Origin of the sequence: Algibacter sp. Ld11 (assembly GCF_045066735.1) — a bacterium.
In the GTDB taxonomy this organism is placed as follows: Bacteria; Bacteroidota; Bacteroidia; order Flavobacteriales; family Flavobacteriaceae; genus Algibacter.
The window spans coordinates 57,672-519,044 of sequence record NZ_JBISHH010000024.1 but is presented as its reverse complement, the minus strand read 5'-3'; the positions used below and the strand labels follow the sequence as shown (position 1 = coordinate 519,044).

At 33.4% G+C, this 461,373-nt stretch carries 355 protein-coding genes, 5 tRNA genes and 2 pseudogenes (2 of these 362 running past the window's edge); 200 read left to right on the top strand and 162 right to left on the bottom strand.

The window, feature by feature from the left end; all coding sequences use genetic code 11:
* Positions 1–804, bottom strand: the 5' portion of a protein-coding gene (gene fbp, locus ACJJV4_RS12560) for a class 1 fructose-bisphosphatase (protein ID WP_405294928.1). The gene continues 204 nt to the left of window position 1, outside the view; only the first 804 of its 1,008 coding nucleotides appear in the window; it begins with the start codon at positions 802–804; its stop codon lies off the left edge, out of view.
* 124 nt (positions 805–928) lie between these two features.
* Here fbp and ACJJV4_RS12555 point away from each other — a divergent pair, with 124 nt between their 5' ends.
* From ACJJV4_RS12555 to ACJJV4_RS12545, 3 genes are read left to right on the top strand one after another with little or no spacing between them, the layout of a single operon-like run.
* Positions 929–1,414 carry a GNAT family N-acetyltransferase gene (locus ACJJV4_RS12555; protein ID WP_405294926.1) on the top strand — a complete coding sequence of 162 codons (486 nt, stop codon included), beginning with the start codon at positions 929–931 and terminating at the stop codon, positions 1,412–1,414.
* Between the two features lie 10 nt (positions 1,415–1,424).
* Positions 1,425–2,675 (top strand): aspartate kinase, encoded by a 1,251-nt coding sequence (locus ACJJV4_RS12550; RefSeq protein WP_405294924.1) that lies wholly within the window; start codon positions 1,425–1,427, stop codon positions 2,673–2,675.
* 31 nt (positions 2,676–2,706) lie between these two features.
* The gene (locus tag ACJJV4_RS12545; protein ID WP_405294922.1) at positions 2,707–4,542 is read left to right on the top strand and encodes a GNAT family N-acyltransferase; all 1,836 of its coding nucleotides are present in this window, start codon (positions 2,707–2,709) and stop codon (positions 4,540–4,542) included.
* A gap of 87 nt (positions 4,543–4,629) precedes the next feature.
* Here the strand turns inward: ACJJV4_RS12545 and ACJJV4_RS12540 are convergent, their stop codons facing one another.
* The 6 genes from ACJJV4_RS12540 to dgt form a co-directional block, all read right to left on the bottom strand.
* Positions 4,630–4,995 carry a TM2 domain-containing protein gene (locus ACJJV4_RS12540; protein WP_405294920.1) on the bottom strand — a complete coding sequence of 122 codons (366 nt, stop codon included), beginning with the start codon at positions 4,993–4,995 and terminating at the stop codon, positions 4,630–4,632.
* A gap of 68 nt (positions 4,996–5,063) precedes the next feature.
* Entirely contained in the window at positions 5,064–5,828 is a 765-nt protein-coding gene (locus ACJJV4_RS12535; protein ID WP_405294918.1) for a sulfite exporter TauE/SafE family protein, read from the bottom strand.
* 33 nt (positions 5,829–5,861) lie between these two features.
* Complete coding sequence (locus tag ACJJV4_RS12530) at positions 5,862–6,248, bottom strand: VOC family protein (protein WP_405295415.1); 387 nt, start codon at positions 6,246–6,248, stop codon at positions 5,862–5,864.
* On the bottom strand, positions 6,248–6,703 hold the full coding sequence (locus ACJJV4_RS12525) for a DUF1801 domain-containing protein (RefSeq protein ID WP_405294916.1): 456 nt from the start codon (positions 6,701–6,703) through the stop codon (positions 6,248–6,250). The genes ACJJV4_RS12530 and ACJJV4_RS12525 overlap by 1 nt, the downstream gene beginning before the upstream one ends.
* Positions 6,704–6,728: 25 nt before the next feature.
* Complete coding sequence (locus ACJJV4_RS12520) at positions 6,729–7,664, bottom strand: 2-hydroxyacid dehydrogenase (RefSeq protein ID WP_405294914.1); 936 nt, start codon at positions 7,662–7,664, stop codon at positions 6,729–6,731.
* A gap of 148 nt (positions 7,665–7,812) precedes the next feature.
* Positions 7,813–9,153 carry a dGTP triphosphohydrolase gene (dgt, locus tag ACJJV4_RS12515; protein WP_405294912.1) on the bottom strand — a complete coding sequence of 447 codons (1,341 nt, stop codon included), beginning with the start codon at positions 9,151–9,153 and terminating at the stop codon, positions 7,813–7,815.
* Between the two features lie 168 nt (positions 9,154–9,321).
* Here dgt and ACJJV4_RS12510 point away from each other — a divergent pair, with 168 nt between their 5' ends.
* The 3 genes from ACJJV4_RS12510 to ACJJV4_RS12500 all read left to right on the top strand — a co-directional run bounded on the left by ACJJV4_RS12510 (position 9,322) and on the right by ACJJV4_RS12500 (position 14,236).
* Positions 9,322–9,714, top strand: coding sequence for a carboxypeptidase-like regulatory domain-containing protein (locus ACJJV4_RS12510; RefSeq protein ID WP_405294910.1), 393 nt, complete (start codon positions 9,322–9,324; stop codon positions 9,712–9,714).
* A gap of 297 nt (positions 9,715–10,011) precedes the next feature.
* Positions 10,012–11,331 (top strand): hypothetical protein, encoded by a 1,320-nt coding sequence (locus ACJJV4_RS12505; protein WP_405294908.1) that lies wholly within the window; start codon positions 10,012–10,014, stop codon positions 11,329–11,331.
* 79 nt (positions 11,332–11,410) lie between these two features.
* A complete protein-coding gene (locus ACJJV4_RS12500) occupies positions 11,411–14,236 on the top strand; it encodes a TonB-dependent receptor domain-containing protein (protein ID WP_405294906.1) in 2,826 nt (941 codons plus the stop codon).
* Positions 14,237–14,316: 80 nt separating this feature from the next.
* Here the strand turns inward: ACJJV4_RS12500 and ACJJV4_RS12495 are convergent, their stop codons facing one another.
* Positions 14,317–14,631 (bottom strand): nicotinic acid mononucleotide adenyltransferase, encoded by a 315-nt coding sequence (locus ACJJV4_RS12495; protein ID WP_405294904.1) that lies wholly within the window; start codon positions 14,629–14,631, stop codon positions 14,317–14,319.
* Positions 14,632–15,016: 385 nt separating this feature from the next.
* Here ACJJV4_RS12495 and ACJJV4_RS12490 point away from each other — a divergent pair, with 385 nt between their 5' ends.
* From ACJJV4_RS12490 to ACJJV4_RS12480, 3 genes are all read left to right on the top strand, one after another.
* Entirely contained in the window at positions 15,017–16,207 is a 1,191-nt protein-coding gene (locus ACJJV4_RS12490; RefSeq protein WP_405294902.1) for a porin, read from the top strand.
* A gap of 72 nt (positions 16,208–16,279) precedes the next feature.
* Positions 16,280–18,586 carry an anion permease gene (locus tag ACJJV4_RS12485; protein WP_405295413.1) on the top strand — a complete coding sequence of 769 codons (2,307 nt, stop codon included), beginning with the start codon at positions 16,280–16,282 and terminating at the stop codon, positions 18,584–18,586.
* Between the two features lie 87 nt (positions 18,587–18,673).
* Positions 18,674–18,955, top strand: a complete 282-nt coding sequence (locus ACJJV4_RS12480; protein ID WP_405294900.1) for a pyrimidine/purine nucleoside phosphorylase — start codon at positions 18,674–18,676, stop codon at positions 18,953–18,955.
* 84 nt (positions 18,956–19,039) lie between these two features.
* Here ACJJV4_RS12480 and ACJJV4_RS12475 read toward each other — a convergent pair whose 3' ends face one another.
* From ACJJV4_RS12475 to ACJJV4_RS12460, 4 genes are all read right to left on the bottom strand, one after another.
* Positions 19,040–19,780 carry a succinate dehydrogenase/fumarate reductase iron-sulfur subunit gene (locus tag ACJJV4_RS12475; protein WP_405294898.1) on the bottom strand — a complete coding sequence of 247 codons (741 nt, stop codon included), beginning with the start codon at positions 19,778–19,780 and terminating at the stop codon, positions 19,040–19,042.
* A 13-nt stretch (positions 19,781–19,793) separates the two neighbouring features.
* Complete coding sequence (locus ACJJV4_RS12470) at positions 19,794–21,806, bottom strand: fumarate reductase/succinate dehydrogenase flavoprotein subunit (protein WP_405294896.1); 2,013 nt, start codon at positions 21,804–21,806, stop codon at positions 19,794–19,796.
* Between the two features lie 12 nt (positions 21,807–21,818).
* Entirely contained in the window at positions 21,819–22,490 is a 672-nt protein-coding gene (locus ACJJV4_RS12465; protein ID WP_405294894.1) for a succinate dehydrogenase cytochrome b subunit, read from the bottom strand.
* Between the two features lie 181 nt (positions 22,491–22,671).
* Positions 22,672–24,411 (bottom strand): T9SS type A sorting domain-containing protein, encoded by a 1,740-nt coding sequence (locus ACJJV4_RS12460; protein ID WP_405294892.1) that lies wholly within the window; start codon positions 24,409–24,411, stop codon positions 22,672–22,674.
* Positions 24,412–24,564: 153 nt separating this feature from the next.
* On the opposite strand from ACJJV4_RS12460, the gene ACJJV4_RS12455 reads away from it, so the two are divergent.
* Entirely contained in the window at positions 24,565–25,857 is a 1,293-nt protein-coding gene (locus tag ACJJV4_RS12455; RefSeq protein ID WP_405294890.1) for an aminopeptidase P N-terminal domain-containing protein, read from the top strand.
* A gap of 75 nt (positions 25,858–25,932) precedes the next feature.
* Here ACJJV4_RS12455 and ACJJV4_RS12450 read toward each other — a convergent pair whose 3' ends face one another.
* The 4 genes from ACJJV4_RS12450 to ACJJV4_RS12435 all read right to left on the bottom strand — a co-directional run bounded on the left by ACJJV4_RS12450 (position 25,933) and on the right by ACJJV4_RS12435 (position 32,582).
* On the bottom strand, positions 25,933–30,366 hold the full coding sequence (locus tag ACJJV4_RS12450; RefSeq protein WP_405294888.1) for a chemotaxis protein CheB: 4,434 nt from the start codon (positions 30,364–30,366) through the stop codon (positions 25,933–25,935).
* A gap of 128 nt (positions 30,367–30,494) precedes the next feature.
* Positions 30,495–31,073, bottom strand: coding sequence for a nicotinate (nicotinamide) nucleotide adenylyltransferase (nadD, locus tag ACJJV4_RS12445; RefSeq protein ID WP_405294886.1), 579 nt, complete (start codon positions 31,071–31,073; stop codon positions 30,495–30,497).
* 12 nt (positions 31,074–31,085) lie between these two features.
* A complete protein-coding gene (gmk, locus tag ACJJV4_RS12440) occupies positions 31,086–31,673 on the bottom strand; it encodes a guanylate kinase (RefSeq protein WP_405294884.1) in 588 nt (195 codons plus the stop codon).
* 51 nt (positions 31,674–31,724) lie between these two features.
* Positions 31,725–32,582: a YicC/YloC family endoribonuclease gene (locus tag ACJJV4_RS12435; RefSeq protein WP_405294882.1), complete on the bottom strand. Its 858-nt coding sequence runs from the start codon at positions 32,580–32,582 to the stop codon at positions 31,725–31,727.
* A gap of 155 nt (positions 32,583–32,737) precedes the next feature.
* Between ACJJV4_RS12435 and ACJJV4_RS12430 the strand changes: the two genes are divergently transcribed.
* Positions 32,738–33,853, top strand: a complete 1,116-nt coding sequence (locus tag ACJJV4_RS12430) for a formylglycine-generating enzyme family protein (protein ID WP_405294880.1) — start codon at positions 32,738–32,740, stop codon at positions 33,851–33,853.
* Positions 33,854–33,920: 67 nt separating this feature from the next.
* On the opposite strand, the gene dinB is transcribed toward ACJJV4_RS12430, so the two are convergent.
* A complete protein-coding gene (gene dinB, locus ACJJV4_RS12425) occupies positions 33,921–35,138 on the bottom strand; it encodes a DNA polymerase IV (RefSeq protein WP_405294878.1) in 1,218 nt (405 codons plus the stop codon).
* Between the two features lie 302 nt (positions 35,139–35,440).
* Positions 35,441–37,798 (bottom strand): prolyl oligopeptidase family serine peptidase, encoded by a 2,358-nt coding sequence (locus tag ACJJV4_RS12420; RefSeq protein WP_405294877.1) that lies wholly within the window; start codon positions 37,796–37,798, stop codon positions 35,441–35,443.
* Between the two features lie 308 nt (positions 37,799–38,106).
* Between ACJJV4_RS12420 and nhaA the strand changes: the two genes are divergently transcribed.
* The 7 genes from nhaA to ACJJV4_RS12385 all read left to right on the top strand — a co-directional run bounded on the left by nhaA (position 38,107) and on the right by ACJJV4_RS12385 (position 46,818).
* A complete protein-coding gene (gene nhaA, locus ACJJV4_RS12415; RefSeq protein ID WP_405294875.1) occupies positions 38,107–39,414 on the top strand; it encodes a Na+/H+ antiporter NhaA in 1,308 nt (435 codons plus the stop codon).
* 162 nt (positions 39,415–39,576) lie between these two features.
* Entirely contained in the window at positions 39,577–40,080 is a 504-nt protein-coding gene (locus ACJJV4_RS12410) for a GbsR/MarR family transcriptional regulator (protein WP_405294873.1), read from the top strand.
* 11 nt (positions 40,081–40,091) lie between these two features.
* The gene (locus ACJJV4_RS12405) at positions 40,092–41,225 is read left to right on the top strand and encodes an efflux RND transporter periplasmic adaptor subunit (RefSeq protein WP_405294871.1); all 1,134 of its coding nucleotides are present in this window, start codon (positions 40,092–40,094) and stop codon (positions 41,223–41,225) included.
* A gap of 22 nt (positions 41,226–41,247) precedes the next feature.
* Complete coding sequence (locus tag ACJJV4_RS12400) at positions 41,248–44,385, top strand: efflux RND transporter permease subunit (protein ID WP_405294869.1); 3,138 nt, start codon at positions 41,248–41,250, stop codon at positions 44,383–44,385.
* Between the two features lie 4 nt (positions 44,386–44,389).
* The gene (locus ACJJV4_RS12395) at positions 44,390–45,805 is read left to right on the top strand and encodes an efflux transporter outer membrane subunit (RefSeq protein ID WP_405294867.1); all 1,416 of its coding nucleotides are present in this window, start codon (positions 44,390–44,392) and stop codon (positions 45,803–45,805) included.
* Between the two features lie 6 nt (positions 45,806–45,811).
* Positions 45,812–46,405 carry a TetR/AcrR family transcriptional regulator gene (locus ACJJV4_RS12390; protein ID WP_405294865.1) on the top strand — a complete coding sequence of 198 codons (594 nt, stop codon included), beginning with the start codon at positions 45,812–45,814 and terminating at the stop codon, positions 46,403–46,405.
* Positions 46,406–46,422: 17 nt separating this feature from the next.
* Positions 46,423–46,818, top strand: a complete 396-nt coding sequence (locus tag ACJJV4_RS12385) for a hypothetical protein (protein ID WP_405294863.1) — start codon at positions 46,423–46,425, stop codon at positions 46,816–46,818.
* Between the two features lie 32 nt (positions 46,819–46,850).
* On the opposite strand, the gene ACJJV4_RS12380 is transcribed toward ACJJV4_RS12385, so the two are convergent.
* From ACJJV4_RS12380 to ACJJV4_RS12370, 3 genes are all read right to left on the bottom strand, one after another.
* Positions 46,851–48,977, bottom strand: a complete 2,127-nt coding sequence (locus tag ACJJV4_RS12380) for a Tex family protein (RefSeq protein WP_405294861.1) — start codon at positions 48,975–48,977, stop codon at positions 46,851–46,853.
* A 180-nt stretch (positions 48,978–49,157) separates the two neighbouring features.
* Positions 49,158–49,655, bottom strand: coding sequence for a peptidoglycan-binding protein LysM (gene lysM, locus ACJJV4_RS12375; protein WP_405294859.1), 498 nt, complete (start codon positions 49,653–49,655; stop codon positions 49,158–49,160).
* Positions 49,656–49,856: 201 nt separating this feature from the next.
* A complete protein-coding gene (locus ACJJV4_RS12370; RefSeq protein WP_405294857.1) occupies positions 49,857–50,801 on the bottom strand; it encodes a nicotinic acid mononucleotide adenyltransferase in 945 nt (314 codons plus the stop codon).
* Between the two features lie 176 nt (positions 50,802–50,977).
* On the opposite strand from ACJJV4_RS12370, the gene ACJJV4_RS12365 reads away from it, so the two are divergent.
* Positions 50,978–51,979, top strand: coding sequence for an NAD(P)H-dependent glycerol-3-phosphate dehydrogenase (locus ACJJV4_RS12365; protein ID WP_405294855.1), 1,002 nt, complete (start codon positions 50,978–50,980; stop codon positions 51,977–51,979).
* 139 nt (positions 51,980–52,118) lie between these two features.
* Here ACJJV4_RS12365 and ACJJV4_RS12360 read toward each other — a convergent pair whose 3' ends face one another.
* The 6 genes from ACJJV4_RS12360 to ACJJV4_RS12335 all read right to left on the bottom strand — a co-directional run bounded on the left by ACJJV4_RS12360 (position 52,119) and on the right by ACJJV4_RS12335 (position 59,688).
* Positions 52,119–53,489 (bottom strand): hypothetical protein, encoded by a 1,371-nt coding sequence (locus ACJJV4_RS12360; RefSeq protein WP_405294853.1) that lies wholly within the window; start codon positions 53,487–53,489, stop codon positions 52,119–52,121.
* 100 nt (positions 53,490–53,589) lie between these two features.
* Positions 53,590–54,780 (bottom strand): DUF1501 domain-containing protein, encoded by a 1,191-nt coding sequence (locus tag ACJJV4_RS12355; RefSeq protein WP_405294851.1) that lies wholly within the window; start codon positions 54,778–54,780, stop codon positions 53,590–53,592.
* Positions 54,781–54,782: 2 nt separating this feature from the next.
* On the bottom strand, positions 54,783–56,162 hold the full coding sequence (locus tag ACJJV4_RS12350; protein WP_405294849.1) for a DUF1800 family protein: 1,380 nt from the start codon (positions 56,160–56,162) through the stop codon (positions 54,783–54,785).
* A 274-nt stretch (positions 56,163–56,436) separates the two neighbouring features.
* Complete coding sequence (locus ACJJV4_RS12345) at positions 56,437–57,030, bottom strand: hypothetical protein (RefSeq protein ID WP_405294847.1); 594 nt, start codon at positions 57,028–57,030, stop codon at positions 56,437–56,439.
* A 20-nt stretch (positions 57,031–57,050) separates the two neighbouring features.
* A complete protein-coding gene (locus ACJJV4_RS12340; RefSeq protein ID WP_405294845.1) occupies positions 57,051–57,986 on the bottom strand; it encodes an OmpA family protein in 936 nt (311 codons plus the stop codon).
* A 139-nt stretch (positions 57,987–58,125) separates the two neighbouring features.
* A complete protein-coding gene (locus tag ACJJV4_RS12335; RefSeq protein ID WP_405294843.1) occupies positions 58,126–59,688 on the bottom strand; it encodes an aldehyde dehydrogenase family protein in 1,563 nt (520 codons plus the stop codon).
* Between the two features lie 268 nt (positions 59,689–59,956).
* On the opposite strand from ACJJV4_RS12335, the gene ACJJV4_RS12330 reads away from it, so the two are divergent.
* Complete coding sequence (locus ACJJV4_RS12330) at positions 59,957–65,530, top strand: alpha-2-macroglobulin family protein (protein ID WP_405294841.1); 5,574 nt, start codon at positions 59,957–59,959, stop codon at positions 65,528–65,530.
* 86 nt (positions 65,531–65,616) lie between these two features.
* Here ACJJV4_RS12330 and ACJJV4_RS12325 read toward each other — a convergent pair whose 3' ends face one another.
* From ACJJV4_RS12325 to ACJJV4_RS12255, 15 genes are all read right to left on the bottom strand, one after another.
* Positions 65,617–66,243 (bottom strand): carbonic anhydrase, encoded by a 627-nt coding sequence (locus ACJJV4_RS12325; protein WP_405294840.1) that lies wholly within the window; start codon positions 66,241–66,243, stop codon positions 65,617–65,619.
* Positions 66,244–66,278: 35 nt separating this feature from the next.
* Positions 66,279–68,141 carry a SulP family inorganic anion transporter gene (locus tag ACJJV4_RS12320; protein ID WP_405294838.1) on the bottom strand — a complete coding sequence of 621 codons (1,863 nt, stop codon included), beginning with the start codon at positions 68,139–68,141 and terminating at the stop codon, positions 66,279–66,281.
* Positions 68,142–68,211: 70 nt separating this feature from the next.
* The gene (locus ACJJV4_RS12315) at positions 68,212–68,877 is read right to left on the bottom strand and encodes a DUF2490 domain-containing protein (RefSeq protein WP_405294836.1); all 666 of its coding nucleotides are present in this window, start codon (positions 68,875–68,877) and stop codon (positions 68,212–68,214) included.
* A 22-nt stretch (positions 68,878–68,899) separates the two neighbouring features.
* Positions 68,900–69,526, bottom strand: a complete 627-nt coding sequence (locus ACJJV4_RS12310; RefSeq protein ID WP_405294834.1) for a carbonic anhydrase family protein — start codon at positions 69,524–69,526, stop codon at positions 68,900–68,902.
* A 21-nt stretch (positions 69,527–69,547) separates the two neighbouring features.
* Positions 69,548–70,363, bottom strand: coding sequence for a universal stress protein (locus ACJJV4_RS12305; protein WP_405294832.1), 816 nt, complete (start codon positions 70,361–70,363; stop codon positions 69,548–69,550).
* An 11-nt stretch (positions 70,364–70,374) separates the two neighbouring features.
* Entirely contained in the window at positions 70,375–71,967 is a 1,593-nt protein-coding gene (locus ACJJV4_RS12300; RefSeq protein ID WP_405294830.1) for a SulP family inorganic anion transporter, read from the bottom strand.
* A 100-nt stretch (positions 71,968–72,067) separates the two neighbouring features.
* Entirely contained in the window at positions 72,068–72,364 is a 297-nt protein-coding gene (locus ACJJV4_RS12295; protein ID WP_405294828.1) for a hypothetical protein, read from the bottom strand.
* Positions 72,365–72,428: 64 nt separating this feature from the next.
* Positions 72,429–73,187 carry a tetratricopeptide repeat protein gene (locus ACJJV4_RS12290; protein WP_405294826.1) on the bottom strand — a complete coding sequence of 253 codons (759 nt, stop codon included), beginning with the start codon at positions 73,185–73,187 and terminating at the stop codon, positions 72,429–72,431.
* A 1-nt stretch (position 73,188) separates the two neighbouring features.
* Positions 73,189–74,961 carry a BatD family protein gene (locus tag ACJJV4_RS12285; RefSeq protein ID WP_405294824.1) on the bottom strand — a complete coding sequence of 591 codons (1,773 nt, stop codon included), beginning with the start codon at positions 74,959–74,961 and terminating at the stop codon, positions 73,189–73,191.
* Positions 74,962–75,026: 65 nt separating this feature from the next.
* Positions 75,027–75,887: a tetratricopeptide repeat protein gene (locus tag ACJJV4_RS12280; RefSeq protein WP_405294822.1), complete on the bottom strand. Its 861-nt coding sequence runs from the start codon at positions 75,885–75,887 to the stop codon at positions 75,027–75,029.
* Positions 75,888–75,942: 55 nt separating this feature from the next.
* Positions 75,943–76,980 (bottom strand): vWA domain-containing protein, encoded by a 1,038-nt coding sequence (locus ACJJV4_RS12275; RefSeq protein ID WP_405294820.1) that lies wholly within the window; start codon positions 76,978–76,980, stop codon positions 75,943–75,945.
* 88 nt (positions 76,981–77,068) lie between these two features.
* The gene (locus tag ACJJV4_RS12270) at positions 77,069–78,076 is read right to left on the bottom strand and encodes a vWA domain-containing protein (RefSeq protein ID WP_405294818.1); all 1,008 of its coding nucleotides are present in this window, start codon (positions 78,074–78,076) and stop codon (positions 77,069–77,071) included.
* On the bottom strand, positions 78,076–79,719 hold the full coding sequence (locus ACJJV4_RS12265; RefSeq protein ID WP_405295411.1) for a hypothetical protein: 1,644 nt from the start codon (positions 79,717–79,719) through the stop codon (positions 78,076–78,078). The genes ACJJV4_RS12270 and ACJJV4_RS12265 overlap by 1 nt, the downstream gene beginning before the upstream one ends.
* A 73-nt stretch (positions 79,720–79,792) precedes the next feature.
* Positions 79,793–80,659, bottom strand: coding sequence for a DUF58 domain-containing protein (locus ACJJV4_RS12260; protein WP_074936765.1), 867 nt, complete (start codon positions 80,657–80,659; stop codon positions 79,793–79,795).
* 114 nt (positions 80,660–80,773) lie between these two features.
* The gene (locus ACJJV4_RS12255) at positions 80,774–81,775 is read right to left on the bottom strand and encodes an AAA family ATPase (RefSeq protein WP_405294816.1); all 1,002 of its coding nucleotides are present in this window, start codon (positions 81,773–81,775) and stop codon (positions 80,774–80,776) included.
* A 266-nt stretch (positions 81,776–82,041) separates the two neighbouring features.
* Here ACJJV4_RS12255 and ACJJV4_RS12250 point away from each other — a divergent pair, with 266 nt between their 5' ends.
* From ACJJV4_RS12250 to ACJJV4_RS12240, 3 genes are read left to right on the top strand one after another with little or no spacing between them, the layout of a single operon-like run.
* Positions 82,042–82,794, top strand: a complete 753-nt coding sequence (locus ACJJV4_RS12250) for an SDR family NAD(P)-dependent oxidoreductase (RefSeq protein ID WP_405294814.1) — start codon at positions 82,042–82,044, stop codon at positions 82,792–82,794.
* Entirely contained in the window at positions 82,791–83,420 is a 630-nt protein-coding gene (locus tag ACJJV4_RS12245; RefSeq protein ID WP_405294812.1) for a hypothetical protein, read from the top strand. The genes ACJJV4_RS12250 and ACJJV4_RS12245 overlap by 4 nt, the downstream gene beginning before the upstream one ends.
* A gap of 1 nt (position 83,421) precedes the next feature.
* Complete coding sequence (locus ACJJV4_RS12240; protein WP_405294810.1) at positions 83,422–84,555, top strand: ATP-binding protein; 1,134 nt, start codon at positions 83,422–83,424, stop codon at positions 84,553–84,555.
* A gap of 329 nt (positions 84,556–84,884) precedes the next feature.
* Here the strand turns inward: ACJJV4_RS12240 and ACJJV4_RS12235 are convergent, their stop codons facing one another.
* Positions 84,885–85,052 carry a hypothetical protein gene (locus tag ACJJV4_RS12235; RefSeq protein WP_405295428.1) on the bottom strand — a complete coding sequence of 56 codons (168 nt, stop codon included), beginning with the start codon at positions 85,050–85,052 and terminating at the stop codon, positions 84,885–84,887.
* Between ACJJV4_RS12235 and ACJJV4_RS12230 the strand changes: the two genes are divergently transcribed.
* Positions 85,030–85,089 carry a hypothetical protein gene (locus ACJJV4_RS12230; protein WP_405295409.1) on the top strand — a complete coding sequence of 20 codons (60 nt, stop codon included), beginning with the start codon at positions 85,030–85,032 and terminating at the stop codon, positions 85,087–85,089. The two genes, ACJJV4_RS12235 and ACJJV4_RS12230, sit on opposite strands and share 23 nt — an antisense overlap.
* Here ACJJV4_RS12230 and ACJJV4_RS12225 read toward each other — a convergent pair.
* On the bottom strand, positions 85,075–85,662 hold the full coding sequence (locus ACJJV4_RS12225; RefSeq protein ID WP_405294808.1) for a riboflavin synthase: 588 nt from the start codon (positions 85,660–85,662) through the stop codon (positions 85,075–85,077). The two genes, ACJJV4_RS12230 and ACJJV4_RS12225, sit on opposite strands and share 15 nt — an antisense overlap.
* A gap of 76 nt (positions 85,663–85,738) precedes the next feature.
* Here ACJJV4_RS12225 and pdxA point away from each other — a divergent pair, with 76 nt between their 5' ends.
* The 7 genes from pdxA (at position 85,739) to ACJJV4_RS12190 (ending at position 91,671) form a co-directional block, all read left to right on the top strand.
* Positions 85,739–86,809: a 4-hydroxythreonine-4-phosphate dehydrogenase PdxA gene (gene pdxA / locus ACJJV4_RS12220; RefSeq protein WP_405294806.1), complete on the top strand. Its 1,071-nt coding sequence runs from the start codon at positions 85,739–85,741 to the stop codon at positions 86,807–86,809.
* 130 nt (positions 86,810–86,939) lie between these two features.
* The gene (locus ACJJV4_RS12215; RefSeq protein ID WP_405294804.1) at positions 86,940–87,482 is read left to right on the top strand and encodes a YceD family protein; all 543 of its coding nucleotides are present in this window, start codon (positions 86,940–86,942) and stop codon (positions 87,480–87,482) included.
* Between the two features lie 9 nt (positions 87,483–87,491).
* Positions 87,492–87,692 carry a 50S ribosomal protein L32 gene (gene rpmF, locus ACJJV4_RS12210; RefSeq protein ID WP_042496062.1) on the top strand — a complete coding sequence of 67 codons (201 nt, stop codon included), beginning with the start codon at positions 87,492–87,494 and terminating at the stop codon, positions 87,690–87,692.
* A 180-nt stretch (positions 87,693–87,872) separates the two neighbouring features.
* Positions 87,873–88,871: a beta-ketoacyl-ACP synthase III gene (locus ACJJV4_RS12205; protein WP_405294802.1), complete on the top strand. Its 999-nt coding sequence runs from the start codon at positions 87,873–87,875 to the stop codon at positions 88,869–88,871.
* Between the two features lie 25 nt (positions 88,872–88,896).
* Positions 88,897–89,379 carry an acetyl-CoA carboxylase biotin carboxyl carrier protein gene (gene accB / locus ACJJV4_RS12200; RefSeq protein WP_405294800.1) on the top strand — a complete coding sequence of 161 codons (483 nt, stop codon included), beginning with the start codon at positions 88,897–88,899 and terminating at the stop codon, positions 89,377–89,379.
* Positions 89,380–89,468: 89 nt separating this feature from the next.
* A complete protein-coding gene (gene accC, locus ACJJV4_RS12195) occupies positions 89,469–90,821 on the top strand; it encodes an acetyl-CoA carboxylase biotin carboxylase subunit (protein ID WP_405294798.1) in 1,353 nt (450 codons plus the stop codon).
* 388 nt (positions 90,822–91,209) lie between these two features.
* Positions 91,210–91,671 (top strand): 3-oxoacyl-ACP synthase, encoded by a 462-nt coding sequence (locus ACJJV4_RS12190; RefSeq protein ID WP_405294796.1) that lies wholly within the window; start codon positions 91,210–91,212, stop codon positions 91,669–91,671.
* Here the strand turns inward: ACJJV4_RS12190 and ACJJV4_RS12185 are convergent.
* Positions 91,666–92,286 (bottom strand): HAD family hydrolase, encoded by a 621-nt coding sequence (locus tag ACJJV4_RS12185; RefSeq protein ID WP_405294794.1) that lies wholly within the window; start codon positions 92,284–92,286, stop codon positions 91,666–91,668. The genes ACJJV4_RS12190 and ACJJV4_RS12185 overlap by 6 nt on opposite strands.
* 220 nt (positions 92,287–92,506) lie before the next feature.
* Here ACJJV4_RS12185 and ACJJV4_RS12180 point away from each other — a divergent pair, with 220 nt between their 5' ends.
* On the top strand, positions 92,507–92,761 hold the full coding sequence (locus ACJJV4_RS12180) for a hypothetical protein (protein WP_405294792.1): 255 nt from the start codon (positions 92,507–92,509) through the stop codon (positions 92,759–92,761).
* 98 nt (positions 92,762–92,859) lie between these two features.
* On the opposite strand, the gene ACJJV4_RS12175 is transcribed toward ACJJV4_RS12180, so the two are convergent.
* Positions 92,860–93,777, bottom strand: coding sequence for an ABC transporter ATP-binding protein (locus ACJJV4_RS12175; protein WP_405294790.1), 918 nt, complete (start codon positions 93,775–93,777; stop codon positions 92,860–92,862).
* Positions 93,778–93,856: 79 nt separating this feature from the next.
* Positions 93,857–94,960: a DNA-processing protein DprA gene (dprA, locus tag ACJJV4_RS12170; protein WP_405294788.1), complete on the bottom strand. Its 1,104-nt coding sequence runs from the start codon at positions 94,958–94,960 to the stop codon at positions 93,857–93,859.
* Between the two features lie 104 nt (positions 94,961–95,064).
* Between dprA and ACJJV4_RS12165 the strand changes: the two genes are divergently transcribed.
* The 3 genes from ACJJV4_RS12165 (at position 95,065) to ACJJV4_RS12155 (ending at position 97,492) form a co-directional block, all read left to right on the top strand.
* A complete protein-coding gene (locus ACJJV4_RS12165; RefSeq protein WP_405294786.1) occupies positions 95,065–96,000 on the top strand; it encodes an SPOR domain-containing protein in 936 nt (311 codons plus the stop codon).
* A gap of 75 nt (positions 96,001–96,075) precedes the next feature.
* Positions 96,076–96,585 carry an acyl-CoA thioesterase gene (locus ACJJV4_RS12160; RefSeq protein WP_405295407.1) on the top strand — a complete coding sequence of 170 codons (510 nt, stop codon included), beginning with the start codon at positions 96,076–96,078 and terminating at the stop codon, positions 96,583–96,585.
* A gap of 145 nt (positions 96,586–96,730) precedes the next feature.
* The gene (locus ACJJV4_RS12155; RefSeq protein ID WP_405294784.1) at positions 96,731–97,492 is read left to right on the top strand and encodes a UDP-2,3-diacylglucosamine diphosphatase; all 762 of its coding nucleotides are present in this window, start codon (positions 96,731–96,733) and stop codon (positions 97,490–97,492) included.
* A 13-nt stretch (positions 97,493–97,505) separates the two neighbouring features.
* Here ACJJV4_RS12155 and ACJJV4_RS12150 read toward each other — a convergent pair whose 3' ends face one another.
* Positions 97,506–99,338: a T9SS type B sorting domain-containing protein gene (locus tag ACJJV4_RS12150; RefSeq protein WP_405294782.1), complete on the bottom strand. Its 1,833-nt coding sequence runs from the start codon at positions 99,336–99,338 to the stop codon at positions 97,506–97,508.
* A 117-nt stretch (positions 99,339–99,455) separates the two neighbouring features.
* On the opposite strand from ACJJV4_RS12150, the gene ACJJV4_RS12145 reads away from it, so the two are divergent.
* From ACJJV4_RS12145 to ACJJV4_RS12130, 4 genes are all read left to right on the top strand, one after another.
* Positions 99,456–99,758, top strand: coding sequence for an antibiotic biosynthesis monooxygenase family protein (locus ACJJV4_RS12145; protein WP_405294780.1), 303 nt, complete (start codon positions 99,456–99,458; stop codon positions 99,756–99,758).
* Positions 99,759–99,833: 75 nt separating this feature from the next.
* On the top strand, positions 99,834–102,176 hold the full coding sequence (gene pbpC / locus ACJJV4_RS12140) for a penicillin-binding protein 1C (RefSeq protein WP_405294778.1): 2,343 nt from the start codon (positions 99,834–99,836) through the stop codon (positions 102,174–102,176).
* 242 nt (positions 102,177–102,418) lie between these two features.
* On the top strand, positions 102,419–108,193 hold the full coding sequence (locus tag ACJJV4_RS12135) for a LamG-like jellyroll fold domain-containing protein (RefSeq protein WP_405294776.1): 5,775 nt from the start codon (positions 102,419–102,421) through the stop codon (positions 108,191–108,193).
* Between the two features lie 32 nt (positions 108,194–108,225).
* Positions 108,226–111,129: a PQQ-dependent sugar dehydrogenase gene (locus tag ACJJV4_RS12130; RefSeq protein ID WP_405294774.1), complete on the top strand. Its 2,904-nt coding sequence runs from the start codon at positions 108,226–108,228 to the stop codon at positions 111,127–111,129.
* A gap of 59 nt (positions 111,130–111,188) precedes the next feature.
* Here ACJJV4_RS12130 and ACJJV4_RS12125 read toward each other — a convergent pair whose 3' ends face one another.
* The 5 genes from ACJJV4_RS12125 to ACJJV4_RS12105 all read right to left on the bottom strand — a co-directional run bounded on the left by ACJJV4_RS12125 (position 111,189) and on the right by ACJJV4_RS12105 (position 117,895).
* On the bottom strand, positions 111,189–113,045 hold the full coding sequence (locus tag ACJJV4_RS12125) for a T9SS type B sorting domain-containing protein (RefSeq protein ID WP_405294772.1): 1,857 nt from the start codon (positions 113,043–113,045) through the stop codon (positions 111,189–111,191).
* Between the two features lie 920 nt (positions 113,046–113,965).
* The gene (locus ACJJV4_RS12120; protein WP_405294770.1) at positions 113,966–114,088 is read right to left on the bottom strand and encodes a hypothetical protein; all 123 of its coding nucleotides are present in this window, start codon (positions 114,086–114,088) and stop codon (positions 113,966–113,968) included.
* Between the two features lie 165 nt (positions 114,089–114,253).
* Positions 114,254–115,525, bottom strand: coding sequence for a serine--tRNA ligase (gene serS / locus ACJJV4_RS12115; RefSeq protein ID WP_405294768.1), 1,272 nt, complete (start codon positions 115,523–115,525; stop codon positions 114,254–114,256).
* Between the two features lie 122 nt (positions 115,526–115,647).
* Positions 115,648–116,970 (bottom strand): HTTM domain-containing protein, encoded by a 1,323-nt coding sequence (locus ACJJV4_RS12110; RefSeq protein WP_405294766.1) that lies wholly within the window; start codon positions 116,968–116,970, stop codon positions 115,648–115,650.
* Complete coding sequence (locus ACJJV4_RS12105) at positions 116,963–117,895, bottom strand: bifunctional riboflavin kinase/FAD synthetase (RefSeq protein WP_405294764.1); 933 nt, start codon at positions 117,893–117,895, stop codon at positions 116,963–116,965. Before ACJJV4_RS12105 ends, ACJJV4_RS12110 begins: the two co-directional genes overlap by 8 nt.
* 220 nt (positions 117,896–118,115) lie before the next feature.
* Between ACJJV4_RS12105 and ACJJV4_RS12100 the strand changes: the two genes are divergently transcribed.
* Complete coding sequence (locus ACJJV4_RS12100) at positions 118,116–120,827, top strand: reprolysin-like metallopeptidase (RefSeq protein ID WP_405294762.1); 2,712 nt, start codon at positions 118,116–118,118, stop codon at positions 120,825–120,827.
* A gap of 14 nt (positions 120,828–120,841) precedes the next feature.
* Here ACJJV4_RS12100 and pth read toward each other — a convergent pair whose 3' ends face one another.
* The 3 genes from pth to ACJJV4_RS12085 form a co-directional block, all read right to left on the bottom strand.
* On the bottom strand, positions 120,842–121,468 hold the full coding sequence (gene pth / locus ACJJV4_RS12095; protein ID WP_405294760.1) for an aminoacyl-tRNA hydrolase: 627 nt from the start codon (positions 121,466–121,468) through the stop codon (positions 120,842–120,844).
* A gap of 255 nt (positions 121,469–121,723) precedes the next feature.
* Positions 121,724–122,341 carry a 50S ribosomal protein L25/general stress protein Ctc gene (locus tag ACJJV4_RS12090; protein WP_405294758.1) on the bottom strand — a complete coding sequence of 206 codons (618 nt, stop codon included), beginning with the start codon at positions 122,339–122,341 and terminating at the stop codon, positions 121,724–121,726.
* A gap of 56 nt (positions 122,342–122,397) precedes the next feature.
* A complete protein-coding gene (locus ACJJV4_RS12085) occupies positions 122,398–123,339 on the bottom strand; it encodes a ribose-phosphate pyrophosphokinase (RefSeq protein ID WP_405294756.1) in 942 nt (313 codons plus the stop codon).
* Positions 123,340–123,485: 146 nt separating this feature from the next.
* Here ACJJV4_RS12085 and ACJJV4_RS12080 point away from each other — a divergent pair.
* Positions 123,486–123,565: transfer RNA gene (locus ACJJV4_RS12080), tRNA-Leu, on the top strand.
* A gap of 92 nt (positions 123,566–123,657) precedes the next feature.
* Here the strand turns inward: ACJJV4_RS12080 and ACJJV4_RS12075 are convergent.
* The 14 genes from ACJJV4_RS12075 to ACJJV4_RS12010 form a co-directional block, all read right to left on the bottom strand.
* Positions 123,658–125,181 (bottom strand): N-6 DNA methylase, encoded by a 1,524-nt coding sequence (locus ACJJV4_RS12075; protein ID WP_405294754.1) that lies wholly within the window; start codon positions 125,179–125,181, stop codon positions 123,658–123,660.
* 1 nt (position 125,182) lies between these two features.
* Positions 125,183–125,866, bottom strand: a complete 684-nt coding sequence (locus ACJJV4_RS12070; protein ID WP_405294752.1) for an HNH endonuclease — start codon at positions 125,864–125,866, stop codon at positions 125,183–125,185.
* Positions 125,859–127,418: an AAA family ATPase gene (locus ACJJV4_RS12065; protein ID WP_405294751.1), complete on the bottom strand. Its 1,560-nt coding sequence runs from the start codon at positions 127,416–127,418 to the stop codon at positions 125,859–125,861. Before ACJJV4_RS12065 ends, ACJJV4_RS12070 begins: the two co-directional genes overlap by 8 nt.
* Complete coding sequence (locus tag ACJJV4_RS12060; protein ID WP_405294749.1) at positions 127,415–128,935, bottom strand: restriction endonuclease subunit S; 1,521 nt, start codon at positions 128,933–128,935, stop codon at positions 127,415–127,417. Before ACJJV4_RS12060 ends, ACJJV4_RS12065 begins: the two co-directional genes overlap by 4 nt.
* 2 nt (positions 128,936–128,937) lie before the next feature.
* Entirely contained in the window at positions 128,938–130,224 is a 1,287-nt protein-coding gene (locus ACJJV4_RS12055; protein WP_405294747.1) for a hypothetical protein, read from the bottom strand.
* Positions 130,217–131,218, bottom strand: a complete 1,002-nt coding sequence (locus ACJJV4_RS12050; RefSeq protein ID WP_405294745.1) for a nucleoid-associated protein — start codon at positions 131,216–131,218, stop codon at positions 130,217–130,219. Before ACJJV4_RS12050 ends, ACJJV4_RS12055 begins: the two co-directional genes overlap by 8 nt.
* Positions 131,219–131,229: 11 nt before the next feature.
* On the bottom strand, positions 131,230–134,088 hold the full coding sequence (locus tag ACJJV4_RS12045) for a DEAD/DEAH box helicase family protein (protein WP_405294743.1): 2,859 nt from the start codon (positions 134,086–134,088) through the stop codon (positions 131,230–131,232).
* A gap of 197 nt (positions 134,089–134,285) precedes the next feature.
* Positions 134,286–135,419 (bottom strand): hypothetical protein, encoded by a 1,134-nt coding sequence (locus ACJJV4_RS12040; protein WP_405294741.1) that lies wholly within the window; start codon positions 135,417–135,419, stop codon positions 134,286–134,288.
* A gap of 11 nt (positions 135,420–135,430) precedes the next feature.
* Entirely contained in the window at positions 135,431–135,685 is a 255-nt protein-coding gene (locus ACJJV4_RS12035; protein WP_405294739.1) for a hypothetical protein, read from the bottom strand.
* A gap of 471 nt (positions 135,686–136,156) precedes the next feature.
* Positions 136,157–136,495 (bottom strand): hypothetical protein, encoded by a 339-nt coding sequence (locus tag ACJJV4_RS12030; protein ID WP_405294737.1) that lies wholly within the window; start codon positions 136,493–136,495, stop codon positions 136,157–136,159.
* Positions 136,496–136,684: 189 nt separating this feature from the next.
* Positions 136,685–137,905, bottom strand: a complete 1,221-nt coding sequence (locus ACJJV4_RS12025; RefSeq protein ID WP_405294735.1) for a VapE domain-containing protein — start codon at positions 137,903–137,905, stop codon at positions 136,685–136,687.
* A 68-nt stretch (positions 137,906–137,973) separates the two neighbouring features.
* Positions 137,974–138,108 carry a hypothetical protein gene (locus tag ACJJV4_RS12020; RefSeq protein ID WP_405295405.1) on the bottom strand — a complete coding sequence of 45 codons (135 nt, stop codon included), beginning with the start codon at positions 138,106–138,108 and terminating at the stop codon, positions 137,974–137,976.
* A gap of 255 nt (positions 138,109–138,363) precedes the next feature.
* Positions 138,364–139,443 carry a hypothetical protein gene (locus ACJJV4_RS12015; RefSeq protein WP_405294733.1) on the bottom strand — a complete coding sequence of 360 codons (1,080 nt, stop codon included), beginning with the start codon at positions 139,441–139,443 and terminating at the stop codon, positions 138,364–138,366.
* Complete coding sequence (locus tag ACJJV4_RS12010) at positions 139,443–140,717, bottom strand: tyrosine-type recombinase/integrase (RefSeq protein WP_405294731.1); 1,275 nt, start codon at positions 140,715–140,717, stop codon at positions 139,443–139,445. The genes ACJJV4_RS12015 and ACJJV4_RS12010 overlap by 1 nt, the downstream gene beginning before the upstream one ends.
* A gap of 553 nt (positions 140,718–141,270) precedes the next feature.
* Here ACJJV4_RS12010 and ACJJV4_RS12005 point away from each other — a divergent pair.
* The 6 genes from ACJJV4_RS12005 (at position 141,271) to ACJJV4_RS11980 (ending at position 145,264) form a co-directional block, all read left to right on the top strand.
* On the top strand, positions 141,271–141,960 hold the full coding sequence (locus ACJJV4_RS12005; RefSeq protein ID WP_405294729.1) for a hypothetical protein: 690 nt from the start codon (positions 141,271–141,273) through the stop codon (positions 141,958–141,960).
* Positions 141,961–142,046: 86 nt separating this feature from the next.
* Positions 142,047–142,841 carry a hypothetical protein gene (locus ACJJV4_RS12000; RefSeq protein ID WP_405294727.1) on the top strand — a complete coding sequence of 265 codons (795 nt, stop codon included), beginning with the start codon at positions 142,047–142,049 and terminating at the stop codon, positions 142,839–142,841.
* A gap of 146 nt (positions 142,842–142,987) precedes the next feature.
* Entirely contained in the window at positions 142,988–143,338 is a 351-nt protein-coding gene (locus ACJJV4_RS11995; protein WP_405294725.1) for a hypothetical protein, read from the top strand.
* A gap of 73 nt (positions 143,339–143,411) precedes the next feature.
* Entirely contained in the window at positions 143,412–143,822 is a 411-nt protein-coding gene (locus ACJJV4_RS11990) for a DoxX family protein (RefSeq protein WP_405294723.1), read from the top strand.
* The gene (locus ACJJV4_RS11985) at positions 143,819–144,241 is read left to right on the top strand and encodes a sulfur reduction protein DsrE (protein ID WP_405294721.1); all 423 of its coding nucleotides are present in this window, start codon (positions 143,819–143,821) and stop codon (positions 144,239–144,241) included. Before ACJJV4_RS11990 ends, ACJJV4_RS11985 begins: the two co-directional genes overlap by 4 nt.
* A gap of 6 nt (positions 144,242–144,247) precedes the next feature.
* Positions 144,248–145,264 (top strand): TQO small subunit DoxD, encoded by a 1,017-nt coding sequence (locus ACJJV4_RS11980; RefSeq protein WP_405294719.1) that lies wholly within the window; start codon positions 144,248–144,250, stop codon positions 145,262–145,264.
* A gap of 478 nt (positions 145,265–145,742) precedes the next feature.
* Here the strand turns inward: ACJJV4_RS11980 and ACJJV4_RS11975 are convergent, their stop codons facing one another.
* The 3 genes from ACJJV4_RS11975 to ACJJV4_RS11965 form a co-directional block, all read right to left on the bottom strand.
* Complete coding sequence (locus ACJJV4_RS11975) at positions 145,743–146,192, bottom strand: DUF3157 family protein (RefSeq protein ID WP_405294717.1); 450 nt, start codon at positions 146,190–146,192, stop codon at positions 145,743–145,745.
* A 268-nt stretch (positions 146,193–146,460) separates the two neighbouring features.
* Positions 146,461–147,555: a biotin synthase BioB gene (gene bioB / locus ACJJV4_RS11970; protein WP_405294715.1), complete on the bottom strand. Its 1,095-nt coding sequence runs from the start codon at positions 147,553–147,555 to the stop codon at positions 146,461–146,463.
* A 38-nt stretch (positions 147,556–147,593) separates the two neighbouring features.
* Positions 147,594–149,414: a TonB-dependent receptor plug domain-containing protein gene (locus ACJJV4_RS11965; RefSeq protein WP_405294713.1), complete on the bottom strand. Its 1,821-nt coding sequence runs from the start codon at positions 149,412–149,414 to the stop codon at positions 147,594–147,596.
* Positions 149,415–149,485: 71 nt separating this feature from the next.
* Between ACJJV4_RS11965 and ACJJV4_RS11960 the strand changes: the two genes are divergently transcribed.
* A complete protein-coding gene (locus ACJJV4_RS11960) occupies positions 149,486–150,994 on the top strand; it encodes a PLP-dependent aminotransferase family protein (protein ID WP_405294711.1) in 1,509 nt (502 codons plus the stop codon).
* Here ACJJV4_RS11960 and ACJJV4_RS11955 read toward each other — a convergent pair.
* From ACJJV4_RS11955 to ACJJV4_RS11940, 4 genes are all read right to left on the bottom strand, one after another.
* Positions 150,958–151,419: a putative signal transducing protein gene (locus tag ACJJV4_RS11955; RefSeq protein ID WP_405294709.1), complete on the bottom strand. Its 462-nt coding sequence runs from the start codon at positions 151,417–151,419 to the stop codon at positions 150,958–150,960. The genes ACJJV4_RS11960 and ACJJV4_RS11955 overlap by 37 nt on opposite strands.
* Positions 151,420–151,421: 2 nt before the next feature.
* Positions 151,422–152,663 carry a S41 family peptidase gene (locus ACJJV4_RS11950; protein ID WP_405294707.1) on the bottom strand — a complete coding sequence of 414 codons (1,242 nt, stop codon included), beginning with the start codon at positions 152,661–152,663 and terminating at the stop codon, positions 151,422–151,424.
* Positions 152,664–152,775: 112 nt separating this feature from the next.
* Positions 152,776–154,185, bottom strand: a complete 1,410-nt coding sequence (locus ACJJV4_RS11945) for a flotillin family protein (RefSeq protein WP_405294705.1) — start codon at positions 154,183–154,185, stop codon at positions 152,776–152,778.
* Positions 154,186–154,188: 3 nt separating this feature from the next.
* Positions 154,189–154,758 carry a hypothetical protein gene (locus ACJJV4_RS11940; protein ID WP_405294703.1) on the bottom strand — a complete coding sequence of 190 codons (570 nt, stop codon included), beginning with the start codon at positions 154,756–154,758 and terminating at the stop codon, positions 154,189–154,191.
* A 594-nt stretch (positions 154,759–155,352) separates the two neighbouring features.
* On the opposite strand from ACJJV4_RS11940, the gene ACJJV4_RS11935 reads away from it, so the two are divergent.
* Both ACJJV4_RS11935 and pheS read left to right on the top strand, forming a co-directional pair.
* Positions 155,353–157,530 carry a T9SS type A sorting domain-containing protein gene (locus ACJJV4_RS11935; RefSeq protein ID WP_405294701.1) on the top strand — a complete coding sequence of 726 codons (2,178 nt, stop codon included), beginning with the start codon at positions 155,353–155,355 and terminating at the stop codon, positions 157,528–157,530.
* Between the two features lie 157 nt (positions 157,531–157,687).
* Complete coding sequence (gene pheS / locus ACJJV4_RS11930) at positions 157,688–158,707, top strand: phenylalanine--tRNA ligase subunit alpha (protein WP_405294699.1); 1,020 nt, start codon at positions 157,688–157,690, stop codon at positions 158,705–158,707.
* 60 nt (positions 158,708–158,767) lie between these two features.
* On the opposite strand, the gene ACJJV4_RS11925 is transcribed toward pheS, so the two are convergent.
* From ACJJV4_RS11925 to ACJJV4_RS11900, 6 genes are all read right to left on the bottom strand, one after another.
* Positions 158,768–159,091: a DUF4286 family protein gene (locus tag ACJJV4_RS11925; RefSeq protein WP_405294697.1), complete on the bottom strand. Its 324-nt coding sequence runs from the start codon at positions 159,089–159,091 to the stop codon at positions 158,768–158,770.
* 90 nt (positions 159,092–159,181) lie between these two features.
* Complete coding sequence (locus ACJJV4_RS11920) at positions 159,182–160,957, bottom strand: tetratricopeptide repeat protein (protein ID WP_405294695.1); 1,776 nt, start codon at positions 160,955–160,957, stop codon at positions 159,182–159,184.
* 154 nt (positions 160,958–161,111) lie between these two features.
* Positions 161,112–161,543 carry a TerB family tellurite resistance protein gene (locus ACJJV4_RS11915; RefSeq protein WP_405294693.1) on the bottom strand — a complete coding sequence of 144 codons (432 nt, stop codon included), beginning with the start codon at positions 161,541–161,543 and terminating at the stop codon, positions 161,112–161,114.
* A 220-nt stretch (positions 161,544–161,763) separates the two neighbouring features.
* Positions 161,764–163,560, bottom strand: a complete 1,797-nt coding sequence (locus ACJJV4_RS11910) for a YfiR/HmsC family protein (RefSeq protein WP_405294691.1) — start codon at positions 163,558–163,560, stop codon at positions 161,764–161,766.
* Between the two features lie 4 nt (positions 163,561–163,564).
* Entirely contained in the window at positions 163,565–166,261 is a 2,697-nt protein-coding gene (locus ACJJV4_RS11905; RefSeq protein WP_405294689.1) for a TonB-dependent receptor domain-containing protein, read from the bottom strand.
* A 5-nt stretch (positions 166,262–166,266) separates the two neighbouring features.
* The gene (locus ACJJV4_RS11900) at positions 166,267–166,668 is read right to left on the bottom strand and encodes a response regulator (RefSeq protein ID WP_405294687.1); all 402 of its coding nucleotides are present in this window, start codon (positions 166,666–166,668) and stop codon (positions 166,267–166,269) included.
* A 169-nt stretch (positions 166,669–166,837) separates the two neighbouring features.
* On the opposite strand from ACJJV4_RS11900, the gene mfd reads away from it, so the two are divergent.
* A complete protein-coding gene (gene mfd / locus ACJJV4_RS11895; RefSeq protein WP_405294685.1) occupies positions 166,838–170,188 on the top strand; it encodes a transcription-repair coupling factor in 3,351 nt (1,116 codons plus the stop codon).
* 30 nt (positions 170,189–170,218) lie between these two features.
* Positions 170,219–171,604 carry a TlpA family protein disulfide reductase gene (locus tag ACJJV4_RS11890; protein ID WP_405294683.1) on the top strand — a complete coding sequence of 462 codons (1,386 nt, stop codon included), beginning with the start codon at positions 170,219–170,221 and terminating at the stop codon, positions 171,602–171,604.
* Positions 171,605–171,612: 8 nt separating this feature from the next.
* Here the strand turns inward: ACJJV4_RS11890 and ACJJV4_RS11885 are convergent, their stop codons facing one another.
* The 7 genes from ACJJV4_RS11885 to ACJJV4_RS11855 all read right to left on the bottom strand — a co-directional run bounded on the left by ACJJV4_RS11885 (position 171,613) and on the right by ACJJV4_RS11855 (position 179,450).
* Entirely contained in the window at positions 171,613–171,972 is a 360-nt protein-coding gene (locus tag ACJJV4_RS11885) for a YraN family protein (RefSeq protein WP_405294681.1), read from the bottom strand.
* Between the two features lie 15 nt (positions 171,973–171,987).
* Entirely contained in the window at positions 171,988–173,148 is a 1,161-nt protein-coding gene (locus ACJJV4_RS11880) for a metal ABC transporter permease (protein WP_405294679.1), read from the bottom strand.
* The gene (locus tag ACJJV4_RS11875; RefSeq protein WP_405294677.1) at positions 173,141–174,268 is read right to left on the bottom strand and encodes a metal ABC transporter permease; all 1,128 of its coding nucleotides are present in this window, start codon (positions 174,266–174,268) and stop codon (positions 173,141–173,143) included. The genes ACJJV4_RS11880 and ACJJV4_RS11875 overlap by 8 nt, the downstream gene beginning before the upstream one ends.
* Positions 174,269–174,316: 48 nt before the next feature.
* Complete coding sequence (locus ACJJV4_RS11870) at positions 174,317–175,054, bottom strand: metal ABC transporter ATP-binding protein (protein WP_405294675.1); 738 nt, start codon at positions 175,052–175,054, stop codon at positions 174,317–174,319.
* Entirely contained in the window at positions 175,051–176,025 is a 975-nt protein-coding gene (locus ACJJV4_RS11865; protein ID WP_405294673.1) for a phosphotransferase, read from the bottom strand. The genes ACJJV4_RS11870 and ACJJV4_RS11865 overlap by 4 nt, the downstream gene beginning before the upstream one ends.
* Before the next feature lie 228 nt (positions 176,026–176,253).
* Positions 176,254–177,159, bottom strand: a complete 906-nt coding sequence (locus ACJJV4_RS11860; RefSeq protein WP_405294671.1) for a metal ABC transporter solute-binding protein, Zn/Mn family — start codon at positions 177,157–177,159, stop codon at positions 176,254–176,256.
* A gap of 41 nt (positions 177,160–177,200) precedes the next feature.
* Positions 177,201–179,450: a TonB-dependent receptor gene (locus ACJJV4_RS11855; RefSeq protein ID WP_405294669.1), complete on the bottom strand. Its 2,250-nt coding sequence runs from the start codon at positions 179,448–179,450 to the stop codon at positions 177,201–177,203.
* A gap of 101 nt (positions 179,451–179,551) precedes the next feature.
* Between ACJJV4_RS11855 and ACJJV4_RS11850 the strand changes: the two genes are divergently transcribed.
* Complete coding sequence (locus ACJJV4_RS11850; protein WP_405294667.1) at positions 179,552–180,208, top strand: metal-dependent transcriptional regulator; 657 nt, start codon at positions 179,552–179,554, stop codon at positions 180,206–180,208.
* A gap of 81 nt (positions 180,209–180,289) precedes the next feature.
* Positions 180,290–180,832: a hypothetical protein gene (locus tag ACJJV4_RS11845; RefSeq protein ID WP_405294665.1), complete on the top strand. Its 543-nt coding sequence runs from the start codon at positions 180,290–180,292 to the stop codon at positions 180,830–180,832.
* Position 180,833: 1 nt separating this feature from the next.
* On the opposite strand, the gene ACJJV4_RS11840 is transcribed toward ACJJV4_RS11845, so the two are convergent.
* The 5 genes from ACJJV4_RS11840 to ACJJV4_RS11820 all read right to left on the bottom strand — a co-directional run bounded on the left by ACJJV4_RS11840 (position 180,834) and on the right by ACJJV4_RS11820 (position 185,079).
* A complete protein-coding gene (locus ACJJV4_RS11840) occupies positions 180,834–181,712 on the bottom strand; it encodes a DUF1080 domain-containing protein (RefSeq protein WP_405294663.1) in 879 nt (292 codons plus the stop codon).
* A gap of 74 nt (positions 181,713–181,786) precedes the next feature.
* Positions 181,787–181,924, bottom strand: a complete 138-nt coding sequence (locus ACJJV4_RS11835) for a FeoB-associated Cys-rich membrane protein (protein WP_159018689.1) — start codon at positions 181,922–181,924, stop codon at positions 181,787–181,789.
* A 13-nt stretch (positions 181,925–181,937) separates the two neighbouring features.
* Positions 181,938–184,037 (bottom strand): ferrous iron transport protein B, encoded by a 2,100-nt coding sequence (gene feoB / locus ACJJV4_RS11830; protein WP_405294661.1) that lies wholly within the window; start codon positions 184,035–184,037, stop codon positions 181,938–181,940.
* Positions 184,030–184,266 carry a ferrous iron transport protein A gene (locus tag ACJJV4_RS11825; protein WP_405294659.1) on the bottom strand — a complete coding sequence of 79 codons (237 nt, stop codon included), beginning with the start codon at positions 184,264–184,266 and terminating at the stop codon, positions 184,030–184,032. The genes feoB and ACJJV4_RS11825 overlap by 8 nt, the downstream gene beginning before the upstream one ends.
* A gap of 144 nt (positions 184,267–184,410) precedes the next feature.
* Positions 184,411–185,079, bottom strand: coding sequence for an SCO family protein (locus ACJJV4_RS11820; protein ID WP_405294657.1), 669 nt, complete (start codon positions 185,077–185,079; stop codon positions 184,411–184,413).
* 161 nt (positions 185,080–185,240) lie between these two features.
* On the opposite strand from ACJJV4_RS11820, the gene rseP reads away from it, so the two are divergent.
* The 4 genes from rseP (at position 185,241) to ACJJV4_RS11800 (ending at position 202,129) form a co-directional block, all read left to right on the top strand.
* On the top strand, positions 185,241–186,602 hold the full coding sequence (gene rseP / locus ACJJV4_RS11815) for an RIP metalloprotease RseP (RefSeq protein ID WP_405294655.1): 1,362 nt from the start codon (positions 185,241–185,243) through the stop codon (positions 186,600–186,602).
* Positions 186,603–186,679: 77 nt separating this feature from the next.
* Positions 186,680–186,753, top strand: a tRNA-Asn gene (locus tag ACJJV4_RS11810).
* Between the two features lie 965 nt (positions 186,754–187,718).
* Positions 187,719–193,772 (top strand): leucine-rich repeat domain-containing protein, encoded by a 6,054-nt coding sequence (locus ACJJV4_RS11805; protein WP_405294653.1) that lies wholly within the window; start codon positions 187,719–187,721, stop codon positions 193,770–193,772.
* 26 nt (positions 193,773–193,798) lie between these two features.
* Positions 193,799–202,129 carry a T9SS type A sorting domain-containing protein gene (locus tag ACJJV4_RS11800; protein WP_405294651.1) on the top strand — a complete coding sequence of 2,777 codons (8,331 nt, stop codon included), beginning with the start codon at positions 193,799–193,801 and terminating at the stop codon, positions 202,127–202,129.
* Between the two features lie 80 nt (positions 202,130–202,209).
* Here ACJJV4_RS11800 and ACJJV4_RS11795 read toward each other — a convergent pair.
* Both ACJJV4_RS11795 and mce read right to left on the bottom strand, forming a co-directional pair.
* Positions 202,210–202,283 (bottom strand) — tRNA-Ile (locus ACJJV4_RS11795).
* 48 nt (positions 202,284–202,331) lie between these two features.
* On the bottom strand, positions 202,332–202,736 hold the full coding sequence (gene mce / locus ACJJV4_RS11790; protein ID WP_405294649.1) for a methylmalonyl-CoA epimerase: 405 nt from the start codon (positions 202,734–202,736) through the stop codon (positions 202,332–202,334).
* A 274-nt stretch (positions 202,737–203,010) separates the two neighbouring features.
* Here mce and rbfA point away from each other — a divergent pair, with 274 nt between their 5' ends.
* The 5 genes from rbfA to ACJJV4_RS11765 all read left to right on the top strand — a co-directional run bounded on the left by rbfA (position 203,011) and on the right by ACJJV4_RS11765 (position 207,118).
* Positions 203,011–203,412: a 30S ribosome-binding factor RbfA gene (gene rbfA / locus ACJJV4_RS11785; RefSeq protein WP_158846310.1), complete on the top strand. Its 402-nt coding sequence runs from the start codon at positions 203,011–203,013 to the stop codon at positions 203,410–203,412.
* A 1-nt stretch (position 203,413) separates the two neighbouring features.
* Positions 203,414–204,619 carry an ABC transporter permease gene (locus ACJJV4_RS11780; protein WP_405294647.1) on the top strand — a complete coding sequence of 402 codons (1,206 nt, stop codon included), beginning with the start codon at positions 203,414–203,416 and terminating at the stop codon, positions 204,617–204,619.
* A gap of 290 nt (positions 204,620–204,909) precedes the next feature.
* Complete coding sequence (locus ACJJV4_RS11775; RefSeq protein ID WP_405294645.1) at positions 204,910–205,512, top strand: TetR/AcrR family transcriptional regulator; 603 nt, start codon at positions 204,910–204,912, stop codon at positions 205,510–205,512.
* Positions 205,513–205,570: 58 nt separating this feature from the next.
* Complete coding sequence (locus ACJJV4_RS11770; protein ID WP_405294643.1) at positions 205,571–206,371, top strand: haloacid dehalogenase type II; 801 nt, start codon at positions 205,571–205,573, stop codon at positions 206,369–206,371.
* A 12-nt stretch (positions 206,372–206,383) separates the two neighbouring features.
* Positions 206,384–207,118, top strand: coding sequence for an SDR family oxidoreductase (locus ACJJV4_RS11765; protein WP_405294641.1), 735 nt, complete (start codon positions 206,384–206,386; stop codon positions 207,116–207,118).
* Positions 207,119–207,388: 270 nt separating this feature from the next.
* Here the strand turns inward: ACJJV4_RS11765 and dusB are convergent, their stop codons facing one another.
* From dusB to ACJJV4_RS11750, 3 genes are all read right to left on the bottom strand, one after another.
* On the bottom strand, positions 207,389–208,384 hold the full coding sequence (gene dusB, locus ACJJV4_RS11760; protein ID WP_405294639.1) for a tRNA dihydrouridine synthase DusB: 996 nt from the start codon (positions 208,382–208,384) through the stop codon (positions 207,389–207,391).
* A 56-nt stretch (positions 208,385–208,440) separates the two neighbouring features.
* Positions 208,441–209,094 carry a hypothetical protein gene (locus tag ACJJV4_RS11755; RefSeq protein WP_405294637.1) on the bottom strand — a complete coding sequence of 218 codons (654 nt, stop codon included), beginning with the start codon at positions 209,092–209,094 and terminating at the stop codon, positions 208,441–208,443.
* Between the two features lie 75 nt (positions 209,095–209,169).
* Positions 209,170–211,635 carry a hypothetical protein gene (locus tag ACJJV4_RS11750; protein ID WP_405294635.1) on the bottom strand — a complete coding sequence of 822 codons (2,466 nt, stop codon included), beginning with the start codon at positions 211,633–211,635 and terminating at the stop codon, positions 209,170–209,172.
* 195 nt (positions 211,636–211,830) lie between these two features.
* Between ACJJV4_RS11750 and ACJJV4_RS11745 the strand changes: the two genes are divergently transcribed.
* From ACJJV4_RS11745 to ACJJV4_RS11735, 3 genes are all read left to right on the top strand, one after another.
* Positions 211,831–212,580: a prolipoprotein diacylglyceryl transferase gene (locus tag ACJJV4_RS11745; RefSeq protein ID WP_405294633.1), complete on the top strand. Its 750-nt coding sequence runs from the start codon at positions 211,831–211,833 to the stop codon at positions 212,578–212,580.
* 104 nt (positions 212,581–212,684) lie between these two features.
* Entirely contained in the window at positions 212,685–214,079 is a 1,395-nt protein-coding gene (locus ACJJV4_RS11740; RefSeq protein ID WP_405294631.1) for a radical SAM protein, read from the top strand.
* Positions 214,076–214,273: a hypothetical protein gene (locus ACJJV4_RS11735; RefSeq protein ID WP_233267609.1), complete on the top strand. Its 198-nt coding sequence runs from the start codon at positions 214,076–214,078 to the stop codon at positions 214,271–214,273. Before ACJJV4_RS11740 ends, ACJJV4_RS11735 begins: the two co-directional genes overlap by 4 nt.
* A gap of 86 nt (positions 214,274–214,359) precedes the next feature.
* Here ACJJV4_RS11735 and ACJJV4_RS11730 read toward each other — a convergent pair whose 3' ends face one another.
* A complete protein-coding gene (locus ACJJV4_RS11730) occupies positions 214,360–215,442 on the bottom strand; it encodes an HmuY family protein (protein ID WP_405294629.1) in 1,083 nt (360 codons plus the stop codon).
* 18 nt (positions 215,443–215,460) lie between these two features.
* Positions 215,461–217,500, bottom strand: a complete 2,040-nt coding sequence (locus ACJJV4_RS11725) for a TonB-dependent receptor plug domain-containing protein (RefSeq protein WP_405294627.1) — start codon at positions 217,498–217,500, stop codon at positions 215,461–215,463.
* Between the two features lie 186 nt (positions 217,501–217,686).
* Here ACJJV4_RS11725 and ACJJV4_RS11720 point away from each other — a divergent pair, with 186 nt between their 5' ends.
* Genes ACJJV4_RS11720 through ACJJV4_RS11700 form a run of 5 tightly spaced genes read left to right on the top strand, consistent with a single transcriptional unit; the run spans position 217,687 to position 223,206 of the window.
* Positions 217,687–218,589: a DUF6607 family protein gene (locus tag ACJJV4_RS11720; protein ID WP_405294625.1), complete on the top strand. Its 903-nt coding sequence runs from the start codon at positions 217,687–217,689 to the stop codon at positions 218,587–218,589.
* 6 nt (positions 218,590–218,595) lie between these two features.
* A complete protein-coding gene (locus ACJJV4_RS11715; protein WP_405294623.1) occupies positions 218,596–220,089 on the top strand; it encodes an ankyrin repeat domain-containing protein in 1,494 nt (497 codons plus the stop codon).
* Between the two features lie 5 nt (positions 220,090–220,094).
* Complete coding sequence (locus tag ACJJV4_RS11710; RefSeq protein ID WP_405294621.1) at positions 220,095–220,586, top strand: DUF2271 domain-containing protein; 492 nt, start codon at positions 220,095–220,097, stop codon at positions 220,584–220,586.
* A gap of 48 nt (positions 220,587–220,634) precedes the next feature.
* A complete protein-coding gene (locus ACJJV4_RS11705) occupies positions 220,635–222,836 on the top strand; it encodes a PepSY domain-containing protein (protein ID WP_405294619.1) in 2,202 nt (733 codons plus the stop codon).
* A 13-nt stretch (positions 222,837–222,849) separates the two neighbouring features.
* Entirely contained in the window at positions 222,850–223,206 is a 357-nt protein-coding gene (locus tag ACJJV4_RS11700; RefSeq protein WP_405294617.1) for a DUF6686 family protein, read from the top strand.
* 54 nt (positions 223,207–223,260) lie between these two features.
* On the opposite strand, the gene ACJJV4_RS11695 is transcribed toward ACJJV4_RS11700, so the two are convergent.
* From ACJJV4_RS11695 to ACJJV4_RS11685, 3 genes are read right to left on the bottom strand one after another with little or no spacing between them, the layout of a single operon-like run.
* Positions 223,261–223,491: a ferredoxin gene (locus tag ACJJV4_RS11695; RefSeq protein WP_405294615.1), complete on the bottom strand. Its 231-nt coding sequence runs from the start codon at positions 223,489–223,491 to the stop codon at positions 223,261–223,263.
* Entirely contained in the window at positions 223,491–224,735 is a 1,245-nt protein-coding gene (locus tag ACJJV4_RS11690; protein WP_405294613.1) for a peptidase U32 family protein, read from the bottom strand. Before ACJJV4_RS11690 ends, ACJJV4_RS11695 begins: the two co-directional genes overlap by 1 nt.
* Positions 224,736–224,745: 10 nt before the next feature.
* Positions 224,746–225,819, bottom strand: a complete 1,074-nt coding sequence (locus ACJJV4_RS11685) for a rhodanese-related sulfurtransferase (RefSeq protein ID WP_405294611.1) — start codon at positions 225,817–225,819, stop codon at positions 224,746–224,748.
* A gap of 569 nt (positions 225,820–226,388) precedes the next feature.
* Here ACJJV4_RS11685 and recA point away from each other — a divergent pair.
* The 4 genes from recA (at position 226,389) to ACJJV4_RS11665 (ending at position 230,094) form a co-directional block, all read left to right on the top strand.
* Positions 226,389–227,396, top strand: a complete 1,008-nt coding sequence (gene recA, locus ACJJV4_RS11680) for a recombinase RecA (protein WP_341560226.1) — start codon at positions 226,389–226,391, stop codon at positions 227,394–227,396.
* Positions 227,397–227,554: 158 nt separating this feature from the next.
* On the top strand, positions 227,555–227,962 hold the full coding sequence (locus tag ACJJV4_RS11675; protein ID WP_405294609.1) for a hypothetical protein: 408 nt from the start codon (positions 227,555–227,557) through the stop codon (positions 227,960–227,962).
* Positions 227,963–227,989: 27 nt separating this feature from the next.
* Entirely contained in the window at positions 227,990–228,532 is a 543-nt protein-coding gene (locus tag ACJJV4_RS11670) for an RNA polymerase sigma factor (RefSeq protein ID WP_405294607.1), read from the top strand.
* Entirely contained in the window at positions 228,532–230,094 is a 1,563-nt protein-coding gene (locus ACJJV4_RS11665) for a hypothetical protein (RefSeq protein WP_405294605.1), read from the top strand. The genes ACJJV4_RS11670 and ACJJV4_RS11665 overlap by 1 nt, the downstream gene beginning before the upstream one ends.
* Positions 230,095–230,178: 84 nt before the next feature.
* Here ACJJV4_RS11665 and ACJJV4_RS11660 read toward each other — a convergent pair whose 3' ends face one another.
* Positions 230,179–230,916, bottom strand: coding sequence for a lysophospholipid acyltransferase family protein (locus ACJJV4_RS11660; RefSeq protein ID WP_405294603.1), 738 nt, complete (start codon positions 230,914–230,916; stop codon positions 230,179–230,181).
* A 115-nt stretch (positions 230,917–231,031) separates the two neighbouring features.
* On the opposite strand from ACJJV4_RS11660, the gene trpS reads away from it, so the two are divergent.
* Both trpS and ACJJV4_RS11650 read left to right on the top strand, forming a co-directional pair.
* Positions 231,032–232,000 (top strand): tryptophan--tRNA ligase, encoded by a 969-nt coding sequence (trpS, locus tag ACJJV4_RS11655; protein WP_159018726.1) that lies wholly within the window; start codon positions 231,032–231,034, stop codon positions 231,998–232,000.
* A gap of 68 nt (positions 232,001–232,068) precedes the next feature.
* Entirely contained in the window at positions 232,069–232,878 is an 810-nt protein-coding gene (locus tag ACJJV4_RS11650; protein WP_405294600.1) for a DUF1853 family protein, read from the top strand.
* Between the two features lie 61 nt (positions 232,879–232,939).
* On the opposite strand, the gene ACJJV4_RS11645 is transcribed toward ACJJV4_RS11650, so the two are convergent.
* Positions 232,940–235,093 carry a prolyl oligopeptidase family protein gene (locus ACJJV4_RS11645; RefSeq protein ID WP_405294598.1) on the bottom strand — a complete coding sequence of 718 codons (2,154 nt, stop codon included), beginning with the start codon at positions 235,091–235,093 and terminating at the stop codon, positions 232,940–232,942.
* A 127-nt stretch (positions 235,094–235,220) separates the two neighbouring features.
* On the opposite strand from ACJJV4_RS11645, the gene ACJJV4_RS11640 reads away from it, so the two are divergent.
* Positions 235,221–236,177, top strand: a complete 957-nt coding sequence (locus ACJJV4_RS11640; protein ID WP_405294596.1) for a M28 family metallopeptidase — start codon at positions 235,221–235,223, stop codon at positions 236,175–236,177.
* Between the two features lie 60 nt (positions 236,178–236,237).
* Here the strand turns inward: ACJJV4_RS11640 and ACJJV4_RS11635 are convergent, their stop codons facing one another.
* From ACJJV4_RS11635 to ACJJV4_RS11620, 4 genes are all read right to left on the bottom strand, one after another.
* Entirely contained in the window at positions 236,238–237,227 is a 990-nt protein-coding gene (locus tag ACJJV4_RS11635) for an aspartate-semialdehyde dehydrogenase (protein ID WP_405294594.1), read from the bottom strand.
* Between the two features lie 135 nt (positions 237,228–237,362).
* Positions 237,363–237,770: a large conductance mechanosensitive channel protein MscL gene (mscL, locus tag ACJJV4_RS11630; RefSeq protein WP_159018731.1), complete on the bottom strand. Its 408-nt coding sequence runs from the start codon at positions 237,768–237,770 to the stop codon at positions 237,363–237,365.
* An 82-nt stretch (positions 237,771–237,852) separates the two neighbouring features.
* Complete coding sequence (gene alr / locus ACJJV4_RS11625; protein ID WP_405294592.1) at positions 237,853–238,968, bottom strand: alanine racemase; 1,116 nt, start codon at positions 238,966–238,968, stop codon at positions 237,853–237,855.
* Positions 238,961–239,608, bottom strand: a complete 648-nt coding sequence (locus ACJJV4_RS11620; protein ID WP_405294590.1) for a thymidine kinase — start codon at positions 239,606–239,608, stop codon at positions 238,961–238,963. Before ACJJV4_RS11620 ends, alr begins: the two co-directional genes overlap by 8 nt.
* 97 nt (positions 239,609–239,705) lie before the next feature.
* Between ACJJV4_RS11620 and ACJJV4_RS11615 the strand changes: the two genes are divergently transcribed.
* The 11 genes from ACJJV4_RS11615 (at position 239,706) to ACJJV4_RS11565 (ending at position 250,959) form a co-directional block, all read left to right on the top strand.
* The gene (locus ACJJV4_RS11615) at positions 239,706–240,449 is read left to right on the top strand and encodes a hypothetical protein (RefSeq protein WP_405294588.1); all 744 of its coding nucleotides are present in this window, start codon (positions 239,706–239,708) and stop codon (positions 240,447–240,449) included.
* Positions 240,449–241,123 (top strand): 16S rRNA (cytidine(1402)-2'-O)-methyltransferase, encoded by a 675-nt coding sequence (rsmI, locus tag ACJJV4_RS11610; RefSeq protein WP_405294586.1) that lies wholly within the window; start codon positions 240,449–240,451, stop codon positions 241,121–241,123. Before ACJJV4_RS11615 ends, rsmI begins: the two co-directional genes overlap by 1 nt.
* 4 nt (positions 241,124–241,127) lie before the next feature.
* Positions 241,128–241,472, top strand: coding sequence for a HopJ type III effector protein (locus ACJJV4_RS11605; RefSeq protein ID WP_159018736.1), 345 nt, complete (start codon positions 241,128–241,130; stop codon positions 241,470–241,472).
* Between the two features lie 30 nt (positions 241,473–241,502).
* Entirely contained in the window at positions 241,503–242,513 is a 1,011-nt protein-coding gene (locus ACJJV4_RS11600; protein WP_405294584.1) for a dipeptide epimerase, read from the top strand.
* Positions 242,513–243,562 (top strand): aminotransferase class I/II-fold pyridoxal phosphate-dependent enzyme, encoded by a 1,050-nt coding sequence (locus tag ACJJV4_RS11595; RefSeq protein ID WP_405294582.1) that lies wholly within the window; start codon positions 242,513–242,515, stop codon positions 243,560–243,562. The genes ACJJV4_RS11600 and ACJJV4_RS11595 overlap by 1 nt, the downstream gene beginning before the upstream one ends.
* 76 nt (positions 243,563–243,638) lie before the next feature.
* Positions 243,639–244,061 carry an OsmC family protein gene (locus tag ACJJV4_RS11590; RefSeq protein WP_405294580.1) on the top strand — a complete coding sequence of 141 codons (423 nt, stop codon included), beginning with the start codon at positions 243,639–243,641 and terminating at the stop codon, positions 244,059–244,061.
* A gap of 149 nt (positions 244,062–244,210) precedes the next feature.
* On the top strand, positions 244,211–245,905 hold the full coding sequence (gene recJ, locus ACJJV4_RS11585; protein WP_405294578.1) for a single-stranded-DNA-specific exonuclease RecJ: 1,695 nt from the start codon (positions 244,211–244,213) through the stop codon (positions 245,903–245,905).
* Positions 245,906–245,943: 38 nt separating this feature from the next.
* Positions 245,944–247,212, top strand: a complete 1,269-nt coding sequence (locus ACJJV4_RS11580; RefSeq protein WP_405294576.1) for an MFS transporter — start codon at positions 245,944–245,946, stop codon at positions 247,210–247,212.
* Positions 247,213–247,330: 118 nt separating this feature from the next.
* Entirely contained in the window at positions 247,331–249,127 is a 1,797-nt protein-coding gene (lepA, locus tag ACJJV4_RS11575; protein WP_405294574.1) for a translation elongation factor 4, read from the top strand.
* A gap of 21 nt (positions 249,128–249,148) precedes the next feature.
* Entirely contained in the window at positions 249,149–249,706 is a 558-nt protein-coding gene (locus tag ACJJV4_RS11570) for a hypothetical protein (protein ID WP_405294572.1), read from the top strand.
* Positions 249,707–249,711: 5 nt separating this feature from the next.
* On the top strand, positions 249,712–250,959 hold the full coding sequence (locus ACJJV4_RS11565) for a CotH kinase family protein (RefSeq protein ID WP_405294570.1): 1,248 nt from the start codon (positions 249,712–249,714) through the stop codon (positions 250,957–250,959).
* Positions 250,960–250,968: 9 nt separating this feature from the next.
* Here ACJJV4_RS11565 and ACJJV4_RS11560 read toward each other — a convergent pair whose 3' ends face one another.
* Genes ACJJV4_RS11560 through ACJJV4_RS11550 form a run of 3 tightly spaced genes read right to left on the bottom strand, consistent with a single transcriptional unit; the run spans position 250,969 to position 255,123 of the window.
* Entirely contained in the window at positions 250,969–251,733 is a 765-nt protein-coding gene (locus ACJJV4_RS11560; RefSeq protein ID WP_405294568.1) for a LytR/AlgR family response regulator transcription factor, read from the bottom strand.
* Between the two features lie 9 nt (positions 251,734–251,742).
* Positions 251,743–252,753 carry a sensor histidine kinase gene (locus ACJJV4_RS11555; RefSeq protein ID WP_405294566.1) on the bottom strand — a complete coding sequence of 337 codons (1,011 nt, stop codon included), beginning with the start codon at positions 252,751–252,753 and terminating at the stop codon, positions 251,743–251,745.
* A 15-nt stretch (positions 252,754–252,768) separates the two neighbouring features.
* Positions 252,769–255,123, bottom strand: a complete 2,355-nt coding sequence (locus ACJJV4_RS11550) for an outer membrane beta-barrel protein (RefSeq protein WP_405294564.1) — start codon at positions 255,121–255,123, stop codon at positions 252,769–252,771.
* A gap of 676 nt (positions 255,124–255,799) precedes the next feature.
* On the opposite strand from ACJJV4_RS11550, the gene glgA reads away from it, so the two are divergent.
* From glgA to ACJJV4_RS11520, 6 genes are all read left to right on the top strand, one after another.
* On the top strand, positions 255,800–257,002 hold the full coding sequence (gene glgA / locus ACJJV4_RS11545; RefSeq protein WP_405294562.1) for a glycogen synthase: 1,203 nt from the start codon (positions 255,800–255,802) through the stop codon (positions 257,000–257,002).
* A 35-nt stretch (positions 257,003–257,037) separates the two neighbouring features.
* The gene (locus ACJJV4_RS11540) at positions 257,038–258,303 is read left to right on the top strand and encodes a glucose-1-phosphate adenylyltransferase (RefSeq protein WP_405294560.1); all 1,266 of its coding nucleotides are present in this window, start codon (positions 257,038–257,040) and stop codon (positions 258,301–258,303) included.
* Between the two features lie 103 nt (positions 258,304–258,406).
* Positions 258,407–260,344 (top strand): alpha-1,4-glucan--maltose-1-phosphate maltosyltransferase, encoded by a 1,938-nt coding sequence (locus tag ACJJV4_RS11535; RefSeq protein WP_405294558.1) that lies wholly within the window; start codon positions 258,407–258,409, stop codon positions 260,342–260,344.
* 73 nt (positions 260,345–260,417) lie between these two features.
* Positions 260,418–262,325: a 1,4-alpha-glucan branching protein GlgB gene (glgB, locus tag ACJJV4_RS11530; RefSeq protein WP_405294556.1), complete on the top strand. Its 1,908-nt coding sequence runs from the start codon at positions 260,418–260,420 to the stop codon at positions 262,323–262,325.
* A 325-nt stretch (positions 262,326–262,650) separates the two neighbouring features.
* The gene (locus ACJJV4_RS11525; protein WP_405294554.1) at positions 262,651–265,047 is read left to right on the top strand and encodes a glycoside hydrolase family 31 protein; all 2,397 of its coding nucleotides are present in this window, start codon (positions 262,651–262,653) and stop codon (positions 265,045–265,047) included.
* Between the two features lie 296 nt (positions 265,048–265,343).
* A complete protein-coding gene (locus ACJJV4_RS11520) occupies positions 265,344–265,718 on the top strand; it encodes an MFS transporter (RefSeq protein WP_405294552.1) in 375 nt (124 codons plus the stop codon).
* Between the two features lie 2 nt (positions 265,719–265,720).
* On the opposite strand, the gene ACJJV4_RS11515 is transcribed toward ACJJV4_RS11520, so the two are convergent.
* Positions 265,721–267,556, bottom strand: a complete 1,836-nt coding sequence (locus ACJJV4_RS11515; protein WP_405294550.1) for a cation:proton antiporter — start codon at positions 267,554–267,556, stop codon at positions 265,721–265,723.
* Between the two features lie 63 nt (positions 267,557–267,619).
* Here ACJJV4_RS11515 and ACJJV4_RS11510 point away from each other — a divergent pair, with 63 nt between their 5' ends.
* From ACJJV4_RS11510 to ACJJV4_RS11460, 11 genes are all read left to right on the top strand, one after another.
* Entirely contained in the window at positions 267,620–268,507 is an 888-nt protein-coding gene (locus ACJJV4_RS11510; RefSeq protein WP_405294548.1) for a universal stress protein, read from the top strand.
* A complete protein-coding gene (locus ACJJV4_RS11505; RefSeq protein WP_405294546.1) occupies positions 268,504–270,699 on the top strand; it encodes a SulP family inorganic anion transporter in 2,196 nt (731 codons plus the stop codon). The genes ACJJV4_RS11510 and ACJJV4_RS11505 overlap by 4 nt, the downstream gene beginning before the upstream one ends.
* A gap of 54 nt (positions 270,700–270,753) precedes the next feature.
* Positions 270,754–271,614 carry an MBL fold metallo-hydrolase gene (locus ACJJV4_RS11500; protein ID WP_405294544.1) on the top strand — a complete coding sequence of 287 codons (861 nt, stop codon included), beginning with the start codon at positions 270,754–270,756 and terminating at the stop codon, positions 271,612–271,614.
* 27 nt (positions 271,615–271,641) lie between these two features.
* A complete protein-coding gene (locus ACJJV4_RS11495) occupies positions 271,642–273,249 on the top strand; it encodes a S8 family peptidase (RefSeq protein ID WP_405294542.1) in 1,608 nt (535 codons plus the stop codon).
* A gap of 53 nt (positions 273,250–273,302) precedes the next feature.
* On the top strand, positions 273,303–275,150 hold the full coding sequence (locus ACJJV4_RS11490) for a M1 family metallopeptidase (RefSeq protein WP_405294540.1): 1,848 nt from the start codon (positions 273,303–273,305) through the stop codon (positions 275,148–275,150).
* A 245-nt stretch (positions 275,151–275,395) separates the two neighbouring features.
* Positions 275,396–276,241, top strand: a complete 846-nt coding sequence (locus tag ACJJV4_RS11485) for a hypothetical protein (protein WP_405294538.1) — start codon at positions 275,396–275,398, stop codon at positions 276,239–276,241.
* Positions 276,242–276,247: 6 nt separating this feature from the next.
* Positions 276,248–276,640: a hypothetical protein gene (locus tag ACJJV4_RS11480; RefSeq protein WP_405294536.1), complete on the top strand. Its 393-nt coding sequence runs from the start codon at positions 276,248–276,250 to the stop codon at positions 276,638–276,640.
* 488 nt (positions 276,641–277,128) lie between these two features.
* A complete protein-coding gene (rnpA, locus tag ACJJV4_RS11475) occupies positions 277,129–277,503 on the top strand; it encodes a ribonuclease P protein component (protein ID WP_405294534.1) in 375 nt (124 codons plus the stop codon).
* Positions 277,504–277,514: 11 nt separating this feature from the next.
* Positions 277,515–279,149 carry a S41 family peptidase gene (locus tag ACJJV4_RS11470; RefSeq protein ID WP_405294532.1) on the top strand — a complete coding sequence of 545 codons (1,635 nt, stop codon included), beginning with the start codon at positions 277,515–277,517 and terminating at the stop codon, positions 279,147–279,149.
* 102 nt (positions 279,150–279,251) lie between these two features.
* Entirely contained in the window at positions 279,252–280,130 is an 879-nt protein-coding gene (locus tag ACJJV4_RS11465; RefSeq protein ID WP_405294530.1) for an OmpA family protein, read from the top strand.
* Between the two features lie 6 nt (positions 280,131–280,136).
* Complete coding sequence (locus ACJJV4_RS11460) at positions 280,137–281,543, top strand: T9SS type B sorting domain-containing protein (RefSeq protein WP_405294528.1); 1,407 nt, start codon at positions 280,137–280,139, stop codon at positions 281,541–281,543.
* A 5-nt stretch (positions 281,544–281,548) separates the two neighbouring features.
* Here the strand turns inward: ACJJV4_RS11460 and ACJJV4_RS11455 are convergent, their stop codons facing one another.
* From ACJJV4_RS11455 to ACJJV4_RS11445, 3 genes are read right to left on the bottom strand one after another with little or no spacing between them, the layout of a single operon-like run.
* Positions 281,549–281,992, bottom strand: coding sequence for a GNAT family N-acetyltransferase (locus tag ACJJV4_RS11455; protein ID WP_405294526.1), 444 nt, complete (start codon positions 281,990–281,992; stop codon positions 281,549–281,551).
* Between the two features lie 36 nt (positions 281,993–282,028).
* Positions 282,029–282,949 (bottom strand): cation diffusion facilitator family transporter, encoded by a 921-nt coding sequence (locus tag ACJJV4_RS11450; protein WP_405294524.1) that lies wholly within the window; start codon positions 282,947–282,949, stop codon positions 282,029–282,031.
* 43 nt (positions 282,950–282,992) lie between these two features.
* Entirely contained in the window at positions 282,993–283,427 is a 435-nt protein-coding gene (locus ACJJV4_RS11445) for an RpiB/LacA/LacB family sugar-phosphate isomerase (RefSeq protein WP_405294522.1), read from the bottom strand.
* A gap of 894 nt (positions 283,428–284,321) precedes the next feature.
* Here ACJJV4_RS11445 and ACJJV4_RS11440 point away from each other — a divergent pair.
* From ACJJV4_RS11440 to rnr, 4 genes and pseudogenes are all read left to right on the top strand, one after another.
* The gene (locus ACJJV4_RS11440) at positions 284,322–284,924 is read left to right on the top strand and encodes a hypothetical protein (RefSeq protein WP_405294520.1); all 603 of its coding nucleotides are present in this window, start codon (positions 284,322–284,324) and stop codon (positions 284,922–284,924) included.
* Positions 284,925–284,936: 12 nt separating this feature from the next.
* Positions 284,937–285,068 (top strand): annotated as a pseudogene (locus ACJJV4_RS11435) (T9SS type A sorting domain-containing protein); the annotation flags it as partial.
* A gap of 97 nt (positions 285,069–285,165) precedes the next feature.
* Positions 285,166–286,674, top strand: coding sequence for a T9SS type A sorting domain-containing protein (locus ACJJV4_RS11430; protein ID WP_405294518.1), 1,509 nt, complete (start codon positions 285,166–285,168; stop codon positions 286,672–286,674).
* A 193-nt stretch (positions 286,675–286,867) separates the two neighbouring features.
* Positions 286,868–289,072 carry a ribonuclease R gene (gene rnr / locus ACJJV4_RS11425; protein WP_405294516.1) on the top strand — a complete coding sequence of 735 codons (2,205 nt, stop codon included), beginning with the start codon at positions 286,868–286,870 and terminating at the stop codon, positions 289,070–289,072.
* Positions 289,073–289,253: 181 nt separating this feature from the next.
* On the opposite strand, the gene ACJJV4_RS11420 is transcribed toward rnr, so the two are convergent.
* The gene (locus ACJJV4_RS11420; RefSeq protein WP_405294514.1) at positions 289,254–289,784 is read right to left on the bottom strand and encodes a sigma-70 family RNA polymerase sigma factor; all 531 of its coding nucleotides are present in this window, start codon (positions 289,782–289,784) and stop codon (positions 289,254–289,256) included.
* 364 nt (positions 289,785–290,148) lie between these two features.
* On the opposite strand from ACJJV4_RS11420, the gene ACJJV4_RS11415 reads away from it, so the two are divergent.
* The 5 genes from ACJJV4_RS11415 (at position 290,149) to ACJJV4_RS11395 (ending at position 295,205) form a co-directional block, all read left to right on the top strand.
* Positions 290,149–290,448 (top strand): heavy metal-binding domain-containing protein, encoded by a 300-nt coding sequence (locus tag ACJJV4_RS11415; protein ID WP_405294512.1) that lies wholly within the window; start codon positions 290,149–290,151, stop codon positions 290,446–290,448.
* A 113-nt stretch (positions 290,449–290,561) separates the two neighbouring features.
* Positions 290,562–291,236 carry a head GIN domain-containing protein gene (locus tag ACJJV4_RS11410; protein WP_405294510.1) on the top strand — a complete coding sequence of 225 codons (675 nt, stop codon included), beginning with the start codon at positions 290,562–290,564 and terminating at the stop codon, positions 291,234–291,236.
* 126 nt (positions 291,237–291,362) lie between these two features.
* Entirely contained in the window at positions 291,363–291,950 is a 588-nt protein-coding gene (locus tag ACJJV4_RS11405; RefSeq protein ID WP_405294508.1) for a DUF3575 domain-containing protein, read from the top strand.
* An 84-nt stretch (positions 291,951–292,034) separates the two neighbouring features.
* On the top strand, positions 292,035–292,715 hold the full coding sequence (locus ACJJV4_RS11400) for a LysE family translocator (protein WP_405294506.1): 681 nt from the start codon (positions 292,035–292,037) through the stop codon (positions 292,713–292,715).
* Between the two features lie 66 nt (positions 292,716–292,781).
* On the top strand, positions 292,782–295,205 hold the full coding sequence (locus ACJJV4_RS11395) for an ATP-binding protein (RefSeq protein WP_405294504.1): 2,424 nt from the start codon (positions 292,782–292,784) through the stop codon (positions 295,203–295,205).
* Here the strand turns inward: ACJJV4_RS11395 and ACJJV4_RS11390 are convergent.
* The 6 genes from ACJJV4_RS11390 to ACJJV4_RS11365 all read right to left on the bottom strand — a co-directional run bounded on the left by ACJJV4_RS11390 (position 295,198) and on the right by ACJJV4_RS11365 (position 298,428).
* Entirely contained in the window at positions 295,198–296,532 is a 1,335-nt protein-coding gene (locus ACJJV4_RS11390; RefSeq protein ID WP_405294502.1) for a sigma-54-dependent transcriptional regulator, read from the bottom strand. The two genes, ACJJV4_RS11395 and ACJJV4_RS11390, sit on opposite strands and share 8 nt — an antisense overlap.
* Before the next feature lie 114 nt (positions 296,533–296,646).
* Positions 296,647–296,988 (bottom strand): hypothetical protein, encoded by a 342-nt coding sequence (locus ACJJV4_RS11385; protein WP_405294500.1) that lies wholly within the window; start codon positions 296,986–296,988, stop codon positions 296,647–296,649.
* 41 nt (positions 296,989–297,029) lie between these two features.
* Positions 297,030–297,374, bottom strand: a complete 345-nt coding sequence (locus ACJJV4_RS11380; RefSeq protein ID WP_405294498.1) for a hypothetical protein — start codon at positions 297,372–297,374, stop codon at positions 297,030–297,032.
* Positions 297,375–297,735: 361 nt separating this feature from the next.
* A tRNA-Cys gene (locus ACJJV4_RS11375) sits at positions 297,736–297,806 on the bottom strand.
* Between the two features lie 50 nt (positions 297,807–297,856).
* Positions 297,857–298,219 (bottom strand): dihydroneopterin aldolase, encoded by a 363-nt coding sequence (folB, locus tag ACJJV4_RS11370; RefSeq protein WP_405294496.1) that lies wholly within the window; start codon positions 298,217–298,219, stop codon positions 297,857–297,859.
* Positions 298,219–298,428, bottom strand: a complete 210-nt coding sequence (locus tag ACJJV4_RS11365) for a zinc ribbon domain-containing protein (protein WP_074936562.1) — start codon at positions 298,426–298,428, stop codon at positions 298,219–298,221. The genes folB and ACJJV4_RS11365 overlap by 1 nt, the downstream gene beginning before the upstream one ends.
* 114 nt (positions 298,429–298,542) lie before the next feature.
* On the opposite strand from ACJJV4_RS11365, the gene ACJJV4_RS11360 reads away from it, so the two are divergent.
* From ACJJV4_RS11360 to ACJJV4_RS11345, 4 genes are all read left to right on the top strand, one after another.
* Positions 298,543–300,552 (top strand): glutamine--tRNA ligase/YqeY domain fusion protein, encoded by a 2,010-nt coding sequence (locus ACJJV4_RS11360; protein WP_405294494.1) that lies wholly within the window; start codon positions 298,543–298,545, stop codon positions 300,550–300,552.
* A 21-nt stretch (positions 300,553–300,573) separates the two neighbouring features.
* Complete coding sequence (locus tag ACJJV4_RS11355) at positions 300,574–301,677, top strand: TPM domain-containing protein (RefSeq protein ID WP_405294492.1); 1,104 nt, start codon at positions 300,574–300,576, stop codon at positions 301,675–301,677.
* 75 nt (positions 301,678–301,752) lie between these two features.
* Positions 301,753–302,238, top strand: a complete 486-nt coding sequence (locus ACJJV4_RS11350) for a DUF1761 domain-containing protein (protein ID WP_405294490.1) — start codon at positions 301,753–301,755, stop codon at positions 302,236–302,238.
* A 67-nt stretch (positions 302,239–302,305) separates the two neighbouring features.
* The gene (locus ACJJV4_RS11345) at positions 302,306–303,466 is read left to right on the top strand and encodes a GNAT family N-acetyltransferase (protein ID WP_405294488.1); all 1,161 of its coding nucleotides are present in this window, start codon (positions 302,306–302,308) and stop codon (positions 303,464–303,466) included.
* 78 nt (positions 303,467–303,544) lie between these two features.
* Here ACJJV4_RS11345 and ACJJV4_RS11340 read toward each other — a convergent pair whose 3' ends face one another.
* Positions 303,545–304,471: an SPFH domain-containing protein gene (locus tag ACJJV4_RS11340; protein WP_405294486.1), complete on the bottom strand. Its 927-nt coding sequence runs from the start codon at positions 304,469–304,471 to the stop codon at positions 303,545–303,547.
* 78 nt (positions 304,472–304,549) lie between these two features.
* On the opposite strand from ACJJV4_RS11340, the gene ACJJV4_RS11335 reads away from it, so the two are divergent.
* Positions 304,550–305,233, top strand: a complete 684-nt coding sequence (locus ACJJV4_RS11335) for a hypothetical protein (protein ID WP_405294484.1) — start codon at positions 304,550–304,552, stop codon at positions 305,231–305,233.
* Positions 305,234–305,249: 16 nt separating this feature from the next.
* Positions 305,250–306,365 (top strand): glycoside hydrolase family protein, encoded by a 1,116-nt coding sequence (locus tag ACJJV4_RS11330; protein WP_405294482.1) that lies wholly within the window; start codon positions 305,250–305,252, stop codon positions 306,363–306,365.
* A gap of 81 nt (positions 306,366–306,446) precedes the next feature.
* Here the strand turns inward: ACJJV4_RS11330 and gltX are convergent, their stop codons facing one another.
* Complete coding sequence (gene gltX / locus ACJJV4_RS11325; RefSeq protein ID WP_405294480.1) at positions 306,447–307,958, bottom strand: glutamate--tRNA ligase; 1,512 nt, start codon at positions 307,956–307,958, stop codon at positions 306,447–306,449.
* A gap of 191 nt (positions 307,959–308,149) precedes the next feature.
* Between gltX and ACJJV4_RS11320 the strand changes: the two genes are divergently transcribed.
* From ACJJV4_RS11320 to ACJJV4_RS11300, 5 genes and pseudogenes are all read left to right on the top strand, one after another.
* Complete coding sequence (locus tag ACJJV4_RS11320) at positions 308,150–311,557, top strand: hypothetical protein (protein WP_405294478.1); 3,408 nt, start codon at positions 308,150–308,152, stop codon at positions 311,555–311,557.
* Positions 311,550–311,960: an rRNA maturation RNase YbeY gene (gene ybeY, locus ACJJV4_RS11315; protein ID WP_405294476.1), complete on the top strand. Its 411-nt coding sequence runs from the start codon at positions 311,550–311,552 to the stop codon at positions 311,958–311,960. The genes ACJJV4_RS11320 and ybeY overlap by 8 nt, the downstream gene beginning before the upstream one ends.
* 83 nt (positions 311,961–312,043) lie before the next feature.
* Positions 312,044–313,914, top strand: a pseudogene (mnmG, locus tag ACJJV4_RS11310) (tRNA uridine-5-carboxymethylaminomethyl(34) synthesis enzyme MnmG).
* A 610-nt stretch (positions 313,915–314,524) separates the two neighbouring features.
* Entirely contained in the window at positions 314,525–315,385 is an 861-nt protein-coding gene (locus ACJJV4_RS11305) for a class I SAM-dependent methyltransferase (RefSeq protein WP_405294474.1), read from the top strand.
* A 251-nt stretch (positions 315,386–315,636) separates the two neighbouring features.
* The gene (locus ACJJV4_RS11300) at positions 315,637–316,167 is read left to right on the top strand and encodes an OmpH family outer membrane protein (RefSeq protein ID WP_405294472.1); all 531 of its coding nucleotides are present in this window, start codon (positions 315,637–315,639) and stop codon (positions 316,165–316,167) included.
* 86 nt (positions 316,168–316,253) lie between these two features.
* Here the strand turns inward: ACJJV4_RS11300 and ACJJV4_RS11295 are convergent, their stop codons facing one another.
* A complete protein-coding gene (locus tag ACJJV4_RS11295; RefSeq protein WP_405294470.1) occupies positions 316,254–317,408 on the bottom strand; it encodes an ATP-binding protein in 1,155 nt (384 codons plus the stop codon).
* A 206-nt stretch (positions 317,409–317,614) separates the two neighbouring features.
* Between ACJJV4_RS11295 and ACJJV4_RS11290 the strand changes: the two genes are divergently transcribed.
* The 3 genes from ACJJV4_RS11290 (at position 317,615) to ACJJV4_RS11280 (ending at position 321,677) form a co-directional block, all read left to right on the top strand.
* Positions 317,615–318,802 carry a phosphoglycerate kinase gene (locus ACJJV4_RS11290; RefSeq protein WP_405294468.1) on the top strand — a complete coding sequence of 396 codons (1,188 nt, stop codon included), beginning with the start codon at positions 317,615–317,617 and terminating at the stop codon, positions 318,800–318,802.
* Positions 318,803–319,066: 264 nt separating this feature from the next.
* Positions 319,067–320,653 carry a transglycosylase SLT domain-containing protein gene (locus tag ACJJV4_RS11285; protein WP_405294466.1) on the top strand — a complete coding sequence of 529 codons (1,587 nt, stop codon included), beginning with the start codon at positions 319,067–319,069 and terminating at the stop codon, positions 320,651–320,653.
* 16 nt (positions 320,654–320,669) lie between these two features.
* Positions 320,670–321,677 carry a DUF4837 family protein gene (locus ACJJV4_RS11280; RefSeq protein WP_405294464.1) on the top strand — a complete coding sequence of 336 codons (1,008 nt, stop codon included), beginning with the start codon at positions 320,670–320,672 and terminating at the stop codon, positions 321,675–321,677.
* A 74-nt stretch (positions 321,678–321,751) separates the two neighbouring features.
* Here ACJJV4_RS11280 and tatA read toward each other — a convergent pair whose 3' ends face one another.
* Positions 321,752–321,937 carry a twin-arginine translocase TatA/TatE family subunit gene (tatA, locus tag ACJJV4_RS11275; protein ID WP_405294462.1) on the bottom strand — a complete coding sequence of 62 codons (186 nt, stop codon included), beginning with the start codon at positions 321,935–321,937 and terminating at the stop codon, positions 321,752–321,754.
* A 141-nt stretch (positions 321,938–322,078) separates the two neighbouring features.
* Here tatA and ACJJV4_RS11270 point away from each other — a divergent pair, with 141 nt between their 5' ends.
* The 28 genes from ACJJV4_RS11270 (at position 322,079) to ACJJV4_RS11135 (ending at position 353,213) form a co-directional block, all read left to right on the top strand.
* Positions 322,079–322,948: a M23 family metallopeptidase gene (locus ACJJV4_RS11270; protein WP_405294460.1), complete on the top strand. Its 870-nt coding sequence runs from the start codon at positions 322,079–322,081 to the stop codon at positions 322,946–322,948.
* Between the two features lie 292 nt (positions 322,949–323,240).
* The gene (locus tag ACJJV4_RS11265; protein WP_405294458.1) at positions 323,241–324,725 is read left to right on the top strand and encodes a GH3 auxin-responsive promoter family protein; all 1,485 of its coding nucleotides are present in this window, start codon (positions 323,241–323,243) and stop codon (positions 324,723–324,725) included.
* Between the two features lie 46 nt (positions 324,726–324,771).
* Positions 324,772–326,463, top strand: a complete 1,692-nt coding sequence (locus tag ACJJV4_RS11260; protein ID WP_405294456.1) for a DUF6909 family protein — start codon at positions 324,772–324,774, stop codon at positions 326,461–326,463.
* A gap of 4 nt (positions 326,464–326,467) precedes the next feature.
* Positions 326,468–327,529 carry a hypothetical protein gene (locus ACJJV4_RS11255; protein WP_405294454.1) on the top strand — a complete coding sequence of 354 codons (1,062 nt, stop codon included), beginning with the start codon at positions 326,468–326,470 and terminating at the stop codon, positions 327,527–327,529.
* Positions 327,519–328,571 carry a dTDP-glucose 4,6-dehydratase gene (gene rfbB / locus ACJJV4_RS11250; RefSeq protein ID WP_405294452.1) on the top strand — a complete coding sequence of 351 codons (1,053 nt, stop codon included), beginning with the start codon at positions 327,519–327,521 and terminating at the stop codon, positions 328,569–328,571. Before ACJJV4_RS11255 ends, rfbB begins: the two co-directional genes overlap by 11 nt.
* Positions 328,572–329,438 carry a glucose-1-phosphate thymidylyltransferase RfbA gene (gene rfbA, locus ACJJV4_RS11245; RefSeq protein WP_405294450.1) on the top strand — a complete coding sequence of 289 codons (867 nt, stop codon included), beginning with the start codon at positions 328,572–328,574 and terminating at the stop codon, positions 329,436–329,438. It abuts the gene before it with no gap.
* Positions 329,438–329,983, top strand: coding sequence for a dTDP-4-dehydrorhamnose 3,5-epimerase (rfbC, locus tag ACJJV4_RS11240; RefSeq protein ID WP_405294449.1), 546 nt, complete (start codon positions 329,438–329,440; stop codon positions 329,981–329,983). The genes rfbA and rfbC overlap by 1 nt, the downstream gene beginning before the upstream one ends.
* Positions 329,980–330,837, top strand: a complete 858-nt coding sequence (gene rfbD, locus ACJJV4_RS11235) for a dTDP-4-dehydrorhamnose reductase (RefSeq protein WP_405294447.1) — start codon at positions 329,980–329,982, stop codon at positions 330,835–330,837. The genes rfbC and rfbD overlap by 4 nt, the downstream gene beginning before the upstream one ends.
* 4 nt (positions 330,838–330,841) lie before the next feature.
* Positions 330,842–332,311, top strand: a complete 1,470-nt coding sequence (locus ACJJV4_RS11230; protein ID WP_405294445.1) for an MBOAT family O-acyltransferase — start codon at positions 330,842–330,844, stop codon at positions 332,309–332,311.
* Positions 332,312–332,322: 11 nt separating this feature from the next.
* Positions 332,323–333,774: a hypothetical protein gene (locus ACJJV4_RS11225; protein ID WP_405294443.1), complete on the top strand. Its 1,452-nt coding sequence runs from the start codon at positions 332,323–332,325 to the stop codon at positions 333,772–333,774.
* Positions 333,775–333,787: 13 nt separating this feature from the next.
* Positions 333,788–334,336 (top strand): hypothetical protein, encoded by a 549-nt coding sequence (locus tag ACJJV4_RS11220; RefSeq protein WP_405294441.1) that lies wholly within the window; start codon positions 333,788–333,790, stop codon positions 334,334–334,336.
* 10 nt (positions 334,337–334,346) lie between these two features.
* Complete coding sequence (gmd, locus tag ACJJV4_RS11215; RefSeq protein ID WP_405294439.1) at positions 334,347–335,465, top strand: GDP-mannose 4,6-dehydratase; 1,119 nt, start codon at positions 334,347–334,349, stop codon at positions 335,463–335,465.
* Between the two features lie 6 nt (positions 335,466–335,471).
* The gene (locus ACJJV4_RS11210; protein WP_405294437.1) at positions 335,472–336,521 is read left to right on the top strand and encodes a GDP-L-fucose synthase family protein; all 1,050 of its coding nucleotides are present in this window, start codon (positions 335,472–335,474) and stop codon (positions 336,519–336,521) included.
* 69 nt (positions 336,522–336,590) lie between these two features.
* Positions 336,591–338,018 (top strand): lipopolysaccharide biosynthesis protein, encoded by a 1,428-nt coding sequence (locus ACJJV4_RS11205; protein WP_405294435.1) that lies wholly within the window; start codon positions 336,591–336,593, stop codon positions 338,016–338,018.
* A gap of 11 nt (positions 338,019–338,029) precedes the next feature.
* On the top strand, positions 338,030–339,061 hold the full coding sequence (locus tag ACJJV4_RS11200; RefSeq protein ID WP_405294433.1) for a nitroreductase family protein: 1,032 nt from the start codon (positions 338,030–338,032) through the stop codon (positions 339,059–339,061).
* 8 nt (positions 339,062–339,069) lie between these two features.
* A complete protein-coding gene (locus tag ACJJV4_RS11195) occupies positions 339,070–340,209 on the top strand; it encodes a polysaccharide pyruvyl transferase family protein (protein WP_405294431.1) in 1,140 nt (379 codons plus the stop codon).
* A gap of 22 nt (positions 340,210–340,231) precedes the next feature.
* Positions 340,232–341,386, top strand: a complete 1,155-nt coding sequence (locus ACJJV4_RS11190) for a hypothetical protein (protein WP_405294429.1) — start codon at positions 340,232–340,234, stop codon at positions 341,384–341,386.
* Positions 341,387–341,448: 62 nt separating this feature from the next.
* Positions 341,449–342,060 (top strand): CatB-related O-acetyltransferase, encoded by a 612-nt coding sequence (locus tag ACJJV4_RS11185; protein ID WP_405294427.1) that lies wholly within the window; start codon positions 341,449–341,451, stop codon positions 342,058–342,060.
* Positions 342,061–342,066: 6 nt separating this feature from the next.
* Positions 342,067–342,687 (top strand): acyltransferase, encoded by a 621-nt coding sequence (locus tag ACJJV4_RS11180; RefSeq protein WP_405294425.1) that lies wholly within the window; start codon positions 342,067–342,069, stop codon positions 342,685–342,687.
* A complete protein-coding gene (locus tag ACJJV4_RS11175; RefSeq protein WP_405294423.1) occupies positions 342,684–343,802 on the top strand; it encodes a hypothetical protein in 1,119 nt (372 codons plus the stop codon). The genes ACJJV4_RS11180 and ACJJV4_RS11175 overlap by 4 nt, the downstream gene beginning before the upstream one ends.
* Positions 343,789–344,982 (top strand): hypothetical protein, encoded by a 1,194-nt coding sequence (locus ACJJV4_RS11170; protein WP_405294421.1) that lies wholly within the window; start codon positions 343,789–343,791, stop codon positions 344,980–344,982. The genes ACJJV4_RS11175 and ACJJV4_RS11170 overlap by 14 nt, the downstream gene beginning before the upstream one ends.
* A gap of 139 nt (positions 344,983–345,121) precedes the next feature.
* Positions 345,122–346,306, top strand: a complete 1,185-nt coding sequence (locus ACJJV4_RS11165) for a hypothetical protein (RefSeq protein ID WP_405294419.1) — start codon at positions 345,122–345,124, stop codon at positions 346,304–346,306.
* Positions 346,290–347,594, top strand: coding sequence for an O-antigen ligase family protein (locus ACJJV4_RS11160; RefSeq protein WP_405294417.1), 1,305 nt, complete (start codon positions 346,290–346,292; stop codon positions 347,592–347,594). The genes ACJJV4_RS11165 and ACJJV4_RS11160 overlap by 17 nt, the downstream gene beginning before the upstream one ends.
* On the top strand, positions 347,557–348,669 hold the full coding sequence (locus ACJJV4_RS11155; RefSeq protein WP_405294415.1) for a DUF1972 domain-containing protein: 1,113 nt from the start codon (positions 347,557–347,559) through the stop codon (positions 348,667–348,669). Before ACJJV4_RS11160 ends, ACJJV4_RS11155 begins: the two co-directional genes overlap by 38 nt.
* 2 nt (positions 348,670–348,671) lie before the next feature.
* Entirely contained in the window at positions 348,672–350,072 is a 1,401-nt protein-coding gene (locus ACJJV4_RS11150; RefSeq protein WP_405294413.1) for a nucleotide sugar dehydrogenase, read from the top strand.
* 3 nt (positions 350,073–350,075) lie between these two features.
* A complete protein-coding gene (locus ACJJV4_RS11145; protein ID WP_405294411.1) occupies positions 350,076–351,062 on the top strand; it encodes a UDP-glucuronic acid decarboxylase family protein in 987 nt (328 codons plus the stop codon).
* 11 nt (positions 351,063–351,073) lie between these two features.
* Entirely contained in the window at positions 351,074–352,423 is a 1,350-nt protein-coding gene (locus ACJJV4_RS11140; protein WP_405294409.1) for an exopolysaccharide biosynthesis polyprenyl glycosylphosphotransferase, read from the top strand.
* Positions 352,424–352,433: 10 nt separating this feature from the next.
* Entirely contained in the window at positions 352,434–353,213 is a 780-nt protein-coding gene (locus ACJJV4_RS11135; RefSeq protein ID WP_405294407.1) for a glycosyltransferase family 2 protein, read from the top strand.
* On the opposite strand, the gene ACJJV4_RS11130 is transcribed toward ACJJV4_RS11135, so the two are convergent.
* Complete coding sequence (locus ACJJV4_RS11130; protein WP_405294405.1) at positions 353,194–354,504, bottom strand: phenylacetate--CoA ligase family protein; 1,311 nt, start codon at positions 354,502–354,504, stop codon at positions 353,194–353,196. The two genes, ACJJV4_RS11135 and ACJJV4_RS11130, sit on opposite strands and share 20 nt — an antisense overlap.
* Before the next feature lie 154 nt (positions 354,505–354,658).
* Here ACJJV4_RS11130 and purD point away from each other — a divergent pair, with 154 nt between their 5' ends.
* Entirely contained in the window at positions 354,659–355,930 is a 1,272-nt protein-coding gene (gene purD, locus ACJJV4_RS11125; protein WP_405294403.1) for a phosphoribosylamine--glycine ligase, read from the top strand.
* On the opposite strand, the gene ACJJV4_RS11120 is transcribed toward purD, so the two are convergent.
* The gene (locus ACJJV4_RS11120; RefSeq protein ID WP_405294401.1) at positions 355,925–356,152 is read right to left on the bottom strand and encodes a DUF6341 family protein; all 228 of its coding nucleotides are present in this window, start codon (positions 356,150–356,152) and stop codon (positions 355,925–355,927) included. The two genes, purD and ACJJV4_RS11120, sit on opposite strands and share 6 nt — an antisense overlap.
* Before the next feature lie 71 nt (positions 356,153–356,223).
* On the opposite strand from ACJJV4_RS11120, the gene ACJJV4_RS11115 reads away from it, so the two are divergent.
* Complete coding sequence (locus ACJJV4_RS11115; protein ID WP_405294399.1) at positions 356,224–357,147, top strand: DUF6427 family protein; 924 nt, start codon at positions 356,224–356,226, stop codon at positions 357,145–357,147.
* On the opposite strand, the gene upp is transcribed toward ACJJV4_RS11115, so the two are convergent.
* A complete protein-coding gene (upp, locus tag ACJJV4_RS11110) occupies positions 357,136–357,795 on the bottom strand; it encodes a uracil phosphoribosyltransferase (RefSeq protein ID WP_405294397.1) in 660 nt (219 codons plus the stop codon). The two genes, ACJJV4_RS11115 and upp, sit on opposite strands and share 12 nt — an antisense overlap.
* 72 nt (positions 357,796–357,867) lie before the next feature.
* Here upp and ACJJV4_RS11105 point away from each other — a divergent pair, with 72 nt between their 5' ends.
* Positions 357,868–358,473 (top strand): DUF4254 domain-containing protein, encoded by a 606-nt coding sequence (locus tag ACJJV4_RS11105; protein WP_405294395.1) that lies wholly within the window; start codon positions 357,868–357,870, stop codon positions 358,471–358,473.
* Positions 358,474–358,543: 70 nt separating this feature from the next.
* Positions 358,544–359,563 carry a glycosyltransferase family 9 protein gene (locus tag ACJJV4_RS11100; RefSeq protein WP_405294393.1) on the top strand — a complete coding sequence of 340 codons (1,020 nt, stop codon included), beginning with the start codon at positions 358,544–358,546 and terminating at the stop codon, positions 359,561–359,563.
* Positions 359,564–359,575: 12 nt separating this feature from the next.
* On the opposite strand, the gene ACJJV4_RS11095 is transcribed toward ACJJV4_RS11100, so the two are convergent.
* Together ACJJV4_RS11095 and ACJJV4_RS11090 are read right to left on the bottom strand one after the other, a co-directional pair.
* Positions 359,576–360,064 (bottom strand): AAA family ATPase, encoded by a 489-nt coding sequence (locus ACJJV4_RS11095; RefSeq protein ID WP_405294391.1) that lies wholly within the window; start codon positions 360,062–360,064, stop codon positions 359,576–359,578.
* A 15-nt stretch (positions 360,065–360,079) separates the two neighbouring features.
* Positions 360,080–361,138 carry a 2Fe-2S iron-sulfur cluster-binding protein gene (locus ACJJV4_RS11090; RefSeq protein ID WP_405294389.1) on the bottom strand — a complete coding sequence of 353 codons (1,059 nt, stop codon included), beginning with the start codon at positions 361,136–361,138 and terminating at the stop codon, positions 360,080–360,082.
* Positions 361,139–361,249: 111 nt separating this feature from the next.
* Between ACJJV4_RS11090 and ACJJV4_RS11085 the strand changes: the two genes are divergently transcribed.
* The 5 genes from ACJJV4_RS11085 to ACJJV4_RS11065 all read left to right on the top strand — a co-directional run bounded on the left by ACJJV4_RS11085 (position 361,250) and on the right by ACJJV4_RS11065 (position 365,011).
* Positions 361,250–361,588, top strand: coding sequence for a PadR family transcriptional regulator (locus ACJJV4_RS11085; protein ID WP_405294387.1), 339 nt, complete (start codon positions 361,250–361,252; stop codon positions 361,586–361,588).
* Between the two features lie 19 nt (positions 361,589–361,607).
* Positions 361,608–362,306 carry a hypothetical protein gene (locus ACJJV4_RS11080; RefSeq protein ID WP_405294385.1) on the top strand — a complete coding sequence of 233 codons (699 nt, stop codon included), beginning with the start codon at positions 361,608–361,610 and terminating at the stop codon, positions 362,304–362,306.
* A gap of 96 nt (positions 362,307–362,402) precedes the next feature.
* On the top strand, positions 362,403–362,807 hold the full coding sequence (locus ACJJV4_RS11075) for a DUF2059 domain-containing protein (protein ID WP_405294383.1): 405 nt from the start codon (positions 362,403–362,405) through the stop codon (positions 362,805–362,807).
* A gap of 8 nt (positions 362,808–362,815) precedes the next feature.
* Entirely contained in the window at positions 362,816–364,294 is a 1,479-nt protein-coding gene (locus ACJJV4_RS11070; RefSeq protein ID WP_405294381.1) for a DUF5687 family protein, read from the top strand.
* 9 nt (positions 364,295–364,303) lie between these two features.
* Complete coding sequence (locus tag ACJJV4_RS11065) at positions 364,304–365,011, top strand: ABC transporter ATP-binding protein (RefSeq protein WP_042504088.1); 708 nt, start codon at positions 364,304–364,306, stop codon at positions 365,009–365,011.
* Position 365,012: 1 nt separating this feature from the next.
* Here the strand turns inward: ACJJV4_RS11065 and ACJJV4_RS11060 are convergent, their stop codons facing one another.
* From ACJJV4_RS11060 to ACJJV4_RS10970, 19 genes are all read right to left on the bottom strand, one after another.
* Positions 365,013–366,242, bottom strand: coding sequence for a murein hydrolase activator EnvC family protein (locus ACJJV4_RS11060; protein WP_405294378.1), 1,230 nt, complete (start codon positions 366,240–366,242; stop codon positions 365,013–365,015).
* Positions 366,239–367,009 carry a DUF4292 domain-containing protein gene (locus ACJJV4_RS11055; protein WP_405294377.1) on the bottom strand — a complete coding sequence of 257 codons (771 nt, stop codon included), beginning with the start codon at positions 367,007–367,009 and terminating at the stop codon, positions 366,239–366,241. The genes ACJJV4_RS11060 and ACJJV4_RS11055 overlap by 4 nt, the downstream gene beginning before the upstream one ends.
* A complete protein-coding gene (locus ACJJV4_RS11050) occupies positions 367,009–368,364 on the bottom strand; it encodes a tetratricopeptide repeat protein (protein WP_405294375.1) in 1,356 nt (451 codons plus the stop codon). The genes ACJJV4_RS11055 and ACJJV4_RS11050 overlap by 1 nt, the downstream gene beginning before the upstream one ends.
* An 89-nt stretch (positions 368,365–368,453) precedes the next feature.
* The gene (locus tag ACJJV4_RS11045) at positions 368,454–369,473 is read right to left on the bottom strand and encodes a sugar phosphate nucleotidyltransferase (protein ID WP_405294373.1); all 1,020 of its coding nucleotides are present in this window, start codon (positions 369,471–369,473) and stop codon (positions 368,454–368,456) included.
* A 52-nt stretch (positions 369,474–369,525) separates the two neighbouring features.
* The gene (dut, locus tag ACJJV4_RS11040; RefSeq protein WP_405294371.1) at positions 369,526–369,960 is read right to left on the bottom strand and encodes a dUTP diphosphatase; all 435 of its coding nucleotides are present in this window, start codon (positions 369,958–369,960) and stop codon (positions 369,526–369,528) included.
* Between the two features lie 5 nt (positions 369,961–369,965).
* On the bottom strand, positions 369,966–371,429 hold the full coding sequence (locus ACJJV4_RS11035; protein ID WP_405294369.1) for an oligosaccharide flippase family protein: 1,464 nt from the start codon (positions 371,427–371,429) through the stop codon (positions 369,966–369,968).
* A 163-nt stretch (positions 371,430–371,592) separates the two neighbouring features.
* Entirely contained in the window at positions 371,593–372,453 is an 861-nt protein-coding gene (gene atpG / locus ACJJV4_RS11030; protein WP_405294367.1) for an ATP synthase F1 subunit gamma, read from the bottom strand.
* Between the two features lie 103 nt (positions 372,454–372,556).
* Positions 372,557–374,137 carry a F0F1 ATP synthase subunit alpha gene (atpA, locus tag ACJJV4_RS11025; protein ID WP_405294365.1) on the bottom strand — a complete coding sequence of 527 codons (1,581 nt, stop codon included), beginning with the start codon at positions 374,135–374,137 and terminating at the stop codon, positions 372,557–372,559.
* Between the two features lie 27 nt (positions 374,138–374,164).
* Complete coding sequence (atpH, locus tag ACJJV4_RS11020; RefSeq protein ID WP_405294363.1) at positions 374,165–374,701, bottom strand: ATP synthase F1 subunit delta; 537 nt, start codon at positions 374,699–374,701, stop codon at positions 374,165–374,167.
* A 6-nt stretch (positions 374,702–374,707) separates the two neighbouring features.
* Positions 374,708–375,208 carry a F0F1 ATP synthase subunit B gene (locus ACJJV4_RS11015; RefSeq protein ID WP_405294361.1) on the bottom strand — a complete coding sequence of 167 codons (501 nt, stop codon included), beginning with the start codon at positions 375,206–375,208 and terminating at the stop codon, positions 374,708–374,710.
* 104 nt (positions 375,209–375,312) lie between these two features.
* Positions 375,313–375,501, bottom strand: a complete 189-nt coding sequence (gene atpE / locus ACJJV4_RS11010) for an ATP synthase F0 subunit C (protein ID WP_004569351.1) — start codon at positions 375,499–375,501, stop codon at positions 375,313–375,315.
* Between the two features lie 82 nt (positions 375,502–375,583).
* Positions 375,584–376,699, bottom strand: coding sequence for a F0F1 ATP synthase subunit A (gene atpB, locus ACJJV4_RS11005; protein ID WP_405294359.1), 1,116 nt, complete (start codon positions 376,697–376,699; stop codon positions 375,584–375,586).
* A 135-nt stretch (positions 376,700–376,834) separates the two neighbouring features.
* The gene (locus ACJJV4_RS11000; protein ID WP_405294357.1) at positions 376,835–377,206 is read right to left on the bottom strand and encodes a DUF6168 family protein; all 372 of its coding nucleotides are present in this window, start codon (positions 377,204–377,206) and stop codon (positions 376,835–376,837) included.
* Entirely contained in the window at positions 377,206–377,457 is a 252-nt protein-coding gene (locus ACJJV4_RS10995; protein ID WP_405294355.1) for an AtpZ/AtpI family protein, read from the bottom strand. Before ACJJV4_RS10995 ends, ACJJV4_RS11000 begins: the two co-directional genes overlap by 1 nt.
* Positions 377,432–377,833 carry a polymer-forming cytoskeletal protein gene (locus ACJJV4_RS10990; RefSeq protein ID WP_405294353.1) on the bottom strand — a complete coding sequence of 134 codons (402 nt, stop codon included), beginning with the start codon at positions 377,831–377,833 and terminating at the stop codon, positions 377,432–377,434. Before ACJJV4_RS10990 ends, ACJJV4_RS10995 begins: the two co-directional genes overlap by 26 nt.
* Positions 377,834–377,846: 13 nt before the next feature.
* Positions 377,847–380,426 carry a tetratricopeptide repeat protein gene (locus ACJJV4_RS10985; RefSeq protein ID WP_405294351.1) on the bottom strand — a complete coding sequence of 860 codons (2,580 nt, stop codon included), beginning with the start codon at positions 380,424–380,426 and terminating at the stop codon, positions 377,847–377,849.
* A gap of 172 nt (positions 380,427–380,598) precedes the next feature.
* Positions 380,599–381,054, bottom strand: coding sequence for a 6-pyruvoyl trahydropterin synthase family protein (locus tag ACJJV4_RS10980; RefSeq protein WP_405294349.1), 456 nt, complete (start codon positions 381,052–381,054; stop codon positions 380,599–380,601).
* A 108-nt stretch (positions 381,055–381,162) separates the two neighbouring features.
* Positions 381,163–381,333, bottom strand: coding sequence for a hypothetical protein (locus ACJJV4_RS10975; protein WP_405294347.1), 171 nt, complete (start codon positions 381,331–381,333; stop codon positions 381,163–381,165).
* A gap of 44 nt (positions 381,334–381,377) precedes the next feature.
* Positions 381,378–382,712: an MATE family efflux transporter gene (locus ACJJV4_RS10970; protein WP_405294345.1), complete on the bottom strand. Its 1,335-nt coding sequence runs from the start codon at positions 382,710–382,712 to the stop codon at positions 381,378–381,380.
* Positions 382,713–382,834: 122 nt separating this feature from the next.
* Here ACJJV4_RS10970 and ACJJV4_RS10965 point away from each other — a divergent pair, with 122 nt between their 5' ends.
* Both ACJJV4_RS10965 and ACJJV4_RS10960 read left to right on the top strand, forming a co-directional pair.
* On the top strand, positions 382,835–383,629 hold the full coding sequence (locus ACJJV4_RS10965) for a universal stress protein (protein ID WP_405294343.1): 795 nt from the start codon (positions 382,835–382,837) through the stop codon (positions 383,627–383,629).
* Between the two features lie 9 nt (positions 383,630–383,638).
* Positions 383,639–383,712 (top strand) — tRNA-Ala (locus ACJJV4_RS10960).
* 57 nt (positions 383,713–383,769) lie between these two features.
* Here the strand turns inward: ACJJV4_RS10960 and ACJJV4_RS10955 are convergent.
* The 3 genes from ACJJV4_RS10955 to ACJJV4_RS10945 are packed head-to-tail and all read right to left on the bottom strand — an operon-like array spanning position 383,770 to position 387,074.
* Complete coding sequence (locus ACJJV4_RS10955) at positions 383,770–384,645, bottom strand: class II fructose-bisphosphate aldolase (RefSeq protein WP_405294341.1); 876 nt, start codon at positions 384,643–384,645, stop codon at positions 383,770–383,772.
* The gene (locus tag ACJJV4_RS10950; protein ID WP_405294339.1) at positions 384,629–386,137 is read right to left on the bottom strand and encodes an L-fucose/L-arabinose isomerase family protein; all 1,509 of its coding nucleotides are present in this window, start codon (positions 386,135–386,137) and stop codon (positions 384,629–384,631) included. The genes ACJJV4_RS10955 and ACJJV4_RS10950 overlap by 17 nt, the downstream gene beginning before the upstream one ends.
* Positions 386,138–386,147: 10 nt before the next feature.
* Positions 386,148–387,074: a carbohydrate kinase family protein gene (locus ACJJV4_RS10945; RefSeq protein ID WP_405294337.1), complete on the bottom strand. Its 927-nt coding sequence runs from the start codon at positions 387,072–387,074 to the stop codon at positions 386,148–386,150.
* Between the two features lie 107 nt (positions 387,075–387,181).
* On the opposite strand from ACJJV4_RS10945, the gene ACJJV4_RS10940 reads away from it, so the two are divergent.
* From ACJJV4_RS10940 to bglX, 8 genes are all read left to right on the top strand, one after another.
* On the top strand, positions 387,182–388,030 hold the full coding sequence (locus tag ACJJV4_RS10940; protein WP_405294335.1) for an AraC family transcriptional regulator: 849 nt from the start codon (positions 387,182–387,184) through the stop codon (positions 388,028–388,030).
* Positions 388,031–388,198: 168 nt separating this feature from the next.
* Positions 388,199–389,818, top strand: coding sequence for a sodium/sugar symporter (locus ACJJV4_RS10935; RefSeq protein ID WP_405294333.1), 1,620 nt, complete (start codon positions 388,199–388,201; stop codon positions 389,816–389,818).
* A 219-nt stretch (positions 389,819–390,037) separates the two neighbouring features.
* Positions 390,038–392,806, top strand: a complete 2,769-nt coding sequence (locus ACJJV4_RS10930) for a triple tyrosine motif-containing protein (protein ID WP_405294331.1) — start codon at positions 390,038–390,040, stop codon at positions 392,804–392,806.
* 297 nt (positions 392,807–393,103) lie between these two features.
* Positions 393,104–396,289, top strand: coding sequence for a SusC/RagA family TonB-linked outer membrane protein (locus ACJJV4_RS10925; RefSeq protein WP_405294329.1), 3,186 nt, complete (start codon positions 393,104–393,106; stop codon positions 396,287–396,289).
* Positions 396,290–396,380: 91 nt separating this feature from the next.
* Positions 396,381–397,907 (top strand): SusD/RagB family nutrient-binding outer membrane lipoprotein, encoded by a 1,527-nt coding sequence (locus tag ACJJV4_RS10920; RefSeq protein WP_405294327.1) that lies wholly within the window; start codon positions 396,381–396,383, stop codon positions 397,905–397,907.
* A 93-nt stretch (positions 397,908–398,000) separates the two neighbouring features.
* Positions 398,001–399,587 (top strand): family 16 glycosylhydrolase, encoded by a 1,587-nt coding sequence (locus tag ACJJV4_RS10915; RefSeq protein WP_405294325.1) that lies wholly within the window; start codon positions 398,001–398,003, stop codon positions 399,585–399,587.
* Between the two features lie 12 nt (positions 399,588–399,599).
* The gene (locus ACJJV4_RS10910; protein ID WP_405294323.1) at positions 399,600–400,451 is read left to right on the top strand and encodes an endonuclease/exonuclease/phosphatase family protein; all 852 of its coding nucleotides are present in this window, start codon (positions 399,600–399,602) and stop codon (positions 400,449–400,451) included.
* Positions 400,452–400,460: 9 nt separating this feature from the next.
* Positions 400,461–402,779, top strand: coding sequence for a beta-glucosidase BglX (gene bglX / locus ACJJV4_RS10905; RefSeq protein WP_405294321.1), 2,319 nt, complete (start codon positions 400,461–400,463; stop codon positions 402,777–402,779).
* A 67-nt stretch (positions 402,780–402,846) separates the two neighbouring features.
* Here the strand turns inward: bglX and ACJJV4_RS10900 are convergent, their stop codons facing one another.
* The 6 genes from ACJJV4_RS10900 to ACJJV4_RS10875 all read right to left on the bottom strand — a co-directional run bounded on the left by ACJJV4_RS10900 (position 402,847) and on the right by ACJJV4_RS10875 (position 414,237).
* A complete protein-coding gene (locus ACJJV4_RS10900; RefSeq protein ID WP_405294319.1) occupies positions 402,847–403,569 on the bottom strand; it encodes a hypothetical protein in 723 nt (240 codons plus the stop codon).
* Positions 403,569–406,928 (bottom strand): alpha-amylase family glycosyl hydrolase, encoded by a 3,360-nt coding sequence (locus ACJJV4_RS10895; RefSeq protein ID WP_405294317.1) that lies wholly within the window; start codon positions 406,926–406,928, stop codon positions 403,569–403,571. The genes ACJJV4_RS10900 and ACJJV4_RS10895 overlap by 1 nt, the downstream gene beginning before the upstream one ends.
* Positions 406,929–407,061: 133 nt before the next feature.
* Positions 407,062–408,528 carry a SusE domain-containing protein gene (locus ACJJV4_RS10890; RefSeq protein WP_405294315.1) on the bottom strand — a complete coding sequence of 489 codons (1,467 nt, stop codon included), beginning with the start codon at positions 408,526–408,528 and terminating at the stop codon, positions 407,062–407,064.
* Between the two features lie 25 nt (positions 408,529–408,553).
* Positions 408,554–409,681, bottom strand: a complete 1,128-nt coding sequence (locus tag ACJJV4_RS10885) for a SusE domain-containing protein (protein ID WP_405294313.1) — start codon at positions 409,679–409,681, stop codon at positions 408,554–408,556.
* A gap of 21 nt (positions 409,682–409,702) precedes the next feature.
* Positions 409,703–411,304 (bottom strand): RagB/SusD family nutrient uptake outer membrane protein, encoded by a 1,602-nt coding sequence (locus ACJJV4_RS10880; RefSeq protein WP_405294311.1) that lies wholly within the window; start codon positions 411,302–411,304, stop codon positions 409,703–409,705.
* 11 nt (positions 411,305–411,315) lie between these two features.
* Positions 411,316–414,237 (bottom strand): SusC/RagA family TonB-linked outer membrane protein, encoded by a 2,922-nt coding sequence (locus ACJJV4_RS10875; RefSeq protein ID WP_405294309.1) that lies wholly within the window; start codon positions 414,235–414,237, stop codon positions 411,316–411,318.
* A 237-nt stretch (positions 414,238–414,474) separates the two neighbouring features.
* Between ACJJV4_RS10875 and ACJJV4_RS10870 the strand changes: the two genes are divergently transcribed.
* The 24 genes from ACJJV4_RS10870 to ACJJV4_RS10755 form a co-directional block, all read left to right on the top strand.
* The gene (locus ACJJV4_RS10870) at positions 414,475–415,548 is read left to right on the top strand and encodes a LacI family DNA-binding transcriptional regulator (protein WP_405294307.1); all 1,074 of its coding nucleotides are present in this window, start codon (positions 414,475–414,477) and stop codon (positions 415,546–415,548) included.
* Between the two features lie 165 nt (positions 415,549–415,713).
* Positions 415,714–417,081, top strand: coding sequence for an MFS transporter (locus ACJJV4_RS10865; RefSeq protein WP_405294305.1), 1,368 nt, complete (start codon positions 415,714–415,716; stop codon positions 417,079–417,081).
* 8 nt (positions 417,082–417,089) lie between these two features.
* Entirely contained in the window at positions 417,090–417,746 is a 657-nt protein-coding gene (pgmB, locus tag ACJJV4_RS10860; RefSeq protein ID WP_405294303.1) for a beta-phosphoglucomutase, read from the top strand.
* Positions 417,747–417,825: 79 nt separating this feature from the next.
* Positions 417,826–420,132, top strand: coding sequence for a glycoside hydrolase family 65 protein (locus ACJJV4_RS10855; RefSeq protein ID WP_405294301.1), 2,307 nt, complete (start codon positions 417,826–417,828; stop codon positions 420,130–420,132).
* Between the two features lie 15 nt (positions 420,133–420,147).
* Positions 420,148–422,259, top strand: coding sequence for a glycoside hydrolase family 97 protein (locus ACJJV4_RS10850; RefSeq protein WP_405294299.1), 2,112 nt, complete (start codon positions 420,148–420,150; stop codon positions 422,257–422,259).
* Between the two features lie 19 nt (positions 422,260–422,278).
* Positions 422,279–424,225 (top strand): glycoside hydrolase family 13 protein, encoded by a 1,947-nt coding sequence (locus tag ACJJV4_RS10845; protein WP_405294297.1) that lies wholly within the window; start codon positions 422,279–422,281, stop codon positions 424,223–424,225.
* 17 nt (positions 424,226–424,242) lie between these two features.
* Positions 424,243–425,214 carry an alpha/beta hydrolase gene (locus tag ACJJV4_RS10840; protein ID WP_405294295.1) on the top strand — a complete coding sequence of 324 codons (972 nt, stop codon included), beginning with the start codon at positions 424,243–424,245 and terminating at the stop codon, positions 425,212–425,214.
* 50 nt (positions 425,215–425,264) lie between these two features.
* Positions 425,265–427,145, top strand: coding sequence for an alpha-amylase family glycosyl hydrolase (locus ACJJV4_RS10835; RefSeq protein ID WP_405294293.1), 1,881 nt, complete (start codon positions 425,265–425,267; stop codon positions 427,143–427,145).
* A gap of 66 nt (positions 427,146–427,211) precedes the next feature.
* The gene (locus tag ACJJV4_RS10830) at positions 427,212–428,873 is read left to right on the top strand and encodes an alpha-amylase family glycosyl hydrolase (protein ID WP_405294291.1); all 1,662 of its coding nucleotides are present in this window, start codon (positions 427,212–427,214) and stop codon (positions 428,871–428,873) included.
* Positions 428,874–429,115: 242 nt separating this feature from the next.
* The gene (locus ACJJV4_RS10825; RefSeq protein WP_405294289.1) at positions 429,116–431,884 is read left to right on the top strand and encodes a triple tyrosine motif-containing protein; all 2,769 of its coding nucleotides are present in this window, start codon (positions 429,116–429,118) and stop codon (positions 431,882–431,884) included.
* Between the two features lie 279 nt (positions 431,885–432,163).
* Positions 432,164–435,298, top strand: a complete 3,135-nt coding sequence (locus ACJJV4_RS10820) for a glycosidase (RefSeq protein ID WP_405294287.1) — start codon at positions 432,164–432,166, stop codon at positions 435,296–435,298.
* A gap of 13 nt (positions 435,299–435,311) precedes the next feature.
* On the top strand, positions 435,312–436,724 hold the full coding sequence (locus ACJJV4_RS10815; RefSeq protein WP_405294285.1) for an Ig-like domain-containing protein: 1,413 nt from the start codon (positions 435,312–435,314) through the stop codon (positions 436,722–436,724).
* A gap of 31 nt (positions 436,725–436,755) precedes the next feature.
* Positions 436,756–437,607 (top strand): family 16 glycosylhydrolase, encoded by an 852-nt coding sequence (locus ACJJV4_RS10810; protein ID WP_405294283.1) that lies wholly within the window; start codon positions 436,756–436,758, stop codon positions 437,605–437,607.
* A gap of 19 nt (positions 437,608–437,626) precedes the next feature.
* Entirely contained in the window at positions 437,627–440,740 is a 3,114-nt protein-coding gene (locus ACJJV4_RS10805; RefSeq protein ID WP_405294281.1) for a PKD domain-containing protein, read from the top strand.
* Between the two features lie 640 nt (positions 440,741–441,380).
* Positions 441,381–444,395, top strand: coding sequence for a SusC/RagA family TonB-linked outer membrane protein (locus ACJJV4_RS10800; RefSeq protein WP_405294279.1), 3,015 nt, complete (start codon positions 441,381–441,383; stop codon positions 444,393–444,395).
* A 12-nt stretch (positions 444,396–444,407) separates the two neighbouring features.
* The gene (locus tag ACJJV4_RS10795; protein WP_405294277.1) at positions 444,408–445,877 is read left to right on the top strand and encodes a RagB/SusD family nutrient uptake outer membrane protein; all 1,470 of its coding nucleotides are present in this window, start codon (positions 444,408–444,410) and stop codon (positions 445,875–445,877) included.
* Between the two features lie 15 nt (positions 445,878–445,892).
* Complete coding sequence (locus ACJJV4_RS10790) at positions 445,893–447,932, top strand: hypothetical protein (protein WP_405294275.1); 2,040 nt, start codon at positions 445,893–445,895, stop codon at positions 447,930–447,932.
* A 21-nt stretch (positions 447,933–447,953) separates the two neighbouring features.
* On the top strand, positions 447,954–449,627 hold the full coding sequence (locus tag ACJJV4_RS10785; RefSeq protein ID WP_405294273.1) for a family 16 glycosylhydrolase: 1,674 nt from the start codon (positions 447,954–447,956) through the stop codon (positions 449,625–449,627).
* 107 nt (positions 449,628–449,734) lie between these two features.
* Positions 449,735–453,184 carry a hypothetical protein gene (locus ACJJV4_RS10780; protein ID WP_405294271.1) on the top strand — a complete coding sequence of 1,150 codons (3,450 nt, stop codon included), beginning with the start codon at positions 449,735–449,737 and terminating at the stop codon, positions 453,182–453,184.
* Between the two features lie 10 nt (positions 453,185–453,194).
* Positions 453,195–454,439 (top strand): glycosyl hydrolase family 17 protein, encoded by a 1,245-nt coding sequence (locus ACJJV4_RS10775; protein ID WP_405294269.1) that lies wholly within the window; start codon positions 453,195–453,197, stop codon positions 454,437–454,439.
* Positions 454,440–454,507: 68 nt separating this feature from the next.
* Positions 454,508–455,962 (top strand): glycoside hydrolase family 30 protein, encoded by a 1,455-nt coding sequence (locus ACJJV4_RS10770; protein ID WP_405295401.1) that lies wholly within the window; start codon positions 454,508–454,510, stop codon positions 455,960–455,962.
* A gap of 46 nt (positions 455,963–456,008) precedes the next feature.
* On the top strand, positions 456,009–458,348 hold the full coding sequence (locus ACJJV4_RS10765) for an MFS transporter (RefSeq protein WP_405294267.1): 2,340 nt from the start codon (positions 456,009–456,011) through the stop codon (positions 458,346–458,348).
* A gap of 4 nt (positions 458,349–458,352) precedes the next feature.
* Positions 458,353–459,285 (top strand): glycosyl hydrolase family 17 protein, encoded by a 933-nt coding sequence (locus ACJJV4_RS10760; RefSeq protein ID WP_405294265.1) that lies wholly within the window; start codon positions 458,353–458,355, stop codon positions 459,283–459,285.
* A 456-nt stretch (positions 459,286–459,741) separates the two neighbouring features.
* Positions 459,742–461,373: the 5' portion of a discoidin domain-containing protein gene (locus ACJJV4_RS10755; RefSeq protein ID WP_405294263.1), read on the top strand. 408 nt of this gene lie beyond the right edge of the window; the window shows 1,632 of its 2,040 coding nt (coding positions 1–1,632); it begins with the start codon at positions 459,742–459,744; its stop codon lies beyond the right edge, outside the window.

The following is a 461,373-nucleotide window of genomic DNA, read 5'->3' as shown; positions in this document are numbered from 1 at the left end:
AGAACTCTGTGGGTATAGGTATATACCACCTTTTATCATATTTCTATGAAAATCTGATACTAAAGACCCAATATATCGTGATGTATAAGGTCGGTCTCCTTCTTCTTGCTGGCAGTATTTTATATAGTTTTTTACACCTTGAGGAAAGTGAATATAGTTCCCTTCATTTACAGAATAAATAGTACCATCTTCAGGAAATTGCATATCAGGATGCGATAGGTAAAATGATCCAATTGCAGGGTTTAATGTAAAACCATTAACACCATCTCCTGTTGTATAAACCAACATAGTCGATGTACCATAAACCACATAACCCGCAGCAACTTGCTTACTTCCTTTTTGTAAAAAATCTTCTAGAGTTACAGGTGTTCCTACTGGCGTTACACGTCTGTAAATAGAAAAAATAGTACCTACCGAAACATTTACATCAATATTAGACGACCCATCTAAAGGATCAATAAGTACAATATATTTATTTTGATGATTTTCATCTTGACTATTTATACAAATAAAATCATCTTCTTCCTCACTCGCAATTCCACAAACAATATTTCTTTTAGTAAGCGTTTGTATAAACTTATCGTTTGCATAAACATCTAGTTTTTGTTGATCTTCGCCTTGGATGTTAGTATCACCAGCAGCACCAATAATATCAACCAATCCGGCCTTGTTTACTTCATGGTTTACAACTTTTGCCGCCAACCGAATAGAGTTCAAAAGGCTAGATAATTCACCTGAAGAATATTTAAACGATGACTGATTTTCAATAATAAACTCTCCTAAAGTTTGTTTTTTGTGAGACATAAAAGTGTTTTGTTTTGTTTGTGCAAATATCTATAAAAAATAAGAAACTACAACGTTTTCGTTAAAGTTATGTACCCAAATATATTTAACTTTAAGGTATATTTGAAAAAATTTAATTTTCATTATGGATTTTACAATAAGAAACGCAAAAAAAGAGGATATGCCACAAGTTCTCCACCTAATCAACGAGTTAGCCGTGTTCGAAAAAGAGCCAGACGCAGTTGAAGTAACTTTAGAAGATTTGGAAAACGATGGTTTTGGAACTCAACCAGCTTTTCATTGTTTTGTTGCAGAAGCTGATAAAAAAGTAGAAGGTATAGCCCTTGTTTACAACCGTTATTCTACATGGAAAGGTAAAATAATTCATTTAGAAGATTTAATTGTAAGTCAAAACATGAGAGGTTCTGGTATGGGAACAGCACTTTTAGACGAAGTTGTTAAATACGGCCACAAAAAAGGTGTTAAACGCATAAATTGGGAAGTGATTGACTGGAACGAACCAGCTATTGCTTTCTATGAGAAAAAAGGAGCTAACGTGATGAGAGATTGGGATGTGGTACAATTAGATGAAACAGCGATAAAAAATTACATATCTAATTTGAATAATTAATTCACTTTAAATGCAAATCTATAAATTTGGTGGAGCCTCGGTAAAAGATGCAAATGGTGTAAAGAACCTAGCATATGTTTTACAAAAGGTAGGCTACAAAAATACACTAATAGTGGTTTCGGCTATGGGTAAAACTACCAATGCCTTAGAACTTGTAATTAAAAATTATTTTGAAAACAAGCCTAAATTACAAAGTGCTTTACAAGATGTGAAAAAGTTTCATAACGAAATTTTACTCGATTTATTCCAAAATGAAGACCATGCAGCGTTTACAAAAGTAAATACCTTTTTTAATGAATTAAATCAGTTTTTAATTAGTAATAAATCACCAGATTATAGTTTTGTTTACGACCAAATAATAGGCTTTGGGGAACTCATTTCAACAACCATAATTAGTGAATACTTAAACGATATCGGTCTTAAAAATAAATGGATTGATGTACGTACGCATATTAAAACCGATAATTATTATCGCAGAGCCAATGTAAATTGGGACAACACACAACAGCTCATTTCGAACACCTTTAACAAGTCTATTCTAAATATCACACAAGGTTTTTTAGGTAGTGATGCTAATAACTTTACAACAACCCTTGGGAGAGAAGGCAGCGACTACACAGCCGCTATATATGCCTATTGCTTAAACGCAGAAAGTGTAACCATTTGGAAAGATGTCCCTGGTGTTTTAAATGCCGACCCACGCTATTTTGAAAACTCACAATTACTCAACAACCTATCTTATAGAGAAGCTATAGAGTTGGCCTTTTATGGTGCATCGGTTATTCACCCAAAAACATTGCAACCCTTGCAAGGAAAAGAAATTCCGCTTTATGTAAAATCATTCTTAAACCCAGATTCTCAAGGCACTAAAATTGGTAAAAACACCACGTTAGACCCATTGACTCCATGCTTTATTGTTAAGAAGAATCAGGTTTTAATATCTCTTTCATCCTTAGATTTTTCTTATATTGTTGAAGAAAATATTAGTTATATTTTCAGCCTTTTGCATCAGTACAAAATGAAGGTAGACGTTATTCAAAATTCGGCTATCAGTTTTTCTGTTTGTATTGAAAATAATTATAACAATCTCGATAAATTATTACATCATTTAAAATCAAAATTCAAGGTGGTTTGTCATCAAAACGCCTCACTTTACACCATTCGCCACTATAACGACATGGCAATAAATAAAATTGAAATCGATAAAACCGTGTTACTAAAACAATTAACGCCAGAAACCGTTCAAATAGTTACTATTTAATTAAAACGTATATTTTAGTACATTTACAGCCATGACCAACTCAACGAACATAGGCTTAGTTACCCCCAAAGAAGTAGCTAAAGCAATAAAACTAGATAAGTATGGTTTTATTGGCACTTTTATTGGCTGGCTCCTTATGAAAGTGCTTAAAATATCGACTATAGATAAGTTTTACAAGCGTAATAATCACCTCGAAGGCATCGAGTTTTTAGATAAAATTTTAGAAGAATTTCAAATTAAATTCGAAATACCAGAGGAAGACTTAAAACGCTTACCAAAAGACGGCGCATACATAACCGTCTCAAACCATCCGCTTGGAGGAATTGACGGTGTTTTACTTTTAAAACTGATGCTAGAACAGCGCGACGATTTTAAAATTATAGCCAACTTTTTGCTACATCGCATACAACCTATGCAACCTTATATTATGCCGGTAAATCCATTTGAAGGTCGAAAAGACGCAAAATCGAGCATAGCAGGTTTTAAAAACTCCATTCTACATTTACGCGCTGGCCACCCGTTAGGTTTATTTCCTGCAGGAGAGGTTTCAACCTACAGAGACGGAAAATTAGTAATCGATAAACCTTGGGAAGAATCTGCACTAAAACTAATAAAACGTGCGGAAGTACCGGTGGTTCCTATCTATTTTCATGCTAAAAACAGTAAATTATTTTACAGACTTTCTAAAATTAGCGACACTTTTAGAACGGCTAAACTACCTTCTGAGGTTTTAAGCCAAAAACGACGTGTAATAAAAGTAAGAATAGGTAAACCTATTTCGGTTGCCGATCAAAAAGAACATGTATCATTAGATGATTTTTCTAATTTTTTAAGAAAAAAAACATACATGTTAGCTAATGCTTTTGAAAAGAAATCGAAAATATTAGACAGCATTTCATCTACATTAAAAACACCAAAAGCGCCTAAAAACATTGTCACTCCCGTTGATGCTGCTATTATGACAAAAGAGGTTGAAGCTCTTAGAGCTAGTGATTCTAGACTTCTGGAAAGTAAAAATTACGAGGTGTTTTTAGCTCAATCTAAAGATGCACCAAACATATTACGTGAAATAGGCCGCTTACGCGAAATCACTTTTCGTGAAGTTGGAGAAGGCACTAATGAAGCCATAGATTTAGACGCCTTTGATCAATATTACCACCACATGTTTTTATGGGATCGCGAGCGCAACATACTTGCTGGCGCTTACCGTATGGGCTTAGGCTCTCAAATATTTGAAAAATATGGTATAGACGGGTTTTATCTTCAAGATCTATTTAGGTTCGAGCCAGAATTACATAAAATGATGAGCCAATCTATAGAAATGGGGCGCGCTTTTATTATTAAAGAGTATCAACAAAAACCAATGCCTTTATTTTTACTTTGGAAAGGTATTGTGCACATTACATTACGTTTCCCAGAACACAAGTTTTTAATTGGAGGCGTAAGTATTAGTAATCAATTTTCGAATTTCTCAAAATCGTTGATGATTGAGTTTATGAAATCCCATTACTACGATCCATATATAGCGCAATATGTACACCCAAAAAAGGAATTTAAAGTTAAACTGAAAGATGCCGATAAAGATTTTGTTTTTGATGAAACGGAAGCAGATTTAAACAAGTTTGATAAACTTATTGATGAGATAGAGCCAGGTGCATTACGCATGCCGGTATTGCTTAAAAAGTATATTAAACAAAATGCCAGATTGGTGGCCTTTAATGTCGATCCCCTATTTAACAATGCTGTAGATGGACTAATGTATATTAAAATTGCTGATTTACCAGAAAGTACAGTACGTCCGGTAATGGAGGAGTTTCAGGCTGAATTAGAACGAAAATTTACAGGAAATACAACAACCGAATCTTAATCGGTTTTTATTATACTTATATTTATATAAAACAAAAAAAGCTGAAACCTAACGGTTTCAGCTTTTTATATTTTGAAATAATTTAGGTTAGAACCAACCTTTTTTTCCAACTTGATACGTATTATAAAATTCTTCATCAGATTTTGTTAAATAGATGATACCTTCTATAAATGGAATAATACCTGCTATACCGCAAGTAACAAAAGTAGCTACAATTTGGATAATACCTTCTTTAGTATATCCTAAAATAAACTTATGAATACCTAAGCTACCTATTAAAATAGCTACAATACCTGCAACTATTTTTTTGTTTTCAGCACCTAATACTTCAGTTGCACCTTTTGTAAATTCTGAAGCTGCTTCTTTTGCTTCACCTGCTGCTTTTTGAGCACCATCCTTAGCATCGCCTAACATATCGTTAAGATCGTCGCCTAAATTTTTTTCGTTTGACATTGTTATAAGTTAAAATTTATTAGTTGTTAAAGGTAATAAAAAAAACATTTCGTGTAAACACCTAAAAACTAACTAAATAGCATAATTATACCGCCAAGAGCGGTAACTATTAATATAAACCGCCTGTAATTAACATTAGAAATTAATTTTACAATATAGGTACCGCAGAAAAAACCAACTATTACCGCCGGAATTAAAACAGAGTTTAAAACCAATGTATCTTTAGTAACAGTGCCCCAGACAAAAATATGAAACGGAAGCTTAAACACATTAATAATAAAAAACAACCAAGCTGCCGTACCAATAAATTCGTTTTTAGGAAAACGCATGGCCAGAAAATAAATATTTGAAACAGGGCCTGCCAAATTACCAATCATGGTAGTAAAACCTGCTAAAAAACCCGTACTCTTTGAAAACCATACATTGGTAGGGACTGTATCCGATTTTTTACGTTCGGTATAAATCATAATTAAAACCGAAGCAATAATTATAACAGCCATGAGCCTTTTAAAAACCAGTTCCGAAATATCGTTACCCACCCATACACCAACAAGGACACCAACAATCATCCATGGAATTAACTTCTTAATAATATGCCACTGTGCATGGCGATTATAATAAATTACTGCGAAAATATCGGCACAAATAAGCATTGGTAATAAAACACCTGTAGATGCTTTTTCTCCGAAAACAAAAGCTAAAATAACGACAATAATTATCCCGATGCCTTTTATTCCAGATTTAGACATGCCGAGCAAGAATACTGCAAAACCAATGGCCGACCATTGTAATGTTGATAAATTATAACCTTGTAGGGTTTCTAAGTAAGTCAATTAAAAAATGAAGTTATATTGTTGGGCTGTAATTTACAAAAAAGCACTATCGCTAGGTTCCCAAAGCTCAATTTTATTACCGTCGTTATCGAGAATCCAGCCAAACTTTCCATACTCGTACTCTTCAACTTCACCTACAATAGTAACGCCTTCTTCTTTTAAAACTCTAAGTAATTCGTGTAAATTTTCTACACGGTAATTAAACATAAAATCTTTTTTAGAAGGCTCGTAATATTTAGTATCCTCGGGAAACGGACTCCATTGTGTAGAACAATCTTTTCCTTCTTTATCTTTCCACCAAAAGGTACTTCCATAATCGTCGGTATTGAAACCTAAATGTTTTTTGTACCAATCTTTAGATGCTTTTGGGTCTTTTGTTTTAAAAAATAGACCACCAATTCCTGTTACGCGTTTCATAATTATTTTTTTATTGAGTTTTCATAAATTGAAATCCACTCTTTGGCAGTTACTTTTGCTGTTAACTCGCCAATAAGATCAAAGGGAATATCTTCCATTTTTTTAAAACGCACGCAACTTTTTCCCATATCGAGTTTATACTTACAGCGTTTTGAATACTCTAAAACAAACCAATCCATAAGAGTTGGCTTTGCATAAAGCACCATACTATATACGGCTATAAAGTTTTTTTGATTTGCCAAATTTATAAATGGCAGAGGTAATTTGGGGTCGCAATGGTAACCGCTTGGGTAAACAGTGTGCGGAATTACATAACCTAACATACCGTAATTAATAGTTTCTTCTACACCGTTAGGAAGGTTCTTTAAGATTTGATCACGGATTTTATTTACTGATGTTTTTCGATCTTCGGGTAATGCGCTTAAATATTGCTCGACTGTGGTGGCTTTAGATGGCATATATTTTTATTTTGAAAACCTAAAGTTAACGAAATTTATCCAAAACTTTATCTACTATAGTTTGCGCCAATTTTTCTTTACTTTCAATGGTCCAACCTGCAACATGTGGAGTTAACAGCACGTTTTCTGCATCTATTAAATATTGAAAGGCTTCGGGCATGGTGCCAGAAAATAAATTTTCGAAAGATGCTTTTTCGTATTCTAAAACATCGAGTCCTGCACCTAAAATTTTTCCTGATTGAAGCGCATGCATTAAATCTATAGTTACCACACTTTTACCACGAGCTGTATTTATTAACCAAAACGACTTTTTTACGGCATTAATAAACTCGGCGTTTATCATGTTTACCGTAAGTGGTGTTTGCGGTGTATGTAAGCTTATTACATCTGCTTTTTCTTGAAACTCTTGTAATATTACTTGTTTCGCGTTTGCATCGCCTACACCAGCTTTTATATCGTAACACAGCACTTCTACATCGAAACCACGTAGTTTTTTAGCGAAGGCCTTGCCCATATTGCCATAACCTATTAAACCTACTGTTTTTCCGTCGAGTTCGATACCTCTATTGGCTTCGCGAAGCCATTTGCCTTCGCGTACTTCGGCATTGGCTTTATTTAGTTTGTTAAATAAAGATAGTAACATACCTAAACTATGTTCACCAACGGCATTACGATTACCCTCGGGCGCAGAAATTAAATACACACCTTTTTGTTCGGCATAATCGCAATCTATATTTTCTAACCCAGCACCAACTCTACCTATAAATTTAAGATTTGTTGCGGCATCTAGAAATTGTTTATCGATAGTAAAACGACTTCTTAAAACAACACCATCATAATCTGCTATTTTAGCTTCTACTTGTGTTTTTGTAGATGTATAATCTTCGTGGTTTGTAAACCCGGCTTGTGCTAATTGCTCAATTAACAATTCGTGGTTTGTATCGAGGTGTAAAACTTTCATGAGATGAATTTATAATATTTTAATGGCTAAACTTTAAAGGCTAGCCGAATTTGCGTTAGGGATTGAACGGCCTGTTTGAGCTCCCGACCCAAGGAGGAGCGAGTAGTGAAAGCCCGACCCTTTTCGGGTAACGCCCAAAAACTATGTTTTAAAACCCAATTCCTTTTATTTTTTTATATTCTAAAATAGCTTTACTATCGGACAGCAACGATACGTAATAACATACACTCGACAGCCTAGTGTATAAGCTTGTACTGGTGGCATTGATATTTTTTGGCAGGCTTTTTAGTATAAGTTTATCGTAATTAGATGCGGTATTATTAAAGCCATTGTTTACAGCTGTGGCATAGGTGTTTAATAGTGTATTTATAACGCCATAACCAGCTATTTCTTTATCGACTACTTCGGTAGACTGATATACGTTATCGATACTTATTTTAATAATATCTTTTATTTGGGCATCGTATTGGCTTTTATCTAGCAAACCGGTATTGAAGGTGCCATTTAAAATCGCTTCCTCGTTTTCCATAAATAAATTTACGGCTTCGTTGATTAGCGAACCAATGGCAAGCGCTCGAAGGTAACCTATGCGGTCTTCTTTAGTAGAAAGCGCATAGTAATTTTCGGTTTTTATGGTATGACGGATAATTTTTGAAAGATATTCGAGTGCAAATTCTTCTTGAATGAGACCGAGGTTTATACCGTCTTCAAAATCGATAATGGTGTAACAAATATCATCTGCTGCTTCGACTAAAAAGGCCAAAGGATGACGTGAATAACTAACATCGGTTTCACTACGCTTTAATAAACCTAGCTCGCTAGCAATATCTTGAAAACTTGCTTTTTCACTTTGAAAAAAACCATATTTTTTGTCGGCTATATGCTTTGTTGGTTTTTTGGGTAACGACTCTTTTGGATACTTTATAAAAGCACCAAGTGTGGCGTAACTTAACCGAAGTCCACCTAGACGCCCTGCACGATCTTCGGTTAATATTTTAAATCCGTTAGCATTACCTTCAAAATCGCAAAGGTCTTGATATTCTTTATCGGTTAGTTGGCTTTTGAAGTTTTTACCAGCTCCTGTTATAAAAAATTCGCCAATTGCCTTTTCTCCTGAATGTCCGAATGGTGGATTGCCAATATCGTGCGCTAAAGCTGCTGCGGCCACAATCGCTCCAAAATCGTTAGCTTGATAGCCTAATGTGCTTTGTAAATGCGGATGCTTTTCTAACAACTTTTTACCAACCAAACGACCTAACGAACGGCCTACAACACTTACTTCTAAACTGTGAGTAAGTCTGGTGTGTACAAAATCGGTTTCAGATAAAGGGATAACCTGTGTTTTATCTTGTAAACTTCTAAATTCTGATGAGAAAATTACACGATCGTAATCGACCTCGAAGCCTAAACGGGTTTCGTCTTGTTCTTTTCTAATGCGTTTATTGGTATCGCCAAAGCGTTTTAAGGATAGTAATTGCTCCCAGTTCATGGTAAATTTTTATATGCAGGCAAGATAACATTTCCTAATAAAAAATAAATAAAAATTCTCTTAACATTAGGGTAACCTTATAATTACGGTTGTTTAATAATTACATAACATTTAAAATATGTTTATGCCTTTATTTTGCAGAGCAAAATATATTTATCAAAATAATTAATGAAACATCTTTTTTTAATACTCGTTTTTTTATCATCTGCAGTTATGTTTGCACAAGATGGTGCATCTATAAAAGGTAACGTACTAGACTTAGAGGCAAATAACATGCCTTTAGAAATGGCTCGTGTATTTATTAAAGAAACGGGAGGTAAAACAACATCTGATCAAGAAGGTAACTTTACACTTAAAGGCTTAAATCCTGGTACGTATACTTTATCACTAAGTTTTGTGGGTTACGAAACTAAAACTATAGAGGTTAATGTAGTTGCCAACCGCACCACACAAGTTAAAGAATCTTTAGGAGCTAACACTTTATCTTTAGATGATTTAATGCTAACTTTTGCAAGCTCAGATAAAAATGAAACGCCTAGCACTATTGCTACCAACAATTAAAACGTTTTACAAACTATATAAAAAAACAGCATCTATTTTACGGATGCTGTTTTTTTTATGCTTAAAATTTAGAGTTTAATCTTTTTAGCATGAATATTACAAAAGCTTTCAACCGAGTAGCCTAACTTTTTAATGTTAACTAAATGTAACCTAATAGTTGTATCTAGAAACACTGAGGTAACGTTTATATAACACTTTTGTTACGGTTGTTTAATCTTGAATTAACACCATTTTAAGAATGTGGTGGTTTCTTTGCCGAAAGAAATAAACTAAAAAAAACATCAAAATTTAAATCTCATGAAAAAAATAATTTTACCTATTTTAATGGTATCAACTCTCGTTTTTACTGGTTGTCTTAAAGATGATGATACACCAATTATAATAGAAGAAGTTACAATTATCCAAAACGGTGACGGTTCTACTAGCACAACTGAAACTGTTGCTGTTACTGGTGCGATTACTGAAGACACAACTTGGACAAACGATAAAATTTACGAATTAAACCAAAAAGTTGTTGTAGATAACGGAGCAACATTAACTATCGAAGCTGGAACTATTATTAAAGGTAAGCCAGGAACTGGTTCTTTAGCGTCTGCTTTAATTATTGCAAGAGGTGCTAAAATAAATGCTGAAGGAACTTCTACAAGCCCAATTATTTTTACTTCTACAAGTGATAATATTGACCTTGGTGAAACTGCTGGTACAAACTTAGACGAAACTAATAGAGGTCTTTGGGGTGGATTAATTATGTTAGGTAACGCTCCTGGTTCTTTTAAAGGAGATTTAGTTGAAGTACAAATTGAAGGAATTCCTGCAGATGATACTTTTGGATTATACGGTGGAACAGATGCTGCTGATAACTCTGGTGTTCTTAAATATGTTTCTATCCGTCACGGTGGTGCATTAATCGGAGAAGGAAACGAAATTAACGGTTTAACACTTGGTGGTGTTGGTAACGGAACTGTAATTGAAAACATTGAAGTTATGGCTAACGTTGATGATGGTATCGAATTTTTCGGTGGAACGGTTAACGCTAAAAATTTATTAGTATGGGCTCAAGGTGATGATGGTTTAGATATTGACCAAGCTTACTCTGGAACTATTGATAATGCTGTTGTAGCATTAGGAGCTGCATCTGATCATGCTTTAGAAATTGATGGACCAGAAGGAACATCTACAGGTTCTTTTACAATCCAAAACTTAACTTTAGTTGGTGATTTAGATACTAACAACGGTGAGTATGCTGATTTTAGAAGTAAAGCAATGGGTACTGTAAAAAATGTATATGCTAAAGGTTTCAAAACTAGCGCTGATGTTGAATTAGATAATAACGCTGTAGCTCAAAACTTTTTAGATGGTTTAATTACTCTAGAAGCATGGGAAATAGTAGGATTTGACAACTCTGTTTTTGTTGAAAAAGGTGGTTGTATCGATTTTTGTGACGATGATATCGATGGTAACGAAGTTTACGAAGCTAACATTATCTTAACACCTTCTTTTACTGATAGAGCAGCAACTTGGACAACTCAAGTTACTGAAGGTGCTCAAACAGTAGGAGCAACTGCTTCAGAATTTAGCTGGACTTACGCTGTAATCGAAGGAGGTTTAGCACTATAAGCTTAATTCAATTCTATTTTAAAAACATAATTTACTACTGCTTGCTTTTATGGCGAGCAGTAGTTTATAAATTATATATATGAAAAATATTTTTATAGTTCTTTCGCTTTTTTTAACTTCTTTTTTAAGTTTGAATGCTCAGGGAACTGTTGCTGGAAACGTGCTAGATGGTGAGTATAACAACGAACCAATGGCCTTTGCCAACATTTTAGTAAAAGGTACTACAACTGGTACAACATCAGACTTTGATGGTAAATACCAATTATCGTTAGATGCTGGAACTTACACGCTAATCTTTTCTTTTGTTGGATACGAATCCAAAGAAATTAGTGATATAGTTATTAAAAATGGACAAGTATTTGATTTAGATGTTATTTTAAAATCCAATTCTTTAGACGAAATTGTAATTACAACAAGTGCAAAAAGAAATACTGAAAATGCTGTACTAAATATTCAGAAAAAATCGGTAACCCTTTTAGATGGTTTATCTGCACAAAGCATTAAATCTAGTGGAGCAAGTAACATTGCAAGTGCTGTAAAAAGTGTTCCTGGTGTTTCTGTGGAAGGCGGTAAATATGTTTACGTGCGTGGTCTTGGAGATCGTTACACTAAAACAACTTTAAATGGTGTTGATATTCCGGGTTTAGATCCTGATAGAAACACAATACAGATGGACGTTTTTCCAACAAGTATTATTGACAATATTATTGTTATAAAATCTGCAGCAGCAGAATTTCCTGCCGATTTTACAGGTGGTGTTGTAGATATCATTACTAAAGATTTTCCGACAAAATTTGAAGCATCTTTATCTCTTGGTGCCGGGTTTAACCCAAGTATGCATGGTAAAAGTAATTTCTTATTAGGAAACTCGAGTAGTACTGATTTTTTTGGATACGATGATAATTCTAGAAGCAGACCAATTCACAGATACCAAAATATTCCTGGAACGTTTGATAATAGAGGCTTATTAACAACACTTACAGGCCGTTTCGATAACCAATTAAGAGCTCAAGAAGAAACAAGCAAACCTAACTTCGATTTCGGTTTTACCATTGGTGATCAATTTGAAGTTGGTGAATATAATAAGTTTGGATACTTAGCATCGTTTTCATACAAAAACAGTACAACATTTTACGAGAACAGACGTGATGGCGCATACTCTATCGATGCTAATGATACATCGAATAATGAGTTAGTTGCCGATAGAATTTCTAATGGTCGTGAGGGTATTAACAACGTACTTGTAAACGGACTTGTTGGACTTACCTTCAAAACACAAAACTCTAAATACCGCTTTAATGTTCTTCATATTCAAAATGGAGAATCTGCTGGTGGTTTCTTTAATCAAACTGTAGCGCAAGGTGGTTCTGGTTCTGGTTCTGGATATGAGCCATTAACAAAAGATGCTATTACATACACAGAGCGTTCTGTAACCAACGTATTATTAAATGGTACACACTCTTTTGGTGCTGAAAACGATTGGAACTTCGAATGGAAATTATCTCCAACAATATCTAAGGTTCACGATTTAGACCATAGAGTAACACCGCTACAACAATCGCAATCTGGAGAGTACTTTATTAGTGCTTCTGCTGCAACTTTTCCAATTAGAATCTGGCGTTTTTTACAAGAAGAAAACTGGGCTGGAAAAGTAGATTTAAGTAAAAAGTACGAATTATTCGGAAAGCCTGCCAAAGTAAAATTTGGTGGTGGACATACTTATAAATTTAGAGATTTTAGTGTAGACGATTGGACGTTTGATAATAACGGTACATCTGTGCTAAACGGAAATCCTGATAATATTTTAGCAACAGAAAATCTTTGGAGTAGAGATAATACAAACGGAACATATTTAATTTCTGGTGATATCTTTAACCCTAATGATGCTTACGAAGGTGAACAACATATTTCTTCAACCTATATTTCTAATGAGTTCAATATTTCTGAGAAATTAAAAACAATTTTAGGTTTAAGAGCTGAAGCTTTTTCATCTTACTACACAGGGCAAGATGGAACTGATCTTTATGATAGGTTTAAAGTTATTGATGTTTACGATTTATTTCCTTCGGCTAACTTAATTTATGCCGCTACCGAGAAATCTAACATTCGTACTTCTTATTATAAAACTACAGCAAGACCTTCATTTAAAGAAGCATCTTTGTCTCAAATTTTCGATCCTATTACAGACCGCTTATTTATTGGTAATATCGATTTAAAACCAACTTACGTAAACAACTTCGATTTAAGATTTGAAAACTTTGGTGATGGTGGACAAATGTTTGCCGTAAGTGCTTTCTTTAAAGATTTCACAGATCCTTTAGAAAAATCTTTCTTCGCCTCTGCTCCAACACAATTAACTATTGGCAACTTAGGTAGCGCAAAGGTTTATGGTGCTGAAGTTGAATTTAGAAAAAGTTTAGGATTTATTGCCGAAGACTTAGAAAACTTAAAATTTGCGTTAAATGCATCGGTTACCGAATCGGAATTATCCATGTCTGAGCAAGAATACAACTCTAGAGTAGCAAATGCTCGTGATGGTCAAACTATAGATCGCAAACGTAAGTTACAAGGGCAAGCACCTTTTTTAATTAACTCTAGTTTAAATTATTCTAATACAGATTTAGGCTTACAGACAGGTTTATTCTTCAATGTCCAAGGTAAAACCTTAGAAGTTGTTGGTTTAGGTGGTGTTCCTGATGTTTACACTAAACCTTTTCAAAGTTTAAACTTTACTTTTAATAAAACTTTTGGAGAAAACAAAAAATCTTCAATAGATATTAAAGTATCTAACATTTTAGGAAGTGATAGAGAGAGTTCTTACCAATCGTACAAAGCACAAGACCAAATATTCTCTTTAAGAGAGCCTGGCACAGAGTTTTCTATTGGTTACGCATACAAGTTTTAAAAAACTTCTGTTATACAAGCAAAACGCCTAAAACAATAAGTTTTAGGCGTTTTTTTATACACTAATAGTTAGTATGCTATTTATAGCGAAGCAACGTTATTTTCATAACTTACTACTTTTTTCTCTCCGTCGATAAAGTGAATCCATTTACCAACTTTTTTACCTTCTTTGTAATACGCTACAGTCGTTTTTTCTCCTGCCTCATCAAAGCTAATCCATTTACCGTCTAACTTTCCATCGGCAGTAAAAGTACCTGTTTGGCTTACTTCACCATTATTATGGTAATAAACAGCATCGATTTGGTTTGTTTCTTTATTTAAAGTTAACGATTTTTCTTTCTGAGCAAAAGTCATTGATGTAAACAATGCTATTGCGATAATTAATATATTTTTCATGTTGTATGGGGTTATTGTTAATACTTCCTCTACAAATATATAAAATATTTTACATTCACACAACATTTACATAACATTAATTTAACATTGAGTACATAAAACACTTATATACAGTAGTTTAAAAAATACAAACAACATAACATTATTAATAATTCCTTAATATTAGCGTTACATTAAAATTAACTTAATAAAAGATATTTGCCATGTCTTCGGACAATTTATTAGCAATTCATTTAATTTATTAGTTTTTGTCGACTACATTATAATGATTTCTAATTAGGCCGTCTTTAGTAAAGACGGCCTTTTATGTAAAAATTAATAATAAGGAAACATTAAGTTAACATTAGTGTTGGTTATTTGCTGCGACAAAAACTAGTACTGAATAATGAAATTTAAACTTACCCTGCTAAGTTTAATCCTTTTTGCCGCAAACTACACTCAGGCTCAAGAGATTAAATCGGGGAAATTTGGCAACGGCCTTTTCAACATCGTTGGTAAAGATAGCTCGTGGACCATGAAGGTTGGCTTACGTGTACAATTCTTAGCAGCTTCAACATGGGAAGCCGACAGCAAAAATGAAGCTAATTTCTTAATAAGAAGATCACGGCTAAAATTCAATGGTTATGCTTACAGCCCAAAACTAAAGTATAAAATTGAACTAGGACTTGCTAACAGGGATTTATCTGGAGCTTCAGAATATACAAGCAACGCACCTCGATATATCTTAGATGCGGTTTTAATGTGGAATTTTCACGAAAATTTAGAGCTTTGGGTCGGACAGACTAAACTTCCAGGAAACAGAGAACGCGTTATTTCTTCAGCAAATATGCAACAAGTAAACCGATCGTTATTAAACAGTCGATTTAATATTGATCGCGATTTTGGGTTTCAATTAAGACATCATTTTAACCTTAATGAAAACTTTGTAGTGAGAGAAATATTCTCGATGGCTCAAGGTGAAGGCAGAAACGTAACCACAGGTAACTTAGGTGGGCACCAATATACTGGTCGTTTAGAGTTGTTACCTCTCGGAAACTTTGCCGGTGATGGCGATTACAAAGGCTCTGACTTAAAAAGAGAGGCAACTCCAAAACTAGCGCTAGGTGCAAGTTACGATTACAACAACAATGCTGTAAAAACAAGAAGCAACCAAGGCGCTTACATGGAAACCGATACTGGCTTTTTTGAAACAAACATTACAACATTGTTTATGGATGCCATGTTTAAATATAAAGGATTCTCTTTTATGGCCGAATATGCCGACAGAACTGCTGATAATCCATTTGCTACAAACTCAGATGGTACTTTAACAGGTGATATTGTACAAGTAGGCGATGCCTTAAACTTTCAAACCGGATATTTACTAAAGAGTAACTGGGAAGTTTCTGGACGTTACACCAACGTAACCTTAGACAAAAACATTACCAATGTAAACGCCGAAAACCAATACACACTTGGGCTTTCTAAATATATTGTAGGACATAAATTAAAAATTCAAACCGATTTGAGTTATTTAGATGTCACAAACGAGAATAACAAAATAATGTATCGCTTACAATGCGATATACACTTTTAAAAAAATAACATTTACATAACACACCAAAATTATATTGTCATGATATTTGCAACCTTATTTCAACCAGACACTATGGATAATATTTATTTGTACATGATTATCGCCTTAGCCATTCTTGCAATTGCAGATTTGGTAGTTGGCGTTAGTAATGATGCAGTAAACTTTTTAAATTCAGCTATTGGCTCAAAGGCCATTTCTTTTAAAACAATCATGATCGTTGCCAGTGTTGGTGTTGCGGTTGGGGCTGTTTTCTCTAGCGGAATGATGGAAGTTGCTCGTAAAGGAATTTTTAACCCGAGCGAATTTATGTTTAACGAAATTATGATCATCTTTATGGCGGTTATGATTACGGATATTTTGCTTCTAGATTTCTTTAACTCCGTTGGTATGCCAACATCCACAACAGTGTCTATTGTATTCGAATTGCTAGGTGCCGCGGTTGCGATTGCCTTAATAAAAATTGGAAACGACGGCGGAGATTTTGGTGACGTTATTAATTACATAAACACGTCTAAAGCCTCTCAAATTATATTTGGAATCCTGCTCTCGGTAGTCGTCGCATTCTCGGTTGGTGCTTTTGTACAGTGGGTGTCGCGTTTATTATTATCATATAACTTTGAGAATAAAGCACCATGGGTTGGAGCTTTATTTGGTGGATTTGCTTTAACTTCTATTACTTATTTCATTTTCATGAAAGGGTTAAAAGGCACATCATACGCTAAAGAATCTTTCGATATTTTAGGAGGTGGCACGATGTCTCACTTTTTAGAAACTAAAGTATTTACTATTGTAGTAGTAAGTTTTATTATATGGTCTTTATTATCACTTGCACTAATTGTATTTGCTAAAACAAACATTTACAAACTTATTATTCTAGTAGGTACCTTTGCATTAGCATTGGCTTTTGCGGGTAACGATTTAGTAAACTTTATTGGTGTACCAGTTGCAGCTTACAATGCGTTTTTAGCCTGGTCGGCATCTGGAGTTCCTGCTTACGAGTTTCCTATGACGGTTTTAGCCGAAAAAGTACCAACCAATAACTGGTTACTTTTTGGAGCTGGAATGATTATGATTTTAACCTTATGGTTTTCTTCAAAAGCAAAAGGTGTTGTAAAAACATCATTAGATTTAGCTAGCCAAAGTGAAACAAAAGAACGGTTTGAACCTAATTTTTTATCTCGTGGATTTGTAAGATTTGCTATTTTAATCTCCGAATTCACAGCATACATTGTACCAGGCAGTTTACAAACTAAAATTGATAAACAATTTGAGGTTCCTGTAATTCCTGTTTCAAAAAACAAAACTATAGAACTACCTGCTTTCGATTTAGTTAGAGCTGCTGTAAACTTAATGATTGCAGCTGTTTTAATTTCAATAGCAACATCTTATAAATTACCACTTTCTACAACTTACGTTACTTTTATGGTAGCTATGGGTTCTTCACTTGCCGATAGAGCTTGGGGTGCAGAAAGTGCTGTTTATCGCGTAGCAGGAGTAATAAACGTTATTGGAGGATGGTTCTTTACAGCTTTCAGTGCATTTTCTGCGGCAGCTTTAGTGGCTTATTTATTAAACTTGAACATTACAGTAATGTTCCCAATTTTATTAGTAACTGCCTTTGCTTTGCTTATTAGAAGCTCTATTGTGCACAACAAAAAAACTAAAGAAGTAAAAGCTGAAGATAGCTTGATAAAAGCCGAAAGCAGCTCCGTACAAGGTGTTATTCACGAAAGTGCTGGCAATATAGCTAACGTAGTTAAACGCGGGAATAAGATATACTCAAACGCTATTAACGGCTTAGCTAAACAAGATTTACTATCTCTAAAAAAGAATCAAAAACAAGTTTCTAAATTATCTGTAGAAGTTGAAGATTTACGTAACAACATTTTCTACTTTATTAAAAACTTAGATGAATCTAGTATTGGTGCTAGCAACTTCTATATTAACATTTTAGGCTACCTACAAGATATGGCACAGTCTTTAGAGTACATTTCTAAAGTAAGTTATAAGCATATTAACAACAACCACAAAAAACTTAAATTCAACCAAATTAAAGAGTTGAAAGAAGTTGATGCATCTGTAGAGGCTTTATTTCATGATATGAAGTTAGCTTTCGAATCTCGTTCTTTTGAAGAAATAGGAAAGATTTTAAGCAGAAAAGAAGACGTATTCAATGTACTTACTGAAAAAATACATAAACAAGTTGAGCGAACACGTACTGAAGAATCTAGTCCAAAAAACACAACACTCTATTTTGGTGTATTACTAGAAACTAAAGATTTACTTAAAGCAACCATGAGCTTATTAGAAGAGTACCACAATGCCCATGATGCTTCGGTAAAACCAGCAACAATTTCTAATCCGGAAGAAGAAGAATAATTTTCGAACTTAAATTATATATAAAAAGCACCTATATTCTATAGGTGCTTTTTTATTTTTGTAACTAATTGAAAAAATTAAAAAGACATGATATCTACAAATGAATATTTTGATGGTACCGTAAAATCTATAGGCTACACATCGGCAACAGGTAAATCTACCATTGGCGCTATGGAAGCAGGAACTTACGAGTTCAGCACCTCAGAGCATGAAACCATGACGGTAATAGAAGGTGAAATGACGGTAAAATTACCAAACACAACAGAATGGGTAACTTACAAAGCTGGTGAAGCATACACTATTGATGCTAACCAAAAATTTCAGGTAAAAGTAAGTGAGCAAACATCGTATCTATGTCAATACGCTTAATACCTTAAACGCAAAATTAAGGCATAAAAAAAAGCTTATATCTACTTGATATAAGCTTTTTTTATAAGTATTATTATCTTGAAATTACACAGAAGCTTTCATAAGTTCTCTGTTCATTCTGGCAATATTCTCTAATGAAATTCCTTTAGGACATTCAACCTCGCAAGCACCAGTATTAGTACAGTTACCAAAACCTTCTAAATCCATTTGCGCAACCATGTTTTTAACACGATCTGCAGCTTCTACTTGCCCTTGTGGTAATAATGCATATTGAGATACTTTTGCTCCAACAAATAGCATTGCGCTAGAGTTTTTACAAGTCGCTACACACGCACCACAACCAATACAAGTAGCAGCATCCATAGCCTCATCTGCCGCATGTTTAGAAATTGGTAAAGAATTCGCATCTTGTGTATTTCCCGATGTATTTACAGAAATATAACCACCTGCTTGCTGGATACGCTCGAAAGCCATTCTATCAACCACTAAATCTTTTATTACAGGAAATGCTGCAGCTCTAAATGGTTCGATAGTAATAGTATCGCCATCGTTAAACATACGCATATGTAACTGGCATGTTGTAATACCTCTATCCGGTCCGTGAGCTTCTCCATTAATGTACATAGAGCACATACCGCAGATTCCTTCACGACAGTCATGATCAAAGGCTATTGGTTCTTCACCAGAATTTACCAATTGCTCATTCAAAACATCCATCATTTCTAAAAAAGACATGTGTTCTGAAATATCAGTCACTTTATAATCTACCATTTGACCCTTAGAAGAAGCGTCTTTTTGTCTCCAAATTTTAAGTGTTAAATTCATAATGTCTTTTTTATTATTTGTATGAACGTTGTTTTAGTTCAATATCTTTAAATTCTAATTCTTCTTTATGTAAAACGGCATCGCCAGGCTCTCCTTTATATTCCCATGCAGAAACAAAAGCAAAGTCTTCATCATTACGTTTAGCCTCACCTTTTTGAGGGCCATCTAATTCAGCCGATTCTTCTCTAAAATGACCACCACAAGATTCTTCTCTAACTAAAGCATCTTTAGCGAATAACTCACCTAACTCTAAGAAATCTGCAACACGTCCAGCTTTTTCTAGCTCAGGATTCATTTCATTTGATCCTCCTGGGACAGAAACTTCTTTCCAAAACTCTTCACGAATGGCTTTAATTTCAACCATTGCTTCTTTTAGTCCTTCAGCATTTCTAGACATACCACATTTATCCCACATCACTTTTCCAAGTTTCTTGTGGAAATAATCTACAGATTTTGTTCCTTTATTATTTACAAAGAAATCTATTTTATCTTTTACTTCTTTTTCAGCTTCTTCAAACTCTTTAGTATCGGTAGAAATTTTACCAGTTCTAATATCATCAGCTAAATAATCACCAATAGTATAAGGCAATACAAAATAACCATCGGCTAAACCTTGCATTAAAGCAGAAGCTCCAAGTCTGTTTGCTCCGTGATCAGAGAAATTAGCTTCACCAATACAATATAATCCAGGAACCGTAGTCATTAAGTTATAATCTACCCAAACACCTCCCATTGTGTAATGTACCGCAGGATAAATCATCATAGGAGTTTCGTAAGGGTTTTGATCTATGATTTTCTCATACATCTGGAATAAGTTCCCGTATTTAGCCTTTACAATCTCTTGCCCTAATGCTTTAATTTTTTCCTTTGAAGGATTTGATATGTTATGAATTTTAGCTTGCTCAGAACCATAACGTTCAAATGCAGCAGCAAAATCTAAATAAACAGCTTCTCCAGTTGCGTTAACACCGTAACCAGCATCACAACGCTCTTTTGCAGCTCTAGAAGCTACATCACGAGGTACTAAGTTACCAAAAGCTGGGTAACGACGCTCTAAGTAATAATCTCTTTCATCTTCAGACAAATCAGTTGGTTTTTTACGACCTTCACGAATTGCCATAACATCTTCCATGTTTTTAGGTACCCAAATACGACCATCATTACGCAAAGACTCAGACATCAAAGTTAACTTAGACTGATAGTCTCCCGAACGAGGAATACATGTTGGGTGAATTTGAGTGTAACAAGGGTTTGCGAAGTAAGCTCCTTTTTTATGTATTTTCCATGATGCAGTAACATTACTACCCATAGCATTTGTAGATAAAAAATAAACGTTTCCGTAACCACCAGTTGCAACAACAACAGCATGAGCAGAATGGCGTTCTATTTCTCCCGTAATTAAGTTTCTAGCAATAATACCTCTTGCTTTCCCATCTACTTTTACAACATCAAGCATTTCGTGACGATTGAACATTTCAATCTTACCACGAGCTATTTGACGGTTCATTGCAGAATAAGCTCCCAATAATAATTGTTGCCCTGTTTGTCCTTTAGCGTAAAATGTTCTAGATACTAAAACACCACCAAACGAACGGTTATCTAATAACCCACCATAATCACGAGCGAAAGGTACACCTTGAGCTACGCATTGATCAATAATATTAGATGACACCTCGGCTAAACGATAAACGTTTGCTTCACGTGAACGATAATCGCCACCTTTTACGGTATCATAAAACAATCTATATGTTGAATCACCATCACCTTGGTAATTTTTTGCAGCATTAATACCACCTTGTGCAGCAATAGAGTGCGCACGACGTGGTGAATCTTGATAAGCAAATGCTTTTACGTTATAACCTAACTCGGCCAAGGTTGCAGCGGCAGAACCTCCTGCTAAACCCGTACCTACAACAATAACATCGATATGACGTTTGTTTGCTGGATTAACTAGGTTAATTTTATTTTTATAATCTGTCCACTTATCTTTAATTGGACCTTCTGGTACTCTTGAATCTAAAGCCATACTATTTTAAGATTAATGGTTAAAAAAATGAAAAACGGCTACTATTATAAACCCTAAAGGAATTATAATAGAATAAGCCTTCCCTACGTTTTGAAGTGTTTTTTTACGTCCTGCAGTTACTCCCATTGATTGGAATGCAGAGGTAAACCCATGTGCTAAATGCAGTCCTAAAAGAACAAAAGCAACAACATAAGCAAGAACACGCGCAGGATTTTGGAATTTTTCAACCAATTCGTGGTAATATCTAAAACCACCATCATGCATACCAGACATATCGCCTACTACATATTTAGTATTTAATTCTGGAATCCAGAAGTCAATAAAATGCAACACGATAAATGCCAAAATAGCAAGACCGCTGTAAATCATGTTTCTGCTCATCCAAGTAGAGTTAGCAGCACCATTATTTTTGGCATACTTTACGCCATTTGCTTTTTTGTTTTTTAATTCTAATACAAAACCCATTACAAAGTGAAAAACAACACCAAAAATTAAAACAGGTTGCAATGCAAATTGAACTAACGGATTAGTACCCATAAAATGGGACATATCGTTAAAAAGGGTTTCACCAAATAAAGAAGTGATGTTTACTGCTAAATGTATTATTAAGAAAAACATGAGGAAGAATGCAGAAAGTGCCATAGCAACTTTTCTTCCAACTGAAGATTTTAAAAATCCGCTCATTATTTTAAAATTAGTTTATAGTCTTACAAAGGTAGTGAGCAAGCCTATTTTTAACAAGTTTTAAATAGTATTTTATTTTGCATTTAGAATGATTATAATTAAAAAACTCATCTTACATTTTCTTTAAATCAGAAAATGTAAGATGAGTTAGATATATTGATAAACTCTTATAAAATATTTCTTATTTCACAATAAGTTTTTTGGTAATTGTAGCTAAATCAGAATTAATGTTCACAAAATAAAGCCCTTTAGACATCCCTAATAAACTTATAGTTTGAACTCCTGACGTATTTGAAGCATCGTGCTTAGAAATTAAACGCCCATTTACATCGTAAATAATTACAGACTCCAAATTAATTGATGATGCTTTTTTAACAAAAAATGCATCATTAGCAGGATTTGGATATAAATCCACACCACTTTCTAATTGATCTTCTTCAATGCTCAATTCACATGAATACTCAGTCATTAATGGAAAATCACAAATAGCATTTGTTGTACTATTAGTAATAATAATACTTGCTGCTTCTCTATTTGTATCATTTAACTCTCTAATATCTTGAGCCAAACCAAAATTAAAATCCATTGGATCATCATTATCAATAACATGATCCAACAAATGCGCATGGCCTAATTCGTGCAGCGCAACACTCTCAAAATCATATTGAAAAAATGTTGGTCCCGGTCCATAATTCCAATCTGTATTTACATCGAATATAATATCAACCTCTGCCACAACCCAATCGTTATTATTACAGCTGTTATAATACGTACTTGTTTCCCCTAAATAACCTTCAGATAAATTAGTACTAAAAGCAACAACATTTTCTCCATCAATACCCGCAGAATCGGAAATTGTTTGATCATCACTTACGCTCCAATTAATTCCTGTTTCACAACTCCAAGTATCAAGCGCTCTTGTAAAAGATGCTAGATTAGCTCCATTTCCTGTGTAAAACATCGAGTTAAGAGTCCAAGTAAGACCACCTTGCCCGTTTGATGCATAATGCTGAGCAAGATATGCCTGACCCGCATTAATATTATTTAATAGTGCAAAAGGTATTGTTAACTCCTCTTCCGAAGAATACAAATCAAAAACCGCATCATTAGCAACAACAGTTACAACTCCTGTTCCTGCCATAGACGGTACCTCAACAGTAATCTGTGTATCAGTCCAAGTTAAAACCTCAGAGCTTAAAGCATAAGTAACAGATGCTCCAGCATCAGTAGAGTTGGCGAATCCAACAAAACCCTTTACCGGACCAAATCCAGTTCCACTTATAGTTAAAACACTTTTAGTACCTGCAGAAATTACACTAGGTGAAAACGTAATATTTTCTGGTGCTAAAAGTTTTTCATTTTTTGCAGCCTTATTTCCACGCTTTGCTAAATCAAACTCTAAAACTTCAGAAAAATTAGTTTTAGTTTTAGATTCAATTTCAGCATAAACAGCTTCTATACTTTCTACTTTATGAAAAGGGTTTGAAGCAATATTTCTATTTAAATCGTATTTGTAAAATCCTTGAATGCCCGCATATGGTCTAAAAGCATCGGGGCTAACGTTTGTATCGTTAGCTAAAGTAAAAACTCCAACATCATTTGTGTTTAAACCTAAACTAGGCGACACTTTTTGCGCCATAGTACCAACAGTACCACCTTTGGTTACAACCTGTACGGTTTCTAAAAGTTGTCCTTTAAACACCTTGTATACCTCTACAGTATTTACAGTGTAAATATTGGTGTGATCTGTATTCCAAAAAGATTCTTGTGAAATAACTTTTCCTTCAACAACTAAACTTGAAGATTCAACTTGCTGTTCTAGAGGGATTTCCCTTAGCATCCCTTGAGCATTTAGGCTAGCAAAACCTAAAAAGCCAATTAGCGCTGAAAGAAGCATTTTTTTTGAGTAGTTTTTAATCATAATAGCAATTTTTTATAATTGTATGAGGATGAATTAATTAGAACCCGCAATTTAATACATTTCATTTTTATTACCATACTTTTTTTTTAAAAACTTATCTTTAAATAAAACCTTTATTTTTGCAATACAATTCACTTTTAAAAGACTCGAGTTATGAAATACAGTCCAATTGACAACAATCTCTTTATAAAAAACAGAAAAAACTTCACTAACAAAATGAAAAATAACAGCTTAGCTGTTTTTAACTCTAACGACATTTACCCAATAAGCGCAGATAGCACAATGCCTTTTGAGCAGCATAGAGACATTTTTTACCTTAGTGGTGTTGACCAAGAAGAAAGTATTTTGGTTTTATTTCCCGATTGTCCCAAAGAAAAACACCGAGAAATTCTTTTTTTAAAAGAAACCAATGAGCATATTGCCATTTGGGAAGGCGAAAAACTCACTAAAGAAAAAGCGTTTGAAACCAGCGGAATAAAAACGGTTTATTGGCTCCAAGACATGGAGAAAATCATGTTCGAGATTATGACGCAATGCGAAACGGTTTACATTAACACCAACGAGCATTATCGCGCTAATGTAGAAACCGAAACCCGCGAAGACCGCTTTACAAAATGGTTAAAAGAAAAATACCCAGCACATCGTGTAGCAAAAAGCAACCCTATTTTACAACGCTTACGATCTGTAAAAGATCCTATTGAATTAGATTTAATTCAACAAGCTTGTGATATTACTGAAAAAGGATTTCGTAGAATTTTAAATTTCGTTAAACCTGGAGTTTGGGAATACGAAATTGAAGCAGAGTTTATGCATGAATTTTTAAGAAATAGATCGAAAAAATTTGCCTATACGCCTATTGTAGCCTCCGGAAACAATGCTAATGTGCTTCATTATGTAGAAAACAACCAACAATGTAAGGCAGGCGATTTAATTCTATTAGACGTTGGAGCCGAATATGCTAACTACTCTAGCGACATGACAAGAACTATTCCTGTTTCTGGCCGTTTTACAGATAGACAAAAAGCAGTTTACAATGCCGTATTAAACGTGAAAAATGAAGCAACAAATATGCTTGTACCCGGAACCGACTGGGCTGCTTACCATGCTGAAGTTGGTAAAATAATGACTAATGAATTATTAAACTTAGGCTTACTTGATAAAGCTGATGTACAAAATGAAGATCCAGAATGGCCAGCTTACAAAAAATATTTCATGCATGGCACTAGCCATCATATGGGTCTGGACACTCACGATTACGGTATTTTAACCGAACCTATGCAAGAAAACATGGTGTTTACTGTAGAACCTGCTATTTACATACCAAAAGAAGGCTTTGGTATTAGACTAGAAGACGATGTTGTTATCCAAAAAACTGGAGCACCGTTTAACTTAATGAGAAATATCCCCTTAGAGGCTGACGATATTGAAAGCCTTATGAATTCTTAAAAACTTTATAACAAAAAAAAGCTGCCAGAAAAAGGCAGCTTTTTTTTGTATCAATAGAAACTGTTTTCTTTTAAATTAATTTAACCACCTATTTAAAGTTTCGAATAATTGCTCTTTAATCACGGGCTTAGAAAGAAAATCTACACAACCTTTTTTGAAACATTTTTCTCTTTCATCTGGCATAGCATAAGCGGTTTGCATAACAATTTTTGTTTCGGGGTTTATTTCCAATATTTTTTCCATGGCATCAATACCATTCATTTCCGGCATCCTAATATCAAGTAAAACAATATCAATATTTGGGTTATTTTTAAACTTAGCTACGGCAGATTTACCATTATTTGCAAAAAGAATATCGGCACCTGTCTTTTTTAATACAATTTTGAACAGCAACTGTATTAAAGCATCATCTTCGGCTATTAAAATAGTTTTACCCTCCAAAAAAGCTTCTGTAGTTGGTGCTGTGTTATTTTTAGCTTCTTTTCTAAGCTTCGTTAACTTTAATGGTATTGTAAACTCAAAACGAGTTCCTTTTCCAAGTTCTGAAAACAACTTTATGTTTCCTCCCAAAAGCGAAACAATACCTCTACAAATAGAAAGTCCTAAACCGGTACCTCCATATTTTACGCTATTATCGTAATTCACCTGTTTAAAACGTTCAAAAACTTCAGCGTGCTTACTTTCGTGAATACCTATACCTTCATCTTTTACAAAGAATTTCAAATTTTCACCTTCAACATTAAACCCAAAAGAAATTTCTCCTTCTTCTGAAAATTTTAGGGCATTATTTAGTAAATTCGAAATAACTTGTTGCAATCGGTGCTCGTCGGTACTTATCACCAATCTTTTCAACTCATCTGGCATATAAGATTTAATAATAATATTATCCTTCTCTTTTACCGCCTTTAATTGATTGTAGGTAATTTCAAGATTACTTATAAGCTTAGCGACATGGCAATCTTTATAAATAATTTTAATTTCGTTAGATTCTATTTTAGCAATATCTATAATATCATCTATCAAATTTAATAATTGTTTTGAACTTCCATCAATAATCTCTAGGTACTTTAAGCGCTGCTTTCTTGTTATATCATCGTTTCTTAATAATTCAGCAAAACCAATAACACCATTCATGGGTGTTCTAATTTCATGACTCATATTAGCCAAGAAATAATTTTTATGAATACTTGCTATTTCGGCTTCCTTTTTCGCTCTAATAAGCTCAGCCTCGTATATTTTGTGCTGAGTAATATCTTGCACGGCACCTTTAAGCGCAACAATTTTATTATCTTCATCTCTTACAGCTTCGCCCATAACGCTAAGCCAGCCTCTACTTCCTCCGCTTTTTATCATTTCTAGCTCCAAATCATAAGGAACACCATTAGTCTGGCATGCCTCAATAGCCTTTGTAATAATTTCCCAACTAGATTTAGTAAATAACTTACCACTAGATTTAAGATCGGGTGGAGGTAAATTTGGATTAAACCCATATATCTTATACAGCTCTTTGGTCCACCTTACCTGACCTGTTGCTACATCTAAATACCAACTCCCAACATGCGTAATTTCTTGCGCACGATGTAACTCTTCCTCACTCTTTACTAACTCTGCCTTTTTATTTTTCAACTCGGTAATATCGGCAAAAGTTGCCGCAAACTCACCTTTGGCAGGGCTAAACAAATGCACTTGATAATGCTCTCCTTCTTTAGTTGAGTATTCTTTAATATATTGTTCTTTGTCTGAAATTGCAGTTTCTCCAAAAGTGGCAATCCAATCTCCTGGATCATCCTTAATGTAAGGTATAATATCCATTAACCTATTCCCTACAAAATCTTTTCTTTCTAAGCCTATTACTTTTTCAAACGCCGGATTTGCATCTATATATATCCAATCTATAGGTTTGCCGGCTTCATCGGTAATAATTTTTCCGTGTAAAAACCCTTCATTTAAATTATCAAAAAGACTCTTATATCTAAGTTCAGAGGTTCTTAAATCTTTTTCGGTTTCTTTAAGTTTATTGATATTATTTAAAGTAATTACAATCCCGTTTATTTTTTTATCCGAAGTAATAAATGGGCTTGCTCTAAATAAATAATAGTTTTGATTTCTATCACTTAATTGTTTTTCTATCGTGATAAATTTCTCTAAAACTAATTTTGAATCTTGTATAATTTCCGCTCTAACATCTTCCAAAAAGTTAGATGTAAAACTAGAAAGCGGCCTACCATTGTCTGATTCATGTAAATTAAAAATCTCTTTGAGCGCAGGAGTAAATTTCCTTATACGCAGTTCGGTATCTAAAAACAGAGTTGCAATTTCAGTATTATCCAGTAGGTTTGTTACATCATTACTTAAATTTGTAAGTTCTTTATTTTTTTCCTGCATTTCAGAATTTACGGTGTACAATTCCTCGTTTACAGACTGCAACTCCTCATTCGTACTTTGTAGTTCTTCATTAGATGCCATGAGCTCTTCATTAGAAGATTGTAATTCTTCATTACTCGTTTCTAGCTGTTCAACAGCATTTTGTAATTCGGTTTTTACAACTTTAAGCTCGTTTTCTAAATCTTCTAAACGCTGATTAGACGCCTCGTCAATATCTATATTTTTAACAACTAAAGGCGCTTCGTACTCTAGAACTTTATCATTAGTAAATTCTATTAAATAACACCCATTTAAATCATCATCAACATCGGGTTTATGAAATTTTAAATCGAAAGAGAAGCTTTGTGTTTTCGTTTTATTAATAACACCCTTGATAACAACATCTTTATTTTCACTTTCAAGTCTTCTAATTCCACTTCTAATAAGGCCTGCAATATCTGCATTTACTATTTTTAGTAAGTTATTTTGAAAAACACCTTCGTTATGAGATAAACGCTTGCCTGCGTCGCCCTTAATAAAAAGGATGTTGAAATTTTTATCTATAAAAATAGATGCTGGACTAAACTTTTTACTTAAAAATTTATGAAATATAAGCTCAGGGTTTTCTTTTGCTCGAAAGCCAGAAGCTTGTTTTATGACAACAGGACTCTTATATGCAATTGTAGACACGCGTTCTAAACTAGAACTTTGAGGTGGATAATTTTTAGTTTGTGAAATATTTTGAAATATTTTCCACTTTACATCAATAGTTTTGAAATAGTTTGAAACCGAACCTAAAGACTCACTATTGCCCAAAAACAAATAAGAATATTTATTTAAAGCAAACTGAAAGTTATGCATCACCTTCTTTTGAATTTTACTATCAAAATAAATAAGTAAGTTTCTGCAAGAAATTAAATCCATTCTAATAAATGGAGGATCCTTAATTAAGTTATGGTTAGAGAATACTATTTTCTCTCTTACCCGTTTTATAATTTGTATTTTATCTCCAATTTTTAAAAAATACTTATCTAAATATTTCTTTTCTATCTCATTCGCAATATTAATATTATACATACCAAGCCCGGCTACAGCTAAGGCTCTTGGATCGATATCTGTTCCAAATATTTTAAAATCAATGTTGAGCTTATGGGTTTTAATATAGTCATCGATTAAAATAGCAATAGAATATACTTCTTCTCCCGTTGAACATCCTGCAACCCATACCCTAACCGCTTCATCTACATTTTTAGATTTACAAATCTCCGGAATCACTTTAGTTTTAAATAAACCAAAAGCCTCCGTGTCTCTAAAAAATCGAGTAACACCTATTAAAAAATCTTCTTTAAGCGCTTGCTTCTCTTCTACATTACTGGACAAAAACGTGCAGTAATCGAACAAATGTTCAATATTATTAATATTCATTCGTTTTTCTACTCTACGAATGAGTGTGTTTTTTTTATATTCCCTAAAGTCGATTCCAGAAAACTTAAAAATAATGGTTAAAATATTAGTTATTAAAGCCTCGTCTGATTTGCTGTTACTTAATTTTTCTTCTAACAATGGTGTATTCATTAAGTTTTTAGCGATTATTTCAGCCATTTTCTCTGGACTCGAAATATAGTCCGCTAAATTCGTTAGTATTGCAGAGTTTGGCATGCCATCAAATTGTGCAGACAAAGGATCTTGCACTAATATAGTGCCGCCTTGTTCTTTTATAGTATGTATACCTCTAGACCCATCTGCACCTGTACCCGATAAAATAACACCCATTGATTTTTGCTTATACTCCTCGCCTAAGGTGTGAAAAAATATATCTATAGGTAAATTTAAGTTGTTTTTTGGACCCTTATCAAGGAGATACAATTTATCTCGCTTAATGTGTAAGTTTTTATTTCTTTGATTTAAATAAATACAATTAGGTTTTATAACCTGTTTATCTTCAGCTGTATATATAGGCATAGACGTATGCTTACTGAGTAACTCGGGCATTAAACTTTTAAAATCAGGAGAGAGATGCTGGACAATAATAAATACCATTCCTGTATTGCTGGGTAAATGGTCAAAGAGCGTCTGTATAGCATCTAAACCACCTGCAGAAGCCCCTATACCAATAACATACAAGTCGGAATTATTACTTTTCATCTAAAGAAATTAGACACCTAAAATATAAAAAAAACACATTAATAATTGGTTTTTTTAACAAAAAAAAAAGAAAATTCTTTCAGCAAGAGCGATACGTCGGCATTAACACTGAAGCAGCTTTAGTTAATTTATCTATAAAAATTCATTTCATCTAAATACTCCCAAACATTTTCTGGCAACATAGGCTTTACGTTTTTACCTGTTTTAATCGCATTTCGAATAAATGTTGAAGACAATTCCATAACAGGCGCATTAACAACATGGATTTTGGAGTGACCGTTAAATTGAGTATCTACTTTACTTTCTGAGATACGTGGATACACATAAATATCATGGTTTTCTAGAATAACATCATAATTTTTCCATTTATGAAAACTCTTCAAGTTATCTTCTCCCATAATTAAAGAAAACTCATGGTTTGGGTACTTTTCTTGTAGATGTACTAGGGTATTTATAGTGTAATTTGGTTGCGGCAAGTTAAACTCTATATCGCTCGGTTTAAGCTTATCATAATCTTTAGTTGCGCGATATACTAACTCGAGTCGCTGGTAATTATCAAGCAAACTACTTTTCTTTTTAAATGGATTATGTGGAGTTACTACAAACCAAACCTGATCTAAATCGCTATGTTCTGCTATATGGTTTGCAATAACCAAATGCCCAATATGTATTGGGTTAAAAGACCCAAAGTACAATCCAATTTTCATTAATAACTTATTTTAAGAATTTACAAAATTACCTACTAATGTTTTGGCTTCTTTTAAGGCATGCTCTAAAGTATCATTAACAACAATAACATCAAAAAGTGGGGCTGTTGCTAACTCGGCCGATGCTTTGGCTACACGCATATTAATTTTATCGGCACTCTCTGTTTTTCGTTTTTTAAGTCTAATTTTAAGCTCATCGATACTTGGTGGCTTTACAAATATAGCCAGAGTTTCTTCTGGAAACTTTCGTTTAATACGCAATCCTCCCGACACATCAATATCAAAAATTACATTTTTACCTTTTGCCCAAATACGTTCTACTTCTGTTTTTAATGTGCCATAAAAGTTATCGCGATAAACCTCTTCCCACTCTAAAAACTCATCATTTTTAATTTTAGATTTAAATTCGCTGGCCGAAAGAAAATAATAGTCGGTGCCATCGATTTCTGTACCTCTACTTTCTCTAGAAGTAGCAGAAATAGAGAATTCTAAATTCAATTCATCTAGTCCCAATAAATGCCTAACTATGGTAGTTTTGCCTGAGCCAGATGGTGCCGAAAACACTATTAGTTTACCTTGTTTTTTATTTGTTGCTGCCATAATACTATGTTACTTAGACCGATAATTGTCCCTATTTAAGTTTTCGGGTTTTTAAAGAACATTCAATAACTGTTCCTTAATTTTCTCTAATTCGTCTTTCATTTGCACTACTAATTGTTGCATTGGTGCATAATTACTTTTTGAACCAATAGTATTTATTTCACGTCCCATTTCTTGACTAATAAACCCTAACTTTTTACCATTAGATTCTTCAGTATTTATCGATTCTATAAAATAATTTAAATGGTTTTTTAAACGTACTTTTTCTTCAGTGATATCAAACTTTTCAATATAATACACCAATTCTTGCTCAAAACGGTTTTCATCATACTTCTCTTTAAGCTCAGCAACACCTTTATGTAATCGCTCGCGAACACCATCAACTCGTTCTGGATCCATTGCTATAACCTCTTCCAAAATGTTACTAATAGTACTTACACGATTAATAAAATCTTGTTCAAGTACTTTCCCTTCATTTAATCGGTAGCTATTTAAATCGGCCACAGCCGTATTAATTTCAGAAGAAATTGTTTCCCATTCGTTTTCGTCAATTTCTTCACGAACCGTGTTTAGCGCATCGGGAAACTTAACAGCCATTTTTAATAACTCCAACTCATCGCCCTGAACAACTTGTTTTAATTGCTCCATATATTGCTTAACAACAGGGGTGTTTATTTGTGTAGATGTATCTTCTGCGGTTGCTTCTACATAAATAGAAAAATCTACTTTCCCACGCACCAATTTATCGGCTAGAAGTTTTCGAATAGAAAGCTCTTTTTCTCTATAAATAGAAGGCATTCTTGCATTTAAATCTAAACTTTTACTGTTTAAAGATTTTAGCTCGATTGTTATTTTTTTTGTAGGTAATTGTAATACAGATTTTCCGTAACCCGTCATTGAATAAATCATACACCAAATTATATAAGTTGCGCAAAGGTAATTAAAACCAAATGGATAGAAAACCGTTTATCAAATGTTAAAATAGATTCTTTACTAAAAACTTAGATGCCTATTGAATATATTATTGATATTTTTGTTTTTCTCTAAAATTTAAAACCAACTAAATGAAACAATACACGCATTCCATTTTAGTAATTTTTATAATTACTGCCGTTTTTGGATGTAAAAATAAAAACACCGAAGCTATTGAAGTTTCTGAGAAAACCGAAGCTATAATTGCTAAAAAAGCAATAGCCGATAGCCTAACAAACAATCCTCCAAAAGGCATGGTTTGGATCCCCGGAGGTGAATTTTTACAAGGTGCGGTTCCTCAAGACAACGTAGCTATGGATCATGAAAAACCTCAACACCCAGTAAAGGTAGATGGTTTTTTTATGGATATTACCGAAGTTACCAATGTCGAATTCGCTAAATTTATTGAAGCCACAGGCTATGTAACTATGGCTGAGCGCGAAATTGATTGGAACGAAATGAAAAAACAACTTCCTGAAGGCACTCCAAAACCACACGATTCTGTTTTACAACCAGGGTCTTTAATGTTTAAAAAAACAAAATCTTCAGTTCCTAATTTATACGATTTTTCTCAATGGTGGAGATGGTCTATTGGAACAGATTGGAAACACCCAAGCGGACCTGACAGCAATATAGAAGGTAAAGATAATCACCCAGTAGTGCATGTGTGCTATGAAGACGCTGAAGCTTATTGCGCTTGGGCAGGCAGACGTTTACCTACAGAAGCCGAATGGGAATTTGCTGCGAGAGCAAACCAAGAAAACACAACCTATTTTTGGGGGGATGATCGCTCGGTTTTATCAAACCAAGCCAACAGCTGGGAAGGCGAATTCCCTGTAAACAATACTTTAGAAGATGGTTTTGAACGCACAGCTCCAGTAAAAACATATCCTGCAAATAACTTTGGACTTTACGATATGGCTGGTAATGTTTGGGAAATGACTACCGATTGGTACAACCTAAATTATTATAATGAAGTTGCAGCTACAAACACAACACTAGTAAATCCAAAAGGCGCCGATAAAGCATACAACCCTAACAACCCTTATATCAAGGAGAAAATTATTAAAGGCGGCTCTTTTTTATGTAGTGACTCTTACTGCGCAAGCTATAGAATATCATCGCGTATGGGCACCAGTTTAGACTCATCTGCCGAGCATGTTGGTTTTAGAACCGTTGCCACACCAGATATGGTAACAAAAAAATAAACCACCTTTTCTACATAAAAAAACTCGCTTAACACTTTAAAAGGTTAAGCGAGTTTTTTTATACAAATTATTGCCGCCTACGAGGTAAAAGTGGTGGTGGCTCTCCATTAAAAGGGTTTGAGCGATTAATTGTTTTAGCCTCCATACCTGCCGCACTAATTACAGCACGATCACCATAACGCTCGCGCATTTTGTCTATAGCCTCAGTTAAATGTATTTGCTTTTCATTATTTTCAAATAAATTTATTTGATGCCCTCCCTCAACAAGATGACTAAACTTTACACCTATTAAGCGCACCAACAAACGGCGGTTGTAAAGTTTTTTATATAAATCCAAAACTACAGGAATAATACTATCATCCATAGCGCTGTATGGAATGCGCTGCTGCTGCGTATAGGTTTGAAAATCGGAATACCGTATTTTAAACGTAACACAAGCCGTTAATTTATTACCTCGTCGTAATTGATAAGCCAAATTCTCGGCCATAGCAATAATAATACCTTTTAGCTTAGAAATATCGGTGGTATCTTTATTAAATGTACGTTCGGTAGAAATCGATTTTCGTTCTTGATATTGTACTACAGGGCTTAAATCTATTCCGTTTGCTTTTTTCCAAATACTTAAACCATTTTTACCAAGTACCTTATGCATTAAATCCATTGGCATTTCTTGTACCGTTTGGATACGTTTTACACCTAAATCGCAAAGTGCTTTATAAGTAACATCGCCAACCATAGGTATTTTACGAACCGATAATGGTGCTAAAAATGGCTTTTCGGTACCCGATAAAATTTTTATTTCATTATTAGGCTTTGCTTCACCTGTGGCTATTTTAGACACCGTTTTATTAATAGATAAACCAAAAGAAATTGGCAGCCCTGTTTCCTTGATAATGCGTTGCCGTAATTCCGAAGCCAATTTATGGCAACCAAAAAACTTATCCATCCCCGTTAAATCGATATAAAACTCGTCTATCGAAGCTTTTTCGTAAAGCGGCACACTGTCTTTTATAACATCGGTAACATCTCTAGAAAAATTGCTATACACTCCCGCATTACCACGTAAAATAACAGCTTCTGGACATAGTGATTTTGCTAAGCGCATAGGCATAGCAGAGTGAATACCAAATTTTCGAGCTTCATAACTACAAGACGCCACAACACCACGGTCTGATGTACCACCAATAAGTACAGGCTTACCTATTAAACGACTATCAAGTAGGCGCTCGCAAGACACAAAAAATGTATCTAAATCCATATGAACAATAGATCGGTTTTTACTCATGTTTGGGTGATTTATGGACGCAAAGCCATGGTGATAATTCTGCATTAAAATTACCATAAAATAAAATACAAACGTCAATTATTTTACTCCAAAACGAGATCTCGATTCAAATAAAGAGGCAAAATACACTACCTAATTAACTGCTAATAATTTGAATTTTTCAATAATTACTGTAGCTATCAGAAGATTAATTACAGCATAATAATCAAAAATTCATTGTTAATAAATAATTATTGCATGCGTTATATATTTCAAACTTCATCTAAAATAATTTGATTTTATAAATGAATAAAAACGAATCATTAATTAAGCGTCTCCTGAAAGAGTTTAAATATACGTCGGTATTCATCGGACCAGCTAGAAGCTTCAACAAATCCATGACTCTCCAATGGAAAAACAGCTAATTCCCAATTTTCTTTTTTCAGTTCAATTAACCGCTGAGATAAGCGAACCACGTCTTGAAAATGGACATTGGTATCAATCATACCATGAAGTATTAATAAGTTCCCTTTTAAACCTTCAGCAAAATACAAAGGCGAACTTTGTTGATAAGCTTTAGGATCTTCAAAAGGCGTATTTAAAATAGGTGCTGTATAGCCGTGGTTGTAATGTGCCCAATCTGTGACAGAGCGAAGTGCTGCACCACTTTTAAAAGTATCAGACGCATTAAACATAGCCATTAAGGTAATAAACCCACCGTAAGATCCGCCGTAAATACCGAGTCTATCTTTATCGATACCTTGATTTTCAATAAGGTATTTAGCCCCATCTACTTGGTCGTCTAAATCCTGCCCACCCATATGGCGGTAAATTGCGGTTCGCCAATCGCGACCATAACCTTTACTAGCTCTATAATCTATAGCTAAAACCGTGTAACCATTATCTACCAAAATATTATGAAACATATATTCTCTAAAATAGCCCGGCCACCAGCGGTGTACATTTTGTAAATACCCCGCACCATGAACAAATATTACAGCCGCACCATTTTTTTTAGCTTCGGAAGGTTTGTAAAGTGTTGCAGGAACTTTTTCGCCATCGCGAGCAGTGAAGTTTATAATTTCGGAATCTATCCATTTATAAGATTTAAAAGCATCGGTGGTCGATTCGGTTAACTGCGTCATTTTCGCTCCAGCTTTGTTAGGCATCACATATAATTCCCAAGGCTTATTAGTGTAAGAGTAACGAATAGCCAGCTTAGTTTCATCTGGAGAAATGGTTACTTCATGTCCACCTTGGCGCGATGTAATTTGCAACATTTTGCCCCCTTTTGCAGGTAAGTGATAAAAGTGCTGTTCGTGCGGACTCACTTTATTGCTTGTTATAAAAAAGGTTTTATGATCTTTTGATAAGCTAACCTCCTGAATTTCGAATTCTCCTTGAGTTAACGCTTTTATTTTACCAGAATTTATGTTGGCTGTATATAAGTGCGAATGGCCTGTTTTTTCGGACTGAAACCAAATATTGTTTTCATCTATCCAGCCCATTTCGGCACGAGAAAACCAACCGACTCCAGGGCCACCAATCCATGCATCGTCATGTTGTTTATCAATCTCTTTTAAACTTCCATCTTCTAGATTCACCAGCATAATCCAGCGGTCTTTATTATCTTGAGACGTGATATTTACTAAAGTTTTTTCATTTCCAGAAAACACTGGACTACCTATTTCTACACCTCTCGGAGCATCAAAAGTATCTTTATATTCTGATGGATTTTCAGCATATTCTTTTAAATATTTTGGTTTGTCTTTAATACCGCTTAGCTCATCGGTTTTAATTTGATAGGTCTCTCCGGTTTTAATATTTAAAATCCAAGATTCGTAGCTATTTGGGGTAATACCAACTTTAGGCCTGGCATTTAAATTTTCGGTATAGCCACTTTCGGTAACATAACTAGGCACGTTAGTATTTTTATGTTTTTGAGGAATACTTAAGCTATAAATTACAAAGTTTAAATCTGAAGAAATATCAAAATCAACCAAATTTTTATCTTCTAAAAATATAGGTTTAGGATGATTAGAAACCAATTGTTCGTTTCTATAATTTCTAGCGTCAGTTTCGTTTTTACGCTTTTCAAGGATATTAAAATATTGTAATTGATCGTCTTCTAGCCATTGGTCTTTCGCGCTAAGCTTGGGCTCCTCCTTTTCACTCCCCGCTTTAAAATTAGTGAGTTGCGTGATGCTGCCATCGATAATATCCCATTGAAATAAATTATTATCTCGCTTATAAACAATCGATTTTTCATCACCAGAAAACATAGGATTAGACTCTCGATCAATAGTATTTGTGATTTGTTTTTTAGAATAGTTATTGGTATTCATTAAAAATAAATCGCCATCTTTTTGGTAAACCATCCATTGTCCGTTTTTGGAATATTCACCTAAATTTGATTTTTGTTTAAGGTCTTCAAGCGATGATTTACTTATTTTTTTTGATTTAATATCCACTTGATAAGTAGACGGAATAGTATCGTTATCCGGATTCCAATTAAAATAAATAGCTTTACTATTATCTGCCCAACTAACACTTGTTGGTAAATAACCTACAAAATCGTCTCCTTGCATAATTTCGTCGATACTAAGAGCCGAATCGTTATTAACCTGCCCGAAAGTAAATGTTGTAAAAGCAAGACATAAAAGTGCTATAAGTTGTTTCATATTGAAATTTTAAGATTTTGAAGTAGACCAATTGTTATGTTACGAATTTAGCGGTTTTAGATTGAAGAATGAAATACCTTTTTAAAGTAGTTTTAATATTGTTTAATCAATTTGCTTCACAATTACATATCATAGTTTGTTTTTCTGAAAAAACCGTCGTAAAAACTAAATAAAAGGCATTAGCTAAAGGGCTGTTTTTCAGTGTGTTTTTAATGTTAAATATTCTTTAAAGTCAACAATAACGTGAGGTTTTTATGATTTCGGAATCTTATATTTGGAGTTAACATTATTATAAAACCCTTGTTTATATGATTAAAAGAGTTCTCCTTACACCTTTTCAAAAATTTGTAAAAATTGAAAGTTTTAGTGGCATTCTACTCATGTTTGCTACGCTTCTTGCTTTGGTTTGGGCAAATTCTCCTTATGGAGATAGTTATAGAGAACTTTGGCAATATGATTTAGGAATTATAACAGAAACTTTTGAGTTTAAGAAGCCTTTAATTTTATGGATTAACGATGGATTAATGGCTATATTCTTTCTTCTTATTGGGTTAGAAATAAAACGAGAGCTATTAATTGGTGAACTCAATTCTCCAAAAAAAATAGCATTTCCACTGGTGGGGGCTTTAGGCGGGATGTTGGTACCGGTAATTTTCTTTTTAGTTTTAAATCAAAACCCTGAAACAGCTAAAGGCTGGGGTATTCCCATGGCAACAGATATTGCATTTTCATTAGCCATTTTAAACGTGCTTGGTAAACGTGTACCTTTAAGTCTTAAAATATTTTTAACAGCATTTGCTATTGTAGATGATATAGGTGCTGTTTTGGTTATCGCTATTTTTTATAGTGCAAATATTAATATTACATTACTATTGATTGCATTAGCTATGCTTGCTGTTTTATACTTCTTGTCTTACAAAGGTATTTACTCTAAGTTTATAATGTTCTTCTTCGGAATTGTTATTTGGTTTTTATTCCTAAAATCTGGTATTCACCCAACTATCGCTGGTATTTTATTAGCTTTTTCTGTACCAATTAGACAAAAGATTGACACCTCTAAATTTCTTGTAGAACTAGAAAATGTATATAATAATATTAGAACCGCTAGTGTGTTAAAAAAACCCATTCTCTCGCATGAGCAAATTGGGCATATAGATAATTTAAACGATTGGTCTTCTAAATTTCAATCGCCATTACAGCATTTAGAGCATAATTTACACGGCTGGGTAGCCTATTTTATCATTCCTATTTTTGCTTTCGCCAATGCAGGCGTATTAATTTCAGGCTCAGAAAATCTAGATACCGCTTTAGTGATTAACATTATTGTGTGTTTAATTTTAGGGAAAGGCATAGGGATTACCTCTATTGTATTTATTGCTCAAAAATTAAAATGGATAGAAGTCCCTAGTGATATTAGTTTTAAACAAATTATAGGCGTTTCTTTTTTAGCGGGTATCGGTTTTACAATGGCTATATTTATAGCTAGTTTAGCCTTTAATTCTACACCAGAATTTATTGACTCTGCCAAAATAGGCATCCTTATTGCATCTTTTATTTCCGCAATTATTGGGTATCTCATACTTCGTGTAGGATCTAGTAAAGCATCCAAAACTTAGCCTATTCTTCTTTAAAATTTTAAAAAGTCTATTCACTTTTTTTATTTAACAATAAATTAACTTCGTTTAGTTCGGTTTGTTCCGAACTAAAAAATATATTTGCAGAGAATTTTGTGAAAATATATAATTCGTTTTCAGAAAATAGAAACAAAATAATTAAAAATGAAAAATAATATCTGTCAAAAAAAAATGGGCTTAGTTGAGAAACTAGGAGTGCATTTAGAAGCCAGAGAGCAATTAGCCCCAGTTGCTGCACGTATATTGGCGTACATAATTCTTACGGGAAAAAGAGGTGCCACTTTCGAAGATATGGTATCCATTCTTTGTGCTAGTAAAAGCACGATTTCAACCCATCTTAATCATTTACAAGATTTAAATAAAATTGAATATTTCACAAAAACGGGCGATCGTAAAAAGTATTTCATAATCAATAAAAACACCATTATTCAACATGTGGATAGAATGATAAGCCACTGGGACCAAGAGCGCGCTATTCATTTAGAAATTAAAGATTATAAAGAAACTCAAAATGAGATGAAAATTGAAAACAACGACGAGAAGTTCGATTTAACATTTCACAACGATTACGTCAAATTTGTAGATGAAGCTACAGCTTCAGTTAAAGAATTAAGAGATAAATTAATAAACAACCAATTCCATATTTAAAGTTAACAACAATGAAAAAGAATAACTTATACTCCATATTAACGCTAAGTCTTATTTTAGTCGTTTTTAGCTGCGGCAATAAAACCGAACAAGCCGCCGCAACGCAACAAGCTCCCCCTCCCGCTTTTCCTGTAACTGCGATACAGCAAAAAACAGTTACTGGCTACCAAGAATACCCAACAAACATTGAAGGTATTGTAAATAGTGATGTTAGAGCTAAGGTTTCTGGATATATACAAAACGTATTAGTAGATGAAGGTCAAAAAGTACGCAAAGGGCAAGCTTTATTTAGATTAGAAACGCAATCTTTAAGTCAAGATGCGGGTGCAGCAAAAGCACGTGTTAATGTGGCACAAGTTGAAGTTGATAAATTAATTCCTCTTGTAGAGAAAAATATAATTAGTGCGGTACAACTAGAAACTGCAAAAGCTAATTTAGCACAAGCCAAAGCCACTTTAAGTGGAGTTTCGGCTAATATTGGTTATGCCACTATTAAAAGCCCTGTAGACGGTTATGTTGGTGCCATTAACTTTAGAGAAGGTGCATTAATTAGCCCTAGCGACAGCAGCCCATTAACAACGGTTAGTGATATTAGCCAAGTTTATGCCTTTTTTAGTTTTAATGAAGCACAATACATAGACCACTTACAAAGGTTTGAAGGACAAAACAAAGCCGAGCGTATTAAAAACTCTCCAGATGTTAGTTTAGTTTTGGCTAATGGAAAAGTTTATTCTGAAACTGGACGTATTCAAACCAGTACTGGTCAAATTAACGAAAGTACAGGAACCATAAAAATTAGAGCGGCTTTCGATAATCCAAACGAAATTTTAACCAATGGAAACAGTGGTAAAATTAGACTTCCTATAGAATATAAAAATGCTATTATAGTACCACAATCTGCAACGTTTGAACAACAAAAAGACGTTATGGTTTTTACCGTTGATCAAGATAATAAAGTAAAATCTAATATTATAAAAGTACAAGGTAACGTGGGCAACTTATATGTTGTAGAATCTGGACTTAACATAGGCGATAAGCTTATTGTGTCTGGAGTGGGAAAACTTAGAGCAGGAATGCCTATTACTCCTCAAGACACACCTTTCGAGGAGGCTATTGAGCCAGTAGCTGTATTATTTAAAAATTAGAAAACCATAAACTTATTTAGTTATGTTAAAAACATTTATTGAAAGACCCGTTCTTTCAACGGTAATTTCTATTATCATAGTAGTACTTGGTGTTATTAGTATATCGAGTCTACCCATAGAGGAGTATCCAGATATTGCACCACCAACCATTAAAGTAACGGCATCTTATGCTGGAGCAAATGCAGAAACGGTTTTAGAGAGTGTAATTATCCCGATAGAAGAACAAATTAATGGTGTTGAAGGAATGAGTTATATCACTTCTACAGCATCTAACACTGGTACAGCAGAAATTACAGTTTATTTTAATCAGGAAGTCGATGCAGATATTGCAGCGGTTAACGTTCAAAACCGTGTATCGAGAGCAAATGCTTTATTACCTCAAGAGGTATTGCAAACAGGGGTAATAACTCAAAAGCAAGAAACAAGTGCTTTAATGTTTATTTCTATGTATTCTGAAAATGAGAATTATGATGCAACATTTATTCAAAATTATTTAAAAATAAACGTAGTACCCGCCATGCAGCGTATTAGTGGTGTTGGAGATGTTAGTTTATTCTCTCAACAAGATTATGCTATGCGTATTTGGTTGAAACCTGAAAAACTGGCAACCTACGGTTTAATTCCTTCAGATATTACAGCGGCTTTAGCCGAACAAAACTTAGAAGCAGCTGCTGGTTCTTTAGGACAAAATAACGGTGAAGCCTTTTCATATACATTAACTTATAGCGGTCGTTTTAAAAATGAACAACAATATGCAGATATTGTTATTAAAGCTTTAGGAGATGGAGAGTTTCTTCGTCTAAATGATGTAGCAACAATAGAATTAGATGCACAATCGTATGCTGCTAATGCTATGAGCATGGGAAATCCTGCAGTTTTTATGGGTATTTTCCAAACCAAAGGATCGAATGCACGAGAAATTATTGAAAATATTAAAATAACTCTAGAATCGGTTAAAAAAGACCTTCCAGAAGGCTTAGATGTTTTTGTACCTTATGATACGAGTTTATTTCTAAATGCATCTATCGAAAAAGTAATTAGTACGTTATTAGAAGCCTTCTTATTAGTATTCTTAGTAGTGTTTATCTTCTTACAAGATTTTAGATCTACATTAATTCCTGCCATTGCCGTTCCGGTTTCTATTATTGGTACATTCTTTTTCTTGAATGTCTTTGGATACTCAATTAACTTGTTAACGCTATTCGCATTAGTACTCGCCATTGGTATTGTGGTAGATGATGCTATTGTAGTTGTAGAAGCCGTACATGCTAAGTTGGATGAGGGTGAAAAAGACCCTAAAAAAGCGACATTAGTAGCGATGAACGAAATTTCTGGAGCTATTATATCTATTACCTTAGTAATGGCAGCGGTATTTATTCCGGTAACTTTTGTAACAGGGCCTACAGGTGTATTTTACGAGCAATTTGGTGTCACTTTAATTATTGCTATTTTAATTTCTGCAGTAAATGCATTAACGTTAAGTCCAGCATTATGTGCGTTATTATTAAAAGGGCATAAAGATGATGAAGAACTAAAAAGTAAAGGGCCGTTAAAACGTTTTTATACACTTTTTAATCGTGGATTTAATGCTACCATACAAAAATACGGGAATTCACTTCAGTTTTTATACAAGAGAAAATGGATATCTCCTTTATTATTAATTTTAGCTGTTGCCGGTATTTACTGGGCATCTAATACAACACCTACAGGATTTGTACCTAATGAAGATAGAGGTATTATTTTCGCGAATATAGCATTACCAGAGGGATCATCTTTAGATAGAACAGATGCCGTTTCTAGAGATTTATACAGTAAAATAAATGGTATTGATGGTATTGTTGCTGTAAACTTTATTAAAGGTAGAAGTTTAATTAATGGTACTGGTAGTAATTATGGTTTTGGTATTATAAAATTAGCCGATTGGGCCGATCGTGAAGATGTTTCTACTTCCGTACAGGCCATTACAGGTAAGTTATTTGGAGTTGCTGCAGGCATAAAAGATGCAAACATTATTTTCTTCTCACCTCCAAGTATTCGTGGTTTTGGTAACTCAGCCGGTTTCGAGGTCAATTTATTAGATAAATTTGGTGGTGAATTTAAAGACTTAGATAAAGCGAATAAAGATTTCGCCATGGCTTTAATGGCGCATCCAGAAATTAAATACGCACAATCATCTTTTAGTACAAACTATCCACAATACGAAATGGAAGTTAATGTACCGTTAGCAAAAGAAAAAGGCGTACCCGTAAATAGTATCTTTTCAACATTACAAGGTTATATTGGTGGTATTTACGCTTCAGATTTCTCTCGATTCGGAAAACAATTTAGAGTATATATCCAAGCTTTACCAGACGACAGGGCAGATGTAGATGATTTAAACAGTATGTATGTACGTACAGATTCTGGTGAAATGACGCCAATTACACAATTCGTAAAATTAGAGCGTGTGTATGGACCACAATCTGTTACGCGTTTTAACTTATTTAATTCAACATCTATAACTGGTGCAACAAACGATGGTTTTAGTACTGGTGATGCTATTAGAGTTATTGAAGAAGAAGTAGCAAAATTACCAAATAATTATACGGTAGCTTATTCTGGCTTAACTAGAGAAGAAGTAAGTGCGGGTAACCAAACTTTATTCATCTTCGCCTTGAGTATTCTATTTGTGTATTTCTTATTAAGTGCGCAGTATGAAAGCTACTTATTACCATTCGCTGTAATTTTATCTTTACCGTTTGGTGTATTTGGAGCTTATATTAGTACGAAGTTCTTAGGTTTGGAAAACAACATTTACTTCCAAATTTCTTTAATTATGCTTATTGGTCTACTCGCCAAAAATGCCATACTTATTGTGGAAATTGCATTGCAGAAACGACGAAAAGGCGAAAGCATTGTAGAAGCTGCTATCGATGGAGCAAAATCACGTTTACGCCCAATTTTAATGACCTCATTTGCCTTTATACTTGGTTTAATGCCTTTAGTATTAGCAAAAGGTGTAGGGTCTGAAGGAAATAAATCTATAGGAACAGGTGCCGTTGGAGGATTACTTATAGGAACCATTTTAGGAGTCTTCGTTATTCCTATCTTATTTATATTATTCCAGTGGTTACAAGAAAAGTTTTCTAGTAAACCAGAAGTACAAACTATTGAAGAATAAAATTATGAAATCTATTATAAACCATAAAACTGTTACTAAAACCATGCTCTTAGGGGTGGTTTTAGTAACCCTGCAAAGTTGTTTTGTAGCAAAAGAATACGATCGACCAGAATTAATTGCTAACGCAGCGCTATATCGAACCGATAATTTGCCTACCGATAGCATTTCTATGGCCGATGTATCTTGGAAAAACCTTTTTACAGATTCATTTTTAAATGAATATATAACTGAAGGTCTTGAAAACAATATGGATGTCCGTATTGCAATTCAGCAAATGGCAGCAGCCAATGCTTATGCCAAACAAGGAAAAGCAGGCTATTTTCCAACATTAAGCGTTGGACCCAATTATACCCGCCAAGAGTTTTCAGAAAACAGTCAGTTCGGATCAATATTCAGCGGCGGATTAGATACTTATGATGTGACTGCCAATTTATCTTGGGAAGCCGATATTTGGGGAAAAATTAGAAGTAATAAACGTGCTACTCAAGCTGCATATTTACAAAGTGTTTCTGGTCATCAAGCAGTAAAAACACAATTAATTTCGAGTATTGCAAACACGTATTATAACCTGTTAGCTTTAGATGCACAATTAGAAGTAACTAAAGAAACTATTGAAACTAGAAAAAGTGGTGTAGAAACTATAAAAGCACTTAAAGATGCAGGGCAAGTAACTCAAGTTGCTGTAGACCAAAATATAGCGCAGTACAACAGCGCTAGGGCCTTACAAGTAGATTTAGAGATTGCTATTTTTAAGGCTGAAAACACATTAAGTATTTTATTAGGCAGAACAGCTCAGCATTTTGAACGTAGTAGTTTAGATGTCCAAAACACACAGCAAGATATTGCCCTTGGTGTACCAGCAACCTTGCTAAATAATCGTCCAGATGTTATGGCGGCAGAGTATGGTTTAATTAATGCTTTCGAGCTAACCAATGTGGCAAATAGTAACTTTTACCCATCGTTAACCTTAACAGCATCGGGAGGTTTGCAAAGTTTAGAGCTAGATAACTTATTTAATACGAGCTCATTGTTTGCAACCGTAGTTGGCGGATTAACACAGCCGTTATTTAATCAAAGAAAACTTAACACTCAAAAAGAAGTAGCTCTTGCAAATCAAGAAAGTGCTCTATTAAACTTTAAGAAAACACTATTGATTGCTGGAAACGAAGTTTCCAATGCTCTATATACTTATAAAGCTGAAACCGAAAAATTTCAATTTAGAACTAATGAAGTTGAGGCATTACGCACTGCCGAAGCAAACTCGGAAGAATTGCTTAAAAACGGTTATGCCAATTACTTAGATTTGTTAACAGCCCGACAAAGTGCGTTAAACGCGGAACTCAATGTGATAGATAGCAAGCTACAACAATTAGTTTCTATTGTAGATCTATATGAAGCACTTGGTGGTGGATGGAAATAAAATAAAATGATTACTAAAAAAGAATTACTAAGTTGTGCCATTGCTAAGTTTACAAAACAAGGCAGCAAACATGTTTCACTCGATGAAATAGCACAAACTTTAGGTATTTCTAAAAAAACAATTTATACCTTCTTTAAAAACAAAGAAGACTTAGTAACCTCGAGTTTAGAGGGATTACTAAATGAGTATAAAGAAGAAATAAATGGGATTATTGCTTGCAACGGCAACGACCCTGTTTTTTGTGTTGTTTTAATTTACGAAAGAGGGTTTGAGTATTTAAAATACTTTAAGCCCTCTTTTATTTTTGGTTTAGAGAAATACTACCCTAAAGCCTACAAAATATTTCAGGATTTCAGTGAGGAATTAGCCTTTGACACTGTTTTTAACTTACTTAAAAAAGCACAAGATAACAGACAGATTAAACCAGAAGTAAATTTAAGATTAGCAGTAAAAATTTACTTTTTGCGTATTGATAACGTAGCCTTCAAAAAAAACAACCTCTTCGATTTATACGGAAAAGACACGTTATTTAAACATATGGTTATTTATAATTTAAAAGGCATTATTTCCAGCACATATTCTAATCCTTATTTTGAATAGATTTGTATTTTTGCAAAATGAAAGAAGATATTAAAATACCAAAAGTTGAAGACGTTTACGTAGCTATTGTTAACGAATACAACGATATTTATAAAACTCAGGACTGGAATGCATACATTATAAACGATAAAGATGTCGATTTAGAAATGGTATTGATTGTTACTGGTGGTTATTCTGAGAAAAAAACAACATCGGTTTTTAGAAAAAAACTAGACAAACTTCCTAAAAAAAGTTATGCCAAAATAGAATTAATGCACGAAGATTTATTTGCTATTAATAACACCTTTAAAGTCTCTTTTTTCGAAGGCAATAAAATGTTCGACAAAACATATTTATTTCGAGAAAACACCATTAATCTAAAAGCACTTCAACCCCTACCGCTTATGCAAGTAAAAGGAGTTTTAGTAAAATAATTCACTCTTTTTTTTATAGAAATATATTAGCTTTATTTATGCAACTTAAGCTGTATACGCTTTCGCGGAACATCCACTTCTAAAACCTTTACAATAATTTGTTGGTGTAAACTTACGTGTGCATTAACATCTTTCACAAAACTATCTGAAAGGTTAGAAACATGAATTAAGCCACTTTCCTTGATACCAACATCTACAAAACACCCAAAATTGGTAATGTTATTTACAATACCAGGAAGTAATTGGCCTTCGCGTAAATCGTTAATCGTTTTTATATTCTGATTGAAGGTGAACACCTTCGCCTGCTCACGAATATCTAAACCTGGTTTTTCGAGTTCTTTTACAATATCTTCAAGAGTTAGTAAACCCACCGTTTCGGTACAATACGTTTTTAAATTTATAGTTTGAAGAAGTGCTTTATTGCCAATTAATTCGGCTACCGATGTTTTTAAATCTTTTGCCATTTTAGCAACAACTGCATAACTTTCAGGATGCACAGCAGAATCATCCAATGGGTTTTCAGCATCTTTAATTCTTAAAAAGGCAGCGCCTTGTTCAAAGGCTTTTCCGCCTAAGCGTGGCACTTTTTTAATAGTTGCTCTAGATTTAAAAACACCATTTTCATTTCGGTAATTAAAAATATTTTCGGCTAATTTTGGTCCAATTCCCGACACATAACTCAATAAACTTTTACTAGCCGAATTAATATTTACACCTACAGCATTTACACAGTTTTCCACAACAACATCCAGCTCTTTTTGGAGTTTACTCTGGTCTACATCGTGCTGATATTGCCCAACACCAATAGATTTAGCATCGATTTTAACCAACTCTGCCAACGGATCTTGCAGACGGCGCCCAATAGATACAGAACCACGTACTGTAACATCGAAATCCGGAAACTCCTCACGTGCTATTTTGGAAGCCGAATAGATACTTGCCCCTGCTTCACTTACCACAAAAACCTGCACATCATTTTTAAAATGTACTTTACGCACTAACGCCTCGGTTTCTCTCGATGCCGTACCGTTACCAATAGCGATAGCTTCAATTTTATAAGCATCGCAAAGCGAACTTATTTTTTTAATAGCCCCAATGCTATCACTTTTAGGAGGGTGCGGATAAATGGTTTCATTATATTTTAACTGGCCTTGTGCATCTAAACACACCAATTTACATCCCGATCTAAAACCAGGATCTATAGCCAAAACACGTTTTTCACCTAGTGGCGAACCCAATAAAAGCTGCTTTAAGTTTTTTGCAAAAACGGTAATAGCAGCCTCGTCCGCTTTGTCTTTTGCTACTTGCATAGCTTCGTTGCTTAAAGACGGTAATAATAAACGCTTGTAAGCATCTTTAATGGCAAGCTGTATGTTTTCCGCGCAAGCGTTATTACTTTTTATAACGCGGCGTTCTATATTATCGATGGCGCGATCGTTATCTATTTCAATTTTTACACGAATAAAACCTTCTTTTTCGGCACGTAAAATGGCCAATAATCTATGTGAAGGTATTCTACTCAGGTTTTCTTCCCAATCAAAATAATCGCGAAATTTTTGAGCATCCTCATCTTTAGCTTTTGTTTTTACCACTTTCGTGGAAATCATAGCGAAACGTTCTAGCTGGCGACGAATGTTGTTTCTAATGTCAGCACGTTCATTTATCCATTCGGCAATAACATGTCGCGCACCTTCCAAAGCATCTTCAACAGAAGCTACTTCACCTTTTACATATTTGAAGGCTATAGATTCCAGATCGGTAGCATTCTGACTCATTATTATTTTCGCCAAAGGCTCCAAACCATTAAGTCTTGCTTTTTCTGCCTTAGTTTTTCTACTCTTTTTAAAAGGTAAATATATATCTTCAAGCGTTGTTAAATCTTGAGTGTTTTCTATTTTTTGTTTTAACTCGTTGGTTAAAACCTCTTGTTCTTCTAAAGCTTTTAAAATCGCTTTTTTTCGTTTTTCTAAAGCTTCAAATTGTTCCTTAAATTTTACAATATCACCTATTTGTACCTCATCTAAATTTCCGGTACGTTCTTTTCTGTATCTCGAAATAAAAGGAATAGTACAATCTTCATTTAACAATTCTACCGTATTTTTAACAGATTGTTCGGGTAAATTGGTATTCGAAATAATATAGGAAACAAGTAAATTCATAAGCTTAAAAAAATATAAAGGCGAATGTAATAAAGTTCTTTTAAAATGGAGTGACAAGGCCGGCGCTTTTCTTCTAAACTAAAAAGCGAACTCTTGAAAATCGAGAAAAGTATAAAACAAAAAAACCAACCTTTATTAGGTTGGTCTCTTTACTTATAACATAAATTTTGTAGGTAATTTTTAGTCTAAGGCAGGTATACGTAACACTTGTCCCGGATATATTTTATCTGGATCCTTAAGCATAGGCTCATTGGCTTCAAAAATAACTGGGTACTTCATAGCGTTTCCGTAATAATTTTTTGATATTTTTCCTAATGTGTCACCACTAACTACAGTATGGAATTGCGCTGCTGGCTCTACGTTTTCAACCGTCATTTGGTCGTCTACGGTAGCAATACCATTCGAGTTTCCTACTACTAAAATTACTTTTTCTTTAGTAGCCTGATCGTAAGCTGCACCTGTAATGGTAGCGGCATCATCATCAATAAATATATTTAAATTTTCAACTTCCAATTGTAAGTTCGCAACTGTTTCTTCTAAGTTTTTTGCGGCTGCTTCTTCTAATTTAAGCTCCGTTGCTGCCGATTCTTTAGCTGCTTCTGCAGCTTCTTCAGCATCTGTTTTTCCTATTCCAAATACTTTGGCTCCGGCATTTTTAATAAATGAAAATAATCCCATGTTTGGTTCTTTTTTAGCGTTAATTTAGGTTTAAAAGCAATTTAATCAATTATTAAATACCTTCTATAATTAAGACACTAAATCTTGCGTTAGGTCACATTTTTATTATTAAAATATAGATGAAAAGCAATTTAACACTAAAAAGCCACTTAAAACACTGGTTTTAAGCGGCTTTTTAATTAAATAGAGTATTTAATTATTTTATATTCTATTACTTTCTCTTGGGTTATCAACACGTTCTTTTTTAAACTTACGCATTTTATCAGTGGTTGTTTCTATCGTTTTAAGTTTAGAATTTTCAGATCTTAAATATTGTATATAACCTCTACCTTCAAACTCGTATTTAGTTCCAGATGCAGCGTGGTACAACTCTATTTTACCATCGTTAATAACACTTAACTCAAACTGTTCGTTATCAAAATAATCGTAATCTAAGGTTAAGCTTTTTAAATACATATCATTAGTAAAATCTCCTACGGCATAAAGTCCTGTATAATCCCATTGTAAATTATTTATATTTTTACCATTATTATCCTGTGAGCTTTTAAACTCCGAGTCGTTTCCTCCAGCTAAAAACTGTAAGTAGTTTTCATTATCAAAATCATTTAACGCTCCATAATTACTAGTATAAACTTTTTCCCAAGCATCATACTCTTGTAAAAAATAATGGATATTATCATAAAATACAAAATCATAATCAAAAGTATTACGTTGGTAGCCATCTAAAAAGTAAGAGGTATCGTTATTTGGGTTATACAATTCAATGGTATTATTATCTACTCTATACACATCAAAAGTTTCAAAACCATCAACATCATGATTTACATCTAAAATTAAATCGTAAGCATTATAAGTAGCCACATCTATACCATATCCGTTTCCGGTATCGCCTAAACCAACAATATTGTTATTAGCGTACATTACGCCATTTTTAAACGATATTGTAAATGCTTTTTGTAAAAAAGCTGTTTCGCCAAAACCTTTAGTAGCGTTAATATCTACATACCATAACTCATAAGAATTCAGTATTTGATTTACCGATATGGTTGGCTCGTCAATATAATCGTCTACTATAACCTCGGTATAGCAAGACGTAAAAAGTGTCGCGATTAGAGCAAAGCTCGAAAGTAATTTTATAGTTTTCATATTATAGTATTTTAATAAAAAGGCTTGTTGGTTATCCTACCAAAAAACAAGCATTTTTAATGTTTCTATAGAGTAGGTTTCAAAACGCGTGCCAAAAAATAATTTCATTATGCCATATCCTTCTATCTATGACTAAAATTTTCCGTATTTTTGATGTACTAAATTGATTAGACCTCATGGATAAACCTTTAAAATATGCGGTTTTCGGCGCAGGAAGTTGGGCTACAGCCATTGTAAAAATGCTTAGCGAAAATCTTGACGAAATAGGCTGGTATATGCGCAGTGTTTACACAAAAGAACACCTAATACGCGAGCAACACAATCCAAATTATTTAAGCTCTGTAGAATTTCATCTAGACCAATTAAAACTAAGTAACGATATAAACGAAATTGCAGAATATGCCGATGTGCTTATTTTTGTAATCCCTTCTGCATTTATACACAGTGAGCTAGAAAAACTCAAAATTAATATAGAAAACAAAACCATAGTATCGGCCGTAAAAGGTATTATGCCAGAAACAGGACTATTAGTCGGACAACATTTTCACGACACCTACAATGTACCTTACGATAATATAGCCGTAATAGCGGGCCCATGTCACGCAGAAGAAGTTGCTTTAGAGCGCCTTTCTTACTTAACTATTTCGTGTTCCGATCAAGTTAAAGCCAAACAAATTGCCGATAATTTATCTTCAGATTATATAAAAACAAAGATTACCGACGATATTATTGGGGTAGAATATGCTGTAATGCTTAAAAACATTTACGCCATAGCAGCCGGTATTGCTCACGGATTGGGTTATGGTGATAATTTCCAGAGTGTACTTATGAGTAATTCTATTCGTGAAATGAAACGTTTTATTAAAAAAATGCATAAAATGAAACGTAACATTAATAACTCCGCTTATTTAGGCGACTTATTGGTAACCGGTTACTCCGTGTTTTCTAGAAACCGCATGTTTGGTAACATGATTGGTAAGGGTTACACTGTAAAATCGGCACAGATGGAAATGAGCATGGTAGCCGAAGGATATTACGCCACAAAATCGGCACATTTACTAAACTCCAAAAATGCAAAAAAAACGCAATTACCTATTATAAATGCGGTTTACGAGATATTATACGAAAATAAAAACCCTAAAAAAGTATTTAAAAAATTAACCGATAAGTTAGACTAAACAGCATTTGAGCGTTACCCGAAAAGGGTCGGGCTATCACTACTCGCTTTTTTGTGTTGCATAGGTGCAACCACACAAAAAGAGCTCAAACAAGCCGTTCTATCCCTAACGCAAAACCACATGCTAAATTAGTGCTGGGCTAGTTTCTTTTTTTTAATCTGGGATCTCCTCTATTAATATTGAGCTGCGCTTCTACAAGTTTCTTTTTCAATAAAGTATTCCGCGTGATTTTAACAATGGTAAGCAAAGCCATAAATAAAACTATAAAACTAAAGAGTAATGGGGTAACATCTCGTTTAAGTTTCTCCTTACGGTCTTCTTGCTCCTCAGAACTGATAATCCGTTCGCTTTGAGGATTGTAAAATCCACGAACTGTAATTGGTGTTTCTAAACCTTTTTTAATGGTATACACTTTCTCTTCAGGAACATAAATACAATTGTCACTCAATTTTAAAAGAACCTCTTTTGGTTTTAATTCTTCTAGAATAGCTTCCAAACGCTGTGCCTTTGTAAAACGATTTTGATATTCGTTTAAAGCTCTATCAAAAGCCTTATCTACACCTTTTTCCCAAAGCTCGTCATTCATATTTTTAAAAATCCCTTTATCATACAAAGGGCTCGCTTTTAAGTTTTTTTCAAAAGCTTCCCTATTTGGCTTTTCTATCATTCTAGGCGAAAAATAATAGCGATAACTAGCATTAGCATTTGGATGGTAATAAATTCGATCTCTTTCAGCTTTAGAAATCACAGCATAAGTACCAGAATAATCAAAAGGACGTTTAAATTGATATACCCAAACATCTTTAAGTTCCACATAATCTGCAGTATTTAAAGCACTTAAACTATCTACAGAATTAATAACCACAGCATTATCTTCAGTTTTAAACAACTCATTAATTCTTAAGGCATCACTTAAACCATTTCCAACACATAAAATTAAAACAACAGGTAAAACTAAAAGAAGACTAACAATATTTATAAACGAAATGGGCTTGGCTTTGCTAATCCCATGTTCTATTTCATAATCTAGCGAAAGCTCATCATTAACCGAAACCACATACATAAAAGCCCCTTCACTTATGCCAACCCCATCATCTCTTAAGATATATTCAAAATCTACGGGTTCTTTAAGAGATTTTAAATATTTACGCCAATGCCAAGGTATTTTAACAAAGTGCTCATTAAAAGCATCTTGATATCTCCCACTTTTACCATGTTGAATATAAATACGGTTATAAGCGCCACGCATTCTATAAACTTCAGGCTTTACTTCATGCTTACCATACTCTTTAATGTACCAGCTAAGAAAATATAACAGAATAATTAAAATGCCAAACATTAAATTGATTCCGAAATTGAATTCATCGAACTCAGCATAAAACACTACAGCAAGCCCTGCAACCACAATAGCAAGCACAACAAAAGCACTCAGTATCAAATTTTTAGAACTAGAAACTTGTTTCGCAATAAATTTCACCTCGTTATCATTGAGATGCCTTCTGTTAAACATAAAGGGGATTTTGAATTTAAGCTACCAAAAATCGCAATTTTAAAGTGAAAACCCCAATAAAAATTGAAACACTTTCAGTTTTAAAACAAGTAACGATAAGCTAAATAAACTCTAATTGATTAAACGATTTATTAAGTACTTTCTCATCATTAACATCTAGCCATTTATTTAAAACAGCAGCATAAATAGTACGGAAATCGATTTCAAATTTAAGATCTCCATTATCGTCCAAATCGCTTAAACTCGCCATATTGTTATACAAACCTTGCGTTTTTAATTGCCCACCCATAACAAATACATTATTCGATGTACCATGATCGGTACCCACATTTGCATTTTGGTTTACACGACGGCCAAATTCCGAAAAGGTTAAAATTAAAGTATCTTTAAAGGTGTTGTTTGCTTTTAAATCTTTTACAAATGCATCAATACTTTCTGCATATATATTTAATAATCTATTTTGCGCACCTAATTGGTTTACGTGCGTATCAAAACCACTTAAAGCACCGTAAAATACTTTGGTGTCTAGACCAGAATTAATAAATTGAGCGGTTGTTTTTAATTGTTTTGCAAAATAGTTTTGTGGGTATTCTACTTTAGAAGAAAAGGTTTTACTAGTTTCATAAATATACTTGGCAGAGGACTCTGCCGAAATCATAGATTTATACAAATATCCCAAGTTATGCTCGCTTAAATGTGCATCATCTTGATGCTTTATAACGTTTTTAAAATAAGGGTCTTTAGATAAATTATACAGCGCTTTAGCATCTTGAGTAGCAATAGCATTGATGCGCTCCCCTTTCATGGCAAGCGATAAACTATCACTTATTTCAATGGCACTGTAAGGGTGTTTACCATAAATATCTAAATATCGCCCAAGCCAACCACTTTGTGAGTATTTATCAGAATCGGTAGCCGTTTGCCAAATATCCATAGATCTAAAATGCGAACGAATTGGATTAGGGTATCCCACATTATTTATAACACACAAATTGCCATTATCGTATAGATTTTTTAGAGGTTTAAGACTTTTATGTAAACCAACCTCATCGGTTAATTTTAAGACATCGCCTTTTTTTATACCTAAACTTGGTCGCGCTTTATAATACACATCATTTTGATACGGAATTACAGTATTTAACCCGTCATTACCTCCCGAAAGTTGAATAATAACTAAGCGCTTATACCCTAACTGACTTTGAGCCACTTGCTCGAATGCCTTTACAAAACTTGGCACAAAAAACAGACTGCTAGCCAGCGACGATTGTTTTAAAAATTTTCTTCTATCCATGATTAACACATTTGATATTCGGGTAACGACATAAGTTGAATACAGTACTCCTGCTTTGAGACTTTACTTAACGAGTTTAGATACACGCTTGCTTGATTGCTAATAGTACAAGCTAGTAAATACTTATCTAAATCGGTTATGGCCACAGTGTTAAATTGTTCATTAAAAACGTCCCAATTAGCCTCTGTTTTAAAACGTTTCCCATATTTCTTTTCAAAAAATTCTTTTTTCTTATCTATAGCATCATCACTTACACCCACTTTAGCTTTGGATATATAAGCATGGTTTAAAATAAGCGAAGGTAATTTTAAACGAAGTGTAATAGTATTAGAGTCTATCCAAGATCTACCTCCTTTCCAACCTGCAACATTAGGTGGATTTAATAGTATTTGACCAAGCAATTTCTGAAGTACAAAAAGCTGTTTAGGCGATTTAAAATAGACAGGAACTACCGTTTTTAATCCAACTAAAAGTTCTATGGGCGATTTAATTTTTGTTCCCATATTTTCATCATCATAAAACCAATCGGCAAGCATCATATAGCGCATTAGATTTTCGATGTTGTAATCTTTATAAAACACATCAGTCAACTCTTCTACATGCAGTTCATTAACAGTATCGTTAACAAAATAGCTGTAAATCTTGGTACAAATAAACTTAGCGCATTCCTTTTTTTCGAGGATTAAATCCACAATATCATCACCTTTAAAGTTTCCTGTTTTACCAAAAAATATTTTTTCAGTTTCATCATGCAAACGTCTTTTAAAAACAAATTCACCTTTTAAATTATGTCCATAACCTGTAAAGGCTTTTGCGCTTTCTTTAATATCATTTTCAGTGTAATTACCAACACCTAAAGTAAACAACTCCATAAGCTCACGAGCAAAATTCTCGTTCGGCTTTTGTTTTTTGTTTTGCTTAGTATTTAAGTATTTAGTCATGGCAGCTTCTTTTGAAATGGCCTTTATAAAATCTTTAAAATTACCAAGCGCATGCTCACGAAGTCGGTTATGGAAGTTTTGCGTGTAGACGTAATTATTATCTTCACACACAAAATGATTCGCCCAAAATAATGTCATTTTTTCACGAAGTATTTGATTAGAATTTGCTAATCGATCTATCCATGCAATGTTTAACTCCTTTGTTTTTTCTCGGCTTAGCTTCTGAAATTTTTTAATATTTTCCTTCGTCTTCTCATAAGTACCACTCAATAACTCATCGAGTTCGGCTGTATCAACTTTTAAGGGCGTTACTTTTTGCGATGTTTCAATAATGCCATCAACAATCTTTTTTTTACTTTTTTTAGAAAAATTTTCGAGTTCATTTGGCAGAATACCAAAACCAACACGCCAATACAAATGCTGAATATGATTATTTTTCATATAACTCAATTTTATTTATTATTCCAAAACATGACGTAACTAACTTATATTCATTTGACTTGAAGACTTTAGAAAGGTTTAATCATAACACTCTCAAAGCGTGATAACCATCTTAACAAGATAAACTAATTATCTTTTATTTACACACTATATAATAACGTTGAAATTCTAGCATTTTATATATTCAAATGAAATTATCTACAAAATACTTAAAAACAAAAAAACTGCTTCATACAATGAAGCAGTTTTTTATTCTAGTTATAAATTTCAGATTTTATTTTCCTCCATCTAATTCATCTTGCCATTTTAAAAGCTCTTTCCATTTGCCTTCATAAGCTAACTGCGCTTGTTTTGGCCAGGTGCCTGGTTTATGGATTTTATAACGTTCTCCTCCAGAATCTAAAACAGCTTGACATTTATCTAAAGAACATTCAGATAGTGCTTTCCATGTTTTAACATCATGATCATGAAACAAACCTTGAATTTTAGGACCAATACCTTCAACAACCGTTAAATCATTTTCTTTTATTTTTTTACCAAAAACAGCTTTTGCTGCTTCGCCATCAAATACACTCAAAGCAACAGGTGTCGCTGAAAGCGATGCCGCCAATGACGCTTTGGTTAATGCTAACGAAGACTTAGCAGAAGCCTCCGCCTCAACAGACGATGTTAATGCCGCCTTAGTTGCCTTTAAATCACTATCTAAAGACACCTTGCTTAATCTACAAGCATCTAACTCTGTTTGTAGTGTTCCTATTCTATCTTCACAATCGTTGTGATTTCCACCACCTAAAAGTTTACCTAATAAGTAACCTAATATTGCACAGATAATACCGACTAATAATGGGATTAATATACACCAATTCATAATTTTATATTTTTAAGTTTTTAGTTAATTGTAATTTCTGTTCTTCTGTTTTCTGCTCTACCTTCCTCGGTAGAATTATCTGCAACAGGAGCTTTTGGTCCTTGAGATGACGTTTCAATATTACTCTCCAAAATACCATTTCTTATTAAGTATTCTTTTGCGAAATCGGCTCGCTGTTGACCAAGAACAATGTTTTTATCAGCATTACCTGTATTATCAGTATGCCCAATAACTTGCATTTTTACGCCTAATTTATCTACACAATGAGAAATATCGGCTATTTTTTGACGTTGTTTAGCCGTTAAATTAATCGATGCTTGGCCAGTTTTAAAGTGTAATACTAAAGGGTTCGCCTTAATAGCCTCGCATGCTGTTTTTAAAGCATCCATTGATAAAGTGTCCGATGTATCTGTAGTTAACATACTAAACTCTAGCGGACCGAATAAATTATTGTTTTCATCAGGATTGATATCAGTATTTAGTTTCCCGTTGGTATCAATTTGCTTAGAAGAAACTCCGTGTAGTACAAAGTAATTTTTAACTGAATTTGCTCTTGCCAATCCAAGGTTTGGATATGCGGAATTGTTATTTTCATCGCTATCGTACCACCCAGTTATATTAATGTTTTTTAATGGATTTTCTAAAAGATAGTCTTTAAGTTTCAAAACACCTTTCTCTAAGTTTTCAGAAACGGGTTGCTCTATCGAAAAATTTGATGTTTTGAAGTTAAAATTATCATTCAGCTTCAAATTAAAATCACCGTTAACATCGTTAATCACAAATGCATTTTTGGTAACTTCATTAATTTTTGGTTTCACAACACCGTTAGTCTCGCTTTTCTCATTTGTACAACTTTCTGCGTTGCAGCATACACTACAGCATAAAAAATAGTACAAAATAGTACCGAGAATAATAGTGAGTAAAATTCCAAAAAGATAGGATGTTTTTTTACTCATTAGTTTTTGTTTTTGGTTAATTAAAAAAAAAGAAGCGCATATGTCATAACACGCTCTAGCTCATGTATTAAGAAACAATAAAACAAAAAAAGTCACATTTTATAAATGTGACTTTTTCAAACAGCTAATATTTTTAATATTACAACTCAAACTTAATCCCCTGTGAAAGAGGCAGCTCTGTTGTGTAATTTATAGTATTGGTCTGCCTTCTCATATATACTTTCCAAGCATCGGAACCAGATTCACGGCCACCGCCTGTATCTTTTTCACCTCCAAAAGCACCACCAATTTCAGCACCCGATGTTCCAATATTTACATTAGCAATTCCACAATCTGATCCTTGAACGGATAAGAACCGTTCGGCTTCTCTTAAATTATTTGTCATAATAGCTGACGATAATCCTTGAGCAACTTCATTTTGAATATCAATAGCATTTTCAACATCTCCCGAGTATTTCAATAAATATAAAACTGGAGCAAATGTTTCGTGTTGTACAATTTTAAAATTAGGTTTAGCTTCTGCAATAGCTGGTTTTACATAACAACCACTTTCATAACCTACACCAGAAAGCACGCCACCTTCAACTATAATCTCACCACCTTCTTCCACTACTTTCTCTAATGCATTGTTATACATATTTACGGCATCGGTATCAATTAATGGCCCAACGTGATTTTTTTCATCTAACGGATTACCGATACGTAATTGCTTATAAGCATCTACAATAGCTGTTTTTACTTTATCATAAATATCCTCATGAATTATTAATCTTCTCGTTGATGTACAACGTTGTCCACAAGTACCAACTGCGCCAAAAACAGCACCAATGACCGTCATTTTTATATCGGCATCTGGCGTTACAATTATAGCGTTATTACCCCCAAGTTCTAATAAACTTTTACCTAAACGGCCAGCAACTTCTTTAGCTACAATTTTTCCCATGCGCGTTGAACCCGTTGCTGAAATTAATGGAATTCGTGTGTCTTTAGTCATGAATTCACCAACTTTATAATCGCCATTTATTAAACAAGAAATACCTTCAGGTAAATTATTTCCAGCAAAAACTTCGGCCGCAATATTTTGGCAGGCGACACCACAAAGCGGTGTTTTTTCACTTGGTTTCCAAATACAAACATCACCACAAATCCATGCTAAAGCCGTATTCCAAGCCCAAACAGCTACCGGAAAATTAAAAGCTGAAATAATACCAACCACACCTAAAGCATGATATTGCTCGTACATGCGGTGGCCAGGACGCTCGGAATGCATGGTTAAACCATGAAGCTGTCTCGATAAACCTACTGCAAAATCGCAGATATCTATCATTTCTTGAACCTCCCCAAGACCTTCTTGATAACTCTTTCCCATTTCATAAGAAACAAGCTTACCTAAAGCTTCTTTTTTCTCTCTTAATTTATCACCAAATTGGCGCACTATTTCACCTCGCTGTGGCGCTGGCATATTACGCCACGTTTTAAAAGCAGTAGTTGCAGTTTGCATTACCACATCGAAATCTGCTTTAGAAGTTGTTTTAACTTTTCCTATTAATTGCCCATCTACAGGAGAAAAACTTTCAATAACAACACCATCATCATCGTGCGAAAATTGGTTTGAACCTGTTGATGTTCCTTCATTTATAGTTTGAACGCCTAAAGTTTTTAGCGCGTCGTGTATTCCAAATGTACTTGCTATAGATTCCATGAATTACGGATTTGTAGTTTTTATTTAATTTCTTTTACGAATATACTAATAAAAAGATGCAATTACTGATATTTACTACGGAATTCAACTAAGAATAATCTCTCTTTTTTCACCCCAAAAACAAGCAAAATCATCAAAAACGTTTAACTTTATGAACAATTTAACAACACCAAAAAACCCAAATATTATAAAGCGAACGTAATTTTATTAATAGGTATTTCTGTTACCCTCCAAAAAGCGCGTTCATTTTCATTTAATTCACCCGTTTATGTCTTTTAAAAAGCTTTTAACCTTTGCTCTTCTTGTTTCCATTGTTACTTCATGTAAAAAGAAAGTGGTAGAAACCGATAATATTTTCAAATTTCGAGATTATATCAGTTTCACCACATCGGGCAGAACTTCGGTAGCCAGTCCTGTTCAAATTAATTTAACCAAACCTGTGGAGGGATGGGAAATGAATCAGGAAATTACAGACAATATTGTAACCATAAAACCGCATATTGAAGGCAAACTTACCGTTGGAAACAACCATACTTTACTATTTACTCCCGACGAACATTTAGATCCAGACACAGAATATACAGTTACCGTAAAACTTGGCGATATTTATAAAAATATGCCGTCAGGCTATAAAGATTACACGTTTCAGTTTAAAACTATAACACCAAATTTTAATATTGAAACTAATAATTTACAATCCTACAGTAAAAAATGGCAATATCTCGAAGGCGTAATAAAATCGGCTGATATTATTTCAATTAAAGATGCTAAAACTTTAGTTGAAGCGTCGCAAAGCGGTAAAAAACTAAATATTGTTTTTAATGAAGCGAGCCAAGCTGCAAAATATTTCGAATTTAAAATTGATAGCATAAACCGTAAAATTGAAGATGATAACATTCTTGTAAAATGGAATGGAAATGCAATAAAAGCTAGTAATGAAGGTGAAAACACCATCGCTATTCCAGGGGTAAATAATTTTACTATTGTAGAAGTTGATGTTATTCAATCACCAGAACAACACCTATCTATCAATTTTTCCGATCCTTTACAAAAACAACAAAACTTTGATGGTTTAGTAACCATCCAAAAAAGCAAAAATCCTAAATATATTGTAGATGGTAATGTTTTAAAAGTATATCCTTCTAGCAAATTAGTGGGCAACATTCAGGTTGATGTTTTTCAAGGCATTAAAAATACAGATGGTTATAAATTGAAAAAAACCTTTTCTGAAACCATCGCTTTCGAAGATCTAAAACCTCAAGTTCGCTTAATTAGTAGCGGTACTATTTTACCAAATTCCGAAGAATTAAAATTTAATTTTGAAGCTGTAAACTTAAGCGCCGTAGATGTGCGTGTTATCAAGATTTTTGAAGATAATGTGCTTCAACTTCTTCAAGACAATAACTTAAACACCAACAATAAATACGATATAAAAAAGGTTGGTAGACGTATTGCTAAAAAAACTATACAACTGCAATCTGCAGCCGAAAACACAGGTAAATGGAAAGCTTATAGTATAGATTTATCTCACTATTTTAAAGCAGATCCTGGCGCTATTTACCGTATTGAATTAAGTTATGAAAAAAGCTACTCGCTTTACGATTGCGAAGCTAACCCTAGTACTTCAAACTCTGAAGATGATGGCTATGATGATTATTACGAAGACGAAGAATATTATGAAGGTAATTATGCTGAAATAGATTCTGAAGACGAAGAATTACGCGAGGAAGCCTACTGGGATAACCTCACATACCGCTACAAGGATTACAGTTATAACTGGCGCGAAGAAAACAACCCTTGCCATGATGCTTACTACAACGAAAACAAAATTATATCACAAAATTTATTAGCCTCAAACCTTGGTGTTATAGCAAAACAAGGCGCTAACAATTCTTACTATTTTGCAGTAACTAATATTTTAAATACAGAGCCAGAAGCGAATGCTAAGGTTACTATTTACAATTTCCAGCAACAAGAATTAGCAAATAGAAATACCGATGAAACCGGATTAACTTTAATAGATTCTGATAAAAACGCAGCTTTTGCTATTGTTTCAAAAGGAAAAAACAAAACCTACATAAAGCTTCATGACGGAAACTCATTATCCTTAAGTAAATTTGATGTTTCAGGAAATCGCTTACAACGCGGACTTAAAGGTTACATTTACGGAGAGCGTGGTGTATGGCGACCTGGCGATACTTTGCATTTAACTTTTATGCTTAATGATAACGCTAATAAATTACCAAGCGGACATCCTGTAAAGTTAGAAATTACCGACCCAAATGGTAAATTGGTTTACAAAAATGTAACTACAGATAACTTAAATAATGTTTTTAAATTTACTGTGCCAACGGCACAAGAAGACAAAACAGGTCAATACAATGCGAAAGTTTCGGTTGGTGGCGCAACATTCTATAAAGGATTAAAAATTGAAACCGTTAAACCAAACCGATTAAAAATTAAAGTTGAATTTGAAGATGATATTCTAACAAGCAACACGCCTTTAAAAGGAACTTTAGATGTAAAATGGTTGCATGGTGCCGTTGGAAAAAACTTAAAAACAGAAATTAAAGCTAAGTTTAGCACAGCTTACACCGCTTTCGAAAACTACAAACAATACACGTTTAACGATCCTACGCGTAATTTTCAAACAGAAGAAACTATTATTTTTGATGGTAAAGTTGACGAAAATGGTTTAGCGACTATTAATAATAAACTCGCTATTGGTAAAAATGCACCAGGCATGCTTAATGCTCAATTTTTGGTTCGTGCCTTCGAAAATGGCGGCGATTTCTCAATGGATGCTTTTACAAAACCATATGCACCTTACGAGTCTTTTGTTGGTTTACGCTCACCTAAAGGCAATGCTTATGGGTCATTCTTCACAGACGAAAATCAAGCTTTTGATATTGTTGTAGTCGATGCGAAAGGCAAACCAATAAAACGAAACAACCTTGAGGTTAAAGTCTATAAAATAGAATGGCGTTGGTGGTGGAATTCATCTTATGATGATTTATCTAGTTACGTTTCTAGTAGTTACCATAAACCATATTCTACCTCAAAAATAAATACGGATGCGCAAGGAAAAGGAACCTTCAACTTAAAAATCCCAAATAACGAGCGCGGACGCTATTTAATTAGAATTTCCGATCCAGTGAGTGGCCATGCCACAGGGCGAACCGCTTATTTCTATAAAAACTGGTGGCAAAACTCGGGATCGACAAATAAAGAAGCTGCAAAAATGCTTATTTTCTCTGCCGATAAAGAAAAATATAATGTTGGCGAAACTGCGAAATTAACATTCGCTTCTGGTAGCGAAGGTCGTGCTTTAGTAAGTATTGAAAATGGTACCGAAGTTCTTGACACCAAATGGGTAAAAACTCAAAAAGGAGAAACTACTGTAGATGTTGGCATTACTCCAGACATGGCACCAAACGTGTTTGTAAACATATCGCTTTTACAACCGCATGCTATTTCGGCTAACGATTTACCAATTCGTTTATACGGTATCATTCCAATTATGGTAGAAGATCCAGAAACCAAACTGGAACCTCAACTTAATATGCCAGATACACTTCAACCAGAACAGAAATTCGACGTTCAAATTTCAGAAAAAAACAATAAAGCCATGACTTACACTATTGCTATGGTAGAAGAAGGTTTGCTAGATTTAACCCGTTTTAAAACACCAAACGCATGGAATGAATTTTACAAACGTGAGGCTTTGGGTGTAAAAACATGGGATGTGTTTGATGATGTTATCGGTGCTTATTCTGGTAGTATCGATCAGGTTTTTGCCATAGGTGGTGATGGTAGTGCTGCCGGTGGAAAAAACAAAAAAGCCAACCGTTTTAAACCTGTTGTTACTTATTTAGGTCCTTTTAAACTAGAAGCCGGAGAAAAGAAAACCCACAGTATAAAATTACCAAATTACATTGGTGCTGTACGTACTATGGTTGTTGCAGGTGATAATAAAAATGAAGCTTACGGAAGCACAGATAAATCTGTAGAAGTTAAAAAACCTTTAATGGTTTTAGCAACGCTTCCGCGGAAATTGAGTCCTGGGGAGAAAGTAACGCTTCCGGTTACCGTTTTTGCTATGGAACCTAAAGTGAAAAATGTTAGTATTAGCTTAAAACTGAGTAACGGTATTTCGGTTGTTGGAGAACAGAAAAAAGTATTAACTTTTGCTAAGCCAGATGAACAAATGGCGTATTTTGAACTCGATGTTAGCAAAGCAAAAGGGATAAATACGGTAGAAGTTATTGCAACTGGAAATGGTGAAAAATCAACCTATAAAGTAGAGTTAGATGTAGTAAACCCAAACCCAATAACATCAAAAACTATAGACAAAACATTAGAAGCCAATGCTAGCGAAACTGTAAACTTTTCAACCTTTGGTGTTAGTGGAACAAATGGAGCGACTGTAGAGTTTTCTACCTTACCTCCAATGGATTTTTCTCGTCGATTACAATACCTTATCCAATATCCACATGGTTGTGTAGAACAAACAACATCGAGCGTATTTCCACAGTTATTTTTAGCAGATATTTTTGATCTTACTTTTGAAAAGAAAAAGGAAATTCAAACTAATATTGAAAAAGGCATTAAGCGCTTAGGGCATTTTCAAAGACCAAGTGGAGGTCTAAGTTATTGGATTGGCGAAAACGCCGCTAACGACTGGGGAACAAGTTACGCTGGGCATTTTATGCTAGAAGCAGAAAAGAAAGGCTTTGTTTTACCGTTAACATTTAAAAGTAACTGGATTAAATACCAAACACAAGCGGCTCGCGATTGGAGACCAAGTTACCGCAGTTATAATTCCGATTTAGCCCAAGCTTACCGTTTATACACCTTAGCTTTAGCTGGAAGTCCAGACTTATCAAGCATGAATCGCTTGCGTGAGTTTAGCGAAATATCTAACGAAGCTAAATGGAGATTAGCAGCCGCTTATGCTTTAGCCGGGCAAACGGAAGCGAGTGATAATATTTCACAATTGGCAAATATTAACTTCAAACCTTTAAAGAATAATTATTACACCTATGGCTCTGTAGATAGAAATCGTGCTATGGCTTTAGAAACTATGGTACTTACCAAAAATTCTAAAATGCGTGATCTAGCAGAAACCATTGCTAAAGATCTATCGAGCAATCGCTGGATGAGTACGCAAACCTCTGCGTTTAGTTTGTTAGCAATGGCTAAAATGGTAAACGCTAACGGCGGAAAAGCATTAAGCTTAAGCTATTCTATTAATGGAAAAACAGAAACCATAACCACTAAAAGTGCAATTGCCTCACGAGAATTACAAGTGAATAATGGTGCCAATAGTATTACCCTTACCAACCAAAAAGACAATTTGGTTTATGTACGTGTTTTAAACTCCGGAAAACTACCATTAGGTTCCGAAATCGCAGAGCAACGTGGTTTAAGCATTTCTGTAGCTTACAAAGATCTGGATGGCAATAAAATAGACATTTCTAAATTACAACAAGGCCAAGATTTTCTTGCCACAGTACAGGTCAGTAATTTAAAAGATTATAACGTTAATGATATTGCATTAACCCAAATATTTCCATCGGGATGGGAAATTGTAAACACACGATTTACGGCTTTTGGTAGCAGTACAACAAGCCAGGCTCGTTTTACAGATATTCGTGATGATCGTGTAAACTTCTATTTCGATTTATCTGAAAAAGGAAAATATAGTACAAAAACATTTAATGTAATGCTGAATGCTGCTTACTTAGGAACTTACTATTTATATGGAGTACAAGCGGAAGCCATGTATGACAACGACTTTTTAGTAAGAACAAAAGGACAATGGATTGAAGTAGAAAAATAGAACCTACAAACTAAAAAAGTCCCGATAGCATTAAAACGCTATCGGGACTTTTTTTTATATCACAGATATTATAATTAGGTATCATTTTAATCCAAATGATAAATCTCCATAATATCATGTAGATACTTTTCAAAATTAATTTTTAGGTCAATTAGCTTTCCGGTATGCACATCGAACACCCAACCATGTACTTTTAAACCTCTATCTCTATAAGCCTTTTGCACAGCGGCTGTTTTAATTAGATTAACACATTGTTCTTTTACATTTAACTCTACTAAACGATCGTATTTTCGCTCTTCGCATTCAATGCTATTTAATTCTAATTTATGAATTCTATATACATCACGAATATTACGCAACCAACCATTTAGCAAGCCTAAATCTTTAGACTGTAAAGCCGCTTTTACGCCGCCACAACCATAATGACCACAAACCACAACGTGATTTACTTTTAAATGAATTACAGCATACTCTACAACGCTCATGGCATTTAAATCGTTACCCGAAATCATGTTTGCAATATTTCTATGCACAAACACCTCACCCGGACCCAAACCCATTAAATCTTCCGCTGTTACACGGCTATCGCTACAGCCAATATATAATAACTCCGGATTTTGCCCTTTACCTAAATCTTCAAAATAATCTTTTGACGTTTCTAACTGCCTCTTAATCCAAGCTTCGTTATTTTCGAATACTTTATTTAAATCCATAGCTTATTATCTTTATTTCAGCGTAAGCAAACAGCTTAAATGCTATCTTTTATATTATTTTTAACCCACTGTAAACAAGATTTAAAATCTTTAAAAATATGTTCATTTGGAATAAAATCTGGAATAATATCAATACGTTCCATCATGTATCGTGGCTGTTTTAACAAGCCTACAAATAGCACTTCAACATTGTTTTTTTTAAGTTCCTGAAGCATATCTTCCATAGCATATAACCCCGTTTGATCCATATATTGCATGCGACCCAGCCTTAAAATAACGGTTTTTGCTGTATTTGGAATTTGCAATGTGAGTGCCTGAAAATCACTCGTAGACCCAAAAAACAAAGGCCCTTTAAGATGTTTAATAAAGACTTCTTCTTTTAAATTTTCTGGAAAACTACCTTCATCTGTCCACGTTTCTTCTTTTAACGATTTAACAGCCGAACGTTCGGCTGTTAAATCGCCTATTTTTTTCATGAACATTAAAGAAGCGATAATAAGGCCAATACCTACGGCATAAATTAAATCCCAAAAGGTGGACAATAATAATACAACAAGCATAATAAGTACTTCTGAACTTAGTTTTATTGGTCCAAATTTAATATCACGTGGTAGGCTAGGAATGGCTTTTAAGCCTTTATAATCCATAACCCCAATACCAACGGTTACTAAAATACCTGCCAAAACAGCCGCCGGAATTTTTGATGCTACTGGCCCAAGAGCAAGCATTATTACTAATAGCATAATACCAGCAATCATCCCTGAAAGTTTAGTTTTCCCGCCCGCATTTATATTTACGACCGTACGAATGGTTGCACCTGCACCTGGAATACCTCCAAAAATAGAACCTATGGTATTACCTATTCCTTGACCAATTAATTCCTTATTAGGCTTGTGTTTGGTTTTTGTCATATTATCGGCAACGACACTTGTTAAAAGTGAATCGATAGCTCCTAGAAGCGCTAAAGTAAGTGCCGTAAATATGTATGGTGTAATTTTGCCTAAGCTGAAGCTTGTAAACATTTCGAGATGCGGAATAGGAATGCCTCCTGGTATTTCTGAAATAGGTCGGTAACCTAAATTGAATCCATAAGCAACTCCAGATACTAAAACCAGCGCGACTAACGTACTAGGTATAGCTTTGGTAATACGCTTAAATCCATAAATTATAAATATAGTAGCCAGTGCTAAAGCGAGCTCTAACCAATCAATATTTTTAAGAGCTCTAGGCAACACTTTAAGAGCTCCAACGGTTCCAGAAGCTTCTTTAGCCGCTAAGGTTTGAGACTCGTTTAATATTTGCTCTGGTGTAATTTTAGCAGCTTGACTAATGGTTTCTTTAAAGTTTTCAAGAACCAAAATACCTTCGCCTGCTTCTTCTTTTAAAATATTCTCGAGTATAACCTCTTGCGCTTGGGGTTTAAACTGTGCTACAAATTCAACATCTTCCTTGGGGTAATACCCAATAGATGGCAAAATTTGAGTTAATAGAATAATAACCCCAATAGCCGTCATAAAACCAGAAACCACTGGATACGGAATGTATCTAATATATTTTCCTAAACCTAAAAGACCTAAACCAACTTGCATTAGACCTGCCAGCATAAAAACCGATAAAATAGCCGGCAAAGCTTTTTCTACACTGCCATCGTTAGCCGCAACAATACCTGCAATAACAACCATACTTACGGCTGTCATGGGTGCTGTTGGACCAGAAATTTGCGTACTAGTACCTCCAAATAACGCTGCAAAAAAGCTGATAAATATAGCACCGTACAGTCCGGCTTCTGGTCCTAAACCAGAAGAGACTCCAAACGCTAACGCTAATGGCAGTGCTACAATCCCTGCGGTAATACCACCGAAGGCATCGCCCTTTATATTTGAAAATAGTTGCTTCATTTATTAATTTAAACTTTTTTCTAAGTTAGCTTATTTTATTTATGATTTAAAAAATAAGCGCTCAAATTTATTAGAAATTAACAAAAGCTATAATGTTAATTTGATCCCGTCCTGAGGTTTCAAAAAACTGATTCATATACCCAAGTTCTAAGCGTAATTGTTTTGAAAAGGTATAACCTAAACCACCATAAACACGATTTCTATCGAACACCGAAGATTCGGTATTTAAAAAAATCTCGTTGTAAGCAGATACGTATAAAGGACTATCACCATCTTCTTTATATTGAAGCGGTATTTTAATACCTAAAAAATAACGAAAACGCATTTTAAAATCATCTTCCACAAAACGTTGCTCAAATCGGTAACGGTGACTTAACCCAACTTTACCAACACTTTGCTTTGTTGTAAACTGCTGAAAAATACGATGCTCGTTTATCGATATTTTTTCATCGGTATCTCCAATATAATTTTCAGATAGAATATAACCATATCCCAACAAAACATTGTTTTTCTCATTAATATTATACCCCAACCCAGTACGTAATAACAACTGTTCTAAATCGCCAACAGCATTATAGTTTCTGTATTGAACCTCATTGTGAATGTTCCATTTACTATTTAGCTTTTTATTACCTATATAAATAAGCCAATTTCCTAAATCGCTCTCTTGAGCTTGAAAAGATAATGGCAGCATTAATACCATAATTAATGCTGCCATATTCAACTTCTTCTTCATAATTTTTATGCTTAACAGCCTTTTAATAAAAATTCACTGCACCTGTATTGATATCATACATAGCGCCAACAATTTTTATTTCTCCATTCTTTTCCATCTCAGTAAGTATTGGACTTTCTGCGTGAATTCTATCAATGGTTAATTCTACATTCTTTTTAGAAACATTATCAACAAAATCTAAATTTTTAGAATTTCTTAAACTCTCTTCTTTAGGCTCTGTAATGGCATTAACTGCTGGTGTTATTTTTTCAATTAACTTTGTTAAGTTACCCATTTCTGCACCATCACAAGCCCCTTTTATTGCTCCACAACTTGTGTGCCCTAAAACTACAATTAATTTAGTTCCGGCAAGTTTACAAGCAAACTCCATACTTCCTAAAATATCTTCGTTTACAAAGTTACCCGCAATACGTACACTAAAAACATCACCCAAACCTTGATCGAAAACTAGCTCTGCAGAAACTCTAGAATCTATACAGCTTAAAATTGTAGCAAAAGGAAACTGCCCTTCACTCGTATCATTTACTTGCTCTAAAAGGTTTCTATTCGCTTTTAAGTTCCCTTGAAACCTTTCGTTTCCTTCTTTTAAAAATGCTATCGCCTTTTCTGGCGTTAATGTCGCTTGTGTTTCTTTTGTATGTGCTTTCATAATATTTTATTTATTTATTTTTTAAACTGCCCATTTTTGTACGCTACCCGTTATAAATAACGAAACGTTTACATTGTTAATTAAACTTTTTATTTCGGACTTATTATTTGCAGAGTTATTTGTGCTATCTGTACGGTTTACAAACAATAGATTTACATGGTTTTTCTCTAAATACTCTGCTAATTTATTAATGGTATTATCATTTTTTTCAAATACGTAATTAACAGCTTCCCTTAAAACACTTGTTTCTTCTACTTTTGCTTTACTACTTACAATATTAAACGATTTTAATGGCTTGGTAGTTTTGGTTAATACATCTTCTAAAAAGGCCTGATTAAAAGCTTGAGACTTCCCGTTTAGTAAGCCAATATTTAATTCGGTTTCTGGATCGATACCATTTTTATTAGCAGCTATAAAAACCGGTCCTTCGTAAGTTTTTAGTACAAAATCGGTAATATTATCACCAATCAACTTAAGGGCTTTGGAACTTCTTTTACCTAAAACTATTACATCTGGTTTTGTTGCTTTAATGTAATCCTCAATTTCAGACTTTACATTACCAATACCAAAATTAGAGGTGATATTAATATTATAAGCCTTGTTTAAAGGTGCTATGGTTTCTTTAATTTTATTTCGTGATTTATTGTGCTCCTGGTTTAAGGAACGCATGGCAGATAATTGGCTATCACTAGCAACAACATCGGTTGGTTTCTTTACGTGAAACAAATCGACATCAGCATTTATCATTTTTGATAAACTAACAGCACTTTTAATAATAATGCTAGTATGCTTCTTTAAATCTGAAAGCACTAAAATTTTAAATCTATTATTTGCCATAGCAATTTGATTTAGCTTAAACTTAAATTCGATTTTTCTCTTTCGTTAAAGAAATGAATAAAACTCGATGGGTTTTCTACAACGCCACGCTTCGAAACAAGTTTAATATCTATATTTCTCTCTTCAGCTTTAAATAAGAAATCTTCCAAAATTTCGATAATATCATTATCCAAATATCTTGTATTTATCAGGTTAATTTCTAAATAAGTATCTTTTGGTAAACTCTCTAATTCTTTCAAAATGGCTCCTTTATTAAAAAAAGTAACTTCTTCCGCTAAGGTCATTTTTATTTTATGTTTTCCGTTACTCTTATCTTCGATATGAAGAAAATGCGAATTTTGGTAGCTCTTTAATAGAATAACAACAATACCAACTGTAAGACCTAAACCAATACCCCAAAGTAAGTCTATAAAAACAATACCTACAACGGTTACAACAAAAGGTACAAACTGTTTCCAACCCAAACTATACATTTTTTTAAACAAACTCGGTTTAGCTAACTTGTAACCTACTACTAATAATATCGCTGCTAAAACAGATAAAGGAATCATGTTAAGTAGTTTTGGAATAACTACAACTGAAATTAAAAGCAAGAAACCATGCAGAATTGCTGACATTTTTGAAACACCTCCAGATTGTATATTTGCAGAACTCCTAACTATTACCTGTGTAATTGGAAGCCCTCCAACTAAACCAGAAATAATATTTCCTGTACCCTGAGCAAGTAATTCTCTATTGGTGGGAGTCACGTTTTTATGAGGGTCTAATTTATCTGTTGCTTCTACACATAATAACGTCTCTAAACTAGCTACTAAAGCCATTGTAAAGGCAGTAATCCAAACATCTGGATTTGTTATAGCTCCAAAATTTGGAAAACTAAATTGGCCAATAAAAGATGATACGTCCTCCGGTATTGGCACACTAACAAGATGGGTTGGTGCAATAGATAAACTTGTACTATCTTGAGTAAATGCGTAGTAAATTATACCGATAACTACGGCAACTATTGGTCCTTGAATAATTTGAAATATTTTTGCTTTTTTTGACAGCACCTTATCCCAGAACAAAATAATGGCTAATGCTATAGCTCCAATTATTAAAGACCCAAAAATAATATGATCAGAAATATTGGTTAATGCTGAAAACGTATTTTCACCAGAGCTCTCAACAAAACTATCGGCTCCTTCTGCTTCTGCATCGTACCCAAAAAAGTGAGGTATTTGTTTTAAAATAATAATAATTCCGATACCTGTTAGCATACCTTTAATAACAGAAGATGGGAAATAATAACCAATAACCCCTGCTTTTAAAACACCAAAAACTATTTGAATAACTCCGGCTAAAACTACAGCTACCAAGAAATTCTCGTAACCTCCTAATGCGCCAATGGCAGTTAACACTATGGCTGCCAATCCCGCTGCCGGTCCACTTACCCCAACTTTAGAGCCACTTAAAGCTCCTACAACTACACCTCCAATTATACCAGCAATAACTCCAGAAAAAAGTGGTGCACCACTAGCTAATGCAATACCTAAACATAATGGTAATGCCACGAAAAACACAACTATACTCGCAGGTAAGTCGCTCTTAATATTTTTAAACATAGATAAATTCACTTTAGCCAAAGCATTAGTCTTCAGCGGTTTTAATAATTTTTATTAATATAATAGAATTGAACAGAACTGCTCAATGACTGAAAAATTATTAAGCAAACTTGGGAGGAGGAGAAATTAAATTAAGAAAGGGTTTGGAATATTTTTTAGCATAATAACTTAAATGATTTTTTTCTTCAGTTAAGTTAATAAAACACTCCTGATCTTGATTTTCTAAAATAATGTCTTGTACATTTTTGCTTTTTGGATGGCCATTTTCTTCTTCTTCCGCCATAGAGAAAAATAGAGATACATCTACAGAATTATCAACCATAGCAATGATGGTTGGCGCCGATAAAAACACCAAAAAAGCAAATAAAAAGAATATAGAAACTAAGTTTCTCGACATTTATTTTAATTTTTATCAACCGCTAATATACTATTTAAATTTTACGGTTATAAAAAATAGACTATTAAAATGCTGTTAATGTTTTAATATCGTCGGATGCAAGCCATCCTGTTTTGCCGTCGGATAATTTCACCTTTCTCCAATTATTAACTGAGTCTACAACCTGAACTTTAGTTCCTTCATGAAGTCTAAAAGACTCTTCACTACGCAAATTAGGCTCACTTTTAACCTGAGTTTCTTGAGCAAAAACTATAGCTGGTTTATCCTTTTTATCTAAAGCATATTTTTGAAATGCAAACGCCAAGCTTATACACAACAAAACAAGTGATACAATGCTACCAATAAAAGTTAAACGCTTACGGATTGTAGAATACGCAAAATAGTAGACCAAAAATAGTATTACAAATAAGAACACTAATATAACGGCTGTTTTAGCCCAAGCATCGAAAGACATGCTGTGCGTTACATTTTTAAACAACTTAGAAAAACCAACCTCTGGCACTATGCCTATAGCATCTACGGTCATGTTTCTAGCAAAAGCTAAGTTGTTTTTGATGTCTTTATCATTTGGAGACAACTGCAAAGCTTTTTCGTAATAAAAAATACTAGGTGCAATATTGTTCAGCTTATAGTGCGCATTTGCAAGGTTAAAATATAAATCGGCAGAATGCTTTTTAGTATTTAGAATAGCATCATACTTCTGGATAGCCTCAGCATATTTACCTTCATTATACAAGGCATTACCTTGCTTAAAAAGCGCATCGCTTTGTGCAAATAACCCAAAACAGAACAAAAACGAAAGTATGTATAATAACTTCTTCATATTAACGAGCTTGTTTATCAATTAACGAAATAGTTTTAGCTGCTTTATCATAATCGACTTGCATTGCAACAATATCAATTGGCGTATAACGTGCTAACTCACAACTCTCTAAAATAACTTTAAAATCTTTTATTACCTCAGCATCCACTTCCTTTTTCAAGAGTAATTCTTCTATTTTATCTTTACTCAATTCGTTGGTTTCTATATGTAGTTTTGCTTTTAAATAGTTATGTAATGCCTTTTCTAAAGCAATATAAAAGGCTTCTTTTTGACCTAAAGATTTTTTAGCATTACTTAAATATTTTTTGGCCAATTTATCGGCTTTTCTAATTCGGTTTCCGTAAACATCGGCGTCACGTGTTGCTTTCTTATTACGAATAACAATGGCTATCGGTATTAACAAAAATGGCAACAATAACAAACTCCAAAACAAATTGGTTTTAAAGAAATAACTTGGTTTTATACTTGAGAAATTAGTTTTTGTTTTTATAAAAGCAAATTGATCACTATTTAAAACTACAGCTTGCTTATTACTATTCGCATTAGCCGTTTCGGTATTTGCGTTAGTCGTATTTAATGGTCCGTTTTGGACATCAATAATAATTTCACTAGAATTTAATCGCTTGTAACTTTTAGTTTTTAAATCAAAATATGAAAATGACGTACTCGGTATTGGGTATTTACCCTTGTACTGCGGTACTACGGTATAACTATCGGAAATATCGCCTTGCATACCTGCAGAGTTTGTTTTTACATTCTCACTATGTTCTGGCTCATAAACCTCTAAAGAACTCGGTAAAGACAGCCTAGGTAGCTTAAAAAGCTTTAAATTTCCATTACCTTTTACACCTACTTTTATTTGAAGCGATTCTGATGCGTCGAGCACTTGTTTTGAACTTGTTACAGCGAAACTAAAATCACCAACAGCACCAGTAAAATCGGCCGGTTTACCTTGTTCTGGTAATGGCTTAACCTTAATAATTTGATTACCTGCCGAAACAACTTTACTAACACGCGTCATTAAAGAACCTCCAAAAATATCGCGACGGTTTGTTGGCACACGCATCGAAAGATTTAAGCTCAGTGGCTCTATATTTAATTCTCCTGTTTTTTGCGGATATAATACCGTTTTACGCAATACTAAATAGCGATAATCTTCGCCTTTATACGTTCCGTTTTGAACTTTTTGTCCTTGCGTATTAATGTTCTGACTCCAGAAATCGTTGTATCTAGGGCTATCTATTTCATTCCAATTATCTACGGCTATATTTGGCGACACATAAAGCTTATAAACCACAGAGATTGCCTCGTTTAAATAAGGGTTCGTTTTAGAAATTTCGGCAACTAAATGAATGTTTTCTGAAGCAATAAAATTTGGATCGTTTGGATCTTTAGGCTTATCAACCGCAGCGGTAACCGTAACTTTTACCGGAATTGTTTTGTACACCGTACCATCTATAACAATAGTGGCCTGTGAAATTGTGAAATTCCCTCGGCTTTTTGGTGTTAAAAAATAAGTATATGTTTTTTTATAAGTTCGTACACCATTAATCCATGAGTTACTTACCGACTGGTTTGGCCCACTAACATTGAAGTTTGAAAAATCGGGTGGATTAAAATTATCGCCATCCTTATTCATTTCAAAATCGATACGTAAACGCTCGTTTACACCTAATGATTTCTTACTTACTTTGGCTTCAAATTTAACCTGAGCAGAAAGCATACTTGTAGTGAGTATGAAAAATAATATAGATATGTGCTTTACTAATTTCATGTTTTAAATTTAAAAATCTTTTCGAATTTTAAAATATTTTAGATTACTGAAAACAGAATGCTAAACTACCAATCCTTATCGGTTTTAACCTTAACACCTTTTACTTTTTCGGCATTCATTTTTTCCTGAACAGCTTGTTCTTGGTTATTCATGGCTTCTAGCAAGTTTTTTATTTGCTGAGGAGATAATTGCCCTGGTTGTGGCTGAGGCTGTTGTTGCTCTTTTTTGTCTTTATCACCATCTTTACCTTCATCTTCCTTCTCATCTTTAGGCTTGCCTTCATCATCCTTTTTATCGTCGCCTTCTTTCTTATCTTTATCGCCTTCGTCCTTTTTGTCGTCTTTGTTCTCGTCGCCTTTATCTTTGTTTTCTTTGTCTTCTTTATTGTCTTTATTATCCTTCTCGTCCTTTTGATCTTCGTTTTTATCCTTCTTATCGTCCTTATTTTGGTCGTCTTTATTTTGATCTTCTTGTTGCTTGGCACAATCTTTTGCTAAAGCTAGATTATAACGTGTTTCATCATCGGTAGGATTATTTCTTAAAGCACTTTTAAAAGCTTCAACTGCTTCTTTACATTTTTTACCCTTCATTAAAATCGTGCCAATGTTGTGAAATGCTTTGTGCTTTTCAGATTTTGAAGTCGCTGTTGTAGCGGCTTGTTGCAATCTAAATACAGCCTCATCAAAACTACCTTTTGTATAGTAAGCGTTACCTAAATTATAAGCACCAGCAATGCTGTTTGGGTTTTCGGAAATGGCTTTTCTATATTCCATTTCTGCTGAAACATAATCATCTTCGTTCACCAAGTTATTCCCTTCATAAACAAAATCGTTAGACTTTTTAAGCGCTTGTAACTGTGCTTCTTCTTCTTGTGAGAAAGAAAAAAAACTTACAAACAAAACTAATAGTGTTATTAAGTGTTTCATTTTTAAAATCTTATACCTAAGATAAAAAACTTAGATTTTTTCGTTGTTAATGAAATTATAAATTCTCATTAAATAAATTTAATTTTTTCAACCAACCGGTTTTTCTTTCTAGCAAAAAAACATCTACTAACAATAAGAAAATCCCTAAACCTAAAAACCATTGAAATTGATCTTTAAAATCGGCAAACTGCTTGGCTTCAAACTCTGTTTTGTCCATACCGTTTAATATTTCGCGAATATTTTCAACGACGTCATTAGTGTTTTTTCCGTTAATATAAGCACCATTAGCTTCTTCGGCAATTTTCTTTAAAGTATCTTCATTTAAACGGGTAATTACCGTTTCTCCTTGACTATCTTTTTTATAATTTAAAACAATACCATTTCGTTTAATAGGAATTGGACCACCTTTTAAATCGCCAACACCAATGGTAAATATCTTGATTCCTTCCTCACTTGCTTGTTCGGCGTAAGCTAAAGCATCTTCACTATGATCTTCCCCATCTGAAATAATAATAAGCACGCGATTGGTTTGCTCTTCATTATCAAAATAAGTAGTTGCTAATTTTATGGCTTCGTTTATAGCTGTTCCTTGCGACGACAACATATCGGTATTCATGTTGTTTAAAAACATTTTGGCCGATGCATAATCTGTTGTAATAGGCAATTGCGGAAATGCTTTTCCTGCGTAAGCAATAATACCAACGCGGTCGCTTGCCAAATTATTGATAATTTGCGTTACCAATTGTTTAGACTTCTCTAATCTATTTGGCGCAATATCTTCGGCTAACATACTTTTTGAAACATCGACAGCAAAAACAATATCGACACCTTCACGCTTAACGGTTTCTAGTTTTGTACCTACTTTAGGATTTACTAAAGCAATAGTTAAACACAAAAAGGCTAAACTTAAAACTACTACTTTTAAAATGGATTTAAACAACGATTTATTCGGGCTTAAACGTTTTAACAACTCCTTATCGGCAAACTTTTTTTGTGTACGATATCTCCAAAATTGAAGTAACAAAAACAGCACAATTATTACAGGAATAATCGCGAGCGTCCAAAACCATATTTTTTCTTCTAATTGAAACATGTATTAGTTTTCAGTTTTTCAGTATTCATTTAGCAGCTAAACCGGATACCTAAATTTATTTATCACCTTTGCTGCTGTCTAACTTCTTTTAAACAAAACTCTTAAATATTGTATTACGCAAAAGTAATTCTAACAATAGCAAAAGCCCTGCTAAGAGCACCAATGGTCTATATTTTTCTTCGTAATTATAAAATTTAAACTCTTCAACATCTGTTTTTTCAAGCTTATTGATTTCGCTATAAATTTCTTCTAACTTCTTATTATTTGTGGCTCTAAAGTATTTTCCTCCTGTTGCGGTAGCAATTTCTTTTAGAAGCGTTTCGTCTATTTCTACTTTAATTCTTCCATATTGAAACTGCCCAGTTCTTGGGTCGATAGCCACAGGCGATAATGCCATACCATTTGTACCTAAACCAATGGTGTAAGTTTTAATACCGTATTCTATAGCTAATTCGCTAGCAATTTTTGGATCTATAAATCCTGAATTATTAACACCATCGGTTAATAAAATAATCACTTTACTTTTTGCTTTACTATCTTTTAATCTATTTACCGAAGTAGCTAAACCCATACCAATGGCCGTTCCGCCTTCAATAATATTATTATATTCAATACTTTTTAAAGAACGCAGCACAATAGCTTTATCACTAGTTATTGGTGTTTTTGTATAACTCTCTCCTGCATATTCCACCAAACCAATTCTATCGTTAGGACGACCTTTAATAAACTCTGCTGCAACTTCTTTTAAAGCATCTAACCTATTTGGACGTAAATCTTTCGCTAACATACTAGCCGAAACATCTATCGCCATAACAATATCAATACCTCGCGTTGTTTTTGTTTTAGATGAAACATCTACCGTTTGCGGTCTTGCCAAAGCCATAATTAATAACCCTAAAGCCAATAAGCGTAACACAAACATTATTGGTTTTAATTTTGTGAGCCAAGAACTGGTAACTTTAAAACCTTTTAAACTCGACATTTTTAATTCTGCCGTTTGCTTATTACGCTTAAAAAAGTACCATACAATAGCCAATGGCAAAAGCAAAAACAACCAGAAAAATTCTTTATTTACAAACTCGATCCCTTCAAACATTATTCTTCTGCTTTTTTAAGTTCAACTGAATTTATAATACGCTCCACAATTTTATCGGCATACGTATCCGTTTTGTTCCAAACAATAGAAATACGCTGTAAAATATTTTTAGATGAAAATTGAAGAATTACATATTTACCTTCATAAAACTCATCGGAGTTTAAAATTGGAAAACTAGCTGTACCATGTGTTTTTAAACCTTCAGCACCATTTGGCGTTGTAAACTTATCATTTAATACAGCGATGTCGGTAACACCGGCCTGCTCTAACTGTTTTATAGCACCGTTTTGAGCTTGCTCTAAATCGATATCTTCTTCTGGATTAGCTTGTTTTAAAACTATGGTTGATACATCTACACTAAAGAAATTTAACAAACTACCATAACTAAAACTTGTGACACTCATTTGCGCCTGAGCCTCTTCTGGAAGTTCTACCGTATTACGTTTTAAAACCTTTGGAGTTGTAATGTTAATTGGAGGCACACCGTATGCACTAGTTACCCAATCACCCTCTAAAAGTTCTATACTATCGTGACCAATAATGGTATCTTTAACATAACTAAATCCATATTTTAAAGAGAACCCAACAAAGGTGGCCATCATTAAAAAAACAGCAATAACAACGGTTAAAATAATTTTATTACGCTTCTTTTTACGTGCTTGCTCTTCTCTATACTTTTCGTCTAAAAGCTTTTCTTCTTCGGTTGGTTCTGGCAAGGCTTCTTTTACATGATCTATTTCTATATCAATTGTAGTTCTATCTATTTTTGCCAATTCAATATCTGGAGCAGATTTGGCGAACTTGACTAAATCTGCACGTTTTAAAATGCTTTCTAAGTTTTTTATGTCTTCTTTACTTAAATCTACTTGATTCCCTTCTTTAAGAATATTTAAGCGCGTAATCAGCTCATCGGTTGTGCTTTCCAAGGCGCGATCATAAACCTTTTCATCTAAATATTTTCTAATAATAAAGGTTAATTCAGAATAGTAATCTTTTAAATTTTCGTGTTCTAAGTAAGTACTTTCATCCAAATTCTTTAAAGCCAATTTTGCACGATCGTATGGCGGTAATAAAGCAATTTTCTCTTCTTCGGACAATGGTTTTTTACGCCAAATAAACCAATATAATAAAAATGCTATAGCACCAATTATTAATAAGGTAACTAATAAATATTTCCACCAATTGCTAGCCGATTTTTCAACTTCAATAATTGGTTTAATATCGTAAAGCCCTTGTTTAGTAGTATCCACAACTACATTATTTACTTCAACTTTAAGCGAATCGGTAAAAAATGTTTTTGTACCAATAATTATTTTTTGGCGAGGAATGGTATAGGATCCCGAATCGAATTGGGTTAACCCATATTTTTTAACAAGATTATATTTGTCTTTATTTTTTAAAGTATCTACCGCATAAGATTCAATCATTTCCAAAGGCGAAAAAGATTGCCCTTCTGGAAAAACCACTAAGCTTGTAGTATCGGTTTCAACTTGAATATGATAAGTAATTTGCTCACCAATTTTAATTGATGTAGAATCTATTGCCGATGTAACTTGAGAAAAAGATAATAGAGAGTATAGAAAAAAGAACATGAAGATGATTACGGAATTAGCTCCGAAAATTTTCGAGCGACTAAAGCCCATCCCATCATTATTTAATTCTATATTATTAATAGTAATTTGTCTCACTTTTATTTTTTTTAACTGCTAATACTAATTATGCTCTATGTTTAAAATAGCCCAATAATTTTTTTACATAACTTTCGTCAACACGACAATCTATGGCGCCGGCTCCCGATTTGGTGAAACTTTCTTTATAATATTTTGCCTTTTCGTGATAGAATTTATTATAATTCTTACGTACGGTTTTAGACGATGTATTTACCAACATAAGCTCGCCAGTTTCTTCATCCTGCATTTGTACAATACCTAAATTAGGGATGTCCTCTTCACGCTTATCATAAACACGAATACCAGTAACATCATGCTTTTTGGCAACAATTTTCATGGTTTGATGATAATCGTCTGCAATAAAATCTGAAAGCACAAAAGCAATTACTTTCTTCTTCATAACATTTTGCATGAATTTTAAAGCTTCTACTAAATTGGTTTGTTTACTTTCTGGCTTAAACTCAATTAATTCACGAATAATGCGAAGTACATGCGAGCGTCCTTTTTTAGGCGGAATATATAGTTCTACCTTATCGGAAAATAAAATAAGACCTATTTTATCATTATTCTGTGTTGCAGAAAAGGCTAATGTTGCTGCAATTTCTGTAACCACTTCATTCTTAAATTGGTTTTCGGTTCCAAAAAGTTCTGAACCCGAAACATCAACCATAAGCATCATGGTAAGTTCTCGTTCTTCCTCAAAAACTTTTACATAAGGCTCATTATAACGAGCGGTTACATTCCAATCTATATTTCTAACATCATCTCCAAAATTGTACTGGCGCACTTCACTAAACGTCATACCACGCCCCTTGAAAGTCGAATGATATTCGCCTCCAAAAATATGATCAGACAGCCTACGCGTCTTAATCTCAATTTTTCGTACTTTCTTTAGTAATTCTTTAGTATCCATTTATTCAGCAAACAGTTTTCAGTCGCAATTTTCAGTTATCATTAAACCGTTGGGTTTTCAGTATTCAGCCTCGGTAAACACCTGCTTACCGAGATTGAGCACTACAAACTCTTTTTATGGTACTTCAATTTCGTTTACAATTTTAGTGATAATATCTACTGAAGTTACATTTTCAGCTTCAGCTTCATAAGTAATACCTATTCTGTGGCGTAACACATCGTAAACTACGGCGCGAACATCTTCAGGAATTACATAACCTCGACGTTTTATAAATGCGTAACATTTAGCTGCTGTTGCTAAATTAATACTACCACGTGGAGAAGCTCCAAAGGAAATTAAAGGTTTTAAATCGTTAAGCTTATATTTTTCAGGATAACGTGTAGCAAAAATAATATCTAAAATATACTTTTCAATTTTCTCATCCATGTAAACTTCGCGAGAAGCTTGTTGAGCTCTTATTATTTGCTCTACAGAAACTACTGGATTTACTTTTTCCCAAGATCCTTTTAAATTAGAACGCATAATAAGTTGCTCTTCATCTAATTTTGGATAATCTATAACGGTTTTCAGCATAAAACGATCGACTTGAGCCTCTGGTAAAGGGTATGTTCCTTCTTGCTCAACCGGATTCATTGTTGCCATTACTAAAAATGGTTTATCTAATTTAAAGGTTTCATCACCAATAGTAACTTGCTTTTCTTGCATGGCCTCTAATAATGCCGATTGTACTTTTGCTGGCGCTCTGTTAATCTCATCGGCCAAGACAAAGTTTGCAAAAATAGGTCCTTTTTTAATCGAGAAATCATTAATTTTCATATTATAAATCAATGTTCCCGTAACATCGGCTGGTAATAAATCTGGCGTGAACTGAATACGGCTAAAACTACCATCAACAGCTTGTGCCAGCGTATTAATCGCCAAAGTTTTTGCTAAACCAGGAACACCTTCTAATAAAATATGTCCTTGCCCCAACAAACCAATTAGTAAACGTTCCACCATATGTTTTTGGCCTACGATTACTTTGTTCATTTCAAGCATTAGTAAATCAACAAAAGCACTTTCCTTTTCAATTTTCTCGTTTATCGACTTAATATCAATTGTACCTGTTTCTTCCATTATTTTCTAGTAATTTAAAAGCCGAATATACAGCCCTTATTTGAGGAGTGCAAATTGTTAAAATTTTTCGGTTGATGCTGTTAAAAATTGGTTAAAAATTAGAGCAAATGCAATGTTTTCCTAGTTTAACCTATTATTATGATAACTTTTTCTTAATTATTTTTTTATTTCTTTTCAAAAGCGAACTTTTAATTATAATTTATTACCAAACCGAGTTCTGTAAACATGTTTTTTAAGTATTTTTATAGATGAATTAAAACATGATTATGACAAAAACAGCCCTTATTACCGGAGCAACTAGTGGTATAGGAGAAGCAACAGCATATGAATTTGCAAGAAACGGCATTAAATTAGTGCTCTGTGGCCGAAGACTAGAACGCCTAAACACCATACAAAAAGCACTAGAACGCCTAACCGATGTACATATATTAAATTTTGATATCCGAGATAAACAAAGTGTTAATGACGCTATTGAAAACCTACCTAAAACTTTTAAAAATATAGACATCCTTATTAATAATGCAGGTAACGCACACGGACTAGACCCCATAAATAAAGGTAACCTTGATGATTGGGATGCCATGATGGATATTAACGTAAAAGGTTTATTGTATGTAAGCAAAGCTGTAATACCACAAATGACAGCCCGGAAATCTGGACACATTATAAATATAGGCTCATCGGCAGGAAAGGAAGTTTACCCCAACGGGAATGTATATTGCGCCTCCAAACACGCTGTTTTAGCCATTACCGAAGGTATGCGCATAGATTTAAATCCATTTGGCATAAAAGTAGGCGCCGTAAACCCAGGCATGGTCGAAACTGAATTTTCGGAAGTACGCTTTAAAGGCGATCCGTCAGCAAATAACGTGTACAAAGGTTTTAAAGCTTTACAAGCTAAAGATGTTGCTGAAGTTATTTACTTTGCAATTTCACGCCCTCCACATGTTAACCTTGCCGACATTTTAATGTTTTGTACAGCGCAAGCCAGCTCAACGATTATAAAAAAAGACTTATGATTGATTTCCTCCAAAATGAATGGCAACAATTAGCTTCAAAATTCTCTAAAAACGATGGCGAAATTGATGCTTTATGGAAAGAAATTAAAACACAATACCAATTAAAAACAAAACATTACCACAGCCTATCGCATATAAATAGTATGATTATTCAAGCTAAAGAAAACGAGCAAAGCATAGAAGATTATGACGCCTTTTTATTCGCGATATGGTATCATGATATTGTTTACAAAGCCAGCAAAAAAGACAACGAAAATCAAAGCGCCCGGTTTGCAGAAAAAAGACTAAAAACACTAAATATTAAAGAAACGACATCAATTACAATCCAAAAACTAATTGTTTCAACTAAAAATCACCAAATTATTTTAAATAAAAATAGAGATAACGCCTTTCTATTAGATATTGATTTATCTATTCTTGGTAGCGATTGGGCAACCTACCAAGAATACACTCAAAATATTAGAAATGAATATAACATATACCCAAACTTCATTTATAACAAAGGCAGAAAACAAATTTTAAAACAATTCTTAAATCGCGATACATTATTCTTTACAGAAAAATACCAGTTGAAATTTGAAAACCAAGCCAGACAAAACATTTTAAGAGAAATAGAACAACTATAAAATGATTAATAAACGCCTGCTCATAAAACACCTTTTAGCTCACAACGACGAGAATAGTTTTTATGATAAAAAGCGTAAAATTGATATTGGACACAAAGAAGGTAAAGCCAAATTTTTAAAACATGTTTGCGCCTTATCAAATAGTAATCCTAAAAATAACTCGTATATAGTAATTGGTGTAGAAGATGAAGACAACAATATAATTGGAGTCGATTTTTTTGACGACAGTAAAATCCAAAATCTAATAAACGCCTACTTAACCAACCCACCTATTGTTCAGTACGAAAACATTCCATTCCCACATTTACCAGATCATAAAGTAGTTGGCTTAGTAACCATTAGACCAACAGGTAAACTAACATCGCTACGCAAAAATGTTTGGAAATACTATGGAGGCTCTGTGTTTTTTAGAGACGGTAGCATTAGCATGCCTAAAGTTTTCGATATAGAAATTAAGGATGTAAATTCAAAAATTGTTGAAGCTATAGAGAAAAATGCACAAAACAATATAGAACACACTCTTAATGGAGTTTTCGACTTCATGAAAAAAAGTGTAGATTATAATCCACAATACAAAGTATTTAAAGAGTACTTTGTAATGTGCTGGGCCGGGCAAAAGAAAATAACAAAAGATCAAATTTATTACTCGCGGGTGGATATTAAACTTATAAACGAGCAAGTTCTATTGTTTTTCTCCGCATTAGATGAAGTATCAATCAATATAAGTGATGATGCCTTCGAAATTATTGAATATGTGAATCTCGGATTCCAAAACTCAAATAAATACTATCCATTAGAAGAAACCACAATTAAATTTGAAAACAATGCAACTTATAGTATAGAAACCAAACTCCTATTCGAGCCTCCGCAATATGATAAAAAAGTTTTACACCATATCTATAATACCAATAATACCATTTTAGAAAAACTAAAAAAAGGACTCTCGCTATCAAAAACAGAAGAAACCGATCTTAAAAACTTACCAGTAACCTACCTAATATGTTACTTAAACCTTTTTCATGAGGCCATAGACAAACTAAACGAAGCTAAGCCCTATTTAAAAACCTATAACGGAGAAATTTACACTTTATACAAAGAAACCGTAAGAGTTTTAAGAAAAATAAAATATAGTTAAAAACAGATTTCTTAACCTTATATTAACCTAGAAATTTATTTACTCCAAAAAATAATACTATGTTTGTAATGCTATTAATCTTTTTAAGATATAAACCTTGATTCTTGTTTTTAATTTATTAAAAACAGTTCAAGGTTTTTTTGTAAAAAAATAAACACAAACCTCTCGATTTTAACGATAAACATACTTTTGAATAAATAAAAGCGTTAATCAAATACTATTCGCAGAACCTAAAAACATGCGCTTTATCGGTGTTTTTAGCTGTTTTATGGATGAATCTTTTTAAATTATAGATTTTATGCTTTGTTAGTTCACTTTTTTTAATATTTTTACCCCATAATGATAATACAAAATAAAAGAATATTTGCCTCAATCTTATTTGTATTAATAAGTTTTGTATGCACCGCCCAAGGAGGTGGCATGCCGCCCCCACCATTACCACCAGGTCCAGGTTTACCTATAGACGGAGGAGTAATTGCAGGAGCGTGTTTTGCCATATTTTATGGTGCTAAAAAACTATTAAAACGAAGCTAGCTTAGCCACATATTTCCCTAAGACATCAAATTCCAAGTTCACTACACTGCCTTTTTTAAAGGTATTAAAATTGGTATGCTCAAAAGTATAAGGGATAATAGCTACACTAAAACTATCTTTTTTAGAATTCACAACAGTTAAACTTGTCCCGTTTACCGTTACCGAACCTTTTTCAATTGTTAAATTCTTGTTTTCATCAAAATTATAACTAAAAGTAAACACCCAACTTCCATTCGCTTCCTCAACATTTGTGCAAACCGCTGTTTGATCTACATGCCCTTGAACAATATGCCCGTCGAGACGATCTCCCAATTTCATAGCCCGCTCTAAATTTACCTTATCATTAATTTTTAAGGTATTTAAATTTGTTTTATCCAGTGTCTCTTTAATTGCTGTAACTGTATACTCATCATTATTTATGGCGACAACAGTTAAACAAACCCCATTGTGTGCCACACTTTGATCTATTTTTAATTCCGAAGTTATTCCGCTTTTAACGGTAATATGCAGATTATCTAATTCTTTTTTCAGGCTTAAAACTTCACCTATATCTTCAATTATTCCGGTAAACATAGTATTATCTGTTTATTTAGTTAAATTTGCAACAGCAATTGAATTTCAAAATTACAAACAAAAGTTGTCTTTTTTAATGAAGCAAGCAGAAAATATAATAGTAGGAATATCTATAGGAGACCTAAATGGCATAGGAGGAGAAATTGTTTTAAAAACTTTTGAAGACGAAAGAATTTTAGATTTCTGTACACCAGTTATTTTTGCATCGATAAAAGTAATGAGTTTTTTAAAAACCCATTTCAACTCAAACATAAACTTTCATAGCATAAATACTATTAACCAAATAGCTATCGGTAAAATAAATGTATTTAATGCATGGAAAGAACCTGTGAAAATTAATTTTGGTCAAGAAGACCTAAAAATTGGAGAATTTGCAGTAAAATCTTTAGCATCGGCAACTAAAGCCTTAAAAGAAGGTGATGTTGATGTTTTAGTTACCGCTCCAATCAACAAACACAATATTCAGTCGGAAGATTTTAATTTCCCAGGACACACTGATTATTTGGCGCAAGAATTAGAAGGCGAAAGCCTAATGTTTATGGTAACCGATACATTAAGAGTTGGCCTGCTAACAGACCATGTACCTGTAAAAGATGTTTCAACTCATATTACAGCAGAATTAATTCAACAAAAAATAGCAACTGTTTACAACTCTTTGGTAACCGATTTTAACATACAAAAACCAAAAATTGCTGTTTTAGGCATTAATCCGCATACAGGAGACAATGGTGTTATTGGCAGTGAAGATGACGATGTATTAAGACCAACACTTAAAAAAATTAAAGATTCTGGCAAACTAGTTTACGGGCCTTATGCTGCCGATAGTTTTTTCGGGTCTGATAATTATAAAAATTTCGACGCCATTATTGCATCCTACCACGACCAAGGTTTAATACCTTTCAAAACATTATCATTTGGGCAAGGTGTGAACTTTACAGCTGGGTTAAATAAAGTTCGAACCTCTCCAGATCATGGAACAGCATACGAAATTGCAGGAAAAGGAGATGCTGATGCCAATTCTTTTAAAGAAGCTCTATTTAGCGCTCTTAAAATATATAAAAACAGAAGTGAATTTGAAGAGCTAACTTCAAACCCATTAAAAAAAGCACCAAGAAACGAACGCAGTAAAAACTATAAAGACAGGTAGTTAATCGCTGTTTTCTATAGTAAACACGGTATATCTTCCTTTAAAAGAAAGATATAAACAAAAAAATGTTTATAAGTAACGCCACGTAAATAAAAATTTATATATTTGCAGGCTCAAATTAGAAGTGATAATGAAGCCATTAAAAGAGTTTACAATTCCATTTGTAGGGTTAAAGATCGGCAAACATCAATTTAAGTTTGATATTAAACAACCGTTCTTTGAACATTTTGAGTATGAAGATTTTAACAGTGTAGACGTTAAAGCTGATGTGATTTTAGAAAAAAAAGCCACATTGCTTGAGTTAAACTTTAAAATCTCCGGTTCTGTTAACGTCAATTGCGATTTAACGAACGAACCATACAACCAAGCTATTGAAAATGATTTTCATTTGGTAGTTAATTTTGGTGATGAATATAACGATGAAAACATCGATATTCTAATATTGCCTCACGGCACTTACGAAATTAGCATAGAGCAATACATTTACGAACTAATTGTATTAGCTGTACCAATTAAACGTGTTCATCCTGGTGTAGAAGACGGAACATTAGATTCCGACATACTTGAAAAACTAGAAGAATTAAGCCCTGGGCTTAAAGAAAAAAACGAACAAAACGAGGATGATATTGACCCTCGCTGGAATACATTAAAGAAATTATTAACGGATAAATAAACATATAAAATGGCACATCCTAAAAGAAAAATCTCGAAAACAAGAAGAGATAAAAGAAGAACACATTACAAAGCAACTGCGCCACAGATTGCTACTTGCCCTACAACAGGTGAGCCTCACTTATACCACAGAGCACATTGGCATGAAGGTAAATTATACTATAGAGGTCAAGTATTAATTGACAACTCAGAAGTAGAAAACGTAGCATAATAACTATGCACGCATATAATAAAACACTCATTTATGAGTGTTTTTTTTATGAAATTACTTTTCTAATAGCAAAAAAACGTAAATTGCGTAAAATTCCACTCAATTTTCGTGGTTTTTTAAACAATTTTGAGCGTTTTTGCTCAATTTTAATGATTTTTCAGTCAAACCAACTAAAAAGTTATGAGTAAAATTTCTGCAGCCATTACAGCTGTTGGTGCTTATGTACCAGAATACGTATTAACCAATCAGATCCTTGAAACGATGGTTGATACAAATGATGAATGGATTACCTCTAGAACAGGAATTAAAGAACGTCGTATTCTTAAAGACGACGGCAAAGGCACATCGTACTTAGCGATAAAAGCCGCTCAAGACCTAATCAAAAAAAAAGGTATTGACCCAAAAGATATAGAACTTGTTATTGTTGCTACGGCAACTCCAGATATGAAAGCGGCCTCTACGGCATCATTTACAGCATCCGAAATTGGTGCTACAAATGCTTTTTCTTTCGATATGGATGCTGCATGTTCTAGTTTCTTATTTGGTATGTCGGTCGCTGCAAGTTATATTGAAACTGGCCGTTACAAAAATGTATTATTAATTGGAGCCGATAAAATGTCTTCAATTATTAATTACAAAGATAGAGCCACTTGCATTATTTTTGGCGATGGCGCTGGAGCTGTTCTTTTTGAACCAAATGAAGAAAATCTAGGTTTACAAGATGAGTATTTAAGAAGTGATGGAACTGGTCGTGAGTTTTTACAAGCTACATACGGCGGATCATCGCATGCTTTAACTCATGATATTTTAGATGAAGGCGGACATTACGCTTTTCAAGAAGGTAGAACCGTCTTTAAAAATGCTGTTTTTAATATGGCCGATGCTGCCGAAAAAATATTAAAACGTAACAACTTAAATAAAGACACTGTAGATTGGTTAGCCGCACATCAAGCAAACAAACGCATTATTGATGCTACCGCAAACCGTATTGAATTAGCCCCTGAAAAGGTTATGTCGAACATAGAAAAATACGGTAACACAACGTCTGCAACACTTCCATTGTTAATAAATGATTACGAATCACAACTTAAAAAAGGAGATAATGTTATCTTTGCAGCTTTTGGCGGCGGATTTAATTGGGGTTCAATTTATTTAAAATGGGCCTATAATTCAAAGTAATAACCAACCTTAAAACACCAAAATTATGGATATAAAAGAGATTCAAAACTTAATCAAATTTGTTGCAAAATCTGGAGCAAGCGAGGTTAAATTAGAAATGGATGATATTAAAATCACCATTAGAACAGGTTCAGAGTCCGATACTACAATCGTGCACCAAGTTCCTGCAACTCATCAAATGCCACAAATAGCGCAACCAGTAGCGGCAGCACCTGCACAAACAGAAGCAGCAGCACCTGTAGCAGCACCGGCAGACGAAAATTCAAAATACATAACTATTAAGTCACCAATTATTGGTACCTTCTATAGAAAACCATCACCAGATAAGCCCTTATTTGTTGAAGTTGGACAAAGCATTGCAGAAGGTGATGTACTTTGTATTATAGAAGCCATGAAACTTTTCAACGAAATTGAATCTGAAGTTTCAGGGAAAATTGTAAAAATATTAGTGGACGATTCTTCACCAGTAGAATTCGACCAACCTTTATTCTTGGTAGATCCATCTTAATTTGAAGTTTAAAGTTTAAAGTCTAAAGTTTAGCACCACGTGTTAAACTTATATTCTCATAAACCATAAACTCTTAAACTCATAAAGATATGTTTAAAAAAATATTGATTGCCAATAGAGGTGAAATAGCACTACGTGTTATTAGAACCTGTAAAGAAATGGGCATAAAAACGGTTGCCGTATATTCTACTGCGGATGCCGAAAGTTTACACGTAAAATTTGCTGACGAAGCCGTATGTATTGGCCCACCAGCAAGTAGCGAGTCTTACTTAAAAATGTCAAACATTATATCTGCAGCAGAAATTACAAACGCAGATGCTATTCACCCAGGATACGGTTTTTTATCAGAGAACGCTAAGTTTTCTAAAATTTGTGAAGAACACGGTATTAAATTCATTGGTGCATCTCCAGAGATGATCGATAGAATGGGAGATAAAGCAAACGCTAAAGAAACCATGAAAGCTGCCGGAGTACCTTGTGTACCAGGAAGTGATGGTATTATTGAAACCTTTGAAGATTGCACACGTATAGCCGAAGAAACTGGTTATCCTGTAATGCTGAAAGCCTCTGCAGGTGGTGGTGGTAAAGGTATGCGTGGCGTTTTTAAACCAGAAGATCTTAAAGATGCCTGGGATTCTGCAAGACAAGAATCTAAAGCTGCCTTTGGAAATGACGATATGTACATGGAGAAACTTATTGAAGAGCCTCGCCATATCGAAATCCAAATTGTAGGCGATTCTAACGGTAAAGCCTGTCACTTATCAGAAAGAGACTGCTCAATCCAACGTCGTCACCAAAAATTAACAGAAGAAGTTCCATCGCCATTCATGACGACAGCTTTACGTAAAAAAATGGGAGAAGCTGCTGTAAAAGCATCAGAATACATTAAATACGAAGGCGCCGGAACTATTGAGTTTTTAGTCGATAAGCACCGTAACTTCTACTTCATGGAAATGAACACTCGTATCCAAGTAGAACACCCAATTACAGAACAAGTAATCGATTTCGATTTAATTCGTGAGCAAATTTTAGTAGCTGCAGGCGTGCCAATTTCAGGTAAAAACTACACACCAAAATTACACTCTATAGAATGTCGTATTAATGCAGAAGATCCGTTTAACAACTTTAGACCTTCACCAGGATTAATAACAACACTACACGCGCCAGGAGGTCACGGTGTACGTTTAGACACTCATGTTTACGCAGGGTATGCTATTCCACCGAACTACGATTCTATGATTGCAAAGTTAATTACAACAGCACAAACTAGAGAAGAAGCTATTAATAAAATGAAACGTGCGTTAGATGAATTCGTTATCGAAGGTATAAAAACAACTATTCCGTTCCATAGACAATTAATGGATCATCCAGATTATTTGGCCGGTAACTATACCACTGCCTTCATGGAAAGTTTTGTTATGCAAAAACAAATTGAAGAATAAATAATTAAAACTCCGAAAAATCATTTTCGGAGTTTTTTTTTGGTTAAAACCTAAAGTATCATTTGGGCGTTACCACAAGGGCCGGGCTTTCCGCTATATCTTTATTTGTGTTATTACGTTTCACTGAATATCAACATATTTTATATACCATTAAAGTCTCAATTTCAACTTTAGGTATTTCCGGCACAAAAAAAGGATGCCGCATCAATCCCTAACGCATATTCCGGCTATATCACAAAACAGTAAATTAACAAAACACAAATGTCTTACTGGGCGAAAAATCAACTCATTTACCAGAATAACTACTGCATTTCCAAAACCTTAAAAACATCTACATTATTCCAATAAAAAATACGCTATTTTAGTCGCACGGAATACGCAAAACCTCATGAAAGAAGCATTAGAAATTAAGCAAAACTTATTTAATCTCTGTTTAGAGTTTATTGATTCTAGATTTCAAACCATACAAAATACCATTAACGAAATTCAGGAATCTTTAACTTCAGAAACTAAAAGTAGTGCTGGCGACAAACACGAAACAGGCCGTGCCATGTTGCAATTAGAACGTGAAAAAGCAGGAAACCAGTTAGCAGAAATTAACAAAACTAAAGTAGCCCTTTCTAAAATTGATATCTCAAATACATCGCAAACCGTAGGTTTAGGCAGTGTAATTTACACTAATCAAGCTAATTATTATATTGCAATTAGCGCAGGCGAACTAATATTTAATAATCAAAAATTCTACGCGATATCACCAAACACACCCATAGGATTATTACTAATGGGAAAAACAGTAAACAATATTATTCAATTTAGAACACAACACTTTGAAATAAAATCGGTATTATAATATTTTACTAGCAAAACCAGATAGTAAGTTATAATCCTTTACATGAAACGTATGTATATCTAGCTTTTCTGCTGCTTTTACATTATCAATAGAGTCGTCTATAAAAATAGATTCATCAGCCCTCAACTTACTATCACTTAAAAGAAAACTAAAAATACCTTCGTCAGGTTTCCTAATCCCTACCTCGTGCGAATAATAAGCCTTTACAAACAAATCATTGAACTTAAATCCATTTGCAACTTCAAACTCATCTAAAAAATATTTCTGATGGATTGCATTCGTGTTACTTAAAAGGTACAGATTATATTTGTCTTTAAGACTTTCTATAAAAGCAATTCGTGCTTTTGGCATATCCAAAATCATAGCATTCCAAGCCTTTTTTATAGCGTCATAACTTGGGTTTTTACTCGATAATTGCAACAAAGCATCCAGAAACTCTTCTTCAGAAATCTTACCTATTTCAAAATCATAAAAAAACGAATATTCATAATGGTGTCCCGTTTTATTTACAATGTTGTTAATGCCAATAGATTCTAATTCAGCTCTAGTTTTTGGAACATTTAAATTCAAAATAACACCGCCCAAATCAAAAATAATATTTTTTATAGCTTTCATTTATAAGTTTCTTCTAAGTGAATAATAGCTTTTATAAGCTATACATATTCAAAAATAAAGAAATAGAATGAAACATGTTATAGCTATATCATTAACATCATTTTATCTTTTTCTTTAAAAATCAGGAAAATCACCCTTTCAGTATGGGGCAATCACCTAGCTATTTAAACGCTAAGGTTATTTAATTTTACAGTAATATTAATCCATTAAACTAAAAGTTATGCCACATTATGCACAAGGAACAACAGGTTGGACGAAACTAAAAACCTACCAAGCCCTTTGGGATCCAAAAATAGATCTCGGTAAATTCTATTTTACAAATTTTCAAGGAAAGCGAGAAGAGACACCATACATGACAGCCTCAAATTTTGCCAGAGTTATAGATATATTAAGACATGAAGAGCCAGTTTATGGTAATGCTAGCACAGGCTCTGTAACCACGCAAGGTGAAAACGTTGGAGAAGAAGAAAGTTAAATCGAGTACAAATCTACCCTGCTAAGCCCTCTTATTTTAACCTATTATCAACAAAAAAAGAGTGAAGATTGCCCCCATGATCTTCATTCTTTTTTGTTTTAATCTAGTTTATTTATTGTAAGGCAAACTTCAGCATCGATACCAAGAGGATTTTTATGTTCAAAAAACACCAATTCTTCATTAAATTCAGCCCCTATTAAATAATAATGACCTTTAAAATATACTTGTTTAACCCTAACTTTTAAATTAGAATCTGCCACAACCTTGAGCTGGTGGGCGTAAACTATTTTATTATCAATGCTATTAAACTCTCCAAAAAACGAGGCTATTAAAGGTGTTTTAGGATTCTTATAAAGGTTTTCGGGTGTGCCTTCTACTTCTACTTCATTGTTATTTAGAATTAGCATTCTATCTGCAAAACCCAACACATCTTCTTTGTCGTGCGTGGCAACAACACAAGCAATATTTTTTAGTTTTAGATATTTAAATACGTTACGGCGTAAAGATTGTTTTTTAAAGTTATCAATATGGCTAAACGGTTCATCTAACAGCATAATTTCAGGTTCCTTTGCCAAAGCTCTTGCTAATGCTACGCGCTGTTTTTGCCCACCACTTAACGTTTTTACTTTTACTTTTGAAAAGGCGGTGAGTTCTACAACTTCAAGCAGTTCTTTAATACGTTCTTGTTTTTCTTCGGGATAAAAATTAGATAAAAAAGCACCTATATTTTCGGCAACCGTAGTAAAGGGCATTAAATCGAATTCTTGAGCCACATATTTCATGAAATCATACCCCACAACAAGATTGTACTTTGGGCCAAGAATTTCAGTATCTCGCCAAAAAAGTCGTCCTGAGTTTAAATCGAATTCTCCATAAAGCAATTTTAAAAGCGTGCTTTTTCCAGAGCCACTCTCCCCGATAATGGCTAACTGTTCGCCGGCTTTTACAGAAAAAGAAATGTTTTTTAAAATCTCTGTTTTTTGATAAGAAAAAGAAATATTATTGACTTGAAGCATTTTAGTTTATTAATATAATTTGACCCAAAAGTCTTAATTTTTTGAGGTTTAAACTGAGTAATTAAAAAAGTGTTTTCTTTTAAAGAATTTCAAACAATTTACCAGGTAAAGGTCGTACAACACCTTTTAATTCCATGTTTAATAAAATGCTAGCTACTCTAAAAATAGGCAAATTACAATTAATAGCTATAATATCTAACTGCTGCTTTTCGTTTTCTTTTAAATAATTATAAATCACTCTTTCTGTGCTGTCTAGCTCCACAAATAACTGTTTTTGTATAACGGGTTTTTGAGCATCTTCCAATTGCCAATTTAAAATATATGGCACATCTAAAGGTGTAGTGAGCATATGCGCACGTTGTTGCTTAATTAAATTATTACAACCCACGCTTTGGCTATCGGTAGTGCGGCCAGGCACAGCAAACACATCACGATTATAAGAGTTGGCAATATCTGCCGTTACTAAACTCCCACCCTTTTCAGCAGACTCTATTACAATAGTTGCTTCACTTAATCCTGCAATAACACGGTTTCGCTTTAGAAAATTATTCCTATCAAAATTATCGGTACTCCAAAAATCGGTAAAAAAACCACCGTTTTTCTCCATATCCACCATATACTTTTTGTGCACTTTTGGATAAATTTGATCTAGACCGTGTGCTAAACATGCTACGGTTTGTAACCCATGTTTTATAGCTGCTTTATGCGCAGTAATATCGGTTCCGTAAGCAAAGCCCGAAATAATAACGGGATTATATGGCTTAAGAGTTTCAACAAGTTTTTCGCAAAAAGCGATACCATTGGTGGTAATTTTTCTAGCACCAACAATACTAATAAGGCGTTCCTTTTTTAAATTAATATGCCCAGATTGAAATAATAAAATAGGCCCATCGATACAATGCTTTAACTTTTCTGGATAATCACTATTTTCAAAATAAGAGACTTCTATGTTATTCTCTTCAATGAAACGCATTTCTTTTTCAGCTTCCTTTAAATGATGTGGCTTAAACAAGCTTTCTAAAATAACTTGGCCAACACCATCAATTTTGAGCAAATTTTGTCTTTTTTCTTTTAAAACCGCTTCAGCAGAACCACAATGAGAAATGAGCCTTTTGGCCGTAATATCTCCAATATTTGGCACATGTTGTAAGGCTAAAGCATAAAGCAAATCATTTTCTGTCATCGTAAAAGGCTTAATTTCAATCTACAATAAAAGAATTTTTAATCTGTTAATAAAAACATCGAGATAAATTTTATCGAAAACTATAATTTTCTAACTTTGTATCTATGCAATTAGATACCTACATAAGCGATTTACTATATAGATATGAATGTGTTACCATCCCTGAGTTGGGCTCATTTTTAACACAACCTATATCTGCAACGATAAACGAAACTACCAACGCGTTTTTTCCGCCTAAAAAAGTTCTATCTTTTAATGAGCAAATTCAGAAAAACGATGGTTTATTGGCGCATTACATTGCCGATGTAGATAAAATACCTTTCGAGGTTGCTAACAAAAAAATTGCAAAATTGGTTACAGCTTTAAAAGAAAATTTAAGCGAAGGTGAAACCGTAAACTTTAAAAACATAGGCGACATTGTTTTTAATAGCGAAGGTAAAATTACATTCGAACCATCGTACCAATTAAATTATTTAACCGATGCTTTTGGATTATCTCAATTTGAATCGCCTGCAGTTACACGTGAGCTTTACAAACAAGAAGCTGAACGCATTGAAAAAGTAATACCAATTACTGTTACTTCAGAAAAACGCCAAAGCAGACCATATTTAAAATATGCAGCAATAGCTGTAATTGCTTTAACACTTGGAGGTTTTGTGGCTTCTAATTTTTATGTAAATCAAATTGAAACGCATAATCAATTAGCGCAACAAGAAGCAGAAAAGCAATTAGATAATAAAATACAACAAGCTACTTTTAATCTAAATCCGCTACCAGCAATAACTCTAAACGTTACCAAACAAACAGGTAACTTCCATATTGTAGCAGGAGCCTTTAGAGTAGAAGAAAATTGTGATAAAACCGTGGCGCAACTTAAAGCCGATGGTTTCAACGCACGTAAAATTGGAACAAATAAATACGGCTTACACCAAGTAGTTTATTCTAGTTTTGAAACACGCTTAGAAGCTCGAAAAGCTTTAAGAAACATTAAAAAATCACATAATAAAGACGCTTGGTTACTTGTTAAAAAACTAGACTAGTACTTTTCACAAAACTACCACGCTTTTACTAGCATTATTACTAACTTTGCCCCATCATAAACCTAATTCTTTTTGATGCAAGTAAAAACACCTGAACAATCTAGAACTGTAATGACAGATTTGGTTTTACCTAGTGAAACCAACCCGTTAAACAACTTATTTGGGGGCGAATTATTGGCCCGAATGGATCGCGCTGCCAGTATTGCAGCTCGTAGACACTCACGCCGTATTGTGGTTACCGCCTCGGTAAATCATGTTGCTTTTAACCGTGCCGTACCACTTGGTAGCGTAGTAACGGTAGAAGCTAAGGTATCTCGTGCCTTTAAAACCTCAATGGAAGTTTTTATCGATGTTTGGATAGAAGATCGTGAATCTGGAGATCGTGCCAAAGCCAATGAAGCCATTTACACTTTTGTTGCTGTAGACGAAACTGGCCGCCCAATTCCGGTACCTGAAGTAAAACCAGAAACCGAACTTGAAAAAGACCGTTTTGATGCTGCTCTTCGCCGTAAGCAATTGAGCTTATTACTAGCCGGGAAAATAAAACCAAGCCAAGCTTCGGAACTTAAAGCGCTTTTTGATTAAACAATAGTAGGTGTTATTTTACTATATTTCCCACTTAAGCCGAGTGCTTAAACAAGCCACTCAATCTGCACTTCAGTAGTTTTAAAAAGCGAATTACCAAAATACAAAGAACCATTTTTCCGCCTAAAAAAGTTATATTTACAGCATGCAAATTCCAAAAGGAAAAAAAATATATTTCGCCTCAGACAACCATTTAGGAGCTCCCACAAAAGAAGCTTCTTACCCACGTGAAAAAAGATTTGTGGCTTGGCTAGACGAGATTAAACATGATGCAGCTGTAATATTTTTAATAGGCGATTTATTCGACTTTTGGTTTGAATACAAAACCGTAGTACCAAAGGGTTTTACAAGAACCTTAGGAAAGCTTGCCGAAATATCGGACTCTGGAATACCAATACATTATTTTGTGGGTAACCACGACCTTTGGATGGATGGCTATTTTGAAGAAGAACTTAACATTCCCGTTTACCATAAACCAAAAGAATTTGTTTTTAATAATAAAACTTTTTTTATTGGGCATGGTGATGGTTTAGGCCCACATGATAAAGGTTATAAACGTATGAAAAAAGTGTTTACCAATCCGGTTTTTAAATGGCTATTTAGATGGCTACATCCAGATATAGGTGTTGGTATTGCCCAATATTTATCGGTTAAAAATAAACTTATTTCTGGCGACGACGATGCTAAATTTTTAGGCGAAGAAAATGAATGGCTTGTACAATATGCCAAACGAAAATTAGAAGACAAACATCGTGATTACTTTATTTTTGGACACCGACACTTACCAATGCATATTGATTTAAGTAACAACTCTAGTTATTTAAACATTGGAGATTGGATTCAATATTTTACCTATGGTGTTTTCGATGGTGAACAACTTGAACTAAAAACCTTCGAGTTAAAATAGTAACACTCTTTTTTTAGCGCTTTAAAGTAAAATGTCCTGTAAATTGCTGTTCGTTTATACTAATAACATACCAGTAATCGCCTGTTTCTAAAAGTTCTCCCGCAAATAACCCATCCCATGAAAATGCGGCATTTTTCGAGAATTTTAAAAGTTTACCATATCTATTAAAAATAGAGACTTGTGATGTTTGATAAAACTCAATGCCTTTCAAATCAAATTCATCATGCACGCCATCACCATTTGGTGTAAAAAACTGCGGAATAAAAAAGTGAATAAATGAGCTCGTTACCAAAGTATCACAATTTTGGTGTTTCACATAAACGGTATAACTACCACCATCAACATTTGTAAAAACAGGATTTGGCTGAAATATATTCCCATTAATAGAATATAAAAAATCGCCCATATTTGCAGTTGCTATCACTAGGCTTCTTCCAACAGATTCCACAGATTCTATTATTGGTAAATCTATCCGCGAAAGCGTTATCGTTTTTGTAACCGTACAGCTTTCATTAGTAATATTTACGGTATAAATCCCGGCCTGATCTACAGTTATAACTTCTTGCGTAGCACCTGTATTCCATAAAAAAGTAGCCGTTGCAATATCAGTATCGGCATGTAAATCTATAGTTTCACTTTCGCAAAACAACAGGGTTTCATCTTCAAAATACGGAATTTCATAAAAATTTATACTTACCGCTGTTCGCGTGCTAGAAATGCAACTTCCTATATCGGTTTCAGCTTCTGCATAATACGTTCCGTTGTCTGTAGTATTAAATGTTGTACTATTTGCTTTTAGTAATGTACCACCGGTTGCCGCGCTATACCAATTAACCATAACACCAAAGGGCACGCTAACACTTAGTGGTGTAGTATCATTTTCGCAAACCATAATATCGCCATTACTAGTTGGCGCATTGGGTTGCGGAATAATTTGAATCTCAAAAATATCGGAAGTAGAGTTACAAGAATCATTAGTTAAATTAATAGCATCTTCTGCCACTTTAACCCTATAGTAAGTGGTACTAAAAAGCGGTGGCGTGCTATATCTATCGGTATTTTCGCCAACAACATCTATCCAATTTACACCATCAACACTTACTTGCCACTGATAAAAATGACTAGAGAAAATTGAAAAATCGGGCGTTACAATTAACTCCGTTGAAAACGGTGCACTATCTTCACAAAACTCAACATGAGTTTCATTTAAAGTATCTTCTATAATAATAGTATCTCCGCAAGTTTTAAAAACAATATCGTCTATAGCCAAATCGTTTCCGCAGCCACCAACACCATTATTAAGCATTTTGAGAATAATAGCAGTTTGCCCAGGTTTAGATTGAAAAACTAAAGCATATTGTTGCCAATTTGGGCTAGAAGTTCCGTAAATATCTCCGGTATCTCCACTCGCCAATAATTGAGTATCTGTGCTATCCCAAATTTCGAATTTCACATTTATGGGTATACCTGCACCGCAACTATGGTTGGTTGGTAATAAATTTATCATCCAAGCCGAGAACTCATACGTGGTGTTTTCACACAAACCGCTAATGGCTGTTCTATAAAATTCACCAGAAGTATAATCGGCATTAATAACTAAATTCCGGCCATTAGTATCGCCTGGTGTATGGTCGCCAATATTGTGCCAACCAAACCAATTTGTACTACTCGACAACGTGTAAAACCCATCGTTAGGCTGCCCACTAGCAAAAGTATAACTTGTTGTTCCTGCTGGTAACGGAGCATTACTTGTGCCTACTCCAAAGGTTTCTGTAAATATAGGATCGCCAGAGTTACCTCCGCAAAACCCCAATTGCGCCTGAGATTTTGCACCGAGAAAAAACATAAATAATATGATAAGTTCTTTTTTGATACCCTAACTTTTTTATGTGATGCGTGTTTAAATAGTACGAATAGCTATATTAGTAAAAAAAAGCACTACAATTTACTAAATTCCGCTATAATGAACCATTTACCTTATTATTCAGTTATTTTCACATCGGCTTTGAACAAAAATACTGAAGACTATAATGATATGGCCGAAAAAATGGAAGCCTTAGCAAAAAAGCAAGATGGCTTTTTAGGCATAGACAGCGCACGAAACCATATTGGCATTACCGTAAGCTATTGGAAAAATCTAGACGCCATAAAAAACTGGAAAGCACAAACCGATCATTTAGAAGCTCAACAAAAAGGTAAAAACAAATGGTATGCTTGGTATAATGTAAAAATTTGCAAAGTAGAACGTGAGTATAGTTTTCAATAAAAAAAAACATCATAAAATTATGCAAATTTACATCTAAACCAATAACGCTTAGAGTATATAATTTAAGTGATGACCATGTTAAACTACATAAAGCAACATAAAATAAAATCGGTAATAGCAGCAATCGTTTTGGTAGCCTATTATTTCTGTTTACCAAACCCGCTATTTAAAGACCCAACGGCCACCGTAATTACCAGTTCTAATAACGAATTGCTTGGCGCACAAATTGCAAAAGATGGTCAATGGCGCTTTCCGCACAACGATACCATACCCCATAAATTTAAAACTTGTATTGTTGAATTTGAAGACGAATATTTCTATAAACACCCCGGTTTTAATCCCGTTTCCATTTTTAAGGCTTTAAAAGAAAACTTAAAATCTGGAGGTATAAAACGAGGCGGAAGCACTATTACACAGCAAGTAATTCGCTTAGCGCGTAAAGGCAAAAATAGAACCTATTTCGAAAAAATTATTGAAATTATACAAGCTACACGCCTAGAACTATCTACCTCTAAAAAACACATATTAACCTATTATGCTAGCAATGCCCCTTTCGGGGGAAATGTAGTAGGTCTAGATGCGGCATCATGGCGGTATTTTAACAGAAACTCTAATAACCTATCATGGGCAGAAAGCGCAACATTGGCCGTATTGCCAAATGCGCCAAGTTTAATTTACCCAGGAAAAAACCAAGAACGCTTATTAAAAAAACGAAACCGACTATTAAAAAAACTTCTAGAACACTCTAAAATAGATACGCTTACTTATGAGCTTTCTGTCGCCGAAGACTTACCACAAAAACCGTATGCTCTACCTCAAAAAGCACCTCACTTATTGCAAAAAGTAGCACAAACGCAACTAGGAGCACGCGTACAAACTACTATTGATGTTAAATTGCAAAACCGCGTTAACTACCTTGTAAAAAACCATTACAATAAACTAAGCCAAAATGAAATTTACAACGCAGCCGTTTTGGTTTTAGATGTAAAAACAAGACAAGTACTCGCTTATGTAGGTAATACTCCAACCGATAAAGCACACCAAAAAGATGTAGATATTATTGATAAACCACGAAGTACAGGCAGTATTTTAAAACCTTTTCTTTACACCGCTATGCTAGATGCTGGCGATTTGCTTCCCAACACATTAGTAGCCGATGTACCCACACAATACGGAAGCTACAACCCAGAAAACTACAATAAAACTTACGATGGTGCCGTACCCGCAAGTCGGGCATTATCACGTTCGTTAAACGTTCCCGCAGTAAGAATGCTACAAGAATTTGGCTTAGATCGTTTTTATCAATATTTAAAATTTCTAAAACTAAAAGACTTAAAATACAATGCTAACCATTACGGTTTATCGCTTATACTTGGTGGTGCAGAAAGTAATCTTTGGGATTTATGTAAAAGTTATGCCGCGCTATCTTCCACATTAAATCATTTTTCTGAAAATTCGAGCACTTATTTTTCAAACGAATTTTGCGACCCCACCTTTTTAGCTTCAAAAACCATTAACTTCGGAAAAACCACAACCGAAAAAACATTATTCGATGCCGCTTCTACTTACCTTACTTACCAAAGTTTAAAGGACGTTAATAGACCTGAAAGCGACGAGAGCTGGGAGTTTTTCGATAATTCGAAGCAAGTAGCATGGAAAACAGGCACCAGTTTTGGTTTTAGAGATGCTTGGGCCATAGGCTCTACAAAAGATTACGTAGTAGGTGTTTGGGTTGGAAATGCCGATGGCGAAGGCCGCCCAGGTTTAGTTGGTGTACAAGCGGCAGCACCCATAATGTTTGATGTTTTTGAAGCCTTACCAAATAGCGAGTGGTTTTCTAAACCCTTCGACGAAATGAAGGAAGTAGGCCTTTGCAAACAAAGCGGACACAGAGCTTCGCAAAACTGTAAGGATATCGAACAAAAATTTATTCAACTTTCTGGTTTAAAAACCGAACCTTGCCCTTATCATGTTTTAATTCATTTGGATAAAGATGAAAACTACCAAGTTAATTCATCTTGTGAGGCTGTAAGCAACATTACTCATAAATCGTGGTTTGTATTGCCTCCGCTAATGAGTTATTATTACAAAACCAAAAATCCTTTTTACAAACCATTACCCAAATTTAAGCCTGATTGCTTTGGTGAAAATGCCGTTTCTATCGCCTTTATTTATCCCAAAGAAAACAATACTATTTTCTTACCAAAAGATTTTGATGGTAAAACCAACGAATTAATCTTAAAAATTGCACATTCTAGACCAGAGCTAAATGTCCATTGGTCTATAGACGAACAGTTTATAGGCACAACCAAAGACATACACGACATAGCAATAATCCCCAAAATTGGTAAGCATATTATTACCGTTGTCGATGAGCTAGGAAACGAGAAAAAACTAGGCTTTACCGTTAGTCCATAACCATTTAGCGGATATTTTTGTTACTACAACCAATTAATTGCAATTTACACCGTAAATCACCTACTCTTGCTTTGTTTTAAATATTGAAAATTTACACCCTAACGAAAATTTATTAGTTAAGTTCTCTTTTAATGTAAGTTTACTAAATAAAAACCACTAACAACCTGTGTACTTTGTGGATACAGATTTAAAAAAAACACACACCCTAACAACCAGCTCCCTCGCTAATAAAATAGTGCCCTATGAAAAATTTATACTCTAACCTACTTAGTGTATTAAAAAACATTATAGCAATTGCTTTGTGTTTATTCTCTTTTAATTTTATTGATGCGCAGTGCAGCTATGACATTACTTCTCTTGTAGGTGATGACTTAGTAGATTGGAATGGACATTACATATCTAATGTCACTATTAATGGAGACAATGTTGCTACCGGAATTAATAATAGCAATACCAATACTAGGTATACAAATTTCACAGGTCAATCGGCGGAGGTAACAGCAGGTAGCTCTTACAGCTTCTCAATCGTTAATAGTAACAATCAAGGTATTTCTTGGGGCGATGTACAAATTAGAATTTGGATTGATTATAACAACAATGGTAATTACACCCAAGTTTATAGTAATAGTTTTGCACAAAACAACAACGTTACGCATACTATCTCGGGTAGTTTTGAAATATCTCCATTGGCAGCTACTGGGTCTGCTAAATTAAGAATTCAAGCAGCATATTGTTCTGCTTGCTCTGGAAATGCAGGAGCATTATCAAGCGATGGTTGTAATTTTACAAAAACCTATCGAGGAGATGTTGAAGATTATACACTAAACATCACTGGAGCAACATATACAGACCCTTTAGCTACGGACGACAGTCTTTCCGTTGTAATGAATAGCACATCTGGAACAGCTAACCAAATTAACGTAGAAGTAAATGATATTATTGGCAATGATGGAAGTGATGGTGATGATTTTGATTTACTAACAAATACTTTAAATGGAACGGTAACCGAAACAACTACCGACGGTATCTTTGAATATATTCCAAACGTAGGTTTTTTAGGAAACGATAGTTTCACATATAGAATTTATGATGCCAATGGGGATTTTGATGAAGGTACGGTAAACATTAATGTCAGTTTAGACAAATGCCAACCTACAACATCATCAACAGATGGCAGTAATAATTCTATATTCCTTACAAACGTAAATTTACCAGGCGAAAACTTTGTTTTAAATCATAGCTCTTTAAATGATGGAGGCTATTCTGATAATACAAGTTTATACTCTGCTTTAGAACTTTATAAAGGAGCATCATACCCTACAACCATTGAATCTGGTGGTCACGCTAATTGGATAAGAAACCAAATTTTTTGGGCAGTATTTATTGATTTTAATCATGATGGGGATTTTAGTGACGCTGGTGAGAATTTATATGTTTCTAGTGCTCGAGAGCAACCTACATACCCAACACAAAATATAACTATACCAGCAACAGCTTTAACGGGCTTAACCGCTATGCGCGTTGGTATTAGAGCATGGACACCACCTTCATCATGCGGTACTAGCTCAGAATGGCCAGCAGAATATGAAGATTATTTAGTTAATATAGGTATAGACCCTGCTAGTGCTGCAGATATAGGTGTTTCTGGTAATGGTAATAATATAGCTAATGGATCAACAACCCCTACTCTAACTAACAATACAGATTTTGGAGTTTATGATATTTATAGCGACATACCACAAACCAAAACGTTTTCGATTAGTAATAATGGAGGTATAGATTTAAATTTAATAGGCACACCAACTGTTAGTATTTCGGGAAGTCCAGACTTTACAGTAACTACACAACCATCTACATCAGTTATAGCCACTGGTAACACAACAAACTTTGTAGTTAGTTTTAGTCCAACAGCTCCAATAATTGGGCAAAGAACAGCAACCGTATCCATATTAAGTGATGACACCGGAGATAGTCCATATGTTTTTACTATACAGGGCTATGGAGAACAAACATTTCCTGATACCGATGGAGATGGTATACCTAACAATATCGACTTAGATGATGATAATGATGGATTACCTGATCTCTACGAACAAGTATCTTGCATAAATAATTCTATTGCAAGTACAACAGACGTTATCTTTTTATTCGAAGATTTTGAAACAGGTACAAGTAGAGGTACTATTGACGGGGCTACATATTGCTGGGAAGATGGTCTAGGTACAGGATCATGTAACAGTTCTCCAAATTTAAATGATGGTGAATATGCTGTATATTATAAAGCATCTAATGGTGATGGTACAAACCAAACCCCTATTGGAGAAGTTGCAAGTTGGGCTGATGTATATTGGTATCCTGGAGTAGACCACACACCTAATGACACTAATGGAAGAATGGCCATGTTTAATGCCGATTACAATCCAGGAGTATTTTACGAAAAAACTATTGTAGGTGTTAGTGCAGGAGTAGATATTACTTATGGATTTTCTGCAATAAATTTAGATAGAGCAGATGCCCCAGACATTGGAAGCAGAGGGCGCCCATCTGTACTAATTGAAGTTTTAGATCCTTCTGGAGCAATAATTGCTTCAGAGTCGTCCGGTCCAATTCAACCAACAACAAATTACACAACCGGAGACTGGACCGAGATAAGTGCTACTTTTAATACAACGTACACACAATTTACGGTTAGATTAAGTAATGAAGTTTTTGGTGGAGCAGGAAATGATTTAGCTCTTGATGATATTTTTGTACAACAAACATTATGTGATTTAGATAGTGATGGTGTTGAAGACGCTGTAGATTTAGATAACGACGACGACGGCATACCCAACGTTGTAGAATTACAACTGCCAGACACCGATAAAGATGCTACAGTTAATAATGATACTGGAGCAAATACTTGGGTAGACATTAATAACAATGGGCTTTTGGACTTATATGACCATCAAGATGCCGCAGGTAACAACCCTGGGGATGCCGGATTTTCAGGACCTTTAGGAATCCCTATCGATTTATCAGATCCAAAATATGATACCGATGGAGATGGTGTAGCAGATTATTTAGATTTAGACTCTGATAACGATGGTATTTTTGACGCTGTAGAATACGACAACAGAGGAGATGTTGACGCTGATGGCGATGGAAATGGTGATGGACTAGACATACAGTTATACGACATTAATGGCATTGCTATTCCAGACGATGGCTTTGATGGCGATGGTATTTTAAGTCCTGCCGATGGTAACGATTTTGATAATGATGATGATGATCATGGTACAGCTAATACATACCCGACACCTCTTGATGATGATGGCGATGGTATCCCTAACTTTCGAGATGTTGATAGTGCAGATAATCCAAATAATTTTGCCAACGGTAGTGATATAGACACAACGCAAATTTATGCACATTTAGATGCCGATAACGATGGTATTATCGATGGTTCTGGAGATGCCGATAATGATGGTATACTAGACGCTTTCGATACAGACAATACAGTTTACGGATCTCCAAGAGATTTAGATGGTAGCTATACGCTTTTCTTCGATGGTAGAAATGATTATGTAGAGGATATTTCTATTCTTGGATCGCTTTCCAATGCAACTTTAATGGCCTGGGTAAAACTTGAACCAGGCTCTTCTGGCAATCGCTTTATTATTGGGCAAGATAATTTCAACTTACAAATTAATAGCACCAATAAATTAAGAGTTATTGCCAATAGCTATCAACTCGTAGGCCCAGCAACGTTACCAACAGGTATTTGGGTTCATATAGCAGCCACTTATAATAGCGTATCGGGTAAGTTTAAAACTTATGTAAATGGCGAAGAGCAAAAAAACTCGAATATTTCTGGCGGTTTACAAGCCGACACCACTCCTTTTACAATGGGTAAAGCTTCTGCAATCGATCCTAGATATTTTGAAGGGGAAATGGACGAGGTTCGTGTTTTTAATGAAGCATTAACTGAATTAGAACTACAAAGAATGGTTTATCAAGAGTTAAGTAGCACCTTTAACCAAGGAGCTATAATACCTTTAGATATTGACGCCGCAAATACTTTTGGAACATCTTTAATTAGGTATTTTAAAATGGATACCATTAAAGATGATATTGTAGATGATGAAACAACTCCAACAATTGATATTGGTACGGGAGCTAGAATGTATAATATACATAACATATACTTTCAAACAGCACCATTACCATACGAAACTGTAGCCACAGGAAATTGGTCGGCAAAAGCAACATGGTTACATGGCGATGTTTGGGATATTGCAGACGAAATAAACAATAAACCTTGGTCTATTGTACATGTTAAACATAGCCTTTCCACATCTGTAGATCACGGAACTTCAGGCTTAATTGTAGATACTGGTATAGAACTAGAAATTAATGATGATGTTGAATTAAACAATAGTTGGTATTTAAACCTAGCCGGAAAAATAGACTTAGAAGGCGAATCGCAATTAGTACAAACCAAAGAAAGTGTTTTGGTTGCCACCGGAACTATAGAAAGAGACCAACAAGGTACCGAAAACCTATACACATACAATTACTGGTCTTCTCCGGTACATTCTGTAAATCCAAACACAGCTGTAGATGGAGACGAAACGTACACCGTAGCAAGTGTTTTAAAAGATGGTGAAGATCCAGATAACCCTGCTGCTATATCATTTGTTGGTGGATACGATGGAGACAATACATCTAGCCCAATAGAAATTGCAAACTACTGGATTTGGAAATTTGAAGACAACTTGTTTTCTAACTATTACGCTTGGCAACAAATAAAAAGTACCGGTGTTTTAAAAGTTGGGGAAGGCTACACGATGAAGGGCCCAGGAACGGGTTCTATTGCAACAGATAAAAACTACGTGTTTGAAGGAAAACCAAACAACGGAATTATAGAACTTCCTATTAATGCAGGTAATGCCTCTTTAGTAGGAAACCCATACCCATCGGCCATTGACGCTAATCAATTTATAGCAGATAACACACATTTAGATGGGGCTCTATACTTTTGGGAACATTATGGAGGAGGTTCTCATATATTAAAAGAATATCAAGGTGGGTATGCCACTTATAATTTATCTGGAGGAGCTCCTGCAGTAGCTTCTGTTGGTGTTGATCAAGTAAATGGTACAGCAACTAAAATCCCTGCTCAATTTGTTCCTGTAGGCCAAGGGTTCTATGTTAAAGCAAATTCTAATGGAGATGTAACCTTTAATAACGGCCAACGTGTTTTCATGACCGAAGCGAGTAGTTCTAACTCTTTATTTGTAAGAGGAACAGCTCAAAAATCTACTGTTGCTACAACAGATACTAGCTTAGAAGATTTACGTACCAAGTTCCGTGTAAACTATAACTCGCCTAACGGATATGTGCGTCAGTTACTAACAACTATAGACGAAAATGCCTCTATAGAACTTGACAGAGGTTATGATGCATCTTTAATTGAAGAAGGCGCAGAAGATATGTTCTGGATGATTGGAGAAAACAGTTATGTTATTCAAGGTATAGATCAACCTGCCGAAACAACAACTTTACCTCTTTCTGTAAAAACAAAAACAGCAGGAGAGATTGTTATTAGTTTAGCCGAATTAAAATATCCTACAGAAGGTTTTGAATTATATTTAAAAGATAATTTAACGGAAACCTATCATGATTTATTAGAAAACCCTACCTATACAACTTCGGTTGAACAAGGCATTACTGCTAATAGATTTGAAATTGTATTTGCCAAACAAGTAAATACACTAAGTGTTTCGGATAATGAAATCGCTCAAAATGCTGTTGGCGTATATTATGATAACACAGCGTTACATATTACAAATCCAAACAACGCTTCAATAGAAAAAATTACTGGAAATAACATATTAGGGCAAAGTGTATTGAACGAGGTTATTAATTCATCTGATAAAAATATTACACTTCCGGCTAATTTAGCTTTAGGTATTTATATATTTACGATTGAAACCGATCATTCAACAATAACTAAGAAGATGATCATTAATTAATAGCTAATCAATTTTTATTACCCTAAACTAATATGAAAAAAAAATTACTTGGTCTTTTTTTGGCAGGCTTTAGTGTGGCCTTTTCTCAAGGTAACATGACCCCTTTATCTACAGCAACAACAGCAGGTTCCGACTGGGAAACCACAACATTAACTGCCGATTTTGCTTTTGACTTTCCATGGGAAATAACCTATGGTCCCGATGATAAACTTTGGCTCACCGAGCGCGTTGGCGAAAAAATTGTACGTATTAGTACAACAGGTGGCGCTATTGAAACTTTAATAGATTTAAGCAGTAAAGTCGCTAACTCTAAACAAGGCGGATTAATGGGTATGGCAATCCATCCCGACTTGTACGCCAATATAGCTACTACAACTAACAACTACGTTTACGCAGCTTACTCTTACGAAAACTCTGGACTTAAACTTAGATTTGTTAGATTGGTTTACAACCATAGCACAGGCGTATTAACAGAAGATACGTCTTTAGATGCAAATGGAACTCTACTTGAAGGCTTACCGGCTAGTGGTGACCACAACTCTGGACGTTTAATAATTGGTCCAGATTACAAACTATATTACACTATTGGTGATCAAGGTGCAAACCAGTTCGATTATTCTTGTAACCCAGTATTATCTCAAGTATTACCGACTTCCCCAACAGATTACGACAATTACCCAGGGAAAACACTAAGACTAAACCTAGACGGTACAATTCCATCGGATAACCCTATTCTAAACGGTGTGCAAAGTCACGTTAACACTTACGGACATAGAAATGCACAAGGTATTATTTTTGCAAAAGACGGCACACTTTACGCTTCTGAGCACGGGGCAAAAGTAGACGATGAAATAAACGTTATTAAATCGGCTCAAAATTATGGTTGGCCAGAAATTGCTGGTTATTACGATAATTTAGCCTACACATACTGTAATTGGTCGTCTCTAGGAGGATCTTGCAACGCAGGCAGCTTTAGTGATCACAACTGCCCAAGTGGAGCAGAAACAGCCACAGAATACGAATCGTATCCAACGGCTAATGATGTCCCTGCTAATTTTGAACCACCAATTGGAACTTATGGAAGCACAATTGCAACAGATCCTGCTGGCGGATGGTTTACTTGGCCAACAATTGCTCCTTCTGGAATCGATATTCATGAAACTAATAATATACCTGGTTGGGGACGTTCCTTACTTATTCCTTCATTAAAAAAAGGAACTATTTACAGAGCTAAACTAACTGCCGATGGTAGTGATATTGTTGATGATACTTATGAAGAATTTCATTCGTCTAACGATCGTTATAGAGATATTGCGATCTCACCAGATGGTTTAACAATTTATGCTATTACCGATAACAGTGGTGGTACATCTGGACCTTCATCAGAAAGTAATGTTTCTATTGAAAACGGCGGAACCATAATAAAAATTAATTATTTAGGTACACAGGTTACAAATCCACCTGTTGCTAGTTGTCAAGATTTCATTTTAACTTTAGATGCTGATGGAAACGGTAATTTATTAGCAAGTGATATTGATAATGGCTCTACTGGAGGAACTGCTGGATTAGCTTCCATCACTCTAGACAAAGACACTTTCGACTGTTCTCACGTTGGCACAACGCAAACGGTTTGGTTAACTGCTACCGATAACGATGGTAACGAAAGTAGATGTAGCGCTATGGTTACCGTAAACGCTAATGCTAGTCCTAACCCGTTTACAACACCTACTCTAGAAGATGTTGTTAGTAACTGTGAAGTAACCGTTACAGCACCAACCTTAATTAATAATGCTTGTGTTGAAATTACAGCAACTACAACAGACCCGCTTACCTATTCTTCAGGAGAATCTGGAGTAATTACATGGCTTTTTAATGATGGTACAAATAGCGACACTACAACACAAAATGTAACTGTTAATACTTTATCTATACCAACTAACATATCTATAATTTCAGGTTCTAATTTTGCAAATGTAACTTGGGATAACATTGAGGATGTAAGCTTTAATGTAAGATATCGTGAAGAAGCAGGCGCTTGGACCACCATAAACACCATTAATAACGCTATAACATTAACCGGTTTAAGCTTATTAACTAATTATGAGTTAGAAATTAGTAGTGATTGTGGCGCTTCTGAATCTGCCTATAGTGCAACGGAAACTTTCACTACAACAGACATTGATTACTGTGATACTTTTGGTATTGTAAATAGCGATAATCACCATATTACAAGAGTAGAACTTGAATCTATAAATAATAGTTCTAACGGATCTACATATACCGATTTTACAGCATATTCGACAACATTAACCGCTTCTGAAACATACACCATAAATATTGATAAGTCTATTCCTGGAGACAGTTGGAAAACCGCCGGGTTTGGTGTATGGATAGATTATAATGGAGATGGCGATTTTGCAGATACTGACGAATTCGTTGCAGGAACTGTAGCAGGAACAGATTTATCTCCTTATGACCAAACAACACGTTCGTTTCAATTTACAGTACCTTCAAATATTACTATAGGAACAGCAAGAATGCGTGTTGCAATGATGCAATATTATACACCTTATGGAGGAAATGAACCTTGCGGAATAGTTAATAACGATGAAAACTCTTCGGAAGTTGAAGATTACACTATTAACTTAGAGGACAACACCTTATCTGCCACAGATATTGCTTTAGAAAGTATTTCTATATATCCTAACCCAATAAAAGACAACGTTGTGGTTAAATTACCATCTGCATATAATTATGCAGAACTAACAATAAGTTTATTCGATTTACAAGGTAGAACGATAAAGCAGGAATCTGCATTTAATTCACAAAATAGAATTACTCTTGATGGATTAAATCAATTGAATTCAGGGGTTTATTTTATTAGAATACAAGAAGGAAATAAAACATTAGCTTCCAAAAAGCTTATAAAAATGTAGTTTTAAACAACTCGAAATAAAAGTCCTCAATACCTTTTTGGTGTTGAGGATTTTTTTTGTCATCGCTTTAAAGAGAAATGGCCTGACAATTTTTGTCCATCTATAATAATTATGTACCAATAATCTCCCGTAGATAATTCGTTGCTATTAAAAGTACCGTCCCATTCAAAAGAGCCATTTCTTGTGAATTTTAATAATTTACCATACCGATCAAAAATAGATACTTCTGATTCACCATACTGCTCAATACCCGATAATTTAAAGCTATCATTATATCCATCATTATTAGGCGTAAAAAATTTAGGAATATAAAAATGAAGATACTCCTGAGTAGCCATACCTGAACAGTCCTGAGGTTTAATATAAATAGTGTAGAGCCCGCCTTCAATATTATAAAAACTAGAACTTGGCTGAAAAATATTACCATCAATAGAATATAGAAAGTTACCCGTATTTAAGGTTGAAATAATAATATCATTTCCATTTGATATTATGGACTCAATAACAGGCGTTTCTTCAACGGAAACATTAAAAACTCTAGTTTCATAATTACAAACACTTCCCGTAATTTCAACAGAAAAACGGCCTGAAGTATCAATACTTATCGTTTCCGTAGTTTCACCAGTACTCCAAAGATATAAAGGGTCTACAATAGTGGTTTCTGGATTTAAAACTAAAGTTTGAAACTCACACAGCACCAAATCATCTTCGAAAGTAAATCCTGGTTGCACTCCCAAAATATCCCAATTACAAGTTGTGGTATTAAATGTTGTGGTTTCCCAACACTCTAAACTAGGTTCTGCAGGTTGTGTTCCCGTTACATCCCAAGCACATGTTGTATTATTGAATGTAGCAATTTCATAACAAGCTGTTGTTGACGCTAAGGCCTGTGATCCTGTTATATCCCATGAACAAGTTGACGTATTAAAAATAGCACTCTGCCAACACTCTAAACTTGGCTGTGCAGGTTGTGTTCCTGTAACATCCCAAACACATGTTGTATTATTAAATGTAGCAATTTCATAACAAGCTGTTGTTGGCGCTATAGCCCGTGACCCTGTTATATCCCATGAACAAGTTGCCGTATTAAAAATAGCACTCTGCCAACACTCTAAACTTGGCTGCGCAGGTTGTGTTCCTGTAACATCCCAAACACATGTTGTATTATTAAATGTAGCAATTTCATAACAAGCTGTTGTTGGCGCTATAGCCTGTGACCCTGTTATATCCCATAAACAAGTTGCCGTATTAAAAGTAGCACTCTGCCAACACTCTAAACTTGGCTGTGCAGGTTGCGTTCCTGTAACATCCCAAGCGCATGTGGTATTATTAAATGTAGCAATTTCATAACAAGCTGTTGTTGGCGCTATAGCCTGTGACCCTGTTATATCCCATGAACAAGTTGCTGTATTAAAAGTAGCACTCTGCCAACACTCTAAACTTGGCTGTACAGGTTGCGTTCCTGTAACATCCCAAGCGCATGTGGTATTATTTATTGTTGCTGTTTGCCAGCATGAAATAGTTGGCATTGCTGGTAGAACAGCAACTTCTGCTTTATATTCTGTAGAAAATGATACGCATTGAGGATTACTTAAATTAATTGCCACTTGTGCAATTTTTGTTCGATAATAACTCGTTGTTGAAATTGATACAGAAATCGACGCATTTGTTTCCCCAACAATATCATTCCAAATTACACCATCCAAGCTTACTTGCCACTGATAAAAATGAGCACTATAAACCGAAAAATCTGGCGTAGCCGTTAATGTTGTGTTATATGGCGTTTCGGTACTGCATAAACTTACCGTACTACTATTTGATGTTTCTGTAGTTGTAACATAATCTCCACAAGATTTAAATTCAATATCATCAATAGCTAAATCATTACCACAGCCACCAACACCATTATTTATCATTTTTAATATTACCGTATTTTGAGATGCAAGCGTTTCAAAAACTAAACCGTACTTTTCCCAATTTGGGCTAGAGGTTTCAGTAATTCCACCTGTAATACCACTAGCTAGTAAATTAGCATCGGTGGCATCCCAAATTTCAAAACTTACATTAATCGGGATTGTTCCTCCTGCTTGTGTTGAACAAAAACTATTAGCTCTTACTAAATTTATTAACCATGCCGAAAACTCGTATGTGGTATTTTCACATAGCCCAGTAATAGTGGTTTTATAAAACTCGCCAGGAGCCGTGGCTGCATTTACAATTAAACATTTACCGTTAAAATCAGAATCTGTGTGATCTTCTATTTGGTGCCAATCAAAACCATTACCGAAAGTACCATTAGATACGGTGTAAAAACCATCACTAGGAAATCCATTAGAATAAGAATATGTTGTTACTCCAGAGGGTAAAGCATTATTTGATATTCCAGAACCAAAAGATTCTGTAAAAATAGGATCGCCTGAGTTTCCATTGCAAAATCCAAGTTGAGCATGTAATTTAGTTATTAAAAAACAAGAAAGAATGAGCCCTAATATGAGGTTTTTAGATATGATAATAGCTTAGTTTAAGTTGTTGGTTTTTTTGTTTAAAAAACAATGGTCTGGCTATATTATAAAATTAGAATTTATAATGCTTGTGTTTTTCAAAAAAACAGACCTATACAAAAACCATACAGACAACCAACACCCTATACACAAAGGCTATTTAAATAGATCTAATAAAAATGCCCGAATAAAATTCGGGCATAACCAACCAAAAATAAAGTTCTATATTAACGTTTTGTCAAGTCAAAAACTAGATCATATTTAATTGGGGACAAGTTCAACACGATCTGCATGCTGTTTGGTGTGATTAATTTTACGATTTTAATTAATAAAATCTATTCGTTTACTATTGCTACTACTTTATTTTCTGTTTTTACTATTTCGAAATCTGAAAATAAAACTTGACTCGCAATAAAGGCGAGCATAGCAAGTAATAAAATGCGCTTAAAATTTTTCATGGTTAAATAGGGTTTGGTAGATTGGTTACGCTAAAGTCAAAATTATTTTTGAAAAAGCAAAGAAAACCATAGAATATCTACACAAAAACTATTATTTCATGTATTTCATCGATAAAATGAGTATAAAAAGTAAGAATTAACTACAATTTAAAATATAAACACCTGTTAATCAATTATTTTGAAACCGGTATAAGATTGAAGCACTTCTGGAATAACAATACCATCTTCCGTTTGGTAGTTTTCTAATATTCCTGCAAGTACTCTTGGTAATGCTAATGAACTTCCGTTTAACGTATGCGCTAATTCATTTTTGCCTTCAGCATTTTTAAATCGAAGTTTTAATCGGTTAGCTTGAAAAGTTTCAAAATTAGATACAGAAGAAATTTCTAACCAACGATCTTGCGCTGTAGAAAATAATTCAAAATCGAAAGTTAACGCTGACGTAAAACCTAAATCACCACCACAAAGTCTTAAAATTCTATAAGGTAATTTCAACTCTTGCAGAATACCTTTAACATGCTCTACCATGCTATCTAAAGCCTTGTAAGAGTTTGCTGGGTGTTCTACACGTAAAATTTCAACTTTATCAAACTGGTGTAGTCTATTTAACCCACGCACATGTGCACCATAACTTCCAGCTTCACGTCTAAAGCAAGGTGTATACCCTGTAATCCCTACAGGTAATTCACTTTCATCAAGAATAGTATCTCTAAAAATATTAGTTCCTGGCACCTCAGCTGTTGGAATAAGGTACAAGTTATCTTCTCCAACATGGTACATTTGCCCTTCTTTATCAGGCAATTGTCCTGTACCAAAACCAGACGCTTCATTCACTAAAAGCGGTAATTGGTATTCGGTATATCCAGCCGCCACATTTTTATCTAAAAAGTAAGCAATTAAAGCACGTTGCAATCGAGCTCCTTTACCTTTGTACACTGGAAATCCTGCACCTGTAATTTTATTTCCAAGCTCAAAATCGATAATATCGTATTTTTTAGCAAGCTCCCAATGTGGTAATGCTCCAGCATGCAGTACAGGAATATCACCTTCTTTAAAAATCTCTTCGTTATCATCTTCAGTACTTCCTTTAGGTACCGTTTCATTTGGCACATTCGGAATTTTATACAATAATTGCGCTAGAGATTCGACTGTAGTATTTAATGTATCACTAAGTTCTTTAGAACTCTCTTTTAACTGGCTTGTTTTTTCTTTTAAAACATTTGCTTTTTGAGCCTGGCCAGATTTATACAAGTTTCCAATTTCTTTAGAAAGCGCATTGGATTCGGCTAGCGTGTTGTCTAATTCCGTTTGGATGCGTTTACGATCTTCATCTAGCGCAATAACGTCATTAATCATGCTGGTAGCATCGATGTTTCTTTTTTCCAATCGACTAATAACCAAATCTTTGTTTTCTCTAATAAAAGGTACTTGTAACATGTGTTGAAAATTTAAGCAACAAATTTAGGGAATTGGTAATTATTTTAAGCCGTTAGCAGCAACGAATTTCGCTAATTAGTTTCAATGATAGATTCGCAACAATTAAAAGTAAACAGTGCCACTTACTTAGCCTCTAAATCGGATGTTAAAATCCAATCGCTATGCGCAAGTGCTCGCCACTCTATGCTCGCTAAATCTACTTTTCTATCTGTGAAAAGCTTATACTTTCTACCGTTAATACTTACTTTAGAATTTACATAAACGGCAATATCCTCGCCTTTGGCTTGATATTCTTGCTTTAAGCGCTGTGCAAATTGCCACATAACGTCTGGCTTTGTACTTGCAGAACGTTTTTGTTTTGCCGTTAAATAATGGTTTAAATTAATAACCGCTCGATTTCCTGTTTTTTTGTTTTCTACGGTATACGATGTACTGCCGTGCTTAACTCTTAACATCATCCGCCAAGATAATCGATGACCTTCTTCTGTCCACAACACATTATCTTCTATAAAATGATGACGCAGTGGCAATGCGATTTGAATTATAAAATATACTGAAAACAAAGCCAGTAAAACCGTTTTTTTACTCGGAAGTATTACAGCGCCTTCTCTATATAAAGGTTTCTGTTTTAAAAAGATGTTCCTAATCGTTTCTGCTTCAAAAAAGAAAAGAGAAAAAGCTAAAGATAAAAAAGGAAAAATTCCAATTTGAAAAACAATAGAGTTAAACAAATGAAAGAACATGGAAATAAAAAACATATACTTTCGCGTTGGTTTGTAAAGCAACAATGGAATTATTAATCCATCGAACAAAATACCACCATAAGCTAGAAAATAATGCACTACTTTTTGCTGAAGTATTTCGCCAACTAAAACATAGTTTTTTTTCCCTTTCATTAAAAGTTCAATAACCGTAGTATCAATCCAATCGGGATAAAACTTAGCTACCGATGCGTAAGTATAAACTATAAGTAATTGCAAAACAAAAACCCATTTACACCACTGGGGCATTGAGAAACTTTTAATACTACTATTTTGGTGCGCATCTATAGAGGCATAAGTATTTGCTGGCATAAAAACCATAATACTACTAAGCAACATAAGTAAATAATAATGGTTATTGTAAGACGATTTTTGCATTAAATATGTGGCCGCCCACAATAAGGTAAACCCGATAATGCTAAAACGGTATTTATAACCCAACATAACACCTAAAGCAAAGGCTCCCATAATAGCATAATAAAAATACATGCCGTTTCCGGGAAGGGGTTGCAACCACTCGAAACCTATAAACGAAAACGTGAATTTTGGTTCTACCAACGTTTTAGTAACCCAACCTGTAAATATTGCACCAACCGATTCTAAAAAACATAACAACCCAAAAATAATACGGAATACAATAAGTGCCGAGTTATCAATATGTTTAAACAACCACTTATTAATCATTCAGCTTTTGGATATAATCTTGCGTAAAAATTTTATCTTTTGAGAGTTGTGCTTTTAAAACCTCAACCGATTCAAATTTTTCTTCATCACGAATGCGCTGTAACAAATTAATTTGAAGGTTTTCGTTATAAATATCTTTATCAAAATCTAGAAAATGAACTTCTATAGTTTGTTTGCTTCCATTAACGGTTGGATTCATACCAATATTCATCATGCCGTAAACCAGCCGCTCATTAATTAAAGATTTTACAATGTATGCACCTTGTTTTGGTATCAATTTATAATCTTCATTAATTTTAATATTTGCTGTTGGGTAATCGAGTTGTTTACCTAAACCTTTACCTCTTACAACACTGCCGTTAAGCATAAATTGATAACCTAAATAACTGTTTGCTTTGGCAATATCTCCATCCATTAAAGCACTTCTAATTTTTGTAGAACTTACCGAAACATCATCAATGTCTTGAGCCGAAATTTCTTCAACCTCAAATCCAAAACGCTCACCAAATTTTTTTAAATCGTTAATATCTGCATTTCTATTTCTACCAAAACGATGGTCGTAACCAATAATTACTTTTTTTGCACGCAGCTTATCCACTAATATTTGTTTTACAAAATCTTCTGCCGAAAGGCGAGAAAAATCGATTGTGAATTTTTTAACCAACAAATAATCTAAACCCAAAGCCTCCAAAATATCATGGCGCTCATCGATTGTATTTATCAGTTTTATATTAGAATCTTTTTGCAATACCATACGTGGATGCGGAAAAAAAGTAAGAACCACAGATTTTAACCCTTGTAAATTTCCTTGATTAATTAACCGTTTAACTATTTTTTGATGCCCAATATGTACACCATCGAAGGTACCAATGGTTACAATGGTATCGCGGTTTTCTATAGCATTTGCAGAATTACTTAACTTCAACGTATCAATTTTGCACAAATTTACTTATTAAGTCTGTATTAAACCATTAAAGAAAGCGACTATTTAAAATAGAAACGAAAGTTACTCGATTAAAAAACGGGTTGAAAGGTAAGGTTTACCGCAATAAACGTGATTATTTTAACCTCCTTCAAAGATTTTTTTGTTATTCCTAACTTAACAACCTATTTTTATTGTCTATGCTTTTTTTAAAATTATAAGAATGAAACATTTACACCCTAAATCGACGCTTTTTTTATTACTAGTTTTTTTCTTTGCTAATTTTGGAAATAGCCAAAACGGACGAGATTTATGGGGACAAACGTCTCAAAACAAAGCTGCTAATTCTAAAAACCTAGTACGAAAATCAAATCCTGCCAAGTCATTAGAGTATAGTCTAAATATTGAAGGGTTAAAAGCTTATTTAAAAAACGCACCAAAACGAGAAGATAAAACAACAACCAGTGTTGTTTTAAGCTTTCCTGTTTCTAGCGGAAGTTTCGAACAATTTACAATACGAGAAGCATCTATTTTACACCCAGATCTCCAGGCAAAAATGCCCGATTCTAGAAGTTATATTGGAAAAAGTATAGATAATCCAGAAAACACCATTCGATTTAGTATAACACCACAAGGCTTGCACACCATGCTTATCTCTGCTAATCAAGGAACACAATTTATAGACCCAATAAGCTACGGCCAAAACAACTATTTGGTATACAGTAAAAGTGATTTGCCCCAGTTAGACGATCCTTTTTCTTGTGGTTTTATTGGTAAAGAAGTTTCAGAAAAAACAGCAGGAATCAAAGCAACCACTGCAGCTTTAAATGATGGATTTATTAGAACCTACAGAATAGCTATTGCAAGCACTATTGAATATTCTGAATTTCATTGGATGGCTGCAGGTCTAAATGCCTCTGCCACTACAACCGACAAAAAAAATGCAGTCATGAATGCCATGATTGTTACTATGACAAGAGTTAACGCGGTTTACGAAAGAGAATTATCTATAAGTATGCAATTTGTAGCAAACAATATGGATGTTATTTTTATAGGTTCCGATTCTTTCACTAATGATGATGACGATCTATTAATAAACGAAAGCCAAACTCAAATCGATAATATTATTGGAAACGGTAATTACGATATTGGGCATACATTCAGCACTGGAGCAGGAGGTTTAGCAGAGTTAGGATCTGTATGCCGTACAACATCAAAAGCAAGAGGTGTTACAGGCTCGTCTTCTCCTGTTGGCGATGCGTACGATATTGATTATGTTGCTCACGAATTAGGCCACCAATTTGGAGCCCCACACACTTTTAATAGTAATCAAAGTAACTGTGCTGGCGCTAACAGAACATCTACCAGCGCATACGAACCAGGAAGCGGAACAACCATAATGGCATACGCAGGACTTTGCAGTCCAGACAATATACAAGCTAATAGTAACGACTATTTTCACCAAAACAGCTTACAACTTATTTGGAGTTATTTAAACACTCCTAATGGTGCATCCTGCGGTGTTCAAACAGCAAGTGGCAATGCAGCACCAGAAGCTTTAGTAGATGGAACTAATTATACCATACCAATCTCTACACCGTATAAACTTTCAGGATCATCGACAGATAATGATGGCACAACATCGCATACTTACACTTGGGAACAATACGATTTAGGCAGCTCTGGTTTACCTTCTGAAACCAACACTACCGGACCATTAGTACGCTCTTATCAAGGCACAACTAACCCAACAAGATATATTCCTGCGTTACAAGATTTAGCTTATTTTAACGGTTCTACAACTTGGGAAAAACTACCATCGGTGGCACGCAATATCAACTTTAAACTTACCGTAAGGGATAATGAAACCTTTGGAAGAACAGCTTCGGCCGATATGATGGTAACTACCACGGCAGCAGCCGGTCCGTTTGCCGTAACATCTCAAAACACATCTGGTTTAAGCTGGGCGCAAGGCGCTACAGAGAACATCACTTGGGATGTAGCAGGAACCACTGCTAATGGCATTAATACAGCTAAAGTAAATATTTTGTTATCTACCGATGGCGGACTAACTTATCCCACAACACTAGCATCTAGTGTAGATAACGATGGATCGGAAGATATTACAGTACCAAACATTACAGCCGCAAAATGTAGAATAATGATTGAAGCAGATGGCAACATCTTTTTTGCAATAAATAATGAAGATTTTGCGATTGGATATACAGTTACCACAACTTGTAACCAATATAGCGCATCGCCAAACGCAAGTATTCCAGATAATGCCACAGCTTTTGAATACACCAGTCTTAATGTGAGTGAATCTACAACTATAACAGATATTAATGTTGGCGTAAATATTACACACAGCTACAAAGGAGATTTACAGCTTGCCCTAATAAGCCCAAGTAATGAAGCTATTAATTTAATAACACCTTTATACTGTAGCGTAGGGAGTTTAGTGGTTAAGTTTGATGATGACGCTACCGCTTTGGATTGCAACAGTACTTCAGGAAATGAAGCCTATAAAGCCATAGAAAGCTTATCCGGCTTTAATGGAGAGGACTCTAATGGAAATTGGACATTGGCTTATGCCGATTTAGAGAGTGGAGATACAGGTACTTTAAATTCTTGGTATGTTGAAATTTGCGAGACTACTCTAGTCCCATTAAGCGTAACATCCTTTACTCTTGAAGAATTAAAAGTTTTCCCTAACCCGAATAATGGCGAATTCACCTTTAAGCTCGCTACAACATCTAACGAAGTTAATGTTGAGGTATATGATATACGCGGTCGTCGCATCTACAAACAAGCTTTTGAAGGTAATGGCAGTATTAACGAAAATATTAATTTAAACCATGTGCAATCGGGCATGTACATTTTAAATGTAACCGATGGTTTTAAACAGGATACCAGGAAAATTATTGTTGAATAACTAAAACTGTAAACTTATTTACCGTTAAAACCATTCATGGTATTACTCATTCCTGCTAAACCGAAAGATTTAATAAGTTCTACAGATTTGGTTAAACGCTCTTTTAGAGTTTTGTTTTCCTCTTCGCTCCACTCGCCAAGAACATAATCTATTTGCTTGCCTTTACTGAAGGCATCGCTAATTCCGAAACGAAATCTGTTATATTTTGTGGTATTTAGTGTACTTTGGATATCCTTTAATCCGTTGTGACCACCGTCGCTACCTTTTGTTTTTACACGAATACTACCAAAGGGTAAATTAAGATCGTCGGTAATTACTAATAAATTTTCTAAAGGAATTTTCTCCTTGGTAAGCCAGTATTGTACAGCTTTACCACTTAAATTCATGTAAGTACTTGGCTTGAGTAAAATAAAAGTGCGCCCTTTTAACTTGTAGGTGGCGAGATCGCCTAATTTTTGAGTGGTAAAGGAGATGTCTTCCTGGCTTGCTAAGTGATCTAACACTTTGAAACCTATATTATGGCGTGTGTTTGCATACTCTGCTCCAATATTACCTAAACCAACTACTAAATATTTTTTCATAGGATTTTGCTCTTCTATGTTATTTTCTTTTCTGAATATTTTTAATAAAAATTGCCACATTTTATGGTTTTATTTTAAACAAACATAACCAATATACACCTAACTTATAATACTTGTCTATTCTTAACAAGTTTGCCTTTGCGTTAGGGATTGCAGTGAAAAGCCCACAGCTTTACCAATGGTAATTGGTGGAGCGCGGACTTGCAACGTAAAGCCCGACCCTTTTCGGGTAACGCCCAAATTATTATTTTTTGTAAAAATAAAAAAGCATCCTGAATTAACAGAATGCTTTTTGTATTTTGATGTGAATATGTTCTATTCTTGAGCTTCTGCTGCTGGAACTTCTGCTGCTGCACCTTCTTCTTCTTCTTCATCTTCAACAACTGCTGTTCTAGATGTTTTAATTTGACATACAACTGTATTATCTGTATGTAAGAATGTGTATTTTTCGTTTGCTAATTCGCTAACGGCAACTTTATCACCAATTTTTAATGGAGTAATATCTACTTCAATAAAATCAGGAAGGTTTGCAGGAAGTGCTTTAACACGTAATTTACGGTTGTTTCTACGTAAGATACCACCATTTTTAACACCTTTTGAGTTTCCTATTAAGTTTACAGGAATATCTAAAGCGATTTCTTTGTCTTCGAATAACTGATAGAAATCTACGTGTAAAATTCTGTCTGTTACTGGGTGAAATTGAATGTCTTGTAAAACGGCATTGAAAGTTTCACCACCTTCTAAATTAATCACAACTGTATGCGCATTAGGCGTGTATACTAGTTTTGAGAAGGCTAATTCTGCTGATGCAAAATGTACTGGTTTGTCTCCTCCGTATAATACGCAAGGAACCTGACCAGCATTACGTAAGGCTTTTGCTGCTTTTTTGCCTACGCTTTCTCTTTGAGATCCGTTGATTGTAATTGATTTCATTTTTAATATATATATTTAATTAATACTCTAATTTGTATTTTCCTTTTCAGGAAAAATTACATTACAAAACTTGAACTGATAGATGTATTGTTATGAACCTTATCCATAACTTGAGCAAATAAATCTGCGCAACTTAATACACGAATTTTATCGCTTAATGGTTTTACCGGAATTGAATCGGTTACAATAAGTTCTTCTAATTTTGATTTTTCTAATTTTTTATACGCATCACCAGATAAAATTGGATGTGTACATATAGCTCTAACACTTAATGCACCACGCTCCATCATTAAATCGGCCGCTTTTGCTAATGTTCCGGCTGTATCAACCATATCATCTACCAACACAACGTTTTTACCTGTTACGTCACCAATAAGTTCCATATGTGAAATTACATTAGCTTTTGCACGTTGCTTATAACAAATTACTACATCACTTTTTAATGCTTTAGAATAAGCATAGGCTCTTTTAGAACCTCCCATATCTGGAGAAGCAATAGTTAAGTTTGGTAAATTTAAGCTGCGTAAGTATGGTAAAAATATCGTGGATGCAAAAAGGTGATCTACTGGTTTTTCGAAAAAACCTTGTATTTGATCGGCATGCAAATCCATAGTAATTATACGTGTTGCTCCTGCTGCTTCTAGCATTTTTGCAACCAATTTTGCCGCAATTGGCACTCTTGGTTTATCTTTTCTGTCTTGCCTTGCCCAACCAAAATAAGGTAAAACGGCTGTAATGTGTCTGGCAGATGCACGTTTTGCAGCATCAATCATTAACAACATTTCCATTAAGTTTTCTGGACCTGGGTTTGTTGAACCAATAATAAAAATACGTGCTCCACGTATAGACTCCTCATAAGACGGTTGAAATTCACCATCGCTATAGGTTGAGGTAATTACTTTACCTAGCTCTGCACCGTAAGCTTTAGCGATTTTCTCGCCAAGGACTTTACTTTGAGTGCACGCAAAAATTTTAGCTTCTGTTACTACTATAGGCATGGTTAATGTGTTGTGTTGTAGCGATAAAACTATCACTTGTTTTAAACAGGGTGCAAATTTATGGATTTATTTTTACCTAAAATGTATATTGATGCGTATTTTTTGGGTTATATATCGAAAAAATCTATATTTTTGCTGCTCCAAACGCTCAAGTGGTGGAATTGGTAGACACGTCGGATTCAAAATCCGATTCTTCGGAGTGCGGGTTCGATTCCCGCCTTGAGTACTTTTTAAGACCGTAAACAAATGATTGACAGGTGTTTACGGTTTTTTTAGGCCGACATTTTGCCGAAAAAATTTATATTTTGAAGTGTTTTTTCAATCTATTTCTCCGTTTATCGTTTCCATAATTTCACGAAAACTAGCTAATCCAGATTCTATATTTTCAATAATCTCATTAGCTAAAATGTCTGGATCAGGTAAATTATCTAAATCCGTTAGACTTTTATCCCTGAGCCAGAAAATATCTAAACTGGTTTTATCTCTTACAATGACCTCATCATAACTGTATTTTCTCCATCTACCATCTTCATTTTCTTCGCTCCAAGTTTCTTTTCGTTTGTTAATGTTTTTACCATTATACAACTCAATAAACTCTTTTAAATGCTCTTGACGCATTGGACTTTTCTTTGGTGTATGATGTACGTTTGTTCTGTAATCATAAAACCAAATGTCTTTTGTCCAAGCCTCTTTACATGCAGGCTTGTTGTTAAAAAACAAAACATTTGCTTTTACGCCTTGAGCATAGAATATTCCTGTTGGTAATCTTAAGATAGTGTGCAATTCAGTAGTTTGCATTAATTGCTTTCTAACTTCTTCTCCAGCTCCACCTTCAAACAATACATTGTCAGGAAGCACAACAGCTGCTTCTCCGTTTATTTTTAATTGTGTTTTTATATGTTGCAAGAAGTTTAATTGCTTGTTGGACGTTTTTTCCCAAAAGTCTTGACGATTATAACTTAAATCTTCCTTTACAATTTCTCCTTGTTCGTTGGTAAACGTCATGCTACTTTTTTTACCAAAAGGCGGATTTGCTAACACATAATCGTAACGTTCACCATCATCTGCAATTAAGGCGTCATTAGGATTGATAAACGATTCTCCGTCTATTTCTCCAATGTTGTGCAAATACATATTCATTAAACACATCCTACGTGTGTTGGCAACAATTTCGTTACCGTAAAAGGTTTTGTTCTTTAAAAACTCTTTTTCTTCTCGGTCTAATTTGTTGTTATCTACAATCCAATCGTAGGCAGCTAAAAAGAAACCACCAGTTCCACAAGCCGGGTCAACAATAGTTTTTAATGGTTTTGGCTCTACACAGGCTACCATTGTTTTTATCAATGCTCTTGGTGTAAAATATTGTCCAGCTCCACTTTTGGTGTCTTCTGCATTTTTCTCTAAAAGTCCTTCATAGATTTTACCTTTTATATCAGCTCCCATCATCGACCAATCCTCTTTGTCAATTAGGTTAATGACTTTTAGCAGTTTGGCTGGATCTTGAATTTTATTCTGGCTTTTTGTAAAAATTTGTCCAAGCGTTCCTTTTTCTGTAGAAAGTGTTCGCAGCAATTGACTGTAAAACGATTCTAATTCTGCACCACGTTTTCCAGAAAGTGTTTCCCAATTGCAAATTTCCGAATCTTCTATTTCGTTGCCTTCAACATCTTTTAGTTTCGGAAAAACCAACCCTTTATTATAAGGTGGTTTGTTTAATTCATCTGCCATTTTTAAGAATAGCAAATAGGTGATTTGCTCTAAATAATCTCCATAACCTACTCCATCATCACGAAGCACGTTTGCGAGGTTCCATATTTTTGATATTATACTTGAATCTGTCATTTTAATTATTTTCTATCATTTCAAGAATAGACTCTTTAGCCAATTCTAATTGCTCTTTTACGTGTGGTCTTTTTTCTTTTCTCAATCTTTTTGTTATTGATTTAAAAGATTTTTTTCTTACGTTAAGTTCGTCAATATAATCAAGGACAATAATATATCTATGTAAATTACATAACTTATATGTATCAGGACCTTTCGTATTTGGCTTTGGGACTAAAAAAAACTCATCTTGGATTTCGAAATGATCTGACCACTTATCAAAATGTGGATTAAAAATTTTAAACTCATTTGTATCTGTGGGACAATGGTTAGGTGAGTGTCCATAATTGTTTTCATGCTGCATCATTGTGTTTTCTACTCCTTTAGAAGAATTACAATTAATACATGCGATTGATAAATTATGTTGTACAAACATCCATTGTGGTTTTTTTATTCTAGGTACAATATGTTCAATTGCATTTCCACTGCCATCTGGACTAATAGTGATTCTACAATAAGCACACTTTCTGTTTTGTCTCCTTGCATAATGTTTTCGAACATTGCTTTTTAAATTTTTGAAACACGACTTTTCCCAGTCATCTTTTAAGTATGTTGGGTTAGCATTTAAAATGGCCTGTTCCGCATTTTTAACTGGATAAGTCTTGCCTTTTAATGAGTAATCTAAAATTTTATCGAGTTTAGCCATACTTTTCAATTAACTTATCTACGATTTCTTTTAAAGGGTCCTCTTTGGATAATTTATCAATGTTTTTCTCTATTAATTCATTCACTAAAGACTTTATTACACCAGTGTTTTTATCAGGATTTGCAATTTCATCCAATATTTCGCCTATTTTTTCGGAAATAAAATGATTTCTTGTAGTAGGAACTTGAAAAACTTCTAAAAGAACTTCTTCTGCAGACCAACCATAAGTATTTTTGCTAATCTCAATAGACTCAATTTCTCCGTCTCTCTTTTTTAATCCAATAATATTTGAATTCTCTCCTGGTAAATCTGAAACTAAAAAATGACTGTGAGTAGCTATAATTATGTGAGATGTTACTCTATCTGTATCTGCAAATAATTCTCTAATAAACTGCAAATATTTCATTTGCCAATTTGGATGTAAACTTATTTCAGGTTCATCTATAATTATTAAGCTGTCAGCACGAGTAGAAGCCATTAAGCCAATCATAGTTGTAAACAAATGAAATTCACCAGAACTTGCATTTTGTAACTCTACATCTTTATCTGAAAACTTAATAGTCGGTGCGGTTATTAACCCAATTTTCCGTAACCAATCAATATCATATTGATGTTCTTTTAGAAATGCCATTTGGTCATTATCGCGTAAATCAAAATTCAATGTCTTTGCGCTACTTTTTCTAATATCAGTTAGCCTATTTTCATTAACAAGCTGGTTTACAAAATTCACTTTATTAAGCAACTCCGTAACGTTCTTTTTTAGTTTTTTAAAATCTGCTAATTTAAATGGCGCTATCTTACCTTCATAATTTTTTTCAATCTCTTTAAAGTGTGCATCTAATATTTCTGCAGTTAGATTTCCTGTATAAAACATTTTATAATTTATCGTTTTATACTGAACCATAAAAGAACCTGTTGCACCAACAAAATCTATTAAGTTACTTATTCCTTTTTGGAAATATTTATTTTCTATTGCCTTAATAATTAATTCAACTGTTCTTCGGACGTAAAATCCTGTACTTGTTTGCTGTCTTGTGCTTCTAATGCCCAAATAATGGTATGGTGCAAACCGTATTTTTTCTTTTTCGTTTCGTTGGACAAAGAACTTATCTGTCATCATTATAGATTGAGCAACTATCTGAAGTGGATAGTAACTGTAATACTCTTCATCAGAAATTGAAACAGTTTTAGAATTTGAATCAAACAGGTTTCCTCTTAAATGGGTTTTGCCAGCTGTAGTGAGGGCTATAAGTTTCATATTAAGACCATTTGAATACTTATACACTTTACCACCTATTGTATACTCTAATGTAAAAAAAAACTGTAGTGGTTTATATTGTGATTCTTCGGGCACAAAATGCTGATAGAAATCTCTCCAAATCAATAATAAGCATTTTAAAATTTCACTTTTACCTGTACCGTTTGGGCCAATGATTATAGTAAAATAGGGCGAGTTTTTATCGTGGTCATCGCCATCATAAAACTTAAACTCATTAGTGCCAAGTATAGGATGTTTAGTTAGAGATAAACTTATTATTCTGAACCCTTTCATACTTTTTCTTTTTTTATCCGCTCCAACAAAACACTAGCAGGTTCATAAGCTGCATCGGCTTTACATTTTGCAATTTCTTCTTTGCTTAACAATTTACCTTCAAATGCTTTTTTGAGAATACTTTGGCGTAAGGCTTGGGCTTTTTCTAAACTGTCTGCAATGTCTTTTTCAACTTTATCACAAACCGATAAACGACTTTCTATTTCTTTGACGATTTGGTGTTGTTCTTGAATAGAACAAAGAGGGAAATCAAAATTCATTATTCGCCCTTGATTAAGAGCTTTTTGATTATTACCAGAACCAACTCTTCTATTTCCTTCATATTTTAAAAATAGATAGTGAAATAAATATTTTGGTTCAAACCCAATTTCAGAAACTCTAATCGCAGCTGTATTTTGATTATGACAAGCTTCAATCTCTAAAATAGCAGCTTGACCTCTTGTTTTTCCTTCACCAATCATTGCCAACATTACTGTTCCTTTAGGATGTAAAGAAGTTGAAGCGTTATTTAAACCTTTGGCAGTTATTTTTTCTTTGGTTTGATAAATTGATTTAAATGCCACTTCACCACTACTAACCCAATTAATATTACCATTTTGCCAATATTCTATTTTGCTTCGACTTGGCGTTGAGCCAACGAAAACTTGAAACACATTGCCTAATTTGACTAATTTCCATTCTGTGGGTAATTTATCTAATTCTGATAATTCAAGTTCGGTAAATTCATCAACAAATTTTAATGCTCTTGGTTTTGTTGGCTTTCTTTCAACTTTACCATTTTTCTCCCAAACTTTAACAGCTTCTTTCCAATCTGTTAATTGTTCGTCATAATGTTTTTGGCGTTCTTCTTTTATCTGCTCCAACAATTCATTGGCAGTTGGTAAGTTAATTTGTTTCTCTCTCCATTCTTTCGTCAATTCCCCCTCAAAAGCCTTTTTTAAAACCGCTTGTCTATAAATAACCAATTGGTCTTGTGCTTTTTTAAGGTCGGTAATACCACTATCTAAACTACTAAAAAGTTCTTCTATCCTTTTTACAATTGCTTTTTGTTCAACTAAAGGTGGAAGAGGAATAATCTGCGCAAAAACATCTTTATCCCTAACAGCTGGATAAGAAGTCCCTCTTTGTAACTTATTTAAAGAATTTAAAAAGACTGTAGATAAACTTCTGAAAAACAAATAATCTGAATCTAAAACACCTTTTTTGGATCTTAGTACAGTGAAGCCAGATGAAACTATTTCATCATTATATTCTTCCTTATTTACTTTCGCTATATTTTTTAAATACGTCCTAACTGTGGAAAATAAAACGTCATCTTTTTTAATTATTTGTTGAGCTCGTGATGGTGCGTCTTCCCAAGTATATTCTTTATGACTTATTATTTTGTTTACGTGATTATCTATTGCTCCAATATCCAAATACTTTAATTTTTCGGATAAAGGCATTTCCTTTCGCTTTACCTTTAATACCTTTTCACATACTTGATCTAACGTACTTTCGATCCAATCTTCTCTCATATTTAGGTGTTCTGGTCTTTAAATATGAAAAAATGACTCATTGTTACATATAAAGTTAGACCAACAAGTATCATAATTAAATATTGAATTTCAGAATAGGTACTCAAAATAGTAAAACCAAAAATAATTAACCCTAAATTCAATACCCAAACAAGACCATTAATTAATCTTAGGCTTGTTTTTAATTTATTAACTCTATTCTTCAAATCTTCATGTATTTCTTGAAAATGATTTAATTCACCTTCATTATCCTTAAAAAACTTGTGTTCTTTTATCAAGGTAAAGTCATAATCCATTTGCCTATTCATTGTGATAATATCATACCAATAAATTGCAACTATATAGCTCACATATACAACAAACGCACACAAAGCAAAACAGATTAATATAATTGCGAATGTAGAGTCTTTTAATTTAAATAATGCAAATGCAGAACCTGCAACCGAAACTGGTAAAGCTAAAACTTGAGAAGAAATTTTATTTAGTATCTCGTTCTGATTTCCATAGTATTTTTTTTTATATTCTTTGTACTCAGCTTTTATTTTATCGAGAGAAAGTTCATGTAAATAAACATTAAAATTAAGTTTTGCATCTCTATTAATCTTGATTAATTTATCAAAAAAGGCTTTATAGACTTCTTTACCTGATTGTAATAAATTAGAAACCATAGCGTTTTTCAAAAATATTGGATGGTGCTTACTTTCATTAAAAACAGTAACAAATTCATCATAATTTTTGCTATAATCTTCTATAAACGACAGATTAGGTATTCCCGTTTTAGGAAACTTTAAAACTAACCTGCTCTTATCTCCAGGTAGAGAGAAACCAATAACACAATCCGTATCTGAGTAAAAGTCGGTAAATTCAAACTCCCCATCGTTGTATGTATAATTAGATTTAAAAAAATCTTTTGACTTAAAATAACATACTGTGTTATTAAATATATATACATCTACTTCTTTTCCATTTGATAATGCTTTATTGTCATGTTTTGAAAAGAACAAATAACTATCATCATAGTTATGAATTATACAATCTTTTTTTAGGTGCTTATAACGCACTTCATTTTTAAATTCATCAATATTAATGAAGTAAGAAAAAGGAAGATTAAGCTTTTCAACACATAGTTTCCCTGCCTTCTGATTATACTTGATATTGTGCCTATTTAGAAGGTCTTCGTAATCACTTTTAATAGGAAAACGCAGTTCTTTAGTATTTTCAGAATCATATTCGATTATTTCTCGATTTTCATCTAACACCTCTAAATATACTTCTAAAGTATTAGCCATATAATTCATCGAATTTAGTTCTTAATGCTTCGTTTGTTATAATAATCTGATCATCATTACCTATATCAACTCTTCCACTTTCAATATCGGCTCTAGAAAAACTTAATTTAATTTTCCCTGATTTTAATTCATACTTTTTAAGACGTCCTAGAATAGTACTAACTGCCTGAAATTGGTGACTAATGCTAATATCATTTTCATCAATATAGTCAGTTAAAAAATCAGAGTCATCCCAAAAGGTTTTTCCCAACTCACGCAGTCTTACAACACGACCTGACGAATTAATGTAATCAAATACTTTTTCTCTAAATTTTTCACTATCAAAATTGTCACCTGTTTCTGGATCAATAGGAAATTCTGTTAAACCATCTATTAAACTTATTAAAGCTTTTGTATCATCAGCGCTTTTATCTAATAAATCTGCCTCTATCCACTCAGAAAAATAATTTGAAGTACTTGATAGCTTATGTGTAAATTGAAGATATCTTTTTTGTTTTTTTATTAGTCTGTCTAGGTCTATCCTTACAGCCATCGCTAATTTTTCAGTATTAATAATCGTAGTTTTATTGACCACAAAAGTGTTTTTATCATTTCTGTCGAAAATTACTTCTTCACTATCTCTAACAATGAAAACTCCTGAGTAATTAATTTTTCTATGCTTGTAGTTTACATATACAAAATATCCACCTGTTGCTAATGGTGTGGCTTGTAACAATTTTTTTATCCGTTTTATAGATGTTGTAGTATACTTATAAAAAGAATCATCATTAATATCTTTTGCAAATCTTCTTAGAGATTTTTGAAACAAATCTTGATCCTCAATAAATTCTGTACGTATAACTTTTTCATCTTTTTTAAATGCATCATTCAATTTCTCTACTAAAAACTCAACTTTATCATCAATCGGAATTAAATCATCTGATGCTACTAAATGAGCTTCAGACACACCTTGTTTCTTTTTGATTTGATGAATTGTTATTCTTTTAATTTTCATACTTAAATGTTTTATGCCGCTAATACTTCATTGATTTCGCTAATAATTTCATTCATTTGGTTACCAAATAATTGATGCATTTTTCCTTTTCCGCCTTTGGCATCAAAAGGTGTATAATCTAAATCGTCTATTTCTATGTGGTAGCTGCTTACAACGTGGTCTTTTATCATTCGCAACCAATCTAACTGTTCTTGTGAGAATCGGTTGTGTTGTCCTGTATGCTGTTTAAAAATCCATTTGTTAAAATTGGCTTCAATTGTGCTGTCATAGGCTTTTAATTCGCTGTCTATTCCACAAGCTCTTCTAATTAAAGATACCAAAGCGGTTAATTCGTCTTTTGGTTTTTGAGACCCTTCGACTGCGCTCAGGGTGACATAGGCATCCCAAACGTAATCTGGTGCTAATAATGGTTTTTCAAGTTGTAATTTTTCCATCACATCTTTTATCATTTTAAAGGTGATGTCTCTTCGGTTGTAAGGTTGATTGTAAAAAATACTCAAAGCCTTAATTTCGTCTTTGTTGGCTTCTAAATATTCCGAAAAATCTTTTACAATTTCGGTCGCTTTATCTGCAGAAGTAGTTTCCCATTCGCTTTTGGTAACCGTATCTATATTTACGCTATCAATAATTTGTTCGTGTTGTTTACGAACATTATCTAAATAACCATTTAACTCTCCGTTAAATGTTTTACTTGCCTCTAAAATCAATTGCTCTTGAGCATTCTTTTTTGCATCTTCGATTAAAGCAGGTGTTTGGTCTTGCACAGGAATTTTGTCAATCTCTATTTTTGCTTTCGTTTCAATTTCGTCTTGGTCAAAAGCTGTAATTAATTCTTTGGTAATTTGTTTTAAGTTTTTACCACCAGAAAATTCCAATAATCTATCTTTTTCGGTTGAAGTAATTTGTTTCTCTAAACGGATTAATCGGTTTGCTAAAGACAAAAACAAATCTTCGTCTGCAACTCCCATTGTTACTGCTCCCAATAAATCTTTCATTGGAACAGAAGGTTTACGTTCTAAAGGTCTGCTGTCTGTTTTTTTAGATTTTGTTGCACCAACTGCATCTACAATTACGAAATGCGTTTTTGTCTTCGCTGTTTTAGAGACTAATTGTAAAGAATCACTATTGATGGTTCGTGTTCCACGACCTTTCATTTGCTCAAAATAGTTGATGCTTTTTACATCTCGCATAAACAATAAAACCTCTAAAGGTTTTACATCTGTTCCTGTTGCAATCATATCTACGGTAACTGCAATTCTTGGGTAGTATGAATTTCTAAAACGGTTTAATATTGATTTTGGGTCTTCACCTTTTTCAATAACGTTACCGTCTTTGTCTTTTTTATCTTTCTTTACTTTGTAAGTTACCTTTTTGCAAAAGTCATTGCCTTCATCAAATTCTTTTCGAATGATTTTAATTATATCATCTGCGTGACTATCGGTTTTTGCAAACACTAAGGTTTTTGGTACTTCATACTCTCCATTTTCATCAATACGATTTGGGTAAATAGTTGTTTTTAAAGCCTTTTTATATTCTCGAATAATGTTTCTAATTTGACTAGGATTGACAACTTTTTTATCTAAATCGTTGCGTTTATACTCGGTATCTTCATCTTCTTGTTGCCATCGTTTTTTACGTGTTAGTTTATCTCTTCTATCAACAAACCAACCTGCTTTAATAGTTTCTCCATTTTGCGAAATTTCAGTTTCAATAGTATACACATCATAAGGCACGTTAACACCGTCCGTTACCGATTCTTCATAAGTATATTGACTAACAACGTTTTCTTCAAAAAAACCGAAAGTTCTTTTATCTGGCGTTGCCGTTAAACCAATAAGGAAGGCATCAAAATAATCTAATACTTGTTTCCATAAATTGTAAATAGAACGGTGAGCTTCGTCAATGACTATAAAATCAAATTGTTCAATGGGTACTTTTGGTGTGTACTCTACCGGAACAGCTTTGTTTTTAGACATTTTGTTTTGAAGCCAAGAATTTTCGTTTGGATTTTCTATTTCAGCACTTTCGTCTAGTTCTTCACCTTTTAAAATAGAATAGAGGCGTTGAATTGTTGAAATACAAACTTGACTATCCGAGGCTATATAACTTGATGATAATCGTTGCACATTATACAATTCTGTAAATTTTCGGTTATCGTCATTGGGCTGAAAGGTCATAAACTCCTGTTCTGCCTGTTCTCCAAGGTTTTTAGTATCAACCAGAAATAAAATACGTTTTGCATCTGCATGTTTTAGCAAACGATATACAAAAGTAGTTGCTGTAAAGGTCTTTCCAGCACCCGTTGCCATTTGAATTAAGGCTTTGGGTCTGTTTTTTTTAAAAGAATGTTCTAGATTATTAACTGCTACAATTTGAGCAGGACGAAGTCCTGTTTCATCTAGTGCAGGAATTGATAAAAGTCTTTCTCGAATACTTTTTCCTTTTTTTAGCCATTCTGCAATTGTTTCAGGTTTGTGAAAACTAAAAACATTTCTACCTCTAGGTTTTGGGTCTCGATAATCCGTAAATCTTGTTATAGTTCCTGTGCTTTCATAAACGAAAGGCAAAGGGTCATTATTTAAGTATTTTAGTTTTGCATTTGCGTAGTTTGAAGATTGTTCCTCTACAACTGTAAGTCTGTGTCCTTCGTTCTCACGTTTTGCTTCTATAATTCCGACTGGTTTTCGGTTTACAAACAGAACATAGTCAGCAGGTCCAACATCAGTTTGGTATTCGCGTACTGCAATTCCTTTATTTGCAGACAAATCAACTTTATTTTTTGACTGAACTAACCATCCAGCTTCTCGTAGCATTTCGTCTATTTTATTACGAGCGATTTGTTCTGGGTTTTGGTTAATATGATTCGTCATTTTGAAAAAAGGGTCGTCGTTTAATTGTAGTTAAGCAAATTACATTTTTTTACGACATTTTAATAGTTGTATTCTGAAAAAAAACATTAAAAAATTTCAAAAAGAAAGCATAACAATTTTCATCTTATGCTATAGATAATATTTATTGCGCTTTTGTTCGACCTAATGAGTTTTTTCAGGAGGTGGGGACGGGTTTGCTACAAACTCCATAAAACGACATCTCCATATCGTATTAATCTATAAAAAAGCATAAAAACAACTGTAGAGATAAAAATAATAAGTATCCCTTTTTTTGTTTTAGATCTTTCACTATCATTCCATTCGTTATATGATTGTATATATGTAGTTATACTCGACACAATCGTAAAAACTAAAGTTAACAAAACTGTTAGAAAAAGCTTTAATAAAATTGTATAAAAAATACTAGAATCGATTATAAAAAGAGGGTTGGAGGATGCAATTATTAAAATTAAAAATAACAAATACAGTATAATAACAGTTAAAAGAACAATTTTAATTAGTCGATTTCTAATAGAGTTAGTATAACTATTTCCATAAACATACGTAAGATTTAAATCTATAGATTTCTTTACGTCTAAAATCAGACAATGACCCTTAACTTCTGTTTTTATATTTCTGTCAAAAGTTGGACTATTACTATCCTTGTCTTTTTTCCATAGAAAAGCGTCGGTTAATGTTATTGTTTCTAAATTATTATTAGGATCAATGGTATATTGCGTTAGAATCCCAGAAAATAATTTATTTCTACTAAAACCATCAGACATAACTATATCAACAAGTGTAAAAAGGACTTTTTTATTTTCTCTTATAGTTACAAAATCTTTGAAATCAATTATTTCACCACGTAAGTAATAGTTCCATATATTTCCAAATCGAAGAAGCTTAAATTTTCTATCTAATTTCAACCTTCTTACAAAATGCCAACTTATTAATGCACAAAGAAAAGATATCAAGCAAGTTATTATGGCATAGCAAGCTATTATTAAAATTCTTTTATCATAAACATTAAATTCATACAAGCTTAAGCCCTGAAGAGTATTCTTAATATTATCAAAATCTGATAACTTAATATAATACTCATCATTCTCAGGCATCCCAAAAACTTGAAAAAAGCCTTTAACACTATAAAATGAAATAAATTGAATAATAATCCCTAACAAAAAGGAAGTTGTTAGGGTATAAGCCCAGTTTTTTGAAATGAACTGTTTAGAAAACTCTCCTTGATAATACAGTTTTCGAAAAACTAATCCCGGAATTGCAAAAAATAAAAATAAATATATAAAAGTAAAATCAACGCTTGGGATTTCCATAAACAAAAACCTTATGCGCTAATTTCAACAGTTTTATTATTAGATAATATCACCTTTTGAACCTCACCTTTATTCTCTATTGAATTATTAGCCGCATCTAAAATTTTTTTCTTATCTGTAGAATTAGATAAAATACTAGCGGAATCCCTATTAATAACTCCATCATCTTTAGAAAAAACACTATCTAATAAATCAAATACTAATCCAATAGCAACTATGACTACCGTCAAAGAAAATAAATCTTTAATAAAATTAGATGATTTCATAAATTAAAATAGAACTTTTTAATAATTGTATAAGCCAAAATTACAATTTATAATAATAAGGATATCAATAGAATTAATTTTTTTTTGTTAATTTTTGTTAACCCGTATTGTATTGTATTCAGCAAAAAAAAAAATTAACATAAAAAAGCTACCAAAAATGAATTTTTGACTGCGCAGTGAGTTTCCCGGCAAACTGTGTGGTGTTTTGTAGTGTTTTGGTAGTAAGCCCTAGGTAAATTGTGTGGTGTTTTGTGGTGTTATGTAGTGTTTTGGTAGTAAGCCCTAGGTAAATTGTGTGGTGTTTTGTGGTGTTATGTAGTGTTTTGGTAGTAAGCCCTAGGTAAATTGTGTGGTGTTTTGTGGTGTTATGTAGTGTTTTGGTAGTAAGCCCTAGGTAAATTGTGTGGTGTTTTGCAGTTTAACGACATCCTTCATAAGTATCACTTATACTGTTAGCAAAACAAATAGAATCTACCAATCGTTTAAGTTTATTGAATTTATCTTTCCACACCTATCGGTGTTTCTTTTCTTTCTCAATGTTACTTGTAATGAGCTTAAATAATTATTTTTTTTATAGTTTACCTTAGTAAATAACAAAGCTGCACTAATTGCCGACTTCACAGCATATTCATCACTTAATTCTTTTAAATACTTTTCACAATATACGGGTACAAAATCACCTTCAGGCTTAAAAATAATATTAATAAAAACCACCTCAATAGAAGAATCTAAAGTGATTAAATTTAAAGTACCATCCCAAGCCTCTCTTAATATTCTCGATTTGTACAATTGTTTTTTTTCTAATTTCATCCTGACTTTAATTTAACAAACTAACAGACAGATATTTAACACTAAAACCTTTAAGGTTTTTAAGTTGCCTTATCTTGCCTAAATAACAAATAAACTATAGATTGTATAGTGTTTTATAAAATCAAGTTGCCCTGCTAAACAACATATAAATGCTACTTCAACTTCATAAAAGGCAACTTGAATAACTAATTATACACTCTTGTAATTAATATAATATCCATGAACATTTTTAACCTTTACTCGCTCAAATCCAGAAGCCTTTAATGCTTTACCAACCATGATATTGTTTAAATTGAGCCCAGAATGAGACTTTAAATAAGTTGTAATTTGAGTAGATGATAAGTGAACTCCATCAATTGAGTTACTTGGATTCAAATAAGTATTTAGAGTTTCTTTTTCAGCAGATAAAAACTGAAACTTATCATTCCTTAATTCATTCTCAATAAGATCTTCCCGAGATAATTCTGCTACAAAATCTTTATCGTTTGAAAGAGCATAAGCCTGAGACCAAAGCATATCAACATTAAACTGATTTTTATAAGCCCAGTCTATATTTTCTATCACAAAGCACAACCACCTAACACTACCTGTTTCATCATGTAAAAATGTTGACATATTTGTAGAACCAATAAACGAAGCCACTCTCGGAATTATTGAATTTTTAGAATCGTATGGAAGCCTATCATTTATTTGATCCTTTGAGAATAAAGATTTGAGTTGATTAATTTCCTTTTTAGACAACGCAGCGAGCTCATCCATATTTATTAGAAAATTTTTACAAATTAAAATCCTTGTGTCTTTATCATTATTACTTATATCCTCTGCGATGTATTTACTTAAAGCAGGTGGACACAAATTTCGGCACCAAGTTGATTTGCCAATATTTTGACCTTTTCCATCATCTGTTAGCACAAAGGCCTGCTTATTAAAATATCCTTCTTTTAAAGCACACTTAACGGCCCTTACACACCATTTCTTAAAATGATATAAATATTGCTCATGATTCTCATAGGGTACTAATTTTACATATTGCGCATATTCTGTAATAAAATCAGTACTCTTATCCCATTCCGGCAAACCTGAAAAATAATATTGTAAAGGATTGTGTCTTGGCACAAAATCACTTTTAAGTACAGCCCTAAGAGCACTTTGACCTATTTTGATTCCTTTTTTTTGGATCTCAACCCAAAGTGAATTATCATTACATGAAATCCATTCTTTTTTAGAAATGGGAGTCCATTCTACATCTAATGCCAAAGTATTAAATCTAAGCTTATACCGCTTTGAAATATAATCTTCAACCTTATGAAAAACAGTTGTAAGCTCTTTTCCTTTTTTGTTATTTTCGTCGTTTTGAGGCACACCTCCTTTTTTACCATTAGAGTTAATGGACTTTTTTGTATCTTGCATATATTATTTTTTGATATAAAAACTTTAGCCCCAATACATTTTGGCGATGTAATGGGGTTCTTTACTTTTTAGAATTTATTCATCTTTTTTAAAGCAAGTAAAATGTCGCTTTTCTTGTACCTAACTTTAGATCCGATTCGAAATGCCGGAACAACATCGTCTTTCGTATATTTCCATAAAGTCACAAGTGATATTGATAACATCTCAGCAGTTTCCTCTCTCGTAAGCAATATTTCAGAGTCGTTTGCAGATTTACTATACTCCTTAAGTATATTCTCAAAACCTGTTAGAATTTTTGGAATGAATTCAGAAGATTGTGTGTTTTCAATTTGAAGAATTTGTTTTACCATGTTTTTAGTTTTTAACTTTGTTTCCGTGGTAAAACTGATAATTATTAATCTATTTTTATGTCATAATTTTGTCATTTCTAGATGAAAAAAAACTTAAATCTCCTGATTTTAATGGCACTTAAGCTTAAATTCCGCTTCTCTATTTATTAATTGACAGTTATATAAATCTATTATTTTGTTCGATAATTCTTTACGTATCCTAACCTCACTCATCCCATAAACCTTATTAACAAAAGCTAAATAATGAGAATGTTTTATATTCTTTTTAAAATACTTACGCATTATAAATATTTCAAAAAAATATGAAAAAACAATAGGTTTTGGATCCAAAACAAAACTCAATGTATACATGAAAAGCTCACATGAATAAGCATCTTTGAAAACCAAAGGAAACCTATTCTCTTTATTAATAACCTTTTCAATACAATAGTTAGAATCTCCTACAACCACTTGGTTGTGATTTATTTTTCTTAATTTATTTTTAAAAAACTCAAGAGTATTCAGTAATCGATTTATATAACAAAAGTCGCTGGCCGTGAGATATAACAACGGATTTGAAAAATCAGGGCCTCCCGGAACAACATGACAAATGCAATCAATCTTAAAATTGACAAATTCCTCATGTAACTGTTCAGACATTTCATTATCACCGTAAAAATCTACACACCCAAGAAGATCATTATAATAAAAGTCTACTTTTTTAAGTAACTCAACCCTATCAAAGTTCTCATTTGCATCTTGAAAAATAGAAAGCCCCCATTTTAATTCATCTTGTAATAAACCAGAAATCTCTAATAAAATCTCATGAATGATTTTTTCTTTATGCTTAATATTAATACTTGCTAACAACCTACCCTCATATTCTTCTTTTAATTCATACTCAAAAACACTTATACTAAAACTGCTACTAACTATCAATTCAATCTCACTCGCAATGGATGGGTTAACCCTTAGATAAGGCAAATTAGCAATTATTTTATCATCAGAAGATTCCCCATAAAAAGGATCATTAATTCGTGATTTAACGATTAAATTAAAATCTTTCCAGTCCTTTTCAGAAACATTAAAAACCCCATTAACTAGTAATAAATTAATTTTTTCTACTAGTGATTTATCATAATAATTATCCAAACCTATCCGGTCGAAGAATTTTAATTCAACACCATTTATTTTATTAAGCTTTTTCATTAAGATTTAACCTTTTTAATTTTTTGATTATCCCAATAATCCCTTAATTTTTTAACGTGCTCGTCCTGAGATAATTTGATATACTTAATAAACTGTGCTTCCGTTTTATGCCCTGTCGCTTTCATAATTACAGATATATCAATTCCACTAGCAAAAAGGTTGCTAGAAAAGCTTCTCCGACAACAATGGCTGGTTATCAATTCATGTTTCGGGAAAACATCGAGTACCTTCTTTTTTTCTCCTTCCTTAATCCCTGAACCATAAGTAAGGGCATCAATTCCAACTTTTTTACATACTTCCTTAATGTATTTATTGAACTTTTGATCTGAAATTACACTAGGAAAATTGCCATTTCTTTTATCAAGTGTTTGTTGGAGTTGGGGGTGAATAGGAATAGTAAGGTTTTGCTCAGTTTTTAAAGTAGTGATATTTATAACACTTCCTAAAATATTTTCTTTTTTTATCCTTAAAAAATCAGAGACTCTTAACCCAGTCCGAAGACCAATAACAAACAAATCGCGTGTATTATCAAGCCTTTCAGAATCACTAAAATCATGATTGAAAATCTTATCTATCTCTTCCTCATTTAAATAAGTATCAAAAGTTTCGTTTTTCGGAGCATTAAATTTTTTGCTTTTATACTGAGGGTTTATAGTATACCCATCAAATTCAATCTCCCTGCAGAACGTCTTGATACGAGATATAATATTACCTATCGAGTTATTATTAAGCTTTTCAATGTTTCGACAATAATTAACAAAATTTTGATGAAAATTTAGGTCAACATCTTCAAAACGATACCTTTTTTTCTGATATACCTCAAAATCCCTAAGCTTATTTAGTGCAGTTTTATAATTTTTAACAGACCGAAGCTTAATCGGCTTGCCATTATGCAACCTATTTGGAGCCTCCTCTACAAATTTAGTTACCCATGGCACAAAATAAACCTTATATTCCTCGACGTCATTTACTCTTCCAAAAAACTGAGCAACTGATTCTTTTAACCATTTTTTAGAGTTAACCTGATTAATAGTATTATCGTAATTATACTTATTTACAATAAAACTCTCCAATTCCCTCAATTGACTATTTAAATAGTCAGCGTTATTATTAGCAACCCTTATTTTTATCTGCTGTTTTTTTTCTGACCAATCATCATATAGAACACTTATTCCAGTTTTTGCTTTTTGATCTAATCTTTTACTATCCCAAAACCGCACATACAAACTATGATATTTATTTTTACCTCGAATTATAAAATATTTCAAATTCATATCAATTATTTTTGCCGACATTTTGCCGAAAAATAATTAATTTTAATGAATATAGGTTAATCTATCTTAATTTTTTAATAAAAAAAAACAGTGAGAACCATTAAAAACAAAGGAGATAACCATTTTTTACTAATATATTAGGTTTTATAAAATTAACTAAATTGATTCCCGCCTTGAGTACTAATAACCCTTTAAAAACACCTGTTTTTAAAGGGTTATTAATTTAAAATAGTTACAAGTTTCAATAAAATTTCTAAAGTAGATTATATAATTTACGACACCTTTTGTTGTAACAATTGCTACTAACTTCTATAGTATTGGTAATTCTTCTTGAGAATAAAAAAAATTTAAAAAACAGTTATCACAATATATTCTTTAAATTTGAGGATGTATAGACAATGGTCTTTATCTAATTTTATAGTTAGTATTGATTATGTATAGTTGTTGGCAATAATAAAAACTGAATCCAAGAATCCTAATTATTAATTAATTGGAATGATTTTTGGGGTTTATTTATTTGAATTCGTAATTTAAACCAATTTTAATAAAACTTATGAAAACTAAATTATTCTTTGCTATTTCAATAGGATTTATATTTTTAAGTTATTCTCAAGCTCTTCAAGGTATAGATAAGCTGAATTCAAATATTAAAAGACCAATAAATTATTATTTGGTAAATAAAAAGAGTGATACAACACTAATATATGGTGAAATATTGCCGATTGAAACAATACAAAGAGGTTTTGTTTATTTAACAGAAAACGGAGATAAAAGAACAATAAACCCTGATGATTACACATATTTATTAATGAAAAATTCAGAAGGAAAAACTTTAACTTTAAAATCCTTACCCTTTAAAAGAAAAACATTTAGTCGTGCGGTGAAAAGAAATGCTTTTATGACTGTTTTAATTGAAAATTCAGAAAATGAACTTAAAAAAGGGAAACTAAATTTATATTTACATAATTATATTTATCTAAAAATCAAAGACTTATCTCAAGAAAAATGTGTGGAGTGGCCGTCGCATATGAATCTAGAAAAAGATCAATTTATTGAATCCAAAACATTATACTTTCAATATTTGGATGGATTGTATATAATAGAATCTAAATCAGATTTTAAACAATTCCCCAAAATACTAGGAAAGCAACTTTACAGAGAAATGAAAAATTCTGATAAAGATAAAGTACAATTTATTCTTGATTATTTTACGAAATATAATATGAAAATCGTGAAGTCATAACTATTGCCAACACCGTATAAAAACAAGGCTTATTTTAATATTAAATCAAGAGTTAGCACTTTTTTATTGCATAAAAATTGTGCTTAATGAAAATAAAAGAAACTAATTCTACAATAATTTTTAGTGCCTTTTATATGTTTATAGGTTTATTCTTGTCAGTTGGCTTGGTCATTTTTGCTTTAATCCTATGGATAGATTACAATGATAAAATGCAAAAAAATGATAATCTTTGGGTTTTATATCTAACATTAATAATCTCTGGTTTTTTAATTCTCTGGCAGGTACTTGAAAAAGGCATAAAAAGTGATAAAGAATTAAAAAACAAAATCATTCAAAAATTTGATGATTATAAATTACTTGCTCATTTTAAATACACAAAAAATGAATGGGATGATTTCACTAAAAAAAGTTATTTAGAAAAACGTAAAACTTATTACATTTATATATTCATACTCTGTATTATTATAATTATTGTTAATGTTGTTTTTGAAAAGGAATCACGACTAAATTTAATTCCAATAAACATAATCATATTACTCAGCTTATTATTGATAAAATACTTTTTCTTTAAAAAAATCAAAGGAGTAAATTCTGATATGGGGAATTATGTACATCTCCCCGAAGTCAAAATAGCTCAACCTGGAATTTTAATAAATAATACTTACCTTATTTCATATCATAATAATGATGGATGGCTAGACATTTGCTACAGCAACCTCTATAATAAAAGCGAATGTATTACTTTTCAAATTAGAAGATCAACCGGAACCGCTAATCCTAAATATCAGATATTCAACCTATTAATTCCCTTGAATAAATTAGAAGAAAAGGAAAATATAATTGATATTATAAATGAATATAGAGTATATAAGAAAAGTTAAAACTAAGCACAACACAATATATAAAACTGCTATTTTCAGCCTAACCAATGTTAGTTGTTCTATTTTCATTAAGAAAAAAATAACATAATTCTAGAAAAAAATTATCTACTTTTACCCAAGTGAAAGAGAATTGCAAAATAAATAAAATGAATTCAACCTTGTCCATTTTTGGACTTGTGCTACTGCTATTGCTTTCTCCTTGTAAGGTTAGAAATGTTATTCAAACTGAATTCGGCATTCCTCAAACCAAAGTTTTAAATAAAAGTCAATCTACAGTTTCCCAATCCAATTGCCAAACTTTTGAACTTTCTGAAGCTTTACATACTACCTCAAAACAAACTTTACAGCAATCTGGCTTTCTAATCCCAGAAACTACTCGTTTTGATTTTACTACCCGTCTACTTAAATCTTCATTTAATTTTAATACATCCGGAAACCAGCAAGTTTCAGGTGTTCCTCTGTATATTTTATATCAGAACCTCAAGATCTATGCGTAATTGATTTTCTAAATAAGAAAACTTAAAGCAGTTATTATATCTGCTACTTATTAATCTATTACAAATATCTGGAATGAAATTTCAAGAAAAAACACTTGAAGTTAGCTACAAATCTGTGGTTATACTTCGCATTTTGCTTAGCCTAATTTTTATAATAGCAAGCATTAATCATTTTTTTAATACCGAAAAAACGGTGAGCAGAATAGAAAACTCCTCAATGGGTTTTGTTGGCGGTATTCTAGGTACACCAGAAACAGCCGTAATTCTATCAGGAATAGTCATGCTAATTATGGGGTTTTCATTACTTCTTGGCTTTAAAACACAAATAGCTTCAATAGTACTAATAGCCGTTTTAATTCCTATCACACTAACTATACAAGTTGGGCAAATAACAACTTTAGGCCCACTTTTTAAAAATGTAGCCATCCTTGGAGGGCTTCTTTTTTTTAGCATCAATTCAAACTTACAAATTCAAAAACAATGAAAAATTCAATCTTATTTATAATAACAATGTTCCTTTTACTATTTGGATCATCACAATTAGAAGCCCAAGATATTAAGTCCAATAAGAATAATTATTTAGTACTTTCAAAAAACATACAACAACTTAAACCTGTTTTGTTAACGGCAAATGAATTAGAGAAAGAAGATGGTAAAAAACATGGTGTATTCTATGTAATTATCTGTGGTAAAACAGTTAAAGATATTGTCGATAATCTAGATTTTAATAAGCTACTTGAGAAAGCAAAAAAACAAAACATAAGAGTGTTTGCCTGTGGAATTTCACTTTCAAAATTTAATATAAATCCGGAAACATTGCCTAGCCACATTGAAATAACACCAAATGGTATTTTATACGGTTTTCAACTTGCAAAAAAAGGTTTTATAACACTTACAATATAATAAACTATGAAAACTATAAATATAAAAAATGATGCAGGACTTTTAGCGCTAGCACTGAGATTGGTTGTAGGTTGGACTTATTTCTCTGCATTTTGGAGAAGAACCGTATTAGTCGACAAACTAGACCCTGAAGTAGCTGGATATATTGGCGAAAAATTTAATGCTTTTTTACCTAATGCTTTAGGTATAAAACCAATTATACAATACTTAGTTGAAAACCCAGACATACTTTGGATAAATATGGTAATATTTACCATTATTGAAGGTATTGTTGGTTTATTTATCCTGTTTGGATTGTTTACTCGAATTATGAGTGTTGGCGTATTTGGCTTAGCTATGGGTATTCTTCTTGGTTCGGGCTGGATAGGCACAACCTGCTTAGATGAATGGCAAATTGGTGTACTCGGTATAGCTACAGGCTTTATAATATTCTTAACAGGTAGCGGAAAATATTCTCTAGATAATTATTTAATAAAGCGCAATTTTGCTTTTACCAAAAAGAAATGGTTTAAATGGTTTGGCTCAGGACTTTTACCAATTAAAAACAGCTTGTTTCCTAAAGTAGTATTAATTGGTTCACTATTTATTTTTGGCATAACACTAACAACTAATCAAGTATTTCATGGTGGCGTTTGGGGAACACTTCATAACAAATCAGTTAAGCCAAAACTTGAAATTACAAATGGAGAAATACAAAACAACACCCTTACTTTTGATGTTTTTAGAACAGAAGGTGTAGATGTTTACGGGGCCTGGGTAATAGGTATAAATTTATATAACAATCAAAATAATTCAATTTTGGAATATACCCAAGAAGATTTAGCAAACTTGCACAAAAAGAGTATCTCTAACTATTATGTTGCTAAAATAAAACCAGGAAAACATAGCTTAATTGTGCCTTTAGGAGCAAAAGCTAAGCTAAACTTAAAAAATGCAACTTTATCAAGTTTACCAAAAGGAGTATATACACTTAAAATTACAGACATTAGTGGCGCTTATTGGGAACATAAAATTAAAAAATAACAAAAGTTAACCTCATCTAAAAAAACTCAGGGCGTTTGGAAGAAATTCAAACGTCCTTTTTTTATTAATAAAGCTTGTTAAATACAAAATTTAGCATTCAACACTGAAAGAAGAAGTGAATCTCCCCTATAAGCCGTCACACCTCAACAAACTTTAATCCATGAGATTATAAAGTTCAAACTTGCAAAAACCGTGACCAAAAAGTATACAACAACCAAAATTCTGTATAAAAACACGGTTCTGCTCTCACCCTACCTTTGTCTTAATTATTTTAATTACTAAAAAATGGACACAATGGATACAAACCAATTTGGTGAAAAAAAGTTAGACACCCAATACAATGAAGAATTTAAATGGAAAAACAGATGTTATTACCGGCACTACAAGTGGAACAGGTTTTGAAGCAACTAAAATGTTAGTAGACAGAACTGCCACGCAAAAATAAAAACCTACTATAAAGAATTGAAGCTAGCGGAAACTAAAAAAGCTTAGACCCTTTTATAATAGAATTTCCTAAACGTTTGTAAGTTACCTTAGTACCATTAGCGCAAAAATGATAAACTGCTTTTGCCTTTTGTTCAGAAAAAGAGAGCAACAACACATCCTCAACCGTGCAATTTTGGTCTTTAGCCACTTTCTTTTTTACATATTCAATTGTAGAATGACCACGCTTTAATTTCGACTGAATTTTACTATCCAATTTAGGCTCTGTATAGTCTGCCTGTAGGCTACATACATTTCCATCTGCTGGTTTAAGAGATTCAGTTATGGCTGTTTGCGATTCTGTATCTAAAGCATCCACATATTCCCAAGTAAAATCGCTCTTAAGAAAAACACGACGTCCATCTTCTGTTTTAATAATTTCACCTTTTTGAGCGAAAGTAACAGCGGTTATAAGCAGTAATAAAACAGATAAAGTAAATTTCATAATAAAAAATATTGTAATTATAATAATTCAAAAATACAGATTTAAAAACGATAAGCCAGAAACAATAACATCCATTTAAAAACTAAGCATTTTTTACAATTGGGCGTTACCCGAAAAGGGTCGGGCTTTACGTTAAAAGTTTTGGCTCGATGCGCGCCTCGCCAAAAGCTACCACTGCAATCCCTAACGCAAAAAAGTCCGCCAACAACACCTTTTAACTTGCTATCAACAGACTTTCTTTACAAAATTTATCCTCTAAAAAAGAGCGCTATTTAATCAATTTTGCTTTTTTCTTAGCCAATTCGTTACGATCAATTTTATGGTCTGGGCGTGTCCATTTTGGTTTCTCACCTAAAGATTTAAATTCAGAATCATTAGCCTCAACCGTTTGTGGTTGCGCTTTTTTAGTGAAAGATTTTTGCGGATTCAATCCTAATAATTCAAACATTTTTAGGTCTTCATTAACATCAGGGTTTGGCGTGGTTAATAATTTATCGCCAGCAAAAATAGAGTTTGCGCCAGCAAAAAAGCACATAGTTTGTCCTTCTCTACTCATTTGCGTTCTACCTGCACTTAAACGCACTTGGGTTTCTGGCATAACAATTCTGGTGGTTGCTACCATTCTAACCATATCCCAAATAGAAACTGGTTTCTCATCTTCAAGCGGTGTGCCTTCTACAGCAACAAGCGCATTAATTGGTGTAGATTCTGGTTGCGGATTTAAGGTAGAAAGCGCAACAAGCATACCGGCTCTATCTTCAATATTTTCGCCCATACCAATAATACCGCCACTACAAACCGTTACATTTGTTTTTCGCACATTATCAATAGTATCTAAACGATCTTGGTAACCACGGGTAGATATTACTTCTTTATAATATTCCTCAGAAGAATCTAAATTGTGATTATAAGCATACAAACCTGCTTCTGCCAAACGCTGCGCTTGGTTTTCGGTAATCATGCCTAAAGTACAGCAAACCTCCATGTCGAGTTTATTAATTATACGCACCATTTCTAAAACGGCATCAAATTCTTCACCATCTTTGACGTTTCGCCATGCTGCTCCCATGCAAACACGAGAACTTCCGCTTGCTTTAGCACGTAACGCTTGTGCCTTTACTTGGGACACAGACATTAAATCGTTCCCTTCAACATTGGTATGATATCGTGCTGCTTGCGGACAATAGCCACAATCTTCACTGCAACCTCCTGTTTTTATAGAAAGTAATGTACTTACCTGAACCGTATTGGGGTCATGATTTAAACGATGAACCGTTGCCGCTTCGTAAAGCAATTCCATTAATGGTTTATTATAAACGTTTAGAATTTCTTCTTTGGTCCAATTGTGTTTTAACTCATTCATAGTCTCCAAATAGCATGCTCAATAAGTAAAATTTTTAATTATTTTAGATTATAACGTAAACCAAATAATAGATTACTTGGTGGCATTGGTACAAAACCAGCTTCAATATAATCGGCATCAAATATATTACTCGCTGTAATGGTAAACTCTAACTGTTTGGCACTAATAACTAGCGATGCATCCCAAACATTATAAGAATCTCCAGTAGTACGTTTGGCGTGTTTATAAATAATATTCTGACTTACATTTTTAAACAACTGTGTGCTTAAACGTGTTGTAAAATGGTGCTTTAATGTATTTAGCGAGTATCGCGATAATTCTTTGTTTTGATTTAAAATATCATCTTCTAAAAAATTATAACCAATAGCAAGTGTTTGGTTAAAGGTGTTTAACCTAAAATTATAAGCCGCATCAACCTCCAAACCTTTGGTATTAACTTCTGTAATATTTGTTGCTACGTAACTCGTTTCGGTAGTATTTAAACGAACAAAATCGATTAAGTTTTGTGCATCTCTATTATAAACCGCTACAGAACCAGAAAATCTTGGTGAAAAATATTTAATTCCAATTTCTTGAGCAAAAGCTTCTTCTACTTCCAAATCTGGATTCCCTGTAGTACTTGGGTCATTATAATACAAATCGGTATAAGTCGGTATTCTATAAGTATAACCAATATTTCCATAGGCTTTAAAAGCATCACTTATCTTATAGCCAACATCTACACCAGGAAAGGCATAAAAATCAAAATCAGAAAAATATGTAACCGCAACTCCAGGAGTAATATCTAATTTACTATCTAAGGCTTTAAACTTGTGTTCTAAAAATAGTGTGGTCATAAATCTATCACGATCTCCTAAATTATTACTCGTAATAAAGTCTTCAGAGATATCGATTCCAAAACCTGTAATACCAGCTTTCGATCTGTAAGAGCCGTTAACTTCTGCCCCTATTTTATTAGAGATATGTAAATTTCTATAAACTGTTGGATCGTTGCGTAGATACACATATTCATCTTGGTTTCTTTTCCAATAAACACGTGGTTTTATAGTTAGATTTTCAGTTTTAAACTGGGTAGAAAAAGCAATTAAACTATTTTGGGTTTCCTCATACTGTTCCGTAGCGCTTTCTCGAGCATAAAAACCGTTTGCACCAAACTTACGTTCTTGGAACGTTGCTACCATTTCAATAGCTTTTTTGTTTTTATTAAAAATACTTTTTATAAAATAATTACTATTATCATAATCCGTATTATGTCGATAACCAGCCGAAGACATTTTATCCACATGCACAATATGCGATGAATTCTCTAAATCTGCACCAATAGTAATTCCAGCATTTAACTGCCCGAAAGACCCTGTTTCTGCCTTAACAGAAACTGTATTGTTTAATTCTTTTTTAGTAACAATATTTATAGCGCCATTAAAAGCGTTTTGGCCAAACACGCGTGCCGCAGGACCTTTAATAATTTCAATACGCTCAATAACTTCAATTGGCAATGCGGCATTCATGGTGTGATGTCCTGTTTGTACATCATTCATTTTAACACCATCTATAAGCAAAAGAGTTTGATCGAAACTTCCCCCTCTAATATATAAATCGGCCTGACTTCCAGCCGTACCTCGACGTCTTATATCAACACCTGCCACTTGTTGTAATAAATCTGCAATATTGTTTGCTGCACTATTTTTAATATCTACAGATGAAATAATATTAATAGTTCTTGAGTTTTCTTTAAACGGAAGGTCTATTCGTGTTGATGCTACAACAATAGTATCTAAGTTTTGTTTTTGTTGCTCTATTTGCGCATACCCTAAAAAGGTGCATAAAATAAAAGTCGTTAAAGCGAATGTAGTCTTCATAAAATGATTTGTTTATAACGTTGCAAAAGTCGTAACTTTCCGGACGAGTAACCTAGTCCAGTTTTAAAACAATGAATAGTCCGGTTAGTAATCTTCTAAAGCAATTAATACATTTCGATAAAAACATATCGCAGCCCGTATATATACAAATTGCTCAACAAATAATAAATGCCATTCAGCGCGGCTACTTATCCGTAGGAGGAACCTTACCCGGAACACGAGTTTTAAGTCAAGTTTTAAAAATTCACAGGAATACCGTTGTAGCTGTTTACGATGAGTTAGCATCTCAAGGGTGGGTAGAAATAATACCTAACAAGGGTACGTTTATTTTAGTCCCAGAGCAAACCACAGCAAGCATAAAAGCAACCGCCCACGCCATAGATCAGGTTTACGAATATTCTAAAACCACAGGATTTCCATTTCAACCCTCCTTTAATTTAGCATCTACAATGCAAACCAACAATGCTAAATACAGTTTAAACGATGGTAATCCTGATTTAAGGTTACATCCCGTACACGAATTTTCTAGATGGTATAGTGCAGCCATGAAACGAAAATCATTAATTTCAAAATGGAACACAGCCAACTCTCCATCTTACTCAAAATTCGAAACAGAACTCTGTAATTACTTAAACGTTACAAGAGGGTTTCATATAAAACCAAACAACCTAATAAGTACTCGAAGTACAGAAATGAGTCTTTATATTGTTTCGCAACTTTTAGTAAAACCAAACGATGTGGTTGTGGTTGGACATTTAAGCAACTATGCCGCAAACATGATTTTTCAGCAAGCTGGAGCCGCAATAAAGACAATTCCTGTAGATAAAAACGGCTTAGATGTAGATTACATAAGAACGCATTTTATAAAAGGAAGCATCCGCTGTGTTTATGTTTGTGCACATAGACACTACCCAACTACGGCAACACTTAGTGCTGAACGACGCTTAAAATTATTAGAACTAGCAAAAACATACCAATTTGCTATTATAGAAGATGATTACGACTACGATTTTCAATATAATGGATCGGCTATGCTACCCATGGCTAGTGCCGATGCTAATGGTGTAGTTGTTTATTTAGGAAAATTAGGGCAGTCTTTGTTTCCTAGTTTTCAAACAGGATTTGTTGTTGCTCCCGAAAGTTTAATTTCTGAAGCAAAAAACTATTTACAGCTATTAGATAAACAAGGCGACCTAATACAAGAACAAATACTTGCCGAATTAATACACGAAGGAGAAATATATCGCCTTATTAAAAAAAACATTTTAGTTTATAAGCAAAGACGAGATTGCTTATGCCAGCACTTAACAACATATTTTAAAGATAGAATTACTTGGGAGAAACCATCGGGTGGTTTAGCTATATGGCTCGAGTTTAAACATAAAATTTCGCTAATAAAACTTACTGAAGAAGCAAAACTTCATGATTTATTTATTCCAAAAACAATACTTTACCAAGATAGAGACACTTGCGCTATTCGATTTGGTTTTGGACAGCTAAACGAAGATGAAATAGAGTCTGTAATTAAAAGTTTAAAAAAGGCTTATGATATTGTTTCTTTGGGTTCCGTTAAAGGATAAATAGAGGATACTTCTTTTAAATTAAACTCTGTTTTACAATCTTCACATCTGTATTTATGCTTTGTGTAAATTGGCAAAGTAGAAATCAAAAAAGACATTAGAAAAGCGAAAAAAGATTTAAGATCCTTAATTGTAGAAAACAACTCAATTTTTTCACTCTTACAATTCGGGCAACTAAGCACATTGCCATGATCATCGAGGGAATATTTATTTATTGATTCTAAAATATGCTGCGCCTTCAAAGCCTGAGAAGCCAGTACTTTTAATTTCACACCTCCAATAGCATTACTTATAAGCGGATCTGTATCTATAGTAACATTATCCGACAAAAACACCTGAATTCCGTCCGCTTCCAAGCGCCCTTTTATTATTTGTGCTTCTGTAGAATACTGAAATCGTGCAATGGTTTTAAAGGTATCGCTCATGTCTATTTTAAATTATTTATTAATTTAATACCCTTCTCCAAAACCTCATCTTTATCCGTTAAACTTTGATTAACGAAATACGTTGGCACATATAATTCTCTAGCTGTACCATTAATATGAAAAAGTTTTTCTGTAGAAATTCTATAACCATACGTTTGGTTTTTGAAAGAAAAACTACTGACACCACCTGCTAACTTTTCCATTTCAGAACCTATAATTTCAGCACGCTCCATGCCTTCAAAACCAATAGCTAGACCTTCGCCCATACTTCCAGTCCATCGGCCTACTAAAACAAAAACAGGCTTCGTATAAGTTTCTCCTCTTGGCTCAACATACTCTACCCAACTTCTAGTAATTACTGGGTTTACAGCAGGATTAGATTTCGATTTCTCTAAAAACAAATGCTTTTGGTAAGGTCTTGATTCTGTTATAAATCGTCCCATTATTCCACGTGCAACATACGAGTTTCCTCCGTCTACAGTATTTCTTAAATCTATAATTAAACCTTTAGCATCGATAAGATTATTAAGTGCTCTATCAAATTCTTTAACTAAATTATCTTTTCCAAGTGAATTATTAATTCTAATAACACCAACACCATTTATAGTTTTTGAAGTTAGAAAATAAGGCTCTGCTCGAAGCTTAATTTTATCCAAGTCTAGCGTAAACTCTTTTTTGTTTTTTAGTTTTAAGGTTAAAATTCGAGGACGATTATATTGCCCTGCTAAAACCTTATTTGCAATCCATTCGCGAGTAACCGCATTATTTTTATCATTGCAATACGATGGAAATTGCTCAATAGCTTCACTAAAACCCACACCATTTATCGCAATAATTTCGGCATCAATAATTTGGGGAACAACTCCTAATATTTGCGTTTTCCACACACTAGAAACCAAAAATTTATCGTTTTTAATTGATGTATAAATTGGACTACTTAATCGATATGATGATGATCGATTTGTATTTAAAATAAGGTGACTATCATAAAACTCATCTAACAGGTACTCAAACAAAAGCACGGTTTCTTCTTCTGTTTTAATATGCTTAATTTGGCTATTGTAATAATCTCGAATACAATTTAAATCGATCCCTTTTTCATTTAAATAAACATAATTCGTTTCCAAATCACCAATTATTTTATTTAGATCTTCTTTAATTTTAGAATGATTTATATACTGTTCTTGCGCATTCACGCAAGAATAATTAAATACAAATAGAAAAACTAAAAGAAGTTGTTTCATCTCAATTCATCTTAAAAGGTTAGCAATACAAAGCAAATAAAAACTCTGCACTAAAAATAATTGAAATTATCAAAATTAGGCAGAGCTTATAAAATTATAATTTTTTTAATATTTATTCTTTAACCGTTGTTTCTTCTTCAAGACCGGTATCAATATCCTTACCTTTTAAATATTCTGGTAATTGCATTCCTGCCATATCGAACATTTCTTGTAACGGCGGTACAGATTTATACATACCTGAAAGAAAGTTAGCGGTTGATGATTTTCCGTCTTTTCCGCCACCATTTTCCCAAACAGTTACTTTATCAATTTTAATGTTCTTAATAGCTTCAGACTGCATTCTTACCAATTCTGGTAATTTATCGGCAACTAAAAGCAATACAGCATCTTTAGAATTGTTTCCTGCAGCTTTCACAATTTGATCTAAACCAGCAGCTTGCTTCGTTAAAACTTCATATAAACCTTGTGCTTCGGCTTGCGCTTTAAACAGTATGGCATCTGCCTCTCCTTTTGCACGACGTCTAATTTGTTCTGCTTCCGCTTCAGCGTCAATCTCGACTTTCTTTTTATCAATTTCAGCAGGTACAATAATATCTGCCATTTGTGAAGAACGCTCACGATCTGCTCTAGCATTTTCTGCCAATTGCTCTGCCGCATAAGATTCTTCTAAAGCTTTTGCACTTTGTACTTTTTCTGACGCATTGGCCACACGTTCTGCTTCTGCTTCACGTTGACGACGTAAAGAATCGGAATTTGCTACAGCAATTTTAGCTGTATTTTCACCTTCTACAGCTTGTGCGTTTGCTGCTGCAACCTGAGTTCTTTCATCCTGAACAGCGTTAGCCTCACCAATAGATCCATCTCTATTTTTTTCTGCAACAGATTTACGTGCCGCATTAATAGCGTGTGCTGCTGCTTCTTTACCAAGCGCCTCAATATATCCAGACTCGTCTACAATATCTGTAATATTTACGTTAATTAGTTTTAAACCTACTTTCTTTAGCTCCGTTTCTACAGATTGAGAAATATTGGTTAAAAATTTATCACGGTCATTATTAATTTCTTCAATATCCATAGAAGCAACCACTAAACGCAACTGACCAAAAATAATTTCTTTTGCCAATTCCTGAATATCTGGTAATGCCAAACCTAATAAACGCTCTGCTGCATTTTGCATAACGCCAGGTTCTGTAGATACACCAATAGTAAATCTAGAAGGTACATTAACACGAATATTTTGTTTAGATAAAGCATTTACTAAGTTTACCTCGATAGACATTGGTGTTAAATCTAAAAACTCGTAATCTTGAATTACTGGTAAAATAAAGGCTGCTCCACCATGGATACATTTAGCCGATTGACCACCACCAACTTTACCGTAAACTACTAAAATTCTATCGGATGGACAACGCTTGTAACGCCTAACTAATACGATAAAAAATAAAAAGACGAATAAAATAGCTGCAATTACAGCGATTGGTAAACCCAATTGAAGGTTCTCCTGTACAAAAAGTGTGAGCATGTGTTATTTATTTAGTTGTTCTACAATTAATATTCCGTTTTGGGTTACATCTTTTACAGATATTACGGCGCCAGATTTTAAGTCAATTTCAGAATCGGTTAAAGCCTCAAGTTCGCGCAGCGCTCCTTGTATTCTAACATGTGCTTTCCCTATAGAAGAGCGTTTAGCTCCAATAGTTAAATAAACTTCTCCTACTTGACCAACGGCATTTTTAAAATTTAAAGTTCCGCTATGGTTAAGTTTTTGCATATAATAAAACATGGCAGCCATAACAACCATCATGATTAAACCACACACAATAGAGATTATTATGGTTAATGGTTTAGAGAGCCCTGCATCCATACAAGCAATACCACTCCAACCAAAAAGCGTAAAAAAGCCAACGAGGTTTTTAAAAGTTATAAACTGAAAACCAATACCCGTGTCTGCTTCAATTTCGGCATCGGTATCTAAATCTCCAGAATCGCCCCCCATAAAAGTGGTTACAATGGTAATCACAAAAATAAAAGAGCCTATTAATGCGATGCCCCAATATATTTGTGAAAAAAGCTCCAAGCTATAAAACCACTCCATAATTTTAGATTTAAAAAATTAATAAATAAATGTAAGACCTTTTTACCATTCGAACTATTTATTTTCTAAGTAAAACAGAAACCGTGTTTATGCGAAACTCTTTATCGTTAAAATGGTAAAATAATCAAGAAAAAAATTAATGCGCACAAAATGTAAACTCGACTTACATTTTATTAGTAGTTAAATTAACTAATTTGTTACAAAATATTCTATTGATGGTTTTTAGATTACTGAATTGAAATAAGTACATAAGAAACTGACACACCTTAAATATGCTTAAACCCTATATTGAATCTCTCTTTCCTGCAAGCAAGCTCGCGTTAGGGATTGATGCGGCATCCTTTTTTGTGCTAGCCTAATAACTCGAAAAACGTACAAAGCTTTATGTACTTAACTACAGTTTTTTAATCTCCTGCATTAAACCTGCACAAATAAAGATACAGCGGAAAGCCCGACCCGATAGGGTAACGCACAAAAAAGGGTTAACACCACTACAGATTAGAGGAAAACCACCCTTTTTTATCACACAAACACCAATAACTCATTATAAATTAATAACTTAGACAACAAATACATCTTTTTAATCCCTCTGTTATGAAAAAAAATTACGTTTTACTTCTAGTTGTTTTAATCTCTCAACTTTCATTCTCTCAAGCCGCAAACGATATGTGCTCTACAGCCGAAAATATTGTTATCTCTACGGAATCCTCAGAAATCACTTTCGACATAAGCACAGCAACTATTAATAATGAGTTTGGCTGTGAGGAATTGGTTCTAGAAAACTATGCTGATATTTGGTATGAATTTACAATGCCTACCAACGGAAATGTCTTTGTTAATGGATATATTGGATGGAATAACTTCGCTCTATATAGCAGCTGCGGTAGCGACGCCATAAGTTGCGACGGAGCAAATGCTCTTTTTGAAAAACTTACAGCAGGAGAAGTTTATTTACTAAGAGTTTTTAGAACAGAAAATAATGCTACAAAAACAAACTACAACAGCTTTAGCATAAAGGTTTTTGAAACAGCACCAAACGACACTTGTGATACCGCAGAAAACATTGAGCTTACAACATCTCTTACCAATATAGACTTTAACATTGGAGGTGCCGAAATTAATAATGAAATGGGATGCTCGGACACAAGCTTAGAAGAATATGCAGATATTTGGTACGAGTTTACAATGCCTGTTAATGGAAATCTTGCTGTAGACGCCACCATTGGATGGAACCAATTTGCTTTATTTAAAACCTGCAACGGTACTGAAATTGAATGTGGCAGTGCTGACGTAATATTCGATAATTTAGAGGCTAACTCTACATATAAATTACGGATATTTAGAACAAAAAAAAATGCAACCACTGCATCTTATACTAATTTTTCCATTCAAGCCTTAGAACAAACAATAAACGACAGCTGCGATACAGCAACAAACTTAAATATATCAACAACAATACAAAACGTTGAATTTAAAATTGGGGGATCTAATATAACCAACGAAATTGGCTGCTCGGATACAACCGCTAATTATGCCGATATTTGGTACAACTTCACCATGCCCGTAGATGGCAGTATTTATATTGACGGAAGCATCTCTTGGAATCGTTTTGCAATTTATGACGCCTGTGAAAGTACAGAAATTATGTGCGGAAGCAGTAATATTACTGCACAAAACCTAACTGCCGGTACAACATATAAGCTAAGGGTTTTTAGAGCAGAAGATATTATAATGAACCCTAGATATAAATCTTTTTCAATACAAGCCTTTGCTAATCCGGATAATGATACATGCAACAACGCCGAATTAATTAACCTAACAACAGAATCTACAACCATAAATTTCGAAATTGGAGGTGCTCAACTCTCAGAGCAACAAAACTGCCAAACAGGAGTCAGCGATATTTATGGAGATATTTGGTACGAATTTACCATGCCTGTTCATGGAAACATTTTTGTAGACGGAACCATTGCATGGAATAATTTTACGTTGTATGATGCATGCGATGGCGAAGTAATTATTTGCGATGATGATAACATACTTGCAGAGGGATTAACGGCTGGCCATTTATATAAACTACAAGTTCTTAGAAAAAAAACTTTAACTAAAAACTCGAGATACCAAGCTTTTACAATACAAGCCTTTCCTATTACACCAAACGACTCTTGCGACACCGCCGAAAATCTAACCATAAGCACCACTCCGTTAAATGTTGATTTTCAATTAGAAGGCACACAAATAAACAATGAAACTGGGTGTATAGATGAGACCACAAGTAATTATGCCGATGTTTGGTATAGCTTTACAATGCCAAACAATGGTAATATTTACATAGATGCAGATATTTCCTGGAATAAGTTTGCTCTTTATGATACTTGCAACGGCAACCTTCTGTATTGTGGAACAAATGCTGGCAGAATTGAAAACCTTTTGGAAAACACCAACTATTTGTTACGCATATTTAGATCTGAAGCACAATCTACCAACTCATCATATCAAAACTTTAGTATTCAAATAGAAGAGCTATTAAGCATAGAAAATTTAGATACTGACAACCCTATAAACATATACCCAAACCCAGTGAAAAGGATATTAAATATAGCCTCCAAAACTCCAATAGACAGCATAGAAATATTTAGCATATTGGGCCAAATGGTATTACAATCTAAACATCAAAATAATATTGAAGTCAACCATTTAAAAACAGGAATTTACCTTGCCAAAATACAAACCAAAAACAAAGAAATTATAAAACGGTTTATAGTGAACTAAACCAAGACTTAGGGCGTTACCACAAGGGTCGGGCTTTCAGCAGTCGCTTTTTCGTGTTGCATAAGTGCAACAACACAAAAAGAGCTTCAACAAATGCTTCAATCCCTAACGCAAATATGGATAAATTCATTAAATTTGCGAACATTTTGAACAAGTCATGATAGATAAAATAAAAGAACTTATTGCAGAAGCCGAAACTTTTAAAGCGCAATCTAAAGAAGAGGTAGAAGCATTTAGAATTAAATATTTAGGCAAAAAAGGTTTATTAAACGATTATTTTGCTGAGTTTAAAAATGTGGCAAACGACCAAAAGAAGGAGTTTGGCCAAACCATAAATAAACTAAAAAAAACCGCTGAAGATAAAGTAAACGCTTTAAAAGCCGAACTTGAAAACACAGAAGAAGTACAAGGTGTTTATGGCGATTTATCTAGACCAGGGCAACCGGTACAGATTGGAGCACGCCATCCTATTTCTATAGTTAAAAATCAAATTATAGATATTTTTTCTCGCATTGGTTTTAATGTAAGTGAAGGGCCAGAAATAGAAGACGATTGGCATAATTTTACGGCCTTAAACTTGCCAGAATACCATCCGGCTCGCGACATGCAAGACACGTTTTTTATTCAAACCGATCCAGATATTTTATTGCGCACACATACCAGTTCTGTACAAGTACGCTATATGGAAAACAATACGCCACCAATTAGAACTATTTCTCCTGGTCGTGTGTATAGGAACGAAGCTATTTCTGCGCGTTCTCACTGTTTTTTCCATCAATTAGAAGGCCTGTATATTGATAAAGATGTAAGCTTTGCCGATCTAAAACAAACCTTGCAACACTTTACCAGTGAAATGTTTGGAAAAAGCGAAATACGCTTACGTCCATCGTACTTTCCATTTACAGAACCAAGTGCAGAAATTGATGTGTATTGGGGCTTAGAAACAGAAACAGACTATAAAATCACCAAAGGCACAGGCTGGTTAGAAATTGGTGGTTGTGGCATGGTAGATCCAAACGTTTTAGAAAACTGCAAAATAGATTCTACAGAGTATTCTGGTTTTGCTTTTGGAGTTGGTATAGACAGAATTGCTATGTTATTACACCAAATTGGTGATATTCGTTTATTAAGTGAAAATGATGTGCGTTTCTTAGAGCAATTTAAGAGCGCCCTTTAATAAAGATATTTTAAAACATAAAAAAGCCTCTAAATTTAGAGGCTTTTTTATTCAGTTTTATTACTTAAAATTAACCGTATACTCATCTACTATTTCTAGTTCGGTACGAAAAGAAAGTACTTTATCTGCAAATTTCTTGAGTCCTTCTAATCTAAACTTATCGGCATCGTCACGGTAATAAGCATCTAAAGCTTCACGAGAATAAGATCGGTATTGCACCGAATAAGTTACACCTTCAATATCCGCTTCTACCAAAACTTTACTAAGCGTAGCCTTTTCAAACTTTCCTGTTCCTAAAACTTGTGGAATGTGCTCTTTTATCCAGATTAACCACTCTGCTTCAATAGACTCGTCGATGTTTGAAGTTACATTATATATTATCATAGTTTCTATTTAAAAAGCCAAAATTAAAGCTCCTAGCTCCAATACCCAAATTACTATAGATATATTGTTAATAACGGCGTTTTAAAAAAACTAGTTAATGGAATCTCCACGTAAGGCTCTAAATTTTTTACGAGCTTCCACAAAGTATATACTATCTGGGTGGCTAAAAATAATTTGTTCGTAAAGCGGTTTTGCCAGTTCGGGTTGACCTAAATAATCCATGTAGAGCTCGGCTAATTTAAATAATGCGTTATCGATTAAAATACCTTCACCATAATTTTCAATTATAGATTTATAATTACGCTCGGCTTTTTCAAATTGCTGTTTTCCTTCAAATAATTCCGCTTGCTTATACAACGCCTGAGCTATAATAGGTTCGGTTTTATGTTCACCTAAAACTTGATTCAATAAAACAATGGCTTCATCATTTTTATTCTGAAAAGCTAATAAATCTGCTTTAGCGTAAAGTTTTAATGCTGTTTGTACCGAATCTTCATATTTATTATCTGTTATTAATAATTTTAAATTTAAAGCATCGTTAGCGATTAATTGAGATGTTGATGCTTTTAAAATTTTTAATTGAGATTCAGCCCATTTAAAATCGCCCTTATAATAACTTGTTTTAGCAACTTTATATCGCGCTTCCTGAGATATTTCACTGTTTTTTAAACTGCGCTGAATTTGTGTATAATAAATTAAAGCTTGATTAAATTTTTCTTGAAGAACTAATATATCACCTAACTCTAATTTTACCTCAGCCTTTTTAAATTCAGGCAAAGACAACTTTAAAGCATCTTCTAAAAAAGAAGTAGCCTTAGCCGTTTCATTCTTATAAAATGCTAAAAAATGTGCATAAGCAATTTGTAATTTCAAGGTTTGCGTAATTAAACCAAACTCATCAAATAATTCCAAATATTTAACCTCTATAGCCGCGTAATCTTCTTTATCACTCAATTTTTCTTCAAGTTGTAAAACCTGATAATTCGCCATTATCTTTGTTCCAGCATCCTGAGCCTTTTCTATAAGGTATGCGTAAATCTCTTTAGCTGTATCATACGCTTTTTCATTGGTTGCAATCACAGCCAAATCGGCTATTCTACTTAAACTTTCAGGCTGACGATTAAAAATAGCTTTTTCTTGAACAAATGCTTTTTTAATATCTTTCTGTTGAACAAATAACCAACTTAAAAGCTCATTCCATAATAAATCTGGCGCCTGCTGTGCTTTTTTTAATAATATTTTTCGGAATAAAATATTATTTTCATTAGCACTATCTTCACTTATAAAATCGTTTATAGAACGCTTAATATTGTTTATGGTTAATGGGTTAATTTCTACATAATCGATGTAACTGGTAAACATTTTTTCAATTTTACCTTGTTCGCCATACAACTGTGCTAATTGTAAATTAAAATTATACTTAGGGTTTAAAACCATCCCTTTTTCGTAGGCAGTTATAGCTTCATCCAATAAACTATGATTTTGAAATCCCTTGGCAACAGAAAACACGTTGCTCGTTCTTTCATCAATACTTTCCAAGGCTTTATTATATTGAACTCTCGCATTTACTGTATCTCTTTGTAACTGAAAATTATAACCTAAATCGACTAAAAAGCCTGCATATTTAATATCACCCATTACTTTTATCAAAAAGGCTTCAGCATCGGCATATTGCTCTAATTGCTGATGGGTTTCGACTATAGCATTTATGGTTGTTAAGCTCGTTGCTGGTTGCGCATATATTTTTTTATACTCAGCTAAAGCTTTCTTAAAATCACCATTTTTAAAATACTCCTTCGCCAAAATATCCGATTGCGAAAAAACATTCGTACTTATAAACAGAAATAATATTAAAAAAATTCTCATGTTGTAAATATAATAAATGTGTTTTGTGATATAGCGTTGCTTATTGTTTTTTATGCTAGATTTAAAACCAGCAATGCACCGAACACGAAACTCTATAACAAAAAAAAAGCACCCTATAAAAGGGTGCCAACATTATATAACATAGATTAAAATACTATTGATTCATCTTTTTCATGGCATCAATAAAATCATCTAAATCCGTACCCTTATTAACTAAAGTTAATGCTTTATCTACAATATATTTTACATTATCAGCTTGAAAACCAAGTCCTAAAGCTATTTTTCTAAGCAAAATCACTTCGTGATCCCCTTTAATATTATCTACATAGACCATACGAGCTAAATCATACAAACGCTCTAAACGACGATCGTAAGACGTTGGAGGATTAATTGGGTGCGATTTATAATCTTCTAATATCAATTTAAAGTCACCCTCACCAATCGCTAAACTACGAGCCAATCGCTCTAAAAACGCTTGCTCTTCATCTGTAATTACACCGTCATCCATTGCAATTCTTACAATTGAAGCGAAATGATCTTCATTACGCTTTTTAAAACCACTATCAAATAAATCTGAAAACGACATAACTTTTTTCTTTTTTTTGTGATGCAAACCTACATATTTTTTTTAATATTATAAACCGAAATTTTAAATATTTGGACGTTACCACAAGGGTCGGGCTTTCGGCAGTCGCTCTCTTCGAGGAGCTTCAACAAATACCTCAATCCCTAACGTTTAAATTTTTAGTTAAAAAAACATAGTAATTTTTTAGAGAACAAACTTAACTTTTATAAAATATCCGGCTCTACTTGGGAATAGTAAAGAAAAAGGTAGTGCCTTTATGCAACTTAGATTCGAACCAAATTTGTCCGCCTAAAGATTCTACTATTTTTTTACAAAAAGACAAACCAATACCTGTACCCTCATATTCTTCACGAGAATGTAACCTTTGAAAAATTGAGAAAATTTTATCCTTGTGCTTTTCAGCAATACCAATACCATTATCTGTTATCTCAAATTGCCAATAATTTTTATCCTGCGGCCCGTACACCATTGTTTTAAAACTAACAACAACCTCTGGACTAACATCCGCTTTTTTAAATTTTATAGCATTATTTATTAAGTTCTGAAAAACACCTCTAAGCTCCACCTTACTTCCTAATACAACAGGTAAATTGGTATAAGTTATTTTAGCATTAAAACGTGTAACTGCATTTGCAATATCTTGTGTAATTTCATCTAATAAATCATTACAATTAATCTCTGTTCTATCTTCAGATTTACCTAGTTTAGAATACGCTAGCAAATCGTCTATTTGCGTTCTCATTCGCTCACTAGATCGATCTATAAAGTCCATACTTAGCATTGCATCTTCATCGAGCTTATCTGTATAATCATCTTTTAACAAAGCAATAAGCCCAGAGATTGTTGCTAAAGGCTCTTTTAAATCATGACTCGTTATGTATGCAAACTCTTCTAATTCTTTATTTTTAGAAGCCAGCGTAAAAGATTGGCTGTATATGGTGTTATTCTTCTGTTTTAAAATAGTGTTTAATCGTCTTGTAGCATAATAATTTTTAAACAGCACCAAAACCAATATTATAGCAAAAAGCACCAGCGCTAATAATAAATAATTAATTGTTCGCTGTGTATTTAGCTTTTCGTTAATAGTTTTAGCTTTAACCTCTTTATCAAAAATATCTAACTTTTGCTCAGTAAGAATTTCTTGTTGCTTATCGATTTGCTTATTACTTAAAACTATTTGCTCTTGTTGGTTATTAAGCGAATCTATTTGCTTAATAATTCGCTGCTCCAGCTCCTGTTCTATAACTAATTTATCGGAGTATTTTTTCTTTTGAAATTCTGAAATTGAGATAAGCTCTTTAATTTCATTTTTTTGGATAGCTAAAGATTTATTTTTATTTTTTATTTGATTCTCTTTAACTCCTATGGTTTGCTTTTGATCTTCAATTTCTTCGTCTTTAAGCTTAACGCTGTCTTCAGCTTTAGATAGCTTGTTTTTGGTTTGAGCAATAGTATTTTCGGCATCTTGGAAAAGCTGTTTCCATTTTTCTATAGACGAAATAGCATTGTCACGAAGGTTAGAATGCGCCGAAATATTATTACGCCGCATAAGCATTTCGTTAATTTCATATTGAAAATCGCTACCAACATTTACAATATTAACCATGGAAGAGTTGTATGGGTAATTTTCTGTTATTAGCAAAGTGCTATTGCTTGATATTTTATTTAACACATACGATACGTCAAAATTATTGGTATAATTAGTATAAATAACATCTACATTTTCAATGTCCTTTACACTATTAAAACCAACAACCTGAACAGGTTTATTTTTAATTTTTCTTTTTTGCGCTAAACTTTTTAAGTCTATAATAGTGCGATCTTTGCCTAAAACTCCAATAGTAAAATTCGATTTTGTATTAGCATCTCCATAAAGTGTCTGTTCTGCAACATTGAAGATAAAAATGGCCCGTTTTACACGTTTTACTTGCTCATTATCTGTGTTTTGAGTATATGCTCGCATAGCCGTAAGGCATAAAATCAATAGAGCATATTTAATTAAAACATTAGATTTCATAACATTATAAACGTAACAAAATTTTGGCAAATAAGTTGGCACCATTTACACCAAATTGCTGTACACGCCTGCTATAAACCAAACTCCCGTTTACCGTATTTGCAGAGTGTTTATGCTCGCTTGGGTACACATCAAAAATATTATTACATCCAACCGTAGCTTGCAGCCAATTCTCGTAATTATAAGTTACATACAAATCGGTTACAAATTTTGGATCGAATTTTTGATCTCGCGTCTCAACATTCCCCGTAAACTCGTTCAACTGCCAATTATTTGGATCGCCATCATCCGGATGAATATACATAACGCTTCCAAAATAGGTACCTATTAAATTAAACTTAAAATCGTTAATTTCATAATTTAAATACGAATTTACTTTAAAATTTGGTTGAGCAGACTCTATTCTAGAACGTTCTTCTCTGTTAAACAAAGATTCAATATCGCTATCTACAATGTTGCTTCTATTTACCTTAGTTACTTTGGTTTCAGTAAAATTAGCCGATAGTTTTCCGTTTAATTTACCTGCTCCTATTTTATCCTTATAATTAAAAGACATCTCTACACCGTTGGTTTTAGAGTCTATAGCATTAGCAAAAAATTGAGCGGCAGTAACATTAAATGGTGTTAATAAATCTTCGTAACCCTCATCAAACTGTCCTGATAATACAATACGATCTTTAATATTGATGTTATAATAATCAAAAGAAAGCGTGTATTTATTTTCTATTTTAGTACTTAAACCAAGACTAAAGTGTTTTGATAGTTCGGGCTTTAATTTACTAACTTCAAAAGCATCTGAAACCAAAGTACTTTCATGATTAAAAGTACCAACCTGACTAATATCTCCATCAAAAAACTGTGTGCTTATTTTTTGAAAAAACACCTGATGCATGGATGGTGCGCGAAAACCTGTAGAATAACTAGACCTTAATGAGGTCTTTTTACCTAGCTTATATCGGGCAGAAAGTTTCCAAAGCGAGTTTTCACCAAAATCGTTGTTAGACTCATAACGAAAAGCCCCTTTTATCAACATAGGCTCAATCGGCTTTAATTCTACATCTACATAACCAGAGGCGTTAGATCGGTAACGAATAAGTTCGTCTTGAGGTTGTATGCCAGGGAAAACTTGAGCCCCAATAATTTTAGGTCTAGAAAAACCCTCTTCATCTGTGTACATTTCACCGCCATTACTATAAGAATCCTCTTCTCCAGAAATAATCTCATAACGCTCTACACGCAACTCTCCTCCAAAAGCTAAATTAAGGCCATACATAACATCAAAAGGCCTGCTAAAATCTAAGTTAGTAGTGTTAAGTTCGTATTGATAGCCTCCAGATTTAAATGTTCTAGGTGAAATAACACCAAGAGAAGCATTGTTAGAATTATTTACCGTAAAATCGATACTATTAGACCCCATAGAATGGCTAAAATCTATATCCCAACCATTTTTTTCTCCTCTAATGCCAATTGTAACGGCATCATCCTGAATGTTTGTTAAAATTTCTGGTGAAAATCCGTTGGGATGAAGAGCCTCTTCCACTCTATCAATTTCTCTAGGAAAGCGATAAAACCCTTTTGAAGTTCCTTCTCTAGAGTTACGACCACCAAAAAAATAAAGATTAGCTTTATCAAAAAGTGATAATTCTCCATTGAAGGCTAAAGCTGAATTTCTAGTTGCAGCACTACCAACCTCCATCACCTGTTGATTACTATAACCCGTTTGTGAGAAAAAATCATTTTCTGCTATTAATTGGCTATCCAGAGCGTCATCATCATCAACATAAATATTTCCGGTGTAATCTCCTGCTCTGTTAGTAGCACTTCTATCTCTAAATTCTCCTGTTATATTTACAAACCCAGTATTACCAATTTTTAAACCGAAGTTTCCACTAAAATAGTGGTTGATACCATCTTTTTCTGCATTAATCCTTGTTCCTGTATCAATATCAATAACATCGGTTTGCTTTTTCAGAATTATATTAATAACTCCAGCAATGGCATCTGATCCATATTGAGACGTTGCGCCATCTCTTAAAATTTCTATGTGATCTATAGACGCCACAGGTATCGCATTAAAATCTGTACCAACACTACCTCTACCTATGGTATTGTTTACGTTTAACATAGAAGATGTGTGGCGACGTTTCCCATTAATCAAAACCAAAACCTGGTCTGGCCCCACCCCTCTAAGAGTCGCCGGATCGATATGGTCCGTTCCATCGGAAATAGTTTGTTGAGTAGAATGAAAAGAAGGCACTAAAAACTGCAACAATTCACCTAATTCAAAACGCGAAGAATTACTTATTTCTTCAGGTGTTATAATCTCAATAGGTACGGTAGTTTCTAATGCAGATTGCGGCTTAGAACGTGTTCCAACCGATACGGGTTCATCTGCAGAAAACCCTGTTTCTAAACGAAAATCGGCGGTAACACTATCACCAACCTTTAAAGAAATCGACTTACTACTACTATTATACATAATAAAAGATGCTGTAATAACATAATCGCCTTCTTCAAGCTCTAGTACATAATCTCCATCTATATTAGTTGTTGTTTGTATTTTGTAACCTTCAACACTTACTAAGGCACCTGGCAATACGCCAAAAGAATCGGATATATTTCCTTTTACAGACGCTCTATTTTGAGCGCATATCGTGGCACTTACAAATAAGCATATTAATAAAAATTTTCTTTTTCCCATGTGGTCTACTTCTCAAAATTTAAAGCTTCATCTAAAAGCGTTATAGACAGTGGCTTATTAATATAACCGTTTATAAAATAAGAGTCGTTTGCTTTTTCTTGATCCTTTGGATTAGACGACGTGGTTAACATAATAATCTTAATATCGGCAGTAAATGCCTTATCCAGCTTGCTATATTCCTCTATAAATTCCCAACCATTCATTGCCGGCATATTAATATCAAGAAAAATAACTTCTGGCTTTTTAACCAAGCCATCCATAGCCTTTTGCAAATAAGCTAATGCATCGGCACCACTATTTACAGACTGAACAGAGTCGAAAGCATTATATTTTTTAACTATTTTTTCGTTATAGAAATTGGTAAACTTATCATCATCGATAAGCAGTGTCGTTTGGTAGGGAGCCATTGCGAGAATTTTGCTATTTTTTTTTAAAAATTATCATCTTTATTAGATAAAAAATGCAAATTACTCAATATGTCCTTAACTTTCTAAAGATTTGATTAAAAAAACATAAAATAGTCTCATTTTAAAAACATATTAAAAGCTATATTTGCAATCGTAAAACCCTTATTACGTGAGTAAATCCATCCTCTCGCAAACTTATTTACAGACTTTGCAAAAGCAAAATCTGCAGAATGCTGTTGCCAAAAGTGAAAACAAAATACATCTTACAGGTTTAGTAGGTTCGTCTTTATCCTTTATAATATCTAGTATTTTTAAGGAATCCGACAAACCTTTTCTTATTATTTTTGATGATAAAGAGGAAGCCGCTTTTTACCTAAACGATTTAGAACAACTTTGTAACGACAAAGATGTATTATTCTACCCAGGAAGCTATCGCAGGCCTTACGACATAGAAGAAACCGACAACGCCAACGTACTATTACGCGCCGAGGTTTTAAACCGCATAAATTCGCAAAAAAAACCTGCTATAATTGTTACCTATCCCGATGCCCTTTTTGAGCAAGTTGTTACTAGAAAAGAACTAGAGCGCAATACGTTAAAAATAGCTGTGAACGATAGTTTATCTATAGACTTTGTAAACGAGGTGCTTTTTGAATATCAATTTAAACGTGTTGATTTTGTTACCGAACCAGGCGAATTCTCGGTTCGAGGTGGCATTGTTGATGTGTTTTCATTCTCTAATGATGAACCTTACCGTATAGAGTTTTTTGGAGACGAAGTGGATAGTATTAGAACCTTTGATGTAGAAACGCAACTCTCTATAGATCAGATAAAAAAAATAAACGTTATTCCAAACGTTGCTAATAAATTATTAGAAGAAAAACGACAAAGCTTCCTCAAATACATTGCACAAAAAACCGTTGTTTGTTTAAAAAATGCTGACTTAATTTTTTCTAGAATCGATGATTTTTATAACAAAGCCGAAGTGGCTTACAAAAATCTTTCGTCAGAAATAAAACGAGCCAAACCAAATGAGCTTTTTTGTAATTCTGCTTTATTAAAAAAACAACTGCTCGATTTTTCAATTATTGAATTTGGCAGCACGTCTATAATGACAAAAATTGGTAGTGTGGTACAAAAAGTAGAATTCAAAACTACACCGCAACCCTCTTTTAATAAGAAATTCGATTTATTAATTGAAGACTTAAACAGCAACCACAACAAGGGTTACACCAACTATATTGCTTGTGTAAGCGAGCAGCAAGCCAAACGTTTTCATGATATTTTCGATGATGTTGAAGGCGAGGTATCTTACCAAACTATCGTACTATCTTTACACCAAGGCTTTATAGATCACGATACAAAAATAGTATGCTACACAGATCATCAAATTTTTGAACGTTACCATAAATTCAATGTTAAAAATGGTTATGCAAAAAAACAAGCCATTACCCTAAAAGAGCTTACAAACCTAGACATTGGCGACTATGTAACACACATAGACCACGGTATCGGACGCTTTGGTGGACTACAAAAAATTGATGTTGAAGGCAAAAAACAAGAAGCCATTAAATTAGTTTACGGTGAGCGCGATGTACTATATTTAAGTATTCATTCCCTACACAAAATCACTAAATTTAATGGTAAAGACGGAAAACCTCCTAAAATTTATAAACTAGGAAGCACTGCCTGGAAAACCTTAAAACAAAAAACCAAAGCACGTGTTAAGCATGTTGCTTTCAACTTAATAAAACTTTACGCTAAGCGAAAAACAGAAAAAGGCTACCAATACAATCCCGATAGCTATATGCAACACGAACTGGAAGCTTCTTTTATTTATGAAGATACCCCAGACCAAAGTAGTGCCACCGCAGATATAAAGGTCGACATGGAAAGTGAACGCCCGATGGATCGTTTAGTATGTGGCGATGTTGGCTTTGGTAAAACGGAAGTAGCTATTCGTGCCGCTTTTAAAGCAGTAGACAACGGCAAACAAGTGGCCGTTTTAGTACCAACAACCATTTTAGCTTATCAGCATGCCAAAACATTTCGTGAGCGCCTAAAAGATTTTCCTGTAACGGTAGATTATGTAAACCGCTTTAGAACGGCAAAAGAAAAGCGCACCACCCTAGAAGGCTTGGAAAAAGGCAATGTAGATATTATTATTGGCACACACCAACTTGTAAATAAAAACGTAAAATTTAAAGATCTTGGTTTACTCATTGTAGACGAAGAGCAAAAATTTGGTGTAGCCGTAAAAGAAAAATTAAAAACACTAAAAGACAATGTTGATGTATTAACATTAACCGCAACACCTATACCACGTACTTTACAATTTAGCTTAATGGCTGCGCGCGATTTATCGGTTATTACAACACCACCACCAAACCGATACCCCATTGAAAGTAACGTAATTCGCTTTAATGAAGAAGATATTCGTGATGCAGTGAGCTATGAAATTGAACGCGGCGGACAAATTTTCTTTATACATAACCGTATAGAAAACATCAAAGAAGTTGCTGGCCTTATTCAGCGTTTAGTTCCCGATGCTAAAATAGGTATTGGTCATGGGCAATTAGATGGTAAAAAACTAGAACAGCTTATGCTAGCATTCATGGATGGCGAGTTTGATGTTTTAGTAAGCACCACCATTATCGAAAGCGGTTTAGATGTACCAAATGCCAACACCATTTTTATAAATAATGCCAACAATTTTGGTTTAAGTGATTTACACCAAATGCGTGGTCGTGTTGGGCGAAGTAATAAAAAGGCTTTTTGCTATTTTATCACACCAGAATACTCAGCAATGACAGACGATGCCAGAAAACGTATTACTGCTCTAGAGCAATTTACAGAACTTGGCAGCGGATTTAATATTGCCATGAAAGATTTAGAAATTCGTGGTGCAGGAGATTTACTTGGTGGCGAACAAAGTGGATTTATAAATGAAATAGGATTTGATACCTATCAAAAAATATTAAGTGAAGCCATAGAAGAACTTAAAGAAAATGAATTTAAAGACTTGTATGACGAACCTGAAGAAGATCGTGTTTATGTTAAAGACGTCACCATAGACACGGATTTCGAGCTTCTTTTCCCAGACGATTATGTAAATAATATCGCAGAACGATTAAGTTTATACACACAACTAAATAATTTGAAAACCGAAGCTGAATTGCATACTTTTGAAACAGAATTGGTCGATCGTTTTGGGGAATTACCAATACAAGTGACCGATTTATTAAATAGTGTCCAAATAAAGTGGTTAGCAACCAAAATTGGTTTTGAGAAAGTAGTTATGAAACAAGGTAAACTTATTGGTTATTTTATTAACGACCAACAAAGTAACTTTTATCAAAGCTCTGGTTTCACTAAAGTTTTACAATTTGTTCAAAAACATCCAGGAGCAGGTAAAATAAAAGAAAAACAAACTCGAAATGGATTGAGATTAATGCTAACCTTCGAAAAAATAAAAACAGTAAAACAAGCACTAAACGCTTTGCAACCCATTGTGGCTTAATTCTTGTTTCATTTAAATTAAAAACAGCTCATGTCTTCAGTTCGAAGAAAAACAAATACATCCAAAACCGTGAAACGCTTATTATATTTTATCGCCCTATTACCAAGTATTTTATTAGCACAACACAGCATTAAAGGCACATTCTCTCCTGCGAAAGAATATAATTTTGCGCTACTTTATAAGGTAACCCCAACTTTATCAGAATACATTTCTAACACCGAAATTGATAAAGAAACTGGTGGTTTTGAGTTTAAACTAGACTCCACAAGAACAAAAGGCATGTATCGTGTAGTATACGCTATACCACAAGAAGACTATAATTTCGATATTATATACAACGGAAAAGAAGATATTGAATTAACGTTTAATTCTGAAACCGGTGTTACTTTTAAAAAATCTTCTGAAAACAAATTATTGGCATCATACACCAACAGCATGTCTATGGTTACGCAAAGTATTGGAAATTATTTTAGAGATGAAAATAAAAAAAACTCCAAAGCTCTAAAAGCGATATTTAAAACACAACAAGAAACTCAAGAAAACTTTGAAAAAGCAGCCGAAGGCATGATGGCTTTAGATTTTATAAAAGCAAACAAACCTTACATCCCAAGTGATTTCGAAGACTTAAAAACCTATATAAATAACTTAAGAACGCATTATTTCGATCATATAGACTTTAATAGTAAAGCACTTCAAAGTTCGAATTTTTTAGAAGAAAAAATGTTAAATTATGTTTTTGGAATGTCTTCCGAAATTGAAGATGAAGCAACAGTTTACAAGAATAATATTGATGTGTTTCATGAAGTTTTAAAAACAACACCACAAGGTGTAAAACGTATTTTATTAGTCGATTTATGGCAGCAAATGGCAGATTTAGGTTTTGAATCGGTTGCTAACTATATTTCAGATAAATATTTAATGCCAGTTGCAAAATCGTTAAATGATAAAGATTTAATCGATGGATTAACTCTATTCAAAAACACATCAATAGGTAGAAAAGCGCCCGATTTCACATTAGAAATAAAGAAAGACAAAGCCTTAGTTAAAACGCAATTAAGCGCACTAAACGTAGCAAAAAAATACATTGTCGTTTTCTGGAGTAGCACATGCTCGCATTGTTTAGATGAAATCCCTCAATTACATAGCTTCGTAAATACTTTAGAAAAAGGCGACGTAAAAGTAATTGCTGTAGGCTTAGAAGACGATCCCTATAAATGGAAAGACTTAACCTATACTTACACTAGTTTTATTCATGTTTATGGTGAAGGCCGTTGGGAAAATAAAATTGGAAACGATTATGGCGTAACATCGACACCAACATATTTCATTTTAGATAAAGACAAAAAATTTATTTCAAAACCGGAAGATTTTAAAGCTTTAAAAGCATTTTTTGGAGAAGAAGCTGAAGAAGAATAAATTAGTTTTTAAAAGTGGTAAAAAGCACCTTCTAAGTGCTCAATGTGAAAATCTTTACCTTGCTTTACAATAGCAACAACATCAAAACGAACTTCTACGTCAAGATCGTTCGCAATTACATAGGCATCAATAGCCTTTACTAAACGTTGAATTTGTTTTGGTTTCACAAAATCTTGAGGATTACCAAAGTTACTAGTAGACCTTGTTTTAACTTCTACAACCGCCAGAACATCTTCTTTTTTCGCAATAATATCAACTTCTGCCTTTTGGTATCGGTAATTACGCGCCACAATAGCATATCCGTTTTTCAACAGAAAATCGACAGCTAACTGTTCTCCTTTTTTACCGAGTTCGTTGTGTTTTGCCATGATGTTAAAGTTCCTTTATCCTCTAAATAAGAAGAAATCATCTTTCATATCCTCAATTTGTGCATCTTCATTAGTAATGATATAATCAATTGCTTTAGATGTAAAAGCATCACCTTTTTCCGTTAAGGAAACAATATTTTTTTCAAATTGAATCATATTGTTTTTAAGTGCCAAATCTAACACCGTTTTAGAACGTACTTTTTGCCAATTAATATGTTCATTAAGGTGATTTACATGTCGTTCGCGCTCTTCTGTATGATTTTTAAGATGAAGAAGAAATGTTAGCAACGACACTTCTGTACGCTGTTGTTTTTCTCTATAAATAACGGCAATAACACCTTTACTTGGTGCAAATAAATAAACAGCCAAAAATAGTAAACCAAGCATAGTGGTTATCGATCCCGCAATAGAAGCGTCAAGAAAATGCGCTAACCAATACCCAGAAATCGCGCTAAACACACCAAAACAAATAGCTAAAACAAGCATGCGTTTTAAATTATTTGTAAGTAAATAAGCCGTAGCAGCAGGAGAAATCATGAGTGCTACAACTAAAATAGCTCCAACAGCATCGAAGGCTCCAACGGTTGTTATGGATGATACCGTCATTAAACCGTAATGGATAATGGCTGGCGAAAAGCCCAAAGAAGCCGCTAAACCAGCATCAAAAGTGCTTACTTTTAATTCCTTGAAAAAGGCTATTAATAAACCAATGGTTATCAACAAAATAACACCTATAACCCATAACGCTTTTGGACCAATATCTATCCCAGAAACCATAAGCCTATCAAAAGGTGTAAAGGCAAGCTCGCCAAGTAAAACAGCATCAATATCTAAGTGAATATCGTTAGCATTTTTAGCAATCATGATAACACCAATACTAAACAAAATAGGAAACACCAAACCAATAGCAGTATCCTCCTTTACTAAGCCTGTTTTTTGAATATACTCCACCAAAACAACAGTGATAATCCCTGTTAAAGCAGCCAATAATATAAGTAATGGAGAATTTAAATCTTGTGTAATAAAAAAGCCAATAACAATTCCTGGTAAAATAGAATGACTAATAGCATCGCTAATCATGGCCATTTTTCTAAGAACTAAAAATGTTCCTGGAATAGCACATGCAACAGCGACTAAACTAGCAATAAGTTGTATTTCAATCTGCGCGTTACTCATTATCTTCGTTTTGTTGATTATACAAATTAGATGCTGTTTTATATCCTTCTTCAGTTAAACTCCATTTCTTCCCTTTTAAGGTAACGTAATGCTTATCGACTAATTTTTGGAGCGTTCCTGTTGTATAGCCTTGAAAATTATTTAAAATTTTAATAGTATGTGGATGCGAAATATCATCGTGTGTTTCCGCGATATGAAACATAAATGCTAATGTCTTGTGAAGCTCCAAATCTCTACGATTTTTAATAAATCTAATTTGTTTAAAAAGTAAACCTCGACTTGGTGAAAATATAAAAGACACTAAAACAAAAACACCTGCAACAATAACAATAACAGGCCCCGTGGATAAATTGTTTTGGCTCGCACTAATAGCTGTTCCAAAAACGCCAGAAAAGGCACCAAATACAGTTGCTAAAAACACCATAAGCCCTAAGCTATTTGTCCATTGGCGTGCAGCCGCGGCAGGTGCCAAAAGCATAGCACTCATTAGTACCACACCAACCGTTTGCAAACCTAAAACAATAGCCAAAACTATAAATGATGTTATTAAAACATCAATAAACTTAGTATTAAAGCCCAATGTTTTAGTATAATCGGCATCGAAAAGTAGTATTTTAAACTCTTTCCAAAAGAGCAATAAAACAAATAAACACACACCCGTCACAATGGCCATTAACCAAACATCACTCTCTACTAACGTAGCCGCTTGACCAAACAAATACTTGTCTAAACCAGCCTGATTAGCATTAGGTTGTTTTTGAATAAATGTAAGAAGTAACATTCCAAAACCAAAAAACAAAGATAAAATTAAGCCCAAAGCCGTATCGGATTTTAAATGTGTTTTTTTAATAATACTTCTAATCCAAAAAGTACCAAGAAGCCCACTAACCAAAGCGCCTAAAAGTAAGACATTACTATCTTTTGCTCCAGTAATTAAAAAAGCGATTGCAATACCTGGCAATGCTGCATGTGAAATAGCATCACCTAAAAGACTCTGTTTTCTTAAAACAGCAAAGCTACCGAGCATTCCAGTAACAGCGCCAAGAATAGCCGTACCAAACGTTATGGTTCTAAGTGTATAATCTGAAAAGACTAGGTTAAAATATTCTGTTATGTTCATTTCTATTCTATAAAACGCATTGTTTTCATATTGCAACAAGCACTATAATTATTCCTGAATACTCACTTTATAATTTATACCATAGGTTTTAGTTAAATTATCGTCGTTGAAAATATCTTTAACTGGACCTGTGGCAATTTTTTTCACGTTTAAAAAAGTTACCCAATCAAAATACTCCGGAACCGTTTGTAAATCGTGATGCACAACAATTACTGTTTTTCCAGCTTTTCGTAGTTCTTTTAGAATATTAATTATAGCAATTTCCGTAGTAGCATCTACACCTTGAAACGGCTCGTCCATAAAATAAATTGATGCGTTTTGCACTAAAGCTCGCGCTAAAAATATACGTTGCTGCTGCCCTCCAGAAAGCTGACTTATTTGTCTATTTTTAAAGGCTAACATACCTACTTTTTCTAAAGCTTCTAAAGATTCTTTTTTTTCTTTTTGACCAGGACGTTTAATCCAACCCAAGCTCCCGTAAGTCCCCATAGTTACAACGTCTAAAGCTGTAGTAGGAAAGTCCCAATCAACACTACCTTTTTGTGGCACATAAGCTACCAAATGGCGTTGTTTTTCATAGCTCTTACCAAAAATTGACACACTACCAGCAATTGGTTTTAAAATTCCTAGAATAGATTTGATAAGTGTTGATTTTCCTGCGCCATTAGGCCCAACAATAGCCATTAGTACACCTTCAGGAATCTCTAAATCGATATCCCAAAGCACAGGCTTATAGTTATAAGCTACCGTTAAATCGTCAACCTGAACTGCTATATTTTTTTTCATTTGTTTTCAATTTTATAATAATCGCTCCAAGATTTAAATTTTCCCACAAACATTTTAAGATAATTTTCTGTGAGGAAAATATTAGACCAATCGAATCTTTGAGCTTGCACACCAAGATAGAACACAAAAACTGCTAACCCTGCTTTTGGCAATAGTATCAATTCTTTTTTGGATATTGTATTTACACTTTGATAACCTTCTAAAAAACGTTCCTTTTTTATTTCGTATTCTTCTTTGTCCATTTCTATATGAAACAGTTGTTTACAAAAATAACCAATATCTAAAATCTGCGATCCGTTGCCACAAAAATCAAAATCGAATAAGGTGATATCTTTTTGGTTGGCAATACTCATATTATCGTACCAAATATCTAAATGAACCAAACCTTTGCGCGTGTTTTCAAAAGCTGAATCTTGAAAAACATTTTCTACAGATTTAATAAATTTCATTTCTGGTAAAGCCTCTGAAAAGTATGATTTTAATTTTTGATATGGTAATTCTATAAGTGATTTTTTATTATATGTAATTCTCCCTATTGTTTTTTCTTGAGTTACATTATGCATTTTACCCATTAATTTGCCAATAGCAAAACAAGCATCTGTATTTAAAAACCTAATTTTATCACCTTCTGCGAACGAAAACAATACGGCATACCTAATGCCTTCTGGCGCTTTTATAGTTTGTATGTAAGCCTTATTTTTATCAAGTATTGGTGCAGAAACGTTTAAATTATTACTTTTTAGTCTATTTAAAAGGGCTAATTCTTCTGTTATTTCTGTTTTAGTGCGCCAATTGTAGCAATAAACTCGAAGTGCGTATTTGTTTTTTCCGTTGGAAATAAAATAGGTATGGTTCATCCCTGTTCTAAACAACGTACAAATATAACTGTCATCCAGCTCATATTGATTTTTAGTGAATTCTTCTAGGGCTTTCGCCGATATGGTTGATGTTGTAACAGGAAATACATTCATCTTTAAATTTATTTTTGAACCTTTGAATAGACTTTACTATTTACTTTTAATTTACGTTTTACACTTGCCCTAGCAGATGGTTTAGCCCTGATAGCAGCGGCATCCTTTTTTTTATGACTTACTTTACTTTATTAACGGGCCTTTATTTTAAGCTTAAGCAAACTAATAAAACCAACTTTCACTAAAAAAAGATATAGTGAATAGCAGGTTTAGCTTCTAAAAAACACATTACTTTAAAGCATTTACTATGGTACTTACATTGTATTTAAACATACCGATGTACGTGCCTTCGGGAGTTCCTGCACTACCCAGCGCATCGGAATAAAGCGAACCTCCAATATCTACATTATGATCTTTTGAATTTACAGCCGCTTGCAATGCTTCTATGGTACGCTTTGGCACTGAACTTTCTACAAAAATGGCTTTAATTTTATTTTCTATTATATAGGCCGATAACTTTTGAACATCTTGCACACCGGCTTCTGTTGCTGTAGAAATACCTTGTAAACCGCGCACCTGAAAACCATATGCTTTACCAAAATAATTGAAGGCATCGTGAGCTGTTACTAAAATTCGTTTCTCTTTTGACAACGTTTCAATAGTGCTTTTTAAACTAACTTGCAACGCTTTTAACTCGGTGATATACTTGGCACTGTTGGCCTGAAATACATCCGTTTTTTCCGGAATAGCTTCAGATAATTTATCGGCTACAAATTGGGTGATTTGAATCCAGTATTCGGTATTAAACCAAATATGCGGATCGTAATTTGAGGCAAAATATTCTGAACCAATAAGTGTGCTTTTATCGACAGCATCGGAAAGCGCCACCGTTTTAATATTGTGCATTTTCTCGAAAACCTCAACTAACTTACCTTCTAGATGCAAACCATTATAAAAAATGATATCGGCACCAGATAGCTTCGTTACATCGCCTTCGCTGGCTTTGTAAAGATGCGGATCTACACCGCTCCCCATTAAACCTTCTACATTTACCTCATTACCTGCCACATTTTTAACCAAATCGGTTATCATGGATGTTGTGGTAACAATATTGAGTTTTTGATTGGTGTTTTTATCGCTTTTACAACTAAAAGCAATTAAGCTTATAAGCAGTATGTAAATATATTTTTTCATGTGTTTTAATTTGTTGTGAAATTACTAAAAAAAGTAACGAATTATTTAAATGCATATCTTAACCCTAAAAACGCTCTAATTCCTTGGTTTGGCGCATAAACGTAAGAAGGGTCGAAAGTTAATGCATAAGGATTATTTGGTGTGGCTTGAGCATTACCTTCTGCATCGAATGTTACCTCTCTATCAAACGGATCATTGGCTCGGGCAATAACAAACGGGTTACCTTTGTTTGGCGTCCAGTTTAATAGGTTTTTTACGCCTCCATAAATTTCTAAATTATCAATACCATCGTAGGTTAATTGTATATTTTGGATACTCCAAATAGGCGAATACTCACTTCTTGGATCTAGTTCTCCCAATAAAGGTAATCGCATTGGTCCGTAAACGTTACCCGTATAATCTAATGTTACATTGTATTTATAATTTTTATATGATGCCGCCCAAGTACCTGTAAAACGCTCGGTAAGTATTTGGCGCGCCTTAACACCATTTTCTGTTTGAGAAACATCTTGAATTGTTCCACCAATTAAAAGTTTAACTCCACTTGCAATTACAGCATCTATATTTAAACTAACTCCTTTTGTTACGGCCGTTCCATCTAGATTATCGTAAATTATTTGCGTGGCATTTGTATCGTAGTCTGGCGTTATTAAGTTTGAGAAATGCGTGTACCAAATAGAAGCATCGAGACCAATAATCATCCCTGATTTTGTATACATTTTTTTTAGATAGTTTACATTTACATTAAAAGAACGTTCAGGCTTTAGTTCTTCCGCAATAATAACATCTCTTGCTCCAGTAAGCGCCGCATGTTCTTCTGTAAAAATATTTACTACACGAAAACCTGTGCCTGCATTTATTCTAAAAACATCATTTTCGGTTGGCTTAAACTTATAGGCTATTCTAGGCGTAAAAATACTTCCATGTCTCTCATCATAATCATAACGTGCGCCCAATAATAAGGTTTGCTTTTCGCTAAGTTTAATTTCATCTTGAGCAAAAAGCGAAGGTATAACCACCTCATCGGCTGTTACTGTTGCCGGAGTATTATCGTTATAATAATTATATCTTACTGCGGCTCCAAAAAGTAAATCATGATTTTTGAGTGGTTTATCCCATGTAAATTGACCAAAACCAATTTTTTGACGTGCTAAATATTCTACATCACCGTACACAGAGTTTTGATCATGATCGTTATAAGAAAACTGGAACATCACTTTTTCTTTTATAGGGAGTTGATATTTTCCTAAAATTTCGCCACGTTTGGTATAAATACTCTCTCCATAAATTTCGTCTCCTCCGCGAAAAGAAGAGTTCCATTGCATTTCTCCACCCCAACGATCTTCATAAAAAAGACGACCAGCAATAGATAACACTCTATTCTCTTTACGTTTAAAGTTCCATTTTTGAAAAACTGATATTCTATTTTGAAGTGTTAAGTCTGTAAAATTATCACCATTATTATCAATAGGATTATTGTAGTTAAAGTAGTTAACTCCGAAAAGCAAGTTTGCTTTTTTTCCAACTCGAGTATTAAATCCTAAATCTAAATTAAGCTCACCCCAACCAGTACCGTAAGTATCAGCAAAAAAACGAGGTGCATTTTCAGGCAGCTTAGTAATAATATTTATAAGTCCGCCAACAGCTTCACTTCCATAAAGAGATGATGCAGGACCTTTAACAATTTCAATTTGTTCTATTAAAGAGTTTGGAATTCCTGATAAACCATAAACCGTAGAAAGTCCGCTTACAATTGGCATACCATCTATTAAAACTAAAGTATATGGCCCTTCTAAGCCATTAATATGAATATCTCCAGTATTACATACATTGCAATTTATTTGCGGACGCACACCATTGACGTTTTGTAGTGCTTCAAAAATATTAGGTGTTGGATTCTTCTTTAAAAATGCGGTAGAATAAACTTCTACAGGCACAGGACTATCTAATCTAGAAACAGCCTTTAATGTTCCTGTTACCACAACCTCATCTAATAATTCAGATTCTGGCAAATTAAAATTGATAGTTATATCTTTTGATTGAGATACAATTATATTTCTCTTTTGTGTTTGATAACCTGTAAATGAGGCAATGATAGTATATTTTCCTGGTGTAACATTTTTAAAATTAAACACGCCGTTATCATTAGAAACTGCTCCTTTTTGAGTTCCTTTTAAATATACATTTACATACGGTAATGCATCGCCATTTGTAGATGTTTTTCCCGTTATAGTTTGCGCGCTTACCACATAACTTAATAGAAACAAAAGTACAAATATTAGGTTTCTCATGTTTTTTATTTTTGACAAATATAAAAATATTTTTAGACAAGTCTAAAAATATTTTTAAAGTTTTAATTATTATATCTTTGTGACATCTCTAAAAAAACATTATGGTCACCCTTACGGAAGAAAATTACATCAAAGCTATTTACCACTTAGGCAAGCAAGGCGAAAATAATGTTAGTACAAATGCTATTGCTAAAGAGATGGAAACTAAAGCCTCCTCTGCCTCTGATATGGTTAAAAAGCTTTCTGAAAAAGGTTATGCCGATTATAAAAAATACCAAGGCGTTACGTTAACTAAAGAAGGAAAACTTATTGCTGTTAACATTGTTAGGAAACACAGATTATGGGAAGTGTTTTTATCTGAAAAATTAAACTTCTCCTGGGATGAAATTCATGATGTTGCAGAACAGCTAGAGCACATAAAATCGGAGAAGCTTATTAAGCAATTAGATGCGTTTTTAGAATACCCATCTCACGATCCACATGGCGACCCAATTCCGGATGAAAATGGAAGAATACAAAGCATAGATAAAATATTATTATCGCAAGCTAAAGTTAATAATGTTTGTATTTGTGTTGGCGTTAAAGATTCTTCTTCAGAATTTTTAAAATACTTAGATAAACATAGTATAGCCTTAGGCACAGAGCTAAAAGTAACCCATAAAGAGCCTTTTGATAACTCCATCACTATTGCTATAAATCATTCAGAATTTATAATTTCGAATATAATAGCTAATAATTTATTTGTAAAACTCGGCTAACCTCTACTTTATAAAAAAAATATTACAAAATTAACATGAGGCACGAATTTTGATTCAATTTAAATATTCAAAATTCAAAATATGAAGTCGTTTTTACTCGTTTTTGTTGTTACAGTATTATGTTTTTCTTGCATTCCGGTGCGCATTGCTCCAACCATTGAAACCGACAAAGTTATGGTTGCTAAAAAATTTAAACGTAAGCTACCCAAGCGCCAAGCTTTTATTTTTGAAGACCCAAAAAACGCCAACGAGTTTTATAATTATGTAAATACGAAACATGAATTACAACACCAAGATGTAGAATTTAATGTTCCTTTTGAAGTTGATGGTACACTATTTTATTTTTCGTTTCACGAAGTAGAGATTCCAGACAAAACCATCAATCTTATCCCTATTATAATTGACGCTAAATTAGACAACGGCGGTCACAGCCATCTATTTGAGGACAGTTACGCATCGAGACACGGAAACTGGTATATTGCCATTACCGTAAATGATGAAGACATGAATGATTGCCTAAAACCCAAAAGCCCACATCAAGCATCCGTTTTAAAATATTTAAAACAGATGCGATTAGAATACTTAAATACAAGCAATTACTTAGAAGCTTTATTAAGACGATAAATTAATTCTTTTTAAAACGGACTTGCTTTCTAATTTTTTTAGGAAACTTTTTTATAGAGGTTAAGGTTAAATCTTTGTAGTAACACTCAGCAGCTTCCGATTGAATTTGAATTTGGCCTTTATCTAAAATTTCACCTGTATCGTTTTTTGCGTTTTCAACAACCATAACGACATGGCCATTTACTACGTGCACTGCATTATTCCCTAATACATAAATCTCTAAAAGATTCCACTCACCATGAGGTACATCGTGCTCTGATCCCGCATTAATGTATCCGTTTGCCTCAAAATACGCATCGGAATTTCGATTATACTTTTTAGATTCACCTCTAACTACAGCAGTTGGCTTACCTCTTTTAGGACTCGCAGTTCCACCTCCTAAAGGAATAAAATCTCCTAAATCTGTTTCTTGTACTTGATATTCTAGAGATGTTTTCCAGGTCTTCCAAAAAGCCCCTTGTTCGCCATAACAATGGTAAAGAATACCACTATCGCGTTTTGCATCTAATCTTGGTTCCCATTTTTTATCACCCCATTTAAACAAGGTACTTAAATGATAATTTTCGTAGTCTTTTTTAGTATTTATTCCTCCTAAAATTTCCCCACTAATATTTAATATTAATTCTCCATTTTCTTCTGTAACCGTAAAAACATCTTTAATATCGTTGTTTAAACCTAAAGCGGTACCGTTATGCACATTATCAGATTGATATGTACCTTCAGGCAGATTGGTAACAGTGGCATGTGGAACTCCTATCCATTTTTCAAACTGACTTAAATCCTTATCCAGTAAATAAATGGTTTTAGAGTTTTTTTGAGCCGCTACGGTTAAACTTGTTAAAATTAAAAATAGGGAAATGTACTTGAATTTAGAATGCATGGTTGGCTTATTTAGTTTAGCCAAATATAGATATATTCTTAAAAAGTAAGTAATATTTACTCTATGAATCTGTTTTAATGACAGCCGCAACCATCATCTCCACCGCAGGCCTTTTTAGCACTTGGTTTCTTTACAAAGTATTTTTTAACCAAAGACCAAACCGCAAAAGCTACGGCTGCAAAAACGAGTATATTTTGAATTATAGTGTTCATTTTCTTTTAGTTTTTATTTCAATAATTGAAAAGCAATTAAAGCTGTAATATAAGCAATTGCCGTCATGATTATTAATTGCCAAACTGGCCATTTCCAGCTATTAGTTTCTCTTTTCACTACAGCTAACGTACTCATGCATTGCATTGCAAAAGCGTAAAACAAAAGCAGAGAAATTCCTGATGCCAACGTAAACAACGGCCCTCCTAAAACAGGATTAACCTCTTTAGCCATTCTATTCTTAATAGTGTCCTCATCATCATTACCAACACTATAAATAGTAGCTAATGTTCCAACAAAAACCTCACGAGCAGCAAAACTACTTACAATAGCAATACCAATTTTCCAATCGTATCCCAAAGGTCTAATAGCAGGTTCGATGGCATGCCCGGCAATACCAATAAAGGAATGCTCTAACTTATGCGAAGCTATTTTTTGTTGTAATTCATCGTCAGATAAATTATTAGCAACGTTTTCAGTTTTTATAATTTCTTCCGCATTATTAAAATTATCGCCTGGCCCATAAGACGCCAAAAACCAGAGCACGATAGAAATCGCTAAAATAATTTTACCAGCACCAAATACAAAAGACTTCGTTTTTTCGATAACCGTAAGCGCAACATTTTTAAAAAGCGGCAATTTATAGTTAGGCATTTCTACCACGAAGAAAGATTTACTCTTTATTTTAAGCACTTTATTTAGAATGTATGCTGAAATAACAGCGGAAACAAAACCGAGTAAATACAACAACATTAACGTTAATGCCTGATAGCCCAAACCTAAAAAACGTCCTTCTGGAATAACCAACGAAATAATAATTAAATACACCGGTAAACGCGCCGAACAGGTTGTAAATGGCGTTACTAGTATTGTAATTAATCGTTCTTTCCAGCTCTCTATATTTCGCGTTGCCATAATAGCTGGAATTGCACAAGCTGTACCAGAAATAAGTGGCACAACACTTTTTCCGCTAAGGCCAAAACGCTTCATAATGTTATCCATCAAGAATACCACACGGCTCATATATCCACTTTCTTCTAAAACAGAAATAAAGAGGAACAAAAAGGCAATTTGTGGAATAAAAATTACAATTCCGCCCAGACCAGAAATAATACCTTCGGCTAATAAATTAGTAAAAGCACCAGGTGGCAATGTGGTTTTTACCCACTCGCTTAACGATGCAAAAGCTCCGTCTATTAAATCCATTGGTACACTAGACCAATCGTAAATTGCTTGAAAAATAGTAAGTAGAATAAAAAAGAAAATAACATAACCCCATACTTTGTGAGTTAAAATTCTATCGAGCTTAGACCGTAAATCTTTAGCCTGAGAAACATCTATAGTTTTTCCTTTTTTAAGTACATTATTTATAAACTGATAACGCTTTATAGTTTCACGCTGCTGCAAACGTTTTAAATCGCCACTTGTTTTTGTTTTAAAACTTGCTATGGCATCAATTTCATTTCTATCGGTTTTTCCGAAATTAACATCTTGAGTAATTACTAACCAAAGCTTATAAATTAATTGATTAGGAAAAGCTTTTCTTAAGGCATCGAAATAAGGCTTATCAATTTCCGATGGATCTAAACAAGGTGTTATCGATAAATCTCTGTAATTAGCAATAAGCTCTTTCAACCTATCTACCCCTATTTTTTTACGCGTACTTATTAGTGCAATTTTAGTTTGAAGTTGTTTTTCCAAATAATCAATATCCAATGAAATACCTTTGTATTTCATCCTATCGGACATATTTATTACTAAAATCGTCGGAATTTCTAAATCTTTTATTTGAGTGAAAATTAAAAGATTTCGTTTTAAATTCTCTACATCGCTAACAACAACAGCAACATCTGGATAGTCTTTATCATTTTTATTTAAAAGCAACTCGATAACCACACTTTCATCAAGCGACGACGCATTTAAACTATACGTTCCTGGCAAATCAATAATGTGCGCTTTTACACCACGTGGCAACTTACAAACACCTTCTTTTTTCTCTACCGTGATACCCGGATAGTTTCCAACTTTCTGATTTAAACCTGTTAAAGCGTTAAAAACTGAAGTTTTACCCGTGTTTGGATTACCTATTAAGGCGACGTTTATTTGCTTACTCATAGGCTACTTTTTCAATTAAAATATGCGAAGCTGTTTCTTTTCTAATAGCTACATGCGACCCATTTATGTTTAAATACATTGGGTCCTGAAAAGGAGCAAGCTGAATTAACTCGACAAAATTCCCTGGTAAACACCCCATTTCTAATAATTTTAGTGGGATATTTTTAGATGAAACATCGGTAATAACACCGCGTTCGCCTCTTTTTAAATGTGCTATAGTGTATTGCAAGCTTATTTAGATTGATTTTAAAGAAGCAAAAGTAATGTAAATGTTTAGAAGTTAAAAAGTTTATCGAAAATAGTTTGAGGTTTTTAAGTCGTAATTATAACCAACAGCTTTCAGTTTTGCACCAATTTACATGGCGAAGAACACTTATTCTTCTTCTTTTAAAATTGAAATATCACTTAGCAGCCTGTTAATATCTTCTTCATTAGTGCCATCATAGAAACCTCTAATTTGCCGTTTTTTATCAATAAGCATAAAGTTTTCGGTATGCACCATATCGTAAGGCCCACCAAATTCGGCATCTTTAACAGCCAGATAACTTTTTCTAGCCAAGTCGTAAATTTCTTTTTTATCACCAGTTACTAAATTCCACTTTTTATCGTTCACTCCTTTCTTTTCAGCATAGCGCTTTAATTGTGCTACGGTGTCAATTTCCGGGGTTACAGAATGAGAAAGTAACATCACCTCATCATCATTTATAATTTTCTTTTGAATTTTAACCATATGGTCCGTCATTATCGGGCAAATAGTTTGGCAGGTTGTAAAGAAAAAATCGGCAACGTATATTTTATTTTTATAATCGTCTTGTGTTATGGTTTTACCGTTTTGATTTAACAAAGCAAAATCGGCAATTTTATGATATTTTTTTTGATACTGAAGTGTGCTATCTACCAACTCTGCACTTACCGATGCGGGCTGATAAATTGGTAATGGTTGGTAAACGTTTAATGTGTTATAAATTAAAGACACAATAACCACGGAAATAACACCAAAAACAATGAAGAAAATCTTATATTCTTTAAAAATAGAGCCCATTATCTATAAATTTTAGACAAAAATACGAGATATTTTAGATAAGCCCATTGTGAGTGAAGCCTAAATTCCTGTTAAAACCAATGGCTTTGTTTGATTGTCTTTTTTAAAGTTGGTTTAAAAGCTTACTTTTGTGCGATTCTAAAAAATTGATTGAAAAACATATGGAGTTTGTTATTAAAATATCGCAGTTTTTGCTAAGTCTTTCGCTGTTAATTGTTTTACACGAATTAGGGCATTTTATTCCTGCAAAACTTTTTAAAACGCGAGTAGAAAAATTTTACTTATTTTTTGACGTAAAGTTTTCTTTATTTAAGAAAAAAATTGGAGATACTGTATACGGAATTGGCTGGTTACCTCTTGGTGGCTATGTTAAAATTTCGGGTATGATAGACGAAAGTATGGATACCGAGCAAATGGCAAAAGAGCCACAACCATGGGAATTTCGATCTAAACCGGCTTGGCAACGATTAATTATTATGCTAGGTGGTGTTACTGTAAACTTTGTTTTAGCTGTAGTAATATATATTGGCATGAGTTATTTTTATGGTGATAAAATTTTACCTGTACAAAATATTCAAGATGGTTTACTAGTACAAAGTAGTGTTGCCAACAATGCAGGGCTTCTAACTGGTGATAATGTTATTGCCGTAGATGGAACAAAAATTGAAGATTATTCTCAAGTTTCTGAAAAAGTGCTTTTCGGAAAAGAAATAACTATTGAGCGTAACGGACAAGAAAAAACTATTACATTTCCACAAGATTTTTTAGCACAACTTATAGACTCTAAAGAAAAAGGATTTATTAATTTAAGAATGCCTTTTGTTGTAGTTGAAGTTCCTGACACCTCGGCTAACAAAAATAGCGGACTTAAAAAAGGAGATATTATTGTTGGTTTAAATGATTACAAAACCAAATATGTTGACCAAGTTACTGCTGGTTTAGATAAATTTAAAGGACAACAAATTTCAGCAACTATACTAAGAGATAATAAAGAAACAACCTTACCATTAAATATTAGTAGCGATGGGAAATTAGGCTTAGTTTATGCACCACAATCTACATATTCTACGCTAGAAGCTTTAAATTATTACAAATTTGAAACTAAAGAATACGGCTTTTTTGAAGCTATTCCGGTAGGATTAGAAAAAACAGGTGAAAAAATATCATCTTACATCACACAGTTTAAAGCCATTTTTACACCTAGCACAGGCGCATACAAAGGCGTAGGTGGCTTTAAAGCTATTTATGATATATTTCCTAGCTTTTGGAGCTGGCAAGTATTCTGGGGTATTACAGCGTTTTTATCTATTATGCTAGGCGTTTTAAACCTACTTCCTATTCCTGCATTAGATGGTGGACACGTTATGTTTTTACTATACGAAATGATCTCCGGAAGAAAACCTGGAGATAAATTTATGGAGTATGCACAAATGGTTGGATTCTTTCTTTTAATAGCACTAGTACTATTTGCAAACGGGAACGATGTTTACAAAGGAGTAACAGAATGGTTAAACAATAAATAATTTAAAAAAAATTAAAAAAATGTTTGCGGCATTTAAATAAAGTTCTATATTTGCAACCGCTAAGCAAAATAGCACAGTCCTTCTTAGCTCAGTTGGTTAGAGCATCTGACTGTTAATCAGAGGGTCCTTGGTTCGAGCCCAAGAGAAGGAGCAAAATTAAGTCTAACAGAAATGTTAGACTTTTTTGTTTTTAATAGGTTCCTGTAAACTTCTACAATTACAGTATTTCTGCGTTTTATTCTAAAAGTCAAATTGCCTCATTGATTAAATCAAAAGGCATACAATTCGGTGTACTATTATTTTTTGAAGGTTTGCCACAGAAGTTTTAAAAATCACGAATAAAACACCCTATATTTAGTATACAAAACCAACCCTAAAGGATTGGGTTCTGTTTGGTATAGAATTACCTATTATTAGAAAAGATTTCTCTACATAATAATTTGTAAACCCTAAAAAATGGAACAGTAAACATCAATTAGAAAAAACAGCTTATATAAGCTAAGTAATATTTTTACAAGCAACTTCTTTCAGAACACTTCAAGTGCTTTTCACCACACACACAAAAGACTAAACAACTGTTTATCAACTGATAAAATCGACTTTAATCGAAAAGCCAATATGTTATCCAAAAAAATAAATTAGTTTTAACTCGTTCCCTAATACATAATTAGTAGCATTTTACTAAAAATTAATTATCACCACAAGCTATCAAAAAGCTACTGGTTGTTACAATATTAATAATATGTCTAATGCTAAAAAATTACTTTCCATTCATTATTTCTGCTCCAAAATTATTGTTGTCAAATATTTTTTTGCACAACATTATTACTCTGCGTTGTATTTAAAAATAAAAATTCAAAAATATGTTCAAGATATAAAGACTGAGCAGAATTTATATTTTTTAATTACAAAACGAATAATTGAAACTTTTAATAAAGCCTTCAATTTAATCAAGGGTTTTTCTTGTCTGTGTTTAAATTCAAAAAAGAAGTATTTAGATCCACAATCTTATTACCCAAAAAGTGAACACTCAAAACTTCTCCTTAGCCAATTTCAGAAAAACATGCAGCTCCTTTAATGGAATTACAATTTTTTTACACCTTAAATTTTAAAAAAATGAAGAAAAAATACGCTCTACTCAAAATTTTATTTTTCTTATTAACAACCTCTCTTTTTGCACAGGACCCTGTACCAACAGTGGAATACCAAGCACTTGTAGACTTTTACAATGCTATGGATGGTGATAATTGGTTAAACAAATGGGATATTAGTTCTAATAATTTGCATACTACAGATTGGTATGGTGTAACGGTTGAAGATGAACATATTGTACAAATTAATTTACCAAACAACAGAGTTAGAGGCGCTATTCCAACCTCCTTTGGTAATTTAAAACATTTAAGAATACTTAATCTAAGTTCAAACTCCAGTAGTTACTATGCGCATGATTTGAGTACTACAGATCTTGATAATCTTTCAGGCTTAGAAAGTTTAGAGGAATTGAATTTTAGATATTGTAATATCTCAGGAAACCCTCCAACGTCATGGAGTCAACTAACAAAATTAAAATCGTTAACAATAAGCAACAATACACTTTCAGGACCTATTTTTAGTGAAATAGGGAATTTAACTGCATTGGAAACCATCGATTTTTCGCAAAATAACATATCTGTAATTCCATCAACCATTAGTAATTTAACGAACTTAAAAACTTTAAATTTATCTTATAATGACCTTACTGTATTACCACAAGAATTAGAAGACCTAACCAGCTTAACTACCCTATATGTTAATTCCAATCAAATTACAAATACCGAGGCTTTTCTAAACTCTAGTGTTAATTTAATTTTGTACTCCCAAACCCTAAACTTAGATGAGTTTGTGTTTAATGGCGATGATGTTGTACTTACAAATATCCCCAATATTACGCGCTACAATAGAACGACTAATGATTTTTCAGCTTTAAATAATTTTTATTTAAGAATAGACAATAGTAATGTGGCAACAAACATACCTATGCAAGCTGATGGTAGTCTAATTATTCCTAAAGAACATCTAAGCTCTTTAACAGGAGAAAACCAAGTTTCAATCTACCAACAAAATGGAGCTTCTTATAACACATATATTAACTTTACCACCACCACGGTAGATTTACCCGCAATTCCAGATGCCGAATATCAAGCCTTAGTAGATTTTTATAATGCAACACAAGGCGATAGCGGCTGGATAAACACCTGGGATGTTAGCGTAAATAATCTTAATGAAGGGGCTTGGTACGGCTTATCTATAGAAGACGGACACATAACAAGTATTAACCTATACAGAAATAGAATTAGAGGTGCTATTCCGGCTTCATTTAGTAATTTAAAATTTTTAAAAACACTTAATCTAAGCTCGAACTCTAGTAGTTACTATGGTAATGATTTTAATACTACAGACCTTGATAATCTATCGGGCCTAGAAAGCTTAGAAACATTGAATTTAGCATATTGTAATATTTCAGGTAGCTTACCCGCTTCATGGAATCAACTTACTAATTTAAAATCTTTAACCTTAAATAACAATGCACTTTCAGGAGCTATATTTAGTGAAATAGGAGATTTAACAGCATTGGAAACTATCAATTTTGCATATAACAACCTGTCAGTGATTCCAACAACCATTGGCAATTTAACAAACCTAAAGACTATCAATTTAAATAATAATGAGCTTAGCATATTACCACAAGAATTAGAAGAACTTACCAGTTTAACCTCATTGAATGTGTACTACAATCAAATTGCAGATACCGAAGCTTTTTTAAATATTAGCGTTAATTTAAGTCTATATTATCAAACCATAACTTTGGATGAGTTTGAGTTTAATGGCGATGATGTAGTTTTGACCAACCTACCCGATATAACGCGCTACAATAGAACTACTAATGATTTTTCGGCTTTAAACAATTTTTACTTAAGAATTGATAATAGTAATGTGGCAACTAATCTTACCATGCAAGCCGATGGAAGTCTTATTATCCCGAAAGAACATTTAAGCTCATTAACCGCTGAAAATCAAGTATCTATTTACCAACAAAATGGAGCATCTTATGGCACATATATCAACTTTACAAGCACTACCGTAGAATTACCAACAATTCCAGATGCAGAGTATCAAGCTTTAGTAGATTTTTATAACGCCACACAAGGCGATAGCGGTTGGATAAACACCTGGGATGTTAGCGTAAATAACCTTAATGAAGGAGCTTGGTATGGATTATCTATAGAAAACGGGCACATCGTAGGTATAGACCTATACAGAAATAGAATTAGAGGCGCTATTCCTGCTTCTTTTAGTAATTTAAAATTTTTAAAAACACTTAACCTAAGCTCAAACTCTAGTAGTTACTATGCTCATGATTTTAGCACTACAGCTCTTGAAAATCTATCGGGTTTAGAAAGCTTAGAAACATTGAATTTAGCATATTGTAATATTTCAGGTAGTTTACCAGCTTCATGGAATCAACTTACTAATTTAAAATCTTTAACTTTAAACAACAATACACTTTCTGGAGCTATATTTAGTGAGATAGGAGATTTAACAGCATTGGAAACTATCAATTTTGCAAATAATAGTTTAACAGCTATCCCTACAACTATAGGAGGTCTAACAAACTTAACGACACTTAATTTATCGTACAATGCCCTTACCGTATTACCGCAAGAGCTTGAAGACCTTACAAGTTTAACTACATTATATGTTAACTCAAATCAAATTGCAGATACCGAGGCCTTTTTAAACTCTAGTGTATATTTGGCATTATATTCACAAACCATAACCTTAGATGAGTTTGTTTATAGTGGCGATGATGTGGTATTAACAAACCTTCCCGATATTACACGCTACAATCGATCTACGAATGATTTTTCAGCTTTAAACAATTTTTATTTAAGAATTGATAATAGCAATGCGGCAACGAATCTTGTAATGGAAGCCGATGGAAGCCTTATAATCCCGAAAGAACTCTTAAACTCTTTAACTTCAGAGCAGCAAGTATCTGTTTATCAACAAGGCGGAACTTCATATGGCACATATATAAACTTTACAACAACCACACTAGATTTAGAAGAAATTCCAGATGATGAATATCAAGCACTAGCAGATTTTTACAATGCTACTCAAGGCGATAGCGGTTGGCTAACCACCTGGGATGTTAGCGAAAACAACCTTCATCTTGGTGCTTGGAACGGTATATCTATAGAAGACGGGCACATTGTTGGAATTAATTTACCCAATAACAGGATTGTTGGAGCCATTCCAGCTTCTTTTAGCGATTTGAAGTTTTTAAGAATACTTAATTTAAGTTCTACCACAACATCTACTTATTACACACATGATTTGAGCGCTACAGATTTGGATAATCTATCTGGATTGGAAAGTTTAGAAGAATTGAATTTAAGGTATTGTAATATTTCAGGAAGTTTACCAGAATCATGGAGTCAACTTACTAATCTGCAATCTTTGGAATTACGAAACAATGCTATAACCACTATACCAGCAGGAATAGATAGTTTAACAAATCTAGAATCGATTGATTTAAGTTATAATGCTTTAGAAAACTCAGTCGCTAACTTTTCTAATATTCAATTAACCTCACTTAATCTTCGTTATCAAACCATTAATTATGAAACGATAGAAGTTTCATCGAATGAGATAAACATTGATTTACCTTCAGCTTTACTATTAGCATTAAACGATGGCGTTGTAGATACCAATGCTAACAACGAATTCCATTTATATGTAAATAATGTATATCAAAAAACAAGTTTTTCAAACGACGGAAAACTGGTGTTTACAAATATAAACTTGTTAAACTTAGAAGTAACAGATGTAATTAGAATCTATCAAACCACTGGTGCAGCTCAATATTCAAATATTAATTACAATACGTTAAGTTTTGGATTACCACTTGTTGATGAAGAATTCGAAATTTTAAAAATAATATACAATGCAACAAATGGAGATTCTTGGACAAACTCTTGGGATATTAGCGTAAATAATGTTAATACAGTAAGTTGGTTTGGAGTAAGCATTAAAGAAGGCCATGTAGTATCTTTAAATTTGTTTAACAATAATCTATCTGGTATTATTCCAGAAGAAGTTACCGAATTAAGTTATTTAAAAATACTGGCTTTAAACAATAACGATATTGGCGGCAGTATGCCTTCTAACATCAATTTATTAACCAATTTAGAAACTCTAGATTTAAGCTCTAATCAATTATCTGGCACTATTCCTTCAAATATTTCAGATTTACAATACCTTAAAAAATTCGCCATTGGCAATAATAACTTTGCAGGCACAATTCCTTCTATATTATCAGATTTTGTTGCCTTAGAATATTTAGATATTTCCAGCAATAGTTTCGATAACGTAGAAAAGAAACTCTATTACGATTTCACAAACACATATATCGATTTGCGAAACCAAGTTATTAACTTTAATACAGTACTAAACTTAGAAGGAAGCACCTTAGCTGTTGAACTTGGAAACATTGCAACCTACGATCTAGAAAACAATAATTTCGAAGCAAAAAACACTTTTGTTTTATTAGTTAATGATATAACCCACACCTCCACAACCACCAATAACTTAGGTGAAATTATATTTGATGATGTACGAATTGGCGAAATACCTTCGGATGCGAAAATCTCTATTCGTCAAACAACAGGTACTTTTAGAAATACAGAATTTAATTATAACGGTATTGAAGACAAATCGAATATACCAGTTGTAGAACAAGAATACCTTGCGTTAGTTGATTTATATAATAGTTTAAATGGAGAAGAATGGACTAACCCATGGAATGTTTCAACCAACAATTTACATACCAACAAATGGTTTGGTGTTAGCACTTACGACGGGCATATTGTAGCTATAAATTTAAGCGAAAACAACTTAAAGAATACGGTTCCCGATGTTTTTGACAATCTACCTTTTTTAAACACATTAAACGTGTCATCCAATAATATTACTGGTATAACCGCAACTTTACCAGAAGCTTTAGATTTTGTGTATGATAGACAAGCCATAGAAGCTGGGGAAATCCAATTAAATAGCGAAACGACTATCAACGATTTTAGTATTAATAAATACGAACATGATAAAAGCAGTTTTAATAACCAAACCTATAATTTAAGAATTGGAAGCTACTCTAAAACAGTTAATTTATCGGAATCTGGCATTAAATTAATAGACTTAATTAAAGTATGGAACGTACCAAATAATCAAAACGTAGAATTAAGGCAAATTTCTGGCGACGCCAAGAATAGTATAATTAATTACTACTTACAATACGATTCTGGAGATTCTAACTTAGATAGTAATTTGAATGTTTTGGACATACAAACTTCAATTAATTATATTATGAGTAACTATGTTCCATACTTCAATTTTAACGCTGCCGATATTGATAATAATGATAATATTAACATACTCGATGTTATAGGGCAAGTTAATATTATTCAAAATCAAGAACCAGAAGATTCACCCAAAAATGCTTTAACAAAAACCAACACAGGTGTACCAATCTCAAAAATAAGTGTAGAAAACGGGGTACTTTACTTAAATACTAATGGTAATAGCGTTACCAGTTTAGAAATTTTAATAAACGACATCACCAAAGAAACTATAGAAGAATTAATATCTCCATTAGGCTTTTCAGTCAATATGGCAACCAAAAGTAATGGTGTAAGTCTTATTGCATATTCCTTTAATGATGCTTTAAACGGAAAAGTTGCACTAGCTAATCTTAATACTACAAATACTTCCGTACAATCGGTAATACTATCCGATGTAAATGCTAATCAAATTCCGGCAGAAATTATAGAAAACACACTTACTGATAAAGGTTTTGAAATAACAAAATCGATTAACATTTATAATTTCCCAAACCCATTTAAGGAGCAAACTACTATTGAGTTTTATTTAGATCAAAATAGCACAAACAACACTTTATCTATTTACGATATAAGCGGTAGAAAAGTAGACACCTCAATTATTAAAAACCTTACTAAAGGAAAAAACCAATATATGTTCAAACGGAAAAAACTACCTAACGGCGTTTACTTCTATTTGATAAATACAGAAGGTAATAGTAAGATATTAAAAGGAAAAATGATTTTAAAATAATAAAAGATAACTAACAATAAATAATTATGAGAGCTATTAAATTCACTTTATTACTGTTGTCTCTTATTACAACAGCATACGGACAAAACAGCCTTAACATCCAAAACTTAGAGGCAGCGCCGGGCGATAATGCCAAGATTATAATACAACTAAATAACACCGACAATATTTCTGGCTTACAGTTTAAAATAAAACTTCCTAGCAATCTAACAGTAAACGAAAAAGAGACGCAATTTGTTGGCAGAAACACAGACCACCTTATTTACCCAAAACGATTAGGCAATGGCGAGTATTTGTTTTTATGCTTCTCTGGAAGTAACGATAATTTTACTGGGCAAACAGGAGACCTTATTGAAATCCCTATAGAAGTACCTTTAACATATGTTGCCGGAGAAACTTTCGATATAACATTTACAGAAACCATAGTAAGTTCTAGCGCAGGAGTAGATATTGGTAGCAATCACCAAAATGGAATATTAACAATAATAGAAGGCGAAAACCCAGATTTAGAAGTTGGAGAAATAACAGGCTTAACTAATGATATTTTACCCAATGCACCGTATAATATTAGTTGGAATGTTGAAAACATTGGTCTTTCTGCAGCAATAGGCGGTTGGAGAGAACAAATTTCATTAGTATCACAAACAACAGATAAAAGATATATTATAGGAAATGCTTATTACGCTAACGCCTTACTAGAAAATGAATCTATTGCACGAAACCTAGAGGTTACCATCCCTCGTATTATTGGTTTTGATGGCGATGTAAAGATTGAAGTTAAATTAATAACCAATTCGTCGGTTAAAGAGCCTACAAGCGATAAAGATAATAACACAGCTCTTTCTAGTGACACCCAAAATCTATTAAAGAGATTAATTTTTACTGTTAATAAAAATGAAATATCCGAAAACTCAAGTGATCAATTAAGATTTAAACTTGTAAGAAGTGGAGATATAAGTGCTGAAGAAGAATTCACAGTATCTTCAGACGTTCTAGGCGCTTTTAATTTACCCACAAATTTTACAATTGGCGAAAATGAATCGTCCAAATTTCTATATGTAAACCCTATTAACAACACCACTTATGAAGGTGACAGAACGATAAGCGTAATAGCACAAGGAACTTCTTATTCAGATGAAAATTTAAATATAACTCTGCTAGACGACGAAGAAGTTATACTAACTTTAGAGCATCCTGAAATCTATAATTCTACCATAGGAAGCAGCATACCATTTACTTTAAATGCCACGTTTTCTGTAAACGAAGATAGAATAATTACACTATCTACCGATTTACCACAACGATTACAATTACCAAATGAAATTACATTATTAGCTAATGCTACCTCAACAACTTTTGATGCCATAATCATAGATTCTCAAAAAGTTGAAAAATCAGAAACAGCTAATATTATTGCCAAAGCTGAAGGCTATACTACAGCAATAAAAGATATTGAAATAGGTTCAATTAACATTCCAAATTTCACATTAAGTATAAATCCCGAACAAATATCAGAAGGTGGAGGAATTAAAGCATCTTATGCAACTTTAACAAGAACAGATCAGTTAGATAAGCCAACTACAGTTAAAATTAGTGCCAATACCGCTAATCAATTAATTTTACCTAATCAAATCTTATTTAAAATTGGTGAATCTGAAAAAATATTTAATATTGGCGCCGTAGATAATTCTGAAGTAGAAGGCGAGCGCACTGTAAGCATTTCTTCAGAAATTATGTTTGATGGTTGTTCTTGTGTTGACGATACAGATTCAAATGCATCAATAAGTGGAGATCTTACAATTTTAGATAACGACGGGCTAGCATTAACCGTAAAAATAACACCATCGACCATTAAAGCTGGCGCTAACAACAATAAACTTGTAATTTCTAGAAATACAGAAGACCCAACTATTCTTCAAAACCCAGTTACAGTAAATCTGTCTAGCGATTTAACAAATATTATAGAGCTACCGAGCACGGTAACAATACCTGCCAACCAAAGAGAAATTGAAATTGAATTTAACACGGTAATAGATCCTAACCAAGATGGAGATGAAACCGCTAGAGTGCAAGCAGAAGCCGCAGGCTATAGCGCAGGATTTGGGTGGATATTAATTTCTAACCAAAACAAACCCGATGCTTCAATTGTAGAACTATCAGCAAATACTAGCGTAGAGGCAGGAACACAACTAGCAGTTACCACTTTTATAAAAAACCAAGGAAATATTAACTTTCCAACAAAAAGTAAAATTGACTATTATTTATCTAAAACAGCAAATATTGGTAACGAGAAGCCTTTTGTATCTACCATAATAAACAAAATTATTAACGTAGACGAAACTTATGAATATGTTGAAAATATACAGTTACCAAACTTCTCTGGAGACTATTATCTTATTACTAAAATAAATGCCGATTATTCTATTAATGAATTAGACTTTGAAAATAATCAAAACGAATTATTAATTGAACTTCTTCCAGCCTATACCGTAGATATTACACTAGATAAAAATGTGTATAGCACAAACGAAATTGTTAATATTACGGGAGTGGCAAAAAATGCAGTAAACGAAACCGTTGCAAACGCAGATATTACTTTAAAAATTGCAAATTTAGAATTTGATAAAGATTATAATATTGTAACCGATGCTAATGGTGCTTTTACTTTTGAGTATGTACCGTTCGAAAACGAAAGCGGATCGTATACCGTAACAGCAAGTTTTCCAGGAGAAGATATATCACCGCAAGAAAGCTTTGAATTATTAGGTTTCGAAATTATTAGTAAGCCACAGTATATTAAATGGGAAACTGTGGTTAACGAACCATTGGGTAAAGAGCTTACACTAAAAAATAAAACAAATACAAGGTTAACAGGAGTAATAATTCAATTACCAGCAGAAGTGGATTTCTTAATAGATCAAACCCCTATGGATATTGAACCTGGAGAAACAGTAACCTTTCCATATACTTTAAGGCCAACGGTAGCAAGTGATGAGTTAAAATATTATGAATATAAAATGGAAATCCAATCTAATGAGGGTGCCATTTATTCAGAAAAGGTGTATTACTACTGTAAAAATCAGGTAGCTAAATTGGTAGCAACTCCTATTTCCATTAATACAACTATGGCAAAAGACCAGATTAGGCTTTACGAGTTGTCTATTAAAAATGTTGGAGCTATTAATGCCGAAAATGTCGAAATACTATTACCTGAATTAGATTGGCTAAGATTAAATTCTCAAAAAGTAATTGAAAGCATTAAGCCAGATGAAGAAATAAAAATAGTATTAGAATTTGAACCCACAGTTAAAGAGCAGGTTAATGTACCTATCTCTGGGAATTTTGTGGTAACACAAGATACTGGCGCATCTTTATCTATTCCTTTTAAGTTAGAAACGGTATCCGACTCTACAGGGAATTTAATTGTTGATGCAACCGATGAGTATACCTACAACACCGCAAGTGCACCGCACCTAAAAGATGCAAAAGTGGTTATTAAGCACCCTTTTACTGGAGCAATAATTGCAGAAGGTCTAACAGATGAGTTTGGTTTGTTTGAAGTACCCAATATAAACGAAGGGTGGTATGTAGTTAACATCTCTGCCGATAAACACAACCCATACCAAAACAATATTTTGGTAGATCCTGGAAAAGATACAAAAGTAACAGCATTTTTACCATATAAAGCAGTTACGTATTCCTGGGATGTGGAAGCTGTAGAAATTCTAGACGAGTACGATATTACATTACAAGTAGAGTTTGAAACTAATGTACCATTACCAGTAGTAGTAATGGAACTAGACAACCCAAAATTAGATTTAAACCCCGGAGAGTCTAGAATGACATACATTACAGTAACAAACCATGGTTTAATTGCAGCGCAAGACGTTAGCTTAAACGTGGGCGATGCAGATGGCTATTCTATTAAACCACTTATAACATCTTTAGAAGTATTAAATGCAAAATCTGCTGTTACCATTCCCGTTTTAGTTAAAAATATTAGCGATTCTGGAAAATCGGAAGGAATAGATAAAACCTCAGCAACACTAAGTGGCGGTAGTTGCAACGTTCCCGTAACTTTGAGAGCTGTTTATATTTGTGATACAGAAAAAGAATTATTTTCATACACAGCCTATGTAAATACATGTGCATCACCTGGAGGAGGAGGCGGACCAATAATTGTCGATGGCTGTTCTGGCTGCGGACCAGGTGGTATTGGTGGCGGATATGGACCCGGCGGAGGCGGAGGACCAAGTTCAGGAACGAGCACACTTACATCTTTTCCCGATTTTTGCGACCCTTGCACTAAAAGCATTACATCCACAATATTAAGTTGTAACCCATATACCTCTACGCTTAGTTGCGCATTTGGGCTTTTAACCTCTACAAGTCTTTTTGATTTAGCCACTAGCGCTGGAGGATGCGTAAGCGCTCCTTTTGGATGTGTTTGGTCTATTATTACCTTAAAAGATTGCTTTCCTTCTGGAGGCGGTTCTAGTGGTTCAGCAAAAACCACCAATAGTAAATCTGATTTAGATGATCTTGGAGGAAATTTTGATTTTATTTTTGAAGATTTTGAGAAAATTACAGAAGCTGAAACAGCACACCTCAATATGTTATCAGAGTATTTACAAAATACAGAATTAGAAGAAAACAATGACGACTTGGCTCTTTTCTTAAATATTACAGCTCTTCCCATGGATTCTGAAACAATATTAACTTCAGAAGATATTACTGCTTTAAAGAATGCCATGGCAGAGACAACAATTACTGAAACCTATATTGATGACTTTGCAACACGTTGGAATACAACCATTGAAGCTTGGAACTTAAATATATTGTCACCAAATGCGCAATATCCAGATATTGTTGACAAAATAAAAATTGAGGATTATAAAAAGACCAAAGCAGACTTAGAGACTCATGCCTTTAAAAGAGGTTTTGTTTCGGTTGCAGATATGTATAATTCAGATATTGAAGCTGTAAATGAATTTGTTGAAGCAAAAAGTGAGGATGCACCAAGCGTTTGCGCCACAGTAACTATCGAGTTTCCACAAAGATTAACCATGACTAGAGAAGCTTTTGAAGGGACACTTAAAATTAACAACTCCAGCTCTCAAGCAATAACAGAAATTAATTTAGATTTAATAGTTAAGGATGAATTTGGCGAAAATAAATCGCATTTATTCCAAATTAACAAAGACGATTTCTTAAACGGAACAGGTATTGTAAATGCAGACTCTAACGGGCAAGGATTGGCCTTATTTATACCAACTAAAGAAGCAGCACCTGAAGTCGCTCAATCCTATTCTTTTGGTGGAGTACTGTCATATTTCGACCCAGAAATTGGAGAAACAGTAAGTATAACGCTTAACCCAGTGACTTTAGAAGTTAATCCTAGTCCAGATTTAATTTTACGTTACTTTATGCAACGTGATATTTTAGGAGACGATTCGCTTACCGATGATATTGTAGAACCGTCTATTCCTGCAGAATTAGCTTTAATGATCACAAACGATGGGTACGGATTAGCTAAAAGTGTGAATGTAGAATCTATGCAACCTAAAATTGTAGATAACGAAAAAGGCTTATTTATTAATTTTAATATGATTGGTTCTAGCTTTAACAATGAGCCAACACAACTCGGGTTGCTAAATGTAGATTTTGGGGATATTAATCCAAAACAATCTGCCGTTGGCCAATGGTTCTTTACTAGCTCACTAATTGGTCATTTTGTAGAATACGACGTACAAGTAAATCATACCAGTAGCTATGGAAACGCTAATTTAAGTTTAATTAAAGGGGCGTATATACACGAACTTATTAGAAGTGTAAAATCTTACGGAAACAACAGCGACGATATCGCCGATTTTTTAGTTAACGATGTGGCCGATGCTTACGACACGCCAGATATGATATATTTATCAGATGGCACTTCTGAAGATGTATCTCGAGCAGAAGCTATTGAAATTACAGAAGCTGTTACGCCTTCTACATTAATTTCTAAAGTAAAATTAACGCCAATAACTACAGGTTGGAATTACGAAAATATTTTAGATCCATCTGCAAGCCAATACACCCTTACCAAGGTAGTTAGAGACAGCGATAATTTTGAAATTCCAGCAGAAAATTTCTGGCAAACTAATGTAACACTAAAAGACGGTTTAAACCCGAAGTATGAAAGCAGACTTCATGTATTAGATAAAATTTCAGGTATAGAAACATACACATTATACTTTAACCCTATAGATGGGAATATTCCTAATGTAGTTAAGTTTGTTGATACGCCAGAAGACTACAACACAACACCTGTAGAATTTGTAACCGTAGAATTCAATAAAGAAATTGATTTTGAAACCTTTACACACGAAGATATTGAATTAGTACACCAAGGCACTTTAGTTCCTACAGATGATATATTAATAGCTAAAATAGATGCCACTACATATTCCATAAATATAGAAAGCCTTACAGCTCAGTCCGGATTTTACGAATTAACCGTAAAAACAATTGGAATAAAAGATTTAGTAGGAAATGAAGGAGTAAATGGCAAAAAAATAGATTGGTTACAATTTATTAACGAATTAGGCATTCTTTCCTTTGAATCCGATCAGTTAAAGAAAAACCCAGTAAACAGTATTGACATCATCTTTAACAAACCTATCCGAACAGAAGAGTTTACTCAAGATAAAATAACCATTAACGGCGAACCTGTAAGCGGACTTACCATAATTAAAGTAGACGATTATAATTATACCATTTCTGGTTTTAACCCTTTAAACGAAGCTAATGGTGAGTATACTATTGCTATCGATGTTACCAATATTCGGGCCGAAGATGGTGTTTCTGGGTTAGCTGTTCAAACTTACAATTGGATGGTGGACAACAACCTACCAGAAGTAATAGAAATTCAAACAGCTAGTCAAGGTGTAGCTAACACTCAAAATATTACCGAATTAGAAATAGAATTAAGTCGACCTATTGTTTCAGAATTAGAGGCTTCGGCATTTCAGTTTTCTAAAAACGGTCAAGATTTATCAATCCCTATTACTATTCAAAAAACAGACGATTTACACTATACCATATATGGTCTAGGCGACTACACAGCTGATAACGGAACCTATAGAGTAACCATCGACCAAACAACTTTTATAGATGAAAACGATAATTTTGGAGAAGGTATTGCCGAAACCTCTTGGACCGTAAGATTAGATGCTTTAAACGCCATTACAAACATAAAAATTACACCAGACCGTGGCATTTCTGATACCGATAATATAACCGCAGGCAGCGATGTAGAGTTGATTTACGAAACTTTAATTGAAAATATTACGGTTGAAGTTTACGAACTTTTAGGAACCAGTGAGGTCTTAATCGATAGCCAATTTAGAAGCGCAACTGCCGAGTATGGTGTTTCCATTAGTAATTATGTTGGAGCTAAAAGATTTAAAGTTGTCGCATATGATGATTTAGGTAATAGAAGTAACGCGGAGATCTTATCGGCTTATATTGATTTTACAGACATAATAACCAATATTGAACTGGTGGACGACGTTGCTAACGATTGTTCAGATTTTGATTATGTAAATGTTTCCTTTTCAGACGACATTAATGAAGATTCGTTTAATCTCGAAGCTATTACATTAAAATCTTCTGGTATTGTAATTCCAAAAAACAATGTCAATATTAGAAAAATAACAGATAAAGAATACGTACTCGAAAACATTCAATATGATGGTGACGGCTCTATAGTTTTAGAAATAGATAAAACTAAAATCACCAAAAAACTAAGTGGTTTAAACGGTTTAATAACAGAGAGTAAAACACTAGGAAGTCCTGCTAAATATCAAGTTGATATTATAGGAGAAGAGAATCCTGTAATAGGCACTACTTATGAATATTCCGCAGATGAAGGTATGGATAAGTATGAATGGATTATAATAAATGGAGAAATTATATCTACCGAAGCCAATAACGTAATTGTAAAATGGAATAAAGCAAACTCACAATCATTAGTGCTTAGATATAAAACGCCTTTAAGCTGTACTTTAACAGCAACCAAAGAGGTAACTGTAGCTTCTATACCGCTAAGTATTGATGACAAACAAAGTGATGAGAAAAAGAGCTTTATTAGTCCGGTGCCAAATAACGGACAATTCACAATCCACACCAATGTGATATTAAACAACTGTAAGTTAGCAATTTTTGATGTTACAGGTAAGCAAATATATCAGGAAAGTAATGTAGATTTAAGTAACAATTTAAAAGATGTTAACCTTAATTTAGAAGCAGGCACCTATCTTTTAACTTTATACAATAGCGAAGAAAAACTACATTTTAGGTTTGTAATTCATTAAAGGGTACACACAAAGTTGTCACCCAAAAACTAAAAAAGCCTTGTAAACAAAAGTTTACAAGGCTTTACAATTTCTAAAAGTGGTCCCACTTGGGCTCGAACCAAGGACCACCTGATTATGAGTCAGGTGCTCTAACCAACTGAGCTATGGGACCGAAATCGGAGTGCAATATTACTATTTATTTTAGATGTTACCAAAAAAATTATTGCTTTATCTCTTGGCAAAGTTCAATTAGTACGCCATTTGTCGATTTTGGGTGTAAAAAAGCCACTAATTTATTGTCGGCCCCACACTTTGGAACCTCATTTATAATTTTGAAACCTTCTTTTTTTAAACGGATAATTTCAGCTTCAATATCTTCAACATCAAATGCGATGTGATGGATACCTTCTCCCTTTCTATCAATAAAACGAGCTATTGCGCTATCTTTCGAGGTTGCCTCTAGCAATTCAATTTTATTATCACCAACCTTAAAAAACGATGTATTTACATGCTCACTTTCTACTGCTTCAGTTTTATAAGGTAGTTCACCAAAAAGTTTTGAATATAAATTATTCGAAGCTTCTAAATTTTTTACCGCAATGCCAATATGCTCTATTTTTTTCATTAAAAAACCTGTTTAATTTTCCGCAAAGGCGAAAATCCAAATTCTACTTTAACCATAAATCCGTTTCCTCTTTATTTCTTTGACGATATCCTGACAAGAATTCAATTAAAATGCAACCTAGATTAAAAGAATAAAAAGAACCTGTATTCCTTCCGCGGAAGCGCTAATTTGTTAATTATTATCTAAATTAATCTGAAAATATTAAAATACACCTCGAAAAGCAAGATAATCTTTAAATATCCGTTATTTTTGCAATCTAAAAGCATTTTATAAAGTGGAAGAAGCAGAAAGTCAAAGACAGAAAAAAATAGGTGGTGTTTTACAGCAAGATTTAGTAGAAGTTCTACAAGGTGCTGCCACACAAGGCGGAATGCGCGGTGTTTTAATATCGGTATCTAAAGTGAAAGTTACTGTAGATTTATCGGTAGCGAAGGTCTATTTAAGTATTTTTCCTAACGATAAAGCGCCTGCACTTATGGAGGGCATAAAGTCTAATACACCATTAATACGTCACGAATTAGCACAACGTACTAAACATCAGTTACGCCGCATGCCTAATTTAGAGTTTTTTATAGACGATTCTTTAGAATACATCGACCAGATTGAAAAATCATTAAAAGGCGAAGAAAACCCTATAAAAGACCCTAATATTTTAGACAAAAGAAAAAAATCGTAGATTGAGTTTTCCACTATATATAGCAAAGCGTTATTTACGTTCTAAAAGCAGTAATAACGCTATTAATTTTATAACCAACATTGCTATTATTGGTGTTATTCTTGGGGCTGCATCATTATTTATTGTACTCTCTGGTTTTGCCGGATTAAAAGATTTCACGCTACAGTTTTCTACAGAAATAGATCCGGATTTAAAAGCGGAAACTACCGTTGGAAAAAGCTTTTTACTTACTAAAGACATCGCAGAACAACTAGATAATTTAGAATCCGTAGCCCAGTATTCTAAAATTATCGAAGAGCGCATTTTTATTACCAGCAGCAACAAAACTACTATTGCCAAAATAAAAGGCGTCGATGGCAATTTCCAAAATATTGTGAACATAGATTCTGCCATGGATACTGGAAGTTGGCTAGACCAAAATACAAACGAAATTGTAGTGGGTTGGGGTATTGCAAACCACTTATCGTTAGGTATTCTAGATTTTACAAAATCTATAAACATCTATGTTCCTAAGCCTGGCAAAGGACAAATAACATCTACAAAAGATGCTTTTAACACGGTTCGCGCTGTAAATGTTGGTGTGTTTTACATAAACGAAACCCTAAACGACGGCTACATTTATGCACCCATTGATCTTGCAAAAAGACTACTTAACTACCAAGACAACCAAATATCGGCTATAGAATTTAAGCTTAATCCAAACGCAGATGAAACTCAAGCCAAACAAAGCATACAAGCCATTTTAGGTAATAATGTTATTGTAAAAAATCGTGCACAATTAAACGATGCACTTTACAAAATGCTAAACACAGAAAATTTGGCCGTTTACCTCATTTTCACCCTCGTACTCATTATCGCATTTTTCAACGTTATAGGCTCATTAATTATGATGATGCTCGATAAAAAGAAAAGTTTAAGCACTTTATTTAATATAGGCGCCACTGTAAAAGATATTCGTAAAATATTTTTCTACCAAGGCAGTTTAATGAGTATTATTGGTGGCCTTATTGGTCTTGTAGTTGCACTAATAATCACCTTTTTACAACAACAATTTAGCCTAATCATGATTACGCCATCACTGCCGTACCCTGTCGCCATACGTATCGAAAACATATTTATAGTTTTTCTTACCATTTCGGTTTTAGGCATCATTGCATCAAAAATTGCATCGGCACGTATTACAAAAAACATGGTAAAAACCGTATAAGTTGTTTGGGCGAGTTGCCAAAAAAAATGGCAAACAGGCTTTCCGCTATATCTTTTTTGAAAGCACTTTTAGTTAAGGTTCTACAACGGTTGTTTTAATACAAACTAGACACAACCTAAAGTATAAGCTATTCTAAGCTTACAAAAAAGGATGCCGCATCAATCCTTCTCGCGGGTTTATCTGCCAACCAAAACCACAACATCACAAATTATTTTTATACGCACAACATACAATTTAACAGAAAAAGTTAAAAAACATACCTCATGGTATTTTTTATATACTTTTGTAATATGTTACAGGAACAAAAATCGGAACTCACAAAACAAACCATTCTTAACGAATCGTTTAAGCTGTTTTATAAAAACGGATTTAAAACCACAAGTGTAGATACAATAATGAAAAGCACCAAATTAACAAAAGGTGCATTCTATCATCACTACAAAAATAAAAAAGAATTAGGTCTTGCCGTAATAAGCTTAAAACTACAAGAACGTGTTTTTAAAGGCATGATAGAACCTTTACAGCAACCTGGAAACGCTTTAGATATACTAGAAAACACCTTTTCAGAAAGGTTAAAGTCCTTCTCACTACACGATAAAAAACACGGTTGCCCAACAAACAATTTTATAAATGAAATTGGCGATTTTGAAACCGCATACCAAATGGCTCTTAAGCAAATAATTGAAAATTGGCAGGATGCCTTAGTACATTTGTTAGAACGTGGCAAACTAGAAAACACCATTAAAAAAAACATCGCAAGCGAATCGGTTGCCATATATTTAATCAGTGCTTTTGAAGGGGTTCGTGGAATTCGAAAACTATACGACACAGATAATATTTTAGACCAATACATGACTGGCTTATCTATTTATTTACAACAAATTAAGAGTTAATATTTTTTTACATAAAAAACATACCTATTAGTATGTTTTAAAAACAATTATTATTATTATGAAAAACGAAAAAAACAAAAGAAGAGATTTTCTGAAAAAATCGGCAATGGTAGGTTTAGCAGCTCCACATTTAGTATTTTCATCATCAGAAGCAAACAACTCAATGAATACAACACCTAGTAATCGACCAAAAGTATTGTTTTTTGATGTAAACGAAACACTGCTCGATTTAACGGCCATGAAAGAGAGTGTTGGTAAAGTGTTGGGTAATCGGCCAGATCTATTACCACTTTGGTTTACTACCATGCTGCAATACTCTTTAGTAACTACAGTAGGAAGGCAGTATAACGACTTCGGAATTATAGGCTCTGCGGCACTACAAATGGTTGCAGCCAACCATAACATTTCGATTAGCGAAGAAGAAGGACGACAAGCCATTTTAGGCCCGTTACGTTCTATACCTGCACACCCAGAAGTAAAACAAGCGTTGCAAAGCTTAAAAGATGCAGGTTACACTTTAGTGTCTTTCACAAACTCATCCAACAAAGGTGTTGAAACGCAATTTAAAAATGCCGGATTAACCGAGTATTTCGAGCAACGTTTAAGTATTGAAGATATGGGTAAATTTAAACCACATGCTGATGCTTACGATTGGGCCGCAAGAAAAATGGGTGTTAAACCTAGCGAGTGCATGTTGGTAGCAGCACACGGTTGGGATGTTGCAGGAGCAATTTGGGCTAATTGGCGTGGCGCCTTTATTAGTCGTCCGGGAGCGCAATTATATCCATTGGCACCGTTACCAGAACTATCGGAATCTAATTTAAAACACATAGCAGATCAATTAATTGCAATGAAATAAATAATATACATTATGAATCTAGAAAACAAAGTTATTATAGTAACCGGATCGTCTAAGGGTATAGGAAAAGAAATTGCTATACAGTTAGCCAAAAATGGCGCAAAAGTAATTGTTAATTATTCTAACAGCGAAACAGAAGCAAAAGAAACCATTGATACTATTGTTAATAATGGTGGTACAGCAATTTCTGTAAAAGCAGATGTAAGCCAAAAAGCAGACGTTGTAAATCTTTTTGATAAAGCCATTGAAAAGTATGGTAAAGTTGATGTTTTGGTTAACAATGCCGGTATAATGAACAATAAACTTATAAAAGACAACACTCAAGAAGATTTTACAAGTCAGTTTGATGTTAATGTGCGCGGTATTTTTAATACGCTACAAGAAGCAGACAGCAAACTAGCAGATAATGGAAATATTATTAATATCTCATCGAGTACTGCAAAATTAATGTTTCCTACTTATGGCATATACTCAGCCACCAAAGCGGCTGTTGAGCAAATTACACGTGTGTTTTCTAAGGAAATAGGACGTGGTATTTCGGTTAATGCATTGGCTCCTGGTGCTACTGAAACCGAGCTGTTTTTAAAGGGAAAATCGCAAGAGTTTATTGATAAACTTAGTGGTATGAACGCTTTTAATAGACTTGCAAAACCTATTGATATTGCCAATGTAGTCGTGTTTTTAGCTAGTGATGAATCTAAATGGATTTCGGGACAAGTTATTGGTGCGAATGGCGCATTGGTTTAAAAGAATTAGAAATTAAAGAAATTTCAATTATCGACAACGGGAGGTATTACAGCTATAGTCGGGTATAGTTCATTCTCTTTGTGATTCCTCCTTACGTCGTTAAACCTAACAAATACACCTCAAATATCATTTTATACAACCTACTTCGCAGATTATTGCAAAAGCGATAGTAATGGTTAGCTTTTGGAGAGGCGCGCATCAAGCAAAAACTAGTAATGGATAGCGCGGTGGCTTGCCATTTGCCCAAATTTTTATAATTAAATACGGTATTTATTCTGTGAATTGGTATCCTGCAAATTTTTCTAAAACCTCATCGAAAGCAGCAAAAACATCTTCGGAATGATCTGATGTTACCATTTTCATGCGGTGTTCTTTAAAATGCGGAATTCCTTTAAAATAGTTGGTGTAATGACGGCGAGTTTCAAACACTCCAAGGGTTTCACCTTTCCAATCTATAGACATTTGTAAATGGCGACGGGCAGCTTCAACACGTGCTTCTAAACTTATTGGCGCCAAATGTTCACCGGTTGTAAAAAAGTGTTTTACTTGCTTAAAAAACCAAGGATTCCCAATACTTGCGCGTCCAATCATGCAACCATCTAAACCGTAATCGTCACGCATTTCCATGGCGCGTTCTGGTGTGGTAACATCTCCGTTTCCGAAGATAGGAATATGCATACGTGGATTATTTTTTACTTGTGCAATAGGTTTCCAATCGGCATCGCCTTTATACATTTGTGCTCGTGTTCTCCCATGAATAGCAATGGCTTTACAGCCCACGTCTTGCAGACGCTCGGCCACCTCAACGATACGAATAGAGTCGTGATCCCAACCCAAGCGCGTTTTTACTGTAATAGGAATATTGGTGCGTTTTACCATTTCGGCAGTAAGTTGTTCCATTAAGCAAACATCTTTTAGAATGCCTGCTCCAGCACCTTTACTGACTACCTTTTTTACAGGGCAACCAAAATTAATATCGATAATATCGGGTTTAGACTCGGCTACAATATCTATGGTTTGTAGCATGCTATCTAAATTTGCTCCAAAAATTTGAATACCAACTGGACGTTCTTTTTCGTAGATATCGAGTTTCATAACACTTTTTGCGGCGTTACGAATTAAACCTTCGCTCGATACAAACTCGGTGTAAACTACATCAGCCCCTTGTTCTTTGCAAAGTGCGCGAAATGGTGGGTCGCTAACATCTTCCATGGGTGCTAAAAGCAATGGGAAATCGGGCAGTTCTATGTGATCTATTTTTACCAAGTGGATTTGTTTTTGGGCAAAATTAAGGTTTTTTTGATTAAAGAAGCTTCGCTTAATTAATCTTCGCCTAATTCAGTTATTTTTTTCTCGTATAGTTTTTTACTTTCTACAACAGCAACATTAAGTTCTGCCATAATACCATCTACACGGTCTTCAATACTTTTCATTTGTCCGTTAATAGCATCAAAAGAGTTTAATGCCGCTGCAACTTCTAGGGCTTTCACAACTTCAACAGCATCATTATGTAAAAGCCTAAGTTTATCTATAGCTTTAGATGTATTTGCTAAAGTACCGTTGTATTTTGTTTTAGCTTTTTTTATTGCTGATAACAGTGTGTTTCTACTTTTTTCGTCGCTTAAGCTATTGGTTTGCGTTTCCATGGCCGTAAATAGGTTGGAGGCTTTTGTTTTTAAATCTTCGTATTCCTTGTTTAGGTTACTCACGCGTTTATCCACTTTTTCCCAGTCGCCATAAACTTTTGCAAATTCTTTGTCTTCGTTTTTAGCATCTTCTAAAGCTAATTTTAAAGCACCTAAAGATTCTAGGCCTCTATTTACGTTTTTATTAGCGACTTCTTTTTTACTTTCAAATGTAGATACTTGCGATTTGAATTTATCTTTTAGTCGAATTAAGTCTTCTGGACTTTTATCTTTCCAACAAGAGGTTAAAATAAAGAACAATGATAATACAGCTAACGATTTCTTAAACATAAACTTAGGTGTTGTTAATTTTGCTGCGAAATTAATGTTTTTTGATTAAAACGGAACATTGTAACAAAAAACACCCTAGTTTTCTATAGAATACATCGTTTTCACCACAACCGGAATACCACTTGCCGTAATACCTTCTAAACTTAATTTCACGTCGGTTTCAACCCGAGTATTGTAATAATGAAGTTCTAAAACACCTGTTTTATCTGGGTGAACATACGGATTCCAATACAAGGTGTTACGGATAGACGCGTTTTTATCTTTACTATCGGCAATGTTTTCTAAATCTGGTGAATAAAAAACACGACCTTCATTATAACCTTCTATATGTTTATTTATGGTTTGTAAGGCTTCTTTAGGGCTACCGTTACCAAAATTAGAATTCGAATTGTTTGTTGTATAAATCTTAATAGAACCATTTGCACCTTGGTTTCCATAAATCATTGTAGAAACGGAGCTATTATCATATTCTATTTTTAAAACATCTTCCGGTTGAATATCGGTTAACATTGCAATAATCATATCCGATCCTTCTTGTTGTGGATCTAGTAAGCGATTTTGATCTATGAGTATTAACGCGGCTCCTGGGTTTCTAGTAAACTTTATGCTTTCGCGATTACCAACTTCAAGCGTTGGAATGGCGTATTCTAACAATTCAAAAACACTTGCAAATTTTGGAGTACTGTCGTCTACAACATACCCATTGGCCATTTTACTATGTATATTAATATCTTCTCCCGCCACTTGTTTTTTTCCGGTAACTTCAATTTCATTTAAAACATTCTCTGGCATCACGTTGAACTCAATATATTTTTTATAAATATTTTGCTTCACGCTCTTTATTTCAGGTGAAAATTTAACTTTAGGAACTTTTGGCATAGCACTAACATACATTGGCGATTTAAAAATAGAATCTAAAACAAACATGCCGTTTTTCTTTCCTCTTTTATTTTTAGTAGTTAATATAATTCGTGCTTTGCCTGTTATATCTAAATTATCAAAATTAAACATACCTAATGAATCTGTAATCTCATTTAAGGTCCCTATACTTTTATTAAACAAGGTTAAAGAAATGGTATTTCCAACAATTGGTTTTGGTAAGAAAAGATGTTTAACGTGCCCTGAAATATTAATTCCTTTTTCTACTTTAAAATCTGGATTATCAACAACTTTTCGTTCTTGTTTCCATAAAAAATCGCGCCAGCCTTGGGTTAATAGTAACACATCTAAATGCTGAAATCTAGCAGGATTATTAGCATCGAAATAATGGCCAGCGTTATGCACTTTACCTTTAATATCAGATTCCATTAAAAAATAAGAACTGATATTACTTTCGTTATTATTTAAATCTTTTGAGCTATTTAAATCGGTTACCGCTAGTGAGTAACTTGCAGGAACAGCTACTCCAGAGTTATCTGTCGATGTTATATTAAGCACAACTTTCTCTTGTGTTTTATATGATGCTTTATCCGTGGTTAAACCAACTTTTAAATTTCTACTTTTTTCTACATAAACCAAACGTTCACTTTGTGGTTTTAAATCGCCATCGAATAACGTGATTTGACTTATGCCTTCCGGAAGTTCTGCCTTTGGTAACTCTAACAATAATTTAGTGCTCGATAACTCTAGTTTTTCTTCAAAATATAAAAGTCCTCTAGATTTATAACGCAGTGTAATTGGTTTCTCTGCATGTTCTAAACGCGTGGCCTCGTTTGTTTTTATAGTGATGATGCTTCTGCCCTTAATGTCGCTATAACTTAACAAAACCCCTTTTGAATCTGCTGCAGGAAGCGGTACTTCTATGTCGGTATTACCGGTAGCAGTAATTTTAGCATAATAGGTTTTACCCGCCTCTGGTTGTAATTGAAACACGCCCATACCATCGTGAATACTCATAAAAAAAGTTACGAGTTCGTTGTTAGAATCATACACCTTACCTTGCACTTTTATAGGGTTTCCGTAAGCATCTACCGCTTTAAAAGCAACAACACTTGGTACATCTTGAATAAGCGATCCCCCTTCTGGGAAAAACTGAACTTTTAAAGTTTCTTTTTCGCTTGCTGTAGAATCGATATTATTTGTTTCTGAATTCTCAGCTGTTGCCCCGTTACTGGTTTCTGCAACCTCATTAAATACATCTAGAACTTCTATTTCCTTTGTAAACACAAAATCTTTTCCAAAATTTCGAGTCCAATTGGTATATGCTCGTATTTGATATTTACCAGGTTTTACACCTGCAGCATCGGTTAACTTAAAATCGCCGTGCCCTAGACCGCCTATCAATTTGGTCGTGTTTCGGAAAATTATTTTAGAATCGGACGAAATTAATTCTACATAAAGAATACCACTATGGCTAAACAAGAGGTTATTGTAAGCATAAACAGTATATGCCTTATACCAAAGCGATTCGCCTGCAACATATTTAGATCTATCGGTGTGAATATATATTTTCTCAATATCTGGAATTGTGCTTTTTTCTTGAGAAAACAGCGTTGATGTGGTAAGGATTACTGTGAAAAAACAGATTAATATTTTTTTCATGTTAGTTGGTGTGGCTTAGTTTAGTTTTAAAAAATTAATATAAGGCTTTTCCTCTAATTAACTCTTTAACCATTAAAGAAATAAGACTCAAAACGGTCGTAAAGGTTTAATTACTGAACCAACATAAACAGTTAGAAACTGAATCATGAAAACCTAGATTGAAAAAATCGGCTATATTTATAAAAAATTCATCCTTTGCAAATTCCATTTACACCCGAAGTTTTTGGTTATACTATTAATGTTCACTTAGTTTTAGAATACCTAGCCTTTTTTATTGGTTTTAGGTATTATTTATTTCTACGAAGAAGAAGCACAGACGCCATATCGACTACAAACCGACTATCGATAATTCTTGGCGCTGCTTTAGGCGCACTTATTGGTTCGCGTTTGGTTGGTTTTTTAGAAAACCCTTTAATAGAATTCACAAAAGGAAACCTGATACAACTACTAAACGCCAAAACCATAATGGGTGGTTTATTTGGTGGATTACTTGGTGTGGAACTTGCTAAAAAAATAGTTGGCGAAACGCAACGTTCTGGCGATTTATTTGTGTCTCCGATAATTATCGGCATTTTTATTGGTAGAGTGGGCTGTTTTTTATCAGGAATTAATGAGTTTACTTACGGTAAAGCAACATCATCAATTTTTGGAATGGATTTAGGTGACGGTGTTTTACGCCACCCAACATCGCTTTATGAATTGGTGTTTTTAATCGTTTTGTTTATAGCTTTAAATTACACCAAAAATAAAGCCGTTTTAAAAAACGGTGAACTTTTTAAATGGTTTATGATTCTCTATTTTGGATTCCGGTTTTTTATTGAATTCTTAAAACCTAATGTGTTTTATGTTTTTGGATTGAGTACAATTCAAATATTATGTCTAATTTGTTTGCTGTATTACCAAAACACTATTTTAAGCCTTATACTTGGCAGAAAAGCGCGTTAGGGATTGCAACGGAAAGCCCACAGCCTGACGAAGGAAGTGCGAGGACTTGCAGTGTAAAGCCCTAACGAAGGGAACGCCCAAATATTTATTAAAAAACAACAAAAATGCCTGTTAGAAAATATACGTATTACGATTTTACTTTAAGTTTATGTCCCGAGTGTTTAAAACGTGTGGATGCTAAAATTGTATTCGAAAACGGTAACGTTTATATGCTAAAACGCTGTAAAGAACACGGGAATTCTAAGGTGTTAATTGCCGACGATATTGAGTATTACAAAAATATACGGAATTACAATAAACCTAGTGAAACGCCTTATGTTTTTAACACCAAAACCGATTATGGTTGCCCGTACGATTGTGGGTTGTGTCCCGACCACGAGCAGCATAGTTGCTTAACAGTTGTGGAGGTTACAGATCGCTGTAATTTAACGTGCCCAACTTGTTATGCAGGGTCATCGCCAACCTATGGCAGACATCGCACTTTAGACGAGGTGAAGGCTATGCTGGACACTATTGTTAGGAATGAAAAAGAGCCCGATGTGGTGCAAATTTCGGGAGGTGAGCCCACTATACATCCGCAGTTTTGGGAGATTATGGATTATGCAAAATCGTTACCAATTAGGCATTTAATGCTCAATACTAACGGTATAAAAATTGCTAAGGATATCGCTTTCGCGGAACGATTAAAAACCTATGCACCCGATTTTGAAATTTATTTACAGTTCGACTCTTTTGAGAATAGCGTTTTGCAGGAATTACGTGGCGCCGATTTAAACCATATTAGAGCGCAGGCTATTGCTAATTTAAACGCTGTAAACCTATCGACCACACTGGTTGTTACATTACAAAAAGGCTTAAACGACCATGAAATTGGGAAAATTATAGACTATGCTTTAAAACAAAAATGTATTCGTGGCGTCACGTTGCAACCTACGCAAATTGCTGGCCGATTGGATAATTTTAATCCGGAAACCGATAGAATGACGTTGACGGAAGTGAGACGGAAAATAATGGAGCAAACCGATATTTTTAATCCTGACGATTTGTTGCCCGTACCTTGTAATCCAGATGCTTTGGTGATGGGTTATGCCTTAAAATTGGGTGAAGAGGTTTTTCCGTTAACGCGATATATAAATCCAAACGATTTATTGGATAATAGTAAAAACACAATTATTTACGAGCAAGACAGCCAATTGCAAGATAAAATGATTGAGTTGTTTAGCACTGGAAATTCGGTTGAAGTGGCTCAAGAAAACTTAAAAAGCATTATGTGTTGCTTACCAGATATTGATGCGCCAAATTTGGGTTATGATAATTTGTTTCGGGTAATCATTATGCAGTTTATTGATGCTTATAATTTTGATGTACGTGCCATAAAAAAATCGTGTGTGCATATTGTGGATAAAGACAATAAAATTATACCTTTTGAAACCATGAACTTATTTTATCGTGATGATAAAAAGGCTAGATTAGAAGAACTTAGAAAAGAAATATTATGATGTTTTTAGAAGTAGGAAATTTAGATGGTTTAATATATCTTATTCTAGCCATTATGTTTGGCCCAGCAATTTTTCTGGCTATTATTGGCTTTATCGTGTTTAAAAAACATAAAAAAGCAGCTAAAATTCTTTTCATTTTAGCCGCCGTTTATTGTATTGTTAGTTTAGGAATTTGCGGGAGTATGATGGCTTAGTTAAAACATAAACTAACATTAAAAAGCCACTCATTTACGAGTGGCTTTTTTTGACTAACTTAAAATAACTGGTACTAATACAGTTGCTATTGCAACAGGCTATAAACAAACTCAGGGTAACCACGCTCGCCATCAGCGTTGGTTAATGCTAAAAATTGTAATTTATATAGGTTTCCGTCAGTATCGTTTACCACATAAAACACATTGTCTTTTAAAGAAGGTAGAGATCCTGGGCCACCACCATTTCTCCAGCTACTACCAATACCGCGTTGGTCGATATTGAAATTTGTGCTATTAACGTTTGCTAAAGTGAAATCGGCGTAAGTAAGCACATCTACATCGGTGTCAACCATATAAACTTGTGCATTTGCTTTTACGTTATTAACAACAAAATCGGAATACCCGTAAGATCCATAACCTTCTATTTCATTAGTGAAAACAGTGAAATTTAAATCCCAATTTGTTTTTTCTGGCTCTACACTTACTATTGTTTCTGTATTAAAACTAAAGAATGTAAAGTTGTAATTTGAATCTTTAGAAATAGTTACTTCTTCATGAGTTGCGGCATCTAAATCTGCATATTGTAAAACATAATCGTCCCCACTTTTTAAAACACGTATTTTTTTCCATCCTCTAGAATCTCCAGAAATAGAAACACTACCTGTAGCAGGAGTTTCTGTACCTACGGCGTTTCCTAAGTTTACTAGATACACTTTATTATCTGCATCGATAGTAGATATTTCTGAAATAGCTGTATTTGCAATTGCACCTTCTGGAGAATCTACATATATAATGTTCTCAGCTTGGTATGTACCAACAGCCACTAAAGGTTGTAAATCTTGTACTTCGGTAGACGTTGAACTCACAACATCAATATCTGTTTCGGATAATTCGGCTACAGCCATATAAATTGAACCATTTATAGCAACTCGAAATTCAGATCCAGAATAAAAACCTAAATCCCAAGAATCTCTTTGGATAGCTGTTGTTGCATTAGAACTTAAATCGATATAAACTTGGTTTTGCTCGTTTGGCCCACCAACTTCTGGAGATACCGCAGCACCTTCAATTACTATTTTTATGGGTTCAGTTGGTGTATCGTCACTACTACAACTCGAAAAAACAAGAGCAGAAATACATAAAATTAAAGTTGACAATTTGTTATTCATATTAAAGATATTTATTGGTTAAAAATTAAGATTGTATAAAAGTTTTAAATAATAAGATCGTCCATAACCCAGCAATAACGAACTGTTAGTATCTGCATGAACAGCGCCACTAGAAGAGCCCCTAACTCTTACATCGGTTACATCGAGCAAGTTTCTACCTCCTAGAGTGGCTTGAATTTTATTATTGAAAAAAGACTTTTTAATAGATGCATCTAACCACGAGTAAGCATTGGTTGTTGCTTTTTCGAATACAGAATTTCCATCGTCATCGGTTCCTGAACCCACGTAATCTTTCTGTTCGCCGTTGTGTTTTAAAAGCAGAGTTAAGCCTGTATTCCATTTTTTAATGAAGTAATTCGCGCTTGTATTTATTTGATATGAATACAGAAAATCATTATTGGCATTTACTTCATTATTTGCAATTCGGGAAATACCCTGAAGCGTAGCGCCTAAATTGAAAGACCAATTGTTGGTTTTAATTTTATTTTCCGAAGTTATTCCCCATAATTTATAAGCATCAATATTGATATACTGATACTGCAAAGGCGAAGTATTTACAACGGCTAAATCTATTTTATCATTAACATCGAGATAGGTAATTTTAAATGTATTTATAAGCGAAACATCATTTATCCAACTACGTTTTTTAAGGTTTATAGCCGCTGAAAACCCATTTTCAGGATTTAAATTTTCATTCCCTTGCACATCGTGATTAGAATCTACAAAATAGTAATACAACTCGCTAAAGCTTGGCGTGCGGTAAGATGTGCCAATATTCCCCCGCAATTCAAAACCATGTTTCATTAAATAGCGCGTGCTAAAAGAACTTATTAATTTGGAATGAAATAGCGAATTGTACTCATATCGAATTCCTGGTCGAATTGAGAATTTTTCACTTAAGCTAAATTCCGAAGACCCAAAAACAGCCGTATTATTTTGCTTTTGTTCCTTATCTAACTGAGTAACATCTCCCGAAGCTTCGGTATCAAAACCTTTCATTAAGCGGCTTTCAAACCCCAGTTGAAAGTTAAACACATCACTTTTCACCAAATTACTAACCAATCCTTTTGCAAAAAACACATGACTAGACTGATAAGTTTCATCGGTTTCGTTTGTTCTTTCTTGGGTAAGTATGTAATAATTAAACTCGTTTAAATCGCGTGTTTGTTGTTGATAAGAAAGCGACAGGCCATAATTTGCACCAGATGTAAAATGTCCGTTAAGGTTTAAATTATTTAAAAATCTATTGGTAGTGAAAATTTTATCAGTTGCCGACGGATTACTCGTTTGTGTTTCGGTATCAATATTGGCACGAACAGCAGCGTCGTAATAATTAATGACCTCATTAAAATATTCCGATTTATAAGATAAACTGAAGGATTTCTTCTTATAATTTAAAAATATATTAGAATTTATTTGTGTTTTTGGGAGCCAATCATACCCGCGTAAACCATCGTTTTGATAATGGTTTTCACCTAGTTGTGCATTATAAAATCCCGCAAACTGATTTCGATTTATACCAACACGACCAAACCAATTGTCATTAATATTATGCGAAATATTTAAACCTTGAATATGCCTACCTTCATCAAACCAAGCATACTCATCGCTTACCGTTTCCTCTTGTAAAAATGCCTGAACACGCCAATTATTATCTATTGATGTTTTTGTAATAATGTTAATAACACCCGAAACAGCATTAGCGCCATACTCCACACCCATAGCGCCTTCCACAATTTCAATACGTGCAATATCATCGAGATTTATTTGAGTTAAATCTATATTATTCCCCAAACCATTATCGCTTACTAACGGAATATTATCAATCAAAACATTGAAATACTGCGCATCTAAACCAAAAAATGAAATAGTAGATTTTCCGCTTTGCGCATTAGGAATAACCGTTAAGTTTAAATTATAATTAAGTAAATCGGCCAAATTATTGGCGGCCTGATTTTCAATTTGCTCACGATTGATAACAATAACATTGTTAACCGATTTTCGAATAGATTGCGGATTATATTGACCAGTAATTACAACCTCTTCTAAATCATTCATATCCCCGTCCTCTGTTTTTTCAATTTGAGAAAAGGAGCTCTTCCAAAAAATTATTAGAAAAAAGATTACAATATTGTTTTTATTTAGACTCATTCTATATAAATTTGCTGCGATTATACAATTTGTTTTTAATAAGTCTAAATAAGAATAGTAATTTTTTTAACCTTAGAAAACCAACGTTTCAAAATGAAAAAACTAGCACTTTTAGCTTTAATTTTCTTAACAACATCCATAAATGGGTTTGCTCAAAACAAAAAACAAGATGCCGCAGCTATTAAAAAGATGTGCGGTTGTTTTGAGGTAACTTTTAATTTTGCAGAAACTTTCAACTATAGTGAAGACTCGCTTTACAAACCATCGGAAACCAAAATTGATAAAGGTTTGGAATGGGCTCAATTGGTTGAAGATGACAAAAACAAAATTTCTATTCAGCACTTATTGCAAGTTGGCCCGACAAACAGCCCTTATATTGTGAAGCACTGGAGACAAGATTGGCTTTATGAAAACACCGATTTTTATATGTTTAATAGTGATAATACTTGGAATTTTATCACAAAACCAAAGGCCGAAGTTAAAGGGCAATGGACGCAAAAAGTATATCAAGTAGATGATAGCCCACGTTACGAAGGTTCGGGAACTTGGGTACATATTGATGGAAAAGAATATTGGGAAAACACCACCGATGCACCACTACCAAGACGAGAATACACAAAACGTAGCGATTACAACGTAACAACTCGCGGTAACCGTCACGAAATTACAACTACAGGTTGGGTACACGACCAAGATAACGTTAAAGTAATTCGCGAAGCCAGAAAAGCAGATGTGATTTTAGCTAAAGAAAAAGGGTACAACACCTATATAAAAGTTGCAGATAGCAAATGTAAAGCCGCAGCAGATTGGCGGAGCAAAAACCAAAATAAATGGGCTTTAGTTAGAACCAAATGGGGCGATATTTATGGTAGAAATAAAAGCCTAAACCTTGAAGAAAAGGTTGACAACAAGCCTCTCTATAAGTTTTTATTCGATGAAGAAAACTATGATACCGCAGAAAAAATTAATCCAGTTATAGAATCATTTGTAAAATAACCCCTCATGAAAACAATTTTAAACACAGTTCTTTTATTAATTTTTAGTCTGCAAATTACAGCGCAAGACTCTAACCTTCTCCACGATAAAAAATTCTGGAGTTCTAAGCCTAATTTAGAAACTATAAAACAAACCGTAGAAGCAGGCCATAGCCCAACCGAATTAACTGCTTTTGGTTTCGATGCTGTAACAAGTTCTATTTTTGCTAAAGCCGATTTCGATATTGTAAAATACTTATTAAGTTTTGAAGAAAACCAAGTTAACAAATTAACACACGACGGTAGAACCTACTTGTTTTGGGCAGCATACTCAGGAAATTTAGAGCTTGTAAATTATTTGTTAGACCATGGCGCTCGCGTAGATATTATAGACGATAAAGGTAGTTCTCCATTAATTTTTGCCGCTACAGCAGGAGAAACAAATACTAAAATTTACGATGCCTTAATCGCTAAAGGTGCTAACGTAAAAACTGAAACAAGTAAAGATGGTGCCAATGCGCTTTTACTTTTAATACCTAAAGCCTCAAATTTTGATATTGTAGATTATTTTGAAGCTAAAGGAATAAGTTTAAAAAGTAAAGATAATTACGGAAATGGTGTATTTAACTATACAGCTAAATCTGGAAACATCGCTATGCTAAAAAAACTTGTAGCTAAAGGCATTGAGTACAACACCATAAACAAAAATGGAGGAAACGCATTTATTTTTGCTAGCCAAGGTGGTCGCGGACACTCTAACGGAATAGACGTTTACAACTATTTAGAAAGTTTAGGTATAAACCCAAATGTAACCACTACAAAAGGTGTTAACCCTTTACTAAACGTAGCATCTAGCACTAAAGATGTTAAAGTAATCGATTATTTTCTTAAAAAAGGAGTTGACCCTAATCAAGCCGATAAAAAAGGAAATACCCCTTTTATTAAAGCTGCTCAATCTAACAGTTTAGAAATTGTAAAACATTTAGCTAAGCAAAAAAAAGACATCAATTTAACGAATAAAGACGGTCAATCGGCCTTAACTTTAGCGGTGCAACGCAATAAACCAGAAGTTGTTTCCTATTTATTGGCTAATAATGCCAACCCTAAAATTATAGATAAAAAAGGAAACAATTTAGCTTACTATTTAGTGAATGCTTACAGCAGAAGAAACAAAGATGATTTCTACAAAAAAGCAGAATTATTAAAAGCACACAACGTTGATTTTTCAGCAGTACAAGCAGAAAAAAACACACTTTACCAAACAGCTATTGAAAAGCTAGATATAAATTTATTGAAGTTCTTAGAACCCTCTAAAATAGATATTAACGCGACCAATACTAATGGGCTTTCGGTGTTACACATTGCTGCTATGAAATCTAAAGATGATAGCATTTTAAAATACTTAATTGCTCAAGGTGCAGATAAAACGGCATTAACTGAATTCGACGAGTCTGTTTACGATCTAGCACAAGAAAACGAGTTACTAAAAGCCAACGCTACCGATATTAACTTCTTAAAATAAAAATCATGAAAAAAAATATAAAACAATATACCTTCCTAACCCTTCTTACCATCACGCTACTAGCATCTTTTGCTTTTTCGCCAAAACCAAATGCTTTTAAGTGCATGGTACAAATGATTAATTATTCGGGTGAAGGCGCTTACGTTGTTATTTCCCTAATTAATCCAGAAGGCGAATACGAAAAAACACTTTACATGCAAGGTGATGATGATGAATGGTATCACGATATCTCGGAATGGTGGCGTTTTTACGGTAAAAAAAGAACCAATATTGATGCCATTACAGGAGCAACCATTGGTGGTGGCGAACGCTCTATAAGTGTTATTGAAATTGAAAACGATAAAATAGATGCTGGTTATAGCATCCGTTTTGAGTCTGCCGTAGAAGACAAAGAATACCACACCAAAGATGTTGAGTTCTTATTAACTTCCGAGAACGTAAAACTTAAACATGAAGGAAATGGTTATATACGTTATGTTCGTATGATGGCGCAATAAACCTCTCGGGGTAACACCTCTACCTTAACACCAATAAATATTGCAATAATGACCATTTCTATATGGAGATATAGCCATCTTATCTTGGCTATATCTTCTTCACTATTTATTCTCCTTGCTTCAGTTACGGGCATTATTTTAGCATTCGAACCTATTTCGAATCAGCTAGAGCCATATGCTGTTCACCAAGCAGAGACGTTGTCTTTAGCTAAAACTATCCAAGTTTTACAAAGCGAATATACAGAAGTAATAAATATTGATATTGATAAAAATGATTTTGTAAGTGCGTCTGTAATAACAAAAGAAGGAAACAATGAAACGTTTTATATCAACCCTTTTACAGGAAAAAAACTAGGTAAACTTATTGAAAAAGCGCCTGTTTTTAAATTTGCCACCAATTTACATCGGTCATTATTTTTAAAATCTACAGGCAGAGCTATTATTGGCATCGTCTCTTTTCTGCTGTTTTTAATGGCTGTTACAGGCATTATTCTTATTATAAAACGCCAAGGCGGTTCTACTAAATTTTTCTCCAAAATTGTAAAAGAAGAATTCGAGCAATATTACCACATCATTATTGGTCGTTACACGCTTATTCCGATAATAATAGTTACTATTACAGGTGTTTACCTCTCTTTAGTAAAGTTTTCTTTACTTCCTTCGGAAAAAATAGCGCATCAATTTCCAGAAGAAGCTTTTAATGAAACGGCAAAACTTGAGGTTGCCGACTTCAAAATATTTCAAAATATAAAATTAAATGAAGTTGAGCATCTAGAATTCCCTTTTTCAGATGATATTGAAGACTATTTTTTAGTGAAATTAAAAAACAAAGAACTACTCGTAAATCAAAACTCTGGAGCTGTTATTAGCTCACAAAATACAGGTTTAGTTTCACAAGCCTCAAACCTAAGTTTTGTATTGCATACAGGGCAAGGCAGCATATTGTGGTCGCTTGCTTTACTACTAACATGTGTTGCTATTTTATTCTTTATTTATTCTGGTTTCGCCATGACTATTAAGCGCACTAAAAAAAGTACGCTGCCAAAAAACAAATACAAAAAAGACGAAGCCGAATACATTATACTTGTTGGCTCCGAAACAGGAAACACTTTTGGCCTTTCTAATGCATTTTACAACGCTCTTTTAAAAACCGGAAAAACTGTTTTTATTACCGAGTTAAACAAATACACCTCTTTTAAAAACGCTAAAAACCTCATTATTTTCACATCGACTTACGGCGAAGGCGAAGCGCCTACAAACGCTAAAAACTTCGAAAGGTTAGTTTATAAAACAAACATATCTAACACCTTGCAATATTCGGTTGTTGGCTTCGGTTCTTTGGCTTATCCCGATCATTGCAAATACGCCGTTATTGTAGATGGTATGTTGCAAATACATGAAAATTTTATTCCAAATGTTCCGCTTCAAAAAATAAACAATCAATCGTATAACGACTTTTGTTTTTGGGCAAAAAAATGGAGTGATAGCCAAGGCTTAGAACTCGACATAGAAACTCCTGTAAAACAAATAAATCCTAAAAAACAAAAAACGTTTCAATTAGTAAACCGCACAAACATAAACCAAGATCAATCTTTTTTACTTCATTTAAAACCAACTAAAAAAACAAAATTTCAATCGGGCGACCTCCTCTCAATCTACCCAAAAAATGATACTGTAGAACGTTTATATTCTATTGCAAAATTAGACAACAACATTTTATTGAGCATTAAAAAGCACGAGTTTGGCTTAATTTCAAACTACTTCAACAACCTAAACATAAACGATATGGTAACAGCCGAAATAAAATCGAATTCCGAATTTTACATCCCTCGAAGAGCAAAAGAAGTCGTAATGATTTCTAATGGAACAGGTATTGCTCCATTTCTTGGTATGATAAACGACGCTACAAGACAAGCAAAAAAACAATTATTCTGGGGTGGCCGAACAAAGGCATCCTTAAAAATGTACGCACCGTTAATCGATCGCGCATTTCACAACAATAACCTCTCTGGGTTTTATGTGAGTTTTTCACAAGAAGAGAATCAAAAAAAGTACGTTCAAAATTTAATTTCGGAACGACAAGATCTTATAGTGCGTGTTTTAAAAACAGGGGGAACCATAATGATTTGCGGCTCCATAGCCATGCAAAACGGCGTTTTAACTGTGCTTGATGAAATGACCTCAACGGCATTAAACCAACCCTTAAGTGCCTTTCAAAACAACAATCAAATAAAAACAGACTGCTATTAAAAAATATAAATTATTGTGTAGAGATCGTGTAAAAGTTTTATCTAGGGTACCCTCGGGAGAACTCTCTTTTTGTAGTGAATGCCAAGTATTCCATCTTGAATTTAATAATATATACTTAGAACTTAAACAAAGTGATTTTAAACAATTTAAAGACTATATCATGAATATAGAAATGGACTATTGGGAAGATAAATATGCTTGTGCAAAAGTGCAGCGCAAAATTCCAATTCCTTCTATGCAAACTAATTTGGTGCTTATGTTTAAACGCGAAGAAATTAAAGAGTTGCAAGCTCTTTTTAACTTAGAAAACCGGAAAGAAATAAGTGTTTTACACCTAACGGATATTGATTACACCTTAATATTAAATTAAAAATGCCACAAGATGTCTCCCGTAGCATTTTAATATTCTTTATAACAAGTGAGATTAAACCTGTTTTACAGTAATTATCTTTACAGGGCAAGCCTTAGCTGCATTATCAGAAGCCTCAAAAATAAGCTCGTCGTTAGATTTTAAAGTAAAAAATCCTTTTTTATCTTGGCCGTGTAGCAATACCGTTTTTCCATCTCTTTTCGACATCTGGAATTGATCGGGAGCCAACTCAACGCAGTAGTTACAACCAATACATTTTTTCCGCTGTAATGTAATAACAACCATTAGGCTTCCACTTTATTTTCAACAATTTTATATAGCTTATCAGACTGGCGGATTCTAAATGGTAATTTTATAGTCACCATATCACCTTTTGAACCTTCGCTCAATTTTTGGTCGTTTACCAAGAACTCTTCAACTACCAATTCTTGAGCACCCGTTGTTGGTCCAGTTATTAAAATAGTATCGCCAACATTAATATTGTAAGCTTCAATTTTAAACTCACCAACATTTGCCTTAGGAAAAAAGTGTGTGCCTTTACCAATATAGACTTTCTTTTGTGTGGCATGAGACCCAGAACCTTTACTCCACGCTCCAAGTTTTTGCCCAAGATAATACCCGCTCCAAAAACCACGATTGTAAACTGTTTCTAGCGTTTGCATCCAGCTAATTACCTCTGCTTTATTATAGCTTCCGTTTTCAATACTATCAATAGCTTCACGATAGCATTTTATCACTTTTGCAACATATTCTGGGGCGCGACCTCGACCTTCAATTTTTAAAACTTTAATACCAGCATCGAACACTTCATCTAAAAAATCTATGGTACATAAATCTTTAGGTGACATAATATACTCGTTATCCAGCTCCATTTCAAAACCAGTTTCTTGATCGATAACCGTATATTTTTTTCGACAATTTTGTTTACAAGCACCTCTATTTGCAGATGAATTTTGAGAATGCAAACTCATATAGCATTTACCAGAAACAGCCATGCATAGTGCACCATGACCAAATATTTCAATCTCAACAAGTTTTCCGGACGGACCTTTTATTTGTTCTTTTTCAATCTGCTCAGTAATTTTTTTAACCTGACGTAAACTCAACTCACGGCTTAAAACCATAGTATCTGCAAACAACGCATAAAACTTAACCGTTTCAATGTTCGTTACATTAATTTGAGTAGAAATATGCACTTCCATTTGCTTTTCTCTAGCCATAGCAATTACCGCTTGGTCCATAGCAATAACAGCCGTTATGTTCGCTTCTTTAGCTTGGGTAATTAAGGTTTTTACAATGGATAAATCGTGATCGTAAATTATAGTGTTTAAAGTTAAATAGCTCCTTACCCCTTTGGCCTCACAACGTTTTGCTATTTCTGGTAAATCGTCTAATGTAAAATTTACCGAAGCCCTAGCTCTCATATTTAATTGCTCTACACCAAAGTATACCGAATCTGCGCCATTATCTAAGGCTGCTTGCAGAGATTCAAAATTACCTGCAGGCGCCATTAATTCTATTTTTTGCATAACCGTAGATTTAAATTTTATCGACTTTTAAAGTCTCAAAAATGTTACGCAAATCTTTTTTATATGGTAAGTGATCGGCACGCCCTTTCTTAAAAATATCATTACTATTACCTTGGCCTTTTCGTAATGCTTTTTGCTCTTCGTGAGGCAAAGCATGTATCTCTTTACAGTTTGAAGAACAGCAATTATTCATTTCTTCTTTGCAAGAATCACACTGAATAAATAATAAATGGCAAGCCTCGTTTGCGCAATTGGTATGCACATCGAAAGGCGTTCCGCATTGGTGACAATTCGCAATAACATCATCACTAATACGTTCTGCACGACGCTCATCGAACACAAAGTTCTGTCCTAAAAATTTATTTTCTAATTCCTGCTCCTTCACCTGGCGCGTGTATTCAATAATACCACCTTCCAACTGAAATACATTCTTAAAACCCTTATGCTTAAAATAAGCACTCGCCTTTTCGCAACGTATACCACCGGTGCAATACATGACTAAATTCTTATCTTCCTTATGCGCTTTTAAATCGTCTTCAATAATATCCAAAGATTCTCTAAAGGTATCCACATCTGGCGTTATAGCATTTTTAAAATGCCCAATTTCACTCTCATAATGGTTTCGCATATCGACCAAAACCGTATTTTCATCTTCAATTAATGCATTGAATTTGTCGGCATCCACATGCACACCTTTGTTACGCACATCAAACGTGTCATCATTCAATCCATCGGCAACAATTTTGTTACGCACTTTTACTTTAAGTTTCAAAAACGATTTGTTATCCTGCTCTACAGCAACATTTAATCGTATATCTTTTAAAAAATCTATGGTATCTAAATGCGACTTGAACTCGTTAAATCGGTCGGCCGGTAAAGACAATTGTCCGTTAATGCCCTCTTGAGCAACATAAATTCGACCTAAAACGTCCATAGCGTCCCAAGTTAAAAACAAATGATCTCTAAAAATTTGTGGATTGCCAATTTTGGCATACTGATAAAAAGAAAGTGTTAATCGACTTTTTCCTGCGTTGTCGATTAATTCAGCTCTTTCTTCGGCGCTTAATGTATTGTACAGTTGCATGCTATACTAAGTTTTTAAGGTTAAGAAATATTTTAAGCCACAAAGATAATATTTTCAAAACAACTGTACCTTAGAATGAAAACATTTTGGGCGCTACCCCAAAAGGGTCGGGCTTTCCGCAGTTGCTTTTTTGTGTTGCATAGGTGCAACAACACAAAAAGAGCTCCAACAATGCTGCAATCCCTAGCGCGAGTGTTTGTTAACACCATTTTTTAAAGCACATAATTCATTTTACTAGTTTTATTTCTTTTTTAAAGAATGGCGATCAAAACACCTATTTAAATTTCGCGCATAAAAAAAGCACCTAAATAATAAATATCTAAGTGCTATTAAAATAGTTTGAGCTAGTCGTTATCAAGTGCTCATTTGTTAAATTTCACAGCAAACAATTTTCCCTTTTTCATTTAATAGATGCAAAACAAACTAAAAGGTTGCGTAAATAGTTCAATTTTCTTCCAAAAACCAATAAATCAACCCTATTACAATCTAAATTATGTTGAAAACTATTATTGTGTTCTCCCAAAAGATGTAGTATTTTAGCAGACAAATCTTCAGAAAAAAAATATATAATGAGCAGCGAAAAAGAAGCGAAATTAAAAGCACTAAAACTTACTTTAGATAAACTAGATAAAGCCTACGGAAAAGGTACGGTAATGAAAATGAGCGATGCCGCTATTCAAGATGTTGAAGCTATTCCTTCAGGTTCTTTAGGTTTAGATATCGCCTTAGGCGTTGGAGGATATCCACGTGGACGTGTTATTGAAATATACGGGCCAGAATCGTCGGGTAAAACCACATTAACTTTACACGCTATTGCCGAAGCTCAAAAAGCTGGTGGAATTGCAGCTTTTATTGATGCAGAGCATGCTTTCGACCGTTTTTATGCCGCAAACCTTGGTGTAGATATAGATAACTTAATAATTTCTCAACCAGATAATGGGGAGCAAGCATTAGAAATTGCCGATAACTTAATTCGTTCTGGCGCTATCGATATTGTTGTTGTCGATTCAGTTGCTGCATTAACACCAAAAAGTGAAATTGAAGGCGAAATGGGAGATTCTAAAATGGGCTTACACGCACGTTTAATGTCTCAGGCTTTACGTAAACTTACAGGGTCTATTAGCAAAACAAACTGTACTGTAATATTTATTAATCAATTACGTGAAAAAATTGGTGTAATGTTCGGTAACCCAGAAACTACAACTGGTGGTAACGCATTAAAATTCTACGCATCTGTGCGTTTAGATATTCGTCGTTCTACACAAATTAAGAACAGTAATGGTGATGTTTTAGGTAACAAAACCAGAGTAAAAGTTGTAAAAAACAAAGTAGCTCCACCATTTAAAATGGCCGAATTCGACATTATGTATGGAGAAGGCGTAAGTAAGGTTGGTGAAATTCTTGATGTTGCTGTAGAGTACGAAATTGTAAAGAAAAGTGGTTCTTGGTTTAGTTACGAAGATACTAAACTTGGGCAAGGTCGTGATGCTGTAAAAGCAATTATTAAAGACAATCCAGAGCTTTTTGATGAGTTAGAACAAAAAATAAAAGCAGCTATTAAAGAAAGCCTGAACTAAACATCGTTTTCTTTTAAATATATAAAATCCCGATACATTCGGGATTTTTTTTGCTCTAAACGTTAGGCTTACTAAACTAAAACCTATTATCTACGCAACCATTTTAAAATTTATGCATCTATAAAACAAAATGAGAATTTTAACTTAAAAATTTTGAAATGAAAAAATTGCTTGTAATTTGTTTAACTTTAATATTGGCCTCTTGTAGTGTAGATGATGGCGCCATAGATTATAGTTTTGAGATTTTACCTGTAGAAAGTGTTGATATTCCAGATGAATTTATATTAGGAGAAACTTACCCCATAACTGTTTCGTACTTTAAACCATCTAGTTGCCACACTTTTAGAGAGTTTTACTATCTTAAAAACAATAACGAACGTACGGTTGCTCCAATTAATTATGTGCTCGAAAATAATGATTGTGAAACACTAGAAAATGAACTGGTTGAAAACACTTTTAACTTTATTGTCACTAGTAATGGCTCGTATATTTTTAAATTTTGGCAAGGCGAAGATGCCGACGGCGAAAACCAATATTTAACTATTGAAGTGCCTGTTGTAGAGTAAAAATAACTAATTAACACGTGTATAATTTTGAGTTTAAATCAACTCATAGAAAATTGTAAAACTAACAATACTAAGGCACAGGGCGAACTGTACAAACTCTTTTCGAGTAAACTTTTCGCCGTGTGCTTAAAATATTCTAGAAACTATACAGAAGCAGAAGATAATTTGCAAGATGCATTTTTAACCATATTTAAAAAAATAGATCAATTTAAAAACAAAGGCTCTTTTGAAGGTTGGCTAAAACGCATTACCATTAATACCGTAATGCAACGCTACCGAAACGAAAAAGTTTTTGATATTATTAATGAAGATGCCATTGAAGATGTTGAAGTCGATATAGATGACGACCAACTTTCTATAGATTATTTACTTCAAATAATACAAGAATTACCCGATAGATACCGACTCGTTTTTAACCTGTATGTACTTGATGATTATTCGCATAAAGAAATAGCAAATATGCTAAAAATTAAAATAGGAACTTCAAAATCTAATTTAGCGCGTGCTAGACAAATTTTGAAACAAACCATCGAAACACATAAATCCGCAACAAGTTTGCAATCATTATAATGCGTGATAAAAAACACATAGACAGACTTTTCCAGGAAGGCTTAAAAGATTTTGAAGCCACTCCCAGCAATGCTATATGGAAAAATATAGAAGCCGAGCTTAATCAAGACAAGAAAAAACGACGAGTAATACCAATTTGGTGGCGTTACGCAGGTGTTGCTGCACTTTTGTTAGTTTTTCTAATGCTAGGTATTAATACCTTTTACAACGAAACTGAAGGCAATCAAACACATGAAGTTGTTAATACAGAAGCCAAACAAGCCTCCGAAATTGAAAACACATCTATTACTGATGCAATTCATTCAGATACAACTATAAATTCAGCCATTTCAGAGCAAAACAGCCAAGAAAACAGTGTAAATCCAGATTCGGAAAAACATACTATTAGTAATAAAAACAACAATCAAAACACGAATAGCAATAATCAAAACTCTGCAACAGCAACAACAATTGCAAGCGCCGACCATGTAAATCAAACCAATAGTAATTCCGCCCAATCAGCGAAAAACTCGAACAAAAGCAAGCCATCTTCTTTAGTAAAAAACAAAAAAGAAAATGCACTTTATACAAATAGCAAAAATACTGTAGCCCAACAAAATTCAAAAGAAAGTAACGCTTCCGCGGAAAACAAAAACAATAATATTTCAATTTCCGAAGAAAAAATTATTGCTAAAACAAATACAGAGACCACAAATCTAGAAAAGACTAAAGCAGAGAAAATTAAAACAGAAGAAACTAGGGAAACTATTGCCTCTAATGATACTAAAGAGAATAGCTTAAGCATTGAAGACGCTCTAAATAAAACAGAAGATTTGATTGATACAGAGAGCCCAAAAGATCGTTGGAGTTTAGCAGCCAATGCTGCTCCTGTTTATTTTAATACCACTGGAAAAGGCTCGTCTATAGACCCTCAATTTAATAGCAACTCTAAAACAGGTGAAGTAAATATGAGTTATGGTGTTACGGCTAGTTATGCAGTAAATAAAAGGTTACGTATACGCTCGGGGGTTAATCGTGTTAACCTTGGTTATAACACGAACGATGTTGTAAGCTACCAATCTATTGGTGTAAGATCTACGACTAGCTCTTTACAAAATGTAAGTAATAATAGTGTTAGCAACGCACCAACCGAACAATTATCACTAATTAGCGCCGATAACTTCAGTGAGAAAAGTGCTGCCAGTTTATTAAAAACCTCAAACACCTCTATAAATCAAAGTTTGGGCTACATAGAAGTGCCACTAGAATTACAATATGCAGTTTTAAGCAATAAATTTGGCGTTAATGTTATAGGTGGTTTTAGCTCTTTATTTTTAAACAATAATGAAGTATTTTCGGAAGCTCAAGATGGAAGTCGCACATTCTTAGGTGAAGCAAATAACATCAATAAGGTAAGCTACAGTGCTAACTTCGGTTTAGGTTTAAACTACCAAGTTACTAAAAAGATTGACTTAAATTTAGAGCCTATGCTTAAATATCAAATAAACACATTCAATAATACATCTGGTGATTTTCAGCCATTCTTTGTTGGCGTATACACCGGACTCGCTATTAAATTTTAGGTTTTTGGTTAAATCTAGTTATTGATTTCCTTTAAGCTCGGAAATCAATACTAAATAAAAACGACTCTACTTAGGGTCGTTTTTTTATTTTTTAAATGCTTGTAGTTGGTTAAATATTATTTCTCGAGATGCATCATTCAATTCCCGGGTTTCTTTAATAGTTAAACCTTCAGTTGAAATAAACTTATGCATCTTAACACGCATTCTACCCGGACCACCGCTAAAAAAAGTGTAAGAAAATCGCTTTTTATTATCAGCAAAAGTAATTGGCACAACTGGTATTTGGTGGTTTATAGCTAACCTGAAAGCACCATCTTTAAAGGTATCTAAATCTATATGCTCTTCCGGCACACCGCCTTCTGGAAAAATACAAATACTCACACCTGTTTTTAATCGGCGTTGCGCTCTTAAAAATACAGCTTGTCTACTTTTAGCAGAACTTCTATCTACCAAAATACAGGTGCGCTTATAGAAAAAACCAAACAACGGAATTTTAGATAACTCGGCTTTCCCAACAAAAACAAACGGATTTTTAACCGAAACTAGCATTAACATAATATCAACCATAGAAGTGTGGTTGGCAACAAACATGTAACTTTTAGAGCGATCTGGAGTTTCCTCTCTATCTATTTTATAAGCAAAGCCCATACCAACCAAAATTATTTTAGCCCAAACCCGAGCTATCCTAAAAAACAATGGGTACCAAGCCTCTTTAGCGATAGAAACTAATAAAATTGGAAATAAGATAATTATGGGCAACCCTACCAGTATATAAAACCAAATTCGGTACAATACCCAAAAAATGTATTTAAAAACTTTCATCGTCTCAAAAATACATAATTGTATTGAGCAATTCTATTAAAAAAATTACCTTTGCTAGCATATCAAAAATTGAGTTTAATTTTAACAAGATTCCCGCAATTTAGGGAACGCACACATGGCAAGAATACTTACAGGCATACAAAGCACAGGAACACCACATTTAGGTAACATTTTAGGAGCTATTATTCCAGCAATTGAAATGGCTAAAAACCCTGAAAACAATTCGTTTTTATTTATCGCAAACCTACACACTTTAACTCAAATTAAAGATGCAAAAACATTGCGCGAAAACACGTATTCTACTGCTGCAACCTGGCTTGCTTTTGGTTTAGATATTGAGAAAACGGTGTTTTACCGCCAAAGCGATATTCCACAAACTACAGAGCTATCTTGGTATTTAAGCTGTTTTTTTCCGTACCAACGCTTAACTTTAGCACATAGTTTTAAAGATAAAGCAGACCGTTTAGACGATGTTAACGCTGGGTTATTTACTTACCCAATGCTTATGGCTGCCGATATTTTATTGTACGATGCCAATATTATCCCTGTTGGAAAAGACCAATTACAACATATAGAAATGACACGTGATGTTGCATCGCGTTTTCATGCCAAAATGGGTGAAACTTTTGTATTACCAGAAGGAAAAATACAAGAGAACACTAAACTTATTCCTGGTACCAACGGTGGTAAAATGAGTAAGAGCGCTAATAACACGATCAATCTATTTTTAACCGATAAAAAATTACGCAAGCAAATAATGTCTATCGAAACTGATAGCACAGCGCTTGAAGACCCTAAAGATTGGAGTACTTGTAACTGCTTTGCTATATACAGTTTGCTAGCAACAGAAGCTCAAATTGAAACCATGAAAGCTAATTATGAAAATGGTAATTATGGTTACGGACACGCAAAACAAGCTTTATTTGAATTGATAATTGAAAAATTTGCAACACAACGTGAACGCTACAACTACTACATGAATAACCTAAACGAAATTGATGCTGCTTTGGCTATTGGTGCAAAAAAAGCGCAATTAGTTGCTAACGATGTATTGAGCAGAGTTAGAGAAAAGGTTGGTTACTAAAATACCAGAATCACATAAAGACTTGCTGAATGCTAAACATTTTGGCAAGTCTATAATATTTTGAGTTTGTGACAAAACACACTAAAGACGTACAGAATAGATACGACGGCTTCCTGAAAACACCTAGTTTATGGAAAAAGGATGTAGTTTTTAATATGACTCAATTTGAAATCCCCTCTAAATTTGATAAAATAGATTTAGATATTGATGACAAACTTAGAGTCGGAAAATATATAGAACGCTTAGTTTCTTTCGAATTAAGCCAAAATCCAGCCATTAAAATACTCTCAGAAAATCTTCAAATTCAAGAGAACAAAATTACTTTAGGCGAAATAGATTGCTTATTACTGAGGGATGAAAAACCGATTCATCTTGAAGTTATTTACAAGTTTTATATTTACGATGCCTCGGAAGGCGATTCGGAAATTGATTGTTTTGTTGGTCCTAACAGAAAAGATGCCCTAATAGAAAAACTAAAAAAACTTAGTGAAAAGCAATTGCCTTTACTTTATTCTAAAAGTTGCGAACCTTACTTAGAAAACCTAGGTTTAAAAGCTTCAGAAATTGATCAACAAGTTTATTTTAAAGCACAACTATTTATTCCTTTAGGTCAAAAAATTATTTTAAAAACCTTAAATCAAGACTGTATTTCAGGTTTTTACATCAAAAAAGAACAGCTCGCTCAATTTTCAGAATGTAAATTTTATATTTCGAAGAAGATAGATTGGATTATAGCGCCGCACACTCAAGTAGATTGGCTGAATTATCTAGAATTTACAACCGTTTCTAATACCATTTTAGAACGTAAATTTTCACCAATTTTCTGGTTAAAACAACCAAACGGAATACTAAACAAGTGTTTTTTAGTTTGGTGGTAATCACATTATTTTTAAAACCTAGCAGAGTATAAAGTCTACTAGGCCTAAATTTAAAACTTATTTATTCTTCAATTACAACAGGCAATTTATTAAAGCCCATATTAAAAAGTGTGAATCCATATATATCGGCATATTGCTCAATAGTTTTACTTATTGGCGTTCCTGCACCATGGCCAGCATCCGTTTCAATACGTATTAACGTTGGGTTGCTTCCTGTTTGTTTGCTTTGTAATTCGGCTGCAAATTTAAAACTATGCGCAGGCACAACGCGATCGTCATGATCTCCTGTAGTTACTAAAGTCGCAGGATATTCCACTCCAGACTTCACGTTATGAACTGGCGAATACCCTTTTAAGTATTCAAACATCGCTTTATTATCTTCAGCTGTTCCATAATCATAAGCCCAACCAGCTCCCGCAGTAAACGTATGGTAGCGTAACATATCCAAAACACCAACAGCAGGTAAAGCTACCTGTGCTAAATCTGGACGCTGCGTCATGGTTGCACCAACCAATAAACCTCCGTTAGATCCGCCTCGAATTGCTAAATACTTTGTGCTCGTGTAATTTTGCGCCTTTAAATATTCCGCTGCAGCGATAAAATCATCAAATACATTTTGTTTTTTCTGCTGTGTTCCAGCATCGTGCCAAGCCTTTCCATACTCACCACCGCCACGAAGGTTAGCTACGGCATAAACACCACCTTGCTCCATCCAAACTGCATTAGGTGTACTAAACGACGGTGTTAAACTCACATTAAACCCTCCATAACCATATAGAATAGTCGGGTTTTTACCATTAAGTTCTAGTCCTTTCTTGTGCGTAATCATCATTGGTATTTTTGTTCCATCTTTAGATTTGTAAAATACCTGATGACTTTCAAAATCGTCACTATTGAATGCAATAGCAGATTTTCTATACAATTCCACAACGCCAGAGTCGGCATTTAAAGTATAAGTTGTAACTGGTGTATTATAATTTGTAAACGAAAAATAATTTGTTTTTTCTTCTTTTTTACCACCAAAACCACTTGCTGTTCCTAAACCTGGTAATTCTATATCTCTAATAAATTTACCGCTATAATCGTACTGTTTTACTTTAGAAATCGCATCGACCATATAAGTTGCGTAAAAGTAACCACCACCTTTGGAAATAGACAACACATGCTCGGTTTCTGGGATAAAATCCACCCAATGATCTGGTGTTGGATTTGTAGCATCTACCGTTACTATTTTTTTATTTGGCGCATTTAAATTCGTTACCAAATAAAGTTTACTTCCCTCGTTTTCTAGAACACCTGTATCGCTATCTGTGTGATCTAAAATGGAAATAAATTCACTATTCGGCACAGATAAATCTTTTATTAAAAGCTTGTTTCCGGAGGTTGAAACACGAGGAGATATAAACAAGTATTTATTATCTTCGGAAACGTTGGCGTATATATAACGGTGCTTTTCTTCGGGTGTTCCACCATAGATTAATTGATCTGCGCTTTGTGCTGTTCCCAATTTATGATAGTATACTTTATGCTGATCTGTTTTAGCCGAAAGCTCACTTCCTTTTGGCTTATCGTAACTAGAATAGTAAAAACCTTCGTTTTTATACCATGATAATTGTGTGAATTTAACATCGATTAAAGGGTCTTCTGTAATTTCTTTAGACTCCACGTCCATGATTAGAATTTTCCGCCAATCGCTTCCGCCTTCAGAAATAGTATAGGCTAAAATTTTTCCGTTTTTAGAAAAACTTGTTGCCCCCAAAGACACTGTTCCATCCTCATTAAAGGTATTCGGATCTAAAAACACAGTTGCTGTTTTAGAATCGGCCCCTTTTTTAAAACGATAAAGCACATTTTGATTTTGCAATCCATCGTTTTTATAAAAATACGTGTAATCGCCCTCATTAAAAGGTGCACCTACTTTTTCGTAGTTCCATAATTTCGACAAACGTTTTTTTAAAGCTTCTCTAAACGGAATTTTATTTAAATAGACATTAGTAGCCACATTTTCAGCCTTTACCCAAGCTTCAGTTTCTGCACTTCTATCATCTTCTAACCAACGATACGGGTCTTTTACTTCAACACCAAAATAAGTATCTACGGTGTCTACAGTTTTTGTTTTTGGGTAACTCACAACAATCTCTTTTTTTTCTGTTTTATCATTTCCACAAGCAACAAGCAAGCTTAATGAGAAAAACGTTAACGCTATTTTTTTCATGATTCATTAAATTAATCATTCAAAAATAAACAAAAAACATAAGCTAAAGTTCTAGATTTATTCAATAATAACAGAATTAAAATACCGTATAATTATATATTTGACAATGTTACTCAAAACCCTAATAATGAAAAAAACAGCACTACTCGTATTATCCATCGCATCATATTTCAGTATGTTTTCTCAAACTGAAATAACCAAAAATGAAATAAAAGATCATATTGAATTTTTAATATTAGATAAAAACGGAGGGAGATTTCCAGGAGAAAAAGGCGCTAAACGCGTAGTAAAATATATTAAAAAAGAATTTAAAGCTATAGGCTTAAAACCGTTAAGTAAAAATTACGAACAACATTTTAAAGCCATATTACGAGTTGATAAAGGCGAAGACGAAAAACCAGAAGTGAACACTTGTAATGTTATTGGGTTTATTGAAGGAAACGATCCGGAATTAAAAAACGAATACATAGTTTTAGGAGCGCATTACGATCATTTAGGACTTGGCGGACCATCTTCCAAATCGGATAAAAGAGGCGTGGTATATCATGGCGCTGATGATAATGCTAGCGGAACAGCCGCTCTATTAGAAATTGCAGAAAAGTTAATTTCAAAACAAGACCAATTAAAAAGAAGTGTACTATTTATTGCCTTTGGAGCCGAAGAACAAGGTTTGCTAGGCAGTAAATACTTTGTAGAAAATCCGTTAATTCCACTTTCTCAAATAAAATTAATGATTAACATGGATATGGTTGGTCGCTTAAACGATAAAAAACATGTGTATGCAGGTGGTGCAGGCACTTTTACTAATGGCGTAGATTTCATGAAGAACCTCGGAGAATCTCTAGATTTAAACCCTATAGTTCACGCAGGATCTGTTGGTGGCTCCGATCATGTTTCATTCTACAAAAAAAACATATCGGTTTTAGGAGTACATACTGGCGGACACCCACAATATCACACACCCGAAGACACTTTGGAACTTATAAATTTAGAGGGTGAAAAGCTGGTTTGTGAATATGTTTTTCAAGCTATTTTAAACAAAGCATCGACAACTGATAACATGGAATTTATAAACCAAGATTAACACCAAAAAAAAAGCTCCTGTAAAATTTACAGGAGCTTAAAATATTTAAAAAAGTGTAAATTACACTAAGTTATTTGCTACTAAATATTCAGCAATTTGCACGGTGTTTGTTGCAGCACCTTTACGTAAGTTATCGGCAACAATCCACATATTTAAAGTGTTAGGTTGTGTTTCATCTCTTCTAAGCCTCCCAACAAAAACCTCATCTTTATCGTGTGCAAAAATTGGCATAGGATAACTGTTTGTAGAAGGATCATCTTGAAGTACAATACCTGGTGTTTCGCTTAACATTTTACGAACATCAACTAAATCGAAATCATTTTCAAACTCAACGTTAACAGATTCTGAATGCCCACCAGCAGTAGGAATACGAACAGCTGTAGCTGTTACAGAAAATGTGCGATCGTTAAATATTTTTTGAGGCTCACGAGCCAATTTCATTTCTTCTTTTGTGTATCCGTTTTCCATGAAAACATCACAATGCGGTAATGCGTTTCTACCTATTGGGTAAGGATAAGCCATGTCGCCTTCAATACCAGCAATTTCATTTTCTAGTTGTTTTACAGCTTTTACACCTGTACCAGAAACCGATTGGTAAGTTGAAACAACAACACGTTTCATTTTATATTTTGAATGTAGCGGAGCCAAAGCCATTACCATTTGTATGGTAGAACAGTTAGGGTTTGCTATAATTTTATCTTCTTTTGTTAATTCGCTCGCATTAATTTCTGGAACCACTAATTTTTTAGTTGGATCCATTCTCCATGCAGAAGAATTATCTACTACCGTTGTACCAGCTGCAGCAAATTTTGGCGCCCATTCTACCGATGTATCTCCACCTGCAGAAAAAATTGCGATTTGTGGCTTTGCAGCAACAGCATCGGCTAAACCAATAACGGTATATTCTTTATTCTTGAAAGTTAATTTTTTTCCAACAGAACGCTCTGAAGCTACTAATAATAATTCAGTAACAGGAAAGTTACGTTCTTCTAAAACCTTTAGCATCACCTCGCCTACCATTCCAGTAGCACCTACAACTGCTATTTTCATAATTTTTTGTTTATTAAATTTCTGTTAGCAAAACTAAGTATTAATTCTATTCTAAAATCTAAAAAAAGCCCTCATTTACGAAAAATGAGGGCTTTTTAACAACAAATAACAGCTTGTTATATAATTAACATTTTGTTATTTTTTAAGTAAATCTCTAATTTCAGCAAGTAAATCTTCTTGAGATGGTCCTGCAGGAGCTTCTTCTTTAACCTCTACTGGCTTTTTAGTTTTATTATATGCTTTTACAATCAAGAACATTACAAGACCTACAATAACTAAATTAACAATAGTGTTAATCCAAGCACCATACATAATTGCATTTTCTGCAGTAGTTACAGCACCTTCAGCGTTAACTGCAGCTTCTGTTAATACAATTTTCATGTTAGCAAAATCGGTTCCACCTGTGAAGTGACCAACAACCGGCATAACGATATTGTCAACAAATCCTTTTACAACGCCACCAATAGCTCCTGCCATGATCACTGCAACGGCAAACTCTATAACGTTACCACCTGTAATAAACTCTTTAAATTCTTTAAGCATAATTTTAAATTTTAATAAATTTCTTGGTTAATAATTATTTAGACCACAATATAGTTAAAAAGTCACAATTTAAATGAAGTCTTTATATTTCAATATTTATAACAACACGCTTTACTCTTTGTGAGATACTCGTTATCAGCTCATAAGAGATTGTGTTTGCTGTTTGTGCTAAAGTTTCTGCGGTAAAATTAGCATCAAAAACAATAACCTCATCACCCTCATTACAATCTATATCTGTAATATTTACCATAATCATGTCCATACAAACATTGCCAATTATGGGTGCTTTTTTATTATTTATAGTAACAAAACCTTTTCCATTTCCATAAATTCTACCAATACCATCGGCATGACCAATAGGTAAGGTTGCCGTTTTTAATACAGATTCACTTTTAAATGCTCGGTTATAACCAACTGTTTCCCCTTTTTTTAATTCATGGATTTGCGAAATCACTGTTTTTAAGGTTGCAATAGGTTTAAAGTTTACATTTTCTTCTTCGGAATTTCCAAAACCGTACAAGCCTATACCGCTACGTACCATATTAAACTGCGCTTCTGGATAATTTAGAACTCCTGAAGTATTACAAATATGAAGCATAGGTTTATAACCAAATATGTCTTCAAAATTAGCTGCAATACTTTTAAAAGTTTCTATTTGATTTAGAGTGAATGCTTTTTCTTCCAAATCTTCACTAGCTGCTAAATGCGAAAAGATAGATTTTACCTGAATATTTTTGGTTTCACCTATAATATTACGAATAGTTTCTACATCACCTTGCCAAAATCCCAACCTATTTAAACCGGTATTAAACTTGACGTGAATAGGATAGTTTTGTTTTTTTTCCGCGGAAGCAATTTCTATAAATTCTTTAAGTATTTTTGCATTATAAATACTAGGTTCTAAATTATTTTCGATTAAAACCTTAAAGTTTACCGTTTGCGGGTGCAGTACTAAAATAGGTTTAGTAATACCTGCTTTGCGCAAGGCTATACCTTCGCTTATATAGGCTACTGCAAAATAATCGGCTCCAATAGTTTCTAAATAATTTGCAATTTCAGAAGCTTCATTACCATAAGCAAACGCTTTAACTACGGCTAAAAATAGCGTATCGTTATTAAGTCTCGATTTTAAATACTCAAAATTATGTTTTAGTTTTTTTAAATCGATTTCAAGCACAGTTTCTCTTGCTTTAAGCATCGGAATCTTTTGTTTTAGATTGAATCTGTTCTTCTTCTTTAACTTGCATGTTTCTTAACTTATCCCGCTCCATAGCTTTATAATAAGCTGCTCTGCTTAAAGGTTCATACTCTTCCACTTCACCTAAAAGCACCAAACTATCGCTTTTCGCTTTACGGTAACTGTATTGAGCTAAATTCCCTGTGCGGGTACAAACCGCATGAACTTTAGTAACATAATCGGCTGTTGCCATTAAGTTTGGCATAGGCCCAAAGGGATTTCCTTTAAAATCCATATCCAATCCAGCAACAATTACACGAACACCTTTATTGGCCAGATCGTTACAAACACGTACTATTTCGTCATCGAAAAACTGAGCTTCATCTATACCAACCACATCGCAACCATCGGCCAAAATAGGGATGTTTGCTGCCGCTGGAACAGGTGTAGAACGAATTTCGTTAGAGTCGTGAGATACTACCATTTCCTCATCATAACGCGTATCTAGGGCTGGTTTAAAAATCTCGACACGCTGCCTTGCGAACTGCGCACGTTTAAGCCTACGGATGAGTTCTTCGGTTTTTCCCGAAAACATCGAGCCGCATATGACTTCAATCCATCCAAATTGTTCTTTATGATTTACCGTATTTTCAAGAAACATTTCGTAATTTTAACACTAAAATTGGTTTGTATAAAGGTGACGCAAATTTATTAAAAATCAAACGCCTTAATACCTTTAAATTTTAAATTTATAAACAATGAAGAAGAAATTAGAATCTGAACTTGTAAGTATAGCTCATAGAATTCTGAAACTGAAAGGTAAAGAAGATGTTATTAAAATGCATACCGAGGCAAAAGAATTGTTTGAAAAGCTATCGGTTTTAAAGTTTGCGCAAGAAAATTTTGAAGATAATATACCTAGCATCGGTAACGACTCGTCGTTTTTTAGCATGCTCGATACGGCCTTCAACAATAAAATTAGTGATAATATTGAGCATGACGACACGATTTACACCAATCTAGAAGATAACCAAAACGAGCCTATTACCGAGCCTTTAATGGAAACTATTAAAGACATGGTAGCGCAAATGCCGCATGAAACACAACAAGTCGACGATTTGTTTGAAAAAGCAGAACCTAAAACACCTATTATAAAACATAACTTAGAAGACCTGACTCTAGGCTTTGAAGAAACGCCTATTTTTGAACCTGTAAAGAAAAATGAAAACGGTGTTTTAACCGATAAAAAATCGCTTAACGATAAACTTAAATCTGGTGGTTTAAAAATAGGTTTAAATGATAAAATAGCCTTCATTAAACATTTATTTGATGGTCAAAATGAAGATTACGATCGCGTTATTTCCCAATTAAACACCTTTCTTTCTTTCAATAATGCCAAAGATTTTATTGAAACTATGGTAAAACCAGACTATAATAACTGGAACGGTAAAGAGGAATTTGAAACCCGCTTTATGGAAATTATTGAAGCTAAATTTGAATAATGAGTAAACTTTATATAGTACCAACACCTATTGGCAACTTAAAAGACATCACCTTTAGAGCTGTTGAGGTTTTAAAAGATGTCGATTTAATTTTAGCAGAAGATACCCGAACCTCAGGAAAACTCTTAAAGCATTTTGAAATTTCGACCCATATGCAAAGCCACCATATGCATAACGAGCATAAAACGGTTGAAAATATTATTCAGAAATTAAAAAGTGGAACAACCGTAGCTTTAATTAGCGATGCCGGAACACCTGCTATTTCCGATCCCGGCTTTCTATTATCTCGCGCTTGTATTGAAAACGGTATTGAAGTAGATTGCCTACCGGGTGCCACAGCATTTGTTCCTGCATTAGTAAATTCTGGACTACCCAATGATAAATTTATATTCGAAGGGTTTTTACCAGTAAAAAAAGGGCGCCAAACACGTTTACTACTTTTAGCTGAAGAAACTCGGACCATGATATTTTACGAAAGTCCGCATAAATTAATTAAGACGTTAGGACATTTTTGTGAGTATTTTGGAGAAGACCGAGAGGTTTCTGTCTCTCGAGAACTTACAAAACTATACGAGGAAACTATTCGTGGTACCGCAAAACAAGTATTAGAACATTATACCAACAAACCACCAAAAGGTGAAATTGTAATTATTGTTGGAGGAAAAAAGAAATAAAAAAATGACATTAGATTTATTTAAAAGTACATTAAAAAACACACCGGAAACCATTGCTTTTTCGGATACCATAAACACTCTTGAAGCAAAATACAATTTTACACCAACCGCTTTTACAAATGGTGAATTAGCAAATGCTGCAGGTGAAAACTCTGGCTCTTGTAAATTATTTGCCTTTGCCAAAAACGAAGGTTTTACAAAAGAAGAAACTCTTGCTTGTTTTGGTCAATACTATTTTGAAGATGTATTAAAAGATCCTAACGGAGACGGACACCAAAACATTAGAAACTTCATGAAAACCGGTTTTGACGGATTAGCTTTTGAAGGCAACGCATTAACCGAAAAATAATAGGTCTCCACTCTCGATAAAAAAATATAAATGCAAATACAATTAAAGGCTTACAACCTAAAACTTAAACATACATTCACCATTTCTAGAGAGTCTCACGACATTCAACCTAGCTTAATCGCTTGCCTTACCCTAAACAGAAAAACAGGCTATGGTGAAGCAACATCTAACCCATATTACAACATTACTGTTGAAAGCATGATGGCAGAAATTAACGCGATTTCAGCTGAAATCGAAAACTTCAACTTTACAACACCAGAAACTTTTCATGCATTCTTAGTTGAAAAAGGCTTAACCAATTTCGCTATTTGCGCTTTAGATTTGGCTGCTCACGATTTATACGGCAAACTAGAAGGCAAATCACTTTACGATATTTGGGGAACAACTTTAGAAACATACCCAACAACCAACTATACTATTGGTATTGCTAGTATTGATAAAATGGTAGCCAAAATGAAAGAAATGCCTTGGCCTATATATAAAATAAAACTTGGCACCAACGACGATGTTAACATTATAAAAGCATTAAGAGAAGAAAGTGATGCTATTTTTAGAATTGATGCTAATTGTGCTTGGACAGCAGATGAAACTATTAAAAACGCACCGCTTTTAAAGGAATTAGGTGTTGAGTTTTTAGAGCAACCATTAAAAGCTGATGATTGGGAAGGTATGAAAAAAGTAATGAAACATTGCGTTTTACCTGTTATTGCAGACGAGAGTTGCATTGTTGAAAACGACGTTGAAGCCTGCGGAACACACTTTAGCGGTATAAATATAAAACTAACGAAATGCGGCGGTTTAACACCTGCTTTGCGCATGATTAAAAAAGGTAAAGCCATGGGCGTAAAAGTTATGGTGGGCTGCATGACGGAATCTACCGTTGGTATTTCGGCTATTGCCCAACTTATACCTCAACTCGATTATGTTGATATGGATGGCGCGCTTCTACTTAAAGAAGATATTGCAAATGGCGTTATTATTAAAGAAGACGCCAGTGTTATTTTCCCTACTTTAGGAGGCAGTGGTGTAACTTTAAAATAATGACTTATAATTTAGACTCCTTTCCGTCAAATCACATTTCAATTGAAGGTAAAACCTATCTCTATTTTGGCGGAACATCATATTTAGGTCTTCAAACAGACATCGAATTCCAAAATTTATTTATTGAAAATATTAAAAAATATGGCACCAATTATGGTGCATCACGAAAATCCAATATTCGCATTTCCATTTATGATGATGTTGAAGCTTATTTAGCCAAACATATAGGTAGTCAAGCCTGTGTTAGCCTCTCTTCGGGTTATTTAGCAGGACAATTAGTTGCGCAAAGCTTAAACACTCCAGATTACACGTTCTTTTATGCTCCAAACACACATGCGGCGTTAAACTTATCGGTTACAAAAAATAAATCGGTTCAATCTTATCAAGAACTAAAAACCGCTTTAAATCTTCATTTAAAAAACAACACAAAACAAATACCTATTGTTTTTTTAGATGCTATTGATTTTCATGGTACAAATTTTCCTGATTTTGAAGGATTAAAAACACTTCCTCTTTCTGAAATTATTTTAGTTGTTGATGACTCCCACGGTATTGGTGTTGTTGGTGAACATGGTGAAGGTGTTTTTAAAACTATTAATGCTTTGGAGCCTAAAGAACTAATAGTTTGCTGCTCTCTAGGAAAAGGGTTTGGAGTTCAAATTGGTGCTATTTTTGGATTAAGAACTCGTATAAATGTTTTTAAAAACACACCGTTTTTCGGAGGAGCAAGTCCAGCCGCACCTGCAAATGTTGCCACTCTTATAGATGCGGAATCTATTTATAATTCCAAACGACGAACTTTAGAATATAACTTAAAACTCTTCTTAAAGCAGACTAAAAACCTTCAACGCTTCAAGCTTATGAAAGGGCATCCTACCTTTACTTTTTCCGATGAAAAATTAAATCAACACCTCGAAAAAAATAATATTATAGTCACAAGTTTTAGATATCCTGATGAAACTTCACCTGTAATGAGCAGAATTGTAATTAGCGCAGCACATACAGAAGATGATATGAATAGGCTTTGTGAGATTTTGAATGGGTATTGAAACCTTGTTCCTTCTCCTTGAAGAAAACCGCTTTTACATTATTTTATACTATTTTTGAGCAAACAAATTAAGAAAAATGAAAAATTTAGTTACTACAACCTGGTTAGGTGAAATGAAATTTGAAAGTACTAACCCATCAGGACACAACCTTTTTATAGACGCAGGCGAAGAAAACGGTGGGAAAAGTGAAGGCTATCGCCCAAAAGCGTTGATGCTATCCGCTTTAGCTGGTTGCTCTGGACTCGATGTAGCATCATTAATCAAAAAAATGAAACTAGATGTAGATACTTTCAAAATTGAAACCGAAGCAAATTTAACAGAAGAACACCCTAAGTATTACGATAAAGTAGGTATGCATTTTCACTTTCATGGTAATAATTTAAATGAAAAGAAACTTCAAAAAGCAGTCGATTTATCTATAGAGAAATATTGTGGTGTAATGGAAATGTTCCGTCAATTTTCAGAATTAACCATTGAAACGCACTTTCATTCAAAATAATATTTTAAAGTCTAACAAACGCAGTAAAACTCGCTAGCCTTAAGCTAAACGGTATAAAAAATAAGGTTCTATAATTATTAGTATTTTGTATGAAGCACCTTTAAGTATAAAGTTTTAATTACATTTGAAACCTCTTAAAGAAACACAAAATGCGTTGGACATTAAAAGAAAAACCACAGGCAGAAGAAACCGATGCTTTGCAAAAAGCACTAAACGTAGACACTACCACCGCAACATTACTTTTGCAACGTGGCATTAAAACTTTTGAAGAAGCAAAAACTTTTTTCCGCCCTAGTTTAACCGATTTACACGATCCATTCTTAATGAAAGATATGGACAAAGCTGTAGCCCGTATTGAAAAAGCGATTGCAGACAACGAAAACATTTTGGTGTATGGCGATTATGATGTTGATGGTACCAGTTCTGTCGCCTTAATGTCTACATATTTAAAAACCGTACATAACTTGGTGTACACCTATATTCCAAACAGATATGATGAGGGTTATGGTGTTTCATTTAAAGGAATCAACTTTGCATTAGAAAATAATTTCACACTAATAATTGCTTTAGATTGTGGCATTAAATCTATTGATAAAGTAGAACACGCTAAAAAATTAGGTATAGATTTTATTATTTGCGATCACCACAGGCCTGGCGATAAAATTCCTGATGCAGCTGCTGTTCTAGATCCAAAAAGAGAAGATTGTAATTACCCATATAAAGAGCTTTGCGGTTGTGGTGTTGGCTTTAAACTAATTGAAGCCTTAGCATCAAAAGGAGGAAAAACAGCCGAAGACCTAACCGAATATCTCGATTTAGTAGCCACAGCTATTGGTGCTGATATTGTACCAATTGATGGTGAAAACCGGGTTTTAGCTTATTTTGGATTACAAGTTATAAATACCAACCCTAGGCCAGGTATAAATGCCATTTTAAAACAAGTAGAAAAAACAGAACTCACCATAACCGATGTTGTATTTATAGTAGCGCCGCGAATAAATGCTGCAGGCCGCATGAAACACGGTAATTATGCTGTTACTCTATTAACAGAGGAAGATGATGAATTGGCTACAAAATATGCCTCCGAAATTAACGATTATAACCTTGAACGTCGGGAAACCGATAAACGCATAACAGAAGAAGCGCTTATTCAAATTCAAGAGAATAAAGAACAAGACCGCCTAACAACGGTTGTTTACGATAAGGATTGGCATAAAGGTGTTATTGGTATCGTGGCTTCTAGATTAACCGAAACTTACCATAGGCCTACCTTAGTATTTACCAAAAGTGGTGAGTTTTTAGCTGCCTCGGCACGCTCAGTAAAAGGTTTTGATGTTTATAATGCCTTAGAAGCCTGCGCTGAACATATTGAACAGTTTGGCGGACACAAATACGCAGCAGGCCTAACATTAAAGGAAGAAAACTACGAAGCTTTTAAACAAGCTTTTGAAGATGAAGTTTCTAAAACTATTGATAGAAGCTTATTAACACCAGAAATAAAAATTGATGCCGAAATAGATTTAGAAACTATAACTCCTAAATTTAATCGGATATTAAAACAATTTGCTCCTTATGGTCCAAGCAACATGACGCCTATTTTTTTAACAGAAAACCTTATTGATACAGGCTACGGAAAATGTGTAGGTGCAGACCAAACGCATCTAAGATTAACAGCAACTCAAGAAGGAACTACTAAACAAATAGTGGGTATTGGGTTTAGCATGGCAGATAAATTCGAAATTATTTCTGAAGGCAAACCATTTAAAGCGGTTTACTCGATAGATGAAAATGAATGGCAAGGCAATGTGAGTTTACAAATGAAAATACGCGACATTAAGGCTTAAGCACAAACTAAATTTCCTGTTTTCGCAGGAAGGTAATTATGGCAAAAACCGATCCCTACGCAGCATTACGTATTAAAGAATTCAACATATTTTTATTAGTACGTTTTTTACTAGTTTTTGGTTGGTCTATGCAATTCATTGTTATTGAATGGCAAGTTTACAGCCTTACAAAAGACCCTTTATCTCTTGGTATTATTGGTTTAATGGAAATTATACCAGCCTTTACCATGGCACTATTTGCAGGGCATATTGTAGATCAAAAAGAAAAACGAAATCTCTTAGCTACTTGTATTGCTGCTTTTTCTCTAATTAGTTTTGGGTTATTTATGCTCACTTGGGATAAAATTGTTGGAGATTGGGGTTCTAAAAGCATTTTATATTCCATTTACGCCTTAGTGTTTTTTGGAGGCTTTTTACGTTCCTTTTTTGGACCAACCATCTTTTCTCTTGTAGCTTTAATTGTTCCTAAAAAAGTGTACCCTAACGCTGCCACATGGAATAGTTCTACATGGCAAATGGCTGGTGTTTTAGGTCCTGCATTAGGAGGTTTTACCATTGGATGGATTGGTGTTCATTGGTCACTATGTATCATATTTGGATTAATCCTTTCATCCCTTTTTATATTATTACAAATAAAACGTAAACCCATTTTAAACCCTAAAATAGGCGAACCCGTAATACAAAGTTTAAAAGAAGGTGTGCGTTTTGTATTTAAAACCAAAGCTATTTTAGGCGCCATGACTTTAGATATGGTTGCTGTACTTTTTGGTGGCGCCATTGCCCTACTTCCTGTTTTTGCACAAGATATTTTAAAAGTGGGCAGCGAAGGCTTTGGTGTTTTAAGAGCCGCACCAGCTGTTGGTGCATTTCTAACCATGCTAATTACAGCTTACATTCCGATAAGTAAAAATGCTGGAATGAAATTATTAGTCGCCATTTTTGGGTTTGGAGTTTGTATTATCGTATTCGGATTATCTAATATATTTTGGGTTTCAGCAATAGCGTTATTCTTCAGCGGTATGACAGATGGTGTTTCTATGGTTATCCGTCAAACTATTTTTCAAATAAAAACGCCCGACCATATGCGTGGTCGTGTATCATCGGTAAATTCAATGTTTGTAGGTTCTTCTAACGAATTAGGTGCTTTTGAAAGTGGTATTACTGCAAAATTTTTCGGAGCCGTAACTGCTGTGGTTTTCGGTGGAACTATGACCTTAATTACTGTGGTTGCTACCGGCTTAGCTTCTCCTTCTTTTAGAAAATTAGATTTAACTGAAGATTTAAAAGCACATGAAAGTGACGATTAATTTCTATTCATAGTAAATTGAAATTCAATCATTATAAGAAACCTAAAAAGTCTATTCGAAAAACTCAACGAAAACAGCTATCTTTGGCAAAATCTTCACATTTTGAAGACTGTTGACTATGAAGAACATTAGAAACTTTTGCATTATTGCACATATTGACCACGGGAAAAGCACACTTGCCGACCGTTTGTTAGATTTTACAGGCTCTGTAACTGCTAGAGAGCAACAAGCCCAACTATTGGATAGTATGGATTTGGAACGTGAACGTGGTATTACTATTAAATCGCACGCCATCCAAATGGATTACGAATTAGATGGTGAAAAATATGTTTTAAACTTAATTGATACTCCAGGCCACGTAGATTTCTCTTATGAAGTCTCACGATCTATTGCTGCCTGCGAAGGAGCGCTTCTAATTGTAGATGCTGCACAAAGTATACAAGCACAAACTATATCAAACTTATATTTAGCTTTAGAGAATGATTTAGAGATTATACCGGTATTAAATAAGGTAGATTTACCAAGTGCAAACCCCGAAGAAGTTACAGACGATATCGTAGATTTATTAGGTTGCGACCCGGAAGAAGTCATTCACGCTAGTGGAAAAACTGGTTTTGGTGTCGAAAATATTTTAAAAGCTATTATCGATCGTGTTCCTGCTCCAAAAGGAGATCCAGATGCGCCTTTGCAAGCCTTAATTTTCGACTCGGTTTACAACACCTTTAGAGGTATTGAAACGTATTTTAGAGTTTTTAATGGCGAAATTAAAAAAGGACAAAAAATTAAATTCGTTGCTACAGATAAAGAATATTTTGCAGACGAAGTTGGTACATTAAAACTAACTCAAGTTGCTAAACAAAGTGTAAAAACAGGAGATGTTGGTTACTTAATTACAGGTATTAAAACCGCTAAGGAAGTAAAAGTTGGTGATACTATTACCGATTTTGCTAACCCGACTACAAATATTGTTGAAGGTTTTGAAGATGTAAAACCAATGGTATTTGCTGGTATTTATCCTGTAGACACAGAAGATTACGAAGAGCTTAGAAACTCTATGGAAAAGCTACAACTTAACGATGCCTCGTTAGTGTTTGCTCCAGAAAGTTCTGCAGCTTTAGGTTTTGGTTTTCGTTGTGGATTTTTAGGAATGCTACACATGGAAATTATACAAGAACGTTTAGAACGTGAGTTTGATATGACGGTTATTACAACGGTTCCCAATGTATCATACCACGCGTTTACAAACAAAAATCCGGACGAAGCCTTTATTGTAAATAACCCATCGGATTTACCAGAACCAACAACAGTAAACCGCGTAGAAGAACCTTATATTAAGGCTACTATTATTACAAAATCTGATTTTGTTGGTAATGTGATGTCTCTTTGTATTGAAAAACGCGGTATCGTTCTTAATCAAACGTATTTAACACCGGAACGTGTTGAGTTAACTTTTGAAATGCCTCTTGCAGAAATTGTATTCGATTTTTACGATCGTTTAAAAACAGTTTCTAAAGGGTATGCTTCTTTCGACTACCATCCAATTGGAATGAAAGTTTCTAAGTTAGTACGTTTAGATATTTTACTAAACGCACTACCTGTAGATGCACTTTCTGCATTAATTCACGCTGATAATGCGCAGAATATTGGTAAAAAAATGTGTGAGAAGTTAAGAGAATTAATCCCACGCCAACAATTCGATATTCCAATTCAGGCTGCCATTGGTGCTAAAATTGTTTCGAGAGAAACTATTAAGGCCCTTAGAAAAGATGTAACAGCAAAATGTTATGGTGGTGATATTTCTCGTAAAAGAAAATTACTTGAAAAACAGAAAAAAGGTAAAAAACGTATGCGCCAAGTAGGTAATGTAGAAATACCTCAGCAAGCGTTTATGGCTGTTTTAAAATTGAATGATTAAAACATTTTTATAATTTTTAAAATGAAAAAAATTGTTTTTTTAGTTTTCGCTTTAATTCTTTTTCAAAACAATTATGCTCAAAAACACTTTTCTGTAGAGATTCTAACAGGTGTTGGGTTTAACAAAAACCTAACACTTGTAAATGAAAGTGTTGAGGATTACAATGTATTTACAACTCAAGTAAATGCTAACTATCAATTCAACCTTTATAAAAAACTATTTGCAGAAACAGGAATAGGTGCACAATGGTATTTTAGCTCAGGTGATATTGCTGTTTCTAATTTTAATGCAACTAGTCTGCAGTTAAATCTACCATTTATAATTTGCTATCCCATATTAAATAAAACTACTGTTGGCGCTGGTTTGCAGGTTTCAAATAATAGAGATTTTGAAAATTTCGATTTTAGAGCTAACTATAATATTAGAACTTCAATTTTAGTAAAGGGTAGTTTCAATATTAAAAACAACTTAGATCTTCTTTTAATAGCTAAACAAAACCTATCGAATACTCCGGATTTATATTTACTAAATCGGCCTAATTTCGACATTGCAATAGGCCTAGCCTGTAAATTATTTTAATAATTATGAAAAAGTTTCTCCTTTGTTTTTTTGTTATCGGCACATCATTAACAAGCTGCTCAAAATTCAACGAAAGCTTAAATGATGATTTTACAAATGCTAACGAAGCCCTCGTTTCAGATTTTAACACCCCATTCCCTGTTATCAACATTACGGTTAATCAAAACGAATTTGATAACATGTATCTAAATTATACAGAGGGTATTGAACTTGAAGCCTTTTTAAACTTGTACAGAAATAATGAACTATTAATTTCGGATGAGTTAGTTGAAATTGAAATAAAAGGAACCGAGTCGGCTACATATAATTTAAAATCTCTTGGTGTAAAATTCGACGATACTTTCAAAAACGAAAATAACATTGTAGTAAGCCCAAGTAATCTACTTCCCCATCATTCTATTGAAAAGATAAAAGCATTTAGATTACGAAATTCGGGAAATGATTTTAAAAAAACCTTACTAAAAGATATCTCATACACGCAATTAGCAATTAACGCCGGCTTAGATGTAGACTTAACCTATTACGAACCTGCCATAGTTTTTATAAACAATAGTTTTTCTGGAATTATGAATTTACGTACAGAAGGCAACACAAACGGCATTTCTAGATTAAATGATGTTAAAAAAGGTGCTATCACTCTAGCCAAAATTAACGACCCTGGTGAAGTTGAAAAAAAAGATGGAGACTTTGACAGAATAGATAATTTTTTAAACGCAATAGAAGAAGAAAACTTAAGCTACTTAAAACAAGACATTGATATTAATAATTTTATAGATTATATTATTTTCCATACGTATATTTCTAATGTAGATTGGCCTTATAATAATGTAAGATTTTATGCTATAGAAGACGAACCTTTTAGATTTATTATTTACGATTTAGATTGGGCAAACACTAGAAAAATAGATAAGCACCCATTAGCGTTTATAAATAACCCAACAAAGTATTCGGCTAAAGATGCTATTAAAAACCCCATTACAGACCTTTTCACCATTTTATATCAGGATTCCGAATTCAAAAACCTATTTAATTCGAGATATCAATACCTTGTAAATAGTAATGCATTTTCTTCGGAAAAATTTAATGCTATCTTAGACCATAACTATAATAACATTAAACAGTATATGCCAATACATTTAGATAAATATAATGACATTGGAAGTATGATTGAATGGTTCAGAAATATTGAACTACTAAAGGAAAACTTTAAAAAAAGAGAAGAAAGCATAAACGATTTAAGTCCTTTATTCTAATATTATTTTTTACTGCTCCAACCATTTTCTAAAATCGGAAGTTGTAGAAGAACTCGTCATTACTTTTTCTTTTAAACCTGCAATGGTAATAAGTAATCGATTTTTAAAATAACTTTCAATATTCTCGATAGCATCAATACATATTATTTCACTTCTATTAATTTTAAAAAACTTATTGGGTTGCAACTGCTCGTTAATAGTTCCTAAATTCTGAGAAATAGTATGTTTTTTTCCTTTTAAATCACTAGCAATACAAAAATCTCCCGAAGCTTCTATTTTAGTAATTTCTGAAACATTTAATAACTGAATTCCTTTTGCCTTTTTTATTACAAATCGTTTTTTGTAATGGGTTTGCTCATCTTTTAAAGCAGATTTTAATTCGGTTATTGTTTCTTGATTTAAGGCTGTGTAATGGCCTTGTTTAAAAAGTGATTGATATTTCTCGACAGCCTTCTTAAAGTCCGATTCTGTGTATGGTTTTAAGATATAAGCAATACCATTGGTATTAAAAGCTTGAAATAAATAATCGTCGTGAGCAGAGCAGAAAATTATGGGTGTATTTATGGAAACATCATTAAATAAATCGAATGATACACCATCTAGTAACTGAATATCCGATAAAATAAAATCGTAAGTATTATCTCTTAAAAACGATTTCCCATCACTTATAGATCGCGCCCAATGGTGTGGAATCTCTTCTTCAAAGTAAGCATTAACAAAAGATACTAACTTTTGGTAGGCTGGAATTTCATCTTCTAAAATTAAAATTTTCATACTTATGCTTTAATTTTCATTGACTAAGTTAATAATTGGGATAGAGATTTTAAACATAGTGTCCGTATTTTCAATTTTAACTATTTTGTCAGACAAGAATTTATACCTCATTTTTAAATTTTCTAAACCCGTGCCAAACGATTCATTCTCTGGTTTAAGATTAGATTTTGTATTGCTCACTATCAACATGTTTTCATCTATAGAAATAATGGTTTTAATCGCATTTCCATTACGTGGTTTATTATGCTTCACCACATTCTCCAATAAGGTTTGCAGCGCACCTGTGGGCACAAACTTATCATTAATGCTGGTTGGTTTTTCTATTTTAAAATCATAATCATTTTCAAAACGTGTTTTTATTAAAAACATATAGTTTTCGGCCAACTGAATTTCTTCAGCTAGCTCCATAACCTCAGCATCTTTAGTTTTTATTAAGTATCTATAAATAAGGGATAACCTATTAATATATTCTTTGGCTTTATTGGTATCACTATCTATTAAAGCATCTAATGTGTTTAAATTATTGAACAAAAAATGTGGATCTATTTGCGAGCGCAACAGCTTAAGTTCGTTTTCCTTTTGTTGTTTTTCAATCTTTAAATAATCGTTTTGGCCTTCATAGAATTTTTTTGTTAGAAATAATGCAAACGGAAAAGCAGATTGCTGCGTTCCTAAACTAATTGTTTGCAAAACAAAATCAATCCCTTTTGGAAATTTTGACCAATCATTAGCTCCTGTCCAAAAACCTATAGTATAATCAATCCCAGGAATAACAATTAAAATTAAAAGTCCATAAACTATAAATAAAACATATTTTTTTTGAGCAACAACCTTTGGTATTAACCAGAACGTAAATAAAAATATAACACTAGTAACGCTTATAATTTCTATAGGAAAATCGATTAAATATTCTCTAAACAACGCATCACGTTCAATATAATTCTTGCCTTGAATAATAAACGATACCAAAAAATAAACGCCTAAAATTAAAAAATCGGTTCTATTTAATTTTTCATTCATAGTTATACAAATCTATTAATTATTATCATTAATTCTATTCTCTTCATCTTGCGATGCATTTTTTCTACGACTCTTTTTACCGAACTTTGAACCAAAACTATACGATAATCTTAATTGAATGTTCTGTCTAGATTGGTTACTTTCCACCTCGGCATATAAATTATTATAATCTATAACACCAACAAAACCTCTATTTAACAGTTTACTAAAAGCTAAATTTACCTTTAGTTTATTATCTAAAAACTTTTTACCTAAAGATAAATTTAAATCGGCAAACCAATTGGCATCAAGACCTCCTTCTAAGGCACCTGTTCCATAATTTCCGCTAACTTCTGCATTAATTTCCCATGGCAGCTCGTAACTAGCCTGGGTAAACCAAACTAAATTCCATTTTTGTAGATTTAAATTATTAACACTAGATTCAAATTTATTTTGACTTACAATAATACCAGTATATCCTTCTACATTATTTATAAAGCTTAATGGGCCAAATAATCTAAAATTCCAATTTTTACTATCACTTAAATTAATAGTTGTTCGCTCTATTTGGGCCGTGCTATTATCTTGCGAAACAAACTGAAACATATCATCTTTAGTCTGGCTATACGCTATTGTAAAAAAAGGCTGCCCGTCGAAAGTTAAATTGAATTGGTATTTATTTGTGAATGATGGTTTTAAATTCTCGTTACCAACCTCGGATGATAATGGATCGTAGAACGTAACAAAAGAGTTTAAGGTGTTATAATTGGGTCTACTAATGCGGTAACTGTAAGCCAAACTTGCTGCTAAATTTTTATTTATTTTTCTAGTTAAAGCGGCACTCGGAAAAAGTTTAGATATCTTTCGTTCTCGCGTTTCATTATCACTACTCGATGTTCCTTTTGTATTACTATCCTCAAAACGTAAACCACCAGAAAACGACCATTTCCCGCGTGTTATGTTAATTTTAGAGTAGAGTGCAAAAATATTTTCATCTACCAAAAACGTATTGCTTGCGGCACTATTAAAGTCAAAATCACCACTTTCATTTTCACTAAAAGATTGTAAATCACTGTTAGTATTTACTTGAGAATATTTGGCACCAGCACTTAGTTTAAAATCTTCGGAAAACGTACGAACATAATCACTCTTGTAGGTTTTAATTTGGTAATTTCCGTCTTGTAAATACCTTTGGTTTGCGTATTCAATAGTACTCCCGTTTACAGATACTAAAGTATTTATATTATCATTTTTATAATCTACATAATTAAAATCGGCGGTAAGCTTATGTGCATCATTTTTAAACTCATAATACGGATTTATATTAAACACCTTTTGGTCGCGATTAAAACTATTTTCAGAATATAAATAATCAGTAGTACTCGTCGATGTTATAATATTTGCACTATTTGCAACTCTATCGGAGTTTGTGTTACTGTTTCTAACACCAAAACCTACGGAATGTTTATCGTTTATGTAATAATCTATACTACCACTAACTCGAAAGCTTCTAGGGTTATACGGTTCAATAGTGGCTTGATTATAGGTTTCATCACCAACGGTTCTGTTAATAAACAAATCTTCTCGCCATGTTGGGCTAGAATACCCTGTGCTCGCTTGCCAATTTAGTTTATTCTTATAACTCGCAATAGAGGCGCTTGTACCATGCTCAAAACCTTCATCTTCCCCCGCCCAAGTGGCAATACTACCATGCGTACCTAGTTTTACGTTTTTCTTTAAAATAATATTAATTATTGGCCCAGACCCCACGGCTTCAAACTCTGCACCTGGTTGCTCTATCAATTCCACTTTAGCAATATTATCCGCAGGCATATCGCGTAATAAAGTGTCCATATCCATATAATCGGTGGTTTTGCCGTTTATCAAAATTCTAATATTACTTTGTCCAGCGTAGCTAATACCGTTATTAGTAACAATAATTCCAGGTACGCCACGCATAACATCTTGTAGGTTTGAATTTATCATTTCCGATTGCTCTAAATCGATAATCAATTTTTCCGCTGTTTGCTTAATTACAGGGCGCTTATGAGTAATTAGAATTTCATCTAAAACATCTTCTTCTAATAAAAAATTAAAAGTTTTTAATGTGTTTTCTAACTCAAAAACATCAGAGGTTTTAGTTTTAAAACCCAAAACAGAAACCTGAAGATAATAAGTTCCATTTTCTACAGCTTCAAATTTATAAAACCCGCTATCTGCAGAAATTACACCCGTAACAACATCTTTAGAATTAGCCTCGTGAAGAATAATATTGGCAAATTCTAACGGTTTATTATTGGTATCTAAAACTTGCCCAGAAATATTGTTTTGAGCATAGGCAGAAAATATACTAACTAAAAAAAGAATAATGGTTTTAATGATTGTATTCATAACTGTTCGTTTTTTTTAATACTTCAAATTTGAATGAAAATACTTTTCAAAAAAAACACAACCTTATAAAACGGGATAAAATAAGGTTGAATTGGCATATTTTAAAGTTGAATCGTTTTCTTTAAAATACGCATTGAAATACTGGATTAAATTACATAATCATAGATTAAGAATAAATCCTCATTATTCATCAAGGCTTTTTACGATTTTGCAAAAATTATTATCAATAATTTCAATTAATCTCGATAATACCTTATTTTCTTTAAAAATTAAACAACCATAAATTTGTTAACAATAATTTTGTATGTTTATAACATAGGAAATATCAATAATAATTAAACTTGCAGAAACACTTAATAACACAGCGTTTTTATAAGATTTTTTTTCCAACTAATTAATATTTTTTCACATTAATACCTACTAACAATTTTTCAAAATTCGGGCATCGTTTTGTTTCTTTTACAACAAAACATAACTTATAAAATGATGTTTATATTTTTTTTAAATAGTATTAAAAAAAAGGAGTAATTCCATAAATTGTTTTTACTTTTATTGTGATACTAAACAAGTTATATTGATATCCCTATCATGATACATTTAAATATTCAAAATACAATTGCTCCAAACCGTTTTGAAATAAATGTTTCGAATGAGTCTAAAAAACAAAAACAACTAAATGAAAGCACTTTTTTACACAAGAGAATTTCCACCGTATGTTTACGGAGGAGCAGGCGTACATGTTGAATATTTGGCCGATGAACTATCTAAATTAATGAAAATTGATGTTCGCTGTTTTGGAGACCAAGATTCAACGTCAGATAGTTTAAGTGTAAAAGGTTATCCGTTTGATAATCCCATTTTTGATGGTGCCGACGATAAATTAAAATCAGTATTTAAAACTTTGAGTACCGGTATCCAAATGAACACAGAGCCAATTGATGCCGATGTTGTACACTGCCATACTTGGTATGCCCATTTTGCAGGCATAATAGCTAAACTTTGTTATGGTACACCATTAGTGATTACCACGCACTCACTAGAACCTTTACGTCCATGGAAAAGGGAGCAATTAGGTCGTGGTTATGATGCTTCATCTTGGGTAGAAAAAACAGCTATTGAAATGGCCGATGCACTTATTGCAGTTTCAGAAGAAACTAAAGAAGATGTATTAAAGCATTTTGATGTGGACGAAAGTAAAGTACATGTTATTTATAACGGCATTAACCTAGAGCAATACGTAGAAACTAGCGAAACGGCAACCCTAGACGCTTACGGTGTTGATAAAACAAAACCCTACGTGCTTTTTGTTGGTAGAATTACACGCCAAAAAGGTATTATTCATTTAGTAAATGCCATAAAATATATAGATCCAGATACACAAATAGTACTATGTGCAGGGGCACCAGATACACCAGAAATTGGTGAAGAAATGAAAAATGCCGTAAACGAAGTTAAAAAAACACGTGAAAACGTTATTTGGATTGATAAAATGGTTACCAAAGAAGAAATTATACAGCTATATTCCCACGCAGCCGTATTTTGTTGTCCTTCTATTTATGAACCATTTGGAATTATAAATATTGAAGCTATGGCTTGTAACACAGCCGTTGTAGCAAGTGCTGTTGGCGGTATAAAAGAAGTGGTTGTACATGGTGAAACTGGGCTTTTAATTCCGTTAGAACAACAAACTGAAGCGCCTTTTGAACCTATTGATCCTGATAAATTTTCGAGAGATTTAGCCCAAGGTGTAAACCAAGTTATAAACGATAAAAACTTAAGAGAAACCATGGCAAAAAATGGCAGAAAACGTGTTGAAGATTATTTTGACTGGGTAGCCATTGCAAAACAAGTAGAAACACTATACAAATCATTGATATAACGCTATTAATAACTAAGCACTAAAAACTAAAAGATATGATAAATAATAAAGTTTTAGCCATTGTATTAGGTGGTGGACAAGGATCCAGACTTTACCCTCTAACAGATAGAAGATCTAAACCAGCCGTGCCTATTGCGGGAAAATATAGATTAGTAGATATACCAATCTCTAACTGTATAAACGCCGATATAAAACGAATTTTTGTGTTAACACAATTCAATTCGGCATCCTTAAATAAGCATATAAAAAACACATATCACTTTAGTTTTTTTAGTAGTGCTTTTGTTGATGTATTAGCAGCAGAGCAAACTCCAGAAAGTAAAACCTGGTTTCAAGGTACTGCCGATGCGGTTAGACAAAGTATGCATCATTTTTTAAGTCACGATTTTGAATATGCACTAATCCTTTCGGGCGATCAATTATACCAAATGGATTACGATAAAATGATTGAAGCTCACGAAGCTGCCAATGCAGAAATTTCTATCGCAACCATTCCTGTAAATGCAAAAGACGCCACATCTTTCGGTATTTTAAAAGCCAATGATGAAGATATTATTACATCTTTTATAGAAAAACCAGATGCAGAATTATTACCAGATTGGACATCGGAAGTAAGTGATGAAATGAAAGGCCAAGGACGTAATTACTTAGCTTCAATGGGTATTTATGTGTTTAATAAAGACTTACTTATTAAATTAATGGAAAACCCAGATACCATTGACTTTGGTAAAGAAATTATTCCACAATCTATAAATGACCATAAAACATTGAGTTACCAATATGAAGGCTATTGGACAGATATTGGAAATATTGACTCTTTCTTTGAAGCCAACTTGGGCTTAACTGACGATATTCCTCAGTTCGATTTATACGATGAAAAAAAACGTATTTATACACACGCCAGAATGTTACCTACAACAAAAATAGCAGGTACTGTTTTAGACAAGGCAGTGGTTTCTGAAGGTTGCATTATTGGTGCTGCAAAAATTGAAAAGTCTGTAATTGGTATTCGATCTAGAATAGGAAAAGAATCTACCGTTATAAACACCTACATGATGGGTAGTGATTACTACGAGTCTTTAGAAGAAATTGAAAAAGACCATATTAAAATCTTGACTGGTATAGGAGAACGCTGCTTTATTAAAAACTGTATTTTAGATAAAAACTGTCGTATTGGTGACGATGTTCGTATTAATGGCGGAAAACATTTAGAAGATAAAGAAACAGATATGTATTTTATTAAAGATGGTATTGTTGTCGTTAAAAATGGGGCAACCATTCCTTCAGGATACGTGATTTAACCAAAATAAAAATATCAAATTCCTCTAACAGTTAAGCCTTATTTAACTGCTAGAGGAATCTGAATAAAAAAAATATTGATTACCATACATAACTAAGCAAACAATGCAAAATCAAAAAAGAGTTGTAATTGATTATGTTTCACCAACTGTTAACGGTGGCGACTTTTATATTAAACGTGTAGTAAATGAAATTGTAAATATAGACGCACATATTATGGCCGATGGTCACGATGTTTTAGGAGCCTCAATACTTTACAAACACGAAAATGAAAAAACATGGCAAGAAACCCGTATGGTTCTTACCTCTAATGATGAATGGAAAGCATCCTTTAGTGTACAAAAACAAGGACTTTACAGTTACAAAGTAGAAGCTTGGGTAGATTATGCTTTAAACTGGAGATACGGCTTAATTCGTAAAATAAACGACGGCCAGCACGTTGCTTCAGAATTATTAGAAGGTGCTGAATATATCCAGCCTCTTTTAACTCAGGTAAATGCTGAAGATAAAATATATTTAGAGCATTTACATCGTATTTTTAAAGATGAAAACGGTTACGGTGAAGCCATTACCGAAGCAGTAAAAGAAAGACTTTACACTATTTTCTTCCAAAACCCAACTAAAATACTTGCAAACACTTCCAAAACATACCAAGCGTATGTAGATAGAAAGAAAGCGAGATTTAGTACATGGTACGAGTTTTTTCCGCGTTCGGCCTCCGAACACGAAGGTGTTCACGGAACTTTTAACGATTGTGCTCGACTATTACCGAGAGTGAAAAACATGGGCTTCGATGTGGTATATTTACCACCAATACATCCTATCGGGGAAGTTAACCGTAAAGGAAAAAACAATACTACAGAAGCCAAAGAAGGTGATGTAGGTTCTACATGGGGCGTTGGCTCACAGTATGGCGGACACAAAGATATTCATCCTCAGTTAGGTAATATTGACGACTTTAAAGCGCTTATCCAAACGGCAAAAGATAATAATCTTGAAATAGCTATGGATTACGCCTTACAAGCCGCACCAGATCATCCTTGGGTAAAAGATCATCCAAAATGGTTTAAATGGCGACCAGATGGTACCGTTCAATATGCTGAAAATCCACCAAAAAAATATCAGGATATACTTCCAATTTATTGGGAAAGCGAAGATTACAAAGCCCTCTGGAACGAGTGTTTAGATGTTATGCTGTATTGGGTAAATTGTGGAATTAACATTTTTAGAGTCGATAATCCACACACCAAACCTTTTTATTTCTGGAATTGGATTATTTCTGAAGTAAAAGCAAAACACCCAGACGTTATATTTTTAGCCGAAGCTTTTACCGCTCCAAAAGTAATGAAACAGCTAGCTAAACAAGGCTACACACAATCTTATACTTATTTTACATGGCGCGAAAGTAAACACGAAATTACAGAATACGTAGAAGAGCTCACGCAAAGCGAATTAAAAGAATATATGCAACCTAATTTTTGGCCAAACACGCCAGATATTAACCCATATCATTTACAAGGCGCCAACGAATCTAAACATATTCAGCGTTACGCTCTAGCTGCTACTTTAAGTTCTAGTATTGGTATTTACGGTCCTGTTTTCGAATACATGCTTTCCGATTCTTTATTAGGAAAAGAAGAGTATTTAAATTCCGAAAAATTTCAAATTACACATTACAATTGGGAACTTAAAAATAAGTTAACCACTATAATTGCGAAAATCAATTTTATTAGAAACCATAACGAAGCTTTACAGCAAACTAACAATATTAAATTCTGTAACATACAGAACGACAATCTAATAGCTTTCTATAAATGGAACGACGATAGAACCAATGAAATTCTAGTTGTTATTAACTTAGATGCTCACAACTCGCAACAAGCAAATGTGCAATTACCGCTACAAGATTTAGGTGTGCACAATGGGCACAATCTAGAAATGCACGACTTAATAACAGATAGCCGTTATAATTGGAACAATGAGTGGAGTTATGTAGAATTACACCCAACCATGCCATTTCATATTTTCAAGATTAACAAGTAAAACTAAAGGGTTTAAACCCCATATAAAAAAACGACATAATTTTCCTTTAAATAGGAATTAACAACATAATTTTATGGCACAAGTAAAACCGTATAGTTTATTTACAGAATTCGATATTAACCTTTTTAAAGCCGGAAAACATTATAGGCTTTACGAAAAAATGGGGTCGCATTTAGTAACCGTAGATGGTATTGAAGGTACATATTTTGCCGTTTGGGCACCTACAGCAAAACAAGTGTCTGTAATAGGCGATTTTAATTTCTGGATGGAAGGCGAGCACCAATTAAACGTACGTTGGGATTCTAGCGGTATTTGGGAAGGTTTTATTCCTCTTGTTGGAAAAGGCGACACTTACAAATACAAAATACAAAGCAACAATAACGATATAAAAACCGAAAAGGCAGATCCATATGCTCGCCGTTGTGAGCACCCTCCAAAAACAGCTTCTATTGTTTGGGACGATTCTTATAAATGGAAAGATAAAGATTGGATGAAAAAGCGTAAAGAAAAAAACGCTTTAGATGCACCATACTCAGTTTACGAAGTCCATTTAGCGTCTTGGAAAAGACAAGTTGAAGAAGACCGTTTTTTATCGTATTTTGAATTGGCAGACGATTTAGTAACCTATGTAAAAGATATGAATTTTACACATGTAGAACTTATGCCAATTATGGAATATCCTTACGATCCATCGTGGGGCTATCAACTTACTGGGTATTTTGCTCCATCGTCTCGATTTGGTTATCCCGAAGAATTCAAATACTTAGTAGATAAACTTCACCAAAATGATATTGGAATAATTCTCGATTGGGTACCATCGCATTTCCCAGAAGACGCTCATGGTTTAGGCTTTTTTGATGGCTCTAATTTATATGAACATCCAGACCCTAGAAAAGGCTATCACCAAGACTGGAAAAGCTTAATTTTTAATTATGAACGTAACGAAGTAAAATCGTTTTTAATAAGTAACGCTGCGTTTTGGATGGATCAATACCATGCCGACGGCCTGCGTGTAGATGCCGTAGCATCCATGCTATTTTTAGACTATTCTCGTGAAGATGGCGAATGGGAACCAAATATTTATGGGGGCCGTGAAAATCTAGCTGCTATAGATTTCTTAAAAGAATTAAATCAAGAAATATACGCATCGTTCCCGGATGTACAAACCATTGCCGAGGAATCAACAGCATTTCCAGGTGTATCAAAACCTGTTTTTTTAGGTGGGTTAGGTTTTGGAATGAAATGGATGATGGGCTGGATGCATGATACTTTAGATTACTTTTCTAAAGATCCTGTTTACAGAAAATATCACCAAAACGATATTACCTTTAGTTTAGCTTATGCTTTCTCAGAGAATTTTATGCTACCTCTTTCTCATGATGAAGTGGTTTATGGTAAGAACTCTATTTTAGGCCGTATGCCAGGAGACGAATGGCAACGTTTTGCAAACCTTCGTTTACTTTACGGTTATATGTTTACGCATCCAGGGACTAAATTAAATTTTATGGGTGGCGAAATAGCTCAATACAATGAGTGGGATTTTCAAGGTAGTTTAAATTGGAACTTATTAGAATTCGAACCACATAAAAACTTTCAAAATTACTTTAAAGCGTTAAATAATATATACAAAACAACGCCTGCTTTATATGAAAAAGCCTTTACAGGTGAAGGTTTTGAATGGATTAGTTATGACGACCAAGAAAACTGCGTGATATCTTACATGAGAAAAGGTTACGAATCTAAAGACGATGTAGTGGTTATTTGTAACCTAACACCAACCGTTCGTGAAAATTATAAAATAGGCATTCCTGTAAACGGAAAACTTAAAGAACTTTTTAATAGTGATGCTAAAGCGTTTGGCGGTAGTGGTGTTTCAAACAAAAAACTAATTACTATAAAAAAAGATCCTTGGAATGGTAAAGATTATTCCGCGGAGGTTACGCTGTCACCTCTATCGGTAACGATTTTTCAATTTAAATAGAAAAAATCAAATAATGTTTCCCTTCAAAACAAATTATTTAATTTAAAAACAAACATCAATTAGTAAATATTTTCAAATCGAAAAACTACTAATTGATGTTTTTATATTTTTACAACAAATCGATTTCAAAAAAACAACTTATTTAGTCATTTATAATAATCCGAAAATCAAAAAATCGAACTTTTACTATTCTTTAAGCATTTTTCAATAAACCCCTAAAAATTTGAGTTTTACATATTATTTCAATTCAATTTTTAGTAAAAAGAAGCCTATTCACGCCTTAAAAATTAGTAAATTCGACAATTAATTTTAATACTTAGTCCATATGATATTAAATACAGAGCTAGAATACAAAGGAAACCTATTCCCTTCCAACATAACAAAATACAGCAAAGATGTAGATGTTCTACATTTTTCTACTTCCAATAATGTAATACTTAAACTTACTGTTTTACGCGATAGTGTACTTCGATTTACTTACACAACTGTTGGTAAATTTGAAAGAGACTTCTCTTATGCTATAGACGAAGATGCAAGTAGAGGTTACAACCACTTAGTAATTACCGACGATGAAGAGAAATACATTGTTACTACATCAAAACTTATTTGTCATATTCATAAATCGGATTTAAGAGTATCCCTTTATGATGCTCTTGATAATAAAATAATTTGTGAAGATGAACTTGGTTTTCACTGGGAAGAAAGTTACGAGCTTGGTGGCGATATTGTAAAAATGAGTAAAGCGGCTCAAAACGGAGAAAGTTACTATGGTTTAGGCGATAAGCCAGAACACTTAAACTTAAAAGGTCGTCGTTTTGAGAATTGGGCAACCGATTCTTATGCCTTCGGTAAACATACCGACCCAATTTATAAAGCCATTCCTTTTTATACAGGTTTACACAACGGAAAATCTTACGGGATTTTCTTCGATAATACCTTTAGAACTTACTTCGATTTTTGTAGCGAACGTAGAAATGTAACTAGTTTCTGGGCGCAAGGTGGAGAAATGAATTATTACTTCTTTTACGGGCCTAAAATGCAAGATGTGGTAACAAGTTATACCGATTTAACAGGAACGCCAGAATTGCCACCATTATGGGCATTAGGGTATCACCAATGTAAATGGAGTTACTACCCAGAATCTAATGTAAAAGAAATAACAGCAAAATTTAGAGAGCTTCAAATTCCTTGTGATGCTATTTATTTAGATATCGATTACATGGAAGGTTTCCGATGCTTTACTTGGAGTGAGGATTATTTTCCAGACCCAAAACGTATGGTTAAGGAATTAGCAGACGATGGTTTTAAAACCGTTGTAATTATAGATCCGGGAATTAAAATAGATAACGAATACAGCGTATTTAGAGAAGGTCTAGAAAAAGATTATTTCTGTAAACGTGCCGACGGCCCTTACATGAAAGGAAAAGTTTGGCCTGGTGAGTGTTATTTCCCAGATTTCACTAGACCAGAAGTTCGCGAATGGTGGGCTGGTTTATTTAAAGAACTTATTGAAGATATAGGTGTAAAAGGCGTGTGGAACGACATGAATGAGCCAGCAGTAATGGATGTACCAGGAAAAACATTTCCGCCTGATGTACGTCACGATTACGATGGCAACCCATGTAGCCATAATAAAGCTCATAATATTTACGGCATGCAAATGGCTAGAGCCACTTACCATGGTGTGAAAAAATTTAATTACCCTAAACGTCCGTTTGTAATTACCCGTTCGGCCTATTCAGGAACACAACGTTATACCTCAACCTGGATGGGAGACAATGTAGCTACTTGGGAACATTTACAAATAGCAAATATACAAGCACAACGCTTAGCCCTATCTGGATTCTCTTTTGCAGGATCGGATATCGGAGGTTTTGCAGAACAACCAAATGGCGAATTATACGCCCGTTGGATTCAATTAGGAGCTTTCCATCCATTTTGTAGAACACACTCTTCTGGAGATCATGGAGACCAAGAACCATGGGCTTTCGATACAGAAATTACCGATGTTGTTCGAAAATTTATCGAAATTAGATACCAATTATTACCATACCTATACACAGCATTCTACCAATATTCACAAGATAATGTACCAATGCTAAAGTCTCTGGTTTTATTCGATCAAGAGGATGTGCAAACACATTATAGAGTAGATGAGTTTATATTTGGTAACCAAATATTAGTTTGCCCAATAAACGAGCCTAATGCAAAAGGAAGGCGTATGTATATTCCAAGAGGCGAATGGTATAATTACTGGAGTAAAAAACAAGTAGTTGGTGGAAAAGAAATGTGGGTAGATGCCGATTTAGATAGTATGCCTATTTATATAAAAGCAGGTGCTATTATTCCTAAATATCCAATACAACAATACGTAGGCGAAAAAGTGATTGAAGAGCTAGGATTGGATGTTTACTACAAAAATGGTAAAGAAGACTCTGAGCTTTATGAAGATGCCGATGATGGTTACGATTACACAAAAGGGCGCTACAGTTTAAAGAAATTTAACTTAGCAGGATCTGAAGATAAATTAATTATCCGAATTCATAAAAGAGGTCAATATTTTACCACTTATAAAACGTTTAAAATTAACTTATACGGTTTACCATTCGAGGTAAAATCTATAAAAGTAGATAACGAATATGTGGATTTAAAAGACCTAAAATTCGAAAACAACAGCCTAGTGGTAACAAAAGAATTTACAAACCTTCAAATTAAAGGTTAATAAGTAACAAACCACTTAATTATAAAAAAACCCTTTGAAGTCTATACTTTTTAAGGGTTTTTTATTTTGGGGCAAATGGCAAGCCACCGCGCTATACGTTACTAGTTTTGGCTCGATGCTCGCCTCGCCAAAAGCTAACCACTACTATCGCTTTTGCATTATCTGCCAAATACAGTCAACACCTCAACTAAAAGCCAATTAGCTATGTGCATTTTAAATAATAAAAAATTATCTAAATTCGTTAACTAAACGGCAATACAATTTTATTTATGGAAGAGAAATTAAAAGTAACAAAAATGATTCATATAGCTTTATGCTCAGGTTTAGTTATGGCCTATATTTTTATAGGCGATGTAACTTCTATAAGCTTTAACATGCCAGCTTTAAGCCAATCCAACATCGTTTATGTGCTTATCCCTATAATTGCTTATATCTTTAGTAATTTCATGTTTAAAACGCAGCTAAAAGCAGCCGATAAAACACTAAAACCAGAAGCAAATATGGCCGTATATCAAACTGCCTCTATTGTAAGATGGGCCATACTAGAAGGTGCCGCATTTTTAATATTATTTCTAAATAAAGATTTTGTTCTATTTGGTATTTTAATAATACTATACCTAGCGTTAATACACCCTACGGAAGATCGTGTAAAAACAGATTTAACATATTAAATTTAAACCTTCTCTACATCAATAGGTTTACCTAAATACACTAACTGAAAACCTTCTTCAATAGTATCTACATTTAAATTATTTGAAGAAATAATATGTAGTTCTCCATCGTTATCCTTTATAAACAGAGGTATAATATCTTTATCATTATTGGTTATTTCTATTAAACTCTCATAATGTTCTCTATTTTCTAAATCAATTTCTTGTATCGATGGGTGGTCTTTAGCAACATCACTTAACATGCTATAGTGATCATTTTTACTAAATAAACCTTCCTTCGGACATTTTTGTTCATCACTCATTTCTTCCTGAGAAATTAGCCTAAAAGCACCATTTTCACCAAATTGCTTTCTAAATTTGTTAATAGCATATTTATTAATATCAGAGTTAATAGTTAAAGCCATTAAATATCCCACGTTATTCAATTCAATATCATCCATTAAATTATCCGAATAAATATTGGCATTCATAGCAGTTAAACCTAAATCTTTAGCTTTTTTAATATTACGCTCGTTACTATCGATAAGCACCACATTTCTGCCATTAGTCACTAAATAATGTGCTAATAACCTAGATACTTTAGAGGCTCCAATAATTAAAATACCTTCAGATTTTTTCAAGAAAACACCAACCATTTTAGCAAAAAAGCGTGCTGTAGTCGCGTTTAATAATACCGTTCCTAAAACAATCATAAATACCAGAGGTGTAATATATTCTGCACCAGAAACGCCCTCTTTAGCTAATTTTAACCCAAATAATGATGCAATACCTGCAGCTACAATACCACGTGGCCCCACCCAACTAATAAAAAACTTCTCATTGAGCTTTAATGAAGATCCATATGTACTTAAAAACACACCTACCGGACGAATAACAAATACAATTATTGAAAAAAGAATTAAAGTTTTCCAATCGTATATCAACATTAAATCGGAAACGTTAATGTTTGCTGCTAATAGAATAAATAAAATGGAAATGAGTAATACACTTAAAGATTCTTTAAAATAGAGCAGTTCTTTTAAATATGGCGATTTCGAGTTTCCTAAAACCATACCCATAACTACAACTGCCAATAAACCAGACTCGTGTGCAAAAGCATCAGATAGGACAAATACACCTAAAACCGCCGCTAAAGCAAACACATTTAATAAGTAATGTGGTACCCATTTATTATTAATTATAAAATTCATGGCATGTGCAAAAGCAAAACCAAATGTAGAACCAAACAATACAATTTTACCAAACTCTATTAATGCTGTTTTGGTAAACTCACCACCAGCGTCTACACTAATAAATTCAAAAACCAATACGGCAACCAGTGCACCAATTGGATCTATTAAAATACCTTCCCACTTTAAAACTGCCGAAATATCTTTTTTCATAGGTATATTTCTTAAAATAGGCGTTATCACCGTTGGTCCGGTAACAATTATTAAAGCCGAAAATAAACAGGAAATTTGCCAGCTTAAATCAAAAATATAATGAGCAGCCAATGCCGCACCGAAAAAAGTAACCATAGAACCTATGGTAATTAACTTAGTTATTACGGGTCCTACATTTTTAATTTCGCTCATTTTTAAGGTTAATCCGCCTTCAAATAAAATAACACTAATAGCTAAAGAGACAAAGTAAAACAAGCTTTCTCCGGGAAATAACCCTTCATCACCATTCCAAATCGGTTCTATCCATTTTGTACCATCGCCGCTTAAAAATTCGGCAGCAATAGGCCCAACTAATAAGCCAATCAAAATTAGCGGTAAAATGGCTGGAATTTTAAATTTCCAAGCAACCCATTGTGCTAAAATGCCTAAAATTATAATGCCTGCAAGTTCTATCATATTGAATATATCTATAAAAAAAGACTAATTTAAGTAAAACAGACGACTTGAAGTTTTTAAAAAATGTTATCTTTCAACTTTGAGCAAAAAATAGCAAAACACGTGAGTTTAAAGCCTTTTAAAAGTATTGGAATTGGTGTGGCCTTTTCGCCCAACCTAAAAGCGAATCTATTCGAAGCCGCAAGGCTATCGGTGTTTTTTAATGCTAAGTTGTTTTTAATACACGTTGGAGAACCGTCTGAAGATAAAACCAATACATTAAATGAAATTTTAAAAAGCTTTGAAAAAGACCTTTTAGAATTTGAGGTTGTTTTTAAAACCGGAGATCCTGTAGATGTTATTTTATCTATTTCCGAAGAGAAAAAAATAGATTTACTAATTCTAGGAGCCGTACAACGCGAACGCTTAGTAAAATACTATGTCGGTTCTATTGCTCGGAAAATTACGCGCCAAGCTAAATGCTCGATTTTGTTGTTAATTAAACCATCGGTAGTTCGCGCGGCTTGCCAGCATATTGTTGTTAATGGTTTAAAAGATCCAAAAACCGAAAACACCATTACAGCAGCTTTTTATGTAGCCAACCAACTAAAAGTTAAAAAACTGACTATTGTTGAAGAAATTAACGAAGAGCAAGTTACAGTAAAGGTAGACGACGACAAGTCTTTACGTCGTGCCACAATAATTAAGGAGCGCATAAAGCTAAGAGAAAACTCAAGAATAAAGGAAATAATAAGTCATATTCCCGAAGAATACACCACAGAAAAAACCATAAAATTACAACCTATTTTTGGTAAAAAAGGATATTCTATTGGGCATTACGCCCAAATTTCGCGCGCCGATTTATTAGTTATGAATGCACCAACAAAAATGACTTTTTGGGACCGCTTATTTCCACACGATATTGAACATATTTTAACCGAATTACCAACCGACGTACTAATCCTTCAATGAGTTCAAAAAAAAGTAATATAAAAACATTTTTTCAAACCTTACCCAAAAACATTTTTTCCGGTTTTGTAGTTAGTCTTATAGCCTTACCCTTAGGTTTAGGCTTAGCCATGGCTAGTGATGCACCACCAATTGCTGGTATAATCTCGGCCGTTATTGGTGGTATTGTAGTCTCTATTTTAGGCGGAAGCCACGTAACTATAGTGGGCCCAGGAAACGGTTTAGTAGGTGTAATTTTGGTTGCTATAACCACTTTGGGATTACAAAATGCTTACATCGCTATTGTTTTTTCGGGTGTGCTTTTAATGGGGCTTGGTTTTTTACGTATGGGCGCATTGGCTAACTTTTTCCCATCATCGGCCATTCAGGGTATGCTGGCAGCCATTGGTTTAATTATTTTAGGTAAACAATTCCATATTATGTTTGCTCATAAAATAAAACGTGAAGATACTATAGATTATTTACTAGAAATACCTTTTACTATTAACGATGCTTTGCATTACGAAAGCAAAGGCTTAGTTTTTGCGGCTCTAGCAGGCGTAATTAGTTTGGCTATTATGTTGTTTTATTCTAAAATTAGAAACAAATATTTACAGCTTATTCCAGCACCTATGTGGATTGTTATTCTATCCATAGCGTTTAGTTATTATTTTGAAATTGGCCTACACGAACCCAACCCTATTGCCAAAGAATACATGATATCTGGCATACCAAGCTTTAAGGATATTATTGCCGATATACCAACACCAAACTTTAGTGGTATTTGGAGCTTTTCCTTTTGGGCAAGTGTTTTAGCTCTTACACTTATTGCTAGCATAGAATCGCTTTTAAGTATAAAAGCTGTAGATAAATTAGATCCAGAAAAAAGACGATCTAACGTAAATCGAGATTTAAAAGCCTTAGGTTTAGCGACTATTGGTAGTGGTTTTTTAGGAGGTTTAAATGTTGTTACTGTAATTGCACGTAGCTCGGTAAATGTAAATAATGGCGCTACTAACCGTTCGGCCAATTTTTTCCATGCCTTTTTCTTGGTGTTATTTATTGTGCTTTTTAGCACGCAACTTACCAGAATCCCGTTGCCTGCCTTAATGGCTATTTTGGTTTACACAGGTTATAAGTTAGCCTCACCAAATGTAATTACTAAAATATTTTCTATTGGAAAAGAGCAACTTGTTATCTTTTTTGTAACCCTTATTATCACCTTAAAAATTGGTTTAATTTCGGGTATTATATCGGGTGTTATTGCAACCTTAATTATTCATATTATCATTAATAAAAGTGCTGGTTTATTTCTAAGAAACGTATTAAAACCTAATGTTTTAATGTATCAAGAAACAGACGACCAACACAACTTCTACGTGAGTGTAAAACATTTTTGTAGCTTTTTAAATTACTACAGACTTAAAGAACAACTCGATGCTGTACCCGAAGACCAGGATATTATTGTAGACTTTTCGCTTTGCGAATTTGTAGACCATACCGTTATGGAAAACATGAATAACTACCAAGAGTTATTCCAGAAGCGTGGTGGCCATTTTGATGTTATTGGTTTAGATCTGCACGATACCGATTCTAAGCATCCATTTGCACTACGACGCATGTTACCTGTACCAAAAATTATAAAAAACAGCTTAACAAGACGCCAAAAAAGCATGAAAAGTTTGGCTAAAGATTATAATTATAACTACAGTTCTAAAAAAGAAAAAGAAGTATTGTTTTTAAATAATTTTCAGTTTTTCAATACCAAGCACATCAATCATGTTTATAATAAACTGGCGCATGAAGATAAAAAGATGAAACTTTTTGATATTGAATTTTCCGAAGGTGAATTTATTGCTAAAGAAGTGATTAGAAAAACTATGCTTTACATTAACCTAAATCATGATATTCCAGAATTTACTCTAGATAAAGAAGGTTTTTTAGAAAAAGTATCTGCTCTTGCAGGTATTAAAGATATTGATATTGAAAATCATGATGACTTCTCGGATCGTTTCTTTCTTTTAGGTGAAAATGTAAATGAAATCAGCCAATTTTTTAATGATGATATCACCCACTTTTTTGAAAGTAATCCATACTACCACGTAGAATCTAACGGTTCTGCCCTACTCATTTTTGGCAGGCAACGTTTGGCTGGTATGAAAGAGATAAAAGCCCTCTTCGATTTTGGAAAACGCTTAAAAGCCGTTATCTCTTAATATATTCTTAACGTTTTCAACAATTACCAATAGATTTCGTAATTTTACGGTCCTATGAAATTATACCCTATTAATTCCGGTAATTTTAAACTAGACGGTGGCGCTATGTTCGGTGTTGTTCCTAAATCACTTTGGCAACGCACTAATCCAGCAGATGCCAATAATCTAATCGATATTGCAGCACGTTGCTTACTTATTGAAGATGGTGACAGGCTTATTTTGATTGATACTGGTATGGGCAACAAACAATCTGATAAATTCTTTGGTTACTATTCACTTTGGGGTAACGATACTTTAGATACTTCACTTAAAGCACATGGTTTTCATCGTGATGATATTACCGATGTATTTTTAACGCATTTACATTTCGATCATTCTGGTGGATGCATAGAATGGAACAAGGACAGAACAGGCTATCAACCCATTTTTAAAAATGCTCATTATTGGAGTAACGAAGACCATTGGCAATGGGCTACACAACCAAATAATCGTGAAAAAGCATCCTTTTTAAAAGAAAATATTATTCCTATTGAAGAAAGCGGACAGCTAAAATTTACAGAACTTCCTAATTCGAATACATTAAAAAATTCACCCTTAGGATTCGATATATTCTTTGCCGATGGACACACCGATAAACAAATGATTCCTTTAATAAACTATAAGGGCAACACCATTGCGTTCATGGCCGATTTACTACCAACTGTTGGACATCTACCTTTACCATTTGTTATGGGTTACGATACTCGACCGTTGTTAACGTTAAACGAAAAAGAAAGCTTCTTAAATTTAGCAGCCGACAACAATTTCTATTTGTTCTTGGAACACGATGCACACAACGAAATTATTACCGTAAAACACACCGAAAAAGGCGTACGCTTAGATCAAACATACTTAACTCAAGATATTTTTAAATAAACTTTAAGACTAATTCAAATAGTAAACATGAACACATTCAAATCGATTACAGTATCTGCTTTTACAGCATTACTTATTACAGGTTGCGGAGGCGCAGCAGCTATACTTTCTACACCTGTAGAAAATATTGATAATACACCTTTAAAAGTTTCAGATTTAACTGAAATTGAAAAACATAATTGGGGCCATTTAGATTTAGTTAAAGACACCATTCCTGGTATGAGTGTTGATAAAGCTTATGCTGAAATTATTAAAAACAAAAAAGGAGAAAAAGTTATTGTAGCAGTTATAGATGCTGGTATTGATGTTGACCATGAAGATCTAAAAAATGTTATGTGGACAAACACTAAAGAAATACCAAATAACGGTATAGACGACGACAAAAACGGCTATATAGATGATATTCATGGATGGAATTTTCTTGGAGATACTTACAATGAGCAATTAGAATTTGTTAGAATTTTAGCAAAAGGAGATACAAGCAGTCCTGATTATGCCAGAGCAAAGGCTGAGTACGATGAAGAATACCAAAAATACATGGGTTATAAAACTAATTATGACCAAATGTCTATGCAAATTGCTAGCGCCGATGAAACTTTAGCTAAACATTTAAACAAAAAAGATTATACTAAAGCTGATGTAAATGCTATTAAAACAGACGATGAAACCTTATCTCGAGCTGTGCAAATTGCAAAATACTTTTACGGTAATGGTATGGAATCTTTAACAGCTGCTAAAAAACAAATTGATAACAGCACAACGCAAATTAACGATCGTTTAAACTACAACTTAAATAAAGAGTTTAGCGGACGAATTAATGGCGATGATGCAGATGACATGTCTACTAAATTTTATGGAAATGGTAATGTTAAACCAACGGTAAAAACAGAAAGTCACGGTACACACGTTGCCGGAATTATTGCAGCAGAGCGTAATAATGGTAAAGGTGTAAATGGTGTTGCCAATAATGTTGAAATTATGAGTGTTCGTGCTGTACCAAATGGTGATGAGTACGATAAAGATATAGCTTTAGCTATTCGCTATGCTGTAGATAACGGTGCATCTATTATTAACGGAAGTTTTGGTAAATACTACTCACCACATAGTGATTGGGTGCGCGAAGCTATTACTTACGCAGGAAAAAACGATGTGCTTTTTGTTAATGCTGCAGGTAACGAAGGTATTAACTTAGATGAGAAAGATGTATTCCCGAATGATGCCGTTGGCATTGGTCCAGAAGTTTCAGATACTTTTATAACGGTTGGGGCCTTAGAGCCTAAATATGGTTCTGGTATTGTAGCTGGTTTTTCTAACTATGGTAAAGTAAATGTAGATGTATTTGCACCAGGTGCTAAAGTGTACTCTACAGTTCCAGAAAACGAATACGATACTAAAGGAGGTACGTCTATGGCTGCTCCTGCAGTTGCTGGTGTTGCTGCTTTAATACGTTCTTACTACCCTAAATTAAGTGCGGCTCAGGTAAAACAAATTATTATGGATTCTGGATTGGCTGTAAAAAGTAAGGTTATTGTTGGTGGCGATACTAATAATATAAAACCATTTGCCGATTTAACTAAATCTTCAAAAATGGTTAATGCTTATAACGCACTAATTTTAGCCTCAAAAACACATTAAATAAAACTTAAAAAGAGGCTTTAATTAGCCTCTTTTTTTATTCCATTTTTTTTATGAGAAAAATCTATATTTCTATTTTAAGTCTCGCGTTACTATCTTCGTGTACAACCACAAAAACGGTAACATCCACAACAAATTCTAGTACATCCATGGTTTTAAATTCTCCTGCAACTGCCACATATTGGCAACAGCATGTAGACTATAAAATGGATATAGATATGGATGTAAACAATTATCAATATCAAGGGAAACAAACATTGGTTTACACCAATAACTCTCCCGATGTTTTAGATCGTGTATATTACCATTTATTCTTCAATGCCTTTCAACCAGGTAGCGAAATGGATGTGCGCTCGCAAACTATTGCCGATCCAGATTCTCGTGTTGGCAGTAGAATTGGTGCATTAAAACCAAACGAAATTGGTTACATAAAAGTAAACAGTTTAAAACAAAACGGAACAACTTTAACGCACGAGACCGTAGGTACTATTTTAGAAGTTAAACTTGCAAACCCCATTAAACCAGGAGAAAAAGTAACGTTCACCATGGATTTTGATGCACAAGTACCTGCACAAATTCGTAGAACAGGTAGAAACAATGCCGAAGGTGTTGCTCTATCTATGGCACAATGGTATCCAAAATTGGCAGAATACGATTTTGAAGGTTGGCATGCCGATCCATATATTGGTCGTGAGTTTCACGGTGTTTGGGGCGATTTCGATGTAAAATTAACTATTGATAAAGCTTACACAGTTGCAGGTTCTGGTTATTTACAAAATCCTAATCAAATTGGTCATGGTTATCAAACCGGAACGGTTACAACACCAAATTCAGATAAACTAACGTGGCATTTTGTTGCACCAAACGTGCACGATTTTACTTGGGCAGCAGATACCGATTATATCCACGACACAAAACAAGTACCAAACGGACCCCTTTTACATTTTTTCTATAAAAATGATTTAGATGCTGAGCATAAAGGTTATTGGAAAAAAATGCAACCGAAAACAGTAGAACTTATGCAGTACTACAGTAAAAACGTTGGGCAGTATCCATACAAACAATATTCGGTTATTCAAGGTGGAGATGGTGGTATGGAGTACGCTATGAGTACTTTAATTACCGGTAACAGAAGTTATGGCAGTTTAGTAGGCGTAACAGCTCACGAATTAGCGCACACATGGTTTCAATTTTTACTAGCTTCAAATGAATCTAAGCACGAATGGATGGATGAAGGTTTTACAACCTATATCAGTAATATGGCCATGAACGATATTATGGATGAAGGCAAAGAAAACCCTTTAGCAAACGCTTATAAAGGTTATATTTATTTAGCAAATTCTGGTAAAGAACAACCACTTACTACACATTCCGATCGTTATGCTTATAATAGATCATACAGCATTGCAGCATACAGCAAAGGTGCGGTGTTTTTAAGCCAGTTAGGTTATGTTATTGGAGCCGAAAACTTAAAGAAAACTATTAAAAAATACTTTACAGATTTCTCTTTTAAACATCCAAAACCATTAGATATTGTGCGTACAGCAGAACGTGTTTCAGGCTTAGAACTTGATTGGTATTTAATAGATTTCGGACAAACAACAAACACCATTGATTATAGCGTAAAAGCTATAGAAGGCAACAACATTACTTTAGAGCGTATTGGTTTAATGCCAATGCCTATAGATTTAAAAGTAACATATGCAGATGGTACTTCGGAAGATTTCTACATTCCTTTACAAATGATGCGTGGTGAAAAACCAACCACAGCTACTATAATTAGCGATTGGGCTTGGGCCTACCCTACTTATTCATTTAAAGCATCTAAAACAGTGAAAACTGTTGAAATTGATCCATCTGGTTTAATGGCCGATGTGGATAGCTCGAACAATAAAAAATAGCATTTTTTAAATACAGTTTTAAAAAAGTCTTTTTGTGAAAACAGAAAGACTTTTTTGTTTTCTAAACTTTTAGAACAAAATAAATTTTATCTGATTATCAATTACTTAAAATAATACAAGTTATAAAATATTGATTTCATCAGAAAAAAGATATAAATTAGTAGGGTAAATACTTCACGACATATTCGTGTTTATTTTATTGTACTAATTACAACTTAAATGAATCTATAAAAGCCTTCTAAAACATGATGAAACATCCAAAAATTTACGGAATTCTATTCTTAGCCCTACTCGGTATTTCTAGTTGCGTAAATTTAAAACATGTCAATGCTTATTCTTCAGAATCGTTAGAAGGCGTTCAATATTTTGAAACATTAAACTATAGTTTTCAACAAAGCTGTTTCGATAAATGTTTTGAAGAAAAAATTAATAATCTAGAGTTTCTAAATCAAGATTGCAATTGCCAACAAGAAAAAGTTGCCGATAGTATCACTTTAAAAATATATACTTCTGTTTTTGGGTATTTTGATGGGCTCACTAACTTATCGAATAACGATTTAACATCTTATAAAACCGATGCGTTATCAAATGCCTTATCCGAAGGCGATTTTGGTTCAATAACTATAAAAACAGAACATGTAGAATCTTACACTACAGTCTCCCAACTTCTAATTCATGCCTTTACCGATTCTTATAGAAAAAAGAAAATTAAAACTTACGTTAAAGCTGCTAATACTTCTGTTAAAACCTTAATTTCATTTCTAGATTTTAATATTTCATCCAATTTAAATGGAAAATTAGAGGTGAAAAAAAACAGACTTAAAGCCGATTATTTCGATTTAGTAAAAGATACATCACTTTCAAGTTTTGAAAAAAGAAATGCCATAACAGAATATTACACCAACATCTCTGTAATTGAACAGCAACAAGCCAAATTTGCCGCTTATTCTAAAACCTTAGCAGCAATATCCGAAGGACATCAAAAGCTTTACGATGATATTGAGCATCTATCTTTAAAAGAAATTAAACAAGAACTTTTTGAGTCGGCAAGTGAAATTAAATCGATTATTTCTGAATTAAAAAAAATATAGACAACCATGGCAAAATTAACTTCAAAACAGGTGAATGAGCTCGCTAACTATTTTTTAGCATTGGCGCAATCTATGGGAGATTATAGAATTTTAAACTTCGATAATTTAACTAAACTTGAGAATAAAAAATTAAGAGAAACGCATAGAAAAACGTTGGATTATTCGGATGATTTATTTACAATGTCGGCAACCTTCGTGATGGACGATGTATCTGCTTCTTTGGAAACCTTAGACGGTATCACTAAAAAAATTAATAAATCGTATAAAGATTTGGAAGACGTTCAAAAAGCCATCACTATATCTGCACATGTTGTAACATTAGGGGCTTCTATTTTTACTTTTAATCCGCAAGCTATAGTTGATTCCTTAGGAAACTTAAAAGACTCTATAAAGGCTTAATTTTGAATTGAAAAACAAGTGAGAAACATAAAACTTTTAATTATAATATTGACATTTACATCTCAATTAAAAGCACAAAATTATAATGTAACACCAACCTATACTTCTTGAAAATGTTACGAAAGGTATTTTTATTATGAATAAAAATTTGAATGAAAAGAAGTTGATTACGAAAAAATAAAAGAATCAAAGAAAAAACTCAAGTGGAGCTGATAAAATGTGAGCAACGGAAACTAAAGTTGCCAAAATATCAAGAAAAAATAAAAATTCTTGGATACGAAATAAATATAACTGGAATTATTGCTCATCATAAATATTTTAAAAAAAGAAGAAAAACAGAAAGTTAGAGCCCAAAAACGAAAAAAAATAATTTTTACCACTTAACTTACGTTGCTCATACTAACCATCAATACCCTTAAAATATTTACTCCAAACCACTTCACTCCGGTTTTTTTATTTCATTACCTTTGGGCAATAATCCCAATGCATTGAGTTTTACATACCCACAACAAGAAAAATTAAAAAGCAGAAAGCTAATTGATAAGCTGTTTACCGAAGGAAAATCGGTTTCAGCCTATCCGTTTCGTATGGTTTATTTACCAACCTCTCATAATGAAGATGTTTTAGCTAAAACCGGTGTATCAGTAAGTAAACGAAACTTTAAAAAAGCTCCAGATAGAAACCGCATAAAACGCTTGTTACGCGAAGCTTATAGATTGAATAAAGCGGAGTATTTTAACAATTTAACAGCACAACATGCGTTTATGATTTTGTACATTGGCAAAGAAAAACCAACGTTTTTACAAGTTGAAACCAAAATGAAACAGCTTTTCGAAAAGTTTTCAATTAAAATTTCTGAATAAAATTACATCACATGAAACAATTCTTCAAAAAGAAAATAATAATTCCAATTTTAGCTTGTACCCTATTTTTATCTACTACAGCTTTTAAAAACGATTTTTTTGAAATTGCAAAACAGCTAGAAATTTTTACCACACTATTTAAAGAACTTAACATGAATTATGTTGACGAAACCAACCCTGGCGACTTAATGGATATTGCTATAAAAAGTATGTTGGCTAGTTTGGATCCGTACACAAATTTTATGAATGAGCAAGATGTAGAAGCTGCTAGAATTAACAATACCGGCGATTACACAGGTATTGGTGCTAGAATAAAAACATTTAAAGATAAACTTGTTGTTGTAGAACCATACAAAGATTATCCTGCCGATAAAGCCGGATTAAAAGCTGGAGACGAGATTATAAAAGTAGGTAATGTTTTAATTGAAACCTATAAAGATTACGCCGGAGATTTACTAAAAGGTGCACCAAACTCTGAAGTTGAAGTCACTTATAACCGACAAGGAAAAACCCAAACAGCAACCATAAAACGCGCCGAAGTAGAAATAAAAGCCGTACCATATTTTTCTATGATAAACGAAAAAACAGGTTACATTGTTTTAAGTAAGTTTAATAAAAAAGCACACAAAGAAACCAATTATGCTTTACGTGATTTAAAAGCCCAAGGTGCCGAAAAAATAATTTTAGATTTACGTGGCAATCCAGGCGGTTTATTAAACGAAGCCATTAAAATTGTTAATCTTTTTGTGCCAAAAGGGCAACTGGTAGTAACTACAAAATCTAAGGTAAAACAATACAATAAAACCTATTACACACAAAGCGAACCTATAGATACAGAAATTCCGTTAGTGGTTTTAATAAATGGCAGAAGTGCATCGGCAAGTGAAATTGTTTCGGGTGCTTTACAAGATTTAGATCGTGCTGTGGTGGTTGGATCTCGCAGTTTTGGAAAAGGATTAGTACAACGCCCAAAGTTATTAACATACGGTACACAAGTTAAAATTACTATTTCAAGATATTATACACCTTCTGGACGTTGTATTCAAGCGCTAGATTATTGGCATCGTGATGAAAAAGGGGAAGCTGTACGTGTAAAACAAGAACAATACAATGCCTTTAAAACCAAAAACGGACGTCAAGTTTTTGATGGTGGTGGCGTTTATCCAGATGTTTTAGTGGGGCAAAATAAAAAATCGCCTGTAGCAACTGCAATTGTTAATAATGACCTTATTTTTAACTATGCTACAAACTATTACTACACTCATAAAATTGATAATATTGATTCATTTGAACTTACAGATGCTGATTTTACAGACTTTAAAAAGTATTTAAAAACAAACAATTTTTCTTTTGAAACAGAAACTGAAAAAGCACTTTATAAAGCTTTTGAAACCGCAACAAACGAAGAGCTTAACGATAATATTGAAAAAGATTATAACACTTTATTGGCAAATTTAAAACAATCTAAATCTGATGTTATAGATGAAAATAAAGCCTTTTTAATGGAATCTTTAACAGAAGATATTGTTAAACATTATGCCTACCGCGAAGGCTTGTTTGATTACTACAAAACTCACGATGCTAGAATTAAAAAAGCAACCGAAATTCTTAATAATCCTTCAAAATATACGGCGTATTTAAAATAGATTTACAGTTGTTTATTGGGCTTAAAAACGGGCTTAGTTTGCATTTATATAGGTTAAAATCTCAAAAACAGTATATTTACAGCTATAATAGCCTTTAAAACTATGCATAAACTTGTTTTATCAATACTTTTCATTTTAAATGCTGGTATTACTTTTTCGCAAAGTAAACTGAGCCACGATGTTTATTTTGATACTGATAAGTTTACAGTACCTTCTACAGAAAAAAATAGGTTACTTCTTTTTATTTCTACTTTGCAAGACATTGAAATAGAGTCTATTTCTATTTATGGATTTTGTGATGATGTTGGTGCGGATAGCTATAATTTAAAGCTATCTCAAGATCGCGCCAATGCTATAAAAGCTATTTTTTCTGATAATGAAATTAGTGAAGATTTAATTACCAATGTTGATGGTAAAGGTGAAATTTTACTAAAAATTATTGAAGACAATAACATTTTAAACATTAGAGGATTAAATAGAAAAGTAGAAATTAACGTAAACCCAAAACCACCGGTAGTAGAAGAGGTTCTAATAGAAGACATTGTTGAAGTTGAAGAACCACCAAAACCAAAAATACCTAAAACAGCACCAGAAAAACTGCAAGGTGAACTAAAAATTGGAGATAAAATACTTCTAGAAAATATTCTATTTAAAACAGGATATAGTACTATTTTATCATCATCTAAAAAAACATTAGATACACTTGCTAAAATATTAGTAGCGCGTAAAAACCTATACTTTACAATACAAGGCCATGTTTGCTGCACACAACTTACTAGAGATGCTGTAGATAGAAAAACAAAACAACGCAACCTATCGGAAACGCGAGCTAAATTTGTTTACGACTATTTTGTAAAAAAAGGTGTAAATAAAAGACGCATGCGCTATATGGGTATGCGCCGCAAATTTCCGCTTGGTGGCGATCCAAAATTAGATAGACGTGTAGAGGTTTTAATTACGCATGTTGGCGATTCTAACTAAAATATTATGAACAGGAAAAGCTACTTTTTATTTGTTTGCCTGTGCATAGTTTGTAATAATATACAATCTCAAAACACCTTTGTTCCCGACAATAATTTCGAGCAAGCCTTAATAGATTTAGGTTTAGATTCTGGGGCTCTAGATAACTTAGTTCCTACCGCAAATATTACCAATATTACCAATTTAGATGTTGAATCTAAAAACATCACAGACCTTACCGGAATTGAAGATTTTACAGCGTTATCGATATTTAATTGCTCCGATAATAACTTATCGAGTTTACCAGTTTCAACTAATGTAAACTTAACCGAATTGTACTGCCATAAAAACCAGATTACCAGTTTAGATGTGAATTCACTATCGAAATTAAAAATTTTTTGGTGTGATAATAACGAACTTGGAGAACTGGATGTTAGTAAAAATTCTAACTTAATTTCATTGGTTTGCGACTCTAATTTTTTAAATAATCTTGATACGCTTAATAACTTTAAATTAACCATATTATCGTGCGCTAATAATAATATTTCAAATTTAAATGTTTCCGAAAATACGAACTTGAATTCATTATTAATTAATGGTAATCGACTTATTAACATAGACCTTTCTGATAATAACATTCTAACTATTTTAAATTGTAGTTTTAATGAATTTACTACTCTCGATCTTACTTTAAACAAAAATCTTAGAAACATAAATTGTAGTTTTAATAAACTTGCTCAAATAGATTTAACAGCACATAATAATTTAGTAGAACTAGATGTTAGTAATAACGATTTATGTGTGTTGAATATTAAAAATGGTAACAACAGTAATATAAACACTCTAAATTTCGAATCTAATCCCAACTTAAATTGTGTAGTTGTGGATAATCCGGATAATACTTATTCGCATTGGGAACCCAATACTTTTACAAATTATATTACCGATGTAGAAGATTGTAGTATTAGTATTCCTGTAGATTATTTAAATAATTATATTGGTATTAGATATACTTTACCAGAAATTACAAACGGAAATTATTTTACAGAACCTAATGGAAACGGTTTAATGCTGCAGCCTGGCGAAGTTATTAACACTACCCAAAGCATCTTTATTTTTAATGAAACGGTATGCGATAGTAATGAGTCGTTTTTTAATGTTACTATCTTAAACGATTCTTTTTACATCCCGAAATACTTTACACCAAATAATGATGGAAATCACGATTTTTGGCAGATTTACGATACTTTAAACTTAGTTGATATTATTTATGTGTTTAATAGGCAAGGCAAGCTTTTAAAAGCCTTTAATACCGATTATATAGGATGGAATGGTACTTTTAACGGCGAAGCATTACCACCTACAGATTATTGGTATGTAATAACATTAAAAACTAAAGAAACACTCAAAGGCCATTTTACTTTAAAAAGATAGTTTTATTATTGCTTTATCATGGCAATATGCGGAATATCATCTTCTAAGTAAGGATTTCCAATTTCAGAAAAACCTAAATTGTTATAAAATTTTTTAAGGTATACCTGTGCCGAAATTTTTATAACCGTTTGGCTGAAGTATTTCTGTATCGCTTCCGCGGAAGCGTGCATAATATCGTAACCATATTTATGCTGCCTTTCATTTTTAGCCACTACTACCCTACCAATGCTCGATTCTTCGAAGTAATCGCCTGGTTTAAAAATACGTGTGTACGCCACAATTTTTTGATTTTTGATACCTAAAACATGCAGCGCTTTTTGATCTTTACCATCAATATCTTGGTAAACACAGTCTTGTTCTACCCCAAAAACTTCGCTTCGTAATTGCAAGAGGCTATATAATTCTTGCTTAGTTAAAGCTTCGAAGGTTTTTACTTCAATATTAATCATAAATTAAGGTAAATGGAGTTATTAACAATTGGAATTTTAATCTTGAACTATAATGTCTTTAGAATCGTTTTTATCGAATTCCGGCTGAATAGTAACATGGTTAATATCATGATTTTCATGTAAATACGTTTCTATCTTACTTAAAATAGCATCGAACTCAGTTATTAACACATTTTCTTCTAAATCTAAATGGGCTTCTAAATGGAGCTCATTATCACTTAAATTCCAGATATGTACGTGGTGAAGTAATTTCACCTTTTCGAACTTATTAACATCATCTACTAAGCTATTAATATCAATATGTTCGGGTGTAAATAGCATGAGCATTTTAGTAGAGGTCTTTAAAAGATCGAAACCTACCCAAATTAAGTACAAAGCTATTAAAAATGTTAATAAACTATCTACCCAAAAAAGCTGGTAGTATTTCATGAGCATACCGCCAATAAACACAGCTACGCTAGCTAACATATCGGTTAATAAATGTATATATGCCGATTTTATATTAATGTTATTACCAGCGTCTTTTTTTAATAATAATACGCTAAACCCATTACCAACAATGGCTAGCAAGGCTAAAACAATTACTAAATTAGACTCAATAACTTGTGGATTTTGAAAGCGCACCACGGCTTCCTTAATTAAAATAAAAGCAACAATTACTAATGTAGATGCATTGATAAATGCGGCTAAAATTTCGGCTCGCTTATAACCAAACGTGCGGTGTTCGGAGGCTTTCTTTTTAGATAGTTTAGAGGCTACATAACTAACAACTAACGAAATAACATCGCTGAAATTATGTAGTGCATCACTCAATAAGGATAAGCTACCTGAAATTAAACCACCAATAACCTGCGCCACTGTTATTACAATATTTAATAGAATAGAAATCAATAGATTTTTATCCTTCATATCATGATGGTGATGTGCCGAATGATTATGCCCGTGGTTGTGGCTCATTTATTTTATTTCAACTGTAGTTTTATTAAAAAGAAAACACTTATTAACAAGATACCGGAATTTTATCGATACGGTTTTGGTGACGACCGCCTTCAAATTCTGTATTTAAAAATACATCAACCATTTCTATAACTTGTTGAACTGCAGTAAAACGAGCAGGAATACATAAAATATTAGCATTATTATGGCTACGTATTAAATGTACAATTTCTTTATTCCAACATAAACCAGCTCTAATTTTTTGATGCTTATTAGCCGTCATGGCTACACCATTAGCACTACCGCAAATTAAAATGCCAAACTCTGAAGTGTTGTTTTCAACATCGTTAGCAACTGGATGTACAAAATCTGCATAATCTACACTATCGTTAACATCTGTACCGTGGTTAACAATATTGATTCCTTTTGCTTCTAAATGCTTAATAATAGCAAATTTATATTCGGTTCCTGCGTGATCGTTTCCTATGGAGATTGTCATTATATATATATTAAAGTAAACTTAAACAAAGGTACTAAATAATGTACTGCTATTATATATTTGCAATGTGCTAACTATAGGTATACATGCTAAATTTACGTTAAAAGCTATTAATAGTTTACAAATCAATACCTTGTAAATAATAAGCTTAGAAAGTGTTTCGGTTATTAACAATTGTAATACTAATGTGCATTACTGTATTCATTACTTGTTAATAAGTGTTGATTAGTTTGTAAAAGAAAAACCTTGAATATCCAATAATTTTTACAATCAGTAACATTTAGTTAACATGCAAATAAGTTAATGTAAATTTTTGGTTAAGTTATTAGCATTAAAAATGGTAGTTTTTAGATTTGTTAATAGCGTTATTTATTAAAAATTGTTGTTAATAGTGGTTATTAACAATTGTTAATAGCAATTTTAAAATCGTTTAAATTTAATAAGTTAGCATGTTTAAAGCTGTTCATTTGTTATCAACAACATTCAATAAGATACAAATCAAAATAAACCTTCAAAAAGTTATACCGCTATTCACAAGCTATAATAAGCATCATTATTTTTTTTAAATTTAAAAGAAAAACTGATTATATATATATATATGTGGATAACTCTAAAAAAGTCAAAAATGAATTACAAATTTTAAATCAATGTTTAATTATAAGTATTAAGTTTATTTGCAGACGATTAATTAATCGATGCAATTAAAAATGAAAAAAATTACTTTATTTAGTATTATTCCCTCTTATTTCTTTCTCTTTAGCACAAATTGGTAACGACATTAATGGAGAATCTGGCAATGATCAATCTATAAGTTTATCTCCCGATGGTAGTATTGTAGCTATTGGTGCACCGGATAACGAAAGTGGATCCTATGTACATTCAGGTCAAGTACGTGTGTATAAAAATGAATCTAATACTTGGAGACAGATTGGTTCTGATATTGATGGTGATGGCAATACGTACTATTTTGGAATATCTGTTAGTCTATCTGAAAATGGTAATAGAGATAATGGTTGGGCTTCTGGACATGTACTTGTTTTTGAAAATAAATCTGATGTTTGGACTCAAATAGGTAATAATATTATTGAAGAAAGAGATAACGATCAATCTGGTATTACCTTAAGTTTATCTGGCGATGGAACTATTTTGGCTGTTGGAGCTTATTTAAATAATGGTAACGGTACAGATTCAGGACATGTTAGATTTTATCAAAATATTTCTGGTACATGGACAAAAATAGGTGACGATATTGATGGTGAAAATTCCCATGATGGTTCTGGTTATTCTGTTAGTATATCATCAAATGGAAATATTGTTGCTATTGGAGCACCATTAAATGATGCAAGAGGAGAGAATTCTGGCCATGTTCGTGTATATGATTTATCTGAGACTACTTTAGCTGCTACAAGTTTTGGTCAAGATTTATTTTCATATTACCCAAACCCAGTTAGTAACGAATTAATTCTTAACTTAACCTCAGGATCAGAGCTAAAATAGGTTAACGTTTATAATATGCAAAGTCAATATTTATTTTCTGTAAATTCATTAAAAATAGATGTAAGTACTTTAGCAAGTGGTATGTATTTTTTAGAAGTTGAAACTAATCAAGGAAAATTAGCTAAAAAAATTGTTATTGAGTAAAAATTATTATTAAATTAGTCTTCTATAAATCAACTGATTATATTTCCCTAGAACTTTTTTGTGGTAGTTATAAATATATTAACTAAAATCACATAAAATGAATCAATTCTATTCTAAATCCAAAATTGTAAAAATCCTAATTTTTTTCTTTTTAACAATTCCTTTATTAACTTTTTCACAAGTTCAAATTGGTGATGATATACATGGAGAGGATATTAGTGATTATTCAGGAGGGAGTATATCTTTATCTTCTGATGGCTCTATCGTTGCTATTGGAGCTGATAGAAATAATGGTAATGGCTCTAATTCGGGGCATGTTAGAGTTTATGAGAATACAAACGGAGTGTGGATACAGCTAGGAGATGATATAGATGGTGAAGCTAATCAAGATAAGTCAGGAAGTAGTGTATCGTTATCCTCAGATGGTTCTATAGTTGCTATAGGTGCACAATATAATGATGGAAATGGAAATCAAAATGGTCATGTTAGAATTTTTAAAAATGAATCAGGAGTTTGGACACAAATTGGAAGTGATATAGATGGTGAAGCTGAATATGATTGGTCGGGAAGTAGTGTATCCTTATCTTCTGATGGCTCTATAGTTGCTATAGGTGCAGGTGGAAATGATGGAAATGGAAAAGGAAACTTTACTGGTCATGTTAGAATTTTTAAAAATGAATTAGGAGTTTGGACGCAAATTGGAAGTGATATAGATGGTGAAGCTGAATCTAATTGGTCGGGAGAAAGTGTATCGTTATCCTCAAATGGATCTATAGTTGCTATAGGTGCAATTGGAAATGAAGGATCTGGACATGTTAGAATTTTTAAAAATGAATTAGGAGTTTGGACCCAAATAGGAAATGATATAAATGGTGAAGCTAATGGTGATAATTTTGGAAGTAGCGTATCGTTATCCTCAGATGGTTCTATAGTTGCTATAGGTGCACAATATAATGATGGAAATGGAAATCAAAATGGTCATGTTAGGGTGTATGAAAACATGTTAGGAAATTGGATACAAATTGGAAGTGATATTGATGGAAAAGATAACGAAGAACTTTCTGGTGGAAGCATATCTATATCCTCAGATGGTTCAATAATTGCGATAGGAGCAAAAAATAATAGTGAGAATGGAGAGTTTTCAGGAAAGGTAAGAATATATAAAAATATTACAGGAGTTTGGACACAAATAGGAAGTGATTTAAATGGAGAAGGTTCTGGAGATTTTGCTGGAATTAGTGTATCATTATCCTCGGACGGTTCAATAATTGCTTTAGGAGCTATAGGTAACAGTTATTGGGATAATACAAGTTATATTTATCTTACTGGAGCGGTGCGTGTTTTTGATTTAAGCGCAACATTATCAAATAGTAGCTTAGAAAATAATTATTTTACTTATTATCCGAATCCTGTTGAAAATATTTTAAATGTAAAGGTAATTAAGGGTTTAGAATTAAAACAAATTAATATATACAATATCCAAAGCCAATATTTGTATTCAGTAAGAACATCAAAAATCGATGTTACTAATTTATCAAGTGGCATATATTTTTTCGAAGTTGAAACCAATCAAGGAAAATCCGTTAAAAAAATACTCATAGAATAGTAAAAATTTCTTCAATATTAAAAATGGCTCACATATTAATGTGGGCCTTTTTTATGAATTAACAGTTACTAAACATCCATTTAATATATAAACCGTAGCTTTGTAAAAATAAATAGCGCATCTTCTCCTAAAATTAGGCTATTAGATAACAGAATTTCCATTATCTTAGGAAATCAAAATGATTACAAATTAAATGACAAGAAAGAAAAAAGGAAAATCCAAAAGTAAAGGGATTTCCAACCTATCAAATACAATCTTAAGTATATTAAAAAAAGAAAGAAATCAAACTTTTAACTACAAGCAAATAGCAGCAAAAATTGGTGTTAACGATGCGAGTAGTAGAAATCAAATTATAAAGAAACTTCGCGATTTACAAGGTAAAAAAGAAATTGAAGAAGTAGAGCGTGGTAAGTTTAAAGCCGTTATAAATGCGGAATACCACACCGGAATTTTAGATTTAGCAGCCAAAGGAAACGGCTATATTATTTGCGACGATTTTGAAGACGATGTATTTATAGCTTCAAACAACATAAATAAGGCTTTAAACGGTGACGAAGTAGAATTTTATGCTTACAAACGTAGAAGACGTGGTAAAGTAGAAGGTGAAATTACTAATATTATTAAACGCGCTAAAAGCGAATACGTTGGAGTAATTCAAATTCACGAAAAAAAGAATTTTGCCTTTGTAGTATGCGATAGTAATAAAATGTACAAAGATATTTTTGTACCTATAAATAAAATTAATAAAGCCGAAGATGGCGATAAAGTACTGGTATCTCTAGAAGATTGGCCAGAAAAATCCGATTCTCCGAACGGAAAAGTTTTAAAAGTATTAGGTAAACCAGGTGAACATAACACCGAAATTCATGCAATTTTAGCAGAATATGGTTTGCCAATGGAATTTCCTCACGAAGTAGAAGAGTATGCTAATAATTTAGATACCTCAATTACCCAAGAAGAAATTTCTAAACGTCGTGATATGCGTAAAGATTTAACCTTTACCATAGATCCAAAAGATGCCAAAGATTTTGATGATGCACTTTCTTTTGAGGTTTTAGACAACGGTTTATACGAAATTGGAATCCATATTGCCGATGTTTCGCATTATTTACAAGAAGGTACCGTTTTAGACGATGAGGCTTACGAGCGCGCTACATCGGTTTATTTAGTCGATAGAGTAGTTCCTATGCTTCCAGAGGTTTTATCCAATAAAGCCTGCTCGCTGCGTCCGCACGAAGAGAAATTAACCTTCTCTGCCGTTTTTCAAATGAATGATAAATGCGAAATTAAAAATGAATGGTTCGGCCGTACCGTAACGTATAGTGATGCGCGTTTTGCTTACGAAGAAGCGCAAGCCGTTATAGAAAGCAAAACCAGTACTATTCCAAAAGAAGTTTCTCTAACCGGTGAAGCTTACAATACGGACCAAAAAATAGCCGATGCTATTTTAAAAATGGATGAGCTTGCAAAATTAATGCGTGGAAAACGTATGAGTTCTGGTGCTATTTCTTTCGATAAGGTTGAAGTAAAATTCAATTTAGATGAAAACGCAAATCCAATTGGTGTATTCTTTAAAACAAGTAAAGATGCTAATAAATTAATTGAAGAGTTTATGTTATTAGCAAACCGAAAAGTATCGGAATTTGTTGGTAAAAAAGATCCAAAAAAGACGTTTGTTTACCGTGTTCATGATGAGCCAGATGAAAGTAAATTATCTAATTTACAAAATGTTGTATCTAAATTTGGTTACAAACTAGATTTTAAAGATCGTAAATCTGTATCATCATCTCTTAATAATTTACTTAAAAATGTAAATGGTAAAAAAGAGCAAAACCTGGTAGATACTTTAACCATTAGAACCATGAGTAAGGCCGAATATACTACTCATAACATTGGGCATTATGGTCTAGCATTCGATTATTATAGTCACTTCACATCACCCATTCGTCGTTATCCAGACGTTATGGCACACCGTTTATTGCAACAGTATTTAGATGGTGAAAAATCGGCAAATGAAGGTGTTTACGAAGAAAAATGTCAACACTCTAGCAATATGGAAGGTTTAGCAACTAGGGCTGAACGTGATTCTATAAAATATATGCAAATTAAATTCATGCAAGATCATCAAGATGAAGAATTTGTGGGTGTTATTTCTGGAGTAACCGATTGGGGAATTTACGTAGAAATTATTTCAAATAAGTGCGAAGGTATGGTAAGCGTTCGCGACATGAAAGACGATCATTACGCCTTCGACCAAGATACATACTCTATGGTTGGAAGCAAAAATAATATTTCTTATCAGCTTGGAGAAGAGATTATTGTAAGTGTTAAAAATGCCGATTTGGTTAAAAAACACTTAGATTTTCATTTAATAGGTAAGCCAGAAAATCAGGAATAAAATAAAAATTTAGGCGTTACTCTAGCTGTATTAAAAAGATACAGCTAAAGTCGGGCTTTCACTACTCAATCTTTTTGTTTTAAAAAGAAAACAAAAAGGATTTCAAACAAACCGTTCAATCCCTAACGCACATATTTGCTGAGTTTAGGGACTAAACGGTTTGTTTGCGTTAACCACTATGTTAACAAGGTTTACAAGCAGTGCAGTCTGGCGCACCAATTAAATTTCCTTTTTTATCCAAGTCATATTTACAGCACGCTTTAAAGTTTTCTTTCAAAATATCTTTAGATCTTTTAATTCTAGCCTTCACATTTTCAAGGCTTATGTTTAGAGTGCTTGCTACATCTTTTTGTTTTAAGCCTTTAATGTAAACCAGCTCAATAACATCTTGATAAATTTTTGGTAAATCGGTTATAAATCTGTCAAAACAGCATATTTCTTCATTAATGTCTTGAGGTATTTCTTTATTTGTATTTACTTCTTCTTCTGTATAAATAGCCTCCTTATTAAAATGATTTATAATTTCATTTCTAGCTATCTGAAAAATCCAAGCTTTCACTTTTTCTTCATTTTTAAGCTTATCTAGATTTTTATGAATTTTTAAGAAGGTATTTTGGAAAATATCATTGGTATCGTTTTTATTTTTTACACGTTTCAGAATAAAAAAATAAAGTTCATCGTTGAAAGTATTCCATATATTTTGGGTTTCCATATGCAAAAATAAAAAAAGGTTAGTGTTAAAACTAACCTTATATTGGTTTAACAACAGTTACATCTATCGCATTCGCATTTTTTACAAGCACATTTGCTTTCTAAACAATTTGTACAGTTACAATTTGTACAACTACAATTAGTGCATTTACAAGTATTCATATCTTTAAGTTTTATTATTCACCAAGTAGACTAGCGAAGGTTAAAAAAGATACATTTTTTAGTCGGTTTAATTAATTTTTAACATTTTATTTCAATAGAATATAAAAATTCTGGTGCTAGTTATTTTGTGTATTTTTAAAAATACACAAAATAACTGTAACTTTATTCAGGCTTTTTATACTTATAAACAAAACAATAAAGACATGATTTTAACAACAACAAACACAATTGAGGGGCATAGCATTAAAAACTATTTAGGTGTTGTAAGTGGTGTAGATGTTAATATGCCAAAAACTACAATTTCGTTTAATATGGAAAAATATTACGAAAATTACGAGAATAAAATAAACGAAGTAAAAGAAGAAGCTTTTCAAAAATTACAAGATAACGCAAATAAATTAGGAGCAAATGCCGTGGTTGGTATTGCTTTAGATATAGAAACGATACCAACTTCGGGTATTATTATAGTATCTATTACTGGTACAGCAGTTATGGTGGTTTAGTTATAACTTAACTTGCGGAATGATAATGTTTTGCTAAAGTTTTATACTTCGGAATAATTATTGATAATTTTACATTTTATAATATAATTGAAATTAAAAAATAAAATATACAGATGAAAACATTAGTTAAAATTTTAGTACTATGTATCACAACAACCTTATTCGCAAACAACGATTTAGAAAAGGAAATAGGTGAATTTAAAACTTTAAAAGTTTACGATAGAATAGAGGTAGAACTTGTAAAGGATAATGTGAATAAAGTTGAAATTTCTGGAAAAAACACAGAAGATGTAGTGATTGTTAATAAAAATGGATTGCTCAAAATTAAAATGAGTTTAAACAAAATTTTTGATGGTAATGACATTAAAATAAAGCTGCACTACACTTCGGTAGATGTGATTGATGTTAATGAGGGTGCTAAAGTAGTTTCTAAAGACATTATAGAGCAGTTTGAAATAGATTTAAGAGCACAGGAAGGTGCATCTATCAATATACCTTTAAAAGTAAGTTATGCAAATATTAATGCCAATTCTGGTGGTATGGTAGAAACATCTGGTACATCTACAAGTCAGAAAATTTCGTTGTACACAGGAGGTATTTACAATGGTGAAAACTTAAAAACAACCAAAACTGATGTTGCTATTAAAGCGGCAGGAGAAGCACATATTACAGCTACCGATGAGGTTGATGTAAATATTAGAGCTGGTGGCGATGTATATATACACGGTAAACCTAAAAATGTTACAGAAAATAAAGCATTTGGTGGTCGTGTAAAGTATGTAGACTAAGCTATAGAAACTGTAGAGTTTTAGCATTAGAAACAATTTTTTAAAATTCATGTAGTTAAAAATTTTAGATTTGTAATATCCTTGATTTTAAGTATCTTAGGTGTTACTAAACTAAAAAATAACCACATGAATTTTAAGTTATACGTATACAGTATTATTTTATTTTTAGTAAGTTTTCAAATACATGCCCAAGAAGATAGCATTTCTGTAAACAAAGAAACCTACGTTAAAGGTAATGGAACAACTCTTTTATTAGCCGTTCCGCATATAGGGATAGAAACTACGGTAGGTAAAAAGTTTAGTTATCAATTTGATGTTATGGCATCGTTTTGGAATTCTATAGATGGTTTACCTTATAAGTTTGGCATTGCAACTTCAGAATTAAGATATCATTTTAAAAAACGTTTCCAAGGTATTTATGCTGGTGCTCATGTGGCAGGTACTACTTTTAAAATTGCTAAAAACTTTAGAGTCCGCGATTTTGAATATCAACAAGGTTTAGGTTATATGGTTGGATCTACTATAGGTTTTCAAAAGAAACTAAAAGGCAAATGGATGATTGATGTTTTTATTGGTGGTGGTTGGCATCAAGGCTTTTATAAAGGTTACCATATTGATACTGGAGAACGTTTGGAAGGAGCAACCAAGTACAATAAAAGCGGGGAGTGGTTACCATACCGAGGTGGCGTTATGCTAGCGTATAAAATAAACTAACTGAAAACTATCTAGAAATTTGATACGTAAATAAAAATGGTTTATAAAATATTTCATTACTTTGTGTAAACCTCTATTAAATTTATGTTCGACGATATTTTAAGAGCTATCCCTTTCGGAATTATTCTAGCCTTTACCATAGGTCCGGTATTTTTTGTACTACTAGAAACTAGTGCTACAAAGGGTTTTAGGAGTGCCTTAATTTTCGATAGTGGTGTTATGTTGGCCGATATTATTTTTATTATTGTTGCTTTTTTTAGTACCAATAAACTTCTCGAAAAAATAAAGGACGATCCTAATTTTTTAATATTTGGTGGTGTACTTCTGTTAGTTTACGGCTTAATTTCATTTATAAAAACATCAAAATCGTTTAGAGAAATTGTTCGCGAATATCACAAAGTAGAAATAAAAAAAGGCTACGGAAAGTTATTTTTTAAAGGCTTTTTGCTAAATTTTATTAATATTGGCGTGCTGCTAGGTTGGGTGGCTTTTATTGTTTTAGCAAACTCTTTAACCACATCTAAAAACGGCGTTGTTGTATTTTTAAGTACTATTTTAATAGTCTATTTTTTAACCGATTTAGCTAAAATTGTGGTGGCTAAAAAACTTAAAAACAAACTAACACCACGTTTAATCTACAAAACAAAAAAAATTATTGCACTAGTTATTTTGGGGTTTGGTGTATTGCTTTTGGTACAAGGGTTTTTCCCGAAAGAAAAGGAATTACTTAAAGAAAAATTTGAACAGATTAGCCCGATTAATTAGAGTACGTTTTTAGTTTTAATATTATAGTAAACCGGTTTTTATAAGGTTAAACAATAGGTATTCTTTATGAAATATGCTCAACGTACTATTACTTTTAAAGTTATAATTGGCTATTTTTTGCTAGCGATTTTAGCAACCATTTCTGGTTATTTAATATTTCATGAAATAAAAACTTTTACGAGTTTACAAAAACAAGATATTTCAGATCGAAGTAAAATTATTAAAGCTGGAAGTTTAATTGCCGATATTTATGAGAATGAAAGTTTAGCAAGAGCTGCAATCCAGTTAAAATCTTCAGAAAAGTTTGATGAATATGTTTTGGAAAACGAAAAATTATTATTAAAAATAGATTCTTTTGGAACACTTATTAACAGTGATACTCAAAAGCATATTTTAGATAGTATTAAAGTTTATGTTAACCAAAAGTTTGAAAATATTACGTATTTAAAAAACTTAAAAACCCGCGATAATTCTAATCAATCTATAAATAAAGCCATTAATAAACTAACCTCTATAGACTCTCATTTAGGCAAGGTTTCTATAAACGATTTAGTTAAAAATCCAGATGCTTTAGATAAAAAAACACGTTCAAATTTTGAAGAGTATGTTAAAATACTTAATAAATACAACCCTAGAGATTCTATTAAACAAGCCGATCAGGTAGAGATAGATTCGTTGTTATCCGTTTCAAAAAATATGCTCAAAGACGTGCAAGTTCAATCTAATAATCAGCGTGCATTTTTAGAAAAAAAAGAAAGTGAACTTATAGAGAACGATTTAGTAATTTTTAGAAAATTACAACAATTATTAAGTGCTTTAGAGCGGGATATTGTGGATTATAGTAGTGTAATTAATAAGCAACGTGAGCTCACAATTAACCGTAGTAAAAATATTATTTTAGCTGCTGCAGGCATTAGTTTTATTGTTATTATTATCTTTTCTATTATTATCTTAAACGAGTTTTGGAAAACTCAGCGTTACCGAAAACAGCTAGAGGAAGCAAATAAAACAACATCGTCACTATTAAAAAGTAGAGAGCAATTAATATCTATGGTTAGTCACGATTTACGAACTCCTTTAAGCACTATTACTGGGTTTAGTGAATTGCTTCAGCAATCATTATTGAATAAAAAAGATAAAAATTATATAGAACACATTTTTAGTGCTTCCAACTACATGGGAAAACTAGTGGACGATCTTTTAGAGTTTTCTAAACTAGAAAACGGAAATATTACTACAGAAGCTGTACCGTTTAATTTAGAAAATCATATAAATGAAATAGTTCAACAGGTAAAAAATAGCGTAAAAAATAAGCCTATTGAGTTTGTTTTACAGCATGATGAATCTATTAAAAATTTAATAATCACAGATCCATTTCGATTAAAACAAGTGTTGTTCAATTTGGTTATCAATGCACACAAATTTACAAATGAAGGTAGTATTACCATATTGAGTTTATTAAAACAAGATATATTAGAAATACGAGTTAAAGATACTGGAGTTGGTATTAGTGAGAATCTTAAAGAACACATTTTTGAAGAATTTGCTCAGGCTGATAATAATCAAAATAATAATAGTGAAGGTTTTGGGTTGGGTTTAACAATATCTAAAAAATTAGCTGAAATTTTAGGCGGAAATTTAACTTTAGAGAGCGAATTAAGTAAAGGAAGTACATTCACTTTAAAAATACCAGTAAAGCTTTCTAATAAGTCCTTAAGCACAGTTAAAAGCGACATAGACCTATCTGTAAAACCTATTTTTAATTTAAGCGCTATAGTTGTAGAAGATGATGTTTCTATGCAAAAATTTATTCATGATGTTTTAAAGCAATATGGTATTAAGGCTTATGTGTTTGGTAACGCAAAAAATGCTTTAGATGAAATAAAACACATAGATTTCGATTTTGTTTTAACAGATATTCAGCTTCCAATAATGAATGGTATACAATTTATGGAAATTCTTAAAACAGATACTGCTTTTAACAATCAACCCATAATTGCTATGACGGGTCGGGCAAAAATGTCTACCAAAGATTATATAAATATTGGTTTTTCTGAAGTGATAATGAAACCATTTAGTTCTAGTAAAATTCAAAATGTTTTAGAATCTTATTTTAGTAAAGAAGGTGCTTATGTAAATGAAAATAGTAATACGGAAATACCTATAGAACCAAAAGGATTTAGTATGTCTTCCTTGCGTACTTTTTTTAATAATGATATCGATGCTATTAATAGCATATTAGAAACATTTTTAGAAGATACTAGAGTAAATTATAATGTTTTAAATGTAGCTAAAAGCACTAATGATATTGATACTATTAACAACACATGCCATAAAATGCTTGCTATGTTTAAACAGCTAAATGTTATCAATGTTATTCCGTTTTTAGAAACCTTCGAATCTAGTAAAACTATAGAAAGTAAAGATTTTATAGCTTTCAAAAAAGAATTGGAACAGTTTATAAAAGCTTTAGAAAATTATATTAATTAATGTTGTATTCCTTTATTTTATTGTAGAGTGTTTTTCTTGTAATATTCAATAATTTGGCAGCGTTAGTTTTATTATTATTTGCTTCTTTTAACGCATTTATAATAAGTGCTTTTTCGTTTTCTTTAGTAGAAAAACTAGGGCTATTTACACTAGTTTCTTTAAGTTGTGTTAACTCGTTTGGTAAAACATTGGCATCAATAATGTCGGTCTGGGTTAATAAGGTTGCCCGCTTAATAACATTCGATAATTCTCTTAAATTACCTGGCCATTGGTAATCTAAAAATATATTTAGCACACTTTTAGAAAACCCAATAATCGATTTATTCAATTGCTTATTGGCTTTCTCTAAAAAGAAATCGGCATAAAGAATTAAGTCGTTATTTCTTTCTTTTAGGTTAGGTATTTTAATAGAGAATTCATTTAATCTATGATATAGATCTTCTCTAAAAGTACCTTTTTCAACAGCAAGAAGTAAATCTTCATTGGTTGCGGTTATTAACCTAATATCAACATTAATTTCAGTGTTACTACCTACAGGTTTTACTTTTCGTTCTTGTAAAGCACGAAGTAGTTGTATTTGATTTTCGTAGGTTAAATTTCCAACTTCATCTAAAAATAAAGTTCCTCCATTTGCGGCTTCAAAATGCCCTATTTTATCATCTGTTGCACCCGTAAATGCACCTTTTTTATGCCCAAAAAACTCACTCGATGCAATCTCTTTTGGAATAGCACCACAATCTACTGGTATAAAAGGTTTATCTTTTCTTAGACTTTCTAAATGAATTGTTTTTGCTACAACTTCCTTACCTGTTCCACTTTCACCTGTAATTAAAACCGATAAATCTGTTGGAGCGACTAAATTAATATATTCATTTAATGTTTTTGAAGCTGCGCTAATACCTTTAACAAATTCTGTATTTGTGTTTTTTTGTTCTTGTTTATTTATTTTTTCGGCTATACCAGTCGTTTTTTGTTCTAAGGCATTATTAATTACTTCTAAAACTTCATCCGGATTAAAAGGTTTAGAAATATAGTCGAAAGCACCTTGTTTCATAGCTTGTACGGCTGTAGATACTTCAGCATAACCTGTCATTAAAACAACAGGAACCTTATTTTTATTATCTTTTATTTGCTTTAATAAATCGAGTCCACTGCCATCAGGTAAGCGTAAATCGGTAAAAACTAAATCGTATTTTTCATTTTTTAAAAGGGTAGAAGCACTATTAATATTATAGCTTAAGGTTACTGCATATTTATGGCGTTCTAAAAAATGTTTTAGCATTTTAGAAAAAGAGACATCATCTTCAATTAATAATATTTGCTTCATAAAAAGGTATTGATCTACAAATGTATTAAGTTTAATGGATAGGTAAATTTTATAAACACAAAAAAAGACGTTTTATTTCAAAACGTCTTTTTTTAAGAAAGGTGTTAAAGAACACTATTCCATAGTTTCTTCAGTATCCTGTGCTGGCGCTTCAACATCAGCTTCTTTTAACCAGTTACCATCTTTATCAGCATAGACTACATTGTCTGTACCGTCCATAGTAATTTCAAGTTTATATTGTTCGCTGCTGTTTACATAAGCCTTGTTTAAAGTGGCTGTAGAAAAATCTTTAGTTACTGCTGCAGTAACTGTTGCCGGTACATTTTCTAAAGCAACTTCTTTAAATTCTTCTGTAGTAGAAATAGCAGTAATTTCAGTTTGAATAGGGTTTACTGTTAAAGCGAAAGTTGAAAATCCACTTGCTACGATTGCGACTGCTAAAATTAATTTTTTCATGATATTTTTGTTTTTATTGTTTACTAATTATTTATAAAATATTACTCTTCGATAGTTTCTTCAGTATCCTGTGCTGGCGCTTCAACATCAGCTTCTTTTAACCAGTTACCATCTTTATCAGCATAAACTACATTGTCTGTACCGTCCATAGTAATTTCAAGTTTATATTGTTCGCTGCTGTTTACGTAAGCTTTGTTTAAAGTGGCTGTAGAAAAATCTTTAGCTACTGCTGCAGTAACTGCTGCTGGTACATTTTCTAAAGCAACTTCCTTAAATTCTTCTGTGGTAGAAACAGCAGTAATTTCAGTTTGAATAGGGTTTACTGTTAAAGCGAAAGTTGAAAATCCACTTGCTACGATTGCGACTGCTAAAATTAATTTTTTCATGATTTTTTTTGTTTTATGATTGTTGTAAATTGTTTTACGATGAGTTAATTGAAATAAATATGCCGTAACCAAAAATAAAAACGATATAAAATATAAATAACTGATAATTAGTTATTTAAAAATTTTTATAAAATCAATGAGTAATTTTTTGTGTGTAAATAGTGTGTAAAAAAGGAAAGTAATGGGTAAATATTACACGCTTATGGATTTGTGCTACTATAAATTAAGGGAGCAATTGTTTTTCCCAAAAAAAAGGAATAAAGTAGCACAAAATTTTAATAGAATAAATGGAGTAGTAGTTTAAGAACAAAATATCTAAAAATAAAAAAGCTTCCTAAAATTTTAGGAAGCTTTCTTTTTGAGGTGTCGAGCGGATTCGAACCGCTGTAGCAGCTTTTGCAGAGCTGAGCCTAGCCACTCGGCCACGACACCTTATTGGAGGTGCAAATTTAAAAAATTTTTACAATTTCCAACACTTTAAATTACTTTTTATGCGTTTCGGTCATTTTTATAGTTACTCGAGCCACGTCGCCACCAATGGGAGGGTTTAATTTACTTACCCAAACTGTTGCTTTGCTTACCATGGTATCTTCGGCAAAAATACGATTTAAAATACGCTTGGCTACCGTTTCTAAAAGATAAGACGGAATGTCCATTTCTTCTTTTATAACACGATTTAAAAAGACGTAATCTACAGTATCACTAAGTTTATCTGTTTTAGCAGATTCTTGTAAATTAGCTTTAACTTTTAAATCTACACGGTAATCGCTACCAATTTTTGTTTCTTCTTTTAAACAACCGTGGTATGCAAATACACGTATGTTTTCAACCTTTATTATTCCCATTAGTTTGTAAATAAATCAAAAATGTTACTCAAGGCGCTCGTTTTGGCTTTGTAAAATTCGGTATATGTACAACGTTTGCACGTTACCGAAGTAAACTTTTTGTTCTGTATATCAAATATTTTAGACCATCGGCCACCAGTGGCGCGCATTTCACCGGTTTCAAATTCTCTATTTCCGCATTTAGGACAAGTGTAATTATTATTTTTCATAACATAGCTTTTAAAATATTAGTTACAAATAATCCAAATTTGTTACGCTTCTTAAGTAGAATTAGGTCAAAAATAACTTGAATTTATGTAATTTTGAAGCTTATTGATTTAAATATGTCTGAAGAAAGAAAATCACTCAATTTTTTAGAGCAAATTATAGAAGAAGATTTGGCAAATGGAATGCCAAAAGATAACCTTCGTTTTAGATTTCCACCAGAGCCAAATGGGTATTTACACATTGGCCACACTAAAGCTATTGGTATTAGTTTTGGTTTAGGTGAAAAATATAATGCACCCGTAAACTTACGTTTTGATGATACAAATCCGGCTAAAGAAGAGCAGGAATATGTAGATGCCATTAAAGAAGATGTATCTTGGTTGGGGTATAAATGGGATAAGGAATTATTCTCTTCCGATTATTTTCAGGAATTATATGATTGGGCAGTACAATTTATAAAAGAAGGAAAGGCTTATATAGATTCGCAGTCTAGTGAAGCTATGGCCGAACAAAAAGGTACACCAACGCAACCTGGTGTAGATGGCCCTTATAGAAATAGATCTGTGGAAGAAAATCTCGATTTATTCGAACGTATGAAAGCGGGAGAATTTAACGAAGGTGAGCATATTTTACGTGCTAAAATAGATATGCAACATGTAAATATGTTAATGCGTGACCCTATTATGTATCGTATTTTAAAGAAGCATCATCATAGAACAGCAAACGATTGGTGTATTTACCCAATGTACGATTGGACGCATGGTGAAAGTGATTATTTAGAGCAAGTATCACACTCGTTGTGTTCATTAGAATTTAAACCTCACAGAGAGCTTTACGATTGGTTTTTAGACCAAGTGGTTACAGAAGATAAATTACGTCCTAAACAACGTGAATTTGCTCGTTTAAACCTAAGTTACACCATAATGAGTAAACGTAAGTTGCTTAAATTGGTAGAGGATGGTGTTGTTAATGGTTGGGACGACCCTAGAATGCCAACTATTTCTGGTTTGCGTCGTAGAGGTTATACACCAAATTCTATTCGAAAATTTGTAGAAGCGGTTGGTGTTGCCAAACGTGAAAACATGATTGATGTATCACTTTTAGAATTTTGTATTCGCGAAGATTTAAACAAAACAGCACCACGTGTTATGGCGGTTTTAGACCCGATTAAAGTGGTAATTACAAACTATCCTGAAGATAAAGAGGAATGGTTTGAAGCTGAAAATAATCAAGAAGATGATGCCGCTGGTTTTAGAAAAGTGCCATTTTCTCGTGAAATTTATATTGAAAAAGAAGATTTTAAAGAAGAGGCAAGTAATAAGTTTTTCCGTTTAAAATTAGGAGGAGAAGTACGTTTAAAAAATGCATATATTATTAAAGCAGAGTCGGTGGTTAAAGATGCTAACGGTAATATTACAGAAGTACATTGTACATATTCTGATGATACGGAACGTCGTGTAAAGGGGACTTTGCATTGGGTATCTATAAAACATGCTGTTAAAGCAGAAGTGAGAGAATACGATCGTTTATTTTTAGACGAAGCTCCAGATAGCCATCAAGATAAAGATTTTATGGAATTTGTAAATCCAGATTCTTTAAAGCTTGTTGAAGCTTTTGTTGAGCCAAGTTTACAAAACGCTGAGGTAGGGCAAAGGTTCCAATTTCAACGTTTAGGATATTTTAATGTGGATAACGATTCGTCTTCAGATAAATTAGTATTCAATAAAACGGTTGGTTTGCGTGATTCTTGGGCAAAGGTTAAGCCTAAACCACAAGCTAATCATAATGCAAATAATAATCAGCAAAAACCACAACAACAGTCGCAAAGAAAAGCGATTGATGTCATCCAAAAATTAGGAAAAAAGTATACAAATTTACCTGATGAGAAACGACTAAAAGTTAGATCTGAAATTTTAGAACTCGCTAAAGATGTTAGTTATGATGAGGTAGAACCTCTTTTTAACACCGCTGTTAAAAAAGTAGGAACGCGTATTGCGGTAACACTTATTTTGAAAGTTTTATTGGAAAACGGACAAGCCAAAAATGATGATGTCAATAGCTTTATTGAAAAAGCATTGGAAGATAAAAATGAGTTATTAGTTGAAGAAGCTAAAATGTTCAAATAAATACTTGTTTACTTACAGCATTTGAGTAAAATAAAATTAATAATCCTCTTGTTTTTTATTTGGTTTCAACAAACCAACGGGCAAGAGGATTTTCCTATTCTAACCGAAATAGTAACCGATAATGCGGTACTTTTCAGCGAAAGCGAAACTTTAGAACTTAGAAAAAAACTAAAGGCTTACGAAACTGAAACCACACACCAAATAGTAGTTTTAACTGTTAATTCCTTAGGTAATAATACAGTTGAAAACTATGCCTTACAGGTTTTTGAAACGAATGAACTCGGACAAGAAGAAGCCGATAATGGACTCTTAATTTTAATAGCAAAAAACGATAGAAAGTTTAGAATAGAAGTAGGTTATGGTCTAGAATCCATAATTACCGATGCTTTCGCGTCTAGAATTATTCGAGAAACTATGACGCCTGAGTTTAAAAAAGGCGATTTTTATAAGGGTGTAGATTCAGCAACTTCAGAAATTATTAAACTTATTGACGATCCCAAATATCGAGATGAATTTACCAATTTAGTAGAACAAGAAGGTAAAATGCCTTTATGGGGGAAAATAATAATAGGGCTTATTTTATTTATATTTTTAAGTCTTTTTATTGGAGTTGGATCTACTGTGTTTTATAAAGGTTTTAAGCAATTAATAAACGTATTTCGTGGTTTAATTACTGGTAAAGTAAGTGTTGTTATATTTCCGTTTTTATTAGTGTCTTCATTATTAACAATTGGTTTTAGTTTACCGTTTATTATTATGCCTCTCTTTTTTGGAATTTTTATTATTGGTATCGTATCAGAAAATAATATAGATATTAATCCTTTTGAATATTTAGAAAGCTTACCATCAACGGCGTTATCAATTACTATGGTTGTGATAGTTGTTATATTTATTATTCTACCGTTAATTATTGCTATTTACACAAGATCTAAAAAAGCGTATCAGCCTGTTAAATTTTCGATGTTAAAAAGTGATAAAAAATATATGAGTAAGAATTTTTCTTCCAGTGGTTCTAGCTCAAATTACAGTAGTTCGGGTTCAAGCTACCGAAGTTCATCGTCTAGTAGTAGCTTTTCGGGCGGCGGTGGAAGTTCTGGAGGTGGCGGTTCTAGCGGAAGTTGGTAATAGTAATTTGTTGTTAATAAGCAGGATGTAATCTAAATTTAATTACCTTTAAACACGAACTAAACTTAAAATATTATGAATTTTTTTAACCCTATAGCGCTTTTATTAGCGGCTGTTTCTGCTTTGTTTGTTGGTTTTATTTGGTATAATCCAAAAGTATTTGGAACCATTTGGATGAAAGAAGCTGGTTTAACCGAAGAAAGCATGAAAGGAGCAAACATGGCTAAAATTTTTGTTTTGGCTTTTATTTTTGCCTTTCTATTAGCAATGACAATGATGCAAATGAGCATACATCAAACCGGAGCTTTGAGTTTGGTTGGTGGAGATCCTTCAAAAGCTTTACCATCTTACGCTGCGTTTATGGCCGATTATGGCAACCATTTTAGAACTTTTAAACACGGTGCTTTACATGGTGTTTTAGCAGGCGTATTTGTAGCTTTACCAATATTAGGCACTAACGCATTATTCGAAAGAAAAAGTGCTAAATACATTTTTATAAATGCGGGATATTGGATTGTAACTTTAGGTGTTATGGGTGCTATTATTTGCGGATGGAAATAGTATTTTTGTAAACTAATAACTTATTTAGAGACTTACTAATTAAAATTTTCAGTCTTTTATTTTTCTATTGATACATTATAAAATTTATAACACATTTAGTGAACTTCCGGAAACCTGGGATGTTCTGGTAAAACATGATGTTTTTTTACAAACAGCTTATTTACAAGCCTTAGAAAATGCAGCCCCCAATAACTTAGAGTTGTTTTATATTGGTGTGTTTAAAAGCGATGTTTTGGTTGGTGTTGCTGTTACGCAACGGGTGCAGTTGTATTTGCAAGATATGTTTAGAAAAACCGATACGTCGTGTTTTAAAACTTATATGCGTGATGTAATTTCTAAAATTTTAAAAGGAAATATTCTTGTTATTGGTAATTTAACACATACTGGTCAACATGGCTTATTTTTTAACAGAAATGAAATTTCTCAGGTAGCGTTTTTTAAGGTAACACAAAAGGCTTTACATGATATAAAAACCATTATAAAAGCCAAACAGAATAAAACTATTAGAATGTTTGTGTTGAAGGATTATTTTGAAAATAACCCGATTCATAAAGAAAAAGAAAGTTTGGATGCAGCTAAATTACACCAAGTGATTATGCAACCGAATATGCTGTTTTCGGTTAAGAAAGATTGGCTAACTATTGATCATTATACTGCTGCATTGCACAAAAAATATAGAGATCGATATAAACGAGCAAGAAAGAAATTAAATGGTGTAAAAGCGGTCGAGCTGTCTTTAAATGATGTGAAAGAGAATAGTGAAACGCTGCATCATTTATATTTAAATGTATCTAACAATGCGAAGTTTAATACCTTTATTTTACCAGAAAATCATTTTTATAGTTTGAAACTTCAACTAAAAGATAATTTCAGAATTTTTGGCTATTATTTAGAAGATAAATTGGTTGGGTTTTATACGTTAATTCTTAATAATACATCACTAGAAACTTACTTTCTTGGGTATGATGGTGAACATCAATACTCCCATCAATTGTACTTAAATATGCTTTACGATATGCTTAAATTTGGAATAGAAAACCAATTTAAAACCATTGTTTATGCGCGTACGGCTATGGAAATAAAAAGTTCGGTGGGCGCTGAAGCTAAAACTATGTTGGTATATTTAAAGCATACAAACACTTTAATGAATGCTTTATTAAAACAAATTTTTAAATTGATGAATCCGTCTCAAGACTGGGAACCGCGGCATCCTTTTAAAACAGAATAAAATCTTTATAAAAACAAAAAAATCCTTAAAGCATATACTTTAAGGATTTTATTTAGCTCTAGAACAGTACAGTGAATGCTATTCTTCTATTTGTTTCTTTTTATTGTTTTTCATGGCTTCACCAATTTGGTTACTAGCAGAAAAACTAGCCACCATATCATTTAGCATATTGCTACCTGCTTGTGGCGAATTTGGTAATAAAATTAAGTTGCTATTAGTTTCACTACCAATGGCTTGCAATGTATCGTAATGTTGTGTTACTACTATTAATGCCGATGCTTCTTGGCTGTTAATACCTACACGATTTAGTACATCTACAGATTCTTCTAAACCACGAGCAATTTCACGACGTTGATCCGCAATACCTTGTCCTTGTAAACGTTTACTTTCAGCTTCAGCTTTAGCGCGTTCTACAATTAAAATACGTGCTGCATCACCTTCATATTGTGCCGCTGTTTTTTCTCTATCGGCAGCATTAATACGGTTCATGGCAGCTTTTACTTGAGCGTCTGGGTCAATATCTGTTACTAAAGTTTTTATAATATCATAACCATAATTTTGCATGGCATCGTTCAACTCTGTTTTTACTGCAATAGCGATATCATCTTTTCTTAAAAATACATCATCTAAAATCATTTTTGGAACTTCGGCACGTACTACATCAAATACATAACTTGTAATTTGGTCGTGTGGATAATCTAATTTATAGAAAGCATCTTCTACTTTTTCACGAATTACTTTATATTGCACAGAAACCTTTAGACGTACAAATACATCATCTTTGGTTTTGGTTTCAACAATAACATCTAATTGCTGAATTTTTAAGCTTAAACGGCCTGCAATTCGGTCTACTAACGGAATTTTCCATTGTAAACCAGATTGGCGTATACCTTGGAAGCGTCCAAAGCGTTCTATAATAGCAGCGGTTTGTTGTTTTACCGTAAAGAATGATGAAATTAAAATAAATAGTCCAAATACAACTAGGGGAATGAAAACGAAATCCATAGAATTTTTTATTAAATGATTAGAAAAATTAAGATACAAAAATTAAACTATATTTGGTGGTTTATATCCCAAAGTAGTATGAAATTTAATCGACCTTTACTATTAGTAGCTATTACCTTATGTTTTGTTACAAAATCTTTTTCACAAAGAGGAAATGTGCGTATTACAAATAGTATAAATATTGGTGGAGGTATTACTCAATTTAATATTAATACCGATAATTTTGAAACCAAAAGTGCGCAAGGTTTTTTGGCAGGAACAGCTGCTATAGTAGATTTACCGCATAAATTTTACAATATGAGCTTTGGTTTACAGCTTTCTGAAAGTCATGTTGAAATATTAGGAAGACCAAATTTAATTAGTACAGAAGAAGCTTATATAGATTATAAAATGTTTGCTGCACAATTTGCATTATTAATGCATATAAAAATAATTCCGAGGCATTTTACTTTCGATATTGGTCCGATGTTGCAATACAATGGTAAGTTGGAGTTTAATGATAAAGCTCAAGATGATTATTACATTGCGAATTATACTAATTTATCGGCTAAGGATATTACAAATATTTCACAATTTAATTTTAATGGGGCGGTAGGTGCTTCGGTTGGAATAAATAACTTTAAACTTAAAGCTCAATATATTTACGGATTCACTAATATTCTTAATAAAATTGAAAATCAAAACTTAGACTTTTCTGGTGGAGATTCTCGTTTTAAAGGAAACCAAAATATGCTAGTTTTGGGTGCTGTAATTATGTTTTAAATTATAAAAAATTAAAATGAAAAGAAGAACATTTATTGAAACTACTATTAAAGGGTCTGTCGCTTTATCATCGGTAGGTTTATTATCTTGTATGTCGAGTAATCAAACTCCCGAAGCGTTTATTAATCGTGTTTTACCTGCACCAATAGGTGGTGGTTTTCGTGATGATAAGTATTGGATTTGGGGATCGTCCGTTATAAAAGGTGAAGATGGTAAATACCATATGTTTGCATCACGATGGTCTAAAGATGTAGGTTTTGGTAATTGGGTTACAAATTCTGAAGTGGTTCGTGCTGTGGCCGATACACCAGTTGGACCTTACGAGTTTCAAGAAGTTGTGCTTCCAGTTCGTGGAAAGGAATTTTTCGATGGAATGTGTACGCACAACCCAAGAATTGTAAAGTATAAAGACAAGTATTTATTATATCATTTTGGAACAACTTACGATTTTGATCAACCTACAAAAGATAATCCAAAACCAGATGGTTATGATTGGAACGCGGCTTGGTTAAATAAACGAGTTGGTTTGGCTATTAGTGATTCTATTTTCGGCCCTTGGGAACGCGTTGATAAACCCGTTATAGAACCTAGACCAGAACATTGGGATGCTACAATTACCTCTAATCCGTCGCCAGCAGTAGATCCAAAAACCGGTAAAATTCTATTAATGTATAAGTCTTCTGTAACGCCGAAGCCACCATTATTGTTGGGTGTTGCTATGGCAGATAGCCCAAAAGGAGAGTACAAACGCTTAAGTGAAGAACCGGTTTTTAGGTTTGAAACTCCGGGCAATAGCCATGTAGATGTTGAAGATCCATATATTTGGTGGGCAGGCGATAGATACGAAGGCGTTATGAAAGATCGCTCAGGTGAAATTTGCGGAGAAGAAGGCGGCGGCATCCATATTTGGTCTAAAGATGGTGTAAAATGGAACTTATTCGAAAATGTAAAAGCATACAGTCGTGATGTATTATGGGATGATGGATCTACATCGCATCAAAATCATTTTGAGCGTCCTTTTGTTTTAGTTGAAGATGGAAAACCTACACACTTATTTGCTGCAGTTGGTAATGGGTCAGAAGCTTGGAAGTTTGAAAATACTTGGAATATGGTGATTCCGTTGAAGCATTAAGAAAGTAATTATTAATAAAAAAGGGTTCTAAATAGTTTTAAAACTATTTAGAACCCTTTTTTATTTGAAGGAAACCTATACTTATATTGTAGCAATTAGGTTTTCAATACGCTTAACGGTTTCGTTTTTTCCAATCATGTATATAATATCGAAAACATCAGGACCTTGTAAAGCGCCAACAAGAGCTAAACGTAAAGGCATCATTACTTTTCCAAAACTGATTTCGTTAGTTGTAATCCATCCTTTTACCTCTTTTTGTAGTGTTTCAACAGAAAAGTCGGTATTAGTGCTTAAAATGGCTATAAGTTGCTTCATTAGGTCGTCGGTACCTTCTTTTAAAGCTTTTTTAGAGGCCTTTTCATCATATACTCTTGGTGCTATAAAAAAGAAGTGACTTAAATTCCAAAAATCGCTCACGAAAGTAGCACGTTCTTTTATTAAATTAATAGACATCGCTATGTAACTTTCGTCTATTTCTGCTAATTCTGGTTGCGATGCTTTAAACATTTCTGCTAATTCATCGTTGTTTTGTTCTTGCATATAATGGTGGTTAAACCATTTAATTTTATCTGGATCAAAACGAGCTCCAGATTTGTTTACTTTCTTTAAATCGAAAGCAGCAACCAATTCATCTAATGAAAATATTTCTTGTTCCGTTCCTGGATTCCAACCTAAAAATGCAAGGAAGTTTACCATGGCATCGGCAAAATATCCGTCTTCTTTATAGCCTCTAGAAATTTCGTGATTTTTTGGGTCTTCCCATAATAATGGAAAAACAGGGAAACCTAATTTGTCACCATCACGCTTGCTTAATTTTCCTTTTCCGGTTGGTTTTAAAATTAGAGGTAAGTGTGCAAATTTTGGTGCATCCCATCCAAAAGCTTTATACAATTGGTAGTGCAGTGCCAAAGATGGTAACCACTCTTCACCACGAATAACATGAGAGATTTCCATTAAATGATCGTCTACAATATTTGCTAAATGATAAGTTGGCATACCATCACTTTTAAACAGAACTTTATCATCTAAAACGTTTGTATCAATTTTTATATCACCACGGATAATATCTTTTAGGTGGAGTGTTTCATCTTGCGGACTTTTAAAACGGATAACGTAATCGTCACCAGCATCTAATTTAGCTTGAGTTTCTTCTGCGCTAAGCGACAAAGAATTGCTTAATTTCAAGCGATTATGCCAGTTATAGATAAAAGTTTTTCCGTTAGCTTCATGATCGGTTCTATGAAAATTGAGCTCATCGGCCGTATCAAAAGCGTAGTATGCATTTCCTGAAGCAATTAATTCTTCAGCGTAAGCTTTATAAAGAGGTTTACGTTCGCTTTGGCGGTATGGACCAAATTTTTCATTGGTTCCAGGGCCTTCATCAAAAGGCATTCCGCACCAATTTAAAGCATCAATAATGTATTGTTCTGCACCTTCTACATAGCGGTTTTGATCGGTATCTTCTATTCTTAAAATAAAAGTTCCATTGTGTTTTTTTGCAAATAAATAATTGAATAGGGCTGTACGCACACCTCCAATATGTAAAGGTCCTGTTGGGCTTGGTGCAAAACGCACACGAACATTTTTGGTCATTTTGTAATTTATAATAAAGCTTAAATTTTTATATTTAAGTGTTAATAGAAACGGTTTTAACCTTTAAAAACTAAGTTTTGTTTCAAGATTTGCAACAAAGATACAATTAACAACTAATTATAAACCTTGTAAAAAATAAAATTGTAGTTTAGTGGGTTAATACGTTAGTACCGAATAGTTTTTAGAAACACATGGATAATTTTAAAAATATACAGCACAAGTTAGAGGCATTTATTAGACGATTTTACACTAATGAATTGCTTAAAGGGATTATTCTATTTTTTGCAATAGGCTTGTTGTATTTTCTATTTACAGTTTTTATTGAGTATGTGTTGTGGTTAAATACCACGGCGCGTAGTGTTTTATTTTGGTTATTTATTGCTGTAGAATTGGCCTTACTTGGTAAGTTTATTGTGTTACCATTGGCTAAATTATTTAAACTTCAAAAAGGGATTAACTATAAAGAAGCATCAAAATTAATTGGAGAACATTTTCCAGAGGTTAACGATAAGTTATTGAATGTATTACAGCTTAACGAGAGCGATTCTAAATCGGAATTGTTACTAGCGAGTATCGATCAAAAATCTTTAGAGTTAAATCCAATTCCCTTTAAGCTTGCTATAAACTTAAAGAAGAATCTTGGGTATTTAAAGTATGCGGCTATTCCAGTTTTAATTTTATTACTTACTTTTTTTACAGGAAATTTTAATTGGTTTAGCGATAGTTATACACGTGTTGTAAATTATAAAACAGCTTACGAACCACCTGCGCCGTTTCAGTTTTTTGTGGTGAACGAAAATTTAAATGCCATAGAAAATAAAGATTTTAAACTCATTGTAAAAACGGCTGGCGAGGTTATGCCAGAAAGTGCTCAAATTATTTATAATAACGAAACGTATTTTTTACAACAAAAAGGAATAGGGGAGTTTGAGTATATTTTTCCGCAGCCTAAAACAGAAATTAATTTTCAGTTATCTGGAAATAAGGTAACATCAAAACCGTATACTATAAATGTTGTTGAGGTGCCTTCTCTTTTAGATTTTGAAATGGTGTTAGATTTTCCAAGCCATACCAGGAAAAAAACTGAAACTTTAAAAAGTACGGGTAATGCCATGGTGCCTGAGGGAACGGAAATTATTTGGAAGTTAAAAACAAAATCGACTACTTCTGTTAATTTATTTTCTAAAGACACTATAAGTTTCCAAAAATCGGCTCCTGGCATATTTGGCGTAAAACGAAAAATTTTTAAAAATTTCTCATATACGCTAAGCACGAGCAACGCCGATTTAACAAATTATGAGAACCTAGCGTTTAATATAAATGTTGTTAAAGATGAATTTCCAGAATTAAAACTAAAAGTTGAAACAGATTCTGTCGATTTGCAAAGTTTATATTTTTATGGACAAGTAAGCGACGATTATGGTTTTAGTAAATTACAGTTGGTTTATTATCCATCTGACTATGAAAAAAATAAGCAGACAGAAAATATTCCTATTTCAAATTCTAATATTTCGGAGTTTATAAGTGCTTTTCCTAATAATTTAAATATTGAAGAGGGTATTGCTTATAATTTGTATTTTCAAGTATTTGATAATGATTTAGTTAATAGGTTTAAAAGTACAAAAAGTAAGGTTTTTTCTTATAGAAAACGCACAAAAAAGGAAGAAGATCAAAAACAATTAAAAGAACAGAAAGAAAATATTCAGGATCTGAATAAATCTCTACAAAATTTTGAAAAGCAAGAGAAGCAATTGCAAGAGGTTACTAAAACTCAAAAAGAAAAGTCGAATTTAAATTTTAACGACAAAAAGAAATTGGAATCTTTTTTTAAGCGCCAGAAAGAGCAGGACGAAATGATGAAAAATTTCAATAAGAAGTTAAAAGATAATTTGGAAGATTTTCAAAAGGATAATCCAAAAGAAGATGAATTTAAGGGAGACTTAAAAAAGCGTTTAGAAGAGAATGAGGAGAAATTAAAAGAAGATGAAAAGCTGCTTGAGCAATTAAAGCATCTTCAAGAAAAAATAAGAAAAGATGATTTAGTACAGAAGTTAGATGAGCTTGCTAAGCAAAACAAAAACAAGAAAAAAAGTCTGCAACAATTACTCGAGTTAACAAAACGATTCTACGTTGAGAAAAAGCTTGAGAAACTAAAGGAGGATTTAATGAAGTTGGCGATAGATCAAGAAAAATTGGCTAACAAAACGGATGAAGAAAACACCAAAGAAAAGCAGGATGATTTAAATAACGAATTTGAAAAGTTTAAGGAAGATATTAAAAAATTAGAAGAAGAAAGTAAATCTCTTAAGAAGCCAATAGAGATTCCTAGGGATAAGTTGGATGAAAAGGAGGTAGATAATGAGCAGAAAAAAGCATCGGAGGCTTTAGATAAAAAAGAACAGGAACAGGCTGGCCAAAAACCAAATGGCGAACCAAAGGAAGGTAAAGATCAAAACTCAAAAGACGCTAAGGATAGTCAGAAGAAAGCAGCCAAAAAAATGAAGCAGATGAGTCAGCAAATGGGTGCCGCTGTCAGTGGCATGCAAGGCGATCAAATGCAAGAAGACATTGAAATGCTTCGCCAGGTTTTAGATAACTTGGTTTTATTTTCTTTCGATCAAGAAGCTCTAATGAATAATTTTAAATCTATTGAGGTTAACCATGCTAAATTCGCTTCATATTTAAAAAAGCAAAATAATTTAAAGGAGAATTTCGAACATGTAGACGATAGTTTGTTTGCATTATCTCTGCGTCAACCAAAAATATCTGAAACTGTAAACAAGGAAATTACAGAGGTTTATTATAATATAGATCGTGCTATGGATTTACTTGCAGAGAATAGATTGTATCAAGGTGTCTCCAATCAACAATTTGTAGTAACCGCCGCTAATAATTTAGCAAATATTCTTAGTGATGTATTAGATAATATGCAAGAGAGCATGAGCATGTCTATGGGTAAAGGTCAAGATGGGGATATGCAATTACCAGATATCATTATGAGCCAAGAGCAACTTAATAAAATGATGCAGGAAGGAATGAAAAAAGGACAAGAAGGAGAGTCTAAAGATGGTGAGGGAAAAAAAGAAGGTGAAGGTAAAAAGGATGGTAAGAAAAGCGATGGAGGTAAAGGAGATAACGGCAAGCAACAGGGAGAAGGTGAAGGCGGAATGAGTGAAGATTTAAATGGTGAGCTTTTTAAAATTTATCAACAGCAGCAAGAATTACGTCAAGCTTTAGAAGAGCAACTAAATAAGGAAGGTAAGTTTGGTAAAGGTGGTAATGGAGATAAGTTAGTTAAACAAATGGAAGATATAGAATTAGAATTATTGAATAAAGGTTTTAATAATAGAACGCTTCAGAAAATGATGCAGTTAAAGCATCAGTTACTTAAATTAGATAAGGCTAGTTTTAAGCAAGGTGAAGATAATAAGCGGGAATCTGAATCTAATACTAATGAGTTTAACAACAATTCTAATAACCAAATACCTACCGCTAAACAATATTTTAATACTACTGAAATATTGAATAGACAAACCTTACCTTTGCAGCAAATTTACAAAGAGAAGGTTCAAGAATATTTTAAGCAAAGCAATGATTAATTTTAATTACGAAACAGATTTTAATTTAGAGGAAGAAGAGGTGGTTTCTCAATGGATAATAGATGCAATTTCTAATGAAGGTTTTAAATTAGAAGAGATAAACTATGTGTTTTGTGATGATGAATATTTACATAAATTGAATGTAGAATTTTTGGATCACGATACTTTAACAGATGTTATTAGTTTTGATTATTCTGTTGGTAAAATTGTTCAAGGTGATATATTTATTTCTGTAGAAAGGGTAATTGATAATGCTAAGGATTTTGAAGTGGAGTTTGATAGCGAGTTAAAACGTGTTATTGTTCATGGTGTTTTGCATTACTGTGGATACAAAGATAAAACAGAATCAGACGCTAGTTTGATGCGAGAAAAAGAAGAGTATTATTTAAACCTAATCAAGTAGAAACTGCGGTTTTGGTTTATTGATTTCAATATAAAAATATTTATGTTCCACGTGGAACACTACAAGTTAAAAAAAGAAAAAGCATGTTTAATGATGTTTATGATGTTATAGTTGTTGGTGCTGGGCACGCAGGAAGCGAAGCCGCTGCTGCTGCTGCTAATATGGGTAGTAAAACACTGTTGGCTACCATGAATTTGCAAAACATTGCTCAGATGTCTTGTAATCCAGCGATGGGTGGTATTGCTAAGGGGCAAATAGTTCGGGAGATAGATGCGCTTGGGGGTATAGTGGAATTGTTTCCGACACATCGGCTATTCAATTTAAAATGTTGAATAAATCTAAAGGACCTGCAATGTGGAGCCCGAGAGTTCAAAGTGATAGAATGCGTTTTGCAGAAGACTGGAGAATGCTTTTAGAAGGAACGCCTAATCTTGATTTTTATCAAGATATGGTTTCTAGTTTAATTGTAGAAAATCATAAAGTGGTTGGTGTAAAAACCTCTTTAGGAATTAGTATAAAAGCTAAATCTGTTGTGCTTACAAATGGCACTTTTTTAAATGGCTTAATTCATATCGGAGATAAAAATTTTGGTGGAGGTAGAGCAGGTGAAAGAGCTGCAACTGGAATTACAGAACAGCTTGAAGAATTAGGTTTTGAATCTGGTAGAATGAAAACTGGAACACCTCCAAGAGTTGATGGTCGTAGTTTAGATTATTCTAAAATGCTTGAACAACCTGGAGATGTAAACCCAGAGAAATTCTCTTATTTAGATATTACAAAACCTTTGGAAAAACAACGTTCTTGTTACATGACTTACACAAGTCTTGAAGTGCATGATTTGCTTCGTGAAGGGTTTGATAGATCACCAATGTTTAATGGTAGAATTAAAAGTTTAGGACCGCGTTATTGTCCTTCTATTGAAGATAAAATTAATCGCTTTGCAGATAAAGATCGTCATCAATTATTTATTGAACCGGAAGGCTGGAATACCTGTGAGGTTTATGTAAATGGCTTCTCTACATCGCTGCCAGAAGATGTTCAGTTTAAGGCTTTACGTGGTGTAGTTGGTTTTGAAAACGTGAAGTTCTTTAGACCGGGATATGCTATTGAATACGATTATTTTCCACCTACACAGTTAAAGCATACACTAGAAACTAAGTTGGTAGAAGGTTTGTATTTTGCAGGACAAATAAACGGAACTACAGGGTATGAAGAAGCGGCATCTCAAGGTTTAATGGCTGGTATAAATGCGAGCTTAAAAACGCAAGAGAAAGATGCTTTTACCTTAAAAAGAGACGAAGCTTATATAGGTGTTTTGGTTGATGATTTAATTACTAAAGGAACAGAAGAGCCTTATAGAATGTTTACATCTCGTGCCGAATACAGAACACTGTTACGTCAGGATAATGCAGATATTAGGTTAACTCCAAAAGGATTTGAGTTAGGTTTAGCTTCTGAAAAACGTTTAAAACGTATGGAAGAAAAGCACGATGCTGCTGCTAAATTCGTAAACTTTTTTGAAACTCAAAGTGTAAAGCCAGAAGAAATAAATCCTATATTAGAGTCTAAGAATTCAGCTGTTGTTAATCAGTCTGGAAAGCTTTTTAAAGTGTTCGCTAGACCTAATGTGGAAATGGAAGATGTACGTAAAGTGGAAAGTGTAGAGGCGTATATTCAAGATAATAATCTGGATAGGGAAGTTATAGAGCAGACCGAAATTCAGGTTAAATACTCTGGATACATTGCAAAGGAAAAAGTTAATGCAGATAAGTTATCGCGTTTAGAATATGTAAAAATACCTGCTAATTTTGATTACTCTCAGATTAAATCTATGAGCTTAGAAGCTCGTGAAAAACTTAAAAAAGTACAACCTGCAACCGTATCTCAGGCGTCAAGAATTAGTGGAGTTTCTCCAAATGATATTTCTGTTTTATTGGTTTATATGGGAAGATAATTCATAATAATGGTTTTAAAGAAAAGTTATTTTAGTAAAATTAAATGGCGTTTTTTAACGTTCCACGTGGAACATGTTGGGTTTTGGTTTTGATGTTTTAGGTGTTTATAGAGTTTTAGAACACAATAATCGGAATATAAAAGATTAAAAAAGCTATCGGTTTTTTAATCGGATTCTCTGAAAATAGAAGGCTGTTTTTATAAAACTTATAAAAAGGCTAAGAAGAATTTTAATGAAATGTTATTGGTTTTTATAGAAAATAAAACAAATGATTTCTTAATTTCAGGAATGATAAATTTCAATATAAATCTAAAAAAGCGTGCTGTTTTGCAAAATGATATTGAGGTTTTGTATTGAATTAGTTTATTGAATTCGGTTTTGATGTTTGTTTTAAAGCTTTAAAAGAGATATGAAATATTCAATTTTATTAAGAGATTTATTAAAATATCGATGTGGTTTTAAGGTGAAAAACTAAATAAAAGAAGCGTTTTTAAATCTTAAAATAGTTTTAATTTCAACATTAATCTGTTAAAATAAATAAGAAAAGAGGCTTCAAATGTTTATAGAAGCAATCGTTTTTTAAATGTCAATTAAATAAATTACGTGGTTCGTGGTAAAAAATCAATTAGCAAATAAGTACTTAAAAGTAAAAGATTATTCTGTTTCTGGAGAAGAATTTGAGTTAATAGAAAACTCAGAGTATGGTTTTTTAGAAACTACACCACAACCTACTTCAGATAAATTACCGGAATATTATCAAAGTGAAAATTATATTTCACATACCGATTCTAAGAGAAATGCCTTCGAAAAGGTGTATCATTTAGTGAGAAGTATTTCTCTTAAAAAGAAATTGAAACTTATTAATTCTTTTTCTTCCGAAACAAAACAACTTTTAGATGTTGGTTGTGGTACGGGCGATTTTTTACAAACTGCACAACAAAATGGTTGGTTGGTTTCTGGTATCGAACCAAACAAAGAGGCTAGGGGTATAGCAAATAGTAAAACAAACAAGTCTGTTTTTAATACAGAACAACTTCAAAAATTTGAATTAAAACAATTTGATGTTATTACGCTTTGGCATGTTTTAGAGCATTTACCAAGTTTAGAAGATCATATAAAAACTTTTAAAGGACTTTTAAAAGACAACGGAACTTTACTTATTGCTGTTCCTAACTACAAAAGTTTTGATGCAAAACATTATAAAGAATTTTGGGCAGCATTTGATGTGCCTCGACATCTTTGGCATTTTAATCAAGATTCTATTTCAAAGTTAGTTTCTAAACAGAGTATGGGTGTTGTAAAAACAAAACCCATGTTGTTTGATGCGTTTTACGTGAGTATGCTTTCTGAAAAATATAAAACAGGCAAGATGAATCCGGTAAAAGGATTTTGGTACGGGTTGCGTTCTAATTTGGAATATTTAAGCTCAAAAGAGGCTTCTTCACTAATTTATATCATAAAAAATAGCTAAAAATTATTTTTAGCTATTTAATTTAAATGATTTATAGGTGTAATGTCTAAATGTAAGGCGGTTTTTTAAAAACAGCTTAAATCGCTTTATATGAAGCTGTTTTTAATAGTAATTATTTATTTAGACGCTAAATCGGTATAAGTTTTCGTTATATGTTAAAATCCGAATAATTACGTGTCGTTTTAATGCTTACTTTATTACATTTGTTCGGATTAAAAAAATTAACCAAAATCTAATCAAAAAAAATAAAAATGAAGAACATACTTTATGTTGCCATCGCGATGCTTGTTTTAGCATCTTGTGAAAAACCAAATAAAATTGGATTTGTAGATAACGGAGTCGTTATTAATGATTATCAAGAAAAAATTGATTTAGAAGCAAAATACAAAGCTAAAGATGAAGCTTTTAGAAAAAGAGCAGATAGCATTGGATTAGCTTTTCAAACAGAAGCTCAAAAAACACAAGCCGAAGCGCAAAGAATTGCTAGAAGCAATAGGAAAAAAGCCGAAGAGTTAATGACTGGTTTACAGCAAAAACAACAACAGTTACAACAACAAATGCAAGTAGAACAACAGCAATTAACACAAGCTTTTCAAGCAGATATCGATTCTGTAATTGTAAAGGTTAAAGATTTTGTTGGTGCTTACGGTAAAACAAACGGTTACAACTATATTTTAGGAACTAGCGAAGCTGCTGCTACAGTAATGTATGGCGATGAGAAAAGTGACCTTACTAAAACTATTGTTGAAGCTATAAACGCTGATTATAAAAAAGCAGAATAAGTTTTAAATTATAGAACAAAAAAGGCCTCTTAAATAAAATTAAGAGGCCTTTTTTATGTAGTAAACTTAATAGTTTTAGAGCGTTGTTAATCTGCTTTTTTGTGCAGTAATCGAGTTAATTTTATGGATAAATCGGTAAGTATAATTTTAGAATTTCCGTTACGTTCTATATGGTAAATGGCATCTTGAAGCTCATTACTAATATCCATAATATTATTGCCATGTACGTAAGGAGCAAAGTTTTCTAGTTTAAATTTCTCAGATTTTGGTTCAAAAAACACCAAATCATCAGCCTTATAATTGAGTAGTAAAGCTTGTCTGAAAAAATCTAAGCAAAAGTTTAAAAATTGCTTTTGAGTTTCACGACCTGTCTTAGCAATATCTTCGCTCCAGGAAATTAAATCTATAATAGCAGCCTTGTTACCTTTGGCTTTAAAGGCACTACGAATCCACATAATAAACCAAGTTTCAAACTGGTTATCTTCAGTATCTTGGTATACTAGATCGCATGCTTTATTATAATTCCCGTTGCTTTGGTGAGCTATTTTTATAGCCTCGTTTCTGTCAATATTAAATTGATTTACTAAAGCTTCTACAATAACATCTTCGGCTAGTGGTGGAAAATGCAAAATTTGGCAACGAGAACGTATGGTGTTTATAATTTGCTCTTCTTCTTCAGCAATTAATATAAAAACAGTTTTGTTTGGTGGCTCTTCTATCAGTTTTAGAAGTTTGTTGGCGCAGGCACCGTTCATTTTTTCTGCCATCCAAATAAGCATTACTTTATAACCGCCTTCGTAAGATTTTAATGTAAGCGATTTTACAATATTTAATGCTTCATCTACACCAATTTGGCCTTGTTTGTTATCTACACCAAGTAGTTTGTACCAGTCAAATAGGTTTCCATAAGGTTGTTCTTTTAAAAGTTTTCTCCATTCTTCTAAGTAAAAACTAGAAACGGGTTTACTTTTTACTTTATCGCTGGTAGTTACAGGAAAAGCAAAATGTAAATCGGGATGAGAAATGTTATTAAATTTTAGATTACAAGCTTCATTTCCAGAGTTGTTTTCTCCTCCGGAATTTGAGCATAATAAGTATTGCGCATAAGCGATGGCCATGGGTAATGTGCCCGAGCCTTCGTTACCTACAAATAATTGCGCGTGGGCAATCCGTCCATTATCAACACTAGTGGTTAAATGGTTTTTTATGTGATCTTGACCTAAAACATCTTTAAAAAGCATGTAACAAACCTACATAAAATTTAGATATTTTTTTATTATTTATCTATGAATATCTATGAAAACTGTTAGGATCTCGGCATCAGAATTCTAGTTTTTTAAAATTATCGCTTCGCTATATCGTTTTCGTGAAAAAACACGTTTTAAATGGCTGTTTATTTAGTTACATTTGTGAATCAAATAGTTAAAAATTAAAACATATAAATAAAATGAAAACGCTTAACGATTTTAATTTCGAGAATAAAAAAGCATTAATTCGTGTAGATTTTAATGTGCCTTTAAATGATAAGTTTGAAGTTACGGATGCTACTAGAATTGTATCTGCAAAACCAACAATTATTAAAATTTTAGAAGATGGTGGAAGCTGTATTCTAATGTCTCACTTAGGTCGTCCAAAAGGTTTTCAAGATGAATTTTCATTAAAGCATATCGCTAGTAAAGTTGAAGATATTTTAGGTGTTGAAGTTATTATGGCAGCAGATTGTGTTGGGGCAGATGTTGAAGCCGCTGCGGCAAACTTAGAACCAGGGCAAGTTTTATTATTAGAAAACTTACGTTTTTATAAAGAAGAAACGGCTGGCGATAAAGATTTTGCTGAAAAACTATCTCAGTTAGGTGATATTTACGTTAATGATGCTTTTGGTACTGCACACCGTGCGCATGCCTCTACAACTATTATTGCTCAGTTTTTTGAAGGTAAAAAATGTTTTGGTAGCTTATTAGCGCAAGAAATAGAAAGTATTAATAAAGTCATGGAAACGGGAGAAAAACCTGTTTTGGCTATTCTTGGTGGTGCAAAAGTATCGTCTAAAATTACTATTATAGAAAATATTTTAGATAAAGTAGATCACCTTATTATTGGTGGTGGTATGGCATTCACTTTTGTAAAAGCACAAGGTGGTAAAATTGGTAATTCTATTTGTGAGGATGATAAAATGCCTTTGGCTTTAGATATTTTAAAGCAAGCTAAAGAAAAAAACGTTCAAATTCATATTCCTGTAGATACAGTTGCGGCAGATGATTTTAGTAACGATGCAAACACGCAAACAGTAGATATTAATGAAATTCCTGATGGTTGGGAAGGTGTTGATGCTGGACCAAAATCTAGAAAACAATTTCATGATGTTGTAATGCAATGTAAAACTATACTTTGGAACGGACCATTAGGTGTTTTTGAAATGGAGAGTTTTGCTGCTGGAACTATCGAGTTAGGAAATTCTATTGCCGAAGCTACTAAAAAAGGAGCGTTTTCTTTAGTTGGTGGAGGAGACTCTGTTGCTGCTGTTAAGCAATTCGGTTTTGAACATAAAGTAAGTTACGTAAGTACAGGTGGTGGTGCTATGCTAGAAAGCTTAGAAGGAAAAACACTTCCTGGTATTGCTGCTATTTTAGAATAGAGAACGTATATATTTAATAAAATAAAAAATCATCTTGGTTTTCTTTCTACTATAAGGAGCTAAGGTGATTTTTTTTGCTCAAATATTTTGGTTTAGTTTGGTATTTGTATTGCCATTAAGAAGATGGTTTTGTAGTGTTTATGTACCTTTAAAAGGTCTTTGTTTTTTCAGAATTAGAAAGTAATTAATATTTAGTTTTCTAATTCTCATAAAAAAACACGACTTTAGCCATAACATCGCTAAATAGCGAGCTGAACATATTTTATGAATTTTCGATTTTACATAGTTTTATTTACCTTTAATATTAGCTTTTGCTATGCTCAAAAAGTGGATTCTACTTTGGTAGAAGCTATAAAAATTAAAGATTCTCTTGTTCAGTTGCCAAGTGTTATGCAAGATTCTTTAATAGATAAAACAGCACAAGGAGTTAAAGAAATTTTAGTGTTGAAGGATAGTTCATCTTTTAAAACATTAAAGGATGATCCGTTTGCGGCTAGAATTGATGAAAGGTGGTTTGAGGAGCTTTACAGTAATTCGCTTTATGATACCATTTATAAGTCTGTAAGCGAGTTAAAGTACGATCCTGTCGATTACCCAGAGTTATCTACAGATACATTAAAAGCACGCTTAAAAAGGCTAGATGCGCGCACACCTTTTAATGTGGAGTACAATCCATCTTTAGAAAGTGTTATAAAATCGTATTTAAAGCACAGAAGGCGTCATTTGCAAACTTTAATCACGGCAAGTGCATTTTATTTTCCAATGTTCGAGCGCGAGTTAGATAATCAAAATATTCCGTTAGAAATTAAATATTTAGCCATTGTAGAGTCGGCATTAAAACCAAGAGCAAAATCTAGAGTTGGTGCTACGGGTTTATGGCAGTTTATGTTCGCTACTGGAAAGCAGTATGGCTTAAATGTAAGTAGTTATGTAGACGAACGTAGCGACCCTATAAAATCTACAATTGCAGCGTCTAAATATCTCTCAGATTTGTACCGTATTTTTGGTGATTGGGATTTAGCTTTAGCGGCTTATAATTCTGGTCCAGGTAATGTTTCTAAAGCTATTAGGCGTTCTGGAGGTTATAGAAATTATTGGAATATTCGTCATAATTTACCGCGTGAAACTGCTGGATATTTGCCTGCTTTTTTAGCAAACATGTATATTTTTGAATATGCAGAAGAGCATGGGTTTACAAAGTATAAGCCTGAAATTGCTTATTTTGAAACAGATACTATTCATGTAAAACGCATGATAACCTTAGATCAAGTATCTGAAGTTACTAGTGTGCCAATAGAGAAATTACAGTTTTTAAATCCTTCATATAAATTAGATGTTGTACCTTTTATTAAAGAGGAAAATTATAGTTTAAGACTGCCAAACGAAGTTATAGGAACCTTTGTAAATAATGAAGATTCTATTTATGCTTACGCTAAAGCGGAATTTGAAAAAAGGGAAAAACCGCTACCTCAGTTTTTTAAGGCAGATGATAAAATTACCTACCGTGTAAAATCTGGTGATTATTTAGGGAAAATTTCTAGAATGTATGCCGTTAGAGTTAGTGATATAAAGCGCTGGAATGGACTTCGAAGTAATAGCTTAAAAATAGGACAGCGATTAACTATTTTTCCTAAAAAACCTAATAGTTCTGCATCAGTTGCACCAAAGGTTGTGGTTAAAACAAAACCTATTAATGGTGAGGTTATTTACTATACGGTAAGCGATGGAGATTCACTATGGAGCATTTCTCAAAAATTTCCTGAAGTTTCTATTCAAGATATTAAAGATTGGAACGGTATTAGTGGTAGTAAATTAAAAATAGGTATGAAACTTAAAATAGCAAAACTTTAAAAAATCAAATATCATTATGCGACAAATTATTTTTTCTGCCGTGGCTTTAATATTATTAGTGTCTTGTGGCGATAAGAAAACCTCAGATGAATCTATGTTACCAGATTCCTCTGGGAATATAAGCCATGTTTCAGTGGTTTTAGGAAACGAATTATGGGATGGTAGCGTTGGCGAGTCTATTAGAAATATATTAGGTACACCTATTTACGGGCTTCCGCAAGATGAACCTATGTTTTCTGTAAGTCAAATTCCTGCCTCTGTTTTTTCTGGATTTGTAACCAAAAATAGAACGATTTTAAAAATAGTTCCAAACAAAGACGCTGGGATAAAATTTACGGATAACGTATATGCTAAGCCTCAAAAAGTAATTACTGTTTCGGGAAAAACTCGAGAAGAAATTGTTAGTACGCTTAATGCAAATGCAGATAAAATTATTGAAACTTTTAGAAACGTGGAGCTTAACGAGCGTTTGCGCCAAATGAGTAAATCACAACACACGCATACAGTTATAGAAGAAAAACTTGGCTTAACCATTGAGTTTCCTTCAATATATAGAATTGCAAAACAAAGTGATAATTTCTTTTGGGTAAGAAAAGAAATAACAACCGGAACTAATAACTTAATGATTTATAGTTTGCCGTACGATGCTATTAAAAGGAATGATAGTGTTGTGAATCAAATAATAAAAGTAAGAGATTCTGTTGGCGAGCTTTACATTCGCGGAAGGCAAGATGGGGAGTTAAAGGCAAACGGAGATAAAATAGAATCGTATATGATTACCGAGAACGCGTATACGCCTTTTCACGGTGAAACTATTGTAGATAATAAACCCGCTTTGGAAACTAAAGGATTATGGGATTTAAAGGCTGATTTTATGGGCGGACCATTTATTAATTATGCTATTGAAGATAAAATTAATAAACGTTGGGTTGTTATTGAAGGTTTTGCTTTTGCGCCATCTGTAGAAAAACGTAATTATATGTTAGAGCTTGAAGCCATTATTAGATCGGTTAAAATAAAATAGGCCGTAAAAAACGGGCATAAAAAAAGACCAACATTTTACAAAATGTTGGTCTTTTTTTTAAACTAAAATTAGTTTTATTCTTTTTTGTTACTTGCTGTGTCTTCTTCTTTGCTAGCATCTTTAAATTCTTTAATTCCGCTACCAAGTCCGCGCATTAATTCAGGTATTTTTTTACCTCCAAATAAAAGTAAAACCACCACTACAATTAAAATAATTTGTGGAGCCCCAATCATTCCTAAAAATATGTTTGATAATATCATAACTTTTAATTTTGTTTTGCAAAGTTAATAATTAAACTTAAATAACATCGTTTTAAACATAACTTTAGCATATTGCCAAACACGTATTTAAATAGTTGAATTTGTAATTACTTAATAAATTCTATTTATTTTTGTTTTAACATGAAAGAAAAAAAGAAAAAACCAAAGAAAATAAAACGTAAACTGCTAGATAGGTACAAGCTTGTTATCCTTAATGAAAACACATTTGAGGAGCGCTTATCACTTAAATTAACACGTTTAAATGTCTTTGTTTTAATATCGCTATCTACTATATTTTTAGTAGCAGCAACCTATGCTTTAATTGCATTTACACCGCTTAGGGAATATATTCCAGGCTATTCTTCAACAGCATTAAAAAAGAAAGCAACCGAATTGAATTATAAAACAGATTCGCTGCAGAAATCTATTTCGGTAAACGAGCTATATTACGCTTCTATCAAAAAGGTTTTAAAAGGCGACTTAAGCCCCTCAGACTTTAATAAAGACTCGATTATAGAGGCTGTTCAGTTAGAAGCTAGTGAGGTAGATTTAAATCCTTCACCAGCCGATTCTTTACTGCGTGAAAAGGTGGACAAGGAAGATAAGTATAATTTATTTGAGTCGGCAACATCAGCTACCAATTTTATATTATTTCCTCCTGCAAGCGGCACTATTAGCGCTCCTTATAATGTAAAAGAAAAACATTATGCCGTAGATATTGTTGTAGCGAAAGACACACCTATTAAAGCGACTGCCGATGGTATTGTGATTTTTGCAGAATGGACAGCAAGTACCGGCTATGTTGCCATTATAGAGCATAGTTATGGATTAATTTCTGTGTACAAGCATAATGCAAGTTTAACAAAAGCACAAGGTGATTTAGTAAAAGCAGGCGAAGTAATTGCTACAGCCGGAAATACTGGTGAGTTATCTACCGGGCCACACTTACATTTTGAGCTTTGGAACGATGGGTATCCTATTAATCCAACAAATTTTATAGATTTTAAATAGTAAGGTGTTCGGTTTAAACTATGTTTTTGAGCCTTATAAATTGTATGTTATTTTCTTTATTTGAAATTTTAAAAAAACGCTCTATTTTGCCCTTAAAAACTAGCTATTTGTAGAATGAAAATAATGGTAGAAGCTTAATTTATTAAGGATAAATTTAATATGAGTAACCAAAATATTTTTACTAAATTACCATACTTTAATAGTTTGAAAAATTGCACTGTATTTTTTAAAATTTAGCTTACAAACGGGATAGTTTAATTATTAATTGGTTTAAAACGCATTCAAAATAAATATGTTTTCATTAAAAGCTGCATTAGCAAAACCCTTTGCAAAACGTGTTTTTAAATCCATTCAAAAATGGAGTAATAACCCAGTGGAAACTCAAGAAAAAGTGTTTCAGGAGTTAATTGCCCAAGCAAGGGCAACTCAATTTGGTAAGGATCACGATTTTATTAGCATAAACACACACACAGATTTTGTAAAACGCGTTCCTGTTCGAGATTACGAAGCCTTAAAACCTTATGTAGAACGAGTGGTTGCTGGTGAAAAAGATATTCTTTGGGCCGGGAAACCGTTATACTTTGCAAAAACCTCAGGAACTACTTCTGGTGCAAAATATATTCCTATAACAAAAGAAAGTATGCCAAGCCATGTGGAGGCAGCAAGAAATGCCATTTTATTGTACATTCATGAAACGGGGAATGCAAAATTTGTGGATGGAAAAATGATTTTTCTGCAAGGAAGTCCCATTTTAAAAGAGCAAAATGGCGTGCAATTAGGTCGACTTTCAGGTATTGTGGCTCATTATGTCCCTAAATATCTTCAAAAAAACAGACTACCATCTTTAGAAACTAATTGTATAGACGATTGGGAAACGAAGGTAGATGCTATTGTTGAAGAAACGCTTCCAGAAGATATGACTATTATTTCTGGAATTCCGTCTTGGGTACAAATGTATTTTGAGAAACTTCAAGAAAAGACAGGAAAAAAGGTTGGTGATATTTTTAAAAATTTCAACTTATTTATATTTGGAGGAGTTAATTATGAGCCTTATCGTGCCAAATTTGAAAACCTTATCGGAAGAAAAGTAGATAGTATTGAGCTTTACCCAGCAAGCGAAGGTTTTTTTGCTTTTCAAGATAAACAGAATGAAAAAGGCATGTTGCTTCAATTAAATTCTGGCATATTCTATGAGTTTATAAAAGCCGATGAATTTTTTAATGACAACCCAAAACGAATAACCATTGGCGCTGTCGAACTTGGTGTAAATTATGTTATGATTATTTCGTCTAATGCAGGGTTGTGGGCTTATAATATTGGAGATACTGTTGAATTTACTTCAATACAACCATACCGTGTTATTGTTTCTGGGCGTATAAAACACTTTATATCGGCTTTTGGAGAGCATGTTATTGGTAAAGAAGTAGAGCAGGCTATGCAAGAAGCAACGGCGAATACCGATATACGTGTTTCAGAATTTACCGTAGCACCTCAAATTAATCCTTCTGATGGATTGCCTTATCATGAATGGTTTGTTGAGTTTGAAAATGACCCAGAAAACCTTTCCGCTTTAGCGATAAAATTAGACCAATCTTTACAACTGCAAAACAGTTATTATTTCGACCTAATAAAAGGTAAAGTTTTACAACCTTTAAAAATCACAAAAGTAGAGAAAGATGGTTTTCAAAACTACATGAAATCTATAGGGAAGTTAGGTGGACAAAACAAAATACCGAGGCTTTCAAACGATAGGAAAATAGTTGATTTGTTAGAGTAAGAAAATTAATTAAAATAATAGTACCTTTGACCCACCAAATTAAATTATGAGCAATAAAAAACATCACGAAAGAACGAGAGCACAGGAAAGCTCGAATGCTATTGAGCGCTTGTATATTACAATGCGTCACTTGTTTAACCGCGGTTTTTATAAGCCTATGGGGATTTCTGGTGAAACACTTAGGAGTTCTTTACTTTTATTACGTCCGGAAATTTATGGTTCTATTGGCGATGAAAAAGCCGAATTAGAAGGTTTACTTTATGTTATTGATAGATTGCCAATCGGTATTGAAGAGTGCATGTTTATCAATTTAACCAGTGACGAAGGTTACGGAGATTCGCATTTTGAACCTATAATTCCACCAAAAAGACGTCGTAATTGTTATCGTATTGATGATGAGCAAATGAATATTGAAATTACTCGTGGTCGCTCTGAGATATACGATATTTTAACACACCTTACTTTTCTTTTTGTTGAGTCGCATAAAATTAGCACACGTGTATTAATTAATGATGAGGGTGATACCACTCGCGATTGGATAAAACTAGAAAATGCTGTTTTATCTAAAAAGAAATTTACACAAGAAGAACGAGAAGTTGCCATAACACATACGGCAAATATTTTAGGAAGAACTTTTAAAGAAATAACCTCTGTTTACAATGCATTCGCAACAACAGCGCAACCAGAGCGTTTGTTGCATATTGTTTATTGGTTAGGGAAATTAGCCATAGAGGAATTGGTTGGGAATAATAAACGAACCATTACTTTTAGTCCCGTTTTAAGAGAGCGTATTGGTCATCATATCCATGGTGAAATATGGTCTAATACCATTAAAGAAACATTACATAAAAACAATTTATTAGACAGGCCAATTCATGTTATAAGTGCTAATATGCATAGTGTTATGAATACGCTTTTTACTCCAAATGCTTTAAAAGCTATCGTAGCTAAAAAAGATATATTTGAAGTATATGAGTCTTTAAGTCATAAAGAAAACGAGAGTTTACGCAATAAAATTTCGAAAGAAGCGTTGCAGAAAGGAATGTTTTACATCAAGGATACATCGGGTGCAAACATTGATGTGCAAATATTTGATACTAGCAAAATAGATCACTCTAAATTAGATATTAAGGTTTCTGAAACTGTTTTAAAAGAAAAGAAACCCGTGATTATAGTTATGGATTATGCTTTTGGAGAACAAGCCTACGAAACTATAGACGAACTTTTAAAACCCTATAAACCTAAAGGAAAAGAGAAAGTACATATGAATGTAGAATCTCTATCTATAATGGGTAAAGCTGGTATTTTAGAAGGGGGCAAAGGTGATATTATGATACCATCGGCACATATTTTTGAAGGAACAGCAGATAACTATCCTTTTGAGAACGAATTAAAACGCGAAGATTTAGAAGGAAAAGGAGTAAATGTTTATGATGGATCTATGATAACCGTTTTAGGCACTTCGCTTCAAAATAAAGATATTTTGAAATTCTTTTACAATTCTACATGGAATGTAATAGGTTTAGAAATGGAAGGTGCACATTACCAAAAAGCCATACAAGCTGCATCTAAAGTAAGAGGGAGTATAAGTCCAGATGTAAAAGTACGATATGCATACTACGCTAGTGATAACCCTCTAGAAACTGGAGCTACATTAGCCTCTGGAGGTTTGGGGGCTTCGGGCGTAAGACCAACATATTTAATAACAAGAACCATATTAGAACAAATATTAAATTAAAATTATGAGTAAAGAGTTACCACAATCGCAACAATCTGAAGAAGTAGATTTAGGGCAGTTATTCAAACTTATAGGGAATGCCTTTGATAGACTTTTTAAGTTTATAGGTTCCATATTAAAGGCTGTGTTTTCTGTTTTTATTTATACATTGAGGGCGCTAGTAGATAATTTTAAGATAATTGTAGCGGCAATGATAATTGCTGCAATAGTGGGCTATGGAATTGAGAAGATTCAAAAACCTGTTTATATGTCTTCTATGCTTGTTAAACCTTATTTTGATTCTAAGTTTCAACTAGTAACAAATATAAATTATTATAATGCTTTAATCAGTGAGCAAGATATCGATGAACTTCAGAATATATTTCAAATAGATGCTGAAGCGGCAGCTCAAATAAAAGAATTTACAATTACTCCTGGTCCAGAAACTCAGAATGATAGAGTTGTTGAGTATGATAGGTTTGTTAGAACTATTGATAGTGTAAGGGCTCAAGGTATAAGTTTTGACGATTTTATAGAGAATAGAAGTATATATTCTGGAGATATTTTTGAAATTATGGTTACATCCGGAAAAAAAGATATTTTTAGGTCGTTAGAGTCTGGGCTAAATTCGACCTTTACAAACACCTATTCAGTAAAAAAAATGCAAAAACGAGATTCTCTTTTATCTATAAGGAAGTCTCAAATTTTAAGATCCTTAAAGGAAGTAGATTCGTTAAAACAGGTTTACATTGGGGTAATGGAAGGAGAATCTAATAATAATGATACTAGCCAATCTATGTCTATGTCTAAAGACGGTTTTCTTGTTCAAGAAAAGACACGGACTAAAGAGTTTGAACTTCTAGAAAAGCAACTGGGGTTACAAAAGGAGTTGAGTGCTTTAGAAGCTCAGAAAGTTGAAGAGGATGTTTTTTTTGATACAATGTCTAGTTTCCAAGATGTAGGAACTAATTATAAGAGTATAAAGCAAATGTATTCTATTATTTTTCCTGTTTTAATATTTATATTTTTAGTAATAGGCTATATCTCTTGGAAAGCTATAATATTTATAAGAAATTATGAAGTCTAAGTCTATTTTAATAACGGGTGGTGCAGGATTTATAGGTTCTCATGTTGTAAAATTATTTGTGCAAAAATATCCTAATTACAAAATTTTTAATTTGGATGCACTTACTTACGCTGGTAACTTAGAGAACCTTAAAGATATTGAATCAAAAAATAATTATAAATTTATAAAAGGTGATATAACAGACGAGGCTTTTATAAATAAACTTTTTAGTGAATATCGGTTTGATAAAGTGATTCATTTAGCAGCTGAATCTCATGTTGATAGATCTATAAAAGATCCTTTAGCTTTTGTGAAAACAAATGTTATTGGCACCATGATTTTGTTAAATGCTTTTAAAGAAACTTGGAAAGACAATTTTGAAAACAAGCTGTTTTATCACGTTAGTACCGATGAGGTTTATGGTTCTTTAGGGCAAGCAGGGCTGTTTACCGAAACAACATCTTATGATCCAAATTCACCATACTCAGCATCTAAAGCAAGCTCAGATCACTTTGTAAGAGCTTACGGAGAAACTTACGGATTACCTTATGTTATAACAAATTGTTCTAATAATTATGGCCAAAATCAATTTCCGGAAAAGTTAATTCCTCTTTTTATTAATAACATTATAAATAATAAAGCATTACCTGTTTACGGCGATGGAAATTATACTAGAGATTGGTTGTACGTAATTGATCATGCTAGAGCTATTGACTTAGTTTTTCATAAAGGAGTTTTAGGTGAAACCTATAATATTGGAGGCTTTAATGAGTGGAAAAATATCGATTTAGTGAAATTGCTATGTAAGCAAATGGATCTTAAATTAAACAAACCTAGAGGTTCTTCAGAAAAATTAATAACTTATGTAAAAGACAGGCCTGGTCATGATTTAAGATATGCTATAGATGCATCTAAAATTAATAAGGAATTAGGCTGGAAGCCATCAGTAACTTTTGAGGAAGGGCTAGCGATAACAATAGACTGGTACTTAAGTAATGACGATTGGCTCAATAGTGTGACTAGTGGTGAATATCAATCTTATTATAAAAAACAATATAACTAAATGAAAGGAATAATATTAGCCGGAGGGTCTGGAACACGTTTGCACCCGTTAACCTTGTCAGTAAGTAAGCAGTTAATGCCTATTTACGATAAACCGATGATTTATTATCCGCTTTCTACACTTTTGTATGCGGGTATAAATGAAGTATTAATTATTTCAACCCCAAAAGATTTACCTCTATTTAAAGATTTATTAGGTGATGGCAAAAAGTACGGGTGTAGATTTGAATATGCCATTCAAGACGCTCCAAATGGATTAGCCGAGGCTTTTATTATTGGAGAAGAGTTTATTGGCAATGATAAGGTCGCTTTGATTTTAGGAGATAATATTTTTTATGGTACAGGACTAGGAAAGCTTCTGCAAGCTAACAATGATCCTGATGGAGGAATTATATACGCTTACCGTGTGCATGATCCAGAACGTTATGGTGTTGTTGAATTTAACAAAGAAGGAAACGCTATATCTATAGAAGAAAAGCCAGAAAAACCTAAATCAAATTACGCTGTTCCTGGTATTTATTTTTATGACAACTCTGTTGTAAAAATAGCTAAAAATATAAAGCCAAGCCACCGAGGCGAACTTGAAATTACAGATGTGAACCGAGAATATCTAAAAAAAGGAAAACTAAGTGTTAGTATTCTAGATAGAGGCACAGCTTGGTTAGATACAGGTACTTTTCAATCTTTAATGCAGGCTTCTCAATTTGTAGAAGTTATTGAAGAAAGACAAGGATTGAAAATTGGAGCTATAGAAGGTGCTGCTTTTGAAATGGGGTATATTAATAAAGAACAGTTTAAATCTTTAGCCGAACCATTACTTAAAAGTGGTTACGGAAAGAATTTACTAGGCTTATTGGATAAAGAATAATGATAGTAGAAGAAACTAAATTAAAAGGTTGTTTTATAATAGCACCAAGAGTCTTTAACGATGATCGTGGGTACTTTTTTGAATGCTTTAATCAAAAGACTTTCAATAAATTAATTAATACCGAAGTTAATTTTGTACAAGATAATGAATCGTTTTCATCTAAAGGTGTTTTAAGAGGCTTACACCATCAATTGGGTGAACATGCACAAGCAAAACTAGTGAGAGTTATTAAAGGACAGGTTTTAGATGTTGCTGTAGATATTAGAAAAGGATCTGAAACCTTTGGACAGTATGTTGCCGTTGAATTAACAGAAGATAATAAAAAACAATTATTTGTACCCAGAGGTTTTGCCCATGGATTTATAGTATTGAGTGATACCGCAATTTTTTCATATAAATGTGATAATTTTTATAATAAGGAATCTGAAGGAGGAATAATTTATAATGATAAGGATTTAAGTATTGATTGGAAATTAGAAGAAAAAGAATTTATAGTTTCTGAAAAAGATTTAGTACTTCCAACTTTAAAAAACGCGGTTTTATGATACATGTTTTGGTTACTGGAGGTAACGGACAATTAGCGAGTTGTATAAAAGATGCTGAAAAAAAACATGAAGGTTTAAATATAATTTACACAGATTACGAGCAACTCGATATCTGTAACTTAAATCAAGTAAGAGCCTTTTTTAAAGATAATAAAGGATTAAAGTACTGTATTAATTGTGCAGCATACACGGCGGTAGATGCGGCTGAGGCTGATGATAAAAAAGCACTTGAAATAAATGCAGTAGGCGCAAAAAACTTAGCTTTAGTCTGTAAGGAAGAAGGTGTGGTTTTGATTCATATTTCTACCGATTTTGTGTTTTCTGGAGAGAATATAATACCCTATATCGAAACCGATGAAACCCTTCCAATAAGCGCGTATGGATCCACTAAATTACAAGGGGAGTTAGAAGTGCAACAAATATTAAAGGAGCATTTTATAATAAGAACTTCATGGCTGTATTCGCAATATGGTGGTAATTTTGTAAAAACAATGCTACGATTAGCAGAAACTAAAAGTAGGATAGGTGTCGTTTCCGATCAGTTTGGGTCACCAACTAATGCCAATGACTTAGCAAAAGTTATTATGCAAATTATAGATACAGGTATCCATAATTATGGTGTTTATCATTATAGCAATGAAGGGGAAGTTAGTTGGTATGATTTTGCCAAAACTATTTTTAAACACAAAAATATCGACATAAATGTGAGCCCTATAAGTACAAAGGAATTTCCCACACCTGCAGCAAGGCCAAAATATAGTGTTTTAAATAAAAGTAAAATTAAAAATATACTATCAATAGAAATACCAAATTGGGAGGATAGTTTGAAAGAATGCTTAATAAGTTTAAATTAATTATATGTTTTTTAATTCATTAGATTTTGCTGTTTTTTTTCCAATTGTATTTGTACTTTATTGGTTAGTATCAAAAAACTTAACGCTTAGAAATATACTAATTTTAGTCTCTAGTTACGTGTTTTACGGTTGGTGGGACTGGAGATTTTTGTTTTTAATTGCAATAAGCTCTTTAATTGATTTTTTTGTAGGTAAAAAATTAGGAGAAACAGAAGACGTTAAAAAGCGTAAAATGTTTTTATATCTAAGTTTATTTGTAAACTTAGGGTTTCTATTTTATTTTAAATACACAAACTTTTTTATAGACACATTTGTAGACTCTTTCAAACTATTTGGGAAAACATTAGAAGTATCTTCTTTAAATATTATTTTACCCGTAGGTATTAGCTTTTATACCTTTCAAACCTTAAGTTACACTATAGATATTTATAGAAAGCAATTAAAACCTACTAAGGATCCCATTGCTTTTTTTGCCTTTGTTGCCTTTTTTCCACAATTAGTTGCGGGGCCAATTGAAAGAGCCTCACACTTATTGCCACAGTTTTATAAAACCTATAAGTTTGATTATAACCAAGTAAAATCTGGACTATTATTAATGGCTTTTGGTTTGTTTAAAAAAATGGTTATAGCAGATAGAGCAGCTCTTTATGTAAATGAAGTTTATAATAACCCTTCAAATTACGAAGGTGTAGAAACTATTATGGCCACTGTTTTATTTGCCTTTCAGATATATTGTGATTTTTCTGGATATTCAGATATTGCAATTGGAGCAGCCAGAACCATGGGGTTCGATTTAATGAAAAACTTCGACAGCCCATATTTATCTAAATCTATAACCGAGTTTTGGAGGCGTTGGCACATATCCTTATCAACATGGTTTAGAGATTATGTTTACATTCCATTAGGAGGAAGTAGGAATGGTAAGTATAGAACTTATTTTAATTTATTTGTTGTTTTTTTAGTAAGTGGCTTATGGCATGGTGCGGCAATGACATTTGTAATTTGGGGAGCCATACATGGGGTAATAATTGTTTTAGAAAAAGCAAGTTATAAACCTAAAAAAGCATTGTTTAAAAAATTAAACATTAATAAAAATAATTTATCTAATAAATTATTTTTTGTATTAATAACATTTAGTATTGTATGTTTTGCTTGGGTGTTTTTTAGAGCGAATTCATTCGATGATTCTATAGTAATAATTACTAGCTTTTTTAATAATAATTTTTATAAACTCTTAGATAAAGATTTATATCTTATTGGTTTTAAGACTAACGAATTTGCTATATTATTTCTAATGCTGTTATTACTTTTATTTGTTGAATTTTTTCACAAAAAAAGTAATATTATCAAAAGCTTAAATCGTCAATCTATGTTATTTAGATGGGGCACATATTTCTTATTTATATTTTTAATAGTTTTATTTGGTATTTATGGGGAACGAGAAATGGAAAGTTTTATTTATTTTCAATTTTAACTCTTAAGTAGATGAAAAAATTATTTTTAAAAAGCATATTGTTTTTATGTATACTATTTTTAATTATCTATAAACTAGATTCTTATTTTGTTGCCGATGATCCTGTTTTTGATAAATATTTCTTTTTACATGAAAAGAAAAAAAACTCACTAGATGTTTTGTTTGTTGGAGACTCTCATACAGCTAACGGAATAAACACAAGCGTAATAGATGCTAAATGTAAGTTGAACTCATATAATCTAGGTATAAGAGCAAGTAATATTTTCCATGCCTATTATAGACTAGAGGAAGCGTTAATGAATCAGAAACCTAAATTAGTAATAATTGAGAATTTTACTTTTTTAAATACAATTGCAGATACAACGTTTTTAGACACTACTGGACTGTTAAGAGTAAAAAACAAAATGGATATTTTTGGTAAAAAAGTAAGTCTTAACAAGAAAAATGAAATAGATCTTGTTTTTAAAGAGAACAAAATTTACAATCTATTCAATGTTTTTAGGGCTCATGAAAATTGGAGCGATTTAAAAAGTCAATCAAAAGTTTTATATAAATATACGTCTAATAATGTTAGAGATAATATTTATAGGGATCACTATAGATCTTATGCGGTAAAATCTCAGAAAGAGGCAGATATAATTAAAGCTAAAACTATAACTAGAAAAATAAGTTTATCGAAAGATCAAGAGGAGATTATAAAAAAAATAATTAAACTATCAATAGAGCATAACTTTGAACTTGTATTTTTAACTTTACCATATTATGAGGGATTGTACCCAAAAATTAGAAATCAAGTAGAAGATGTAAATAAAAAACTATTAGGTATTTTTAAGGAGTATTCTAATGTCAGGTTATTAGATTTAAATCAAAAAACAAAAGGATTTTCAAGAACATGTTTTTTAAGTGAAAAAGATATATTAAATAATCATTTAAATTATAAAGGCGGTGTAAAAGCAAGTAGCTTAATTGCGAACTACATAAATGATGAATATAATTTTAATTTAGAAAAAATTAATAAATCTCTTTTAGAGACGTATTTGTATAACGAAAACATAGCAGATTCTTTATCGGGAGATTTATCACTCAAATTTAACCTAGAAAGAATAAACAATAAAAAAGGGGTTAAAACTACTCTTATAAATCGAGGAAATACGACTTTAAAGTTTCAAGGGTGGGCATATTTAAAAGATAAGGTTTCAAAAGGAAATAAAATTTATATTGGTCTGAAAAAAGATGACGATTTCATATTTTTCGTTCACACAGAAGCTAAAGTAAGAAAAGACGTTACAAAATACTTTAAAAAGGAAAATGGCCTTTATGACAATTCAGGTTTTGAGATAAGTTTTACTAGTGATTTATTGGAACAAGGAGAATATGATATTTACCTATTAAGTAAAAATAAAGAAGGTTTAGTTAAATCTGTAAATACAGGAAAAAAAATAAAAAATATATATATCAAATAAACGATTAATTATTATGAAAAAAGCAGTTTTAATTTTAATACTTACCCTAAGTTTTGCTTGTAAAAACGAAACGAAAAAGGAGGTAGAAAGTACGATTGAAAAAACAGAAACTACCGTAAAAAATATAAACGATAATATATTCAAGATTGAGATAGAAGCAAAAGTTACAGAAGATGATAAGTTTGATGTTTTTTATGTAGCAGACGACCCAAACGGAAGCTTTAGTTCAAAAAGTATGATTTCTAAGCGTGTTAAAGGAAGTAAAGATTATCAAAGGATTACTTTTGAATTGCCTAAAGATATTTTGCCTTACAAATTAAGAATTGATCTTGGAGACAATGGTAGTAAAAACCTAAGTGATATTTCTATTAAATCATTTAACCTGACTTTAAATGATAAAAAAATAGAGATTGATAATGCCACGGCTAAAGCTTTTTTTGTGCCTAATGTTTATATGGTAAAAAAAGATCTTGGCTATGGAAGAAGAGTTATTGATGGAAAGTATGATCCGTTTTTAGTTTCAACGGCTTTGTTAAATCAAAAAATAGAACTTGAATTATAAAGAAAATAAAATGAGTAGTAAAGTTGCACTAATTACAGGAGTTACCGGTCAAGATGGAGCTTATTTAAGTGAGTTTTTACTTAAAAAAGGATATAAAGTTCATGGGTTAAAAAGACGTTCGTCTTTGTTTAATACAGATCGAATAGACCATTTATACCAAGATCCTCATGTTGAGGATAGGAACTTCTTTCTGCATTATGGAGATATGACGGATAGCACAAATTTGATAAGGCTGATTCAGGAAATTCAACCAGATGAAATATACAATTTGGCAGCAATGAGCCATGTTCATGTTTCTTTTGAAGTGCCGGAGTATACTGCTAATGCAGACGGTATTGGTACATTAAGAATTTTAGATGCGGTTAGAATGTTAGGTTTAGAAAAGAAAACCAGAATTTATCAAGCATCTACATCCGAATTATATGGTAAAGTACAAGAAGTACCGCAATCTGAAACTACTCCATTTTATCCAAGAAGTCCTTATGCAGTTGCAAAAATGTATGCTTTTTGGATTACAGTAAATTATAGAGAAGCTTATGGTATGTATGCCTGTAATGGGATTTTATTCAACCATGAATCACCTATTCGCGGAGAAACGTTTGTTACACGTAAAATAACAAGAGCAACCTCAAGAATTGCATTAGGACTTCAAGATCAGTTTTATTTAGGAAATTTAGATGCACAAAGAGATTGGGGGCATGCTAAAGATTATGTTCGAATGATGTGGATGATTTTGCAATCAGATCAAGCGGAAGACTGGGTAATTGCCACAGGAAAAACTACTACAGTTAGAGATTTTGTGAAAATGGCCTTCTTGGAAGTAGGAATAGAACTAGAATTTAAAGGCAAAGGGGTTGATGAAAAAGCATATGTTAAAAAATGCAACAATCCAAATTTTCAATTAGAGATTGGAAAGCAAGTATTAGCAGTCGATCCTAAATATTTTAGACCAACAGAGGTGGAATTATTGATTGGAGACCCTTCTAAAGCTAATAATAAATTAGGTTGGGTACCAGAACATGATTTACAGAGTTTAGTTAAAGACATGATGCAGAGTGATATTAAATTGATGCAAAAGGATCAATACTTAAAAGAAGGAGGCTATAAAACACTAAATTATTTTGAATAATTAGTAATGAATAAAAACTCTAAAATATATATAGCTGGGCATAGAGGGCTAGTTGGGAGCGCAATATTAGAAAATCTTAAGCAGAAAGGTTACATTAATATTGTAACAAGAACACATAAGGAGCTTGACTTAATAGATCAAGATGCCGTAGCGGCGTTTTTTAGAGAAGAGAAACCAGAGTATGTGTTTTTAGCGGCAGCCAAAGTTGGTGGTATTGCAGCCAATAATGTGTATAGGGCCGATTTTATTTACGAAAATATGATGATTCAAAATAATGTGATTCATCAAAGTTATTTAAATAAGGTAAATAAGTTATTGTTTTTAGGAAGTACTTGTATTTATCCTAAAAATGCGCCGCAACCCATGACAGAAGATAGTTTGTTAACCGATACACTAGAATATACAAACGAACCTTATGCCATTGCTAAAATAGCAGGTATTAAAATGTGCGAAAGTTACAACTTGCAGTATGGCACTAATTTTATATCGGTAATGCCAACAAATTTATATGGTCCGAATGATAATTTCGATTTAGAAAAATCGCATGTATTACCAGCGTTAATTAGAAAAATTCATTTAGCTAAATTATTGTCAGAAGCTAAGTACGACGAAGTTGTAAAAGATTTGGGTGTTAATACTATAGCAGATGCTAGGGATTATTTAGCCTCATTTGGGGTTTCTGAGCATAGTGTGGAAATTTGGGGATCAGGAAAGCCTAAACGCGAATTTTTGTGGAGTAAAGATATGGCAGATGCCTGCGTTTTTATTATAGAAAACAGAGACTTTTCTGACACCTATGCTACTAGTGAAATAGACGTTAGAAACACACATATTAATATAGGTACCGGAGTTGATATTTCAATTAAGGAATTGGCTGAATTAATAAAAAAAATCATTGGTTTTACGGGAGATTTAATATACAATACCGAAAAGCCAGATGGGACTATGAAAAAATTAACAGATGTATCTAAATTAAACAGTTTAGGTTGGAAGCATGAAATTACTTTAAAAGAAGGCATAGTAAAAATGTATGATTGGTATATTGGGAAACAATAGATACAATAAGTATCATTAAAATTATTTCAAAAAGGAAACCAATACTTTCATTAAGGTGTAAATTTAAAGATGGATTCAAAAAAAATTGTTTCAGGAGTAAAATGGAGAGGGATTCAAGTTGTTTTGGACGTGCTTTTTAGGTTTTCTATTAGAATAATTTTAGCAAAATTATTATTGCCAAATGAATTTGGTTTAGTAGGAATGGCTATGGTTTTTATTGCTGTTGCAACTGCAGCATCAGAATTTGGAATAGAAGCAGCTTTAGTCCAAAAAAAGGATGATTATGAAGCTGAGAAAATGTATTCAACAGCATTTTGGACTGGTTTAGCTTGGGGTTTGGGTTTATATTTATTAATTAGTTTTATTGTAGGTCCTTTTGCTGCAAATTTTTATGAAGAACCTATGCTTATAACATTAGTACCTGTATTAAGTTTAAGTATTTTATTCAGGCCTTTAATTTTAATTCATACAGTAATTTTAACAAGAGCCATGAATTTTAAAAAAATGGCTAAAATTTTTAATTTGTCAGCATTAATAGCAGGCGTAACAGCATTAATTTCTGCTTATTTTAATTTTGGAGTTTGGGCATTAGTTATTAATAGTGTTCTTGGTTCACTTATTTCTTTTCCACTTCTGCTTTTAGCAACTAAGTGGAAACCAAATCTAGAATGGAATAAAGAACATTTTAAAAATATTTTTGGATTTGGAGCATACTCAACGGCAACTACTATCTTTGGCGCTATTACTTATAATATAGATAATTTAATGATAGGAAAATTGTTAGGGTCATCATCATTAGGGGCTTATACACTTTCTTTTTCATTAACAGAACAATTAAGGCAGGTTATCAGTAATGTATTAAATAAGGTGATGTACCCTGTTTTTGGTAAGTCCCAAGATAATAAGGAGAAATTAAAAGACTATTTTCTAAAAATAATAAATTTAAATTCTTTAGTAGCCTATCCTTTAATGGCATTTATTTTAATTTTTTCTGAAGATATAATTTTAGGTTTTTTTGGTGATAAGTGGATTGAAACTATAGTACCGCTTCAAATCTTGTCAATAGCAATGATGGTTCATTTGTCGGTAAATTCATTCACGTCGCTTATTAGAGGTTTAGGTAAACCACAACTTGAAATGAAAATAATAATAGGGTTAACACTTATTGTTTTAGTTCCAAGTTTGTATATTGGGATTGTTAATTATGGATTAAAAGGTGCTGCATATGCAATATTACTTAATAAAATAGCTCTTGTAATTGTTGCAACAATAGTTTTGAGAAGAGAGATTGATTTATCTTTTTTTGAAATATTAAAAGCTATTAAAAGTGCCTTTTTAGGCGTTTTATGCGCTTCTTCTGCTGTATTTATAACTTGCTATTTTATAAACATTAATAATTTACTTGTTTTAGCTCCAATATATATAATTTTTTATCTTTTAATAATTTATAAACTAGAAAAAATATATATAATAAAAGTACTTAAACTTTTAAAATAAAGAATTTAAGAATGAAGAATAAATTAAAATTTATAAAGAATGTTGTTTTTCCTAGCCTTTTTACCTCGACGGGTTTTTTAAGTAGTTTATATTATTTGTTGTTTTCTTCTACTTTTAGAAGAGAGCATCAAGCTGTTTTAGTAGGTAAAGTAAATCATTTAAAAGAGCTAAATAAAAATAAGGCTAGTATATTTACATTGATACGGAATACCCATAGGATAGAAAAAGGCCTTCTGATGCGACCACGTAGAGAGATTTTTGCTTTAAATTTTATTTCTGAAACTATTGATGTGTTTGAGAAGGTTTGGGAAAAGGATAAAATGCAGACAAATAATCAGTTTAAGTGGTTTCATGATGTATTACAAAGTTATTTTGAATTGGCCGGAAAGCACCCTATTATAGACGAGCAAGCTAAGAAGTTTTATAAAGTTATACACCAGGAGTCAATAAAAAATAATTCAGGAAAGGAATCAATCCCTTATTTTAGAGAAGACTCAAAGAAGCCAAATATTTCTTATGAAGATTTTTATAAATTAACAAAATACCGACGTTCAGTAAGATGGTTTTTAAATAAAAAAGTACCTCATGAGTTGGTTGATAAAGCAATATTAGCAGCAAACCAATCACCTAGTGCTTGTAATAGACAACCTTTTGAATATCGTATTATTGACGATCCAGAATTACTTAAAACAATAGTTGGATTACCTATGGGGGTAAAAGGTTATTCAGACGGTATTCCAATGTTAATTGTTGCTGTTGGTAATTTAGATGCTTATTTTTATGAAGGAGATAGGCACGTTATTTACATAGACGCGTCTTTAGCTAATATGACTTTAATTTTCGCTTTAGAAACATTAGGGTTAGGTAGTTGTGCTATAAATTGGCCTGATGTTGAGCATTTAGAGCAAAAAATGGCAAAATTTCTGAATTTAAAAAAACATCAGAGGGCAATTATGTGTTTGGCCGTAGGTTATCCAGACCCAGAAGGTAAGGTTGCTTATTCAGAGAAAAAAAGTTTAGATTATATTAGAAAATACAATTAAAGGAGATAATGAAAATTCAGATAGACGGTACAAATACTCAAAACAAGGGAGCAGAATTGATGCTTTATGGCATATTAGAGGAAATAAAAACAAAATTTCCAAATGCAGTAGTTACATACAATCCAAATAGCCTAAATAACAGAATTCCAATAGAAACCTCTTTAAAGTTTACAGAGCGTTTTTTCTTAAAATACTCACGCTATATTGTAGCTGTTTTTAGTAGGCTGAAATTACCTTTAACATACTTTAAACCTTGGTTTATGGATAAGCCTACTAATGTGTTGTTAGATGCCGGAGGCTTTCAATTTTCAGACCAATGGAATCATTCAGAAGAATATTTAAACACATTAGATAAGTATTATAAAAAACACAAAGCTCAAGGAGCTAAAATTGTTCTACTACCACAAGCTTTTGGACCTTTTGAAACTACTTCAGGTAAAAATGTAGTAAAAATTATTAACGAGCATGTAGATATTATAATCGCTAGAGAAGATATTTCTTACAAGCATCTTTTGTCTGGTGGTGCTAATAAAGATAAACTCTGGTGTTACCCTGATTTTACGGTTCGGGTTAATGGTGTTTTCCCTGAAAGATATAATGAATTAAAAGGAAAAGTTTGTATCATTCCAAATAGGAAAATGTTAACCCATACTAAAAGTGGAGCTAACCAATATATCGAGTTTATAAAGATGTTTTGTGTAGAAATCGAAAAAAAGGGAAAAGATGTTTTTATTTTAAATCATGAAGGTAAACGCGATTTAGAATTGTGCAAAAAAATAAATGCTTCTTTAGGAAATAAATACTCAATAGCTACAGGGTTAAATGCAAAAGAAGTTAAAGGAATTATAGGTGCATCACATATGGTACTGTCTTCTCGTTATCACGGCGTTGCAAGTGCGTTAAGTCAAGGTGTTCCTTGTCTTGCAACTAGTTGGAGCCATAAGTATAACAAGCTTTTTGAAGATTATGAGTTAAAAGATATGGTACTAGATGTAGAGATATCTAAAAAAGATATTTCAGAAAAAATAGATACTTTTTTTAATAGAGAGCAAGAAATAAGGAATCAATTAATAGTTAAAAAAGAACATTTGTATAATTCTACAACAGAAATGTGGGATAGTGTATGGAAAAAGGTCGAGAACAACTAATTGTGATTTTTAAAGATGTATTATGGATGTAAAACCTGCGATAGTTGTAATTACCTTTAATAGGCCTAAATCATTAAAAAGATTGCTAAAGTCTTTGGAAGAGGCTTATTATGAAGAGGCCGGAGTTCCTTTAGTAATCAGTATAGATTACCAAAATACAACGAAACATACAGATGTTGTTGATTTTGCTGAAAACTTTGTTTGGAAGTATGGAGAAAAGCGTATTATAAAACATTCTGAAAATTTAGGACTAAGAAAACATGTTTTAACTTGTGGAGATTTAGTTAATGACTATGAGTCTATAATAATGTTAGAAGATGACTTATTTGTGAGCCCAGAATTTTATAATTACACAACGAAAGCCTTAACTTTTTATAAAAACGAGGATAAAATAGGAGGTATATCGCTTTATACTCACAAGAAAAACTTTTTAAATAAGTATCCTTTCGAAACAATTTCAGATTCTAATGATGTGTTTTTTTTGCAAATAGCATCGTCATGGGGGCAAGCATGGACAAAAAAGCAATGGAATGGTTTTAGGGAGTGGTTAGAAGGACAAAGGATAATAGAGTCCGACCCAATTCCAATACAGGTTAAAAACTGGCCAGAGACATCTTGGTTAAAGTTTTTTATAAAGTATTTGGTGTTTACCGATAAGTATTTTGTGTATCCAACAGCTTCATTCTCTACAAACTTTGGTGATAGCGGAACTCATAATAGAAAAAGTAATGTTGTGTATCAAGTGCCTTTTTTTTTAGGAAAAGAAATACGTTTTATTGAAATAGAAAAATCTATTAATGTTTACGATGCTTTTTTTGAGATTTTGCCTTCACGATTAAAGAGGTTATCTCCAGCTTTAGAAGATATCGAATTTTCTGTAGATTTGTACGGAGAAAAAGTAATTGAAAATATAAAAACAGAGTATTTAATATCGTCTAAAAAAAACAGAAATCAATCTGCAAAATATTTTGGATTAGAAGTAAAACCAATGGTTTTAAATTTGGTTTATAAGATAGAAGGCGAAGTTTTTTCTCTTGATTCTAAATACAATTTTAATGAGCTTACTCTTTTTGATGTTAGTAATGAGGAAGTCTTTAATTATTTGTTTTCCAGCATATCAATTAAAAAGTTGACATTACTATTAGCGAATCGGGTAAGAAATAAGATAAAAAAATAAAAATGTCAAGCCTGATTAAAAGAGTTTTAAAATTTGTGTATTATAAAATTAAATATAGGCAGTTGGTCAAGTTTGATTTTTCTGTAGATATTGCTAAAAATTCGGTTTTTGAAGGCATGAATAAGCTACACCCTAATTCTTTTTTTGGAGGAGAACTAGGTTTTGGATCATACATAGGGCCAAATTCTAATATTTTAGGCAAAATAGGGCGGTACACATCTATCGCCCCAGATGTTAAAGTTTTAAATGGTATTCATCCATTTACTAATCCTTTTGTTTCTACTAGTCCTGTATTCTTTTCACTGAGAAAACAGAATGGAGGTACATTTACTAGTAAGCAAAGGTTTGAGGAATTACGATTTATGGATAAAAGTGAGAAATATTCGGCAATAATTGGAAATGACTGCTGGATAGGGGAGCGCGTATTAATCGTTGGAGGCGTTACAATAGGAGATGGAGCTGTAGTTTTAGCTGGAGCTGTGGTTACTAAAGATGTGCCACCGTATGCTATTGTTGGAGGTGTTCCATCTAAAACATTAAAGTATAGGTATAAAGAAGATATGATTAAGTTTCTATTGGATTTTAAATGGTGGAATAAAAAAGAAGCTTGGTTAAAAGAGAATATAGAATTGATGAATGATATGCAGAAATTGGAAAAAAAATATAATACCTAAATAAGAATGAATAACATAAAGCGAATAATTAAATATATTGTGTTTTTCAAATTTATAGATTCTATATATAATTTCTTGCTGTTTAAAAGATTTAAAATAAAGACACCTAAGCGATTAAGTATAAACGGAAGAGTCAAAGTATTAAATAAAGGGAGCATTTTTTTAGGAGAGAATATTCGAATTAACAGCGGTAAGAACTACAATACAATTGGCGGAGATGTTAGAACTAATATTATTGTAGCAAAAAATAGCGTTTTCTCAATTGGAAATAATGTAGGAATATCAAATTCAACTTTCTTTTGTTCAAAAAAAATACAAATAGAAGATGATGTTTTAGTGGGGGGAGGCTGTAAATTTTATGACACAGACTTTCATGCATTAAATTATAAAGAAAGAATGAACCCATATAAGCGAAATATGCCCGATAGAGAAGTGAGATCTTCGGCGATTTTAGTAAAAAATGGGGCTTGGATTGGAGGCCATTCAATAATATTAAAAGGTGTAACTATTGGATCAAACAGTATTATAGGAGCTGGTAGTGTTGTATCTAAGTCTATTCCTGAAAATGAAATATGGGCAGGTAACCCTGTTAAGTTTATTAGAAAAAATTTAGAATATATTTCATGAAAAAAATAGTAGTACTAATTGTAGATTATAAAAAAAATCATCAGTTTTTTTATGAAAATTTGATTAATAAGTTTTCAGGTGAGAATACTGTAGACTTGATAATTTGTAATGGGCTTGATTTTGATGAAAAATTAAGATATAATGCCACTTTACACGTTAAAACAGAAAAAGAAAGTTTGTTTTCTTTTATGAAATTGAAAAAAAACCTCTTTGCAAAATCAGACTTAATAATATCAGAGGAGCTTTATAGTTTTCATTTTTCAGTGTTATTATTAGTTGTACGCTATGGTTTTAAGTCAATTCAAGTTGTTCATAATGCTAATAAATTCTTAAATAGAAAATTAGAGGTCAATTCAAGAAGTTTTATCGCTTTTGTTTTTTTTAAAATTATAAAAATTAGGGTGAAAGGCATTCTTGTAATTAGTCAAACAGTAAAAGAATATATCCTGAAAAATAAATTATTTGATAATCAAGTATATTACATCCCTTTTAATGATACAGATTTAGGTTATATAGCTAAAGATAATAGTCAAGGTAGGATAAAATTTACTATTCCAGGAACAGTGAATTCAGAACGCCGAGATTATAAGATGTTTTTAAAAGTTTTTTTAAAAATTATCAAGGAGTACCCTTCTTTTGAGCTTAATCTATGTTTACTAGGTAAAATAATTAAAATAGATAAAGAAGAGCGAGACCTTATTTCTGAGATTCAAAAATTAGATTTTGAATCTATAAGTTTTTGGAACGAGTTTATTGAGAACGAAATATTTCATAAAGAAGTAGTTAAGACTAGTTTTTTAATTGGAAATATTAATATCAATTATACTGAAAATAATGTTAAAGAAGTTTACGGGAAATCTAAAGAAACGGGGGTCTTGTTTTTAATGTTAAAATACAATAAGCCAACGTTATTTCCTAAAGAATATAACTACAGTGAATTATACGAAAATCATATAATTCCTTACGCTAACAAGGAAGAAGATCTGTATAATTGCATGGTAAAACTAATAAAATCGCCGCGAGAATTGTCTAAAATCAATAATATAAAACATAATACTTATGTAAATGCGGAGATTAATAATATAAAAACGGCCTTTTTAAGTGTTAAAAATTAAACTAATTACAATATATAAATACCTGCTTTTAGGTATTATAGCATTGACCTTTCTTTTTTCTGGTTTCATTCAGTATTTTATAGGTGTTTCTAGTACTTTATATACTTTAGGCCTTACTGCTTATGCAGGTTTGTTGATTGTGTTTGATATTTTATTAAGAAGAAAGGTTATTGTTAACCGCTTTATTTTTGTTTATTTATTTTTAATTATTATTATCACTGTTAGTGCTGTCATAAATAAGTCTGGTTTATTAAAATTATTACTTTATCTAAATTTTGCTTTAATACCATTATTTACTTCATATCTTATGAAACTAAATAATGTTTTAAAGGTCGATTTAAAAAAAACACTTTCAAATGTGTTTTTAACTACAGCTTTAATACAATTACCAATTATTCTTATACAGAAATATGGTTATAATTTTTTAATTGGGCTAAGCAGGGCTAATCAGAAAATTGCCAGTGTAGATTTTATGTTTGGTTCGTTTGCCGTTAAGGCTGATCATGCATTAGGCTTTTTTTTAATAATGTATATGTTGAGCTTAATTTTTAAAAAACGATCTGGAGAAAATCCAAAATGGTTTTATTTTTTAATAGCATATATATCTATAACAATATTGATAATGGAATCTAACCTGACTAAGTTGGTGCTTTTTGGGGTTATTTCTTTTTATTTTTATTTATGGTCATATAAAAAAATAGGTGTTTTAGGTATCGTAGTTTTGTTTTTAATGGCGGTTTTAGGATTTAATTTAATGATAAAATCTAGTTTTATAGGAAATGAAATTTATCAAATATTAAATCGGTTTTCACCAGAAGACTCCTATAAAGCCGTTACAAGAGGGTACGAAAAAAGACCACAGGTTGTTGTTTATCAATTAAATTATGAGCCTTTTAAATGGATCGGTAATGGACCTTATGATTATTATGATATTATTAAAGGGGAGTTTAAAAAAACAATTCATTTTTCGCAAATAATCTGGTTCTACAATGATATTGGTATCATTGGACTGTTAGTAGCGCTTATGGCCGCTTTACTAATTGTAAAAAGCTTAAATTTGAGAAGAGAGTCGATGATGGTTTTGTTAATGATAATGTTACTCTATTTATTTATGAGTAATTTATTTGGAGATATATCAATGATGCTTTCGTTGATGTTGCTAAGTAATAAAGAAGGTTAATTAAGAGAAAATATTGTTTCTATTCTCTCCAAGAATAGTTAGACTTTTGTCCTGCAATAATAGTGTGAACAAGCGTTGGGGTTAAAAAACAAGATTTAGCTTCTATAGAATCAGCTAAAAATTCAAAAAAAATTTTAAAATGAACATATTAATTATTCCTTTTCATGATTGGCGTAAAATTCTAAAAGAAGGCTTTCGTACTAGAGACGCCCATTTTATTGAAGTTTTATCGCAAAGAAAAGAACTAACGAAAGTAATAATAAATAGACCTATAACCTTTGCAGAGATTTTTGTCAAGAAAAAGCAAAAATTAATCGATGGAAAGGTGGTGCTACAAAAAAATGGATTTACCTTATATGAAATTCAATACAATACTTTTGTAATAGATTATATTTCTAAAAGTATATTTAAACAAATTATTGAAAAATACAGGTGGTATATTGATGCTTACTCAACAAAGGAATATGTTGAATTTATTCAAGAAAGTTTAACTCTTTTAAAAATTAAGGACTATAATTTATTAAGTCAAAATGTATTTGCCTATAAATTGGCTGAAAAACTTGAGCCAACTATTAGTGTTTTTGATGCATGGGATAACTTTACAAAATTTAAAGTTTATAAACCAATACTAGATTATATAGAGGAAGGGTATACTAGCTATGGTAATAATTCTGATTTTTGGATTACAAATGCAAGAGAAAATTTAAGCTTTTTTTCTAATGGGTATCACCCCAAAAACATATATTTAATTCAAAATGGTGTCGATCTAAGAAGGTTTGTAAATAATCAAGACAATAATAATGTACCTGTAGACCTAGCTAAAGTAAAACGACCAATAATTGGTTTTGGAGGAAAAATAACGCAATTATTAGACGTTGATCTTATAAATAATATTGTAAAAGATACACCCAAAATATCTTTTGTGTTTGTTGGACAAATCTTAGATAAAGACGTTTTTAGCAGACTTAAAAAAGCACCTAACTTTCATTACCTAGGAGATAAGCATTATGATGCTTATCCAAATTATGTAAAAAACTTTGATATTTGTATTGTTCCTTATGTAACTAAAGAAGAGCAGAAGTCTGGAGCAAATTCAATTAAAGTTTATGAGTACCTTGCTACAGGAAAAAAGGTTATAGGTACACTTGGTAATGGTTTAGAAGAACTTGGAGAGTATCTTTATCTAATAAATAATGTAACTGAATTTAAAACAGAATTAGAGCAGACTAAAAATGAAAAGCCAAGAATAGACTTAAATCATCATTCTTGGAAGCATAAAGTAGACTGTTTGATTGAATTAATAGAAGATGAAAGGAATAGTTGAAAAAGGGTTTCGAGTTTTTGGAAACATAGAAACTTTCTTGGTTTGCTTAATGGCATTTACTATTCCCTTTAAATTAAATTTCGGAAATTTGGCTATTATTATTAGTCTGTGTTATGCTGTATTATTGGTTGTAAGGAAAAAAGTTTCGATTCATGCTTTTAAAACGTTTTATTTTATAGCTCCTGTTGTGCTATTTCTTATTTCAGTTGTAAGTGCTTTAACTAGTAAAGATGTCTCCGAAGGTGTTTTTCAGCTAGAAAAGTTATTATTGATGGTTTTAATTCCTTTTATATTAACCATTTTTATAACTAGAAAATTGGATTTTATAATGGTTGTCTCTTCTTTTTCTGTTGGAGTTACAGTTGCAACGGTAATTCTTTTGTTTATTAATGTTTTTAAAGTTTTTATTGGAGATACTTCAGATAGTTTGTTTTTTTTTGAATTCACAAAACTTTATGATCAGCATCCCGTTTACTTTGCTACAAATATTTTTATATCTACTTTATTTATAATACATTTTTTTGTTGTTAAAAAACAAAGCATGATCTCTAAAAAATGGTTGTATTTTATTTTATTAATACATTTTTTGGGCCTTATTTTTTGCGCATCTAAGGTTGTTATTTTTTGCTTTTTAGTGCTGCTTCCTTTTTATTTAATTATAAATAAAAACACACCTAAAAGAGTAGTTGTAATTACTTTAATAATTACCGTTTTTAGTGCATTAAGTGTTTTGCTAATCCCCAAATTAAACGAACGTTTCTCTATGGGGTTAGTATATAAATCTAAAAACTTCACGCCTACGGCAGATTTGTTGAATACAAAAAAATTTTCCTATGAGGAAAAAACAAATATTAGTGATTTAGAATTAAGGCAAATACTGTTTAAAATTGGTTTATTTCATTTAATAGATGATGAAAAAGTATTAACGGGCTATGGTTTAGGTGATGTTCAAAATTATTTGGATTATTATTATATGACATACAATCTCGCACCAAACTGGTATGAAGGATTTAATTTACACAATCAATATATACAATACCTAGTTACTTATGGATTATTTGGTTTTTTATTTTTTATACTATATTTAGTATATAGTTTAATTATAGCAATCAAGTTGAAAAATAATGTGCACCTCTTTTTTACGCTAATGATAATATTTGTTTTTATCTTTGAAGTATATCTAGCGAGAAATAAAGGGATTGTACTCTTGTTTTTCTTTAACACACTTTTTTTACTTAAAAACACAAATTTTGAAGATAGCAATAATAGGAACAAGAGGAATACCTAATTATCATGGAGGGTTTGAGCAGTTTGCAGAGTTTTTTTCGGTTTTTCTAGCCGAACAAGGTCATGATGTATTTGTGTATAACTCCAATACACATCCTTATAGGGAAAACCTTTACAAAGGGGTTAATATTGTGCATTGCTACGATCCAGAAAATAAAATGGGTGCAGCAGGGCAATTTATATATGATTTAAATTGTATATTAGATTCTAGAAAGCAAGGTTTTGATGTTATTCTACAATTAGGATATACTAGTAGTTCTATTTGGCATTGGCTTCTCCCTAAAAACTCTATAATTGTAACTAATATGGATGGATTAGAATGGAAACGTTCTAAATATTCTAAAAAGGTACAAAGATTTTTATTATATGCTGAAAAATTAGCAATTAAAAGTAGTGATTATTTAGTCTCAGATTCTATAGGAATTCAAGAATATATTAAATCTAAATATGAAAAGAAATCTAAATATATTGCCTACGGAGCAGATGTTTTTTTAACACCTAATAAAGATGTTTTAAACAAATATGATGTGAAAAATCATGAGTACAATATGCTTATAGCTAGGTTAGAGCCAGAAAACAATATTGAAATTATACTCGATGGTGTAAATGAATCATCCGAACAAACTCCTTTTCTTGTTATAGGAAAACATGATGTAAACAAGTTTGGAACATATCTAAAGGAAAAATATGAACATAATACTAATATTCGGTTTATTGGAGGGATATACAATCTAGAAGAATTAAACAATTTGAGGTACTTCTCAAATCTTTATTTTCATGGTCATTCTGTTGGAGGAACAAACCCTTCTCTTTTAGAAGCAATGGCATCAAATTCACTGATAATAGCAAATGATAATATTTTTAATAAATCTATTCTAAATGAAGATGCATATTATTTTAATACCCCAAAAGATGTTAGTGGGTTTATTGAAAAACTTAAAAAACAAGATAATATTAATTTATTAGAACAAAACACAAAAAAAATACAAAATAAATTTAGTTGGAATTTAATAAATAATGAATATTTAAAGTTGATTTGTGAGGTTAGCAACTCTAAAAATTGTAAAACAAATTAGTAATGAAAATAAAAAATATATGTTGTATTGGAGCTGGTTACGTTGGAGGTCCAACTATGGCAGTAATAGCCAAACAGTGCCCAAACATTAAAGTAACCATTGTAGATATAAATGAAGCGAGAATAGCAGCATGGAACTCTAGTGATTTTAATGCTTTACCTGTTTTTGAACCAGGTTTGGCAGAAATTGTAAAAGAAACTAGAGGTAGAAATTTATTTTTTTCAACAGATGTAAATAAAGCCATTGATGAGGCTGAAATGATATTTATTTCAGTAAACACCCCTACTAAAACATATGGGAAAGGGAAAGGTATGGCTGCTGATTTAAAATATATTGAGTTATGTGCTAGGCAAATTGCACAAGTGGCTAAGGAAGATAAAATTGTTGTTGAGAAATCAACATTACCAGTGAGAACAGCATCTGCAATTAAAAGCATTTTAGATAATACAGGTAATGGTGTACAATTTCAAATATTATCAAACCCAGAGTTTTTAGCTGAAGGTACAGCAGTTCAAGATTTATTATTTCCCGATAGAGTATTAATTGGTGGGGATACATCTACCAATGAAGGTCAAGAAGCCGTGGATTCTTTGGTTGAAATATACACAAATTGGATTCCAAAAGCACAAGTGTTAACTACTAATTTGTGGTCATCGGAGTTATCTAAGCTTACAGCGAACGCGTTTTTAGCACAACGTGTATCATCTATAAATGCGATGTCTGAAATTTGTGAAAAAACAGGAGCTGATGTTAGGGAGGTTTCAAAAGCCATTGGTATGGATAGTCGTATTGGTTCTAAGTTTTTAAATGCTTCCGTTGGTTTCGGTGGCTCATGTTTTCAAAAAGATATTTTAAATTTGGTTTATATAGCTAAAAGCTATGGTTTAAACGAAGCGGCAGATTATTGGGAGCAAGTTATAATAATGAACGAACATCAAAAAAATCGTTTCTCCGATAATATTGTAAAAACACTTTACAATACCGTTTCTGGAAAAAATATTGCATTTCTGGGATGGGCTTTTAAAAAAGATACAAACGACACTCGAGAATCGCCAGCTATTAAGGTTGCTGATAATCTTTTATACGAAGAAGCTTTAATTTCTGTGTTCGATCCTAAAGTAGTAGAAGAAAGAATTTATGCTGATTTGGAGTACTTAAACAGTCGTTCTTCAGAGGAGAACAGAAGCTTGCTAAGCGTAAAAGAGGACCCGTACGAAGCTTGTAACAATTCACATGCTATTGCAATTCTAACAGAATGGGACGCTTTTAAAAATTATGATTGGAAAAAAATATATAATAGCATGCAAAAACCAGCTTTTATATTCGATGGTAGAGGTGTTTTAGATAAAACGGTTATGGAAACTATTGGTTTTACATACTATAAAATAGGTAGCGGAAATTAAATAATGAAAAACGTTTTAATAACAGGAGCAGCAGGGTTTTTAGGATCTCACCTCTGCGATCGATTTATTAAAGAAGGGTTCCATGTTATTGGAATGGATAATTATATTACAGGAGATCGCAAAAACCTTATTCATTTAAAGGAAAATTCAAACTTTGAGTTTATAGAGCATGATGTTACCGAGTTTATCAAAATTCAAGGTGAATTAGATTATATATTGCATTTCGCATCTCCAGCAAGCCCAATAGATTATTTAAAAATCCCAATTCAGACATTGAAAGTAGGGTCTTTAGGAACTCATAATTTATTAGGATTAGCAAAGGCTAAAGAAGCACGCATATTAATTGCGTCTACCTCTGAAGTTTATGGAGATCCTTTGGTACATCCACAAACAGAAAATTACTACGGTAATGTAAACACTATTGGTCCAAGAGGCGTGTATGATGAGGCTAAGCGTTTTCAGGAGTCTATAACTATGGCTTACCATAGGTTTCATGGACTAGAAACTAGAATTGTACGTATATTTAATACTTACGGACCGCGAATGCGATTAAACGACGGTCGAGTAATTCCTGCTTTTATGGGGCAAGCACTAAGAGGAGAAGATCTTACCATTTTTGGTGATGGTTCTCAAACTCGATCTTTTTGCTATGTAGATGATCAAGTAGAGGGAATTTACAGATTACTACTTAGTGATTATACGGAGCCTGTTAATATTGGGAATCCTCACGAAATCTCTATCAAGGATTTTGCAGAAGAAATTATTAAATTAACTGGGACTGAACAGAAGGTTATTTATAAGGAATTACCTGTTGACGATCCATTACAAAGACAGCCCGATATTTCATTAGCGAAAAAATTACTACATTGGTCTCCAAAAATTGATAGAGAAGAAGGGATGAAACTTACTTTTAATTATTTTAAAACTTTATCGGCCGAAGAGCTGCTAAAAAGCGAACATAAAAATTTTGAGAACCATATAAGGAATTAGTCTAATTAAGCATGTTTAAACAAAGCAGATATTCAGGTTTTATAACGCCTATTTCCTACTTATTAGATTTAAGTATCATTATTGGTTGTGTGTTTTTATTCCCTATTAATATTACGCATACATATGGCTTTTTAAGTTATGTCGGTGTTTTCTGGATTATTATAGCATTTTCTAGTCATTTTTATGAAGTGCATAGACATACTAGAATAGTTCAAATCGTTACTTTGTTATTCAGGCAGATGTTGTTCTTTGCAATAATACTTTATGCATTTATTGGAGTTTTTAAACAACCAAATATTAGTAGACTAGAGTTAGGTAATTACTTAATATGTGTGTTTTTACTAATTGCTTTTTTTAAGTTTCTCATTTTCTTTTTATTAAATAAATATAGGTCAACATTAGGAGGGAATATTAGAAATGTTATAGTAATTGGGGATAACGAGAAAACAAGGCAATTAATAAATATTTTTAACAAGAGGCAAGATTTTGGTTATAAATTCCAAAAACAATTTACGGTCAAGGATGATGATTTTTCGCTTCAGAAATGTTTTAACTACGTTATTGAGAATGGAACCAATGAAATATATTCTTCGGTAGCCGAATTATCGAACAAGCAAATCAATAGGCTTGCTGATTTTGCAGATAATAACTTGCGCGAGCTTAAGTTTATACCAGATAATAAAGATATCTATTCTAGAAAATTAAAATATGAATATTACGATTATATTCCAATTTTATCATTTCGAAGTATTCCGATACAAGAACCCATAAGTAAGGTAGTTAAGCGTGTTTTTGATATTTTATTAGCGTCTTCTATAATTGTATTTGTCCTATCTTGGTTGACTCCAATATTAGCTGTTTTAATAAAATTAGAATCCAAGGGTCCTGTGTTTTTTAAACAATCAAGAAACGGGTTTAATTATAATGAATTCGATTGTTATAAATTTAGGTCCATGACACCTAACGCAAATGCACATTTAAACCAAGCCACAAAAGGCGATATGCGCATAACGAAAGTTGGTGCTTTTATTCGTAAGACGAGTATAGACGAGTTACCACAGTTTTTTAACGTGCTCTTTGGAGACATGTCCGTTGTTGGGCCAAGGCCTCATATGGTGAGTCACACAAATATGTATGCCCGTAAAGTTGATAAATTTATGGTGCGCCATTTTGTTAAACCGGGAATTACCGGGTTAGCACAAGTAAGTGGTATGCGAGGAGAAATAGAAGAAGATAAAGATATTATAAACCGTGTAAAATATGATATTTTTTACATTGAAAACTGGTCTATATTACTCGATATTAAAATTGTAATACAAACCTTTGCAAACGCAATAAAAGGCGAGGAGAAGGCTTATTAATACTTTTAGATTGATAGCTTCAGTTACCATTATAACGCCTATGTTTAATTCTGAATCTTTTATTTCAGAAGCTATAAACAGTGTTGTAAGTCAAACTTACCAAAACTGGGAACTTCTTTTAATAGATGATTGTTCTAGTGATGGCACTCTAAAAATCGTTAAACCTTTCTTAGATAAATATTCCAATATAAAACTTCTTAAAAATGAAGTGAATTCGGGTGCGGCAATGTCGAGAAATAAAGGGATTCATGAGGCTAAAGGGGATTATATAGCTTTTTTGGATGCCGATGATTTATGGCACCCCAAGAAGCTCGAAGCGCAAATCGGTTTCATGCAAAAAGAAAAATGTCTCGTTTCTTTCACGAGTTACCAATTAATCGACCAAAACGGAAAATTATCAAATAAAGAAGTCCAAGCTTTACCTGTACTTAGTTATTCCAAACTTTTAAAAAGTAATTATGTTGGTAATTTAACTGGGGTTTACAATGCTAAAAATTTAGGCGAAATAAAGGCTCCTAATCTAAGAAAACGTCAAGATTGGTTACTTTGGTTGGCGGCCATTAAAAAGTCAGGAAAACCCGCCAGAGGGATTCAAGAGTCTTTAGCCTATTACCGTGTTCATGGTAATTCTATGTCGGCTAATAAGCTAAACTTATTAAAACATAATTATTGGGTTTATAAAAAAGGTTTGGGATTTTCTAGTTTAAAATCAATTTGGTGGATGCTTGTGTTTTTGAAGGAACATTTTTTTGTAAAATCCAAGCAAATTATTAAGCTAAATAAGATTTAAACTGCTTGAGTTTACCACTTTTGGATCGTGATAGCTTTTCTTTTCTTTCAAATTTAACAATAAGATTTGGCTCTAAATATTTTGAAATTGCTTCTTTAATCTCGGTTTCTTGCATTTCTGTTAAAATTTCATCGCTTACATAACTAATTTTAAATGCATTTAACTTTAACTGTACGATAACAAACTCTTTAACATTGCCATCATTTTCTATAATAGTTTTTGTTACGTAGTAAAAAGTGAGTCCGGCAGCTTTTTTTTCGCTAGGTAGCGTTACTAAATCACTAGTTCGTCCTATAAGTTTTTCGAGTATGGGCTTTTTTTGTGTACTTGTTTTAGATAGTTGCCCTATGTCACCCAAATCGTATCTAATAAACGGGTGTGCTTTATTGTAAAGCGACGTAATAATTATGCGTCCTTCTTCACCGTAAGGCAAAACGTTGTTGTTTTCGTCTATAATTTCAATAAATAAATCTTCGGTATTCACAATCCAGTCATCATTTTGGTTTTGGAAAGCAATTAAACCTAATTCTGCAGCTCCATACTCGTTAATAATAGGAATACCTAGTTGTGTTTCTAAAAGGGTTTTGTCTGTAGCGAAAAGCATTTCAGAAGTAACAATGCAAGCTTTAAGAGATGGACAAATATTTTTTAAAACAATTTGTTGTTGTTCTAAATATTTTGCAAACTGAACAATGGAACTTGTGTATCCATTGATATAATCGAACGATGTATTTTTAAATTTTTCTATGTTTTTAGCTAACTGAGTGTCACTTAAATCGAAAACTGAAAACCGAAATCGATTGCTTAATTTATCTTTAAAGCGCTCTTTATAATATCCTTTTTTATCCAAAGGAATGCCATAGAATCGTGCTTGTTTGGAATGGTTTAAATCTAAATTAAACCAAGCGTATCTATCTATAAAATTAGACCAAATTAAGGCGTGGCAAAATTTGTCTTTAGCAAAAATAAACGGTGTACCCGATGAGCCTGAAGTTTTATTTATAAAAACGTTTTTAGTTGAAAAACCATTAGAAAGCCTTTGTTCTAAAGGTTTTTGTAAGTCATGTTTAGTCATAATTGGTAATGTGTCCCAATCATTCACATCTGCATGTTTTGCTAAGTCTCTATAAAATGGATTATGTTTTAAATGATGGTTAACAATGGCTTGTTTTGATGTTTTGAGATATGCATCAAAATCTGATTTTTGCTTTCCTTTAATTGTTCTCAAAAAGGTCTGAGCTTCCTTTATCGGGAAGCCTTTTAGTTTTAAAGACAAGTTGAATAATTTCAAAATAAAAGCAGGTAAAATAGTTTTTGTAAAGTAAATAAAAATTATTCGTGTTTTCGTGGCATTAGTTTTATTTTTGTCTTTCGAAAATTTCGAAAAACAATAATCACCAATTTATTATTTCCGCGCAGACGGAAGTAGAAAAACAACGAAAATAATGAACATATTAATTCTTGGTTCAGGCGGAAGAGAACATACATTTGCTTGGAAAATAGCTCAAAGTCCTTTATGTAATAAGCTTTTCGTAGCTCCTGGAAATTCAGGAACTGCAAGTGTAGCGACTAATGTAAATATTGGTGTTACCGATTTTGACGCAATTAAAGAATTAGTTTTAGACAAGCAAATCGATATGGTTGTTGTTGGTCCTGAAGATCCTTTAGTACAAGGTGTTCATGATTTTTTCTTGAATGATGATGCTATAAAACACGTGTCTGTAATTGGACCGCAAAAAGTAGCGGCTGAATTAGAAGGTAGTAAAGAATTTGCAAAAGAATTTTTATACCGCCACAACATTCCAACTGCAGCTTACGAGAGTTTTACAAAAGAAACCGTTGAAGATGGTTATAATTTTTTAGAAACCTTAAACGCTCCGTACGTGTTAAAAGCCGATGGTTTAGCGGCAGGAAAAGGTGTTGTTATTCTTAATGATTTAGATGAAGCTAAAGCAGAGTTAAAAAGCATGTTGGTTGATGCTAAATTTGGAGAAGCTAGTAATAAAGTGGTTATAGAAGAGTTTTTAGACGGAATAGAATTAAGCTGTTTTGTGTTAACCGATGGTGAAAACTACAAAATTTTACCAACAGCAAAAGATTACAAACGTATTGGTGAAGGTGATACAGGTTTAAATACTGGTGGCATGGGAGCAGTGTCTCCTGTACCTTTTGCTACAGATGAGTTTTTAAGTAAAATTGAAGAACGTATTGTAAAACCAACAATTAATGGTTTCAAGAAAGACAATTTGCCTTACGTAGGCTTTGTGTTTATTGGCCTTATTAAAGTTGGAGACGATCCAAAAGTTATTGAATATAACGTACGTATGGGTGATCCGGAAACGGAAGTCGTTTTACCAAGATTAAAGAATGATTTTGTGGAAATTCTACAAGCTATGGCAAACGGGACTTTAGATAAAATAAATATTGAAATAGACGAGCGTGCTGCAACGACTATCATGTTAGTTTCTGGTGGTTATCCAGAAGCTTATGAGAAAGGTAAAGGAATAACAGGTGTTGGTTCTATTGAAGATTCTATTGCATTTCATGCAGGAGCGCAATTGAAAGATGGTAAAATTGTAACTTCCGGAGGACGTGTAATGGCGATTACATCGTATGGAGATACGTACCAAGAGGCCATAAAAAAATCTTATCAAAATATAGGAAAACTACATTTTGATAAGATGAATTATCGTAAAGATATCGGATTCGATTTATAAGTAAGAATGAGCAGAAATACTTTTATCTTCTTCGTTATTGTCGCTAAAGCTTTTTAATTGTAGCATCCAGTAAACCATTGCTGCAAAGCCAATGATTACAAAAATCCAAGAAATAGCACTTGCTGCAAACCAGTTTTCAAGTTCTAAAGCTTTTAAAGCATCCATAGGAGTTAAAAGAACATTAACAAATAAATCCTGTATTGCGTAAAAGAAATCTTTCATGTGTGGTATATTATTTTCTAACTTGGTTAGATTGTTAGTATATTTACGTAGCAAAAATACAAAAAGAGTTAATGATTACAAGTATTTTTAGTAAATCTCAACCAATAAATTTCATTATCGTGTTTTTCATTGCGTTACTGGCGTTTGTGGTGGCGCGATTAGGTTTACCTGCCGAGCATTTTACTGCGCTTATTATCTTAGAAGAATTAGGCTTGTTTTTTGTTTGTTACGCTTCTATTTTGCTCCTTAATTTTATTGTTAGCAAAAACAGTTTAAGTCGAAAAAGTAACTATGAAATTTTGTTGTTTAGTTTGTTTTTATTCATCTTAACTCAAACTACAAGTAATATAAATATTTTGTTTTCTAACTTTTTTGTGTTGTTAGGTTTACGACGTGTTATAAGTTTACGGTCTCAAATTCAGGTGAATAAAAAATTATTCGATGCGGCGTTTTGGTTTGCTATAGCCGCTCTATTTTACTTCTGGGCAATCTTATTTTTTCTTCTAATATTGGTTTCTTTAGCTTTTTATAATGATATAAAAATAAACCATTGGTTAATTCCTTTTACAGGTGTTGCAGCAGTTTTTACTATTACTTCGGCAATTTCTATTGTATTTTTCGATAGTTTTTTTGATACGTTTAGCAGTTTACCTGAAATAAGTTTGGACTTTAATAGTTACAATTCAGCGTCATATATCATTGCAATAACCATCTTGCTGTCTTTTGGTATTTGGTCCTCTTTTTATTATATCAACAGTATTAAGGACAAGAAAAAAGCCTTTAGAGTTTCTTTTAAATCTATTTTAGTTTCAGCGATTATAGCTGGTGCCATAGTAATATTAGCACCAATAAAAGATGGTAGCGAATTTCTATTTGTTTTTGCACCACTGGCTATTATAATTACCAATTATATCGAGATTATAGAAGAAAAATGGTTTAAAGAAATATTTCTAGCCGTTTTGTGTGTTTTGCCTTTTATGCTTTTATTGTTGTAGTTTTTGTCCAAAAGCCAAATCGCCAGCATCGCCAAGCCCGGGAATGATATAACCTTTATTATTTAATTTTTCATCTATAGCAGCAATCCACAAATGGGTGTTTTTATCAAAATGATTTTCAATAAAATCCACACCTTCTTGTGCGCCAATTACGCAAGCTAAATGTAAATCTTTAGGTGTTCCAAATGGTTGTAAAGCCTCAAAAGTAGCAAGCATCGATTGTCCTGTAGCCAACATAGGGTCTGCCAGGATTAAGGTTTTATTTTCTAAATCTGGGCAAGCTAAATATTCTACTATAATTTCAAAACTTTCAGGATCGTGTTTATGATGGCGATATGCAGAAATAAAAGCATTTTCAGCCGTGTCAAAATAATTTAATAAGCCATTATGCAAAGGCACACCAGCCCTTAAAATAGAACATAAAACAATATTATTATCAATTTCATTTATAACACAATCTCCCAAAGGCGTCTGTATTGTAGAGGCTTTAAAATTGAAAGATTTGCTCATTTCATAACCTAAAATTTCACCTATACGCTCAATATTCCTACGGAAGCGCATACTGTCTTTTTGAATGTCAATGTTTCTCATTTCAGAAAGAAACGTGTTTAGTACGGAGTTTTGTTCAGATAAATGATGGATATGCATAATGTTGTTCGAGTTTCTAACAGTAAAGTTAAGTAAATATCAAGTATATTTGCACTTTAAAATTTATACAATATGTTTACAACTAAAGCTAATAAAATTTTTCAAGAGGTTATTGCTAAATACCACATCATTAATACCGTAGATCAGCCATTTGCAAATGCTTACGCGGAAAGTGATTTACTAGAACATTTATTATACAGAAAATGTTGGATTGATACGGTGCAATGGCATTATGAAGATATTATTCGTGACCCACAAATAGACCCTGTTGCTGCGTTAACCTTAAAACGTAAAATCGACGCATCTAATCAAGATAGAACCGATATGGTAGAATATATCGATAGTTATTTTCTTGAGAAATACAAGGATGTTGTGGTTAAAGAAGGTGCAACTATCAATACAGAAAGTCCAGCTTGGGGTGTAGATCGTTTATCGATTTTGGCATTAAAAGTATACCATATGAATGAGGAGGCAACACGTACAGATGCTACCGATAGTCACAGAGCAGCTTGCCAAACGAAACTAGATGTTTTGTTAGAGCAGCGTGTAGATTTATCTACTGCAATTGATACGCTTTTAACTGATATTGAAAAAGGCGATAAATATATGAAGGTGTACAAACAAATGAAAATGTACAATGACGACGAATTAAACCCAGTTTTAAGAGGTCAAAAATAATTGGTAAAATTATAAAAAACAGACTGTATCTAATTTTGGCACAGTCTGTTTTTTTTATCGCTAAAATGTAATGATTAAACCAAAACAAAACATATTGGTTATCCGTTTGTCTGCAATGGGAGACGTCGCTATGTCTGTACCTGTTTTAAGAGCTTTAATAAAGAAATATCCAGACGTAAAAATCACTGTTTTAACACGTCAATTTTTTATGCCATTTTTTAGAGATTTACCTAATGTTACCGTTTTTCCGGCTGAGGTAAAAAAGAGACATAAAGGTATTTTAGGACTTTGGAAACTTTCAAATGAATTAAAGGTTTTTAAAATTGATGTTATTGCCGATTTGCACAATGTTTTACGAAGTCAAATTCTAAAATTATTTTTCTTCGGAAAGCAGACTATACAAATTGACAAAGGCAGAGCAGAGAAGAAGGCTTTGGTTTCTGGTGTAAATTTTCATCAACTAAAAACCACGCATCAACGTTACGCTGATGTTTTTAATAAATTAGGTTATAATTTAGATTTATCTAACCCGGTTTTTCCTGTACGCGCTATTTTAAGCACAAAAATGCAAGCGTTTTTGGGGCATAATTTTAAAAAAATAATTGGTATAGCGCCATTTGCTGCTCATGCAAGTAAAATGTATCCGCTAAACTTAATGAAACAAGTTATAGAGGCTCTTTCTAAAGATTATCAAATTGTTTTATTTGGTGGAGGAAAACAAGAAGTTGAAGCGCTTACTGCTATTGAGAGTAGCTTTGATAATGTTGTAAACGCTGCAGGAAAACTTGATTTAAACGAAGAATTAGACCTTATTTCTAATTTAGATGGTATGTTGGCCATGGATTCTGGCAACGCGCATATGGCTGCTATGATGGGTGTAAAAACTATAACGATTTGGGGAGTAACACATCCGTTTGCTGGTTTTGCACCATTTAATCAACCAGATGATTATGTTTTGGTTGCAGATAGAGATAAATTTCCCGAAATACCAACTTCTATTTTTGGAAATAAATATCCAGAAAATTACAAAGAGGCTGCTGGCAGTATTAGTCCCGAAGCGATAATTGCAAAAGTGAAGAGCGTGATTTAACCCGTTTTTAAATTAACTATTTATTATAATGCCGTTTTTCATTTCAGTTTCTGATGGTTTTTCAAACCAAGTTTCCATGAAGTCAAAATCTGCCTGACTTACTTTAAACTGAAAAGTGTCTCCTTTTTCACTATTTCTTTTTAGAACTCTTTGATATCGTATTTCTTTAGAGATATCTAAAAAATGTGTCATGAATTCATATCCGTTTTCAATTGAAAACCTTCTAAATTTTTCGCGGTGTTCAAATTTCGAAAGTCCTAAATCTAGGATAGAGTCGGTTCCTGTTCTTTCTAATTGATGCATTAAGTCTATAATCATAGCTTCAGTACGCTCAATACGTTCTAAAAACCATTCTAATCCATCGGTTGCTTTTTTATCAGGAATAAATAAGATATTGTTCCATTTATCAATAGAAAAAACAATAGCGTTTGTTTTTGCTTTTAAATCTTGTGCATAGGTTGTTTTGCCTGATCCGGTATTTCCAACAATAAGGTGAACCATTAATGTGTTCTGTTTTTAAACGTCATCAAAATCTACCGCAATAGAGTCTGTTGTAGGGTGTGCTTGGCAAGTTAAAATTAAACCTTCGGCAACTTCACTTTCAGTTAAAATATTGTTTTGGCGCATAGTGGCTTCACCTTCTGTAATACGTGCTAAACAGCTACTACAAATCCCGCCTTGGCAAGAGTAAGGCGCATCTAGATCCTCATCTAAAGCAGCTTCAAGAATAGTTTGTTTTTGCGACATTTCAAAAGTGGTGCTTTCATCGTCAACAGTAACTGTAATTTTTGTTTTCCCACTAGCAACTGCATTATCTGTATTAATTTCAGCTGGTTTAGAGGCTTTAAAAAGCTCGAAATGAATTCGGTTTTCATCAATATCGTGTTCAGTTAAAACATCTTTCACCATATGGATCATAGCTTCTGGTCCACAAAGGTAAAAAGCATCTACTTCAATGTGTTTGTGCTTGTTCTTTATAACGTAGTTTACGGTGCTTTTTTCTATTCTACCAAAAATAGCATCGTCTTCATCTTGTTGACTGAATACAAATTGTACAGAAAAACGATCTTTGTAAGCATGTTGAAGTTCTAATATTTCATTAAAAAACATGGTGTCGCCGGTAGTTTTATTACCGTAAACTAAAATCACTTTACTTAAAGTTTCTTCTTCTAAAGCACATTTTATAATACTTAAAATAGGAGTGATACCACTACCAGCGGCAAATGCAGCAATATTTTTGGTTTTGCTATCATTAGGTGTAAAAGTAAAACGACCTTTTGGAGGAGCAACGTCTAGTGTATCACCAACTTTTAAGGTAGTATTTGCATACGCCGAAAACGTACCATCTTTCACTTCTTTTACAGCAACTTTAAGTTCTCCGCTTTTAGGGGAAACGCACAGCGAATAATCGCGACGAACTTCACTACCGTTAATTTCGGTTTTTAAAGTAATGTACTGTCCTGCAGAAAAAGAAAAGGTTTCTTTTAAATTTTCTGGTAAGTTAAATGCAATGCTAATAGATTTATCGGTTTCTCTATTTATGTTTTTAACTGAAAGTTTATGAAATGATGACATGGATATTAATTTTTAACAAAAATAGTGAAGCTTTGAGTTTTTGCCGAAAAATATGTCACAAATTAACATCAAATTTTATATACATAAATAACTTATGTATATTTGACACGTATGGGAAATGGAAAATTATATAAAGGAAGCCTTTCAACTATCATTTTAAAGCTCTTAAATGAGCATGATAAAATGTATGGATATGAAATTACCCAAAAAGTAAAAGAAATAACTAAAGGTGAACTTAAAATAACCGAAGGTGCCTTATACCCATCTTTGCATAAGCTTGAGGCTGAAGGTTTACTAGAGGTCGAGGTTCTAAAAGTAGATAACCGACTCCGAAAATATTACAAATTAACCGAACAAGGCACTCACGAAACAGTGAATAAATTGGAAGAACTTGAACGCTATATTAAAACCATGCGAGCATTGGTAAATCCAGAATTTAGATTTGATTAATAACATAAACTTGGATTCCATGCAACTTAATGAAAGCCATATAGAAAGTTTGTATCAGTTTACAAGAGACCATTTTGTAGAATATTACGATTTACAAACGGAACTTGTAGATCATTTAGCAAACTCAATTGAGGCTGTTTGGGAAGAGGAACCGAATCTGTCTTTTATAGAGGCTCGTGAAAAAGCTTTTAAGGAGTTTGGTATTTATGGATTTAATGATGTGGTTATCCATCGAGAACGAGCTATGACAAAACGTTATTTTAAATATTTATGGCGTGAGTTAAAACAATGGTTTTCTTTTCCTAAGATAATTATAACATTGGCTTTAAGCATTTGTTTTTATACGCTACTTTCTTCTAAATTTTCTGAATACTTCATCTATATTTTTTATGGTATTCTTGCAGTTTGGTGCACATATAAAAGTTTTATATTGAATAGAGATTTTAAAAAGAAAAGTAAAGCCTCTAAACAAAAATGGTTGCTAGAAGCTTTGATTTTTAAACAGGCTGGAGGATTTGGAATGGTTTTCATTTATTACACTATTAATTTATTAAGCCATTCAAAATCATTACATCAAACAGAATATTTGGTTATTGTGGTGTCTGTATTATTGAGTGTTACCTGCTTATTGGCCTACATTAGTCTAGAATTAATTCCTGAAAAATCTGAGGGATTACTAGAAGAAACTTATCCGGAATATCACTTAAAAATAACTTAGAAGATTATTTTTATGCAGTTTCTTGTAACAAATCACCTAAATTTATTACCAACAATTATAATTCAAGATATACAATCTAATTAAATTTCAATAAAAATGAAAAAACTACTACTATGCATTGGCTTATTTATGTTAACACTTTCAACACAAGCTCAAGAACAAAGCGATTTTAAAAAAGAGACTATTGAGTTTATTAAAATTACAGGTGCAGGTTCTGCTTTTGAAACAGCCATTGCGCAATTGGGGATGATGGTTCCTGCCGAAAAAAAAGAAGCTTATACCGAAGAAGCAAATGGGACATTAGTGGGCTTATACGATAAAATGGCTGATTTGTACATGGGTGAATTTACACAACCAGAAATAGAAGAATTAGTTAAGTTTTATCATACAGATTTAGGAAAAAAACTGGCATCCAAGCAGTTAAATTTAGCTCAACGTGGTATGGCCATGGGACAATCTTGGGGAATAGAAGTGCAAGGTATTGCGGCAAAATATAATTAATCGCTGGCATGATTAAACTATTTTTAAGTTTAGAATGGAAAGCATTTTTTAGATCTGCAGATTTTGGTAAAGGGCTTGCTTTAAAAGTTTTAATGGGCTTTTTTGCACTGTATTTAGTGGGCATGTTTTTGTTAATAGGCATTGCTGTTTACCCTCTTTTGAATGATAAATTTCCAGATCAGAATCCATTTTTAACCGTAAATAGTTTTTTATTTTACTGGTTTTTAGGCGATTTGGTGTTTCGGTTTTTTATGCAGAAACTACCAGTAATGAGCGTTAAGCCATTACTTACCCTACCTGTTAAACGAAGTCAAATTGTAAATTATGTATTGCGAAAATCGGTGTTTTCATTTTTTAATGCATTACCGCTTTTCGCAATTATTCCTTTCGGAATTACTTTAATATTAAACGACTATCCAACAACGGCTGTTTTGTTTTGGATGCTTGCATTGGTCATTACAACCTTAATAATTAATTTTTTAAACTTCATTATTGAAAGCTTTTCTGCAGAATATGAGCTTTCGTTTTTACCAATAATAGCTTTGGTTGTCGCTTTATATGCCTTAGACTATTTTCAAATTATTTCTTTAAGCACTGTAGTTTCTAGTGGATTTCAAGCTATTTATAACACGCCTGGTTTTATTGTAATACTCATTGCGGTTTTAGTAGGGCTTTATCTTTTTAATTTTAAATTACTGAAACAAAAACTGTTTTTGGATAGTGGTTTAAAAACTAAAATTAAGGAAGTACAAACCTCAAATTTAGACTGGACTAGAAGCTTTGGAGATGTGGCGCCTTTTATGCAATTAGATTTAAAATTGTTATGGCGAAATAAACGTACCAGATCTTCATTATGGATGCTAGCCATTGGGTTATTATACGGTTTGATGTTTTATCCAAATCAGAAATATATGGAAATACCTTGGATGTATGCCTTTGTTGGCATTTTTGTAACAGGTATCTTTTTAATTAATTTCGGACAATTTATTCCGGCCTGGGATAGTGGATATTACAAACTCTTAATGAGTCAAAATATTAAATACGAAAATTATTTAAAGTCCAAATTCACCTTAATGACGTTAAGCGTTATTATCCTCTTCGTGCTAAGTATTCCGTATGTGTATTTTGGATGGAGAATTTTATTAGCACAATTTGTAGCGGCCATTTATAACATTGGTGTAAATACCCATGTTATTTTAATTGGAGGCTCGTACAATAGAAAAAGAATTAACCTCGATCAAAAAGCGGCTTTTAATTTTCAAGGGACTGGAGCTGTGCAATGGTTAATTGGTATACCGCTTATGTTTGTGCCTTTGGCTATATTCGGTATCGCGTATGCTATTAGTAGTTTTGAAATAGCATGTTTGGTATTGGGCTTATTAGGTGTGATTGGTATTTTGCTTCATCAAAAAATAATGACATTTATTACCAATAAATACGTAAGCTCTAAGTATAAAATGATTGATGCTTTCGATCAGGATAATTAAAAATATATTATGATAACAACATCAAATTTATCGAAAACATACAACGGAAATCAGGTTTTAAACATTGAATCTCTAGATATCCCAAAAGGGCAGAGTTTTGGCTTGGTTGGTAATAATGGCGCTGGTAAAACCACGTATTTCAGTTTGCTTTTAGATTTAATTCAACCTACTACAGGTTTTATTAAGAGTAACGATGTGCAGGTGGATAAAAGTGAAGATTGGAAACCGTTTACATCTGCTTTTATAGATGAAACCTTTTTGATTGGGTATTTAACACCCGAAGAGTATTTCTATTTTATAGGAGAACTTCGGAATCAAAATAAGGCCGATGTGGATGCGTTGGTAGCGCAATTTTCAGATTTTTTTCATGATGAAATTTTAGGTAAGAAGAAGTTTTTACGCGATTTAAGTAAAGGAAATCAAAAGAAAGCCGGTATTGTAGCCGCATTAATTGGAAACCCTGAGGTTATTATTTTAGATGAACCTTTTGCAAACCTAGATCCAACCACACAAATAAGGCTAAAAGGTATTATTAAAAACCTTGCCGAAAAACAGGGTGTTACCGTTTTAGTCTCTAGTCACGACTTATCGCACGTAACCGATGTTTGCGAGCGCATTGTTGTTTTAGAAAAAGGAACGATAGTGAAAGATTTACAAACCAGTGAAGCCACCTTAAAAGAGTTAGAACTACATTTTTCGGGTGGGGCAGAGGTGTAGTTTACATTTTATAAATCCAACTCGATGGGTTTTGTGTGTCCGTATCTTTAGAAATTACAAAACTCAAAATAGTTTCTCCTGTTGAAGGGTTGGTAAATACCTCGCCAATATCTTGCTTAGTTGTTACTTTGTCTCCTGCTTTTACGTAAATTTTAGATAAATTTTTATAGTACGTAATATAATTTCCGTGCTGTATAATTACAAACGGATTTACATTTTTGTTGGCCACTACACCAATAACTTCGCCATTAAAAACAGCTCTAGCTTTAGCGCCTTTTTCGGTTGCAATACGTACACCGTTACTGTTTATGGTTAACGATTTTATTACAGGGTGTGGTTGCTTACCGTAGCCCATTTGTACAACACCCTTACTAACTGGCCAAACCAATTTACCACGGTTGGCTTCAAAATTTTTGGCTAAGGCTAAACCTTCTGGTGTTAATGCAAATGTTTTTGAACTCGAAGATTTTCCAGCCTTTTTATTAGATTTAGCAATAGCGGCTCTAATAATTTTATTTATTTCGGCATCAATGCGTCGGGCTTCTTTTTCTTTATCTTTAATTTGATTGGCGTAGCGCGAAATATTACCCTGAATTTCTTTCATTAAAGCCTGTTGCTGTTTACGCTCACTTTCTAAAGATTTTTGAGTAACCTTATTTTCAGCAATTAAATTATTTTTTTCCTCCTTTTGATTTAATAAGTTGGTGTTTATGTCTTGTAGCTCCTTTGTTTTTGCTTTTATAGTCTCACCTTGTTTTTTTTGATGGTCGGCATATTGCTGCATATACTGCACACGTTTGTAGGCTTGCTTAAAATTATTAGACGATAATAAAAACATAATCCTACTTTGCTGGTTTTTGCTTTTATACGACTTAACAATCATAGCAGCGTATTCTGCCTTCAATTGCTTGAGTTCGTCTCTTAAACTCGTTATTTTGCTCTGATTCGTGTTTATTTCACGTGTTAATAAGTTGGCTTGGCGGTTGGTTACTTTTATTAAATTATCCAACACACTTATTTTGTGATTAAAATCTTCAATTAAAGAAAGTTTCGATTTCGCTATCGTTTTGTTCTCGGTACGTAATTCGTTTATTTTCTGAATTTCGCGACGTAACTCTTGGCGACGCGTTTCTAGCTCTTTCTGTTTATTGTTTTGAGAAAAACTAAGAGAGCTACAAAGCAAAAAACCTAGTAGAAATATTATTTTATATGAAGATTTTCCTAAAATCATTCCAATTCAATTTTTTTGAAACCTGAAGGTATCTTAAACGGAAAACGTAAATCTTCGTTTAATGTTACACTTTTAAATTCTAGATTTATAATGGTTTCTTCGTTGCCTTCTACAGCAATAACTTTTATGTTTTCTGGCAGTATTTGTTTCTCTACTTCCTGATGCGATAAATAATCAATTTGTAGATGTCTCAATTCTTTAGGCTGACTTATTTGTTGCGATTTCACTTTAAAAAGTGAAGGATCTATTAAAAAGAAAATCTCAAACAAAAGCTGTTGTTTCTTAGGCTGCAGAATATAAGTATCCTCATTAACCGAAGCCGTGTAACTTCCATTTTTTAAATCGAAAATAGCATCACCTAAAAGTAAGTTTTGCACCTTTTGAAAATCTAATTCCGTACCCAATAATTTACTTAAATATGAAAAATCACCCTCAAAATAAGTATTGTCTAGTTTATTATAAAACCCAACCTTTTCTGGAGTTATCATTGCTCTAATAACAGAAAACGGTGCATTCATCCACAACACTTCATCTTTTTTAGCTCTAAAGCTAACGCTGTTGGTTTGTGATTTTCCGTTTTTATTAAAGTTAATTCTAAGTTTAGCTTGTAATGTATTAAAATCTGGACTTTGCTTGCTATTTTCTTTTATAACCGCTTTTGTAGATAAGTTTAAATTATCAGCTCCACCAGTAATGGTTCTTGCAGATTTACAGCTAAAACTTAAAAGTAGCATAATGCTTAAAACGTAAAATATAGGTTTGTTCATTAATTTTTTAATTGTTGTGCCTTATCACTAAACGTTTGCGCTTTGGCAGTATTGTTTAAAAGCGTGTAAGCTTTGCTTAATTGATTGTAAAAATCAGCTTCCATTTTAACATCATCAATAATATAATCTAATCCAATTTCTAAGGCGTCAATAGCTTTTTTAGGTTGGTTGAGGTTATTTAAAGCCACTCCGTTTACTAAATATAATAACGGCTGCGATGGATATTTTTCTAGAGCTTCGCTGCTTTCTGCTTCTACGCCTTTAAATTGTTCTAAATCTATTTTAAGCAACAAAATATTTTTTAAAACGGCAAAGTTATTGCTGTCTTGCTCTAGTGCTTTTTCAAAATACTCTAAAGCTTTGGTTTTGTTATTTTGAGACATATAGTACTGCCCCATTTCTAATAGCGATTTCTCGTTATCTTGTTCGGTTACTAAAGCTGTAGCTTCTAGTAAATCGGCTTCATATTGTGGGTTTTGCTTAACAAAATTAACAAAGTCTGATAATACTTTTGTTTTAGCCTCAGGCTTTATTTGTGTGCTTTGCACCACAACCTTCATAGATTCTATGGCTTTGTCCGCATTGTTTTCATCTAAATAGAACTTGTACAAAGCCAAATGTACAAGCTGCGAATTTGGATTTTTTTCAAGAAGTTCTTTTGCGGTTTCAAAAGCTTTTTCTTTATTATTATTTTCGCTGTAGCGGAAAATTAAAGCTAAATAGTTCGATTCTTTATCTGGATTGTTTTCAACCCGAGATTCTAAATTTTCTATTTGATCCTTTTTTCTACCCGTAGCTTCATATGCTATATTTCGCATGCGGTCTCTATCTATAGAAACACCAAGCTCAGTATCTAATTCATCTAAAAGGAGTAGGGCTTCATCGTAACGTTTAGTCTTCACGTAAAGTGATGCTAAATCTTCTTTGTAATCTGGATGATAACTAACGAGTTGGTTAACCGTTTTAATAGCATTATCCAAATCATTTTGCCCTGCATAAAAGCCATAAAGCTCATCTAAAAACCATTCATTGTCTGGCTCTAATTCAACTGCTTTTTTAAGAGCCTCTTCAGCTGCGTTATAATTTTTAAGATTATAATAGCTTTTTCCTAATTCAAAGTGTAAAACTGGAATAGCTTTGTTGAGTGCTATACATTTTTGAAAACCTTCGGCTGCACGGTCGAAATTTTCAATACTCTTTTGCTTTAAAGCTTCGTAAAATAACTCCTGAAAGGCATCCTCATTGTTTCCTAAATCGTCGTCTGGACGTTTATTAAAATCTACCTGTGCATAGTTTATCTGCGGAAAGATTAGCATTCCGCAGATAACCAGTAAAATATGAAAAGTGTGTTTCATTTATTATGTAATGCTTAAAGCAAGTTACCAATACGTTTTGGTTTTCAATTAATATACCAAATAAAAATAAAACGTATTTATTTTAATTTTTATTCTAAAACTGAATAATCACCAATACTAATGCTTGTAAAGTCACCATCGTATTTTACGTGATTTCCAATCATGGCATTGTCTAAATTCGCATTTGTAATAGTTGAATTTGTTTGAATTAAACTGTTTTTAATAGTCGAATTTTCTATAACCGTATTGTTTCCAATAGAAACAAAAGGACCAACCGTTGCGTCTTTTAGCACGACATTTTCACCAATAAAACATGGCTCTATAATGTTAGAGTTTTCTAGTTTAGCCGATGTTGCCACTAATTGCTCTTCGCCATCAGCTTTTAAAAAGCCTAACATACGTTGGTTAGTTTCTATAGTAATGGCTTTGTTTCCGCAATCCATCCACTCGTCTACAGTTCCAGTTTTAAATACTTTACCGTCTGCCATCATACGTTTTATACCATCGTTAATTTGGTATTCTCCGCCATTCATAATGTTTTCATCAAGAATTTCTTGAAGTTTTCCTTTTAAAACAGCAACATCTTTAAAGTAATAAATACCAATTACGGCTTGATCGCTAACAAAAGACTCTGGTTTTTCAACAAGTTCAACAATCTCTTGGTTGTCGTTTAATTTTACAACACCGTAAGCTTGAGGGTTTTTTACTTGCTTAGTCCAAATAACACTGTCGGCAGCAGGATCTGAATCGAACTCAGCACGAATTAAAGTATCGGCATAAGCAATAACTGCAGGCCCAGAAAGCGAAGGTTCTGCGCACATAATAGCGTGGCCAGTACCTAGCGGTTTATCTTGACGGTAAATAGAAGCTTTTGCGCCTAAGTTTTCAGCAAGGGCTTTTAAGCTCTCTACAACATCGTCACCAAACCAAGCAGGATCACCTAAAACAAAGGCAATTTCCTCTATAGGTTGTTTTAAAACTTTGGCAATATCTTTTACCAAACGGTGTACAATAGGCTGTCCGGCAACAGGAATTAATGGTTTTGGTACTGTTAAACTGTGTGGGCGTAAACGCGATCCGCGTCCGGCCATTGGTACTATTATTTTCATATTAAGTAATTTTTTCATTTCCGCGAAGGCGGAAATCTATTTTTTGTTTTTTTTATTTCACGCCCGTACTTCCAAATCCACCTTCACCTCTTGAGGTTTCAGATAATTCTTCAACAGAAATCCACTCTGCGCGTTCGTGTTTTGCAATAACGAGTTGTGCAATACGTTCTCCGTTTTCGATAATGAAATCTTCATTAGAAATATTAGTTAAAATAACTCCAATTTCTCCACGGTAATCTGCATCAATGGTTCCTGGTGCGTTTAAAACGGTTACGCCTTTTTTGGCAGCCAACCCACTGCGTGGTCGAACTTGGGCTTCAAACCCTATGGGCAACTCAATAAATAAACCTGTTTTTATAATGGTTCTTGCTAATGGTTTTAAGGTGATAGCTTCTGTTATATTGGCGCGTAAATCCATACCTGCCGACGCTATGGTTTCATAGTGCGGTAATTCGTGGTTAGATTTGTTTATTATTTTTATTTGCATTTGTTTCACTTCGTTTTTAAGATTTTTTTAATGTCATCTTTCTCAGAAAAATAAACGATTCCCAAAAATACAATTAACATCGATATGCCTACAACATAATTAGCTCTAAATTGATAAAAGGATAATATAGACAGACCAATGGAGAGTATAAGATACATTAGTATTTTTTTTAGGTTGTAGGGTATAGGGTAATATTTTCTTCCGAAGTAATAAGATAAAATCATCATAAGAGCATAGGCAGATAGGGTTGCAATTGCTGATGCCTTATAACTGAATTTTTTTATGAATATAATATTTATTACTAGAGTTATTATGGCTCCAACAATGGAAATGTATGCTCCAAATTTGGTTTTATCAGTGACTTTATACCAAACGGATAGGTTATGATAAATACCTAGAAAGAAATTGGCCATTAAAATTATCGGGACTACCCACATAGCTTCCCAATAATCTTCACTTCTAACAATTATAGGTTTCAAAATATCAGCAAAAACAACAACACCTAATAAAATTATAGAGCCTAACGCAACATAGAATTCTAATATTCTTGCGTAATTTTTTTGCGGATTTTCGCTTTTAGCGTGACTAAAAAAGTAAGGTTCAATACCTAAACGGTATGCGGTGGCAAAAAGCGTCATAAATAAGGCAAGCTTATAGCATGCTGAGTACATACCAATATCGTTGTCAGCGATATTGGGTGGTAACAGTTCTTTCAATAGAATACGATCGAAAGTTTCGTTAATGGAAAAAGCAACGCCTGCAATTAAAACAGGGTAGGCGTATTTCATCATTCGTTTCCACAAATCTTTGTTGAATACATATTTAGTTTTGGTATAGAACGGTAGCATTAATAGAAGCGTTATGCCACTTGCAATTAAGTTTGCTATAAATATATAGCTGATTTCAAAATTATCCCGCCAAATAGCACCGAAAGCAGTGTAAGAATATGATAAGTCTTTAAGAGCAAGTAGAAAAAATAGATTTAATCCTAAATTGATAGCGACGTTAAGAATTTTTATTATCGCATAGCGCATAGGTTGTTGGGTTGCTCTTAACCATGCGAATGGAATAATAACTAACGCATCGAAAAGTAAAATCCATATGACAATATTGATATATTTAACATCAATATCAATAAATGAGGCAATTTGGTTTTGAAATATCAATGCAATTATAAAAAAACAAAATGATGAGATTCCAAGAGATATTGTAGAGGTTCCTGTTACACTATTATTATCTTCTTCTGTATTGAAAAACCTGAAAAAGGCGGTTTCCATGCCGTAAGCAAGAATAACATTAAATAGCACAAAGTATGAGAAGATTACCGAAACTTCGCCGTATTCGCTTACCGATGAGAGTACGCCATCTGTTGTGTAAAGAGGTACTAGCATAAAACTTAACATTCTCGGTAAAACCGTGGCTAAGCCATAAATAAATGTTTGCTTAAAAAGAGATTTTAGTGCGCTCAATGCTAGTTGTTTTGTGGTGTTAAAAGTACGTTTTTAGCGAACGTTAAGCAAAGATAAGTTATTGCTATGTTTGGCGATAATTATGTTTGTTGGATTAATAGAAGAAAAAAACCCTTCAGGTTATAAAACTTGAAGGGTCTTTAAATGTTATTAAATACTTTCTCTAATTATTCAATGCTTCTGCACCACCAACAATTTCCAGTATTTCATTAGTAATAGCTGCTTGACGCGCTTTGTTGTACGTTAATTTAAGCTGATCTCTTAATTCTGTTGCATTATCTGTTGCTTTGTGCATAGCCGTCATACGAGCGCCATGTTCACTTGCAAAAGAATCACGAATACCTTTGTATAATTGTGTTTTTAAAGACTTTGGAATTAACTGTTCTACGATTTCTAATTTCGATGGTTCGAAAACATAATCGGAAGCGTTAGCGGCTTCGCCTTCTACCGGTACAATTGGTAAAAACTGTTCGGTAGTTACAATTTGTGTTGCTGCATTTTTAAATTTATTATAAACAATATCGATTTTATCGAACTCGCCAGCAATAAATTTATCCATTAACATCTCAGCAATTTCAGCAACGTTATCAAACGTTAAATGATCGTAAATATCACTTCTGTTATCTATAACATTATTGGTTTTCTTAAAGGCGTCATTTCCTTTTTTACCTATAGCAAGATAAGATACTTCTTGGTTTGCATAAGTTTCAGAAGTCATTTTGATAACCTCTTTAATAATGTTAGAGTTAAATGCACCCGCTAAACCTCTATTAGAAGTTATGGTTACAATTAAAACTTTTTTTACTTCACGTTGCGTGGCATATGCGCTACCAGAATCAGCATCTAAAGTGGCACTCAAACTTTGTAAAAGTTCGGTTAACTTATCTGAATAAGGACGCATAGCTGTAATAGCATCTTGTGCCTTTTTTAACTTTGCAGCCGATACCATTTTCATGGCACTGGTAATTTGCATCGTTGAAGATACTGATGATATTCTGTTACGTATTTCTTTAAGATTAGCCATTCTTTATTTTATAAAGACTCTGCGATTGCCCTCAGAGTGACATTAATTTTATAATTTAAATTTGAAGTTATGAGCTTGTATAAACTCATAACTTCAAACTGTTTTATGCTTTGTATTTAGCTGAAAGTTCTTTACAAACAGATATTAATGTGTCTGTAACAGCATCAGTTAATTTGCCTGCTTTTAAAGTAGCTAATACATCACTATGCTTAGCGTTTAAGAATTCAATGAAATCTCTTTCAAATTCTTTTACTTTTTCAACAGGAACGTCTTTTAACAAGTTTTTAGAACCAGCGTAGATAATTGCTACTTGATCTTCTACTTTAAAAGGATCGTTTTGACCTTGCTTTAAGATCTCTACGTTACGTTTACCTTTGTTTATTACATTTAAAGTTACTGCATCTAAATCTGAACCAAACTTAGCGAAAGCTTCTAGCTCACGGTATTGTGCTTGATCTAATTTTAAAGTACCAGATACTTTTTTCATTGATTTAATTTGTGCGTTACCACCAACACGAGATACAGAAATACCTACGTTAATTGCTGGACGAACTCCAGAGTTAAACAAATCTCCATCTAAGAAAATTTGCCCATCAGTAATAGAAATTACGTTTGTTGGGATATAAGCAGAAACATCACCTGCTTGAGTTTCAATAATTGGTAATGCAGTTAAAGATCCACCACCTTTTACTAATGGTTTTAACGACTCTGGTAAGTCATTCATCTCTTTAGCAATGGCATCGTTATTAATAACTTTTGCAGAACGCTCTAATAAACGAGAGTGTAAGTAAAATACATCTCCAGGATATGCCTCACGTCCCGGTGGACGTCTTAATAATAAAGATACCTCACGGTAAGCAACGGCTTGTTTAGATAAATCATCAAAAACAATTAAAGCTGGTCTACCAGTATCTCTGAAATACTCTCCAATAGATGCTCCAGTAAATGGTGCGTAAACTTGCATTGCAGCAGGATCTGATGCATTTGCAGCTACTATTGTAGTATAAGCTAAAGCGCCTTTTTCTTCTAAAGTTTTAGCAATAAGTGCTACTGTTGAAGCTTTTTGTCCTACAGCAACGTATATACAATATACAGGCTCACCTGCATCGTAAAATTCTTTTTGATTTAAGATAGCATCAATACAAACTGCAGTTTTACCTGTTTGTCTGTCACCAATTACCAACTCACGTTGACCTCTACCAACCGGGATCATAGCATCAATTGCTTTAATACCCGTTTGTAATGGCTCTGTAACTGGCTCTCTATAGATAACACCAGGAGCTTTACGCTCTAAAGGCATCTCGTAAGTAGTACCAGAAATTGGTCCTTTACCATCAATTGGGTTACCTAAAGTATCTACAACACGACCAACAATACCTTCTCCTACATTAATAGAAGCAATACGGTTAGTACGTTTTACTGTAGAACCTTCTCTAACTCCTACTGAAGTTCCTAAAAGTACAATACCTACATTATCTTCTTCAAGGTTAAGTACGATACCTTCTGCACCACCTTCGAATTCTACTAATTCACCATATTGTGCATTAGCTAATCCGTAAGCACGTACAATACCGTCACCTACTGTTAATACAGTTCCTACCTCGTCTAATGAAGCGCTTGCTTCAAAACCTGATAGTTGTTGTTTTAAGATTGCTGATATTTCAGCTGGTTTTACTTCTGCCATCTTATTGTTTATTTAGATCTAAAGACCTTAGTTTAATGTAAATTCTCTTTTTAATTTGCTAAGCTGGTTGGCAATACTTGCGTTGTATTGTAAGTCGCCTATGCGTAAAATGAAACCACCTAAAATGCTTTCATCTATAATGTTTTCTACTTCAACATTTTTACCTGTAAGTGTTTTAGCTTTAGCTAAAACAGTTTCCTTTAACGCAGCTGTTAGTTCTACTGCTGTAGTAACCGTTGCTACTTCAACACCTTTTGAGTTATCTAACAATTGGCTATATTTTATAGCAACATCGCCTAAAATATTAATTCTATTGTTAGTGATTAAGGTATCAATTAAATTATTGGTTAATATATTAGAGTTTTTAAAAACTTCTAATAAAGTCGATTTTTTAATTGAAGAAGGAATTACAGGGCTTTGAAGTGCTTCGCTTAAATCTTTACTTGTTGCCAAAGTATTAGAGATTAGCTTCATATCATTACCAACAATATCTGCTGCGTTTTGATCTGATGCTAAACTTAATAATGCTTTAGCGTAACGTATTGCTGCTCTTGCTCCCGCCATTATAATTTAGTTTAATGATTTTTCAGCTAACATCGTTTCAACCAATTGTAATTGCTTGTCTTTGTTAGATAATTCAGTACGCATTACTTTTTCGGCAATTTCTAGAGAAATACCAGCAACGTGGTTTTTAAGTTCGGCTAAAGCGGCTTTCTTTTCACCGTCGATAGCAGCTTGTGCTTGAGCTATCATTTTATTGGCTTGACCTTCTGCTTCAGATTTAGCATCCTCAATCATTTTGTTTTTCATCTCGCGTGCTTCTTTAAGCATTTCTTCGCGTTCTGCTCTAGCCTCTTGTAATAACTTTTGGTTATCTGCTTGAAGGTTTTGCATTTCTAATTTTGCTTTTTCGGCAGAATCTAATGCGTTTTGGATACCATCTTCTCTAGTCTGTAAAGAGTCTAGAATTGGTTTCCAAGCAAATTTTCTCATTAATACTATTAATATTAATAAGATAATGGCTTGCATAAAAAATAAGCCTGGCGAAAAATCATGTAATAACTGATCCATGTAAAACTATAAATTAGTTGTTATTTGTTTTTGTTTAATTTAAAAAACAGGTCCTGCAACCAACCGTTACAGGAATCTGTTTTTTTTTGTTTTTTAGGAAATTCTTATTTCCCTAAGATTAATGCACCGAATGCTAAACCTTCTAATAAGGCTCCAATGATGATCATTGCAGTTTGGATTTTTCCAGCTGCTTCAGGTTGACGAGCAATACCTTCCATTGCTTTACCACCAATTTGACCTAATCCGATACCACCACCGATAACGATTAATCCTGCTCCAATTAAATTGTACATACTAATTTGATTTTTATAAATATTAATTAAACAAATTCTGTTTTGGATTTCAACATACATCGAAATCATGTTTTTTTATTTATTAGTGGTGATCGTCGTGTTCTTCGACAGCCATACCAATAAATAAAGATGATAACATCGTGAAAATAAACGCTTGTAAAAACGCTACTAATATCTCAATTACCATTATAAATAATGATAATGCTAACGACATTCCTGTAGAAACCACAGGTCCGAAAGATGCTTTTAATGTAATTGTTAATGCAATAAGGCTCATTACAACAAAGTGACCCGCAGTAATGTTTGCGAATAAACGTATTAATAATGAGAAAGGTTTAATAATTACGAAACCAACTAGCTCAATAACGGCTAAAATAGGGCGTAATATATAAGGAACTCCTGGCATCCATAAGGTGTGTGCCCAAAAGTCTTTAGTACCACTAAACATATAGATAATAACTGTAAATAATGCTAAACATGCTGTTACCGCTATTTGGCCTGTTACGTTAAATCCAAGAGGTGTTAAACCTAATAAGTTTAATATCCAGATAAAAAAGAATACGGTTAGTAAGAAGCCCATAAATTTACGGTACTTTTTCTCTCCAATATTTGGTTTTGCTATCTCGTCACGAACGTAGATTACTAAAGGCTCTAATACTCTAGAAAATCCTTTTGGAATCGTTTTTCCTTTTTTGTATCCTCTAGCTAAAGCACCAAAACCTAATAGCATTAGGATACCAGTTAATAACATTCCGAAAACAGATTTTGTTATCGAGAAGTCTAGAACTTTGTGCGCGTTAGTTGCGTGGTGATCTTCATCAAAGCTAATTGTAGAAGCCCCACTTTCTAATTCGTATATTTTACTGTGAAGTTTTACTAGTTTAGTATCACCTTTATCAACGATTACCTTACCGGCATCGTCATGATGAAATTCAGAAGACATAAATGTTTTTAAACCATTGCTAGTCCAAACAATTACAGGTAAAGGAAAACTGTAGTGTGTTCCAGATTCGTTGTGCGTGTAAAAATGAAAATCGTGCGAATCCTTTAAGTGATGTGCAATATATTCATTAATTTCTTCTGCTGTATCTACTTTGTTTCCAGGTTCATGCTGTGCATCATCTCCATAAGAAGATATAGAAAACAATGCTAAAACTAAAACTGCTATAAAATTGATAGATTTTTTTGCCACCATCATACTTTTTGTAACTAATAAATTTATGCTCTGTAAATTTTGTGCAAATGTAAGTAATAATTTAAAAAAGTAAAGCCTTTTTTTTATTAGATTTTCTAAGAATAGAAAATTCTTAAAGAATTCTTAAAAAGTTAGTAATTACTTACTGTTTAAGAGCTTTGAAACAGCTATAGCTTCTGTGATTAAAAACAGGAATAATGGAATTACCAATCCAATACGTTCCATTTGCGTCAAATTATCGTTAGCAAAAACCGAAGATTGAAAGATTAAAACAAAAGCGCCAATTTTAAAAAACATTAATGTTAAATAGGCATAACCTGCTTGGTTGGGTAATTTTTCTGCAACAAGTTCTACGGTAACATAGACTATAACAGCAGCTATTAAATGAAATAAATATACAGAAAGTAACGAAAACGAAAGCGTTTCGGTTGTTAGGTGATTTTGAAGATTGTAGGCTGTTAAAAATAATGCTAAAAGAATAGCAGCTACAATTAAAATACGCTTAATCATTAAGGTTTGTTTTTTGTTTTATCGCTGTTCGTTAAATTGAGTACTTGCTTGATAACCGCATACATGGCAATAAAAACAGCAGCTAGAGTAACTATTTTGTAATAGAGCTGGTTGGTGTTATTAAATTTTACATCGAGCCATTCACCTAATTTACTGCCTAAATAAATGGTTAACCCCATTTGAAGTGCAATGGATGAAAATCTAATAAACGGATTAAGCTGTTTATTAGATTGCTTTTTGTTGTCCGGCATTTTTTAATTCTTTTTTATACCCTTGCATAGCACATGATACATTGAAGGTTGCGCCAGGCTCAACAGCTAATTTACCAACAATAACATCACCTTCAATATTAGCAGTAGATTTTAAAGTTAGTGTTCCGGTTAAAGTAAGTTTACCTGTAAAATCACCTTCAAAATGCGCATCGGTACCTTCTAAAGATCCTTTTATAGAACCCGATTTACCAACAACAACTTTACCAGGTGTTTTTATATTACCCTCAATAGTACCATCAATTCTAAAGTCTCCGTCGCTTTTTAAATCACCAACTATTGTTGTGCCTTTGGCTATAATGTTTTGGTTTGAAGTTGCTTCTGCCATTTTTTTATTTTTTTTATTATCTGAGAACATAACGCAGTAATGGTTATTGGTTGTTAGGGATTAAATAGGTTTCTAAGTTTTTATGTATTTGAATTATTTGATAATTCGCCGATGAAATTACGAAGAATGGTTTAGTTATCTTCTTTTTGTTTTTATCGGTTAATAGTTGCTTGAATGTTTTGGCAACAGCTTCATTTTTTATTCCATGAACTAAAACAAAGGTTTCTTGTGAATTATATAAATCTACGGACGATGATAATCTGTAATATTTGACTTCTTTTAAAACACTATCTAATTCTTTTTTGAAGGCTGGAATATTGTTTCGTTCCAAATCTTTAAACTGAAAAACTACTTTGTAATTTGTGGTGACACTATCTATAGCTTTAACAAAATCTTTACTTGCAATTTTAGGAAGTACATCATTAATAATTTTTTGGGCTTGCTTGCCCTCATTGGTGTTGGCATAGGTAACCGATAAGTGGTTAATACCAGTTTTGAAAGCCTCAAAACCATTTAAGCGTCCGTTTGCGGTGGCTTTTAATAGTTCTAATTTCGGGATGATAGGTTCGCCATCAAAACGCTTAATATAATCTTCACTTTTAGATATTACTTCTGCGTAATTTTGCTGCTCATGTAAGCTGTATAAAGCTTCGTAGAGGCTTTCTGGGCTGTTTTCATCTTTGTCCGAAACCAATTCGGGGTGCTCCAAAATATTGGCGTAACGCGACTCCGGGTAGGTTTTAATAATTTCGGCTTTGGCAATAGAGGCTTCGTCGTTCTCGCCTAAAAGCTCATAAATTTTATATAAGTTATATTTAGAAGGAAGAATTAATCGCTCTTCGGGATTGCTTCTTAGTAAATTTTGAAACTTACTTTTTGATAATTGATATTCTTTAAACTTCTCTTTATAGATTAAACCTAGCTGATAATAGGCGTAGTTTCTTTCTTTTGAAATACTGTCAATTTCTTTTTCTTCGGAAGGAATTCTAGAAATATAAAATTGTGGATCAAATTTTTCTTCATCTGATGCTGAGGCTAACAAATCATTAGCAGCTGCGCTGGTATTTGTGCTTGTTGCCGCGGCACCTCTGCTAGACCATCTCCAATTGTCTTCTAAAGCACGCTTTCCCCAAACTTTTACAAATTCATTTTTACCATAAGCTACTGTAGTTGGATTGTAAAAATAAAATAAAGCGGCTTGGCCTGGTAAACCTCCTCTTGCACCAACGGCATTATTACTTCCTGGTACATTGCTGTTTGTAATTAAGCCTGAATTTGAATTGCGTACGGCAGCTTCGGCCTGTTCTTTTTCTTCCTCTGCTTTTTGTTTAAGATCGTTTACAAATATTTCGAATATCGCTAATCTTTCAGCTTTTGGTAAATTAACTAAAGTTAAAATACTATCGTTTGTTTTCGCAATCGCTTCGTAATAAATAACATCTTCTAGGTTGTCGCGTTTACGTTTTATAATTCTAAAAGGTTTTGAGTTTAGAGCTAAATTACTCATCGTGCTATCAAAATAAGCACCTGCCTTAGCGTATTCTGAATTATCGAAAAACATATCGCCAAGTGTTTCGTAGTTCTTAGCTGTTAGTAATTTATCTGGAGAATTTGTGCGTAGTGATTTGTTGTAATAAGCAACAGCCGAAGAATCGGAATTATTATTTAAATGAAACTCACCTATTTGGTGGTATATTTTATCTAAATACGGACGGTTCTCGCGATTTTCTTCTAGTTCCGTAAGGAGTTCTATCGCCTCTACTTTATTACCATTTTCAAAATCGAAATTTTTAAACTTTTCGAGATATGCCGTAATCATGTACATTCTTGGTGTTCTACGGTTAAGTTCAATAACCTTATCGAAAGCAAAGTTGGCGCTATCTTTTTTGCCTAATTGATTATAAAGCTGTCCTTGAATAAAACGGTAGCGTCCGCGCTCATCATTATTTTTTGTTGATGTAGATGCAATTTCTAATTGTGTAATAGCGCTGTCTATAGATTTGGTGTTTAAATACGCTTGTGCTAGCATTGATGTGGCATCTGCCAAATCTTGATCTTCGAGTTGTTCTTGTTTTAAAAGGCGTTTTAAGTTTTTAATAGCCAACTCGTTATTGTCTAAACGCATGTTAGTTTTTTCCCTCCATACCTTGGCTTGGTTTATTTTATCACTGGCGGGGTATTTGTAAAGTATGTAATTAAAAGCTTCTATGGCTGGTACAAAACGCTGATCGAAATATCTTGCTTTACCGAGTAATAAATAAGCTTCATCCATTTGGGGGTTTATCTCTTTCCCTTTTATGTTCATGCTATGCTTTTGGATGGCTTTTGTAGCTTTTTCTTCAGCGCGTGAAAAGTTTTCGTTTTTAGATTGGCCAGGAAGCATGACTTCTTCTGAGATTTGCATACGCTCAATAGGCAATACATCCCAGTAATTATCAAAATAAGCTTCATTTAAACTTGTTCTTCCTTCTTCTAAAGCATTATAACCATTATAAAGAGCATTGAATTCTGCGGTAACTGCATGAAAGTTTCGACTAATAAATTTGTCTTTTTTTCGTGAGCAGCTTACTACTAGAATAGTTGCTGTTAATAAGGATAATATACTTTTAAAAGATGTTTTCAATGCTGTTGTTTTTAGTCTAAAATAATAACAAGAAACTCAGGCTATTATTATATAGCGTGGTAAAAATAAGCATCTTTTTGGATTTAAAGCTTTTACTGAATAAAATTAGTTGGACTTAAAATTGGTTTTTATGAATGATAAAAAAAGAATAAATACCATTTTGGGTGATGTTCTAGGTATTATCGTGAGCAAACCATTGCGCAAAGGAGCTATCGGTTTCTTGTAATTTTAAAGAGTGTAAATTAATGTGTTTAGGTAGGCGCTGTTTTATTTTTTGTGCGAAATCGATAACCATCATTTCACTAGTTGGTTGGTAATCTACCAATAAAACGTTGTGATCGCGGGCTTGAAGCTCTTTTGCTAACTCTACATGTGGTGTGTTTTTGTTAAAAACGGTAGCGTGATCGAACACGTCTACAATTTCTTCTTTTACAATTTTTTTAAGATCCCCAAAATCGATCACCATACCGTATTTTACGTTTGTGTTGTCGGAAATTGGTTGTCCGATTACGGTTACAGATAGTTTGTAACTATGGCCGTGAACGTTTTTGCATTTTCCGTCGTAGCCATATAAAGCATGACCAGTTTCGAAAGCGAATTTTTTTGTAATACGAATATTATTGCCCATTATCTTCTTTTTCTACGGTTTACAACGTAAACAACGATTAGTACTATAGCTAAGAGTAGAAATAATCCGTTTCCACTTATAAATGAGAGGATATCCATGTTATAAATATTAATTGTTTTTATTTTTATTATATCTGTAAATAAGGTAAGCCAATAGTACAAGAAGTACAAAAGGCAGCATAGAGCCAATAAATACACCTATTTCATAAGCTTTATCGGGTGCGTCTTGTATTTTTTTTTCAATACTATTTTCTTGAAAAAAACTTATTAATAAACTCATTATAATTTTTTAGCTTACTTGGTATAATAATTTGAGACACAAAGTTAATGTTTTTGGGAGAGCGGAATAAATATTTTCCGGAATTTTATAATTAAAGGAATACCACGAGCTATAATCCAAAAGGTTAAGGCAATGAAAATAGCATGAAGTTGATATCCTAAGGTGTCTAACCAAAACAAAATAGGTAAAAAAACGAGTGCTGTAGCAAATAAAAGTACGTTTCTTAAAAATTTCATTTTACCTAAACCTTTAAACATGCCATCAAAAATAAACGCTAATGCACAAAAAGGCTGCATAATGAGTACCAACCAAAAAGTACTGTAAAAGAGATCTAGAACTTCGGGGTCTTTGGAGAACATAAGGCCTAACGGATAATAAAATATAGCTCCGAAAATAGCTAAAATAATCCCTACAATTATACCGTAAAGTATGAGTTTATTGCTTAATTTTAATAGAGCATTATAATTGGTTTCACCATATAATTTGCCGGATAAAATATTACCTGCACTAGCATATCCATCTACAAAAAATGCTGCGAAAAACCATAAATTTATGCATATGGTATAAGCTGCTATGTGCGCAGGCCCATAACCTGTGGCAAAGCGTGTAGCAAAGTATAGCGTTGTATTAAGGGCTAATGTGCGCACAAAAAGGTTAAGAATCATAATGACCAATTTGTTAATTTCTTGGTTTAACGGAAAAGTCGGTATTAACGGAATGTCGGTTTTTTTATGGAGGTAAATTGCTGCTAAAATAGCCATTGTAATTTGAGCTATTAAGCTGGCGTAAGCAGCTCCTTTAATGTCCATGGCTGGTATGTAGTTCTCTATGCCAAAAATAAATATATAATCTAAAGCGATGTTTAAAAAAGCGCCAATAGTGGCAATTATCATGGGGTAAAAGGTATTCTGTAACCCTCGGAATACACCGAAAACAGCCATTGTGAATAAGGTAAAGGGAAAGCCAAAAACTCGAATGCGATAGTAATCGACACTATAATCTAAAATTATATTTGTGGCGTTGTAAAGCTTGAAAATAGATGATGCAAATGGGTAGGTGCTAATTATTATAACAACACTTAATAATGTGATTATAAAGATGGCTTGGGCGGGTAAATTTTTTACTTTCTCTAATTTATTGGCACCCAAATATTGTGATACTATTGACGAAATGGCGCTTCTAGTTTGGCCTAAAACCCATATAAGCATGGAAATAAATGTGCCAACAATACCCACAGCAGCCAAAGATTCTGTTGCGTAACTATCGATATTGCCAATAATAGCTGTATCTGTAATAGATAAAATGGGTTCGGCGATTCCTGCTATTAATGCCGGTACAGCGAGTTTATTGATATGTTTGAAACTAATGTTTGTGTTCACGAGGATGTGTTTGATTCTGTAATATTAATTATGCAATTTTGTGGATGCACTTACGCGAATCATTTTTAATGATTACTTTTGTTTCTTTAAAGCAGCAAATTTAATATATAATATTAGTTATTATGAAGAATATTTTAGTTCCTGTTGGATCGTCTAAAAACGCACAAAGTCATTTACAGTACGCTGTAGATTTTGCTGAAGCCGTAGGTGCCAAACTTTTTGTAGTACAAGTTTATAATGTATATACTAAAGCCGGAACTATGATTAGGGTAGACGACCTTATACAACGTGAAAGTAAAGAGTTTTTAGATAATTTAGTGTCGCAAATCGACACTAAAAATGTTGAGGTTATTGTAAAGGTTTTAAAAGGAAAATTAATTGATACTTTAGAATTAGCTTGTAAAAAAGCCGATGTAGATTTAATTTTAGTTGAACCTAGAACGAACTCTATTAAAGATGAAGTTTATCTAGGTAAAACATCGGGAAAAATAATAAAGCAAACCAATATACCGGCATTAATTATTCCGGAAGGTTACGTCTTTAAGCCCGTAAGTAATATTTTGTTAGCCATGAAATCGGCTATTATTAAAAAGAAAAGTGCTTTAAATCCATTAAAAGCTGTAAAAGAAACATTTGGTGCAGAAGTACATTTGTTATTAGTAAAAACACCTCATTATAATGAGGGTGATTTTGATGTTAACGAAGTGTTAGAAGAGCTATCTAGTAGTGTTACAAAAAGTGGAAACGCTACTACGTTTCAGGGTGTGTTAGAACATTATCGTTCACACAATCCAGATATGCTTTGTGTTGTGCGCCGTAAGCGTGGTTTCTTTGCTAAAAAATGGGAGAAAAACACCATTCTGAAAAAAGATTTCCATAGTAATTTACCTGTTTTAGTATTACGCGGATTAAAATAAATTTTTTTTGGGGATGTAGCTCAGTTGGCTAGAGTGCTTGACTGGCAGTCAAGAGGTCGTCGGTTCGAGCCCGATCTTCTCCACAATAAAAACCACAAAACGCAAATTCGTGTTTTGTGGTTTTTTCCTTTTTAAACATGTTATTGCATGAAGTTTACCGCATGTAACCTGTCTTTAACCACTTCTTTAATTTTTGGTAAAACTTTTTCCATAATAAAAGGTGGGTAAGCAGATGTCCCTGCTTTGTCTAATTCTATTTTTGCGTATTTCATATAGGTTGAGTGAACAATGGTTCCAATATTAATTTTACTCATACCCATAGTGATAGCTTTTTGAATGTCTCTATCAGGAATTCCTGTTCCTCCGTGTAATACTAGTGGAGCAGGTATGGCTTCGGCAATTTCAGCTAAACGATCAAAATGAATTTTGGGTTCAGTAGGTGTAAATCCGTGTGCTGTTCCAATTCCAACAGCTAAAATATCTACACCTGTAGCTTCATATAGTTTTTTTACGTCGGATACACTTGCTAAGAAATCATCATCAGATTTTACTTCAACACCACGCCCCATAATTTTACCAATTTCAGCTTCTACTACAACGCCTGCACTGTGAGCATAATCTATAACAGCTTTTGTCATGGCGATGTTCTCTTGGAGCGAAAACTGAGAGCCATCAATCATAACAGAATCATATCCCGAGTCAATGGCTCGTTTGCACAAATCTACAGTTGTACTATGATCTAGATGAAGGTATATTTTCGATTCGCTTACTTTTTGAAATCCATCTACCAAAGACCTAAATACTTCAGGTGTGTTTAACTCAGCAACAGGAGGATAAGTCATGACCATAATATTAGTTTTCATCTCATTTGCAGATTCTATAACTGCTTTAAGATCGTAATTATCGTTTACGTTAAAGGATGCCAAGCAACGTTTGGTATCTCTATAATCTAAGAATAGGTTTCTTAAAGTATCGTATTTAGTGTTGTATTTTAAATTTTTAGTTACTACGTCCATATAAATAATCTTTACTTGTTGTTATTTCTATATTTTTAATTCCTAACCAATGATTAAGTTCATTGAGTTCTCCTTGCAGATGCCCTCTTCCTATAATTGAATGGTGGTCTAATCCGTTATTCATTATTGTAGCTAAAACATCTTTTGCGTTATATTTGGAAGGAGCTACTTCGGCATAACTACCTCTAAATGCCATTTCAGATTCTTTTATATTGCCTTCAAAAACAATCACTTCCGAGGCATTTGGATATTGATATTTTGCTATGGTAACTGGGCCATGTTTTTGTAAAAATTCTAATAGCATTCCCAAACTGCTTTTTTCATCAAAATTTTCTAAAATGCTATGGTTTCTAACTTCATAACCCGTTTTTACATTTATAAGTTTGGTAGGTGCACCGCCACAATGCCAAAATCCTAGGCGATCTAAATCTTTTTGTATTAAAGATAAATCCACCAAAGTGGGGGTGGCTTCTCCAAAACTAATTTGGTTCATCATTATCATAGATAGTAAAGCGCCCATATCAGATTCATCTGCAACAGGGATCCCTAAATCTTGTACCAACGCTCCTGCGCCATCGCCAGCAATGCCGTAGTGGTCAAAAAGTTCTGGCCAATTTTTGAGTCCGAGCCCGAGGTAATCATTCTCACGAGCAAAATCTGCCATGGCCAGAGATAAACGAATGGATTTTTCTAATTGCACATCGGTTACATTATTAAATTTACATAGCGGATGATTAATTAGTTCGTTTTTTATTTCAAGGATATCCTCATGTTTAAATCGGTCACCATGATGCCAAATAGTGTCAAAATCAACACGATCTACTTTTATACCAAATCTGTTTAGAAGAGCAAGTTCATTTAATTCGCAATCATAAAATCCTGGCACTCTAAAACCCCCTACCATACCTATAGATTTTTGATTAATAGAAGCTTTTACATAAACCGCTTTAGCAAATTTCATGATGCTTTTAGTGAAGTTTTCTTCCTCTGGAGATTCGAAGAGCCACGAGTATTTGACCCCACAAGAGTTAAGAATATTTAACAAGAAATTCTGTCCGCACAGTCTATTGTTTACTAACCGTCCTCCTGTTGGTTCATTATGAGACCAACTAAGAATTGGAATTTTATTTTGATTTAACCATCGTGCTAGAGTAGCTGCTAAATCACCAGCGATAAAGGACGCTTGATAAACAATTATACCATCTATTTCTTCAGTTTTTGTGCGTTGTAACCAATTGTAAATATCTTCCTTAGATTGAATGGGTTGTTCTGCTGCTATGAGCTTAAATTTATCTTTTGGTAGTACAGATTGTAATTTATTCTTGGCTATAGCGTAGCTTTCTAAAATAGATTGCCAATCAAAATGTTCTTGTAAGCCTATGCCAACAATACCAATTTTGGCTACGTATTTCGGTTTGGAAGGGAGTATTATTTTTTCGAATAAGTGGCTTACAATCCCTTTAGATACATCTATTTCTTGTATAGTTTCCATATATAATTTTTTAAGCCTTGTGAAAAACAGGGCGATTTTTATTCATAAACTGTCTATTAGGAAGATGTGTTCTTCCTCCAAAATGTTGAGCTATTTGCGAAGCGTAGTAGCTTGCATACTCCATACGTTCTATAAGGTTCATGCCTTGTAATAAAGCGGATGCGTAGCTGGCATGGTAAGAGTCGCCACAACCAGTTGTGTCGACAACTTTTACTTTAAATGCGGGTTGATGTATAATAGTGTTATTTTCTAATGCAAAAGCGCCATTTTCCCCATCGGTTATAATGAGTTGGGCGGTAGTTATTTTTTTAAGCTCAAAGAGACAATCTTGTGCGCTTTGTTTATTTGTTAGTATTTGCGCCGCGTTTAACGGTAAGATGGCATTTGTGGTTAAAGAAATCATTTTTTTCATAGATTCTTCATCACTATTTTCTAAGTCCAAAACACTTAATATTTGGTGTTTTTTAGCTAACTCTAAAAGGTAGGTGTTAATTGCAATATCATACCCGTCAACCAATATTAGTTTAGCTTTAGATATTGTGGTTTCATCTATGTCTTTGGGATCAAACGGGGTGTAATTATTCATGGAATATAGCACGGTTCGTTCTCCTTTAGTATCTATTTGAACAATCGCAATAGCTGGTGTTGCATGCTCTTTTTGTTTAAACAAAGTAGAACTTACACCATGTTTTTCTAATTCGGTTTTAGCAATATTGCTTAAAGTATTATCCCCGAAATAACCTAAAAAAGCAGTTGAATGGCCTAGTGTTGCTAGGGCACATGCGGCATTTCCGGCTGGAGCACCTCCTTGAATTACAATTTTTTTGCACTCTGTTTTCCCCCCAGTAGCAATTGTTTCTGGGATTTCAACCAAAAGGTCTACAACATTTAAACCGCTACAAATTACATCTACCATTGTCGCTATATTTTTTGTCAAATTTATGCTAGATTTATAGGTAATGGTAAATGCTATATTGTATTTTGTGTGTACTATTTTTCCATTTTATTATAGATAAGTGTTATTTTTATGAAAAATAAAACATAATGAAGCCACAGTTAGAACTGATAGAAAGAGAGATAGATAGTTCTATTCATACTTTTTATTACGAGAACGATTGTTTTTCTTCTCCATGGCATTATCACGAAGAGTATGAGCTCACTTTAATTTTAAAAGGTAGTGGTATTCGTTATACAGGAAATAGTATCGAGAATTTTTACCCAGGAGATTTGGTTTTAGTAGGGCCTTCTTTGCCTCATTATTGGAAAAATGATGCAGCGTATACAGGTGGTGTTATTTCTATATGTATACAATGGAATCATGAAGTTCTCAATAAGTTTATAGAAGATAGTATTGAGTTTTATCAAATACAAGCATTATTGCAACATGCTAAGTTTGGAGTTCGAATACACCCTCTTTTTAAGGACAATGTTGAAGATAAATTTAAAAAAATAGTAGATTTAGAACCGGGTAAAAAAATGGTTGCATTCATAGATTTATTGTTAGAATTAGCACAAGCTCCCAAAATAAAAACACTATCTGGTGTAGTAAAAGGGCTTTCTGTGGATAAGCAAAGTGATAATCGAATTCAGAAAATATTAAATTATATTAGTACTAATTACACTAAAAAAATTTCCATCAAAGAGATGGCAGAACTTACCTTTATGACCGAAATATCGTTTTGTAAGTTTTTTAAAAGAAGATTTAATAAGTCTTTCACAAACTATTTAAATGAATTTAGAATTCGTAAAACATGCCAGTTATTGCGAGATACAAACCAAAAGTTAATTGATGTAGCATTGAACTGCGGTTATGAGAATATGTCTTTTTTCCATAGGCAATTTAAAAAGTATTTGAAAATAACCCCGGGGGAATATAGAATGTTGTATAAGTAGGTATTCTATCTTTACTTTATTAAAAATATTGCCTTGTTTTTAATATTAAGGAGTCTATTTTAAAAGCCAACTTTATTTGTGATATTAGGAAGTTAGATTAGTAATAGTTCGTATTTTAGTTTTTGGAATAGATTAATAATTTTGGTTAATTAATAATAGAAAATTACAATGACATCAAATTTTGAATTATTAGATTATATTATTTTTATAGCATACGCTATCTTAATTTTAGGTGTTGGTCTTTGGGTCTCACGTGATGCTAAAGGGCATGAAAAAAATGCAGAAGATTACTTTTTGGCAAGTAAAAGTTTGCCTTGGTGGGCTGTTGGAGCTAGTTTAATTGCAGCAAATATTTCTGCAGAACAGTTTATTGGAATGTCTGGTTCTGGTTTTGCTTTAGGGTTAGCTATTGCATCTTACGAGTGGATGGCGGCTCTTACCTTAATTATTGTAGGAAAGTATTTTTTACCCATATTTATTGAAAAAGGTTTATATACTATTCCTGAGTTTGTTGAGAAGCGGTTTTCAACAAACTTAAAAACCATTTTGGCTGTATTTTGGATAGCATTATATGTGTTTGTTAATTTAGCGTCCGTATTATATTTGGGATCCTTAGCTTTGGAAACCATTATGGGTATTCCCATGATGTATGGTGTTATTGGTTTAGCGCTTTTCGCTGCCGCGTATTCATTGTACGGAGGTCTTTCTGCAGTAGCTTGGACCGATGTAATACAAGTTGTGTTTTTGGTTTTAGGAGGTTTGGTAACTACCTATTTAGCTTTAAACACTGTTTCAAATGGTCAAGGTGTTGTTGAGGGTATTAAAGTGGTCTATGCCGCTGCTCCAGATAAATTTACAATGATATTAGATGAGTCAAATCCAGAATTTAAAAACTTACCAGGTATTGGAGTTTTAGTTGGTGGATTATGGGTTGCTAATTTATACTATTGGGGATTCAACCAGTATATTATACAGCGAACATTAGCGGCTAAATCGCTTAAAGAATCACAAAAAGGAATTTTATTAGCAGCTTTTTTGAAATTAATAATCCCTGTAATTGTAGTGGTTCCGGGTATAGCAGCTTATGTTATGGTTAATGATCCGGATATTATGGCGCGTTTAGGAGATGTGGGTCTAAATAATTTACCTTCACCAGAACAAGCAGATAGAGCTTACCCTTGGTTATTACAGCTTTTACCAACAGGAATGAAAGGAATTGCGTTTGCGGCCTTAGCTGCTGCAATTGTGTCTTCGTTAGCTTCTATGCTAAATTCTACTTCAACCATTTTTACAATGGATATTTATAAACAATATATTAATAAAAATGCTAGTGATAAGGCAACTGTAAATATAGGAAGAATTTCTGGTGGAGTTGCTTTAGTTATTGCTTGTATTATGGCACCGTTATTAGGAGGGATAGATCAAGCATTTCAGTTTATTCAAGAGTATACAGGTATTGTATCTCCAGGTATATTAGGTGTATTTATGTTAGGGTTATTTTGGAAAAAAACGACCAATAAAGCAGCTATTATAGGTGCCTTAGCCTCAATTCCAATCGCGGTTGCGTTTAAGGCGACCGAAATGCCATGGATGAATCAAATGGGGTTATCAGCTGTTTTTACTATGGTTATAATTGTAATAGCGAGTTTATTGCAACATAAGGGAAAAGACGATGAAAAGGGTATCGAAATTACAAAAGAACTTTTTAAAACGACCCCTTTGTTTAACATTGGTGCATTCGCTATTATGTTAATATTAGTCGTGTTATACGTGTTATTTTGGAATTAGAAATTACGTATACAGAATAATTTTTAGTTTTAGAACTTAATATAGAATAAGAGCACTACTTATTTTTAGTGCTCTTATTTGTGGTTCTAATGCAACGAGATAACAAAGTGTTATCTATACTTTTATCGCTCTAAATTTGTTCTAGTAAAAGTTAATATTAAGTTATTTTAAAGTAGGTTATATTTGCTTTAAATCTTTTAAGAATAACTTATTTTCGGTATGAAAATTCCCCAGTGCTTTTTGTTGCTTTTGTTTTGCTTTTTGGGGTTTGGACAAGAGTTGCCGCCAATTGAAAGATTTACTACAGAGGATTACAATGGTGATAATCAAAACTGGATGATTTCTCAGGCCGAAAATCAATTTATATATGTAGCAAATAATAAAGGTTTACTAGAGTATAATGGCTCAGAATGGAAAACGTATAGCTCACCAAATAAAACTATTATTAGAGCCGTTAACGCTATTGGAGATAGAATTTATACCGGCTGTTATGCCGATTTAGGGTATTGGAAAAAAAATAACGTAGGTGCTTTAATTTACACTTCACTAAAGCCTAAGTTAGAGGTTGGAGTTTTAAACGACAATCAAGTTTGGAATATTTTGGAGTATAATGAGTGGGTTGTTTTTCAAACAAGTAAAAGCATTTACTTTTATAATCCCAAAACTGAAATATTCAAAATTGTTTCTGCAACACAGAATATCTATAAAATATTCAAAGTTAAAAACAGAATATATTATCATGTAGCCAACCAAGGAATTTATGTTGTAGAAAATGGAAAATCCAAGATAGTTGCTGCAGACGAGGTTTTAAAAACCGATCGTGTTATTAATGTTTTTGAAAGCAATCAAAATTTAGTACTAGCAACCCGGAGTTCAGGTTTTTTTAAGTTGTCCGATAGTAAATTAACAGCCTGGGATATTTCAGCCGCAGCTTTATTAAGCGACATAGATATATTTAGTACTATTCAATTAAAAGATGGTAGTTTTATTATCGGCACAATTTCCGATGGAGTTATTCATTTAAGTTCTAAAGGAGATCTTAAGTATCAAATTAATCAGAAAAAAGGGCTAACAAATAATACGGTTTTATCGCTGTTTGAGGATCGTGCTAAAAATGTTTGGGCGGCATTGGATAATGGGGTTAATTGCATTAATGTAAAATCTCCAATTAAAACCTTTATCGATTACGAAGGTGTTTTGGGAACCGTTTATACTACACAAGTTTTTAAAAATAATTTATACATCGGTACAAACCAAGGGTTGTTTTATAGAGAGCTTCATCAAATTAATAATGCTTTTAAGTTTGTTGAAGGCACTGCTGGTCAGGTTTGGGAGTTGTTTAATTTAAATGATGAGTATTTATTTTGTGGTCATCATTTTGGCACCTTTATCATTGATAGTGATAAATCGGAAAAAATTAGTGATACACTTGGTGCATGGGGTTTCAAAACCATACCTCAACATAAAAATTATCTGCTTCAAGGAAATTATAGCGGACTTTTAGTATTAGAAAAGTTGGATAATAAATGGCGGGTTAGAAATAAAGTTGAAGGCTTTGAAAACTCCTCGAGGTATTTTGAAATAAACCATCAAAACCAAGTTTGGGTTAATCACGAATATAAAGGGGTTTTTAAGTTGAAGCTCAACGATAGTTTAACTAAGGTAGAAAAGCTAGATATTGAAGCAAGCTTGCCTTTAGGTGAAAGTTCTAGTTTAATAAAGTATAAGGATAATGTGCTATATGCATCTGAAGAAGGTGTTTTTAAGTATTCTGAAGTAAACAGAACCTTTAAGCGTGATAGTTTATTGAGTACTATTATTGATAAAAACGATTATGTTTCAGGACGGCTTGTCGTTGATAAAATAGGAAGGTTATGGACATTTTCTAAAAACAATATAGGTTTCATTGAAAATGATAACGTTACAAACACATCGGTAATAACCAATATTCCTATTCCGTTAAAATTTCGAAAAGGTATTTTGGGGTTCGAAAATATTTCATCTATTACGCCATCTACATATGTATTGGGAACAGCAAACGGATATATTACATTAGACCTTAATGAGACCCATAAAAAAGATAAGCATTTAATTTATTTAAACAAAGTCGCATGGCATGCGAATGATGACACCGTGGTTCCTCAGGATATTAGTTCAAAGGGTGTTTTTAAATTTAAATACGGCTTGTTAGAGTTTAATTATGCCGTTCCGGAATACGAGCGTTACGTGGGTGTAAAGTATCAATACATTCTGGAAGGTGATACTGATAAATGGAGTAAATGGAAAGAAGCATCGGCAGTTACATTCGAGAATTTATCTTTTGGTACTTATACCTTTAAGGTTAAAGCGAAAATAGGTAACATATTATCTCAAAATATAGCAGCTTATACTTTTGAAGTTTGTAGGCCGTGGTATTTTACAAATACAGCTATTGCGGCTTATGTTCTGTTGTTTTTTGTAATTGTGTTTATTACGCACAAGGCTTATAAACGTTATTATATTAAAAAATTCGAGAAAGAACAATTGAAGAGCCAGCAGCTAGTCATGAAAATAAAAAATGAAAAACTGAATAGTAATATTGAGAGTAAAAATAGAGAGTTAGCTATTTCTACCATGAGTATTATTAAAAAGAATAAGGTTTTAAACAAGATTAAAAAAGAAATTAAAAATAGCAAAGACAACGATAATATTGAAGCAATAAAGCTTATTGATAATAATTTAAACGACAATAAAGATTGGTCGTTTTTTGAGAAAGCCTTTAACAATGCAGACAAAGATTTTTTTGGTAAAATTAAAAAGGAGCATCCAGATTTAACACCAAACGATTTACGTTTTTGTGCATATTTAAGACTTAATTTATCTTCAAAAGAAATGGCTCCACTTTTAAATATTTCAACTAAAAGTGTCGAGACCAAACGTTACCGTTTACGTAAAAAATTAGGTTTAGAGCATGATGACAGTCTAGTTAACTATATGTTAAAGTTCTAGTAACACGACAATCGTAAATTTCACCACGACATTACCACTACAACAGCTGTTAAGCCTTGTTATTATTGACTTGTTGTTTGCTTTTTTTAAAAATGCGATTTATCCCTTATTGCTAGAGGTTTCCGATGCAATCGCTCGATTTTTACATTCAATTAATACAATGTTCGTTTTTTATCGACTTTAAAAATTAGAGCCTTTTTATTTTCAGAGATTAACTTTACATAGACTTAATTTTATTTTCGAGTAAAAAATTCATTCAAGTTTTAATTTTGACATCAAACTTAAAACAACATTTTTATGAAACTAAAACGATGTAATCAAAAAACAAAAACAATACTATGTATGCTGTTTTTGTTTGTGGCTACAATGTCGACGACACAAGCTCAAAATATAATAAATGGAACCGTGTTAGACGAGGCAAGAATGCCTTTACCTGGTGCTTCCGTAATTCTAAAAGGAACTAATAATGGAACATCTACCGATTTTGATGGTAAATTTTCTATAAATGTAACAAAAGACGACGCTACTTTAGAGGTGTCTTACGTGGGTTACATCACTAAAGAAGTTTCTATTTCTAACCAATCTCTTACTGTTATATTACAACCAGATGTTAAAGCTTTAGACGAAGTTGTTGTTACCGCCTTAGGTATAAAGAGAGAACAAAAAGCACTGGGATATTCAGTACAAGAAATAAGTGGAGAAACTATTCAAAAAGTATCAGGCGTAGATATTGGTACATCACTTTCGGGAAAGGTTGCAGGACTTTTGGTAAATAACTCAACCGATTTTAATGTAGCTCCGGAAATAACAATTAGAGGGGAAGAGCCATTATTGGTAATAGATGGTATTGCATATCAAAATAGAACGCTTAGTGATATTTCTTCAGAAGATGTTGAGTCTATGTCTGTCCTAAAAGGAGCAACGGCTTCTGCTTTATATGGTTTTCGTGGAGCCAACGGTGCTATTTTAATCACAACAAAAAACGGAAGCACTGGTGACGATGGTTTTAGTGTTAATTTAACAAGTAACACCATGTATTCAGCTGGGTTTTTAGCTATTCCAGAGCGTCAAAGTGTTTACGGTCGAGGTACTAACAATACTTACAACATAAATACCGACGAATCTTGGGGGCAAGTGATGGATGGCTCGTTGCAAACGCAATGGGACCCTATTGCTAAGGAGTTTAGTGAGTTTGAGTATTCTGCAATTGGTAAGGATAATTTTAAAAACTTTTTAGAGCAAGGTTCTATTACAAATAATAATATAAGTATTGCATTTAAGGAAGATAAAATTGCTTTACGAAGTTCTGTTAACTGGATAGAGCAAAAAGGACAATACCCAAATTCTAAGTTAGATAAATTTACCTATTCTTTTGGTGGAGATGTTAATTTAGATAAGTTTAAATTAAGTTCAAACATCTCTTATTCTAAAAGAGAATCTCCAAACATGGGGTCTAACGGTTATACATCTTACGACCCAATGTATTCTTTATTAATTTGGAGTCCTGCAGATTGGGATGTACGTGATTATAAAGATAATTATTGGTTAATTCCTGGGGAGTTACAAAACAACCATTACGGATACGATTTTGAAAACAATAATTATAGCGGTAAAAATCAAAACAATCCTTATTTTGATAGATATCAAAAAACCAACGAAGTATCTCGCGACATTTTTAATGCTGATTTAACCATGAGTTATGATGTGGCAGATTGGTTAAAAGCAACGGTGCGTTCTGGGTTAGATTTTTTCGTTGATCGTGGTCAGCTTAGAGTATCTCAAGGGTCTTATACATCTACGGGAAATACATCTGTACCTGGTGCGTCTTCTACATGGAATGGCTCAAGAACAGGTGCTTATGTAACAGGTAAAACTCAAGGTTTCAGTATAAATAATGATGTATTACTTTCTGGTGATAGAAAATTTGTTGATGATAAATTTGAGGTTGAATACCTTGCCGGAGGAACGATATATTACCAAAGGAATGATAATTTAGCGGCAAATACTGAAGGAGGTATTTCTATTCCCGAATTTTTCTCATTAAATGCTTCTGTAAATCCTGCTTCTGTAAATGAAAGTATAAGTCAACAACAAGTTAATTCGGTTTTTGGCCGATTAGGTTTGTCTTGGAATAAGTTAATTTATGTTGATATCACGGGGCGTAACGATTGGAGTTCTACTTTAGCTGGCCTAGGTATTCCAGACTCAAAACAATCTTATTTTTACCCATCTTTCTCAGGGAGTTTTGTGGTGTCAGAATTAATAAAGGAATCTACTAGAGATTGGTTGGATTTGTTGAAAATAAGAAGCTCATGGACACAATCTAAAAAACCTGCAGGTATTTACGATATTAATAGTGTTTTTAGCACGTCTCCAGGTACTTGGAATGATTTAAACGGAGCAAGTGCTCCTAATAATTTATACAATTTATCAAGTATAAGTCCAGAAAGCGCAAATACTTACGAGGTTGGGTTGCAAGCCATGTTCTTTAAAAAACGCTTTACTATTGATGCGTCTTACTACAAGAAACACATGTACGATTTTTTAGAAACAGGTGCGTTATCTGCAGCATCTGGTTACACAGGAGTTGTGCTTAATAAAGATGATGAAGTGGATCGTAAAGGTTGGGAATTAGCGCTTACCGGAACTCCAATTAAAACAGACGATTTTCAATGGGATTTAGGTGTTAACTGGTCAACTTATAAAGATGTTTATGCTAAAATTGATCAAACATATACGCAAAATGATAGTAGACCATGGATTAAAGTAGGGGAACGCACCGATCATTATGTAGGAGCAGAGTTTATGACGGATCCAACAACAGGTCAACACGTTTACAGCAATGGACGGATAGTTAAAAATCCATACAGTTCTGTATACGGATACTCTAATCCAGATTGGATATGGGGAGCAAACTCAACGTTACGTTATAAAGATTTTAGTTTATTTCTATCTTTTGATGGTTTAATTGGTGGTATTTCTAGTTCTAGAACCGAGAGTTATATGTGGCAATCAGGTGTGCATCCAGATTCTGTAACACCGGAAAGAGCCTTAGATGTTGCAACACCAGGATCATCAAATTATATAGGTGAAGGTGTTATGGTTACCAGCGGAACAGTTGAGTTTGATACCGATGGTACTATCCTTAGTGATACTCGCGTTTTTGAAACAAATAATATAGCAACAACATATTTAAGAGCAGCTAAAGATTTGCATGCCAGTAGCGCTTGGGGAGGAACAGGTACAACAACCGATGCTTTTTCTAGAACCTACCTTAAACTACGTGAAATATCTTTAAGCTACAGTATTCCTTCAATGTATTTAAGTAGTTGGGGTGCTAAAAGTGCATCTATTAGTTTAATAGGTCAAAACGTGTTGTTATGGTCAAAAGATTATAAATATTCCGATCCAGATAATAGAACTGAAGATTTTGCCGATCCATCAGTTAGATATCTTGGTGCCAATATTAAAGTTTCATTTTAGTAAGAACGCATATAGAAATAAGCAAGGTTGCAATGTCAATATTAAAAACCAAGCAAATTCTATTTTACTGATAACAATTAAATAAAAACAAATGAAAAATTTAAAATATATATATTTATTAACAGTCGTATTTGCTTTTACATATTCATGTAGCAATTTTGAAGATATAAATACAAATCCAGATGCTTCTACCATTGTTGCTCCAGATATGTTAGCAACCCAAGTGTTGAAAAATACATTTACAACCAACGGAAGTGGAGTCTTTGAGTTTGTATCAGGTAACTTATTCAATAAACATATTGCTGCCTTAGATCCAAGTATTCCAAGTTCAGCGCAATATTATTTTGCATCTTTTGGTAGTTTTGGTGATTATAGTATGCTTACCGATTTGAAGTTTATGACGCAATTTGCCGAAGGAAACCAAGCTGAAGCGTCTTATATGGGTTTAGCGTTATATCTAAAAGCATATTATGGCTTATCGGCAACATTAGCGATGGGTGATGTGCCTTATTCTGAAGCAGGTATGGCGGACGAGGGGATTACACGACCTATTTACGATAAACAAGCAGATGTATTTGTTCAAATTTTAGACGATTTACAAACAGCAGAAGCCTATTTTGCCCAAGGTTATAATTTTGATGGAGATATTATGTATGATGGTGATGCTGAAAAATGGCAAAAGCTATGTAATGCTATGCAGTTAAAAGTGATACAAACCATAAGTAAACAAGCTACAGATGATCAAAAGGCTCGTTTTGCCGCTGTGGTAAGTGCAGGTAATTTATTGGAAAGTAACGATGATAATTTCAAATTGGTTTACACCGAAATTTCAAATGCTAACCATCAATTCTATAATGGTGAAAACCTTAGAATTAATACAGCTATTTCAAAACTAACTGTCGATGTCTTGAAAACAAATAAAGATCGCAGATTGTTTTATTTTGCCGAACCTGCACAAATATTATTAGATGCTGGAAATTCTGCTTCTGATTTTGATGCCTACGAAGGTGCTTTAACATCTTTAGATCCAACTACATTAGCTTTTAACAAAGATAATGGCGATTATTCTTTATTAAACTCACGTTATGTTGATTTTATGGATGGAGAGCCCTTGTTGCGTTTTACTTTTGCCGAACAATGTTTTATTATTGCTGAAGCTATTGAAGAAGGTTGGGTTACCGGAAATGCTCAAGAATATTACGAAAATGGAGTAAAAGCTATGCTTGAATATTATAAAGATTTGCCAAATACAGATGGTTATGTTCAGGGTATGGCTATCGATCAAGCTTATATTGATAATTATTTTACTGGAGACGCGGTTTATGCCACTACAGGAACCAAAGCAGATAGATTAAAACAAATTTTAACACAACGTTGGTTAATAGATTTCTTTCAGGGTAATGGAGGTAATTATCCGCAATTTTTAAGAACTGGTTTTCCTGGATATCCGCTAGATCCAGCAACAAGTTTAAATCCTGATGATACTTCGGTTTACCCAAAGCGTTGGAAATATCCAGTGTCAGAACAAACAACAAACCCTGATAATTATCAAAAGGCTATTGATGATCAGTACGATGGGTATGATGGTATAAATAAAACACCTTGGTACTTACAGTAATAATTCTGTAAGATATAAACTTATAAAAAATCTAAAGACGAATTATTTGTCTTTAGATTTTTTGATGCTTAAAATATTTAATGACTATAGATTATGTTAAAACTAATAAGTAAAATTTTTTCAATACTATTAATAGTTTGTTTTTATTCCTGTGATGAAAATTCTAACACAAAAATAAATTTTGCTAAAAACCCGGTTATAGCCCACCGTGGCGCATGGAAAAGTCAAAATTTACCTAAAAATTCAATAGCTTCATTAAAGGAAGCTATAGCTCTCGGATGCACAGGTTCGGAGTTTGATGTTAGAATGACTGCGGATAATGTACTCATTGTTGCTCACGATGCAGAATATCACGGATTAGAGGTGGAAAAATCTACTTATGCAGAATTGTCCAAATTCAAATTATCAAACGGTGAAATACTCCCCACTTTAAGAGCATATATTTTGGCAGGAATAACCAATAATGATTCTACAGGTTTGGTCTGCGAAATAAAACCTTCTAAAATTAAAGGGCGAAATGCGGACATTGCCGAAAAGGTTGTCTCTTTGGTTAAAGAGCTAAAGGCTAATCCTTATATTTTGACTTATATTAGTTTTAGTTACGATACTCTCAAGAAAATTAAAACGCTTGATGCGCAAGCAAAAACCCAGTATCTAGATGGGTCAAAGGCACCAGAAACATTAAGTTTAGATGGTATTTCAGGATTAGATTATTTGGTTTATAAGTTGAAAAAACATCCGGAATGGATTTCGTCGGCCAAAAAAATGGGATTAACGCTAAATGCCTGGACAGCTAATAAGGTTGAAAACATTGAGTGGTTACTTGTAAATAATTTCGATTATATTACAACAGACGAACCTGAATTGGTTTTTAAAAGTATTGAGACAAGCCCCATAAAAAAAGGATATCAACTTGTTTGGAGCGATGAGTTTAACTATAAAGGCAAGCCCGATTCAGCAAAATGGACCTATGATTATGGGTTTAAAGCTAATAATGAAAAACAATATTTTACCGATAGTTTAAAAAACGCAAGGGTAGAAAACGGGTATTTAATTATTGAAGCTCATAAAGAGAAAGTCGTTAATAAGGATTTTAAAAACCCTGAGATTAAGGGATGGCAAAAATATAAGTCTGAAATTGATAGTGCCCAGTATACATCGGTTCGATTAAAAACAGAAGGTCTTGCAGCATGGCAATACGGCCGTATTGAGGCTAGAGCAAAATTACCTAAAGGTCGCGGTATGTGGCCAGCAATTTGGATGCTGAGTGAAAAGAGGGAAGGTATAGGTTGGCCGGAAAGTGGCGAAATTGATATCATGGAGCATGTTGGTTATGATAATGATACCATTCATGGTACTATACACACTAAGGCTTACAATCACATGAAAGGCACACAAAAGGGCAAAACTATTTTTATTGATAAGCCTAATGATACATTTCATATGTTTGCTGTAGAATGGACGCCCGAAAAAATAGATTTTATTTTGGATGGAGTAGTGTACAATCATATCGAAAATGAACATAAAACCAATGCAGAATGGCCTTTTGATAATCAGTTTTATTTAATAATGAATGTTTCCGTTGGTGGTATGTGGGGCGGGAGACAAGGCATAGATGATTCTATTTTTCCCCAGAAAATGGTGGTCGATTATGTACGCGTTTTTCAACAAAAAAAGTAAATAAAAGTAGATATGAAATACAATATTTTAGTATGTTTCACTCTAATTTTGAGTATAATGAGTTGTAATAATGAAATTAAAAAAGAAGGTCAAAACTTAAAGGTGATGACTTACAATATCCGTTTAGATGTCGCCTCAGATGGAGATAATGCATGGCCAAACAGAAAAGAATTTTTAAGTACGCAAGTATTGTTTAATAGTCCAGATATTTTGGGGGTTCAGGAAGCGAAACCAAATCAAATGGCCGATTTAAAAAGAGCTTTAACGGGCTATAAGGCCATTGGTGTTGGTCGTGATGGTGAAAATATAGGTGAATTTTCAGCTATATTTTATAATACTGAAAAGCTAAAAGTTGAGAATGAAAACACGTTTTGGCTTTCAGAAACACCAAATCAAATTTCTAAAGGTTGGGATGCTGCATATCCCAGAATTTGCACATACGGTTTGTTTACGAACTTAGAAAGTAATACCAAGTTTTGGGTTTTTAATACGCATTTAGATCATAAGGGGCACCAAGCTCAATTGCAGGGTGTTGCTTTAATTCAAGATAAAATTAGTAGTCTTAATTCGGGTGATTTTCCTGTTGTTTTAATGGGGGATTTTAATGTGGAACCAAATAGTGAGTTAATACTAAAACTTAAACAAAACATGAACGATTCTAAAGAAGTTTCAAAAATTTCTTTTGGGTCGAACGGAACATTTAATGGTTTTAAATTTACCGAGTTGGTTACTCGAAGAATAGATTATATTTTTGTGTCCAAAAACAATGTTGAGGTTAAAAAATATGGAGTATTGTCTAGTGCTGTAGATTTAAAATATGCTTCGGACCATTTTCCTGTGTTAACAGAGTTAGTAATTAAGTAATTTTAAAGTATGAAGATATTGAATAATGTAGTAAAAGGTTTCTTATGTTTTGCTGTCGTTCTTTTTGTGTTAAGTTTTAAGAGTAAAAAAATCGAAATATCATCTAGTTCTATTAAAAATGATCCGATAGATCGGAAGGTCGATTCTGTTTTGGCATTAATGCATCTTAATGAAAAAATTGGGCAGCTGGTGCAGTATGCTGGTAAATGGAATGCAACAGGACCTTCTTCTTCTGATAGAGATCAGTATAAGTTAGATAAACTTAAAAAAGGTGAAGTTGGCTCTATGCTTAATATTACTTCGGTAAAAAGTATTCGCGAAACGCAAAGAATTGTTATGGAACATTCAAGGATTAAAATTCCATTAATTTTTGCTTACGATGTTATCCATGGTTATAAAACTATTTTTCCTATTCCATTGGGTGAAACCGCTAGTTGGGATTTAGAAGCTATAAAATTATCTTCATCTATTGCAGCTAAAGAAAGCGCGGCTTCTGGTTTAAATTGGACTTTTGCCCCAATGATTGATGTCTCTAGAGATGCGCGATGGGGACGTATTATGGAAGGCGCAGGGGAAGATCCTTATCTAAATTCAGTAGTAGGTGTTGCTCGTATACAAGGTTTACAAGGTGATAACTTATCAAATGTTTTAACAATTGCCGCTTGTGCAAAACATCTTGCAGGCTATGGATTTGGTGAAGCTGGGCGTGATTATAATACGGTTAATATTGGTGAAAATGAGTTGCATAATACTATTTTACCACCGTTTAAAGCAGCTGCGCAGGCCGGTGTGGCTACATTCATGAATTCTTTTAATGATATTGATGGTATTCCTGCAACAGGTCACAAAGTGCTACAACGCGATATATTAAAAGGTCAATGGGGTTGGAATGGTTTTGTAGTGTCCGATTGGGGTTCTATTGGGGAAATGGTGACGCATGGTTATGCTGAGGATACAAAGCATGCTGCTCAAATTGCACTTAATGCTGGAAGCGATATGGATATGGAATCTTATGCTTATCAATCTCATTTAGAGGCTTTATTGTCTGAAAATAAGGTGAGTATTGGTCAAATTAACGATGCTGTAAAACGTGTTTTAAAATTGAAATTTCAATTAGGCCTTTTTGATGATCCTTATAAATATTGTAATGAGCAGCGTGAAAAAGATGAGATTTATACTAAAGAAAATTTAGAAATAGCTAGAGATGTTGCTAAAAAATCTATTGTATTGCTAAAAAATAAAGATAAAGTTTTGCCTTTGTCAAAAAATGTAAAAAGTATTGCTGTTATTGGGCCTTTGGCAAATGATAAAGATACGCCACTTGGTAATTGGAGAGCAAAAGCAACATATAATTCTGCAGTGTCATTATTAGAAGGTATTAAGAGTGCTGTTGGTAAAAAAACAATAGTGAAATATGAAAAAGGAGTTGATTTAACAGTGCCAAATATTCCAGAAGGTTCAAATCAATTTTCATTTCCTTTAGAGTTTAATACCATCGATAGTTCTGGTATGGCTAATGCAGTAGAACTTGCCAAGAATAGTGATGTTGTCGTTTTGGCAATTGGCGAGAATGCGTATCAATCTGGTGAAGGGCGAAGCCAAACTAATATTGGTTTTTTTGGTCTACAAAACCAATTGTTAGAAGCCGTTTATAAAGTGAATAAAAACATAGTTGTTGTTTTAATGAATGGACGCCCAATGGAACTGCAACGGCTATCTGAAATAACACCAGCAATTTTAGAATGCTGGCATTTAGGGTCTCAAGCTGGTTATGCTATTGCCGATGTGCTTTTTGGAGATTATAATCCATCGGGAAAGTTACCTGTATCTTTTCCTTATCACGTTGGTCAAGAGCCATTATATTATAATCAAAAAAACACAGGTCGCCCATCGAATGCAAAACATGTTACTTTTTCTGCCTATCGCGATAGTCCAAAAACGGCTTTATATCCATTTGGTTTTGGTTTAAGTTACACCCAATTTTCATATACTGATCTAAAACTAAGTCAAGATGAAATGGATGCTGATGGTGAAATTAAAGCTAGTATAAAAATTACAAATACCGGTGAACGAATGGGAGAGGAAGTTGTGCAACTTTATATTCGTGATGTAACAGGAAGTTTAATTCGCCCTATAAAAGAATTAAAAGGTTTTGATAAAATAATGCTTAAAGCAGGTGAAACTAAAACGGTTACTTTTAATATAAATGCCGAAATGCTTCAGTTTTATACAGCAAACAAGATATGGGAAGTTGAGCCTGGTAAATTTAATGTTTGGATTGGTGGCAATTCGATAACGACTTTAAAAGAAACTTTTGTTGTTAAATAATAATATAAAAAAGACATTGAAAATCATTGAATAAGTTCAGGTTTTCAATGTCTTTTTTTTAATACTACTAAAGTACTTTGAATTCAAAAACTTGAGATTCTGAAGTGTTATTGTTGCTGTCTTTTGTAACAACACGCCAAAAATAAGTGTTGCCAGAACTTACATTTACTGCAGTATTATTACTGTTTGTTATGGCTTGAGATTGCGTAGGAGGGTTTAAGGTTCCAAAAAGCACCTCGTATTCTGCAATATCATTATCAACATCTTCTCCCGACCATTGTAGTGATACACTTGTGGTAGATGCAGCTAAAGAAACAGATAAAGCAGGACTAATTAATTCCGCTGGAAACGGTGCGTAAGATGATGTAGCTTCTCCTGCATTATAAAATTTCCAAGTATTACTTTGTGCTGTGTCTGTGCCGGAGTTTTTAGAAACTACATACCACGAATATGGTGTGCCACGTAAAATAGTAACACTTTTTTCTGAAACCGAACTGATGTAATTGGTTGTAGTTTGTGTCTCTAAATTTTTTAAAAATAATTGATATGATGTTGTGTTTTCTGCATCATTCCAGTTAAACAAAATAGTGCTTTGGGTACTTGTTAAGCTTGTGCCTTCTGTACATTCTGAGTTTTCGTTAGGAAAAGATAATGTTGCCGCTGTTGGTGCTTTAACTTCGTTTTCAGGGTCTGGGTCGTTATCACCATCACCATCGCTACTGCCTCCACAGTTAAAAATGAAAAGACATAAAACGAAACTTCCGTAGATATATTTAAGTGAATTTTTCATTAGTTCTTAATTATTTTAAAGCTTTTGCTATTTGTTTTTGTAACCACTTTTAATAAGTAAACGCCTTTGTCTAGTTCCGATGTATCTATTTTAAGTGTATTGCTTGTCGTTTCGGTATTGTAAACACGTTTTCCCAGAATCGAAAATATGTCTACCGTTGCTTTTTCATCTTGTAATTCACCCAGATTAATATTTAATTCATTGTTTGAAATGGGGTTTGGAAACGCTGCCATTTCATTATTGTAAAAAATAGATTCTTCAAATTTACCTTGACAAATTTTATCTGTTTCTACTAGAATTTTATTTTCTCCAGATTTTAAGTCAAGTTCAATCTCGGAGTTTGAAGTTTCTGTGGTTGCCCCATTAAGAGTGATTTTATAAAGAGACCCTCCACTCATTTTAAGTGAAACTGATTTCTTTCCATTTGTTTGTTTTGCTAATACGGATAAATCTTCGGGTTCTATTATGTTAATATTGTAGCATTGCTCGTATTCTGGTTGTCCTTCAACGGTAACACAAACATTATAATGGCCGGAGTCTAAATTGTTTTTAATAAAATTACTAGTAAATGTATCGGTACTATTTACATTATTGCCTGAGATTTTAAGGGTGTAGTTTAGATTTTTTTCTGCTGTAATATCAATAAAACCATTGTTGCTATTTCTACAGGTTTCATTACCTATTTGCAGTTTAAAATTGTTTGCTGGTAAACTAAATATTTCGCAACCATTTGCATCTACAGTAGCGCCAATTGGTGTATTAATGCACGTATCGTTTATGTTTAAAACACCATCGCTATCTAAATCTTCTGGGTTAATAAAGGTTTTATCTCCAAAAATCATGAACTCACCAGCTTTTAATGTTATCGATGCTGTTGTGCTCGTAACGTCCATTGGCATATTTCTGTCTAGCAAATTATACCATGTTCCCGTTTGTTGGAAATTAGGTGTAATGTTTTGAGCTGTAATACCAAAGTTTCCAATTATAGTAATATATTTAATATCATTTTCTGTTGCATTATCCAGCGTTAAATGGATAGATTTTAGCCCAGAAGTTTTGTCGGTGTCAACCTCGAAATTAGTGGTTTTAAAAATAGGTTCTTCAAGTTTTAAACGAATTAAATTTCGCCAAGTGTTATATACCGCTTTGCGGTTGGCATCATTTAAATAATCCCAAAGAATAGGTTTATTACCAACTCGTCCATTTTGGTCTATAGAAATATCGTAACCCAATTCGCCAAATTGCCAAATCATTTTAGGACCGGGAACAGTAAAGAAAAAAGCTCCAGCTGTTTCTACACGTTTTAAAGCGGTATTTAAATCTTTAACGTTATAATTGGTGTTCGATGCGCCAAAACTAAGGTTTCTAAACATCATGCGCTCTTCATCATGACTTTCCATATAGCTTACGGAAGATGTTGCTTGAGCAAAGCCTTTTTGTTTATATGAAACGTTTTCGAAGTTAGATTTTCCATCAGAAGTAAAACCCATTGAAGCATCGCTGTAAGTGCCGTTTATATTATTCCAAAGCATAATGCCTTTGCCTTCATTTACTCGGTAATTTGCCCATTCACTCTCTTCGGTTATACCTCCTAAATGTTCGAATATAACATAGAAGTTTTCTTTTTTGTCCCATTGATAATCGGCATACAATTTTAAAACATCAACACGGTCCTGTTGATAATTACCAGTACAACTCTCGTTATTTTCGCTACAGTTTTGAGTAAATCCTTTGGTTAGGTCCCATCGAAAACCATCAATTTTATATTCGTCAATCCAAAATTGAGTAACACGTTTTACGTAGTCTCGGGTTGCCGTTGCGCTATGGTTAAAATCATTAAAAACGCTATACGCATGTTTTGCTGTTTGATTAAAAAATGGATTATCGACAGATGCCGTACCTCCATAATTACCATTATCGGTATTCCAGAGTCTATAATATGGGTTTTGTCCAGAGGCATGGTTGAAAACAACATCTACAATAATGGCTATGCCACGACGGTGACATTCGTCTACTAAAGCTTTAAAGGCATTTTGCGTACCGTAATATTTATCTAGTGCCATATGGAATGATGGATTGTAGCCCCAACTTTCGTTACCGTCAAATTCATTTAAAGGCATTAACTCAATAGCGTTTATGCCTAGGTTTTCTATATAATCTAGTCTGCTTTTTAGAGCGTCAAAGCTATGGAGAGCATCGAAATCGCGAAGTAGCAGTTCGTAAATTACTAAATCGGTTTTTTCGGGAGCTGTAAAATTGGTTACTTGCCAATTATAGTCTGCATCTCCTGTTCTTAATAAAGTAATATTGTGGTTTGTTTTTCCTGTTGGATATGCTGGTAACTCAGGATAAGTTACCGCATTGATATATTGATCGTTCGATTCTGTTAAAATAACTGGAGAATATGGATCTGCTATTTTTATAGAAGCATCAACCATATATTGATACATGTGGTTGGTTTGTGGTGCTAATCCTGTTAGTTCTATCCAAAAACGATCTTTACTGCTGTCTTTCTTCATTAAAAAAGCATCATCTATCGTCCAATCATTAAAGTCGCCAATAACATGTACAAACTCTTTTAGCGGCGCATAAAGCACCAAAGTAGCTTTAGTGTTGTCGGTTTCATTGTAATTAATACCATCTAATAAGTTGTTTGGTAAAGCTGCTTCGGTAACTGTTGGAACAACTATGGCTTCAAAATTTTTAGATTGGGTTTGTGTACCATCCGTAATTTGTAACTCGAATGTTGTGTTTTCGATTACTGTGTAATTATTAGTGTATGTTGTGGTTTGATTGGCTGTATCTACAATGTTATTGTTTACTAATAGTGTGAAATTAGCTGTTGTACTTGATGTTGCGCTAATTGGCAGTGTTTCACCAGTATTTAAAATGGTTGTGGTTTTTGTAGGCATGTTTAAAAATAGTTGAAAAGAACCAATATCGAAAAAGAAATCGGCACAACCTGATGCTTTTAACTCTTGATTTCCCGATGCGTTTCTAAAAACCATACCCATTTTGGTAGATGCACTTTGTTGTTCGGTTGTTAAACTATAATAAATGGATGGTGTTATGGTGATACTCCAGGTACCATCGTTGTTATTCGTCATTTCGCCAATACCATCATCAACTCCCCAATTACCAACGGTTTTAATACCCCAAGCATCAGTATCGTTTCCTACACCGGAGTGCATGTATACTTTGCTAGCAGAAGATAGGCTATTGCAATCGGTTGCTGTGCTGTTGAGGTTTACCGTTATAGTTATTTGGCTTGTAACTTCGAAAGCGCTAGGTGATATAGCAACTTGCGAGATAGTGGTTAGGCTAAATAGCAAGAAAGAAAATAGTAGCAGTTTTCTCATTTGTTTTGGTGTTTAGTTAAGTTGTAATGTGGTAAAAAGAAGATTTAATTAAATGATAATCTTTTCAATAAAGCTTCTTTTTTTAAGAAAAAAAAGGCTGATAAAAATCAGCCTCTTTAAGGTGTTAAATGTTTTAGTTTGGTATAATATTGTAGCTACCATCTAAATCGTTGAACCAGAAATCGTAACTTCCAGAAGCTTCGTTAAACGGAATGTTATCGCCGCCACCGGCTAAATTAGCTTTACCGTATAGTTGGTTAGATCCTGAATATCTCCAAACATCTGCCCAATCATCATTTGCTCTAATTAGCATTTGGCCGCCACTTGTTAGTGTTACGCCATTGATATACCATAGGTGTGGGTTATTAGTATCTTGAGTAAAGTTGGTGTCGTTGTCACCGTCCCAGCCATTAGGCGTGGCATCTCCAATAATTGCCATAGTGCCGTATGTTGGTGCTGCCGATGCATCATAAGGTTCTACTGTAAAACTTCCAGCTTCGCCAACCGTGGTGAAATTATAAGAGTAATACCCTGCCGTTGAAACATTAAATGTTCCAGGGTCTGAACCTGAACCAGTATTTACTGCGAGAGAAGTTCCGTCGTTTGTACCCCATTGTGGTTGCCAAGCGCCTTTAGTTTCTAATAATTTAAAAGCTCCTGCTCCAAAATAACCAACATAGACATAGTTGTTTGGTACATCTTGATTTCTAAACAAAGGTGTATTATTGTTATCGTTACTCCATCCTGGTGATGTGGCGTCTCCAACTACATATAGATTAGGAAATGCAGAAAGATAAGGAGTTACAGAAACCGTTATTGCATCTGAAATTCTTGTTAACTCACTTCCTCCTGTATTTGTGTTTTTAGCTACAACTCTAATATCCATATCGCCAGCAACTTCTGGCATTAAACCGATACCAATAGCCACTGCATTTAATTCTGAATGTGTTGATGATACTGTGCTTAAGTTGGTTATGGTTCCAATAGCCACTGGGTTTGCAAAATCGCTTCCTGCCAAAGCAGCTTCAACGGTGTAATTAATATTGATACCTAAAGAGGATTCTAAAACAGCATCTGTCCAATTTACGGTTAATACAGTTTCATCTACAGAACCTATAGATAATACAAAGGCATCATTAGCTAAAGGACTTGAAACTACAGGAGCATCGGTTGGATAACGAGTTGCTAATAATAAAATGCTATTAGATGTTTCGCTTCCAGTTGCAATTCTAAAATATACTGGTACATCTCTAAACGTTGTTGCTCCCGAATTTGCAATGGTGTTATTGAATTCTGCAACCGTCATTGAAAAGTTTTTTGCATCGGTTGTTCCTAAAGATATAGGCGATGTAAAATCTGCATCGGTTGCCATTTCAACGGTGTACGAGCTGCTTCCTGTTACATCATCTTTCCACGACAATGTAAATGCAGGATTGTCTGGTAATGCAAAGTTTAAAAAAACAGTACTTATACCAGGTGTATTTAGAACAAACTCAGCCTCTGGTGCTGTAATTGTAAGGCTTTCTTCGGTTTCGCAAGAAGCGAAAAACAGTGTTGACAATAGCAACAGAAAGCTTATTTTGGTTATATAAAATTTCATATTTTTTCTATTAAAAGGATTAATATTATAAGTTTAATGGCACAAGAATGTAACGGCCAGTAAGGTCGTTAAACCAAACATCATAGTCGTCTTCTACAATTACTGGAATTGGTCCGCCACCATCTGTTGCGACTCCTGAAAAGCCTGTTGAACCACCCCAGGTAGAACCCGTATTTGTTACAAATGAAACATCTCCTGGTGTTAAATGTAATGCTGCAGCATACCACACGTGTGTATCTATAGTTAAAGGTGTTAAAGTAGTTGTTTCTGTGCTAGAACCTTGTACTTCAATGCTTGAGAAATCTGTTGCTCCGGCGTTATTATAAGGTGTTAGGGTATATTTTTTAGTAGAAAAGTCTATCGTAAATTGGTAATAGCCAGCGGTTGGTACACCAAAACGACCTGGGTCACCATCTTGTGTTCCTGGGTTGCCTGCTATATCTCCAGATTCGGCAGGGTTATCGTCTCCTTCATTTGGAGTAACTCCCCATTGCGGTTGCCATAAACCTCTGCTCTCTAAAATTTTGAATCGACCTTCATCAAATCCGCCTGCATTTGCAAAGTATCCTGTGTAGTAATACAGGTTTTGGTTATCGGCATCTCTAAATAATGGTGGGTTATTTGCATTGTTGTTCCATCCTGAAACTACTCCGTTTCCTACTAGATAATAATCGTTAAACACATAGTTGTAATAAGGGTATACCTCAAATTGTAGTGTATTTGACGCTACAGACTCACTGTTTTGGGAGCCTAAAGATGCTACAACTCTGGTGTATAGCGTTCCCCAAGTAAACGGATCTAAACCAGCACTACCTGCGGCTGCGTTTATTTCACTTGTCGATAGGGTAAGGTTGTTTCGTCCTGTAACGGTCGAAGCAGTAACGGGTGTTGTAAAAGCATCATCGTTTGCAAATTGCACGGCATAATTAATGGCTGTTTGTTGTCCGTAATCTGATTCTACCCAGTTTAATGATAAAGCTGGGTTGTTTGTATTATTGGCATCGAGTTCAATTTGGCTAAAATTTAATTCGGCTAAAATTGGTGATGATGGGTCTGAAACAGAGTATATATCTGTTGTGTCATCGCAAGAACTCAGGCATAGTAAAACTAAACCAATAATGCTAAACACTGAAATGTTTTTAAATTTTTTCATGGTCTTTATTTGTTTTTAAGTTTAGTACCCTGTGTTTTGAGTCAGGTTAGGGTTTGCTGCAATACTTCCGGTTGGAATTGGATACACATTAAAATGTGATGGTAAAGAAATACCATTGCTTCCGTTACCTTTCCACGCCCAATTGTAATTTCCGCCAGTAAACTTATTATAACGAATTAAATCTTGTCTTCGGTGTGCTTCCCAGTGTAATTCACGAGCGCGTTCATCTAAAATAAAATCTAAAGTTAAATCTCCAGAAGAAATGGTGTTAGGGTTGTTTGCTCTCGTTCTTAAAGCGTTTACATAACCAACAGCATCGGTAATAGTACCGCCACCACCTCTTAAATGTGCTTCAGCATACATTAAGTATACATCGGCTAATCTAAATAAAGGAAAATCGGTGTCAACAAAAGTTTGGTCTGCACCAGCGCCTCCTGTTGAGGTTGCATTAGAGTATTTTTCAATAATGTATCCGGTGTCTTTATCTGAAATTTCAATAATATCAATTGGTCTATCTGCAGAGATAATCGTATTTCTATCATCGTCAGCAAAAGAAGAATCGAATAGGTTTGCTAATTGCTTTCTAATTCTAAGCGCACCACCCCAGCCTGGTTTACTAACACCAAGTTCTAGTCCGTTTTCTTCTAAACTTCCTACTTGACCATTAATCATAACAGTTGTTGGTCCGTAGTTTTGTGTTGTTGTTCCATCTGAAACTATTGGGAAAATAATTTCGTTTACCGCAGAGTTTGTATTGTTGTCTGCCATAAAGTTGTATAAATAATTAGATGATAATGTATAACCACCGTCCATTATTTTTTGGCAGTATGATAAACAATCTGCATAACGGTTTTCACCAATGTATACTTCAGCGTTTAAATATATTTTAGCTAAAATCATATAAGCAACCGATTTGTCCGCACGGCCATATTCATTTTGTCTAGAGTTTACTAAATCGCTATCGATTGCAATTAATTCTGATTCAACAAAATCAAATAATTGAGCTCTTTCGTAAACAGGAGGAAAGGAATTAAGCGCATCGTTTTCGGTAACAAAGTTTGCTTTTCCAAAAATATCCATCATGTAGTAATATGCCATGGCACGCATTAAGCGGGCTTCAGCTCTGTAGGCTACAATCTCTGTTCTTGTTGATGATGATACGTTTCTTGCATCTAGTTTCGCATCTGTAGTTTCTCTTAAAAAATTGTTTGCTAAAGCAATAGAAAGGTGTGCTCTACTAAACATACCCAATAAAAGAGGATTTTGAGCAGTCCATGTATTTCTTTGAATTTCTCTAGCTCCAGGGTCATTCTCGTAAGACCAAATCATTTGATCTGCCGATAAGGTTTGTACATATAAAAGTACACGTCCAAATTGGCTAGTTCCAGCATCAATGTTTTTAAGGTTTGAATTTCCTGCACCATCGGTTCCGGTAAGTGCTAAGTTGGCATAAATACCTGCTAGTACCTGTTTGTAAGCCGCTTCGTTAGTAAAAAGCTCTTCACTTAATACGGTTTGGTCGTCATTAGGAACAATGTCTAAATCATCTGTACACGAGGTTAGTGTAGCGAATAAAAGTAGAGCGATCCCAATGGTATTTTGTATTTTAAATCTTGGTTTCATAGTTGTATTTTTTAAAATTTAAAATTAGCTCCTGCCAAAATAGTTCTTGGCCTTGGGTATATGTTATTGTCTATGCCTTGGTCTGTACCAACTGATACTTCTGGATCTAATCCGCTATAATTTGTAATAGTGAATACGTTTTGAACTCCAGCCCATAAACGAATGCTTTTTAATTTTTTAGAAACATTTGGAAAAGTATAACCTAAAGTAATATTATCCATTTTTAAGAATGAAGCGTCTTCTACATAAATATCAGAAATGATAACATCTGCGGTACGTTGAAAATTGTTGTCTAAAACCGATGTTGGTAGGTTACCTAAAACGGCATTATCCTGAAGTAACTGGTATTGTGCTTTCGATGAATTTACGTTGTTATAAACGTAGTTTCCTAAATTAGCTCTCATGTTGAAAGAGAAATCGAAATTTTTATAATTCACGTTAGATTGAAAACCTAAAATAGCATCTGCACCAGGGTTTTCTTTTAAGTAACGGTCATCTTCATTAATTACGTTATCACCATTTAAATCTACATAAGCGCCTTCAATTGGATTTCCAGATGTATCATAAAGTTGTTTGTAAACATTAAATGAATTAGGCGAAAATCCTTCGCTTAAAATTTGAATGTTGTTACCTGTACCACCAGAAATACCACCAGTTTTTACATCCTGACCTTGGGCAAGTTCTTTAATTTCTCTGTCTAAAAATGTTGCATTAAAGTTGAAGTCTATTGTGAAATCTTCTTGTTTAACAACATCAGCATTAACCGAAAATTCTATACCACGAGTTTGTAATTCTCCAATGTTTTGGATGATATTGTTTGAAAAGTTTGTACCATCGGCAACAGCTGCAGAGAATAATAAATCGGTAGAGTTTTTTTGGAAGAAGTTTAACGAACCAGAAACGCGGTTGTCAAAAACGCCATAATCTATACCAAATTCTATAGTTGCTGTTTCTTCCCATTTAATATCTGGGTTTATTTCTGAGGCAATAAGTGATTGAATAACTTGGTTGCCAAATTGATACTGCGAATTAGCATCACCACCTCTATATCTGTTTAAGAAAATGTCTTTTTCACTAATTGATTGCTGTCCTGTAATACCATATCCAGCTCTTAGTTTTAAATTAGAAATGGTTTTAGAATTTTTTAAGAAATCTTCATCACTAATATTCCAAGCTACGGCAGCAGCAGGGAAGTTACCCCAACGGTTTTCTTCGCTAAAACGAGATGTTCCATCACGTCTGTACGTTAACGTTACTAGGTATTTTTCTGAAAATGTTAAATTTGCTCTACCAAAATAACCAATTAAAACAACGTCTGGGTCGGCATAAGTGTTTGCAAAAGTTTGAGGGTCTCTTAAGTTGCCAGTATCGTTTCCGTTAAAGGTAAATTTTTGATAAGAGTAACCTGCCATTAATTCGGTGCGGAAGTTTTCAAATTCTTTCTTATAGTTTAAATAACCATCTAATAATTTGTTGGTTCTGTTTTCAAAACGGCGCAACGTGTTCCCTTTTACAGGGTCGTTTGTTGGCATGTTGTAAGACGTCGATTGAATTTCTTTCGCTTTGGTTTCGTCGTAACCAATATTTACTACAGCTCTTAAGTCTGGTAAAAAATGGAATTTATAATCGAAATTTAAATTACCATAAACCCTATTAGAATCTCCTAAATTATTAGTTTGAAGTAATGATGCTACTGGGTTTGTAGTTCCGTTTAAAACCGTTGTACCATTACGGTGTTGGTAATAACCATCAAAAGGTGATGTGGCATCGTAAACCGGCTGTGTAGGATCGTAATATAATGCAGCGCCTATTTGACCAGAATCCGCAAAACGGTTATCTTCAAAACTCATGTTTGCATTTAAATTAATTTTTAAATGATCTTTAAACATTGAAGGGTTTAAGGCTAAGCCTAAGTTTCTACGTTCAAATTCCGATGTCATTAAAGCGCCTTCTTGGTTGGTTAATCCAAAAGAGAAACGTGTTGGAATGGTTTGAAATAAAGAACCTTGCATAGAAATGTTGTGTTGAGATGACACCGTGTTTCTAAAAATCTCATCTTGCCAATCGGTACTTGTTGCACCTAGTAAACTTTCATCTAAAGTTGTCCCGTTTAGTGGTTGCGATGTAATAAGGTTTCTGTATTCATCACCAGAAAACACATCGATACGGTTGGCAATTTCACCAAAACTGTATTGTGTATCGTAAGTGGCGCTAAATGAAGATTTACCTTTTTTAGTTACAATAATAATTACACCGTTTGATGCTCTAGAACCATAAATAGCAGTTGCCGAGGCGTCTTTTAATACAGAAAAAGAATCAATATCGTTTGGGTTAATACTAGCTAAAACTCCACGAGATCCTTTTACGCTATTGTTATCTATTGGTAATCCGTCGATAATAATTAAAGGGTCGTTAGATCCGTTTATAGATGAACCTCCTCGAATTCTAATTTGAGAACCAGAACCTGGCGCACCACTTGTAGTAACGCTTACACCAGATACTCGACCGCTTAGTAAATTTTCTGGAGTTACAATATTTCCTCGTGTAAAACCTTCCGAAGTAATGGCTTCTACTGAGCCTGTAGCATCTTTTTTGGTTGTAGATCCGTATCCAATTACTACTATTTCGTTCAGTAAAGCAGCATCTTCATTAAGTTGAATATTGAAGGTTGTTTGTCCCGAATATGTAATTTCTTGAGATTGGAAGCCTACATAGGTAATAACAAGTACGTCGCCATTTTTGGCTTCAATTTGAAAATTACCGTCAAAATCTGTCGCTGTTCCTGTGGTAGTGCCTTTTATTACGACATTTACTCCGGGAAGCGGAATAGAAGTTGCTTTCTCTGTTACTGTTCCTCTTACTTTGGTTTGCCCGAACATTAAGGTAGGTGCAAATAGTAAAAAGAACAACAATCTTTTAATAGTTGTCTTCATACAAATTAGTTTAAATAATGTCTAAATTAGTTGTTTATATTTTCACTTCTCGTGTTAAAATTATGTAAAAGAATTGTTAAACAGTAAATACGCTTTACGAAATTCTTAACGAAAACGTTTTCGTGTTGATAAGTTTGTATTATAATGATCTTAAATTATGAATTTCGCATATTGTTTCACTATTAAATAGTGCAATAACTTTGTGGGGTTAAATATATTTTTTGTTAATTTACTTCAATGAAAAGAAAAATAACCCTTAAGCAAATTGCTCGCGAATTAGATGTTTCCATATCAACGGTTTCTAAAGCGTTAAGCGGCAGTAAAGAAATTAGTGAAGATACCACGCAAAAAATACAGGCTTTTGCTAAACTATATAATTACAGGCCTAATAATATAGCCTTGAGTTTAAAAAATAGAAAAACAAAAACTATAGGTATTTTAATACCCGAAATTGTACATCATTTTTTCTCAACCGTTATTTTTGGTATTGAGCGTGTGGCTAATAAACGTGGGTATAATGTAATTGTAGGGCTATCTAACGAGTCTTTTACCAAAGAAATTATAAACATGGAAATGCTTGCCAATGGTAGTATCGACGGGTTTATTCTTTCTATTTCTAAAGAAACATTACTAAAACAAGATTATCATCATTTTCATGCCACCATTAACCAAGGTATGCCTATAGTAATGTTTGATAGAGTGGTGAGTGAAGTTGATTGTGATAAGGTAATTGTAGACGATTTTAACGGTGCGGTAAAAGCTGTAAACATGCTTATTAATAAGGGTTGCGAGAATATAGCCCTTTTAACGACTATGGATTACGTAAGCGTTGGCCGACTAAGAACACAAGGGTATTTAGAAGCTTTGGAGCGGAATAATATTGAGCCGAATTCTGATTTAATTCTGAAAATAAACGATAGTTTAAATTCTGCAGATCATCTTGATTTTTTAGAGAACGAAATCAATAAATTTTTTGAATTAAATCCTAATATTGATGGTGTTTTTGCAGTAAACGAACTGTATGCTATTACAGCTATGAAGGTGGCAAAAAAAATAGGTTTAAATATTCCAGATGATATTCAGGTTATTGGTTTTACCGATGGAGTACTTTCTAAACACGCTACGCCAACCTTAACAACAGTGAGCCAACATGGACAGAGAATAGGGGAGCAAGCCGCTAATTTGCTTATAGATAGGTTAGAATCTGAAGATGTAGAACCAGACTCATTTATTGTAAATAGCAATCTGAAATCGGACTTTATAAAACTGGTAATTGAGACCGAAATAATTGAAAGAGAATCTACTAAATGATTTTTTTTCTTTGAAAATTTAAAATCTTTCATATCTTTACACCGAAATCAAAACTTATATTTTCACTTCTCACTTAAGTTTTGATAAGTTATATCGATCATCATTTTTTACTGAAACCGGTATAAAACCGCTTATCAAATAGTATTAACTTTAATATACTATTTAATGGAAAAGCGTAAATTAAGTTTCTGGCAAATTTGGAACATGAGTTTCGGGTTTCTAGGAATACAATTCGGATTTGCACTTCAGGGGGGCTTTATGTCTCGAATTTTTCAAACGCTAGGCGCTAGTCATGACGACATTCCGTTGTTATGGATTGCTGCACCTTTAACAGGCTTACTTGTACAACCAATTATTGGTTATATGAGCGACAGAACCTGGCATTCAAAATTAGGACGTCGCCGTCCTTACTTTTTAATTGGTGCTGTTTTAAGTTCTATAGCTTTGTTTTTTGTGCCGCATTCTTCTACACTTTGGATGGCGGCCGGATTTTTATGGGTTTTAGATGCTTCTATTAATATTTCAATGGAGCCTTTTCGTGCGTTAGTAGCCGATAACTTACCAGAATCTCAGCGATCTTATGGCTTTGTAGTGCAAACGCTTGTTATAGGTGTTGGTACTTGGGTGGCTAGTAATTTACCTTGGATGGTTTCTCAATTAGGAGTTTCAGATGCTGCGCCACAAGGTGTTGTGCCTATGTCTGTGAAAGTTGCTTTTGCTATTGGAGCTGTAATCTTTTTGTTGAGTGTGTTATATACCATTTTTACAACTTCGGAATATCCACCTGAAGATATGGAGGCCTTTGAAAAGGAGAAGCAAAAGAAAAACCAGTTTATTCCAGACATTGTAAACAATATTGGTAACATGCCATTAACAATGAAGAAATTGGGTGTTATCCAGTTCTTTTCATGGTTTGCATTTTTTACTATGTGGAGTATGGCAAACCCAGCATTAACCGAGCATATTTTTAATGCACCCGCACCTATTGAAGCAAGTTATGATATGGGTGTACTTGTGCAAAAAGAAGCATTCGATCTTGCGAATACTACGTTTCAAAAAGCATCGAACTTAGTAGGTTCCGCCATGGGTATTTACGGATTAACCTCTATGGTTTTTGCTTTGCTTTTAACGTTTTACACATCAAAAAGAAATATTAATCGAAAGTACGTGCACATGGGGTCTCTTATCTTGGGAGGTCTTGGATTTATTGGGATGTATTATATATCGAGTCCTGAAAATTTAAAGTATTGTTTTGCTTTAGTGGGTATTGCTTGGGGTAGTATTTTATCTATGCCTTATGCTATGCTGTCGAGTTCGGTAGACCCAAAAAAAATGGGTGTGTTCATGGGGATTTTCAATATGTTTATTGTTATCCCACAAATAATTGCAGCTCTTGGAGGTATCAATTATGTGTCGAGTTTAATTGGTGATCAAGCCATAAATGCCATGCTTGTGGCGGGAGGAAGTTTAATAATTGCAGGCTTATGTAATTTTCTAATTACAAACAAATCGGCCATTTCATATCAATCTTAAATATAAAAATGAATACAGTAGGAGTAATATTCGATTTAGACGGTGTTATTGTAAATACCGCGAAATATCACTATTTAGCATGGAAAAGCCTTGCAGATAGTTTGGGTTTTGAGTTTACAGAAGCAAATAATGAACTGCTAAAAGGTGTAAGCCGCGTACGTTCTTTAGAAATTTTATTAGGACTAGGAAACGTTACGCTTTCCGAAGAAAAAAAACAAGAAGTTTTATTAAGTAAGAATGAGCATTATCTCAAGTATATCCATAAAATGGGTGCTGATGAAATTCTACCAGGTGCCGAAAAATTATTGGATAGTTTGGATGAACTAGGTGTAAAATATGTGCTGGGTTCTGCAAGTAAAAATGCACCATTAATTTTAAAACAAGTTGGCTTGTTTGATCGCTTTAAAGGTATTGTAGATGGGAATAGTGTTTCTAAAGCCAAGCCAGATCCCGAAGTATTTTTAATTGGAGCCGAAAAACTAAACCTAAAGCCGGAGCAATGTATTGTTTTTGAAGATGCCATTGCAGGAGTAGAGGCCGCAAATAGAGCCCATATGGTTTCTGTGGGTATTGGTGATAAAAACACGTTAAGTGAAGCAGATTATAACTTTAATGATCTTACGGAAATCCCTGCAGATTTTATTGAAAGTATAAGAAATAAGTAGTAAAATATAATTTAGAAAGAAGACAAAACAGAAAGGTGAGACATAGTAATTAAGCCTTTCTCTCAAAATATAAAAACAGATGAATCAAGATTATATAAAACCAGATAATTGGTCCGTTATAGAAGAGGGTTTCAATGCCGACTGCGTAAAATCTTCAGAAAGTTTATTCAGCATTGGTAACGGTGCTATGGGGCAACGTGCTAATTTTGAAGAACAATATTCTGGACCAACGTTTCAGGGTAGTTATATTGCTGGCGTTTATTATCCAGATAAAACACGTGTGGGTTGGTGGAAAAATGGATATCCCGAATATTTTGCAAAAGTATTAAATGCACCAAACTGGATTGGTATTAATGTTTCTGTCAATGGAGAACAATTGGATTTGCATACTTGTAAAGCTGTAGAAAACTTTAGAAGAGAGCTTAACATGAGGGCCGGTTGGTTGTCGCGTAGTTTTACAGCAACACTGCAAAATAGCGTAGTGATTGAGGTGGAAGCCAAACGTTTTTTAAGTTTAGAACTAGACGAAGTTGGAGCTATTGAATATAGTGTAAAACCAATAAGTACTGATGCAGAAGTGGTATTTCAACCTTATTTAGATTCTGGAATTACTAACGAAGATACCAATTGGGATGATAAATTTTGGGATACTTTAAAGGTTTGTAATGAAAACAATCAGGCTTTTATCGAGGCTAAAACCATGAAAACTGAATTTCATACCTGTACTTTTATGGAATCGGAGGTTTTTGTTAATGGAACTACTGTTGCTATAACACCTTTAATTGAAAGTGGTGCTAATAGTATTTCTTTTAGTTATTCTAATCAAGTAAAACAAGGTGAAACCTATACTATCAATAAGTTTGGTGGTTATGTTGTAGATACTAATCATGATAAAAACAAACTTATTTCTGCTGCAAAAAGCGTATTGAATTTAGCAACAGAAAAAGGGTTTGATGCTTTGTTAGAAGAACAAAAACAAGCTTGGGAGCGTATTTGGAGCATGTCTGATATTTCAATTTCTGGAGATGTAAAAGCACAGCAAGGTATTCGTTTTAATATTTTTCAACTAAATCAAACTTACTTAGGTAAAGATTCTCGATTAAATATTGGCCCAAAAGGTTTTACCGGCGAAAAATATGGTGGAAGTACGTATTGGGATACCGAGGCGTATTGCATTCCGTTTTATATGGCTACCAAAGACCAAAATGTTGCAAGAAGCTTGTTGGAATACCGTTACAATCATTTGGAAAAAGCGATTGAAAATGCTGCGAAATTAGGTTTCACAAATGGAGCCGCTTTATATCCAATGGTAACCATGAATGGTGAAGAATGCCATAACGAATGGGAAATTACTTTTGAAGAAATACATAGAAATGGTGCCATAGCATTTGCTATTTTCAACTACTATCGTTACACGGGTGACTATAGTTATATTCCAGAAAAAGGATTAGAAGTTTTAATTGGAATTGCTCGTTTTTGGCAGCAACGTGCCACGTTTTCTTCAGCTAAAAATAAATACGTTATTTTAGGAGTAACAGGGCCCAATGAGTATGAAAATAACGTAAACAATAACTTTTACACCAATTATCTAGCGCAATGGTGTATTAATTATGCTTTAGAAAGTATCTCAAAAATTGAAAGTGAATACCCTTCAGATTTTGCGAGAATAATGAATAAAGTAAACTTAGAAAAAGCCGAATTAAGTAAATGGAAAGCGGTTGCAGAAAATATGTATTTTCCTTTTTCAGAAGAAAAACAAATATACTTACAACAAGATGGTTTTCTCGATAAAGAATTAATCACTGTAGATCATTTAGAGAAAGCACAACGACCAATAAATCAAAAATGGAGTTGGGATCGTATTCTGCGTTCACCTTACATTAAGCAAGCTGATACCTTACAAGGTTTTTACTTTTTTGAAGATCAGTTTTCTAACGAAGAGTTGGAGCGTCATTTTGATTTTTACGAGCCTTTTACTGTTCACGAAAGTTCATTGTCACCGTGTGTACACAGTATTCAAGCCGCAAAGTTAGATCGTATGGAGCAGGCGTACACGTTTTATTTAAGAACGTCTCGTTTGGATTTAGATGATTATAATAATGAAGTTCACGAAGGTTTACATATTACATCTATGGCGGGTACATGGATGAGTATTGTTGAAGGTTTTGGTGGTATGCGTGTTAAAGATGATATGCTTTCTTTCACTCCAAAAATACCTAAGGAATGGGATGAATATTCATTTAAAGTGAATTTTAGAAATCATATTTTAAAAGTAAATGTTAATCAATCGGGAGCTAAATTCGAATTAGAAGGCGATTCAGATTTACAAATTTTAGTCAATAATTCACCGGTAATCATTTCTAGAAATAGTTTGTTAACCGTTTAATTGAATAAAGAAATTATGAAGTTATTTATATTTATATATGCTGTTTTGTTTTCAGTAATAGACGGGAGTTCTCAAGAACTTAAATCGCCTAATGGAAATTTAGTGATGCAGTTTTCTTTAGGTTTAAATGGTGAGCCAACTTATAAATTGGCATACAAAAATAAAGCAGTAATAAAGCCAAGCCACTTAGGGTTGGAGTTGAAAAATGATGACAAATCGTTATTAAATAGCTTCGAAATTTCGAATACAGAAACATTAACTTTCGACGAGACTTGGCAGCCTGTTTGGGGAGAAACTAAAGATATTCGCAATCATTATAATGAATTGGCGGTAGAGTTAATTCAAAGAGAAACGGAGCGTAAAATAATTATTCGTTTTAGGTTGTTTAATGATGGTTTAGGCTTTCGTTACGAGTTTCCTTCGCAAGAAAATCTGGTTTATTTTGTAATAAAAGAGGAGCGTACTCAATTTGCTATGGCTGGCGATCATAAAGCCTTTTGGATTCCTGGAGATTACGATTCTCAAGAATACGATTTTACGGAATCTAAATTATCAGAAATTAGAGGCTTGTTTGATACAGCTTTAACCGATAATGCCTCGCAAGAGCAGTATTCTAAAACAGGAGTGCAAACGTCTTTAATGATGAAAACAGCCGATGGTTTGTATATTAATTTACATGAGGCTGCACTTGTTAATTATTCTTGTATGAATCTTAATTTAGATGATGAAAACATGATTTTCGAGTCTTGGTTAACGCCCGATGCTAATGGTGATAAAGGTTATATGCAGGCGCCGTGTACTTCTCCTTGGAGAACCGTTATGGTAAGCGATGATGCTCGAGATATATTAGCGTCCAACATAACATTAAACTTAAATGAACCTTGCGTTATTGAAGATACATCTTGGATAAAACCAGTAAAATATATTGGTGTTTGGTGGGAAATGATTACCGGAAAAAGTTCTTGGCAATACACTGATGAATTACCAAGTGTAGAGCTCGGAATTACAGATTATACAAAGGTTAAGCCAAATAAAACGCATGCAGCAAACAACACTAAAGTAAAACAATATATAGATTTTGCTTCAGAGCATGGTTTTGATGGTGTTTTAGTTGAAGGTTGGAATGAAGGTTGGGAAGATTGGTTTGGAAAATCGAAAGATTATGTCTTCGATTTTGTAACACCATATCCAGATTTTGATGTTGAAGCTATACATAGCTATGCGAAATCTAAAGGGATTAAAATGATAATGCACCATGAAACCTCTGGCTCGGCAAGAAATTATGAACGTCATCTAGATCAGGCTTATCAATTTATGAAAGATCATGGTTACGATGCCGTAAAAAGTGGTTATGTTGGTGATATGTTACCAAGAGGAGAACACCATTACGGACAATGGACGGTAAATCATTTTCAATATTGTGTGGAAAAAGCTGCAGATTATGAAATTATGGTTAACGCTCATGAAGCCGTAAGGCCAACTGGAATTAGTAGAACTTATCCTAATTTAATAGGAAACGAGTCTGCACGCGGAACCGAGTTTCAGGCCTTTGGAGGCTCTAAACCAAACCACGTTACGGTTTTACCGTTTACACGTTTAATAGGTGGTCCTATGGATTATACACCGGGTATTTTTGAAATGGATATCAGTAAGCTTAACCCTGATAATAATTCGCATGTAAACAGTACTATTGCTAATCAATTGGCACTTTATGTAACTATGTATTCGCCGTTGCAAATGGCGGCAGATTTACCGGAACATTACGAGCAATTTATGGATGCTTTTCAGTTTATAAAAGATGTTGCTTTAGATTGGGATGAAAGCACGTATTTAGAAGCAGAGCCTGGTTATTATGTTACTATTGCTCGAAAAGAAAAAGGAGCAAATAATTGGTTTGTTGGTAATGTAAATGGTAACGAATCTAGAGTTTCAAACATTAAATTCGATTTCTTAGAAAAAGGAAAAAAGTATAAAGCTACTATTTATGCCGATGCTAAAGATGCGCACTACAAAACCAATCCGCAGGCATATAAAATAACTACAAAAACAGTAACAAGTAAGTCTAAATTATCACAGTTCTCAGCTTCTGGTGGTGGTTACGCTATTAGTATTATGGAAATTAAATAGTTTGAAAATACATGTTATTATGAATTATGTAAATATTAATAAATGGCATTCTACATTTTTAGTGGTTTCTTTTTTTGTTTTAAATACATCGTGTAAACAAAATAGTGATGCTTCTGTTTTAGAAGTAAATGCGGTATCTAATATTGAAATTAAAAATGAAGTTGAACGGGTTGAACCAATGCATTGGTGGGTAGGTTTTAAAAATACCGAGTTGCAATTGTTGGTTAAACATCCAAATATTTCGGCTGCTACTCCAAAAATATCATATAAAGGTGTTTCAATTAAAAAAGTAAATAAAGCCGATAGTCCAAACTATCTTTTTATCGATTTAGATATTTCAAAAGAAACCAAAGCAGGGCAATTTAATATTGTTTTTAAGTTTAAAGACGGGAATGAATTAACTCAAACTTATCAATTAAAAACTCGTGAAACTCCAGCTGAAGATTTTGTTGGTTTTGATAGTAGTGATGCGGTTTATTTAATAACGCCAGATCGCTTTGCAAATGGTGATACAAGCAATGATATTGATGAAACGCTAAACGAGAAAACAATTAACAGAGATGATAATTATGCGCGCCACGGTGGCGATATAAAAGGCATAACGCAGCGTTTAGATTACATAAGCGATATGGGTTTTACGGCAATTTGGCCTTGTCCGTTACTTGCTAATAATATGGCAAACTCGTCGTATCATGGTTATGCAATGACCGATTTCTACCAAATAGATCCACGATTTGGAACCTTAGACGATTATCGAGAATTAGCTGATAAAAGTAAGGAACGAGGTATAAAATTAATAATGGATCAAGTTGCTAATCACTGCGGAAGCGAACATTGGTGGATGAAAGATTTACCTTTTAAAGATTGGCTTAACTATCAAGAAAATTTTGAAAATGAAGGAGAATTAAAAACATCCAATCATAGGCGTACTAGTAACCAAGATATCTACGCTTCTAAAATTGATAAAGAAGAAATGACGAATGGTTGGTTTGTATCCGCCATGCCAGATCTTAATCAGCGTAATCCATTTATGGCGAAATACATTATTCAAAATGGTATTTGGTGGGTAGAAACAGTTGGTTTAGGCGGTATTCGTCAAGATACTTATCCATATCCAGACAAAGCGTTTATGAGTGAGTGGGCTGGAAGTATTATGGCGGAATATCCTAATTTTTCAATAGTTGGCGAAGAGTGGAGTACAAACCCATTACTTATTGGTTATTGGCAAGATGGTGCTAATAATCGTGATGGATACGATTCTAATTTAAAATCACCAATGGATTTTGCTATGCAGGATGCTATTGTGAAGGCTTTAAATGAAGAAGAAACTTGGGATCAAGGTTTAGTAAAAATGTATGAAGGTTTGGCGAACGATTTTTATTTCGCGTCACCTAAAGATTTAATGGTGTTTCCAGATAATCATGATATGAGCCGCATTTTTACACAGCTTAAAGGCGATATTCCAAACACAAAAATAGCACTGAGTTATATTTTAGTCATGCCTAGAATTCCGCAAATTTATTACGGTACCGAGATTTTAATGAATGATTTCCAAAAGCCTGGCGATCATGGTTTAATCCGTACCGATTTTCCTGGTGGTTGGCGAAACGATGCCGTGAATGCCTTTACAGGAAAAGGCCTAAGTAACGAGCAAAAGGATATGCAATTGTATTTAAAAAAGTTGCTTAATTTCAGGAAAGGCAGTGAAGCAATTCATAACGGAGAAACGTTGCATTTTGCACCTTTTAAAGGAACTTATGTTTTGTTTAGAACGCTTAATGATGAGGTTGTTGTGCATATTATAAATAAAAACAACACACCGATAACATTAGATTTAACTCGCTATGCCGAAGTGGGCTTAAAAGGTAAAACCTTAAAAAATATTATCACTAACGAAACATTTGTTTGGAAAGATAGTATAATTTTAAAAGAAAAAGGAAGCCTTGTTTATACCACAAAAATATAATTTAAAAAGCATTTAAAATGAAGTTTAGCATTATTGTAATGTCGGTTTTATTATTTGTTTCCTGTAAAGAAATGGCAAAAGCTAATGGTTTTGTTAAAGAAGAACTAATTACCAATCCCATGATTAGAACCATAGGAAACACACAGTTAGCTGGTGGCGCATTGCTTAGAATGGATAGTTTGGCTTCAAAATATATTACACCACGACCTGTAGATGTTTGGTTGCCAGAAAACTATTCAGAAGATAAAAAATACGCTGTGCTTTACATGCACGATGGCCAAAATTTATTCGATTCTACAACCACATGGAACCAACAAGAATGGAAAGTAGACGAGTGGGGTTTAAAATTAATGGAAGAAGATGTTGTAAAAGACTTTATCGTTGTTGGAATTCATAATATTCCAGAAATCCGTTGGCAAGATTTGTTTCCTGAAAAAGCAATAAATTATTTATCAGAAGCAGATAAGAAAGCGATAATAAGTGAGGCTAAATCTCGAGATTTTAGTTTGAAATTTAAAGGTGATAATTATTTAAAATTTTTAGTTGAAGAACTAAAACCATTAATAGATTCTCAATTTTCGGTATATACAAACCAAGAGAATACAGTAGTTTCAGGCTCGAGTATGGGAGGTCTTATGAGTATGTATGCGTTGTGTGAGTATCCTAGTGTTTTTGGTGGAGCAGCTTGTTTGTCTACCCATTGGGAAGGTGCTGAGCCAAAAGAAAACAACCCTATAGCCCAAGCTATTCTAGATTATATGGAAGCTAATTTGCCTGATCCGGAATCTCACCGAATATATTTCGATTATGGAACAGAGACATTAGATGCCTATTACCCTAAGTTTACACCCGAAATAAATAGAATTTTGAAAGCCCGTGGTTATACTAGTGATAATTCGGCAAATTTAGAGTTTAAAGGAGCTGATCACTCAGAAAACTCATGGAATAAACGTTTAGATATTCCGCTAACTTTTTTATTGAAAAAATAACAGGAGAAAGACTTGCTTAATAGTCCATTTTATTCAAAAAAAACATTGAAATGAAAGCTATAAAACATATCATATTTGTATTTTTATTACTCGTAATGAGTTGTAAAAATGAAGAAAAAATGGATGGTGAGACCATGGAGCCACAGGACGTTGTAACGAGTGGAAAACAAGTGGTTTATCAGGTGTTTACGCGTTTGTTTGGTAATACAAACACCAATAATAAACCTTGGGGAACTATTGAAGAAAATGGAGTTGGTAAGTTTAATGATTTTACTAATAAAGCTTTATCTGAAATTAAAAAGTTAGGTGTTACCCATATTTGGTACACAGGTGTACCACATCATGATGTAATTACCGATTATACGGCATATGGTATTAATAACGACGATCCCGATGTTGTAAAAGGAAGAGCCGGTTCGCCATACGCTGTTAAGGATTATTATAATGTTAATCCGGATTTAGCTGTAAATGTAGAAAATAGATTAGAGGAATTTCAAGCTTTAATTAAGCGCACGCACGCTGTAGGTTTAAAGGTGATTATCGATATTGTACCTAACCATGTCGCTAGAAATTATAAGAGTATTTCTAAGCCAGAAGGTGTGCAAGATTTTGGGGAAACCGATAATAAAACGGTAGTTTACGATGTAAATAATAATTTTTATTATAACCCAAAGGAAAACTTCGAGGTTCCTAATTGGGAGCATCATTATGTGCCTTTGGGTGGTAGAGATAAGAATTTGGTGGATGGAGAGTTTATGGAGTCTCCAGCAAAATGGACCGGGAACGGTGCAAGTGCGTCGAAGCCAAATATGAATGATTGGTATGAAACCGTAAAAGTTAATTATGGTATTTCGCCAGAAGGCGTAAAAGGTTTTGATGAATTGCCTAATGGTTTCGAGAATGAAACATACAAAAAACACTTTGAGTTTTGGCAAGATAAAACGGTGCCAAATTCATGGATGAAATTTAGGGATATTGCCTTGTATTGGCTAGGTTTTGGAGTCGATGGATTCCGTTATGATATGGCCGAAATGGTGCCTGTGGAATTTTGGAGTTTTATGAATTCGTCTATAAAAATGAAAAATCCTGAGGCGTTTCTATTAGCTGAGGTTTATAACCCGAGTTTATATCGCGATTATATTAAAAAGGGAAAAATGGATTATCTGTATGATAAAGTACAGTTCTATGATACCTTAAAACATGTAGTACAAGGGTATGGCAAAACGGATCATATTCCACCAATTTTAGACGATTTAAAAGATATTGAGCATCATATGCTTCACTTTTTAGAGAATCATGATGAGCAACGTTTGGCGAGTCCCGATTTTGCTGGTAATGCTGAAAAGGGACGGCCTGCAATGGTGGTTTCTGCAACATCAACTACAGCGCCAACCATGATTTACTTTGGACAAGAAGTTGGTGAAGATGGTTCTGAAAATCCTGGCTTTGGTGATCCTACCCGAACATCTATTTTTGATTATGTTGGCGTACCTGCACATCAACGTTGGGTAAATAACAAGCGATTTGATGGCGGACAATTAACAGATGCCGAAAGGGGATTAAGAGATTTTTATAAACGTCTTTTAAATTTCACAATACATAGCCCTGCATTAATGGGGCATTATGGCGACATTCATCAATATAATCGTGAGCATACCGAAAATTATACCGATAAAGTTTTTTCTTTTGTGCGTTGGAGTGCTACTGAAAACCTTATTGTGGTTTCAAATTTTGATGCAGAAAATAGTTTTGAATTTCAATTAAAAATTCCGGAGAATATATTGAAGCAATTGGATTTAGAAGACGGAACGTATCCGTTAAAGGATCAGTTGTACAATAAGTTTTTATCAAAATTAATAATTGAAAACAGAACCGGTTCTATCGAAATTAAATTAAAACCGCTAGAGTCTTTCATATTAAAAATGGAATAAAATTAGAAAAAATAATTTGTAATTCTTAAAAAATAAATAGGTTTAAAATTAAAAACATCAACTAAAATGAAACATATTCTAACCAGCATTATAGTCCTATTTATTTTGATAAGTTGCAATAAAACTGTAAAAATGGAAGCTGTTAAACCCGAAGAAAAAGCGCCGTTTGTATGGGAAGGTGCAAACGTTTATTTTTTACTTACCGACCGTTTTAATAACGGAGATACCAGTAACGATGTTAATTTTGAAAGGACGGAACAAGCGAGTAAACTCCGTGGTTTTGAAGGTGGCGATATACAGGGTGTCACGCAAAAAATTAAAGATGGTTATTTTACCAAATTGGGAATTAATGCTATTTGGATGACGCCTATTGTTGAACAAATTCATGGAGGTACGGACGAAGGTACAGGGTTAACTTATGGGTATCATGGATATTGGACGCGCGATTGGACGGCTATAGATCCTAATTTTGGAACTAAAGCTGATTTGCATCAATTAATTGAAACAGCTCATAAGAATGGGATTCGTATTCTATTGGATGCTGTAATAAATCATACAGGTCCTGTAACAGATAAAGATCCAGTTTGGCCAGAAGATTGGGTGCGTACAGGTCCACAATGCAGTTATGATAATTACGAACATACGGTGGCTTGCACACTTGTGAAGAACTTACCAGACCTTAAAACTGAAAATAATAATGCCGTTGCTTTGCCGCCTTTACTAACCCAAAAATGGAAAGATGAAGGGCGTTATGATGAGGAAATAGCCGAGTTAGATGCGTTCTTTGAGCGCACAGGTCACCCAAGAGCGCCACGATTCTATATCATGAAATGGCTCACCGATTATATTACCGAATTTGGTATCGATGGTTACCGTGTAGATACTGTAAAACATACCGAGGAATATGTTTGGCAAGAATATAAAGCTGAGTGCGATTATGCTTTTGCAGAATATAAAAAGAGAAATCCAGAAAAAGTATTAGACGATAATAGGTTTTATTTGGTGGGTGAGGTTTATAATTATGGTATTTCTAATGGGAAAGCATTTGATTTTGGTGACAGAAAAGTAAATTATTTTGATAAAGCTTTTGAAGCTTTAATTAATTTTGAGGCCAAATGGAATCTAGCACAAAGACCAATGGAAGATGTTTTTAAACGTTATTCTAATGTGTTGAATGGCGACTTAAAGGGGTATGGCGTTTTAAACTATTTAAGCTCGCATGATGATGGTCAACCGTTTGATGCTAAACGCGAAAAGTGTTTTGAAACTGCAACTAAATTATTATTGTGCCCGGGTGCATCGCAGGTTTATTATGGCGATGAGTTGGCGAGACCGCTTGAGGTTGATGGTACTGTTGGCGACGCTACGCTACGTTCTTTTATGAATTGGAACGATTATGAAAACAATACAGAAACGCAACCTGTTTTACAACATTGGCAAAAATTAGGGCAATTTAGAGCTAATCATCCTGCTATTGGTGCAGGTGTTCATAACATGATATCAGAGACGCCTTATTTGTTTACTCGTAGTTTTGAAAAAGGCGATTTTAAAGAGGTTGTTATGGTAGGTTTAAACTATCCAGAAGGAGAAAAAACTATTGATGTTTCGGGTGTTTTTTCAAATGGCGCTAAAATTCGTGACGCGTATTCGGGTAGTTTATCTCAAGTTGTTAATGGGGAGATTTCTATTAATTCGAGTAATACTATTGTGCTTTTAGAGCAGATTTAGATTTCATTTACCTATACTAATAAGTGTTTTATTGGCATATTTTTTTAATCAATTTTAAATCAATTTTGTTTGTGTTTATGGGGTTTTTGAAGGTTTTATTTCATTTTAAAAACCATGCATTCACCTATACAATATTTTTTTAAACCCTTTATATACTATATATTTACTACCTTGTTAACCCAACATAAGTTTTAAATATGAACAAGGGGTACTGTTTTTTGCTTTATATCTTATTAAGTTTTGTGGGTAAGGTAATTTCGCAAGAATTTCCACCAATACAAACTTATACGCCTGAAGATTATGGAGGAGAAAATCAAAATTGGTCTATCTCTCAATCTTTAAACCGGTATATTTATGTGGCTAATAATAAAGGTTTGTTGGAGTTTAATGGGGCTAAATGGAATTTGTATCACTCCCCAAAAGAAACTATTCTTCGTTCTGTAAAGGTTATCGACTCTTTAATTTATACAGGAAGTTTTAGAGGATTCGGCTCATGGAAAAGAGATAGTTTTGGTCTTCTAAAATACACTTCACTTTCCGAAGCACTTCAGGTTGAATTTTTAGAAGATGAGGAGATTTGGAATATTTTAAGACTAGAAAACTGGATTTTATTTCAATCTTTAGACCGCATACATATTTACGATCAAGTTAAGAAAACGTATAGCGTAGTAGATTCTAAATCTAAAATTTCGAAGCTATTTAAAGTTGGTAAGAGTTTATATTTTCAAAATGTAAATAAAGGTTTATATCAAATTGAAAATGGTGTTGGTGTTTTAGTTTCTAATGATAATATTCTTCAAGAAAATTTAATTGTAAATATTTTTAAAGAAAAGCAAGAATTACTTATTCTTACACAAGATCTTGGCTTTTTTAAATATTCTAAAGGTGAATTAAAGCCTTGGAATATTCCATCAGAAAACATTTTGCGAGATGTTAGTGTTTTTAGCGGTATACAACTTCAGGATAAAAGTTTTGTGCTCGGCACCATTTCTGATGGCTTAGTACATTTAACCCATGAAGGGGCTATAAAATATAGTATCAGCCAATCTAATGGATTAAGCAATAATACTGTGTTATCTTTATTTGAAGATGAAGATCAAAACATTTGGTTGGCCTTAGATAATGGTATAAACTGTATAAATAGCAAGTCTCCTTACTTGCAGTATTTTGATAATGATGGTATGATTGGAAGTGTTTATGCTTCTAAAGTTTATAACGATATGTTATATCTTGGTTCTAACCAAGGATTATTCTGTAAACCTATAAAGGGAGATGGTAATTTTGAATTTGTACCTAAAACACAAGGACAAGTATGGTGCTTAGAGGTTATAGATAATCAGCTTTTTTGTGGTCATAATTCGGGTACGTTTTTAATTGAAGATAAGCAAGCTAATAAAATTGCAAATACACAAGGTACATGGCAAATTAAAACCGTACCAGGCAGAGAAAACCTTCTTATACAAGGGAATTATAATGGCTTAAATATTCTAGAGAAAACGGATGCTGGTTGGTCTTTTAAAAATAAGGTTGAAGGGTTTAATATTTCTAGTCGGTATTTTGAGTTTTTAGATTCGGAGAAGCTGTTAGTAAGCCATGAGTACAAAGGTGTTTTTAAGGTGGAAGTGGATAGCGCTTTGGAAAATGTAATTGGTTTTAATCAAGACACCTTAGTTGAAAAAGGAATAACATCTAGCTTTGTTAAGTTTAATAATGAGTTGCTGTACACTACCAAAAATGGTGTTTATAAGTATAGTAACAGTATTAATGAGTTTGAAAAAGATAGTGTTTTAAGTCAGTTAATTCATTTAAATAATTATACATCAGGTAAGTTAATTCCAGACTCAGAAACTAATAAACTGTGGAGTTTGTCTACAAGTGGCCTTGATTATTTAACAGCTTCGAAATTAACTGGAGAACGAAGGATAGAAAGCATAACATTTCCTTCAGAAATAAGAAAAGATATTGTTGGTTTTGAGAATATTACTCACATTGCAGATGAGCAATTTTTAATTGGTTCTACGACGGGATATTTTATTTTTGATTTAAAAAAGATTGTAAGTTATCCTTCTGAAATAAGTATAAACCAGGTAGAAGTAAGTTCCTCTAAGGACGAAAGTACTTTTGAGTTCGTTAATTTAATTGATTCACAATCGTTTAGAAATAAAAACAACAATTTAAAGTTTACGTATAGCATTCCACAGTATTTAAAAATTCAAAAACCCGAATATCAATATAAGTTAGAAGGTATTTATGATACTTGGAGCAATTGGAGTAGTAAGGGAGAGGTACTTTTTGAGAATCTACCTTATGGAGATTACACCTTTGTAGTTAATGGTAGAGTAGGAAATAAGCCTACTCTAAATTCAGCCTCTTATACATTTAAAATAGAACGGCCGTTGTTGTTATCTAACATAGCTATAGTATGTTATATTATTATCATTATGCTATTTTCATTATTTATGCATATGGTCTACAAGCGTTACTATAAAAAGCAGCGTGAGCGTCTTCTACAAAAAACCACGAGAGAATTTGAGCTTAAGGCACTTGAAAACAACCAAAAACTCATGCGTTTCAAGAACGATAAACTGCGTGAAGACATTGAGGCTAAAAACAGAGAATTAGGTATGTCTACAATGAACCTAATAAAAAAGAATGAGTTTTTAAATAGTTTGAAAAAGGAACTTGAAGAGGTTGAAGGTGGTAAAGCTTTAAGGCATGTGGTTAAAATTATTGATAAAAATATAAACAATAATGATGATTGGAATCTTTTTCAGGAAGCATTTAATAATGCAGATAAAGACTTCTTAAAAAAAATAAAGCATTTGCACCCAAGTTTAACCGCAAACGATCTTCGTTTATGTGCTTATTTAAGGTTAAACTTATCTTCTAAAGAAATAGCGCCTTTACTAAATATTTCTGCACGTAGTGTTGAAGTGAAACGATACAGACTGAGAAAAAAAATGGAGCTGGCCCACGAAACAAGCCTAACAAATTACATTTTAGAGTTGTAATACCTGCAACATACGCTATTTAGAACTATACAGTACCCCTACATTTAACAATTTGAAGGTATTTTACTATATTTAATAAGAAAAAAAGTAAAACCCTAAACCCTTTGTGCCTTTGCGGGTTTAGCTCATTTAATCTTATCGTTTTATCCTGTATGTTTTTTGTTGGGGTTGTATGATGTTAATTTAACATACTTATAGGTTAATTTTACACAACAACAAAAATGTGTAGTAACTTTTACTAAACAAGCTATTAACTAAAACAACTAAAGCATTAATGCTATGAAAAAAAACTTTCTAAAATTAGTCTTGATTTTATTTTCAACCTCACTCTTTGCGCAAGCTGATAAGGTGATTGTTGAGAATAATGATGAAGGCATGTTTCTTTCCGTTAATGGAGAGAAATTAATGATTAATGGAATGAATTGGGATTACTTTCCTATTGGTACCAATTATTCTTATAGTCTTTGGAAACAATCGGATGATGTAATTAAAGCTGCGTTAGATTCAGAAATGGGTTTACTCCAAAACATGGGTGTAAATGTAATTAGGCAATACACGGGTGTACAACCAAAATGGATTAAATATATTTATGAGAATTATGGTATTTATACTATGCTTAATCATTCTTTTGGGCGATACGGATTAAATTTAAAAGGAGCTTGGGTTGCTGTAACAGATTATAGCCATAAAGATGCTCAAGAGGTTTTATTAACCGAAGTTTCTGCAATGGCACAAACCTATAAAAATACACCAGGTTTGTTATTGTATCTTTTAGGAAATGAAAATAATTATGGCTTATTCTGGGCGGGTGCAGAAACAGAAGATTTTCCTGACGATGAACAAAAAAAGCAATTTATTGGAGATACACGTGGTAGAGCGATGTATAAACTTATGAATGATGCTGTAATTAAAATGAAATCTATAAACAATAATATACCTATTGGTATTTGTAATGGTGATTTGTTGTTTATTGATATTATAGCCGAAGAATGTAAAGACATTGATGTTTTTGGTACCAATATGTATCGTGGTGCATCTTTTGGAGATGCTTTTGATGTTGTAAAAGAAAAACTAAACAAACCTATTCTCTTTACCGAGTTTGGAGCCGATGCTTTCAATGCCATAGAAAATCAAGAGGATCAAAAGTCTCAGGCTTATTATATGGTAGAAAACTGGAAAGATATTTACCAAAATGCTGCAGGTTTAGGAAAAGCAAATAATTCTATTGGAGGTTTTACTTTTCAATTTAGTGATGGATGGTGGAAATATGGTCAAACTACAAATTTAGATGTGCATGATAATAATGCTTCTTGGTCTAATGGTGGTTATGCGCTCGATTTAGAAGGAAGTAATAATAATATGAATGAGGAGTGGTTTGGTATTTGTGCCAAAGGACCAACAAACTCTAGAGGACTATACGATTTGTATCCGCGTGCAGCTTATTATGCTTTAAAAGAAGCACATCAGTTAAATCCTTACATGTCTGGTGTAGATGTAGCTTTTGTTAGTAATCATTTTAAAAACATTTCATTAATGGACGCTGTTTTACGAGCTAGAGGCGACAAGGCAGCATTAAAAGGAAATGGTTCTGATAAGATTAGAATTAGTAACATGAGAGCCGAGTTTACAACTTTTAATACTGGAGGAAGTTTAATTACAACGCCAAATACTGCCGATGCAGACTCGAATACTTATCCAAACGAGTTGGGTTTCGACCATATGCAATCTTACTATATTGGTGTAGAGGGTAATCCTGCACCGAATATGAAAGCAGAAGTTAATGTTAGTATTTTAGGTAATGTAGCAGCCAACCCTATTGATGAAATTTTTTATGAAAATAGAGGGAGACCAGTAACAGTAAATTCAGATGATGGCGATGTTACTATCACCGATCCTAATCGCGTTCAAATTTACAATGCAAGTTATACTTGGACGGCTAAAGATTTTGATGTTCGTGGTTTTTATCGTACCGGCCATTATCACTGGGCTTATGAAGGTGATTTTTTCAATCTTTATCCAGAAGCCAATTATGGTGAAAATTTAGATATTTATAATGGTGAAACTTCTGGTTTTGAAATTGATGGGAAACGTGGTTTAAAAGGATTAAAGGCTGCCTTTGGTCCACAATTATGGTGGGGTGCAAATCCGGCTGTATTATTAAAATACACACGCAAAATAGGCAAGTTTGATGTTACTGCGGTATATCACGAAGATATTGATGATATAGGTGAAGCGGTAACCTCTATTGCAATTCCATTACCTAAAACACGTCGTGTTACGCTTCATGCTAAAAGGCAATTTGGAAATCTTGGTTTCGAAATAGGTGGTATTTGGGGTGGTCAGCCATTAAATGGAAGGCAATTTCAGCTTGTAGAGGGAGAACCTGGAAGTTATATTGTTTACAACGATGAAATAAATAATGAAGATAACTGGGGAGCAAAAGCCAAAATAACTTATCAAAAAGGAGCTATTAACTGGTACGCTCAAGGAGCAGCCATGGGCTTAGTTGCAAATGGTGGTGCCGATCAAACAAAAACGTTTACAGGTTGGAGATTAAAGGATTCTGGTAGTGGCAATCAAACTAATTTCCTTTCTGGATTTACTTATACTTTTGGTGATTTTCAAATAGCACCAAATTTCTTATGGCAAAAGCCAATTGTAGATGCTATGCCTAACGATGTGCAAGCGCCTGGAAGACTTAGAAATATTCAGGACGATCCATTTGCAGTTCGCGCAAATAGAGAAACTACGGCAGGAGAGCTTTTGTTTTCATTCGATCCAACTCCGGGAACATGGATGTACGATTGGGATAACGATAGGTCGGAAGATGCCAAATTTGCTATGAATTTTGGTTTTGTATACCGCCACCTGCCAACAGCTCAAGATGCTGCTGTAGGGTTTTTAGGTAATAGAACATCTTTTGCTTTTCCAAATTCTGCACCAGCAGAAGATCTTTGGGAGGCGCATTCTAGAATTGTTTCTAAGGTACACCCAGATTTAGGGGTAATTGCTAATTTTTATGCAGGTAATGGTCAGGCTAATGGTAGTGACGAGCGGATGATTCAACGTGTTGGAGGTGATATTAGACTTATATATAATAAATTAAAGCTAGTACATTCTTTTAAAATTAACGATTGGGGATCATTTGATTATCATCGTGATTTCAACTTAACATATCCTGTACAATTAATGCTAGATTTATCTACAACCTTAGGTAAACCCGATTGGTTTATTTTACCCGATACTAAAATTGGAATTAGAGGAACGTGGCGTTCTTTAGATCAATATTCTCCAAGATATAGCCCAAATACAACTACAGAGTTTGCTACAGCACCAGTAATAAGTCCTGTTGGTTTTGGAAATGGAAACGAGTGGGAAATTAGAACCTACATACACATCAATATTGGAAAATAAAAAAGATAGAAAAATGAAAAATATAAAATTTATATCTTCAAAAATCACCTTCCTATTAGGTTTAATTTTTGTTACTCTAGCAAGCTGTGAAAGAGAAGCTTCTGATGCAGTAGAATTTGCTACACACGCCGCTACAGGCGAAGTTTTTATTGATGGATTTGTTGGCGGGTTGGATTATTTTCCATTCGGAGGATCTTTTGAAGAAGCGTTTTCAGTAGAACAAAATGAAACTTATAGAGGAGATGCCTCTATGCGTTTTGATATTCCTGCATTTGGTGTCGGTTATGGCGGAGCTACTTTCCCAAGTATTAGTCCGCGAGATTTAACAAGTTATGATGCTTTAACGTTTTGGGCTAAAGCTTCGCAAGGCGCCGATATAAACGAAATTGGTTTTGGTATTGATGGAGATGGTAGTAAGTTTCAGGTGTCTTTAAGTAATTTAGAGATATCAACAAAGTGGACAAAGTATGCCATAGCTATTCCAGATGCTACAAAATTAATTGAAGAAATTGGCATGTTTTATTATGCTGAAGGTGCGGAAAATGCAGACGATGAAGGTGGCTATGTTTTTTGGATAGATGAATTGCAATTCGAAAAATTAGGGACTATAGCACAACCACAGCCAGCGATATTAAATGGAGAAGATGTAGTGGAACAAGTGTTTTCTGGAAGTACTATAAACCTGGTAGATCGTGGGCTTACCCAAACATATAATTTATCGTCGGGTGTAAATCAAACAGTTACTGCGGCGCCATCTTATTTCACGTTTATTTCATCGGATATTGAAGTTGCAAGAGTGAGCGAGTTAGGTGTAGTTTCTATTGTGGGAGATGGCACAGCTACTATAACAGCTATGTTAGGTAGCGAAAAAGCACAAGGGTCACTTACTATAGAGACTATTGGAGGATTTGATTTTGCTCCAACCCCAACATTGGCGTCAGGTCAAGTTACCTCAATATTTAGTGATGCTTACACCAATGTGCCTGTAGATTTTTATAACGGATATTGGGAGCCTTATCAAACAACTCAATCAGCCGATTTATTTCTTAACGGAGATAATATATTGTACTACACCAATTTTAATTTTGTTGGGACCCAGTTTGCTAATCCAACCGTAGATGTGACTGAAAAATCTACTTTACATCTCAATATGTATATACCAGCTGAAATTCCAGCAGATTTAGATTTTTTAATTACAATAAAAGATTTTGGTGCAGATGCTGTTGATGGTGGTGATGATGATACAATACAACAAGTGTTTTTTTATGCATCTGATTTTACTGCATACACTTGGGCTACGTTAGAAATACCTGTAACCTTAGCAAATAAAAACAATATTGGTCTTATTATTTATGAAAATATAAATAACCCAACAACATCGTCAATAGAGAGTTTCTATTTAGATAATATTTATTTCCATAACTAAAAGTTACTTCTATAACAAAAAACACGAAAAGATGAATAAAATAAATAAATATAAAAAACGAATTAAAGCGACACTGCTTAAAACTTCCTTTTTCGTATTGCCAATGCTAGTGATAGCCAGTTGTGCTACAGATGATACCCAAACTGTTGCAAGGTTTACAGATTTAGTGATGCAAGATGAGTTTGATACAAATGGTGCTTTAGATAGTTCTATTTGGGACTTCAATATAGGAAATGGTGAAAATGGTTGGGGAAATAACGAGCTTCAATATTATACAAACCGTTCAGAAAATGCTGTTGTTCAAAATGGAATATTGATAATGACGGCTAACAAAGAGTCATTTCAAGGTTCTGATTATACTTCTGCTAGAATAATAACAAAAGGAAAGTTTGAGCAAGCTTATGGGCGTTTTGAAGCGCGTATTAGGTTGCCATATGGTCAAGGTCTTTGGCCGGCATTTTGGTTATTAGGAGCAGATATTGATGAGGTTGGTTGGCCACAATGTGGTGAAATTGATATTATGGAAAACCGTGGGCAAGAACCAACTTTAATTAATGGTACAGTGCACGGTCCAGGATATTCGGCAGGAGAATCTATATCGAAAAGCTATGAATTAACAAATGATAGGTTCGATACAGGATTTCACATATTTGGGATTGAATGGGGTCCAGAATATATTAACTATTACGTAGATGATGTTTTGTACAACCAAATAACACCAGATGATGTTACTGGAGAATGGGTTTACGATCATCCCTTCTTTATAATAATCAATATGGCTGTTGGAGGAGATTATGTAGGTGCGCCAAATGGAGAAACTGTTTTTCCTCAAACCATGCTTGTAGATTATGTAAGAGTGTATAAAAATAATTTAATTGACTAAACTGAAAATATTAAAGATTATGAAACAACTAATAAAAAATATAAAGCAAATTTCGATTTTGCTTTTAGTGTTATCCTTTGTGGGGTGTAACAACGACGATGATAATTATCCTCAAATTATAGCAGGATTTACTTATACCATTAATTTAGAAACGGGAACAGTTGTTTTTATAAATATTTCTGAAAATGCGAGTAGTTACGAGTGGTCTTTTGGTGATGAAAATACATCAACTGAAAAAAACCCAATAAATACATATGATAAAAGCGGAACGTATACGGTTGTGTTAGAGTCTAAAAACGTTGCAGGAGCAACAGATACTTTCGAAAGTGAAATAACATTTACAATACCAGAAAAACTGGGGTTGCCAATTAATTTTGATAATACAGATGTAGTATATAATGCGGCCGTTTTTAACGGTGCTACTTTTGAAATTGTTGAGAACCCAGATGTATCAGGAGTAAACAATGTAGCTTCTAATGTAGGTGCTATTACTAATAGTGGAGCCGAGTATGAGGGTGTTAACTTCGATCTTGGAATTGATATAGATTTAGCAACAGAAAAAACTGTAAGTATGAGTTTTTGGGCAGACGAGGCTACAACTGTTTTAATGAAACTTGAAGAAGGCACAGGTGCAGATACTGAAGTTGCAGTGAGTCATACCGGTACTGGATGGGAAACATTGTTATTTAGTTTTAATCCTTCAGATAAATATTCAAGATTAACATTATTTGTGGATGGTCCAGGGAAAACTGTGGGTACATTCTATATGGATGATGTTATGCAAGTAGAAACGCCTCCTGCACCATGTACTGCGGAAACTGAAGAGTCTAACAGCGCAGTGGATTTAAACATGACGTTCATGTCAGATCCTACAGCGAATGTTGTTGCAGATGGTACTTCTTTCGAATGGGCAGCTAATCCTGATTTTGATAATGATTTAAATATGTCTTGTAAAGTTGCTAAAATAACGAAGTTAGGAAGCAATCCTTGGGATAATACTCAAATCAGTTTAGATACTAAATTAGACTTTGTTGCAAACGCAGGTTTAAAAATGAAGGTTTATTCTGCCGTACCAGGCTTTAAAGTAAGAGTGAAACTTGAGGAAAATGGTGCTCCAGAAAATAACACTGAATTAGAGGTTGCAACTACAAAAACTAATGAATGGGAAGAAATAGAATTTCCATTTGCAAGTACGGAAAGTGAAAAGTTTGATAAGATTGTTATTTTCTTTGATCTTAATGCAGGAAACACAGATACTTATTATTTCGATGATTTAATGCTTTATGGTACAGGTTCAGTAGGAAATGCTTGTGTTGAAGAATCTACAGAAAATAATACAGCTGCAGGTTTAAATATGACTTTTATGTCTGACCTTACTTCTAGTATTACAAATGACAATGCAACGTTTGTTTGGGCGGACAACCCAGATTCTGATAATAGTGTAAATAGTTCTTGTAAAGTGGCTCAAATCACAAAAAGTGGAACTAATCCTTGGGATAATAACCAAATAGATTTAGATGCTAAATTAGATTTAAGCGCAAATGCAGGATTAAAAGTTAAAGTGTATTCGGCTCAGCCAGGTTATACTGTATTATTAAAACTTGAATCCATTGCTGATCCATCGGTAAATACCGAAATAGATTTAGCAACTACTAAAACAAATGAATGGGAAGAGTTGACTTTCGCATTCACTAGTAATAATGATAATAAATATGATAGAATTGTTTTAATCTTTGATTTAGCAGAAGCAAATACGAATACGTATTATTTCGATGATCTAAAACTTTATGAAAGGACTAGTGGTGGTGGAAGTACTGGGGCATATAGTCTAGATCAACCTATCGATTTTGAGTCTACAGGGTTTGGAGCTAATTGGTCTTGGAATGTTTTCGAGAATGAAGATAATCCACCTTTAGAATTTGTAGCAAATCCTAGTGCGTCAGGCATAAATACATCTGCTCAAGTTGCTAAAATAACAGCAAGACAAGCAGGCGCTCCATGGGTAGGTGCTGAAACAGTACACGGAGAAATGGGAATTACATGGGATCTTTCAGCTTCAAACGCAGTAATTAAAATTATGGTGTATAAAACTGTAATTAGCGATGTTGGTATTAAGTTGGTAAATGCTGCAGGAGGTGCGCAAGGAGAGATAAAGGTTGCTAATACTAAAATTAACGAATGGGAAGAATTAACATTTGATTTTAGTAGTAGAATTGGTAATGGACTTGATGGTTCTACCAATATTGATCAAATTGTGGTGTTTCCAGAATTTACTGACGGAAGATCTTCAGATGTAGTAACTTATTTCGATAATATTACGTTCAACAAATTCGAAGTTTCAACAGAACAGGATGCAACTCTATCAGACTTGAAGGTTGACGGTAATACCATTTCAGGTTTCAATCCAGATACATTAAGCTATTCTGTAACTTTACCTGAAGGAACAACAACAGTTCCTGCAATAACAGTAACCGAAACTCAAGGAGCTGCCAGTTCTGTAATAAATCCAGCGGGATCACTGCCAGGACAAACTACCATAGTTGTAACAGCAGAAGATGGAGTAACAACGTCTACTTATACTGTTGCTTTTACGCTACAAGCATCAGGTGGTAATAGTGGAGATTATAACCTAACACTTCCTATCGATTTTGAACCATCTGGGTTCGGTGCAGCTTGGACTTGGAATATTTTTGAAAACGTAGATAACCCGGCATTAGAATTTGTTTCTAATCCAAATGCTTCAGGAGTAAACACATCTTCAACAGTAGCTAAAATTACAGCACGTCAAGCAGGGGCTCCATGGGTTGGAACCGAAATAGCACATGGCGAAATGGGAATTACATGGACCGTTTCTGCTTCTAATACAACTATTAAGATTATGGTATACAAAACCGTGATTAGCGATGTTGCAATTAAATTGGCTAGTGCAAATGGTGGAGCTCAACCCGAAGTAAAAGTAGCTAATACTAAAATTAATGAATGGGAAGAATTAACATTCGATTTTAGTCACCTTCTTGGTATTATAGGTCAAGATGGAACTACAAATGTAGATCAAGTTATTGTTTTTCCTGATTTTATAGATGGTAGAGCATCAGATAACGTAGTATACTTTGATAATATTACATTTAATTAAAATGACATATAAAGATTTAGTTTAGATTAATTAGTTTTTTAGAGTAAAAGGGTTGGAGGTTTGTTTTCTTCAACCCTTTTTTATTTAGTTACAACTTTTATCTGTTGTTCTAAAATACGGGCTATACTGTTCTTAAATGATTCGTGTGGCTTTCGAATTACAGAACGTTATACTTAATTATGGTATTGGTTTAGTGTAATTACGATTATGTATAAAGCTTTAGAGGTATTATGCTAGCAGTATTAAGTTGTTGTTAATTACAATGGTAAATTAGGTGTGGTTTTGCTTTTTTTCATTGTTTTTGATGGCATTTTTTATTTATTAGATTAAAATGATCTATTACAGTTTTTTATAAGAAATTATGTCTTTAGAATAAAACACCATGTAATTCAGTGTTTTTTATTATTGTAAGGGTACAACACTTATTTTTTTCACCTATACATTACCACAACATATATAAATTTAGCATTGTTTTAACACTTGTTTCTAATTTGTGGCAATGCTTAAAAACCTTGTATTTATTGGTATTTGATAAAAACAAGTGTATTTTTTTGCGATGTATGTTTTTTGTTGAGGTATATTTTACGAATACTTTAATCTAGTGTGTTAATTTTATGATAAACAAAAACTAAACAAATTTATGAGACACACGCTATTCAAAATTTTAGCTTTTTTCTTTATGGCATACTCAGGTGCGCAGAATATAGATATAAGCGGAAATGTACAGGACGGAACGGGGTTTCCAATTCCTGGAGCGAACATCATTGTTAAAAATTCCACTAAAGGAACTACAACAGATTTTGATGGTAACTTCGTATTATCAGGAGTTGAAAACGGAGCAACTATTTCAGTGAGTTATATAGGTTATGTAACTCAGGAATTAGTAATTACAAGCAACAAAAAATTAATTGTTCAATTACAAGAAGATTTGGCACAATTAGATGAAGTTGTAGTTGTTGGTTATGGTACACAGAAAAAGAAAGATGTTACGGGAGCAGTTTCTATTGTTAGCGCTGCTACTTTAGAAGATTTAAAGCCTGTAGATGCTGCACAAGCATTACAAGGTACATCGGCAGGGGTTTCTGTAACTGCACCTTCTGGTTCTCCAGGAGGAAATTTTAATATTTTAATTCGTGGAGTAAGCTCTAATGGAGATAATGGTCCTTTGGTTATTATAGATGGTTATGCAGGAGACTTAAATTCTATTAACCCAAGTGATATTGAAACCTTTTCTATATTAAAAGATGCTCAGGCTGCTATTTATGGTATTCAAGGAGCAAATGGTGTGGTTTTAGTAACCACAAAATCAGGTAAGAAAAATTCAGCTGCAAAAATTAATTATGATGCTTACACAGGTATTCAAGAAACAACACGTGAGTTACCTTACTTAAATGCTACAGAATATGCTTTAATTTTAAACGAAAGTTATGCTGCCAATGGTCAAGCATTGCCTTATCCAGATGTTAGTGGTTTAGGTGAAGGAATCGATTGGCAAAACGAACTTTTTGAGCAAGCTCCAATTACTAGCCATAACCTATCGGTTACTGGTGGTGGTGAAAATAGCACATATTACTTTGGTGGTTCTATTCTAGAGCAGGATGGTATTATTGCTAGCAATAAGTCTAACTTCAATCGTGCTAATGCTAAAATTAAAATTGGTTTTGATCTTAGTGAAAAATTAAAATTCACTACATCGGCAAACTACTTTAATAATAACCGTAAAACCATTGGTGAGAATGCTTTAGGTACACCATTATTTAACGCCTTAAACTATGCGCCAACTTATAGTTTAGATCAGCAAGACACTTCAGGTTTTTTAGGAAACGAGGTTATTAATCCACTGTCTCAAATAGCAAATACTTATAATGAGTACAGCGGAAATTCGATTGAGGGAACATTTCAATTAGAATATGAAGCATTTGAAGGGTTTAAAGTGACATCGCGTATTGGTTTAAAATCTTATGATGATAAGAGTAAAACATTTGCTCCTATTGTACAATACGGTTCTGGTAAAGTTTTTAATAATGACAGAAGTAGTGTAACGCAAACTCAGAACACCAATAACTCGTATACATGGGATACTTTCGCGACCTACAACAAACTATTTAATGATAAACATAATACCACCTTTACTTTAGGTACAAGTGCACAACGTTTTTGGGGAGATAATCTTTCCGGAACAGGTTTCGATGTTCAAAATAACTCTTGGGAATTTGCAGATATTTCTTTGGCCAACGGTTTAAGTGAAGCAAAATCTACAAGTTCTTATATCTACGATTCTCGTTTATCATCTTATTTCGGAAGAATTCAGTATGATTATGATAGCAAGTATTTATTATCTGCTATGGTGCGTCGCGATGGATCTTCAGATTTTTCACCAAACAACAGAATCGATTATTTTTATTCTGCAACAGCAGGTTGGAAAATTTCTGATGAAGCATTTTTAAAAGATTCCAAAGTAATAAACTTCTTAAAGCTTAGAGCGAGTTACGGTACATTAGGTAACAATGTTGGAGACGATTTGTATCGTGCTTTATTAAGTGGTGAAGCTACATATGTTTTAGATGGTTCTTTGATTACAGGAACAGCTAGCGGTAGAGTACCAAATGCAGATGCGTCTTGGGAAACAGCAGAAAAATTAGATATTGGTTTAGATATTAATTTATTTAATAATCAATTGGAAATTGTAGCCGATTATTTTATTGAAGACAGAAACGATTTATTAATTGAAAACTTCCCGATTTCAGGAATTTTAGGCGGAGGTGCTCCTGGAGCGGGTTTACCAACAGTAAATGCTGGTACAACTAGAAATAAAGGTGTTGAGCTTTTTCTTAATTATAAAAATTCTGTTTCAGATGATTTCTCATACGGTTTAAGCTATAATGTTACTAAAATTGATGGTGAGGTTACAGCAGTAAGCAATGGAAATATTTCTGAAGGCGGATCGTTTAGTGTTGGGCAACCAGCTATTGCGCGTATGGAAGTTGGTCAACCTATTGGTTATTTCTACGGTTTAAAAACCGATGGTATTTTTCAAAACCAAGCAGAAGTAGATGAGCATCCTTCACAAAGTGGATTAGGAACCGCAGCGTCTCCTGGAGATATTCGTTTTGTTGATGTTAATGGTGACGGAGAAATTACTTTAGATGATAGAACTAATATAGGTAAAGCGCAAGCCGATTATATTATGGGGTTAAACTTCAGCTTCAATTATAAAAACTTCGATTTTAGTGCTTATATGTATGCAGAATTAGGAAAGGAAACCGTTCGTAATTATGAGCGTGACCAACCTAATGTTAACAGACTTAGCCTGTATTTAGATCGCTGGACAGGCGAAGGAACAAGTAACTCTGTACCAAGAGCAACTGTTGGAGGAACCTCTAACAAATTATTTTCAGATTTCTACGTAGAAGATTCTTCATTCTTAAGAATGCAAAATATTCAATTAGGATATTCTTTACCAACTGAAGTTACAGAGAAATTAGGAATAAGTAAATTCCGTATCTACACGAAAGTAAACAATGCGTTTACCTTAACTAAATATCGTGGTTACGATCCTGCAGCAACCAACGGAGATGCTATTGGTGGTGGTATAGATTACGGTTTCTACCCAATTTCAAGACAATTTATTTTAGGTTTAAACCTTTCTATATAAAATATTTAAAAGATGAAAAAATATATAAATAAAATTAAAGGTCTCTTTTTATTGGTTTTGGTGTTAGGCGCTAATGCTTGTGGAGATGCTTATTTAGAAGAAGTTGATAGATATAGTATAGATTCAGAAAGCTATTTCAACTCAGAAACCGATTATTATAACGCCCTTGTTGGTGCTTACGATTTGTTACAGTCTACTTACTTAAATGTTATTTTAGGCGAAATTGCTTCAGATAACACATTTTGTGGAGGCGAAAGCGCAACCGATGTTGTATCGTGGCAACAAATTGACGATATGATTCATACACCTGTTAACAGTGAATTAAAAAATCTGTGGGATTGGATGTATGCTGGAGTAAATAGAACTAATTTCATATTAGAATTTCAAGATAAAACAGAATTCGACGGAAAAGAAATCATTATCGGAGAAGCCCGTTTTTTAAGAGCATATTATTATTTCGAACTTGTAAAATGGTTTGGAGAAGTGCCATTAAAAGAAACGCGTTTTAACTTAGGTGATGAGACTTCGCTTCCTAGATCGCCAGTAGCAGATGTTTATGCTTTAATTGAAGCAGATTTAACCTATGCTATTAACAATCTTAATTATACTGCGCCACAAGTTGGTAGAGCAACAAAAGGCTCTGCGCAAGCATTACTTGGTAAAGCCTATTTATATCAAGATAAATTTTTAGAAGCAACAACGGTATTAGATCAATTAATTACTGAAGGCCCTTACGATTTAGTAAGCGATTACGATACTATTTTTGAAAACGATAACGAAAACAACATCGAGTCTGTTTTTGAGGTTCAATATTCCGATGCTGAAGGTGCAGGTTTCGAGTGTTTGCAATGTAGTGAAGGTAATGTTGCTGTTGGTTTTAATGGTATTAGAAATTACACAGGACCAACATTCGATTCTGGTTTTAGCTTTAACGTACCAACTCAGGAAGTGGTAGATGAGTTTGAAGATGGAGATTTACGTAAAGATGTCGCTATTTTAGATATCGTTTCATGGGCAGCAGCAAACAATGCAACTTACGGAGAAGGATATGAGCATACAGGATATTACAACAGAAAATATATTGCACGTAAAGGCGATTTAAATACGGGTGATCAGAATTTAACAAACCCTAATAATTATCGAGCTATTCGTTTTGCAGATGTTTTATTAATGGCTGCAGAAGCTTACAATCGTGGTGAGATTAGCGATTCTAAAGCACAAGAATATTTAAACAGAGTACGTGCTAGAGCTTTTGGTGCAGAAAATGATGTTACATCTTCTGGAGCAACACTTACAGATGCTATTGCTCACGAACGTCGTGTGGAATTAGTAGGTGAAGGTCATCGTTTTTTCGATCTAGTTCGTACAGGACGTGGAGCAGAAATTGATGGGTTTACTGCCAATAAAAACGAAGTATTTCCTATTCCATTAGAAGAAATTCAATTTTCAAACGGAAACTGGACACAAAACACCAACTACTAACTAAAACATACTAAGATGAAATTTATAAAATATGCATTCAGTTTATGTCTTTTCACGCTAATAGCTATTAGTTGTGCAGATGATGATAATATTGATTTTGTAGAAAATATTACTGCGCCTACCAATGTTAGTGCAGCAGTGAGTGTAACACAAGATAATACGGGTGTGGTGACTATTACTCCATTGGCGGAAGGAGCTGTGAGTTATAATGTTAATTATGGCGATGGCTCGGAAGAAGAAACAGGTATAACTCCAGGTAACGGAGCAGAGCACATTTACGAAGAAGGCACTTACGAGGCACTAATTACCGCAGTAAGTGTGAACGGATTAACTACAACAGTTACACAAAGTATTGTGGTATCGTTTAAAGCTCCAGAAAACTTAGTCGTAACTATTGAAAACGATGCTGCTATTTCTAAACAAGTAAACCTTTCTGCGATGGCAGACTTTGCAACGATGTACGAGGTTTATTTTGGAGAATCTACGGACGAAACGCCTATGGTTTTAAATTTAGAAGAAACCATTTCATATCAATATGCAGAGGCTGGAACTTATACTATTAAAGTAATTGCGAAAAGTGCAGCTATTGAAACTACAGAGTACAGTGAAGAATTTGTTGTTACTGCAATTTTACAACCATTGACAGGAGCTCCAGTGCCATACAGAGCTCAAGCCGATGTTGTTTCTATATATAGTGATGCTTATACAGATCCAAATCCAATAGATTATTATCCTAATTGGGGGCAAACAACAACCTATACTCAAATTGATGTTGAAGGTGATAATATTATTCAATATGGAGATATCACGTATCAAGGTATCGATTTTAATAGCGTAGCTGTAGATGCTTCTGGTATGGAATTTATTCACGTAGATGTTTGGACAGCCGATGCAGATTTCGATACTAAAATGTCTCCAATAAGTGCAGGGCCTAACGAAACAGCGATAACTTTAGAGTTGAATGAAAATCAATGGACGTCTTTCGATATTCCATTATCTACCTTTACGGATCAAAATCCAGCAGTTGATTTTTCAGACATTATTCAATTTAAGTTTGAAGGCGCACCATCTGGAAGCGGAACTATTTTTATAGATAACCTTTATTTTTATAAAGAATCAGTATCTGGAGTTTCAGGAGTATTACCATTAACTTTCGATGGTGGTTTTACTTTAGATCAATTTGATGGCGGCGGAACTTCAGTAATTGCTAATCCAGATTCTAACGGAAATACCTCTGCTAATGTTTTAGAATTAGTTAAAGGAGCTGGACAACCATGGGCTGGTTCTAAAGTAACTATTCCAACACCTTTTAATTTTTCTTCTAGTACAACGGTAACTGCAAAAGTTTGGTCACCAAGAGCTGGTTTAAATTTATTGATGAAATTTGAAGATAGCGCGCCATGGCCAAATACAACGGCGACGGCCGAAATTACGGCAACAACAACGCTTGCAAATCAATGGGAGACTTTAACTTTCGATTTTACCGGTGTTGATATGGCTGTAGAGTTTTACAACGTGGTACTTATTATGGATAATGGTACAGTGGGTGATGGTAGTGCAAATTATACTATTTATGTTGATGATATTTCGTCGAACCCAATGTTAACTTTCGAACCGGAATATACTTTAGATCAATTTGATGGCGGAGGAACCTCAGTAATAGCCAATCCAGATTCTAGTGGCAATACATCTGCAAATGTTTTAGAATTAGTTAAAGGAGCTGGCCAACCATGGGCAGGTTCTAAGATTACCGTTCCTACGCGTTTTGATTTTACCGCAGGAACAACTATTACAGCAAAAGTTTGGTCACCAAGAGCAGGATTAAATTTATTAATGAAATTTGAAGATAGTACGCCATGGCCTAATACAATAGCTACGGCAGAAGTTACAGCTACAACAACCTTGGTAAATCAATGGGAAACGTTAACGTTTAACTTTTCGGGTGTTGATACTAGTATCGATTTTTTCAATATTGTTCTAATAATGGATAATGGTACGCAAGGCGATGGTACAGCAAATTATACCATTTACGTCGATGATATTGCTCAAAACTAAAAGAATTAAAATTTAAGAAAAATGAAAAACTTAAAATATTATATAGGATTTATTCTGTCGGTAGCATTACTCTTTACAAGTTGTCAAGATGATGATATAACGATAGGTGATATTGTGGCTCCAACCGGTGTGACAATATCTGCTGAAATTGTTGGGCAAGATGCTGATAATCCTTACGGAGATGGTAGTGGAATTGTAAATTTTACATCTACTGCAGATAACGAGATAACCTACCAATTTAACTTTGGAGATGGTAAAACGGGTGTCGCACCTTCTGGTGAGACTGTACATAGATTTACACAAACAGGTATTAATACGTACACAGTAGTTGCTAGTGCAGTAGGTACTGGTGGTATAATGTCGAGTACCTCTATGGAAGTACAAGTATTTAGCTCATTCTCTGATGTTGAAGCTGAAAACTTTTTGGCTGGTGAATTAGTTGGTGATTCTAAAACTTGGTACTGGGCAGCTAATTTGCCTCTTCATGTTGGTTTAGGCCCGGTTGAAGATGATTATGGCAATGGTGAGTTTGCTTATGAAGCTTGGTGGAATACAATTCAACCTTGGGACGACGAAAAATTTTGTATGTACTCAAACGAATTTGTATTTACTCGTGGTGAAAATGGCTTAACCTTTGAGCAAACAGTTGGTCCTGCTTTTGTTCCTGGAACTTATGCTGGTATAATTGGTGTAGACGGAGACACTTGTCACGATGAAACGGTTGCAACTACAATGTTCGGTGTTAAAAACGTGTCATTTTTACCGTCAACTTCCAAAGCCGCTTTAGAAGGAAGTTATAATAATAATCCATATAGGCAATCAGCTTTCGAAATTTCTGAAGGTGGTTTTATGGGTTGGTATGTTGGTGCTAGTACTTATGATATTATTTCTATAAGTGAAAATGAATTGCGCGTTAGAATTATTGAAGCTGGTGGTGGAGCCGCTTGGTACCAATTGTTTACCTCTAGTAAACCAACAGAAGGTGCAGCTGTCTTTGAGTCTGAATTTAATACACTAGCATGGTCTGATGAGTTTGATACCGATGGTGCTCCTGATGCAGCAAAATGGACCTACGATTTAGGTGCAGGAGGCTGGGGGAATGGCGAAGCCCAAACTTACACCAGTGATGCTAGTAATGTTAGTGTTTCTGAAGGAACTTTAAAAATTACAGCTAAAAAAGATGGAACAGATTATACTTCAGCAAGGTTAAAATCAATCGATTTATACGAGTTTAAGTATGGTCGTGTTGAGGTGAAAGCAAAACTTCCTGAAGCACAAGGTACATGGCCTGCTATTTGGATGTTGGGTGCTAATTTCCCTGATGTTGGATGGCCACATTGTGGAGAAATAGATATTATGGAACAAACTGGCGCAGATAAAAATACATCGCTAGGTACGTACCATTGGTTTGATAGTGGTACCAATGCCAATGCAAGTTACGGAGAAACAATTTCAGTAGAAAATGCATCTTCAGAATTTCATCTATATACCTTAGAGTGGACAGAGTCTAAAATCACTGTTTTACTAGATAACGTTGTGGTGGTTGCTATGGATAACAATGCAGACTTGCCATTTTATGATAAAGATTTCTTCTTAATCTTAAATGTTGCTATGGGTGGTTCTTTAGGAGGAGATATAGATGCTGCTTTTACAGAAGATACTATGGAAATAGATTATGTAAGAGTTTACGAATAATAGATTAGTAGTTTGATAATTAAAAGGCCGGAAAACATCTCTAAACCGGCCTTTTGTTTTACATGTTTTTAATTAAACATAATACCTTTTTAATACCAGTAGAAGTAATGAGTAAGATAGAAAAAGATAATCAGTTTGTTTCAGAAGAACATACCATAGATTCTAAGTTAGTAAAACTTAATGGTGAAACGTATTTTAAAATCTCGAATAGCGATAAAATGCGTCCGTTTTTTATGAGCATTGTTAGTGATTCTAACCATTGGATGTTTATTTCTAGTAATGGAGGTTTAACTGCTGGAAGAAAAAATGCTGAATCAGCACTTTTTCCATATTATACAGATGATAAAATTACGGAACTAGCTGATATTACGGGAAGTAAAACCATTTTTCAAATTCATATAAAAGGTAAAGCTTATGTATGGGAGCCATTTTCAGAAAGACAAACGGGACTTTACAGAACAACTCGCAATTTATACAAAAACAGCTTTGGAAATAAAGTAATTTTTGAAGAAGTAAATAGAGATTTGCAACTTACGTTTAGATACCAATGGAGTTCTAGTAGTCAGTTTGGGTTTGTGAAAAAATCTACTTTAGAAAACAATTCTGGCAAAGAATTAAAAATAACGGTGTTAGATGGTTTGCAGAACATTTTGCCGAGCCTAATAGGTTCTGCTATGCAAAACAGTTACTCTAACCTTGTAGACGCTTACAAAAAGAGCGAATTACAAACCGAATCGGGAGTGGGTATTTTTGCTTTAAGTGCTGTTATAGTCGATAGAGCCGAGCCTAGTGAAGCTTTAAAAGCAAACGTGGTATGGTCTTCAGGTATGGAAAATCCATCACATTTATTATCATCTCGCCAATTATACAATTTTAGAAAAGGCGAAGCGATTACAGAAGAAGTTGATGTAAAGGCCGAAAAAGGCGCTTATTTTATTTCTTCAGATTTAACAATGGCCGCATCATCAGAAAAAAGTTGGATGTTTGTTGCTAATGTAAATCAATCTATTACAGATGTTGTTAAAGTTTCTGAACTTATCAAAAACGAAGATAACATTGAAGCATTAGTTCAAAACGATATTGAGGAGGGCACCAAAAAATTATTGGCATTATCTGGTGCGGCAGATGGTTTACAATTAACTGATGATCCTTTAATAAATTCTAGACATTTCGCAAATACATTATTTAATATTATGCGAGGAGGAATTTTTGACGATGATTATAAAATTGAAAAACAAGACTTTGTAAAATATATAGCTCACGCAAACAAAAAGGTTTTTAAGAAAAAGCAAGATGTATTAAATACATTGCCAGAACTTTTTACGTTGCACGATATTAGAAACATTGCAGAACAAGACGAAGACAAAAATTTTAAAAGACTTTGTTTTGAATATTTACCGCTTAAATTTAGTCGTCGTCATGGCGACCCTAGTAGACCGTGGAATAAATTTTCTATAAACACACAAAGTGAAATAGATGGATCTAAAATTTTGGATTACGAAGGAAACTGGAGAGATATTTTCCAAAACTGGGAAGCTTTAGCACACTCATATCCTGAGTTTATTGAAGGGATGATTCATAAGTTTTTAAATGCCACAACATTTGAAGGTTACAACCCATACCGTGTTACAAAAGGCGGGTTTGACTGGGAAGCTATTGAAGAAAACGATCCGTGGTCTTACATTGGCTATTGGGGAGATCATCAAATAATATATCTTTTAAAATTCCTAGAGTTTATTGAGAAGTATTATCCAAATCAATTAGAAAAACGTTTTTCAGAAAACATTTTTGTATATGCCAATGTACCTTATAAAATAAAGAGTTATGAGGATATACTTAAGCATCCAAAAGACACTATTGATTTCGATTACGAATTAGATGCTAAAATTCGCGAAAAAAGAAATGAGTTAGGTGCCGATGGGGCCTTATTAAGAGATGAAAACTTCTTTATTTATAAAGTAAATCTAATAGAAAAATTATTAGCCACTGTTTTGGCAAAAGTATCAAACTTTATACCAGAAGGTGGTATTTGGTTAAACACCCAGCGTCCAGAGTGGAACGATGCTAATAACGCATTGGTGGGTAATGGTGTTTCTATGGTTACACTATATTATTTAAACAGATTTTTAAATTTCTTTGAAAATATTATTGCAAAATCTAAAACGGAAGAAGTAGAGGTTTCTTCGGAATTGGCTACTTTTTTTAATGAAGTGGTTAAAACATTTCAAACTAATAAAAATATAATTTCTGGTAAAGTTTCAGATAAAGATAGAAAAACGGTACTCGACGGATTAGGTTTAGCTGGCAGTAAGTACAGGAATACTATTTACGAAAATGGTTTTTCTAGTGATAAATCTAAGCTGCGTAAGTATGAGTTGTTAGAGTTTATTCAAATAACAAAATCTTATTTGCAACATACAATCGATGCTAATAAACGTGCCGATAATATGTATCACGCCTATAACTTAATGACGGTTGAAAATAATGATGAGGTTTCTATTTCGTATTTATCCGAAATGTTAGAAGGTCAAGTGGCGGCGCTTAGTTCAGGTTACTTATCGCCAAAGCAGGCTTTAAGTTTGTTAGATGGTTTAAAAAGCAGTGCTCTGTTTAGAGAAGATCAATACAGCTATATTTTATATCCAAATAAAGAGTTACCTCGTTTTGATAAAAAGAATAACATTCCTTCAGAAAAAGTGGAAGCTTCAAGTTTATTAAAGCAGTTAGTAGCCGATGGAAATAGACAAATTATAGAGCAAGACTTTTTAGGTAATTATCACTTTAATGGCAATTTTAATAATGCAAATAGTTTAAAAGATGCTTTAGATAATTTAGATGAAAACTATCAAGCTTTGGTTAAAGATGATACTGAAAAATTACTTCAAACTTTTGAAGATATTTTCGATCATAAATCCTTTACAGGTCGTTCAGGTACTTTCTTTGGATACGAAGGTTTAGGCTCAATTTACTGGCATATGGTTTCTAAATTAGCATTAGCCGTTCAGGAGAATTGCTTGTTGGCTATAAATAGCAAGGAAGATGAAGCAGTAATTGGTAGACTTTTAGATCATTATTACGAAATTAATGCAGGTATTGGTGTGCATAAATCACCAGAATTGTATGGTGCGTTTTCAACCGATCCCTATTCTCACACACCTGCAACAAAAGGAGCGCAGCAACCCGGAATGACTGGGCAAGTAAAGGAAGATGTACTAAGTCGTTTTGGAGAATTAGGAGTGTTTGTTGTGGAAGGGAAAATAGTATTTAACCCTCGTTTATTGCAAACTAAAGAGTTTTTACAAACACCATCAACTTTTAATTTCACAAATATTAATAAAGAAAATCAATCTGTAGATCTTAAATCAGGTGCATTATGTTTTACATATTGCCAAGTACCAGTGATTTATGAAATTTCTGAAAAGGAAGGTGTTTCTGTTATTTTTAATGACAATAAGGAGTTGGTTTTTAGTGATATGAGTATTGATTTAGAAACTTCAAAATCCATTTTTGAACGTCGTGGAGCTGTTAATTTAATTAGAGTTTCGGTAAGTAAATAGTAATGAGGTAATGGGTAAATTAAAAATAATTATAACTCTTTTTACAGTATTTATGATTTTGGGATGCAATGATAAGCCACAGGCTGTAAAACAAAAAACCGCGGCAGATATTCTTGGAGATCCAAATTATTTGGCTATTTCATATGGTGGGTATCGTGTAAATACGCGAGATATTCAGCCTAGCATTCTAGAGTTAAAAGAAGACATGAAATTGCTTTCTGCAATGGGTGTAAAAATATTGCGGACTTATAACGTGCAATTACAACAAGCTCCAAACTTATTAAAAGCCATTAGCGAATTAAAAGAAGAAGATTCAAATTTCGAAATGTATGTAATGCTTGGTGCTTGGATAGATTGCCAAAATGCATGGACAGATAAAACGCCAAACCATAATATTGAAGATTTTGAGAATAACAAAGGTGAAATAAACAGAGCTATAAACCTTGCTAACCAATATCCTGATATTGTTAAAGTAATTGCAGTGGGTAATGAAGCTATGGTAAAATGGGCGGCTAGCTATTATGTGCAACCCGGTGTTATTTTAAAGTGGGTAAACCATTTACAAGATCTAAAGAAAGATGAAAAATTACCAGCAGATTTATGGATAACTAGCTCTGATAATTTTGCCTCTTGGGGCGGTGGTGACAGTGAATATCATGTTGAAGATTTAACTAAGCTGATCAATGCAGTAGATTACATTTCTATGCATACATACCCTATGCATGATACACATTACAATCCCGTTTTTTGGGGTGTAGGTGAAGAGTCTGATAGTTTGTCAGATTTAGATAAAATTGATTTAGCTATGCTAAAAGCTAAAGAATATGCCATTTCTCAATATAATAGTGTTTTTAATTATATGAAAAGCCTAGGCATTAATAAGCCTATTCATATTGGTGAAACAGGTTGGGCATCTTCAACAAATGAGCTTTATGGAAATGAAGGTTCTAAAGCAACAGACGAATATAAGGAAGCGCTGTATTACAAGCATATGCGTAATTGGACCAAAGAAGCAAATATGGCGTGCTTTTATTTTGAAGCTTTTGATGAAAACTGGAAAGATGCTCAAAACCCAGGAGGGTCAGAAAATTACTTTGGATTATTTACTATCGATGGAAAAGCAAAATATGCACTTTGGGATTTGGTGGATTCTGGTGTGTTTAAAGGCCTTTCAAGAAATGGAAATGCCATAACAAAAACATTTAATGGAAATAAAAACGATTTATTAAAAACCGTATTAGTACCGGTAAAATAAATTTTTACCAATACTTAATTAAATAATTAGACATGAAAAAGATTAACACCCTCATAATTTTTGCGATAATGATTTTATTTTCAAGTTGTTCTAAAGAAAAGGAATCGATAAAATTTGAAGTTTATGAAACTTCTGCTAGCGGAAATAAATTAACTAGAATTAATAATTTTCAAACAGATGAAGATAAGGTGCTTATCACTTTAAGACCTGAGCAAACTTTACAAACTATTTCTGGTTTTGGTGGCGCTTTTACTGAATCTTCAGCATATTTATTGAATAAATTAAGCAAGAAAAATAGAGACACTATTTTAAAAGCATATTTCGCGAAAGAAGGTGCGAATTATTCTTTAACAAGAACGCACATGAATTCTTGCGATTTTTCTTTAACAAACTACTCTTATACGCCAGTAGAAGGTGATAAAAATTTAGAACACTTTACAATTGAAGAAGATCGAGATGATTTAATTCCTATGATAAAAGATGCCTTGGCTATTTCAGAAGATGGTTTCGATATTTTTGCATCACCTTGGACGGCAGCGCCATGGATGAAAGATAATAACCATTGGGTTGGAGGTAAGTTATTACCAGAATATTATGATACTTGGGCCTTGTTTTTTTCAAAATATATCGAGGCTTATAAAGCTGAAGGCATTGATATTTGGGGTTTTACTGTAGAAAATGAGCCACATGGAAATGGAAATAACTGGGAAAGTATGCACTTTTCTCCAAAGGAAATGACCGATTTTGTAGAGTTTCATTTGGGGCCAAAACTTGAAGCAGATGGTTACGGTGATAAAATTATTTTGGGCTACGACCAAAACCGCGCAGGGCTTAAAGAGTGGGTGGATGAAATGTATAGAGATGAAGCATCTTCTAAATATTTCCATGGTACAGCAATTCACTGGTACGAGAGTACATATGATTATTTCCCAGAAGCATTACAATATGCACACAATAAAGCACCAAATAAATATTTAATCGAAACTGAAGGTTGTATAGATTCTCAAGTTCCTGTTTGGAAAGATGATGCTTGGTACTGGAAAAAAGAAGCTACCGATTGGGGATATGATTGGGCTCCAGAAGAAGATAAACATCTACACCCAAAATATGCTCCTGTTAATCGCTATGCCCGTGATATTATTGGTTGTTTAAACAATTGGGTAGATGGTTGGGTAGACTGGAATATGGTGCTAGATCGCCAAGGCGGACCAAACTGGTTCAAGAACTGGTGTGTGGCTCCTGTAATTGTGGATCCTGATAACGATGAGGTTTACTTTACACCGCTTTATTACACTATGGCTCACTTTAGTAAGTACATTAGGCCTAATGCACAAGTAATAGCGTTAGATAATACAGATAAGGATTTAATGGCTACAGCTGCTAAAAATCCAGACGGTTCTATTGCTATAGTTTTGTTTAATGAAGGTGACGTAGCTAAAAATTTTGAAGTAGTATTGGGAGAACAATCTTTCAGTATAACAATAAATGAGAAAGCAATTCAGACTATAGTTATTCCTGAATAGCGCACCTTGTAATTGATAAAATCCAACTAACCAAAAACTATAAATTATGTCTAAGATAAATAAAGTGCCGTTTGGCCAAAAAGTTGCTTTTGGAATAGGGATGCTCGCAAACCAAATGTTTCCTGCAGTATTGGGTATTTTTATGGTGGTTCTCGTGCAAGATCTTGGTTTTCCAGGATGGATGTGGGGTGTTATTTATTTTCTGCCAAGAATTTTTGATTCAATAACAGACCCAATAATGGGCTTTATTTCAGATAATACGAAATCGCGTTGGGGACGTCGTAGACAGTATGTATTTATAGGTGCTATAATTATGGGAATTTCGTTCATCATTATGTGGCAACTATATCGAGATAGTGGTATCGATTATAATTTCATGTATTTTCTTTTATGGTCTTTTGTATTCTATTTAGGGCTTACCATTTTTAGTGTGCCGTACGTAGCTATGGGTTACGAAATGAGTAACGATTTCCATGAACGCACAAATATTATGGCTGTAGCCCAATGGATAGGGCAGTGGGCGTGGGTTATTGCACCATGGTTTTGGGTTATCATGTACGATCCCGATTTATTTCCTTCGGCAGATGTTGCTACTAGAACATTAGCTATTTGGGTAGGTGTTATTTGCATGATTTTTGCTATGATTCCTGCAATATTTATTAAAAGTAAATCAACTTTAAATGAAGATTATTCACCCCTTAACTTTAAAAATATAGGCAGAAGCCTTAAAGAAATATTATACGGTTTTGTAGAGGCTTTTAAAATAAAACCATTTAGACAACTTTGCATTGCAACATTTTTAGTTTTTAATGCTTTTAACACTATTGCTGCATTTTCTTTCTTTATAATTGTATATCATCTTTTTGATGGTAATGCGGCTGCCGCTGGTATATGGCCAACTCTTTTTGGATGTTTGGGTGCTCTTGGTACTACTTTTATGGTGATACCAATTGTTACAAGGATGTCGAAAAAAATAGGTAAGAAGAAAGCTTTTATATACTCCCAGGGCATATCGGTTATTGGTTATATTATGTTGTGGTTTTTATTTATTCCTGGCAAGCCTTACATGTTTATTTTTGCTTTACCATTTTTCTCTTTTGGAATTGGTAGTTTATTTGTTTTAATGATGTCGATGACGGCTGATGTTATTGATTTAGACGAACTAAATACTGGTAAACGAAGAGAAGGTACCTTTGGAGCTATTTACTGGTGGATGGTGAAATTTGGCTTTGCTATTGCTGGCGGATTAAGTGGTGTTATTATGAGTTCTGTTGGTTTCGATTCTGGTGCCGAAACTCAACCAGAAGGAGCGATAGATGGTTTAAGGTTCTTTTTCTCTGGACTTCCTATTTTGGGTACATTGGCAGCTATGTATGTTATGCGAAATTATGATGTTTCAGAAAAGCGCGCAGGTGAAATTCGTGAAGAACTCGATAAACGAGCAAATGAAAACAATAAGAAATCAAGTTCATATTATCAAACAGATAAGTTGTTATCGTTTAAAAATATTGATTTAGGAATAAACTCTAAAATGGATATTGATTGGACTTCGAAAACGACATATGATTTAGTTCAAGCATTTTCAAAATCTTTGAACCATGGTGCTCACGGATTTTGTTTTAGTCCGTATTTAGAAGGTCAGAATATTGGAGATGAGTTGACGGAGCAACAAATAGAACAGCGTATGGATGTTATTGCACCCTATACTAAATGGGTGCGTTCTTTTTCTTGTACAGATGGCAATGAGTATATCCCTGTGGCAGCTCGCAGAAAAGGCTTAAAGACTATGGTTGGCGCTTGGATTGATAACGATAAAGATAAAAACGATAGAGAAATTAATGGTTTAATTAAGTTGGCAAAAGCTGGCCATGTCGATATTGCTGTTGTTGGAAATGAAGTCTTGCTTAGAGAAGAATTATCAGAAAAAATTATTTTAGAATATATCTCCAAAGTGAAAAAAGCCTTGCCGAACATGCCTGTTGGTTATGTTGATGCTTATTTTCAGTTTAGCGAACGCCCTAAATTGGTTGAGGCATGCGATGTTGTTTTGGCAAATTGCTATCCTTTTTGGGAAGGTTGTGATATTGATCAAACAAGTGCCTATTTAAAAAAGATGTTTGAGGTAACTAAAATAGCTGCAAATGGTAAGCCTGTTATTATTACAGAAACAGGTTGGCCAAGTCAGGGAGATAATACTAAACAAGCGCAGCCATCACATGACAATGCAATGAAGTACTTTGTGAAGACTAATAACTGGGCAAATCAAAATGGAGTTGAAATGTTTTACTTTTCAACTTTTGATGAGTCTTGGAAAGTTCATAATGAAGGAGACGTAGGCCAACGATGGGGGTTGTGGGATAAAAATGAAAACTTAAAGTTCAACTAAAGCCATGTCATACAGAAAAGAAAATCTTATGTCCCTTTCTGGAGGTGCTTTAGGAAGTAAAACTATAAAAGGTTTAGAAAACACATTGCAAAGGGTGCTTAAAGCGGGTATACATGGTATTTGTTTTAGTGCATATGAGGAAGGTCAGAAAGTAGGAGATATTCTAAGTGAAACCCAAATAAGGAGGCGTTTAGAAATTCTAAAACCTTATACGAAATGCATTCGCACATTTTCTTGTACTGATGGCAATGAGTTAATACCGAAAATAGCGAAAGAATTAGGGTTTAACACGCTTGTAGGAGCTTGGTTGGGGAATGATGCTGAGATTAATAAAAAGGAAGTTGCTGGACTTATAAAACTTGCAAAAAATGGATTTGTTGATATTGCGGCCGTTGGAAATGAGGTTATGTATAGAGAAGACCTATCTGAAGCGGAACTTTTAACCTTTATAAATGAAGTCAAGCAGGCCATACCCGATATTCCAGTAGGTTATGTAGATGCATATTACGAGTTTGTAGATCGACCTAAAATAACAGATGCCTGCGATATTATTTTAGCAAATTGTTATCCGTTTTGGGAAGGTTGTAGCCAAGAATATGCTTTGCTTTATATGAAGGATATGTTTTATAAAGCTAAAAAGGCAGCCAAGGGTAAAAGAGTGATTATTACCGAAACGGGTTGGCCAAGTCAGGGCTCGGGATTGGAAGGCGCTCAGCCATCTTATGAAAATGCAATGAAGTATTTTATAAATAGCCAACAGTGGTCTAAAGATGAAGATATAGACATGTTTTATTTTTCATCGTTCGATGAATCTTGGAAAGTAGGAACTGAAGGTGATGTTGGTGCGTATTGGGGTTTATGGGACAAAAATGAACGACCTAAATACTATAGAAAATCTATCGTTTTAGATAAAGTAAAATCATTTGTAAGGCTTTAATATTAGTCATTGTATCGCACTTCTAAACGATAAAATGATGTCGTTTTTTCTCAATTTAATTTTTTTAATTATAGATTTAGATAGTCTTGTGTATTATAAAAAATACAAGACTATTCTAGATGGCCTCGTAAATCAAAATGATTTATCTACAAATAACAATAGCAAAGAATTGTAGGTAAAATCTTTGTTTATTATGTTGTTTTTGTAACTTATTGATTTACAAATAATAAAACACTACAACATTACCACAACATAAGCTAAAATAGGCTCAAACTATTAGTTTTTGTTTTCTCTTCTTTTCTAATCGTTGTTCGTTGTGGAGCTTGAGTTGTATTGGTAATTGTTTAAAAAATAAAGGTTTATTTTGAGATGTATGTTTTTTGTAGCCTATTAAAATGATAAATTAATAAATATTGGGTGTTATTTTTACGAATAACTAATTCTAAATAATTTATTATGAAAAAAATTACATTATTATTTATTGCATTAATGTTTTTTGCATTTGCTCAATCACAGAACATTGCACTTAGTGGATCAGCAATGGGATCGACAGAAAATCAAGCAGCGAGCAATGCTATTGATGGAAATCTTGGTACACGCTGGGAATCCGCTTCCGAAGATCCACAATGGATATCTATTGATTTAGGAGCAACCTATGATATCACCCAAGTTATTTTAAATTGGGAAGGTGCATTTGGAAGTGCCTATGAAATACAAATATCTGATGATATGTCGTTTACTGCATATACTACTGTATACACCGAAACAACTGGCGATGGTGGAGAAGATAATCTTATCGTTACGGGAGCAGGACGATATGTAAGAATGTATGGAACGGTACGCGGTACGGTATATGGCTATAGTCTTTACGAGTTTGAAGTATATGGAACAATTCCTGCAGGAACAGATGCTAGATTAAGTGATTTACAAGTGGATACTGCTACAATTAGCGATTTCTCATCAGGTATTGAAGAATATGATTATAGTTTGCCAGAAGGAACAACAGTAGTTCCAACCATTACTTCTGCAACACCAGTTGATGGTACAGCTGTAATTGCTCAAGCCACTGGAATACCAGGCGATGCTACAGTGGTAGTTACTGCATCTAATGGAACAACTACAAAAACATATACGGTTTCGTTTTTTATAGCACCTCCAACAGCGCCGACAACAGATGCTCCGTCTCCGAGCCATTTAGCTGCAGATGTAATTTCTATATACAGTGATGCTTATAGTGATGTTGCTACAAATTATAATCCAGGTTGGGGACAATCCGGTACAGTAAATGCAACATACGATCCAACGGGCGGAGGAACAAACTTTGCAATGGCGTATACAAATTTTAATTATCAAGGTACGTTACTAACAACTCAAGATGCTTCTGAAATGGAGTACTTGCATGTAGATATTTGGACGGCAAATGCTACAGACGTAAAAGTAACTCCTATTAATAACGGAACAGGTCCTGGAGAAGTTTTAGTTCCTGTAGCGCTTATAAATGGGTCATGGAGTAGTGTAGATTTGCCTATTGCAAGTTTTACGGGAATGACATGGGATTCAGTTTTTCAATTGAAGTTTGATGGACAAGGGGGAGTTTCTCCATCTGATATTTATTTAGATAATATTTATTTTTGGAAAGCACCTATTGTTCCTGGGACTGATGCGGATTTAAGTGATTTACAAATTGATGGTGCTACCATAAGCAATTTTAGCGCTAATACTATAGATTATATTGAAAGTGTAGCTCCTGAGACTGTAATTGTTCCTACGGTAACCGTTACTACTAATGATGTAGGTGCAACAGCTGTTGTAACTCCTGCTTCTCAAATCCCTGGAACAACCAATATTGTTGTCACTGGTGCAGATGGAGTAACCACAAAAACATATACCGTAAATTTCTCGGTAGATTCAAACACGTCATGTAATGGTACTTCAACAGATGCTCAGCAAGGTATGTTTTCTAACGGAGGATATAGTTATAAATTTGAAACATTAGAAAATGGAGATGTTCGAATGACTTTTGAATTATTGGAGTCAGGAGCCGTTGGTATTGTGGCATATGCTTGGAAAGAAGATCCGTTTGCAGAA

What these genes read in the sequence shown, in the direction of transcription:
- ACJJV4_RS12005 (WP_405294729.1), top strand. Translation starts at nt 141,271, where the DNA reads ATGAAAACTAAATTATTCTTTGCTATTTCAATAGGATTTATATTTTTA.
- ACJJV4_RS11460 (WP_405294528.1), top strand. Translation starts at nt 280,137, where the DNA reads ATGAACAGGAAAAGCTACTTTTTATTTGTTTGCCTGTGCATAGTTTGT.
- atpG (WP_405294367.1), bottom strand. Translation starts at nt 372,453, where the DNA reads ATGGCTAATCTTAAAGAAATACGTAACAGAATATCATCAGTATCTTCA.
- pdxA (WP_405294806.1), top strand. Translation starts at nt 85,739, where the DNA reads ATGAAGCAAGCAGAAAATATAATAGTAGGAATATCTATAGGAGACCTA.
- ACJJV4_RS10850 (WP_405294299.1), top strand. Translation starts at nt 420,148, where the DNA reads ATGAAGTTATTTATATTTATATATGCTGTTTTGTTTTCAGTAATAGAC.
- ACJJV4_RS10940 (WP_405294335.1), top strand. Translation starts at nt 387,182, where the DNA reads ATGAAGCCACAGTTAGAACTGATAGAAAGAGAGATAGATAGTTCTATT.
- ACJJV4_RS11430 (WP_405294518.1), top strand. Translation starts at nt 285,166, where the DNA reads ATGAATCAATTCTATTCTAAATCCAAAATTGTAAAAATCCTAATTTTT.
- ACJJV4_RS10770 (WP_405295401.1), top strand. Translation starts at nt 454,508, where the DNA reads ATGATTTTATTTTCAAGTTGTTCTAAAGAAAAGGAATCGATAAAATTT.
- ACJJV4_RS11505 (WP_405294546.1), top strand. Translation starts at nt 268,504, where the DNA reads ATGAGTTCAAAAAAAAGTAATATAAAAACATTTTTTCAAACCTTACCC.
- ACJJV4_RS12325 (WP_405294840.1), bottom strand. Translation starts at nt 66,243, where the DNA reads ATGGATTTAAATAAAGTATTCGAAAATAACGAAGCTTGGATTAAGAGG.
- ACJJV4_RS11565 (WP_405294570.1), top strand. Translation starts at nt 249,712, where the DNA reads ATGAAAAAGTTTCTCCTTTGTTTTTTTGTTATCGGCACATCATTAACA.
- ACJJV4_RS11465 (WP_405294530.1), top strand. Translation starts at nt 279,252, where the DNA reads ATGCATAAACTTGTTTTATCAATACTTTTCATTTTAAATGCTGGTATT.
- ACJJV4_RS12030 (WP_405294737.1), bottom strand. Translation starts at nt 136,495, where the DNA reads ATGAAATTAGAAAAAAAACAATTGTACAAATCGAGAATATTAAGAGAG.
- ACJJV4_RS11165 (WP_405294419.1), top strand. Translation starts at nt 345,122, where the DNA reads ATGAACATATTAATTATTCCTTTTCATGATTGGCGTAAAATTCTAAAA.
- ACJJV4_RS12400 (WP_405294869.1), top strand. Translation starts at nt 41,248, where the DNA reads ATGTTAAAAACATTTATTGAAAGACCCGTTCTTTCAACGGTAATTTCT.
- ACJJV4_RS10820 (WP_405294287.1), top strand. Translation starts at nt 432,164, where the DNA reads ATGAAAAAAAACTTTCTAAAATTAGTCTTGATTTTATTTTCAACCTCA.
- ACJJV4_RS10875 (WP_405294309.1), bottom strand. Translation starts at nt 414,237, where the DNA reads ATGAAGACAACTATTAAAAGATTGTTGTTCTTTTTACTATTTGCACCT.
- ACJJV4_RS12075 (WP_405294754.1), bottom strand. Translation starts at nt 125,181, where the DNA reads ATGACAGATTCAAGTATAATATCAAAAATATGGAACCTCGCAAACGTG.
- ACJJV4_RS12405 (WP_405294871.1), top strand. Translation starts at nt 40,092, where the DNA reads ATGAAAAAGAATAACTTATACTCCATATTAACGCTAAGTCTTATTTTA.
- ACJJV4_RS10870 (WP_405294307.1), top strand. Translation starts at nt 414,475, where the DNA reads ATGAAAAGAAAAATAACCCTTAAGCAAATTGCTCGCGAATTAGATGTT.
- ACJJV4_RS11805 (WP_405294653.1), top strand. Translation starts at nt 187,719, where the DNA reads ATGAAGAAAAAATACGCTCTACTCAAAATTTTATTTTTCTTATTAACA.
- ACJJV4_RS11845 (WP_405294665.1), top strand. Translation starts at nt 180,290, where the DNA reads ATGAAGTCGTTTTTACTCGTTTTTGTTGTTACAGTATTATGTTTTTCT.
- tatA (WP_405294462.1), bottom strand. Translation starts at nt 321,937, where the DNA reads ATGATATTATCAAACATATTTTTAGGAATGATTGGGGCTCCACAAATT.
- ACJJV4_RS11445 (WP_405294522.1), bottom strand. Translation starts at nt 283,427, where the DNA reads ATGACAATCTCCATAGGAAACGATCACGCAGGAACCGAATATAAATTT.
- ACJJV4_RS12355 (WP_405294851.1), bottom strand. Translation starts at nt 54,780, where the DNA reads ATGGATAGAAGAAAATTTTTAAAACAATCGTCGCTGGCTAGCAGTCTG.
- ACJJV4_RS11380 (WP_405294498.1), bottom strand. Translation starts at nt 297,374, where the DNA reads ATGAAAAAATTAATTTTAGCAGTCGCAATCGTAGCAAGTGGATTTTCA.
- ACJJV4_RS11685 (WP_405294611.1), bottom strand. Translation starts at nt 225,819, where the DNA reads ATGCAACTGTACAATACATTAAGCGCCGAAGAAAGAGCTGAATTAATC.
- ACJJV4_RS11115 (WP_405294399.1), top strand. Translation starts at nt 356,224, where the DNA reads ATGATTACAAGTATTTTTAGTAAATCTCAACCAATAAATTTCATTATC.
- ACJJV4_RS10930 (WP_405294331.1), top strand. Translation starts at nt 390,038, where the DNA reads ATGAAAATTCCCCAGTGCTTTTTGTTGCTTTTGTTTTGCTTTTTGGGG.
- ybeY (WP_405294476.1), top strand. Translation starts at nt 311,550, where the DNA reads ATGATTAATTTTAATTACGAAACAGATTTTAATTTAGAGGAAGAAGAG.
- ACJJV4_RS11980 (WP_405294719.1), top strand. Translation starts at nt 144,248, where the DNA reads ATGAAAACTATAAATATAAAAAATGATGCAGGACTTTTAGCGCTAGCA.
- ACJJV4_RS12385 (WP_405294863.1), top strand. Translation starts at nt 46,423, where the DNA reads ATGAAAGAAGATATTAAAATACCAAAAGTTGAAGACGTTTACGTAGCT.
- purD (WP_405294403.1), top strand. Translation starts at nt 354,659, where the DNA reads ATGAACATATTAATTCTTGGTTCAGGCGGAAGAGAACATACATTTGCT.
- mce (WP_405294649.1), bottom strand. Translation starts at nt 202,736, where the DNA reads ATGAAAAAAATAGAGCATATTGGCATTGCGGTAAAAAATTTAGAAGCT.
- ACJJV4_RS11800 (WP_405294651.1), top strand. Translation starts at nt 193,799, where the DNA reads ATGAGAGCTATTAAATTCACTTTATTACTGTTGTCTCTTATTACAACA.
- ACJJV4_RS10880 (WP_405294311.1), bottom strand. Translation starts at nt 411,304, where the DNA reads ATGAAACCAAGATTTAAAATACAAAATACCATTGGGATCGCTCTACTT.
- ACJJV4_RS11360 (WP_405294494.1), top strand. Translation starts at nt 298,543, where the DNA reads ATGTCTGAAGAAAGAAAATCACTCAATTTTTTAGAGCAAATTATAGAA.
- ACJJV4_RS12470 (WP_405294896.1), bottom strand. Translation starts at nt 21,806, where the DNA reads ATGGCTTTAGATTCAAGAGTACCAGAAGGTCCAATTAAAGATAAGTGG.
- ACJJV4_RS12065 (WP_405294751.1), bottom strand. Translation starts at nt 127,418, where the DNA reads ATGAAAGGGTTCAGAATAATAAGTTTATCTCTAACTAAACATCCTATA.
- ACJJV4_RS12510 (WP_405294910.1), top strand. Translation starts at nt 9,322, where the DNA reads ATGAAACATCTTTTTTTAATACTCGTTTTTTTATCATCTGCAGTTATG.
- accC (WP_405294798.1), top strand. Translation starts at nt 89,469, where the DNA reads ATGTTTAAAAAAATATTGATTGCCAATAGAGGTGAAATAGCACTACGT.
- ACJJV4_RS10840 (WP_405294295.1), top strand. Translation starts at nt 424,243, where the DNA reads ATGAAGTTTAGCATTATTGTAATGTCGGTTTTATTATTTGTTTCCTGT.
- ACJJV4_RS12285 (WP_405294824.1), bottom strand. Translation starts at nt 74,961, where the DNA reads ATGAAATTAGTAAAGCACATATCTATATTATTTTTCATACTCACTACA.
- ACJJV4_RS11265 (WP_405294458.1), top strand. Translation starts at nt 323,241, where the DNA reads ATGTTTTCATTAAAAGCTGCATTAGCAAAACCCTTTGCAAAACGTGTT.
- ACJJV4_RS10795 (WP_405294277.1), top strand. Translation starts at nt 444,408, where the DNA reads ATGAAAAAATATATAAATAAAATTAAAGGTCTCTTTTTATTGGTTTTG.
- ACJJV4_RS11580 (WP_405294576.1), top strand. Translation starts at nt 245,944, where the DNA reads ATGGCAAAAACCGATCCCTACGCAGCATTACGTATTAAAGAATTCAAC.
- ACJJV4_RS12490 (WP_405294902.1), top strand. Translation starts at nt 15,017, where the DNA reads ATGAAATTTAAACTTACCCTGCTAAGTTTAATCCTTTTTGCCGCAAAC.
- ACJJV4_RS11495 (WP_405294542.1), top strand. Translation starts at nt 271,642, where the DNA reads ATGAACACATTCAAATCGATTACAGTATCTGCTTTTACAGCATTACTT.
- ACJJV4_RS12450 (WP_405294888.1), bottom strand. Translation starts at nt 30,366, where the DNA reads ATGAAAAGTAATAATTCCGACTTGTATGTTATTGGTATAGGGGCTTCT.
- ACJJV4_RS10885 (WP_405294313.1), bottom strand. Translation starts at nt 409,681, where the DNA reads ATGAAAAAATTTAAAAACATTTCAGTGTTTAGCATTATTGGTTTAGTT.
- pgmB (WP_405294303.1), top strand. Translation starts at nt 417,090, where the DNA reads ATGAATACAGTAGGAGTAATATTCGATTTAGACGGTGTTATTGTAAAT.
- ACJJV4_RS11270 (WP_405294460.1), top strand. Translation starts at nt 322,079, where the DNA reads ATGAAAGAAAAAAAGAAAAAACCAAAGAAAATAAAACGTAAACTGCTA.
- atpH (WP_405294363.1), bottom strand. Translation starts at nt 374,701, where the DNA reads ATGGCGGGAGCAAGAGCAGCAATACGTTACGCTAAAGCATTATTAAGT.
- ACJJV4_RS11180 (WP_405294425.1), top strand. Translation starts at nt 342,067, where the DNA reads ATGAATAACATAAAGCGAATAATTAAATATATTGTGTTTTTCAAATTT.
- ACJJV4_RS10915 (WP_405294325.1), top strand. Translation starts at nt 398,001, where the DNA reads ATGTTAAAACTAATAAGTAAAATTTTTTCAATACTATTAATAGTTTGT.
- ACJJV4_RS12255 (WP_405294816.1), bottom strand. Translation starts at nt 81,775, where the DNA reads ATGGAAGAAACAGGTACAATTGATATTAAGTCGATAAACGAGAAAATT.
- ACJJV4_RS11260 (WP_405294456.1), top strand. Translation starts at nt 324,772, where the DNA reads ATGAGCAATAAAAAACATCACGAAAGAACGAGAGCACAGGAAAGCTCG.
- ACJJV4_RS10790 (WP_405294275.1), top strand. Translation starts at nt 445,893, where the DNA reads ATGAAATTTATAAAATATGCATTCAGTTTATGTCTTTTCACGCTAATA.
- ACJJV4_RS10995 (WP_405294355.1), bottom strand. Translation starts at nt 377,457, where the DNA reads ATGCCGGACAACAAAAAGCAATCTAATAAACAGCTTAATCCGTTTATT.
- ACJJV4_RS11600 (WP_405294584.1), top strand. Translation starts at nt 241,503, where the DNA reads ATGCAAATACAATTAAAGGCTTACAACCTAAAACTTAAACATACATTC.
- ACJJV4_RS11510 (WP_405294548.1), top strand. Translation starts at nt 267,620, where the DNA reads ATGTTATCTTTCAACTTTGAGCAAAAAATAGCAAAACACGTGAGTTTA.
- ACJJV4_RS12370 (WP_405294857.1), bottom strand. Translation starts at nt 50,801, where the DNA reads ATGAAAACTATAAAATTACTTTCGAGCTTTGCTCTAATCGCGACACTT.
- ACJJV4_RS11055 (WP_405294377.1), bottom strand. Translation starts at nt 367,009, where the DNA reads ATGAACAAACCTATATTTTACGTTTTAAGCATTATGCTACTTTTAAGT.
- ACJJV4_RS10920 (WP_405294327.1), top strand. Translation starts at nt 396,381, where the DNA reads ATGAAAAATTTAAAATATATATATTTATTAACAGTCGTATTTGCTTTT.
- dut (WP_405294371.1), bottom strand. Translation starts at nt 369,960, where the DNA reads ATGCAAATAAAAATAATAAACAAATCTAACCACGAATTACCGCACTAT.
- ACJJV4_RS12430 (WP_405294880.1), top strand. Translation starts at nt 32,738, where the DNA reads ATGAAACAATACACGCATTCCATTTTAGTAATTTTTATAATTACTGCC.
- ACJJV4_RS10955 (WP_405294341.1), bottom strand. Translation starts at nt 384,645, where the DNA reads ATGGACGTAGTAACTAAAAATTTAAAATACAACACTAAATACGATACT.
- ACJJV4_RS11045 (WP_405294373.1), bottom strand. Translation starts at nt 369,473, where the DNA reads ATGAAAATAATAGTACCAATGGCCGGACGCGGATCGCGTTTACGCCCA.
- ACJJV4_RS10775 (WP_405294269.1), top strand. Translation starts at nt 453,195, where the DNA reads ATGGGTAAATTAAAAATAATTATAACTCTTTTTACAGTATTTATGATT.
- ACJJV4_RS10910 (WP_405294323.1), top strand. Translation starts at nt 399,600, where the DNA reads ATGAAATACAATATTTTAGTATGTTTCACTCTAATTTTGAGTATAATG.
- ACJJV4_RS11635 (WP_405294594.1), bottom strand. Translation starts at nt 237,227, where the DNA reads ATGAAAATAGCAGTTGTAGGTGCTACTGGAATGGTAGGCGAGGTGATG.
- ACJJV4_RS12540 (WP_405294920.1), bottom strand. Translation starts at nt 4,995, where the DNA reads ATGTCAAACGAAAAAAATTTAGGCGACGATCTTAACGATATGTTAGGC.
- ACJJV4_RS11520 (WP_405294552.1), top strand. Translation starts at nt 265,344, where the DNA reads ATGATTCATATAGCTTTATGCTCAGGTTTAGTTATGGCCTATATTTTT.
- ACJJV4_RS11880 (WP_405294679.1), bottom strand. Translation starts at nt 173,148, where the DNA reads ATGAGTAACGCGCAGATTGAAATACAACTTATTGCTAGTTTAGTCGCT.
- ACJJV4_RS12085 (WP_405294756.1), bottom strand. Translation starts at nt 123,339, where the DNA reads ATGCCTATAGTAGTAACAGAAGCTAAAATTTTTGCGTGCACTCAAAGT.
- ACJJV4_RS12345 (WP_405294847.1), bottom strand. Translation starts at nt 57,030, where the DNA reads ATGAATTGGTGTATATTAATCCCATTATTAGTCGGTATTATCTGTGCA.
- ACJJV4_RS12175 (WP_405294790.1), bottom strand. Translation starts at nt 93,777, where the DNA reads ATGCTTCAAGTCAATAATATTTCTTTTTCTTATCAAAAAACAGAGATT.
- ACJJV4_RS12555 (WP_405294926.1), top strand. Translation starts at nt 929, where the DNA reads ATGGATTTTACAATAAGAAACGCAAAAAAAGAGGATATGCCACAAGTT.
- trpS (WP_159018726.1), top strand. Translation starts at nt 231,032, where the DNA reads ATGGCAAGAATACTTACAGGCATACAAAGCACAGGAACACCACATTTA.
- ACJJV4_RS11920 (WP_405294695.1), bottom strand. Translation starts at nt 160,957, where the DNA reads ATGAGAATTTTTTTAATATTATTTCTGTTTATAAGTACGAATGTTTTT.
- recJ (WP_405294578.1), top strand. Translation starts at nt 244,211, where the DNA reads ATGCGTTGGACATTAAAAGAAAAACCACAGGCAGAAGAAACCGATGCT.
- ACJJV4_RS11410 (WP_405294510.1), top strand. Translation starts at nt 290,562, where the DNA reads ATGAAAACATTAGTTAAAATTTTAGTACTATGTATCACAACAACCTTA.
- ACJJV4_RS11335 (WP_405294484.1), top strand. Translation starts at nt 304,550, where the DNA reads ATGAAATTTAATCGACCTTTACTATTAGTAGCTATTACCTTATGTTTT.
- ACJJV4_RS12495 (WP_405294904.1), bottom strand. Translation starts at nt 14,631, where the DNA reads ATGAAAAATATATTAATTATCGCAATAGCATTGTTTACATCAATGACT.
- ACJJV4_RS11645 (WP_405294598.1), bottom strand. Translation starts at nt 235,093, where the DNA reads ATGAAAAAAATAGCGTTAACGTTTTTCTCATTAAGCTTGCTTGTTGCT.
- ACJJV4_RS11675 (WP_405294609.1), top strand. Translation starts at nt 227,555, where the DNA reads ATGAAAAAATTGCTTGTAATTTGTTTAACTTTAATATTGGCCTCTTGT.
- ACJJV4_RS11455 (WP_405294526.1), bottom strand. Translation starts at nt 281,992, where the DNA reads ATGATTAATATTGAAGTAAAAACCTTCGAAGCTTTAACTAAGCAAGAA.
- ACJJV4_RS10805 (WP_405294281.1), top strand. Translation starts at nt 437,627, where the DNA reads ATGAAACAACTAATAAAAAATATAAAGCAAATTTCGATTTTGCTTTTA.
- ACJJV4_RS11925 (WP_405294697.1), bottom strand. Translation starts at nt 159,091, where the DNA reads ATGATAATATATAATGTAACTTCAAACATCGACGAGTCTATTGAAGCA.
- ACJJV4_RS11710 (WP_405294621.1), top strand. Translation starts at nt 220,095, where the DNA reads ATGAAAAAAAATATAAAACAATATACCTTCCTAACCCTTCTTACCATC.
- ACJJV4_RS11705 (WP_405294619.1), top strand. Translation starts at nt 220,635, where the DNA reads ATGACCATTTCTATATGGAGATATAGCCATCTTATCTTGGCTATATCT.
- ACJJV4_RS11820 (WP_405294657.1), bottom strand. Translation starts at nt 185,079, where the DNA reads ATGGGCTCTATTTTTAAAGAATATAAGATTTTCTTCATTGTTTTTGGT.
- ACJJV4_RS12380 (WP_405294861.1), bottom strand. Translation starts at nt 48,977, where the DNA reads ATGAATTTACTTGTTTCCTATATTATTTCGAATACCAATTTACCCGAA.
- accB (WP_405294800.1), top strand. Translation starts at nt 88,897, where the DNA reads ATGGATATAAAAGAGATTCAAAACTTAATCAAATTTGTTGCAAAATCT.
- ACJJV4_RS10855 (WP_405294301.1), top strand. Translation starts at nt 417,826, where the DNA reads ATGAATCAAGATTATATAAAACCAGATAATTGGTCCGTTATAGAAGAG.
- rseP (WP_405294655.1), top strand. Translation starts at nt 185,241, where the DNA reads ATGGAGTTTGTTATTAAAATATCGCAGTTTTTGCTAAGTCTTTCGCTG.
- ACJJV4_RS11885 (WP_405294681.1), bottom strand. Translation starts at nt 171,972, where the DNA reads ATGGCAAAACACAACGAACTCGGTAAAAAAGGAGAACAGTTAGCTGTC.
- ACJJV4_RS11715 (WP_405294623.1), top strand. Translation starts at nt 218,596, where the DNA reads ATGAAAACAATTTTAAACACAGTTCTTTTATTAATTTTTAGTCTGCAA.
- ACJJV4_RS12545 (WP_405294922.1), top strand. Translation starts at nt 2,707, where the DNA reads ATGACCAACTCAACGAACATAGGCTTAGTTACCCCCAAAGAAGTAGCT.
- ACJJV4_RS12050 (WP_405294745.1), bottom strand. Translation starts at nt 131,218, where the DNA reads ATGAAAATTAAAAGAATAACAATTCATCAAATCAAAAAGAAACAAGGT.
- ACJJV4_RS11280 (WP_405294464.1), top strand. Translation starts at nt 320,670, where the DNA reads ATGCGACAAATTATTTTTTCTGCCGTGGCTTTAATATTATTAGTGTCT.
- ACJJV4_RS11955 (WP_405294709.1), bottom strand. Translation starts at nt 151,419, where the DNA reads ATGAGCGATACCTTTAAAACCATTGCACGATTTCAGTATTCTACAGAA.
- ACJJV4_RS12465 (WP_405294894.1), bottom strand. Translation starts at nt 22,490, where the DNA reads ATGAGCGGATTTTTAAAATCTTCAGTTGGAAGAAAAGTTGCTATGGCA.
- ACJJV4_RS11765 (WP_405294641.1), top strand. Translation starts at nt 206,384, where the DNA reads ATGAATCTAGAAAACAAAGTTATTATAGTAACCGGATCGTCTAAGGGT.
- bglX (WP_405294321.1), top strand. Translation starts at nt 400,461, where the DNA reads ATGAAGATATTGAATAATGTAGTAAAAGGTTTCTTATGTTTTGCTGTC.
- recA (WP_341560226.1), top strand. Translation starts at nt 226,389, where the DNA reads ATGAGCAGCGAAAAAGAAGCGAAATTAAAAGCACTAAAACTTACTTTA.
- ACJJV4_RS11140 (WP_405294409.1), top strand. Translation starts at nt 351,074, where the DNA reads ATGTTTAAACAAAGCAGATATTCAGGTTTTATAACGCCTATTTCCTAC.
- ACJJV4_RS11385 (WP_405294500.1), bottom strand. Translation starts at nt 296,988, where the DNA reads ATGAAAAAATTAATTTTAGCAGTCGCAATCGTAGCAAGTGGATTTTCA.
- ACJJV4_RS12215 (WP_405294804.1), top strand. Translation starts at nt 86,940, where the DNA reads ATGAAGCCATTAAAAGAGTTTACAATTCCATTTGTAGGGTTAAAGATC.
- ACJJV4_RS11000 (WP_405294357.1), bottom strand. Translation starts at nt 377,206, where the DNA reads ATGATTAAGCGTATTTTAATTGTAGCTGCTATTCTTTTAGCATTATTT.
- ACJJV4_RS11525 (WP_405294554.1), top strand. Translation starts at nt 262,651, where the DNA reads ATGATATTAAATACAGAGCTAGAATACAAAGGAAACCTATTCCCTTCC.
- ACJJV4_RS11350 (WP_405294490.1), top strand. Translation starts at nt 301,753, where the DNA reads ATGAATTTTTTTAACCCTATAGCGCTTTTATTAGCGGCTGTTTCTGCT.
- ACJJV4_RS10965 (WP_405294343.1), top strand. Translation starts at nt 382,835, where the DNA reads ATGAAGAATATTTTAGTTCCTGTTGGATCGTCTAAAAACGCACAAAGT.
- rpmF (WP_042496062.1), top strand. Translation starts at nt 87,492, where the DNA reads ATGGCACATCCTAAAAGAAAAATCTCGAAAACAAGAAGAGATAAAAGA.
- ACJJV4_RS11145 (WP_405294411.1), top strand. Translation starts at nt 350,076, where the DNA reads ATGAAAAACGTTTTAATAACAGGAGCAGCAGGGTTTTTAGGATCTCAC.
- ACJJV4_RS11060 (WP_405294378.1), bottom strand. Translation starts at nt 366,242, where the DNA reads ATGATTTTAGGAAAATCTTCATATAAAATAATATTTCTACTAGGTTTT.
- ACJJV4_RS11480 (WP_405294536.1), top strand. Translation starts at nt 276,248, where the DNA reads ATGGCAAAATTAACTTCAAAACAGGTGAATGAGCTCGCTAACTATTTT.
- ACJJV4_RS10950 (WP_405294339.1), bottom strand. Translation starts at nt 386,137, where the DNA reads ATGGAAACTATACAAGAAATAGATGTATCTAAAGGGATTGTAAGCCAC.
- ACJJV4_RS12265 (WP_405295411.1), bottom strand. Translation starts at nt 79,719, where the DNA reads ATGGGCTTTAGTCGCTCGAAAATTTTCGGAGCTAATTCCGTAATCATC.
- ACJJV4_RS12485 (WP_405295413.1), top strand. Translation starts at nt 16,280, where the DNA reads ATGGATAATATTTATTTGTACATGATTATCGCCTTAGCCATTCTTGCA.
- ACJJV4_RS12330 (WP_405294841.1), top strand. Translation starts at nt 59,957, where the DNA reads ATGTCTTTTAAAAAGCTTTTAACCTTTGCTCTTCTTGTTTCCATTGTT.
- ACJJV4_RS12010 (WP_405294731.1), bottom strand. Translation starts at nt 140,717, where the DNA reads ATGAATTTGAAATATTTTATAATTCGAGGTAAAAATAAATATCATAGT.
- ACJJV4_RS12520 (WP_405294914.1), bottom strand. Translation starts at nt 7,664, where the DNA reads ATGAAAGTTTTACACCTCGATACAAACCACGAATTGTTAATTGAGCAA.
- ACJJV4_RS12165 (WP_405294786.1), top strand. Translation starts at nt 95,065, where the DNA reads ATGCAATTAGATACCTACATAAGCGATTTACTATATAGATATGAATGT.
- ACJJV4_RS12410 (WP_405294873.1), top strand. Translation starts at nt 39,577, where the DNA reads ATGAAAAATAATATCTGTCAAAAAAAAATGGGCTTAGTTGAGAAACTA.
- ACJJV4_RS10865 (WP_405294305.1), top strand. Translation starts at nt 415,714, where the DNA reads ATGGAAAAGCGTAAATTAAGTTTCTGGCAAATTTGGAACATGAGTTTC.
- lysM (WP_405294859.1), bottom strand. Translation starts at nt 49,655, where the DNA reads ATGGGATTATTTTCATTTATTAAAAATGCCGGAGCCAAAGTATTTGGA.
- ACJJV4_RS11515 (WP_405294550.1), bottom strand. Translation starts at nt 267,556, where the DNA reads ATGATAGAACTTGCAGGCATTATAATTTTAGGCATTTTAGCACAATGG.
- ACJJV4_RS12150 (WP_405294782.1), bottom strand. Translation starts at nt 99,338, where the DNA reads ATGTTTTTTCTCGGTGCAAAATCTCAGGCGCAATTGGGGTTTTGCGGA.
- ACJJV4_RS12295 (WP_405294828.1), bottom strand. Translation starts at nt 72,364, where the DNA reads ATGTCGAGAAACTTAGTTTCTATATTCTTTTTATTTGCTTTTTTGGTG.
- ACJJV4_RS11640 (WP_405294596.1), top strand. Translation starts at nt 235,221, where the DNA reads ATGAAAAAAACAGCACTACTCGTATTATCCATCGCATCATATTTCAGT.
- ACJJV4_RS11730 (WP_405294629.1), bottom strand. Translation starts at nt 215,442, where the DNA reads ATGAATAACAAATTGTCAACTTTAATTTTATGTATTTCTGCTCTTGTT.
- ACJJV4_RS11860 (WP_405294671.1), bottom strand. Translation starts at nt 177,159, where the DNA reads ATGAAAAAATATATTTACATACTGCTTATAAGCTTAATTGCTTTTAGT.
- ACJJV4_RS12455 (WP_405294890.1), top strand. Translation starts at nt 24,565, where the DNA reads ATGAAATACAGTCCAATTGACAACAATCTCTTTATAAAAAACAGAAAA.
- ACJJV4_RS11150 (WP_405294413.1), top strand. Translation starts at nt 348,672, where the DNA reads ATGAAAATAAAAAATATATGTTGTATTGGAGCTGGTTACGTTGGAGGT.
- ACJJV4_RS10890 (WP_405294315.1), bottom strand. Translation starts at nt 408,528, where the DNA reads ATGAAATTTTATATAACCAAAATAAGCTTTCTGTTGCTATTGTCAACA.
- ACJJV4_RS11735 (WP_233267609.1), top strand. Translation starts at nt 214,076, where the DNA reads ATGATGTTTTTAGAAGTAGGAAATTTAGATGGTTTAATATATCTTATT.
- ACJJV4_RS11090 (WP_405294389.1), bottom strand. Translation starts at nt 361,138, where the DNA reads ATGTCATCATTTCATAAACTTTCAGTTAAAAACATAAATAGAGAAACC.
- ACJJV4_RS12225 (WP_405294808.1), bottom strand. Translation starts at nt 85,662, where the DNA reads ATGTTTACCGGAATAATTGAAGATATAGGTGAAGTTTTAAGCCTGAAA.
- ACJJV4_RS12035 (WP_405294739.1), bottom strand. Translation starts at nt 135,685, where the DNA reads ATGAAATCATCTAATTTTATTAAAGATTTATTTTCTTTGACGGTAGTC.
- ACJJV4_RS12125 (WP_405294772.1), bottom strand. Translation starts at nt 113,045, where the DNA reads ATGATAAATAATGGTGTTGGTGGCTGTGGTAATGATTTAGCTATTGAT.
- ACJJV4_RS11340 (WP_405294486.1), bottom strand. Translation starts at nt 304,471, where the DNA reads ATGGATTTCGTTTTCATTCCCCTAGTTGTATTTGGACTATTTATTTTA.
- ACJJV4_RS12090 (WP_405294758.1), bottom strand. Translation starts at nt 122,341, where the DNA reads ATGAAATCAATTACAATCAACGGATCTCAAAGAGAAAGCGTAGGCAAA.
- ACJJV4_RS12290 (WP_405294826.1), bottom strand. Translation starts at nt 73,187, where the DNA reads ATGAAGAAGTTATTATACATACTTTCGTTTTTGTTCTGTTTTGGGTTA.
- ACJJV4_RS11875 (WP_405294677.1), bottom strand. Translation starts at nt 174,268, where the DNA reads ATGAACATAACAGAATATTTTAACCTAGTCTTTTCAGATTATACACTT.
- ACJJV4_RS11935 (WP_405294701.1), top strand. Translation starts at nt 155,353, where the DNA reads ATGAAAAAAAATTACGTTTTACTTCTAGTTGTTTTAATCTCTCAACTT.
- ACJJV4_RS12260 (WP_074936765.1), bottom strand. Translation starts at nt 80,659, where the DNA reads ATGGATACTAAAGAATTACTAAAGAAAGTACGAAAAATTGAGATTAAG.
- rfbA (WP_405294450.1), top strand. Translation starts at nt 328,572, where the DNA reads ATGAAAGGAATAATATTAGCCGGAGGGTCTGGAACACGTTTGCACCCG.
- ACJJV4_RS11015 (WP_405294361.1), bottom strand. Translation starts at nt 375,208, where the DNA reads ATGGATCAGTTATTACATGATTTTTCGCCAGGCTTATTTTTTATGCAA.
- ACJJV4_RS11605 (WP_159018736.1), top strand. Translation starts at nt 241,128, where the DNA reads ATGACATTAGATTTATTTAAAAGTACATTAAAAAACACACCGGAAACC.
- ACJJV4_RS11595 (WP_405294582.1), top strand. Translation starts at nt 242,513, where the DNA reads ATGACTTATAATTTAGACTCCTTTCCGTCAAATCACATTTCAATTGAA.
- ACJJV4_RS11755 (WP_405294637.1), bottom strand. Translation starts at nt 209,094, where the DNA reads ATGTTTAAGAAATCGTTAGCTGTATTATCATTGTTCTTTATTTTAACC.
- ACJJV4_RS12055 (WP_405294747.1), bottom strand. Translation starts at nt 130,224, where the DNA reads ATGGCTAATACTTTAGAAGTATATTTAGAGGTGTTAGATGAAAATCGA.
- ACJJV4_RS11855 (WP_405294669.1), bottom strand. Translation starts at nt 179,450, where the DNA reads ATGAGAAACCTAATATTTGTACTTTTGTTTCTATTAAGTTATGTGGTA.
- ACJJV4_RS11190 (WP_405294429.1), top strand. Translation starts at nt 340,232, where the DNA reads ATGGATGTAAAACCTGCGATAGTTGTAATTACCTTTAATAGGCCTAAA.
- ACJJV4_RS11990 (WP_405294723.1), top strand. Translation starts at nt 143,412, where the DNA reads ATGAAATTTCAAGAAAAAACACTTGAAGTTAGCTACAAATCTGTGGTT.
- ACJJV4_RS10975 (WP_405294347.1), bottom strand. Translation starts at nt 381,333, where the DNA reads ATGAGTTTATTAATAAGTTTTTTTCAAGAAAATAGTATTGAAAAAAAA.
- ACJJV4_RS12185 (WP_405294794.1), bottom strand. Translation starts at nt 92,286, where the DNA reads ATGAAAGCTATAAAAAATATTATTTTTGATTTGGGCGGTGTTATTTTG.
- ACJJV4_RS10830 (WP_405294291.1), top strand. Translation starts at nt 427,212, where the DNA reads ATGAAACATATTCTAACCAGCATTATAGTCCTATTTATTTTGATAAGT.
- pbpC (WP_405294778.1), top strand. Translation starts at nt 99,834, where the DNA reads ATGTTAAACTACATAAAGCAACATAAAATAAAATCGGTAATAGCAGCA.
- ACJJV4_RS11620 (WP_405294590.1), bottom strand. Translation starts at nt 239,608, where the DNA reads ATGTTTCTTGAAAATACGGTAAATCATAAAGAACAATTTGGATGGATT.
- ACJJV4_RS11225 (WP_405294443.1), top strand. Translation starts at nt 332,323, where the DNA reads ATGAAAAAATTATTTTTAAAAAGCATATTGTTTTTATGTATACTATTT.
- ACJJV4_RS12350 (WP_405294849.1), bottom strand. Translation starts at nt 56,162, where the DNA reads ATGAAAAATAATCATATTCAGCATTTGTATTGGCGTGTTGGTTTTGGT.
- ACJJV4_RS11230 (WP_405294445.1), top strand. Translation starts at nt 330,842, where the DNA reads ATGTTTTTTAATTCATTAGATTTTGCTGTTTTTTTTCCAATTGTATTT.
- ACJJV4_RS12155 (WP_405294784.1), top strand. Translation starts at nt 96,731, where the DNA reads ATGCAAATTCCAAAAGGAAAAAAAATATATTTCGCCTCAGACAACCAT.
- ACJJV4_RS10835 (WP_405294293.1), top strand. Translation starts at nt 425,265, where the DNA reads ATGAAAGCTATAAAACATATCATATTTGTATTTTTATTACTCGTAATG.
- dinB (WP_405294878.1), bottom strand. Translation starts at nt 35,138, where the DNA reads ATGAGTAAAAACCGATCTATTGTTCATATGGATTTAGATACATTTTTT.
- atpB (WP_405294359.1), bottom strand. Translation starts at nt 376,699, where the DNA reads ATGATGGTGGCAAAAAAATCTATCAATTTTATAGCAGTTTTAGTTTTA.
- ACJJV4_RS10810 (WP_405294283.1), top strand. Translation starts at nt 436,756, where the DNA reads ATGAATAAAATAAATAAATATAAAAAACGAATTAAAGCGACACTGCTT.
- ACJJV4_RS11450 (WP_405294524.1), bottom strand. Translation starts at nt 282,949, where the DNA reads ATGAGCCACAACCACGGGCATAATCATTCGGCACATCACCATCATGAT.
- ACJJV4_RS11550 (WP_405294564.1), bottom strand. Translation starts at nt 255,123, where the DNA reads ATGAATACAATCATTAAAACCATTATTCTTTTTTTAGTTAGTATATTT.
- ACJJV4_RS11725 (WP_405294627.1), bottom strand. Translation starts at nt 217,500, where the DNA reads ATGAATGATTTAGAAGAGGTTGTAATTACTGGTCAATATAATCCGCAA.
- ACJJV4_RS12025 (WP_405294735.1), bottom strand. Translation starts at nt 137,905, where the DNA reads ATGCAAGATACAAAAAAGTCCATTAACTCTAATGGTAAAAAAGGAGGT.
- folB (WP_405294496.1), bottom strand. Translation starts at nt 298,219, where the DNA reads ATGGGAATAATAAAGGTTGAAAACATACGTGTATTTGCATACCACGGT.
- ACJJV4_RS11540 (WP_405294560.1), top strand. Translation starts at nt 257,038, where the DNA reads ATGATAAATAATAAAGTTTTAGCCATTGTATTAGGTGGTGGACAAGGA.
- serS (WP_405294768.1), bottom strand. Translation starts at nt 115,525, where the DNA reads ATGTTACAAGTACCTTTTATTAGAGAAAACAAAGATTTGGTTATTAGT.
- ACJJV4_RS12190 (WP_405294796.1), top strand. Translation starts at nt 91,210, where the DNA reads ATGAAAGAAGCATTAGAAATTAAGCAAAACTTATTTAATCTCTGTTTA.
- ACJJV4_RS11365 (WP_074936562.1), bottom strand. Translation starts at nt 298,428, where the DNA reads ATGAAAAATAATAATTACACTTGTCCTAAATGCGGAAATAGAGAATTT.
- ACJJV4_RS12160 (WP_405295407.1), top strand. Translation starts at nt 96,076, where the DNA reads ATGCAAGTAAAAACACCTGAACAATCTAGAACTGTAATGACAGATTTG.
- ACJJV4_RS11915 (WP_405294693.1), bottom strand. Translation starts at nt 161,543, where the DNA reads ATGTCGTTTTCAGATTTATTTGATAGTGGTTTTAAAAAGCGTAATGAA.
- ACJJV4_RS11555 (WP_405294566.1), bottom strand. Translation starts at nt 252,753, where the DNA reads ATGAATGAAAAATTAAATAGAACCGATTTTTTAATTTTAGGCGTTTAT.
- ACJJV4_RS12460 (WP_405294892.1), bottom strand. Translation starts at nt 24,411, where the DNA reads ATGATTAAAAACTACTCAAAAAAAATGCTTCTTTCAGCGCTAATTGGC.
- ACJJV4_RS12250 (WP_405294814.1), top strand. Translation starts at nt 82,042, where the DNA reads ATGACAAAAACAGCCCTTATTACCGGAGCAACTAGTGGTATAGGAGAA.
- ACJJV4_RS12245 (WP_405294812.1), top strand. Translation starts at nt 82,791, where the DNA reads ATGATTGATTTCCTCCAAAATGAATGGCAACAATTAGCTTCAAAATTC.
- pheS (WP_405294699.1), top strand. Translation starts at nt 157,688, where the DNA reads ATGATAGATAAAATAAAAGAACTTATTGCAGAAGCCGAAACTTTTAAA.
- ACJJV4_RS12205 (WP_405294802.1), top strand. Translation starts at nt 87,873, where the DNA reads ATGAGTAAAATTTCTGCAGCCATTACAGCTGTTGGTGCTTATGTACCA.
- ACJJV4_RS11420 (WP_405294514.1), bottom strand. Translation starts at nt 289,784, where the DNA reads ATGGAAACCCAAAATATATGGAATACTTTCAACGATGAACTTTATTTT.
- ACJJV4_RS11095 (WP_405294391.1), bottom strand. Translation starts at nt 360,064, where the DNA reads ATGGTTCACCTTATTGTTGGAAATACCGGATCAGGCAAAACAACCTAT.
- ACJJV4_RS11080 (WP_405294385.1), top strand. Translation starts at nt 361,608, where the DNA reads ATGCAACTTAATGAAAGCCATATAGAAAGTTTGTATCAGTTTACAAGA.
- ACJJV4_RS11840 (WP_405294663.1), bottom strand. Translation starts at nt 181,712, where the DNA reads ATGCATTCTAAATTCAAGTACATTTCCCTATTTTTAATTTTAACAAGT.
- ACJJV4_RS12390 (WP_405294865.1), top strand. Translation starts at nt 45,812, where the DNA reads ATGATTACTAAAAAAGAATTACTAAGTTGTGCCATTGCTAAGTTTACA.
- ACJJV4_RS12180 (WP_405294792.1), top strand. Translation starts at nt 92,507, where the DNA reads ATGCCACATTATGCACAAGGAACAACAGGTTGGACGAAACTAAAAACC.
- ACJJV4_RS10845 (WP_405294297.1), top strand. Translation starts at nt 422,279, where the DNA reads ATGAATTATGTAAATATTAATAAATGGCATTCTACATTTTTAGTGGTT.
- ACJJV4_RS11570 (WP_405294572.1), top strand. Translation starts at nt 249,149, where the DNA reads ATGAAAAAAATTGTTTTTTTAGTTTTCGCTTTAATTCTTTTTCAAAAC.
- ACJJV4_RS11995 (WP_405294725.1), top strand. Translation starts at nt 142,988, where the DNA reads ATGAATTCAACCTTGTCCATTTTTGGACTTGTGCTACTGCTATTGCTT.
- ACJJV4_RS12395 (WP_405294867.1), top strand. Translation starts at nt 44,390, where the DNA reads ATGAAATCTATTATAAACCATAAAACTGTTACTAAAACCATGCTCTTA.
- ACJJV4_RS12480 (WP_405294900.1), top strand. Translation starts at nt 18,674, where the DNA reads ATGATATCTACAAATGAATATTTTGATGGTACCGTAAAATCTATAGGC.
- ACJJV4_RS12120 (WP_405294770.1), bottom strand. Translation starts at nt 114,088, where the DNA reads ATGAAAAATTTTAAGCGCATTTTATTACTTGCTATGCTCGCCTTTATT.
- ACJJV4_RS12240 (WP_405294810.1), top strand. Translation starts at nt 83,422, where the DNA reads ATGATTAATAAACGCCTGCTCATAAAACACCTTTTAGCTCACAACGAC.
- ACJJV4_RS12320 (WP_405294838.1), bottom strand. Translation starts at nt 68,141, where the DNA reads ATGAAGCAACTATTTTCAAATATAAAGGGCGATGCCTTCGGTGGTATT.
- ACJJV4_RS11890 (WP_405294683.1), top strand. Translation starts at nt 170,219, where the DNA reads ATGTCTTCAGTTCGAAGAAAAACAAATACATCCAAAACCGTGAAACGC.
- ACJJV4_RS11330 (WP_405294482.1), top strand. Translation starts at nt 305,250, where the DNA reads ATGAAAAGAAGAACATTTATTGAAACTACTATTAAAGGGTCTGTCGCT.
- ACJJV4_RS10765 (WP_405294267.1), top strand. Translation starts at nt 456,009, where the DNA reads ATGTCTAAGATAAATAAAGTGCCGTTTGGCCAAAAAGTTGCTTTTGGA.
- ACJJV4_RS11200 (WP_405294433.1), top strand. Translation starts at nt 338,030, where the DNA reads ATGAAGAATAAATTAAAATTTATAAAGAATGTTGTTTTTCCTAGCCTT.
- rsmI (WP_405294586.1), top strand. Translation starts at nt 240,449, where the DNA reads ATGAGTAAACTTTATATAGTACCAACACCTATTGGCAACTTAAAAGAC.
- ACJJV4_RS11390 (WP_405294502.1), bottom strand. Translation starts at nt 296,532, where the DNA reads ATGAAGCAAATATTATTAATTGAAGATGATGTCTCTTTTTCTAAAATG.
- ACJJV4_RS11835 (WP_159018689.1), bottom strand. Translation starts at nt 181,924, where the DNA reads ATGAACACTATAATTCAAAATATACTCGTTTTTGCAGCCGTAGCTTTT.
- ACJJV4_RS11300 (WP_405294472.1), top strand. Translation starts at nt 315,637, where the DNA reads ATGAAGAACATACTTTATGTTGCCATCGCGATGCTTGTTTTAGCATCT.
- ACJJV4_RS11065 (WP_042504088.1), top strand. Translation starts at nt 364,304, where the DNA reads ATGATAACAACATCAAATTTATCGAAAACATACAACGGAAATCAGGTT.
- atpE (WP_004569351.1), bottom strand. Translation starts at nt 375,501, where the DNA reads ATGTACAATTTAATTGGAGCAGGATTAATCGTTATCGGTGGTGGTATC.
- ACJJV4_RS11285 (WP_405294466.1), top strand. Translation starts at nt 319,067, where the DNA reads ATGAATTTTCGATTTTACATAGTTTTATTTACCTTTAATATTAGCTTT.
- rfbD (WP_405294447.1), top strand. Translation starts at nt 329,980, where the DNA reads ATGATACATGTTTTGGTTACTGGAGGTAACGGACAATTAGCGAGTTGT.
- ACJJV4_RS12335 (WP_405294843.1), bottom strand. Translation starts at nt 59,688, where the DNA reads ATGGAATCTATAGCAAGTACATTTGGAATACACGACGCGCTAAAAACT.
- ACJJV4_RS11400 (WP_405294506.1), top strand. Translation starts at nt 292,035, where the DNA reads ATGTTCGACGATATTTTAAGAGCTATCCCTTTCGGAATTATTCTAGCC.
- ACJJV4_RS10990 (WP_405294353.1), bottom strand. Translation starts at nt 377,833, where the DNA reads ATGTTCTCAGATAATAAAAAAAATAAAAAAATGGCAGAAGCAACTTCA.
- alr (WP_405294592.1), bottom strand. Translation starts at nt 238,968, where the DNA reads ATGCTTAAAGCAAGAGAAACTGTGCTTGAAATCGATTTAAAAAAACTA.
- lepA (WP_405294574.1), top strand. Translation starts at nt 247,331, where the DNA reads ATGAAGAACATTAGAAACTTTTGCATTATTGCACATATTGACCACGGG.
- ACJJV4_RS12305 (WP_405294832.1), bottom strand. Translation starts at nt 70,363, where the DNA reads ATGGCAAATAATAGATTTAAAATTTTAGTGCTTTCAGATTTAAAGAAG.
- ACJJV4_RS11220 (WP_405294441.1), top strand. Translation starts at nt 333,788, where the DNA reads ATGAAAAAAGCAGTTTTAATTTTAATACTTACCCTAAGTTTTGCTTGT.
- ACJJV4_RS11050 (WP_405294375.1), bottom strand. Translation starts at nt 368,364, where the DNA reads ATGAAACACACTTTTCATATTTTACTGGTTATCTGCGGAATGCTAATC.
- ACJJV4_RS12040 (WP_405294741.1), bottom strand. Translation starts at nt 135,419, where the DNA reads ATGGAAATCCCAAGCGTTGATTTTACTTTTATATATTTATTTTTATTT.
- mscL (WP_159018731.1), bottom strand. Translation starts at nt 237,770, where the DNA reads ATGCTTAAAGAATTTAAAGAGTTTATTACAGGTGGTAACGTTATAGAG.
- ACJJV4_RS10780 (WP_405294271.1), top strand. Translation starts at nt 449,735, where the DNA reads ATGAGTAAGATAGAAAAAGATAATCAGTTTGTTTCAGAAGAACATACC.
- ACJJV4_RS11205 (WP_405294435.1), top strand. Translation starts at nt 336,591, where the DNA reads ATGGATTCAAAAAAAATTGTTTCAGGAGTAAAATGGAGAGGGATTCAA.
- ACJJV4_RS11175 (WP_405294423.1), top strand. Translation starts at nt 342,684, where the DNA reads ATGAAAAAAATAGTAGTACTAATTGTAGATTATAAAAAAAATCATCAG.
- ACJJV4_RS11295 (WP_405294470.1), bottom strand. Translation starts at nt 317,408, where the DNA reads ATGCTTTTTAAAGATGTTTTAGGTCAAGATCACATAAAAAACCATTTA.
- pth (WP_405294760.1), bottom strand. Translation starts at nt 121,468, where the DNA reads ATGTGGCAATTTTTATTAAAAATATTCAGAAAAGAAAATAACATAGAA.
- ACJJV4_RS12500 (WP_405294906.1), top strand. Translation starts at nt 11,411, where the DNA reads ATGAAAAATATTTTTATAGTTCTTTCGCTTTTTTTAACTTCTTTTTTA.
- ACJJV4_RS10900 (WP_405294319.1), bottom strand. Translation starts at nt 403,569, where the DNA reads ATGAAAAATTCACTTAAATATATCTACGGAAGTTTCGTTTTATGTCTT.
- ACJJV4_RS11490 (WP_405294540.1), top strand. Translation starts at nt 273,303, where the DNA reads ATGAGAAAAATCTATATTTCTATTTTAAGTCTCGCGTTACTATCTTCG.
- ACJJV4_RS11950 (WP_405294707.1), bottom strand. Translation starts at nt 152,663, where the DNA reads ATGAAACAACTTCTTTTAGTTTTTCTATTTGTATTTAATTATTCTTGC.
- ACJJV4_RS12130 (WP_405294774.1), top strand. Translation starts at nt 108,226, where the DNA reads ATGAAAAAAAAATTACTTGGTCTTTTTTTGGCAGGCTTTAGTGTGGCC.
- ACJJV4_RS12145 (WP_405294780.1), top strand. Translation starts at nt 99,456, where the DNA reads ATGAACCATTTACCTTATTATTCAGTTATTTTCACATCGGCTTTGAAC.
- ACJJV4_RS11210 (WP_405294437.1), top strand. Translation starts at nt 335,472, where the DNA reads ATGAATAAAAACTCTAAAATATATATAGCTGGGCATAGAGGGCTAGTT.
- ACJJV4_RS11320 (WP_405294478.1), top strand. Translation starts at nt 308,150, where the DNA reads ATGGATAATTTTAAAAATATACAGCACAAGTTAGAGGCATTTATTAGA.
- ACJJV4_RS11940 (WP_405294703.1), bottom strand. Translation starts at nt 154,758, where the DNA reads ATGGAGTGGTTTTATAGCTTGGAGCTTTTTTCACAAATATATTGGGGC.
- ACJJV4_RS11075 (WP_405294383.1), top strand. Translation starts at nt 362,403, where the DNA reads ATGAAAAAACTACTACTATGCATTGGCTTATTTATGTTAACACTTTCA.
- ACJJV4_RS12020 (WP_405295405.1), bottom strand. Translation starts at nt 138,108, where the DNA reads ATGTTATCAATATCACTTGTGACTTTATGGAAATATACGAAAGACGAT.
- nhaA (WP_405294875.1), top strand. Translation starts at nt 38,107, where the DNA reads ATGATTAAAAGAGTTCTCCTTACACCTTTTCAAAAATTTGTAAAAATT.
- ACJJV4_RS11405 (WP_405294508.1), top strand. Translation starts at nt 291,363, where the DNA reads ATGAATTTTAAGTTATACGTATACAGTATTATTTTATTTTTAGTAAGT.
- ACJJV4_RS11120 (WP_405294401.1), bottom strand. Translation starts at nt 356,152, where the DNA reads ATGAAAGATTTCTTTTACGCAATACAGGATTTATTTGTTAATGTTCTT.
- ACJJV4_RS11770 (WP_405294643.1), top strand. Translation starts at nt 205,571, where the DNA reads ATGAAAAACGAAAAAAACAAAAGAAGAGATTTTCTGAAAAAATCGGCA.
- ACJJV4_RS11615 (WP_405294588.1), top strand. Translation starts at nt 239,706, where the DNA reads ATGAAGAAGAAATTAGAATCTGAACTTGTAAGTATAGCTCATAGAATT.
- ACJJV4_RS12420 (WP_405294877.1), bottom strand. Translation starts at nt 37,798, where the DNA reads ATGAAACAACTTATAGCACTTTTATGTCTTGCTTTTACAACATTTACT.
- ACJJV4_RS11195 (WP_405294431.1), top strand. Translation starts at nt 339,070, where the DNA reads ATGAAAATTCAGATAGACGGTACAAATACTCAAAACAAGGGAGCAGAA.
- ACJJV4_RS11085 (WP_405294387.1), top strand. Translation starts at nt 361,250, where the DNA reads ATGGGAAATGGAAAATTATATAAAGGAAGCCTTTCAACTATCATTTTA.
- ACJJV4_RS11740 (WP_405294631.1), top strand. Translation starts at nt 212,685, where the DNA reads ATGCCTGTTAGAAAATATACGTATTACGATTTTACTTTAAGTTTATGT.
- ACJJV4_RS12525 (WP_405294916.1), bottom strand. Translation starts at nt 6,703, where the DNA reads ATGCCATCTAAAGCCACCACAGTCGAGCAATATTTAAGCGCATTACCC.
- gmd (WP_405294439.1), top strand. Translation starts at nt 334,347, where the DNA reads ATGAGTAGTAAAGTTGCACTAATTACAGGAGTTACCGGTCAAGATGGA.
- rnr (WP_405294516.1), top strand. Translation starts at nt 286,868, where the DNA reads ATGACAAGAAAGAAAAAAGGAAAATCCAAAAGTAAAGGGATTTCCAAC.
- ACJJV4_RS12100 (WP_405294762.1), top strand. Translation starts at nt 118,116, where the DNA reads ATGAAACATTTACACCCTAAATCGACGCTTTTTTTATTACTAGTTTTT.
- ACJJV4_RS10935 (WP_405294333.1), top strand. Translation starts at nt 388,199, where the DNA reads ATGACATCAAATTTTGAATTATTAGATTATATTATTTTTATAGCATAC.
- ACJJV4_RS11900 (WP_405294687.1), bottom strand. Translation starts at nt 166,668, where the DNA reads ATGGCTCCCTACCAAACGACACTGCTTATCGATGATGATAAGTTTACC.
- ACJJV4_RS12505 (WP_405294908.1), top strand. Translation starts at nt 10,012, where the DNA reads ATGAAAAAAATAATTTTACCTATTTTAATGGTATCAACTCTCGTTTTT.
- glgA (WP_405294562.1), top strand. Translation starts at nt 255,800, where the DNA reads ATGAAAGCACTTTTTTACACAAGAGAATTTCCACCGTATGTTTACGGA.
- rfbC (WP_405294449.1), top strand. Translation starts at nt 329,438, where the DNA reads ATGATAGTAGAAGAAACTAAATTAAAAGGTTGTTTTATAATAGCACCA.
- ACJJV4_RS11960 (WP_405294711.1), top strand. Translation starts at nt 149,486, where the DNA reads ATGAATAGTCCGGTTAGTAATCTTCTAAAGCAATTAATACATTTCGAT.
- ACJJV4_RS11695 (WP_405294615.1), bottom strand. Translation starts at nt 223,491, where the DNA reads ATGGTTGTTATTACATTACAGCGGAAAAAATGTATTGGTTGTAACTAC.
- ACJJV4_RS12235 (WP_405295428.1), bottom strand. Translation starts at nt 85,052, where the DNA reads ATGGCAAAACACGCTCCTGCAATTACTCCTCCGTCTATAGGTAAACCT.
- ACJJV4_RS12045 (WP_405294743.1), bottom strand. Translation starts at nt 134,088, where the DNA reads ATGACGAATCATATTAACCAAAACCCAGAACAAATCGCTCGTAATAAA.
- ACJJV4_RS11160 (WP_405294417.1), top strand. Translation starts at nt 346,290, where the DNA reads ATGAAAGGAATAGTTGAAAAAGGGTTTCGAGTTTTTGGAAACATAGAA.
- ACJJV4_RS11690 (WP_405294613.1), bottom strand. Translation starts at nt 224,735, where the DNA reads ATGCAAAAAATAGAATTAATGGCGCCTGCAGGTAATTTTGAATCTCTG.
- ACJJV4_RS10760 (WP_405294265.1), top strand. Translation starts at nt 458,353, where the DNA reads ATGTCATACAGAAAAGAAAATCTTATGTCCCTTTCTGGAGGTGCTTTA.
- ACJJV4_RS12000 (WP_405294727.1), top strand. Translation starts at nt 142,047, where the DNA reads ATGAAAATAAAAGAAACTAATTCTACAATAATTTTTAGTGCCTTTTAT.
- ACJJV4_RS10815 (WP_405294285.1), top strand. Translation starts at nt 435,312, where the DNA reads ATGAAAAATATAAAATTTATATCTTCAAAAATCACCTTCCTATTAGGT.
- ACJJV4_RS11750 (WP_405294635.1), bottom strand. Translation starts at nt 211,635, where the DNA reads ATGAAAAAAATATTAATCTGTTTTTTCACAGTAATCCTTACCACATCA.
- ACJJV4_RS12340 (WP_405294845.1), bottom strand. Translation starts at nt 57,986, where the DNA reads ATGAGTAAAAAAACATCCTATCTTTTTGGAATTTTACTCACTATTATT.
- glgB (WP_405294556.1), top strand. Translation starts at nt 260,418, where the DNA reads ATGGCACAAGTAAAACCGTATAGTTTATTTACAGAATTCGATATTAAC.
- ACJJV4_RS12550 (WP_405294924.1), top strand. Translation starts at nt 1,425, where the DNA reads ATGCAAATCTATAAATTTGGTGGAGCCTCGGTAAAAGATGCAAATGGT.
- ACJJV4_RS11535 (WP_405294558.1), top strand. Translation starts at nt 258,407, where the DNA reads ATGCAAAATCAAAAAAGAGTTGTAATTGATTATGTTTCACCAACTGTT.
- ACJJV4_RS11485 (WP_405294538.1), top strand. Translation starts at nt 275,396, where the DNA reads ATGATGAAACATCCAAAAATTTACGGAATTCTATTCTTAGCCCTACTC.
- ACJJV4_RS12060 (WP_405294749.1), bottom strand. Translation starts at nt 128,935, where the DNA reads ATGAGAGAAGATTGGATCGAAAGTACGTTAGATCAAGTATGTGAAAAG.
- ACJJV4_RS11850 (WP_405294667.1), top strand. Translation starts at nt 179,552, where the DNA reads ATGGTCACCCTTACGGAAGAAAATTACATCAAAGCTATTTACCACTTA.
- ACJJV4_RS10895 (WP_405294317.1), bottom strand. Translation starts at nt 406,928, where the DNA reads ATGAGAAAACTGCTACTATTTTCTTTCTTGCTATTTAGCCTAACCACT.
- ACJJV4_RS12300 (WP_405294830.1), bottom strand. Translation starts at nt 71,967, where the DNA reads ATGTTTAAAAATATTAAGAGCGACTTACCTGCGAGTATAGTTGTGTTT.
- ACJJV4_RS12015 (WP_405294733.1), bottom strand. Translation starts at nt 139,443, where the DNA reads ATGAAAAAGCTTAATAAAATAAATGGTGTTGAATTAAAATTCTTCGAC.
- ACJJV4_RS10800 (WP_405294279.1), top strand. Translation starts at nt 441,381, where the DNA reads ATGAGACACACGCTATTCAAAATTTTAGCTTTTTTCTTTATGGCATAC.
- ACJJV4_RS11665 (WP_405294605.1), top strand. Translation starts at nt 228,532, where the DNA reads ATGCGTGATAAAAAACACATAGACAGACTTTTCCAGGAAGGCTTAAAA.
- ACJJV4_RS11910 (WP_405294691.1), bottom strand. Translation starts at nt 163,560, where the DNA reads ATGAAATCTAATGTTTTAATTAAATATGCTCTATTGATTTTATGCCTT.
- ACJJV4_RS11720 (WP_405294625.1), top strand. Translation starts at nt 217,687, where the DNA reads ATGAAAAAACTAGCACTTTTAGCTTTAATTTTCTTAACAACATCCATA.
- gltX (WP_405294480.1), bottom strand. Translation starts at nt 307,958, where the DNA reads ATGACCAAAAATGTTCGTGTGCGTTTTGCACCAAGCCCAACAGGACCT.
- ACJJV4_RS11945 (WP_405294705.1), bottom strand. Translation starts at nt 154,185, where the DNA reads ATGCTCACACTTTTTGTACAGGAGAACCTTCAATTGGGTTTACCAATC.
- dprA (WP_405294788.1), bottom strand. Translation starts at nt 94,960, where the DNA reads ATGACAGAAAATGATTTGCTTTATGCTTTAGCCTTACAACATGTGCCA.
- ACJJV4_RS10785 (WP_405294273.1), top strand. Translation starts at nt 447,954, where the DNA reads ATGAAAAACTTAAAATATTATATAGGATTTATTCTGTCGGTAGCATTA.
- feoB (WP_405294661.1), bottom strand. Translation starts at nt 184,037, where the DNA reads ATGAGTAAGCAAATAAACGTCGCCTTAATAGGTAATCCAAACACGGGT.
- ACJJV4_RS12275 (WP_405294820.1), bottom strand. Translation starts at nt 76,980, where the DNA reads ATGTTTCAATTAGAAGAAAAAATATGGTTTTGGACGCTCGCGATTATT.
- ACJJV4_RS11105 (WP_405294395.1), top strand. Translation starts at nt 357,868, where the DNA reads ATGTTTACAACTAAAGCTAATAAAATTTTTCAAGAGGTTATTGCTAAA.
- ACJJV4_RS11470 (WP_405294532.1), top strand. Translation starts at nt 277,515, where the DNA reads ATGAAACAATTCTTCAAAAAGAAAATAATAATTCCAATTTTAGCTTGT.
- ACJJV4_RS12435 (WP_405294882.1), bottom strand. Translation starts at nt 32,582, where the DNA reads ATGATTTATTCAATGACGGGTTACGGAAAATCTGTATTACAATTACCT.
- ACJJV4_RS12360 (WP_405294853.1), bottom strand. Translation starts at nt 53,489, where the DNA reads ATGTTTAACAGAAGGCATCTCAATGATAACGAGGTGAAATTTATTGCG.
- ACJJV4_RS11660 (WP_405294603.1), bottom strand. Translation starts at nt 230,916, where the DNA reads ATGAAAGTTTTTAAATACATTTTTTGGGTATTGTACCGAATTTGGTTT.
- ACJJV4_RS10925 (WP_405294329.1), top strand. Translation starts at nt 393,104, where the DNA reads ATGAAACTAAAACGATGTAATCAAAAAACAAAAACAATACTATGTATG.
- ACJJV4_RS11905 (WP_405294689.1), bottom strand. Translation starts at nt 166,261, where the DNA reads ATGGGAAAAAGAAAATTTTTATTAATATGCTTATTTGTAAGTGCCACG.
- ACJJV4_RS12315 (WP_405294836.1), bottom strand. Translation starts at nt 68,877, where the DNA reads ATGAAGAAGAAGTTGAATATGGCAGCATTAATTATGGTATTAATGCTG.
- ACJJV4_RS12135 (WP_405294776.1), top strand. Translation starts at nt 102,419, where the DNA reads ATGAAAAATTTATACTCTAACCTACTTAGTGTATTAAAAAACATTATA.
- ACJJV4_RS11975 (WP_405294717.1), bottom strand. Translation starts at nt 146,192, where the DNA reads ATGAAATTTACTTTATCTGTTTTATTACTGCTTATAACCGCTGTTACT.
- ACJJV4_RS11985 (WP_405294721.1), top strand. Translation starts at nt 143,819, where the DNA reads ATGAAAAATTCAATCTTATTTATAATAACAATGTTCCTTTTACTATTT.
- ACJJV4_RS11070 (WP_405294381.1), top strand. Translation starts at nt 362,816, where the DNA reads ATGATTAAACTATTTTTAAGTTTAGAATGGAAAGCATTTTTTAGATCT.
- ACJJV4_RS12070 (WP_405294752.1), bottom strand. Translation starts at nt 125,866, where the DNA reads ATGGCTAAACTCGATAAAATTTTAGATTACTCATTAAAAGGCAAGACT.
- ACJJV4_RS11865 (WP_405294673.1), bottom strand. Translation starts at nt 176,025, where the DNA reads ATGAATGTATTTCCTGTTACAACATCAACCATATCGGCGAAAGCCCTA.
- nadD (WP_405294886.1), bottom strand. Translation starts at nt 31,073, where the DNA reads ATGAAAATTGGATTGTACTTTGGGTCTTTTAACCCAATACATATTGGG.
- ACJJV4_RS12310 (WP_405294834.1), bottom strand. Translation starts at nt 69,526, where the DNA reads ATGAAAGCACATACAAAAGAAACACAAGCGACATTAACGCCAGAAAAG.
- ACJJV4_RS11870 (WP_405294675.1), bottom strand. Translation starts at nt 175,054, where the DNA reads ATGAAAAAAAATATAGCAGTTCAGGTTGACGATTTAACGGTAGCTTAT.
- upp (WP_405294397.1), bottom strand. Translation starts at nt 357,795, where the DNA reads ATGCATATCCATCATTTATCTGAACAAAACTCCGTACTAAACACGTTT.
- ACJJV4_RS11100 (WP_405294393.1), top strand. Translation starts at nt 358,544, where the DNA reads ATGATTAAACCAAAACAAAACATATTGGTTATCCGTTTGTCTGCAATG.
- ACJJV4_RS12475 (WP_405294898.1), bottom strand. Translation starts at nt 19,780, where the DNA reads ATGAATTTAACACTTAAAATTTGGAGACAAAAAGACGCTTCTTCTAAG.
- ACJJV4_RS12110 (WP_405294766.1), bottom strand. Translation starts at nt 116,970, where the DNA reads ATGATTAATAAGTGGTTGTTTAAACATATTGATAACTCGGCACTTATT.
- ACJJV4_RS11290 (WP_405294468.1), top strand. Translation starts at nt 317,615, where the DNA reads ATGAAAACGCTTAACGATTTTAATTTCGAGAATAAAAAAGCATTAATT.
- ACJJV4_RS11590 (WP_405294580.1), top strand. Translation starts at nt 243,639, where the DNA reads ATGAAAAATTTAGTTACTACAACCTGGTTAGGTGAAATGAAATTTGAA.
- ACJJV4_RS11255 (WP_405294454.1), top strand. Translation starts at nt 326,468, where the DNA reads ATGAGTAAAGAGTTACCACAATCGCAACAATCTGAAGAAGTAGATTTA.
- ACJJV4_RS10980 (WP_405294349.1), bottom strand. Translation starts at nt 381,054, where the DNA reads ATGGGCAATAATATTCGTATTACAAAAAAATTCGCTTTCGAAACTGGT.
- rfbB (WP_405294452.1), top strand. Translation starts at nt 327,519, where the DNA reads ATGAAGTCTAAGTCTATTTTAATAACGGGTGGTGCAGGATTTATAGGT.
- ACJJV4_RS11560 (WP_405294568.1), bottom strand. Translation starts at nt 251,733, where the DNA reads ATGAAAATTTTAATTTTAGAAGATGAAATTCCAGCCTACCAAAAGTTA.
- ACJJV4_RS12270 (WP_405294818.1), bottom strand. Translation starts at nt 78,076, where the DNA reads ATGTTTGAAGGGATCGAGTTTGTAAATAAAGAATTTTTCTGGTTGTTT.
- gmk (WP_405294884.1), bottom strand. Translation starts at nt 31,673, where the DNA reads ATGGCAGCAACAAATAAAAAACAAGGTAAACTAATAGTGTTTTCGGCA.
- ACJJV4_RS11415 (WP_405294512.1), top strand. Translation starts at nt 290,149, where the DNA reads ATGATTTTAACAACAACAAACACAATTGAGGGGCATAGCATTAAAAAC.
- ACJJV4_RS11500 (WP_405294544.1), top strand. Translation starts at nt 270,754, where the DNA reads ATGAAATTATACCCTATTAATTCCGGTAATTTTAAACTAGACGGTGGC.
- ACJJV4_RS11965 (WP_405294713.1), bottom strand. Translation starts at nt 149,414, where the DNA reads ATGAAGACTACATTCGCTTTAACGACTTTTATTTTATGCACCTTTTTA.
- bioB (WP_405294715.1), bottom strand. Translation starts at nt 147,555, where the DNA reads ATGAATGAGTTAAAACACAATTGGACCAAAGAAGAAATTCTAAACGTT.
- ACJJV4_RS11775 (WP_405294645.1), top strand. Translation starts at nt 204,910, where the DNA reads ATGTTACAGGAACAAAAATCGGAACTCACAAAACAAACCATTCTTAAC.
- ACJJV4_RS12280 (WP_405294822.1), bottom strand. Translation starts at nt 75,887, where the DNA reads ATGAAACACTTAATAACACTATTAGTTTTGTTTGTAAGTTTTTTTTCT.
- dgt (WP_405294912.1), bottom strand. Translation starts at nt 9,153, where the DNA reads ATGAACTGGGAGCAATTACTATCCTTAAAACGCTTTGGCGATACCAAT.
- ACJJV4_RS11395 (WP_405294504.1), top strand. Translation starts at nt 292,782, where the DNA reads ATGAAATATGCTCAACGTACTATTACTTTTAAAGTTATAATTGGCTAT.
- ACJJV4_RS12365 (WP_405294855.1), top strand. Translation starts at nt 50,978, where the DNA reads ATGGATAAACCTTTAAAATATGCGGTTTTCGGCGCAGGAAGTTGGGCT.
- atpA (WP_405294365.1), bottom strand. Translation starts at nt 374,137, where the DNA reads ATGGCAGAAGTAAAACCAGCTGAAATATCAGCAATCTTAAAACAACAA.